Source organism: Pseudomonas sp. PDM24 (assembly GCF_019218905.1).
Taxonomy (GTDB): domain Bacteria; phylum Pseudomonadota; class Gammaproteobacteria; order Pseudomonadales; family Pseudomonadaceae; genus Aquipseudomonas.
The window spans coordinates 1,087,001-1,548,373 of record NZ_JAHUWR010000001.1 but is presented as its reverse complement, the minus strand read 5'-3'; the positions used below and the strand labels follow the sequence as shown (position 1 = coordinate 1,548,373).

Here is a 461,373-nt window from a genome sequence, read left to right as displayed (position 1 = left end):
TCAAAGAAATCGGGTAAAGGGCAACAAAAAGCCCGCGGGGAGCGAGCTTTCTGCCGATGGGTCGCTGATCCTTCAGCACCTCTAAGTATAGACCCGGAAATAAAACAGGTCAGCTTCAGGCTTGCCGGGACTTCGGCGAGCTGACCGCGTTAAGCCGCCGACATTCGCGCGCGGCGTCCTCTTCAAGATCAAAGCCGTCACCGATGAAGCCGCGAGTGCGGGTATCGGTAATGCGATACCAGACGGCAGCATCGGGTGGCGGGTGATCGGGTTCTCCGGCCCGGCGGCCATGAATGATGATCTTGTTGCAGCGTTTCACAACGAAAATGTCTTCCATGGCGTCACCGAAGCTATTCGTATTCAGATCAAGCATAGAAGCCCTTTGCAATCACGCAAAAAAAGGACAGGTCAGTTCGTCGGTTTAGTTCGCCTCGAAGAGGTCTTAGGGTGTTTCAGCCGTCTCGATAAGCTTCTCCAGAAGCACAGCCAACGCGACTTCTTCGGCCCTGAGCCTCTTACGTCTGCTCGATCGCGGCAATTCGGCCAACGCCCCCTGCATAAACCCATCAACGACGGCCGGGTGGATGTAGCACTTGCGGCAAACCGCCGGAGTGTTGCCCAACTGTCGGGCGACGTTCTTGACCATTTCCACCACATGCCGCTTCGCGTCGGCTTCCGATTCCCACTGCAACTCGCGCAGTACCGCCAATGCCAATGCACTGCCGGCCCAAGTGCGGTAGTCCTTGGCGGTGAAATCGGCGCCGGTCAGCGTCTGCAAGTAGGCGTTGACGTCGGAGGAACTGATGGTGTGTCGCTCGCCATTTTTGTCCAGATACTGAAAGAGGTTTTGCCCGGGAATTTCCAGGCAGCGCTTGATGATTCGCGCCAGGCGCCGGTCTTTTATGGTGATCTGGTGCTCGATGCCGCTCTTGCCGCGAAACTGGAACACAATCGCGCTGCCGTTGACCTCGACGTGACGGTTGCGCAGGGTCGTCAGGCCGTAGGAGCGGTTGTCTCGGGCGTACTGCGTGTTGCCGACCCGGATCAGTGTCGCATCGAGCAAGGTAATCACCGTGGCCATGACCTTGTCGCGGCTGAAGCCGGGGGCCGCCAGCAGCGCTTCCAGTTGTTTGCGCAGTTTCGGCAGGGCCAGGCCGAAGTCCCGCAAGCGCGAGTATTTGTCGGCATCGCGCACTTCTCGCCAGCGTGGGTGATAACGGTATTGCTTGCGACCGCGGGCGTCGCGGCCGGTGGCTTGCAGATGGCCGCGCGGGTCGGGGCAAATCCACACATTGGTGTAGGCGGGCGGCACCGCAAGTGCATTGATGCGTTTGATTTCATCCGGATCGGTAATGCGCTGACCCGCCGGGTCGAAGTAGCAAAACTTGCCGCGCAGGAGTTTGCGGGTGATGCCGGGCTGGCTGTCATCGACGTAATGCAGGTCGGGCGGCAGAACATCGGGCAACGCGGTATCTGGCATGGCGGGCAATCCTGGGCGACGAATCATGGGGCGTTAAGCCATTGACCGCGCGCCATCGCCGGGGTGCCGATGGATTCAGGCCAGCACCGCCACCGCTTTGATTTGCGCCCAGAGTTGCTGTCCGGGGTGCAGGCTCAACTGATCCCGGGAATAGCGGGTAATTCGCGCCAGTAGCGGCGTACCGGCCGCGTTCAGGCGGATCAGTACGTGAGCGGCGTTATCGGCACCGATTTCACTGATCACCGTGACCGGCAGACGATTGAGAATGCTGCTTTGTTCGACGCCTTGCAGGCTCAGGCTGACATCCCGCGCCTGGACCTTGCAGCGCAGTGTCTGGCCTTCAGCCATCGGCGAATGGGCGACCCGAATGCTCAGCTCCGTGTTGGGCAGTTGCAAGGTCAACAACTGGTAGTCGGCGTCATAGGCGCTTACATGCCCTTCGATCACCACACCGGCATCGTCGCCCAGCGCCAGCGGCAGATCGAGCCGGGCCAGGGTTTCGCCGATGGCGCCGCTGGCCAAAGCCTTGCCGTTGCTGAGCAGAACGAGGTGGTCGGCGAGCCGCGCGACTTCATCCTGGGAGTGGCTGACGTACAGCACGGGGATGTCTAGCTCATCGTGCAGCCGTTGCAGATACGGCAGGATTTCGTTCTTACGCTGGGTATCGAGCGCCGCCAGAGGCTCATCCATCAGCAATAGTTTCGGGCTGGTGAGCAGGGCACGAGCGATGCCGATCCGCTGGCGCTCACCGCCAGAAAGGTTTTGCGGATCACGGGCCAGCAAATGGCCAATCCCCAGCAACTCAGTGGCATGGGCCATGTCGACCCGGCGCTGTTGGCGGGGAATACGTCTGAGGCCGAACTCCAGATTGGCCCGCACCGATAAATGCGGGAACAGGCTGGCTTCCTGGAAGACATAACCCAAAGCGCGTTTATGCGGCGGTACGAATATCCCTTTGTCGCTGTCTTCCCAGACTTCATCGTTGACCTGAATAAAACCCTGCTCGGCCCGTTCCAGGCCGGCGATGCAGCGCAGGCACGTGGTTTTGCCCGAGCCGGAATGGCCGTAAAGCGCGGTCACTCCGCGGCCGGGCAGTTGCAGGTCCACATCCAGGGAGAAGCCCGAATAATTCAGTTTCAAGCGCGCATGAATCATCGATCAGCTCCAGACCGCTTTGGTTTTACGGCTGGAGTAGAGCGCCAGCAATACTGCAAACGAGAACACCAGCATCGCCCCGGCCAGCCAATGCGCCTGGGTGTACTCCATGGCTTCGACGTGATCGTAGATCTGCACCGAGACCACGCGGGTTTTGTCGGGAATGTTGCCGCCGATCATCAGTACTACACCGAACTCGCCGACGGTATGGGCGAAACCAAGAATGGCCGCGGTGATGAAACCGGGGCGGGCCAGCGGCACAATCACGCTGAAGAACGTGTCCCAGGGGTTGGCGCGCAAGGTTGCAGCCACTTCCAACGGGCGAGTGCCGATGGCGGAAAAAGCATTTTGCAGTGGTTGAACCACGAACGGCATTGAGTACAGCACCGAACCGATCACCAGCCCTGTAAAACTGAAGGTCAAGGTGCCAAGCCCTAACGATTGGGTGAACTGGCCGACCCACCCGTTAGGACCGAGCACCAGCAACAAATAAAAGCCAATCACCGTGGGCGGCAGCACCAGGGGCAGGGCGACGATCGCCCCGATCGGCCCGCGCAGCCAGGAGCGGGTACGCGACAGCCATAACGCAATCGGAGTGCCGATGACCAACAGGATCACGGTCGTCAGGGACGCCAGTTTGAGAGTCAGCCAGATGGCGGAATAATCGGCACTCGATAGCGTCATTTAGAGTTGGTAACCGTAGGATTTGATGACAGCGGCGGCTTTCGGACCTTTGAGGTAGTCAACCAGCGCCTTGGCGGCCGGGTTGTCCTTGCCCTTATTGAGGATTACCGCGTCTTGTTTGATCGGGTCATGCAGATCGGCCGGCACGATCCAGGCCGAACCGCTGGTGACTTTGCCGTCTTTGTAGATCTGCGACAAGGCCACAAAACCGAGTTCGGCATTACCAGTGGATACGAACTGGTAGGCCTGGGTGATGTTCTGGCCTTCAACGATCTTGTCTTTGACCTTGTCGGTCAGCCCCTGTTTGGCCAGCACTTGAGTGGCAGCCAGGCCATACGGGGCAGCTTTCGGGTTGGCGATGGACAGATGCTGATACTGATTGTCGCTCAGCACCTTGCCCTTGGCGTCGACATAACCGTCCTTGGCCGACCACAGCGCCAGAGTGCCGATGGCGTAGGTGAAGCGCGAGCCTTTGACCGTGTCGCCTTCGGTTTCAAGTTTTTTCGGGGTGGTGTCGTCTGCCGAGAGGAACACTTCGAACGGCGCGCCGTTCTTGATCTGGGTGTAAAACTGGCCGGTTGCACCAAAGGAGGTGACCAGTTTGTGCCCGGTGTCTTTCTCGAAATCGGCCGCGATGGCCTGGATTGGCGCGGTGAAGTTGGCAGCGACGGCGACTTGGACTTCATCCGCCTGGGCAGACCCGAAAGTGAACACGGTGAGCAGGCACGCGGGGGCAATACGTGAGGCACGAATGATCATGGAGCGGCTCCGTGGTAGGCGAGTGAAACGCTATATAGCGGAATATATAGCGAATTGCCTGTAAACGGAACTTGCCAGATGCAAAGTGCAGGTTGGCACTGAATGCCGTTGGAACCTGTGGGAGCGGGCTTGCTCGCGAAGACGACGGTACAGTCAACATTGATGTCGCCTGACACACCGCTTTCGCGAGCAAGCCCGCTCCCACAGGGTTCTGTGTCTAGCGGTGAGTTAGTTTCGCCAACGCCTCATCCGCCAACCGCCGGGTCAGCTCTGCCGAAGTCATTTCAACCCCCAACGTAAACGCCTGCCCAGCCCAAAGATTGCTGAAGTCCGCTTCCCCTTTGGCCCGCAACGGCATCAGCGCACCGCCCGCCAATGGGAAGGCCGGCGCTTTGTCACACATAGGCCCCAGTTCTCGCATCACCCGATTGAGAATCCCGCGCGCCGGGCGCCCGGTGAAAATGTTGGTCACCGCCGTCTCGCTTTCCTTGGCCGTGCGCAACGCCTTGTGGTGAGACGCGCTGACCTTGGCCTCCGGCGTGAACAAATAAGCCGTACCCACCTGGACCGCCGAAGCGCCCAGCAGAAAAGCCGCCGCCACGCCCCGTGCATCTCCAATCCCGCCCGCCGCAATCACCGGCACATTCACCGCATCGACGATTTGTGGCACCAGGGCAAAGGTTCCTACCTGGCTGCTCAGGTCATCACTGAGGAACATCCCCCGGTGACCGCCGGCCTCGTAACCCATGGCGATGATCGCGTCGCAACCATGTTGTTCCAGCCAGATGGCCTCTTCGACGGTAGTCGCCGAAGAGAGAATTTTCGCCCCGGTAGCTTTTACCCGATCAAGCAGGGACTTTTCCGGCAGGCCGAAGTGAAAACTCACCACTTCAGGACGAAATTCTTCGATCACTTCGCAGGCCGCATGATCGAACGGTGCGCGATTGGACACTGGCGTCGGCGCGTCGAAGTCGACACCCAATTCCCGGTAATACGGTTCCAGCAGATTCTTCCAGTCCCGGGCGCGTTGCTCATCGGGTGGCGGAGGTTGATGGCAAAAGAAATTGACGTTGAGCGGGCGCCGGGTGTGTTGGCGAATCGTTTTCAGCTCCTCGCGCAACTGCTCGATGCTCAGCATCGCGGCGGGCATCGAGCCCAGGCCGCCAGCGTTGCTCACCGCAATCACCATGGCCGACGTCGTCGCGCCGGCCAAGGGGCCCTGGATGATCGGCAGTTCTATCCCGAGCAGGTCGAGAATGCGGGTGTCTGGCCATTGACTCATGTGCAGTGTTCTCCGACGTCGGTAGAAGCGAATTTGTATCAGTAATGACTGACGCAAGGCCAGTCGAGTTTGAGGATTGGCTTAAAGTCGGCTACGGCGATGTGTTTTCATGTGTTATTTCAACAGCACGACAACTGAGCGATTCCATCGGGAGGCAGTGATGTTCAAAGGCATTTTGATCGACAAGGACGACAACGGTTACCGGGCCACGTTGCAAGAGATCAGTGACGATCAATTGCCTGAAGGCGATGTGACCGTGCGCGTGGCGTACAGCACGCTGAACTTCAAGGATGGCCTGGCGATCACGGGCAGCAGCCCGGTGGTGCGAAAATTCCCGATGGTGCCGGGGATCGATCTGGCGGGCACTGTCGAAGTCAGCGGTCATCCGGACTACAAGGTCGGTGATCAAGTCCTGCTCAATGGCTGGGGTGTGGGTGAAGGGCACTGGGGCGGATTGGCGCAGAAAGCTCGCCTGAATGGCGACTGGCTGATCCCGTTGCCCAAAGCCTTCACCGCCGCGCAAGCAATGGCCATCGGCACGGCCGGTTACACAGCGATGCTGAGCATCCTGGCGCTGGAGCACAACGGCGTGAACCCCGATCAAGGCGAAGTGCTGGTAACGGGCGCCAACGGTGGCGTAGGCAGTTTCGCCATCGCGCTGCTGAGCAAACTCGGCTATCGCGTGGTGGCATCCACCGGTCGTACCTCCGAGCACGACTATCTCAAGCAATTGGGCGCCAGCGAAATCATCGATCGCGCCACGTTGTCGGAGCCGGGCAAACCATTGGCCAAGGAACGTTGGGCGGCGGTGATCGATTCGGTCGGCAGCCACACGCTGGCCAATGCTTGCGCAAGCACTCGGGCCAACGGCACTGTCGCTGCCTGCGGCCTGGCACAAGGCATGGACTTTCCAGCCTCCGTCGCGCCGTTCATTTTGCGTGGGGTGACCCTGGCCGGCATCAACAGCGTGACCCAACCCAAAGCCAGGCGGATACTGGCCTGGAATCGCCTGGGCAAGGATCTGGACTTTGCCTTGCTGCCGCTGATCAGTCACGAAATCGGCTTGAGCGAAGCCATCGACGCGGCCCAGCGCCTGCTTGCCGGCCAGTTGCGCGGTCGGGTGGTGGTCGACGTCAATCGTTGATCGTCTCGGCGCCAATCAAACAGACAAATTGTAGAAACAAGGAATAGCGACAATGGATGTAAAGCTGCGTGAAGTGCTGCCCTTTAGCGTCTCTGGGTTGCAGGTGCGAACGCTTAATGCCGCAGAACAGCAGCCAGATACCGCGCGTATCGGCCCTATGTGGGAACAGTTTTTCGTTGAGGACGTTTTCGACAAGATCGCCCACAAACAGCCGGACTCGTTTATGTACGGCGTCTATTCCAACTACGAATCCGATGCTTCGGGCTACTTCGATGTAACCGCGGGTGCGGCGGTTACCGCGCCCTCCGAGGACTTTGCGCAGATTCAGGTTGAGGGCGGCGATTACCTGGTGTTCAGCGCCAAAGGGCCGATGCCCGACAGCGTCATCCAGACGTGGGGCCTGGTCTGGGCTTACTTCGAGGATAACCCGCAGGTTCGCCGCAAGTTCGCCACGGACTTCGAGGTCTACACCGGTCCGGAGACCGTGGCGGTTTATATCGGCATTCAGGACTCAGCCGCGTTTTCGCGTTCCAGCAACTGACGCTTGCGCTCCACACCCCAGCGATAGCCCGACAGGTTGCCATCGCTGCGCACCACGCGATGGCAAGGGATTGCCACCGCCAGGCTGTTCGCGCCACAGGCCTGGGCCACGGCACGCACGGCTTTCGGTGCGCCGATGCGCTGAGCGATATCGGCATAACTGGCGGTGCTGCCGGCGGGAATCTCCCGCAGCGCTTGCCACACCCGCTCCTGAAACGCCGTGCCGCGTACGTCCAGCGGCAAGTCCAGGCCGAGCGCCGGGGCTTCGATAAAACCCACCACTTTGGCGATCAACTGCTCGAACTCATGATCGGCGCCAATCAGGTTGGCGCGCCGAAACTTGTCCTGCAGGTCACAGACCAATTGATGCGGGTCGTCCCCCAACAGAATCGCGCAGACGCCGCGTTCACTTTGCGCCACCAGAATCGCTCCCAGAGAGCACTGGCCGACGGCAAAACGAATGTCGTTGTTCTGCCCGGCCGCACGGTAATCGCCGGGCTTCATGCCCAGCACTTGATCCGCGGCCTCATAGAATCGGCTGTTGGAGTTGAATCCGGCGTCATACAGCGCGTCGGTGACCGTGCCGCCGTCCGCCAGGCGCTCGCGAACCTTGCGTGAACGATGGGCGGTGGCGTAGCCCTTGGGCGTCAGGCCGGTGATGGCCTTGAACACGCGATGGAAGTGGAAACTGCTCAGACCGGCCGCGTCCGCCAGTTCATTCAGCGCCGGCAACGTCTCGGCGGATTCGATGTGACGGCATGCGGCGGCCACGGTCGTGGCGTGTTGTGCGGCGACATCGCTTTGATCTTTCGCGGCCCGTTTGCTGGGGCGATAACCCGCTGCCTGAGCTTGCTCGGCGGTGTCGAAAAATTCGACATTCTGCGGCTTCGGCAAGCGCGCCAGGCTGCTGGGGCGGCAGTAGATGCCGGTAGTTTTCACCGCATACACAAACTGCCCGTCGGCGCGGGGATCGCGTGCGACCACAGCAGCCCAGCGAGGATCGTTTTCGGTGGCGATATTTTTCGAATGAGTTGTCATGGCTTCATGTCCGTTGACCCGTTTCATGCAGATTAACCAGCCGGCAGAGGTGCCACACTCCGGGTCTTGCGGTCGAATTCAACGGTTTCATCCCGCGGTACGGAAGGTGAAGTTGATCCGTTGTTCGCCCAATTGAGGGTGATAACCCTCCTTGATCGGCAATACGCCGTGATAACGCAAACGGTCGACGCCGCCCCAGACCACAATATCGCCGTGCAACAGCGGCACGCGTTGGCTTTTGGCGCTGCGTTCGAAGCCACCGAACAGGAACGTCGCCGGCAACCCCAAGGACACCGACACAATGGGCGCCGCGTAGGAGCCTTCGTTTTTGTCCTGATGCAACGACATTCTGGCACCGGGAATATAGCGGTTGATCAGGCAGGAATCCGGTACGAAATCCATAAAGCCTGCCTCTCGCGCCGCCGCTTGCGCCAGCTCGAAAAACACCTCAGGCATTTCAGGCCATGGCGCGCCGGTCTGCGGATCGTTACGGGTGTACTTGTAGCCGCTGCGGTCGGTCGTCCAGCCCCAGGTGCCGCAACTGCTCAACGCCACTGACATGGTAAAGCCGCCGGGCGTGACCATCTGCCGAAAAGGGGCTGCTGCCAGAACCGCCTCTAGTGCCGGCAGCAACCGGTCGAGCCAGGGCAGGGCGAAGCCTCTAAGAACTAAGGATTGTTCGCCAATCTGCTCGCGCCTGGACGGCTGCTCGGGTTCTGTATCGGCAAACAGATCAAAAGTGATCGGGCTCATGGGGTCATAACGCATCGTGAAAGATGATTCCAAGGGTATGCCGTTTTCCACTGTGCAGGCGACTCACGCCATGACGCATGGTTACTCGGTAATAGCCGCGAACACCTTTTACCGGACGCTGATTCACGGCAAAAATCAACGCGTCGCCTTTCTTCAGACCGATGACTTGCGGACGCGACTGCATCCTCGGACGTTGTTCAGTCAGCACAAACTCACCGCCGGTAAAGTCTTCTCCCGGTTCTGACAGAAGAATCGCCACTTGCAGCGGAAAGACGTGTTCGCCGTACAGATCCTGATGCAAACAGTTGTAGTCCTGTGGCCCATATTGCAGCAACAAAGGTGTCGGGCGTTCCTGACCAGCAGCATGACAGCGCTGCAAAAATGCTTCGTGGGATTCGGGGAAACGGGTCGGCAGGTCCATCGATTCGTACCAGCGATTGGCGATTGGAACCAGTCGAGGGTAGAGCGCGCTACGCAACCGGGCCACCGGATCCGGCAACGGGTACTTGAAATACTTGTACTCGCCCCGGCCAAAACCGTGGCGAGCCATCACCACTTTGGAGCGAAAGGGCTCGGGCCGGTCGTACAGGGCGCTTATTTCATCGCAGGTCGGATGGCCTAAAAACGACCGGATTAGCGCGCAGCCATCCTGATCGAGTTGCTGCGCAAGCGTGATCCAGTCGAGGGCATCGTGATGAATCGGGTCGGTAAACAAGGTTCTGACTCCTTGACCAGAAGGTCGAGGCGGCCAGTTTAGTGAGCGTGGCGGGAGCGGGCACTCCGGCGCTTGCGGTCGAATTCGAAAGGGGAGCAGACGTCCATGTTGTCGCTCCAGATCGCTTTACAGCGCTTTGCTCACGCTGATCTCGCTGATGACATCTTCAGTCTGGCCATGAATGACGTCGAGTGCGGCCTTGGCTTCTTCTTCCGTGCCGTTCTCCAGCTGGGCGAATTCGAAGCGGCGCTCGCCGTTGAGTTTGTATTTGATGACGTATTTGGTCGTCTGGGCCACGGTCATACCTGCCTGTTTTGGTGTGGGCTCAGCTCAGTTTCGAGCTGGAGCGGCGGATGATCTTGATCGAGTGCGTCAGGGTCGGTTTGCGGGTCACGCTGATCGGCCGGCGATTGACCGTGTCGATGGTGATGTTCCAGAAACCGGTGCTTGGCGCTGTGATGCGGGCCGGGAAGGTGTCGAATGCGCCGCCGTGGTAAGTATGACGGCCGCCATTCTTGAAACTGCGAAAGTTGGCGTCGTTCATCAAGCGGATGTTGCACATTTGGGAGCACTGGATGACGACGATGTCGTCTTCGTTGAGGTGCTCGCGCTGGTGGATAAATTTCATGAGGCGCCTCCAGAAGGGCTTTTTCTACAAAATCAAAACGATAGCATGGGCGATTGGCGCAGTTTATCAGCCCGAACAGGTTATTATCCGGCTCTCGAGGTGCGCTTTGACAATTAAAAACAGTTATACGGAATTCTATGAGCGATAAAAGCAGTGTGCCTCGGAGAAAACCAGCATTTGAGCTGTCGGAAGGTCTTTATCGGAGGTTCTGTATGAAGTGGGGAGTTCTGGTCGGGCCGTTGGCGTTGGCAGTGGGTGGATGTGCGAGTGTCTCGGACATCAATGAGACACTGCCCACCATGAGCGTGATATCTGGCAAGAATCCCCATGAGTACGCCCAATGCCTGGTCGAAAAGCTCGCCGATAGCCGTGGAGCCCTGCAAGTCGAACCGCACAAGGAAGGCGTGCGAGTTATCGTGCCGCAAAAGTTCTCGTCGGGGCCGGCCGCCGTATTTGAAATTGAAGACCGCTCTGGCGGCAGCAGCATCAAGCTGCATGAGCGCATCTCCAATGTGCCATTGCGCCCATGGGATGTACGCAATGCCGCCACCGCATGCATATCCGGCTGATAAACTACCCCCAGTCAGCATCGATGCCGCCAAAGTCGCGCTTTGACGGCATTGTCATTTCTGGAGTTGAGCATGAAGCGAGAGCAGGTGCGGGAGCGCCATGCAGAGGGTCATATCTCTGCCACCCACGTGATTCAGAACCCGGCGAATCCGGGAGAGTGGATCGTGTTTTTCAAGAAAAGCGCCGGGCGCAGTTTTTTCCTGGTGGATGACAACGATGAAGTCGAATCCTTCAGTCGCCTCGACGATTTGATCGAGACCGTGCGCGGGCTCGGGATCAAATTCGCCGAAATTCATATGTAGGGGCAGCGAGAAACCTGTAGGAGCGAGGCTTGCCCGCGAAGAATGCATCGCGGTCTTTCAGGTGCTACGCGTCATCGTCCTTCGCGGGCAAGCCACGCTCCCACAGGATTTGCGTAGCTCAAGTTTCTTAACAGTGGGAGAGCTACTTGCAGACCACCACCACGCTGCGGTTTTTGTAGTTGCCGATGTCCGCGCCCAAGGTCTTGTCGCTTTCCTGGGGTGAAGGTGTGCCGTCGGTACCGACAATCCGATAACCGGTGCCAGCGCAAGAGGCATCGGCTTTTTCGTAGCAGGTGGCCCAGTCGTTGGCTTCCCCGGAGCAGTCGATGCTCAGGCCTTGTTCGCCATTTTTCAGGTAAGTGGTTTCGGACGTGGCACAGCCGCTCAGGGCCAGGACTGCAATCAGTGGCAAAAATTTATTCATGTCGTGGTGGTCGTCAGTGATGGTGGCTAAAAGCTGTGACAGCGGCTGCATCGAAAGGTTATAGCGAATGGCCACTTCGTTGCGAACAATCACAAAAAAGCCCTGCGCAAAGGCAGGGCTGCGTCGTGTCAGGTTCAGCTCAAGGCTTGTCCTTGCCGCGCCGCTTGGGGCCTGCGGGTTGATCTTGCAACACCGATGCCACTTCAATCGCCAACGCTTCCGTAGGGAACGGCCCGGCAATATTTTCGCCGCCGACGCTGTCTACCCACCACTGGCCGTCTTTTGCCTGATTGATCAGGTACCCATTAACACTTTTTGCTGCCGACATCTATCTGCCTCGTTGGCTGGTTCAATCGCACAATGATAGCGCCAAATGCCCTCAACGGGTGCCTATGGTGTAGGGTAGGGCGGATTGTCTTTCGGATGATGGCCGCGCAGATCTGCCAATCTCTGCTATCTATAAGAGGTTGTGCAATGTATCTGCGGAACTATCCATCAGAATATTTCTCTATGATGGCATCGGTTAGCCAGTGCAGGGCATTGTAAGGTGCCCGCCGCCTGATTAGACTGCGCCGAAACTCGAACACACAGCCCTTTCAAGGACTTATATGATCAAGAAATGCTTGTTCCCAGCAGCCGGTTACGGTACTCGCTTCCTGCCAGCGACTAAAGCCATGCCCAAAGAAATGCTGCCGGTGGTAAACAAGCCACTGATCCAGTACGGCGTCGAAGAAGCACTGGACGCCGGGTTGACCGAAATCTCCATCGTCACCGGTCGTGGCAAGCGCGCTCTGGAAGACCACTTCGACATCAGCTACGAGCTGGAAAACCAGATCAAGGGCACTGACAAAGAGAAATACCTGGTCGGTATCCGCAAACTGCTCGACGAGTGCTCGTTCTCCTACACTCGCCAGACCGAAATGAAAGGCTTGGGCCACGCGATTCTGACGGGTCGCCCGCTGATCGGCGACGAACCGTTCGCCGTGGTACTGGCGGATGACTTGTGCGTAAACCTGGAAGGCGACGGCGTACTGACCCAGATGGTCAAGCTGTACAAGCAGTTCCGCTGCTCGATCGTTGCCATTCAGGAAGTCGACCCGCAAGAAACTCACAAGTACGGCGTGATTGCCGGTGAGATGATCCGCGACGACATCTACCGTGTTCACAGCATGGTTGAAAAACCAAAGCCTGAAGATGCGCCGTCGAACCTGGCGATCATCGGCCGTTACATCCTGACCCCGGACATCTTCGACCTGATCGAACAAACCGAGCCAGGCAAGGGCGGCGAAATCCAGATCACCGACGCCCTGATGAAGCAGGCACAAAACGGCTGCGTCATGGCCTACAAGTTCAAAGGCAAGCGTTTCGACTGCGGTGGCGCCGAAGGCTACATCGACGCGACCAACTTCTGCTTCGAGAACTTCTACAAGACTGGCAAGGCTTACTGATAGCGCCTGAGCTGCTTGTACTGAAAAGCCACCTTCGGGTGGCTTTTTCATTTTCCGGCCCCACATAGTTTGCAACGCTTGCCCAAAGGCCGCTCGCAGGTATGCTGGTGGCCTGCCGAGGAGATAGAAATGGCCTACGATTTTGACCTGTATGTGATTGGCGCCGGTTCCGGCGGTGTGCGGGCTGCGCGGTTTGCGGCCGGTTTCGGCGCGAGAGTCGCCGTGGCCGAGAGCCGCTATCTGGGCGGTACGTGTGTGAACGTCGGCTGCGTGCCGAAGAAATTGCTGGTCTACGGTGCGCACTTCGCCGAAGACTTCGAGCAGTCGCAAGGTTTTGGCTGGACCCCGGGTGAGGCGAAGTTCGACTGGGCGACGCTGATCGCCAACAAGGATCGCGAGATCAATCGCCTGAACGGCATCTATCGCAATCTGCTGGTCAACAGCGGTGTGATCTTGCATGAAGGCCACGCAAAAATCGTCGATCCGCATACCGTCGAGTTCGATGGCAAACGCTACACAGCCAAAAACATCCTGATCGCTACCGGTGGCTGGCCGCAGATCCCGGAGATTCCGGGGCACGAGCACGCGATCAGTTCCAACCAGGCGTTCTTCCTTAAAGAGCTGCCCAAGCGCGTTCTGGTGGTCGGTGGTGGTTACATTGCGGTGGAGTTTGCCGGGATTTTCCACGGGCTGGGTGCCGAGACCACGCTGCTGTATCGCGGTGATCTGTTCCTGCGTGGCTTCGATGGTGCGGTGCGCAAGCATTTGCAGGAAGAGCTGACCAAGCGCGGCATGGACCTGCAATTCAATGCCGATATCGAACGCATCGAAAAGCAAGCCGATGGCAGCCTGACAGCCACGCTCAAGGACGGTCGTAAGCTGGAGGCGGATTGCGTGTTCTACGCCACCGGTCGGCGTCCGATGCTCGACAATCTGGGGTTGGAAAACACTGGCGTCAAACTCGACAAGAAAGGTTTTGTCGAGGTCGATGAGCAGTATCAAACCGCAGAGCCATCTATCCTGGCTCTGGGCGATGTGATCGGGAGAGTACAGCTCACGCCGGTCGCGCTCGCGGAAGGCATGGCCGTGGCGCGACGTTTGTTCAAGCCCGAGCAGTATCGCCCGGTGGATTACAAGATGATCCCGACCGCCGTGTTCAGCTTGCCTAACATCGGTACTGTTGGCCTGACCGAAGAAGAGGCGCGGGAGGCCGGGCATGAGGTGGTGATCTTCGAAAGCCGTTTCCGGCCGATGAAGCTGACCCTGACTGAATGCCAGGAGCGGACCTTGATGAAGCTGGTGGTGGACGCCAAGACCGACAAGGTCCTGGGCTGCCACATGGTAGGCCCGGAAGCCGGTGAGATCGTTCAGGGGTTGGCAATTGCCTTGAAGGCCGGCGCGACCAAGCGTGACTTCGACGAAACCATCGGCGTGCATCCGACTGCCGCCGAAGAGTTCGTCACCATGCGTACGCCGGTCGCGAGTTAATCGTCCTTACGCGGCGCTGATGCGTCTGGCCCTGCCGCAACGACAGCGGCCAGTCGCGCGCTTTCATCCAGGCTTGCCTGCAACTTGATCAGTTCAATTTCCAGCGCTTTGTTGATGTGCGACTGCTCGTCGATGTTCTGCTTGAGTGACTGGCTTTCCAGCATGGCAATGCGCAAGCGTTCCTGGAGGAGGGTGCGTTCGCTGTCGATACGGTTGACCTGGTCCAGCAGCTGATCCTGCCGGCTGTTGGTGTGCTTGAGTTGCTCTTGCGACAGGCTCAACTCTCGCAGCGTTCCGCGGTTTTCCGTCAGTAAGCGCTCGTTGTCGCGATGCAGTTGGGTGATTTCATCCTGGCGAACCAGTGCGCTTTGCTGCGCCTGACGCAACTCCATCTGAATCTGCTGAACCTGCCCTTCGTGGCGGCGCTGCTCCTGCTCGCGCTGGTCTTTGACGGCATTGCGGTAGTGTTCCAGCGCCTCACGAGCGTGCAGGTGCTTTTCCTCCAGCGAGCGGATCTGCTCATCCTTGTCTTGCAAGCGTAATTCGAAATCTGCCAGCGCCTGGTTCAATCCGGCGTTGCGGGTTTGTTCGCTTTGCAACATGGAGCGGGTGTCATGCAGTTCTGCTGATTCCTGGGTCAGTGCCAGGCTTTGAATTTCGTATTGCTGGTGCAGTTCGGTATTGGCCTCGCGGGCCTCATGCAGTTGGGTTTCCAGCTCCTTTCGTTGTTGCTCGAACTGTGCGCGTGCCTGGTCGATGGGCTCTTGCGCCTGTTCTTTCAGGCGTTGCGCCAGGCGTGACACCAGGCTTGCAAGCTCATCGTCGATAGGCTCGGAAGGTGCTTGGGCGGGTTCGGTGCCGTCATCGAGTTCCTTCATATAGCGATGGATTGTGGTTTTTGAACCGGTATTGCCCATCTCGATCCGCACCGCGTCAATGCTGGGGTGTTCGCCCCGGGCGAGGATTGCTGAGCGCGCCGCTTGCACCAGTGCCTTGTTTACGCCGCCACGTGCCATGTGTTCTCCTACGATTTGATACTGTGGTACGTACCACTAATATACGCAATGTACCATGATTCTACTGAAGTTAGAATTCTATGATTTATCATACGGGATATACTGGTATTACCCCGTGTGATGCGCTGTAATCCGGGGTTTCACCCGCCAGAGCGGTACGTTTTCGAGAACTGAGCCCATGACTGAACTGGATCGCTACCTGCAAGCCGCCAGGCGCGACAACACCCGTCGCAGCTATCGGGCGGCCATCGAGCACTTCGAAGTCAGTTGGGGCGGGTTCCTGCCAGCGACCAGTGACAGCGTGGCGCGCTATCTCGTGGCGCACGCAGGCGTGCTGTCGATCAATACCTTGAAGTTGCGCTTGTCCGCGCTGGCCCAGTGGCACAACAGTCAGGGGTTCGCCGATCCCACCAAGGCACCCGTGGTGCGCAAGGTGTTCAAGGGCATTCGCGCGCTGCACCCGGCGCAGGAGAAACAGGCCGAGCCGTTGCAGCTTCAGCATCTGGAGCAAGTGGTGGCCTGGCTGGAGCAGGAAGCGCAAACCGCCAAGGCGCAGGGCGATCAACCGGGTTTGCTGCGGGCCAGGCGCGACACGGCGCTGATTCTGCTGGGCTTTTGGCGCGGTTTCCGTAGCGATGAGTTGTGTCGCGTGCAGATTGAGCATGTGCAGGCCAGCGCCGGCTCAGGCATTACCCTCTATTTGCCTCGCAGCAAGAGCGACCGCGAGAACCTCGGTCAGACGTACCAGACGCCAGCCTTGCAGCGTTTGTGTCCGGTGCAGGCCTATATCCAATGGATCACTGACGCCGCGTTGGTCCGCGGGCCGGTATTTCGGGGTATCGACCGTTGGGGCCATTTGAGCGAGGAGGGCTTGCATGCCAACAGCGTGATCCCGTTGTTGCGCCAGGCCCTGGAGCGCGCCGGTATTGCGCCCGAGCACTACACCAGTCACTCCTTGCGTCGTGGGTTTGCTACCTGGGCTCATCAGAGCGGTTGGGATTTGAAGTCGTTGATGAGTTACGTGGGCTGGAAGGATATGAAGTCCGCCATGCGCTATGTTGAATCCAGCCCGTTTATCGGGATGACCCGCATCGCTGAAAAACCATTGGCGCTGTAGATCACGTTTTCTTCTATTAATACTGTCGGCTAATAGCGAAAACCAATCAGCAGTATCAGGTTTGCCAATGAGCCAGCCGGCGATCGACTGGGTAGGATTCACCTCATCAACTTCTTAACCCCTGACGGAGAGTCATCGATGCCTATCATCAACAGCCAAGTTAAACCGTTCAAAGCTGACGCCTTTAAAAATGGCGACTTCGTAAAAGTGTCGGACGCTGACCTGAAAGGCAAGTGGTCTGTCGTGTTCTTCTACCCAGCTGACTTCACCTTCGTCTGCCCGACCGAACTGGAAGACCTGGCTGACAACTACGCCGAGTTCCAGAAGCTGGGCGTCGAAATCTACAGCGTTTCCACCGATACCCACTTTGCCCACGCTGCCTGGCACAACACTTCGCCAGCGATCGGCAAAATCCAGTACACCATGATCGGCGACCCGACTCACGCTATCTCCCGCAACTTCGACGTACTGATCGAAGAAGCTGGTCTGGCTGACCGTGGCACCTTCGTGATCAACCCTGAAGGCCAGGTCAAAATCGTTGAACTGAACGACGGCGGTGTAGGCCGTGATGCTTCCGAGCTGCTGCGCAAAATCAAGGCTGCTCAGTACGTTGCTGCTCACCCGGGCCAGGTTTGCCCAGCCAAGTGGAAAGAAGGCGAGGCCACTCTGGCTCCGTCCCTGGACCTGGTCGGCAAGATCTAAGTCTGTGACGCGCTTCATCAGGGCGGAACTCCGCACCTCCTAAGTAAGCTGCACCGCCCTCAAAAACGCCCGGGCGAGATTCGCTCGGGCGTTTTTTTTCGACACGAATAAAGGAAATCGCCCGTATGTTGGACGCCACTCTTAAAGCCCAGTTGAAATCGTACCTGGAACGGGTCACCCAGCCGATCGAGATCGTTGCCTCCCTCGATGACGGTGCGAAATCCCAGGAAATGCTCGCACTCCTGAAAGACGTTGCCAGTCTTTCTACCCAGATTACGTTGCTCGACAGCGGTGACGATGCACGTAAGCCATCGTTCTCGATCAACCGCCCAGGGGCCGATATCAGCCTGCGTTTTGCCGGTATCCCGATGGGCCACGAATTCACGTCCTTGGTGCTGGCTATGCTGCAAGTCGGCGGCCACCCCTCGAAGGCCAGTATCGAAGTGATCGAACAGATCCGCTCGCTCAAAGGCGAGTTCAACTTCGAGACTTACTTCTCGCTGTCCTGCCAGAACTGCCCGGACGTGGTCCAGGCGTTGAATCTGATGGCTGTGCTGAACCCGAACATCCGCCACGTCGCCATCGATGGCGCGCTGTTTCAGGCTGAAGTCGACGAGCGTCAGATCATGGCCGTGCCAAGCATCTACCTGAATGGCGTCAACTTCGGCCAGGGCCGTATGGGCCTCGAAGAGATCCTTGCCAAGATCGACACCAGCGGTATCGAGCGCCAGGCCGAGAAAATCAGCGCCAAAGAAGCCTTTGATGTACTGGTTGTCGGCGGTGGCCCGGCCGGTGCTTCGGCGGCGATCTACGCTGCTCGTAAAGGCATTCGCACCGGTGTGGCGGCGGAACGTTTTGGTGGTCAGGTGCTCGACACCATGGCCATCGAGAACTTCATCTCGGTGCAGGAAACCGAAGGGCCGAAACTGGCCGTGGCGCTGGAAGAACACGTCAAGCAGTACGACGTGGACATCATGAACCTGCAACGCGCCGACAAGCTTGTGCCGGGCAAAAATGGCGTGCTGCACGAAATCCATTTCGCCAGTGGTGCGTCCTTGAAAGCCAAGACCGTGATTTTGGCGACCGGCGCTCGGTGGCGTGAAATGAACGTTCCCGGTGAGCAGCAATACCGCAACAAGGGCGTGGCGTACTGCCCGCACTGTGACGGTCCGCTGTTCAAAGGCAAGCGTGTGGCGGTGATTGGCGGCGGTAACTCCGGCGTCGAAGCGGCCATCGACCTGGCCGGTATCGTGTCCCACGTGACTCTGCTGGAGTTCGACGTACAACTGCGCGCCGATGCGGTATTGCAGCGCAAGTTGCACAGCCTGCCGAACGTTACTGTTATCACCAGTGCGCAAACCACTGAAGTGACTGGCGATGGTCAAAAGGTCAACGGCCTGCGCTACAAGGATCGTCAGTCGGACGAGTTGCGCACTGTCGAGCTGGAAGGGATCTTCGTGCAGATCGGTCTGTTGCCTAACACCGATTGGCTCAAAGGCACCATCGAGCTGTCGCCGCGCGGCGAGATCATCGTCGATGCCCGTGGTGAAACGTCGATGCCTGGCGTGTTTGCGGCCGGTGACGTGACCACCGTGCCGTACAAGCAGATCGTGATTGCGGTGGGCGAGGGCGCCAAGGCTTCCCTGAGCGCATTCGATCACTTGATCCGCACCTCGGCGCCTGCATAAACGCCGACGCTTAAAACAAAAAACCCCATGAGCGATCATGGGGTTTTGTGTGTCTCATACATTCCCAATTGTGGGAGCGGGCTTGCTCGCGAAGGCGGCCTGTCAGTCAGCATCACTGTTGAATGACACACCGCTTTCGCGAGCAAGCCCGCTCCCACAGGGGATCTGTGGTGGTGCTTACAGCGGTGCAGGCTGAATGATCTCGACCCAGTAACCATCCGGGTCCTTGATGAAGGCCAGGCTCTTCATGCGACCGTCGTTCAGGCGTTTCTGGAAATCGCAGCCTAGCGCTTCGAAGCGCTCGCACGCGGCACGAATGTCCGGTACCGAAATGCAGATATGGCCGAAGCCGCGTGGGTCGGTGTTGCCATTGTGGTAGGCGAAATCCGTGTCGTTCTCGGTGCCGTGGTTATGGGTCAGCTCGAGAATGCCGGGGATCGATTTCATCCACTCGGTGCGAGCCGCGGCATCGGCCGGGATCTGGTTTTTATCGACCAGCGCCAGGAAATACAGACTGAATTCGGCTTCCGGGAAATCGCGTTTTTCCACCAGCGAGAAACCCAGGACGCGGGTGTAGAAATCCAGCGACTGTGTGATGTCCTTGACCCGCAGCATGGTGTGGTTGAAGACGAACTTCTGGGTGGCGGTGTCGGGTTGGGCGGTCACACCGGGAAATGTATTGAGTTCGTGCAGGCTCATGGGGCCCTCCGGAAAATCCAAGAATGGTCACAATGATACGCAAGGGCTCCGGCATCGCCAAACCCAAACCGCAGGCTTGCCTGACAGCCGGGTGAGGCTCAGACTTTACGGCTCAATTCGTGAGTGTTCATTGCAATGACCCGATTCTGTCAATCGATGTTCGTCCTGATCTGTCTGCTTTCAGGTGTTACCCTCGTTTATGCAGAGGCTCCGGTCGTGATTTGGCCAAGCGGATGGACTGTCGAGGCTATTTCGCAAGATGAGACTAAACCGCAGGTATCCCGGCAACGCGCGGTAAAAAACGATCAGGACGGTACGCCGGTGATGGTGATGGAGTTGACCATGACTCAGGTAGAAAGTGGTCATCAGGTGAACCTGGAAGGCGTGCTGCTGGAAATGCGCAAGTCGGTGCAAAAGGACTTTTTTCAGAGTGGGTATCAGAGCGTTTGCACTAAAATTCACCCGACTACCTTAAGCCGGCTATCGGCGCTGGAAACTACCTGCACGATTACGCAGAACGGTCGACATGTGCTGTCTCAAACATTGGTCGCTGCGGTAGACGCCGATAAGGCCTATGTTCTTTCTTATGCGGGGCAGGCAGAGGTTTACAAGGCAAGTCAGGACGACATAGCAGCGGCTCGAAACAGCTTGAAACTTTAGTTTAAGGTTTGCGTATCAGTAGATTTCAGCGGGTTCGGAGTTTTTAGATAGCCAAAGGGATTAAGCATAAAGTTGGACGATATGTAACGAGTTGATCGGCGACTTTCGTTGCATTTAGACGCTGTCTATGAAAAAGCCCTGCAATGCAGGGCTTTTTTATGATCGCGAGTGTTTAGCCTCGCAGCCAGGAATCAACGGTGGCAGCACCGTATTGTTCCTTCCAGGCTTTCAGGCCGCGATGATTGCCGCCCTTGGTTTCAATCAGTTCACCGGTGTGCGGGTTCTGATACACCTTGACCACGCGAGCGCGGCGGGTTTTAGGCGCTGCTGCCTGCTGCAGGCCGGATTTTGCCGGGTTTGGATCGAGGATGGCGATGATGTCGCGCAAGCTCTTGCCGTAGGTTTTCATCAGCCCCTGGAGCTTTTCTTCGAATTCGATTTCTTTCTTGAGCCCGGCATCGTTCTTCAGCGATTCCAACTGCTTGAGCTGTTCTTGAAGGGCCTTTTCAGCTGCACGGAATTCAGCGAGTCTGGACAATATCTTTACTCCAATAGTGTGTTTGGCTGATACCAACCGCAAACAAAGCTATAAGCCAAGAGCCTTGAAGCGACTCGGTGATAATGGCGCACCTGCCAGTTCTGCACAGGCATGAAAAATTGTAGTAGTTAATTGGCCAAGAGTAAATCCTGACTTTTTCTTCATGTAACAAGAGTAGTCTTTTGATTCAATTTGGTGCGCATCTTCATGGTTTCGCCCCTTAGAGCGGTTAGTTAACGATCACTTAATTCTCTAATGAAGTCTGCGCTGGGCATCGGCCGACCAAACAGATAACCCTGCAGGAAGTTCACGCCGTGGGCCGTCAGATAGTCACTCTGTTCTACGGTTTCCACGCCTTCGGCGACAATACCCAGATCGAGTTTGGCCGACAGTTCGATGATGCTGTCCAGAATGTGTCGAGACAGGGCGTCAACGCCAATCATGGCGACAAAGCTCTGATCGATTTTCAGAAAGTCCACATTGAATTGACGCAAATAACCCAGGCTTGAGTGACCCGTTCCGAAGTCATCGATCGCGATCATCACGCCCAACTCGTGAAGCTGTTCGAACAATTGCAGGGTAATGGCTGTCGGCTCGATGAGTTCGCGTTCGGTCAGTTCCAGCACCAGGTTGATGCTGCCCGGGGCGAAAGCGCTGAGGAATTCGCGGCAGTCCTCGACCAGTTCCAGATCCCGGCAGTGACTGGCGGTAATGTTGATGCCAATGTGAAACGGCCTGTCGAACGAGGTCGACAGGGGAGCCAGCAATGCGCAGGTCTGTCGCATCAACGAGCGAGTCATCGGCACGATCAGCCCGGAATGTTCGGCAAACGGGATGAACAGATCAGGGCGTACCAGGCCTTCCTTGGGATGTTTCCAGCGCATCAATACTTCGGCGCCGGACCACTGCTTATTGTCGCCGTGCACCACGGGCTGAAAATACGGAATGAACTCTGCTGCCTCCAGCGCCCGCTGCATTTCACGGCTCGGTGACATCGAGCGTTTCTGCAGCGCATGGCCAATCGAGCCGGACACCACACCGAAAAACATCAACAGACTGAACAGCGGCGGGTACTCACTGCGCATGTAACGCCAGGTTTCTCCTTCGGAAAAACCTGCGGCTACGGTAAAGGCATAACGCGAGGACGCCAGCGTGTTTTGCGCCACGGGCAAGGCGGGCAGGGCATCGTCGTGGACCTTGCCGTCAGCCGACAACCAGTGAGGACCGACTTGCAACAACAATAATGTTTTGCGACCGATCAGGCGCAGCACATTACTCAGGTGATAACCGTCCAGCGTGGTCAATGCGCCCTGGTTTCCTTCGCTCAGCCGATACACCAGCAATGCGGTATTGGGCGTGACCGGGTTGCCGTTCATGAGCCATAGCTTGCCTTGCGTGTAATCGTCGGGATTGATCTTTTCCTGATATTCACCGAACAACGAACTGCAATAGAGGGTGGTGTTCCATACAAGATTGGTTGAGCGCACGAATGGTCGGCGGGTGACTTGTTCACGCAGGGCCAGTTTGACATCGTTGCAATTCTGGCCAGCCAGAGGCAGTAGTTCTTGCGCCGCTAGTGCGGTGTTGTCGAGCATCAACTCGAACTGGCGAACGGCTTCTTCGCCAGTCAGTTCAGCACTTTGCTTGAGCGTACGTTCGGCCTGCAGATAGAGAATGGCGACTCCCAGCAACACCGGAAGCAATCCGCTCAAAACAGTCACAACGATCCGGGTACCACGTTTACGGCGGCTTTTGACGTTCAGTGGCATTCGCAAATCCATCGCGATAAAAGAGGGCTCTCAAAGACTGGCAGGGCGACACGCCTCCTGGAAGAGTTCAGCCATGATAGTTGGCCGACGGCGCTTATGCCGCTCAACGTTCATTCAGGCTTGAGGCCAATTTGATGAAGGCCAGCGTAGCAGGTGATGACTGACGCTGATCGAGCACTGCCAGCCCGACTTGACGGCAGACCGGTGGCGACAGCGGTTTTTTCACGTAGCGGTTGTCGTTGTCGTCAGGCAAAGAGCCTTCGGCGACAACGGTCAGGGCATCGCCTCGGCCTACGGTGTCCAGCGTGCTGAGCAACTGCGAGCAGCGATACCGAATATTCGGCGTCAACCGCGCCGCGTTGAATAAGCGCGATACCAGTTCCGAAGAACCGGCTTCGGTCAGCACAAAAGGGTCGTGGCATAAATCGCTCAAGCTCAAACTGTCGCGACCGGCCAGCGCATGGTCGGCAGGCAGCAGCGCGACCATCTGGTCTTCGATCAGCCCAAAAGTGTCGAAACGCTCCAGGGGCAACACCACGAAGCCGATATCGATACGCCGTTCTTCCAGCCACTGGATCACTTGGCGATCCGGCCCTTCGTCAATGTGAACCTCGATGCCCGGGTGTGCGGCGCGGTAATGCTGCAGGATTTTCGGCAGCAGTTTGATCGATGAAGTCGGGCCGAACGAGCCGATGCGCAGGGTGCCGCGTTTCATACCGCGGGCATCCGCCGCTTCCTGGCGCAACGTGTTGGCCAGCCCGAGCATCGCCCGAGCACGTAGTAACAGCTGCTGGCCGATGTCACTCAGCTCGACCTGGGACTGATGCCGACGCAGCAGTTCTACACCCAGCTCCTGTTCCAGCGACTTGAGCGCGTGGGACACCGCGGATTGGGAAATCTCCAAACGATGGGCCGCCGCCGTGAAGCCGCGCAGTTCGGCCACCAGGGAGAAAATCTCGAGTTGCGTAAGGGTCATGAGTATTTACTCATTTTACGATGATTTGGCATTAGTCGAATGATACGCCATGTGCCCGATATCTGATGGTGGAGACTTATGACTACGTGTGAACAGACCTTGGTGAATTCTTCCGATGTACCGGTTTATCTGAAACTGGCAGCGGTCACCATGATCTGGGGCGGGACGTTCGTCGCCGGGCGATTTCTGGCCGACAGCCTCAGTCCGCTATTGGCCGCGAGCCTGCGGTTCTTGCTGGCGAGCGTGGCGTTGCTGCTGTTTCTGTTGCTGGCGCGGGTGCCTTTGGTGCGCCCCAGCCCTCGGCAATGGCTGCAACTGACGCTGCTGGGTTTTTTCGGGATTTTCTTCTACAACCTGTGCTTCTTTTATGGGCTGCATTACATCAACGCGTCACGGGCGTCGTTGATCGTGGCGTTGAATCCGGCTGTGATCGGCCTGGCGTCGTGGCTATTCTTCAAGGAGCGACTGAGTGGGGCAAAAATGTCCGGTATTGCGATCTGCATTGCCGGCGCCAGCCTGGTGATCGTCAGCCGCAATCCGCAGTTACTGGCCGGTGCTACTGATGCCTGGATCGGCGATCTGTTGATCTTCGGCTGCGTGCTCGGCTGGGGCATTTATTCTCTGTTCTCCAAAGGCCTGAATCAAACGTTGGGGCCGTTGCAGACGGTGACGTACTCGATTTTGCTGGGCACGCTGATGCTCTGGGTGACCAGCGCCGTGCGTGGTGAGCTGAGTGTCACAGCACTGGCTGAACTCGGCACGCAACAATGGTTGAGCCTGCTGTACCTGGGCGTACTGGGTTCGGCATTGGCCTATATTGGTTATTACGACGGTATCCGCAAAATCGGTGCGACGCGTTCGGGTGTGTTCATTGCCTTGAACCCGCTGACTGCCGTCCTGTTTGGCGCATTGTTGCTGGGTGAGCAATTGACACTGGTGATGTGCCTTGGCGGCGGGCTGATCCTGGCGGGGATTTTTCTGTGCAACAAACCGCTTGCGCACGCTACAAAAAGGGGGATTTTATAAGAAGGCGGACAAACTGATTTACGCTGTGTAGAATCGGGTTACGCATATAAGAATAATCGTCTTCTGGCAGCAGAAGCCTCGCCCGCAAGAGCCTTGGGTCGACAATGAAGAGTTTTGGGTTTCAATTGATCTACGGTGACTTCCTCGCCCGCAGCGTGCGGGGCATCTCCTGCGCGCCACCCGCCGGTCTCAGCATTGCTAGCAACTAACGATCCGTTAATTGACAAGAAAATGATGAGGCGCCAACCATGGCAGATTTATACGAAAACCCAATGGGCCTGATGGGCTTTGAGTTCATCGAATTCGCATCGCCGACCCCTAACACCCTGGAGCCGATCTTCCAGATCATGGGCTTCAGCAAGGTCGCGACCCACCGTTCCAAAGACGTGCACCTGTATCGCCAGGGCGCGATCAACCTGATCCTCAACAACGAACCCAACAGCGTGGCGTCGTACTTCGCGGCCGAACATGGCCCGTCGGTGTGCGGCATGGCGTTCCGCGTCAAGGATTCGCAAAAGGCCTACAAGCGTGCCCTGGAACTCGGTGCCCAGCCGATCCATATCGAAACCGGTCCGATGGAGCTGCACCTGCCGGCGATCAAAGGCATTGGCGGCGCGCCGCTGTACCTGATTGACCGTTTCGGCGAAGGCAGTTCGATCTATGACATCGACTTCGTGTTCATCGAAGGCGTTGACCGCAACCCGGTCGGAGCCGGCCTGAAGATCATCGATCACCTGACCCACAACGTGTATCGCGGTCGCATGGCTTACTGGGCCAACTTCTACGAGAAGCTGTTCAACTTCCGTGAAATCCGCTATTTCGACATCAAAGGCGAATACACCGGCCTGACCTCCAAGGCCATGACCGCGCCGGACGGCATGATCCGTATCCCGCTGAACGAAGAGTCCTCCAAGGGCGCCGGGCAGATCGAAGAGTTCCTGATGCAGTTCAACGGGGAGGGCATCCAGCACGTGGCCTTCCTCAGCGATGACCTGATCAAGACCTGGGATCACTTGAAAAGCATTGGCATGCGCTTCATGACACCGCCGCCAGACACCTACTACGAAATGCTCGAAGGCCGTTTGCCGAACCACGGCGAGCCGGTCAACGAATTGCAAGCGCGGGGCATTCTGCTGGATGGTTCGTCCGAATCGGGCGACAAGCGTCTGCTGCTGCAGATCTTCTCGGAAACCCTGATGGGCCCGGTGTTCTTTGAATTCATCCAGCGTAAAGGCGACGATGGCTTCGGCGAAGGCAACTTCAAGGCACTGTTCGAATCCATCGAGCGTGATCAGGTTCGTCGGGGTGTGCTCTCTACCGATTAACCCGGTTCAGGCGTGAAAAAGCCCGGTCAGCAGCAATGCTGGCCGGGCTTTTTTTGGATCATGCAAAACCATTTTTGGATCATGCAAAAACCCTTGTAGGAGCGAGGCTTGCCCGCGAAGGGGACGTTGAGGACGCTAAAAGCTTCGCGGGCAAGCCTCGCTCCTACAATTACATCGGCCGGCGTCGTTGCCGGACCAGATGCTTGAACCCTTCAAACACCAACACCAACACCGCCAACCAGATCGGAATATAGGTCAGCCATTCGCCGGCCTTGATACTTTCCCCCAACAGTAACGCAACGCCGAGCAACAGCACCGGCTCTACATAACTCAACAACCCGAACAGGCTGAACGGCAGCAACCGACTGGCAATGATGTAGACCACCAGCGCCGAAGCACTGATCACCCCGAGTATCGGGATCAACAGCGACAGCCACGGATGTTGATCAAACACGTCAAAACCTTGCTCGCCGCCCTGCACGAACCAGAACGCCACTGGCAGCATCAACGCCATGTCCAGCCAGAGCCCGCCAAGGTTGTCTGTCGCCAGGCGTTTGCGCAGGATGAAATAGATCGGATAGCCGACCACCACCAGCAAGGTCGCCCAGGAAAAACCGCCGACCTGATACAGCTCGTTTAGCACGCCGAGGCTGGCGAAGAACACGGCGATTTTCTGCAGATAGGAAAGGCGCTCGCCATAGACGATTCGCCCGGTCAAGACCATGGACAGCGGCAACAGGAAATACCCCAGCGACACGTCGAGGCTATAACCGTTGAGCGGTGCCCACATGAACAACCAGAGTTGCAGGCCCAGCAGCACTGCGGAGCCAACCAGCCCGACAATCAGCTTCGGCTTGCCAGCCAGCCGCCGAACAATCTCGACCACGCGCTTCCACTCACCGGACACCACCATGAACACCGTCATGCACGGCGCGGTCAGCAGCATCCGCCAACCGAAGATTTCTACGCCGCTCAAGGGGGAGAGCAGCGATGTGTAGTAATACATGACGGCAAACAGCATCGAGGCTGTAACCGATAGAGCGATACCTTTAGACAAACTGTCCTCGCGAGGTTGAACGTGAAACGGGTGCGGAGGATACGTGGTTTTCGAAGCGAATATTGTCCGAACGATCAACACCCATCGAGTGTGGCAGAAGCACAGACAAATGGTGGATGCAAAACCGCCATCGAGGGCAAGCCCGTTCCCACAATTTTCCGGTGTGTACTCAATGCCTGCGGCCCACACAAAACCCTGTGGGAGCGGGCTTGCTCGCGAAAACGGACTGCCAGTCAACATCAATGCTGAATGTGAAGCCGTCTTCGCGAGCAAGCCCGCTCCCACATTTTTGCCGGTGGTGTACACAATATTTCGGTCAACAAGAATCCTGTGGAAGCTAGCCTGCTCGCGTTAAATCTCAAGCCGTACGCGGTTTACGTCCCGGCACAAAATGGCTCACGTCATTGAACCCCGGCGTCGACGCGTGCCCCGGTGTCACCAGCGAATCAATAAACGCCTCGTCCTCAGCCGTGATCTTCACCGCCTGCGCCTTGGTGTACGCATCCCACTGTTCCTCAGTGCGAGGCCCGACGATGGCCGAAGTCACAGCGCCATTGTTCAGTACCCAGGCAATCGCGAACTCGACGATGCCCACGCCACGGCCCTGCGTGTATTCCTGGATCTGTTGGGCAATGCGTAACGACTCCACCCGCCATTCGGTTTCCAGGATGCGTTTGTCCTGACGACCCGCGCGGCTGTTGGCGTCCGGCGTCACGTCGGGCGCGTACTTGCCGCTGAGCACACCGCGCGCCAGCGGGCTGTATGGCACCACACCGAGGCCATAGTTTTGCGCGGCAGTGATCTGCTCGGTTTCCGCCTGACGGTTGACGATGTTGTACAGCGGCTGGCTGATGATCGGTCTATCGACACCGAGTTTGTCAGCCACACGAATCACTTCAGCGATACGCCAGCCACGGTAGTTCGACAGGCCCCAGTAACGGATCTTGCCCTGGCGGATCAAATCGCCAATGGCGGACACCGTGACGTCCAGCGGCGTGTTGTGGTCTTCGCGGTGCAGGTAATAGATGTCCAGATAATCGGTGCCCAACCTCGTCAGGCTGGCGTCGATGCCATTGAACAGGTGCTTGCGGCTCAGGCCGCTGCGGTTCGGCATACCGTCCACCGGTCCGAAGCCGACCTTGGTGGCCAGTACCCATTCCTGCCGCCGACTGGCGATCGCTTCGCCGACGATCTCTTCGGAACGGCCGTTGGTGTACACGTCCGCAGTGTCGATGAAGTTGATGCCCTGGTCCCAGGCCTTGTCGATGATTCGCAGGGAATCTTCGGTGCTGGTCTGCTCGCCGAACATCATGGTGCCCAATGTGAGGGTCGACACCTGTAAACCCGAATGACCCAGCGTGCGATAGCTCATGACGAAATCCTTTTACCGGTCAGAAAGCCCTAATCAAATACCAGAACCGTGACTGGGAGCAATCGGAATTATCAGGCCTGATTGCCCTTTTAAACCCGCAACGTCCGCGTCATGCGCAACGCCAGCAAACTCCCACAAACAATCACACCCGCCAGCAGATACAGCGCCGCATCAGTCGACCCGGTGCTGTCCTTGACCCAACCCACCAGGTACGGGCTAAGAAAACCCGCCATCTGCCCCATGGAGTTGATCAACGCCAACCCACCGGCTGCCGCACCCGCGCTGAGCATAGCGGTCGGCACGGGCCAGAACATCGGCAGGCCGGTGAGGGCGCCCATGGTGGCGATGGTCAGCCCGAGAATGGCGATGGCCGGGTTAGCGGCGAAGTTCACCGCAATCAACAGACCCACCGCGCCCATCAGCATCGGCACCACCAAGTGCCAGCGGCGTTCTTTGCGCAAATCTGCCGAGCGACCGACCATCAACATGAACACCGCCGCCAGCAGATACGGAATCGCACTGAGCCAACCAATCACCAGGTTATCGCTGAAACCGAGGTTCTTGATGATCGACGGCAACCAGAAGTTGATCGCGTAGACGCCGCTCTGGATGCAGAAATAAATCAGGCCAAAGGCCCAGATCGCCGGGTTCTTGAACACCGCCAGCAGGGAATCAGTGGCGGTTTTCGGTTTGCTGGCCAGGTCTTGCGCGTGATCGGCCTCAAGCACCGAACGCTCGTAGGGGGTCAGCCACTTGGCGTTGGCGTAACTGTCGCTGAGCAGGAAGTAGGCGAGGGCGCCGAGGATAACGGTCGGAATGCCTTGCAACAGGAACATCCACTGCCAGCCTGCCAAACCAGCCTGGCCTGCGCCGAAGTGGTTGAGGATCCAGCCGGAAAACGGGCTGCCGAGCAGGCCGGACACCGGGATCGCCGACATGAACAGCGCCATGATGCGGCCACGACGGAATGTCGGGAACCATTGCGAGAGGTAAAGCACCACGCCCGGAAAAAACCCGGCTTCGGCCGCACCGGTAAACAGGCGCAAGGTGTAGAACTCGGTCGGAGTGGTGACGAACAGCAGGCAGGTCGACAGCGTGCCCCAAGTGATCATCATCAGCGCGATCCAGCGTCGCGGGCCGAATTTGGTCAGGGCCAGGTTGCTCGGTACGCCGCACAGCACGTAGCCGATGAAGAAGATCCCGGCACCGAGGCCGTACACGGTTTCGCTGAATTTCAGTGCGTCGAGCATCTGCAGTTTGGCGAACCCGACGTTCACCCGGTCGAGGTAATTGAACAGGTAGCAGATGAAGATGAAGGGGATCAAGCGCAGGGTAATGCGTTTGTAAACGGCGTTTTTGTCGTCAGCGGTGGCCAGGGTAGCTGCGGCGCTCTGTGACATGGCGGGCTCTCTCTTTATTATGATTTTTTGCGACGCAAGGGTAACGTTGATCGCCCAGTGAGTCTCGGCCACCCCTTGGGTGGTTGTCTTTGTGCCTGAGCACAGGGTTTACGACCAAGGCCTGTGCGGGTGAACAACCCGTTCCATCACGTTCTCAAGGAACCGCGCTATGTTCGAACTCGATCACGACCTGGCCCAGGACATCGTCGACCGGGCGATGGCCATCCTGCCGTACAACGTCAATGTCATGGACAGCCAGGGGCTGATACTCGGCAGCGGCGAACCGGAGCGCATCAACACTCGCCACGAAGGCGCGCAATTGGTATTGGCCAACGGGCGCGTGGTGGAGATCGACGCGCAAACAGCGATTCACCTCAAAGGCGTGCAACCGGGCATCAACCTGCCGCTGTTGCTCGATCAGCGTTTGATTGGTGTGCTGGGCATTACCGGCGAACCCGAGCAATTGCGCACCTACGCCGAGCTGGTGCGAATGACCGCCGAGATGCTGGTGGGCCAGCGCAATCAGCAGGCCGAGCAGCAATGGCGGCGCCAGCGTTGCGATGATCTGCTGGCTCTGCTGCTCAGCGAGGCGGGGGATTCGCCGCGGTTGCTGGACGAAGCGCAGCAGCTGGGGCTCAAACCGCAGTTGACGCGGGTGCCGTATCTGTTCGAGTTGGGCCTGGAACACGGCCCGGGCCAAACCGTCGAAGCGCTCAGCGCCTGGCTGATGTCGCGTTATCCGGACAGTTGGTGCGTGAGCTCGGCCAAGTCTTCGTTGCTGTGGTGCCGACCGGCGACGCCTGCGATCGAAAATGATCGGCTGCTGGAGAAGCTCGATGGCCTCGGCTGGAATATTTTGCGCATTGCCGTGGGCGGGCAGGCCGATGGATTGTCGGGATTGCGCCGTTGCTATCGTCGGGTCGGTGATTTGCTGGCCTACGGGCGTGATGTGTTGCCGCATTCGCGCTTGCTGACGCTGAACCGCTATCGGCTACCGGTAATGCTCTGGCGGCACCGCAACGACGATGCGCTGGATGAACTGCTGCGTCCGCTGCGCAAAGTCATCGCCAAGGATGGCAACGGCCAACTGCTGGCGACCCTGCGCAGTTGGTGCGAACACGACGGCCAGAGCCAGGCCTGCGCCGATGCCTTGGGCATCCATCGCAACAGTTTGCGTTACCGCATGGAGCGGATCGCCGAGTTGAGTGGGGTTGATCCGTTGCGGTTGGATGGGATGTTGGCGCTGTATCTGGGTGTTCAGCTTCTGCCGCAAACTAATTAGAGAGGAGGTGATTGTAAGGACGCCTTCGCGGGCAAGCCTCGCTCCTACAAGAGCGCCGCACCCACTGTAGGAGCGAGGCTTGCCCGCGAAGAGGCCATCCCAATCGCTATCAATCCTGGGTTTTGTGGAAATGAACAATAATCCTCATACCTGCTTGTGCAGCGGACCGGCGTTATTGTTGATGGCGGCTGGCAGCATGGACGCATTGAAACTGGAGAATTCGCATGAAAATCGTCATCGCCCCCGATTCGTTCAAGGACAGCCTGAGTGCTCAAGGTGTGGCCGAGGCCATTGCGCTGGGGTTGGCGGAAGTCTGGCCGGATGCACACTTGATCAAGTGCCCGATGGCTGATGGCGGGGAAGGCACGGTCGAATCGATTCTGGCCGCATGCGACGGCGAACTGCGCCGTACCCATGTTCGCGGGCCGCTGGGTGCCACGGTCGATGCCGCGTGGGGCTGGTTGCCACAGAGTCACACCGCGATCATCGAAATGGCCGAGGCCAGTGGCCTGCAACTGGTTGCGCCGAACCTGCGCGATGCCTGCACCAGCAGCACCTACGGCACCGGTGAATTGATCCGCGCCGCGCTGGATGCCGGCGCGCAACGGGTGATCCTGGCGATTGGCGGCAGCGCCACCAACGACGGCGGCGCCGGGGCAATGCAGGCCTTGGGTGTGAAACTGCTGGACGCTCAGGACCAAACCCTGGTGCCGGGTGGCCTGGCCCTGGCGCAATTGGCCCGCCTCGATCTGAGTGAGATAGATCCGCGTCTGGCCAAGGTGCGCTTCGACATCGCCGCTGACGTCAATAACCCGCTGTGCGGCCCTCATGGTGCCTCAGCGATTTTTGGCCCGCAGAAAGGTGCAACACCCGAACAGGTCGAGCAACTGGACCAGGCCCTCGAGCACTTTGCTGAACTCTGCGCACCAGCTTTGGACAAGGACGTGCGCGACGAACCGGGCAGCGGCGCGGCGGGCGGCTTGGGGTTTGCCGCCAAGGCGTTTCTCGGTGCGCAATTTCAGGCTGGGGTGGAAGTGGTCGCCGAATTGGTGGGGCTGGCCGAGGCGGTCAAGGGCGCCGATCTGGTGATCACGGGCGAAGGTCGTTTCGATGCCCAGACGTTGCGCGGCAAAACCCCGTTTGGCGTGGCGCGCATCTCACGCCAGCACGGCGTGCCGGTCATCGTCATCGCCGGCACCTTGGGCGAGGGGTATCAGGCGCTGTACGAGCATGGCATCGATGCGGCCTTTGCCTTGGCCTGCGGACCGATGACATTGGAGCAGGCCTGCGCTGAAGCACCGCGTTTGTTGCGTGATCGCGCCCGTGATATTGCGCGGGTGTGGCGGGTGGCGGCCCGCAAGGCCTGACCAATGCCCGTCAGTTAAACGCAATCCATGTGGGAGCGGGCTTGCTCGCGTAAGCGGTGCGTCAGGCAACATCATTGTTGACTGTACCGCCGCCTTCGCGAGCAAGCCCGCTCCCACAGGTTCTGCATTTAAGCTAACGAGTGTTTCACCACTGAAACACTCCTGCCTCCCTTGAAAAATATTTCTCCAACCCCTGCAACAAACCTCAACCCCGGCCGATACAGCTAACAGGCGCACACAAACCTATTACAACAGTGGCGCCAAACTGAAAGGTGCGCGCGCCATCGCCCGCCCGAACAGTGATCCCCCGCAAGGATGCTCGCCGCCTCAATTACCGAGATCATCCTATGTCACTGCGTAATCTGAAAATCGCGCCTCGAGCTTTCCTGGGTTTCGCCTTCATTGCCTTGCTAGTGATCGTGCTGGGTGTGTTTGCGGTGAACCGCATGTCGATCATTCGCCAGGCCTCTGTCGATATGGAAATGACGCAGTTACCCAGCATCGGGTTTCTGGGTAACGTGACAGAGAACGTTCTGCGGCTGCGGATTCTCTCGTTCCGCGTACTGGTCAACCGTGATCCGGCGGCGTTGCAGGAAGCCCAGACCCGCATCAGCGTGCTCGTCGACAAGGTGCGCAGCGCCCAAGCCAGCTATGCCGCCTTGCCGGCCGGCCCTGAAGAAGCCGCGCTGTACAAAACCTTCGCGACAACCCTCGACAACTACATGCAGGCCCAGAGCCAAATGCTGGACCTGTCGCGGCAGAACAAACTGGAGGAGATGCGTGCCCTGATCAATACCCGGATCAAGGAAGGCACCGATCAGATGGGCGAGCAACTGAACAAACTGGTGGCGCTCAACGCCGCCGATGCCAAAGCCGCGTCGGCCAAGGCGGGTGAGCATTACAGCGAAGCCTTTATCGGCATCGTGACGGTGGCGGTAATGGCTTCGTTGCTGACCGTGCTGCTGGCCTGGCTGTTGACCCGCAGCATCCTCACACCGCTGAACCGTGCGGTGCTCGCGGCCGAAACCATTGCTGGCGGCAACCTGAGCAAGGTCATCGAGGTCGACGGCAACGACGAACCGGCGCGTTTGCTCGGCGCCTTGGCCGCCATGCAGACCAACCTGCGCAAGACCATCGAACAGATCGCCGGCTCCGCGACGCAACTGGGTGCTGCCGCGGAGGAACTCAGTACCGTGACGCAAGAAGCGTCACGGGGCCTGCAACAGCAAAACAACGAAATCGAACAGGCGGCCACCGCCGTCAACGAAATGACCGCCGCCGTGGAAGAAGTGGCGCGCAACGCGGTGTCGACCTCCGAAGCCTCGAACCAGTCGACCCAAGCGGCTCGCGAAGGTCGTGACCGGGTGGTGGAAACCGTCGACGCGATCCAGACCATGACCCACGACGTGCAAAACACCGCGTTGATGATCGAGGGCCTGGCGACTCAGGGCCGGGACATTGGCAAAGTGCTGGACGTGATTCGTGCCATCGCCGAACAGACCAACCTGCTGGCCCTCAACGCCGCGATCGAAGCGGCCCGTGCCGGGGAAGCCGGGCGTGGCTTTGCGGTGGTGGCGGACGAGGTCCGGGCGTTGGCCCATCGCACCGCGCAGTCGACCCAGGAAATCGAGAAGATGGTCGCCGGCATCCAGAACGGCACCGGCGAAGCGGTCTCGTCAATGCAGCAAAGCAATCAGCGCACCCAAAGCACGCTGGAAATGGCTCGTGCGGCGGGTATCGCCCTGGAGCAGATCACCCAATCGATTCAACTGATCAACGAACGCAACCTGGTGATCGCCAGCGCCTCGGAAGAACAGGCTCAGGTGTCCCGTGAAGTCGACCGCAATCTTGTGAACATTCGCGACCTGGCCACTCAGTCTGCCGCCGGTGCCAACCAGACCAGTGCAGCCACCCACGAACTGTCGCGATTGGCGGTTGATTTGAATGCGATGGTGGCGCGTTTCGTGATTTGAGATAGGGTTGAAACTGGAACTCGCGCGTTAGGAGAAGTACATGCGCTATTCAGCCTTGACCCAACGAATCGATGGTGACGGAGCCGCAGCCTGGAAGATTCATGATCGAGCGCTGGAATTGCGCGAGCAGGGCGTCGACGTGTTGCTGCTTTCCATTGGCGACCCGGATTTCGACACGCCGCTGCCGATCATTCACGCCGCCATCGATAGCCTGTTGGCGGGTGACACCCATTACTCGGATGTACGCGGCACCCGCGCGCTGCGCAGTAGCATCGCCAGCCGTCATCAGCGGCGCAGCGGCCAATTGGTGGATGCCGACCATGTGATCGTACTGCCTGGCGCGCAGTGCGCGGTGTATTCGGTTGCCCAATGCCTGCTCGACCCTGGCGATGAAGTGATCGTCGCCGAACCGATGTATGTGACCTATGAAGGCGTGTTCGGTGCCTGCGGAGCCAGCGTGGTGCCGGTGGCGGTGCGTCCGGAAAATGGCTTTCGGGTTGAACCGGCGGATGTCGCGGCGCTGATCACCTCAAAAACCCGCGTCATTTTGCTCAACAGCCCGAATAATCCCTCCGGTGCCAGTCTGTCGTTGAAGAGCTGGCAAGCGTTGGCAGCGTTGTGTGTGCGGCATGACCTTTGGCTGATCAGCGACGAGGTCTACAGCGACCTGTTGTTTGAGGGCGAGCACATCAGCCCGGCCAGTCTGCCGGGCATGGCCGAGCGCACCGCGACGATCAACAGTCTGTCCAAATCCCATGCCATGACCGGCTGGCGGGTGGGCTGGATGATCGGCCCTAAACCGTTGGCTGAACATTTGATGCATCTGTCGCTGTGCATGCTGTTCGGCCTTCCGGATTTCGTCCAGAACGCCGCGCAAGTAGCGCTCGATAAAGACTTGCCGGAAGTGGCACTGATGCGCGAGGAATATCGCCAGCGTCGCGATCTGGTGTGCGCAAGGCTAAGCGGTTGCCCGGGTATCCGGCCGATCAAACCGGATGGCGGGATGTTCGTGATGGTCGATGTGCGCCAGACCGGGCTCGGTGCGCAAGATTTTGCCGAGCGTTTGCTGGAAGGGTACGGCGTGTCGGTGCTGGCGGGCGAAGCCTTCGGGCCGAGCGCGGCGGGGCATATTCGCATTGGCCTGGTGGTGGATCAGGTGAGGCTGGCGGATGCGTGCCAGCGGATTGCATCGTGTGCGGCGCAGTTGCTGCAGGTGCGACGAGCCTGATCGATTTGTGTTGAGTTTGATGGCCTCTTCGCGGGCAAGCCTCGCTCCTACACGGGATTTTGTGGCGTTCACAAAACCCCGCGGGAGCAGGCTTGCCCGCGATGGTTATTGTACTTTTCAGGATTGCCTCTACGGTATCGCATAGACCTTGAACAGCTTTTTGTCCGTGTCGGTAATGCCTTCCAGGTAGGTGCCGTATGCCTGCTCGATCTCGCCCGATCGATACATTTCACTCAGCGCGGTGTCGACCAGCAAACGGAAATCTTCATCGTCTCGATCCACCGCCATTGCAGTCGGCGAGTACTCAAAAACTCGATCCAGCAGGACCAGATTCCCTGCGGAATAGTGATTGGCGAGGAGATTCTTCAGCATCATGCGTTCGGCGAAGAAGGCATCGGCTTTGCCTTCGGCGACCAGTTTGAGGCCCGCTTCAGTGTTCTCGACTGTGACCAGGGTGGCTACCACACCGAGTAATCGCATCTGTTGACGGATCCATGCCTCGGTGACGCCACCTGCGGTGGCGGCATAGGTTTGGTTGGCCAGCCCATGATTGATGGTCGCACGCCAGGTCGGTCCGGTATGGGCTACTTTGCCATTAAGTACATTGAGCAACGCCTCAGGCGCTTCCTGGCGCACCACTGCCGAGAGGCCGGCGGTGTAGATCGGAACCGAGAAGCTCACACGCTTGCGTCGCTCCAATGTGGGGGGCGTCGGCGTACAGAGGATGTCGATCTCGCCCGAGCTCACGGCACTCATCTCGTCGTTGACGGAGACGGGTCGGTAACGTACCTGCATCGCGGGCAAACCCAGTCCGGTCTTGATTTTGTCGGCAACCTTCAGACAAAGCTCGATCGCATAACCGCTGGCTTTGTCACCTTCCTGGACGCTAAAAGGTGCGAAGTCCGGCAGGTAACCAAGGGTGAAGGTATTGCTCGCCTGCACGCGTTCAAGGGTATTGGCACCAGCCAGTACCGGCACCATTGTGAGCAGGCAGACGAACAGCAAGTTAGTGGCTTTGGTCAGTTGTACGTTCATATCCTTGGCGCCCCGCATTCGGATGTCTGTGCTGTCTTGACGATTACAGCTAAGGATTGCCCGCCCTGGTCTGAGCGGTTGGAGACGCATCGACAAAACGCTTGGAGAGGAAGCCATAAAGCAGGTAGCCGAATGTAAGGACAATGAGTCCACCGAAAACGGCATCTTTGCCGCAGGCATAAAGGGCGTACAACGAATAGGCCACGGCGATCAGTAATAGCGTCGTGTTGCGTGTGTAGACCCCCGTACTGACTTTGGCTTTGTACATCATGACCAGCAGGCCGGTGGCGGCTGTCACGTATGGGATCAGGTTGGTCACTGCCGCCAGGCTGACGAGCTTCCCGAACTGGGCGCTGGCATTGGGCGAGATGGTCGACAGTGCCATCAAGGTCTGCAAGACGCCGCAGACGATCATGCCGACAATGGGCGCGTTCTGTGTGCTGACCTTGCTGAACAGTTTCGGAAACATCCCTTGATCAGCGGTCATCTTGGCCGTTTGCGCCAGGGTGAACTGCCAGCCCAGCAGCGAACCGATACAAGCCATCACTGCCAGCGCCATGACAATGTTGCCGACCACGGGGTTGAACATATGTGCATAGACGAGCGCGAAGGGCGCCGAAGAGTTGGCCAGTTCGGCATTGGGGATGATGCCCTGAATGACCGTAGTCGACAGCACATACACCACTGCCGCACCCAGCGTGCCGAACAGGCAGGCCAACGGTACGGTGCGCTTGGGATCTTCCACTGCATCGCAGGCCTGTGCCGCCGACTCCATGCCAAGAAAAGCCCACAGAGTAAGGGGAATAGCCTTACTGATGGCGTCGGAGATCGGCAGGTTGTTCGGATTCCAGGCGGCAATCAGCACATCGGGCTTGAACCAGAACCAACCGATGATGCTCAAGCCTGCCACCGGGATGATCACCCCCCACACGGTAATCGCGCCAATCTTGCCGGTGATACCGGGGCCACCGAAGTTGGCCACGGTGGTCAACCAGAGCAGGCCAACCGTACCGATGAACAGAGGGATGGCGCCACTGCCCAGCCAGGGCACGAACGATGTCATGTAGCCCACCGCGGAGATGGCGACGGCCACGTTGGCGATGCTCAGCGAGAGAAAGTACAGATACGAACAGAGGAAGAAGCCTGATTTGGCGTGCGCTTCTTCAGTGTAGGCAGACAACCCGCCTGAGCGCAGGCAGTAAATGCCGCACTGGGAAAAGCAGTAAGCGATGGCCATCGAACCGACGGCAGTGACGATCCATGACAGCAACGAAACGGCCCCGAGTTGGGCCATGCTCGTCGGCAACATGATGATGCCCGACCCCATCATGTTCACCGTCACCAGAGTGGTGAGCCCCATGAGGCTCATTTTCTTGCTTGAGTCGGCCATCGGAAACTCCTTGATCTGCTCAACACATTGACCATAGCCCTGATTGCCATGCTCAACGTCGGGAAATAGCCCATCGAACAGATTTATCGCCAGTCAGTCTCATCGAAGATGGCTTTTGGGATTCTGAACAGCAAAAAGAAATGGCCGACAGGGTATGACTCCATTGTAGGGGGGACTTTTCTTTAGCTGGCTCTGTCACATGTCCATACAAAACACATATGAGGTTTTACATGTCCAAGCTTGCAGAGTTCCGTGAACTGGAAAAACATCTGGCTAAACAGCTCCAGGTGCTCGAGGCACTGAAAGGTGATGCAGGCCTTCAAAAGGAAATTGATTTCGAAAAGAAGCTGCGTGATTTGCTAGCCAAATACGGCTATAGCCTGAAAGACGTGATCAATCTTCTTGAGCCACAAACGGGTCGTCGCGCATCAGTAACCGCGCCGAAATCCGGCACACGCAAGCCGCGCCAGGTGAAGATCTACAAAAATCCAAACACTGGCGAAGTCGTCGAGACCAAGGGCGGCAACCAGAAGAGACTGAGGGAATGGAAATCCAAATTCGGCTCTGCCACTGTCGAGTCCTGGCTGACCAAGTGAGTTTGATTTGTAGGAGCCCAGCTTGCCGCACCGCTGGCTCCTACATGTCCGATCCATCGTCACTTTCTCCCCCGAAACCACAAGATACGCCTTGGCGTGTCTTGTGGTATTTCAAGCGATGCTCGTCGCGGCAAGAGGCTCCCGCGATGCTGCGCGTGCAGCCAGGAAGGCAAAAACGGCCGCCACGCCCAGCACAGTGGCGCTCAACTCGAAGGTCGCTCGATAGCCGCTCAAGTCAAAGACCAGCCCGCCAACGGTTGCGCCAGACGCAATTGCCAGTTGGATGATCGCCACCATTAAGCCGCCTCCCGCTTCAGCAGCGTCTGGCAACGTTCTCGCCAGCCATGTCCACCATCCCACGGGCGCAGCAGTCGCAACCAGTCCCCAGAGGCCAAGCAAAACAGTCGTGGTAGCCGCCGAGCTACCGAATGAAACAAGCGCCAGTGCAATCACCGCCATCAAGATCGGGATGACGATGAGGGTTCGATGCAGGCCATTTTTCAAGAACGCTTCAATCAGGAAGGTTCCTGCGAGGCCCGCAATACCCAGGATGAGCAACATCAACGACAGCATGGAAACACTGACGTGCGTGACCGTTTCAAGAAACGGGCGCAAATAGGTAAACAGCATGAACTGGCCCATGAAAAACACGCTGACCGCCACCATTCCTAACGCGACCGGCGTGCGTTTCATCAACTTGAAGACGTTGCCAGTGCCTGAACCGCTTTGCGATTTCATCGGTGGAAGGCTTAACGACAGCCATACACAAGCGACTATCGCGACTGGGATGACGCACAAGAATGCACCGCGCCAGCCAATCAGGGCGCCGAGAAAACTGCCCAATGGCGCTGCAATAACCGTCGCCAAAGCGTTGCCGCCGTTGACGATGGCCATTGCGCGAGTGATCTGGTCATCAGGCACCAGGCGCATGGCGGTTGCCGCCGACAATGACCAGAATCCACCTATCGCAACACCGATCAGCGCGCGGCCGGTCATGAACACCCAGTAGTTCGGGGCGAACACGACCACTGTTCCAGAAAGGATCATAAGCAGTGTCAGTGAAAGGAGCAGCGGTTTGCGGTCAACCCGCGCAGCCACCGATGCGATCAGAAGACTGGTGAACAAGGCAAACAGCCCCGAAACGGAGATTCCCTGGCCGGCTTGTCCCTCGGTGACGTGTAGATCTGCGGCAATCGGTGTCAGCAGGCTGACGGGCATGAACTCCGATGCCACCAGCACGAAGGCGGCGAGGGACATGGCGAATACGGCGCCCCATGATTTATGGGGCACAGGGAGGAGGTGATCAGTCATTGGTTGAATCCTGTATTGCGCGAAGCGTCGTAGCCCCAAGGACGAGGCTACGAGAGAAGTGATGCCCGGCCAGGGCACCGATCAGACTACTTCAGGGTGCTTTTGAAGAACGTGGTCAACTTGGCGAATGGAATGAGGTTGACCCGGTCGTAAAGATCCACGTGTCCGGCATCTGGAATAATGAGCAACTCTTTAGGCTCGGCGGCCCGCTTGTAGGCGTCCTCACTGAACTCGCGTGAGTGTGCCTGGGCGCCGGCAATGAACAGCAGCGGGCGAGGGGAGATAGTCTCGATGTCATTGAACGGATAGAAGTTCATGAACTTCACGTTGCTGGTCAGCGTCGGCATGGTGGTTGTCTGCGGCGATGCGCCGGCCGGAGTGACTTCGCCTCGGTGGGTGCGATAAAAATCGTAGAACTCGTCACCCACGGCATTGCCGGTCAGTTTGAGCGGCGTGCCGCCGGTGTAGCGGATTTCGCCACCCTGGAATTCGGCATAGCGCTGCTCGGTGGCGTCGCGAATGATCTGCTGGCGTTGTTCCGCAGTCACTGCGTGTTTGAGACCGTTACGGTTGGCCGCACCCATGTCGTACATGCTGACGGTGGCAATGGCCTTCATACGCGGATCAATCTTGGCCGCACTGATAGCGAAGCTGCCACTGCCGCAGATGCCGAGGACGCCGATTCGCTCAGGATCGACAATTGGGTGAGTGCCGAGAAAGTCCACGGCGGCACTGAAGTCTTCTGCGTAAATATCGGGCGAGACGGCCTGGCGAGGCGTGCCCTCGCTCTCACCCCAGAAGGATAAATCCAGGGACAGGGTGACAAATCCTTGTTCGGCCATTTTGGTGGCGTACAAGTTCGCACTCTGCTCTTTCACCGCCCCCATTGGATGGCCGACGATGATGGCGGCGTTCCTGGATTTGGAGGCGAGGTCTTTCGGGGTGAACAGGTTGCCCGCTACCTTCATACCGTATTGATTCTTGAAGGTAACCTTTTCAACGGTCACTTTCTCGCTTTTGTAGAAGTTGTCCGCGCCGTTTGACATATCGGCTCCCATTGAAGAAAAAGAGGCAACGAGAAGCCCCAGGGCAAGAAAAATTCCTTTCACCGGATAGTCCTTTCGATTGAGTTGTAGTTTGCTGGAGTGCTTTGACCCAGTGCTTAATCAGCCAACATGGCGTTGTCGATCACGAAGCAATACTTGACGTCATGGGAGATTCCTCAATGGGTTTGTCGGATGAACATTCTCCGGTTCTGCCCATACTCCCTGTAGTGCATATCGCTGGATTACTTGCCTGATCCTATGAGTCTCTGTTTTTTTGCAGGACGGTCGTGAACTGGCGAGTTAGAGTTCAGCGAAGAGGTACTAGACGAACATGACGATCAAACACGGCACCGCACCGCAACAGACATCGCCGCAAGAAACGCTTGCGCAGATCATCGGCGCGCAGATCCCGAAACCAGGTGATTACGGAACGCCCATTACGGGCCTCGGCTTCTTCAGGCGCGAACATCCATCGCCGCCCGTCGTCTGCATGGTGGAGCCAAGCATCATCCTCGTCGCCCGGGGTGAGAAACAGCTCTGGGTAGGCGGCGAAGGCTACCCGTATGACACGTCGCGATTTCTGATCACCTCATTGGACTTGCCTGCCAATTCGCAAGTGCTGGCGGCAAGCCCGGAACAGCCATGCCTGGGACTCACTTTGAAGCTCGATCTGCGCATGCTGGCTGAGCTGATAGCACAAAGTGACCTACCGCCAACCCGTGATCGATCAGTTGCGAAGGGGGTAGGAATTGGTTCAGTGACCCCTGCAATGCTGGCGTCATTCGAGCGCTTATTAGCACTGCTCGATGAGCCGGAATCCATTCCTGTTCTGGCCCCCTTGATTCAACGCGAGATTCACTACCGTCTCTTGCAGAGTGATCAGGCGAGCCGGCTACGACAAATAACTTCTGTCGATGGCCAAGGTTATCGGATCGCCAAAGCCATCGATTGGCTGAAGTTGAATTACACCTCAGCGCTTCGCGTCGATGAACTTGCAGCCCGAGTGCAGATGAGCACTCCGACCTTTCACCACCACTTCCGTCAACTCACCACAATGAGCCCCTTGCAGTACCAGAAATGGCTGCGACTGAACGAGGCGAGGCGATTGATGCTCAATGAACACCAGGACGTATCCAGTGCGGCTTACAAGGTTGGATATGAAAGCCCGTCCCAGTTCAGCCGCGAATACAGCCGTCTGTTTGGCGTACCTCCCAAGCGGGATATTGCGGTGTTGCGAGGGCAGGGGTAGCTATAGCGTCAAGCTGACGAATTGCGTTTGCTTACGCTTTTTAAACGCTATCGAGATAAAACGACTAAACAACCATTTAGCATAGTTATAATCTATCGAATAGACCTACATAATAGTTTAAGTGTTTTAAGGAGGGCGATCCACATGACCAACAGTGAGCTCAACATTCAAATACCCAACGCTGAAGCAGTCATCGCCGCATTGGCTCTGGAGCCTCACATGGAAGGCGGTTTCTACCGAAGAACCTTTCAATCTGATCACCACGCTATGGTCGAGATCAATGGAGGTCAACGTCACTTGATGACTTCAATTTATTACTTGCTGACCAAGGATTCGCCTATAGGTCATTTTCACATGAATCAATCGGACATCGTTCATTACTACCATTTGGGAAACCCGATTCAGTACAGCCTGATTTTTCCAGACGGCACGTTGAATACTGTGGTGATGGGCAGCGACGTTATCGCCGGGCAGTGTTTGCAGCTGCATGTACCTGGTGGCGTCTGGAAAGCTTCGCAACTGATGAATGGTTTAGCGGAATACGGTTTGATCAGTGAAGCGGTTTCACCAGGGTTTGATTTTGCAGATATGGAGATGGGTAATCGACAGAAGCTCAGAGAGCAGTTTCCCGAGCATTCGGAACTGATTGGGAAGCTGACCCAAGGATGAGGGGCTTGGGTGAAATGAGGGCTTCAAAATCTGCGTGCAACCGGGCTAATCTTGAAACATCATGTTACGTGTAATGTATATTATGTTAAATGATGTGTCAGAGCGGAACTTCTACCAAAGGTTCTTTCAAGCTACCAATCCCCGATCCCTGTTTGAGCCAACTCTATACCCCGGTTCCAGCAATCGACGCTCGAACCGTCTGATCATGTATGACCCAACCCGGGAAGCTTCGGCTCTGAGTTCGATGACAGGCACCCAGATCAAAGCATCAGCCGGCTACCGCTACAGCGACAAATCACTCCTTCGATCCTGCTAATGATCTATAGCTACGGCTATCTCAACCGCATCAAGGCCGGCGCAGCTAACTTCGCCTGGACGCTATAGATCTCAGAAATCACCTGCATCGTTGCGTCTTCGATCGTTCCTTCATTACGGCATAAAACCCAGCCGTGATCTGCAATCGCTTGCTCGAACGCCTTGGTACAAGCGATCTGTTCTTCCAGATTATGGATCACCGTACTGCTCAGCCCACGCCGTCGTGCCGCTGCCCTTGCCCATGAAATTTCAGGGGCGGTGACAACCCCGACATGCAGGTCTGGCACTCGCACGTTTCGATCAATGTTTAACTGTAGAATTTCTGCAAACGGGACTATCCGGCGAAACGCGGCATCAGACGGGTACCAGCGATCGATCAAGATGATGCTGCCTGGTGGCTGTTTAGCCAGCACGTGTTGGGAAATCCAGGTACGGCTATCAGCAAAGCGCTCACAAACCTCCAACTCCAAATCCCGGGAGGGATTTCTGACGAGTTTGTTCACGAGGGCCATTGTTTCACCCCTACAGGGATCGCTTTTACTCTCACAAAGTCGGATCACCTTTTTATTGTCTGCCCTCAGTACTTTCGTAACGGCCTCCAACAGTGTGGTTTTGCCGGCTCCCTTGGGCCCATCTAGAGAAACAAACAGCGGACGATTCATTCTTCACATAACGATTGATATACGGTTTCTTTTGCCCTGTTCGTTCGCTGGAGCCACTTGGCGCGACTATGCGAATCGAGTGGAGGGTCCTTATGAACTGAACACTCTAACCGTCGCTCTCAGCTTTCGACAGGCGAAGCGCCGAAATTGTGGAAGTTTCTGTAAAAATCCGAGTCTCAGAGCGGTGGGAACGATTAAAGTCGCTTATCCAGCCGGCGCATTCTTGTCCCACCCCGTGCATACCCGGGCAAATCACTAAGCCAGTACTTTCCAGCCCAGTTGCTCACGAGCCTCTTGCAGGTCGGATTGCAGATCGTGATCCCACAACCAGTCGAAACGCTCTGCCAGGGTTTTGCCCAGCAGCTGCTCGTTATCGGCTACCGCCGGATCACGCAGTTCATAGAGCTCGCCGGCTTCCCAGGAGGTGCGTTGCACACGACAGGCGCGTGGACGACGGATCGCGTCATAGACCTCAAGCACCGCTTGCGGCCGACTCGCCAGAACCTGTGGGTCTGCCAGCAGTCGGGCCAAAAGCCAGGCATCTTCCAACCCCTGCCCTGCGCCGGCGCCCTGGTGCGGCAACATGGCGTGGGCCGCATCGCCGATCAGACCTACGCGGCCGTGCACGTAGCCCGGCAGCTCTTCGATTTCGTGCAGAGCCCAAAGGGTCGGCGCTGGAATGCACTCGAGCAGCACCCGTGCGGCATCGCCCCAGTCGGCGAAGGCCGCAAGCATTTCTTCCTGGCTGGCATTACGAACCCATGGGGAATCGCTCGGCCAGGAGGGGTCAGGCTGACTGCGATCGGAAATGAACGCCACGACGTTGATCAGCCGGCCTTGTTTAACCGGGAATGTGAGGATGTGTGCGTCGAGCCCCAGATACATCTGCGGGACGTCGACCAAGTGTTCATCTACACCTCGAGTACGGTAGGCAGCGCGCAACTGTTCGCTGTCGATCATCCCGCGGTAAGCACAAGTACCACTGAAGCGCGGCGTAGCCAGGGGCTGTCCGAGGCCTTGAAGAACATGATCACGAATCGAAGACTTGATACCGTCAGCAGCGATCAACAGGTCACAGCGGTGCTCGCTGCCATCGGTGAACAATACGCGGGCCTGTTCGGCATCCTGCTCCACGCTCACCGCGCGCTTGCCGAATTGGGCGATTCCCTCTGGTAACTGGCTGGCCAACGCGTCGAGAAAATCCGCACGATGCACTGAAGACTGCCCTACCCCTTCAGCCAGGCTTGCGCCGAGGTAACCGGCATCCTCGCCGCGGCGCCATTCGAACCAAATATCCTGCCAGGGATCAAGCGTGCGGTCGGCGATCTGCCGGTAGGGTTCGGCAATACCCAGGCCGGCGATAGCACGAACGGCGTTGGCGCCGAAGGAAACACCTGCACCGACCTCGCCAAAGGCGGGGGCCGATTCGAACAACTGCACGCTGAGATGGGAGTGGCGGCACAGATCCAGTGCCAACGCCACCCCGGCGATACCACCGCCGACAATACCGATGTGCAAAGTAGATTGAGAGGTTTGCATAGCAAGGTACCCATGAGGCTGATTGTTATTGGAGTAACTGAATCATCGCCATCTGAGCGCTATTGATAAATACCGTAACTCTCATACTCAACATTACGAATGTGAATATTGTTCGCCGAAAAATGCTGCTTGAGCGCAACGCCCTTCACCTGGAACGGATCCAGGTGAAGGGCATTGCACTCATGGTTCAGCCAGGGTGGATCGTGCCGAACAATACATTCGGCAAATGGGTTTAACGGGATGCGAGAACACCATTCAACTTCGCCACTTGCGTAGCCAATGCGTCCATCAGATCTGGCGACAAGCAGTCATAAGGTTCCAAACCGAGCGCGCGCAGTTTTTCGCGAATCTCCTTCATGTCCTCCGGCGGAGTGCCGGTTTCGATGAGCGACGAAACGAAGGCTGCAAAGCCCGGTGCAGCCCACCCTTTTTGCGGAGAAAGCTCGGTATGCACGAAGTCCAGGCCGTAGAACGCATGGTCTTTATTTTCGATGCGGCCGAACATATGCGCATGGCACTCTTTGCAAGCATGTCGTTGAATAGTGGCGCGCTCGTCAACAATGACCAGCTTCTCAGCGTTCGCGATGACGCTGACTTTATCGCGAGGAACAACCGCTACGACCGCGAATTTCGCACCTGCGGGTTTCCAGCACTTGCTGCAGCCACAGGCATGATTGTGCAGAGTCTGAGCGTCAATCCTGATTTCAACCTTGTCGGTCGGACACAGGCATTGCAGGGTACCGCCAGAGAAATTTGCAGCGCTTGGCGCTATGCCGTTATCCAGTGAAGGATGAAGCTTCAAATTGCTCACGATAAACCTCCAGTATCAGGGAGTATTCGAACTGGATCTGGAGCCTGAGCTCCAGGGCGCGGATCAGTATTTGATAGTGCCTTCATGCATCAGATCGAAGGCCTCATTAATACGTTCAAGTAGTATGGTATGAGTGACGAAGGGAGCCAGATCGATTTCGCGCGTTCTGGATCAGAAAGACCAGAATGGCTATTGCCCCTACCAGCCCCGGTATAGCGAAGATGAGAAAACTCGCCTGCAGCGGTAACGATGAGGCATGCAGTGCGCCGCCCAGCAGAGGACCAATGATGGCACCGGTGCGCCCTACCCCCATCGCCCAACCGAGGCCTGTAGCCCGGATCTGCGGCGGGTAATATTGCACGGTGCAAGCGTTGGCCAGGATCTGTGTGCCAATGGTGCACGCACCGGCAACGGCGATGAGCAAATAGAGCACAGGTAAAGGGGCCTTGAGTGCGAGCAGGCTCAGGGCCAAAGCACCGCAGCTGAAGAAGACGAACAAGACCTTGGCGATGCCTATTCGATCACCCAGCCACCCGCCGGCCACCGCGCCGATAATCGCACCAAGATTCAGCGCCACCAGAAACGCCAGGCTCGAGTTCAAGCCGTAACCAGCGGCGCTCATGAGTTTCGGCAACCAGGAACTCAATGCATAAACCATCAGCAGGCAACAGAAAAACGCCAGCCATAGCATGAAGGTGCTCAACTTGCGCCCCTCTTGGAACAACTGCGCAATCGACGCGTTTGTGCCTTTAGCGACTGTGTGATTCAACTGATCGGTTGCGCTGGGCACATAACTCGGTACGGCCTGCGTCAGTAATATCCGGGCCTTGATCGTCTGACCCGTTCGTAGAAGGAAATCCATCGATTCAGGCAACTGCCGTATCAAAAATGGCAACGCCAACAGTGGGATCAAGGCCACATAGAACACCGCTTGCCATCCCCACTGAGGAATCAACACCATGCCCAAACCCGCAGACAGCATCCCTCCTAGCGAGTAGCCACTGAACATGAGGGCGACCAAGGTGCTGCGGGATTTCCTGGGTGCGTACTCGTTCATCAACGCGACAACGTTCGGCATGACCCCGCCAATCCCCAGACCGGCAACAAACCGGCACAACGCAAAAGCCTCCGGGCTCTGCGCCAAGCCGTTGATCGCGGTGACACCACTGAAAAGAGTTACGCACATCATGATGGTTTTACGTCTGCCTATCCGGTCCGACAATGATCCGAAAAACAGCGCGCCCAACATCATTCCCACCAGCGCACAACTACCCAGCGCTCCCGCCTGTAATGAGCTCAGCCCCCACTCGGCCATCAGTGAGGGCAACACAACCCCATAGATGACCAGGTCATAGCCGTCGAAGATGATGATGAGTGCGCACCAGAACAGTACGCGCGCATGGAAGGCGTTGAAACGTGCCCCGTCAATCAGGGCTGATACATCGATCGTACGCATGGCATCGCTCTTTTTGTCATTGTTATAGAGCCGGAGGTTCAGATGCCTCCGGGAGTTGCGCAGTGCCCAACTCGCTGGCCGACGTGCTTGAGGATTGGGCATTGAAGCGATCATGGCCAAGGCATCAACCGTGATAAATGCAGTGATCCGAATACCTATTATTTCGAACGTGAATAAAGATCGGACACGAGCAAAAGCCAAGCGACCCTTACAATGGACGCGACGGTTTAGCACTTGATAGGCTTGTGATTCTTGCAGCGGCCATTTCAGAGCGGTGCAGACCCAACGACGGGCAACGGTTTATTGCTCTGGTATGAGCCAACCTGCACGAGGCGTTATGGAATTACGTGAGCTGGATCTCAATCTGCTTTTGGTGTTCAACCAACTGCTGATCGACCGCAGGGTTTCGACTGCGGCGGATAATCTTGAGCTGACCCAGCCCGCGGTCAGCAACGCGCTAAAGCGGTTGCGTAGCGCCTTGAACGACGAACTTTTCGTACGCACCTACCAGGGAATGGAGCCCACGCCTTACGCCCGGCAGCTGGCTGAGCCGATTGCGCAAGCCATTCAAACATTGCGCGATGCACTTAGCCGGCAGGACACGTTTGACCCGCTTAATAGCAATCGAAGATTCACCATGGCCATGACGGATATTGGTGAAATCTACTTCATGCCGCGGCTGATGGATGCGCTGGCTGAACGCGCTCCGGGTTGCTCGATCAGTACGCTGCGCAACAACACCGATACCCTGGCCGAAGGGCTGCAGAACGGTGCTATCGACCTGGCCGTCGGGTTACTTCCTCACCTTCAAGCCGGTTTTTTCAAGCAGCGCTTGTTCCACCATCGCTACGTCTGCATGTGCCGCAAAGGCCATCCTGCCACCCGGGAACCGTTGACGCTTGAGCGTTTTTGCAGCTATGACCACGTTCGTGTTGTAGCGGCGAACACAGGACACGGCGAAGTTGATACGTTTCTCGCACGTGCGGGCATCGAGCGAAATATCCGTTTGGAGGTTCCGCATTTCGTCGCGATAGGCCACATACTTCAACGTACGGACTTGCTGGCAACTGTGCCTGAACGATTCGCCACCAGTTGCGAACAACCCTTCGGACTCGCCGTTCTACCGCCGCCCCTGGAGTTGCCGAAAATCGAGATCAATCTGTTCTGGCATACCCGATACAACAAGGATCCGGCCAATCGCTGGTTACGCCAGCTCATGTTTGAGCTGTTCTCCGATTGAATATCAAGGTCGACCCGCAGGAACCGAGTTCCAGGTTTGATTTGATTGAATGAAGAAGCCGCCTTCCTGAAGGCGGTTTTTTTTGCGACGAGCCTAAGCGAACCTGAAAAATCGCCTTCGCGAGCCCGCTCCCACAGGGCATCACTCGCCACCTAAGCAAACGTCAACAGAACGTTACTTTTCCGAAACGCCTCAAAAAACCACGTAACCGTTAATCAGTTAGTCCGGTTTTTTGACGCTCCGCCGATACGCGGTAACAACTTTTGCCCTCCGCTGGGTCATAACACGGTAGCTGTCGATGGAATATTGGCATCTTTCGAGGTTTTCGCCTGATACGGAGATAAGCTCATGATTTTCAATGTACAAAATTTTGGCGCCAAAGGAGATGGCATCACTGACGACACGGCGGCGATTCAAAGTGCAATTGATGCGGCGGCCGCTGCAGGCGGTGGGCAGGTGTATATGCCGACCGGAACTTATATCGTTTCGGGAGGTGAGGAACCCTCCGACGGTTGCCTGATGCTCAAGAGCAACGTCTACCTGTACGGCGACGGCATGGGCGCAACCACCGTCAAGGTGGCTGACGGTTCCGACACCAAGATCACGGGGGTCATCCGCTCCGCCTATGGCGAGGAAACCCACGACTTCGGCGTCAGCAACCTCACCATCGACGGCAACCGTGACAGCACCACGGGCAAGATCGACGGTTGGTTCAACGGTTACATTCCTGGCGAAGTAGGCTACGACTCCAACGTCACCCTCGACAGCGTCGAGATCAAGGATTGCTCCGGGTACGGTTTCGACCCCCACGAGCAGACCGTCAACATGGTCATCAAGAACAGCGTGTCCCACGGCAACGGCCTGGACGGCTTCGTGGCTGACTTCCTCAGCTATAGCACCTTCGAAAACAACATCGCCTACGACAACGACCGCCACGGTTTCAACATCGTCACCAGCACCCACGATTTCACACTCACCAATAACGTCGCCTACGACAACGGCGGCAATGGCATCGTGATCCAGCGCGGCAGCGAGGACATCCCCTCCCCCAGCAACATCACCATCACCGGTGGCGAGGTGTACGGCAACGGCGCCGAAGGGGTGCTGATCAAAATGTCCAGCGAGGTGACGGTCAGCGGCGTCGACATTCACGACAACACTAGCGCCGGGATACGCATCTACGGCAGTAACCACGTCGAGATCATCGACAACACGCTCAACAACAACTCCCTGGGCAGCCCCGTACCGGAGATCATTATCCAGTCCTACAACGACACCCTGGGCGTGTCCGGCAAGTACTTCAACGGCAGCGATAACACCATCCAGGGCAACATCATCATCGGCAGCGACCTGTCGACCTACGGCGTCGCCGAACGCAACGAAGACGGCACTGATCGCAACGCCATCATCGGCAACACCATCAGCCACACCAGCAACGGTGCCACGCTGATCTATGGCGACGGCAGCTACGTCAGCGCCACGGTGCCGATGACCACCGTGCAAGGTACGGCTGGCAACGACACCCTGCTGGGCAGTGCCGCCAGCGAGATTTTCTACGGCGTTGCCGGCAACGACACCATCAATGGCGGTGCCGGTGGCGACATTCTGGTGGGTGGTGCAGGTATCGACAAACTCACCGGCGGTACGGGCGCCGATACGTTCCGTTTCGTCGCTCAGTCCGACAGTTACCGCAACGCAACCACAAGCTTCGATGACACCATCACCGACTTCGATGTCACCCAGGACACGATCGACCTCGCCGGCCTCGGTTTCACCGGTCTTGGCGATGGCCATGGCGGCACCCTGCAGGTCAGCTACAGCGCCAGCAGCGACCGCACCTACATCAAGGACTACGATGCCGACGCCAGCGGCAATCGCTTCGAGTTGATTCTCTCAGGCAACCTCGCCAGCACCCTCACCGCCAGCAATTTCATCTTCAATCGCGTGATCACCGGCACCAGCGGCAGCGATTCGCTGCTGGGTAGCGATTCTGCCGACACCCTCCTCGGCCTGGCGGGCAACGACAACCTCAGTGGCGGTGCGGGCGACGATAAGCTCGACGGCGGCGCCGGCATGGACACCCTCACCGGTGGCGCTGGAGCGGACATCTTTGTGTTCTCCAATCGCCTGGACAGTTACCGCAACTACAACACTGGCGGCGCCAACCTTGGCGACCTGATCACCGACTTCGATACCACCGCCGACAAAATCGACCTCTCGGCCATGGGTTTCACCGGCCTGGGGGATGGCAAGAACAACACCGTGTACGTGGTGCTCAACAGTGCCGGCACCAAGACTTACATCAAGTCCCTGACCGCCGACGCCAATGGCAACCGCTTCGAAGTGGCTTTGGACGGCAACTACCTCAACACGCTGACCAGCGCCAATTTCGTGTTTGCCACTTCGCCAACGGTCAACCATGCTCCGGTGGTGGCAACGGCGTTGCTGGATCAGAACGCGACCGAAAACACCCCGTTCAGCTACGCGGTGCCGGCCACCAGTTTTACCGATCCGGATAACGACAGCCTCAGCTACACCGCGACCCTGGCCGATGGCAGCGCCCTGCCCGCATGGCTGGGCTTCAACGCCACCAACCTGACCTTCACCGGCACGCCAACCAGCACCGCGTCCGGCAGTTACAACGTGCTGGTCAAAGCCACGGACCCGGCCGGTGCATCGGTCAGCGATAGCTTCGCCCTGGTCGTGGCCGATGCCCCCGCCAACACCATCACCGGCACCAACAACGCCGAAACCCTCAACGGCACGGCGGGTGCGGACCTGATCCTCGGCCTCGGAGGAAACGACACAATCAAGGCCGGCACCGGCGCGGACATCGTCGATGGCGGCGCCGGACGCGATTCGCTGTACGGCGGCGACGGTGCCGACACTTTCCGCTATACCAACGTGCTCGACAGCTACCGCGACTACGACACCGGCGGTGTCACGGTCACCGACACGATTTATGACTTCACCATAGGCGTCGACAAGATCGATGTTTCGGGCCCGGGCTTTGTAGGCCTCGGCGATGGCCGCAATGGCACGTTGTACATCACCCTCAACGCGGCCGGCGACAAGACCTACATCAAGTCCGCCGTAGCGGATGCCGATGGCAATCGTTTTGAAATCGCCCTCAACGGCAACTACCTCAACACCCTGACCGCCAGCGACTTCGTGTTCGGCGAGAGCGTCCAGCAGGACATCCTCTACCTGCCCACCCTCGGCCAATCCAATGCGCGCCTGCTGCGCATGACGGAGGACGACAATCAGTCCGGCACCTCGATGCTGGTCAACGATCTGGACCGCTATACCCCCTATGACGTGCGCAGCCAATTCACCGATGCCAATGGCAACGGTATCGACATCGCGGTGGGCGGCAGCACGGTTACAGGCTTGTCGACCCTCAGCGCCGAGGAACTCAAGTTGTGCTGGTGGCTGACCGACACCAACCAACCCGGGGCTGCGCTGTTGCGCGCCGTGACGCTGCTGCGCGACCAGCTCACCGAACTGCAATCGATCGATAACGTCACCATGGGCATCATTTGGGGCCAGGGTGAGGAAGCCGCCCAGGAGATTGCCCGCGCCACGGACAAAGCAGCGGCAGCAGCGGCCTACAAGGCCGCGACCCTGAAGGTGTTTGATTACCTGCATGCCCAGTTCGGCAACTTCAGCGTGTACTTGATGGAAACCGGTCACTACGAACAGGACGCGGCGCGTGCCCGTGGTTATTCGGAGGAGAAAATTGCCTCCATCGTCGAGGGGGTTGGCTATGTCCGCGCCGCCCAGGAAGCCATCGCCGCCGAGCGCGCCGACGTCAAGCTGGCGGTGGACTACACCGACCTGCCCTTGCGCCACGAAGTCGATCCGCTGGCATATCCCGACGATGTCTGGCACCTGCACGAGGAGTCCGCGGAGATCGTTGGCCAGCGCCTGGCCGACTACATTGCCGATGACCTTGGCTTGCAAGGCAATCCCAACGACAACAACAGCGTGCAGGACATTTTCGACAACGCTCAGAACATGATTTCCGGTACCGACCAGGCGGATACCCTGGTGGGCAGTTCGGGCAACGACACACTGGATGGCAAACTGGGCGCCGACACCATGACCGGTGGTGATGGCAACGACGTCTATGTGGTCGATAACGCGTCCGACCGCGCGGTGGAAACCAACACCTCGACCTCGCAGATCGATACGGTGCAGGCCTCGGTCAGCTGGACCCTGGGTGCCAACCTCGAGAACCTGGTGCTCACCGGTGTATCGGCCATCAACGGCACCGGCAATGAGCGGCTCAACTTCATCACCGGCAATGCCGCCAATAACGTGCTTAATGGTGCCGCAGGGGACGACAGCATGAGCGGCGGCGATGGCAACGACACCTACTATGTCGATAACGCCAACGACACCGTGATCGAGATCAACAGCAATGCGGTGCCTGGAGGGATCGACAGTGTGCACAGCAGCTTGGCGGCCTATACCCTCAGCAACAACGTCGAGCATCTGTATATCGATAGCACTGGCGCCGCCAATGGCACGGGCAACGCGCTGGACAACACACTGTTCGCCGGAGCCGGCAACAACGTGCTGGACGGGCGCGATGGCAATGACACGGTGTCCTTTGAACGCGCCTTGTCCGGCGTTACCGTAAACCTCTCGACGTCAGCGCAACAAAACACCGTGAGTTCCGGACTCGACACCTTGAAATTCTTCGAAAACCTGACGGGAAGCGCCTACGCCGACAGTCTGTCGGGCAACAGCGCTGCGAACGTTCTGAACGGTGGTGCGGGCAACGATGCGCTGGTGGGCGGTTCGGGCAACGACCGGCTAATCGGCGGTGCAGGCACCGACAACCTCACCGCTGGCACTGGCGCGGATACCTACGCGTTTGGTGCGCTGTCGGACATGGGCATCGGGGCTTTGCGCGATGTGATCAACGGATTCAAGAGCACAGAGAGCGATCTTCTGGATTTCACCGGCCTGGACGCCAACCCGCTGACCACCGCTGTCGACGCCTTCACCTTCGTCGGCAGCAATGCCTTTGACCCTGCCGACGCCACCGGCCAACTGCGCTTTGCCGACGGCATTCTTTACGGCAGTGTCGATGCCGACGCCATTCCGGAGTTCGAAATCCAACTGGTGGGTGTCCAGGAGCTGCACGCCAGCGATTTCACAGCCTTGGGTTAGGCTCACATCCCCGGGAGCGGGACCTGCCCGCTCCCAAAGGGATTTGCAGTCCGAGACAGATCTATTCCTGCCCCACGGTAACCACCTTCCAACTGTCATCTGGATCAAAGCGCTTCATCGACTGCGCCAACTTGTCACCACCGGGTCCCAAGTCTTTTTCGAACACCTGCCCTTCATGACTGATCATGAAACTCATCACCCCGGTGTCCGCGTATTTCGCCGGCCAGGCGATCAGTGCAAAACCACGGCTCATCTCGTCACCGATGAGGTAGCTGTAGGCGCCGCCCGGTGCCGAAGGACCTTGGCCATCAAGGATGCGAAAGTGATAGCCCTGCCAGTCTTCGCCGGCAATGGTTTTGCCGAACAAAGGCCCCAACGGGCTGATCTGACCGCTATCGTCGTCCTCCCAATAAAGTCCGTCGTGCTTGCCGGCGGTGCTGAAGATTTTTTGCGCGTAGGCGAGCGCGCCGTCACCGTCACGATCCACGGATGCATATTCCATCTGGACGTCGTGATAAGTCAGCACTGATTGCAACGCGGCGAGTTCGTTGCGGCCAATTCGACGTGCACGGACTTCGGCGCTGCCGGCGTCGATGTCGAAGCGCCAACCGTTCGCGGCTTTTATCATGGGGATAGGCAGTGTCCAGTGGTCACTGCCAACCGACAGGACCGCCTTGCTATCGCTGGTTTTTTCAATGGCGTGTTGCTCGCGATACTGCTTCAAAAACGCATCCACATCACTGCGCTGCACGCCTTCGCGCGGGATGAAACTGCGCCATTCATTACCCAGCAACTCTGCCAAGCGTGCCTGATCGGCATGTTCCGTACCCAGCGCTTCGACGAATGCCTGGGCGGCCATTTCCGGGGTTGGAAATGCCTGCTGTGCCGTAACCATGCACGACCACGTCAAGCCGGCAGCGATCGCCATGACATGAAGGCGCAAGCCCATGAGAGCCTTCACTCGAGCATTGTTTTTCAACGACGGCCCCCCCTTTGACGCGCTGGTGGACTGGATGGCCGACTGACCTGATGGCCGGCTGGACGCGAGGCATTGGGGCGCCGGGCGGATGCCTGGCTGGCCTGGCCACGACTGGCTTGTGCGTTGGCTTGGGTCGGCGAGCGCACGCCGGCGAATGCATTGTTGCGCGCACTGCCCGCACTGCCGGTACTGGCAGCCGGCCGTTTTTGCGCCGTCTGGCGCCCTTGCAAATCGCCCTGCCCGCGCTGATTTACCTGAGCGGTCTGTTTCCTGGGAGGCTGACTCTCCCGAGTAGTTCTGGCTGTGCCCTGGCTCCTGTCAGACGCTTTCGGTCTGTCGGTACCGGCTTGCATCCGATTGCCGGGCGCGGTTGCGGACTGGGCTTTGCGCGCCGAATCACGGGCTTCGCGGTTGCTGGTGGCAGGTCGCTCGATACCGTGCTTGTCCATTGAACCTCGGGCTTTTTCACGAGCCTGGGCTCGCTGAGCATCGTCCCCTCGATAGGCTTCACGCTGACGGGCACCGTCCAGTTGTCGACCGTACTGTTCGCGGCTCTTACTGTCACGGTAGGGAACGCCATCGCGATGAACAGCGTTGTGCTGCCATTTGTTCTGATTCCGAGTGATCTGGTTGTTGCGATTGATGTTGTTGTAGCGGTCGACGTCAATGTCGATGTCGTTGTTGCCCCAGTCACATTCACCCCATAACGAGCCGATGATAGCCACACCGGTACCAAAGGCCAGCCCGGCCATCAATGCCGAACCGGGGTAATAGGCCGGCGGCGGTGGATAGTACACGGGAGGCGATGCCGGATAAGGCCAGGTGCCGTAGGTTGTTGTCGGGTTATAACTGGGTACGTAAACCACCTGCGGATCGGAGGGCTGAATGATGATCGTGGAGGTGCTGCTGGCCGGAGCCGAAGCCGGAGCTGCCGGTGCCGGTGCCGGTGCCGCAGCCGCCTGCACCGTCACGTTCTGATATTGATTGCTCTGCAGGTTGCCTGCTGCCTGGGCCTGATGACGCAAGCGTTGCACACCCCCCATGACATCGTCGGGCTGCGCCAGGAAGGCATCACCCAGGCGTTGCACCCAGACGGGATCCTGTCCCAGCGTTACCATGACTTGAGGGAAAGCAACCAGCGCCTGCACGCTCGGATCCCAGGGCTGGTTGGCCACTTGTTTGACCGCATCATCGCCTTTGGCGTCCGGGTGTGCTTTAGACCAGGTGACCGCTTCGGCGATTTCCCCGGGGTACGTGGTGGCCATCAGCACCTGGGCCAGCAGTGGGTCCGGGTAAAGCGCAATAGGAGCCAGCATTTGATCCAGCTGCTCCTGGGTAAACACGGCATCTTTGGCCGCCGCGGTGACGGGCACTGTATCGACAGTGCTTGTGGTCGCGCTCGCATCCAATGGCTGCGCCAGGCAGGAAGATCCGCTCAAAAACAATACAGCTGACACTGCGTAGAACAATGGAATGCGCATTGCACCCCCTCTGTGGTCAGGCAGGCTTGAGCGCCTTGATCGTTCCGCCCTTCCCTGCACCGTCGCGCCCGTCAAAGACGATACAGATCTTCATGCTCTTGGCTTTCTTCAAGCCTTTAACGCCAGTTCAAGGGGTGATCTGATAGCCCCGTTGCTGCATGCAACTGTTGTAGGCGGAAGCAGTAGCCGCCGGTTCTGCCCGGCGATCCTGGCGACGATCCTGACGTTGCCGAGATCCACCTACAACCGCACCTGCCACCGCCGCATCCTTGGCCTGGTTCTGTCGATATTCCTGTTTAACATCGTCGTCTACCTTGTCATAAAGCTCGTCATGCTGACGACCGCGTGCTCCGGCAACCGCCGCACCGGCTACTGCGCCAGTAGCGGCACCACGGGCACGTCCACCTGATTGAGACGTCGTGCTGGTGCTTGTCGCACTCCCGGCCTGAGCCTGGCATGAGCTGATGTCCTGCTGAATCAATTCGGGGGACTGCCCTTTGAGCGGCGTTACGGTCTCGGCTGAAGCGCAAAGGCAAAATACCGAGACAATCGTAGCCAGACAGGGGGGGATGGATTTCTTCATAAAGCCTCCACTGTTATCAGTGTGCTTTGGATATTTGAGTCTAGTTCAGCGTTTGGCGACTAACCCTGGAACAATGTTCTTAGAGTGGAACTTCTAATTCCTTTTGTACGTGTGCACCCCTCGAATTGGTGCGGTAATTTTTAAGCACTGACTTACACTGCGATACACCCAATGCGAACAAATGACTGTTCAACGGATCAATAGATCCCACAGCAATCCGGGTATCAGGTAATGAATCAACCCAACATGAAAGCGCTCACCTGTCTGTTCGCTGCCAGCGTGTGCGCGGCGACGAGCACCTGTGCAAATGCTTCGCCCATCTTCCACACCAGTTTCGACTGCGCGACGGCAAGGGCTTCCGTCGAAAAGCTTATCTGTCGCGATCCACAACTGATGCAAATGGATATCGAACTGACGCGTCTTTATCGCCTGGCGCTCACGGATGATCATTCAGTACCGCGTCCGGACAAAATCATGATCGACCAGCAGTTCTGGATCGACGCTCGCAATCAGTGTGCCTCCGAGCCTGCACCCAAGATATGCACAATCCGAAGTTATGCCGAGCGCGCGCACCAGCTACGCCAAGGCTCGGCCATTGCGAGAACCAAGGATCCGGACAGACTCACCGAAGGCCCCCTGGCGTTTCGTTGTACAGGGTTAAACGCGCTGATTGCCGCCACTTTCTTTAACACCCAGCCTGGTGTCGTGTACCTGAAATGGGCGAACAGCTCGATCACCCTGAGTCAGGTGCAGAATGATTCAGGAACCCAATACACCGGCAAGGATTCCCAAGGGAACTACAGCTTCTGGCAAGACGGCAACGCGGTGCTTTTCCAGAAGCCAGGCTCAGGGGAAATGAGTTGTATGCTCGAGCCTGTCAGCTGAGACCGTCTCTCACGTACTCGGCGATTTATGCCACGGATAGCCTTTGGCACTGAGTTCAAAGGCGTATTTGAACAAGCGCTTCATGTACTCGCCATCGAATTTATGGAGGCGAGAAATGCGGAAATCGGAGCCGATGTACGCCAGATTGAAGTCCGCCCCATCCTGCTGGGCAATTCGGTAAATTCGATCCAGATCGCTGATCCCCTGAGTCTGGATCAATGCGCTGATGGCTCGACCGCCGATGCTCAAGGTTCGGCGCTTCGTTCCGGACCATTGCAGTTCCAGTTTGCCGTTGCGAATCACATAGAAATGCCGTTCACGACGCAAACGCGCCCCGGGCACCTGGTTCAGCGCCATCACGGTGCCGGGTGGGTAAAGGAACACCTGCGTCAGGACACCTCCGTCCACGTGCATTTCCTGAAACGGGTGGCCGTCAACGTCCACATCAATCATGACGGGTGAGACGGCACCGGGAATACTCATCGACGCGACCATGATGTTGCGAAACAGCTCGAGCGCTCCCGGTGCCTGGCTGGAGGCAATAGCGCCCATGTTCCAGGTGACCGGGCGCCCTGAATCAAGGTCGGTGGTACCGATCATCAGGAGCCGTCCCTTGGCGTATTCCGAGGCGATCGCCGCAAGAATCTCGGCAGTGACGTGCTGTGCAATGAGCCGCGACAGTGGTTTGCTGTGCGCCATGCCATCGCTGGTAAGACGGGTCAGCAAATTGCGCGCATGGAAAATGTCTTTTGGACCGACTGCATTGCAGATTCGCACAATGACATCGTCGTACTGGGGCCCCAGGTAGGCAAACGGGGCGACCAGGGCGCCAGCGCTTATACCGGTGACGACTTTGAATACAGGTCGAGTCCCATGCCGGGTCCATCCCGCAATGATGCCCCCGGCGAATGTGCCAGCGTCACCGCCACCCGAAACGGCCAGCAAATTTGCCCTCGGCAGGATGTCATTCGGTAGCCCTGCGCGGGCGAGTGCCTCAGCCTCTCGAAGGTTGGCCTGGCTCACATCCCGAATGAACGGCGTCAGGTCCTGGTCCAGCCAGTAGCGAGCATCTGGAATGCCCGGGATCAGCGCTTTTTCCGTTAACGTTGGCGGCACCGCATCACGGCGTTGCAGGCATGCTTGACGCAACATGTTCAGGGTTGAGGCGCCAGGTCTGAGCGGGAATGGTTTCAACACGCCTCCTCCGGCCCCCGCAACTGACAGAGCCCGTCACGCACACTCGACCCCCCCCATGACCAGTCTCAATGGCGAGTGGCCTGAACATCTTTCATGCTAGCGCAAGCAAAGGCAGCCATGGGGTTGGCGGGACGTCCGGTCTGTCCTGCGGCTGATCCTCCCCCCCATGGACGATCATTAGAAACGCCAGCAATCAGCGCAGCTTCAGCGGATCGACCAGTTCAGCGGCGATGGCCATGCCCACCAGGTCCGGCAAGGTATTGGCCTGCATGCGTTTCATCACCCGCGAACGATACAGATCGACGGTTTTCGCACTGACGCCCAGTTGCTCGGCGATCTCGCGGGTGGTGTAACCCTGGACCAGCGGCAGCAAGACATCGCGCTCCCGTGGGGTCAGTGTCAGCAAGCGCGCCTGCAAGGCTTCGTGCCCCTGATTGCCCGAGCGGTTTGCCGCGCAGTTGCTGAGCGCCTGTTGCACGCTGTCCAGCAGCAATTGTTCGTTGTAGGGCTTCTCGATGAAGTCATGGGCGCCCGCCTTGAAGGCGCGAACCACGATCGGCACATCCGCGTGGCCGCTAACGAAAATGATCGGCAGGTTCAGCTCACGTGCGCGCATTTCTTCCTGCACGTTCAAACCGCCCATGCCGGGCATGCGAACATCGAGCAGCACGCAGGCATCAAGACTGGCATCACAGGCATTGAGAAACTCCACGCCACTGGTAAACGGCAAGGCTTTGAGCCCTACCGATTCCAACAACCAGACGGTTGAATCGAGCATGCCTTGGTCATCGTCGACCACATACACCACGTGCTCCGTCACACCTGCCATTACGTTATTCCTGTTGTTGTTTTGTTGGGCCGGCCAGCGGCAAACGGCAGCACATCAGCAACCCGACAGGTTGGCGTCGGGCCTGTAACTCGCCACCAAAACCTTCGATGATGCTGCGGCTCATGGACAAGCCAAGTCCCAGGCCATCGGCCTTGCTGGTATAGAACGGGGTAAAAATCTGCTCCAGTTCAGGCTCGCTGACGCCTGGCCCCTGGTCTTGCACACTGATTTCCACGGTTGTACCAGCGCCCTGCCCCGCAGCCATCACGATCAGCGAGGGTTGCCCCGGATGTTGTTCGCGGTTGGCATCGATGGCATTTCGCAAGAGATTGAGCAGGACCTGCTCCAGCAGCACTCGGTCGGCATAAATCGGCGGCAGATTATCCGGTAGGCGATCCTCGATTGTCACTTGGCAATTGCTCGCCTCCCAGGCACATAAACGCACGGCCTCGCGGGCGACGTCGGTGAAATTCAAGGCCTGCATCCGGCGTTGCCCCTTGCGCAGAAACGCCCGCAAACGTCTGATCACTTCTGAAGCATGCGTGGCGTGATGGGTAATGCGCTCCAGGCCTTGCGCCACTCGGGCGGCAGCCTGGGGATTGGAATCCAGTGTCTGTAAATAGCGCTGGCTGGCATTGGCGTAATTGACCACCGCCGCCAATGGCTGGTTGATTTCGTGAGCGATGCCCGAGGCCAATTCACCCAAGGTGACCAACCGCGCGGTGTGCGCCAGTTCGTCCTGATGGCGGCGCTGTTGCACTTCACGCAGTTCACGCTCGGTCATGTCCCGCGCCACCAACGAGTAATAGCGCTCGCCGCCGGCCGAACGGTGCGCCAGCAGCACCAGCGATACCGGCACTGAAGTGCCGCCTGCCGGTGGCTGCAATCGCGCATCGGTGCTCCAGACACCGTCGCGCTCGGCACTGCTCCAGCCATCACGCTGCAGGCGTGCCAGGTCGCCGCTGGCGAACAACGTTTTCAGGGCTGGCATCGGTTGTTGTTCGTCGATCCCCAGGATGCGCCGCGCCGCTGGATTGAGGTAAGTGACTTGCCCCTCGGGGTCGATGAACAACACAGGATCGGTGTTGGCCTCGACGACTTCCGCCAGGCGCCGCTTGTTCTCCTCGGCGTGCACCCGGGCGGTAATGTCCCGGGACACGCTGACCACTTCCACCACCGCCCCGGTATAGGTCTCACGAATCGCCCGGCTGGCGGTTTCAAACCACAGGTAATGCCCATCCCGATGGCGAATTCGATACGTCATCGTGTGATAACCGTCCTGCTCCAGGGCATCCCGCGCGCGCTGCACCAGGCTGGCCAGGTCCTGACCATGGAACAAGCCTTGGGCCATTTGCCCGCGCAACTCCTCCGGCCAGTAGCCGAGCAATGTCCAGGACGCCGGCGAGGCATCGAGAAAGCGCCCGTCGGGTGTATGCCTGGAAATCAGGTCGGTGGTGTTTTCAATGATCAGCCGGTACAGCCGTCGTGCCGTGGCCGCTTCACGCTCGGCCAGCACTTGTGCCGTGGCATCGCGACACCGGGCGAGCACACGGTTGTCCTGGGGATCGGGGATAAACGTCCAGATCAGGATCTGCGTTTCGAACTGGGCTTCGACCCCTTCGATGGCGCGTTGCTGGTCCAGGCAGGCGCGTACCAGCACCCGGTGATTCACCGGCAGAAAACCCAGCACATCAGTCAACGGCTTTTCGGCGAGCAGTGCCAACAGCGCGGCATTGAACTCCAGCGGTCGGCCTTGCGCATCGAGCAACAGGCTCGGTTGCGGGTCGTGCCCCAACAGCGGTGAACCGCGCAGCATGCCGTTGACGCTGCTCAGCAACGTCGTCAGCAAGTCCTGCACCCAACCCAGCCAGTCAAGACTCACGCCCTCGCATACTTCCACCAGCAACAAACCCGCCTGCCCCGGTTGCAACGCCAGATCAAACACCTGGCCATGGCTGATAGCGGCCCGGCGCAGTCGGCCGGCCAGCCAACAATCGAGTTGACGTACTTGATCCAGATCCAACCGCCCCGCTTCGGCCAGCCGATCAAACAGCCGCTGATCGCTGGCCAGCGAAGGGTCGCCCAGCCCCGGAGGAAAATGCTGGGCGGCGCCCTCGTGGCTGTAAATCCGCGCATTGGGTTGCCAACTCAGATAAACCGCCCGGCGCACCTCAGGGCAATCCTGCAGCGCACGGCACAACGCATCGGCCCGGGCGGCCAGAGACACACCCTCGCGCTGAAGGCGCAACCAGCTGTGCAATCGAACGGGAGTAAGGGTCATCACAGGTCCGCTTCGTTGGGGAAGCCAAGGATATACCGGCCTTGGCGGTGTCACTGTATTCATTTAGACCTGCAAGAATCAAATATAGTACATATCCTATATGACGTAGGTTGTACTTCCATATCGCTAGCTGAATGTTATATAAAGCAGGCCGGACGTAAAAGGCGACTTCAGCGGCTACGCTGCAAGGTCACCTATAGAGCTAACAATCAGCCACCGAGTACCCGTACATGTCGATCTATGAACAAGGGCTAGGCCCTGCGGCTGTCAACCATATTGCCTTGTCTCCGCTCAGCTTCATCGAGCGCACCGCCAGCGTTTACCCAAACTATCCCGCCGTCATCCATGGCTCGATCCGCCGCACCTGGGCGCAGACCTACACCCGCTGCCGCCGTCTGGCCTCGGCGCTGGCCGGTCGCGGCATCGGCAAGAACGACACGGTGGCGGTGATGTTGCCCAACATTCCCGAGATGCTCGAAGTGCATTTCGGCGTGCCGATGATTGGCGCGGTGCTCAACCCGCTCAACGTGCGTCTGGATGCCGAAGCCATTGCTTTCATGCTGCAGCATGGCGAAGCCAAGGTGCTGATTACCGACCGTGAGTTCCATGATGTGATTCACGCGGCGATCGGCATGCTGGACCACCCGCCATTGGTCATCGACGTTAATGATCTGGAATACGGCGAAGGCCAGGCTGTCAGCGAGCTGGACTATGAAGCGCTGTTGGCCGAAGGCGACCCTGCTTTCGCCTGGCAGTGGCCCGATGATGAATGGCAAGCCATCTCGCTGAATTACACCTCCGGCACCACCGGCAACCCCAAAGGCGTGGTTTACCACCATCGCGGTGCCTACCTGAACTCATTGGGCAACCAGATGACCTGGGCCATGGGTAACCATCCGGTGTACCTCTGGACCTTGCCGATGTTCCATTGCAACGGTTGGTGCTACCCGTGGATCATCACCGCCATGGCCGGTGTGCATGTGTTTCTGCGCCGCGTCGATCCACAGAAAATCCTCACGCTGATCCGCGAGTATCAGGTCACCCATCTGTGCGCTGCGCCGATCGTGCTCAATGCCTTGGTCAACATGCCGGAATCGGCGAAAGCGGCGATCGATCACCCGGTCAACGCCATGGTCGCCGGTGCCGCACCGCCGGCCAAAGTGATCGGCGCCGTGGAAGAAATGGGCATCAAGGTCACTCACGTCTATGGCCTGACCGAAACCTATGGCCCGGTGACGCTCTGCGCCTGGCATGCCGAATGGGATGAGTTGCCGCTGGACGAACGGGCGCAAATCAAATCTCGTCAGGGCGTGCGCTACCCGACGCTCGAAGGCGTGATGGTTGGCGATTCGAAGACGCTGGAGCCGACCCCGCGAGACGGTCAGACCATCGGTGAGATTTTCATGCGTGGCAACACCGTGATGAAGGGCTACCTGAAGAACCCGACCGCCACAGCCGAAGCGTTCGACGGCGGTTGGTTCCACACCGGCGACCTGGCGGTGTGTCATCCGAATGGTTATGTCGAGATCAAGGATCGACTCAAGGACATCATCATTTCCGGCGGTGAGAACATTTCCACCATCGAACTGGAAGGTGTGCTCTATCGCCATCCGGCCGTCATGGAAGCGGCCGTCGTCGCCCGTCCCGATGAGAAGTGGGGCGAAACGCCCTGTGCCTTTATCACATTGAAGGCTGATCACCAGGACGTTCGCGAGGCCGACATCATCAGTTTCTGCCGCGAACACCTGGCCGGTTTCAAAGTCCCGCGCACGGTGATTTTCACCCTGCTGCCGAAGACTTCAACCGGCAAGATCCAGAAGTACGTTTTGCGCGACAGGGCCAAAGCGCTCTAACCCGAACCAACGTTGTACCCGTCAAGCGGCAGGTGCCTTTACCTGCCGTTTCGGGCTCGTGCACGCCGAATTCGGCGCTGCCCTGCCCCTACACACTGATAACAAAAACAATGTGGAGCCACCCATGATCGACATTCATTCAACCGATACCCAACGCTGTGAACGCATTCGGTCCAACCCGAAATTCATTCAATTGGTGAGCAGCCGTTCGCGCCTGGCCTGGTCGCTGAGTGCTGCCGTGCTCGGCACTTACTACGCGTTCATGCTGGTGGTGGCGTTTGCCCCGCAGTGGCTGCATGCACCGCTCGCCGAGCATCGGATGTTGACCCTGGGCATGCCGGTGGGCGCGGCGATCATTATTTTTTCCTGGCTGCTGACCGGTTGGTACGTCTACAGCGCCAACACGCGTTTCGATGCACTGGGTGCCGCCATTCTCGAGGAGAGCAAGTAATGAACCTGCTGCGTAAACTTCTCCTCGCCGCTGCCGGGCTGTTGCCGGCTTCTTTTGTACTGGCTGCGCCCGCGCTGGGTGCGGTGGAAAAACAACCGCTCAACCTGCATGCGATCGGCATGTTCTTCGTCTTCGTACTGGGCACGCTGGCCATCACCTGGTGGGCCGCGCGGCAAACCAGATCCACGTCTGATTTCTACACCGCAGGCGGTGGCATCACCGGGTTCCAGAATGGTCTGGCGATTGCCGGCGACTACATGTCCGCCGCCACGCTGCTGGGGCTGTCCAGCCTGGTGTTCGCCAAGGGCTACGATGGCTTCATCTATACCATCGGCTTCTTTGTTGGCTGGCCGATCATCACCTTCCTGATGGCTGAGCGCTTGCGCAACCTGGGGCGCTACACCTTTGCCGACATCGTGTCCTATCGCCTGGACCAGAACAAAGTGCGGATCTTCGCCGCGTTTGGTTCGTTGACGGTGGTGTGCTGCTACCTGATCGTGCAGATGGTCGGTGCGGGTCAGTTGATCAAGTTGCTGTTTGGCCTCGACTACCCGGTTGCGGTGGTGATCGTCGGCGCGCTGATGCTGGTGTATGTGATTTTCGGCGGCATGATCGCCACCACCTGGGTGCAGATCATCAAGGCTGTGTTGCTGTTGGCTGGCGGCACGACCCTGGCGTTGATGGCCATGTCGCAATTCGGCTTCAGCTACGAAACCCTGGCCAGCAAAGCCGTCGAAGCCCATGCCAGCGGCTGGAACATCATGGGCCCCGGTTCGATGCTCGCCGACCCGATCAACACCGCTTCGATGTCGCTGGGCCTGGTGTTCGGGATTGCCGGCCTGCCGCACATTCTGATGCGTTTCTTCACCGTGCCTAACGCCAAGGAAGCGCGCAAATCGGTGTTCTACGCCACGGGCTTCATCGGTTTCTTCTTCCTTGTTGTCTGCACCCTGGGCTTCGCCGCGATGGTGATCATCGGTACTGACCCGCAGTACTACGTCAATGGCGAAGTCGGCGGCACCTTGATTGGTGGCGGCAACATGGTCGCCATGCACCTGGCCAAAGCGGTCGGTGGCAACCTGTTCTTCGGTTTCCTCTCGGCCGTGGCCTTCGCCACCATCCTTGCGGTGGTTTCCGGGCTGGCCCTGGCCGGTGCTTCGGCGATTTCCCACGACCTCTACGCCACGGTGTTCAAGAAGGGCAAAGCCAGCGAGAAACAGGAAATGCGCGTGACCCGCATGGCCACCGTGGGCCTTGGCATCATCGCGATTCTGCTGGGCATTCTGTTCGAGAAGATGAACGTCGCGTTCCTGGTGGGCCTGACCTTCGGCATCGCCGCGTCGACCAACTTCCCGGTGCTGATCATGGCCATGTACTGGAAAGGCTTGACCACCAAAGGCGCAATCATCGGCGGTTTCGCCGGGCTGATCTGCGCGCTGGTGCTGGTGATCCTCTCACCAGCAGTCTGGGTCACCGTGCTCGGCCATGCGCAGGCGATCTTCCCGTACGACCACCCGGCACTGTTCTCCATGCCGCTGGCGTTCTTCGTGATCGTCGTGGTATCGAAACTCGACCGCAGCGTGCGGGCCGACAAGGAGCGTGACGCTTACGCCGACCAGTTCGTTCGCGCCCAGACCGGCCTCGGTGCCGCCAGCGCTTGCGCTCATTGATTGAAAGGGCACGGCCTGCTCCAGCGGTGCCGTGCCCATCGCACACCCTTTTGAGGTTCACGTTATGCCCGAATTCAACGCCCCGCTGCGCGACATGCGCTTTGTCTTGCATGAAGTGTTCGACGCCCCGGCACTGTGGGCACGCTTGCCGGCCCTGGCCGACAGTGTCGACGCCGCCACCGCTGACGCCATTCTTGAGGAGGCGGCCAAAGTCACCTCGCACCTGATTGCGCCATTGAATCGCAGCGGCGACGAAGAAGGCGCCCAGTGGGTCGATGGCCAGGTGAGCACGCCAATCGGTTTCAAACAGGCTTATGCCACCTACATCGAAGGCGGCTGGGTGGGCCTTTCCGGCAACGCCGATTTTGGCGGCATGGGCATGCCTAAGATGCTCGCCGTGCAGTTCGAAGAAATGCTCTACGGTGCCAACTCCAGCTTCGCCCTGTATTCGGCGTTGAGTTCCGGCGCCTGCCTGGCGCTGGATGCCCACGCCAGCGACACCCTGAAAAACCTCTACCTGCCGCCGATGTACGAAGGCCGCTGGGCCGGTTCCATGTGCCTGACCGAAGCCCACGCCGGCACCGATCTGGGGATTATCCGCACCCGCGCCGAACCCCGGGCCGATGGCAGCTTCAGCATCACCGGCAGCAAGATCTTCATCACCGGTGGCGATCAGGACCTGACCGAAAACATTGTCCATCTGGTGCTGGCCAAACTGCCGGACGCACCTGCAGGGCCCAAAGGCATCTCGCTGTTTGTCGTCCCTAAAGTGCTGGTCAATGCCGACGGTTCACTCGGCGATGCCAACGCTGTGAGTTGCGGCTCCATCGAACACAAGATGGGCATCAAGGCCTCGGCCACCTGCGTGATGAACTTCGACGGCGCCAGCGGCTGGCTGGTCGGCGAAGCCAACAAAGGCCTGGCGGCGATGTTCACCATGATGAACTACGAGCGCTTGTCCATCGGCATTCAGGGCATTGGCTGCGCCGAAGCGTCCTATCAGAGCGCCGTCGCCTATGCACGTGAACGGGTTCAGAGCCGTGCGCCGACCGGTGCCATTGCCCCGGACAAAGTGGCCGATCCGATCATCGTCCACCCCGATGTGCGCCGCATGCTGCTGAGCATGAAAGCCATGACCGAAGGCGGCCGCGCGTTCGCCAGTTATGTCGGCCAGCAACTCGATCTGGCGAAGTTTTCCGATGACGTCCAGGAACGGGACAACGCGCAAACCCTGGTGGCGCTGCTGACGCCGGTGGCCAAGGCGTTCTTCACCGACACCGGCCTGGAAAGCTGCATCAACGGCCAGCAAGTGTTCGGCGGCCATGGCTACATCCGCGAATGGGGCCAGGAACAGTTGGTCCGCGACGTGCGCATTGCGCAGATCTACGAAGGCACCAACGGCATTCAGGCCCTGGACTTGCTTGGACGCAAAGTGCTCGCCGATAAGGGCTCCGCGCTGCGCCAGTTCACCGGTGAGATCCGCCATTTCGCCCTTCAGCCCGACGCGCCCTACTCCGCTCAACTGTTCGATGCCGTGCAGCGTCTGGAAGACCTGAGCGACTGGCTGCAGGACCAGGCCGCGACCAATCGCAACGAAGTCGGCGCCGCGTCGGTGGAGTATTTGCACCTGTTCGGTTACGTCGCCTACGCCTGGCTCTGGGCGCGAATGGCGCAGGTTGCCAAGCAAAAGCTGCCCGAAGACGAAGGGTTTTATGGCGCGAAAATCGCCACCGCCGACTTCTACATTCACCGCTTGCTGCCGCGCATTTTGAGCCTGGAGCAATCCATCCGCGCGGGCAGTGCCTCCCTGTTTGGCCTGAGCGCCGAACAGTTCTAACGATTGAACCGCACGCGGCGCCACGCTCCTCTCTTTTTGGCGTTCGCGTTTTTTATTGATAAGCCCTCGCCCACCTGGCGAGGGCCGCGGGACCTGTCTTTCCATAATAAAAACAAAGGGGCTTCACCATGGACCGCAACACCCGCATCCTCGCTACCCGATTATTGCTGGCCGGCGGCGTCATCAGCCTCTCGGCCCCCGCCGCTGCTGACTTTGTCAAAGACAGCAAGGCCAGCCTGGAGCTGCGCAACTTCTATTTCAATCGAGACTATCGCCAGGACAACGCCGCGCAATCCAAACAAGAGGAATGGGCGCAAGGTTTCCTGCTGCGCTATGAATCGGGATTCACCGACGGTTTGATCGGCGTGGGTGTCGATGCCATTGGCCTGCTCGGCGTCAAGCTCGATTCCAGCCCTGATCGCGCAGGCTCCGGCCTGCTCAAACGTCACCGCGACACGAGCAAAGGTGCACAGGACGAGTACGGCGAACTGGGCCTGACCGCCAAAGTGCGTGCCTCGAAAAGCACGCTGAAACTCGGCACGCTGTTGCCGAAACTGCCGACGGTACTGGCCAACGATTCACGGCTGTTGCCACAAACCTTCAAGGGCGGCCAGTTGACGTCGCTGGAACTCGAAGGCCTGACGGTGGATGCCGGGCGACTGACGCAGGTCAATCAGCGCGACTCCTCGGACTACGAGGACATGGGCATCACCCGCACCGGCGCTAAGGGCATCACCACACGTCATCTCGACAGCGACAGTTTCGATTTCGCCAGCCTGAACTACAAATGGACCAGCAACTTCGCCACCGGCTACAGCTACGGTCACCTCGACAATTTCTACAGCCAGCACCTGGTCAACCTGACCTACGTGTTGCCGGTGACGACGGGGCAGTCGCTGAAGACGGATCTGCGCTTTGCCCGTTCCACGGATGATGGCGGCAGCAATATTGATAACAATGCGATTGGCGCGATGTTCACCTACAGCCTCGGCAGCCATGCGTTGGGCCTGGGTTACCAAGGCATGAGCGGCGACACCGGCTACGCCTACGTCAACGGCACCGATGCGTTCCTGGTGAACTTCGTGCAGATCGGCGACTTCGCCAGCAAGGACGAAAAGTCCTGGCAGGCGCGTTACGACTACAACTTTGCGGCCATTGGCATTCCGGGCCTGACCTTCATGACCCGCTATCTCACCGGTGACAACATCGATCTGGGCGGCAACCGCCCGCAAGGCAAGGAATGGGAACGTGATACCGACATTGGTTATGTGGTGCAGAGCGGGCCGTTGAAGAATGTCGGGGTGAAATGGCGTAACGCGACAGTTCGCTCGACCAACTTTGGCAGCGATCTGGATGAAAACCGCCTGATCGTCAGCTACACCTTGCCGATCTGGTAAGTCAGTTCTGGTTGCACAAGGGGGACTCGCTTGACGGCGCAGTCTCCTTTTTGCTGCTGGATTTGTGCTGTGATGGCGGGCCTCTTCGCGAGCAAGTCGGATCGCCGCACCGCCGCTCCCACACTTGACCGAGTCTCCCATGAGAATGCGGTTAGATGTGGGAGCGGGCTTGCTCGCGAAGGCGGCCTCAAAAACACCAATGATGATTGTAGGTTAAGATGCCTGCAAACCAGGCCCGCCGCGAGACGCCCCGCATGACTGATACCACCCCACGCCTGATCAAGAAGTACCCCAATCGCCGACTGTATGACACCCACACCAGCAGTCATTTGACGCTGGCGGACATACGCCAGTTGGTGGTCGACAAAATTGCTTTTCAGGTGGTCGATGCCAAGAGCGGCGAGGATCTGACGCGCAGCATCTTGCTGCAAGTGATTCTGGAAGCCGAAAGCGGCGGTGAGCCGATCTTCACCAGCGAGATGCTGATGGGGATTATCCAGTTCTACGGCCCTTATCAGGGCGTACTCGGCAGTTACCTGGACAAGAGCATTCAGACCGTAATCGACATCCAGTCCCAGACCGGTGCGCAATCATCCGAGGCCTGGAGCACCTTCATGCATCAGCAAGCGCCGGTGATGCAGGATTTGATGCGTCAGTATGTCGATCAGTCGAAGGCGCTGTACCTGAACACCCAGAACCTGTTCGGCATGTTCGGCGGCAAACCCGGTGCCGATGGCGGAACGAAAAAAAATGGCGATGGGGAATAAACCCATCGCCATTGGTACTGCCGGTCTTACGTGACTTACTTGTTACCGCTGTTAGGCTTGGCGCTAGCTTCCGGGGCAGCTTTGGTGCCCGCGGCAGTCGCTGCCTCGAAACCACTCTGAGCCACATCGGCAGCCTGTTTTACGGCTTTCTGTGCGCTTTCGAACACAGTACCGGCATTCGCCAGGCCCGACTTGAACGCGGCCACAACAGGCTCGGAGCCGGCCGGTGCATTCTTGCTGATCGTTTCAACGAACTCATGCATCTGCTGGGTGCCCGCTTCGACCTGACTCGAGGTCAATTTGGCGATGTCCGACTGAGTACCCACGATCAATGCTTGAACCTGACGATTGAACTCGGCCAGGCGTTCGGTTTGCGCGCTCGGCTGGGTGAAAGACGCCTGCAGCTCGGCGAAGCCTTGTGGATCACGGACGGCCAGCAGCTTGCGAACACCTTCGAAGTGCTCTTCGGTGGAGTCGCGCAGTGCCTTGAACTGCAACTGGCTGAGCTGTTCAACGCTGGCGAACACTTTGCCGCTGATTTGCTGCAAAAGGTCGAGGTTGGCTTTCTGAGCGGTTTGCAGTTTTTCCGAATTGAAAAAAGACATGCTTGAATCTCCTGGTACTGGAAGGCCCTGATGAGCCTGAGGACGCGATAGCGATCCGGCCAGTCATCGCGTTAGCCTTGATATTGCAGTGCACAAAACCATTTAGCAACGCCTATTTTTGTGCAGTGCAAAATAAACGTTGCTAACGCCCTCCTTATTCGCTGTAGACTCCTGCTCATCGAACGGCCCGCCTTGCCCTCTTTAACTAAGGGTTCAGATGCGCAGGTTCCCATGCATAGCAGCAGGAGATCACCATGGGTCAGGAAGTAAATATTGCGCTGCAAGATAAAGCGCGTAGCGACCCCGCCGGCTTGTTCGAACACCTTAATCATCTGCAACGCCTCAATACCCACAACGTCCTCGACGCCGTGCAGAAGCGCCAGGCAAAAACCTTCGCGCCTTTAAGCCTTGGGCAACTCAGACAGCCGACACCGGCTGACTGGCAGGAATACTTCACGGACCTTGGCCAGCGCAGCGTGCTGTTCTGGGACACCTTGCGTCAGCGCGGCGACAACACCCTGGCCCACGAACGCGCCGGGTATCCGCTGCTGCTCAAGTTCAATCATGAAACGCTGGTCGCCGGTGAAGACCTGCCCCGCCCGGTCAACTATTCGTTGTTGCAAATCCTCGGTGGCCCGGGGCAACAGATCGACAGCAAAAAACAGCCCGTGATCATCATTGACCCCCGCGGCGGTCATGGCTCGGGGATCGGCGGTTTCAAACAGGACTCGGTCATCGGCGAAAGCCTGAGAGCCGGCCATCCCACCTACTTCATCGCCTTCAGTCACTCGCCACGCCCAGGGCAAACCCTTGCCGATATCACAGACGCCCAGGCACGGTTCATCGAGGTCGTCAGCACCCGGCATCCGGACAGCGCCAAACCTGTCGTCATTGGTAACTGCCAAGCGGGCTGGGCGTTAATGGGCCTGGCGGCCACTCGGCCAGAGTTGCCGGGGCTGATCATCGTCAACGGTGCGCCGTTGTCGTACTGGGCCGGCGTCAATGGCCACAATCCAATGCGCTACACCGGCGGTTTGCTGGGCGGTGGCTGGATGGCACGCCTGGGAAGCGACCTCGGTAATGACCGCTTCGACGGCACCTGGCTGGTGAGCAATTTCGAAAACCTGGACCCGGCCAACACCTGGTGGGGCAAGTACTACCACCTGTTCAGTGAAGTCGACAGCGAGGCCGCACGCTTTCTGGATTTCGAACGCTGGTGGGGCAGCCCGACCCTGCTCAATAGCGAAGAAATCGAGATGATTGTCGACGACCTGTTCATCGGTAATCAGCTGTCCGGTGGCCTGGGGCGCAAGAGCAGCGGGCTTGACCTCAAATTGATCGAAGTGCCGGTGGTGGTGTTCTGTTCCTATGGCGACAACATCACCTCCCCGCAGCAGGCGCTGGACTGGATCACCGACGTCTATCCCAGCGATCTCGCGTTGCAAAATGCCGGACGCACCATCGTTTACCTGCGACATGCGAGCATCGGTCACCTGGGCATCTTCGTGTCCGGTGACGTGGCGCGGCGTGAGCACCGTGAGTTGCTGGGTGCGGTCGATGCGATCAATGCGCTGCCGTCCGGGCTCTATGAAATGCTGATCGAAGACCTGCCGGAGCACTCGGCGACGCCGTATGCCGTGCGTTTCGACCGCCGGCGTATCGCCGACATCCATGGCGAAGTGAAGCCGCCCCGTGATGACGATCGCGAATTCGCACTGGTGCAGCGCACCTCCTCCATCAACAACAGCGTGTACGACGAATTCATACGCCCATGGTTGCGCCAGCTGATCAACGAACCGAGCGCCGAACTGCTGCGCCGCGCGCACCCTTTCCATCAGCAGCAAGTGGCCTGGAGCAGTTTGAACCCGGCGCTGTGGTGGCTGGCTGGCAGTGCCGCCCAAGTGAGCAAGGATCGTTACCCCGCCAGCCAGAACAACCCGTTGCTGCTCTGGCAAGAACTGTTTTCCAACCAGGTGCAGGACGCCTTGAACGGCTATCGGGACCTGCGTGATGCGGCTCACGAAATGTGTTTCTACGGCGTGTATGGCGTGCTCAATAGCCTCGCTGGCAATGCACCCGGGCGAAATCTGCAGGAACACGCCAAGCAGCACGACCAGGTTTTGATCGAGCGCCTGCAGGATGCCCTGCCCCTTGGCGGTCTGATGGAAGCCTTGATACGGATCCTGTTCCTGCTGGGCCGCGACAGCGACGAACCGGGCAAGGAAAGCGTCGAAAAATTGATCCTGCAACTGCAGGTGCTGCTCCAGGACTACAGTGCCAAGCCGCTTGATTTGCGCGAAACCCTGCGCCTGCAAAAACTGCTGGTTGCCACCCTCCCGCAAGAAAGTCTGCACAGCCTGCCCTTGATGCTGGTTGAAGTCGAAGAGCGCCAACAAGTGCTGGCGGCCGTCGCCAATTTGCTGCCGGAACTGCTGACCAGCGGCGCAAACAACCCATGCTGGTGTGAGCTGCACACGCTACTCGACGTTCCGCTGCCAGGTTTCAACCTGCCCCAACCACCTGGTGCGGCCGACGCCATCGAAGTGAAAGTCCCGGCGATAACGCCAGAGCCGATCAAGCAAGCCATCCCGGTGCTCATCCCTGAGCCGATCAAGCAGAAAATCCCCGCAGTGACCCCAGACCCCATCGCCAAGGTGGCGAGTCCGGTGCGTAAACCTGCCAAGGGCAAGAAAGCGGTAAAAAAACCTCCGATGAAATAACGTTGAACGCTGACGGAAGGCCGTGTCAAACCGGCGCGGCTTCCTCGATTGCCAACGATTCCTCGGCCCGATACTGACCGGGTGTCATGCCAAACCAGCGGCTACAGGCTTTGTTAAAGCTGCTGTGATCATGAAAACCAAGGAGATACGCGACATGCTTCATGTTGAAGTGAGAATGACGCAGGTAGAAGTCGGCCAATTGCCGGCGCACAGCGTTCTGCACGTCCTTGAATTGCGTCCCTTCCTTTTCCAGCGCGCGTTGCAGCGTGCGCTTGCTAACGTGCAATGCCGCCGCGATCGACTCCATATCGCATTGCCCCTGGCCCTGACTCAAGCGCTCGGTAATCAGCGCGCGAATCCTGCCGACGATGCAAAAACCAAACAGCAGATCCAGTTGCGCCTCGGCAAAACTGTCATGCAGCACCGCCAGCGCTTCGTTGGCCATGCTCAACGGACGCAGCAGCTCCTGCCCATCAAACAAAATGCTGTCATAAGCCGCGTCGAAACGAAGGTCGCAGCCAAACAACCGTCGATGCTCGGAGGTGTCTTCAGGTTCGGGATAGGTGAACTCCACACTCAAGGGTTGCGGTGAGTGACCGCCCGCCAGCTTACGGCAGAAGCCCAGCAACGAAGCCAGCGCCGCATCGGTGTATTGGCGAGGTTTGACCGAACCTTTTTGTTGATGATCGAGGCCGGAAAGTCGGTAACCCTGCGGTTCCGATGTAAAGAAAAGGCTGAATCCGGTGCCAATCAACGGACTGAAACGGACCAGGCGCTCAAGGGCTTTTTTCAGATTCAGGCTGGACATCATGGTGTAGCCGACGATCTGAAAGCTACCGGGGTGGAAGCTTCCATAGGCCTCCAGGCCGATGTCCGGATCGCCCGAGGCCTGAGCCGCCAGATCCCATAATCGATAAATTGCCCTTCGCTCGCAAAACGCTCCTGGTTTGTTCGCAAGCTTCATGTCTAGTCCAGCCTCCCGACACAGACTGGCAACATCCAGTCCTTGAGCCGAGAGTGTATTTACCAGCACGCTGGCATAGCCTGAACTCATTCTATACATGGCGTCCTCAATGACCTGTGGAACCGAACATCCTGTCCGGAGCCATAACTGATCTGCGATGAATCAAAGACTAACGGGTTCTTCAGTGGCCAATATTGATCCCAGTATAGGTAACCAGCGTTTTTCGCCACCCGTCATTAACCGGGGCATGGCACCGTTGGACACCAGACAGTCACCTCTCAACACTTCCTCACGCCCGGCCAATACCGAACAATCCCCCCATCTTGCAACGCAAAACAAAGAAAGGAAGGGATTGTATGAAGTCGCTTGGTCGTATTGCGTTGGTCACGGGTGGTATGGGTGGGATTGGCACTGCGATAAGCCAACGCCTGTACAAGGAAGGATTCAAGGTCATCGTCGGCTGCAGCTCGGATTCCGCCCGCAAGAACGAATGGATAGCGACCCAACTGGCGGCGGGTTATCAATTCGAATGTATCTTCGGCGACATCACCGATTGGGAATCGACCCGCAAGGCCTTCGAGATGGCACGAGAGCAATTCGGCCCGATCGATGTGCTAGTCAATAATGCCGGCATCACTCGGGATGCCTCCTTTCGCAAACTCACTCCAGAAGACTGGAACGCGGTGATCGGGACCAACCTCAGCGGCCTGTTCAACACCACCAAACAGGTGATTGAAGGCATGTTGGCCAAGGGTTGGGGTCGGGTCATCAACATTTCGTCGATCAACGGTCAGCGCGGCCAGTTCGGCCAGACCAATTACAGCGCGGCCAAAGCCGGCATCCATGGCTTCACCATGGCACTGGCCCGGGAAGTCTCGGGCAAGGGCGTGACCGTCAATACCGTATCGCCCGGCTACATCCAGACCAGCATGACCGCGGCCATCCGTCCGGACATTCTCGAGACCATGATCGCAGCCACACCCGTGGGGCGCCTTGGCCAACCCGAAGAAATCGCTTCGATCGTCGCCTGGCTGGCGTCCGATGAATCGGCCTACAGCACCGGTGCCGACTTCTCGGTCAACGGCGGCATGAACATGCAGTAAGCCTGTCAGGGCATGGATGCCCTGCTCCCGCTCGACAGAATCCTAATGAGGTCATGCATGAACGAAGTCGTAATCGTTGCCGCTACTCGCACCGCCATTGGCAGTTTTCAAGGTTCACTGTCCGCCATTCCAGCCACCGAGTTGGGTGCGGCGGTGATTCGTCGCCTGCTCGAACAGACCGGGATCGACGCTGCGCAGGTTGATGAAGTCATCCTCGGCCAGGTGCTGACTGCAGGCTCCGGGCAAAACCCGGCACGCCAGACCGCGATCAAGGCCGGCCTGCCCCATACCACCCCCGCCCTGACCCTGAACAAAGTCTGCGGTTCAGGCCTCAAGGCGGTCCAGCTTGCGGTTCAGGCGATCCGTTGCGGCGACGCCGAACTGGTGATTGCCGGCGGTCAGGAAAACATGAGCCTGGCGCCCTATGTTCTGCCCAAGGCGCGCACCGGTCTGCGTCTGGGTCATGCGCAACTGCAAGACAGCGTGATTCAGGATGGTTTGTGGGATGTCTTCAACGACTACCACATGGGCATCACTGCCGAGAATCTGGCGAATCAATACAGCATCAGTCGCGAAGATCAGGACGCCTTCGCCGCGACCTCGCAACAGAAAGCCGCCGCGGCCATCGAGGCGGGTTACTTCAAGGGTGAAATCACCCCGATCCTGATTCCCCAGCGCAAGGGCGAGCCGCTGGTCTTCGACACCGATGAACAACCGCGTCCGGACAGCACGCTCCAGGCACTGGGCAACCTCAAACCCGCGTTCCAGAAAAACGGCAGCGTCACCGCGGGCAACTCGTCGACCCTCAATGACGGCGCCGCCGTGTTGATGCTGGCCAGCGCCGCCAAGGCCCTCGCTCTGGGCTTGCCGGTACTTGCGCGCATCAAGGCCTATGCCAGCGCCGGGGTGGACCCGGCGATCATGGGCATCGGTCCGGTGCCCGCTACCCGTCTGGTCTTGACCAAAGCCGGCTGGAGCCTGGACGACCTGGACCTGATCGAAGCCAACGAAGCGTTCGCCGCGCAGTCACTGGCCGTCGGCAAGGAACTGGGCTGGGACATGAACAAGGTCAATGTCAACGGTGGCGCCATTGCCCTCGGTCATCCGATTGGCGCATCAGGCGCGCGGATTCTGGTGTCGCTGGTACATGAACTGATCCGTCGCGATGGCAAAAAAGGTCTGGCCACCTTGTGCATCGGTGGCGGCCAGGGCGTCAGCCTGGTCATCGAGCGTTAGAAACACAGGCTGGTTGGTGACGCGGCGCCGAAGTCCGGCGCCGCGGTTTTTTTCTGCCCGGTTTATTCATGTGGGCAAGGAGTTCCATGGACAACGCGCATACCTTAAACACGCTCTGGTCGGGCCAGGTTCCGTTCATTGCGTCCTTTGCAGTGCAACAATTAAGGCTCTGGGTCAGCACCAATCCCTGGTTTACCGGGCAGGACTACAACGCCTGGTTCGAGCTGCCACGCGAAACCCTGGACAGCCTCCAATCGGACTATCAGCAACAATGGTGTGAACTCGGCCAGCGTCTGTTGACCGGTCAGCCCTTCAGCTTTGAAGATCGACGTTTCGCCAGTGGCAACTGGAGCCAACCGCTGTTCGGTTCCCTCGCGGCGTTTTATCTGCTCAATGCCGGCTTTCTGCTGAAGCTGCTCGATCAGCTGCCGATCGACGGCAAGAAACCGCGTCAACGCTTGCTCTATCTGGCGGAACAAGCCATCGCCGCCGGCGCGCCGAGCAATTTTCTGGCCAGTAACCCCGATGCGCTGCAACGGGCCGTTGACACCCAAGGAAGCAGCCTGCTCACAGGCCTGATGCACCTGGCCAGCGACCTGCAGGAAGGCAAGATGCGCCAGTGCGACGCCGGCGCGTTCAAAGTGGGCGTCGACCTGGCAAACACCCCCGGCGAAGTGGTCTTCGAGAACGAACTCTTCCAGCTCATCCAGTACTATCCGCAAAGCGAAACCCAGTACCGGCGCCCGGTATTTATCGTTCCTCCGTCAATCAACAAGTACTACATCCTCGACCTGCGTCCCGACAATTCGATGGTTCGCCACCTGTTGCAGCAAGGCCACCCGGTGTTTCTAATGTCGTGGCGCAACTTCGACCAGGAACATGCCGGCACCACCTGGGATGACCTGATTGAAACCGGGATTATCAAAGGCCTGCAGCTGACCCGTGAAATCAGCGGCGAGCAACGGCCCAATTGCGTGGGATTCTGCATTGGGGGCACGTTATTGAGTTCGGCGCTGGCCGTGTTGGCGGCCCGTGGCGACAAAGAGATCGCCAGCGTGAGCCTGCTGACCACCTTCCTCGACTACCTCGATACCGGCCCCATCGACATCTTCGTCGACGAGCAATTGGTGGCTTATCGCGAGCGCACCATCGGCGGCCTCAACGGCCCCATCGGCCTGTTCAAGGGCGAGGACATGGGCAATACATTCTCGCTGCTGCGCCCCAATGACTTGTGGTGGAACTACAACGTCGACAAATACCTCAAGGGGCAAAAATCGATACCCCTTGACCTGCTGTTCTGGAACAACGACAGCACCAACCTGCCCGGGCCGATGTACTGCTGGTACCTGCGCCATACCTATCTGCAAAACGATCTGAAATCCGGCGAACTGGATTGCTGCGGGGTCAAGCTGGACCTGAGCGCCATCGATGCCCCGGCGTACATCCTCGCCACCCATGACGACCACATCGTGCCATGGAAAAGCGCCTACGCCAGCACCCAGCTACTGTCTGGAACCAAGCGTTTCGTGCTCGGCGCCTCAGGGCATATCGCGGGGGTGATCAACCCACCGGCCAAGGAAAAACGCCATTACTGGACCAACAATCGCGTCACCAAGAACCCTGAAACCTGGTTCAAGAATGCCCAGCAGCATCCGGGCAGCTGGTGGAACGACTGGTTCGTCTGGCTGGCCGAACACGCCGGAGAACGCCAGCCTGCAGTGCTGAGCACCGGGAACGCGCAATACCCGGCACTTGAGTCGGCGCCGGGGCGGTATGTGATGCAATGAGAGGAGCCCGTCCGGGTAAATGGGCGAACTCCTCGATCACTGCTATGGAGAACATTACGGCTCAACTATCTACACGCAAAAAAAAGTCCCGTGACCGAATGAGGCACGGGACAAAAAATGGGTTGGTTGCGGCCAACCAAAGGAGCATTTTTAAAAGCGGTTACCGGTTACAGGCATTCCTGCGCGGCACGTTCGAAACTCGAAGGCATGAAGTTCGATGCCAGCAAGTGGCGCTCATATAAAAACACCTTGCCGCCATTCGGGGCCTTGTAGGCTTCGAGAACGTTGTCTGCCGCGACTTTGCTCGGCACCACGATCCGGTAGCTGCGCTGGGTTTGCGAGACCGTAGGGTTCAGTGCGCTGCCCTGCAACTTCGGTATCACGCAGTCGGCGTACTCGGCAGGCGTTTTTTTCGTCTGGAAGGTCAGCGTCGGGTCGTTCGGTGCGGAGGCGCAACCGGCCAACAGTAAGGAGGCGAAAGCCATGACAGGAACAAATAAAGGGCGCATCGGTGAAGTCCTGAAAATAAAAAGTCTGGTTCATTGAGCAGCGTCTTCGATGGGGGCGATTTTCCACCTTTGCCCAACAAACCAGAACTCGCGTTTCTTGATTGTCACTATTACTTGAACCGATAGTTGCGGCCAGATCACTCCTGATGGTTTCAGGAAACTTGGCGGCGTCAGGAATCTGACCTGGATAAAACCAAGCCCCGCCATAAGCGGGGCTTGATGTATTTCACTCGGCATCAGGGTTTACGCCCGCTGCCGGGATTTTGCCCTCCTCCTTTTTTGCCTGCGTCAGATGCTTTCTCTCTGTCTTCGACAAAGTTGCCTGGGCGTCCTCCTCCCTGTCCGCTGCCAGGACGATTGGTATCGCTGGATTGACGGCCCCCTGAGGCCTGTCCACCTTTTTTGCCGGCATCGGAGGTGCGTTGCGGATCGTTCATCATACCGCCGCCCGACTCCCCGCCTTTTCTACCGGCTTCGGAGGCTTTTCCAGGGTCATTGGCAAAATTGCCTGGGTTCTTGTTTCCGGTGTTAGCCATTTCCGTTCTCCTCATTGTTATTCACGAGCCTTCGTCGTCGGCTCGTCTAATTCCGAGGTTTTCTGCGATTGAAAGTTTGAACTGATCTGTCGTTCTTGCGACAAGCGGATTGGGACGATTAGTTCCAGAAAACTCCTGATGCGGCGACTAATGGGTGTGAGTAAAACGAGTATAAAAGAGGGGTCCGCTTATACAAATTGATGAAAGAAAAGCGCGTTGAGGTCTGGCATCATTCAAGCAGTTACGCTGAACTGTCAGCTCTCTCATTTATCCTGTGTGGAGGTACGTCGATGACAGAGCACATCGTCCACTTTCATTGCCAGATTGATCAGGGCACGATGGAACGCTTCAGGGACTGCTGCCTCGACGCCATCGACCAGGGCGCCTCCTCCTTGCTGCTGAATCTTTCCACCAGCGGCGGCAGCACCAACTTCGGCTTCGCCCTCTACACCTTCCTCAAATCCCTGCCGGTGCCGCTGTGCGCGATCAATGCCGGCAACATCGAGTCGATGGGCATCATCATGTACCTGGCCGCCGGCCGACGGATCACCGCGCCCCATTCGCGGTTTCTGATTCACCCAATGAATTGGTACTTCCCCCAAAGCTCGGTCGACCATCAACGCCTGCGCGAATACCTCTTGAGCCTGGATAACGACCTCGCGCGTTATGTGCAAATCTTTGCCCTGGAAACCGCCAACGCGGATACCAAACTGGACATTTTTCATTGCCTTTCAGCGGAAGAGAAGGTCATTGCGGCGCATGAATCCCTGGCCTACGGAATCGCCCACGAAATGCATCAGATGGTGTTTGCCGATAACGTCAAACACTGGAAAATCAGTGGCGGCTGACGCACGTTCGAGACGGCCCCGATACCGATAAGTCAGGTGCCCGCAATGGGGTAAATATCCAGGGGCATTCCGTCACTCAATGTGAGTTTCAAATCCTTGATAGTGCCGGCCACACGATCCTTGAAAACCGGCTCGCCCTCGGGATCAAGTACATCGTAGATAAAGCGATTGCCCTCAAGCCAGCCGATGGCCGTTTGCAGTTCGGGCGTGAGGTAATACTTGCCGTCCAGAAAAAAACCGGCAAACGGTTCTACCCTTTCGCGGTTCTCGATTTCGTAGCGCACACCTGGGGTCATGCCTGTGGATTCATCAATCATGATGCATACCTCGTCATGGTTGTTTCAAGGCGTCGACAAACCGGGCTCGACGGGAGGTCTGTGCCTCAGACCTCCCGTCGAGCCCGGATACCAGTCAAGAAGTTCCCAGCCCACGGGACAGATCGGCCGGGGTTTCGGACGCGGTCTTGCGCATCTCGCCCGTTTCTCCCGCGATTGCCTCGTGGGGCTCTGTGGTTTCCATCACCTTTTCGCGCACCGCCTCATAGCCCTCCCGTGCTTGCTGTTTGACCTTGCTGGTGAGGCTTGCGCTGGTCCTGCCCAGATAACGGCGCTCCGTTGCCGTAGTGGGTAACGCCGCGCCCAGCAACGCACCCACCGCGATACCCATCGCCGCCATCAGCAGGGGTTGCTCCTTGAGCAGATGATTGAACTGGTCGCCCATTTCATGAGTCCTGCGCGCCAGACGATCACTGGTGTCATGGACGGCGTGACTGAGGTGATCGGTCTTCGCATGCAGGCTATCGCTCAGGTGCGCGGCCTTACCCTTGACCGCCTGATAGCTGTCCTTGAGTGAATCAGTGGTGTTGTGCAGACGCTGTCGGGCGCTGTCCAGCCCCTCAGAGAGCCCTTCACCCAAGTCATCGGCCCAGTCGATATCCGGCTCCGGCTCGACGCGATATTCCCTGGTCGTTGGCGGACGGTTCTGGCTCATCATCAACCACATCAGCCCGACCGAGGTCAGCACCGCGGGCACGGGATTGTTGCGCACACTGGTGCCCAGATTGGTCAGGAAAGTCGAGCCGTTGCTTTGCATCATCAGCAGCGCCTGATCAAACATCTGGCCGGGGGTAAACTTGCTTTCTAGCGCGTCGACGATATGCCCGATGTTTTCCCGTTGCGCATCGATTTCACGCTCGATGGTTTCCGGGCTCTTGGCCGCTTCGGTTTCGAATTCTCGCTTCATGACACTTTCCTCCTCAGGGCTTCCTGGTCTTTATTCAGCGCGTCCAGGGTGCGATCAGGCTTGAAGTGGGAAGGCTCGAATTGTTTTTTGCCTGCCTGCAGCATCACGAACCCGATGACCATCACCACGACGCCAACAATCAGCGCAGCCAGCCAGGGCGCCATCACCAGGCTCAAGGCATAGACCACCGCCATCAGCACAATGATGAACCCGGCGAGCAGCACAATGGCGCCGCCGGCTACCCCGGCAATCCCTGCTTTCAACGTCGTCAGGCTGGCCTGCAATTCCACCTTGGCCAACGCCAGCTCCTTGGTGAATAACGCCGGTACTTCCCGAGTCAACTGCCGCAATAAACCAACCACGGAAGCGTCATGATCAGCCGTCGTGACAGACGGTGTGACGGGTGGTGTGGGTTGCAGTTCTGGATCGTTTCTGTTCATCACCGTTCTCCTGTGAAGGGGCTGGACCCCGGCATTGAGGAACTGTCGCCACGATGGTCGGGCGCGCTCGGCGAGGACGGCGTGATGCCAGTGGCCAAGCCGGGAGACAAATCGCCTGCGGATGGCATCGATGTTTCATAAAGTCCTTGCGAGCCATCGCCAGTGAACGTGGGTGTGCTGCTTTGGGCCGCGAACTCACGATCGGTTGTTGTCGGCAGGGTCGTCGTGCCCGCTTTCAGGAACCGCGACAGACCGAACCCCACCGCGATGCTGCCGACAATGAATAACCCCGGATTGTCACGCGCCAGATCAGCGCCATCGTGCAGAAGTTCTTCGGCACTTTTGCTGCGCAGTTTTCCCGCCAGGCTGCTCATGCTCTCGGCCATGTCCGCCAGGTAATCGGACATCCCAAACGTATCGTTCGTCCGGATCTCGGAAACGACTGACTGGGCGCCTCTGGCCAATGCTTCAATCTGGTCCGCTGCGGTATCGCGGTACTGGCCGAACTGCTCATCGGCCTGATGCCGCGCACCGCCTATCGCGTCGGTAACCTCCTCCTTTAAATGCTGAAAGTTTTGTTCGGAGCCTGCGGGATCCCGAGGGGCATCCGGTTGTCCGGTTCTGTTGTCTGGAATAGTCATGTCATCCCTCGCCTTCGTAATGAACACGTCAGGAAGTGGCCGCGGTGTGCCCGCGGTGGTGCTTCATTGCAGATGACGAGGGTGTCTGGCAGGGAGTTCCAAGCAGATGATGAAGTGATAAAAATCGCGCTCGCGGGAGCGGAACCTGTGGGAGCGGGCTTGCTCGCGAAAGCGATGTGTCAGGCGACATCAATGTTGAATGTGACGCCGTCTTCGCGAGCAAGCCCGCTCCCACAGGATTGCGTTTCATTGACTGGGTGGATGCATCTCGCAACAAAAACCTGCTAAGTTGTACGATGACAGACGAGACGCCTATCTCTCCTCTGTCATCTCCATAACAACAAGGAAAATACCAATGAAAAAAACGAAATTGCTTATCGGCTTCTTGTGCCTCTTCAGCGGCTATGTGATGGCAGCCCCCTCCTCGGGCGAGAAGGATGTCGCCGTAGCGGTAGACCATCTGACTCAAGCGATGCTGCACAAGGACATTCCCCAGCTGAATGCGCTCACCGCTGAAAACCTCACCTACGGCCATTCCAGCGGGAAAATCCAGGACAAGAAAGCGTTCATCGCCGACATCGAAACCGGAAAAAGCGCTTTCAAGACACTCGAAATGCAGGGCCAGACCATCACGCTGTCGGGTGATGTGGCGTTGGTCCGGCATCATTTTTCGGCACAAGCCATCAAGGGTGAAGAGATCGTTCCGACGGAAATCGAGAACTTCCAGATCTGGCAGAAACAGAAAGGCAAATGGCTACTGGTCGGACGACAAGCGTTTCGTTTCTGATTTCTGCGCGGCAAGGCAGTCAATAGGCGTTGGCTGCTTTGAAAGATCGCAGCCTCATCGGCCGCCGGCGTAGTGAAGAAAGTATCCACCGATCGAGGCCTGTCTGCCGAACAGATCCTGCCCCCAGCGTCAGTCAGGCATCGCCGGCGTTTGCGCTGTTGGTGGATGCGCTGCGCTATCGGGGCTGAAGGCTGTTTCCCACAAACACTGCAAACCGTTTGTGGCGAGATGAGGGGTGTCAGGCGATGGCAATGCTGGATGTGTCGGCCTCTTCGCGAGCAAGCCCGCTCCCACACTGGATTTTCTGTGAACACATTATTTGTGCATGCCAGCGATCAAATGTGGGAGCGGGCTTGCTCGCGAAGGCGTCCGCCGCTACACCGCTAAACAGCAGTCTTGAACCCCTCCTCCCGTGCAACGCCGTTTCTACAGGCAGACCGCGTTGGCTGGACTCACGACTGCTGCGCAGCCGAACGCAGCCTTCGGCAGCTGCTACAGATCGCGTTACGGAGTTAGGCAATCATCCGTCAATCATCCTCATGCAATTTGATGCCGCGTTTATGCAGCACGTACGGAACCAGCAACACCAACAGCGTGAGCACCAGAAGCGAGGCCGCGATGGGTTGCGTCACAAATATCATCCAGTCGCCCTGGCTGATTGATAACGCGTTGCGCAGTTGTTTTTCCGCCATCGGGCCCAGCAGCATGCCGACGATCACCGGGGCGACAGGGAAATCGAAACGCCGCATCAACACCCCCGCCCAGCCGATGCCCAGCATCAGAAACAGGTCGAACGTCGAGTGGCGCATGCCGTATACGCCGATGGTCGCGAACACCAGAATGCCGGCGTTCAGGTACGGTCGTGGAATCTGCAAGAGTTTGACCCACAGGCCCACCAACGGCAGGTTCAGCACCAGCAGGATGGTATTGCCGATGTACAGCGAGGCCACCAGCGTCCAGACCAGTTCACCCGAGGTCTGGAACAGCAGCGGCCCCGGTTGCAGGTTGTAGTTCTGGAACGCGGCCAACAAGATCGCCGCCGTGGCGGAGGTCGGGATGCCCAGGGTCAGCAATGGCACCAGAGAACCGGTGGCGCTTGCATTGTTCGCCGCCTCGGGGCCAGCGACACCTTCGATAGCGCCCTCGCCTTTGCTGGCCGCGAACTCTTTCGGGTACTTGCTGAGTTTGCGTTCGGTTGAATACGACAGGAACGTCGGAATTTCCGCGCCACCGGCCGGAATCGACCCGAAGGGAAAACCGATCAAAGTGCCCCGCAGCCACGCGGGAATCGAGCGTTTCCAGTCGGCACGGGTCATCCACAACGAGGTCAGGCGATGTCGGCTGCCCGTTTCTTCCTTTTGGTAGAGCACGCTATACAAGGCCTCACCGACGGCAAACAAGCCGACCGCCACCAGCACCACTTCGATGCCATCGACCAGTTCGGGCACCTCCATGGTGTAGCGGGCAATGCCCGAGGTCGAGTCCAGGCCGATCAAGCCGATGGTCAGCCCGATGCCCAACGAGACGAAGCCGCGCAGCATCGACGCACCGAGCACCGCCGACACCGTGGTGAAGGCCAGCACCAGAATCGCGAAATACTCCGCTGGCCCGAACTTCAGCGCCAACGTCGCAACAAGGGGGGCGAACAGGGTCAGCAAAATTGTTGCGATGGTACCGGCCACGAATGAACCGATAGCGGCCGTCGCCAAGGCCGGGCCTGCCCGCCCGTTACGCGCCATGAGGTTGCCTTCCAGGGCCGTGACCATGGAGGATGATTCCCCTGGTGTGTTGAGCAGAATCGAGGTAGTAGAGCCGCCAAACTGAGCACCGTAATAGATGCCGGCAAACATGATCAGCGCGCCGGTAGGATCGACCTTGGCGGTGATCGGCAGCAGCAAGGCCACCGTCAGCGCCGGTCCGATCCCCGGCAAAACACCGATCGCGGTGCCCAGCAGGCAGCCGATAAAACCCCACATCAGATTGATCGGCGCCAACGCGGCACCGAAGCCGGTTGCCAGACTCGAGAGAATGTCCACCTTGTCGACCTCCTAGGGCCCGGATCAGATCCAGGCGTTGACCAGGGGCGGAAGGGAAACCCCTAGCCCGGCGGTGAAAAGCCAGTAAATCGGCAGCGTCAGGGCGATGCCGATGGCCAGGTCCCGCAGCGGGCTGCGACTGCCAAAACCCCGTGCAGAACAGGCAAACAGCAATGCTGCCGCCAATACGAAGCCGATGTAGGTAATGAGCAAGGCAACGCCCACAAGCCCCGCCGTGACCCAGGTCGCTCCGGCCTTGCCGCCGGGCTGAGCCTGGGTGGTTTCGTGATCGTCGCCAAGGTTGCGAAAACCACCGGTGAGCGCCTGATAGCACATCAACAGACCGACGACGCCCAGAAACGCCGCGACGGCGTAGGGATAGACGTACGCCGCCATGATGACGAAGCCCATCTCGGGAGGAAACCGCGAGGCGCCGAACGCCAATACCGCGCTGATGGCGACGACACCTAAGCCAATCGCCAGTTGGGCCGGCATGACTCTCCAGCGCCCGGCCATCTCAAAGCAGCCCGACCTTGACCAGCATCGCACGCAGGCGCCCGTGCTCTTCTTCGACGAATTTACCGAAATCATCCCCGGTCAGAATGCTCGGTGACCATGCATTGGTTTTTACGTTTTCTTGCCAGACAGTGCTTTTGGTGGCGGTCAGGACGGCTTCGGTCAGTTCTTTGCGCTGTTCAGGCGTCAGGCCCGCTGCGCCGTAAACGCCACGCCAGTTGCCGATCGTCACGTCATAGCCACTTTCTTTGAGAGTCGGTGCATCGATGCCTTCTACACGTGTGGGCGCGCCGATGGCGAGTAAGCGGAATTGTTTGGACTGGACGTATTTGGCAAGCTCGGCGTAGCCGCCGGTGATCACCGTGATGTGGCCCCCCAGCGTCGCGGCGACGACCTCGCCGCCACCGGCGAAGGCCACGTAATTCACCTGGTTGACGGGGACGTCCATTTTGCTCGCCAGTTCGGCGATGCCGATGTGGTCGATCGACCCCTTGGAGCCGCCACCCCATTTGATACTGGCCGGTTTGGCTTTGAAGTCTTTGAGCAAGTCGTCCAGGGTTTTGTACGGGGAGTCGTCACGCACGGCAATCACGTTGTATTCGGTAAACAGCCGGGCGATCGGCGTCACGTCTTTCAAGGTGATTTGCGGTTTGTTCTGCTCGATGGCCGCGACCATGATCGCGCCGACCACGAGCAGGGCATTGGCGTCGCCCTTGGTGCCGTTGGCAAATTGCGCCAAGCCCAGGGTCCCACCGGCGCCGCCCTTGTTCTCGAAGGTAGCGGACTTTGCTGTTTTCGCCTCGACCATGGCTTTGCCCAGGACGCGTGCGGTCTGGTCATAACCACCACCGACTGAACCTGGGGCCATGAACTTGACGGTATCCAGCGCAAAAACCGGTGAGGCGAGCGCGGCGGCGGTGACTAAAACGGCGAGGTTGCTGCTGAATCGACGGGCCAATGCAAACATGAGTCGTCTCCGGATAGCTGTTCTTGTTGTTTTCGATCAGGGAAGAGCCCCTGTTCGTTGAACATGCGTCTGGAATAAGCGTAGGTCATAGTTGTGTTTGTTGGGGCGCTTTCAATGGGGTTCCTAACGCAAGTCAATTATGAATGCAGAACTTGTGGGAGCGGGCTTGCTCGCGAAAGCGGTGTATCAGGTGACATCAATGTTGACTGTGCCGCCGTCTTCGCGAGCAAGCCCGCTCCCACAGGGATTGTTGCGTTGCCGGCCCCCTGTGTTCTACCGCGCAATAAATGGCGGAAGGCAGCCGGAGTCGAACCTGCCCGGGAACGGATGCCGTCCCCAACCGGGTTTGAAGCCCGGCCGCGCCACCGGGCGCGATTGCCTTCCTTGAACTCAGTTTTCTGTTTGTTGGGCCAATGCATTGTCGAGCCGAATGTGGCGTCGGTCGCCAAAGCGTCGGGTCAGGCCGATTCGGTCGAAGTACTCCAGAATCTGAATACTGCGCTTGCGCCCCAGGCCCACAGCATCGCGAAACGCGGTGACCTGTATCACCGGGTCATCGCTGGCCAGTTGCACCAGCATAGCCGCCAATCGGCGCAGCAGCGTCTCGGTATAAAACAAGTCACGAACCACTTGATGCACCAGACCCAGCCGCGCCATCTTGCGCAGCAGCAGGCGCACGGAGGCCTCTTCACGGCCAGCAACTTTGGCCAAGTCACGCACCCATGGCGGATCGAAACCCGCTTGTTCAAACAGCGGCTGTAGCTGTTGCCACAGGGTTTCGTCATCCTCGCTCAAACGCACTTGATGGTCCGGCAAATGCAGCCACGGACCGCTGGCGACGATCGCGCCGCTGGCCAGCAATTCATCGAGCAGACTGATAAAGGTCGGCCGCTCCAGCGCGGTGCCGGCGAAGCGACGCAGGCGATCCCTGTCTGGTCCCATTTGATCCGGTTCCAGTTGATGAAAGCGTGCGAGCTGTTCTAGCAGTGGCGCTTTCAGGGCTTCCCAGCGGGCAGCGCTGAACAGCAACGGCCCCTGCCGCGTATCGATCAAGCGCACGTCATCGGTCAACACCCACGTGTTGCGCGGACAGTTGAACTGGCGTTCCAGGCGTTGCGGATCGAGCCCTGTGTCGCTGTTGGCCAGCAGCGTCGGCAGTGCGTCTTCCAGACTGGTCGTGGTGGCCAGCGCTTGTAGCTGCGCCAATCGCTCGGGGCTGCGGCGGTGTCGGGCCGGGGCGAACGGGTCGAGCACCCGGCCACCGCCGAGGGTGCGTTGGGCGCTTTGATCGCGCAGGATCAAGCGGTCGCCCTTCACCGCCAGCACCGGCGCATTCACCAGCAGTTGTGCGAACATCTGCTCACCCGGTGCCAGGCTGGCGCCCTCCAGCAACGCCACCCGCGCCGTCACGTCCTGAGTACCGAGATGCACGTGTACCGGTTGAAAGTGTTCGAAGCTTCGCGCTTCGCTGGCCAGCAAGGTCATCTCGATATCCAGCCGCTGGGTCGGCGCATGCAGCCATTCGGCCAACAACCAGTGGCCACGGTGAATCTGCTCGAGGGCCAAACGCTCGGCACTCAGGTTCAGTGCGACTCGTTGCCCGGCCGTCGCGCTGTCAGCCGCCTGATTCTGCGCATGCAGGCCTCGCACCCGCACGGGTTTGCCCAGCGGACTCAACATCAGCGTATCGCCCACGGCCACCTGGCCAGACAACGCGGTGCCGGTCACCACGATACCGGCGCCGGCCACGCTGAACGCCCGATCAATCGCCAAGCGAAAACCGCCGCGGGTACTGCGTTGAAGTACCTCATGCTGCGCCTCCAGCAATGCCTGACGCAGTGTCTCGATACCCTCGCCGGTCACACTCGACAGGGCAATTTGCGGCGCGTCGGCATAAGGTCCGGGCGCCAGTAATGCTTCGATCTGCTCACGGACTGCCTGCACACGCGCCGGATCGACACGGTCGCATTTGCTGATGGCGACCAGTGCCCGAGGGATGCCCAGCATTTCGACAATCGCCAGATGTTCGCGGGTCTGCGGCATGACGCCGTCATCGGCCGCCACCACCAACAACACCAGATCAATGCCCTGCGCCCCGGCCAGCATGTTGTGGGTGAAGCGCTCATGACCGGGCACGTCGATAAAACCGGTCAGGGCGGCGCCCGGTTCCAGCGCCGCGTAGATATAGCCGAGGTCGATGGTCATGCCGCGTTCGCGTTCTTCCCGGCGACAGTCGCCGGCCTGGCCGGTCAGTGCCTGGAGCAAGGAGGTTTTACCGTGATCGATGTGCCCCGCCGTGCCGACAATCACCCGTCCCGGCCCTCCTCCTGCAATTGATCGAGTTGAGCCAGCCACGCGGCTTCGTCGTCGAGTTGGCGTAAATCCAGCCACAGCGCGTCATCGTCGATGCGCCCAAGCACAGGAATCGGCAACTGACGAAACGCTGCCTCCAGCCCTAGCAATCGCCGTCCACGCAGACGTTTGGAAACGTTGGGCCGCAGGCACAACGCGGCACTGGGCAGTCGAGCCACCGGCTGGCTGCCGCTGCCGATCATGCCCAGCGCAGGAACCGCGCTGACGCCCCAGCCATCGCCCAACACCTGCGCCAACGACGGTTGCAAGCGTTGGGCCTGGGCGAGGATATCGGCCTGGGGGCGGGTCAGCAGGCGCAGACTCGGCAGGCGCTCGGCCAGCCGATCAGGATCGCGGTACAGCGCCAATACGGCTTCGAGGGCGGCCAGGGTCAGTTTGTCGACCCGCAGTGCGCGCTTGAGCGGGTTCTTTTTGATCTTCGCGATCAGGTCTTTGCGGCCGACAATCAACCCGGCCTGGGGACCGCCGAGCAGTTTGTCGCCGCTGAAGGTGACGATGTCCGCACCATCGAGCAGCGCCTGACGCACCGTCGGTTCGGCGGGCAGGCCCCAGCGAGTCAGGTCCAGCAGGCTGCCACTGCCCAGGTCCTCCAGCAGCGGCAGCCCGTGACGGTGAGCCAGTTCCGCCAATTCAGCCGTCGGCACCCGGGCGGTGAAACCTTCGATGGAATAGTTGCTCGCATGTACTCGCATCACCAGGCCACTGCGCGGGCCAATCGCAGCCTCGTAATCACGGGCATGGGTGCGGTTGGTGGTGCCCACTTCGTGAAGCCGCACCCCGGCCCGGGCCATGATGTCGGGAATGCGGAAGGCGCCGCCGATTTCGATCAGTTCACCACGGGAAATGATGCCTTCCTTGCGCGCGCCCAGACTGTTGAGTGTCAGCAACACGGCGGCGGCGTTGTTGTTGACCACGGTCACCGCTTCGGCACCGGTCAGCTCACGGATCAGGCCCTCGATCAAATCATCCCGGTCGCCACGCTTGCCGCTGTGCAGGTTGAATTCCAGATTGAGCGGATAGCGGGCGGCGAGTTGAACGGCTTCGATAGCCGACTCCGGTAACAACGCGCGACCGAGGTTGGTGTGCAGCACCGTGCCAGTGAGGTTGAACACCCGCCGCACCTGGCTGCGATGCTGGATCGCCAGACGCTCGCCTGCCCTGCCCGCCAATACATCGGGGGCTATTTCAACGGCATTGAGTTCACCCTTGAGCACCGGTTCGCGCAAGTCATCGAGCAGTTGCCGCAAACCGGCCAGCAGCGCATCACGCCCATAACGCTCGGCCAACGCCTGACAGGCGCGATGGCGCAGCAAGCTGTCGATGGAGGGCAGCCGCAAGGTGTGGCTGGCGGAGGTTGCAGACATCAGAGGCTCCCGGAAGCGAATGACCGTCGCGTCTGAGTGTAGCCGCTGGGCTCACTGCTCAAGGTGATGCCGAGCGCCGCCTTCGTCTTTGGTCTTTGGTCGTCGTCTGCGCGGCGGTGATGTCTTTGCGTTTGAGGCTCGCGTTGTGATCGTATCGCCGCTGGCGCTTTTGAAGGGGAATTTGAGGGTGAAGCTGAGTGGGTCGGCCATTGTTGGTGCTCCAGCTGGGTTGCTCTTGAAGAACTCAGAGCATCGCACCTGGCCGTGGTGCTGACTTTTAATCGACCTTAAAAAGACAGCGCTTTGATCAAAGCCCTTTACCGAGGGGCAAGCCTCTCGGTAAAGGGCTGAGTGATTACTTAGGTGGAACGAAATTATCCAGCATTCGATTAACCGCCAGTTCAGCCAGCATGATGACTTGCTGAAGCGCCAGCAGGGTATTGCGGTGGGTGCCCTCTACCAATGCAGCAATGTCACTGGCCATGACACTGGCCGAGGCCAAGTTCTCACACGTTTGAACCAGCAAGGTTTCATGGCCGACATCCGGCGCAACCATGTACATGGTGCTGGGTTTGCGGGGGGTGTTGTTCATGACCGCTGCCGGGTTGAGGTAGAAATTGAGGGCGCGTTCGGCGGCTTCGTGAAATTTTTTTGAATCGTTAGATTCGTACGGGGATGCCGGATCAGAGTCTGGCGGGTTGGGCGTAACTTTGAACATAGATGAAAACTCCTTGTTGCAGATTTTAAGGAGCCATCACCCTCGCTACCAAACGAAGGGTGGCGGCCATACGCGGGTTGGTAGACCGGCTGCAACAGGAAACCCGGCGCTCACAAAGGAGCCCCACGCATGACCACCATAAAAGCAGAGTCCTAAAAAAGAGACGGCATAAGGTGTTGCCATACGGCTGTTACAGGCGGGCTACCAAACCCGATCACTGTTTTTCAGTGACAGGGAAACGATATAGCCCGCCCCACAGCCGCACAAGCCAGCCGATTCTGGCGCACGCGTAGGTAACGACGCAAGGCGTTGTAGCCGTTAGGACGTAACGGCGGGTGTCTTTAAACGCGTACGTTAAACACATGAAAGCGTTCAAAAAATTGAGGAAGAGTCCGACATGTTTTAGGGGTTGGCTGTCGCAAGCGAGAGGTTTAATGTGGTTGCGCCCATCAGGTAGAGAGATGGGACCACGTGATGCTTTGCTGGGTGTACTTCATCTTGACACCCACGACAGTGAGCCACATACCGATTAGACTGCTAAGTATTGATCCCGGAGGTCACTATGAGCGCCGAACTTTCCCCCATCGTTTCAGAGTTTGAAACCGAAGAGCAGGCCGCCAGCTACGACCGTTGGTTCCGTGCCAAAGTGCAGGCGTCGCTCGATGATCCACGCCCGAATGTCCCGCACGATCAGGTAATGGCTGATATGCGATCCCTTCTCGAAGCCAAGCGCAATAAGCGCGATGCTGGTTGAGTGGCGGCCCGAAGCGCGGGCTGAACTGTGGCAAATCATTGATTATATTGGCGACCGCCACCTTGTAGCGGCGAGCGAACTGTACCAAGCCATTGAGGTTGCTACCTCGGCCCTTCCGCAACATCCCTACCTTTATCGATTTGGTCGTGTACCCGGTACGCGGGAAATTGTTGTGCATCCCAATTACTTGGTGGTCTACCGGGTGACGGATCGAATCGAGATCGTGACCGTTTTGCATGCCAGGCAGGAATACCCCTGACTCGACCAGTTATTTGCATCGGATTTGACCAGCACGCTTCGTGGACATAACCGGATTTATCTCGCTTATTGGGTGGGATTTATCTCAAGCCTGAACATCAAGGGGACAGGCTTAGTCGCCGCCGGGGGCCAGCATCAGATTGGGCGACAGGCGCTGGTAGCCTTCCTGCTCCAGGCGCATGTCCAGCATCAGGCTGGACAGGTCCGCCGAAAGCGCTTCGGCTTCGGCATCGTTTTCCAGGTAGATCAATTTCAGGTAGCTGTTGCAGCCGGGGCAGACTTCCGCCCGCAACGGTGCCTGATTGGCAGCGTGACGGTCATCCTCGAAACTGATGTATTGAAGCCCCTTGCTCTGTTCGCAGTACACGCATTTGACCCGCACCGCATGCCATTCGCAGGCGCACAACGAGCACACCAGATAACGCAAACCGTTGTATTTGCCGCGATGACGAATCACCCCGGCCATCGCCGGCGAACCGCAGGCCGGGCATTGGCTGAGGCTGTCGCCGCGCTTGAGTTCAAGGTTGGGTGAACTCAGCAGCCAATGGCTCCAGGCCGCTTGCAGCGCTGCACCGAGGAACGGCACCAGTTCTGCCGGCAGCATTGAATACTGGCCGCTGACCAAGGCAATCGCCCAGGCTTTGAGCAGCCCCGGGTTGGCACTGCGCAACGTCGCCACGGCGTTTTCTACCGCAGCGTTTGGCGGTGGCTGATAACGTTGCAACATGGCTTCGAGATACGGCAACCAAATGTTTTCGCGCACCAGACTGTCGGCGGCAAACGGTGGCAAGCCATGCTCTACGCACACCTGAAGACGTTCGGGATCGGGCATGGCGGCCACGGGCGGATCGTCCATCATGTTCTGCTGAACGTGACACAGTCCGGCAACCAAACGCAGGTAATCCGCCAATGGGTGCCCGTCGGCCAAGCGTTCCAGACGCAGCGCGCGCAAGGTGAACAGGTTGTGCGGTGGCAGGTACAGAAACGGCGGTGAACTCGCCGCCGCTTCTATCTGCCCAGGCTCGAGGATCGTGGCCAAGGGGTCATCCTTTTTTTGTGATCGGTCGCTCAGGCGTTTCGTCTTGGGTCACTTCCCGGTACCAGAGCTCATGGTGTCTTCTCGCCCAGGCGCGGCTGACCCGGCCACGCACCATGGCGTGGACCGAGCCGCGAATCCAGATACCGGCATAGACGTGGACGATGATGCTCAGCACCAGAATGAAGCCCGCCAGTGCATGCAGCAGCATCGCCCAGCGAATACCGGTGATGCCGAAGTACGCGCTGAACCAGGCACGCCAGATCACCAGCCCGCTGAACAACAGCACCAGCATGCAGATCAGCAACACCCAGAACAGCAGCTTCTGCGCCGGGTTGTACTTGCCGATCGGCGGCACGCCCTCCTCTTCGTTACGCATGACAGTCCCGACGCGCCTGAGCCACAACCGGTCGTTGGCGCTGAAGTAATTCGCCCGCCAGAAACTGAACACCAGGCCGAGGAACAGCACAAACATCGCCACGCCCATGTACGGATGCAGAATGCGCGTCCACGAACCACCGCCAAACAAGTTGCTGAGCCAGAACAACCCCGGATGAAACAAGGCCAGCCCCGACAGCGCGGCCGCGAGAAACAGAATCGCCACCAGCCAGTGATTGGTGCGCTGGTTGGCGGTGTAGCGCAGGATCGATTTGTCGTTCATGGCCTGTCCTCCCCGCCGGGTTTCGTCGGATCAAAGGTGTGCACCGATGGATCGAACTCGTGCACCGCCGGGTCGAGGGTGACTGGATGTTCGTCCTCCTCGACCAGTTGTGGCCCGACACGCACGTAATGGAAGAACCCGGCCAGCACCGCCGCGCCCATGGCCAGCAACGCCAGGGGTTTGCTCAGGCCTTTCCACAGGTCCACCAGCGGGCTGATCGCCGGGTGATCCGGCAACCCGGCATACAACCTGGGCGTGTCGGCATGGTGCAGCACATACATGACGTGGGTGCCGCCGACACCTGCGGGGTCATACAAACCGGCGTTTTCGAAACCGCGGCTCTTGAGGTCGACGATACGTTCGGCCGCGTGTTCTTTCATGTCTTCCTTGCTGCCGAAAACGATGGCGCCGGTCGGGCAGGTTTTTACGCAAGCCGGTTCCAGCCCCACCGCCACGCGGTCCGAGCACAGCGTGCATTTATAAGCCTTGTGGTCCTTTTGCGAGATGCGCGGAATGTTGAACGGGCAACCGGTAATGCAATACCCGCAGCCGATGCAATGGTCCTGATCGAAATCGACGATGCCGTTGGCGTGCTTGATGATCGCGCCGGGGCTCGGGCATGCCGCCAGGCAGCCGGGCTCGGCGCAGTGCATGCAGCCGTCCTTGCGAATCAGCCATTCGAGGTTGCCGGCGTCGGTTTCATGCTCGGTGAAGCGCATCAAGGTCCAGGTGTCTGCGCTGAGGTCTTGAGGGTTGTCGTAGGTGCCGAGGTTGTGACCAACGTCGTCGCGCAACTCGTTCCATTCCGAGCAGGCGACCTGGCAGGCCTTGCAGCCAATGCACTTAGTGGTGTCGATCAGCTTGGCCACTTCCTCTTGCGTGCGCACCGAGGGCGGCATGGTGGTGGTGGCCGAACGGGCGATGATGTCTTGGCTGGCCATTTAGACTTTCTCCACGTTGACCAGGAATGACTTGGATTCCGGGGTCTGTGTGTTGCCATCGCCGAGGAACGGCACCAGGGTGTTGGTCAGGTAACCGTGACGGGTGGCGCCGGTGAACCCCCAGTGCAACGGGATACCGATCTGGTGCACCACTTGGTTATTGACCTGCAGCGGACGAATCCGCTTGGTCACCACCGCCACCGCTTCGATATGCCCGCGCTTGGAGCTGACCCGCACCCGGTCACCGGCAGCAATGCCCTTCTCCTTGGCCAGCACCTCGCCGATTTCGACAAACTGCTCGGGTTGGGTCACGGCGTTGATCGGGCAATGCTTGGTCCAGAAGTGGAAGTGTTCGGTCAGCCGGTAGCTGGTCGCCGCATAAGGGAAGTCCTTGGCCTGCCCGAGGGTGTCCCAGACGGAATCGAAGACCCGTCCGGCCGGGTTGCTGGTCGCCTGCTTGTTGTTGGGGTGCATCGGGTTGATGCCAATGGGCGTCTCGAACGGTTCATAGTGTTCCGGGAACGGCCCTTCGTTCATCTTGTCGAGGGCGAAGAAACGCGCGACGCCTTCGGGGTTCATGATGAACGGGTTCATCCCGGCTTCCGGCGGCACATCGGCCTTGTAGTCGGGCACGTCGGTACCGGTCCAGACCTTGCCGTTCCACCACACCAGCCGTTTGTTTGGGTCCCACGGTTTGCCTTGAGGGTCGCAAGAGGCGCGGTTGTAAAGAATCCGGCGATTCGCCGGCCAGGCCCAGGCCCAGCCCAGGTTCTGCTTCATGCCGAAAGGATCGCTGTTGTCACGCCGGGCCATGTTGTTGCCCTGCTCGGTCCAGCTGCCGCAGAAGATCCAGCACCCGGATGCCGTGCTGCCATCGTCCTTGAGCTGGCCGAAACCGGACAGCTGCTGACCGGTCTTGATCACCGCGCCCGAAGCATCGGTGACATCGGATACGGCGTAGCCGTTGAATTCCCGGGCCAGCTCTTCCGGCGTCGGGTCATCCGGCACTTTGTAAGGCCAGTCGAGCTTGAGGATCGGCTCGGCCCAGGCACCGCCGTTGGCCTGGTAACGCTGGCGCAGACGCAAGAACAGCTCGGCCATGATCTTCACGTCCGTGCGCGCCTGCCCCGGGCCATCGGCACCCTTCCAGTGCCATTGCAGCCACCGGCCGCTGTTGACCAGCGAACCGTTTTCTTCGGCGAAACAGGTGGTGGGCAGACGGATGACTTCGGTCTGGATGCTGGCCGTTTCCACATCGTTGTAAGGACCGGCGTTGCGCCAGAACTCCGAAGTTTCGGTGGCCAGTGGGTCCATCACCACCAGCCACTTGAGTTTGGCCAGCGCCTTCATCACCCGGTTCTTGTCCGGCAACGCGGCGATCGGGTTGAAGCCCTGGCACATGTAGCCATTGACCTCGCCCTTGCCCATCATGTCGAACATTTTCAGGATGTCGTAGCCGGGAATGTCCAGTTTCGGCAGCCAGTCGTAGCCCCAGTTGTTCTCGGCGGTGGCATTGGCGCCGTACCAGGCTTTCATCAGGCTGACGTGGAACTTGCCGTAGTTCTGCCAGTAGGACATCTGCCCGGGACGCAGCGGCTTGAGTGCGCGCTTGGCGATGTAGGCGTTGTAATCCTGTTCGGCCTCGGCCGGCAGGGTCAGGTAACCGGGCAGCAAGTTGGACAGCAAGCCCAGGTCGGTCAGGCCCTGGATGTTGGAGTGCCCGCGCAAGGCATTGACGCCCCCGCCCGGCATACCGACGTTGCCCAACAGCAGTTGCACCATGGCCGCGCTGCGGATCATCTGCGAGCCAATCGAGTGTTGGGTCCAGCCCAGGGCATAGAGAATCGTCATCGTTTTGCCCGGTTGCGAGCAGGTGGCGATCTCCTCCCAGATTTTCTGCATGGCATCCGTGGGCATGCCGCAGACCTGACTGGCCAATTCCAGGGTGTAGCGGCTGTAATGCTGCTTCATTAATTGGTAGACGCAGCGTGGGTCCTGCAAGGTCGGGTCGACTTTGGCGAAACCGTCCTCGCCGATTTCGTAGCCCCAGCCAGACTTGTCGGTGTAGATGCGCTTGCTCGCGTCGTAACCGCTGAACAAGCCGTCCTCGAAGCCGTAGTTGGCCTTGACGATGAACGACACGTCCGTATAGGCGCGTACGTATTCGTGCTGGATCTTGTCTTCGGTGAGCAGGTAATTGATCAGCCCGCCCATGAAGGCGATGTCGGTGCCGGTGCGGATTGGCGCGTAATAGTCGGCCACCGAGGCGGTACGGGTGAAACGCGGGTCGACCACAATCAGCCGCGCCTTGTTATGGGCTTTGGCTTCGGTCACCCATTTGAAACCGCAAGGGTGCGCTTCGGCGGCATTGCCACCCATCACCAGAACCAGATTCGCGTTGGCGATATCGGTCCAGTGGTTGGTCATGGCACCACGGCCATACGTCGGGGCAAGACTTGCCACCGTCGGGCCATGTCAGACACGTGCCTGGTTATCGAACCCCAGCATGCCGAGACTGCGAATCACCTTGTGGGTGATGTAACCCGCTTCGTTGGACGATGCCGACGCCGCGAGGAAACCGGTGCTCAGCCAGCGGTTCACCGTTTGCCCCTGAGCGTTCTTCTCGATGAAGTGGGCGTCGCGGTCGGCCTTCATCAGGTCGGCGATGCGATCCAGCGCTTCATCCCAGGAGATTCGCGTCCACTCCGTGGTGCCGGGCTTGCGCACCTGCGGGTACTGGAGACGGCTGGGGCTGTGAATGAAATCGAGCAGGCCTGCGCCTTTGGGGCAGAGGGTGCCGCGATTGACGGGGTGGTCGGCATCGCCTTCGATGTGGATGATGCTCTGGGCGACATTCTTCGCGTTGTCACCCTGGCTGTACATGATCAAGCCGCAACCGACCGAGCAGTACGGGCAGGTGTTGCGGGTTTCATGGGTATGGGCGAGCTTGAAATGACGCACTTGTTCGGCGAAAGCGGGCGTCGGGGCCATGCCCAGCGCGCCGAGGCTTGAGCCCGCAAGGCCGAGACCAGCGACCTTGAAGAACTGACGACGGTTGAGGTCCATCGTGCACTCCTGATCAGGTGGAAACCCGGTGCATTGGCCAGTCAGTCAATTCGCGGCCCCTGTGGGAGCGGGCTTGCTCGCGAAAGCGGTGTGTCAGCCGACATCAATGTTGACTGTGCCGCCCTCTTCGCGAGCAAGCCCGCTCCCACAGGGATTTTGCTTAACTGCCTGGCATCGTGCGTTGGCCGGATTTTTCTGGACGATCACGGTGACGGTAACCTATCTACCGCCACTTAGAACTTTAGACAATGTTGCCGTGCGCCGTCTGAAAACCGACCATCGGCGGCTTGCCGGTCATGCTCTGTTGCGCAATTCGCCAGCGATCAAGGTTGGCGCTTATCATGGCCACCGGATTAACCCCCCTGCCTTTTATGAGACTGAGCATGACTTTCGAATTTGATCAGGTGTTCGACCGCCATGGCACCGGCAGTACCAAATGGAGCCGCTACCCGGCCGACGTGTTGCCGATGTGGGTCGCCGACATGGACTTCGCCGCGCCGCCAGCGATCATTCAGGCGCTGCAAAAACGCCTGGAACACCCGATGCTCGGTTACAGCGTGGCCCAGGATGACTTGCGTGACGCCATCGTCGCCGACCTCTGGAGCAAGTACGCCTGGCGCGTGCAACCTCAGGAGCTGATATTCCTGCCGGGTATCGAGTCGGGGTTCAACATGGCCCTGCATGCGCTGGTTCAGCCGCAGCAGAACGTGGTCGTGCAGACGCCAAACTACCCGCCGCTGCGCCATGCGCCGGGCCACTGGCAGCTGAACAAAGTCGAACTGGATTTCGACGCGTTGGCCGATGGCACCTATGCCACGCCACTCGATACCTTGCGCGAAGCGCTGCAAGGGGGCGGCGCGCTGCTGCTGAGCAACCCGCATAACCCGTTGGGCAAGGTCTTCCCGCGCGAGGAGCTGCAAGCGGTCGCCGACATTTGTCTGGAGCAGGATGCCTGGATCATCTCCGACGAGATCCACTCCGAGTTGTGCTTCGACGGGCGCGTACACATTCCGACCGCCTCGCTCAGCCCGCAGATCGCCAAGCGCACCATCACCCTGATGTCGGCGAGCAAGGCTTACAACATCGCCGGTTTGAAGACTGCGTTCATGATCATTCAGGACGCGGCACTGCGTCATCGGGTCAACAGCGCTCGCTGCGGCATGGTCGACAGCGTCAACCCGCTGGGCCTGGAAGCCACCCGCGTCGCCTACAGCGAAGGCGGCCCGTGGTTGACCGAGCTCATGGCCTACCTGCAAAGCAATCGGGATTATCTGGTGGAGGCGGTTCGTACGCGGTTGCCGGGTGTGACCATGAACATCCCTCAGGGCACTTACCTGGCATGGCTCGACTGCACGGCGCTGGGGCTGGATAACCCGCAGCAGTTTTTCCTTGAACAGGCCAAGGTCGGGCTGAGCGCAGGGCTGGATTTCGGCGATCACGCCCGGCAGTTCGTGCGTCTGAACTTCGGCTGCCCGCGGGCGCTGCTGGAAGAAGGGATCGCGCGGATGGAGCGTAGTTTGCGTAACCGCCAAGCCTGACGCCCCAGGTTGACACCGAAAACCCGATGCCTGTGCTTCGGGTTTTTTATGGGCGATAGGCGCAGCATCGAATCCTGTTCAAGGCGTTATGCGCTCCAAGCAAGCCTTGATGAAGGCTTCCCGCTTCGCATCGTCCGGCAGCTTCATGAAGTTTTTCGGCTCGCAATTCTTCTCGTTCACATCGTATTTGTTTTCGCAGCCGGCGAGACATGCCAACGAGAGTGCCAGTGCAACGAGCGATTGAGTATTCATGAGCAATTCCTCATCGAGTTTCTTGCATCGCATTGAGCCTAACTCATGAGTTGAGTGTATGCAGGAACAGCGAACTTTCCTGTGCGCTAAACCCGTCGGAAGTCCAACCGAACTCAAGACAAAAGACCGGGGTCAACCCCAATGCCATGGTCTTTTGCCTTGAACAGAGGAGATTTTCCGATGACTGACTATCCAAAACCACCCTTCCCGAAACAAAGCCAGCCAGTCCCCGGTGCTCAAACGAAAATGGACCCTTACCCGGATTGTGGCGAGCAGAGCTACAAGGGTTCGGGTCGGCTGGAGGGCAAGATTGCCCTGATCACCGGTGCCGACAGCGGCATCGGCCGTGCGGTGGCGATTGCATTCGCCCGGGAAGGCGCGGATGTGGTGGTTGCCTACTTGAATGAAACTGAAGATGCGCAGGAAACCGCACGTTGGGTCGAGCAGGCCGGTCGTCAATGCCTGCTGCTGCCCGGCGATGTGGCGCAGAAAGCGCACTGCCAGGCGCTGGTGGATAAAACGGTGGAGCGCTTTGGCCGGATCGACATTCTGGTCAACAACGCCGCATTCCAGATGACCCACGAAAACATCGAAGACATCCCGGACGAAGAATGGGTGATGACCTTCGATGTGAACATCACGGCCATGTTCAGGCTCTGTCAGGCCGCGTTAAAACACATGAAGCCCGGCAGTTCGATCATCAACACCAGTTCGGTCAACTCCGACATGCCCAAGCCGACATTGCTGGCCTACGCGACCACAAAGGGCGCGATTGCCAACTTTTCCGCCGGCCTGGCACAGATGCTGGGACCAAAGAACATCCGGGTAAACAGCGTGGCGCCGGGGCCGATCTGGACGCCGTTGATCGTATCGACCATGCCCGAGGAAGACGTGCAAAACTTCGGCTCGCAAACCCCGCTCGGCCGCCCCGGCCAACCAGTGGAGGTCGCGCCGATCTATGTGCTGCTGGCCTCGGATGAAGCCAGCTACATCACCGGGCAACGGTATGGCGTTACCGGCGGCAAACCGATGCTTTGACGCAACTGGCATGGCCTGCGTTCGGCCCTGTAGGAGCCAGGCTTGCCGGCGAAGGCGCTCTTAAGGACGCCTTCGCCGCCAAGCTTGGCTCCTACGAAAAGCGGTTCATTCGCTTGACTGACTGGCATGGGGGCTTACCCAAGAAATCAGCGCTCTTGAGCAATCACCGAAATCTTGCCATTGCGCTCGATGATGGCGAATTTGATCTGCTCAAGGGTTTCAATGCCCTGGCTCGATCGCGCAGCCTCCATGACATCCGCTTCCACCAGTCGTGCATGGCGCAGGCGCTTGTGCAGGATTTTGCCGTTTTCGACAATGATCGTCGGCCCACCATCGATCAGCCGCTGCACCCATTGCGAGCGCTGTTTGAGCAATGAAAGCCCGACATCGATGGCAATCAGCGTAACGATCACCAGCACCGAATTGGTCAGTGAAAAATCATTGCCCAGCAGCGCTTGTTGGGTCGCCTCGCCGATGATCATCAGCAGTACGAAATCAAACGTCGTCAGTTCGGCCAGCGAACGCCGACCGGCAATTTTGAACAGCACCATTAACGCCAGGTACATCACGGCCGCGCGCAATACCGAATCCATAAGTCACCTAAGGGAAAATGAATTGATCCACCTTGACGGGGGCTGCACCGGGCGAGGCGATATGGCTGCGAAACAGGCCCAGCCCCTCGCCACGCAAAGTCAGGTAAAGACTGGCCTGCCCTTGCGCGTCCGTTTGTACCCACAGTTTCATGCCCTGCTCGCCACTGAGTGCACGCACAGGTTCCGGTTGCAGGGTTTCGATTTCGAAGCCCTCCAGCAGTTTACCGGTCAGTTCCAGCTCAACCGTGGCATCCGGCCGGCCGATCACACTGACCTTCATCGGATTGGTCGAGCCATGACGGTGGAACATCTCGTACTCCACCCGTACCTTGCCATCGCTGCCGTGAACGTCTTGGGAGCTGAGCGGGCCACGGGAAAACAAGCCGAGCAACGCCAACACCACCAGCAGCACCATCACGTACCAGCCCCAGCGCTCGAATCGCCAGACCTTGACCTGATAGGCCATGTCTTCGCGCACCGGAAAATCGCGGCTGTCGTATTCGGTGCGGCGGGAATGCTCGTTCATGGGTTTACCCGATCTTGTTCACCGGTCTTGTCACAGGCCAGGGCACGTTTATGAAAAAACGAGATCCGCTTCAAGGCATGTTCGGCGGCCAGTAACTGAACCTTGCCGCGGGACCCGAAAAAGCGATGCTGTTGAGTGAAAACACGCTTTCCTTGCTCAGTCTGATAAGCCCAGGCAAAACAGATGGTGCCGGCCGGAATCCCGTCGATATCTTCCGGCCCCAGGATACCGGTGGTGGCCACGGCGACGTTGGCGGTGCTGTCGAGCAAGGCGCCCAAGGCCATTTCGCGAGCGACTTCGCAACTGGTCAGGTTGAAGGTTTCGATCGTATGGGGGCTGACGTTAAGTAACCGTTGCTTCGCTTCGGAAGAATAGACCACGTAACCGCTCTCGATCAGGTCACCGCTGCCCGGCACTTCGGCCAGCAAGGTCACGATCTTTCCGGCGGTACAGGACTCGGCAGTCGTCAGTCGCAGGTCGTGTTGGCGCAAATATTCGACGACGGTTTGGCTGACGTTCATGACAAAGCATCCAGGCAAGAGGAACTGCTCGGTTGACCTTTGACGCTTGCAAACATTCCCTCGGGCAGACCACCCACGCCCCTGCGATAAAAAATGAACCCCCGGCGACGGATGCACCTCAATACTTTTAGGGGACCCCTATGCCGGGCCGCTCGCTATCTGGAGGTCGACATGTCCGCACCCTTCGTCAGGCTGTTCACTCAGCCCAATTTCGTCTGGACAGATATTCGGAAAGAAGAGGAAGCGAATCCGCGCCATTACCTCGCTCATTTACTGCTGCTTGCCTTAATTCCCGCCGTGTGCCTGTTTATCGGGACCACCTACGTCGGCTGGAGCCTGGCCGAAAACGAGACGGTCAAACTCAGTGCCGCCAGCGCCCTGCAACTCTGTGGGCTGCTGTACCTGAGCATCATCGTCGGCGTGGTGCTGATGGGGCTGTTCATCCGCTGGATGTCGCGCACCTTCGACTCACGCCCCACCGTCAATCAGTGCATCGGTTTTGCCGCCTACACCGTCACTCCGTTCTTCCTTGCAGGTATTGCCGGGCTCTATCCGAGTCGCTGGCTGGCGATCACCGTGCTGGGGGCCGCCTCCCTCTATTCAACGTTTCTGCTGTTCGTCGGTTTGCCGATCTTCATGCACGAGCGCAAGGAGCAAGGTCTGCTGAATGCGGCGAGCGTATGGGGCGTCGGGTTATTGGTGCTGGTGACTATCCTGGTGGAGATGATTCTGCTCTGGTTCAACTACCTGGGACCTGAGTACGTGCGCGTGACTGGCGTTTGATTTTCCTGAGTCCGTCATTCAACGGCGGTCGGCGGTACACCTCCGAGAACCGGGCATGAGCTTCATTGTATGGGTGGCGGTGTTGGGTGCGGTGCTGCTGACCCTGGCACTGACCTCGTCCTATTTGCGCTGGATGCCGGTGACCACGTCGGCGGTGTGCCTGGCGCTGGGCGTGGCGATCGGTCCGGGTGGCCTGGGCCTGCTGAAGCTGGACATCAAGGATGCGGCGATCTGGATGGAGCACCTGACGGAAGTCGCGGTGCTCTTTTCGCTGTTTGTCTGCGGACTCAAATTGCGCCTGCCGCTGAAGGATCTTCGATGGCGGGTGGCGTTCGGCCTGGCGGGACCGGTGATGATCTTGACCATCATTGGCGTCTGCCTGCTACTGCATTACGGTTTTGCCCTGGCGTGGGGGCCGTCGTTGCTGATCGGGGCGATTCTGGCCCCCACCGATCCGGTACTGGCCTCGCTGGTGCAGGTCAACGACGCCAGGGATTACGACTCGGTGCGTTTCGGGCTCTCCGGTGAAGCGGGCCTCAACGACGGCATCGCCTTCCCTTTCGTGATTCTCGGTTTGTTGTTTGTGCAACAGAGCGGCAACAGCGATGCCTGGCTCGGTGAGTGGGCATTGAAAAGTGTGCTGTGGGCCGTGCCGGTCGGTTTGTTGACCGGTTACTGGATGGGCCACGGCATCGGTCGCTTGACCTTGTCGATGCGCATCCGCAATGCCGACAGCACCATTTCTCCCAACGATTACCTGACCCTGGCCCTGATCGCCCTCGCTTATGTCGCGGCCGAAGCGATCCATGGCTATGGCTTTCTGTCGGTATTCGCCGCCGGCCTGGGGTTGCGACAAGCCGAAGTCAAATCCACCGGCGACGCGCGGATTCCCGCCGAGCATCTGGTGCAACCGGTGGTCGGCCACCAGAACGTCGAACCTGAGGCTGCCGTCCACGGCGACGTGGCGAATCTGCCAGAAACCCAAGTCGCGGCGGGGATCATGATGGGCGACATGCTGGCATTCGGTAGCCTGGTGGAACGGGCCATGGAAGTGTTTCTGGTCACCCTGCTGGGCGTGGTGCTGGTGGGCCACTGGGATTGGCGAGCGTTGGTGGTTGCACTGGTGTTGTTCTGTGCCATTCGCCCCTTGTGTGTATGGATCATGCCGTGGGGGCGCTTGCTGGACGGTCGCCAGCGGCTGTTGATCGGCTGGTTCGGGATTCGCGGGATCGGGAGCTTTTATTACCTGTTCTACGCATTGAATCACGACCTCGGTCCGGCGGCAGCGACGCTGTGCACAGACCTGACGTTGTCGGTAGTGGCGCTCAGCATTCTGGCGCATGGCATCAGTACGCAACCGATGCTGGCCCGTTATGAGCGGCGCAATAAACCGGACGCCTGACACCTTCTCAGGCGAGGCAATCGTTCGGTCAACCTGCATTGAACAGCAACGGATATTCATGCAGGTTGCACGACAAACGCCGTTTTAAGCCGACTTCAACCCACTGTTTTTACTAGCTTTTTATTGGATATTGAAATAGGCACGGGAAATGCTCCAACAATGCGAGCGACAACGGCAGGAAGACCGTTTGCGCTTGACCCGTGACTAAACAAGAGGTTCGATCATGAACGCTATTGACCTGTTGAAAGCCGACCATGAACGCGTGAAAGGCATCCTGGCCCAGTTGAGCGAGTCCACCGAGCGTGGGGTTAAAAAGCGCACCGAGTTGCTGGCCAAACTGGAAATGGAAATCAAGATCCATACCCGTCTGGAAGAGGAAGTCTTGTACCCGGCGTATAAAAAAGCCGGGGGCAAGGAACAGGACGTGATGTATTACGAAGCCAAAGAAGAACATCGCACCGTCGATACGCTGGTGCTTCCGGACCTGAAAACCACTGACCCCTCCACTCTCGAATTTGCCGGTCGCGTGAAAGTGGTCAAGGAGCTGCTGGAACATCACATTGAAGAAGAGGAAAAGGAAATGTTTCCTCAGGCCAAAAAACTGCTGGGCAAAACGACACTCGACGAATTGGGTGCAGAAATGGAAAGCCTGAAAGCACGCTACAAAAAAGAGCTGGGCGCGCCCAATCTCGCTGCTTGATAGGGGTGGGTTAAGGCGCATAACCTGTAGGAGCGAGGCTAGCCCGCGAAGAACGATGACGCGTAATACCTGAAAAACCGCGGCGCATTCTTCGCGGGCTAGCCTCGCTCCTACAGAAATTTCGCTTAACTGACAGGCATTACCTGACTCACTTCATCGCCAAGGCAATGACTTCCACCAGATTAAGTTGGGTAAAGGGCTTGGACAGGCGTGGAAGTCTGGCTGCGAAGCCTTCCAGGCGCTCCGCATAACCGGTGGCGAGGATGATCGGCAGGTGTGGCCTTATCACCCGAATAGCCTGTGCCAATTGCGCGCCACTCATCTTGGGCATGACCATGTCCGTAATGACCAGGTCAACGTCGTGCTCGCTGTCGAACAGCTCCAGTGCCTGTGCGCCGGACGCTGCACTGATCACCCGATGACCCAGGTCCTCAAGCAACAGGCTGGTACTGGTCAACACCAGACTGTCGTCGTCCACCACCAACACACACAGACGAGGCACCCGCGACATGGCGGCCTCTTCAATAGCGGGTTCGGTGGTCGAGTCGGCTAGCGCAACGGGTAACCAGAGTTCGGCAGTGGTGCCGACGTCCTTCTGGCTTTTGAGGATGAAGCGTCCCCCCAGTTGTTCAGTAAACCCGTGAACCATCGACAACCCCAGGCCTGTGCCTTTGCCGACACCTTTTGTGGTGAAGAAAGGGTCCATTGCCGACGCCAGGGTAGCGTCATCCATGCCCTCCCCTATATCCGTGACACTCAGGCAGACATAGCGGCCTGGCGTCAGGGCGAGTTTCGCCTGATCGCAGATCTCTTCTGTCTGTGCACTGATGACAAGTTTCCCACCGTCGGGCATGGCATCACGGGCGTTGGTCGCCAGATTAAGCACCGCCAGTTCGAGCTGATTGACGTCGGCCATCACCGGTTCAAGTCCAGGCGCAAAGCGGGTTTCTATGCTCACCGCAGGCCCCAGAGAGCTGCGCAACAGCCCGGTAATCCCCTCTATCAGTACTGGTATCTCAACGGATTCGGTCTTGAGTTCCTGACGCCTGGCAAACGCCAGCATGCGCTGGGTCAGGGAAACGCCGCGCAAGGCGCCTTGGGTGGCATTGTCGAGCAAACGGGTAATTCTCGGGTCGTCCGCCGCACGTTTGCGAACGACCTCCAGATTGCCAAGGATAACGGTCAGCAGATTATTGAAGTCGTGGGCAATCCCCCCGCTGAGTTGACCGATGGCCTGCATCTTTTGCGCCTGAAACAACGCTTCGCGGGTTTTCTCAAGGGCTTGCTGGGCTTGGGTCACCTCGGTGATGTCCCGAGTGATCTTGGCAAACCCCAGCAACGTGCCGGTTTCGCCCCAAATCGGGTCGACCACGACATGCGCGAAAAACTGCGTGCCGTCCTTGCGCACGCGCCAGGCCTTGTTTTCGAATCGCCCCTCGCGTGTAGCGATCTCCAGCGCACGCTGGGGTTCACCGGCTTCGCGGTCTTCAGGGGTGTAAAACATCGAGAAATGCTGGCCGATAACTTCTTCGGGCCGGTAGCCCTTGATTCGCTGAGCCCCCAGATTCCAGTTGGTCACGCGTCCATCCGGGGCGAGCATGTAGATGGCGTAGTCGGTGACGCTCTGCACCAGCAGCCGGAACTGCTGCTCACTTTGCTTGAGGGTTTCTTCGGCCATTTTGCGGTCGGTCAAATCCCGGGTGATCTTGGCAAAACCCAACAACTTGCCCGACGGATCGAGAATGGGATCGATGATGACATGGGACCAGAAATGCGTGCCGTCCTTGCGAACCCGCCAGCCTTCGCCCTCGAAACGCCCTTCGTGAATGGCGGTATCAAGGGCGCGCTGAGGCAAACCGGCCTTGCGGTCCTCTTCGGTATAGAAACGCGAGAAATGCTGGCCGAGAATTTCCGCTTCCTCATACCCTTTGAAACGCTTGGCGCCAGCGTTCCAACTGGTGATGATGCCATCGGGGTCAATCATGTAGATCGCGTAGTCGACCACGGCATCGATCAGCAGACGAAAGCGCATCTCCTCGATGGCATTGATCTTGGTCCGGTCATCGCTCATGGATCCCTGCCCTTATTATTGATCTTCTGGAGTATGCGACAAGCCGCACGTTTGGGAATTCAAAAAACCAATACGTGGGTGGGGACACTACTCAACAGGCTAAAATAGCGCAGATTTTATCGACCACCAGCGCGGCAGCAATTGCTTGACCTTGCTCTCGCCAAACCGGTCATCGATCAGCATCACCACCCCTTGATCCTGCTGAGTGCGGATCACCCGCCCCGCCGCTTGCACGACTTTCTGCACGCCAGGAAACAGGTAGGTGTAGTCATACCCGGCACCGAAAATCGCCGCCATGCGCTGTTTCATCTGTTCGTTGACCGGATTGAGTTGCGCCAGCCCCAAAGTGGCAATGAATGCACCAATCAATCGCGCGCCGGGGAGATCGATGCCTTCGCCGAATGCTCCACCCAGCACCGCAAAGCCGACGCCCTGACCATGGAGGGTGAACTGATCGAGAAACGCCTGACGCGGCCCTTCCCCCATTCCCCGGGACTGCGACCACAGCGTGATGTGCGGATGCCGCTCGGCCAGCAACTGCGCCACTTGCTGCAAATAATCGAAGCTGCTGAAAAACGCCAGGTAATTACCGGGGCGCTGGGTGAACTGTTTGGCGATCAGTTCGACGATGGGTTCAAGGGACGCCTGTCGGTGGACAAAGCGGGTCGAAATCTGGCTGACGATGTGCACTTGCAACTGTTCGGCGCTGAACGGCGACTCCACATCAATCCAGACTGTATTCGCCGGTGTACCCAGCAAGTCGGCGTAGTAATGCCGAGGGCTCAGGGTGGCGGAAAACAGTACAGCGCTACGCGCAGCAGTCAGGCGCGGGCGAATGAAAGCGGCGGGCACCACATTGCGCAGGCACAGTTGCGACAGGTTGCGCTTGCGCTCGAGGTCGCGCTTGCTGATGTCGAACAGGAAATGTTCATCGAACAGTTCAGCCACACGGCCGAATTGCAGCATGTCGAAGTAAAAATTCTGCAACCCGCTGTCCAGGCCCTGAGGGTGATCATTCAGGTAGTCGCCGATGCTCGCGCAGCATAAGGACAGCGCCTGAAGCAGTTTTTCCGGGGCTTTGTCGTAGGCTTGATAGGGACTGAGTTGCTGATCATGCAGGGCATTCCATTCACGATTGACCCGTTGCAAGGATCTCTTCAGTGGCTCAGGCGCGGTTTTTCGCACGCTGTTCAACGTCGCCTGGTCGAGGCTGGCGCTGTACATCTGCCGGCCGCGTTCCACCAGATTGTGGGCTTCGTCCACCAGCACCGCGACTTTCCAGTTATTGGCCTGGGCCAGCCCGAACAGCAGCGCACTGAAGTCGAAATAGTAGTTGTAGTCGGCGACTACCACGTCCGCCCAGCGGGCCATTTCCTGGCTGAGGTAGTAGGGACAAACGTCATGCTGCAGGGCAACCTCGCGCAAGGCGCTCTGGTTCAGCAGACTCAATTGGCTGGCGGCCTGACGCGCGGCCGGCAAACGATCATAAAAACCCTGGGCCAACGGGCAGGACTCGCCATGGCAGGCCTTGTCCGGGTGCTCGCAAGCCTTGTCCCGGGCGATCATCTCGAGGACTCGCAATGGCGGAGCGTCGGCGCTGTCGAGGATGACCTGCGCGGCGTCCAGCGCCAATTTGCGCCCCGGAGTTTTCGCCGTGAGAAAGAACACCTTGTCCAATTGCTGTGGCGCCAAGGCCTTGAGCATCGGGAACAGCGTGCCAACGGTCTTGCCGATGCCGGTCGGTGCCTGGGCCATCAGGCACTGACCGGTGCTGACCGCCTTGAACACCGACTCGGCCAGATGCCGTTGCCCGGGACGAAAATCGGCATGGGGAAATGCCAGCTGTTGCGCCGCCAGATTGCGTCCTTCGCGATGGGCCATTTCCTGTTCGGCCCAATGCAGGAACAATCCGCAGTGGTGTTCGAAGAACAGCTGTAGTTCGGCGGCGCTGAAGGCCTCAACCAGACAGGTTTCCTTTTCGCTGACGATATCGAAGTACACCAGCGCCAGATTGATGCGTTCCAACTGCAGTTTCTGGCACATCAACGCGCCGTAGATCTTCGCCTGCGCCCAGTGCAACTGCCGGTGATTGGCCGGTTGCTTGCTCAGGTCGCCACGGTAGGTTTTAACTTCTTCGAGGCAGTTTTGCACCGGATCGTAGCCGTCCGCCCGGCCCTTCACCGTCAAGGTTCGATACTGGCCCTCCAGCGCGACTTCATTCTGGTAACCCTCGCTACGCCGTGAGGCTACGGTGCGATGCCCAACGATGCCTTCCAGCGCGGTTGGCGACGGGGTAAAGCGCAGATCGAGGTCGCCGACCTTGGCGGTGAATTCACACAGCGCCCGCACCGCAATGCTGTAGCTCACGCGCCCTGCTCCGCCCATTGCACGTAGCACACGGCGATCGGCATCTGGTGCTCGTGACAGAACTCCAGCCAGCGCAATTGATTGTCTTGTAGCCGATCGCCGGGGCCTTTGACTTCGATCATCCGGTAGGTTTTGTCTTGCGGCCAAAACTGGATCAAATCCGGCATGCCGGCGCGGTTGGCCTTGATGTCGAGCAGCAGGCGATTGAACCAGTGCTTGAGGTGTTCGGCGGGCAGACAGGCAAGTGCCTGCTCCAGCAGTTCCTCGCTCAGCGCGCCCCAGAATACGAACGGTGACTGCACGCCCCACTTGGCGCTGTAACGCTCGCGGACGGTTTGCACATAACGCCCGTCATCAAGTTCGGCGAGGCAGGCCTGGAACAGCTCCGCGCGCCGTGCATGAAAGTCTTCGTTGAGCAGGTCCACCGGCCCGCGCTGGAACGGGTGAAAAAACGCCCCCGGCAACGGCGCGAAGATCGCCGGCCAGCACAGCAGCCCGAACAGCGAGTTGATCAGGCTGTTCTCGACGTAATGCACCGGCGCCGAATCGTCCGCCAGGTGCGCCTGAACGTAAGACTCCACCGACAACGCCGGATCGTGCCGGGGCAGTTGCAGGTCCAGACGCTGCATGGCCCGAGGGGCTGGCCGCTTGATCGGCGGCCCGCCCAGTTTGCGCCGCAGTCTGGGCAGCACACGCAATAAATGCTGATGCTCGGCGGCGCTTTCAGGGGCTTGCTCGGCGTGGATGGCCAGATCCATCGCCAGTTGGTATTCAGCACAGCGCTCCAGCACGCGAATCAACCGCAGACGCGCGCCGGGGTAGGCGCATTGGCGGTAGAGGTTCAGGGCGGTGGAAAAATCCGCGACGCGCTCGCAATGCTGGCCGATCTGGAACAGCAGTTTGCCCCGACGTTTTTGCAGCCAGGGATTGTCGAGTTCCAGCCCGTTGATCTGCTCGACAATCGCCGCCACGTCTTCACCGGCCTCGAAACGCTGCTGGCAGCTGTGCAGGAACAGACAGGCGTCGACGTCCTCGCGACTGCGCAAGCCGCGGGACTCGGCACAGAACTCGACTTTTTCGTAGGTAAAGATGCCCAGGTCGGCCAGCACGAACTCCGACCAGTCCTGGTAAAGATTGCCGAAGAACATCAGCCGCAATCGGTCGCACAGGCCCATGACGGTCAGGCTGAACAATCGATCATTCAGTGCCGGACACCATTGGGCAAAACTGTGTGCTTCGGGAAACTGCTCGCTCAGGGCCGGCAGCCAATCAGTCTTTTTGCCTTTGGGCTGATCGATGGCGCCGCCAAGGCACTGGAGAATCTCGGCCTTGAGCAACACCTCGAACAAGTCCTCGATGTGCAATGGCGACTGCTCATCGATCCAGCCCGATGCCAGCAACGGCGCCGCAGCGTTGTCGATGTCGCCGATCTCGACGTAACTCAGTTTGCCGGCCCTGAAATGCACACCCTTGCGCATCACCAGTCTGACCAGCAAGGCTTGGGACTCGCGGGGCAATCGATTGAAGTCGCGGATGAAATCCTGTTCCTCGAGGCTCAATACATCGGCATAACGATATTCAAGCCAATCAAGCACTTGCATGAAGTTGTTCAAGTAATAGAACGGATCATCGAGAGGTTTTACAATCACGGGCAATAGGGCCATGGCAAACGAGTACTGGTTATGCGTACAGATACCAGCTATGCCCCTCCCGGTGCAAACGGAAAAGGATCAGTGGCGACGCTATCCGACAATTTTCGGGTGACCATCGAACTTTCTGCCATTCCATCGCACCAACCGCGTTAGAGGCACAGTGACGATTGACCTCAAGCGAGGCGTTCGCGCTGTTTTTATTGAGTAAGGAGAGGTGTGTATGAATATCAAGACTCTGGGTTTGCCCTTGGCGGTAGCGGCCTTTCTGGCCCTGGCCGGTTGCTCGACGCCAACGGTTGTTACCCTGCAGAACGGCACTCAGTACTTGACCAAGGACATGCCGAATACCAAGACCGAAGACGGCTTCTTTGAGTTTGAAGATATTTCCGGGGCGAAGGTGAAAGTCCGGGCCGATGACGTGGCCACGGTTCGCAAGGAAGACTGACACAGAACCTGTAGGAGCGAGGCTTGCCCGCGAAGAATGCACCGCGGTTTTTCAGGTATTACGCGTCATCGTTCTTCGCGGGCAAGCCTCGCTCCTACAGCGCTTGTGCAATCGCCTTTCCGACCTCCTGGGTCGAGCCCTTCCCGCCCAGATCCGGTGTGATCGGCCCCTCGGCAATCACCCGTTCAATCGCCTGCAGAATCCCGTCGTGCGCGGCGCGATAACGCTCATCGCCATTGCCCAGAAAATCCAGCATCAACGCACCGGACCAGATCATGGCGATCGGGTTGGCGATATTGCGCCCGTAGATGTCCGGGGCCGAGCCATGTACCGGCTCGAACAGCGACGGAAAACGCCGCTCGGGATCGAGGTTGGCCGACGGTGCAATGCCGATGGTGCCGGCGCAGGCAGGTCCCAGGTCGGACAGGATGTCGCCGAACAGGTTCGATGCCACCACCACATCGAACCGGTCCGGTTGCAGCACAAAACGCGCGCACAGGATGTCGATGTGTTGCTTGTCCCAGGTGATGTCCGGGTACTGCGCGGCCATCAACGCCGTGCGTTCGTCCCAATACGGCATGCTGATGGAAATCCCGTTGGACTTGGTCGCCGCCGTCAGGCGCTTGCGCGGTCGAGTTTGGGCCAGGTCGAAGGCGAACTTGAGAATCCGGTCCACGCCACGCCGGGTGAACACCGACTCTTGCAGCACGAATTCATGCTCGGTGCCTTCGAACATCTTGCCGCCGACCGATGAATACTCGCCCTCGGTGTTCTCGCGGATCACCACGAAATCGATGTCGCCCGGTTTGCGCCCGGCCAACGGGCACGGCACACCGGGAAACAAACGCACCGGGCGAATGTTCACGTACTGGTCGAAGTCGCGACGAAACTTCAGCAGCGAGCCCCACAGGGAAATGTGATCCGGCACTTTGTCCGGCCAGCCCACGGCACCGAAGTAGATGGCGTCAAAGCCCTTGAGTTGCTCGAACCAGTCGTCAGGCATCATCTGCCCGTGTTCCAGGTAATAATCGCAGTGGGCCCAGTCGAGCACTTCGATGCTCAAATCGAGTTGCCACTTTTTCGCGGCGTACTCCAGTACCCGCAATCCTTCCGGCAGAACTTCCTTGCCAATACCATCGCCGGCAATTGCGGCGATTCTGAATGGTTTACTCATTAATCATGCCTCGCAAAATGGCTGTTTGCCGGGTTACAGCCCGCCGATATGGAAGGCTTTGACTTCAAGGTATTCGTCCAGGCCGTACTTGCTGCCTTCACGGCCAAGGCCCGACTGCTTGATGCCGCCGAACGGCGCGACTTCCATGGAAATGATCCCGGTGTTGAGGCCGACCATGCCGAACTCCAGCGCCTCGCCGAACCGCCATGAACGGCGCAAGTCCTGGGTGAAATAGTAGGCGCCCAGGCCATAGGGCGTGGCATTGGCTAACGCGAGCGCTTCGGCTTCATCGGTGAAACGCATCAACGGCGCCACCGGCCCGAAGGTTTCTTCGTTAGCCAGCAACATGCCGGCATGGGTGTCGCCGAGGACGGTCGGTTGGACAAACTGACTGTCGCCCTCGGGAATGCCGCCGCAGAGCAAACGCGCGCCCTGGCTCAGGGCATCGTCGATGTGCCGGGCGACCTTGCTCACCGCTGCCGGGTTGATCAGCGGGCCGATGGTCACGTCGGCGTCCAGGCCATTGCCGACCTTGAGCTTGCCCACCTCTTCCACCAATCGCTGGGCGAAGCGCTCGTAGATGCCGTCCTGCACCAGAATGCGGTTGGCGCAGACGCAGGTCTGGCCGGCGTTGCGAAACTTGCTGAGCATGATGCCCGCGACTGCCTGCTCCAGATCGGCGTCGTCGAACACAATGAACGGCGCGTTACCGCCCAGTTCCAGGCTCAAGCGTTTGATGTGTTCAGCGCTCTGGCGCATCAGCAGCCGACCGACAGCGGTGGAACCGGTGAAGGAAATCTTGCGCACCGTCGGGTTGCCGGTCAGTTCTTCGCCGATGCCAGCAGGCATCCCGGTCAACACATTGAACACCCCGGCCGGAATGCCGACGCGCTCGGCGAGTACCGCCAGGGCCAGGGCCGACAGCGGGGTCAGGTCCGAGGGTTTGACGATGATCGGGCAACCGGCGGCCAGGGCCGGCGCACACTTGCGGGTGATCATCGCATTGGGGAAATTCCACGGGGTGATCGCGGCGCACACGCCCACCGGTTGTTTGAGCGTCAGCAGGCGCCGGTCGCCACTGGGGGCCGGCATGGTTTCGCCGTAAACCCGACGGGCCTCTTCGGCGAACCACTTGACGAAGCCAGCGCCATAACGGATTTCGCCCTTGGCTTCATTCAGCGGTTTGCCCTGCTCGCAGGTCATGATCAAGGCGAGGTCGTCGAGGTTGTCGATCATCGCCTGATACCAGCGCTCCAGCAGCGCCGCACGTTCCGCCGCCGGGCGTACGCGCCATGCAGGCCAGGCGCGTTCGGCGGCTTCGATCGCACTTCGGGTTTGCGCACCTTGCATGGCCGGGACTCGGGCGAGCAATTGGCCGGTGGCCGGGTCGATGACGTCCAGGGTCGCGGCGTTATCGGCGCCGATCCACTGCCCGTCCACATAAGCGAGTTCTGCCAGAAGGCTGGGGTCTTTCAAACGATTCTTGAGCATGGTCGAGTCCTGATCCGAGACATTTCCAGTCTAGGGAGATGCCACGGATGAGGATGCTGAAAGCGTCTGATGGGCAGTGTTGGATGCTGAAATTTGCGGTGGGACGGCAGGCTCTACCGAGGGGGTTCATGACCTTTCAGACAAACACAAAACCCTGTGGGAGCGGGCTTGCTCGCGAAGGCGTCCTTCCAGTCAATATAGATGTCGCCTGACACGACGCCTTCGCGAGCAAGCCCGCTCCCACATTTGATCTCCATTTGCTACAAGACCTGATTACAGTTTCAAGGAACCGAGCAGGCCATCCAAAAACCGCTCCCCAGCCTCCATCTGGCTGAACTCGATGAACTCGTCCGGCTTGTGCGCCTGTTCGATCGAACCCGGGCCGCAAACCACCACGGGCACATCCAGACGCTGCTTGAACAACCCGCCCTCTGTGCCAAACGAGACTTTGGCGGTGCCGGTGTCCGGGGCGGCGAAGTTTTTCAGGAAACGCACCGCTTCGACGCTCGGGTGCGTATCGAGGCCCGGATAAACGTTCAGGGTTTCGATCTCGATGTCCGCCACGCTAGACAGCTTTTTCGCCTCGCGCACGATCACTTCGGCACGCTCGCGCATCTGCTCCAGGAACTGCTCCAGATTGTCCGCCGGCAAGTTACGCACCTCGAAATCCAGGGTGCACAGGTTCGGCACAATGTTCAGCGCCTTGCCGCCGACAATCTGCCCGACATGCAGGGTGCTGTAAGGCACGTCGTAATCCGCATCCTGCGCGCCTTGCGCTTGCAGTTGCTGCTGGCTCTGGCGCAGTGCCGCGATGAAGTCGCAGGCGACGTGAATCGCATTGACCGAACGCGGTGCCAGGGAAGAATGGGCTTCCAACCCACGACAATAAGTGCGGTAAGAACCCTTGCCCTTGTGCCCCAGCACGAACTGCATGTTGGTCGGCTCACCGATCAGGCACAAAAACGGACGCACCGGCGCCAGATGCAGCACGTCGAGCAAACGTCGTACACCCACGCAGCCGGTTTCTTCGTCATGGGACAGGGCGATTTGTAGCGGTCGGCTCAAAGAATGGTTGGCGGCATCGAGCATGGCGTCGATCGCCAAAGCAATAAACCCCTTCATGTCGCAACTGCCACGGCCGTAAATCCGGCCGTCCTGCACCGTCGCCTGAAACGCTGGAAAGGTCCAGGCCTGCCCCGCAGCCGGCACCACGTCGGTGTGCCCGGACAGCAAAATTCCCGGCAATTCCTTGGGACCGGTGCTGGCGAACAGGTTGGCCTTTTTGCCTGTCTCGTCCTTGACGATCAGCGACTCGATGCCTTTGCTCAGCAACAGGTCGCGCACGTACTCGATCAGGGCCATGTTCGACTCCGACGACACGGTGTCGAAGGCCATCAGGCGTTTGAGAATATCCAGTACACGGGGTTTCATGAGGCCCTGCTCCTTTGCTCAGTTGTCCGTTGCTCGGCTGAAGGGGCGAACCGGCGGATGGAGAACGGCTCAATCGAGGTACTCGTGCTGCCGGTGCTGATCAGTTCCGCCATCACGTCGCCGACACCGGGGCCGAGCTGAAAGCCGTGGCCGCAGAAGCCGAACGCGTAGTACAAGCCGTCAACGTTGCCGCTCGGCCCCATCACCGGCAGGGAATCGGGCAGGTAGCCTTCGATGCCGCTCCACACGCGAATGATGTTCAGGTTGCCGACACCCGGCAGCAGGCGACGCATCTGCTCCATCTGATTGAGAATGCTGCGCGGCTCGACATAGGCCCGGCGGTTCAGCATGTCCGGTTTGCTCCGGTAACCGCCGCCGATGATGATGTTGCCGCGCGGGATCTGGCGGAAGTAGATCACTTCCTCGGGAATTTTGGTGTACACGCCGATCACCGTCGGCAAGGTGTAGGGCACCGGTTCGGTCACGGCCATTTGCGGGCCGTGGGTGTCCAGCGGCACCGGTTCGCCGAACTGCGCCGAGAGTTTCTGGCCCCAGGCACCGGCCGTGATCAGCAAGCGCTCGGCGCTGAACTGGCGGCGATCGGTGGTGGTCACCGTGAACTCACCGCCGACCTTCTGCACGTCGGCGACTTCGGTCTGTTCTTCGATCCGCGCTCCGAGGCGGCGTGCCGCCCGGGCAAATGCCGGAGCGGCCAGGCGCGGGTTAGCGTGGCCATCGTGGGGCGCATAAGAGCCGCCCTTCACATCCGGCCCGAGGAATGGGAAACGCTCGTGCAGCTCAGCGCCGCGATAGATCTTCAAGTCCAGCTGCGCCGCTTCGGGCGCCGCCGCGTAGGCTTCAAGCTCAGGGATTTCGTCTTCGCGGTAACACACGCGCATGTGCCCGCTGGCGATGAATTCGAGGTCGTCGTCGATCAATTCCGGCAGGCGTTTCCACAACGCCCAGGAACGGTTAGCCAATTCCAGTTGCCCGAGGAATCGTCCCTGGCGCCGAACGTTGCCGAAGTTCACCCCGCTGGCGTACTGACCGATCTGGTCGCGTTCCAGCAGAATCACCGACTGCCCGCGTTGACGCAGGAAAAACGCCGCTGCCGAGCCCATCAGGCCGCCGCCGACAATTACGACATCGGCTTTGTGTAGCGTCATGGCGACACCTCCTCGGTGAGCATCGAAAGGGGTTTGACCGGCGCTTGGCCGCGTTGCCGACCGACCTGTTGCACGCTGACGCCCGCGGCGGCGGCAATCACTTCGGCCCCGGCCTGGGAGCAATAACGGCCCTGGCAACGGCCCATGCCGACCCGACTGAAGGCCTTGGCCCGATTGACTTCACAGGCGCCCTTCTCGCTCACGGTGCGGCGCAACTCGCCGGCGCTGATCATCTCGCAGCGGCAGACGATGGCTGAATCCGGTAGCGCTTTGGCTTGCGCCGCTGGCCAGGGAAACGCCTGGGCCAGGCCGAGGCGAAACTCATCCATCACCGCCAGCGCATGCCGTTGTTCGTCGCGCAATCCGATGTTTACCGGTTGCTGCAGATCCTCCAACAACGCCATCGCCACCAGTCGCCCGGCGTGCTCGGCGGCATCGGCGCCACGAATCTTCGAACCATCACCGGCGGCATACACACCGCTGACCGAGGTCCGGCCCGCTTCATCGACGGCCAGCCACCATTGGCTGGAGGCCTCGTCGAAGCGCATGCGGCAACCGGCCAGGTCGGCCAATTGGGTTTCCGGGCGCAAGTGATAACCCAGGGCCACGGCATCGCAATCGATCGTCAGGGTTTCGCCTTTCGCCGTGCTGATCCGCACACCACTGACCCCGTTGGCGGCATCGCCCAGTACTTGCAGGGGGGTGATCCCCAAGTGCACCGGGATCTTCGCCCGGTACAGCTGCGCGAGCAGTTTCATCCCGGTAAACAGCAACCCCGGCCGCGCCAACAACTTGGGCAAGGCGCCGATGCGCTTGCTGATTGGCGAGGTATCGAGCACCGCCGCAACCGTGGCGCCTGCTTTGACGTATTGGCTGGCAACCAGATACAGCAGCGGCCCGCTGCCCATGAACACCACGCGATGGCCGATGGACACCGCCTGGGATTTCAGTGCGATCTGCGCCCCGCCGAGGCTGTAAGTGCCCGCCAACTGCCAACCTTCAATCGGCATCAAGCGGTCGGTGGCGCCGGTGCACAGGATCAGTTCGTCGTAATCCACTGTCGAATGCTTGCCCTGGCTGACGCAGCACAATTGCCCCGGCGTCAGGTTCCACACAAGGGTGTCTGGGCGGTAGTCGATCTGCTCACGCAAACGGTCGAAGCTCTGATGCAAATCCTTGGCCTTGGCGGCTTCGGTGCCATACAAGGTGACGTAATCCCGGGTAAACCCTTCGGGTTGGCGACGGTAGATCTGCCCGCCATCCCGGCGATTCTCGTCGATCAGGATCGGTTTGAGGCCTGCCGCCAACAGCGTCTCGGCACAGCGAATGCCGGCCGGCCCGGCGCCTACGATAACGACCCGATGAGTGCTCAGCCGTGCAGTGGCCATATCGCCTCCGGTTGTGTGGTGACGATGTCCAGCCCTTCGCGGACTTCATTGGAGCAGGCACGCAGGCGTTCGCCGCTGCGGGTCCAGACCCAGCAATCCTGGCAGGCGCCCATCAGGCAGAATCCGGCGCGACGGCCCGAATCGAATTCCGATTGGCGCAGCGCGTTACCTTGGGTCAGCAACGCGACCATTAGCGTATCGCCCCGCAATGCCTCGATGGGCGAACCGTCCACCGTCAGTTTGACGCTCGGCCGACCCTGCTCGGCCAGCCTCACAAAACGCCCGTTCATGCATAGGCTCCCAGGCTCATGGTGGATAAACCCTGCTGAGTTTTCAGCAACTCGGCACCGTCGTGATGACAAAGAATTTCGCTACCGCCGTCGATGATCCGCCGGTTCGGCGCGGTGCGATTGCACAGGCCGTCGACCCGAACCGGGCAGCGACTGAGGAAGGTGCACAGCTCTGGCACATTGGCCTTGGCGCCGATCGGCGGCAGTGTGCCGCAAGTGGTGCCGCAGTTTTCCAGCCAGCCCTGTCGCAGTTCCGGCACCGAATGGATCAACAGGTCTGTGTAGGGGTGGAACGGTGCCTGGGCGAAAGACTGCCGAGTGCCGGCCTGGACCTTGTGGCCGCTGTACATCACCACAATGTCGTCGCACAGCGCCCGCACCGTGGAGATGTCATGGCTGATGAACAGATACGACACGCCCAGTTGCTGACGCAGGTCGCGCAGCAGTTCGAGAATCGCCGCGCCGACCACGGTATCCAGCGCCGAGGTCACTTCATCGCAAAGGATCAGGTCCGGTTTCGCCGCCAGGGCCCGCGCCAGGTTGACCCGTTGTTTTTGCCCCCCGGAGAGTTCATTCGGACGTCGTTCCGCCATGGCTCGCGGCAGGCGCACTAGGTCCAATAGTTCGCCAATCCGCTCGCGCAGTGCGGCGCCCTTGAGGCCGAAGTACATTTTCAGCGGACGACTCAGAATGGTGCCAACACTGTGCATTGGGTTGAGCGCGGTGTCGGCGTTCTGGAACACCATCTGAATCCGTCGGAATTGCTCGTCAGTACGCTCGGACAAACTGCCGCCCAATGGCTGGCCATCGAACGTCAGGCCGCCCAATGCGGGCGTCAGCAACCCGGCCACCACCCGCGCCAGGGTCGACTTGCCAGAACCCGACTCACCGATCACGCCGATGGCCTGGCCCCGGCGCACAGTCAGGTCGATGTCTTCCAGCACGCGGATTGCCGGCATGCCTTGCATATTCTTGTTGCCATAGCCGGCGGTCAGCCCCTGGATGGTCAGCAGCGGCGTTTCTTCGGCGATGCCGCAAGGCGGGCGAATTGTCGTGTCCGGGCGGGCCGCCAGCAGCAGGCTGCGGGTGTATTCATGGGCCGGGGCTTTGAGCAACGGCGCGGTGGCGCTCTGCTCGAAGATCTGACCGCCGTTGAGCACCACAATCTGATCGGCCATTTGCGCTACGACCGCCAAGTCATGGGACACATAGACCGCCGTCGCGCCACGCTCGCGGACCACGCGCTTGAAGGCGCGCAGCACGTCGATCTGGGTGGTCACGTCGAGGGCAGTGGTTGGCTCGTCGAGCACCACCAGCAATGGATCGCTGATCAGCGCCATGGCCGCCATCACCCGTTGCAACTGCCCGCCGGACACCTGATGCGGATAACGCTGACCGATGTGATCAGGGTCCGGCAGGGCCAGGTCGCGGAACAACTCGATGGCTTTGGCTTCCAGCACGGCCCGGCTGCCCAAACCGTGAATCAAGGCGCCCTCCACCACTTGGTCGATAAGCTTTTTCGCCGGGTTGAACGCGGCGGCGGCACTCTGGGCGATATAGGACACCCGGTTGCCGCGCAGGCCTTGCAGCTCGCTTTCGCTCAACGCCAGCATGTCGTGTTCGCCGACCTGCACCACGCCGCCCGCCAATCGGCAGCCGCGCCGGGCATAGCCGAGCAGCGCCAGGGCAATGGTGGTCTTGCCGGAGCCGGACTCACCGATCAGCGCCAGCACTTCACCTTTGGCCAGGGAGAAACTCACGCCCTTGACGATTTCCACCTCGCCGCGCTCACCATAGGCGACCACGCGCAGGTCTTCGACTCGAATCAAATCACTCATCTCAATGACCTCCCGTACGTCGACTACGCCGTGACGAGAGTCGGTCGATGAACAGATTCACGCCAATGGTCAGGGTGCCGATGGCCAGCGCCGGAATCACAATGGCCGGTGCGCCCTGATTGAGGCCGCCGATGTTCTCGCGTACCAATGAACCAAGGTCGGCATCCGGTGGTTGCACACCCAGGCCAAGGAAGCTCATGCCACTGAGCAACAGCACGATGAAACCGAAACGCAGCCCCAGATCGGTCAGCACCGGGTTGAGCATGTTCGGCAGGATTTCCACGCAAGCGATATATAGCCGGCGTTCGCCGCGGGTACGGGCCACTTGCACGTACTCCAGCGCTTCGATATTCACCGCCATGCTGCGGGCAATGCGGAACGCACCCGGAGTGAAACTCAGCACCGCGGTGCAGACCAGCAACAGCACCGAGGAGCCGAAAGCCGAGACCATGATCAGCGCCAGCATCTTGCTCGGGATGGAAATAAAGGCGTCCATCAAACGGCTGATCACCTCGTCCAGCCATTTCGGCGAGACCACCGACAGCAACGCGCATCCGGTACCCAGTGTGCTGGCCAGCACCGCTGAAACCAGCGCCAGGCCCACGGTGAACCGCGCACCGACGAGAATGCGGCTGAGCATGTCGCGGCCCAGGTAATCGGTGCCCAGCGGGTAGGCGGCACTGAGGCTGTCGAAGACGTTGTCGGAGATCACTTCGCCTACCGGGTGCGGCGCCAGCCAAGGGCCGAAGATGGCCACCAGCAACCAGATCACACACATCGCAGCGCCGACCAGACCGAGCCACGACGGCCCATGGGAGACCTTGCCCAGCGCCAGTTCGGGGCCGGCAGGCGCCGATTTCGCAATGAGATCGTTCATTGGTTTCTCAGCCTCGGATTGGAAAGAATCGCGCACAGGTCGGCAATCAGCACCAACCCCAGGTACGCCGTACAAAACAGCATGGTGCAGGCCTGAACCAGCGCCATGTCGCGGTTGGTCACCGCATCGACCATCAAGCTGGCGATGCCGGGATAGTTGAAGATCGTCTCGACGATCACCACCCCGCCCAGCAGGTAGGACAGGCTCAGGGCGATGGCATTGGCAATCGGCCCGATGGCGTTGGGCAAGGCATGGCGCAGTACGATTCGCATCGGGCTCACGCCTTTGAGCCGGGCCATTTCCACGTAGGCGCTGTCGAGTTGATCGATCACCGCCGCCCGGGTCATGCGCGCCATTTGCGCAACAATCACGCAGCACAGCGTCATCACCGGCAAGGCGTAGGTGCGCAGAAATTGCAGCGGTGAGGTGATGTCGCTGGCATAGGACAACGCCGACAGCCAGCCCAGGTTCACCGCAAAGATCAGCACCGCCAGGGTCGCCACCAGAAACTCCGGCACCGCGACCAGGGCCAGGGTGACAAAGCTGAGGAAGCTGTCGATGCGCCCGCCCCGGCCCATGGCCGAACCGATGCCGAGGATCAGCGCCACCGGCACCGACACCAGCGCCGTGACGGCCGCCAGCATCAGTGTGTTGGGCACCCGCCCGGCCATCAGCTCGCTGACCGGCATGGCATTGGACACCGACTGCCCCATGTCACCACTGAGCAGGTTCATCAACCAATGCAGGTAACGCACCACACCGGGTTGATCCAGCCCCAGCTTCAGGCGCAAGGCCGCCACCTGTTCCGGCGTGGCGAATTGCCCGAGTGCCTGTTGCGCCGCGTCCCCCGGCAGTACCGCCGTAATGGCGAAAACCACCATGGACACGATCAACAAGGTCACGACCGCCGCGCCCAGGCGCCGGCCGATCAACCACAGTGTGTTGCTATTCATCGCCCTACCCTCATGCAATAGCCCCGCTTACACCCGTGTGTGGCCGATCAGGCATCCAGCCAGACCTGCTCGGCGAACATGTAGCCCATGAAACCGCCGAGGGGGTTGCTGCCGTAGCCCTTGATGCGCTGGTCGACGCCGTCGATGTTGCTGATGAACACCGGCACGCCGATGCCGCTGTGTTCATGCACCAGGGTCTGCATGTCGGCGTACATCTTGCTGCGCTTGGCGTCGTCGGTTTCACCGCGGGCGAGCATCAGCAACTGGTCGAACTGCTCGTTCTTCCAGCCCGACTCGTTCCATGGCGCGCTGGACTGGAAGAACTGCGAGAACATCACGTCGGCGTTCGGCCGCGGGTTGATGTTGCCGAAGCTCAGCGGGTGCTTCATCCAGTGGTTGGACCAGTAGCCATCGCTGGGCAGGCGGTTGACGTCGAGCTTGAGCCCGGCCTGCTTCGCCGATTGCTGCAACAGCACGGCGATGTCCACCGAACCGGTCGCGGCGGGCGATGCCACCAGCGGCATGCTGATGCTTTCCATGCCAGCCTTCTTGAGCAGGAATTTGGCTTTTTCCGGGTCGTAGACCCGCTGCGGCAGGTCGGCGTTGTAATAGCGCGAACCAGGGGAAATCGGATGGTCGTTACCGACCACGGCAAAGCCACGGAACACCGCGGATTTGACCTGTTCACGGTCTAGCAGGTACTTCATGGCCTGAGTGAATTCGGCGCTTTTACCCGGCATCTGGTCCTGACGGATGATCAAGTCGGTGTAGTTGCCCGACGGCGCATCGACGACCCGGTGTTTGGCGCTGGCCTTGATCCGCGTGGTCGAGCGCGGGTTGACCTCGTTGATCATGTGCACGTCGCCCGACAGCAGCGCGTTGACCCGTGACGGTTCGTCGGCAATGGCGATGAATTCGATCTCGTCCAGGTACGGCAGGCCCGGTTTCCAGTAGCCGGTGTTACGCGCGGCAATCGAGCGCACGCCCGGTTTGAATTCCTTGACCTTGAATGGGCCCGTGCCGATTCCCTGGTTGAAGTCGGTGGTGCCTTCGGGAACGATCAACAAGTGCGACACCGCGAGGATCGACGGCAGTTCGGCGTTCGGCGCGCTCAGGCGGATCTGCACTTCGTGGGTGCCGGTGGCCTTGATCTCTTCGAACTGCGCCATCAGCGGCATGACCTTGGAACCGGTCAGTGGGTCCTTGTGGCGCGACAGCGAGTACACCACGTCGGCGGCGCTCAGGGTCTTGCCGTTGTGGAAGGTCACATCCTTGCGCAGGGTGATGATCCACAGCGTCGCGTCGGTGTTGTCGATGCGCTCGGCCAGTTCCAGTTGCGGCACCAGGTGGCTGTCGAAACGGGTCAGGCCGTTGTAGAACATGAAGTGGCGCACGTAGTCGGTGGACAGCGCGCCCTTGGCCGGGTCCAGGGTATCGGCGGTGGAGCTGGACATGCCGGCGACGCGAATCCGCCCGCCCGGCTTGCCTTTGCCCGGGGTCGCCGCTTCTTCGGCGAAGAGCTTGCCGGCGGCGCCGAACAGGCTACCGGCGCCAGCTGCGGCGACACCCACCACGCCGAGCATCTGCAAGGCGTTGCGGCGCGACATGCCGCGATTGAGGCCTTCGAACACCCGCAGGCTTTCCTGGCCGGAAATCAGTGTCGAGTCGATTTTGTTGTCAGTCATATCAGTTGTACCTGTCGAAAAAATGAGGCTCGAGTGCTCGCGGTTAACCGGAGCGTCCTGGAAACGCAAACGACGGTGACGCCACAACATCAACTCAATGCAAATAGTCCTGGAAGCGGTAATAAGCGCCCACGAATGGCAAGAACCACGGCTTGCCGAAATGCCCGGGAATCGCCGGCCAGTCGAGTTCGCGCCAGGGGTTGGCCTCGACCTTGCCGGCCATCACCTCGGCCATCACCTGGCCCATGTGCACCGACATCTGTACGCCATGGCCGCTGTAGCCCATGGAGTGATAAACCCCGCCGTGCTGACCGGCCCGAGGCAAGCGGTCGGACGTCATGTCCACCAGTCCGCCCCAGCAGTAATCGATCTTGACGTTGGCCAACTGCGGGAACATCTGCACCATCGCCGCTTGCAGCACCTTGCCGCTCTTGGCGTCGGACACGCTGTCGGACATCGCAAACCGTGCTCGCCCGCCGAACAGCAAGCGGTTGTCGGGGGTCAGGCGAAAGTAGTTACCGATCATGCGGCTGGTGACATAGGCGCGCCGACCGGGCAGCAGCTGATCGATCAGGAACTGTGGCAACACTTCAGTGGCAATCACGAAACTGCCGACCGGCACGATCCGCCGCCGATACCAGCCCAGGCCGCCGTGCTGACAGGCACCGGTCGCCAGCAATACTTGTCCGGCGTGCAGCGAACCCTTAGCGGTGTTGACCCGATAGCCGCCGGCCTGGGCTTTCCAGTCCGTTACTGGCGTGCCTTGATGGATCAACGCGCCATGACGCGCCGCCGCCTCGGCCAGCCCCACACCGAAGCGCCCGACGTGCATCTGCACGCCGTTGCGCTGCAGCAAGCCGCCGTGGAACTGTGCCGAATTCACTTCAGCACGGGTTTGCTCGGCAGACAGCAACTCAACCTCGGCATCGACTTCCCGGCGAATCAGTTCGCAGGTACGCGCCAGGCCTTCGTAGTGCATCGGCTTGGCCGCCAGTTTGAGCTTGCCCTTGCGCTTGAGGTCGCAGGTGATCTGCTCCTGCTCCACCAGCGACACCACGCTCTGCACTGCGCTTTCATAGGCCTGGTAATAAGCGCGGGCCTTGTCGGCACCGAGGCTGGCGCTCAGCCCGGCGTAGTCCTGCGCAACGCCGGTATTGCACTGGCCGCCGTTGCGCCCGGAGGCTTCGCCGATCACCCTTCCGGCTTCCAGCACCACCACACTGGCGCCCTTTAGCGCCAATGCCCGAGCCGCCGCCAGGCCGGTGAAACCACCACCGACGATGGCCACGTCGACCTGCCCGGGCAACGCACCGGGCTGAGCACCGGTAAACGCCGGTGCAGTGTCGAGCCAGTAGGATTCACTGCCCATGTCTAACCCGCCTATGCCAAATGAAGAATGCCGTTACCGTTCGACTCAGAGACCGACCAGCGCCGCCAGCCCACCGATGTCGGTGATCTGCTGGTAGCCGTAGAAGGCATTGGCCGGGACTTCGTGGCCACGGGCGACGAAGGCTTTGTTCTTGATCTTCATGTCGTGGGCCGGCATCAGGTCGTAACGGAAACTCGAAGACACATGCAAGATGTCTTCCGGGCCGCAGTTGAGGTTGTCGAGCATGAACTCGAATGCGGCCAGACGCGGCTTGTAGGCTTGGGCCTGTTCGGCGGTGAAGACTTTGTGAAACGGCGCGCCGAGTTTGTCGACGTTGGACATGATCTGGCTGTCGCTGGCGTTGGAGAAAATCACCAGAGGAATCTTGTCAGCGATTTTCGACAGGCCGGCCGGCACGTCCGGGTGTGGGCCCCAGGTCGGCACGGCGTCGTAATACAGCTGACCTTCGTCACGGTATTCGATGCCCCAACGTTTGCAGACTCGTGCCAGTGCGGTCTTGAGGATTTCGTCATACGGCATCCAGTCCCCCATCACTTGATCCAGACGATAGGCGGAGAAATCCTTGACGAACTGATCCATCTGCTCTGGCACCACGCGATCGGCGAACAGTTCGCGAGTCATCGTGCCCATGTGGAAATTGGTCAGCGTACCGTAGCAGTCGAACGTAATGAATTTGGGGCGAAGAAAGCTCATTGAGTGCGGTCCTGAAGTTCGTTGAGGTCATGGCGCGACAGGCATTCGCTGCGTCTCGGGAGCGGCGATGCAACGCTGCAGCACACGGTCATTACAACACCGTGAAACCAGCAGATGGCGTTAAAAGCGACCTCTGCTTGATACAAACCACCGTTTTAGCCACCCCCCTCAGCAGACTTTGCGGCTCGCTCCAGCCTTGGGCAAACCCCGTATTTGTGCGCGTTTATGGACCTTGATGGCCGCGCAAGGCTCAACAGCGCCCGCATTCACGGCAGAACCTGCGCCGGGCGGAACGAAAACGGGCGCGTCCGTCAGGAAGCGCCCGTTTGTCGATGATTCGAAATTTGATAATGCGAAACCTGTGGGAGCGGGCTTGCTCGCGAAGACGGCGGCACAGTCGATATTGATGTCACCTGACCCACCGCTTTCGCGAGCAAGCCCGCTCCCACAGGGATTGCGTATCGCCCTACTGCACGATATCGATCAGCACACTCTTGAAACGCAAATTCGCTTCGAACGCTTCGCGCCCAAGATCCTTGCCGATGCCGGAGCGTTTGTAGCCGCCGGTTGGCAGGATGTAGTCGTTGCTGCGCCCGTAACGATTGACCCACACCGTGCCCGCTTCCAGACGCCGGACCAGCCGCAACGCACGATTGATGTCAGCGGTGTGCACCCCCGCCGCCAGGCCGTAGGTGGCGTGTGCGGCCAGGCTCAATGCCTGCTCTTCATCATCGAACGCCTGCACCGTCAGCACCGGGCCGAAGATCTCTTCGCAAACCGCCGGGTTCTGGTTGTCCAGACCCGCCAGCAAGGTCGGCTGGTAATAAGCCCCACCCAGCCCTTCGAACAACCCGCCGCCGGTCAACACCTCGGCCCCGGCCTGACGCGAACGCTGGACGATGCCGTCAATACGGCTGGCCTGCAACCGGGAAATGATCGGCGACAGCGTGCTCTCGGAAGACCAGGTCGGCCCCGGGCGCAGCTCTTCGAAATACGTCTGCAAGTGCGCAATGAACGGTTCCATGATCGAACGTTCAATCAACAACCGCGAACCGGATACGCACACTTGCCCGGCGTTGCCGGTAATGGCCAGCGCCACGGTGCGCGCGGTTTTCGCGATGTCCGGCACGTCGGCGAACACCAGTTGTGGGCTCTTGCCGCCCAGCTCCAGCGTCACCGGTTTCGGCCCCACCAGCGCGCAGGTGGACATGATGCTCGACCCGGTCGCCGTGGACCCGGTGAAGGTCACCTTGCCCACCCGCGGATGCCGGCACAAAGCGTCGCCGGTGATGCGGCCATCGCCCTGCACCACGTTGAAAATCCCCGCGGGGATACCCGCCTGCACCGCCAGTTCGGCGAAGCGCAGGCTGGAGAACGGCGTCAGCTCCGACGGCTTGAGCACCACGGCATTGCCTGCGGCCAGCGCCGGGGCGACTTTCCAGGAGGCCATGCTCAACGGGAAATTCCACGGCGCGATGGCGGCAATCACGCCGTATGGTTCGGCGATCTGCATGCCCAGCCGATCAGTCTGGGTGGCCGCGACATGGCCGCCGTGTTTGTCCGCCAGTTCGGCAAAAAAACGAATGCCTTCCGCCACATAAGGAATATCCCAGGCGATCACATCTTTATGCGGACGAGTCGAACCCACCGCTTCCAACGGCGCCAGGACGGCGGCATCGGCTTCGATCAGATCGGCCCAACGGCGCATGACTCGCGCCCGTTCCCGAGGTGGACGGCTGGCCCAGTCGCTGCGATTAAACGCCTGCCAGGCATCATTGACCGCCTCATCTACCAGGTCGGCATCGGCGATCGGCAACTGGGCATAGGCCTGGCCGTCCGAAGGCCGGACCACTTCCAGTCCCGGTCGGGCATCGCGGTATTGACCGGCAATAAAGTGAGCGCTGCGCACAGCGATAAGGCGAGGATCGAAGCTATCCATGGAGCACTCCAAAAAGGGACGGCGAGTCGTGAACTCAGGCCTCCATCGTAGAAAAAAAGCCCAAGCATTTGCTGCCGACCTTATGGGGCAATTAAGTAGTAAGTGTGGTCTGTACGCCTTCGACGTGAGGAATCTGCCGAATCTATCCGGCCCCCTTGCCAGGCCTTCACGCAGATGGGATACAGGCACCCTAAACCGGTTGATCGCGCACACTGAAAACGGAGACTCGCCATGTCCGCCTCGCACCCTTCCGCTTATGTCTATCGGCCGATGACTGCCGCCGATCTGCCTTCGGCCCACGCCTTGTCCGTGCAGTTGAAGTGGCCCCATCGCCTGGAAGACTGGGCGATGTTGCAGCGGGTCAGCGAAGGCTTCGTGGTGCTCGATGGCGAGCGATTGATCGGCAGCGCGTTCGCCTGTCCGCAAGGCAAATACGCGACCATCGGCCTGGTGATCGTCAGCGATGACTATCAGGGCAAGGGCATCGGTCGCCGGTTGATGGAGCTTGCGCTTGAGGCTTGCCAGTCATGCACGCCGATGCTCAATGCCACCCTCGCCGGCGCACCGCTTTACGCCAGTCAGGGTTTTGTCGAATTCGGCCGGGTTCAGCAGCATCAAGGCCAGGCGCAAGCACCCGCGCTTGAAGCGCTGGCGGACGGTGAAGAATGTCGCCCGCTGCGCGCGGCTGATCAGGTTCGTCAACTGGAACTGGCCAACGCTGGCAGTGGGCTCGACCGCCAAGCGGTGCTTACGGATCTGTTTGATGTGGTCGAGCATTCGGTGGGCATCGAACGCAACGGTCAGTTGCGAGCCTTCGCCCTGTTGCGCCCCTTCGGCCGCGGTCGTTGTATCGGTCCGGTCATCGCCGAAACCCCCGAGCAGGCCAAACGCATGATCGCCGTGTTGTTGGCTGAGGTGCCGGACGCCTTCGTACGGATCGACATTCCAGCGGACAGTGGCTTGGGCGAATGGCTGGAGCTGGCCGGCCTCAAACAGGTCGACACCGTGGCACAAATGGCACTCGGTACACCGCCGCAAGCGGTCAGCGGCGTTCGCCAATTTGCCCTCGTCACCCAAGCCATTGGTTGACTCCGGCGCGCGATGAAACAAGCGCCATCCAACACCTTCTCCCCCCCATTTGCAGGGAGCGTCACCCGCATGTCTCAACCTACCGTTCTGCTGTTGGCTCGCGCCGACGGCAGCCGTATTTCTACGCCTTTCAAAACAGCACCCTTGAGCTCCATCGATCCGTTCATGGACGGTCGCCAGGTCGCCTACACCGGGCCCGACGGCGTATCGGCGGGCATTGTTCACACCAGCAAAACCCTCGATATCGATGACTTTCCGCACACCGAAGTGATCGTGGTCCACGCCGGGCAAGTCGTGCTGCAATCCCGGGAGCAGACGCTGGAACTGGGGATCGGTGCCAGCGCCGTGATCGGTCGCGGTACGGCGCTCAAGCTTCAGGCACAACCCGATACCTGCTGGGCCTTCTGCGCCGTCACCAGCCCCACCGCCAAACCGACGCCGGGGCTGACCGCACTCGACCCATTGGCAATGCTGTCACCTTCGGCAGCCCCGGAACCGCAAATACTGATCGGTCCTACGCCGCAGTGCCGCTCCCGCAATGCCTTCGAAGACGACGCCACTGATCTGCGCGTCGGTGTCTGGGATTCGACGCCGTACACTCGCCATGGCCGAGCGCACAAACTCAACGAGCTGATGCACCTGCTCGAAGGCAGCGTGACCTTGCAGGCGCCGGATGGAACCCGCGTAACCGTCAACCCCGGCGATACCGTGTTCGTACCGCAAGGCGCGCCATGCGCCTGGAGCAGTGCGCGGTACGTGCGCAAGGTTTATGCCGTCAAATAGCGCTTACTAGTAGCTCTCGTAGGTGCAGAACCTGTGGGAGCGGGCTTGCTCGCGAAGGCGGACTTACATTCAACACGGATACTGAATGTTATGGCCTCTTCGCGAGCAAGCTCGCTCCCACATTGGATCTGTGGCGTTCGCAAAAAACGGGCTCACAGCAAATCCTTTGTGGGAGGCTCATGAGCTCGGCAGCGGCTACAAGGCTGTGCCTCAGAACTTCCCACCCAGCGGATATTCAATCGCCAGACGAATCTGATCGGCATCCAGCTCGGCCTGCGCCGAATTCCCCCGATGGACCGCATGCCGCAGGGTAAACCCAAGGTTTTTCGCCGGTCCCGACTGCACCACGTACTTGGCTTGCAGATCTCGTTCCCAATGTTTGCCGCCCTGCCCGTAACCCAGCCATTTGTAACCACCGCTCGGGTCCATATGACTGCCATCGATGCCGCTGCCGCGCACATACAGTGCGCCAAAGGTCAGGCCGGGAACGCCGTAGCCGGCCATATTCAGATCGTAGCGGGCCTGCCAGGACGCTTCCTCGGGTGCGTTGAAGTCGGACAGCGCCACCGCGTTGCTCAGGTAGATCGCGCCACGGGTCACGTAGTCGTAGGGCGTGTCGCCATCGACCTTTTGGTAACCCAGGCCGAAGCTGTGGGAGCCGACCTTGTAGGTGGAAAGAAAACTCCAGGTGGTGTTGTCGATACGGCCGGACAAGGCTTTGCCGGTGTCTTGGGTTCGATACAGATTGAGGTCGAAGATCAGGTCCTGGCCGGCGGCCAACGGTTGCGTGTACACCGCGCCCAGATAGTGCTGACGCCATGTCTCGTCGTACTCCGCACTGAACAGGCTGGCATTGAGCCCTTTGATCGAGGTGTTACGCACGCCGATCAAATCGAAGCTGTTGCCCTGTTTGCCGTTGGAGTAATTGACCACGAAGCCCTGGTCATGGCTGGTGGCATTACGGTCGGTGCTCTCATTGAAGTGCCCGCCATACAACGTTGTGCCGGGCAGTTCGCGGCTGGTCAGCAGCCAACCGGTGGCGGTCTCGGGCAACAAGCGACTGTCTGATGAACCGAACACCGGGGTTTTCACTCGCTGCTCGCCGTAGCGTAATTCGGTGGAGGAAAAACGCAGCTTGGCCACCGCGCCGCCTCGGCTGAACTCGTCTTTGGGGTGACCTTCGTTGTCGACGCCCAGCAGTCGGGCCTTGCCGGCGCGCCCGCCTCCGCTGTCCAGTTGCCAGCCGGAATACAGGTGCGCGTCCAACCCAAAGCCTACGGTGCCGGTGGTGAAACCCGAGGCCACATCGGCCATCAGACCATAAGCCCATTCCTCCGCCAGATCACTGCGCTGGGCCCTGGGTTTATAGGCATTGCGCGCGCCATTGCTGAGCGAGCCGTGTTCATAATCGCGACGGTCATAGACGCTGCGATTGAGCAGGTTCCATTGGCCGTCCTCTAAAAAACCTTTGGCATTGTTTTGTTCCGAGGCCTGAGCGAGCAGGCTTTGTCCTCCCAAAGCCAAAAGCAGGGCGTGCGTGGTCAATGTCTTCACAGTTTGACTCCTGGAAAATCAGTCGTACGTAGCGGGTCTGCAAGGTGTCCCGCCGAATGGGGGACACCGAAGGGCAATCAGAGGTATTTGAGAATCGCGATGTCGCGACGGCGCTGTTTGAGGTTGGCGAACCAGCGCGTCGGGAAGAACAGCAACACCCCGAGGATCACGCTCCACAGCCAGACCATGGGCAGGTCATCGAAGCCGTAATAGGTGCCCTGATTGGCGCCCCAGATGGCGACGGCTACCAGGTACATGGCCTTGAGTACGTACAGGTGCAGCAAATAGAAGAACATCGGCGCACCGCCGTAGATCGCCAGGGTCGCGGTGGACCAGCGATCCTGGGCCTTCTCGAACAACGCCAGAAGGATCAGCCCCAGGCCGAGGGTCGGCATCAGGAACATCAGCGACGGCGGGTACTTCTTCGCGCTCATGAAGCTCATGAACGTGCGCAGGGAGTCACCGGTCTGCACCCAAGGCTTCTCGCCGTAGACGTTCAGGTAACGAATGAACACGAACGCCACCAGCAGGCCGACACCGACTTTCAGCAACCGGGAAATCCGCTCGGCCGGTTCCATGTCCTTGCCGAACCACGGCCCGATGGCCCAGCCCAGCAGAATCACCCCGATCCACGGCAACACCGGATACGTGGTGCGAGCCCGGGTGAATTCGGTGATGTCGATGAACACCCGCTGATGCAGGATCGACCACGGCACGAAGAACGGCGACTCCGGCCCCACGGTCACGCCATCGAGCAGGTTGTGCCCGGCGACAATCGCCACCCCGAGCACGATCAGCCAACCGCGCTTGAAGTGCAGCAACCCGGCGAGCACGATCATGCAGATGCCGATGCACCAGATCACTTGTAACCACAACGTCTTGGGTGGGAACTCGGCGTTCCAGGCAAAGCACACGAACGTGAGTTCCAGAAATACGAGGAACAGCCCGCGTTTGAGCAGGAACACTGACGTCTCGCTGGCCGTGTGTTTCTGGCTGTAGAGCCAGGCCGACAAGCCGGTGAGGAAAATGAACACCGGGGCGCAGATCTCGCTGAGCATGCGGGTGAAATACAAGTCCGGCGTGACACTCAGCGCATCAATCGGATCGGTGACCTGGCGGTGCAGCAGAAAGGTTTCCCGCACGTGGTCGATGAGCATCAAAAGCATGACGAAGCCGCGCAAGGCATCGATGGCCAGCATCCGGGTATTGGTTTTTGCAGCGCTGGTAGCAAGCGCAGGGAAAACACTTCCCGCCTGCCCTGCCACACCTGTAGATAGGGTCATATCAGTCACTCATGTCGTGGTCAGTGGACTACCGCTGGCTCAGCCCTGTTTCTTCAGCCTGGCAACTTCCGATGCCGGCAGCTGCGACGGCGCCCGCGGCAAGGGTACCTGACCTTCCTTTTGATAGAACGACAGCGTCGAACTGAAGCTCTTCACATCAAAGGGTTCGGCCTGGCCCTGGGCATTGATGCGCTCGCCGGCGGTGTGGTCCTTGTATTCGACGGCCACCACATAGGTGCCCTGCCAAGGCAGCTCGAAACTGACCTTGCCGGTCGCATCGGTGCGTCGGGTAAACACTTCGCCAGAACCGGTTTCCAGCACCACGTCCTGATCAGCCAAGGGCTTGTGCGCATAGAACACCTGGAACTGCGCCTTGCCCGCATCGGCGACACCGGTAGGCACGATATCCAGCGTCAGTTCCGGTGTGCGGGCACGCAAGTCACCGACCCAACGGGTGGCGGGCGTCCAGTAAGCCTTTTGGGTTTTATCGCCTTCATGAAGGTCGAAGATCGGGTAATGCGCGTCCTCGGCCAGCAGCGAGTCATCCGCTTTGGTTTGATGCGCCACGGCAAACGCCTGGCGCTGTAAGGTCAGGTTCAACGGCTGAGACTTGTTGCTGATCGACCAGCCCTTGAGTTGCCGGAACCGGTCCATCCCGCCCGGTGTGACTTCCAGCATGTTCTTGTCATATTCCCCGTAGTACAACGCCAGGGGTTGCCCCGGTGGCTGCTCGTACCAGATTTGATGCGCCTCGCTGCTGCTTGCCAGCAGGAAGACGCCGTAACCCAACAGTGCTTTTTTTGCGTGGCTCATTCGCATTTTTTGCGCTCCGATTGGTGTTGTTCAACGGATCGTTGCAGCCCTGCAACGATCGGCCCCTCTCTCTGAACGCATTACAACGCAGGCTATTTTGCGCTTCGTCCCGAATTCATTGCTCATTACGCAAATGAAGACTGTTTTTGCCGCGTAAACAGCTGTTTATGCGGCCTGCGCCAGTGTGAAGCGTGCAGAGAGGTTCTGCGGCCCCCATGTCCAATCGAGGTGCATTCCCAAAAACTTCATCGACAGACACGAAAAACCTGTGGGAGCGGGCTTGCTCGCGAAGAGGGAGTGTCAGTCGACATGAATGTTGCCTGACACACCGCCTTCGCGAGCAAGCCCGCTCCCACATGGGGGACGGCAGGCTGCCGGGGCATGGAATGGACGATGGATGTGTTCGCGGAGGGAGTTTCAGTGACGCAGTAATTTGCGCAGCGGCACGCCGTCCTTGAGCACGGGTGATTTGATGACGATGTAGCTGAAGTACTTGGAGATGCCGATGTTCTTGTCCAGCAGGCTTTCGATCACTTCCTGATAATGCTGGATGCTGCGGGTCATGAAACGCACCAGGTAATCGTAGCCGCCACTGATCAGGTGACATTCGAGCACTTCATCGACCAAGCGGATATTGGATTCGAACTTGGCGAAGTCTTCGCGCTTGTGGTCGCTCAAGGTGATTTCGGTGAATACCGTGACCGAGTCGGTGATCTTGGCCAGGTTCAGATGGGCCTTGTAGCTGGAAATGTACCCGGCCGACTCAAGCCGTTTGACCCGTTGCAGGCAGGGGCTGGCCGACAGGCCCACGGCATCGGCCAGGCTGACGTTGGTCATGCGCCCATCCTTTTGCAGCTCAACCAAGATGCTGATGTCGATCCGGTCCAGTTTTACTAAACCTTCCATTGCGTACCTCTTGACTGCCGTTTGTAAGACAATCTTCTAGCAAAATCAGCGCCGTAAAGACAGCTGATGCTGAGCCACCAGATCCGCCATGCTGTTGATGCAGTAATCCGCCGCGCACGGCGTCGGGTGTTTGCCCCGGCCGCGACAGATCAGACAGACAGCGCCCGCGCCCTTCTGCCGGGCGGAAGGCCGGGTCACCTGGAGGATGGTTTTGGCATCAAGCTCATTGGCCGCCAGCCAGTCGCGATCCTGCAAGGGATCACTGGCCAGTGAAATGAAATCGTCGGGCATGATTCCCAGACGCTCGCACAGCAGGCCCCGATCCTCGGCATCACGATCGCCATGCACCAACAGGCGATAGAACTTGCGCAGGTACAGCATGGCGCCGGGCGCGTCTTCGAACAACGACCAACCCGCCACCGAGCGGGCAAAGCTCATGCCCTCCTCCCAACTGGCTTTCAGCCCCCAGCGCTCGGCCAACTGACGGTGGGCGAAACACAGCAAGCCGCTGAACCCCAGCTCGCCGAAGCGCGGGTACAGCGCATGCACCACCTCGCTGAATTCGGCCAGTATCTGTGCCTTGTCCGGGTGGCCGCCACGGCTGTCGAGCAGCGGCTGCAACGCCGTCCAGACCCCGGAATCGCGATCCACCAGGACCTCATCGCAATCGATCAACAACGCTCGATAATCAGTCAGCCCCATGGTGTGTAAAGCCTCCGATGATGCATTCCATCAATCCATGCTCCATAAATGCTCACGGGCGATGCCATGTGGCACCGCCCGGAGCAGGCGTGAGCTCAGTTCAAGACTCGTGCCAGCGCCGCGTCGAGAATCTGCAGCGCTTCGTCGACCTGCGCTTCGGTGGTCACCAGCGGCGCGAGGAAGCGCAGCACGTTGCGGTACACGCCGCACTTGATCACCAGCAAGCCACCGGCTCGGGCTTCGTCGATCAACCGTTGATTCAGGTCGGCATCCGGGGTGCGCGCATCATCATCTTTGATCAGCTCGATCGCCAGCATGAAGCCGCTACCGCGCACGTCGCCGATACGCGGGTAACGAGCCTGCAAGCTCAACAAGCCCTGACGCAGACGTTCGCCCAAAGCATCACCACGGGCCAGCAACTGCTCTTGCTCATAAGCCTCGATCACCGCCAGCGCCGCCGCGCATGACAGCGCGTTACCGCCGTAAGTGCCACCGAGGCCGCCGGGTAACGGCGCGTCCATGATCTCGGCTTTGCCGACCACACCGGACAGCGGCAAACCACCGGCCAGGCTTTTGGCGACAGTGACCAGGTCCGGCTGAATGCCGGCGTGCTGAAAGCCGAACCATTTACCGGTGCGACCGAAACCGGTCTGGATTTCATCAAGGATAAGCACAATGCCGTGCTTTTCAGTCAAGGCACGCAGGGCCTGGAGAAATTCCGTCGGTGCCGAGAGGAAACCGCCATCGCCCTGCACCGGCTCGATGATGATCGCCGCGACCCGCTCGGGCGCCACTTGGGTGGCCAACAATTCGTCCAGCGCCTTGAGCGCCATGTCGCCGGTCACGCCGCGATAGGCATTCGGATACGGAGTGTGGAAGACCTCCGGCGCGAACGGCCCGAAGTTCTGCTTATAGGGCTGGCTCATGCCGGTCAGCGTGGTGCCGAGCAAGGTCCGGCCGTGGAACCCGCCGCGAAAGGCGATCACCGCCGAGCGGTTGGTGTGGGCGCGGGCGATCTTCACCGCGTTTTCCACGGCTTCGGCGCCGGAGGTGAAGAACGCCGCTTTATAGGATTCCTGACCGCCGATCATTTCGCACAGGCGCTGAGCCAGGTCGAGATAAGGCTTGTAGGCCACCACCTGGAAACAGGCGTGGGAGACTTTTTGCAGCTGCGCCTGCACCGCCGCGACCACCTTCGGGTGATTGTGGCCGATGTTCAGCACACCGATACCGCCGACAAAGTCCAGGTAGCGCTTGCCGTCCACGTCCCACAATTCTGAACCTTGGGCCCGATCGATCACCAACGGGTGCGCGGTAACCAGGCCACGTGGCACGAATTGATCGCGCTGACGGAGCAAATGAGGGGTTTCGTCGACTTTGCTGTTCATGGCATTTCCCATCGTGAGTCCGGCAACCGGGAAGTGGTTGCGATGGTGTTCAGGTTAAGGCTTGCGCGAAACGAACTACGCCGAACTTGCCCCCTGAGAAATTCGGATCGACTGTTTTCACCCCGCCAAACGGCAGATTCCTTCAACCCGCCGAATCTGCCGGTGGATGGCCGATAGAACCTCACACAACGCGTTAACCCCGGTGCTTTCGACAGATCCTGCGCTGGCGTTGCGCGATGATGGGCAGCACCTTCACCTTTCAGGAAATGCCCATGGCCCTGCTGTATAAAGCTGACCCTGTGCGCGGCGAACAGTGGAAAGCGCTGTTCGCCGAACACGCCCCGGATATCGAATGGCGCGCGTGGCCGGACATCGGCGACCCGAAGGACATTCAGTACCTGGCCGCGTGGCAGGCACCCGACGATCTCGAGGTTGTGCTGCCCAATCTGCAAGTGCTGTTTGCCTTGTCCGCTGGCGTCGATCAACTCGACCTCAATCGCCTGCCAGCGACCTTGCCGGTGGTGCGCCTGCTGGACCCCGGCATCACCCGTGGCATGTGCGAATACGCCAGTTTTGCCGTGCTCAGCCTGCACCGGGACATGTTGCGCTATCGCCAGCAACAAATGGCCCGCTGCTGGCAAGCGCACTTGCTGCAACCGGCCACCAGGCGTCGGGTCGGGGTGATGGGGCTCGGCGCTCAGGCGCAGCAGATTCTGACAACCTTGCAGCCGCTGGGCTTTGCCTTGTCAGGCTGGGCGCGCAGTGCCCATCACATTCAGGGGGTCGATTGCTATGCCGGCAACCAACAGCTGCCAGCGTTCCTCAGCCAGTGCGACATTCTCTTGTGTGTATTGCCGCTGACCGAACAGACCCAGGGCATTCTTGATCGCAGGCTGTTTGAGCAACTGCCCCGAGGCGCGGCGCTGATCAACATGGGCCGTGGCGGGCATTTGGTGGAAGGCGATCTGCTTGAGGCATTGGACAGCGGGCATTTGAGCGGCGCGGTCCTTGATGTGCTGCAGCAGGAACCGGCACCGGTGGATCATCCATTCTGGCACCACCCACAGATTCTGCTGACACCGCACATCGCGGCGATGACCCAGCCAGAAAGTGCCTTTGGTGTGTTGCTGGAGAATATTCGTCGACATCAACGGGGTGAGCCGATGCTCGGTGAGATCGATCGTGCGCAGGGTTATTGATCGCCTAATGCCGGTTAGTTAAGCCACGACGCACTCTTTGTAGCAGCTGTCGAGCCTGCGAGGCTGCGTTCGGCTGCGCAGCAGTCGTCAAGCCGGATTTACGACTGCTGCGCAGCCGAACGCAGCCTCGCAGGCTCGACAGCTGCTACAGCCGAACGCAGCCTTCGGCAGCTGCTACAGATCGCATTACGGCTTAACTAACCGGCATTATGCTCAGGGTCACCCGTTATGCTCAGTGAGTTCCCAGAATATTGTTATCGCAGGAAAAGGACTGCCCTCCTTTCAGCATCAGTCGTTCCTGCATCCTCTGGCAACGCTCCCGTTCCTGCTGCATCGAACGATCAATACTGATATTGCCGGTTTTCTCCGGTTGCTTACCGTCGCCCAGGCGCACTGTCACCCAGGGCTGTTCCGGCTGGATTTGAAAGCGAGTTTTTTCTTCGATGGGTTTGGCAGGTTTGGCGGTTTCGATCGCGGCCGGTTTTGGCAGTTGATCGGAGGTGACCCCGTAACGGGTCAGAATCGAGCTCTGAGGCAGTTCTGCGGCAGCGGTTGCCGATAACAAGGCCAGCGCCAGACCGAAGGTGTACCTCTTGCTGTTACTCACGTTGCAAAATCTCCTGTACTCAATGGCGGCATGCAGCACCGGCGTCATAGGGATAACGCGTGGATGGGCTGATGGTTTAGTGCCAGTTCCTGTTGGTGCAGGTATTGGAGTCCGGGAATGACCAGTGAGTCACTTGGGCAGGCAGGTTTACCGCGTTATCGTTCTTCGCGAGCAAGCCCGCTCCCACATTAGATATTCAGTGAACACCCAATATGGGTACGCCTGCGATCAAATGTGGGAGCGGGCTTGCTCGCGAAGAGGCCCTTACTGGCGCCGCATCACCCTCAGGCGATCACAATCGCGCTACCGGCCAAACTGTCCAGCCCGACACCGACCAGGGTCACCGAATCACTGCCAAACGTCAGCAACGTATCCTGCCCCACCGCCGTGGCATGGGCCCGGTAGTCATCGTTCGGCGCAACGCCCTGAATGCCGAGGAACACCAGTTTGTCGTTGGCTTGATAACCCACCACCCGATCCTGGCCAAACGCGCCGCTGAACAGGAACGTATCGACCCCGCCGCCCGACTCCATCAGGTCATTACCCGCCCCGCCGACAAACACGTCGTTGCCGGTGCTGCCGAGCAAATGGTCGTTGCCATCGAAGCCAAACATCCAGTCGCCGGTTGCGTGCGCATTGAGGGTGTCGGCGCCGGTCGTGCCCTTCACGCTTGAGGCGTACTGGGTCAGGTTGCTGCCGGTCACAAGGCCATTGCCGGTGACGCTGTGGGTCACGTCATCCTTGAACACCCCCCAGAGAAAACCCGGTTCCTTGGTGACGATGCTGCCGATGTCGCGAGTGATGCTGATGCCGCCATTGGCGTCGCGCACGTACAGGTTGCCGGCACCGTCATTGGCGAAGACAAAGTTCTTCACTGACTCCTGCAGGTCCAGCACGTTGCTGCCCTTGCCGCCCAACAGAATGTTGTAGCCACCACTATCGCGGAAGGTGTCGTTACCGTCGCGGCCTTCCAGGTAATCGCTGCCCTTGCCGCCCTGAATCAGATCATTGCCGTCGCTGCCGATGATGAAGGTGCTGCCTTTGTGGGTTTCGGCGTTGCGGTTCAAGTCCTGGACCCAAGTGTTGCTGCGCGCCGGGTCCGAGAGGTTGGCGACGATGATGGTCGAGTCTTTGCTGGTCAGGTCGTAGAACTGCGACTCCAGCACCCGGGTCATGCCGTCGCCGTAACCGGTGGGCAAATGCGAGATCCAGGTAGGAATGTTGAGGATCGAATACGGCAGCACGTTCCACGCCGTCGAGGCGTAGTGGTCGTTGAAGCTGACGATGTTATCGGTCGTCGAATCCTTGGCGGCATCGTGCACGCCTACCGAGGCCAGGTTGAACGACGAGCCATCGAGGGCGCGGAACACCGGGTCGTTTTCATAACCGATGTTCAGCACTTTGTCGCTGCTGCTTTGGGTCGGTGAGGCGTAGGCGATGTAGTTGGAATCCTGGTAAAAACCGGACCACTTATCGCTGCTCAAGTCCGCCAGGCTATTGACCGCCAACCCGCCGAGGCTGTGGCCGCTGACCAGCACGTCCTTGCCCGAAAGCCCATTGGCCTGGGCAAACGCTGCAACGTCACTGAGCAGATTGCCGAAGGCTTCGCCTACGTAGTTTTTCGCGTAATCCTTGGGACCCAGCGCCGCCAGCAGATCGTTGATCACGTCGCCGATGGAGTCGCCGATCTGGATTTCTCGTGGGCCGCTGGTGCCGCGAAAAGCGATGCCGATTTCGGTGAGATGACCCTGGGCGTCGTACTTGCCGAGGATCTCCACTTGGGCGCTGGTGTAACCGTCCTTCTCGCCGAAGAAGGTTCCGCGAGCGTCGGTCTTGCCGTCATAGCCCAATTGCGCGGCGGTGATCGGCGTCCAGCCGGCTTTTTGCACGGCTTCGAGAGCAGCCTTTTCCGAATCGGGGTTCCAGGGAATGCCGGGAATGACGCCCTGGGAATCGGTGCCGCCAATCAGCGCGGTCACCAGGGTTGCCGGCAAGCCCAGGCCGAAGCCGTTTTGCTGGTAACCGGTGGCGAAACCGTTGTCGAGGTTGTGATAGGAATACAGCGTGATCGCCATGGCGTCGCTGAACAACGCCTTGGAGTCTGCTGTGCCGAAGTTTTTGTAGTCATACACACCCATTGGTATTGCCTCTCTCTTTGTTGGAATTGTCAGAGATAGCTCACAACCAGGACGCCTCACTGACGAGGCGCCCCGGAGCATTTAGTGCATGCAGCCTTTACGCGAAGGTAATTCCCGAAGCCGAGAGATTATCCAGACCCACGCCCACCAGCGTTACGGCGTAATCGCCAATCTTGAGCACAGTGTCGTTGCCAGCCTGGGTCGCGTGCTGGGCGTAGTCATAACCCTGCCCCGCGCCCTGGACGCCCATGAACACCAGTTTGTCGCTGCCCTGGTAGCCATTGATCGCGTCGAAGCCGAAGGCGCCGCTGAACAGGAAGGTGTTGTTGCCGCCCCCCGAGGCCTGCATCACGTCATTGCCCGCGCCACCGACGAAGGTCACGTGGCTTTTGTCGCTGCGCAGCAGGTCGTTACCAGCATTGCCGAACAGCCAATCGCCATCCAGCGTCGCCGACAGCGTGTTGCCATTCCCATCCCCATAGCCATCGCCGTTGAGCGAGTGGTTGTAGTGGGTCAGTTCACTGCCATTGAGCAAGCCATTGGCGGTGACGTTGTAGGTCACCTCCTTGCTGCCCCACCACGAACCCGACTCCTTGCTCACCAGCGCGCCAATATCGCGGGTCAGGCTGATGCCGCCGTAGGCGTCGCGCACGTACAGCGTGCCGTCGCCATCGTTGGCAAAGCTGAAGTTCTGCAACGGCTTCTGCAGCTCGAAGGTGTTGCTGCCCTTGCCGCCCAGCAGCAGGTTGTAGCCACCGTCATCGCGGAACCGGTCGTTACCGTCTCGGCCTTCGATGAAGTCATTGCCCGCGCCGCCCTTGAGCCAGTCATTACTGTCGGTGCCGATGATGAAGGTGCTGCCGGTGTGCGGCTCGCCGCTACGGCCCAGGTCCTCGACCCAGATGCTGCCTCGGGACGATTCCGACAGGTTCGACACGATCAGCGTCGAGTCCTTGTCGGTGAGGTCGTAGAAGCGCGAGTCGATCACCCGGTTCAAGCCGTCGGCATAGCCCAACGAACCGTGGGCCGACCAGTTCAACGGATTGAGAATGCTGAATGGCACCAGATTCTGCGCGGTGGAAGCGTACTGGTCATTGAAGTTGACGATGTTGTTGGTCGCCGACGCCTGATGACCGTCGTGCTTGCCCAGCGAGCCACTGCTAAACGTGGTGCCGTCGAGCACTCGAAACACCGGGTCATTCTCATAGCCGATGTTCAGCACGTTATTGCCGGTGGCGCTTTGGGTCGGCGAGGCGAAGGCGATGTAGTTGGCGTCCTTGAAAAAACCGCCCCAATTATTGCCGCTCAACTCCGCCAGGCTGTTGACCCCCAACCCACCGAGGCTATGCCCGCTGACCAATACGTCTTTGGCACTCAAGCCATGGGCAATGGCGAACGCGGCGACGTCTTTGAGCAAAGTGTCGAAGGCGTTTTTCGCGTAGTTCGTCGCGTAATCCACCGGACCGACCGCGGCCAGCAGGTTGTTTTTCATGTCGCCGAAGGTGTCGCTGTACCCCAGGCCACCGGTGCCACGGAAGGCGATACCGATGCCGATCAGTTTGCCTGTCTCGTCGTATTTACCGAGCACTTCGGCTTCGGCGCTGGTGAAGCCGTCCTTCTCGCCATAGAAGGTGCCTTGAGCCCCGACGTTGCCCTGATAGCCCAACGCTGTGGCGCCAATCGGCGCCCAAGCGGTCGCCGGCAGTGGCTGGCCGGTCGGCGTGTACGCGTAGAGCGTCAGCGCGATCGCGTCGGAGTACAGCGCTTTGCCGGCTTCACTGCCGGCATTTTTATAATCAAACAGTCCCATGTGCTTGCTTCCTTTGCTTCAAATCAGAACTGCCAGTCCAGGGTCAGGCCCACGCCGTGGTCTTTTTCCCGGGAGCCGAGCAGCCCGTTGTAATCCAGGCTCAAACGGGTATCGCTGCCCAGCGCCAATCCGGCACGGGCACCGACCACCGCGGCATCGCGGTCCATGGACACGCTTTGCACGCTGAACGCGGTGTTGCCATTGACGAAGGCCAAGTGGTCTTCGGAACGGGTGTTGCTCAGGTTGTGCTGCCAGCCGAGCGTGCCGGACAGTTCCAGCTGTTGCTGGTCGGACAACGCAATGGCTTTGCTCGCCCGCAGGCCAAGGGTCGAAAGCACCACGTCGCGGTTGTTTTCACCGCCCTTGAGTGCGGCGGCGTCACCTTTTTCACTGAAGCTTTCAGTGTTCAAATGCACGTAGGCCAGATTGACGAATGGCTCCAGAGCGATTGGTTGCAGGTCCAGGCGATACGCCGCTTCGGTGAACAGTTGCGCGGAGGTCGCATCGCGTTTGGATTTCTGCTTGCCGCTGACACCGTTAAATTGCAGGTCACGTTTGACGTCGATGCGATGCCAGCTGTAAGCACCGCCGACGCTCAGGCGTAGCGCGTCGATTTCATGGCCCAGGTACGCACCCAAGTGGTAGCTGTCGACCGAGGCCGACGAGTGCGTGCCATCGCCCATGCTCAACGAGCTGTCGCTATAACCGGTGACGAAACCCAGTCGCGTATCTTCAGTGATCAAGCCATCGACACCGGCCAGCAGCCCGCCAATGGAGCTGTTGGAACTGGCGTTGTCATGCCCGCCATCGCTCTTGCCCCAGGCGCCGAGCACTTTGAGCCAGGCGTTGCTGCGGTCATCGGTGGGTGCCCCGGCGTCGAACAAATCGTGCTCACGCAGACGCTCGCCAACCGCATCGCGCAGGTAGCGGCTGTCGTTGATCAGCAGCGTGCCGATTGCCGGATGAATCTCACCGGAGAGTTGCTGGAACGCTTGTTGTGCGACAGCGGCGGTCGGCGACAGCAGCAAGGTTTCGTAGAGCGGATTGCCTGCGCCCAATTGGTCGGCGGCAGCGGCCACGGCGCGTTGGTTCGGGGTTTGGCCCACGCTGGTGAAGGAGGTCGCGTTGCGCACCACCGCCAATTGAATGCCGCCAGCCGAGTAATCGAGGGTGCCGCCGAGGAACAGGTAATCCGGCACCACCGCACCGAAGCGCCCTTCGATCCCACCGGCCGCTTGCAGAATGTTGTACTGATTGCCGAGCAGGGATTTCGCTTCGCTGGTGGTCAGCAATGTCGGGCTGTTTTCCAGGGACAGGCTGACCGTTGCGCCCTCAATGATCGCCTTGCCGCCGGCAATGATCTGGTCGCTGCTGGTGGGCGACAGCTCTACGGCGTAGGTCGAGCCAGGCTCGAAAGTCACGTCGCCCGCCACCTGCAAGGTGCCGATGGAGTTGCCAGGCGCCACGGTACCGCCGCTTTTCGCGGTCAGCGCCGCGATGCTGCCGTTACCGCCGAGGATCCCGCTGTTATTGACGGTGACGGCCGACAGCAGCGAACCGTTGATGGCCAATCGGCCCTGATTGACCAGGGTCGGGCCGGCGTAGGTATTGGCGCCGGTCAGCACCAGTGTGCCGATGCCCTGCTTGGTCAGGCCGCCATGGCCGGAAATGTCGTTGCGCCACACATCGAGCCCGCAATGCACGTCATTGCACACACGCTCGGTGGGTTTGCCGGCGTCGATAATCGCGCCGATACCCGGCAAGTCCGCGACAAACTGGCTGGAGCCGTAGGCGCCTTCGATGCGGAATTCCTCGGGAATGTCCTGCTCGGTCACGAACATCGCCGGGCCATCGATGCCTTTGCGCAGGTTGATCATGCCCCAGCCGTACAGCGAGTCGACGCCGGGTGCGCCGAGGTCGGTTGCGGTGGTGCGCAGCACGCTGGCGACTTGCGCGCCGGTCATGTACGGGAAGCGTTCCATCAATACCGCCACCGAGCCTGCAACGTGCGGCGCCGCCATGGAGGTGCCGTTGTAATTGGCGTAGCCGGTGCTCAGGTCATCGGCATTGGTGCCGCTGATGATCGAGCTGTAGATGCGGCTGCCCGGTGCCGACACGCAGAAGCTCGCGGTATAGCCGCAGCGTGACGAAAACGTACTGATGTTGTAAGGGTCGGGACTGCTGGTGTCCGGATTTCTCTGCAACGCGGCGACGGTCATCCAGTTCGGCGCGATCTCCGGGACGAAATAACCGAGACCGGCGATGGCATCCGGGTTGTTGAGGTTGTAGTCGTTGCCGGCGGCGAAGATCGTCACGATGCCACTGCGGGCCGCCGCGATGGCGCCGTCGTAGGCACCGCCGGGTTTGGTCCCCAGCAAGGTCTGGATCTCGTTGAATTGCAGTTGTGCGTCTTGCACGGTGAAGTGCGGGTACGCCGGATCCCGACCGCCGAGGTCGAAACGATCCGTGATGCCGATGCCCCAGCTGTTGTTGATGATCCGCGCGCCGCTGGCGATCAGGGCATCCCAACCGGCCTTGTATACCGCGCCGTCGTTGCCGCGAATGATCCCGTCTTCCGGGCCCGGGTCACCGTTGTCGGCGCTGATGATTTGCGCACCAAAGGCGACGCCGTGCATCGGGCCGCCGTCGCGACTGCCCGCAGCGATCCCGCCAACGTGAGTGCCGTGGGCACCGAGTTTGCCGTTGGAGCCCACCGAGGGCGAACCGTCATACAAAAAGGCATCCCCGGCTTTGACCGGAATGTACGGGTCGGTGTATTCGCGGATGCCGCTGGTGACCAGCGTGATCACTTTATTGGCCCCGGAAAACTCCGGGTGCAAGGCGTAAACCGGTTGATCGAAAATCCCCAGCTTCACGCCTTTACCGGTGTAACCGGCGGCGTAGGCCTCCTGAGCATTGATCGCCCCCAGCCCCCAATCGGCGTTGAACTCTGTGCTGCGCCAGCTATCGGGATCGCCTGTCCTGCCGTTTTCCACGTAGGGCGCCGCGTGTGCGGTACCCAGGGTGGCCAATGCGCAGAGCAAGGCAAGGTTGTTGTACTTGTTATTCATCGAACTACCGTCCTTAGTTGTTTTGCCAAAATCCTTGTGGCCAGGGGCCTGCGTGCAACTTGTAGGAGCAAGGCTTGCCCGCGAAGGCGGTGTGTCAGTCAACGTCAATGCTGAATGTCACGGCCCTTTCGCGGGCAAGCCTCGCTCCTACAGGGGTTGCGGTGTTACAGCCCCTTACCACGTTAAAACTGCCAATTGAGACTCAGCCCGACGCCGTGGCTCTTCTCGCGGCTGGCCAGTTGGCCGGTGTAATCGAGGTTCAACCGAACATCCCGGCTCAAGGCCAGGCTGGCATGGGCGCCCACCAGCGCCGCATCGCGAACCAGCGGCGAGCTTTCCACCACGAACGGAGTGCCACCGCTGGCAAACGCCAGGTGCTCTTCGGAATCGGTGTGGCTCAGGTTGTGCTGCCAACCGAGGCTGCCGCTCAGGTCCAGTTGTTGCTGGCCGGACAGCGTTACTGTTTTCAGTGCGCGTACGCCCAGGGTGCTGAGTACCGCGTCACGCCGGTCGCCACTGCTTTTGAGCGCGGCGGCGTCACCTTTCTCGGTGAAGCCCTCGGTGTCGAGGTGCACGTAAGCCAGATTGGCGAATGGCTCCAAGGCCAGTGCTTGCAGGTTCAAGCGATAGGCCGCTTCGCCGAACACCTGGGTGGTCCCGGCATCGACCTTGGTTTTCTGTTTGGCACTGACGTCGCCGTATTGCAGGTCACGTTTGACGTCGGCTCGATGCCAGCTGTAGGCGCCGCCGGCACTCAGACGCCAGGCGCCCAGTTCGTGGCCGGCATAGGCGCCCAGGTGATAGCTATCGACTTGTGCTGATGAATGAGTTCCGGAGCCCATGCTGACCGAACTGTCGCTATAACCGGCGACCAGGCCGACACGGGTTTCGTCGTCCACTGCGCCATCGACACCCGCCAGCAAACCGCCAATCGAGGTGGTGTAGTCGGCGGTATCGTGACTGTCATCGGTCTTGCCCCAGGCGCCCAATGCCTTGATCCAGCCGTTGTTTCGGGAACTGTTGGCGTTGTTGAGACGCTCACCCACTGCGTCGCGCAGATAACGGCTGTCATTGATCAACACCGAGCCCAGCGCCGGGTAGATTTCCCCCGACAACTGCTGGAAAGCCTGTTGCGCGGAACTGGCGGTCGGCGACAGCAGCAGGCTTTCGTAGACTGCGTTACCCGCGCCAAGCCCTTCCACTGCGGCGGCGACAGAACGCTGATTCGGCGTTTGCCCGACGCTGGCGAAGGTTGTGGCGTTACGCTCAACGCTCAACTGAATGCCGGTCGCGGCGTAATCGAGGCTGCCGCCGATGAACAGGTAGTTGGGCAGCACCTCGCCGAACTGGCCTTGAATGCCGCCCGCCGCTTGCAGGATGTTGTACTGATGGCCCAGCAGGCTTTGCACTTGTTGGGTGCTGAGCAAGGTCGGGCTGTTTTCCAGGGACAGGCTCACGGTGGCGCCGCTGATCGTGGCCGTTCCGCCGGCAATAATCTGGTCGCTGCGGGTGGGTGACAGTTCGACGGCATAAGTCGAACCCGGTGCAAACGTCACATCGCCGCTGACGTGCAACGTACCGATGGAATTACCGGGCGCCACGGTGCCGCCGGAATGGGCGGTCAAGGCAGCGATTCGTCCGTTACCGCCGAGGGTGCCGCTGTCATTGACGGTCACCGCCGACGTCAGCGAGCCGTTCACCGCCAGCAAACCGCCGTTGACCGTGGTCGGGCCGCGGTAAGTGTTGTCTCCAGTCAGCATCAACCGCCCGGCACCGGACTTGATCAGGCTGCCTTCGTAGATTCGATTGGCAGCGGCGGAATCGCGAGCTGTGCCCACCGCATAATCGGTCTGATCCTGCTGACTGGTGCCAGCCGGGACACCGTTCTCCCAGCCCTTGTCCTTCAACGTCTGTTGCCAGGCGCTGCGTTCGGCGGTGTCTTCGGCCTGACGCTGAATCAGCGCCTTGTCCGAGATGTCATTGCTCCAGACATCGCTTTGCCCTGCCCCCAGATTGGCGTCGAACGACCCGAGCAATTGCCCCGGCCCGCGCATCGCCCGTTCGAGGTTAGCCACACCCCAACCGATGCGCGTACTCGGTGCCTCGGTGATCGAGCCGTCGAGCTGGGTCGCGGTGGTCAGCAATACTTCCAGCGCCTGCTGATTGTTCATGTACGGATAGCGTTCCATCACCAGCGCCAGCGCCCCGGTGGCATGCGGCGCGGCCATGGAAGTACCGGACTTGATCGCGTAACCGCCGCCGGGAATGGTGCTGTCGATCTTCGCGCCCGGGGTGGTGATGCACCAATACTTGGCGATCCCGCACTGGTTGTATTTCTGCTGGTTGCTTTGATCCAGTCCCGACACTGCCAACCAGTGGCCTTCCAGGTCCGGCTGAAAATACGGCAAGGCTGAACGCACGCTGGCATTCGGGTAGCCGCTGTTGCCGGCGCTGAACACGTTGATCACGCCGCGCCGCGAAACGTCGGCGGCGGCGTCGAGCCAGGTGCCTTTGTTCCAGTGCTGGGCGTAGGCAGCGTGCAGATCGTCGAGGGTTCGGTAGCTGACATCCCGCGGTTGGCTGCCCCAGCTGTTGTTGATCGCGCGTACACCGGCATCTGCCAGGGCGTTATAGACTGCGGTGAAGTAGCGCGGGTCCGGGCTGGGGCCGAACAGGAAACTGTCGTTCTTGTTGGTGTTGCCGACGTAGATTTGCGCGTTGTACGCCACGCCGTGCATGCCGGTGCCATCCCGGGAAGCGCCCATGGTGCCGGTGACGTGGGTGCCGTGGGAGTCGTTGTTGGTGTTGAGCGTGCCGTCGACGTTGAATGCTGAGCCGTCGACATAGCTGCCGCTGGCCGTCACCGCGTGATAACGGTCTGCGGCAAATTCGGGATGGCTGGAATCGAAACCGGAATCCAATGCGCCGATCTTCACGCCCTTGCCAGTGATGTCGGCGGCATAGGCTTGATCGGCCTGCATGCGCGCCAGGCCCCAATCACGCTGGAACTCTGTCGAACGCCAGCTTGCGGGGTCGCCGGGTTTGCCGGTTTCCAGATAAAGCGCCTGGGCTGGGCCTGGTACTGATGAAATCAGGAGCAATAGCGTGCCGACCGACATCGGCTTGATCTGTACGTCCATGTGCATGACATCTCGCTTTCTTGGCGTTTTTAGAGTTGTAGTCCCCAGTCCAGGGGCGGCGTTGCTCTGTTTCTGTGGCGAGGGAGCTTGCTCCCGTTCGGTTGCGCAGCAACCGCCATTGGGCCTGCTTCGCAGTCCAGCGGGAGCAAGCTCCCTCGCCACAATGTTTTCTATGCGCTACTGAACTTTCGGGCCTTGGCCGAAGGCCTCATCCACCTTCGCCAGGTCCTGGTCGCTCAAGGTTCCGGCGTAGTAGTGCAACTTGGTCCAGGCCATCAAATAGTCGTAGCGCGCCTGGGCCAGATCCCGGCGGGTGGTAAACAGTTGTTGTTCGGCGTTCAGCGCATCGAGGTTGACCCGTTCGCCGCCCAAAATGCTTTGTTTGGTCGAGATCACCAGCGCTTCCGCCGACGTCAACGCCTTCTGATAAGCCCGCAATTTATTAACCCCCGACAGGCAGGCGCTGAACTGGCGGCGCAACTGGATCAAGGTTTCCCGGGTCTTGCCGTCCAGGTCGTACTCGGCCTGTTCCATGGTGCGGCTGGCCTGCCGGGTCGAGGCCGAGACCCCACCACCGGCATACAGCGGCACATTGACTTCAATGCCGATGGTGTTGGTGTCGTAGCGCTGGTTGTAGGTGTTGCTGCTTTCCGATTCGTTCTGGCGCACCGAGGCGTAGGCGCTGACTTTTGGCAAGTGGCCGGCGCGGTTGCGTTCCACTTCGTAGCGCGCCACTTCCACCGCCTGACGCTGGGAGGCCAGGTTCGGGTTATTGGCCACCGCCATCTCGTGCCAGGTGTCGTAATTGGCCGGTTGCAGGGTGAAGGTCTGGAAGTTCTGATCCAGTGGCGTCAGGTCGGCAATATCGATGGCCGGCACGCCAATCAGTGCGCCCAGCTCACGCAAGGACGCATCCTGTTCATCGCGTGCTTCGATTTCCTCGGCGGTCGCCAGTTCATAACGTGACTCGGCTTCGAGGATATCGGTGCGCGTGCCCTCCCCTTGGCGGAACATCTGTTCGTTCTGCTGAAACTGCTGTTCGAAGGCTTTTTTCTTCGCTCGTGCAATGTCGATCTGATCCTGAGCGAACAGCGCCTTGGTGTAATTCTCGAGCACGCGAACCAGCAGTTCCTGGCTCTTGCCGCGAAAGTTTTCGTCAGCGAACAGCGATTGCGCCACGCCTTTGCGGTACGCCGCATAAGCCTCGTAATCGAGCAGCGGCTGTTGCAGGGTCAAGGTCGAGCCGTAACTGCTGTAGTTGCGGTCCTCGGTGAAGTCTGGTCTCCCCTCATTAATTTGAGTGACCTTGGAGGTGTTACGCCCCTTGTTGTAGTTGTAACCGATCCTGGGTAGCAGCCCGGCGCGGCCGATGGCGCGGTTTTCAAGGCCCGCGTCACGCTCCTTGATGGCGCCGAGAAACACCGGATCATTGCGTAACGCTTGCTCATAAATGTCGAACGGCCCCATGGCCATCGCGCTGTTGCACGTCAGCAACGCCAGGGTCGCTGCGAGCAGGGAAAGCTTATTCATACAGCCGAACATCCTTATTCCTCGGTCAACGCGGAGCCTGCCCGGTCGAGCAGCGGTTTGAACAGATAGTTGAGGAGTGAACGTTCACCGGTACGCACGAACATTTCCGCCGGCATGCCGGGTTTGATTACCAGACCATTGAGTTTTTCCATGGCCTGATCACTGACGCTGCTGCGCAACACGTAGTACGGCACACCGGTTTTCTCATCGACCATCTGGTCGGCGGAGATCAAGCTGACTTCGCCGGGAACTCGCGGGGTACGGCTCTGGTTGAACGCGGTGAACAGGATGTCCACCGGCAAGTGCGTGCCGACCTTGTCGATCAGGTTGATCGGCAGGTGCCCTTCCACTTCCAGGCGGGTGCCTTGCGGGACGATCTCCAGCAGCGTGTCGCCCTGACGCACCACCGCGCCTTCGGTGTGAACCCCAAGGTTGACGGCGATGCCGTCGGCGGTGGCGATGATTTCGCTGTGTTGCAAGTCGAAGCCGGCGGAAGTCAGTTGCTCTTCCAGGGTCACGCTTTTGAGTTGCGCGTCGGCCAGTTGGCTGCGGACTTCCTTCTGGTATTCCTCGCTGTGCTGTTGCAGTTTCAGCCGGGACTCAAGGATGCCCTGCTCCACCCGGCCGCTTTCGCCGGTGTTTTCTGCCAGCTGTTGCTGCACTTGCGACAACTGACGCTGGTAATCCATCAAGCGGTTGCGCGGGATGTAGCCGTTGTCCGCCAAGGGCTGAAGATTACTCAGCTGTTGTTGCAGGGAACTGGCCTGGGCCGTCAGGTCGGTGCGCGCACGGCGCATGCCGGCCAGTTGCGCGCTGGCGCCTTCGATGTTCGCGCGCAGGGCCGCTTGCTCACGGGAAAAGGCTTCGCGACGGCTGCTGAACAATTGCCGTTGGCCTTCGAGTACCAAGGCCAGACGCGGGTCAGGATCGTTGCTCAGTACGGCAGGGAAATTCACCTGCTTGAGGTTGTCCCGTTCGCTCTGCCAGCGCGCCAGGCTGGCCCACGCCATGCGGTATTGCGCTTGCAGCGATTGCACGTCGGCCGCGACCTGGGTCTGGTCGAGGCGGAACAGCGGCTGGCCCTGCTTCACCACTTGGCCTTCACGCACCAGAATCTGGCTGACTACGCCGCTGCTCATCGATTGCACGGCTTTGCGCTTGCCCGAGACCACCACGGTCCCCTGCACCGGAATGCCTTGATCGAGCGGCGCGAGACTCGCCCACGTGAAGAAACTGCCGGCACCGACAATCGCCAGAATCCAGCCCATGCGGGCGAAGAAACGCGCGTCGCGCTCAGGGCGTTCGGCGATGTAGTCGTGTTCCATCGTCGCTTCGCTGTCGTTGTTCATGCGTGTGCTGCTCATACACCCGAATTCCTTGTCGTGGGCTGATACTGCCGGCTCATGCTGAGCCCGCCCGGTGCCTGCGCAGTTTTTTCACGTTGTTGTTCCTGAGCGCCGGACAGCGCCTTGAGCACTTCCTGGCTTGGGCCGAAGGCCTGCAAGCGACCTTCATTGAGCACCAGCAACTTGTCGGCCTGGGCCAGGGCCGAAGAGCGATGGGTGACCAGAATCACGCTGGTGCCCCGGGCCTTCATGTGCGCGATGGCGCCGGCCAATGCCGCTTCGCCAACGGTGTCGAGGTTGGAGTTCGGTTCATCCAGCACCACCAGGCTCGGGTGGCCATACAGCGCTCGAGCCAGGGCCACACGTTGTTTCTGGCCGCCGGACAAACCGCTGCCGTCCTCGCCAAGCACGGTGTCGTAGCCTTGCGGCATGCGCAGGATCAGTTCATGAACGCCGGCCTGTTGCGCGGCTTCGACGACTTTTTGCGGATCCGCCTCACGGAATCGAGCGATGTTCTCGGCGATGCTGCCGCTGAACAGTTCGATGTCCTGGGGCAGATAGCCGATGTAAGGGCCGAGGTCGTCGCGGTTCCAGCGATGAATGTCCGCGCCATCGAGCCGCACCGTGCCGCCCAGCGTCGGCCAGACGCCGACCAGCACCCGGGCCAGGGTCGATTTACCCGAACCGGAAGCCCCGAGTACGCCCAGCACTTCCCCGGCGCCCAGGTTGAAATTGACCATGTGCAAGGTCGCTGCCCGTTGCCCCGGTGGGCCGGCGCTGACTTGCTCGAAGGTGATCTGACCTTTCGGCGCCGGCAGCGCCATGGCTTCGTCAACCGGTGGGTAGGCTTGCAGCAAGGCGTCGAGGCGGCGGTAAGCGAGTTTGGCGCCGCTCCACTGTTTCCATACAGCGATCAACTGATCGATGGGGCTCAGCACCCGGCCCATCAGGATGGACCCTGCGATCATCATCCCGGCGGTCATGTCACCCTGAATCACCAGCAAGGCGCCCAGCCCCAGCACCAGGGATTGCAGGCACAGGCGCAGGGTTTTGCTCAGGGAGCTGATGACCGCGCCGGTGTCACTGGCCTGATTCTGCAAGCCGAGAAAACGCGAGTGCACCTCAAACCAGCGCTTGCGCAAGACACCGAGCATGCCCATGGCCTGAATGGTTTCGGCGTTATGCAGGTGACTGGTGGCCAGTTGGCTGGATTTCTGGGAAAACCCCGCGGCTTCGCCCAAGGGCTTTTTGGTCATCGCCTCGTTGAGGCAGGCCAGCCCGATCAGCAGTACCGCGCCTGCGGTGGCCAATACGCCGAGCCAGACGTTGAACAGAAAGATCACAAACAAGTAGACCGGAAACCACGGCGCATCGAAGAAGGCAAACAGCGCCGGACCGGTGACGAATTGGCGAATATGGGTCAGGTCACCCAGGGATTGCCCCGCGTTGCCCTCGCCCTTGAACAGGTTGCGCTCGAAAGCGGCTTGATACACCCGCAGGTTGAAGCGGCGCTCCAGTTGGCTGCCGATACGGATAACAATGAAGCTGCGCACGATCTCCAGCAAACCGATAAAAGCGAAGAACCCGACCACCATCAACGACAACATTGCCAAGGTGGTTTCGTTTTGCGAAGACAGTACCCGGTCATAGACCTGCAGCATATAAATCGACGGGACCAACATCAGCACATTAATCAGTGCGGTAAAACACCCGACGCTGATCAGGATGCTCTTATAGTCGCCCAGTGCCTTGAATAACGGTGCAGTGGCCGGGCTCTTCGCCATCTTCATTGGTTTTTCCTGAGGTATTAATCCTCGCCTTACTTGACGAGGTTCCAATTAACTGTCCGCACATGGGTCGAGACATTCTTTTGCCGGTGATCGCTTACACACTAATAGCAACTCTTTGGGTTCTTCAAAGAATTCCTGTCATTGATCGGCTGCTTATAACGGCAATAACAAGCTTTATATTCAGCGCCTGGTGCCTGTCCGACATTTTTCACTTAATGCGCAGTGCGCTCGAGCGTAATGATCAGACCTGAATTCAAGGTACTTTTATAAAGCCCCTCACGCTGTCGGCTGAAAAACACAATTCTTGAGCCTTCTTTACCGGTCACGGCAATGCCATCCGGTTCCGGGAACCAGCCAATCGCCGACTCGTTCAGCCAGGCGCCGAGGCAGTCGGCACCGTCACCCAGGGTCTGGTTCAAATTGAGCTCGATCATGCAAACATTCGACGGTTTGTCCTGCAGCGCCTGGGACTCGGGCGAGTCTTGCGCGGTGTTCAAGGTAGCCCGCCATTTCCCGGCGAGTTCCGACGGGTCGGCTAATTTCAGACTGTTTGCCATGGCTACCTCTCCAAGAAACATCATCAGCGTCGCCAACAGCCACGCGGTTGCTTTGTAGGTAAAAGCGTTCTGGATCATAGGGCGTTTTACTCTGGGTTGTAGCCTTACTCATAACACTTGCCGTTCAAGGGACAGAGAGCGGCGCGTCAAGCGCCGCCCTCCTTTTTGCCTTGAATCAGGCCACGATGTCCGAGAACGCCGCCTGGCCAACGGTGCTGACCAGGAAGTCAGCCACGCCGTGCCCGGAGAAGTCCACCGACAACAGGCTGTTACCGCCCGAAGTGGTCAACACTGCATCGCCTGCCGCACCGGTGAACGAGTTCACGAAATGCAGGCCCGCGCCGTTAGTGATGCCGGTCAGGTCGATCTTGTCCAGGCCACTGACAAAATCGAGGATCTGGTCGACCGCACCTGGCTTGGAGTCGCTGCTGGCCGCGAACACAAAAGTGTCCGAACCCGAACCGCCCCACAGTTTGTCCGAACCGCCCGCGCCGAAGAGGATGTCGTTGCCGGCACCGCCCTTCAGTTCGTTGGCCACGCTGTTGCCGATCAGCAGGTCGCTACCCGAACCGCCAATCGCGTTTTCGACGGTGACGCCCTTGGCAATGGACACGTTGCCCACCATGCCGCCAACATCGGAGAACGAGGCTTCATTTAGGTTGATCTTCTGGTTTTGGGTAAAACCGGAGAAATCCAGGGTGTCCTTGCCGCCCGCATCCCAGACCGAGAACACGACTTTGTCCGACGACGAAGACGCGCTCAGGAAGTCGCGACCGGCGTTGGAGTTGAAGCCGTAGGTGGTATCACCGGTACGGGTGGTAGTGTTGGCACCGTAGAGTTTCTGAATGGCGGCGATATCGTCCATCAGCGGGCCGGACGCATAGGCTTCCACACCGCCCTTGCTGAAGTTCTGGTCGGTATTGCTCTCGCTCCAGTAACTCATGACGCTGTAACCGCGGGTGTCTTCGCCGTAGGTCGCGTCATTGTAAGTAGGTGCGCCTTCACCAGCGTTGTAGTCGCCAGGGTGAGCGAGGCCCAGGGTGTGACCAATTTCGTGGGTCAGGGTCTGACGGCCGTAGTTGTTCAGGTCCGGCGTCTTGTTGACGTTATAACCACCCCCCGTCAGATACCACGACGTACCGTCATAACCCGCACCGGTGCCAGGCAGGTAGGCGAATGCTGCGGCGCCATCCTGACCACCACTGTAGTTACCGAAGGTCATGTGACCGTCACCGCCGAAGGACTTCTCGGTGAAGGTGACATTGGCCACGTCGGCCCATGATTGCATGGCGAGTGCGGCCTGTGCTTTCTGTTGCGCGCTGAACTGACTGAACCCGGTGATACCGTGCTTGTTCATGGTGCTTGACGAGGCCGAGGTCAGGAACGTGTAGGTGAGTTCGATTTTGCCGCTGCCGTCCTTGTCCTGGTAGGCAGCGCCGTCGCGCAGCAGCTGGGTAGCAGCCTCGTCGACGGAGAAGGAGGGTTTGCCATTGACCGTGAGATTGCCACCCCGATCATACTGATGGCTGAAACTATCGATCTGGTTGTAGGCGGAACTGGGTGCAGCCAGCGCTTGCAATGGCGCAAAGGCCTGTTCGGCAAGATCAATAGCGTTGTCTTTTACTTTCGACATAAACACACTTCCTTGTTTAGCAATGGAACAGTTTTTGTCCGATACGACAATCTCTGGCGAGATCGTCCTATCACTCGCCCAATGAAGGCGTATAAAAACTGACACAATTCGAAATCAAACGTCTACATTTTTTTTGACGTCAAATTGAGTGGTTCCGGCGAACTCCAGTAAACAGTGCGTGCGCTGTCGAAATATAGTTTGTAGTTGAAGATTTTGGCCGGATTGTCCGACAATCTGCTATCTAAATATTAAATATGAGTAAGTTGTTTTTCTGTAGATGAGTTCTCACTTTTTCGGATTTATTAATATAAGTGCCAGTGGATTGCCATCAACTAAATTAAACGATCGGTTAGTTGTAGTTGTGGCCTGCCGTTGCCCCGCTCAGTGCATGAACCCTTCCATGAACTCCGCGACCCGGCTGGCCAGTTTTCGACGCCAGGGCGCGGTAGTCGGGTTGGCCAGGGTCTGGTCTTCGTGGACGAAGCTGCGGATGATCGCGTTGTAGCCCAACCAGCGGCAGGGCTCGGGCTCCCAGGCTTTGAGCGCGTCGAGACCACCCTGAGCAATGACCCACGGCTGGCGGACCAAATCGGTGTCGCGCGGAAGAATCAGGTCGGCCAGCGTCCGCCCGCCGAGGTTGCTGGCACCGACGCCCTCCCCGCCATAACCGCCGGACAAGGCGATGCCGCTGGCCTGATCGCAGAGCATGTGCGGCTTGAAGCGCCGGGACATACCCAGGTTGCCGCCCCAGGCATGGGTAATTCGGACGTTCTTGAGCTGCGGAAAAAGTTCGCTGAACAGGTAGCGACGCAACTCTATTTCGCTGGCGGTCAAGTCGAAGTCATGGCGCAACTTGCCGGCAAATTGATAGCCACCACGGGCGCCAAATACCAAGCGGTTATCCGCCGTGCGCTGGCCATAAGTGACTTGTCGGCTGCTTTCACTAAAGGCCTGACCGTGGCTGAGGCCGATTTCATCCCAGGTCGCCGCAGACAGCGGTTCGGTCGCCACCAGCAAACTCTGCACCGGCAACTGATAACGGTCCAACGGTGGCAATGTGGCCGCATACCCTTCTACCGCCGGCACGATCCAGCGACTGCGAACCTGAGCCTTGGCCGTGCGCAAACTGCCTGACTGCCATTGAATGACCGGGCTGTTCTCATAGATGTTGACCCCCATGCGCCCCACCGTCCGTGCCAGACCTCGGACCAACTTTGCAGGGTGAATGGTTGCGACGTGCGGTGCATAGATACCGCCATAAGGTTTGGCAACTCTGATCTGTTGCGCCAATTGCTCGGGACTGAGCCAGCGATAGTCGCTTTCGGTCAGCCCCTGGCGGTAGAGCGTGTCCAGATAATGACGCAGGCTGGCTTCCTGCTCTGGATAGCGCGCAGCACAGTAAAGCACCCCGCCTTTGCGATAATCGCAGTCGATGCCTTCTCGTTCGATGACGATCTCTACTTCATCGGGGATGCCGTGCAGCAGTTCGAAAGAGGCGCGCCGTTGTTCGGCCGGTAAATCGGCGAGCAAGCGATCTTCGCCCAGCAGGTTGCCCATCAACCAGCCACCGTTTCGGCCCGAAGCACCAAAACCCGCGATGCTTGCTTCGACGATGGCAATGTTCAGCTCCGGCGCCAGGCGTTTGAGGTAATACGCGGTCCAGAGCCCGGTGTAACCGGCACCAATGATGGCCACATCGACGTCCAGATCCTGCTCCAGTGCCGGGCGTGCCAGCAATGGCTCCTCAAGTTGATCCATCCACAAACTGATCGTGCGCCACGCCGACATGCAAGACTCCGCTGCTCAAAACTTCGATGGTGTCGATCCTGGGGCGCGGGTCTGTCCAGATCCCGGTGTTTCCAGCGCAGGTGGTAACGCATCAGTGGCCTGGTTTGCAACGGGCCATCATCGGCGTGCGTAAAAGACTCGACGAGAAAAAACCGAGCTTGCCGAAGTTCTCGCCAGGCTTCAATGGCCCCCGTGGAATGCCCCCGCCAATATTGGCCTTTCGCCACAAAATCGGTGTCTCGTGATCTGCGTCAAAAGAAAATGAACCAATCGCTAAACGGACTGAAAAAATCCACATGACTTTCACATCTGGATGCTACTTTTAAAGACAGTCACCGGTTGAGCCATTGAAGGTTCTTCCCTCCTAACATGAGCTAAAGGAAGCGCTCGATGATTAAGGTGGGCAACACATGAATAAAGGTTCCTTCAGCAAAGTCACTTTTCCAAATGCCTGCCAGCTGATGCGCTGGCATTTTCATCCCATGGGTTTCGAAGCGACCATGGATGCGCCGGGCAGTATGGTTGCGCGGCTGTTCGACCGCGCCAGTGGTGAAACCATGATCGCCATTGCCGGCATTCCTTGCGCAACGGTCATGAATGCGGCGGACGTAGAACGAATCATTGAAGCTGTGGAAGATGAGCTGGAGGCGTTCATTCCTCCGCAGGCGCTCAGGAGTTATGCCTGAACGACCAGCGTTTCACAAAACATGTGGGAGCGGGCTTGCTCGCGAATGCGGTGTGTCAGGCAGTATCAATGTTTACTGACACTCCCTCTTCGCGAGCAAGCCCGCTCCCACATGGATAGTGTTTAACCGACCTTCAACAGCGCCTGAGCCAGATCGGCACGCAGGTCTTCGACATCCTCAACCCCCACCGACAAACGCACCAGCGCATCGCCGATGCCGAGTTGTGCCCGGGTTTCGACGGGGATGCTGGCATGGGTCATGATCGCCGGGTGCTCGATCAGGCTTTCCACCCCGCCCAGGCTCTCGGCCAGGGCGAATATCTGCACACTCTCAAGGAAACGCCTGGCACCCGCCAGGTCGCAGTTCAGATCGAGGGAAATCATGCCGCCGAATCCTCGCATCTGCCGCCGCGCCAGTTCGTGCTGTGGGTGCGATGGCAGGCCCGGATAGTAAACGCGCGCCACCTGCGGCTGACGCTCCAGCCATTGCGCCAGCTCCAGCGCGTTGCTGCAGTGGCGTTCCATGCGCAATGCCAAGGTCTTCACGCCGCGTAATGTGAGAAAAGCGTCGAACGGCCCGGCGATAGCCCCCACCGCGTTCTGCAGAAAACCCAGCCGCTCGGCCAGCTCTGCGTTTTGCCCAACTACGGCGATGCCGCCGATCACGTCGGAGTGACCGTTCAGGTACTTGGTCGTCGAGTGCAGCACGATATCGAAACCCAACTCCAACGGCCGCTGTATCCACGGGCTGGCGAAGGTATTGTCGGCCACACAGATGATGCCTCGCTGACGACAGATACGCGCGACGGCGGCGAGATCCGTGAGGCTCAGTAAAGGATTGCTCGGCGTCTCGACCCAGACCATCCGCGTGTCGTCCTGCAGCGCCGCTTCGAAGGCCGCCAGATCGGTCAGATCGACAAAACTGAAACGATGCCCGGCACTGCGCCGTCGCACCTTGTCGAACAGCCGGAATGTACCGCCGTACAGGTCATTGCCGGAGACGATATGGGCGCCGACGTCGAGCAGTTCGAGCACGTTGGCGATCGCCGCCAGCCCGGAAGCGAAGGCGAAGGCCCGAGTGCCGCCCTCGAGGTCCGCCACGCAACGCTCCAAGGCGAAGCGCGTCGGATTGTGCGAACGCCCGTAATCGAAACCCTTATGCACACCGGGGCTCTGTTGCAGATAGGTGGAGTTGGCGTAGATCGGCGGCATCAGCGCCCCGGTGGAAGGGTCCGGTGTCTGTCCGGCATGGATCACACGGGTGGCGAAGGCACGTGGTTTGGCGGTTTCATCGTGCTGACTCATGCAAGGGATCTCCGCAAGTGATTGAGCATGTCGACGCGAGTAATCAGGCCGTGGAAGCCCGTAGTGTCGGCGATGATCGCCACCAACCCACGATCGAGCACCGCCTCCAGCTCAGCAAGACTGGCGCCGGGAGGCAGGGTTTCGAGCTTGTCGGTCATCGCGCTGGTCACGGTCATGCGAAAGTGCGTAGCGTCTTCGTGCACGCCAAACAGAATGTCGGACTCGTCGATGACCCCGACCAGCCGCTGCCCATCCACCAGCACCGGCAGTTGCGATACATCCGCCAGGCGCATGCGCTGGAACGCCGTGAGCAAGGTGTCGTCCGGCCCCACGCTGACCACCCGGCCATCCTCGAAACGCCGCGCAATCAGATCACGCAAATCGCCGTAGCGCTTGCGCGCAAGCAGCCCTTGGTCGTTCATCCACTGGTCGTTGTAGACCTTCGACAGGTAGCGGGTGCCGGTGTCGCAGACGAAACTGACCACCCGCTTCGGCTCGGTTTGCTCGCGGCAGTAACGCAGTGCCGCAGCGAGCAATGTACCGGTCGAAGAGCCGCCGAGAATGCCTTCGGCGCGCAGCAGTTGGCGGGCATGATCGAAGCTTTCCTCGTCGCTGATCGAATAAGCCTTACGCACGCTGGACAGGTCGGCAATCGACGGAATGAAATCTTCGCCAATGCCCTCCACCGCCCAGGAACCGGGCGTTCCCAGGGTGCCGCTGCGGCTGTATTCGGCCATCACCGAGCCGACCGGATCGGCCAACACCATTTCCAGATTCGGTTGTACGCGCTGAAAGAAACGGGTCAGCCCGGTCAACGTGCCGGCCGAACCGACGCCGACAACGATGGCATCCACATCATGCTGAGTCTGCGCCCAGATCTCCGGAGCGGTACTGCACTCATGGGCCAGCGGGTTGGCCGGGTTGTTGAATTGATCGGCGAAGAAGGCGTCGGGAATGTCCTGCGCCAACCGCGCAGCGACATCCTGGTAATAATCGGGATGGCCCTTGCCGACGTCGGAGCGGGTGATGTGCACTTCGGCGCCCATCGCCTTGAGGTGCAGCACCTTCTCGGTGGACATCTTGTCCGGCACCACCAGCACCACCCGATAACCCTTGGCCCGGCCGACCAGGGCAAGGCCCAGGCCGGTGTTGCCGGCGGTGGCCTCGACGATGGTGCCACCGGGGCGCAGGCGACCATCGCGCTCGGCGGTGTCGATCATCGCCAGGCCGATGCGGTCCTTGATCGAACCGCCGGGGTTCTGTGATTCGAGTTTGAGAAACAGTGTGCATGGGCCGGTATCGAAGCGGCTGATACGCACCAGCGGCGTATTGCCGATCAGTTCGAGCACGGCGGGACGGGAGTCATTCGGCATGTCGTCACCTCGCTGCATGTATCCGCACTGGATGGACAGCGACCTGCGGCGAATCATTGCGCGCCAGTCGCAAGCAAAGCCTCGCTTTGGACCATAGGCCGGGATTGCGCCCCCCGCAACTTTTCGCAGCCAGTCGGTACCTCTTCAGCCATGCCTGCCTTTGTGGCGAGCGAGCTTGCTCGCGCTGGGTCGCGTAGCGGCCCCAAAAATTCGACAAGCGCCCATTTTTTTGTGAGTGCTACGCACTCAAGCGGGAGCAAGCTCCCTCGCCACAGGTTTTCTGCTCAAGACTCTCTGAATGGTCAGGCAGACACTTTTCCCTGACGGTGATCAGCGAAGAACGCCTTACCCTTGCCAATCCGGTCGGAGGCCTTGGGCATATTCGCAGCCGAGGTATCCTGGCCATCGACATACCAGTAGCAATGGCTCACGGCCCGAGTGATGCCCACGTAGGCCAGCCGCAAGATCTCGTCTTTCTGTGCACTGTCGTAAGCTTCGCTGTCGCCGGCCTTGCCGAGTCCGGCCATGCGATAGACCTGGTTCTTGTAGGGTGAACTGGTCAGGTGCTGGCAATCGCCCAGCAGAAATACCGCATCAGCCTGCAGGCCCTTGGCGCTGTGATAGGTCAGTTGTTTGAGCCGTCGAGCGTCGTACGGCAAGCTCGAATCCACATTAACTACAGACTGAATATGCTCTTCAATCAATGACTTATCGCTGCTTTTTCGATAAAGCATCAAGATTGAATCGCCCTTTCTATAGTGCTCGATCAGGCGCTGGGCCAAGCCTTGGTCATCCCGGTCGAGAACATTCACCGGCAGCAGCGCCTTGGGCTCACCGCTGGCCTTGGCCTTCTTGCCGGCAATCGCTGGTGCCGCGCGGACAATATGCTCCGCCGCGTCGATGATGTGCTGATGGCTACGGTAGTTGTCACTGAGCATCACTTTGGTCGTGCTCGGCGACGGGAATTCCTTGTTGAACTCCATGAAGTAAGTCGGCGAACTGCCGCGCCAGCCATAGATGGACTGCCAGTCATCACCGACACAAAGCAATGACGAACGTTGCGCGCCGCGCCCCACATGCATGGCCGGTCCGCGACTGCGGATCTCCGCCAGGCTGGCGCGAATCCACGAAACGATCTGCGGTGATACGTCCTGAAACTCGTCGATCATCAAGTGCGACATGGGCCTGAGCAGCTCATCGCTCAGCAGCTTGAGATTCTCCGGTGAATGTTCACTGAACAAGGCGAACATCCGGTTGTAGGTCATCACCGGCGGCGATTGATCCAGCAGATGATCTTCCAGCGCCCGCCAGAACAGGCTCAAGGCCTCGAAGAAGAACCGGTCCGGGTCATCCTTGGCGAAACTCATCTGGCCCACGGCATTCGGCACATCCAGGCCGAGGTTTTCAATAAACCCGGCCGCCGCAACAAAACAGTCCAGCAACGGCGCGGAGCCGAGCTCGCCCTTGACCTTGTAATCGAAGCCTGGCCCAGCGCTGGCGTCCCCGGCAAGGGATGCCAAAACACGCTTTGAAGATTCATAACTATCTAGCCATATCAAAGGCTTACGGCAGAAAGCTTGAAACAGGGTGCGCTTTACCGCCCATTCTGCGCGCACTGAAAGTTTGGCATTTGGACGGCTGACCTGGGGATTTTCCCGGGGATCGAAACCCAGCACCACCCAGGCGTCCAGCGTCGGAATGTAGCCGTGACAATGAAAGGTCGAACCGTTGATATCGAAGGTCTGACGATTCGGCTCGATGCCCTTGATCGGCCAGGCGCCGGCGCGAAACCATAGGTCTTCGATTGTGTCGCACAGTTCTTCATCGCGCTTGGCGGCGAGTTCAGTCACCGCCATGCGCTTCTGCACGTCCGGGTGATCACGCTCCAGCTCCTTGAGCTGCAAGGCATGACGAGACAAAGGCTTGATCAATTCGCGAAAACGCTCATCGCGGGTGTGCAGGCTGTGATAGCAGGCGTTGAGTTGCTGGCGCTGGGCATCGTTGATGCGCAGGTCGAAGGGGTTGCTGTCGACCTCCTCATCGCCGCCTTGCACGCGGTGACTGAGGTTTTCGAACGCTTGCAGCCGCTCGAAACCCGGCAGGCTGCGAACCATCGGCAGGATGCGCGAATGGAACGTGCGCACCAGATCACGCGCGTCTTTAAGGCTGATTCCCCGGCCCCAGACTGCAAACAGTTCGATCAGCTTATTGATGAAGTCCTTGCGCGATTCGCGGGTGAAGGTCACCACGGTCATCGAGCTTAATTCAAACCCCAGGTAATGGCTGAGCAGCAGAATTCGCAGCACCAGGGTAGTCGATTTGCCCGCCCCCGCCCCGGCGATCACCGAGGTCGACGGAGTGTCGCTGAAAATCATCTTCCATTGGGCAGCGCTCGGCTGGGCATGCGCGGGCAACAGCCGCGCCACGTCGGCCTTCATGCGCTTCTTCAGCTCAGCACTCAATGGCAGCCGCCAATCGTCAAACAGATTGTCATCGACGTTGGGCGGTCGATGCTCGGTTGAGCGTGAGTCGCGAATCAACAGAACCTGCCGACCTTCCTCCAGCCCCTCGAGTTTGCCTTCTTTATAGCCGTACTCCACGCCAGCGCTGTGACCGCTGCGAAAACCGTCAGCTTGGCCGTGCAGCCAGGATGCACGGTGTTGCGCGCGCAGGCGGGTAAGGCCGTGGCCAAAGAACCGGGCGGCCAGGCGCTTGAACAAAGGCATCTCAGCCAAAGGGCGAAGTTCGGGAGGAAGATCGGGGGTGTGTTGCGGCACGCGGACGGACTCCAGGGTGTGAGGCTGTTGAGGGCTATGGTGTCTGCATTTGCCGCTGAGTTCTAGTGAAATGCTTACAGGTCATCGGCTTATGCGATGAAGTGAAGGCTGGATGAGAATGTTTCGAGGTTATTTGATATCAACTAATTCGATTGCATTGAGGCATTTTTTACGCTTTTTATCGATGGGTGCCTGATAGATCATGCTCGCCATCAACCACCGGTTCTCGTCTGTGGCTCAGGCGCTCTGCCCCATGACGAACCTTTTCAGGAGACGATCATGCTTGAACTCAGACCCTTCAACTCGCTGGGTGGCGCGCACCATGGCTGGTTGGATGCCCATCACCACTTTTCGTTCGCCGAGTACTACGACCCCAAACGCATGAACTGGGGCAACCTGCGGGTATGGAACGATGATGTGATTGCCCCCGGAACCGGGTTCCCGCAACACCCACACCGGGACATGGAAATCATCACCTATGTTCGTGAAGGCGCGATTACCCACCAGGACAATCTCGGCAACAAGGGCCGCACCGAAGCGGGCGATGTTCAGGTCATGAGTGCCGGCACCGGAATCGCTCACAGTGAGTACAACCTGGAAGAGACCGAAACCCGGATCTTTCAGATCTGGATCATCCCCAACGAAGCCGGTTCGGCACCGTCGTGGGGTGCCAAGCCATTCCCCAAAGGCGAGCGCGAAGGTTTTGTGACCCTGGCCAGCGGCAAGGCCGGCGACGATCAAAGCCTGCACATTCGCGCCGATGCGCGCTTGGTGGCGGCGAATCTGAAGGCCGGGGAGTCTGCGGAGTATCACCTGGACAGCGGCCGTCGGGCTTATCTGGTTCCAGCCACTGGGGTCATTGAAGTCAATGGTTTGCGTGCACAAGCTCGAGACGGGGTTGCGATTGTCGATGAGCAGGTGTTGCGCGTGATCGCGATTGAGGACAGTGAGATTGTGTTGGTGGATGTGGCTTGACGGGGTAAATGCAGGACGAAAAAAGGGGCGACCGTTGATGGATCGCCCCCTTTTTTTGGCTGAAATCCTGGGTGACTGTCCCGACGCCTTCGCGGGCAAGCCTCGCTCCTACAGGAGTAGTGTCGATCACATGGGCGACTAACTTCTGTAGGAGCGAGGCTTGCCCGCGAAGGGGCCATCACCTATTTCGCAGAAATCGCGCCATCCACCAAGGTCTGAGCTTCCGCCACCAACTGCTTCAGGTGGTCGTCGCTCACAAAACTTTCCGCATAGATCTTGTAGATGTCCTCAGTGCCCGACGGACGTGCCGCGAACCAACCGTTCTCGGTCATGACTTTCAGACCGCCAATGGCCTGGTCGTTGCCCGGTGCATGGCTGAGGATGCTCTGGATCGCTTCGCCCGCCAGTTGAGTGGAGGTGACCTGGTCTGGCGACAATTTGCTCAGCAGCGCTTTCTGTTCAGGGTTGGCCTTGGCATCGACCCGTACCGAGAAGGGTTCGCCCAGTTCATCAGTCAACGCGCGATAGGCCTGACTCGGGTCACGTCCCGTGCGGGCAGTCATTTCAGCCGCCAGCAGCGCCGGAATCAAGCCATCCTTGTCAGTGCACCAGACACTGCCATCCTTGCGCAGGAACGACGCGCCGGCGCTTTCTTCGCCACCAAATCCGAGGGAGCCGTCGAACAGGCCGTCGGCAAACCATTTGAAGCCAACCGGCACTTCGTACAGACGGCGGCCCAGGCGTTTGGCGACGCGATCGATCAAGCCACTGCTGACCACCGTTTTACCCACAGCCGCATCGGCACGCCACTGCGGACGGTTCTGGAACAGGTAATCGATCGACACCGCAAGGTAGTTGTTGGGTGCCAGCAAGCCACCGGACGGGGTCACGATGCCATGGCGGTCGTGATCCGGGTCACAGGCAAAGGCCACGTCGAAACGCTCTTTCAGACCGATCAAACCTTGCATGGCGTGGCTGGACGATGGGTCCATACGAATCTGCCCGTCCCAATCGACGGTCATGAAACGGAATGTCGCATCAACCTGTTTATTCACCACCTCCAGGTCCAGGCGATAGTGCTCGGCAATCGCCGACCAGTAGCGCACCCCTGCTCCGCCCAGCGGATCGACACCCAGACGCAGCTTCGCATCGCGGATGGCGTCGAAGTCGATCACGTTGATCAGGTCAGCGACATAGGTGTTGAGGTAATCGTGACGATGGGTGGTGCTGGCCTTCAGGGCCTGCTCGTAGCTGATGCGTTTGACGCCGGCGAGTTTGGCCGCCAGCAGCTCGTTGGCCTTGGCTTCGATCCACTTGGTGATGTGGGTATCCGCCGGGCCGCCGTTGGTAGGGTTGTACTTGTAGCCACCGCTTTGTGGCGGGTTGTGAGACGGCGTGATGACGATGCCGTCTGCCAGGCCCGAAGTTCGACCACGGTTGTAGCAAAGAATCGCGTGGGAAATAGCCGGCGTCGGCGTGTACTCGTCGCCTTCGGCGATCATCACCGTCACGCCGTTTGCCGCCAGGACTTCCAGGGCGCTGGCACCGGCCGGCGTGGACAGCGCGTGGGTGTCGATCCCGACGAACAATGGACCGTCAATGCCCTGGGCTTCGCGGTACAGGCAGATCGCCTGGCTGATGGCCAGGACGTGCCATTCGTTGAAACTCAGATCGAACGAGCTACCTCGGTGTCCGGACGTGCCAAAGGCGACGCGTTGGGTAGAAATGGCTGCATCGGGCTGGCCGGTGTAATAGGCCGTTACCAGTCGCGGGATGTCGACCAACAGTTCTGCCGGTGCCGGTTTGCCCGCAAAAGGACTGAGTGTCATGCAAAACCTCTGAGAAAGAGTGGTTCGGGAATAGAGCGCAGTTTACTGACAGTTTGCTCCGGGCGCGACGTTATCAATTGTCAGGTACCGAGGAGGGTTTGCGCCTCGGCTCAGTCGATCGATTCCAGGCGCAAGGCATCCGCCAACAGACCCAATGCATCGGCGAGGTCGTGGTGACCACCGAAGGTGTGACTCAGGCGCAAGTGCTGCCCGTGCAGGCCTTGCAAACTGAACAGCTCACCCGGTGCAATCACCACATGCTGCTTGAGCAAACGCTCGAACACTCGACGCACATCGACCTGGCGCAACGAACGAATCCAGATTGTCGCTCCGCCCCGGGGCTCAACGAAGTGCAACGCATCGGGCAGACGCTCTTCCAGCAACCGAGTCATCTGCACCATGCGTTCCTTGAGCAGTCGACGCAACACCAGCAGGTGTTGATCAATGCGTCCGTTGCTGTACAGCCGTGCAATGGCTTTCTGACGAATCAGCGACAAGCGAAACGCGCGCAGCAGAAAGTGCCGTTGCAATTCGGCGCGCAGCTGTCGCGACAGCAGATAGCCGAAGGGCGCCTCCGACCCGATGATTTTCTCGAATGTGGAGAACACGATCAGCCGATCCGGGTCCAGCAGATCACGAAACCGCAGGCCGCTCGGCTCGAATTCGAGCTCGCCGTAACAATCGTTTTCCAGCACCCAACTGCCGTGTCGCTCCAGCAACTGTGCGGTGATTTGCCTGTTGCTGTCAGGCGCCACACTGCCCCGGGGCATATTCAGCCTCGATGAAAGCATCACCAGTCGCACCTGCTCAGTCTCAAGCAGCTGCTTCAACTGCTCAGGATCCAGGCCGCCATGGGCTTGCAGCGGCAGCTCGACCACCTGCACGTCCGCGTCTTGAAACAGGCGCAAAATAGCCCAGTCGCACGGTGATTCGACCACCACCACAGCATCCTTAAGGCCAAGGACAGCGATCAATATTTCCAGTACGCCACGCAGATCGGCGCCGATATAGACATCATCAGCATGCCAGCAACGGGTCGGCGAAGTGGTGTAGCGCGCCGCCAGGGCTGTGCGCAGCTCCAGCTCGCCGCAGGGTTGCGAAGACGGTTGCGGCTGGCGCGGATACTGGCGCAGCAGTTCTCTCTCCAGTAACAGCAACGGGCTATCCAGGGGTTGTAATAACGCCGGTTCATCGGCGCTCAGCACCAGCATGCCGGGACGCCTGGCGTTGACGTAAACCGTTTCGAGCAGGTCCTTGCCGCTACCGGGCATGCCGATTGAGGACACGGGGAGTGCGTAGTAGCCTGATTTGGCCACTGAATAGACGCGCCCTTCCTTTTCCAACAGCGAATAAGCGTACTGAATGGTCGAGATCGACACACTCAGGCGGTGCGCCAACTGCCGCAATGAAGGCAGGCGCACTTGCATGTCACTGCCCGGCTCATTGATCAGGTTAGTCAGGTAACGGTACACCGCCTGGTACGCAAAATCGGTATCTCGTGGTCCTTTCATGGGTAATGGCCGAACAGACTACGAACGTCGTGACGCATCCTTGCCGGATCCGTCGAACCAGTCACTTTCACCGGCCCGTCGACCATTCGCCAGACACAGTCGTTTCACTGCCAGGCTCCACGACTTCAGCTTGCCCACCCACCTCGACGCTTTCCAGGCCGAGAGCCCTGCCCTCATCCCGAACCACCGGCCCCATGCGGTAAAGCGTACTGATCAGACTCACGGGCAACCCGCTGACATCGACCATCCATTGCAGAACCTGCTCGGGAGCCGGGCCGCCCTGCATCGCCCGGTGCAAGTCCGGCAACGCGACGAGCATGCCGGGATGGCACTGACGGAGAAAATGCTCAAGCGCCGCGCCGTTATCGACAAACGGGGCAAACAGTAGACACACCAGTTGAGCCTCGCTCAAACCAAGGCTCTTTTGTGCTTCAGCCGATGCCAATGCGCGCTGATCGGTCATCGTCATCGGGTTGCCGAAGGTTTCCATGGCCTGTTCGCAAAAGCGCTCTGGAACATGTTTGCGGCGCATCATCACCAGCGCCCGCTGCAGGTACTCACCAATGCCTTCCTCGTAGCTGCGACCCTGTACAAAGCACGCTTGCAAGCCACGAAGATGCGCGGATATCGACAAGCTGACGTAGCCGTTATCACTGAGCTGGGCCGACAACTCGTCAGGTTGAAACCCGAGGAAATCGGTGAGCAGTGGCCAGCGCTCTTCCAGGTTGCTGACCAGCATGTCGTGAATATCGATGAAGGTCGTGCGGCGACATGCTTCAAAACGTTCGGCGGGACGCCACGCCGCCTGGGCAGCCTCGGGATAAAACTCGCGGTAGCAATCGCTGCCCAATTCATCGAGTCGCGCGAACAGACACTCGTAGCCCGTTTCGTGACGGTCCGGCGCCTTGAGCCCGGCCTTGGCCGCCGCACGATTCAACCCCTCGAGAAACTGCTTCTGCAGACGGGGCGTATCGCTACTGATCAATGCGTCGACACCCTGGTCCCAACGGGCGATTTGTCCGTAAAACTCGCCGGTCGCCAGATACCCGTCATCCCACAGATCAAGCGGCCCGTCCCAGACTCGGCGGTGCCCGACCATCAGCAGATTGAGCCGATTCGACTCACGACCGGCTTCGGAGATCGGCGCCAGATGATTGAACGGCAGGACTTCGCGATTATCGACCATCAACACTTCGACCCGGGGATCGTCGTAGAGAAACAATGCACTGCAGCTGCGATGGATGTTTTCCAAGGCTGTCGAGGCCGCACCGTTCAAGCGCAAGGTCGCCACTCGCAGCTGAAACGTCGCCGGTGCCCGACCGGCAATACTCAGCTGAGCGGCACGCAGTAGCGCCAGGGTGTAGCAGCTGTCGCGGGACCCGGACTGGATCGACAGCACCTTGTAATCGCCGATACGTTCCAAACCTCCTGCGGACATCACCAGGCGCTGAATCAGCAATTGCAATGCCGTGCGCTCGGCGCGAGAGAAAAAACCCAGCAAGCGCTGCAGCATTTGCTGATAAACATAGTTCATTGCCTGATCATGGGTAGCGGCCATCATTATTTACCTGTGACTCAAAAGTGCGATGCCACGCAAATAACGAGGTGTATTGCGCAACAGGTTGTTTGTCATGAATGGAGTGCCGGCGCTGTTATTCAAATGCTAGCACTTAAGCATTGTGTAATTATTTGAAATGTTTGAACGCTACGGATAACCCAGGGAGATCAATATCGGCGCGACACCCCGCAGAACGGGCGCCTTGGGCTCTCGCGGGTTTTCCTAGGAAATTTCCGACAGCGTCCCACAGACACTTAGCACAAGAAATAAAGAAAGAAGTTGCCCACGAATGTAAGACAACTGAGCGACGCCGCATTATTTGTTGAGCATATATTGCCGGCGCGCATTGAGGAGTTTCAGGCTGATACTCGGCCATGACTCTTTCCTTGAGATGAAAGTAATCATTCAATTATCAGGGCTTACATAATGATTAGAAGATACAGATCGAGAGCAAAAACCAGTTCAGTTGCTGAACCGGCCCACCGACAGATCGATGGCACGTCTCATTTGGGAGTGACTGCCAGCAGAAGAGTCCGTATTCGCACGGACTCTTGGCAGAGGAAGGGCTCAGGCAGGCTCGACCTGAAGGGCGACCCGTTCGCGGCATGGGCATTCGTCCATGTAGCGGTGTGCTTCGACAAACTCGGAAAACGGGAAGACCCGGGTTTTGAGCGGCAGCAGCACGCGGTCTGCGGTCAACTGGTTGATGTCGCGCAGGGCACGCTGCAATGCGGCCTGGTCCTGGAGGATGCCCAGCTCCGGCTTGCCGGTGAAGTTGCCGATGCAGTGCACGAAGAATTGAATGTTCTTCTGGAACGCCGCACAAGCCGGAAATGGTGTCTGGTTACCGCCTTGCAGACCATAAAGCACCAGGCTGCCACGAGGTGCGAGCACATCGCCGAGCAATGACATCTGCGGACCGCCGAGGCCATCGAACACCACATCGACGCCGCGGTTATCGGTAATTTTGTTGATCCGCATCAGCAGATCTTCTTCTTCGGTAACGATGACTTTCTCGGCGCCCAGAGACAGCAGGTATTCACGCTCATCCGCGGTTTTGGTCGCAGCAATCACCCGCACACCAAGGGCTTTGCCCAGTTGCACGAACGACGGCCCGGCGCAGTGGCTGGCGTCGGTCACCAGGGCAAATTGCCCGGGTTTGACTCGCGCCAGGTCGGCGTAGGCAAAATAAGCGATCAATAGCGGCGTGTAGTGAACGCTGGCTTCGATCGGGCTGAGCACGTCCGGGTAGCGGGTCAGCGCCGTGCGTGGCAGAACGATCTGTTCGCCGTAGACCGGATAGTCGTTGGGGCTTTCGGCCGGGAAGCTGGCGACTTTGTCGCCAACGGCCAAGTCATCGACACCTTCGCCGACCATCGTGACCACGCCGGCCATTTCATGACCCAGGCCCGAAGGCAGACGAGCATGGGACGAGGCCAGGTTCTGGCGCCAGAGAATGTCATACCAGCTGATGCCTATCGCTTCGACGCGCACCTGCACTTCGCCCGGCGCAGGCAGGGCTGCCGCATGCTCTTCGCATTTGAGCACCTCGGCTGGACCAAACTTGTGAAAACGGATCGTGCGGGACATCGCAAACCTCGTCAAAGTAACCTCTAATGCCCTGAACTCTATCTGGGCTTTCTACCCAAGACCATCAGTGGCTATTAATAGTCGACATGCCTGTCATTGATTCCGCAGCGACGGCGACATCATCCAATGCCGTGAAAAACCGAAGCAGCCTTTCAGAAAAAACTGAATTACCCTGTGCAGAGTACCAGTCTTTCCCCGTAAGATTCATGCCGGCCATTGTTCTCATATGGCCGCTCACGTCAAGTTTGCTGACTCTGCCAGGACTCCAGATGAATCGTAATGACCTGCGTCGTGTCGACCTGAACCTGTTGATCGTTTTCGAAACACTGATGCACGAACGCAGCGTGACCCGCGCTGCGGAAAAATTGTTCCTCGGCCAGCCGGCCATCAGTGCGGCGCTCTCGCGCCTGCGCGGGCTGTTTGATGACCCGTTGTTCGTGCGTACCGGCCGCAGCATGGAGCCTTCCGCCCGAGCAGTGGAAATCTTCGCCCTGCTCTCTCCAGCCCTGGATTCGATTTCCACCGCGGTCAGTCGTGCGGCGGAATTCGACCCGGCGACCAGCACCGCGGTGTTCCGCATCGGCTTGTCGGATGATGTTGAATTCGCGCTGCTGCCAATGCTGCTCAAACGGCTGCGCGCGGAATCGCCGGGAATCGTGCTGGTGGTGCGTCGGGCCAACTACATCCTGATGCCAAGCCTGCTCGCCTCGGGCGAGATCTCCATTGGTGTCAGCTACACCGCCGACCTGCCGGCCAACGCCAAGCGCAAAGTGCTGCGCCGCAGCATGCCGAAACTGTTACGCGCCGACACGGTACCGGGACCGTTGAGCCTGGATGACTTCTGCGCCCGCCCCCACGCGCTGGTTTCGTTCGCTGGCGACCTGAGCGGCTTTATCGATGAAGAGCTGGAGAAGCTGGGGCGCAAACGGCATGTGGTGCTGGCGGTGCCGCAGTTCAATGGGCTGAGCACACTGATCAGCGGGACTGATATCGTGGCCACTGTCCCGGATTACACCGCTGAAGCGTTGACTGCAGCCGGTGGCGTGCGGGCGGAAGATCCACCGTTGCCGGTGCGCAGTTTTGAGCTGCACATGGCTTGGCGTGGGTCGCAGGATAATGATCCGGGGGAGCGGTGGTTACGGTCGCGGATTCAGATGTTCTTCGGGGACCCCGATAGCTTGTAATGGAGTTCCAGTAGAGTCCATAAAACTGTTTTATAACAAGCGCTTATTGGTAATTACGGTCCACTGCCGCCTGTCTAAATCCAATGGATTCCACGACTCATGGGGGCATAATTGGGGGCAAATTTCGGTTCCTTAAAAAGGATGCCCCCACCGATGCCCCCAGATAATGCGGTTGTTTTCAAACGAAAACTCAGCGATGCCTTGATCCGCTCGCTGACCGAACCCGGCAAACACGCCGATGGCGAAGTCCCTGGCCTCTACTTGGAGGTAAGGGTGTCGAGCAAGGTCGGCAAATCCCCTTCCAAGTTCTGGCGCTTGAAGTATCGGCTGCATGGCAAGGAAAACCGCTTCTCAATCGGCGCCTACCCCGAAATCGGCCTGAAAGAAGCGCGCGACATTGCCCGCGGCGCGCGCCGCGACGTGGCTAACCACATCGCTCCGCTCAAGGCCAAGACCGCCAAAATCGAGGCGCAACTCCTCAACGAGGTGCGCACCTTCGAGTATGTAGCCAAGCAATGGTTGGCATTCAAGTCTGCCGAACTGGTGACTAAATCCATCTCAGGGTTTAGCGGAGCGCTGAACAACCACATCTTGCCTGCCATTGGTAAAAAACCGGTCACCGAGATCAAGCTGGAGCACATCACCACGATCATTACCGAACTGCGCCGCCAGCGCACAATGGCGATGGCCCGGCGCGTGCGCACCATCATCCGTGCCGTCCTGGGGTTTGCTGAAGGGCGCGGCTGGGTTGAACGCAACGTAGCGCTCAGCAACATTGAGGAATTGAAGATCCGCCATGTCGTCACCAGCAACCCGACCATCGAAAGGCCAGCCGACCTAGGCAGGTTTCTTCTGCGTCTGGACGACTGCAACGACGGCAGCGTTGCCTCCGCAATGCGCCTGCTGATTATGTTGCCGGTCCGCCCAGGCGAACTGGTGCAGATGCGCTGGGAAGATGTCGACTTGGTGGGCGCCGATTGGCGTTATGTGGTGAGCAAGACCAAGCATCTGGACAAGAGCAAACACATCGTGCCGTTGCCTGAGCAAGCCTTGGTTCTTTTACGCGAGCTACATAAAACCCGCGTGGTGGATGAAGAAGGCAAAGGCTGGGTGTTCGTCTCGCCGGTCTATCCGGGACGTCCCATAAACCCGACCTCCATGCTCAAGTCCTTTCAGCGTATCTGGCCAGAGTACGACATCACTGCCCACGGCTTTCGCGCGACCTATAGGACCATTGCCCACGAGCACTTGGGCATCGATCCAATTGTGCTCGAACTGTCGTTATCCCACCGGATGCCGGGGGCGCTAGGGGCTGTATACGCGCGCGCCCAACTGCTGGTACAACGTCGGGGAGCGGCTCAACAATGGGCTGACTATTTAGATCAGTTGCGGCAAAACGCTGCGCGAATAACCACAGATTGACGATACAGCGAATACAAATCAGGGGATTGGAGCGGGAAACGAGACTCGCATCTGGCGTCCGACCCATTGAAATCTAAGGGACTTCTTTTCTTGCCAAAGCAGGAAAAGACTCAATTCTGGACTTGTTTTTTGGGTGTATCAAGAGCAAAAACGGAGTGATTCCAAGCTACGCTATTGGGTTCACCCATAGCCAATCGGATGGACGATCATCAAGCTGAGCTGTCGGAACTGCACAACCGCTTCCAGCAGATAACCGCCGATTACGACGCCCTCCCCGCCGGGCAAAAATACGACGGCACTCGACCGCTAAAGAAGGAAACGCAGCTCGCGCTCTGGATCAGCCTGGGCACGCTGTGCCGGATTGGCGAGTTACTGCAGGCCGAATGGAAGAATGTCGATCTGGACCGGCAGACCTGGTTCCTCCCCAGTGAAAACGTCAAAGGCACCCGGGGCAAGAAACAAGTCCGCCCTGTCTTCCTCTCCCCCTTCGCCCTGCATTTCAGGAACTCAAGGCCCTGACGGGAGACTCCCAGTGGTGCTTTCCGAACAAGCAGGATGATGGGCATGGGGACGTAAAGGTGGGGAGGCGCCATTACTTGCATCACGACTATGCCGAAGAGAAGAAGCGTGCCTGGCACCTGTTGGGCGATCGGCTCAGTGCTGTCCTCGACCTACGAGCACACGCCAAACGAGTCGATGTTGTCTTTTCCAGCGTACGCGGCGACAGAGACGCGGACACCCTCATAGGGATGTTGCACGCAGCGCTCCCCGGTATTTAACACCCGCGACAACCCGTGACCTTAAATTCGCGATGAGCCGCCCCTACATCCCTAGACACATTGGAGAGACGGCGGCCAGTGCACTTGCCCCCCCAGGAATGCGGCGCTATTTCACACTGATGGCGCGGCGGTCGCGTCAGCCTGACCGCTTTCGTCCAACGCCGCACGGATGAAGCCTTCAGTCTTTTTGCGCTCGACAAAATCCCTCACATAGGCCGCCGCCACGTCATGACCGCGTGGAACCGCCATGGCTTGTCGGATGGAGGTAAATGCACCGTCAATGACGCGATACTTGCCGTTTTTAGCAGCGACGGCCTCCAGCGGCTGGCGTACACCCGCCGCTGCATCCAGGGCCTGTTCAACATACAAATCCACTGCGCCTGCAGACGTTTCTGCCCGCTCCAGTTGCGCATGTTTCAGTGTGCGCGTCAGGTAGAGGTCATAGGCTGCACCTTTGCCAACCGCCAACCGCAGTCCAGGCTGATCAAGATCCTCGACCGTCTGGAAAGGTGAATCGGCGGCGACCAAGTAAGTCCCCTCAATGATCACGTAGGGCTCGCTGAACGCGATTTGTTGCTCTCGCACCGGCTCGATCGCCAGGAAGGCAATGTTCCATGCGCCCTTCTCCAGCGCCGCGAAGACCTTGCCTGCCGCATCGAAAGTGACCATTTCCAAACGTACGCCCAGTTCTTCAGCCAAGACTTTCGCCAGCGCAACAGACACACCTTGCGGCTGGCCATCCGCGCCCCGTTGGGCCAGGACAGGATTGCCGAAGTTGATGGCGGCTCTCAGGACGCCGTTTGGCGCCAGTTCATCGATTACCGCACGGTCGATAGCATTCATTTTTTGCTCCATGAGTGAGGGCAGTGAAAGTCCTACCAGCTCGGTAAGGTATAGGAAACGATTAGGCGATTTTCATCGGCACCACGGGCGAAGCTGGATCGATAACTTGCATTGCGCCACTTCACTGCAACGTTTTTCAACGCTCCGCTCTGGAAAATGTACTGCACATCGGTGTTGCGCTCCCACTCATGCCCGGCGCCAATGCTAGCCTTCGCATCAGCCTGATCACCACGGACATAACGGCTCATGAACGTCAGGCCCGGCATACCGAGTGCAGAAAAATCGTAGTCATAGCGCAACTGCCAGGAGCGCTCGCCAGGTTCGGCAAAGTCGTTGATCTGGATGTAGTTGGCCAGATACGGGTCCGTACCGTTGATGTAGGGCATCGATGTCGAGCCATTCATCTTTTGTAACCCCAGCCCAAGGGAATGACCAGACAGGCTGTAGGTGAGCATGCCGTTAAGCGCACCACTGTCGATTTCCCCGCCGCGCGCAGCGCCGGCATCATCGCTGAGCATGTAGCGCAGATCGCTTTTGAGCTTACCCGGGCCAAGACTCAACGTGTGGATCAGGCCAAAGAAATGCTGGTGATAGACATCTTCAAGTTCAGCGTACTGATAGGTGACCGTCAGGTCTTTACCGAATGCATACTCAGCACCGCCCATCAGGTAGTGATCACTTTCGACCGTTCCTGAAAAACGTCGGTTCTTGTTGTTCAACGTCAGTGTATTGGCATCCGTCGAATCACGATCCGTCATGCGATTGAAGCGCGCACCACTGACGCTAAGCCCATCGAACTCCTTCACCGTTATCAAGCCCCCCTCAAATGTCTGAGGAAGGATGCGTCCGGTATTGGCCTGCAAGGTAGGCAGCTTTGGAATGAAGGTGCCGTACTTGAATTCCGACTTGGAAACTTTCATTTTCGCGGTGAGCCCGAGCCGGCTGAACTCGTCTGCGGCGCGGCCATCGGATTGGGTGGGCAACAGGCCGGAACCACTTCGGTCGGGACTGGAGTCGAGCTTGAGGCCCAGCATGCCCAGCGCGTCCAAGCCAAACCCTACAACGCCTGGCGTATAGCCGGAGCGCACATCGAGGACAAAGCCCTGGGCCCACTCCTCGCGTTTTGATTGCCCTGTTCCATCGCGGAAGTCGCGATTGAAGTAATAGTTGCTCATTTGCAGGTTGGCTTTACTGTCCTGGACAAAACCTTCCGCCCGGGCCATGCCCACAAGTAGGCAAGGGGAAACAGCCAGCCAAGTGCCGATTACTTTTTTATTTTTATACATGCCACGCTCCAACACAGCGTCGTGAAAATGCCCTGCCGCCTTACAAGCGACATGACGAAATGAATTGAGGAACCGGAAAAAGAGCGGCGAGGGATCGCTTGCACCGCGTTAACCTCGAGCGGGACATTCTCGATCCACATCGCCTCTGCCCTTGCCACTCGACATTGACTGGCAACACCGTTTGCGGCGCCGCCAGTTCGATCAACTGCTAGCGTGCTTCATGGCTGAAAGCGGAAGCGACTTGCGCGGCTCCATTGTTGGACACCCGCATGAACACGGTCATCAGAAACCCCAGGAGCAACAATGCACTCAGGAACAGCAGGCCATTGGCGGCACTTTGACTGTTGCCCTTTATCACGCCGATCAATGACGGTCCGACAAAGCCGCCAAGGTTGCCGATGGAGTTGATCACGGCAATGGATACCGCAGCGGTTGTCCGATCAAGGAACAACGTTGGCAAGGCCCAGAACGGTGATTTGAAGCTGTAGAGCCCGGACAGTGCGACGCAAATCATCGCCATCGCTACAAATGCATTACCGACCAACCCAGCGCCAACCAGGCCCAACGCGGCGATCAGCAACGGGATTGCAGAGTGCAGCTTGCGCTCGTTGCGTTTGTCGGAACTTCGCGACCAGATGATCATGGCTGCCGTGGCGACGATATAAGGCAACATTGCGATCAACCCGATCTGCGTGTGGGTCAGCGACTCGGAGAAGCTCTTGATGATCTGCGGCATCCAGTAGCCAACGCCAAGACTGCCGCACTGGTACACAAAGTAGATGAACGAAAGGTACAGAACCTTCGGGTTGGTCATCGTCTTGTAGACGCTCAGACTCTTCACGTTTTTACGACTTTGGCGGTCCCGCTCCAACTCGGCGATCAACCACGCCTTCTCTTCGGGCTTGAGCCATTTTGCCTGCTCGGGCTTATCGGTTAGGAAGAAGTAGCAGGCAATGCCGAGAAACACAGCGGGAACGCCTTCGAGAAATAACATCCAGCGCCAGCCGCTCCAATTGAGCCAACTAATGTTATCCATGATCCAGGTGCTCATTGGCGCACCAATGATGTAGCTCACCGGAATCGCCGCAGTGAAGAGTGCCACGGTAGTTGCCAGCTCCTTGGAGCGAAACCAGAAAGTCAGGTAGACGATGATTCCAGGAAAGAAACCAGCCTCTGCTACCCCGAGGAAAAACCGCAGGACGTAAAGCTGGCTGGCGGTCTGGGCAAAAGCGGTCATTGCCGCAATGATGCCCCAGGTCACGAGAATCCGTGCAATCCATACTCGAGCGCCAAATTTGTTAAGCATCACGTTGCTTGGCACTTCAAACAGGAAATAGCCAATGAAGAAAATCCCCGAGATGAAGCCGAAGGCTTCGCTCGACAGGGCAAGTTCCTTGTTCATTTGCAGAGCGGCGTAGCCGATGTTGGCACGGTCGAGATAGGAAACGATGTACAGCAGAAAAACAAAAGGGATAATCCGCAGGGTGACCTTGCGAACAATCGCGGCTTCTTCAGGCTTATTATTGTTCATGACAACCTCACTAGAAGCAGGCAGCAGCCTGACTCTGTCATTGCATTATTGTAAATCCGGAAGTTTTTCAGGCCGAAAAAACCATGCACACAGGGCTGCCGGTCGAGACCGAGAACCCCGTTTTTCCAAGCCCGCCTTTGTCCGGGTCCACCGCCATCGAAATGATGGTGTCGCTGTCTTCGTTCAACGCAAAAAGGAAGCGCCCATTGGGGGTCAACGTGAAGAAACGAGGAGTCTTACCGTCGGTAGGCATGAACTCCACCGAACTCAACAGCCCTGTCGCCGGGTCGATGGCGAACACCGCCACACTGTCGTAACCGCGGTTGGAGGCATATAGGAAGCGGCCGCTACGATCGACTTCGATCTCCGATGCACGACTGTTACCGGTGAAGTTCGCAGGCAGCGATGGCAAGACCTGAATAGGTGCCAACGCCCCTGTCTGAACATCGAAGCGGTAGACGGTCACGCTGGAATCCAGCTCATTGACGACGTAGGCAAACGCAGCATGAGGGTGGAATGCCAGGTGACGTGGCCCCGCCCCCTCGCGGGTGACGACGAAGGGTTGGGCCGCAGGAAGCAACTTGCCGTTTTCAAAACCGAAACTGAACACTCGATCCAGCCCTTTGTCTGGTACCAGCACAAAGTTACCGGTGTGATCGAATGGGTTGAAATGCGGTTTGGAAAACGGCTGCTCGACCCGGTGCGGCCCGATCGGGCCTTCCAACTTGAGCAGTTGATTCAGAGTACCGAGCGCGCCGTCCTCGCTCACGTTCATCACCGCCAGGGAGCCCGTGATGTGGTTCGACACCACCAGGAAGCGCTCAGTTGGATCGAGAGCCAAGTGCACAGGGTTTTTACCTTCGCAACTTTGCTGGTTGATAAAGGCGAGTTTGCCTGTGGCCTTGTCGACGCTAAAAGCACTGACAGCACTCATGTCGCCATGGACGGTATACAGACGGTCACCTGCCTTGTTCAAGGCAAGGAAAGACGGGTTTACCAAGTCCTTGACGACCTGCACAAGCGTCAGGGAGCCCTCTTCCTGGTCCACTTTGTAGACACTGATGCCCTCGCCGCGAGCGTTTCGTTCGCGCGTGGTCCGTGACCCGACATAGGCGTACATAGGCGCGATTCTCCGTGTTCCAGATAACTTTTCATTGGCCAGACTGGCGTGAGCTAAACCACTGGGCAACAACGAGCCCAGAAGAGAAACCCCGGCAAGGGCACTCATTTGTTTGAGTAGGGTGCGGCGTGTTGCACCGGTGATTCGTTGAATTTCAGGCTCAGGCGTACCAGCGCCCTTATCGTCGCTTTGCATGGGGACCGTTCCTTATTATTGTTGGTTGCTACGGTCTGGACCCGTATCGAGCCCAGCGGGGTTGAATCATTTGCGCGTTCGCTGAACCACCTTGCGGATCACGAACGGCAGCACACCGCCGTTGACCAGGTAGCGAATCTCTTGGAGAGAATCGATGCGCACGCCCAGCCCTACCTGTTGCTGCCCGCCGTTGGTCCGATGCATGACCATGGTCACGTGGTTATCGCCAACGCTTAGTTCATCCAGACCGAAGAAATCAAAACGTTCGTCACCCTGTAAATCGAGATCATCCACCGATAGACCAGGCTTGAACTGCAGGGGGATCACGCCCATGCCGATCAGGTTGCTGCGATGAATACGCTCGATGCTCTGCGCAACGACAGCCTTCACTCCCAGCAACGCTTGGGCCTTGGCCGCCCAGTCGCGGCTGGAACCTGCGCCATAGTTGATCCCGGCAAAAACCACCATGGGCGTATGTTGCGCCGCATAGCTTTTGGCGGCCTCATACAGCGGTAGACATTGCGTATGGTCGGCATTCCAGGCCCAGGCCCCGTGGCCTGGCTGGTCGTCGCTCAACAGGCGGTTTTTCACCGCTTTGTTGGTAAACGCACCGCGCAGCATGACTTCGTGATTACTGCGTCGGGTGGAGTACTGATTGAGGTCTTGGGGGTTCTCACCACGCTCCAGCAACCATTGCCCGGCCAAGCTATCGGCGGGGATGGAATAAGCTGGCGAAATATGGTCCGTGGTCACGTTGTCGCCCAACACCATCAGCGTACGCGCACCATTAATGGCCAAGGTGGTTTTTGGCTCGGCAGGAATATCGGCCAGGTACTGTGGGCGGCGCAGATAGGTTGAGTCCGGGTTCCACGGAAACTGCACGCTGCCTTCGGCCGAGAGCGACTGCCAGTGGTGAGTGCCCTCCCAGACCTTGGCAAGGCGCTGCTGGAAAAACTCGGGCTTGACCACCTTGGCGACCTGCTCGGCGATTTCAGCATCGGTTGGCATCAGATCGCGCAGGTAAACAGGGTTGCCATTGTGATCGTTGGCCAGGGCTTGCGATTCGAGATCGATATCGATGGTTCCGGCAATGGCATAAGCCACGCACAGGGCCGGGGATGCCAGGTAACCGGCAGGCACCTTGGGATTGACCCGACCTTCGAAGTTTCGGTTACCGGACAGAACCACGACGCCCTTCAGGCCTTGATCGGCAAATAGCTCAACGTGCTCTTCGAGCGAGCCCGAGTTACCAATGCAGGTCATGCAGCCAAAACCGGCGAGGTCGAAGCCCAGTGCAGAAAAGTCCTTGAGCAGATCCGCTTCTGCCAGGTAATCGGCTACCACGCGCGACCCCGGAGACAGCGAAGTCTTGACCCAGGGCTTGCGATTGGCCCCGAGCTGACGTGCCTTGCGTGCCAGCAATCCGGCCTGAATCATCTGCGATGGATTGGCGGTGTTGGTGCAACTGGTTATCGCCGACATGACGACCGCACCATGAGTGATGGGCTCATTGAAAGTCGGTTCGAAAAATGTCTTTTGCGCAGGTCCGGCAATCAGGTTACTGCCACCCATCACCTCATTTCGGAACGAAGATGCGGCGTTGGTCAATTTCTGACGCTGGTGCGGCTGATGTGGGCCGGCGACGCTGACTTCGATGCTGTTCAGGTCCAACTCAATCAGTTCGTCGAACTGTGGCTCCGCCAGCTCATCGCGTCGCCACAATGGCTGGGCGTTCATGTAGCTGACGACCTTGCGACATAGGGATTCTGAACGACCGCTGAGCTTCAGGTAGGACAGCGTCTCATCATCAAAAGGGAAGAAAACTACAGTGGCGCCGTATTCAGGCGCCATGTTCGACACGGTGCCACGGGTCGCCCAGCTCAGGGCAGAAAGGCCGGGACCGGTGAACTCTACGAACTTGCCGACGACCGAACGCTTGCGCAAGATTTCGGCCACATGCAATGACAGATCGGTAGCGGTGACCCCGGAGCGCAGGGCATTGGTTACACGAATGCCCACCACTTTCGGGAAGCTGATCGGCACCGGCTCACCGACCATGGCGGCCTGTCCCTCGAGCCCGCCGACACCCCAGCCCAAGACCCCAATGGCATTGATCATTGGCGTATGGCTGTCGGTAGCGACCATGTCGTCCGGGTGCAGCAAGCGTTGACCATCTTCAGTTCGGCTTTCCCAAACGACTTGCGCCAACGCTTCCATGTTCATCTGGTGAATGATACCGGTGCCTGGCGGGATCACCCCGAAGTTGTCCAGACTCTTTTGCGCCCACTTGATAAAGCGGTAACGCTCACTGTTGCGACGAAAGTCGATATCCAGATTCTGCTCTACGGCGTCGACCTCAGCATAATGCTCAACGATCACTGAGTGGTCGATGGTCAGTACCGCCGGAATCAGTGGATTCATGGCCTTAGGATCACCACCCAGCTCCGCTACCACATCACGCATCCCGGCGAAATCGGCCAGCGCTGGCAGACAGGTCGTGTCGTGGAACATCAGTCGATTAGGCTGGAATGGCACCTCGCAATCCGGGCCATTTCCGATGGCGCGAGCCAGTACCGATGGCAACGATTCTGGCGAGCAACGGGCAACGTTTTCCAACAGGATACGAATCGAATAAGGAAGCTTGGATGCCTGTACAGGGGACAGCATCTTGTTCAAGTCGATGTAAGCAAACGGCTCGTTATCGATCACCAGATGGTTGATAAAGTCGCAGGCAGTCTCGGTCATGCGCATATCGCTCAGGCTTTTTATAATGGTCACGGGATCGGGGTTAACCGATTGATACCGCTGATGAAGCCGATATTAGGAGCACCCCCCACGATTGAAAATTGATCAATCGCCACACCAGCGTTCTCGAATGGAGAACGCTCAATCAGCTTTACGATGATTCAAATGATCAATGAGGGTTTTCAAGGTGGGCGAAGCGGTGTCGTATTTCTTGAAGACCAGCAACAATGAACGCCGGGCCCATGATTCGTCCAATGTCACGGCCTTGAGTTTGTGGCTACGCAAATATTGGTTGATCACACTGCGCGGTAGCACCGCCAGCCCAAGGCCTGTCGACACCATGCGGCACATGCAATCGAAGCTGCTGATACGAATCCGCAGCTTGAGATTCATCCCCAGCTTTTCGGCCTCGCCTGTCAACAACGTATGCATGGAGCTTTCCAGGTGTGGCCCGACAAACTCGTGCTCCAGCACCTCTTTGAATCGAACCGATTTTCGACTTGCCAGCGGATGTCCGCCAGGAACGACCAGGGTCAGCTCATCACTGCGATACGGCAATGTTTCCAGGCCTTGGGCGGAGGTCTGGACGGCAATGATGCCCAAGTCAGCACGCCCATCCGCAACGGCGCGAATGACGGCCGAACCCACACGCTCCTCGATATCGAACTTTATTTGCGGGTAGAGCGACACGAATCGAGACACATCGTCCGGCAGAAACTGAGACAGCGCCGAGGTGATGGCATGGATGCGTACGTGCCCCTTGACACCCGTGGCATAGTCACCCAGTTCATGATCCAGTTGTTCAATCGTCTGCTTCACCTGGCGGGCGTAAAACAGTAACGATTGCCCTGCAGGTGTGAGATCGACGCCTCGGGCATTGCGGATCAGCAGCGCTGAACCGACCTGTGCTTCAAGCTCGGTAATGCGCTTACTGACGGCTGACACCGCCAGATGCTTGATTCGAGCCGCTCGGGTCAGGTTGCGCTCCTCTGCCACTGAAATGAACAGGTCCAGGCTGGTAATGTCGTATCGCACCCACTCACTCCTGATTGACATCGAGCCCAATGCTTTTCACCGAAAAGCGTTAATCATCTTCATGCAACTTGATGCCACGTGCGTGAAGCAGCGGTGGAATCACCAGCACCAATAGGGTCAGCGCAAGAATCGAAGCGGCGATGGGTTGCGTCACGAACACCATTGCCTCCATGTCTGCCTGGCTCGCGTCCGAAGAGTCTGGATACGCCAATGGCGCCGACTTGAACGCATGGCAATGACTCGCGGGCATCCAGACCTGATTCCTGCGGGAACCTTGATGCGCCTTATGCGCAGCCCCCCATAAAAACAATTGTACTTTACGTCAAGGTGATACAAATGCTCTCATTTCTCGGCTACGGGGATCCCTGGCGGCGCCCACCACGTGAGCGCCCCGAGCCGCCAAGGCCCTAGCGGTCTCAACGCCCAGCCCCGACGATACGCCGGTGACCAGGGCGCGCTTGCCAGACAGATCCATGCCGGCCAGAACCTCATCGGTGGTGGACTGTGATCCAAATGAAGGGGGACAAGATTGATTCCTCAAAAAAATGCTCAATGGGCGTCACGCACGGGGCGAGCGTCATTGCGAAGGGGGATCAAGCACTGTCGCTTCAGTAGCGTTCGCCGACGAGCAACTCGCTCTGGTGCCAGAGCGCAGCTGCGCGCAATGGGTCGAGGGCGTAGGCGCGATAGCCTTCCGACAAGCCATCGTCCTGCGGCGCCTTGAACTCGACCGAGACATGGCAATCCTCGCAGTACCTGCCGCCGATCTCATCGCTGGAGGCCTTGAAAGCCGCCCAGACCGAAGTCGCCGCACCTTGAGGAACCGTTTTCGGTTCGAAGGGCAATAGGCCCTGCTGGGCACGTGTTTCGTTGATGCCTGCCATCCAGCCTTTCAGCATCTCGATATCAACGTTGCGGGTCAGACCAGTGTTGATCACGCCTGGATGGACCGCGACAGCGCGGATGCCCCGATCCTTGTGGCGGCGGTCGAACTCGACAGCAAAAAGCGTATTTGCGGTCTTTGACTGACCATAGGCAGTCGGCCCGTCATAAGTTCGCCGCTCGTAGTTCAGGTCTTCCAGATCAACGTCGCTCATTCGATGCGCGTTGGATGACAGCACGACGACGCGCGAACCCGCGTGCAAAAGCGGAGCGAGTCGGTTGACCAGGACAAAGTGGCCCAGATGATTGGTTCCAATTTGGGTCTCGAAGCCATCGGCCGTATGTCCGTAGTGGGTTGCCATGACACCTGCATTTGCAATGACGACATCGAACGGCTCGGCCTGTAACAACAACTTATCGGTGCAAGCCCTGACGCTGGCGAGTGATCCTAGTTCGAGCTCGATCAGGTCGAAATCGCCGCCCGTGGCTGCGGCCGCGCGGATTGCTCCGGTTGCTGCATATGCTTTGTCTAGATCGCGCACCGTACCCACCACATGAGCCCCGTGAGCAACGAGGGCTCGAGCGGTCTCGAGGCCCAGCCCAGACGAGGTCCCCGTGACAAGAACTCGTTTGCCTTTCAGGTCCAGTCCTGCGAGAACATCGTCGGTGGTGGATGTGGCTCCAAATTTTTCAGTCATATCAAATCACCTGGTTAATTGCCCGATGCAATGCCTCGGGTGAGGGGGAATGGAAACAGACCGTACTGTCAAACGGCAGGCAAGCCGGGATCGACCCCTGTCATGGCGACGGAAACATCCCAAAGCCGCCTGGCGAGCGCCGGATCTTCGGCCAGCGGTGCGCGTTTGGCCTCTCCTGCGACGCCTCTGATCCCTCCGAACCCGGTCGGGCCGTAGTAACCTCCTGGCTTCACGGTACCGGTCGCGGCCAGCAACGCAGGCCATGCTCCCTTGTCTGCACTGTTGAGAAGCAGGCCGACGATCGGCCCGGCCCACTGAGCCGGGCCCATGTGTCGTCCCAGGCTGGTGTTTGCCACACCGGGGTGGACACCAATGGCCGTGACGGGCGAGCGGTTCGCACGCAGGCGGCGGTCCAGCTCGAAGACGAACAGCGCATTCGCGAGCTTGCTGGCGCCATAACGGGCCACCTTGGAGTAGCTGCGCTCGGCATTGAGATCGTCCCAATCGATCTTTGCTTTCAAATGCGCAATGCTGGAAGTAACCACGATGCGCGAGCCCGGCGTCTCGGCCAACTTAGGCAGTAGCAGCGAGGTCAGCGCGAACACGCCCAGATGGTTGACCCCAAACTGCGATTCGAACCCCTGCTTGGTGCGCGTCAGGGGCGGGTACATGATGCCGGCGTTGTTGATGAGCGCATCAATGCGAGGCTCCTGCGACGCTTTTGCGGCGGCCGCCCGTAGGTTCTCGATGTCACCCAGGTCCAATGGCAACCATGTGAGATTGGCGCTGGGCGTGATCTGTTTGATGCGGGCAATGGCCTCCTCCGCCCGCCCCTTTTCGCGGCAACCCAAGAGCACGCGCGCCCCCCGCGCAGCCAGGACTCTGGACAACTCGAACCCCACGCCCGCATTGGCGCCTGTGACGATGAAGCACTTCCCTGACTGGTCAGTAACATCTGCCTCGGTAAAGCCTCTGTGATTTGACATACAAACTCCTAATTTGAGTGATTACATACTCATTTAACAGGCAAAAAAATCAGGCCGCGGAGCCTTTCCAGAACAGGTCGAAGCCCGCCTGCCGAATCGCTTCACGCTCCTTTGGCTTTGCGGCAATGGCGTTCATAGTGATATCTGCCAAATCGAACAGGATCGTGTCGATATAAAAGGCGATTCGTCCAGGGTCAGAATGCCCTGTAAGACACTGTTCCACCATGGCACGAGCTTCGCGGAACATGGCGTGACAGCGCTTGCGACTCGCTGTAGTCACTCGATCCGAGACCTTCAATTGGCGTAGCGCCTTACGCTCAGTGGAATGATTCAGCCCCCACTCGATCAGCCGACTCCAGACCATGAACAGTCGGTCGCGTGCTGACGCATCCACCGGGTATGGCGCCAGCATCGACTCAGCGAGCCCACCCTCTATCTCAATAAACAGCTCATTTAGAAGATCGTCCTTCGACGGAAAGTACGTGAACAACGTCCCTTCAGATACGCCGGCTACCTTGGCGATCTTCGCTGTAGAGGCGCCAGTGCCGAGCTGGGCGATGAGGTCTGAAGCAGCCACGAGCAGGGCCTCACGCTTCGCTTCGCTCAACGGACGAGCCATAGCCTAAAACCTCATATTGAGTGAGTGGACGCTCAATTATTGCATCGAGAATCTTCGTGGTCAACTGGCACAGTTGGGACGTTATCAATCCCCTCAGTCAAGCCACATGGATGGACTGATGCTGGCGCAGGAGTCGCTGGAACCGCTCGGCATAGTCTTCGCCCACAGCAGATGCGCAGGCCCTTATAAGGAAAACCTGCCGCCACGGCCGCATCCGCGATACCCAGCTGGGCCATTGCACGAATACAGTTGGCTTGCACCACGATACCGACATGAAAAACCTTGGTCTCGGGGTTGATCTCGACGATGTCGACCTCGCCCCGGCTTTACGTAGAGCAATGGCGGCGCTGAGTCCACCGATGCCTGCGCCCACGATCAATACTTTTTTGATATCGCTCATCAAGCGTTTCTTTTACGACTATTTCTCGATCGCCGAGCACAGAGGAACCCGGCGTCAACCTGTGTGGAGGGTGGTAAGGGAGCACTTATGAGCGAGATGGGGTTGGGAATACGAGCATGGACTTTCTCCGGATTATTCTTGTTTCCTGCAGCCTGATGCGGGGATGGCTGGGCATGGAGCTACGTTAATCAAGACGCAGACATGCCGGAAATTGTTTGTTCGGATAGGTAGCGTCCATGACATGAATACATTGGTGCGCAGATGGATTCATATTTCAACTTGCGAAACCAATAGGTATAACGGCGATAAATACCTGCGCTCTCAATCATAAAAATACGGAGCAGCCCCATGCGTTTCCATGGTTTGGATTTGAATCTGCTGGGAGTGCTGGATGTGTTGCTCGCAGAAGAGAACATCACCCGCGCTGGCGAGCGCCTTCGCGATACTGCGGAACTGTGTCATTTTGACTTAACAATCGGTGATGGATCTGCTTTATGACTCTGCAACAACTCCACTACTTTCTCGCCGCCATTGAGCACGGTACGTTTTCCAAGGCCGCAGAGAGCCTGCATATTTCACAACCCTCCCTTTCCGAACAGATCCTGCGTCTGGAAGAGCATCTGGGCACGCATGTGTTCATCCGTACCAATCGCCGGCTGGTGCTTACCGAGGCCGGACGGCGTTTGCAGCCGTTTGCGCAAGGCATGGTGACGTCGGCGCGTCAGGGTTATGAAGCGGTGCAGGCGGTGCGGGAACTGTCCGGTGGCGTCGCCAGTTTTGGCACCTTCGGTACGGCGCACCACTATTTTCTCACCGACCTGATCGAGCAGTTCCGCACGCAGCACCCGGACATGCGCATCAAGATCGTGGGCTACAACTCTTCGGAAATTGCCGAACTGGTGAGCCGGGGCGAGATTGAAGCGGGCCTGGTCATGCTGCCGATCAAGCAACAGAACCTTGCCGTGAGCGAGCCGGTGTGGTCGGCCCAGGTGGGGTACATCAGCGCCGACCCTGAGCGACTCAAGGAGCCAAAGACTATCCGCGACCTCGCCGTCGCGCCGCTGATCCTCACCGAGGCGCGCTGGAGCACGGGCGACCCGATTCGCCGGTTACTCGCGCAACTGGCGGCCAAGGGCGGTGAGGTGCTGGACCCGATCATTGAGGTGGAGCATCAGATCACCGGGTTCGAACTCGCCGCACGCGGGCTGGGCGATGTCATTGCCACACGCCCGATCCTGCACCAGTTGGGCTTCAACGACCGCCTCGGCTGGGTGCCCATCACCCCGCCGATCTTCGAGGTGTTTGGCTTCATCCATCGCCACGACACACCGATATCGCCCCCCACGCGAGTGCTGATCAACCTGATGCGCAGCCACCTGAGTCGTATCCAAAACCTGTACGCCCATCTGGAGTCCCTCTAACCATAGGCGATACCTATAGGACACACATGGCTTAGCCCATTCATCCGCCCATTGCATGGACGGATACTCAAGCCACGGACGCCAACAACAGGCGCTTCCAACGTTCGAGGAATGGGGAGTCATAATGTCCAATCACTATTGCATCATTGGCGCCGGGGCCGCTGGCCTTGCCGCCCTGAAGACCATGACCGACGCCGGCTTCCACGTGGACTGTTTCGAGAAGTCCGGGAACATCGGCGGTCACTGGAACACCGACTACGATGCCCTGCATCTGATCACTCCGAAAAGCAGCTCCTGCTTCGACGGCTTCCCCATGCCTGCCGACTATCCGGTTTACCCTAGCCGCGACCAGGTCAAGGCGTACATGAACGACTATGCCGACACCTTCGGCCTGCGCGAGAAAATCTCGTTCAACATCGAAGTGCGCAGTCTCGTTCCGCTGGGTGAAAACGGCGAAGCCGGTTGGCAAATGACGCTCGGCGACGGCACCAGCAAGCATTACGCCGGCGTACTGGTTGCCAACGGTCACCTGTGGGATTGCAAGGTTCCGGAAGTGGGCAAGGGCTTCACCGGGATCTCCATTCATTCCGGCGAATACCGCAATGTGCAGCAGGTGAAAGGCAAAGTCCTGGTCGTCGGCTTCGGCAACTCTGGCTGCGACCTGGCCGTGGATGCGGCGCAGGCCCGCCTGGACACAACCATAGTCATCCGTCGCGGCCAGTTGTTCCAGCCCAAGACTATTTTCGGTGTGCCGCGCGGCGAGCTGCCCTTCCTCGGGCAACTGCCGCCCGAGCAACAGAACATGGTCATGAACATGCTGATCATGGCCAGCGTCGGCACCCACAAGAACTACCCAGGCATGCCCGCACCGGAAACCTACGACCTGGACGCCCAGCCACCGGTGGTCAACACCCTGCTGCTGTACTGGATCCAGCATGGCCGTATCAAGGTCGCCCCGGGCATCGAGCACATCGAAGGCAAAACCGTCACCTTCACCGATGGCAGCCAAGGTGACTACGACACCATCGTCTGGGCCACCGGTTTCAATACGCGCCTGCCGTTCCTCGACGAGAGCCTGCTGCAATGGCGCAACGGCGCACCGTTGCGCACCGCGGCGATGACCTTGCCAACCAACCTGGAAGGTCTGTTTTACATCGGCCTGGGTGCCCCGCGCGGCCCGCAATGGCCAGTGTATTGCGACCAGACCAAACTGGTCATGCGGTTCCTTAAGTTGCGCGCCGCCGGCATGAAAGGCCTGGCCGGAAAATTCGCCAAGCTGCAAATGGCCGAATCTCGCATTGATATCGTCAAGCGTGAATGGCTGAGCAACTACCAGGACACCCAGAGCCAACTGGATGTCATGGAACTTGCACTACTACCCCAACCCCTCCCTGCAATCGCCTGATCGGATGACCACCATGAACAATGCACCTCACTCCAGCGTGATCGTCACCGGCACGTCGTCCGGCATGGGCCAGGCCGTCGCGCAACGTTTCCAGGATGAAGGCTGGCACGTCGTCGCCGTCGACGTGACACCCAGCAAGCAAGCTGCCAGCGCCCTGCTCTCACCGGTCGTAGGCGACATTACCCGCGAAGAAGCACTGACCAGCGCCATCGACGCGGCCCTTGACGGCAAGGCACCCCTGCGGGCAATCGTCAACGCGGCCGGGATCTTCCCCACCTCGTCGCTGGAAAGCTACAGCGAGTCGTTGTACCGGAAAATATTCGATATCAACGTACTGGGCTCATTGAATATCGCTCGCATCGGCAGCCGTCACCTAAAAGCGGCCGGTGGTGGCTCCATCGTATTTTTCGCCTCGGTCGATGCCTTCACCGTCTCCAAAAACCAACTCCTTTACAGCGCCTCAAAAGCCGCAGTGGTGGCAATGACACGCTCCCTGGCCATCGAACTCGCCGACCACAACATCGTGGTGAACGCCCTCGCGCCTGGCTGGGTCGACACTGAAGGGACCCGTGCCGGCGGCCGCATCGAAGCCGCCATCGAGTCCATCCCATTGAAACGCGCGGCGCGCGTTGAAGAAATCGCTGATTGGGTCTGGCAACTGAGTGCCAAACCTTCCTACATCACTGGCGAATCGCTGTGCATCGCCGGGGGTGTATTCATGCGCTGACCCGAGCGCAGGCCCCACGCGTCAGACGTGGGCCTGCTCCTCCTATTGACTGCTGCCTCACTACAATTATTCCAGAGGGCAATATCATGGGCGAATTACACGCTACGGCAATTCCCGAGTTTTCCAGCGACCGTGCACCCGACGAGCAATCGCGCAAGCGCCTGTCAAAAGCTGTCATCGGTGTGACACTTGGCAACATGGTCGAATGGTTCGACTTTGCGCTGTACTCCTCGTTGGCCGGTATCATCGGCAAGACGTTTTTCCACTCTGAAAATCACGCCACACAGCTGATGGCGATCTACGCCACCTTCGCCGCCGGGTTTCTTATCCGTCCGCTAGGCAGCTTGATCTTTGGCCCGATCGGCGACAAATACGGGCGTCGTACCGCGTTGTCGCTCAGCATTTCGCTAATGGCGATCGCGACCTTCACCATCGCCTTGATCCCCGGATATGCCAGCATCGGCATATTCGCGCCCATTCTCTTGGTACTGATGAGACTGCTACAGGGTCTTTCCACCGGCGGCGAATACGGTGGTTCCTGCACCTTCATCGCTGAACACAGCCCGGACAAGCGCCGCGGCTACTTCACCAGTTGGCTGGAGTTCGGCAACATCTCGGGCTTCCTGATCGGTGGTGCGGTGGTCAGCCTGTTTACACTGGGGCTGGGTGAACAAGCCATGAGCGAATGGGGCTGGCGTGTGCCTTTCGCCATCGGTGGTGTGCTCGGCCTGATTGCGCTGTACCTGCGACTGGGCCTGGAAGAAACCCCGGTCTTCAAGGAAATCCAAAAGAACGAAGCCCTGCAAAAGTCGACCTCTGGCGAGAAAACCAACCTATTCAGCTTGATGGTCAGCGAGTGGCCGCAGATGCTCAAGTGCATGGGGCTGGTGACCGTATTCAACGTCACCTACTACATCGTCCTTGGCTACATCCCCGGCTACCTGGAGAACGTGCTTGGCTACAGCAACAGCTTCAGTCTTTCCCTGGGTCTGGCAGCCACCTTGTTCATGCTCGTCCTGATCCCCGTTTCCGGGCATATGGCTGATCGCTTCGGACGCAATCGCATGATCACCTGCGGCTGTGTGCTGCTGATCGTGATGGCGTTCCCCTGCTTCATGCTGCTGCACACCGGGCAGGTCGGCTTCCTGTTCGCAGCTCTGCTGACGCTGACCCTGTCGCAACTATTTTTTGAAGGTGCGATGCCGGCGACCCTGACTTCACTGTTCGGTGCCCGCGTTCGCTACAGCGCCCTGGCCATCAGCTATAACATCGCCGTATCGCTGTTCGGCGGCACCGCCCCGCTGATCAACACCTGGCTGATCTCCACCACCGGCAATCAGATGATTCCCGCCTGGTACCTGATCGCCGGTGCCATGGTCGGCCTCGTATCGATCCTGTTCGTCAAGGACTCCACCGGTAAACCCCTTCCAAAATGAGACACGACATGACCAGCAAAACAACATCACGGCAAAACATTTCTTCGGGCGGCCAGTATGAATCGGTGTTCGGTTACTCCCGCGCCGTGCGCGTGGGTAACCATCTGCACATTTCCGGCACATGCGCATCGCCCGACTACGAACACAGCAATGCCTACGAACAGGCCCAGGCCATTCTCGGCACAGTGAAAAAGGTCCTGGCCGAAGCCGAGATGAGCGTTGAGGACGTGGTACGCACCGTGGTCTACCTGCGCGACATCAACGATGCCGCGATTGTGGCCAAGGCCCACAGCGAAGTGTTCGACGGCATCCGCCCGGCCAGCAGCCTGATCCAGGTGGACTCGATGCTGCGGCCCTGGCAGAAAGTCGAAATCGAAACCTACGCCATCGTCGCCGACTAATCGTTCACGCACCACCACAGAGGCCGCGACCCTGTCGCGGCCTTTTTTTGACCCGCAAAAAGGCTGACCCCATCATGATCAAAGCTGCCGAGTTAGTTGTGAAGTGTCTGGAAAACGAAGGTGTGGAGTACGTGTTCGGTATTCCCGGTGAAGAAAACCTGGACCTGCTGGACTCACTTTCGCGCTCATCAATCAAGCTAGTCCTGACCCGTCATGAGCAACCTGCGGGCTTCATGGCCGCAACTTATGGCCGCCTCACTGGCAAGACCGGTGTGTGCCTGTCGACCCTAGGTCCCGGAGCGACCAACCTGGTAACTGCCAGTGCGTACGCCTATCTGGGTGGCATGCCGATGATGATGATCACCGGCCAGAAACCGATCAAGAAATCCAAGCAGGGTCGTTTCCAGATTCTCGACGTGTGCGCGATGATGGCGCCACTCACCAAGTACACCCACCAACTCGCCTCGGCGGATAACATCCCGTCGCGCATCCGCGAAGCCATTCGCCTGGCCGAAGAAGAGAAACCAGGCTCGGTACACCTGGAGCTTCCAGAGGACATCGCCGCCGAATACACCGAAAGCACGCCGATTGCCCCAAGTCTGAGCCGGCGCCCCGTGGCTGAACACAAGGCGATCAGTGCCGCCGTGGCCAAGCTTGAAGAGGCGCGCAGCCCGGTGCTGGTGACCGGCGCCGGTGCCAACCGCAAAATGACCGCGCGGGTCTTGCGCCAACTGATCGAAAAAACCGGCATCCCGTTCATCACTACGCAAATGGGAAAGGGCGTGGTGGACGAGCGCCATCCGCGCTTCCTCGGCAACGCGGCGCTGTCGGCGGGGGATTTCGTCCATCGTGCGCTGGAGTCAGCCGACCTGATCGTCAATATCGGCCACGACGTGATCGAGAAGCCGCCCTTCTTCATGGTCCGTGGTGGGACCGAAGTGGTGCACATCAGCTTCCGCTCCGCCGAGGTCGACCCGGTATACTTCCCGCAGATTGAAGTGGTGGGCGACATCGCCAACGCTGTCTGGCAAATCAAGGAAAGCATCGAAGTGCAGCCCACCTGGGACTTCGAACGCCTGCTGACTATCCGCGAAGCCAATGAGGCCCATATCGCCGAAGGCAGCGACGACGCGCGTTTCCCGGTGTACCCGCAGCGACTGGTGGCGGACCTGCGCGCAGTGCTGCCATCCGATGGCATCGTCGCGCTGGACAATGGCATCTACAAAATCTGGTTCGCCCGCAACTACAAGGCCTACATGCCCAATACGGTGCTGCTGGACAACGCCCTAGCAACCATGGGCGCTGGCCTGCCTTCAGCCATGGCCGCACGCCTGGTATACCCCGACACGCCAATCGTGGCGGTTTGCGGTGACGGTGGTTTCATGATGAACAGCCAGGAAATCGAAACCGCCGTACGACTGAACATGAACCTGGTCATCATCATCCTACGCGACGACGCCTATGGCATGATCCGCTGGAAGCAGCAACAGATGGGCTTCACTGACTTCGGTCTGGACTACGGCAACCCGGACTTCGTGCGATACGCCCAGAGCTACGGCGCCCATGGCCACCGGGTAGAAAGCGCAGCGAATTTCGCCCCGTTGGTCACCCAGTGCCTGCAAACCCCAGGTGTTCATGTGATTGATTGCCCCGTGGACTACTCGGACAACGAAAAGATTTTGCTGCATGACATCAAAACCCTGAGCGCCAGCGTCTGAAACAAGATCGCAGCCTCGCTTCGCTAGACAGCCCCTACAGAACGTAAGTCCGAGGATTAGCTGTCGAGTGCAACGAGGCTGCGATCTTATTTTTTAATCGCCGATAGGCAAAAGACCCAACGCCTTACGCGCTTGGGCAATGGCCCCTGGTGCAATACCGGCAAACAGGTTTGCACCGCTTTTTACCAACCCGGTGCACTGGGCAATACCCACCATGGCCTCCAGGCATTTAAGCGCCACCGTTGACGAATCCATTACCGGAACGTCCGTGCCCTGCACCTGCCGATAACCGGCACGCCGCAACAGCGGCCCATAATAAGCGCAGCCCACCAGAATGACGTCCGCACCATCGGCGATGCATTGCCGCGCCACGGCTTCCAGCCTCGGAATAAAACGTTCGTCCGGCGAATGCGTAGTCTCCAGCAGTAATTGGGCATCCGAAAATGGCTGGATCGAGCGCACCGGCCGGCGGATGCAACGCTCGGTCAGACCATAGCCGATGATGTCACGCTCGATGGCCACTGCGGTTTTCTCCGACACGGTGATTACCGCAAATCGCTGTCCCATAGCGAGCGACGCCAGCATCGACTGTTCGCCGACCGATGCCACTGGGATATCGAGCATTTCCCTGGCCTCCCACAGTGGATCGTTCCAGCAACCGAGGAGCACTCCGTCATAACCGTCAGACTGGGCCTTGATAGCCGCCTCCACCATGAGTACCGAGTTCAGATGTTCGGCGTACAGCGAACGGGTAAAACCACCGCTGTTGTCGAGGAAGCGAAAATCAAGCTTCGTACCAAGCGCCAGCGTGCCGCAGAGCGTGTCGTGGATAGTGTTCCACAACGGCTCAAGAGCCGAATTGCGGCCCGTGGGATGAATCCAGCAAAGCTTCATGGTGTGGAATTCCTGTCGGACAGAAAGACCAGCGAAATAGGTCGCCGGTTGGAAGGGGCACAATCAGAGCATCGGATACCGAGTGTCGTGGAGCATTGTTGCGCTCTTTACGCGGGGGGATGAACAGGACGTTTCCAGTACGTTATATAGGCAATGCCTATACCTGAAAGTATCGGATTCCTCTGACCATTTTTGGTCGATTGCGGTTGTTGTAGACAGCCATAAAACGGTCAGTTTCTGCCGATGCGACCTTCTGCAATGGGTCGGCAGCAGTAGTCCATAAATACCTGCTTTTGGGCGACTCTGTTGCAAAAGTAGCTCCCCTGTCTGGCCTGCGGCAAAATCTCTGCATTGGCCAGCAGGGAAGCAGGGAAGCAGGGAAGCAGGCAGCATGATGGGACAGTTATCGAGTGGGCAGGAGCGACTGTTTTACTCGTTCAACCTTGAAGATCACATCCCAGCCAATCACCTTCTGCGCAGCATTGATCAATGTCTCGATCTGAGCGACCTGCGCCATTACCTCGCCGATTTTTATAGCCCGATTGGGCGTCCGTCGATTGATCCTGAACTGATGATCCGCATGCTGATCGTCGGCTACGAGCCTTCATAAAAGCGGTAGAAGATCGGCTGAAAATTGCCCCATCAGCAGACCCAGAGATGGCACAACCCTGGATCGATTGGGCTCGCAAGCAGGCTGATCTCCTGGATCCTCTGCAAGAGAATCTGGCATTAATTACCGCTTTGGACGTAGAGCTAGAAAGCTGGTTCAGTGGCTCACACTACGGACAGGTAGAGAAAGGTTGGTGGTCTGAGTAGTGGGCGACGATATAAAACTCAGGAAACACGCCTTTGAATGGGCTCTAATCGTAACGTGTAGACAATTGGTCATCTCCAATTCTCATGCTGCTACGCTGTCCTCACACGGAGGATAACCAATGACTAATTCAGACCTGCTCCCTTCCCTGCTTTTTAAGATCAATCAAAACCAACTCGCCCTCGAAGCTGCCATCATGGAGTTAACACTTTGGGTCGAGCATCGCGGTTCTGCTGAAGTTGCAGAGAACGTCCGTGGTGCGCTAGACACAATCAGCAAAAACGAAGAGTTCATCAAAATGACACTCGCGGTGCTGATGGCGCCGGAGTGACGTCGTCTGGGGATCACATGGCCCGCGCTGCTTAATGCCTACGCGGGTAAAAGTATCCAAAAAATCCCGTTGGGTGACTGCCTAAAAATTGCTTCTGCAACTCGACCGTTGACGGCTTCCTCAGACTGCCTTCATCTATTGACAACAGCAGCAGTCGGCCAATAGCTGACTGTCGAATAATCATCGAAAATGATTCAAATAGATCACCGTCCGGTAGACACGCCTTGACGAATTCATCTTAGGACGACGGCGTGAGCAAGGTGCTCTTGTTGAGGATTGCGGTGGGTGGTCAAGTCCATGCAGTTACGCAGCTGGGATAACGCGAGTGAGACTCGCGACCGATGTTAGGTTGCCCGCCCTTTCCCGCTGAAGCGAGCGATTCACCTCAATCGAACCAATGCAGCCAGAAAATTCCCATCAAAAAACTTTCACCTAACAAATGTTAGATAGGTGTTGACGTGCATCGAATCTCCCGCTAAGGTTTGTATACCTAACGTTAGTTAGGCAGCCCGGCCACCAATCTGTAGGATCGACCATGACTACTAAACTTCAGCTTTTCACTTCGCCTTCGGCCTTTCCGAACCCACAGCGTCTGCGTCTGTTCATGCACGAAAAGGGCATCGCTGACCAATTTGCCGAGACCATCTATGACATGTCCCCTGTAGGCGAACAGCGTGGCTGGCGTCATTTGAATATGAACCCGTGGGGCGAAACTCCCACCCTCCAACTGGCTGACGGTAGCTACATTTCCGAAACGGCTGCCATCGTTCGTTATCTTGACCAAGAGTATCCCGGTCGCAAGATCATGGGAGAGACCGCACTGGAACAGGGTCTGGATAACATGTGGGATAACCGGGTGTGGGTGCACATCCTGTACCGCATCGTTACAGCGTTTCACGTGTTGCACACCGGACTCGGCTTCAAGCTAGAACTGACCAAGAATGAGGCTTGGGGCGAACACTGCCGCAAGGAAGCTTTGGCTCACGCTGCACTGGTCAATCGTCATTTGTCAGACGGCCGCGAATGGCTGCTCGGCGGCGATGCCCCGACCTTCTCGGACATCACCCTGGCAACCGCGATTGCCTTCTCGAAATTCCCGGTCAATGCCACTCCACTGGACGAGCGTTTTGAGTTCCTAGATGCGTACTGGCAGCGCTGGACAAAACGTCCAAGCTTCCAAGCTGCCTACGCTGATCACAACAGCGGCATTCCTGAGCTGGATTCGCCAGCCCAATAACAGCTTCTCAATGGAAACTCCGGCGCGCCGAGATCGCCGCCCCCCTGGCTTTCTCGGTGACCGTAGGGAGCTCGTCACGTCGCTGGTATCGACTGGCGATGCTGCTTGCTGAACCATGATGGCACGGCTTCTGTCTGAGCACCCAAGTCAGATTGAACTCACTGCTCTCACTGACAATCTACCTGTCAAAAGGTAGGTCTTTGCTGTAAATTAGCTTTCCCTATTTAAGAGATCGTCCCAAGACGAAAGGCACCAAGATGAGCGTCAACTCCAAGGAAGCCATTTTGTTGGCGGCCAAGAAAATTGCCCAATCACAGGGCTACAATGGTTTGAATTTCCGCGACCTTGCGCAAGATGTTGGTATCAAAGCGGCGAGTATTTACTACCATTTTCCAAGCAAAGCCGATCTGGGTATTGCCGTTGCCAAACGATATTGGGAGGACGGTGCGCTCGCGCTCGAGACGATCGAATCAGAAAGCCCGTCTCCGATTGACGCTCTGCGTCGCTTTCCTGAAATATTCCGAAGATCGCTTGAGGCCGACAATCGTCTCTGCCTGGGCAGTTTCATGGGCGCTGAAACCGATACTTTGCCCATTGAGATGACAAAAGAAATTCAGACCTTTGCTGATGTCAACATTGCATGGCTAAGCAAGCTTCTATTGGCTGCGAAGGTGTGCGAATCAAGTGAGAGTGAATCTAGAGCACGTGCAATTTTCGCAGCTATTCTCGGTGCCCAGCTCTTTGCTAGAAGTCGCTCGGATATCTCGCTTTTCGATGCCCTGGTCGATTCATACCGCGCGTTCGGACCTCTGCCGACTTAGCAACTGACTGCGACCCGGTTCGGCGAACGGGCGGCTTCGTCGATGCGCGTCCAATGCGAAGCGGCATAGCTGTTGCGAAATTGCACCCCACTTTGACTACCTGATTGCATCGGTACTGACCGCTCGATTGAACTGCACTTGACCAGGCGTTTGCACTCGATCTGCCAAGCATGCTTAGTAACATGATCGATTGAGAGCTGCTCGTTGCTGTCGGTAGCGACAGGCAGAAATCGGCCAAAAGCGGTCTATCATCCGCTCAGATTTACACGGACAACAAGATTTATCCCACGAGCGCCAACGATCAATTTAAAGGTGCATGCCGACACAGTGCTCAACCCGGATAGTCCTCAGAATCGAAGTCGCCGTATTTGAGCCGAAGGGCCGACCAGGCCGCTAAAAGCTGCTGCTGATGTGCAATGTGTTGCCGCTGACCGAAAACTGACCCAGTAAAGGCTGTTCTGCCGACTGAAAACTGACCCAGGTGTTCAACTGCTTCTGCTCACTTTTCGAGCAGGAGAACACAGGGTGATCAGCATGGAAATGTTGGGAAAAATCCGGCGGATGTACTTCCGCGACAAGCTCTCGCTGCATCAGATAGCCACGCGTACCGGGCTGTCGAGAAACACCATCCGAAAATGGGTCAGAGCGCCCGAAGCAACTCAGCCGGCGTACCAGCGCAGCGCAACCTTCAACAAACTCAGCCCATTCCACGAGACGCTGGAACAGGCGCTGAAGGCCGATTCGTTCCGGGCAAAGCACAACCGCAGGAGCGCCAAAGCACTTTTCGAGCAGATCAAGGCCGAGGGTTATGACGGCGGCTACAGCCAGCTCACAGCGTTTGTACGTTCGTGGCGAGGTGAGCAAGGCAAGTCTTTACGCGCTTTTGTACCGCTGACGTTTGCACTCGGAGAGGCCTTCCAGTTTGACTGGAGCGAAGAAGGTCTGCTGATCGGTGGCCTGTTTCGACGCATCCAGGTCTCCCACATGAAGCTGTGCGCCAGTCGCGCATTTTGGTTGGTTGCGTATCCCAGCCAAGGCCACGAGATGTTGTTCGATGCCCATACCCGCTCGTTTGGCGCGTTAGGTGGGGTGCCGCGTCGCGGCATCTACGACAACATGAAAACGGCTGTCGACAAGGTCAACAAAGGCAAAGGTCGCACGGTCAATGCCCGGTTTGCCGTCATGTGTGCCCACTACCTATTCGATCCGGACTTCTGCAACGTGGCCTCTGGCTGGGAAAAAGGCATTGTCGAAAAGAACGTACAGGACAGCCGGCGGCGCATCTGGCTCGATGCTCAAAACTGCATGTTCCACACCTTTGAAGAACTGAATGTCTGGCTCGGCCAACGCTGTCGTGCGCTCTGGAGCGAGCTGGTGCACCCGCAGTACAACGGGCTGACGGTGGCGGACGTCCTGGAGTTGGAACGGGTCGAAATGATGCCAATGCCCACGGCCTTTGATGGCTATGTCGAACGCACCGTGCGGGTCTCCAGCACCTGCCTGATCAGCGTGGCGCGAAATCGCTACTCTGTGCCGTGTGAGCGGGTCGGCCAGTGGGTCAGCAGCCGTCTGTATCCTTCCCGGGTGGTTGTCATCGCCGATGAAACGACGATTGCCAGTCACGAGCGTCTCTTTGATCGAGACCAGGTCAGCTTCGACTGGCAGCACTACATCCCGCTTATCGAGCGCAAGCCGGGAGCGCTGCGCAATGGCGCTCCGTTTGCTGATCTGCCGAAGCCGTTGCAACTGCTAAAACGCGGTCTGAGGCGTCACACCAACGGTGATCGAATCATGACGCAGGTACTGGCGGCTGTTCCCATCGCCGGGCTCGATGCCGTGTTGGTGGCTGTGGAGTTGGTACTTGAATCAGGCAGCTTGAGCGCTGACCACATCCTGAATGTCCTGGCTCGACTGACATCGACAGCAGCCCCTCCGTCCGCCGAAACCAGCCTTCAACTCAAGATAGCGCCTGTCGCCAATACGGCGCGCTACGACCGGCTCCGTACCACCGATGAGGAGACTCGCAATGCGTGATCTTATGGCGGAACTCAAAGAACTGCGTCTGCATGGCATGGCCAGCGCCTGGGAAGAACTGACGTCCCAAGGAGAAGCCTCGACGGCGTCATCGAAATGGCTGCTCGAACATCTGCTTCAACAGGAACATGCAGATCGCGCCGTACGCTCTGTGAATCATCAGATGAACATGGCCAAACTCCCCATGCATCGCGATCTGGCCGGCTTCGACTTCAGCGCTTCCAGCGCAGACGCCCGCTTGGTCAGGGATCTGTCCAACCTGGAGTTCACCGATACCGCGCAGAATGTCGTGTTCATCGGCGGGCCTGGAACAGGCAAAACCCATCTGGCCACCGCCTTGGCCGTGTCCGGGATCACGACGCATAACAAGCGCGTGCGCTTCTACTCCACGGTGGATCTGGTCAATCTGCTGGAGCGCGAGAAGTACGACGGCAAGACGGGCCGCATAGCTCAAGGGCTGTTACGAACAGACCTGGTGATACTCGATGAACTGGGGTATTTGCCCTTCAGCCAGAGCGGTGGTGCCCTGTTATTTCACTTGCTGTCCAAACTGTACGAGCACACCAGCGTGGTGATCACCACCAACCTCAGCTTCTCGGAATGGTCGAGTGTGTTTGGTGACGCCAAGATGACCACGGCGTTGCTGGATCGGCTGACACACCACTGCCACATCGTCGAAACGGGCAATGAGTCCTACCGCCTGCAACACAGCAGCTTGGTCGCCCAGACCAAGATCAAATCACGTGAACGAAAGCGCAAAGACGATGATGATGCCGAGGACGATGCGCCGTTTTGATCTGCACCGAAAATACCCTGCCGCATGTCTCCATGCGGTCGGGCTCGTGCATCTATCACCGGGACACTGCTGCTAAGCTTATCCACAATTGCTGATGCAAAAATCAGCAATCCGCCCTGGGTCAATTTTCAATCGGCAGGGTGGGTCAGTTTTCAATCAGCGCCGACAAACTGAGTTTCGGTGCAGTGCAACGTTGCCAAATTAGCACCTTTAGCACGGGATAGCCTGACACCATGACCTGCCTTGCTCAATCGATACATACGCCTTGATCAGTGCCCAAACTTTACTCCACGTCAGTATCTAATTGTATCGACACGACCAATGCTCGACGATAACGTAGAGGAGATGCATGAAAATCAACAACCAGCACTCGAGGTGCAACGGACACCAATGTTTTTATCCGTTCCACAGGAACTGAGACGTAGACCGAGAGCAGTCGACCATTAGCGCTCATCGAGCCAATACTTGGAGTAATACTCTCATTTTGGATCAAGGTAACACCTTCCACCAATTGAATTTCTATCTCCGGATACTTAAATTCCTCTGGATAAATCACAGTACCTTTGAAAGTGAGGACCGCGAATTCTTGGATAGCGTCATCCCCAGATGATACTTCGCGTCGGGTAGCCATTCGAAATGACCACGAAAAGTCCCAAGAAGCAATCTTCGCCTGGTACCATTTAAGAGAATATGGTGAAAGAGTCTGAGCAAGTCTAGCACTTTTACCTCGACCGTTGTTAGGCTTTACCATATCCACCTCCCTACAGGGCGAGTGTCGAGCCAGACAAGAAAACTGCCACTAAACTCGACAATGAAAGCCTAGACCTATCCAGTAAACTACACAATGCGCATAGTTCCACTTTCTTTACACGAGAGTGGTTATACCTCTGGCCCTCTATAAATACATCCACTTGTACATGTCTCGTGAATACGTACTGCGGATAGTTCTGGAAGCAATGGCTTTAGCTCCTGCCAAACCCAAACGGCTAAAACCTCGCTCGTCGGATTTTCCAATCCGGGAATTTCATTAAGATAATTGTGATCTAAGCGTTCATACAGAGGCGCGAAGATTTCCTTTATCTCGGAAAAATCCCTGACCCAACCCGACGTTCTATCGACAGGGCCATCAATATAAATTGCAATACGAAAGGAGTGACCATGCAGACGCCCACATTTGTGCCCATCTGGAACATTGGGCAGTCGATGAGCGGCCTCAAAAACGAACTCTTTAAAAATCTCCACAGATCCCTCCCGTATCTCACGCGACAAAAAACAAAATAGCTAGACTAAACCTTCCAAGACTCAAGGTCGACGCATAACGTTTCAAACAAAAACTCTACAACTTTGGCTCGCCCCTCACCCAGCGCTGATGCAATGGTGATCACGGAAACCAAAATGGAGTTAACCGTGTGCAAGTCGGTTACATCACTCAGACAATTCAATATTTCCTCGAATTTCCCCAACATAGCAGTTTGGGAAAAATTTAATGCCTGCACCACATGGGTAGATGGCGTCAGGTAGAGAATATTCGCACGCGTCCGCAAACCGTAGGCTTCAGTCAGCATGCCATAGCCTTCCGAAGGGAAAGCTTCGTCCTGCCCTGCAAGCCTCCTCAATGCCTCCTGAAAAGCCATGGATAGATGAAGAATGACTTCTGAGAACTCTTTTACACTGGCGTCACTGGCCAGGGCTGGAGACAGATCCGAGGAAACCAAAGTAGTCATAATGCCTCCTAAATATTAGTAATGAGCACCAGTTAGCTAGGTACGAGTTCCGAACTTCGAACCACCCTGGTCAAATGATCAGTCAAAAGATGAATATCGCCATGTAAATTCTGAACTCCATTCCATGGCCGATTACCTGTTTTAAAGGACCACTCTCCCGAATCGAGCGTCCAAGCTGTATATCCTTGGAGCTTTCTAAGGCCTAACTTGAATACTGGGGCCAGTGGCGCTCCTGTGGCACACAGTTGCTCCATGACGAACCCCATGGAAATAATCCCCGCGCTATGGACCAGACGAGAGCTTTTAGGTGTATGACCATGCCAAGCATTTCCAAACACTTCCTGGACGGCCTGGAAAAACTCACTGATAGCCAAGAAACACCGATCCTCACCTCCTGACAACTCAATCACCTCCCGACAGTAACCGTCGGATAGGGAATTCATTACCAGTTTCTGGAGCGACGTATCACCGATGACCCCTGAGGGGTTGGTATGCTGCTTAATCTGTCCTTGCAAAGAAGATCGATCGTCATAATTCAACATTTCCACGATGCGGGCTGCGCGGGCGCGGGAAGTCATTCTGAATGGAAGGCCGCTGACAGACGGGAGCAGTTCATATACCAGCGATTTCGGTAATGGACTGGTGTTGTTGACGAGAATGAATTGCCGGCGAAGCTCTTCCTGATTTTCACACACTAGAGCAGACACCAGTAGCTGGAACGAACTCCCCTCGAGCCCAGCTAACGCAGATAGGCGCTGCTGACCATCCACAACGAACCCAGGAGGGCCGGATGAAATATCCACCTCAATTTCTGCATAGGCTCCATTTCCTTCCACCACCCGGACTCCACTGGTAAACGCTAACACCACAGCATTGGGCATTACCGCATCGGGACGGGAGAGGTAGTCGCGGATCTCTCGTATGTGCTTGGACACCTGTGGCCGCTGAAAGCCATGAAGGGCGCCACGATCATCACGCTTGACTCGGTCGATGCTAGCGATCGCCAAAATCTGCTCAACGGTAGCCGCAAACGATACCACTTGGTGGGTTGGGCTCTGTAACGCCTTGATTGCGCTGAACTTAAGCAATGAGTCTCTTCCTTCATCAAACGGCCCCCCAGAAAGAGGGGTAGCAGCAGTATTGAGGCTCTTATACCAACCCTTCCGCATAAAAACTAGCCTAAGCGCATTGGCCCATACAGTTATTAAATGGTAAATTGTCAGCCTCGGATAAATGCAACATCCGTCAAAACAGGCCTACAGTTTTCCCATGAGAACCGTCATCATCACCAACTGCACCAATCGAAAACGTCTCGACGGCCTGCCGCCGGTGGTGCTGAACGACGAGTGTTATTCATCGATTGCAGCCATGGCAAAGGCGTGGAAGGGGCAAATAGACGAACGTCCCACCACTCTGATGGCATCTTCACTTTACGTGGGCAGAAGCGTTTCTGACGCGAGGCGCGTAGCAACGAAGTTGAACGCGAAGCTAATGTTTGCGTCGACCGGCTTAGGGTTGATTGAAGGCGATCAGAGATGTCCACCCTACAACCTGACGGTGGCTCAGGATCCGAATTCTATCATCCCACGTCTCGAAAAATTGGGTGTGCGCGCATCAGATTGGTGGGAAGCCGTGAATGTCACCCAATCAAAGGGAAGCGCCCTAGCGGACCTCGTCAGCCAACCCGACATCGACTTGGTGCTCATTGCTCTCTCTTCAAACTATGTCCAGTTGATAGGCGAAGACCTTGGAAAAATCAGGGACACGCAGATCGACAAGCTCAGAATTTTCACTTCGCGCCCAGGCATCGAGATGCTTCCCAGCCATTTACGACCCATCGCGATGCCATATGACGAACGCCTTGAAACCTCAACACTACCAGGCACTCGCAACGATTTCCCTCAGAGAGCCCTGCGTCATTTCATTGAGATTCTTGAACTGTCGAGTGCTCCTGCTGAGATCGCTCGAAAGAGCGTCAGCGCGGCGATGGATCTTTTATCCCTAGCAAAAACGACCATCCGGCGGCGCGCATCGGACAGTGAAATTGCCTACATGCTTGAGTGTGTGTGGGCTGACTACCAAGGCAGTTCGACCCGATTGTTACGCTACTTAAGGGACGAGGCCCTGGTGTCGTGCGAGCAATCGCGCTTTCGGAGGATCTGGCAGGACATCAAAGGTCAAGACAGCATAGAGAGCAAAGCATGACGAGCGAAGATGCGATTGTGGTGCGTGCACTACGCACCACGCAAGGCGACAACCTTGATGTGTATGCATTATTCATCAGGGGATCTGACCTGGTCCGAATTGCCGACATCAGCCGCCTGTCGCGCGAAGACAGCAGTCCCCTCAAGGGTTTTCAGCGCCCCGAGATTAAGAGTCATGTCAAAGGGATCACTGAGTACCTCAATCAGGGAAATGTACTTTTTCCCAATGCAATTATCTTAGCGCTGTCTCCTGACCTGCGTTTTGTTGCAGCACGCGGAAGTAAGCCGACAGGCGATGCGGGGCTTTCGCAAGCGGGTACGCTGACGATCCCTATCAGGGAGGAAGGAATGAGGTCTGCCTGGATCGTGGACGGGCAACAGCGCTCATTGGCGTTGGCGAAAGCGGCCAATTCGGATCTTCCTGTGCCAGTGATCGGTTTTGTATCCGACAGCCTGACCACCCAGCGCGAGCAATTTATTTTGGTCAACAAGGCCAAACCCTTGCCCACTCGACTGATCAACGAACTACTGCCGGAGACAGGCAGCATCCTTTTGCCCCGCGAACTGAGTGCTCGCAAGGCACCAGCTGAGTTGTGCGGGCTTCTTAGCCGCGATCCCAACTCCCCATTCCACAAACTCATAAAGCGGTCGTCCGAGCAAAATAGCAAAGCGGTGATCACTGACACCGCTGTAATAACGATGATCCGCAATAGCATCAGTAATCCGTTGGGGGCGTTGGCTCCCTACACCTCCAGCATCGACGGTGCGGCGAACGTTGAGTCCATGTACCACCTACTGACGACCTTTTGGCGAGCGGTGCGTGATACGTTTCCAGAGGCGTGGGGACTTGAATCGAAGAACAGTCGACTTATGCACTCAGCGGGAATCATCGCCATGGGCGTGCTCATGGATCGGATCTACGCCAAGATCGGTGGTCAGCGCGAAACCTACGAAGCCGTGTTACAAGAACTGGCCAGAGTAGCCCCTTACTGCGCATGGACATCAGGTCAGTGGCCGATGATTAATGTCCAGTGGAATGAAATCCAAAGCACCCCTCAAGATATCAAGGCGCTGCAAGAAACCTTGATCCGCCTCTATATGACCAGCGCTCACCAATGAAATTTTTATACGCCGACACCCAAGACTACGTAGACCCGGATTACGATTTCATCAACGATCGAAATGCGCCGGGCCGGAAGAGATACTGGGATGACCAGTATGCGCACGAAATGATGACCCCCGTCCCTTATGATGGGCTCTTGGTCTCGATGAGCGCAGTGCGACCTGCAAATGGCGTCGCTAATTCAAAGGTTCGGTACTCGACTTCCGAGCAGCAGCGCTTCTTGAGAGAAGGCGCACGCAAATTTCTACGACTCGATGGCATTCAGTTCAAAGATACTATGGTCCTAGGGGACTGCGGGGCTTTTGCCTATGTAGAACACCCTACCCCTGCGTATAGCCCAAGCGAAGTAGTAGAGTTCTACTCGGATGCGGGATTCACCCATGGCTGCTCGCCAGACCACATCATATTCAACTGTGACTCCAGCAATCCGCCAGCGCTGAGCCAGTCGGAGGATGTGCTGTTTCGGTATGAAATCACGCTCAAAAATGCGCAAGAGTTTCTGCGTTTAGTGAAGGAGGCGGAGTGGCCCTTCGAACCCCTGGGCGCGGTGCAGGGTTGGTCTCCTCAAAGCATGGCGAACGCGGCAAAACAACTCGAAGACATGGGTTATCGCTACTTGGCGATCGGAGGTCTAGTACCTTTGAAAGTCGATCAAATCCATGAGGTTCTGAAAGAGCTTCGAGCGGTCCTTAAGCCCGAGACAAATATTCATCTGCTGGGTTTTGCTAAAGCTGAGAACATCCATGAATTCACCGGATATGGCATTACCAGTTTTGACTCAACCTCCCCCCTTATACGCGCATTTAAAGATGCGAAGTGTAATTACTACATGGGTACCAATACAAGCAAACTGGATTACTACACAGCTATTCGCATTCCGCAGGCGATTGAAAATCCACGCCTGATGCAAGGAATAAAAAAAGGCACTCTGAGCGCAGAAGAGTTACAAATCAAAGAAAAAGCAGCGTTGCTAGCAATCCGCGACTACGATAAAAACCTGCTCGACTTTGATTCAACTTTAGCCGTGCTAGTAGACTATCTCCGACTGACTCTTTCCGGCTCAATATCGTCATCATTAGAAATGGAAAAAGAAATCGCCAAGCACGTCCGACTAATCTCACCCACGTTGAGAGATAAACCGTGGCAAAAATGCCAATGTTCGATTTGTCAGTCAGCGGGTATCGAAACTATTATCTTTCGAGCCAGCAATCGAAACAAAAGACGCGGATTTCATAACTTAGGCGTGTACCACCGCCACCTTCAGAAAACTCTGGAACTTTCGAAACAATGATCTATCGATTTAAGGGTGTGCGCGCCCAACAGGCCTCCGGGCATGATGTATTTTCGTTTGCGGCCACTCCAAATGAAATTTTAGAGTTCTCTGAAATTGAGAGAGTCGGCCGCGATGAAGAAGGTCACCTCAAAGGCTTTCAGCGCCATCAAGTCGCGTCGCACATCAGAGATATTCGTGACTATCTTCAGCGCGACGATGCATTACTTCCTAACGCAATTATCTTGGCCTTTCTGGATGGGGTAACGATTAAAGACCTCGGCGAGGGTATTGTAGAAATCGTTATTGATACTGCCGAATCCAAGCCAGGCTTCGTGGTCGATGGACAACAACGACTCAGTGCCCTTGCCACGATGGAGAAACCTGGATTCCAGGTATTCGTATCGGCATTAATTTGTAAAGATTACAACGAGTTGCGGCAGCAATTTGTGCTCATCAACAATACGCGACCGCTGCCAAAATCGCTGATCTATGAGCTTTTACCGACTGTTGACGGCCTGCCAGAACGGTTCACCAGTCGTAAATTTGCTGCTCGCATTATTGATTTGTTGAATTTTTTGCCTAACTCCTCTCTATTTGGCGAGATCAAGCAACATACGAATCCCAAAGGAGTACTAAGCGACATGGCGATGCAGAAGTTCGTGATGAACTCTGCGAATGATGGCGCAATTCGTAGTTTCATGAAGTTTGATGACTTTGAGGGGCGCAGCATCGAACTCATCAACAACTTCTTCCATGCAGTGCGTGTAGTTTTCAAATCGGAATGGGAAGGACTAGCGCCCAGGAATTCACGTTTGAAGCACGGGGCGGGCCTGGTGTCTTTGAGCTTCGTTATGGAGTTGCTTTACTCCGATCAAGGCACAACCAGCAAGGAAGGCTTTATCAAAGGTCTAAAACTTTTGAAACCTCATACGGCATGGACAAGTGGTGATTGGCACATTTCTGAAACCGACCGCCGCCCCTGGAATGGTATTCAGAACACGCCCACTGATATCGGATTGCTCACTAAGTATCTGACCGAAAAACTCAAGCAAGAACTGAAACGGCGCTAAATCAGACCCAGTTCCGAGGAGAGCAGTATGCACAGCAAAGCCTTAGTTCTTTTTTCAGGCGGACAAGATTCCACCACCTGCCTTGCCTGGGCGCTGGAACGTTACGAGCACGTCGAGACCATTGGCTTTGATTATGGCCAGAGGCATAGAATCGAACTCGAATGTCGGCTGAATATCTTGCAGGAGGTACGTAACAGATTTCCGAACTGGGCCAAGCGACTCGGTGAGGATCACGTGCTTGACCTCAAATTACTCGGCCAGATCAGCGATACGGCGATGACCGCTGAGAAAACCATAGAGTTTGAAAAGAATGGACTTCCCAATACGTTTGTACCCGGTAGGAATCTGCTGTTTTTGACGTTCGCAGCCACGATTGCCTACCGACGGGGCCTCACTGTGTTGGTTGGGGGAATGTGCGAAACCGACTACTCAGGCTACCCAGACTGCCGGGACAACACCCTTAAAGCCACCCAGGTGGCCTTGAGCCTCGGGATGGACGCTCCCGTGATCATTGAAACTCCCTTAATGTGGCTCAATAAAGCTCAGACCTGGCGTTTGGCCGAAGAACTAGGTAATCGCGATTTTGTCAGCCTGATTCAAGAAGAGTCCCACACCTGCTACCTCGGGACTCGACAGCAGAAACATGAATGGGGTTACGGGTGTGGAACGTGCCCAGCTTGCGAACTACGCAAAACTGGGTATGAGCAGTACATTCAAGAACGAGATTGACGATGGTTCAGCGGTGGCGGATCAATGCACTCGCCACCCATTTGAATCAGGTGAGTAAACATGACTTACAGTATCAAAGAAATGTTTTACACCCTTCAGGGGGAAGGTAACCAAGCGGGTCGACCCGCGGTATTCTGCCGATTTTCAGGATGTAACCTCTGGTCGGGACGGGAACAGGACAGGGCTAGCGCGATCTGTACATTCTGTGACACGGACTTCGTGGGAACAGATGGTCAAGGTGGGGATAAATTCAAAAATGCGGAAGCTCTTGCCCATGCCGTTGATTCGTTTTGGCCGATATCTCATCAAGATCATAAATATGTGGTATTGACTGGAGGAGAACCGTTACTTCAAGTCGACGAAGCATTGGTAGACGCTCTGCACAATCTAAACTTCAGTATTGCCGTTGAAACCAATGGCACCGTTGCAGTTCCCTTAGGGATAGATTGGCTCTGTGTAAGCCCCAAATCAAATACCGCACTCAAAATAACTAATGGAGACGAACTTAAGCTTGTTTTTCCACAAACAAACTCAATGCCAAATATGTTTGAACATCTGAATTTCGACCACTTTTACCTTCAACCTATGGACGGACCAAAAATCGCAAAAAACACTGAAACTGCAATCCAATATTGCAAAAGCAACCCAAAATGGAAGCTCAGCTTACAATGCCACAAAATATTAGCTATACCTTAACCTCAACACTACCCCCACAACAAGAACACATTAAAATCCTCTTATGATAGTCTCTCCCTCTGCAAAATATCGACACTGCAGAACACCTGCTTAAACTATATTCCATAAAAATCTCATAACTAAAAAATAGGGAAAAAATCAAAATTCCACCCCCACCACCTATTCAATAAAAAATGGCCCATTGAACGGACACTACCGAACGGCTAAAACAACAACCCAAACAAAATCAAGCATCACTATTATGGACATAAGACATTACATCTCAGCGTCATTTGTTGTAGTAAGCATTGAGATACCACTGGAATGCGTCCATGAATATGAAAGCCGAGAGGAAATTGAGATCAGAAGAGAGCGCATCCTATTCGACGATTATTTTAAGATCTCGCTCAAACAGTCTTTGGAGAACCATCTATTTTTCATGACTTCCAGACACTCCGCACTCTGGATACAAGGTTGCGATCCGTAACACCGAAGCCGCAAACCCTGCCCCATCAGTATCGCACCCTGTCAAGTGATTCAAGCGATAGACTCACGACATAGGTGATGGAATTGCAGCGATCCTTCACCATTGAGGACGTATCCTTTTTTTGATAGATTAGGGGCTGAATATCTTATGACACCTTTAATAACTGTTAATGGCCATTAAGCCCCAGAGTTGTTGCCGACTAAAAGAGACCTTCCGAATGCCTTTTCAAAAATATCTTTCCAGAATGCTTACTACTGTAGGATATTGGGCATTATCAACCGCAAAAAAACTCGCCCCTAACAGTGCTCAGGAAGAATTTAAAAAAAGATTACGACATAAACTATGGTTTGTTGCAGACATACCTCTTTTTATTGACGAACAAGCTGTAGAAAAACTACATGACGCACTGAGTCGCCCAGAGTTCGAGACAACATCAAGAAAGGCAAGCATGTCTTCAGTAAACACGAATGAATATAGCAATGAAATTACAGGGAGCGGTGAAATAGGCCTCGCCCCCTTTATGAAATTATCAACAGCAACAAAACTTGGTCAAAAACGAAGCTCAAGTACAAGCAAAGGCGCTGAATTTAGTCAAGAGAAAAACAATTCCGCCGAAATGCGATTTGAAAAAATAATAAACTTCTACGCAAACAACTATCCCAAGCGAATTTTTTGGGCAAAGACTGACCTTACAGAAGTGTTCGACACCGAAGGACTGGCTCTTTCGTGGACAGATGTATCAAAACTAATAGATACACCCGCGCCACGGCCCCTCATTATATTTGAGGCACCTATTGGATCAAAAATAGTACCAATGGCGGCAGAAACGACTGATGGAAAACTTAAAGAAATCTATAAGGACCTTATAAAAAACACAACAAACGGTAATAAAATCCCTCAATACAGTTCTACACCAGGACAAGCGCAAATATATTGGGGAAGCCTAGAGGAACACTTCGAATCATCAGTCGCGATGAGGGCCGTAGAAAATGCAACAAAAGACGGAGGCCGAATTGACTGGATTGACTATCGTCTTATCTCTCGAACTGGAAATCAAATCATACCAATTCATCTACACCTAACACCCAGAGGAGTATACAACACCGGAACTTTCGCATACCAAACGGTGCGGCGAGGACATAAACATGGAATCAAAATAATTGGCACGCTAAAGCAAGGCGAAGATGTTAACGTATTAGCAATTTATGAGAATTAAACATGACTATTCTCTGGGTAAGCGATGCGGATAACACTCTTTGGGACACTGATAAAATCTATGCTGCGGCACAGTTAAAATTACTATCAGCAATTGAAGAAAATCTTGACATAGAAATAGACCAAGCTAATCGACTCGACTATATAAGAGAGGTCGATCAGCACATTTCAAAACGGCACCACCTAGGACTTAGGTATCCTACAGAGCTATTAATATCGGCCTTAAAAAAAAGAATCACTGGAACTCCTATACAGGCCGCCGTCAAGTACTCTTTAGTTTCGGGACTAGAAAGCAACGATGTGTTTTCTAAAGATGCAACTCAGAAATTTCACAGTGAAGTAAGCATAACCCCACCATTAAGAGACGGGGTAATCGAAGGGCTAGAAGCACTTTACAGCAATGAAGCGATAGTCGTTATTGCCACTGAAGGTTCTATAACAAGAATTAAACGGCACCTGAGTGAGCATAGCATTTCGCACTTTGTGGCGTTGTGCCTCGAAGGCACCAAGTCTATGGCCTTTTATCAGAGAATCGCCAAACTCTATCAAAACAAAGAAGCATGGTCCATTGGTGACCAACTGACGCGTGACGTCGCCCCTGCAATAGAGGCTGGCTTTAAAACCATTTATTTCCCTGGAGGTTTTAATCCCTTCTGGCAAAAGAAACACGCCCCATTGAAAGAGACTATAACAATTACCAATTACCACCTCGGTGTACAGTTTGCTCTCAACCAACAAAAATAAAACTCATAAAGTTCATACTGGCAACGGATATTCTTCATTAACGTTTTGCACCTGCACAGGATTCATATGAGTTAATCCTAGCGATCCCAGAATATAAGCGACCTGTCACATCGTTTAGGGCGATGGTGGCCACCATGTCGGGGCTTAGTGGGACTGTAAAGATTGGCTCACCGTCTCCCTATAGTCTGCCATCCTTAAAAAACCAGAACGGGCGATTATTCTTTTCAACTTAACGAATTATCAGAGCAGTAGTTACAGAACGCATCGATGATACTTGAAGCGCCCCGACCTAACGGATAGATCAAGTCCTGCCGTATACGACTAACCGGATAAAATGCCTGATGTTTCGCGCTACCAGCAACGAATAAAAAGTAACTTGCCTTCTTGGCCAGATGCAACAAAGTTGGGGTAGCAGTGTGATCATGGTTCAGTTCTACGTCTAGCCCCGCAAACATATCTTCCAATACCGCCTTTGCACGACGCGCGGCGCCTTCAGTAAGGCTGTAGATAGCCAGCGTCTTACCTGCCATCGCCGCCGGTCCGAAAGCACTATTATCAGAGTCGACGTCTTGAGTGAGTGCCCGCGGGAAGTTTGCCTCACAATCTTGACCAAGGATCTCTCTTGCAAGGCTCTTAGTTAAATAGCGCTGCGACAACTCGAGTCTAGCCCAGCGGTTCACGGCGAATCCTTGCAGCACCAGCCAGAGTTTTTGCAGCATATGTTGTCCCGGTTGACTCTCCTCCAGCAGCAATTCGATTATTTCAAGCATTCCTGGATAGGCAGTAACCGATCCCCCCTTCTCCCATAGCACCTCCAATGCCTCGCCAAGACGAATACGATCATCAAGTTGACTGGGTCGTGACAAGAAACGCTGCACGACTTGGCCAGCCAATAGCACATCCGAAGGATTGACTAGGTCATCCAGCGCCAACAGTTCCAACCATTCCAACCAGAAGTCTGCCGAACATAGCAATTGGCGGCTATCCAACCAGTCGAGCAGCAACGGCAAACTGTCGCGTAACAATATGCCGGTGCATGTACTACCGTGCAGGCGTTTGCTCAACTCTGTCTCGGAGAAAGACTCAACTGACCAATTCTGACTTTGCTCCTGTAGGTCGCGGATCAACACTTCAGGATCCGCGGATACATCTTCCAGACGTCCCAGCCACCCTTGCCAACCGCGCTCCCTACTACCATCAAACGTTTGGCTTAGATCTTGCCACACGAACTGCAGACGAGGATAAGCTATTAATCTAGACCTCAACTGTTCGGAAACCAATTGCAACGCAAACCAAATCTCTTGTAACTCCTGCATGGACGATGACAATGAGCGCTCAAGCAGCAGGCGAAACTCGTCAAAGTTCTGCGGCTCGGTAATCTCCACTTTGGGGAAAGTTTGCGCCGTTATTAATAATGGTTCATTGTCGATGGAGAGTCCGACCCACTCGCGGAGTTGGTCAAGCCAGTCAGAGTCAACGAAATTCGGAAGCTCAAGGAGTCCCTCCGAGTATCCCAGCACCCCAGCGCCCACCGCCCACCGCATCCAGTCGGAGACAAAGCACTCACGGACCTCGAGCAAAGGTGGAGTTGCAAAAAGCGGACTCAGAGGCCGATACAGGAGACGTAACTGTTCTAAAGAGGCGCAGCCGAAAGCCCCTCTTTCAAGCAAGGAATCGGTGCCAAGATGCCCCAGCGCTCGCAATAGCAAGCTAACCACACTAACGGGAATTCGCCCTCCCAAAAAATCAATTAACCGAGGGTGATCAACAATATCCGTCCAGCGCCTCTCGGCTTCCAAAGCTTGCAACTCAAGAGAAATCAAGTTCCGCTGACTGAAATTGCCCGTAGCCTTAAGTTCCTCAAAAAGACGCGAAGCAGCAGAGCCATCTTTCAACTGGCAAGCGGCGAAGAAGTCACGCAGGATCCGACCAAGAGGGCGCTTAAATGATGTAGCCATCCGAGGTCGCTGGCGATACAACGCCAATACGGTGGCCAGCCCTTGGAATACCCGTTGCCGATAAACAAACTCACTCTGTGTACGCGCCAATAAATCAATTCTAATTAGGCCCGCTGGCGCTTGCTCCAACAAAATTCGCTCGGCTTCATCCTCTGTATCTTTAATCAGCCTGTAATCTGGATAGGTATCCGCAGACCCTAGACTTGCCTGCAAAACCTGCCTCAACTCCTCCAAAGACCGTCGATCCTTCTCGGCACCGTAAAAGTAAAGCTTGCCATTGCGGCTGACCGGCAGCAGCATCGGCCAGCCCCCCTCAACTGCCGATGCTATCAGCGGCTGGAGAAGAACCTGGAACCTAGGTTCATATGGATTGCTTGAAGAAAGCACCCGATCAAGGACTATCTGATTGTCCGCAGCAAAAAAACGCTGAAGCCATCCCGGCGAACTACTCATGCCTGCGCCTCAAAACGGTAATGATGTTCAAACTCCAAAAGTGCGTCGGAGATTAATTGTGCATCCTGGGTTAGGATCACATGCTCATCGTTGCGTTGCGCGCCGCTGAACGTGTAGTTCAACGATCCCTTCAGAAAGCATGTCCGCGTTAAAAATCCCTTGGTGTGTAGATTCTCGCTAAGTAGGTAATAAAATCCTGGTGAAGCACCTAAGCGATTCTCCAGGATCCGAATGAAATTTTGACTGGACGGTTCACTTCGAGTCACGATTCGCAACGTACAACCGCCAATGACTGCTCGCGCTAATAGCTCATTAAAGGAAACCTCCCGAGCCCCCCACTTCGGCTCCAACGAATCCCATTGGCCCGAGCGGTTGTCCAGCAGCGGAAAATCACTCAACCATGGAGATACAAGCCATATATCGTCCGGTTTAATTAGCAATGACGCTAGCATGCTACTCAACACCTCACGAAACTGTCGCCGTCCCAGTGGCCCATGAAGAAAAATCTGTCGTTGCTCACTCATGGCACGTCCTCACTGCAAAGCCTCCGCCAATTCGATACGCAACACTAGCAATCCCCTTTCCCGATGCAATCCACCAATTCGAGGGTAAAGTAACAAGCCCAAGTAATCGATTGGATGTAGCTGAATTTCGGTAATCACGTTTGAAGCTACGCAGTGTTGCTCTCGGGATACCACTAACTCAGCGCACCCTCCTGCACGCAACATTCGATGCAGTTCGTCCAAATAATCATTGGACAACGCTAACCGAGGCGCATGTTCGGCAAATAATTTGGCCCCCAACAACCTTTCTGTAGTTGAATGGCCATTGTGGAACGGGTTGTAGAAACTTAACTCGGATTGGCGAATGGTGTTACCTCTTGGCCAAAGCAGTCCCTGATGGAGGCAGTGCCTCTGGAACAACTCAGATGGACTGGAATTATTGCCTACTGCCCGTCTCGCCAAAGCGTGAGCGGCAATGTTCAGTCCCCATTCAACGCCGCTAAACTCCTCAAGTTCGCGCCACTGCGCAAGCAACATCAGCAGTTTCGCGTCCGTATGGGTGCCGCTACCAGGCCTTAGTACACGGGAGTGCAATACGCTTAGGAAACTGTGACTAAGCACAAAGCCCTGTTGCAATAAGACCGCATGCATATTGGCATTGGCTTGCCGCCGCTGCATGTGATCCATTGCCCCCCGAACGTCTGTCATCGCCCCTTCTATTTCCTTATCATTGGAAGCTTTTTTTAACAGGTCATAAAGATCGAAGTCGATCTGCTCATAATCACCAGGTCGCAAACTTCTGGCTAACGTATTCAGCACACGCAACGGGTCCTCAATATAGTCCTGTGCAAATCGACTAATAACACCGCAGCCCCCCTGTTCAACTTCGCTGAGCCAAACTTCTAGGCAGTCTTCCTGCCAAACCACATCAGCCAGCACTGAGCGCTCATCAACGTCTACGAACAAGGTGCATAGTGTCTGCTGTAGCGCTGCTGCCAAAGTATTTGCCAATAATTCCCTCACCCAACCAGAGATATCCTGCAGTCTCGAGACATCCTGCCAGAGGGCTGCAGCACATATTTCCAGCGCATCTAACAACTCAGAACGACTCAGTAATTCGCGCAGACTAATCTGCAATTCCTGCTCTTTAAGACTGTCCTCCAAATCATCGGGTTGGAACAGACTTTGTGGAATCGTGCGTAGACGCTCCAGTCCGTCATCAGATCTCAGACGCTGCAAGGCAGCGTACATGACTGATGGATCGTTCGTATCCACACCCTGCAACTCCACCGCCAAGGCAGCCAGATAGCATTCGCAGACCCAATTAGCCGCGAAAGGATCTCCGGCGAATTGATTCAATTGCTCAACTCGACGACGAAACAACATTGGACGCAAAGCCCCCAAAATCACTGGGTCGCTTAAGAAATCGGTGATTGTTTCACCTCCTATTCTAAAGCGCAGACGCAGAGCATCTACCCACTGCCGGGCTCCAATGGTTATCGGTTCGCCCTGGCGTTTCCAGACAAAATTCACACGGGTATTGCTACCGCTGCGAAAGCGTAACATCGCATCGGTGCCATCGCTGTAGCGCACTACTTCAAGAGGCGTCATCTGCTGATGCAGGCAAAAGGTGACGTCAATCAGATGTTGCCCCCAACTCCCCGTAGGTGGCTTATATGTTGGTGTCGACCCGGAAACAATGAATTCGAACTGCCAACGCATACGCGCGTTGCTCTTCTCCGTTAGTCCATGTGCTTTCCGTAGGATACAAGTATGTATTTCGCGAGGACGCATTACTGAAGTTTCATATGAAGTGCCCGCAGCAACCAACCCCTCATCTTGCAGATAATCGCCAAACGCTTCAGCAATCTCAAAGTTTACTTGTTGTGTGGTATCTGCCAATGGCTGGAAGCCATGGGGAACTAGCCAGTCAGCCAAATCATGCTTAATGGCGAATCGTTTGGAGATTCGCCCTGGCGCAAACTCGCGCAAGGCCTGATAAAATGGCAAGCCCTCCCATCTCCCCTTGTTATCCACCCCTCGCTGTAGAACTACAAAAAGGTTAGGAATATTCAACTCAGCAAATAGCGCCTCCGGAATAAATTCAGGCATTGGCGAGCGGCCGCGCGACAATCCTTTCCATTGCTCACCATACTCACACCAGCGTGTCATCAGGTTTCGCCTGAGCGTTGGCAAGAAGGCCAGCATCAATGAACGTGGTGAGGCCCAAAGCACCTGCTGCAATACAGCTTCTTCAATACGTAATGCTTCCTTGAGGTAACTGACGAAACGGTCTTGACTGCTACCAGGTTGCAGCACCTGATCTACGACGGACAGCAACGTCTTCAACTGCGCGGAGTACGATTTAGGATGGTTCAGTATGTTCCATACCGAGCCCTGGTTGAGTTGTATAGCTAGCCAGTCGAGCGTCGCCATCGCTCCCTGCATTTTTTGGATATGCCCGTTCTGCAGAGGCAACCTCTGTCCCTTGATTTCAGGGGAAAGCAATTCTTCATAACGCTGAAAGGCAACACGGTCCCGGCCAAACTCGGAGAGCACCACCAGCATCCATGGACGCATACTACGAGAACGTCCTGCACGTCCTTTTCGCTGCAAATAGGAAGCTACATTCCGTGGCGCCTTGTGTTGCAGTACAGCGCCCACCGATGGGTCGTTGAAGCCTACCTCCAGTGAAGCAGTAGCCACTACTAAGTCGGAGCTAGGGTCAACACCAGCGTCCTGGCTGGACGTGCGTCCCACTCGAGCTCGATCACCCCCATCAAGTGGATGGCCAATATCTATTCCTACCTGCCAGTCCTGCCCTAACTGGATGCGCTTGAGGCGCCCCTGATGATCCAAAAAATGGCTTCCTCCCCTAAGGCTTGCAAGCGGAGCGTGATCCGGAATCAGGTTACTTCCATTGGCCTTCCACCCTTCGGCGTCGGCAAGTTGATGATATAACCGGTTATTGACGTCCAGATCATCAGTAAATACAAAGGCTTTGCTGCCCCAGGTACCTGCTGACCGCCCATCACGGTTGTCGAGGATGCGGCGGGTCAGCATGCTAGCCTGAATAGTGGTAGATAGTAGGGCTGTTTGCGAAACCGGATCGCCCCGCAGCAGCATCAGGTATTCAGCGCCTTCGTCGACCATCTCGTCCGCCACCGGCTCAATTAACTCAACATGCCCATCTTTCGCCCCTATCAACTCGGCGAAGAAGGCAGCAGCATCATTCAATGTGGCAGACAGGCCTACGAAGTGCGGCCGGCACTCGCTGCGTTTCATCCATCGCCGCAACAAATAGGCGGTTTGGGCTCCGCTACTTCCTCCATAGGTATGCACCTCATCGAGCAGCACTAAAGTCGGCCCCGCCGAGGCGCCCACCCCAAAAAGGCCGTGGAAGTCGTAGTTCCCAAGATGCTGATTCAGCATTTCAGTAGTAGTGAATAGAATATCCGGCGGCACCTTGGCCTGGGATCTGCGGGTCAGAATGACTTCGTCGCCAGGAACGCAATGGCCACAACGACTGCAATGTAGTTCCTCGCGGTCCTCAACAAGGCTGCTCAGTCGCCATTCCATGTTCCCTGCGCAACCCGAACTGGCACAGCGCAGCAGATCAAACGACAGATTAATTTTGCGTTCCTGGGCTTTTAAACGGGCATGCTTCAAATCCACTAAGGTATCGCCAAAGAAGGCCCCAATACGGATCTTTCGGTTAGCTTGTGATTGAACCAATCCATCTAACTTACGGCACTGGCTCCAAGTTTCCATAAACTGATCTTTGAGCAACTCCCGCCGCGGATATATAGCCAAAATCCGTACCCGCGGTGTCGCGTCTTTCGCTAAATCACCGACCAGAGCGGTCATCGCCGGCAAGTAAAATGCCAGAGTCTTACCACTTCCGGTACCAGCACAGACAATGCTTCCGGTTGTATGAGGAGAACGCTCAAACCACTGCTGCAAGATTCGAGTAGTCGCACGCGACTGGAAACCAGCAAGCTTCACGCTCCCCCCCTCATCTCCCAATAACTCACGGAGGGGGACCTCAAATCGCTTTACCGCCTTATCCCCCATGACTTGTTGCAGTCGTGACAAAAGCAGATGCGAGTATTGGTCACGGCGTGGGTAACTCCGTGCTCGTCGAACAAAACGGAAATCCGATACAAGAGTACGAGCCTGTTCTACCGGCTTGTTCAAGAACCACTGACGCAGACTACGGTATAGGTGTACCGCCTCCCCCATTCGAGTCCGATATCTCTTGGACAACCCTTCAGGGTGCGGTGACTCGATTAGCATCGCGTGATCGCACAGGCCCAGCAATACGTCTAAAGAATTTAGGTTGGGCAGTACATCTTTCAACACAGTCAACACTTCGTCTTCGGTAAAGAAGCCGTTAGTATCTCCCCACGCTAACAAACATGTTTCTAGCTCTTCCAACCGATCAAGGCCGGCATGTAAGCACTTGAGAGATATAGTCATCAAAATAGTTTCCGACTGCGTTCTACTATAAACTGATCGAGCATATTATTATCTAGCAACCAACCAAACGTGTCCTTATCTAACGCTGACAAGGAGACACACCCTGAGGTGCGGCGTTGATTCAACAACATAAAAAACTGTTTGACATTTTCCGGCAAATTTAATGTCATTCGATCTCTTACTTCTTGCATACGAACTACCAAAACCATCAACTCTTCGAGCGGCCAAACCGTCGACGGCACTGTTCTAGCCAAAGCAATAAATTTTTTCTGCAGTTCGACATACTCACTGTAAATCTTTTCTAAACCTGGTATATCACGCTGATTCTCAAGAATCGCCTTCTCAACCACACAACTGTTAAAAAGCTGCTCAGTCCAAGCTTTCCAGCAAGAATCAACTTTTTCAGAAAGTTGTTCAGTTAAGTGCTGCAATGCCTTTTGCGCGTTATCCAAAGCATCGTCCTGGCGAGCAAGATTCTTATTTTTTCGCCAAACCTGGACAAAACTCTTGACGCTAGCTTCCACTTTGGATCGTTGGTCATGAAACGCCTCTGTCAAGTCCATGGACTCAGGGGCATCTGCTGGGAGCACTGCAAGTGCAGTGGTTTGTCGTTGCAACTCTTTAAGACGCTCAGCAAACTTGCTGAAACGCTCATGGATACCTCTGCAGTCGTCAATTGCAACTCTTGACTGACCAGCGGTTTGGTTAAGATGGTACTGTTCGCGTAGTGCATGGATTTGCTGCTCAAGCGTAGTCACGGCCAGCCTCCCGCAAGTCCGACAAGGTCTCGATCAACTCGTCAAGCAGTTCGGTCACAGACTCTTGCGAAAGTTGCAAGACATCGAGGCCGACCAGACGGTTCTCATTCTCCAATCGCGGTAGTACGTGCTGGTAGAAAATGCTCCAGCAGTTCAGCGCCTCAACGACTTCTCGCAACCGCAGTCCATCTAGTTGGTTGACTAACTGCAGTCGCTTGATCGAATCGGCCTCAAGTCGAAGCGCGTGCCCCCCTTTTATAGCCCCCCATACGTCATTACTCTTTAGCCCAACTAGTATCACACACAATTTTTTCGAGTTCGGAAAGTCAACAGGTTGTGGATAGTGAAATCCGTTATCACTCACCCCACGTATGAGTTCGATCATTTCGTCAATCAGGGCATAGAACTGTTCCTGACGGGTGCAACCCTCCAAAACTTCCAGGGCACAAATTGAAGGTTGGAACGCTTGCATGATTTCTTTGTCAAGGCGTGCCAGTTTTTGCTCTTGAAGTCCTTTTAGCGCCTCCCGAAGCGGCTTGAGCGCCAGATCGCCATCAATTCCATGATCATTCACTGAAACCAACTTCAGCCAGGCGTCCCGCCTCTCATCCCACTCACTTAGAGTCTGTTGGCGAAACTGCTCCAACGCCGAAACGACAGACCGCGGTAGAGATTCTCGAATTTGCTCCGCAGGCCTGAGCAACTCATTCAAACGCTGGCGATCGTTACTGCAGTCTCCTAACAACCCCAACCCCTTCGCAAGTTGTATTTGATCTTGCATCAATACAGATAGGTTGGCACGATCTTCGGAGGCAAGCGTTTGTAGAACTCCTGGAACCCAACGCGCAGCGAAATTCTGGCAACGAAGATAGTCATCAAATCCACTCGAGTACTGCCAACCAATATCAGAAGATTTGGCATTGAAATATTCGTAACGCAGCAAAGCTAAGGCCACCCCTTGGAGGAATGCAACTCGCTCTGGCTGCAAAAAATCTTTCTCAGTACAAAACTTCAAGGTCCAACCCGCCACATTACCTATCGCATATGGAAGTTCGATAGGAATCAGCCTTCTCTTGAGAAGTGGTCTTTCTCTTAAGCCATACCACTCATAACGACTATATCGCAAATAAATGCGTTCCAGCCCTGAGCGTAAATCACGAGCAAGATCCTGATCCAGTTTCTGTTTACGCTGAAACCAAAGCGAAACAGCTTCCTGAATTTTTTCGATTCTCTGCTGGTCGACATCTAGAGATGAAGGAGGGTTCCTCTCTCGGTGTACAGTTCCATTATCTTGAGCAATTCTCTTTTCCGCAGACGGCCGCGTAGAAGAGGCCCCCTTCCCCTCCCTTAGTAGTTCGGCTAGCCCCTTCAGCCCAAAAAATTGGGCCACTTGAGAGTCCAAATTAACCTGCAACTCATCAATCGAACGACTGTCGTAGCCCCAGATAGCCGCCAAAGTTTCACAACGTGCTGGATCATCAAGTCGGTAGAGATCCGCCAAGCCGGCGCCAGTCTTGAGTCCTGCAAATTCTGCCGGGGGGAACCGATGTTCTTCACAACTTTGGCGATGGTGGCGCAGCACACGCAACACGATCTGATTCAACACCTGACGGGGATTGAACCTCAACTCATCGTCGGTTTTGCAGTAATGGTCAGCCAACGCAGCGATAGCGTTACGATTGAATGGAAAGAGAGGAACTCCGCAGGGGGCATTGCCAAACGCCTGAAGCTCTTCTGTAGCCCCCTCCTCATCCTGCCAGACCGGCGGCCAAAGAGCAGCGTCCGCACGTGTGTACCAAGAACTCTCTAGTGCCGAACGACCGTGGCGGGCAGCATTGAGGTAACGCCCACAAAAGTTGATGATCCGTTCAAGAGTCTTTTCGTGCTGTAGCCCATTATCGCGAATCAACCATTCATATTGTGCTCGAGTCTTGATTGTATCCTGACGCCGCAGGTATCCCTGGTAACCATCCGTTACAGCTAAAACTGAGCGAAGTGTGCATAGCTCTTGCTCTCCATCCCGCACGGCCTCCTCTAGGAGGCTATCGATCAGGACGTCCTCAATAGCCGAGATTGCTGCCATATCCTCGACCAGTACCACAAGTGTGCGATCCTGAAGTTTGAGAGTACGGCGAATATCCTTGAACAACTCCTGGAACCCACCGCCATTGAAGCTAAACAGATAACGAAATGCTGTTCGAGTAGACTCGCCCAATACCTCGTTCAACACCCGCACTGCACTTGCTCGAGCTTGGGGATTGGTGTTCAACTGCGCCTGCCCAATATACTGACGCGCATTTTGCGAAAGATCATCGAGGTTGAAGCTGAAATCTAAGTCTTCTTCCCTGATCTCATAATCATTCCGGCTCAACTCTTGGTCGGTTGCCCCCTGGGTCAATCGGCTTGCGAATTGGTAAATACAGTGTTTCGGATCAAGCAGACTCGTTTTGAAGTTGGAGTCAGTGATCAACTCCGAAAGCCCTCTCCCAGGTGCGGTATGCACTTGAATATCCTTCCAACGCCTCCCCTCTTCAATCGACAACTGCTGCCGCGCCTCAGGATTCTCGCGGTAGTAGCGAATGACCTCTGCGGATCGTTCATTTAACCTGTGCAACTGTTGCGCCATAAAGGTCAACAATAGATCCGCAACCTCCTCCGTCTTCAGTAAATCGCCGACAGAGCGGATTCGTGCGCGCGCTTGCTCAAAGTCTTCGCCCTCTAACCCATCTAGCAATTTCTCCAGCACCTGGCGCAAGCTGGCATTCTTAGGAATCCTGACGATGTGCCAGCCGTCGGATATTGGCTGGAGCTTCAACTGGGCTTCCAACCAGCGAATCAGATGCGATTTACCGACGCCCGAACGGCCAATCAACGGAATAGGTCGCTCTACTTCCATGAAATGACTGAGCAGCGCTTCTTCAGTACATTCCTGATCCACACCATTTCCGACCCGGACCAGTTGCATTGGCTCATGCACCGCCAGCAGTACATGCTCGGCTAACTCTTCCGCTTCGGTACGAATGCACTGAACGACATTCTCGGGGCTTGGCCAGTAATTGAGCAGACTCATATGGATACCTCAGCGCGGTAATGGATCTCACCTACAAGGCGGAGAACACCATTTGGTAACTGCAGGCGCATACTTGCGCTATCGTCCGAAGCCTTCTCCAGTCGAAGGCGGAAGGCACTCTCCAAACGCACTAGAGCGTGGCTAAGCGCCGCGCTGATCTCATATGGGTCATCCGGCTGCCAACTCTCCATCAGTGGCTCAAGCAATAAGCGATAGCGCCCGCCATCAAGCATCGGTAGATACTCCGCCAACCGCTCGATAAACACGCGGATCGGTAACGGGCTACTATCTACAAAAACTTTCTCTAGATAGGGCTCGATGGCCAGAGTGGGATCGACGATGTAGCCCTTATCAAACGGTTCTAGGAACCCTAGGAACTCCCCATAAGCCAGAAACGTGGAGCGCTCGTTACTTTCATTCATCCCTCTTCCTGACAACCAACTGTTCACTGCCTCAGCGACGTTTGAGACACTCACCGTTCCGCCGCCCATAAAGACATAGCGACGCTGCGCCAGTAGGCAGGTCATAGCTCGGAAGAAGGGCTCACTGCGTGTCCCATCTAAGATTTCCTGCTCGGACTGCGAATTTAGATTGTCTACGAGCAACGCCAAAACCCTATGAGCAATGTTTTGCTCGGTAGCTCCGGTCGGCGCGGAAATCTGTCCCAAACCATCCTGCGGCCAAAGTCCTTCCTCCAGCCAGAAATCCAAATTCCACTCAAAGCGCTTTGCCCCGTTCTCGCTTTTGGGAAGCAAGTCCGGCCGCAAAATTTCTAATAAATCGCTACGTGCAACCGGCTTACCTCTACGTATCAGCACCCGATCAATCAGGTTTAGCAGTATTAGACTGCTGCCCGCATGGGCATTGTTTACCATCGACATACTTATAAATCCTTCACAAACTCGTCCAGAATCCTGCTTTGCGGGTCACACTCCCACCAACTCCGATATCGGTGAAGCGGATCAGCCACTGTCTCGGGCGCAACGATTAATTGTGCCGGATCATCCATACCCACTGACGGCAGGTGGTTTTCGCCAGGCATTAGCAGTACTAACTCAATCCAGTGCCCGGCACTGTCCCCTGGCTCCAAGGCGCACCAGAACGGAAGAGCTTTCAGTTCAGCAGCCTGCTTCAACTCATTCAGCAAGGGACGACTGGCGCGAATCGCCTGCACCTGTCCGCTACGCAGAAGTTCCGTCAACCATCTCCGCCAGTTGTGCAGTAACACTCGCGGTTCGACGCTACGATAGGTTTCTGGCCGATATCGAAGGCGTAGCACTTGCGATGGCGGCATCCACCTCGGCAGCGAAATCGGTGGCAACCCGTTCAGGTGAAATACGGTACTCAGCGTTGGTGTGAAGGCGCCTCGCCCTTGGGCCCGACATCCGGGGCAACCGCCGCAACTGCGCTCAGGAGCAATACTCCCCGGTCGATAGAACTCTTCCAACTGTCGGCATAGCGGCCGCTGTGGATCATTCAACCAATTGCGCAAGCTTGCGAATCCGATTGCTCTTGCCTGCTTTTCTCGACAACGCTGCGGCTCAACATACTGCTGCCATACATCCTCGGACATGTGCGCATCGTTCAAGATTTGTACGCCAATACGATTGAAATACTGTTCAAAATACTGGCTCCGCAGCGTCGTATGCTCTTCTATAGGAGCGCCCTCGAAGAGAGGGGCTTCAGGCGGCGCATAACACAGGCGAATTAACCCGGCGCGCTGCATCAGCAGCAGCGTGCGCATATTCCAATCCTCATTACCTTCGCTGTGACGTTGCAGGTCCCGGTGCAATGCCGTTAGGGAGATAGTGAAGTAGCTATCGCCTTTACGCTGACGGCTCTGGAGTAACATCTTCCAGCGGGCCAGTCCCAGTCCAGTAGAAATAAGTTTCGCCTTCGACAAACGTTCCGCCACCACAACCTGTGCTGGATGAAAAATAAGCCAGGACCAGCAAGCGTTGCCATCACGCCCTCCGCGGCCGGCCTCTTGATAGAAGCGATCCATATTCTCTGGCACTGCCGCATGTAACACTGAACGCACATCGCTCTTGTCCATGCCCACACCGAACGCAGAGGTCGCAACCATAATGTCCAGGGCGTTGCCTTGCCACTGATCAATCAGGAGCTTGCGGGATGATATGTCGGTCTCCCCATGGAACAGCCCGACCCGACTAAACCCCTGTGCAATCAGCGTTTTCCACCAGTTTTCGGCGTCCTCTCGTGTTGTTGTGTAGAGGATGAGCGGACGAGGCAAACGCCATAACATTTCAAGCACAACATTCCGGTGCTCTTGCTCTCCTGAAGTCTTCCGTACATTGAAGTTTGTCTCGGGACGCAAAAAGCTACCGTTGACCTCAATGGCTTGAGAGCCATCAGGAACGAAGGAGTCTTTCAACAACTCTAGGGTTGAGGCGCTGAAAGTAGCCGACATAAGCAGGGTACGAATGGCGCTTGATGAATGCTCTCTGAGGGAGTGGAACAAGGGAGCAAGCAACTGAAACTCTGGACGAAATTCTGCTCCCCAATGATCAACCAGGTGTGCTTCGTCGATCACCATGGCCCCCAGCAGACCATGCTGTGCTAATTGAAATAAAACGGGGCGAAGTGCCGTGATGACCGACTCTGGCGCACAAAACAACAGACGTTGAGTACCGGCTAGCATACGCTCGCGTATCTGCTTACGCTCCTCATCCGCTTGTCCGCCAGTCCAGAAATAACTACCTCCATGATCGGAGCCGGCAGCCTTCAGCACTTCGCCAGCACGCTGGGCCTGCTCGATCGCTAGGCCTACAGTTGGCACAACAACGAGTACTAGTTTCTGCCGATAGGCGAACAGGCTCATCGCCTGAATAGCGAGAGTTTTTCCGCAGCCAGTCGGCAAATTAACTATTACCGTACTATCCGCGGGCGAGGTTAGCAGAGTGCGTACCGCAGCTTGCTGACCGCGTCCGTTATAGCGACTAAACCCCGCATTCTCCAAAACGCCACTGAGCGCCACGTCCATGGGTATTTGCTGCAGGTATCGGCGACGCTGGCGCCTATAAACTGCCAACTCAGGCTCCTCCAGAGTTTGATCCAGTCGCACTTGGCGCGTTAAAGGATCCTGGATCAGTCCAGCACGGGCCAAGTGCTCCGCTGAAACGGAGCCGGTAGGGAGTTGTAGCGCCAAATGGGCGACACAATGTGCCTGGGCGCAGCCAAATACATCCCGGCAAGCTAAAGCGCGATCGGCATGACCGGCCTTTGAGTCTCTGATCACCGCCAGCAGACGTCGGAAGAACGGTTCGACAACGTTCCCATCGTGCGTCTCCCCGGGAGACAGCAAGGCTCTCTGTAATGCATTCCAGTCGGCCTGCTTCATGCCTTCTCCAGCAAATTTTTCGAACACAAAATTTGGGCATGTATCGACATAAGGTGCAACTGCGGTTCAAACGCTAAATTCTGCGCTCCGCGCGCGTTACTCCTGACTTGCTGACGACTCAATTCAGTAATGTTCAGAACCAAGCGTTTCCACTCGCTCGCCGGCAAAAGGAACTCTAGTTCAGGCCAGACGTCATGGCGCAGATTCAGGTCCCGGATAACTCCTTTCGCTGGTTTCTTATAGGGCCACTCAAGGGATCTTAAGGTACTCTCGGATGTTACAAGGCTGCCATCTTCAGTCAGCCAATGGCCATAAATTGCGGGGGCAAGTAACTCATCTCCGATGATCTGCGCCTGCCGTGTGCAGTTCAATCCTGTAGCAGACACCAGCCAGTTGAGACGGAAGAAAACCTTCGGGGCCTGCAAACTGCTGTTGTCCAGAACCCGCAAAAATGCACTTGTTGCTCCCCGGGAATCCCCCATAGTCAAGTTATAGATCGAATCCACGAATGGCTGACCGTATCGGAACGGGTACGCTCCGGCCTGACCTGATACCTGCTGCCTGGAAAAGCTCATGGGCGCGGTATATGGAGGGTTACCGCTGTCTGGATCGATGCCGGTGATACAGCCTTTGATAAAGGTCTGCACATCCACCAAGGTACGCCCGCCGTGAGCGATGGGGTCAAATGCGAAGCCCAGTTTGAAAAGCCCATTCAGACTTCCCACTAGCTTGAAACTTAGGCCACGGGTCATCCAAGTACACATCCGCCCGATCTGCTCTTCGGCGACTTCGTCTGCGTGGGCAATTTGCTCGGCAAACTGGCTGGCGCTTGCGACATCTTCATCCAGCGCCAGTAACTCCTCCTGCACCTTGACCCGGCGACGCTCACGTGCAAGCACCCCATTTTCGCCGCCTAGATACGTGGCACTGACCAGCAATGCCTCATCCCCCGATTGAGCAACGGTTTGCCAAGCCTGCTCAATGTGTTCTTCCAGCACATACTGCAGGCTCGCTACCGTCTGGTTGAACAGTCCCACCGAACCATCCAGTAAATCCAGCCACCTGCGGAACAGCCCATCGTGATCGGAAAGCAGAGCCAGACTTTCCACAGGCCGAACACCAGGCAAGTTTGCACTGTAACGGTTCAAGCGTCCGAGTCGTTGCTCGATCCGACTGAAAGATCTTGGCAAACTGTAATGCACGGCGAGCCTCCGCCCACCGTGTAAATTCAACCCATCTTCTCCTCCCTGATCACAAACTAATACCCGCACGAATCCGCTCGATTGTAAGAACTGTAACTCTCCCTCTGGGATATAGAGCTCTACATCCACAGTCAGAGAATCTTTCAACACCGCAAATACATGTTCAGCGACCCCACAATCGCCGCAGAAGACGACGACTTTACCGCCGGCGTTTTCAGCCAACCAGGCACCCACACTCTCAAACAAGCTGCGATCCTTGCACTCTTGCTCACGCAAGGCCTGCCTGGAAATGTCAGCAAGGAACTCTCTCTCAGTCGCTTGCAGTGTTGACCATCGAGTCGTGCTCGCCTGCGTGGCACGGCGTTCGACTAACAATGGGCTGACCAAGAGATCGTCTACCCATTCTAGGTACTGCTGCGGACTCATCGCCTGGTACTTGTCAGGATCTCTGCTAGCTAGGCTGCGATACTCCTCCAACAACATGTCCAGTGGCGCGACTCGTGGATCCATATGCCAGTAACTCCGCCGCAATCCGGCCAACCCAGGGAACAACTGCGCTAGGTGCCCCATCTCGCGACGATTGCGGAGCATGCGTTGGTGCAAGCGGTAATTCTCACCAATGAATTTTCGCAACGCGATAACTTCTTGCTCGCGTCGTACACCGGTTTCATCGGCAAAAAGATCCACCAATGGCAGCAAACTCTTGATTCGAGCATGCAACCCCAGATCCTCAGGGAACTTGCTTCCCAGGTCCTGCAGAATCTGCTCCAAGGCAGCGTTGGAGTTTCCCGGAGTCAGAGCGCTGTGCAACCCTCCGAGCCATTCTCGCTGCTCCACACGGGTGATAAAGCGTCGTACCCCCATCTCCGAGAGTTCGTACGCCTCAGGGCTCAGGCAATGCAACATCGCCAGAAAATTCCTTTCATTCCCATTCAACGGGGTGCCCGATAGCAATAAAGTCGCTTCGGCTGCTTGGCAGGCTTTCGCCAATACCCGGAACCGAGCGCTTAGAGATGCATCGGTAGACCAGGCCAACGGCGCCAACTGGTGCGCCTCATCTACAACAAGCAGGCTAGGCTGCCCATCGTCGAGCAAGGCCTCTTCCAATTGTTCGTGACTGCAAACCCGAATCAGCTGATGTGGTTTGCTCCTTAGGGATATCACCTCGCCCAAATGAAAGCGCCCCACCAATTCCGCGTGCCACTGGCCAAGCAAGGCAGCGGGTACGGCAATCAACACGTTGGCTGCACGCTTTCTTTCTAGTACGTGCTCCCGAATGATCAGACCGGCCTCAATTGTCTTGCCCAAGCCCACCTCATCCGCCAACAAGTACTTGGGAGAAGGGTCCTGAAGTACCCGCCTGACTACAGCAATCTGGTGTGGCTCCAACTCCACACTGCTGCTCGTAATCGCACCGATAGAACGACATGCTGCGCGCTGCTCAATATAGGCCGCGAAGAAATCATGGCGCAGAGAGCAGAAAAAGGGAGCATCGTTGGCGCGGTCCGCCAGGAAGGCCGAAGGGTCAAGCAGACCTGACGCCCCCAAATTCAGACAATAGATATCGTCAATACTCAGAACGGTCTGGTCATTATCCTCGACGCGAAAAATCACGAGATGCCGACCAAATGGTCGCGCCCCTCCGTACCGACCACGGCGCCAAATTCCTGTAGATGAATCTCGGCAATAGACTATAGCCTCCTCATAGAGTGGGGCCTTTCTCAACTCATCTCGGTTAACTCCGACCCTTCGCGCCTCTGGGTTCAGGGGGGACTCAAAGAAGACAACTTCGCACTCGCCGCTCTCATGATTCAATCGCGACAACTTGCCAATGCCGGGAAACGTGTCGGAATGAACCAACTCCCCGACCATCGATACCTGGCTCATCTCTTCCCTCTACCAGTGCTTCTATCCGTACATTACAAACCGTCCTCCGCTGTCAGTTCGAAAAACTAGCGAAGGGTCTAGGACATATCTTCATATAGCATCTAAAGGCCATTCCTGTGGTGCTACGGCCTATTTTTGGTGCGAAAATGGATACACTATCTGCGTTTTCACCAAGAAGCCACCGACACAGAGGCAAATTGCCACCTCCACTATTGCGATCACCGGTCATCACTACTGATTCCCGACGAGTGCCGAGAGACTGGCGCTCCAGAGAGCGTCATTTTGGAGTCGTTGGTATCGGTGGGTAACCAGCAGCAAATCATCATTAAGTGGCGACCGTCACACGCGTGATGAAATAAAAAATTGTGGGCGTAAATGTGGGGGTATTTTTTAGATATGAAAAAGCCCAATCTTTTCAGATTGGGCTAAGTCATTGAAAAATATAGTCGGGGCGGAGTGATTCGAACACTTGACCCCATACATGGGGTAGCTGGATATCGCCGCAGAAACCCTTCAAGAGCACCATATCACCGGGGAGGACTGGCTACTGGCGATTGAGCGTTATCACCGACCGACTAGAGGCCCTCCTGCCGCACGCTATCGGTACAGCAACTCCCGTCACCTCGCGCGACTGGCTGGGCCGTGCTTACGGACCTTGCGTAGCAACACCCAGGGTGTCTAGCGGCCTTAAGGGCTGCCACCTCGCACGTGTGGCGGTTCATCCCGCCCCCATCCAATCAACCTGATCGCGCCGTTGCGCCCAGAACGGGCGGTCGCAGTAGCGCACCGGCCTGGCGTAGGTTGCAGCGAGATGCTTGTAATAGCGCGCCTGCACATGACGCATCTCCAAAAAGTAGTGCTGGCCGGCGCTGAGATAGCCCTCAAACTCACGGGCAATCGCTGTGGCAGTTCTTTCCGTCGAGGCCAACGCATGGAACAACCCCTGCGACGAAAGCGGATCGAAAGCAAGCACCGAATCGCCCACTGCGTAAAACCCCGGTCCTGGCACACCGTCGGCTATATTTAAGACCGCGCTGCCGGCTGGCCGCACCTGTGTCGAAATATGCGAAACGCTCTCAGGTAACACTGGCGCTAACAGTGGAAGGCGCCTTGCATAAAGGAGCAAAGCCTGCGCACTGCGCAACCCGCGTAGCGCCGGATCGCCCGCATCCAGAGGTAGGCCAGCACCCGCTCCCCCGAGGGCACACGCACGCTGTACCACCACCCGTCCATATCAGCACTGGCTCGTGTGCAACGATCCTGGTCATGTTCTATAGCTGGAAGTAGTGCATGTACGCAGACCAGACGGTCCTGCGCGTGCCTGGGCAGGCCCAGACTTCGACACAAGGCCGCACTGCGACCAGTGGCGTCCACCACTACCCGAGCCCTGTATTGCTGCCCTGCACCCGGTTGCGGCAGAACGCTCACTTGCCGTAGTGCGCCTCGATGAGCGAGAACATCGCTTGCGCATGCTGCTTGATCTGGTCCTGCCCCCAATCGTCTCCCTTGCCCAACACGTGGAACATGTGCGCCAGTTTCAAGGAGTCGTACTTGGGCTTGGCGCGGAATGCCGCTTGCTTCTTGAGTACCGCCAGGTTGCTGTACGAGGAGTTTTCACCCGGACTGAGCAGTACCAGATTGCCGAATCCGTGTAGCAACTCGTCAGGTAATGTCCTGCGGAACTCTTCGTTTTGCGGATGCACATGTTCGACCGAGTTCTTCGACGTAATCCTGTACAGGTGCAGCTTTTCAAGGTCAAGCCAGTTGAAGGTGCTGCGTTCACGCCACAGAATGTATTCCAGTTTCTGGAACCAGTAGTGCTCGAAACTCGTGCCATTGGGCTCCTTGAGATAAGCCACTGTCGTTGTGATGGACACCGGCTCGGCGGTGTCACTGGACAACAGCCGATAGCTCGCTTCCTTCTGGGTCATTTCGGTGAGCGAGAGCTGGTTATCGATCTGTTCGAGCAACGCCAGCACTTGATGCTCCTTCATATCAGGCGAGTCGACCAGCCTGCCCAGGAACGGTGTCAGCCAATACTGAGCACTGCGCTCACCCGTGAGGTAACGCATGCTCTGCAGTTGGCTCAAGTCGGAAGTATCCAGAGTGACCGTGCGCCAATCGGGGCCATTGCCTTTGCTTCGATTGTTGATGGTGCTCAGGCGCAAGGTGCGTTCATCTTCTTCACCCAGGCGCACCCACTTGACGACCCAGCGGTCGAACTGAAATCGCACGTTCCAGAGGCATTCCATGAACTCCTTGGCTTGCGCCGCAGTGGCCGTTTCGATAAAGCCGGAGAAACACTCATTGAGGTTGCTGTCGTTGAGTCGTGAGCCGATATCACGCCTGTTCTGAGTGTGCCGATAAATTCGAAAGGCATGCATCAGCAACAGGCCAAAGCTGACGACTGACTGATAGCGAGCCTCATCCTTCTCGCGCGGCACTTCAACCGCCTCGTCCTTCACTTTCATCGAACGTATTTCGCTGATCGTGCGGCCTTTTGCGTAGCCGTCTGCAGGGCGCTCAAGGGTAAAATGGTCGAAGGAATGATCCGCAAGATCGTTGAACCTCAAAGCCCCCCAATGGGTACCCGCGAAGACATCGCGCAGGTTTTTCTCGAAGTAATTCCCCATATCTTCGCAGGCCTGCCAGATGCCTTCGTAAGTGGCACGGTTCTGCTTGATACGTTTCATCAAGCGAGCCTTGAGGATATCCGTCTGCTCAAGCTGGAGCCCGCTGGTGTTCAGCGTCGCGAACAGCTTGTTCAGGTCCATGCCCGCGGGCATGACATTGTTGACCCAGGTCACGTGGTTGAACAGGTAGTCCCCGACGCGCTCAAGGGCTTGCTCGCCGCCCTTGGCCTGCAACCTCTTGAATCTGTCGCAGGCTACTTTTCGGGCAGCGCTCAAGTGTATGAGGTAGGGATTCGAAACCTCCTTTTCATCCGGCTCAATGTCCGCCGTCAAACCCGCCCAGGCGCTCAACCGAGACTGGACTTCTTCACGAATATTGAAGGTAAGTCTCGGAGCATTGCCCAGGACCACCAGCGACCGCAGCGGCGAAGATGGCATCAACGAACAGAGAGCAAGCGCCAGCACCATCAATGTCGTCATTCGTTGCTGGCCATCGATGAGTTCGTAGACGATGGCAGCATCAGAAGTTGAACCCGGAACCACTTCGCTGGTCAGCACGGTGCCGAAAAAGTAATGCGCTTGTGCGGGTTGATCGTCGGCATCGCGCTCGCTCGCCAGGATGATCTGCTCCAGCAGAGCCTCCACGTCGTCACTGGGCCAGATATACGGGCGTTGATAGCAGGGAATAGTCAGCGATATACCTTGCTGGCACAGCGTAGCGGCAGTCTGTACATAGGACTGGACTTGAGCACTCATCATTTACCTCCTTGGCGGGCAATGTCAGCAAGGCTGATTCGTTTGATGGCGGCACACAGCTCGGCATCATATTCAGCGGCGACACGGATCGGGTTCGGCCACGGCAGGTTCAAGTGAAGCGTGATGGAAACCGACTCTACGAAGCGCTTCTTGATACTGTGTTTATCGAGTCCCGCCCCGGTTGGAGTGTATTTATAGCTACGCAAGTACTCCAATAGCTCATCTTCGCTATGGCTGCTGGCGATCCAGTCCATCAGCGGATTGTCCCTGATGTGCGCTTGAACACCGTCTTCCCGTACGCTGACCTCCCTGATCAGGCGCATCGAAAAGATCACCCGGAACATCCACAGGCTGACTTCGAGCAGCCGGGCGGTGCCGAACTGGCTGGCATACATCAGCAAAGCGCATTCGTATGCCCTGCTCAGGAACACGCTGCCGCACGCATCCTTGGACAAGCGTTTGTAGTAGTAGGCGAACGAGCCTTTAGGTGGTGCTTCACCGACGTCGAGTAACGTCTGGCGAAGGCTATGGAAGTAGGCGACGTAACGTATCGTGTTAACCCCGGCGCCCAGAGGCTGTCGCATGGCGTACCCCGGCTGGACGCTATGCATTTCCTTGCCCCCGGCATCGCGGTGCACCTGTAAGGGCCGATAGGCAGTATCGGCAGTATTGGCGAGCGTTCTCTCGGCGAACTCCGTGACGATCTGCTTGCGTTCGAGCAGCGGGTCACGATCGCTGGCAACATTTCGCCAGCGCAGGCTCTCCCAATGACGGGACTTCATCAGCGTTGCGACCAGCGTCTTGAGATCACCGAGGCGCTCCCAGGTCCGGGCAAAATCATCCTGCGTAGCCGCAAGCACGCTGCGCAAATGATAAGCCTTGATGATGTCTGCGCCGCCCAAACGAACGCCAGAGGTGTTCTGTGTTTCGAAAAAGCGGTAGGCGTCGTCTTCTCGCCGCGTGACGACCAGGGTCACGTTGATGCGCGAGAAGTCTATCCGCGGCAATTTTTGCTGCTCTAGCCACCGGAAATTCTGCTGGATACGCCGATAACTTTCTGGCGAGTTGAACTCCAACGCAGGTGCGCCCTTGTCGCCCTTCTGCAGGCAATAGAGCAGCGCCAGACTGGTGATGCGCTGTTGGCCGTCGATGATATTCAGAATTCCACGCTCACGGCCGTCGCCACCTTGCTGGTGCAGGATGATGCTACCCAGGTAGAAATCGTGACCCGGGGCATCCGTGCTGAAGAAGCCTCGTAAATCATCGAGCAGTCGCGCCAGTTGCTCTTCGCTCCAGCGATATGGGCGTTGATATTCAGGCAAAGTCAATCTACCGAAAATATAGCTGCCGTCGCTGGATGGAACCTTCCTGGCGTTGAACACATTGTCCAGGTTCGTGGAAGCAACGGTTATGCCCTCCACGTCAAGCGACAGATGTGGGGCAAATTGCCGTTCGCTCACGGCTTGGTTCATATGACGATCCTTGTAATGTGTTCGATGGCGGCTAGCCGTAGTCAGTCCTGCCAGCGCCCCTGACATTGTCAAAATGCGTGCAGTAGCCTACCCGCGTGACGAAAGAGACTCTTTTTTCTTCTGCACCTTGGCCAGAGCACGATTGAATGCCGTGGCCCTCGCACCACGCTCTATGATCAAACTGAACAACGCGTTCTTACCGCGTTCCTGCCTGCGCAGAAACTGAGCGTGGCCGAAGAACGTTAGACTTTCCCGCGCCCGGGAGCACGCAACATTCAGGCGTTGTCGGTCCAACAGGAAACGAATTCCTCCCTGTGTTCGAACCGTCGAATACAGCACGATATCCGCCTCGCTTCCCTGGAAGCTATCCACCGTATCGATCTTTACTTCGAACACTTGGTCAATAACAGCCACGGTCTTTTTAAGCGCAGAGAACAGTTTGTTGATCAGGCGTTTTTGAGCGCCGTAAGGGGTAATGATTGCGACGGTCTTGCGTTCAAAACTGTCAGGTGCATCAGCTTGGCGTACAGCCAGTTTTTGTGCGGAAGTTGTCAGAAAGTCAATTATCGCCTCGGCTTCCCCATCATTGAACAAACTGGTGCCTCCGTCGCCCTCGTTTCCTTCCTTGCCATGAGGCACATCCACCCAGCGGAGGCAGTGTTCCCGGTCAAGGAAATGCTCGCGCTCATGCACCTTTCCATTGTGCAGCCCCCTCACGTTATCTCTGGTGTAGAACAGATCAGCCACCAGATCCCCGATTGGTTCGACCATGCGGAACTGCTCCACAAGCCTGCCGGAGCACGCCGTTGGCAGGTTGTCATACAGCTGCTCGAAAAAGCTGGTCTTGAGGAATGTCTCTTCGAGAAACGGCAACGCCGTTTTTGCGTCGGCTTCCAGCAAGGCCCGGCCGATGCTCGGAGGAAGCTGGAAGTGATCGCCGATAATAATTGCCTTACGGCTGCGCATCAGCGGAATCAGCAGTTCGGGAACCGTTGCTCTTCCCCCTTCGTCCACAATGCAGATGTCGAACGCGAGCCGATCCATGCCGTAACGCCGTGATGATAGCCCCACGCAGGTAGCGCCGATCAAACCGTGATCCTGGACAACGAGTTCAGCCAGTTCGTCATCGAACGTTGATCGGCCCTGATCCGAGGGATGGTAGATGCTATCCATCCAGGATTCGATCCAATCGGCTTTTACGGAGTTTTCGAGACTGGCCAGGCTGTAGTCCTGCTGGCGTGCACGCAGATACTCCATCAACACGTTCTCGGTCATGCGCGGCTGTACTTCGACTTGAACCTTGCTTACGTCGTTACCTATGCGCAGGACATTGGAACTGAAGCCTGGAAACTGCTCCAGGAAACGATCCAGGGCGTTATCCACCGCCGTGTTCTGCTGTGAAACTACCAGGACCTTGGAGTCGGGCTTTGCGGAAAACAACTGGTGCAACAATTCGACGATGCAGGTGGTCTTGCCCGTACCAGGTGGCCCCTGGACCAAGTACAAATTGGACTCAATGAGGGCCGCCTCGATAACCTGCTTGGCCGCCTTCGCTTTGCCAGGTTCCTGCCAATTGGGATCCCGCCACTTCAAGCCGTCAGCGACCCGTTCACGCCAGAAGGGATCGGGTTTCGGAGCGTACCGGTCCGGCATCAACAGAATCTGCTGCAGTTCCCGGTTTACCAGGCGTCCCCCCAAGAACCCCTGAAGGGCGACCTTTTGCCTTCCAAGATTTGCCAGTTCACCGCGGTTAGGGAACCGGATTCGGTACTGAGACGGCTGCACGCCGAGGTATCCGCTATTGGGGGCCGGCCGCTTCAGACCTTTATGCTCGACTTGATAACGCTTTGAAGCAACGGCCTCTGGCACCCCATGCAACTCGGCGACCTGCAACCAGCGCTGTTCGCCATTGGCACTCAGGAACAACTGCTCTACGAACAACCGTGGCGTATTACGTGCCTTTTCGATCAGCTTCATTAAGCCGTCGTCCAGACTCAAGTTGCAGGCGCACTCCAGGCTGCGTTCATCCAACTCGGTGACATCACTCAAGCTGAAAACGATATGTCCAGTTTCAGCCAACAGGTAATCAGTGACCGCATTCCACCGTTCAAAAAACTGCCCAGCCCGCTTGCGTGCCAGGCCATCACCAGCGAACAGCGTCTGCTGACGGCAAAACGTCAGAAAAGCTTCGAACTGCAAGGCATCACAGAAGACGCTGTCTTTAAGTTTCACGTCGATCAAGCGCACCGGGCAAGGCAAAGTATCCAGATCAACACTGTCGAAACCGGTGCGTATCAAGCTCGAGATCTCTAGCTGAGCGTGCTTGGCGCTGACCTTGGCCTCGACCTGCCATGCGCCAAGTTGCAGAGAGACGATCAGCACGCCATCGACTTCAACTGTACTCCGTAGCTGCCACGGCACGCCGACGCTTTCACGTTCCAGACCTTGGAGGTCGTGTACGGTAGTGTCCACGTGGATGAACACCGGTGCCGTACTCTGTTCGCCGTGACGAAGTGACTCTGGGTGCTGTGTCACAGTCACCTGGTCCTTGCTCAACAGCAGATCGTAGTAATGAACGTAAACCTCAATACGCTCACCACGGGGGTAAAGCTTACCGGGGAAACTCGACTCGCTGCGCGGCAGGAATGCGACGATACCGGCGTTCGCGGCCTGCTGTTTGTCGACGGAACAGAAGCTTGGAAAACATCGCACGGTGTAACCGTCGCCATGCTGTGGCGATACTCGCGCTTTTTCTATGAAGGCTGTGCACGGCACGTTTTCAAGTATGTGTTCGGCGTGCAAGGCGCCACGAAACACACAGGCTTTGAAGAAGTCCGGCCGTTTTGCGTTGCCTATCATCTGCACCGGCACAGCGTTCTGATCGGGATACTGCATCATCAGCGAGCGCTGTTGCGTGTCGGTCCAAGCGTCAGCTTGTTTCTCCGCACGCAATTCAAGCCTCTGGCGATAGGCGTTGAAGGCATGATCTATTTCCGCGACTGATGCCAAGACCACCTTACCGCTGTAGAACCAGTCGTCAGGCAGCCGGGACTGCGGCTGCGCCATGCTCATCAGGTCACTGAACTGTTGCCGCTGGGCGAGTTTTTCCAAGGTGTGCAAGTACCACTCGCAGTACGCGAAAAAGCCAGCCAGGCGATTTTGCGTGTCTTGCAGGCGACCGCTCAGCAGGCGTAATGCGTTACGCCTGTAGGGGCTGATCGACACATCAGCCAAGTCGTTGGCCAACCGTTGCGCCAGCGCGTCGAACTCTTTGGCGGGGCCCTGGAGCCGGGATCGGAACTTGAAGCAGTACTCTTGATACTCAGCCTTCAACCCAAGCGCGGCCCTTTCATGCGCGCGCGCCTGCTCCCTGGCGTCCGCCTTGCTGGCTGCCTGATAGTCACTGCGCGCCCGGGCGTTACGCCGTTCCAATTCCTCATGCAACTCGCGCTCTTCATCGGTTTCGCGATCCAGGAGCCAGGCGACAGCCGTTGCACCTAGTACGAACAGGCCGGCGGCAACGTATTGATACATAGGACGTCCGTCTCAGGGCTTGGGTGGAATGAGCGCGCGGTAGCTGTGCGTCAGTTGGTCAAGGCTAGTGGGCTCCTCCAGCATCTTATCGAGGACACGCCCCCGCTCCTGGTCGAGGGTCACCATCTGCTCATGCTCCATCTGCAGTTTGGCCATTGCCTGGGTGTGCTCATTGGAATCCTTCTGCCGCAGGCGCTCGGTTTCATGCATCTTTTGCGTAGCGTTCCATGCCACCTGCTGGGTCTTCTCCTCGGCGGCGCGCACGCGCGCCCTGCTGCCTTCAATCGAGGCTTTGCTCGCTGTGGCTTGCTTACCCCAATCGGCAAGCTTGCCGCCCGTGGTAAGAGCGGCTTTGACGATACCCGCGGCGTGGTCGAGCTTTTTCAAGGTGACCTTCTCGCTGTCGCCTGCCTTCTCGTCGGATGCAGTCTTTTGCGGCTTTGCCTTTTTCATAGTGGGCTCCTTACTCGTCTACAAGCGTGAGTGCTGCACTGAGCTGTGCGTCAACCAACTGATAATAGGTGCGCTCCAATTTCAACAAGGGCACGCAACTGGGCGCCAACGCAAACCGCTGCTGGGTCACATAATCACCCAGCCGCTTGATATGCCTGCCCAGTTTCTCCAGGTTCGCAACCCCGATGCTCAGTTTCACGTCACGTTCCTCCAGTTGATTGCGCAACGCGTCCATCTGCGCACTGAACTTCAAGTCTCGCGTCTTGGCCTGTATCCGGAATTGCTTCTCGAGTTCCTTGAGTTCACGGCGTAGTGCTTCACCTTCGGCCTCCAGCGCCTGTGTATTACTTTTAGCCTGGCGATAATCTGCATAAGCGCCCAAGGCATCCAGAAATGCCAGCCCCGCCTCGACGAAAATCAGCGGGCTGGCGGCTGCTTTTCCCGTGCGAGCCATCGTATACAGGGTGCGTGTCACGCCACTGGCTCGCTTGACCCGCTCCGTGGTTTTATCGTCCCAGTCGAACAAGGTCGCGAATACGTTGACAGTGATCATGCTAGTTCCGCCGTTTCTGTCGTCATGAGGTTATGGGACAGGATCAATGCGTCAGGGGTGCACTGCAGATGACGGCTAAATTGCACCTCATCCATGGAACACAAAAGCCGCAGAGTTCTGGTGCTGGCTTGCATGGAGATGCCTGGCGGCACGGTCACCGTGCCAAGCGCTGCTGGGACGGCTGTTTCAGGGCACATGGGTAGTTTGGAATGCCTGGCATCCTCAGCCTCGGCCACTGCGTTTTCCGCGAACCGGGTCAAGGTGCCGGAGCTGACCAACTCAAGCCGCTGAACACACGTAGGCGGCAGGTCTACTGGCCATGGGAAATGCGCAACTCGCTTAAAGGAGTGTGTAAGCTCGATCACCGGTAAGGTCAGCAGTGGCAACGCGTCTGGTTTGCATTGATTGCTGGATGTCTTCAAGCGCAGCAGCAGTTCCCCCGCAGCATACTCGACGGGCACCTGCAACTCAGCTTGCTCACCCTCGTCTTTACCAAGTTCGAACTCCCAGTGTTCGAACTCACTGGCGATCAATTCGCAATCGGCTCCCCAGCAATGTTCGAGGAGTTGTTTCAGCCCGCTCTGCTCAAGCAGCCCCCTCAGGCGGTTGGCATCATCGAAGAGCCGAGGTCGCCCTGCCCGCCCTGTTCGGCGAGGCACATTGACGACAACGGCCGAGAGTGCATCATCTGCTGGCATGGGAGGTGGTAATGTCGCGCAGTCGTCGAACATCACCATGTGCACCGCATGGCGAGAGAGGGTAAAGGCATCCATCCAGATACTGAGGCGCGAGTCCTCAAGCAAGCGCTCCACCTGCACGATGGAAGCGCCTCGCGGTGTCAGCCACAAAAGCAGGCCATCATCGCCCTCTTCTACCTGCAGATAATGGTGAGCCTGCAGGTAGGCCAACTGGTTGAGCAGCACTGCTTCGCTAAACGCCGTGACCTCGATCAACGCGGCGAGCGAAAGCTCCTGTTCGATGGCCCTCAGCAAAAAACGCGATACGCCCCCCATGCTGTCCAGCAAGCGGTGCGAAAGCGTCAGGCTGTACCGATCAAAGGGCAGTAGAAAGGTTACGGGCTTGTCGATTCGAATCAAATTCACAATCCATTGGGTGCAGATCCTTCACAAGCCGGGGGGCTCGACGTAAGCGCATGCCAGGTTATCGTTTGAAGCAGGCGGTTCTTTAGGGCGGTGAACGTTAGGCGTGCCTCAATGACGCGTGGCAGCCTTTATGGGCCATCGGCGGCAGCACGATGGTAGCCCTATGCTATATTGCGCATCGCACGTTTGGCTATGAGTAAGTGCCGACGCCTCAGTGCCGCATTAGGGAAGATGAGTAATGCAACGGTTTGAACGCAGTAAAGTCCCCCTCCAGTTTTCCGCGACAAACAGTGCAGTGCGGCTAGAGAGGAGCGGCTTGAGTTCTTCGCGCTCGGCACGCGCGAGCTCTCTCAGACACAGCAGTACTGAACGCCCCATCAACCTCGATCTGGAGGTACTAACGCACCTCCTCGCCCATCGCCTGCTGCAGTAAACGAATCGGGGCATGCATGTTTTCTCTGGCGTAAGCTACCCAGCCCATCGGTGGCTCGTGTATGCGTGGGATAGTAATCGGCAGACAGGGCACAGCATCCGGTATTCACAGTAACGGCGAAGTAGCTTATCACCAGGATAAGCAGGTTGCTGATCTCGACCGAGAGCGACCTTGCTCGATACAGGATGAGTACCAACTCTCCATATAACGCCAATGTGGAGTTACACTAAAAGCCACCCAGTGCCATATTGGAATTCTGTCAAGTATCCCCTTTCTCGCTCGCTCGTGTACTGCGTGCGAGCGGGGGCAAAACTGGGGGCACCGCTAGTTTATTTCATCCTGAAACCACCGTCTTAGAGCCGTAGTCAAATGTTCTTTGGCGACCCTGAGAGTCTTTGATTCAAGCCGTCGCACACTTAAACGCTGGATGACCGGGCACTCACAACGGCCCGCAAAAGAGCTGCAGGCACTGCTGCTGAGCCAGATGGGTGGCGACCAGCAAGGTACGCCAACCCGCAAGGTCATATGACAGCACCTGCCACACCAGCCACAGCCACAGGTAGCTGAGTTGGAACACCACCCAGGTCAATCCTGGCTATCCAAGGCGGTCAAGCATGGCGATTATCCGTACCGTCCATGATACGACGGGCTTTGGCGACCGTGTCTGCGGCCAGGCGTCCTTGCTCCACCAGTGCCTGCAGAGCCGTCAGGCAGATCGCCTGGCTGTCCACCTCGAAGTAACGCCGCAGGGCGCGCCGGGGGTGTCTGAACAGCCGAAGCCATCCGTGCCCAGCACCTTGAACGGCGCACTGACATAGGGAGCGATGAGTTGCGCATAGGCCCTGACATAGTCCGTCGCCGCCACGACCGGCGCGGACCCGCCCAGGCATTGCTCGACATGTCCCAGTGTCGTCTGCGCACCCGCCAGACGCGCGTGTTGGGCAGACCTGGCATCGCGTTCAAGCTCGCTGAAACTGGTGACACTCCAGACCTGCACCGTCACGCCCCATTGCTCGCGCAGCCGGTTCGCCGCCGCCAGCACTTCATTGAGGATCGCGCCGCTTCCAAGCAGGCGCACCAACGGCGCGTCCGACCCGGCGTCCAGTGTATCGAGCAGGTACATGCCCTTGATCACACACGAACGGGGCCAGGACCAGCACGCCTACCACCATCTGGATCAGCACGATCAGGTGCGCGGGCAGGTCCTTGAGGCGCTTGGTGATCGCCGCCGCCACGGCGTAGAAAAAGGCCGAAGCCAGGGCCAGGCAGACGCCGAGCAAGTAGTCGGCGCCGGTGGCCTGCCCACTGCCCTTGGCGGACACGAACAGCATCAGCCCGGCGAAGGCCAACAGCAGCCAGCCAACCTTGGCGGCGCTGAGGCGTTCAGCGAAAAACAGCACACCCAGACCGACCAGCATGAACGGCTGAACGTGGTAGACCACCGTGGCAATGGCGATAGAGGAATGTTTGTAGGCACTGAACAGCCTTCAGCGCCCGTAGTGCGCCCCGGTAACGATAGTGACGCTGTGCGGTTCATGCCGCTTCCAGCGCACCGATTCTTTCATGCACCTCGCCTACCCGCGCTAGCAATTTGTACATGTTCCTCTCCTTGAGTCGGTTTGCGTATGGGAAATCAATGCCCCTTGAATTCGAGCTCCAGACGCGGCGTACCGGCCTTCAGGGCCTTGATGGCCGAAGCAAGCCCGTTCTTCACGTCTTCTGTCTCGAACAAGGGCATGGCAATGTTGAACATCACATCGTCGGCCGCCTGTATACCGCCGTTGGCCCAGGCTCGCAGCAAGGCTTTGTGAGCTGCGTGGGCGCGTGTGGGGCCATGCACAAACTTCGCGGCGAACGCATGCGCCGTTGCAAACAGTTCGGCATCGGCGACGACGCGGTTGATTACGCCGAAGCGCTCCATCGTCGCGGCGGGGACACGCTCGGAAGTCAGCGCCCATTCCATGGCTCGTACGCGTCCTGCACGTTCGGCGACGCGGTAGATGCCGCCCAACAGGGTCACTAAGGCAAGCGACTGTTCCGGATGGCAGAATGTTGCGCTTTCGGCGGCAAAGATTACATCGGCACGCAACGCCAGTTCGAAACCACCGCCGGCGCACAAGCCTTGCACCACGGCGATGACAGGCAGGGTCAGACGTTCGAAGCGATTGAAGACGTCCATGTAACCCTCGAAGCGTGCACGCAACTGGCGGGGGGTGTCATCGGGCCAGGACATGATGTCGCCGCCAAAGCTGAAGCTCTCGCCTTCGGCGCGCACCAGCACGACGCGTGCGTCACTGCGTTCGATCGCGCTGACTGCCGTAGCCAGTTCGTCAACCATCTGGTCGTCGATGCGGTTTTGCGGCGAGCGATCAAGAATGATCGTTGCTATGCCGTTCTCGATGGTATGGGTGAGATGAGACATGTCGGGCTCCCGAGTTGTCGCAAGTTGAGGTTAGGAGAGGTGTTCCTTGAACCAGTCCAGCGCGGCGGTACTTGATTGATCGAATCTGGTGATGTACGGATCGAAGTGGCCGCCGGGAATCGTCACGAGGCGCTTTGGCTCAACGGCACGCTCGTAGGCGGCCAGCTCAAGATCGGTCAGCGTGATCGTGTCCTGCAGCGCGACGATCATCAGCAGCGGCGTGGGGGACACGCGCGCAATCCACGTGCCCGGTTCGTACATGCGCGCAGCGCGCGTCGAGCGCACCGTGACGCTGTTCTCCCAGGCGCCGTCGGGTACGGGCTGCAGATAGAACTCGATGGCTTCCTTGGTGCGGTACGAAGCAGGGACGGCCGGATCGGCGCTGACGATTGCCTGCCTACGCGGCGGCTCGCCGCGTGCTTGCGCGCGCTCGTCCGCCGTGAAGGCATCCTCGATGGCGGCGACAGCATCGGGCGGAATGCGGCGCAGCCCTTGCTCGAAGCCGCTGATCGTCGGCACCTGCGCGACGACCGCACGCAAGCGGCGTTCGGTTGCGCCAAGCACGAGTGCGTGACCGCCGGAATAGCTCGTGCCCCATAAGCCGATGCGCCTCGCGTCGACGGCGTCCTGGTCTTCGAGGAAGCTGATCGCGCGCCGCCAATCGGCGATCTGACACCATGGTGTCGATATCCTGGCGCGGCGTGCCTTCGCTGGCGCCGAAGTTGCGGTGATCGTGCAGGAGGACGACAAAGCCGTTGGAGGCAAATTTCTCAGCGAATGGCTCCAGGCCGTGTTCCTTCACGCCGGCATAACCATGCGCCATCGTGATGGCAGGATAGGGGGCGGTGCCGCCGGTGGGAATATAGAGCCAGCCGCGCAGCGTGACGCCGCCCTCGGCTTCGAACGCGATATCGGTACGTCGAAACATGGAAGTTCTCCTTGTAGAAAGAGGTCAGGCGGCGCCGTAAACCCTATGCGCAGCGGCAGTTCATGCCTTCCACCCTTTTGCCTCGGTCACTCGATGCCAGGTCAATTGCCTGGTCGCTCAAGCGTGAAGAGCTGCTCCGCGCCGATTTCGAAATAGTCGGCCGGCCCACCTCCGCGCAGGATCGGGCGCGCATGCGCAGTCTGATACACGCCGTCTTTGATCAGTTGCTGGTCAATGTGGATCGCTACTACTTCGCCCAACACCAGCCACGCCGGGAGCGCAACACCGCCTTGCGCCTCAAGCTGCACGATCTGGGTGACCACGCACTCGAACTGCACCGGGCTAGCCGCAACGCGCGATGGCCGTACTTTTGCGGAGGGCAGCGTCTCCAACTTCGCCAACTCGAATTCATCGACGTCCGCTGGCGCCATCGCCGCAGAGGCGTTCATCGCCTCGGCGAGTTCTCGCGTCGCCAGATTCCATACGAACTCGCCAGTCGCACGCGCATTGGCGAGCGAGTCCTTCGCGCCAAGCGAGCAAAAGCCGATAATCGGCGGCTTGTAGCTGAATAGGTTAAAAAAGCTGTAGGGAGCAAGGTTACGTACGCCGTCGTTGGAGACAGTACTGATCCAGCCGATCGGGCGCGGAGCGACGATGGCGTTGAGCGGATCGTGCCGCAGGGAATGTCCCTGCGCCGGTTCGTAGAAATGCCAATCGGTCATAGCTTTACCTCTTTGGGGACGAGCGCAAGGACTGTCGCCTACAGTGCCTCCGGCTCGGTGCGCGTGCGCAACACCATGGTCGAAGTGATGGCTGCATTCATCCCGATACCCGTCCAGAGCATGGTGTCGGATCGGAGCCACATGAGCCCCACGCCTGAGAAACGAACGAGACATTCGTTTCGAGTCAATTCTGCTGCGCCGTTTCTAAAGAACGGGGCGGCTTTCGTATTTCTTACTTGTTTACCCAAGGCATGGAGAGGTCAATGTCAGAGACCAGCTTGCCACCGCCAAAGCTCATGTTCTCCAAGGGAACGGCATACATGATCAGGCTGATATCGTCCTGGCTGACGCCCACCTTTTCTACTGCGTATCGGGTGACCAACTCCGCGAGCTTGCGTTTCTGCTCCACTGTCCTGCTCGTGCCTATCGTCACCGTTACGACCATGCGCTTGTCAGATCTCTTCATGTCAGGAAAAGTCGGATGGATGAAAAGCTCATCGTCCTTGTGCTCACTGATGATGACGAAACGGTCATCCTTGGGCGTATCCATGGCTTCATGAAGAGCGAGATTCAAGGCATCCGCCAGCGCGCGTTTCTCTTCGCTAGAGAATTTTTGAGCTGGAATGTGGGCGTGGAATATTGGCATGAGTGTTTCCTCGGTGGTGTTGTTCAGGTTAAATGAGGCGATGAAGTGCGTTTCGATGTGTGCGCTGCCTCAGCGGCCTCGGCAACCCTAGCTTTCATATCCCGGAGGAACCGAGAAAATCTCCGCCTCCGGTGGCGGCAGGTCAGCAGCGCCGTTTGGGTGGAGTGCCTGTGCCGCGGCCACCGTGTTAAGAGACTCGCGAAGCAACTTGATTTTGCCGCCCTCGGCAACGAGGTATCCCGTGAACAAGTGATGGATGAGACGTCCGGTCGACGCCGCGCGCGTTTCCGCCAGATATTCGGCGTACACCTGATCCTTCGTGTCGATCAGCACCGTGGTATTCTCGGGTTTGAAGCTGAAGCCGGGATAAAGGTTGCCGCCGACAAAATCATAGAGCTCCGCGATGGCTTCGCGCCCCTGATGGCGGGTCGGAATACCGAGCGAATGGAGGAATGGGAGTTCCAGCACGCCGTCCTCGGCGAACAGCTCAGCACATTTCTTGCCGTCGGGGACAACGGCAAGAAGGTCTAACAGCAATGTTTTTGCATCAGTCATGGTAATTGTCCTCAGGAAAAATTGGCGGCCGCCGCCAGGGGCGGCGCAGTAGGATCAGTTCGGAAAGCTGTCGCCAAACATCGGGAGCCCACTTTTCGAACCGTCGCGCGTGGCCTCGTCTTGGATAACATCCCAGTGTTCGGCGAGCTGGCCGTTTTCGATGCGGACTATGTCGACCACGATCCAGTTTGTCGGGGCGCCGAATCCTGAGAAGCGGCCATGAAGTACGACATAATCGCCCGAGGCCACGGCCAGCCCATTTTCGTAGCGAAACTCGGCGGGCGCTGCCTTGACGAGATCAAACAGGCCTTCGCGACCGGGCGCGATATAAGCACTGTGCTGGATATAGTCGGGCGACCAGAAGCGTTCGGCCGCGGCATAGTCGCGCTTGTTGAACAGCGTATCAAACGCTTCCAGCACGAAATTCCTGTTTCTCTCTTCGGTGCTCATTGGTTTTTCCTCTCTTCGTTATCTGTTGGGTTGAGGGAGGGTAGGCGGATTAAATTTCGCCATCTCCCACCGCTGTGTGGTGGGGTATGTTGGTCCGTACAACTGTAATGATCTTCGGTGAAACGCCAGCTCATCGTGCCATGTCGCCGTTACCGCATTTCGGCCATACGCAGCACCGAATTGCCGCTGTTACCCGTGTTGAAAAACCCAGATGTTCGATTCTTTTAGCGCTTGCAAAGTGCAAGTGGTTGAATAATATTTGCGCTACTTGCATAATGCAAGTGGAAATTTAAGGGGAATAGCAGTGCAGCAAACAAGACGATCGGGCTGCCCGATCAACCTGACGCTTGAGCAGATCGGCGACCGCTGGAGCCTGATCGTTATCCGCGATGTTATGTTTGAGAACAGACGCAGTTATGGCGCCCTGCTGGAGCAAAACCAGGAAGGCATCGCCACGAACATCCTCGCAAGTCGACTGAAGCACTTGACCGCGTCTGGCCTGCTGACACGATGTCCGGATCCGAAACATCAGCAGAAAGGAATTTACAGCCTCACGGAAGCGGCAATACAGCTTGTACCTCTGCTCGCACATATGGCTGCCTGGGGCGTTCGGCATACGCATCCGAGCAAGGAAGCGTCTTTGCGCGCGGAGGTGCTGGAAAAGGGCGGCCCTTCACTTTGGAGTGCCTTTATGGATGAGCTACGTTATCTGCATCTCGGTGCACCGCGTCCGGCGCGCTCAGTATTGGGCGAGCTCCGGGCCGACGACGAGCAGGCAATCGCTACTTAGTACCAATCTTTGGCGTCATGACATCCACCATGTGGTGCAAAGTGTTGGCGCTGATGCGATTTTGACCCAGGTTACTGATTTTAGCTGACCCATGTGCAGCCTCTGAAATCCCACGCAAAGTCATGATTGCTGAGTATTCGAATGGGTCAATGATCGCGTTCGATTGTCGAAATGACGGTAGTCACCCCTCGGAAGGCCATAACTCTAAAACACGAAGCTATGCCCTAACTCCCCTTCCATCCAGCTCAAAAATCGCCTGACTCTGGGAAAACTGGAGTGTGCCTTGGGGAACACTAAATGGTGGGCGGCTACCGGAGAGCTCAACGCTTCAGGGGCGACCTCAACCAGCGAACCGCTGGCCAGGTATTTTTGCGCCAGCAGCGTACTTTCGAGAGCGAATCCCAAACCGTGACTCGCTGCTTCCAGGCTCATGTAGGATCGGTCGAAACTCAAAGCGTAGGGTCTTTCGGGGCGCGCCAGGCCATGCTGAGCGAACCACTCAGGCCATCTGAGCAAGGTCGCTTCGGAAAGAATCAGGTCTTCAGCCAGAAGATCAGCTGCGTTGTATACCGCGCAGCGCGCGATCAGCTTGGGCGAGGCCAGCACAGCGAAACTCTCGTTGCGCAAGGTGCGCACTTCATAGCTGGGCCAGTTAGGCCGGCCGTGGCGAATATCGACATCGATTTTGTCCTGGCTGAAATGCAGCGATTCGTAAGAGCAAGACAAATTGATTTGGATGTCCGGGTTGGTCAAGCGAAATGACTCCAACCGGGGCATTAGCCAGAGCAAGCCAAAGCTGGGGGAGGAATGCAGCCGCAGGCAATCCAGACTCACGTCACTCGCTGCCCGCTCGGTAGCGACTTCAAGGCTCTGCAATAAACCGGAAATGTCCTTCAAGTACTGCTCACCCACTGGTGTCAGCGTCACCCCACGCGCTGCCCGCACAAACAACTGTCGACCGATCATGACCTCCAGTTTGGCCAGTTGGTGGCTGATCGCTGACGGCGTGAGGTCCAGCACTTCGGCGGCTCTTGCCAGGTTGCCAAAACGGGCGGTCTGCTCGAAGGCTTGAATTGCTCTCAGCGGTGGCAGATTGGATGAAGGGATATCGTCCTGGCGCATCAGTATTCAGCCTGTTTTTTGGTCTTGAACGGGTAGTGCCATTCAAGCATTTGCGGTCTGCATTGACGAGTGCTGAATTTTATTCATGTAGCAGTGACGTTTGCGTTATTGCTCGGCATGTCGACGGGAGCCACTCTGAGTCATCGATCGCTGAATCGAACCATAAAAACAATCAGAGGTACCCCTCATGCTTCTTCAAGGCAAAGTCGCGATTATTACTGGCGCTGCATCCAAACGTGGTATCGGCCGCGCAACGGCTGTCACCTTCGCCAAACACGGCGCCCGCGTTGTGATCCTGGATCTCGACGAATCCGCCGCCCGCGACGCTGCGGCCACCCTCGGCGAAGGCCATCTGGGCCTGGCTGCCAACGTCGCCGATGAGATGCAAGTCAAAGCAGCCGTCGCCAAGGTTGTCGAGCACTACGGCCGTATCGACATACTCATCAACAATGCCGGCATCACGCAGCCAATCAAGACCCTGGACATACGCCCGGGCGATTACGACAAGGTTCTGGATGTAAGCCTGCGCGGCACGCTGTTGATGTCGCAGGCGGTCATTCCGGTGATGCGCACTCAGGCTTCGGGCAGCATCGTCTGCATGTCATCCGTATCGGCCCAGCGCGGTGGCGGCATTTTCGGCGGCCCACACTACAGCGCAGCGAAAGCCGGTGTGCTCGGACTGGGCAAGGCCATGGCGCGCGAATTTGGCGCGGACAACATTCGCGTCAACTCCATCACGCCAGGTTTGATCCATACCGACATCACCGGCGGCCTGATGCAGGATGATCGCCGCCACGCGATCATCGAAAGCATCCCGCTGGGCCGGCTGGGCGCAGCGCAGGATGTTGCCAATGCGGCACTGTTTCTCGCCAGCGACTTGTCCTCTTACCTCACCGGCATCACGCTGGATGTAAACGGCGGCATGTTGATCCACTGACGACAGGTGTAACCACCCGCTGCCCATTAAGTTCTGGATCGAAGATACGTCGGGCCTCAAGCCCGGCGTTCTATAAAAACAAGAGATCAGACCATCATGATGACCACCATGACGCTCGACGCTGTGTCCACAGTACGCTCAAGCGCGTATCGCAAAACTGCCTGGCGATTGATGCCTTTCCTGATGTTGTGCTACCTGTGCGCTTACCTGGACCGGGTAAATGTCGGGTTTGCAAAGCTTCAGATGATGAATGACCTGTCCCTGAGCGAGACCGTATACGGGCTTGGCGCTGGCGTGTTCTTTCTTGGCTATTTCCTCTGCGAAGTGCCAAGCAACCTCATCCTCCACAAGGTCGGTGCCCGTCGCTGGATCGCGCGCATCATGATCTCGTGGGGCATCATCTCCGCCCTCTTCGCCTTCGTAGAAACGGCCTGGCAGTTCTATACGCTGCGCTTTCTGCTCGGTATCGCCGAAGCGGGTCTCGCGCCGGGCTTGCTGCTCTACCTCACTTACTGGTTCCCCTCCTACCGCCGCGCAAAAATGACCGTGCTGTGGTTCATCGCCATCCCGCTCTCAGGAATGATCGGCGGGCCGCTCTCAGGCTACATCATGACCCAGTTCGCAGGCTTTCATGGCTGGGCGGGCTGGCAGTGGATGTTCGTGATTGAAGCCATTCCGACGGTTATTGTTGGCCTGATGGTGCTGGCTTACCTCAAAGATGGCGTTCACCAGGCGACCTGGTTGACTGATGAAGAAAAAACACTCGTCAGCAAAGAGCTGGCCGAGGACAACAGCCGCAAAGTCACCCACGCATCGGTCGGGGCATTCCTGCGGGACCGCCGCCTGTGGACGCTTGCCTGCATCTACTTTTGCGTGGTCATGGGCCAGTACGCGATCACCTTTTGGCTGCCGACGCTCATCCGTAACGCAGGTGTTGCCGAGCCGATGCACATCGGCTTGCTCACCAGTCTCCCCTACCTGTGCGCCATCGTCGCGATGGTGCTGATGGGGCGTAGCGGCGACAAACACCAGGAGCGCCGCTGGCATCTGGTCGCACCGATGATTGCCGGCGCGCTCGGCCTCACTTTGGCTGCGGTGTTCGGCGGCAACCTGATGCTGTCGGTATTGAGCCTGTGCCTAGCGGCTGCCGGTGTGCTGTCGGCGTCGTCACTGTTCTGGATGCTGCCTACCACGTTGCTTGGTGGTGTCTCCGCCGCTGCCGGGATCGCCGGAATAAACAGCTTTGCCAATCTTGCGGGGTTCTGCTCGCCGTACCTGATTGGATGGATCACCACCACTACCGGTTCGAGCGCCATTGGCATGTACCTGATTACCGGTGTGCTGTGCATCGGTGCTTGTTTGGTGCTGCGCATTCCCGCCGCTTCGGTCAATCGTTGAGTTAACGGAGAATTTCCATGACTGCCACTTTATCTCGCGTGTCATCCACCACGCTGGTGCAGCGCGCCCATAACATTCGCCGCCATGCCTTGCGCATGGGGCAAGTCCAGGGCCAGGGCTATGTCGGCCAGGCGCTGGGCGCGGCAGACTTGCTGGCCGTGTCGTACTTTCATGCCTTGAACTACAAGCCCGAAAACCCCGAGTGGGAACAGCGTGATCGCTTTTACCTCTCCATCGGTCACTACGCGATCGCGCTGTATGCCGCGCTGATCGAGGCTGAAATCATCCCACTGGATGAGCTTGAAACCTACGGTTCGGATGACAGCCGCCTGCCCATGTCCGGTATGGCCGCATACACCCCCGGCATGGAAATCACCGGCGGCTCGCTGGGCCAGGGACTGGGCATCGCGGTGGGCGCCTGCCTGGGTTTGAAGCGCAAACAGTCCAGCTCTTTCGTTTACAACCTGCTATCGGATGGCGAGCTGAATGAGGGCTCCACCTGGGAAGCTGTGATGTCGGCTTCGCACTGGAAACTCGACAACCTGATCGCCATCGTCGACGTGAACAACCAGCAAGCCGACGGGCACTCCAGCGAGGTGCTGGCATTTGAACCCATCGTTGACCGATGGCAAGCCTTTGGCTGGTTCACCCAGCGGGTAGACGGTAACGACCTGGACGCCTTGGTCAAAGCTTTCGACGCGGCCCGCAGCCATCCCGCCGCACAACCGCGCGTCATCATCTGCGATACCAAGATGGGCAAAGGCGTGCCGTTCCTGGAAACCCGCGAAAAGACTCACTTCATCCGCGTGGATGAGCATGAATGGGATGTGGCCCTGAACAACCTCGAAGAAGGCAAAACGCTATGAGCAACGCAACCAACACTACGGCTCAGGCGCCCGCGGCCCTGAAGAAAAAACTGACAACCTCCGCGATGATTGCCTCGATTGCCGCTGAAGGTCAGGCCACCAGATCCGCGCCCTTTGGTCACGCGTTGGCCGCACTCGCGGACCAGCGCCAGGATATCGTGGGTTTATCGGCTGACTTGTCCAAATACACCGACCTGCACATTTTCGCGAAGGCGCACCCGGAGCGTTTCTACCAGATGGGCATGGCTGAGCAGTTGTTGATGAGCGCAGCAGCGGGCATGGCTCGGGAGGGGTTCGTGCCCTTCGCTACCACTTACGCGGTGTTTGCTTCGCGCCGGGCCTATGACTTCATCTGCATGGCGATTGCCGAGGAAAACCTCAACGTCAAAATCGTCTGTGGTCTGCCAGGACTGACCACCGGGTACGGCCCCAGCCACCAGGCAACTGATGATTTGGCAATCTTCCGCGCCATGCCGAACCTGATGATCGTCGACCCGTGCGATGCCCTGGAAATCGAACAGGCAGTGCCCGCCATTGCAGCGCATCAAGGGCCAGTCTACATGCGGTTACTGCGGGGCAACGTACCGCTGGTGCTCGACGAATATGGCTACAAATTCGAGATCGGCAAAGCCAAAACCCTGCGCACGGGCAATGAGGTTTTAATCATTGCCACCGGTTTGATGACAATGCGCGCGTTGGAAGCAGCCAAGGAGCTTCAGGCTGACGGTGTGGATGTCGCGGTGCTACACGTTCCCACAATCAAGCCTTTGGATGAGCAGACCATTTTGGCTGAAGCCAGAAAGCCGGGACGACTGGTAGTGACTGCGGAAAACCACTCCATCATCGGGGGATTGGGCGAAGCGGTGGCGACCGTGCTGTTGCGCAATGGGGTCACGCCGACATTCAGGCAAATAGCGCTGCCGGACGCGTTTCTCGATGCTGGCGCGCTTCCGACGTTGCACGATCGCTACGGCATTTCCACCCAGGCTGTGTGCGCGCAGATTAAAGGTTGGTTATAGGGTTTAAACTTGCAGGGGGCTGAATCAGCCCCCTGCAAGGAGGAAATATCCCTTGAACGCTGTTTTAAACTGCTGCTTGCCGGCAGTTCGTCAGAGCGCCTTTAGCGCACGTTCGACGCTGATAGCAAGCGGCGTGGTTGGCCTCCCGATAAGTTCAGCCAAGGCGCGTTCGTTGGCGTAGAGAGCCCCCTGGGAGGCGCTGACGTCATAGGAAGCCAATGCTGCGGCAAGATCCTTCGGCAAGCCAACACCTTCGAGCGCGGCGGCGTAGTCGGCTTCCGGGAGGTTGCGGTAAGGGATGTGCTTGCCGGTCTGCTTCGAGATTTCCGCCGCCAGATCAGCCAGCGTCCAAGAGGTATCGCCGGCCAGTTCGTAGGTAGTGTTTTCATGGCCGTCAGCAGTCAACACCACTGCGGCGGCTTCGGCCAGATCCTCGCGTGTCGCTGACGAAATCCGGCCTTCGCCTGCACTACCAAACAGCGCGCCATTAGCCAGCGCCACACCAGCGAAACCTGTGTAGTTTTCTGTGTACCAACCATTGCGCAACAGCGTGTAGGAAAGTCCGGACGCCTTGAGGGCAGCCTCGGTTGCGTGGTGTTCGTCGGCAAGTGGCAGCACGGACGAGTCAGCGTGCAACACGCTGGTATAGACAATGCGCTTGATGCCGGCCCTCTTCGCCGCCGCAATGACGTTGGCGTGCTGCGCGGCGCGCTGACCGATTTCGCTGGAGGAGATCAACAGCAAGGTTTCCACTCCGGACAACGCCGCATCCAGCGTCTCGGTCTTGGAATAGTCGAACGCCCTTGCCGCAACGCCCAGCGCTTCTGCCTGTTCCGGCTTGCGCACCAAGGCAAGAATGCTGCTCGTGGCGGTTCGCTGCTTGAGGTTCTCGATGACGATGCGGCCCAGTTGGCCGGTGGCTCCAGTAACGGCAATGCTCATGAGGTCACTCCTTGGTGAACGAAAGGGTTGAAGAAATAGCCATGAGCGACTGTAGGATATAAAGTTACTTTAAGTAAGTACGCACAAAAAGGTAAGTGTATGAGTGCAAGCGTTCCTTCAAGATCATCAGAAAAGCCGTCAGCAGCCCCTTTGTCCGAGCGCTTAAGGCGTGGCGACGTGCTGACTCCACAATGCCCGTCGCGTGAAATCCTGAACCACCTGACTAGCCGCTGGGGGGTATTGGTGCTGATTGCTCTGCTGCCTGGCACGCTGCGATTCAGCCAGCTACGACGTAAGATCGGCGGCGTCAGCGAACGAATGCTGGCGCAGACGCTTCAGTTGTTGGAAAGCGATGGAATGGTCGAGCGTCACGCCTATGACATCGTGCCGCCACACGTGGAATACACGCTGACGCCTATGGGTAGGGAAGCGGCCGTAAGGGTGCGAGAACTGGCCGATTGGGTGGAGACGCACTATGCAGCCGTGCTGCATCAACAAGAGGCTTTAGCCGTGGAGAGAGGCCGGTAGGCCAGCCGGCGCAAACAAGTCACGAACCAGCACAAGAGGCCCATCGCTTGTTGGCGCTGATGCGATTTTGACCCAAGCCGCCGGAAATCATTGACCCATCCGAATACTCAGTAATCGATGACCTTGCGTGGGATTTCAGAGGCTGCACATGGGTCAGCTAAAATCAGTAACCTACTGATCTCTTTCGCGTCAATGCTCTGCTGAACGCCATAGACAAGCCCCTTAGGTCTGGCGTCATTCCAGCCAGGAGACTCCCTTCGATCTCAGTCGGACAGTGATGGCTAAGGGCAGAGCTCAGATGTTCAGCTCTGAATGCAATTCGGACAGCGCGGCAAAAAGTTGCTCATCGTTGCGCTTGTAGTACGTCCATTTTCCAACTTTTGTTGCTGTCACGAAATCCATGTCTTGAAGAACCTTCAGGCAAAGGGATGTTGCAGGTTGCGACATCCCCGCTTTGTCTTGGATCAAGCTTGCGCATACACCGTATACGCTGAAGTCGTAGAGCTGGCTGTAGCTCTTGAAAGACTTGTGCGGGTTTGCCAGCCACGCGAGTACAGCTCGTCGGGTCGGATGAGACAAGACCTTAAGTGCTTCGCTTAGCTCCATAAACCTTGAACCTTGACTCTAATGTGGGGGCTGCCCCCATTTGGGTGACCGCGCACGCTGTCAGGTGCTGTGCGGATAGTCGATGTATCCCCGCTCCCCACCGCCATACAGAGTTGAAGGATCTACGGGGTTAAGGGGTTGGTTTTCTTTGAAACGTAGTGGTAAATCCGGGTTTGCGATGAACGTGCGTCCGAAGCCGAAAAAGTCGCCGTAACCCGTCGAGAGAATACGTTTGGCTTTCTCATGAGTGTAGTTACCGGCATACATGATCGGGCCCGAGAACGTATCACGCAGTGCCTGCCGGAATGAGTCTGGAAGATCAGGGCTATTGTCCCAATCTGCTTCTGCAATTGAAAGGTACCCGATGCGCAGGCCTTCCAGCATTTTGGTCGCTTCGACGTAGGTCTCGTGCGGATCTTTTTCGACCAGCCCCAAATAGACCCGTTCTTCATCCGTCGATTCAAACAATGGCGCGAAGCGTACACCAACGCGCTCGCTTGCGAATACACCAATGACCGCTTCAGTCACTTCACGCAGGAACCGCAGCCGGTTTGTGAGTGATCCCCCGTACTCGTCAGTTCTGCGATTAGTGTGCTCTGAGATGAATTGGTTGATGAGGTATCCGTTCGCGGAATGCAGCTCAACGCCATCGAACCCCGCACGCTTCGCATTTTGAGCCGCTCGGCGATAAAGCTCTACCAGCTCCTTGACCTGGATAGTGGTCAATTCTTGCGGCATGCTCGGATCTGCTAACTGTCCCTCGTTAGGGCCGGTTTCAATGAATACTTTAACGTTGGTCGCGCGGATAGCTGAAGGTGCAATTGGAGGCTGATTATCTGGCTGCAAACTGACGTGGGAAACACGACCAACGTGCCAGAGTTGGCAGAAGATGGTGCCACCCTCGGCATGAACTGCTTCGGTCACCTGGCGCCAACCTTCGACCTGTTCGTCACTGTAAATACCGGGCGTCCAAGCATAGCCTTGGCCGCGTGGCTCGATTTGAGAGCCTTCGGTGACCATGAAGCCCGCTGTAGCGCGTTGGCGGTAGTACGCTGCCATGAGCGAGTTCGGTACGTTACCTGGCTGCGAGCTTCTGGAGCGAGTTAGTGGGGGTAAGACGATACGATTTCGAAGCACCATGCTGCCAAGGTTCATAGCGTCAAAAAGATTGCGAGAGGACATTGTTGAGCCCGTATGGGTAGTTGAGTGTGCAAACACATTAACACATAAGAATGTTCTGATGTGTTGTGGCGACGCGCTCACTCGTGTTTTCCCAATTCCCTTGACTTTTAGCTGTGCATTTTTGCATGTCAATCAGGCGTTTCTGTCAATTCTTATTGTAAAAAAGCCACCCTATACTCGCGATCAAGCTGGTCCACCAGCATCGTTTCCTAGCCAGTAAGCCACTACAAAAACAATATAGGGCTAACAGCATGAGCGCAGGGGTTAACGTCGGCGTATACGCCGAACACAAGCAGTTGTGCCGCTACGCAATAACGGCAACCCTCACTGTGCACCGCTGGCTCGTGCCACTGCTCGTAACGCATTGGTACGACATCGACTTCCCACATCGCCCTCCCATCCCCGGACGTTCATTCGACCGGCAATGAGTCCTGCAACCCGCATTCAGGTGACGCCCCGCACGGGCGTCGCCCGAGTACTCGTCTGCCTCTGAAAAGGCGGAAACAACAACAAAAAACACACTCGGAGCCTCACTATGACGACTGACCATCCGAACCACGCCCATACCTGCGCACAGGTCAGGGCCAATCCCAATTTCAAGCACCTCACCCGCCAGCGCGCGGTGCTGGCCTGGTCATTGAGCGGCGTGGTTCTGGCTATTTATTATAGTTTCATCATGGTGGTGGCTTTTGTCCCTGCCTGGCTGCACCTGCCGCTGTACGACGGCAGCCACCTCAGTCTTGGCATGCCAATCGGCGTGACGATCATCCTGTTTTCCTGGCTACTTACCGCCTGGTACGTGCACAGAGCCAACACCCACTTCGACGTGCTCAGCTCGCAGATCCTCCAGGAGTCCCGCGCATGAAACGCCTGTCCGCCCTTCTCGCCCTCAGCCCTGTGCTGGCCCATGCCGAGCCTATCATCGCGCAGAAGCAACCGCTCAACCTGCACGCCATCGGCATGTTTTTCGTCTTTGTCCTCGCCACCCTGCTGATCACCTGGTGGGCTGCACGACGCACCCGCTCAGCCGCCGATTTCTACAGCGCAGGCGGCGGTATCACGGGATTTCAGAATGGCTTGGCAATCGCTGGGGACTATATGTCGGCAGCAACTCTGCTGGGCCTGTCGAGCATGGTATTCGCCAAGGGTTACGACGGCTTCGTCTACATCATTGGCTTCTTTGTTGGCTGGCCTATCGTCACCTTCCTGATGGCCGAGCGCTTGCGCAACCTGGGGCGCTACACCTTCGCCGACATCGTCTCCTACCGCCTCGATCAATCCCGCGTACGCAGCTTTGCCGCCCTCGGATCGCTGACCGTGGTGTGCTGCTATCTGGTGGTGCAAATGGTCGGCGCCGGTCAACTGATCAAACTGTTGTTCGGTCTCGACTACCGCACGGCGGTGGTGGTAGTCGGCGTGTTGATGTTGGTCTACGTGATCTTCGGCGGCATGCTCGCCACCACATGGGTACAGATCACCAAGGCGGTCCTGCTCCTGGCGGGCGGCACCACCCTGGTGCTTATGGCCCTGAGCCGCTTCGACTTCAGCTTCGAAACGCTGGCCGCCCAGGCTGTGTCGGTGCATGCCAGCGGTGTGCAGATCATGGGGCCGGGCACCTTGCTGGCCGACCCGATCAATGCCGTGTCGCTGTCCCTTGGCCTGGTGTTCGGTATCGCCGGTCTGCCGCACATCCTGATGCGTTTCTTTACGGTGCCCAATGCCAAGGAAGCGCGTAAATCGGTGCTATTTGCCACGATGTTCATCGGCTTCTTTTTCCTGGTGGTCTGCGTCCTGGGTTACACCGCCATCGTCATCGTCGGCACGGACCCACAGTACTACGTCGACGGTAAGCTGGGCGGGACCATGATCGGCGGCAGCAACATGGTAGCCATGCACTTGGCCAAGGCGGTGGGCGGCAACCTGTTTCTCGGTTTCCTCTCCGCCGTGGCTTTCGCCACCATTCTCGCCGTCGTGTCCGGTCTGGCCCTGGCCGGTGCCTCGGCCATCTCCCATGACCTTTATGCTTCGGTATTGAAGAAGGGCCGCGCCGACGAGAAAAAGGAAATGCGCGTGTCGCGCATTGCCACCGTCTGCCTGGGCATCGTTGCGATTTCCCTTGGCATTCTGTTCGAGGGCCAGAACATCGCCTTCCTGGTCGGCCTGACGTTCGGCATCGCCGCCTCGGCGAATTTCCCGGTACTGATCATGTCCATGTACTGGGGCGGCCTGACCACCCGCGGCGCCCTCTATGGCGGCCTGACCGGCCTGATCAGCGCACTGGCCCTGGTGATCTGCTCGCCGTCGGTTTGGGTCGGTGTACTGGGACATGCCCAAGCGCTCTTCCCTTACGACCAACCGGCGCTGTTCTCAATGCCCCTGGCCTTCCTGGTCATAGTGGTCGCTTCCAGGCTTGACCGCAGCGAGCGCGCCGACCGCGAGCGCGCCGCCTATGCCGACCAATTCGTCCGTGCCCAGACCGGCCTTGGAGCTTCCATGGCCAGCAGTCACTGACGCTGCTTTTTCCGGGGCTGATGCCCCTAGCGCGAGTCCGCTCCTTTGCTTCGCGCTTTTTTACGCCCGACCTGCGCCGCTCGGCGCAGGACACCCAAAAAGCGCCCCCTCCCTCGCCAACTCCAAATGGCGCGGGAGCGGCTCGTCGACAACAAAAACAACAAAAGGCATCCAATGAAACCGACCACCCTTACCCTGTTCCTGGCCGGCAGCGGCCTCGCAGCACAAGCTCACGCCGACTTCTTCGCAGACAGCACAGCCAACCTTGAGTTACGCAACTTCTATTTCAATCGCGACTATCGCCAGGACAACGCCGCGCAATCCAAACAAGAGGAATGGGCGCAAGGTTTCCTGCTGCGCTATGAATCGGGATTCACCGACGGTTTGATCGGCGTGGGTTTCGATGCCATCGGCCTGCTCGGCGTCAAGCTCGATTCCAGCCCTGATCGCGCAGGCTCCGGCCTGCTCAAACGTCACCGCGACACCAGCAAAGGTGCACAGGACGAGTACGGCGAACTGGGCCTGACCGCTAAAGTGCGGGCCTCGAAAAGCACGCTGAAACTCGGCACGCTGTTGCCGAAACTGCCGACGGTATTGGCCAACGATTCACGGCTGTTGCCACAAACCTTCAAGGGCGGTCAGTTGACGTCGCTGGAACTCGAAGGCCTGACCGTGGATGCCGGGCGACTGACGCAAGTCAATCAGCGCGACTCCTCGGACTACGAGGACATGGGCATCACCCGCACCGGCGCCAAGGGCATCACCACACGTCATCTCGACAGCGACAGCTTCGATTTCGCCAGCCTGAACTACAAATGGACCAGCAACCTCACCACCGGCTACAGCTACGGTCACCTCGATAACTTCTACAGCCAGCACCTGGTCAACCTGACCTACGTGTTGCCCGTGACGACGGGGCAGTCGCTGAAGACGGATCTGCGCTTTGCCCGTTCCACGGATGATGGCGGCAGCAATATTGATAACAATGCGATTGGCGCGATGTTCACCTATAACCTCGGCAGCCATGCGTTGGGCCTGGGTTACCAAGGCATGAGCGGCGACACCGGCTACGCCTACGTCAACGGCACCGATGCGTTCCTGGTGAACTTCGTGCAGATCGGCGACTTCGCCAGCAAGGACGAAAAGTCCTGGCAGGCGCGTTACGACTACAACTTTGCGGCCATTGGCATTCCGGGCCTGACCTTCATGACCCGCTATCTCACCGGTGACAACATCGATCTGGGCGGCAACCGCCCGCAAGGCAAGGAATGGGAACGTGATACCGACATTGGTTATGTGGTGCAGAGCGGGCCGTTGAAGAATGTCGGGGTGAAATGGCGTAACGCGACAGTTCGCTCGACCAACTTTGGCAGCGATCTGGATGAAAACCGCCTGATCGTCAGCTACACCCTGAAGCTCTGGTAAATACGCACGCGAGCCGAATGCTACTCCCAGCGCCTGGCGGTGTGAGTGGCATTCGCCTTGCGGTTCTGCCGCGTCATGGGCCAAACAGCCCCATGCATTTTTGCACAACACACTGGCTTTTTTAGCCATTCATATTTGTTTTATGCATGCATATACTCGATTCAAATCTGGTCACTAATCAGATCAATCCCGATAAAAATAAACAAGGGAACCCACCGTGAAACCATTCTTGCTGGCCGTCTCCCCATCATCAGGTCTGCGCACCTGTCCCGTACGTCCCGCAGCTCGCAGCGATACCACCTTCGCCGCTTGACTGCTTCGTACTCGCCACCCGCGCCGATCGACACCTTGATTGATGGAGAGAACAATGAATACCAACAGCCAACCCTTCCTTGCCGCTCGCGACTTCCTGCTTTCCCACCGTACCGATTACGCCACCGCGGTGCGTGACTTCCGCTGGCCGCAACTGAGCGAGTTCAATTGGGCGCTGGATTACTTCGATGCCATGGCGCAGGGCAATCACGCCAACGCCTTGTGGATCGTCGAAGAAGACGGCAGCGAACAGCGCTACAGCTTCCAGCAACTGGCCTCGCGCTCCAACCAGGTGGCCAACCACTTGCGTGCCCTTGGCGTGCGCCGTGGCGAACGCATCCTGCTGATGCTCGGCAACGACGTCGCCCTGTGGGAAACCATGCTGGCCGCCTTCAAAATCGGCGCCGTGGTCATTCCCGCCACCGCCCTGTTGACCCCGGATGACCTGCGCGACCGCATCGAGCGCGGCCAGGTTCGCCACCTTGTGGTCGGCGGCGCCCACGTCGACAAGTTCGTCGGCCTGGGTGAAGGCTGCAGCCGCATATGCGTCGGCCCGGGCCCCGCCGACTGGACCTCGCACAGCGCAGCCAGCGAATATTCCGAGCAGTTCGAAGTCGAGGGCCTCACCCTGGCCACTGACCCGATGCTGCTGTACTTCACCTCCGGCACCACCTCCAAACCGAAGATGGTACTGCACAGTCATCAGAGCTACCCGGTCGGCCACCTGTCGACCATGTACTGGATCGGCCTGCAGCCGGGTGACCTGCACTTGAACATCTCATCACCGGGTTGGGCCAAGCATGCGTGGAGCTGCCTCTTCGCACCATGGAACGCCGGCGCCTGCATCTTCATCCACAATGTCGCGCGCTTCAGCGCCACGGCTCTGCTCGGCGCGCTGGAGCGCTACGGCGTCACCAGCCTGTGCGCCCCACCCACCGTCTGGCGCATGCTGATCCAAGAAGACCTGGCCAGTTACAAGGAGCGCTTGAAACTGCGTGAACTGGTGGGCGCCGGTGAACCGCTCAATCCGGAGATTATCGAGCAGATTCTGCATGCCTGGGACTTGCCACTGCGCGACGGCTTCGGCCAGTCGGAAACCACCGCCCTGGTCGGCAATACACCCGGCCAACTGCTCAAACCCGGCTCCATGGGCCGTCCGCTGCCGGGCTACCGAGTGACCATGCTTGACCCCGATGGCATACCCGGCAATGAGGGTGAAGTAGCCCTGCCGCTGGATGTGCGACCACTCGGTCTGATGTTGTGCTACGAGGACAGCCCGGAAAAAACCGCCGAAGTGATGCGCGACGGTTACTACCGCACCGGCGACACCGCGCAGATCGACGAGGACGGCTATGTCACCTTTGTCGGCCGCGCCGACGATGTGTTCAAAGCCTCCGACTACCGCATCAGTCCCTTCGAGCTGGAAAGCGCGCTGATCGAACACCCGGCGGTGATGGAAGTGGCCGTGGTGCCGAGCCCTGATCCGGTGCGCCTGGCAGTGCCCAAGGCCTATCTGATCCTGGCCCATGACGCACCGGGCAGCTACGAACTCGCCGCCGACATCCTCGCCTTCGCCCGCGAGCATTTGGCGCCCTACAAGCGGGTGCGACGTATCGAATTCGTCAGCGAACTGCCCAAGACCATCTCTGGGAAGATTCGCCGGGTGGAATTGCGGCAAATGGAAGTGCAGCGTCGCCAGGGCGACGCACGAGGCCCGCAGGAATACTTCGAAGAAGACTTCCCGCACCTCAAGGGCTGAACCCGGGCCGGTAAGCCGGCCATTCTGAATTCAAACGCGACCGCTCGGCCAATCAGGCCGAGGGGCCTCACTCGACTCAAAGAAAGTAGACAGGACCCGAAAATGACCTCCTCCAGCATTCCTAGCGTCAAGCTTCTCATCAACGGCGAATTCGTCGAATCGCGCAGCACCCAATGGCGCGACGTGATCAACCCGGCTACCCAGGAAGTCCTGGCCCGCGTCCCCTTCGCCACCGCCGAAGAAATGAACGCCGCCGTGGCCAGCGCCAAGGAAGCCTTCAAGACCTGGCGCAAAACGCCGATTGGCGTCCGCTCCCGGATCTTCTTCAAATATCAGCAACTGATCCGCGAAAACATCAAAGAACTGGCAGCACTGCTCACCGCCGAACAGGGCAAAACCCTGCCGGATGCAGAGGGTGATGTGTTCCGCGGGCTAGAGGTCGTTGAGCACGCAACCGCCATCGGCAATCTGCAGATGGGCGAATTGGCCAACAACGTGGCCAACGGCGTCGACACCTACACCCTGATGCAGCCGCTGGGCGTGTGCGCCGGCATCACCCCGTTCAACTTCCCGGCGATGATCCCGTTGTGGATGTTCCCGATGGCCATCGCCACCGGCAACACCTTCATCCTCAAGCCGTCCGAGCAAGATCCGCTGGTGACCATGCGCTTGGTGGAACTGGCGCTGGAGGCCGGTGTACCCAAGGGTGTGCTCAACGTCATCCACGGCGGCGTCGATGCGGTGAACTTGATCTGCGACCACCCGGACATCAAGGCCGTGTCCTTCGTCGGTTCGACCAAGGTCGGCACCCACGTCTATAACCGCGCTACCCAGAATGGCAAGCGTGCGCAGTGCATGATGGGTGCAAAGAACCATGCCATCGTCCTGCCCGATGCCAATAAACAGCAGACCCTGAACAACCTGCTGGGTGCTTCCTTTGGCGCTGCGGGCCAGCGCTGCATGGCTCTGCCAGTGGTGATCCTGGTCGGTGAAGCACAGGCCTGGTTGCCAGACCTGATCGAGCGAACCAAGACCCTCAAGATCAATGGCGGCACCGAGCCGGGCACCGACATCGGCCCGGTGATTTCCTGCGCCGCCCTGGAGCGTGTCAACGGTCTGATCGCCAGTGGCATCGAAGAAGGCGCTAGGCTCGAACTGGATGGGCGCAACCCGAGTGTGCCGGGCTACCAAGACGGCAACTTCGTCGGCCCGACTATCTTCTCCGGCGTTACCGCGCAAATGTCTGTGTACCGCGAAGAAATCTTCGGCCCGGTGCTGTGCGTCATGCACGCCGCCAGCCTGAGCGAGGCGATCGAGATCATCAACGCCAACCCGAACGGCAACGGTACGGCCCTGTTCACCCGCTCCGGCGCTGCCGCCCGTCACTTCCAGGAAGAGATCGACGTCGGCCAGGTGGGCATCAACGTGCCGATCCCGGTGCCGGTCCCGCTGTTTTCCTTCTCTGGTTCGCGCGCCTCCAAGCTGGGCGACTTGGGCCCCTACGGCAAGCAGGTGGTGACCTTCTACACCCAGACCAAGACGGTCACCCAGCGCTGGTTCGACGAAGACGACACCAGCGGTGCGGTAAACACCACCATCACCCTGAAATGACCTTTGCTGGCCGACGCCAAGCGCCGGCCAGTCAGGAGCTGAAAGATGGAATACCAAACTTTACTGGTCGATGTGCAACAGCGCGTGGGCCTGATCACCCTCAACCGGCCACAGGCGCTCAACGCGCTGAACAGCCAATTGATCGCCGAGCTGAACCAGGCCCTTGATCGCCTGGAGGCCGACCCTGAAATCGGCTGCCTGGTCATCACCGGATCGACCAAGGCCTTTGCCGCGGGTGCTGACATCAAAGAGATGGCCGCGCTGGGTTATCCGCAGATTTATCTGGACGATTTCTTTGCCGCCGCCGACCGCATCGGCGCCCGGCGCAAGCCAATGATTGCCGCAGTGGCTGGCTACGCGTTGGGTGGCGGTTGCGAGTTGGCGCTGATGTGCGACTTCATCTATGCCGCCGATAACGCCCGCTTCGGCCTGCCGGAGCTGAACCTGGGTGTGATCCCCGGGATTGGTGGCACCCAGCGCCTGAGCCGCGCCATAGGCAAGTCCAAAGCCATGGAGATGTGCCTGACTGGTCGCCAACTCGGCGCCGAGGAAGCTGAGCGCGCCAATCTGGTGGCCCGTGTTTTCCCCGTCGCAGAGTTGCTGGAACGAACCCTGGAAGTCGCCCGCGGCATTGCCGGCAAGTCGCTGCCAGCAGCCATGATGATCAAGGAATGCGTCAACCGCGCCGAAGAGATCAGCCTCACTGAAGGCGTACGTTTCGAGCGCCGGCTGTTCCATTCGCTGTTTGCCAGCCACGACCAAAAGGAAGGCATGCAAGCCTTCGTCGACAAGCGCGTGCCGAATTTCCTGCACCGCTGAATCCAACTCGCAAAAGGTAGCCATCATGCATATCGGATTTCTCGGCCTCGGCAACATGGGCGGCCCAATGGCCCGCAACCTGCTCAAGGCTGGCCACAGCCTGACCGTTTTCGATCCATTCCCCCAGGCGGTCGCCACCCTGGTGGAGGCCGGTGCCAGCGCCGCCGACTCCCCCGCCGCCGTGGCCAAGGCCAGGGTTGAGGTGATCATCACCATGCTGCCGACCGCCGAGCACGTGAAGCAGGTCTATCGGGGCAAGGATGGCCTGCTGGCCAATATTGGCCAAGGCGTGCTCTTGATCGACAGTTCGACCATCGACCCGCTGAGCACCCGCGAGTTGGCCAAATACGCCCTTGCCCAAGGCAACCCAATGCTCGACGCGCCGGTATCCGGTGGCACCGGCGGTGCGGCGGCAGGCACCCTGACCTTTATGGTCGGTGGCCCGGACAGCGTGTTCGACCAGGCCCTGCCGATCCTCTCGGCCATGGGCAAGAACATCGTGCACTGCGGCGCAGCAGGCAACGGCCAGGTGGCCAAGATCACCAACAACATGCTGCTCGGCATCTCCATGGTCGGCGTCGCTGAAGCCATGGCCCTGGGTGTAGCCCTGGGCATGGACGCCAAGGTACTGGCCGGAGTCATCAATACCTCCACCGGCCGCTGCTGGAGCTCGGAGATCAACAACCCGTTCCCAGGCGTGCTGGAAAACGCTCCAGCCTCGCGTGGTTACAGTGGCGGCTTTGGCAGCAACCTGATGCTCAAGGACCTCGGCCTGGCCACCGAAGCAGCCAGGCATGCGCGTCAACCGGTGGCGCTCGGTGCTGTAGCCCAGCAGCTGTACCAGACGTTCAGCCTGCAAGGTAACGGTGGCCTGGACTTCTCCGCCATCATCAAACTGTTCCGCGGAGAAGCCTGAGCATGAGCGAGCAGCAAGCCCCAGTGCTGGCCAGCGTGCGTAACCGCGTCGGCCACCTGACACTGAATCGGCCAAATGCGTTGAACACCCTGGACCTGCCCACGGTGCGCCTGCTCTGCCGGCACCTGCGGACTTGGGAGCAGGACCCGGAGATTGTCGCCGTGACCCTGCGCGGTGCTGGCGAAAAAGCCTTCTGCGCCGGTGGCGATATCCGCATGCTGTACGACAGTCACAAGGCCGGCGACAACCAGCATGAGTTGTTCCTCGAAGAAGAATACGCCCTGGATGAGTACCTGCACGGCTACACCAAGCCAGTGCTGGCACTGCTCGATGGTTTCGTCCTCGGCGGCGGCATGGGCCTGGCCCAGGCCGCCTCGTTACGGGTGATCACCGAGCGCACGCGGATGGGCATGCCGGAAGTCGGCATCGGTTTTTTCCCTGATGTCGGTGGCAGCTATTTCCTGCCGCGTTTGCCAGGTGAACTAGGCACCTATCTGGGCATCACCGGCTGCCAGGTGCGTGCCGCCGATGCCCTCTATGCGAACCTTGCCGACTACTACCTGCCCAGCGAACGACTGGCCGAACTCGATGCCAGAATCGACCACTTGATCTGGACCGCTGCACCCGCCGAAGACTTGCAGGACCTGCTCTGCGACATGGCCACCGAGCGTCTGGCCGGGTCCGAGCTCAAGGCCTGTCGCCAGGCAATCGACGAATATTTCGCCTTGCCCGATGTCCCGGCCATTCGCGCCGCGCTGCAGGGCGAACATCGCCCTGAGCTGCAAGACTGGGCCGAGCAGACGGTCAAGCTGCTCGACAGCCGCTCGCCGCTGGCGATGGCTGCGACGCTTGAGTTGTTGCGTCGTGGTCGTTACCTGAGCCTGGCTGAGTGCTTCGCTCTGGAGTTGCACCTCGACTACCAGTGGTTCGACAAGGGCGACCTGATGGAGGGTGTGCGCGCCCTGATCATCGACAAGGACAAGCGCCCTTGCTGGAACCCACCCACCTTGGCAGAGCTGGTTCCTGCCCGGGTACAAGCCTTTTTCAACGACTTTGAACGCGCCTCCGGCAAGCCCGTACGCACCGCCTGATCGGCAGGAGACTTTACAATGCACGATATCGAATTGACCGAAGAGCAACGCATGATCCGCGACATGGCGCGCGACTTCGCCCGCAGTGAAGTCGCGCCGCATGCCCAAGCCTGGGAGAAGGCTGGCTGGATCGATGACGCGGTGGTGACGCAGATGGGCGAGCTGGGCCTGCTGGGTATGGTCGTCCCGGACACCTGGGGCGGCAGTTATACCGACTATGTGGCCTACGCTCTGGCCGTGGAAGAAATCTCGGCCGGCGACGGTGCCCTCGGCGCGCTGATGAGCATCCACAACTCAGTGGGCTGCGGCCCGCTACTCAAATACGGCACCCCCGCCCAGCAAGACAGCTGGCTGCCGCTTCTGGTCAGTGGTCAAGCGATCGGCTGTTTCTGTCTGACCGAACCACAGGCCGGCTCCGAGGCGCACAACCTGCGCACCCGTGCCGAACTGCGCGACGGTCAGTGGATTCTCAACGGTGCCAAGCAGTTCGTCAGCAACGGGGAGCGGGCCAGGCTGGCCATTGTCTTCGCCGTCACTGATGCGGAACTGGGCAAGAAAGGGCTGTCGGCCTTCCTGGTCCCCACTGACAACTCCGGATTCGTGGTCGACCGACGCGAACACAAGATGGGGATCAAGGCCTCCGATACCTGCGCGGTGACCTTGAACAACTGCACCATTCCCGAAGCCAACCTGCTGGGTGAACGCGGCAAAGGTCTGGCCATTGCCCTGTCCAACCTCGAGGGCGGTCGCATCGGCATCGCCGCCCAAGCCCTGGGTATCGCTCGCGCCGCCTTCGAGGCTGCACTTGGCTATGCCCGCGAACGCATCCAGTTCGGCAAGCCGATCATCGAGCACCAGAGCGTGTCCAACCTGCTCGCCGACATGCACACCCAACTCAACGCCAGCCGGCTGCTGATACTCCATGCGGCGCGCCTGAAAAGTGCCGCACAACCGTGTCTGTCCGAAGCCTCCCAGGCCAAACTATTCGCCTCGGAAATGGCCGAACGCGTGTGCTCCAGCGCCATTCAGATCCATGGCGGCTACGGCTATCTGGAGGATTACCCGGTGGAGCGTTACTACCGCGACGCGCGTATCACTCAGATCTACGAAGGCTCCAGCGAGGTCCAGCGCCTGGTGATCGCCCGCGAACTGAGTCACTACGCGCTCTGACCCCCTCCAGCCGGACGCGCCTGCCGCGTCCGGACTTCACTGTGTTTCCTCTCGCGGAATGGAGGCCTGATTTCATGACCCACGCCCAGCCCGTCATGTCGCGTTGCGCCAAATCGAATGCCTTGTTGGCGGTGGCCATCGACTCGCGCTACCTGGAAACCCGCCAGAAGGCTCTCGAGTTGTTCGCCAAGTGTGGTTTCAGCCGGGTAAGCATGCGCGACCTGGCCACCTATCTGGGGATCAAGGCTGGCTCCATTTACAACCACATCGAAAGCAAGGAGGCACTGCTGTTCGAACTGATCGAGGAACTCTACGAACAGTTGCTTCATGGCGCCAGCCTGGTGACTCGTCGCAAATCCGCCCCCGCTGTACGACTGCAAGGCCTGCTTGAGGCGCATCTGCTGCTACACGAGCGAATGGGGGCGCATTTCCGTCTGGCGGAATACGACCTCCATTGCCTGAGCAGCGAACAGCATGCCTCGATCCTGAGCCTGCGCCGACGCTACGAGGAGCATCTGGTGGAAACGATAGAGCAACTCACCGGCACACCGGCCAACGCCACCCGACGCGCCACCTTGAGCGGCATCGTTTCCCTGCTGAACCAACTGCCGGCCTGGGTTGCGGAGCCACAGGCAAGCAAGGGAGCGCGCCGCAAATTGTTGCATGACATGGTGATGAGCGCTCTTCAGGGTGCGTTGCGGGCAACTTAGGCCTCTGGCCGAGTGGCTCTTGAAGGTTCATAAAGCACGCCGAGCGTTTTACCGTACGCAGCGTCATTAACGCCCGGGTATTGGACTGCTTGGGCGTTTTACAACGCGTTTTCGCCTGAGCGAGTCAGGGCTCGCAATGCGGCTCGGTTGAGGCAACCGGGGCTTACGCAGTAACAGACTGATTTCATCGCAGCTGACCGCGCAGCTGAAAAAGTGGCCCTGAATTTCATCGCAGCCGTTTTCACGCAGGAAGGTTTGCTGCTCTTCGGTTTCGACACCTTCGGCAATGACCTTCAGGTTCAGTTTGTGCCCCAACGAAATCACTGCGGTGGCGATGGCTTTGTCGTTCTCGTTGTCGGGCAGATCGCGCACGAAAGACTGGTCGATCTTGAGTCTGGCGATCGGGAAACTTTTCAATGCTGCGAGGCTGGAGTAGCCGGTGCCGAAGTCGTCGATCGAGAGACTGATCCCCATTGATTGCAGTTCCTTCATTTTGCTGATGGCTTGCTGAAGGTCTTGCATGATCAGACTTTCGGTCAGCTCCAGCTCAAGGTACATCGGATCCAGTCCGGTTTCTTGCAAGGCATGCATCACCCGGTCGATCAGGTCCCTTTCGATGAACTGGCGTGCTGAAATATTCACCGACATGGTGATCGGCGGCCAGCCCGCATCCTGCCAGGCCTTGTTCTGTCTGCACGCGGTATGAATCACCCAGTCGCCGATGGGCACGATCAACCCGGTCTCTTCGGCCTGCGGAATGAATTTGATTGGAGACACCATGCCGAGCTCGGGGTGCTGCCAGCGGATCAGTGCTTCTACGCCGATAATCTGACCTGACTGCAAATCCACCTGTGGCTGGTACAGCAGCAGGAACTCGTCATGGTTGAGTGCGTTTCGAAGCCCGTCTTGCATGGCGAGCTTGCCCTGATCCTTGTTATTCATCTCGCTCGTATAGAACTGGTAACTGTTGCGCCCCAGCTCCTTGGCCCGGTACATGGCGGCGTCCGCGTTGCTGAGCAACGTCTCGGTATCGCTGCCGTCGGCGGGATAGGTGGCCAACCCCATGCTGCAGGTGACGTGGAGTGTATGTCCGCTGAGCTGAATCGGTTGCAGGATGGCTTCCTGGATTTTGTGCAGGGCGGGAGTAACGCCGTCGAGGTCTGAGGGCTGGTCGAACAGGATGATCACAAACTCGTCGCCACCCAGTCGCACGACGGTGTCGGTGCGGCGTACACATTCCAGCATGCGCTGGGCGACGGTTTTCAGCAGTTCGTCTCCAGCACTGTGCCCAAGGCTGTCATTCACCAGTTTGAATTTGTCCAGATCGAGAAACACCACCGTCACCAGCCGGCTGTAGCGCTGAGCATAAAGTATTGCCTGCTTGAGACGGTCTTCGAGCAGTGTGCGATTCGGCAGCCCGGTCAGTGCGTCATGGTCACCCATATAGCGAATGCGCTTTTCGGTCAGTTGGCGTTCTATCGCAATACCGGCAAGCGGTGTCGCCATGTTGATCAGTCGCGTCTCGGTCGAGCTGGGGCTGCGTACGGTGCTGGAATACAAGGCAAACGTACCCAATACCTTGCGTTCATGGGACAGAATCGGCGTCGACCAGCACGCGCGAAATCCATAGGGCGCGGCGACTGAACGGTACTCCTCCCACAGCGGATCCAGCTCGATATCCGTGACGATGACCGGTTCTCGTCGATACACCGCGGTGCCGCATGAACCGACGTTCGGACCGATCGCAATCCCGTCAATGAGTTGGTTATAGGCTTTCGGCAAACTGGGCGCAGCCCCGTGCAGCAGGTGTTTGCCATCCTCATCCAGTACCAGGATGGACACCATCATCCCCTCCAGTTGGGACTCGACCAAGTGAGCCAGGCTGTCGAGGACTTCTGCAAGCTCGGTGCTCCTGGCGATCAGCTCCAGGACATGACCTTGTCCGGCACGGATGACGGCTTCTTGCTCTAATCGGCTGTTTTGCAAGGCGAGCCGTTCTGTGGCGATGCTCAATTGGACCGTTCTTTTTTCCAGCTGAAGTCGGTCTTTGAGAAATTGATTCACCGCGCGAGCCATGTTGCCGATCTCGTCCTTCCCATGTTCCGCCATCATCAAATGCGTCTTATCAGTGCGCTCCTGACGCAATTGCCGGCTTATTTCATTCAGACGCACGAGCACATGACGACCCATGAAGACCCGGGTCACGAACCAGGCAAACACCAGGCTGGCGCCCAACATGATCAGCACCCATTGCTGGCTACGATTTGAGTCCTCGACCAGGCGCTGCAGGGCTTGGCGATAGTCTTCGGTGTAAGCACTGGATTGCGCACGGGCCACCGCGACCAGAACCCCGGCCTCGTTCTTCAGTTCCTCATTGAAGTGCTGTATGACGTTGTGCTGATTGATGAGCCTCAGGCGCAGGGAGAAGAGATCGGGCATCTCGACATTAGCGTCGGGTAGCTTGCCTGTGGTGCGTGACAGGCGCTCATATCGGATCCGCAGCCGTTGCACGGCATCACTGTCGACAGCCTGCGGCAGATCGAAAAGTAACACCGCCAGTTCCAGGCTGGCCCGGGTCTGGGTCGCCGTTAACCGGGCGGTGTGATCCTCCATGGTTTGCTTGAAGGTGACCTCGGTTTGCAGCAGGCTTTCTCGCAACTGCGCAACGATGTTGGCGGTATTGCGGAACATCTGACTCGACTGATGCATGTCGAGTATCGCCACGCCACTGTTCGCGGCAGTCAGCTGCTGCACCAGTTGATCAAGGGCTTCAAGCTGTTCGACGGTCGCCGCATAGCTTGAACGCAAGGTGTCGGGGGAGCGGGTTGTCAGAAGCTGATCGGTCTGGCGTTCGATCAGCAAGGTACGCTGCAGCATGTCTTGCCCATTTTGCATGCGGACCAGTCGTTCTTCCGTCAACTGGCGGGTGCCGTTGTTTGACGTGCGCAAGGCGTAGACCGCCGTTGCACCACTCGCCAGGATCAGCAGCGCCAGCGTCAGAAACGCCAGTGTGAACTGTGCGCGTAGCGATTGCGGCAATAGCCGGCGTCCGAGCCGGGAAGTAACGTCCAATGTCAGGGATTCCATTGGTGGCGATAGATGTCTCGATAGCCATTGTCAGGGTCGTACTGGAATTTCTTCCCGCCGTCGAAGACGATATTGTCGGCATTGACCAGGTGAATCGGCGCTACGAAGCCGCTCACCGGCTGACCTGCAAACAGCCGGTTCAATTCATCCATCACTTGCCAGCCATGCAGGTTGAGCGGCTCGGCCACGGTAACGGTCTGGTAGGTTTTTGCCTGTATGCGCAAGAAAGCCGAAGCGCTGCCATCACCGGCAGACAACAGACTGATGCCGTCACTGGGTATTGCGGCGCTGGTCAATGAGGCAATCGAGTAGTCGAAATAGATATCGTTGATGGCCAGCGTGTGGGTCCAGCGCTTGCCATAGCGCTGAAGCAGCTCCTTGGTGATCACCGGCATCTTCTCGCCACTTTCGGAGATCGCGACATCGCGCATTTCCAGCAACGTACATTCCCGACAGGCCCGAATGACGTTTTCCATGGCCTTGGCTTTCGCCATGGCGATGCTGTATTTGGAGTCGGTCAGGATGACCACGCCGGCGCGTCCGTTTGACTGTGCCACGGCCGCCATGGCCGTGAGGCGAGCCACTTCGAGCGGGTCGGTCGTGACGTTCATGGCCACCGGCGTGCCGTCAATCGGCCCGGGGCGTGCCCCGGCGTGCCAGCCAACCACCGGCACATCCCTGTTGGCGAAGAGGATCAGCGCCGCATTGTTCTCAAGGGCATCGGAGCCGCACAGAATGAGGCCATCGGGTTTCGCTGCCAGGGCATCGGCGAAGGCCTTTGCGCGCCCGGCCGATGATCCGGCGCCATCGAATATCTTCAGTGTCCAGCCCATCGCCTTGGCTGCCTCGCGAGCGCCCTGCGCGACACCGACAATTCCTCCATTACGCAAATCTTCTGCGACAAGGGCGATGTTCTTGCCCCGCAGGGCGCGCGGGCCGGATTCAGGGCCGCTCCAGCGAACGGCTTCAAGGGTGGCCCTGGAAACGATTTCCTGCGCTTGAATCACCGTAACCGTGGCGTTTTCGACAGCGTATCCGGGAGTTGCCGTGAAAAGACAGCAAACCGTAATTGAAGCGAGTAGCCAAGGCCTGAGTAACCAGAACCTGATCAGACAGGTTCGATCACCGCATGTGATGCCGGGTCTGGAGCTGATGGCGCGTTCATAGTCTGGCATGGCGTCCCTTTTTGCCAAGAGTGCAGCGTTCACTATCCGAAAGGATAGTCGGTTCTGCTGTCATCAGGTCTTTTGTGGGGAAAGTGCGCGAACTTTAGTCCTGAACATTCAGGAAATGGGACAGGGTCCATGGCCTACTTGCGCAACTTACGGCTCCTTGTATGGGGATTTGTGTATGCCGCCGGTCCATGTGTGGAAGCCTGCTCGCGATGGCCACAACGCGCTTAATGCCAATCCTTACACTCCGTGCAACACTGAATTGTCATCATTTCATTTGAAAGCCCGCCAATGGGAGGTGCATGCTAGAGGGCTAGCAATGAACTTATATCATTCCGAATGATAGTTACCTTCGGTTCATTCGATTCGTGCCATACAACCCCGCCAAGCATCATCCGTCCATCTCAATACATTGGCGGATGCATCCATGGAACAGTCACTCAAACATTTGCGCTTCCCCTTGGCCTTGTTGGCCGTGCTGGTGATGAGCGCCTGCGGCAAGACCCCGGACGCTGCCGCCACGATGCCCGCGGCCAAAGTCAGCGTGGCCAAGGTGCTGGAGCAACCGGTCAACGAGTGGGACGAATTCACCGGGCGCCTTGAAGCGCCGGAAACGGTAGAGATTCGTCCACGGGTTTCCGGCCAGATCGATGATGTGGCCTTCACCGAAGGCGCGTTGGTCAAGAAAGGCGACCTGCTGTTCCAGATCGATCCGCGTCCATTCCAGGCTGAGGTCCGCCGCCTCGAAGCCCTGGTTGCCCAGGCTCGCGCCACCGCCACCCGCAGTGAAAACGAATCCCAGCGCGGCGAACGTCTGCGCACCAGCAACGCGATTTCCGCCGAACTTGCCGACTCGCGCACCAGCGCCGCTCAAGAAGCACGCGCCGCCGTCGGCGCGCTCCAGGCGCAACTGGACCTGGCCAAACTGAACCTGAGCTTCACCCGCGTCACTGCGCCTATCAGCGGCCGTGTCAGCCGTGCGGAAATCACCGCCGGCAACCTGGTGACCGCCGATACCACCGCGCTGACCAGCGTGGTGTCCACCGACAAGGTTTACGCCTACTTCGACGCCGACGAGCGTGTCTTCCTTAAATATACCCAGCTCGCCCGCCAGGGCCAACGCGGCGCAACCACGCCGGTTTACCTCGGCCTGTCCAATGAAGACGGCAACCCGCACCAGGGCCAGATGAACTTCGTCGACAACCAGGTCAACCCGAAGACCGGCACCATCCGCGGTCGCGCGGTGTTCGACAACAGCGACGGCACCTACACCCCAGGGCTTTATGCACGCCTGAAACTGGTGGGCAGCGGCACTTACTCCGCGGTGTTGATCAACGACGAAGCGGTCGGTACCGACCTGGGTAAAAAGTTCGTGCTGGTGATGGATGCCGACAACAAAACGGCTTACCGCCCCGTCGAACTGGGTCCGAAGATCGAAGGTCTGCGCATCGTGCGCAGCGGCCTGAACAAAGACGACACCATCATCGTCAAGGGCTTGCAACGGGTTCGCCCTGGATCACCGGTCACCCCTGAAGTGATCCCGATGGCCAGCCAGGAAACCCTCGCGGCGCTGGCTCAACAACGACAAGCGCTGGAAGCCAGCAACCTGCCCCAAGTCGCACCTGCCAAGGTCGCGCCGGGTACGGTTGTGAAAGTGGCTGCTGCCACTCCACGCGGTTAAGGGACCATTACTCCGATGAATTTTTCCCAATTCTTCATTTCACGGCCGATCTTCGCAGCGGTACTGTCGCTGCTGATCCTGATCGCCGGCGCCATCTCGCTGTTCCAGTTGCCGATCAGCGAATACCCGGAAGTCGTGCCGCCGACCGTTGTGGTCCGTGCCAACTTCCCGGGCGCCAACCCTAAAGTCATCGGTGAAACCGTGGCCGCTCCTTTGGAGCAAGCCATCACCGGCGTCGAGAACATGCTGTACATGTCCTCACAGTCCACCGCTGACGGCAAGATCACCCTGACCATCACCTTCGCCCTGGGCACTGACCTGGACAACGCGCAGGTGCAGGTTCAGAACCGCGTGACCCGGACCGAGCCCAAGCTTCCCGAGGAAGTGACGCGTATCGGTATCACCGTCGACAAAGCTTCGCCCGACCTGACCATGGTTGTGCACTTGACCTCGCCGGACAAACGCTACGACATGCTCTACCTGTCCAACTACGCCTTGCTCAACATCAAGGATGAGCTGGCGCGTCTGGGCGGTGTCGGTGATGTGCAGCTGTTCGGGATGGGCGATTACTCGCTGCGGGTGTGGCTCGATCCGAACAAGACTGCTTCGCGCAACCTGACCGCGACCGATGTGGTCACCGCGATTCGTGAACAAAACCGTCAAGTAGCGGCCGGTGCCCTGGGCGCTCCGCCTGCGCCGAATGCCACGGCGTTCCAGTTGTCGGTCAACACCCAAGGTCGTCTGGTTTCCGAGGAAGAGTTCGAGAACATCATTATTCGCTCCGGTGAGAATGGTGAAATCACTCGCCTGAAAGACATCGCTCGCGTCGAACTCGGCTCCAGCCAATACGCCCTGCGTTCCTTGCTGAACAACCAGCCGGCGGTGGCGATCCCGATCTTCCAGCGCCCTGGCTCCAACGCGATCCAGATCTCCAACGACGTCCGGGAGAAAATGGCCGAGCTGAAGAAAAACTTCCCGGAAGGCATGGACTTCAGCATCGTCTATGACCCGACGATCTTCGTGCGCGGCTCCATCGAGGCGGTGGTTCACACACTCTTCGAAGCGCTGATCCTCGTGGTACTCGTAGTGATCCTGTTCCTGCAAACCTGGCGTGCCTCGATCATCCCGTTGGTGGCGGTGCCGGTTTCGCTGATCGGTACGTTTGCCGTGATGCACCTGTTCGGTTTCTCGTTGAACGCCCTGTCGCTGTTCGGGCTGGTACTGGCCATCGGTATCGTGGTCGACGATGCGATTGTGGTGGTGGAAAACGTCGAGCGAAACATCGGGCTCGGATTAACCCCTGTAGAAGCCACCAAGCGTGCGATGCGCGAAGTGACCGGTCCGATCATCGCGACGGCGCTGGTGCTGTGTGCGGTGTTTATCCCGGCCGCGTTCATCTCCGGCTTGACCGGGCAGTTCTACAAGCAATTCGCCCTGACCATTGCGATCTCGACCGTGATATCGGCCTTCAACTCGCTGACCTTGTCGCCAGCGCTGGCCGCCGTATTGCTCAAGAGCCATGACGCGCCGAAAGACCGCTTCTCCAAGGTTCTGGACAAGCTCTTCGGTGGCTGGTTGTTCCGTCCGTTCAACCGCTTCTTTGACAAGGCCAGCCATGGTTATGTCGGCACCGTGGGCCGGGTTATCCGCAGCAGCGGTATCGCCTTGCTGGTGTACGCCGGCCTGATGGTGTTGACGTTCTTCGGTTTCTCCAACACCCCGACCGGTTTCGTACCCGGCCAGGACAAGCAATACCTGGTGGCCTTCGCGCAACTGCCGGATGCCGCGAGCCTGGATCGTACCGAAGACGTGATCAAGCGCATGTCCGACCTGGCCCTGAAACAGCCTGGCGTGGAAAGCGCCGTGGCCTTCCCGGGTCTGTCGATCAACGGTTTCACCAACAGCCCTAACGCCGGCATCGTGTTCGTCACCCTGAAACCGTTCGACGAGCGTAAGGATCCGAGCATGTCCGCCGGTGCGATTGCCGGTGCATTGAACGGCCAGTATGCCGGGATTCAGGAAGCCTACATGGCGATCTTCCCGCCGCCGCCGGTACAAGGCCTGGGCACCATTGGCGGTTTCCGCCTGCAGATCGAAGACCGGGGCAACCTGGGCTATGACGAGCTGTACAAAGAAACCATGAACATCATCACCAAAAGCCACAGCGTGCCGGAACTGGCCGGTCTGTTCACCAGTTACACCGTGAACGTGCCGCAGGTCGATGCCGCCATCGACCGGGAAAAAGCCAAGACCCACGGCGTGGCCGTCAGCGACATCTTCGACACCCTGCAGATCTATCTGGGCTCGCTGTATGCCAACGACTTCAACCGTTTCGGTCGTACCTATCAGGTCAACGTTCAGGCCGAGCAACAGTTCCGCCTCGAATCGGACCAGATCGGTCAGCTGAAAGTGCGTAACAACCGTGGCGAGATGATCCCGTTGGCGACCTTCATCAAGGTCAGCGACACCTCGGGCCCGGACCGCGTGATGCACTACAACGGCTTCATCACCGCTGAAATCAACGGTGCGGCAGCCCCCGGCTACAGCTCCGGCCAGGCCGAGAAAGCCATCGAGAAACTGCTCAAGGACGAATTGCCCAACGGCATGACCTACGAGTGGACCGACCTGACCTACCAGCAGATTCTGTCCGGCAACACAGCGCTGTTCGTGTTCCCGCTCTGCGTACTGCTGGCGTTCCTGGTGCTCGCGGCTCAATACGAAAGCTGGAGCCTGCCACTGGCGGTGATCCTGATCGTACCGATGACCCTGCTGTCGGCCATCACCGGTGTGATTGCCTCGGGCGGTGACAACAACATCTTCACCCAGATCGGCCTGATCGTACTGGTGGGACTTGCCTGTAAGAACGCGATTCTGATCGTCGAGTTTGCCAAGGATAAACAGGAAGAAGGCCTCGGCCCGCTGGCAGCGGTGCTGGAAGCTTGCCGTCTGCGTCTGCGGCCGATCCTGATGACCTCCTTCGCGTTCATCATGGGTGTGGTGCCTCTGGTCTTCTCCAGCGGTGCCGGTGCCGAAATGCGTCATGCCATGGGTGTGGCGGTGTTCTCCGGGATGCTCGGGGTGACCTTCTTCGGTCTGTTGCTGACGCCAGTGTTCTACGTACTGATTCGTAACTTTGTGGAGCGCGGTGAAGCGCGCAAAGCGGCCAAGGCGCTGAAATTGGAAAAGCAACTGGAGGCGCAACAATGAGCCTGAAAGCCTTCCTGCCGAGCCTTCTGGTGCTGGCCCTGAGTGCCTGTGCCGTTGGCCCGGACTACAAAACCCCAACCACGGAGGCGGCCAACATCACGGCCGCCACCGATGGCAGCGCCGGTCAGAAGAACTTCGACCGCGCCCGTTTCGAAGGCATCTGGTGGCAGCAGTTCGACGATCCGACCCTCAACCAGTTGGTGACCCAATCCTTGCAAGGCAACCGTGATTTGCGCGTGGCCTTCGCTCGCTGGAAAGCGGCCCGGGCGATTCGCGATGACGCCAGCAATGACGCCATGCCGACCATCACCAGCCGCGCCAGCAGTGATCTGGCCAAGGGGCAGATTCCCGGCCAGACCACCGACCGGGTCAGCAGTGAACGCTATGACCTGGGCCTGGACATGGCCTGGGAACTGGACTTGTTCGGTCGCATCCAGCGCAACCTGGAATCCAGCGACGCTGAACAGCAGGCCGCCGAAGCCGATCTTTACCAACTGCAAGTCACCATGATTGCCGAACTGGTGGACGCCTATGGCCAACTGCGCGGTGCACAACTGCGAGAAAAGATCGCCCTGGCCAACCTGAACAACCAGCAGGAATCGCGCAAGATCACCGAAAGCCTGCGTGATGCAGGTGTCGGCGATCAGCTGGACGTGGTTCGCGCCGATGCGCGCCTGGCGTCTGTCGAAGCCAGCGTGCCGCAACTGCAGGCCGAACAGGTGCGTCAGCGCAACCGCATCGCCACCCTGCTGGGTGAGCGTCCGGACAAGCTGACCGTCGACTTGAGTCCAAAAGACTTGCCAGCCATCGCCAAGGCCCTGCCCATCGGTGATCCGGGCGAGCTGCTGCAACGGCGTCCGGACATCCGTAGCGCCGAACGCCAACTGGCGGCCGCCACCGCCCGTATCGGCGTGGCCAAGGCTGATTTGTTCCCACGGGTCAGCCTCAGCGGCTTCCTCGGTTTCACCGCCGGGCGCGGGTCGCAGATCGGTTCCTCGGCGGCCAACGCCTGGGCACTGGGCCCAAGCATTACCTGGGCGGCATTCGACCTGGGCAGCGTGCGCGCCCGTTTGCGCGGTGCCGATGCTGAAGCCGAAGGCGCCCTGGCGACCTACGAGCAGCAAGTGCTGCTGGCGCTGGAAGAGTCGGAAAACGCCTTCAGCGATTACGGCAAACGTCAGCAGCGCCTGATCTCGCTGATTCGTCAAAGCGAATCAAGCCGCGCCGCTGCGGATCTGGCCGACATTCGCTACCGCGAAGGCACCGTGGACTTCCTCGTGTTGCTCGATGCCCAGCGTGAGCGCCTCGCAGCCGAAGACACCCAGGCCCAGGCCGAAGTCGATTTGTATCGCGGCATTGTCGCGATCTACAAAGCCCTTGGCGGCGGCTGGCAACCAGAGACGGTCGCCAGCAAGTAACGTTTCAACGAGCTCCTTTGGTTGGCCGCAACCAACCAATTCTTTTGCCCCGCGCCTCATTCGGTCGCGGGGCTTTTTTTTGATTCTTCACAGAACCTGTGGGAGCGGGCTTGCTCGCGAAGAGGCCGGTACATCCGACAGATATTCTGTGGCTGGCATACTGCATTCGCGAGCAAGCCCGCTCCCACATGGATTTGGGGGTGTCAGGATTGGACAGTTCTACGCCCCCAAGGCTCGAATCGCGAAAACCTCACTCCTGGTTTGACTCACAGCCCGGCCTGACCGAAGCTGATGACCTTGCAAAAACCTGCCACCCCGGATTCCTGCATGCCTCAGTCCCGCCGCTACTTGCTCATCAGCGTTTGTGTATTGTTTGCCCTCGCCCTCGCCTGGTTTTTCCTGCGCAGCACGACGCCCGTGGTGCCGGCGGCGATCAAGCATGGCTACAGCGAAGCGCTGGCCCAGGCTCGTGCAGGTCAACCGGGGGCGGCGCGGGTGCTTTATCAGCAATTGGGGCGCCCTGACCTGTCGACCAAGCGTCGTGTCTGGCTGCATGCCGAACTGCCCAACTACCCAAGCCCGCAAGCTTTGAAACTGGCCGATGCAGACCTGCAACACCCCTCGGCGGATGTGCGCATCGCGGCGATCAAAAGCATCAGCGGGCTGGTGCCCGGTGGACAGCGCAGTCTGTTGCTGGGCCCCTTACTCGATGACAGCGACCCCAACGTCCGGTTTGCGGCGGTCAACGCGTTATTGGGTCTGACGCCGGATGAGCTGGGATTGTATTTCGGCCCCTTGGAGCAAGCCATCGACGCCTGGGAACAGGTCCTCAAGCATCGGCCGGAAAGTGCTGAAACCCAATATCAACTGGCGCGCCTGCATTTGCACAATGCCGAGCTGAAAAATGCGCAGCAGGCCTTGGAACGCACGTTGCAACTGGAGCCCGGCAACCTGCCGGCACTGGTGATGCAGATCGAAGTGCTGGATAAACAGGGCCAAAGCGATGCGGCCAGGCAATTGTTGGCCAAGCAATTAAAGGCGCAGCCCGATTCGGCCTACCTGCAACATGCCCTGGGGCTTTGGTTGCTGCATCACGGGCAAAGTGAGTTCGCTCTGCTCGGGTTGTCCAAAGCCGTGGAGCTTGAGCCCGACAACAAGGATTACCGCTACGACCTGGCCACCACGCTGCATGGCGAGCAAGAGCTGGAAGCGGCGCAGAACCAGCTGCAGGAAATCGTCCAGCGCCACCCGGCCGATCGCAAGGCGCGTGTGCTCTTGATCAACTATTGGAAGGAAAGCGGTCAGTTGCAGAACGTGCAGATTCTGTTGGCACAGCTGGAGCAGCTAAACCCCGACGATCCGGCGTTGCAGCAAGGGCTTTAAGATCAAAAGATCGCAGCCTGCGGCAGCTCCTATGGGGGGCCAGCCGTCTTCAGGACAGCATGTCCTGCATGATCTGTTGCAACACATCCAGATCGAACGGCTTGCCCAGGATCGGCGCTTTGCGGGTGATCGGGCTGTCGGTCTCGCGAATTTCCTGCGGGTAACCGCTGATGAAGATGACCTTGAGCTCCGGTCGCAGCTTCACGGCGGGTTCGGCGATCTGCACGCCAGTGATTCCCCCCGGTAAGCGGAAGTCGGTGATCATCATGTCCAGATGCGGTTTGCTCGCCAGAATTTCAAAGGCCTGCTCGCCGTTTTCGGCTTGCAGCACCCGGTACCCCTCACCCGACAAATAAGCAGACAGCACCATCAAGATCGAAGGGTCATCCTCGACGATCAGTACCACATCTTGTGCATCTTCACTCATGGAAAGCCTTTGTTCGGTCAATAGCTGCTGATACGACCGTGCGGTCACTCAGAGGTTGCGTTTATTGGGCTGTTTTCCTGCAGCGGCAGACAAACGCGAAACAAGGCGCCTTCGCCAATCCGGCTCTCGACAGTGATGGAGCCACCGTGGGCGGCGACAATCTGCTCCGAAATAAACAGCCCCAGGCCCAACCCCGCCACAACGGCCTTGGCGGAAACCCGTTCGAACTGCTGAAAAATGCGCTGCTGATCCTCTTCACCGATCCCGATACCGCGATCCTGAATCTCGAGCCACGCTTGCCCGTCCTGATTGTACACGCGTACGTCAATCGGGCTCTTGGCGCCATAACGCAACGCATTGGTCAGCAGGTTGGAAATCACTTGTTCGATACGGAACTCGTCCCAGTGGCCCACCACCGGCTGCTCGGCCGTCAAGGTCATCGACGACTCGGCGGCCTCGACCTGCGGGGCAAAGTTTTGTAGAAGATTGTTCACCAGTTGTACAAGGTCAAACCGACTGGGGCGGATCGACAGCTTGCCGGTGCGGATCCGCGACACATCGAGCATGTCTTCGATCAGGCGGATCAGGCTTTTGATCTGCCGCTCGTCGCGGTCGACCATGGCGTGCATCTTGTCCAGCGTGAATGCTGCAGCGTTATTCCGGGCCAGGTGCATTTTACGCAACTGAGTCTCAAGAATCAGGCCATTGAGCGGCGTACGGACTTCATGAGCCACGATGGACATGAAGTCATCACGCATGCGCACCGCCTGCTCCAGCTCATTCTGGGTGTTCTGCAACTGTTTGAGCAGCGCCTCCTGCTCCCGGCGACTTTGCTCCAGCGCTTCGACCTGATGCTTCATCGCTTTGCTCTGGCGATACAGGTCGACAAAGACATTGACCTTGCTCTTGACCGCATGAACGTCCAGCGGCTTGTGCAAGAAATCTACCGCACCGCTTTCATAGCCCTTGAACGCGTAATTAAGCTCGCGGCCGGCGGCACTGACGAACACAATCGGGATGTTTTTGGTTTTTTCCGTGCCGCGCATCAACTCGGCCAGCTCGAAGCCGTTCATGCCGGGCATCTGCACATCGAGAATGGCCATGGCGAATTCATGCTGCAGCAACAGCGACAAGGCTTCGTCGGCGGACAGGGCTTTGTAGACGATACGGTCTTCACGCCTGATCAATGCATCGAGCGCCAGAAGGTTTTCCGGCAGGTCGTCGACGATCAGTAATTTGGCCAGGACATTACTTAACATACGATTCGTTCCAGCTCGACAAACAGACGGTCAATGCCGCGAAGATCCAGCCGATGAGTATCCAGCACTGCCCTGTTCATGATTTGCGATAGATCCGTTCTGGTTTGACCAATGCTTCAAATTGATTGCCATAGGCCGAGAAATCCACGGTTTCCTTACTACCCAGTGCCAGAAAACCCCGATGACACAGCGATTCGTGAAACAAGCCCAACGCACGACCCTGAAGCTTTTTATTGAAATAAATCAATACATTACGACATGAAATTAATTGAGTTTCCGAGAACACACTGTCGGTGGCCAGGCTGTGATCGGCGAAGGTCACGTTGTCGCACAGGCTCTTGTCGAAAATCGCATAACCATAGGCCGCCGTGTAGTAATCGGCGAACGACCGCTGACCACCCGCCTGCTGGTAGTTGTGAGTGTAGGCCCGGACGTTCTCCAGGGAGAAAATCCCCTGCCGCGCTTTATCCAGCGAGTGCGGGTTGATGTCGGTGGCATAGAGAATGGTGCGATCCAGCAGGCCTTCTTCGCGCAGCAGAATCGCCATCGAATAGACCTCTTCGCCAGTGCTGCAACCGGCGATCCAGACCTTGATCGACGGATAAGTCTTGAGCAGTGGCACCACTTCCTGACGTAGCGCCAGGAAATGCGAAGGGTCGCGGAACATTTCACTGACCGGAATCGTCAGCAATTGCAGCAATTGCATGAACGCGGTCGGATCATGCAGAACCTTCTCTCGCAGCGCCGAGATGGTTTTGCACTCGAACTGACTCAAGGCGTGATTGACCCGGCGTTTGATCGACGCGCTGGAGTAATCGCGAAAATCGTAGCTGTACTTGAGGTAGATCGCCTCGATCAATAAGCGCAATTCGGTTTCGGTGTCGCGCTCCACTAGATTCGTTCCATCTTCGGTAACCACACACGAATCAAAGAGAACAGGCGATCCAGGTCGATAGGCTTGGCCAGATAGTCGTTGGAACCGGCCTGCAAGCAGCGCTCCTGATCGTCCTTCATCGCCTTGGCCGTCACCGCAATGATCGGCAGCTTGCGCCAGCGCGGGTCCTTGCGGATTTCGAGGGTGGCTTCGAAACCATCCATCTCCGGCATCATCACGTCCATCAGCACTAGGTCAATGTCCTCGACTTCATTCAATTTCTCGATCGCCTCACGGCCGTTGCGACCAATGACCACGATTGCGCCTTTTTGCTCCAGCGCGCTGGTGAGGGCGAAGATGTTGCGTACATCGTCGTCCACCAACAGCACTTTACGGCCCTCGAAAACCTTGTCCCGGCTGCGGGCGATCTTGAGCATCGTCTGACGCTCCTGGGACAAGCGGGATTCGACCTTGTGCAGAAAAAGTGTCACTTCGTCCAGCAACCGCTCGGGCGAGCGAGCGCCCTTGATGATGATCGAACGCGAATACTTGCGCAGCTCGGCCTCTTCGTCCCGGGTCAGGTTACGTCCGGTATAGACGATCACTGGCGGGAACGAGCAGATATCCTCGGTCGACATGCGTTTGAGCAAGTCATTGCCGAGCATGTCCGGCAGTTTCAGGTCGATGATCATGCAGTCGAAAATCGTGGTGCGCAGCAGGTCCAGCGCATCCTGCGCCAGGCCGACAGCGGTGATTTCAATGTCCTCGTCGCCGATCAGCCGAGCGATGCTGTCGCGTTGCACATCATCGTCTTCAACCAGCAAGACCCGTTTGACCTTCTGCGTCAGTTTGGCTTCGAGGCGGGCAAATACCTCCTTGAGCTCCTCGCGGGTGGTGGGCTTGACCGCATAACCGATGGCGCCCATGTGCATGGCCGCCTCGACACGGTCTTCGACCGAAATCACATGCACCGGGATGTGCCGGGTTGCGGCATGTTCTTTCAGACGCTGCAATACCGTCAGCCCGGAGTGATCCGGCAGGCGCATGTCCAGCAGAATCGCATCAGGGAGGAACTGCATGGCCAGGTCGTAACCTTCGTCGGCGCCGTGGGCCACCAGGCACTGATAACCCAGTTCATGGGCCAGATCGTAAAGAATGTGCGCAAAGTTGGGCTCATCCTCCACGACCAGGATGCGGCGGGTAGCGAATGGCGCCTTGTTGCGATCATCGTCGAAACGCGGAATGTCGACGTCGGCAATCAATGGCCCAGGCGCAGAAATCACCGCGTTTGTAGGCTCGGCCACTGTCGTTGCATTCATCGCCTCGTCTGGTTCGACGTAGTGCTGCGGCAGCACCAGGGTGAACACACTGCCCTGCCCAGGCGTGCTGGTCACGCTGATGGAGCCGCCCAATAACGTGGCCAGATCACGCGAAATCGACAAACCCAGGCCGGTGCCGCCGTAACGACGATTGATGGTGCCATCGGCCTGACGGAAGGCTTCGAAAATGCTTTCCTGCTGATCCGGCGCGATACCGATGCCCGAATCGCGGATGATAAAGGCAATGCCCTCGCCCGGTTGAGCAGCGACGCTCAGGCTGACAGTGCCTTTCTCGGTGAACTTCACGGCGTTGGACAGCAGGTTCTTGATCACCTGCTCCAGGCGCTGGCGGTCGGTGAACAGCATCAGGGGCGCATCGGCCAGCAATTGCACCTGGAAATCCAGGTTCTTTTGCGCAGCCAACGGCTGGAACATGCCACGCAGGCCTTCCACCAGACGCGCGACACTGGTGTTTTCCGCTCGCACCTCAAGCTTGCCGGCCTCGACCTTGGAAATGTCGAGAATGTCGTTGATCAGGTTGAGCAAATCATTGCCGGCGGAATAGATCGACTCGGCGAACTTGACCTGCTCGGCACTGAGATTTTCCTGCGGGTTTTCCGCCAGCAGCCTGGCCAGAATCAACGAACTGTTCAGCGGCGTGCGAAGTTCGTGGGACATGTTGGCGAGGAATTCGGATTTGTACTTGCTGGAGCGCTGCAACTCTTCGGCGCGCGCTTCGAGCTCAACCTGGGCCAGATTCAGCTCGGTGTTTTTCTGGTCCATGGCATCGCGTTGCGCGGCCAGGATCTGCCCCTGCTCGGCGAGTTGTTCGTTGGTCTGCTCCAGCGCTACCTGCTGGGTTTCCAGGTGCCCCTGGGATTCCTTGAGAATCCGCGACTGCTCTTCCAGCTCCTCGTTGGCGCTCTTGAGTTCTTCTTGCTGAACCTGCAGCTCTTCGTTGAGTTGCTGGGCTTCGGCCAGCACCTCCTGCAAACGTTGACGATAGCGAGCGGCCTCGATCGAGGTGCCGATGTTGCCGGCAATCAATTCGAGCAGTTCAACATCACGATCCGTCAGCGTGCGCAGGAACCCCAGTTCGATCACACCGTTGACCCGATCGTCATCGCTGGTCGGCACCACCAATACGCTATGCGGTAAACCTTCGCCCAGGCCGGAACTGACTTTGAAGTAGTCGCCTGGTACGTCATCCAGACGAATCAAACGCGCCTGTTGCGCCACTTGGCCGACAATCCCTTCGCCACTGTAGATCTGCTGTTCAAGCGCTTCCTGCTCCCGGGAGAAACCGTAAGACGCGATACGCTTCAGGCCACCATGATCCTCACGGACATAGATCGCCGCGACCGCCGTGCCTAAATATTGCGCACAGAACTGCAAAATGTTGCGCCCCAATACATTGAGCGATAGCTGCCCCAGGACTTGCTCGGCCAGTTCGGTCTGGCCGTTACGTAACCAGGCTTGCTGTTCCAGGCGCCGGGCACTGGCCTGTTGTCCGGCGAGATTGGTGCTGTAACTTTGCGACAGTTTGAGCAAGTCCCGACGACCAATGTAGGCCAGCAACCCGCTGATAGCGGCCACGAACAGCAGATAAAGGGCGATGCTCCAGATCGTGGTTTGGCGCACTTCCTCGTTGCGTGTACCACGCAACTGCTGCTCCAGGTCGATAACGTCTTCGAATTGCTTGCGGATCTCATCGGTCAGCCGCTTGCCACGCCCGGCCTTGACGGCGCCACGGTAGTCACCGCTGGCGCGCTGCAAATCGATCATCGCTTGCGCGTAATTGGCCCATTCTGTCTGCAAGGCCTGGAGCCGGCGCAGACGATCAGTCTGGACCGGATTGTCGGCAGTCAATTCGAGCAAGGTATTGAGCGCGACGGCGATTCTCGGCTTGGCCGTCTCGTAGGGATCGAGGAAATGTTCGTCGCCACTGAGCAGGAACCCACGCATGCCGGTTTCCAGATCGACGGTCAGCTTTATCGCCTCATTGGCATTATTGATCACCCGGTCGGTGTGCTGGACCCACTGAATCACCGACAGCAGGTAGGTGATCAGCGAAACGAAGAAAACCGCACTGATGACGCCCACACCCAATGGCAGGCTGACGTTGCGGCTCAGGAGTTTACGGAATCGTTGCTCATCAACCGAGGACGCAGAGGTCATGGGGAAGCCTTGTCGTACTGTTGAAAAGCATCGAGTCTGCCCCAAAACGTCCGGGCTCATCCATTTTTCTGACATGTTTTGCGGCAAAAACCTGCATTTAGCTGCTCTGGGACAAAGGAGCGGTTATTCTCTGCGGCTCTTGTGCGGCTATTGTTTTTGTAGCGCGTCGGGCACCTGTCGTGATTCATCACTCAATCACGCAAGAACCCGGCGGTTTCGATTGTCCGGCAACCGCGAATTCAACCTTTGAGAGCCCCACTATGTCCGCAGACACCTCCACCATTCTAGTCGTCGAAGACGATGCCATCGTACGCACGCTGATCGTCGATGTGCTGGAGGAGCTCGAATACAAGGTGCTTGCGGCGGATGGCTGTGAAGCGGCGCTGGAGTTCATCAATGATGAAGACCAGGACATCGACTTGATGATGACGGATGTAGGGTTGCCGGTCATGGACGGTCGGGAATTGGCGAAGCAGGCGCGCATGCTGCGTCCCGAATTGCCGATTCTGTTCGCCAGCGGCTATGCCGAAAGCATCGAGGTGCCTGACGGCATGCATATCATTGGCAAGCCGTTTTCCATTGATCAGTTGCGGGACAAGGTCAAGGACATCCTCAAGGCCTGATTTTTCCCCCCCGATTTTCTGCGTTCTCTACCCGCGTCAAGGAATACCCGTCAATGAGTCAACCCCGCGCAACCAAAGTCCTGGTGATTGGTTACGTCTGGCCCGAGCCCCGCTCTTCTGCGGCCAGTGGGCATGTGATGCAAATTCTCGATATGTTCCTGCAGCAAGGCTGGGACATCACCTTCAGCAGCCCGGCCGGCACCGGTGAGCACCGTGCGGACCTGACCGCGTTGGGCATCCGCGAAGTGCCGATCGAGTTGAATAACAGCAGTTTCGACACCTTTGTCAGTGAACTGGCACCGGATATCGTGTTGTTCGACCAGTTCATGATGGAAGAACAGTTCGGCTGGCGAGTAGAGAAACACTGCCCCGACGCCTTGCGCGTGCTGGAGACCTCCGACCTGCAAAGCCTGCGACATGCCCGGCATCAGCGACTCAAGGAGCGCTTGAAGGCCAGTGATGACGCCAATGATTTCAGCGAGTTATTCGCCCCTGCATTGCGCGAAGAGTTCGAGCTCATGGCCGGTACCGATCTGGCAAAACGGGAGATCGCCGCGCTGTATCGCTGCGACTTGAACCTGATGATCTCCGAAGTGGAGATTGAATTGCTGGTCGAGCAGTTCGGCTTACCACAACAACTGCTGCACTGGTGCCCGTTGATGGTCGAACCGCTGACCACCGCATCGTCAGCCTTTGAAGACCGTGCGCATTTCCTCAGTATCGGTAACTTCCGCCACGCGCCCAACTGGGACGCCGTGCTCTGGATGAAAACCACGATCTGGCCGCTGATCCGTGCACAGCTCCCAGAGGCGCAACTGCATATCTATGGCGCCTATACGCCGCCCAAAGCCACCGCCCTGCACAATGCGGCCCAAGGGTTTCATGTGATGAACTGGGCAGAAGATGCTTTGCAAGTCATGTCCGCGGCGCGGGTATGCCTGGCGCCGTTACGCTTTGGTGCGGGTATCAAAGGCAAGATTGTCGACGCCATGCTGTGTGGCACGCCCAATGTCACCACCCCGATTGGCGCAGAAGCGATGCACCGCGAACAGCCGTGGCCGGGCGCCGTGACCCGAACCGCGCGCGAGTTCGCCGATTGTGCGGTTCGTCTTTATAAAGACAAAGACCTCTGGATGAGTGCCCAATCCCATGGCCAGCAATTATTAGCCGATCGCTATCAGCCCGCGATACATGGCCCGGCGCTGATCGAGAAGTTGTTGTATTGCCAGCAACACCTGGCACAACTTAGAAGGGATAACTTCACCGGCAGCATGTTGCGCCATCATCATCACAAAAGCACTCAATACATGGCGCAGTGGATTGAAGCAAAAAATCGCATTTAAGAAAATGCTGAGCTTCGCCCGCCGAACGCAACAAGAACTTATCAGCACTTGAAGGGACGCCCTACGAAACGTTCTACTGATCGCTGTCTTCGACCACCATTCGCTATCGAGCAGCCACGGTCAGTGTCGCAGGCTGGTACAGAGAGCCTGGAAAGAGGCATGATCAACGGGCGATAACAATAAAAGTGTCCTGACATGAGCCGACCAGCCAGAGTTACCGATCCTTCCTACGAATTGATGGACGACCATAACGGGTTGTCCATCATCTATCGTCAGCATGGCTTCCCGTGCCCTTTGGTGCGCTGGCATTTCCACAAGGAATACGAACTGCACCTGATCGTCGCCAGCTCCGGCAAGGTGTTCATTGGTGACTACATTGGTAACTTCTACCCGGAAACGCTGTTCCTGACTGGTCCCAACCTGCCTCACAACTGGATCAGCCAGGTGGCCGAAGACGAAGTGGTGCCCAAACGCGACATGCTGGTCAATTTCACTGACGAACTGTTCGAAAGCGGCCATCAGGTGTTCGCCGAGCTCAAGACGCTTGCACCCTTGCTGGAGCGCGCGCAGTACGGCATCGAGTTTCGCTGCAAGCGCACGATTCGCCAGGCCATGACCTTGATGCAGCGCATCGCTGATACCAAGGGCATGACCCGGCTCGGGCATTTTTTCATTCTGCTGGAGTTGCTGGCGGCATCCGATGACTATCAGTTGCTGTCCGGTGCCACGACGCCGCAATTGGCCGATGAACACAATATCGACCGCACCAACCGGGCGGTGGATTACATCTTTGCCCATTACGCCCGGGAACTGCCGCTGGAAGAAGTCGCCGAGCACTTGGGCCTGAAGCCGACCTACTTCAGCCGAGTGTTCAAACAGGCCACCGGGCGCTGCTTCATCGAATTCGTCAATCGTCTGCGCATCAGCAAATCCTGCGAGCTGCTGGCCGATGGCGACAAAACGGTGACCGATGTGTGTTTCGAATCGGGCTTCAATAATATTTCCAACTTCAACCGGCGTTTCCAACAGCTCAAGGGCATGACGCCGTCGCACTATCGGCGGTTGGCGGTGCAGCGTTTGACTGAGCAAAACCTGGGCTGAAGACCTTGGTCATGTGGTGATTTTCAGATCGCCTTCGCGGGCAAGCCTCGCTCCTACAAGAGCGAGGCTTGCCCGCGAAGGGGCCGATGAAACCTGTACAAATTCAATGACCGCCCGCCTCTGCAAAGCCTTACCACATCACCCTGTAGGAGCGAGGCTTGCCCGCGAAGGGGCCGGTGAAATCTATACAAATTCAATGACCGCCCGCCTCTGCAAAGCCTGTCCTTGCATCTCCCGCCCCAAACCCCAGTGCAAAAAAGTATCGGTCACAGTGCGATGGATGATTTGTCACCCCATCAATTGAAGGCTGTAATCAGTGCACATTCTTCCTGCGCAGGAAGACACAAAAACAATAACTGTCCTTCTGTAACCCGCCGGGTGCAGAAAAGGAGTGCACGATGCAACCTTCTGTAAAAGCTCTGCTTGCTCTCACCTGCATGACCCTCAGTAGCGTCAGCCTCGGCGCCCAGACCCTGACCATTGCCACCGTCAACAACAGCGACATGATCCGCATGCAAAAACTCTCGAAAACCTTCGAGGCCGAGCATCCGGACATCAAGCTCAATTGGGTGGTGCTCGAAGAGAACGTCCTGCGCCAACGCCTGACCACCGACATCGCCACCCAGGGCGGGCAGTTCGATGTGTTGACCATCGGCATGTACGAAGCCGCACTCTGGGGCGCCAAGGGCTGGCTGGAACCGATGAAGGACTTGCCGGCCAGTTACGCCCTCGACGACGTGTTCCCTTCAGTCCGGGAAGGCCTCTCGGTCAAGGGCACGCTCTATGCCCTGCCGTTCTACGCGGAAAGCTCCATCACCTATTACCGCACCGACCTGTTCAAGGACGCCGGGCTGACCATGCCCGAACGCCCGACCTGGACCCAGATCAGCGAATTTGCCAGCAAACTCACCAACAAAGACAAAGAACAGTACGGCATCTGCCTGCGCGGCAAGGCGGGCTGGGGCGAGAATATGGCACTGATCACCACTGTCGCCAATGCTTACGGGGCACGCTGGTTCGATGAGCAGTGGAAACCGGAATTCATCGGCCCCGAATGGAAAAACGCGCTGAACTTCTACGTCGACACCATGAAGAAGTCCGGCCCGCCGGGCGCCTCAAGCAACGGCTTCAACGAAAACCTGGCGCTGTTCAACAGCGGCAAATGTGCGATCTGGGTCGATGCCAGCGTCGCCGGCTCGTTCGTCACCGACAAGACCCAAAGCAAGGTCAGCGATCACGTCGGCTTCACCTACGCACCGCATGAAACCACCGACAAAGGTTCGGCCTGGTTGTATTCCTGGGCGCTGGCCATTCCGACCAGTTCCAAGGCCAAGGACGCGGCGAAAACGTTCAGCGCCTGGGCCACTTCCAAGGAATACGGTGCGTTGGTCGCGGAAAAAGACGGCATCGCCAACGTGCCGCCAGGCACTCGTACTTCGACTTACACCGAGGCCTATATGAGCGCCGCGCCGTTCGCCAAGGTGACGCTGGAATCGCTGAAGGCTGCGGACCCGAGTAAACCGTCCCTCAAGCCCGTGCCCTATGTCGGCATCCAGTTGGTGACCATTCCTGAGTTCCAGGCCGTGGGCACCCAGGTCGGCAAACTGTTCTCGGCAGCGCTGATCGGCCAGACCACGGTCGACCAGGCTTTGACCGCCGCCCAGTCAACCACCGAACGTGAGATGAAGCGTGCCGGTTATCCCAAGTAATCCCGGCCCCTGTAGGAGCGAGGCTTGCCCGCGAAAGCGGTGTGTCAGACAAATCGCCTTCGCGGGCAAGCCTCGCTCCTACTGGTTTTGCGCTATGCCTGCTTTCGCACTTAATCGGTTCTATCGCCATGAATATTTCAACTGTCAAAGCTCACATGGACATTGCCCAACCGGTGCGTAAAAGCCGGTTGACCAACCCAGGCTGGTTTCTGGTCAGCCCCTCGGTGGCGCTGTTGCTGCTGTGGATGATCGTGCCGCTGGGCATGACCGTCTATTTTTCAATGATCCGCTACAACCTGCTCTACCCCGGTGAAAACCAGTTCGTGGGGTTGGAGAACTTCAGCTACTTTCTGAGTGATTCGGGCTTTCTACCCGGCGCCACCAACACCCTGTTGCTGGTGGGCAGCGTGCTGCTGATCAGCATAGTGTTCGGCGTATTGATCAGTGCGTTGCTGGAGGCCAGTGAGTTTCTCGGTCGCGGCATCGTGCGGGTGATGTTGATCTCGCCGTTCTTCATCATGCCCACCGTCGGTGCGCTGATCTGGAAGAACCTGATCTTTCACCCGGTCTCGGGGATTCTCGCCTACATCTGGAAGCTGTTCGGCGCGCAGCCGGTGGACTGGCTCGCGCATTACCCGCTGCTGTCGATCATCATCATTGTCTCGTGGCAATGGCTGCCCTTCGCGATCCTGATTCTGATGACCGCCATGCAGTCCCTCGATCAGGAGCAGAAAGAAGCCGCGCGCCTGGACGGTGCCGGCCCCATCGCGATCTTCTGGCACCTGACCCTGCCGCACCTGGCGCGGCCGATTGCAGTGGTGGTGATGATCGAAACCATCTTCCTGCTGTCGGTGTTCGCCGAAATCTTCACCACCACCAACGGTGGCCCCGGTTATGCCTCGACCAACCTCGCCTATCTGATCTACAACCAGGCGCTGGTGCAGTTCGACGTCGGCATGGCGTCCGCCGGTGGTTTGATCGCGGTGTTGATTGCCAACGTCGCCGCCATCGTGCTGGTGCGGATGATCGGCAAAAACCTGACAGACAAAGCCTGAGGCCTGCGCCATGACTCTTCAACAATCCCGTCGTCTGCAAAGCCTGCTGCTGGGCACCCTGGCCTGGGCCATTGCGATCCTGGTTTTCTTCCCGATCTTCTGGATGGTACTGACCAGTTTCAAAACCGAAATCGATGCGTTCGCCACGCCGCCACAGTTCATCTTCACACCGACGCTGGAGAACTACCTGCACATCAACGAGCGCAGCGACTACTTCAGCTTTGCCTGGAACTCGGTGGTGATTTCCTTCAGCGCCACGGCCCTGTGCCTGCTGATCGCGGTGCCGGCGGCCTACTCCATGGCGTTCTACGAAACCCAGCGCACCAAAGGCACGCTGTTGTGGATGCTCTCGACCAAGATGCTGCCGCCGGTGGGCGTGTTGATGCCGATCTACCTGCTGGCCAAGAGCTTCGGCCTGCTGGACACGCGCATCGCGCTGATCGTGATTTACACGCTGATCAACCTGCCGATCGTGGTCTGGATGATTTACACCTACTTCAAAGACATCCCCAAAGACATCCTCGAAGCCGCACGCCTGGACGGCGCAACGCTGTGGCAGGAAATGGTCCGGGTGTTGCTGCCGATCGCCAAGGGCGGCCTGGCTTCCACGGTTCTGCTGTCGCTGATCCTGTGCTGGAACGAGGCGTTCTGGTCGCTGAACCTGACCTCGTCCCAGGCCGCGCCACTGACCGCGTTGATCGCCTCGTACTCAAGCCCCGAAGGTTTGTTCTGGGCCAAGTTATCGGCGGTGTCGACCCTGGCCTGTGCGCCGATCCTGATCTTCGGCTGGATCAGCCAGAAACAATTGGTCCGCGGCCTGTCGTTCGGCGCCGTGAAATGAATCCGATCCGATCCCTGTAGGAGCACGGCTTGCCGGCGAAGGCGGTTTGATGGACGCCTTCGCCGGCAAGCCTGGCTCCTACAGAAAAGCCCGTCCGGCTCAACTGAATAACAACACCTGGAGGCCCATCATCATGGCCAACCTGAAAATCAAAAATCTGCAAAAAGGCTTCGAAGGTTTTTCCATCATCAAAGGCATCGACCTGGAAGTGAATGACAAGGAATTCGTGGTGTTCGTCGGCCCGTCGGGCTGTGGTAAATCCACCCTGCTGCGACTGATCGCCGGCCTTGAAGAAGTCAGCGGCGGCACCATCGAACTGGATGGCCGCGACATCACCGAAGTCAGCCCGGCCAAACGCGACCTGGCGATGGTGTTCCAGACTTACGCCCTGTACCCGCATATGAGCGTGCGCAAAAATATGTCGTTCGCGCTGGACCTGGCCGGTGTAGCGAAAGCCGAAGTCGAGAAAAAAGTCGGCGAAGCGGCGCGCATCCTTGAACTCGGGCCGATGCTGGAGCGCAAACCCAAGCAACTGTCCGGTGGTCAGCGTCAACGCGTGGCCATCGGGCGGGCGATCGTGCGCAACCCGAAAATTTTCCTGTTCGATGAACCGCTGTCCAACCTCGACGCCGCCCTGCGGGTGCAGATGCGCCTGGAACTGTTGCGCCTGCACAAAGAACTGCAAGCCACGATGATCTACGTGACCCACGACCAGGTCGAAGCGATGACCATGGCTGACAAAGTCGTCGTCCTCAATGGCGGCAAGATCGAGCAAGTCGGTTCGCCACTGGACCTGTATCACCAGCCGGCCAACCTGTTTGTCGCAGGCTTCCTCGGCACACCGAAAATGGGCTTCCTCAAGGGCAAAGTCACCCGCGTCGAAAGCCAGCGCTGCGAAGTGCTGCTGGACGCCGGCACCCGCATCACGTTGCCGCTGAGCGGCGCCAACCTCAGCGTCGGCGGCGCGGTGACCCTGGGCATTCGCCCGGAGCATCTGAATCTCGCGCAAACCGGCGACTGCACCTTGCAGGTCACGGCAGACGTTAGCGAACGCCTGGGCAGCGACACTTTCTGCCACGTCCTGACGTCGTCCGGCGAAGCGCTGACCATGCGTGTTCGCGGCGATCTGGCCAGCCGTTATGGCGAAACCCTGAGCCTGCACCTGGATGCCGAACACTGCCATTTATTCGATGCCGACGGCGTGGCGCTGACCCGCCCACTGCGCGCCGCAGCCTGATCCGAGAGCATGCGATGAAACTGAATAAACAGAACCTCAACCGCCTCGCCCCCGAGGTGGCCCTGCCCGCCTACACCCTGAGCGACACCCGCCAAGGCATCGCGCACATTGGCGTCGGCGGTTTCCACCGTGCGCATCAGGCGTACTACACCGATGCCTTGATGAATACCGGCGAAGCGCTGGACTGGGCCATTTGCGGGGTCGGCCTGCGCGCTGAAGATCGCCGCGCCCGGGACGATCTCAAAGAGCAGGATTATCTGTTTACCCTGTTCGAACTCGGCGACAGCGACGACGCTGAAGTGCGGGTTATCGGCGCCATCCGCGACATGCTGCTGGCCGAAGACAGCGCCGAGGTGCTGATCGACAAACTCGCCGATCCAGAGATCCGCATCGTCTCGCTGACCATCACCGAAGGCGGCTATTGCATCGACGACAGCAACGGCGAGTTCATGGCGCACCTGCCACAAATCCAGCACGACCTGGCTCACCCGAACGCGCCAAAGACTGTATTCGGTTTCCTCTGCGCCGCACTGGCCAAACGTCGTGCGGCCGGCACGCCCGCGTTCACGCTGATGTCTTGCGATAACCTGCCGCACAACGGCGCCGTAACCCGTAAAGCCCTGCTCGCGTTCGCCGCCCTGCGCGACGCCGATCTGCGCGACTGGATCGAGCGCCATGTCAGTTTCCCTAATGCGATGGTTGACCGCATCACGCCGATGACCAGCACCGAGCATCGTCTGCAACTGGCCGACAAACATGCAGTGGATGACGCTTGGCCGGTGGTCTGCGAACCGTTTGTGCAATGGGTGCTGGAAGACAAATTCGTCAACGGTCGCCCGGCCTGGGAAAAGGTCGGCGTGCAGTTCACCGATGACGTCACGCCTTACGAAGAGATGAAGATCAAACTGCTCAACGGCAGCCATCTGGCCTTGACCTACCTGGGCTTTTTGAAGGGTTACCGCTTCGTTCACGAAACCATGAACGACCCGCTGTTCGTGCGTTACATGCGCGCCTACATGGACCTGGACGTGACGCCGCAACTGGCAGCGGTGCCGGGCATTGACCTGACTGAGTACAAAAACACCCTGGTGGCGCGCTTCTCCAACCAGGCGATTGCCGACCAACTGGAGCGGGTGTGTTCGGACGGCTCGTCGAAGTTTCCGAAGTTCACCGTGCCGACGATCAATCGCTTGATTGCTGATGGCCAGGAAACCAAGCGTGCGGCGCTGGTGGTCGCGGCGTGGGCGCTGTACCTCAAAGGCGTGGATGAGAATGGCCAGACCTATGCAATTGCGGATCCACGGGCGGCGTTCTGTCAGGCACTGGTGGCCGATGATGTGTTGATCACGCAGCGGTTGTTGGAAGTGGAGGAAATTTTTGGGACGGCGATACCGCGCTCACCGGAGTTTGTCGCTGCGTTCGAGTGGTGCTGTAACAGCTTGCGCGATGTTGGGGTGACACGGACGTTGGAGCGGGTGCTGGCGTAAGAGTGGTGGTGAACCTGCTGCCGTCTTCGCGAGCAAGCCCGCTCCCACAGTAGATCTTCAGTGAACACAGATTTTGTGTTCGACAACAATCCAATGTGGGAGCGGGCTTGCTCGCGAATGGGTTCACCGAGATCGACCTGACACACCAAGGATCTTCCATGGCAAACCAACAACTATTCCTGGGCATCGATTGCGGCACCCAAGGCACCAAAGCCGTGATCCTCGACGCGCACAGCGCCCAGGTCCTCGGTCAGGGCGCCGCTGCCCACAGCCTCATCAGCGGCGCCAATGGTCGTCGCGAGCAAGACACCGCCCAATGGCTGGAAGCCTTTACCCTGGCCACCCACCGTGCATTGCTCGCAGCGAATGTAGACGGTCAGGCCATCCTCGGCATCGGTGTTTCCGGCCAGCAGCATGGCCTGGTGATGCTCGACGATCGCGGCCAGGTGTTGCGCCCGGCCAAGCTCTGGTGCGACACCGAGTCCACGCCGGAGAACGACCGCTTGCTCGCCCATCTGGGCGGCGAAAAAGGCTCCCTGGAACGCCTCGGCGTGGTCATCGCGCCGGGTTACACCGTGTCCAAACTGCTCTGGACCAAAGAACAACATCCGCAAGTGTTCGCCCGGATCGCCCGCATTTTGCTGCCCCATGACTACCTCAACTACTGGCTCACCGGGCGCAGTTGCAGCGAGTATGGTGATGCCTCGGGCACCGGGTATTTCAACGTGCGCACCCGCCAATGGGACTTGCAACTGCTGCGCGACATCGACCCCACCGGGCGCCTGCAAGCCGCGCTCCCGGAGCTGATCGATGCCCATCAACCGGTCGGCACAATCCTGCCGAGTATCGCCGAACATCTGGGCATCAACCCGCAAGCACTGGTCTCCAGCGGCGGTGGCGACAACATGATGGGCGCGATCGGAACCGGCAATATAAAGCCCGGCGCGATCACCATGAGCCTTGGTTCCTCGGGCACGGTTTACGCCTATGCCGAGCAAGCGAACGTCAGCCCGGACGCCTCGGTCGCGACGTTTTGCTCTTCCAGCGGTGGTTGGCTGCCGCTGATCTGCACGATGAACCTGACCAACGCGACCGGCGCGATTCGCGAGTTGTTCGAACTGGATATCGAAGCGTTCAACGGCTTGGTCGCGCAAGCGCCGATCGGTGCCGACGGCGTGTGCATGCTGCCGTTCCTCAATGGCGAACGCGTCCCCGCCCTGCCCCATGCCAGCGGCAGTCTGCTGGGGCTGACCATGACCAACCTGACCCGGGGCAACCTGTGCCGCGCCGTGGTAGAAGGCACTACCTTCGGTTTGCGTTACGGGCTGGACCTGCTTCGCCAGAATGGCTTACAAAGCCTGCGCATCTGCCTGATCGGCGGTGGTTCGAAGAGCCCGGTGTGGCGACAGATCGTCGCTGACATCATGAATACGCCAGTGATTTGTACCGAGCAAAGTGAAGCCGCGGCCCTCGGCGCAGCGATTCAGGCGGCGTGGTGCAAGTCCTGGGCAAACGGTCACGAAGACAGCCTGGCGGACTTGTGCGAGCGTTGCGTAACGCTCGATCTGGCCAGTGAAACCTTACCGATTGCAGAAAATGTGGCGGCCTGTCAGCAGGCCTATGAACGCTATCGACAGCATGTCGCAACCCTTTAAAGAGCGAGAAACTATGTATCTGGTATGTGGCGAAGCGCTGTTCGATTTCTTCAGCGAAGACGATGCCAGCGGCTTGGCATCCAAAGTGAATTTCAAGGCGATTGCCGGCGGCTCGCCGTTCAATGTGGCCGTAGGTTTGCGCCGCTTGGGCGTAGACGCCGCGCTGTTTGGCGGACTGTCGACCGATTACCTCGGCCGACGTTTGCAGCAAGTGCTGCAGGATGAAGGTGTGCGCCCGGACTACCTCGTGGACTTTGCCGCGCCGACCACCTTGGCGATGGTCGCGGTCGGTGCCAACGGCTCGCCCCATTACAGCTTTCGTGGCGAAGGCTGCGCTGATCGGCAGTTGAGCCTGGCGCATCTGCCGACGCTTGGGCCTGAAGTGCGCGGTTTGCACGTCGGCTCGTTTTCGCTGGTGGTGCAACCGATTGCCGATACCCTGCTGGCATTGGTGCAACGGGAAAGCGGCAAACGCCTGATCAGCCTCGACCCGAACGTTCGCCTCAATCCCGAGCCGAACATCGAATTGTGGCGCTCGCGGATTGCCACGCTGGTGGAGCTGGCCGACCTGATCAAGGTCAGCGACGAAGACTTGAGTCTGTTGTACCCCGAGCAAGATCCTCAGCGCGTCATCGAAGGCTGGCTGGAATATCGCTGTCAGTTGGTGTTCCTGACCCGTGGCGGCGAAGGCGCAACGGTATTCAGCCGTGCCCACGGTTCGTGGTCGGTACCGGCCTGTTCGGTGAAAATTGCGGACACTGTGGGTGCCGGAGATACCTTCCAGGCGGCGCTGATTACCTGGCTGACCGAGCAGCAGCTGGATTCGGTTGAAGGGTTGCAGCAGCTGAGCCGTGAACAGATCAACGGGATGCTCAGGTTTGCGGTGAGCGCAGCGGCGCTGACGTGCAGTAAGACAGGGCCGGATTTGCCGTATCGGCAGCAGTTGAGCTGAAATCCGGACCTCATGCCTTCTCCCTGCCGCAGGTGCTGGTTTCAGGACCTGCGGTAGAGATTAAATATTTTTTTGATATATTTTTATTTCGATTAAAGATATGTAACGAGTCCTAAACCCAAATAAAAGACAAACGGATATTGACAGTTTTATAGCTTTTAAACTTAAGAGCACAGTTATAGCACTTCCTGATTTTAGCTATTCCAAAAATCAACTCCTTAAACTCCTGCTTCTTCAAGCAGCACTACCGCTGAATGCATAACTGACTCTTATCTTATTGAATTATATTAATAAATAGATGATCACTACGGATCTCCGCCGAGACAATCCAGCGGCTACTGAAGATAATGTGCGCTCAATAAAAATAACCAGTCCGTTACTTGACCGCTACATGCCTTCAACTAATATCCTTTCCACGCACAGCGCAGGTAAGGAAATTGCTGTGCGGCCATCCTTATACCCCACAACAGGAAAAGGAACTCCAACATGGAAAGTGTCGCTATCTCAGCTGCCCAAATCAACTGGAACGGCGGGCAACGCATTACTCTAACCGCAGGAGATACAGCCACCTGTACCGCACTTAGCCCCGGCCAGCTTTATGGCATCTTTATCTACAACTCCGCTCAAAATGACAACAACTCGACTGTCTCCGTGAACTGGAGCAATAGCCAGCCGCCCGTACCGATCACGGTGCCTGGCACTACGGCCAATGCAGGTCTGGCATCGCTGGGTTTTGTCTCGGGCACCGATACTCAAACCGTTTCGGTTTCACTGCCCAGCAATGCCGGTAGCTCCCAGGTCGAAATCTGGTTGGGAAGTGTCGGCATGCCGACCAACACATCGGGGCTGACCAATTATCCGCTACCGGCCGATGGTGAGCAGCATCCGTTCAACAAGTACTCCCGTTACTATGCGGTACCCCCATCCAAATGGATGAACCTGACGATCACCAGCACCATTACACAGTTCCTCTCTTGTCAGTTCCGTGAGGCGCAAGCGACCGTGTTTGTCGTCAATGAGACTTCAAACGGCCTCCTTGCCAATCAGGTTACCAACATTGGGCCTACTGCCAGTGCGGCTGGGAGCGTCAAGATCGTTTACTCGCAGATTCAGAGCATCACCAGTAATCTGCAAGGCGACGGCACGCAATGGGTGTGGATGGATGCTGACAGCCCGCAAGATTCCCAGAGCGCGACCATTTCCTTGCAATCGCTTTGAGTTTTCTGGCTGAGTAATAAAGGAAGGCCCCACCCCGTGGGGCCTTCTTTTATTTGGTGTGACGGCCCCAATCGCCTCAAAAAAATACCTGTATTCATTGCGCAAAACCTCGGCTATAGGGGAAAGCCCGATACCCCTCAGGCCCCGGACCTACGGCATTTCAACCTTGATCATGGCACTTTAATGCTGCACCATCCGCCCCTGCTTTTTCAAAGGACGGAACTCAAGGCATGCTGGACGCAAACGCAATCCATATCTCCCTCACACTCGAAGGCGTTTCCGTCGACCTGCAGGTCCTCAGCTTCGTCGGTCGCGAAGCCCTCAACCAGCCGTTCTGTTTCGACATCGAACTGGTCAGCACCCGCCCCGACCTGAAACTCGAAAAACTGCTGCACAAGCCCGGTTGCCTGACCTTTGGCGCCACCGGCCAGGGCAAAATCCATGGCCTGGTCTATCGCATCGAGCAAGGGGATTCCGGCAAGAGCCTGACCCGCTACAGCATCAGCCTGGTGCCGCAACTGGCCTATTTGCGACACAACCACGACCAGCAGATTTTCCAGCAGTTAACCGTACCGAAGATCATCGCCCAGGTTCTCGAAGCCCGGGGCATTCTGGCCGACGCCTACAGCTTCCAGCTCGGCGCCATCTACCCCGAGCGTGTGTACTGCGTGCAGTACGACGAATCCGACCTGCACTTCATCCAGCGCCTGTGCGAAGAGGAAGGCATTCACTTCCACTTCCAGCACTCGGCCAGCGGCCACAAATTGGTGTTCGGCGATGACCAGACGGTGTTCCGCAAACTCGCGCCGGTGAGCTACCAGCAAGACTCCGGCATGGCCGCCAAAAAACCGGTGATCAAGCGCTTTAACCTGCGCCTGGAAACCCGTACCACCCGCGTCAGCCGCCGCGACTACGACTTCGAAAAACCGCGCCTGCTGCCTGAGGGCGCGGCCAAAAGCGCGTTCGCCCCGGACCTCGAAGACTACGACTACCCCGGCCGCTTCACCGACCGCGCACGCGGCAAGCAACTGGCGACCCGTGCCCTGGAACGCCATCGCAGCGACTACCAACTGGCCGAAGGCAAAGGCGACGAACCGACCCTGGTCAGCGGCCACTTCATGGCCTTGAGCGAACACCCGCGCGCCGAGTGGAACGACCTCTGGCTGCTGCTGGAAATCGTCCACGAAGGCAAGCAGCCGCAAGTGCTCGGCGAGAACATCACCAGCGACGTCACTGATAACAAGGACGACTTCCACCAGGGCTACCGCAACCGCTTCCTCGCCACGCCGTGGGACGCGCATTACCGCCCCGCCCTGGAGCACCCGAAACCGAAAGTGCTGGGCAGCCAGACCGCCATCGTCACCGGCCCGGCGGGTGAAGAAATTCACTGCGACGAATATGGCCGCGTCAAAGTGCAGTTCCACTGGGATCGCGACGGCCAGGGCCACGACACCAGCAGCTGCTGGCTGCGCGTCGCCACCGGCTGGGCCGGCAACGCCTACGGCGGCATCGCCATCCCGCGAATCGGCATGGAAGTGCTCGTGACCTTCCTCGAAGGCGACCCGGACCAGCCGCTGATCACCGGCTGCCTGTACCACAAGGAAAACGTCGTCCCCTACGACCTGCCGGCGAACAAAACCCGCAGCACCTTCAAGACCCTCAGTTCACCGGGCGGCAAGGGCTACAACGAGTTTCGCATCGAAGACAAGAAAGGCGCGGAACAGATCTACCTGCACGCCCAGCGAGACTGGGATGAAAACATCGAGCACGACCAGAAAATCCGCATCGGCAACGAACGGCATGACACGGTCGAAGCCAACGCGTTCAGCGAGTTCAAGGTGGAAGAGCACCGCCTCACCCATCTGGACCGCACGACCGAAGCGCGGGCGGATGATCACCTCACCGTCGGCGTGACCCGGCATGTGAAAGTGGGGACGGCGCAGTTTGTCGAGGCCGGGACGGAGATTCATTACCACGCCGGGGAGAAGGTGGTGGTTGAGGGTGGCATGGAGCTGACGGCCAAGGCTGGCGGGAGTTTTGTGAAGATTGATGCGGGTGGGGTGACGATTAGCGGGGCTGAGGTGAAGGTTAATTCCGGGGGTGCTCCCGGTGCCGGTACGGGAATCCAGATTCTCGACCCGGTAATCCCATGGGCTGCCGCCAAAGACAAGGCCGGCGCCCTGCTCGTCCCGGCCGCCGTGCAAATGGCCATGGCCAAAGCGGCCCGGGCAGCCGGTGATATCCGCTGCCCGATTTGCGAAGCCTGCCGTGAAGGAAAATGTGATTTGGGGGCAACAGCATGAGCGACGCACTCAACAACTGGCTCGGCGAACAGGCAAAACTCAATCGCGTCCTGATCCTGGCCCTCGACAGCCTCGCCGAACCGAACCCCGTCACCTCGCTGTACAGCGCAGGCCTGATGCAGCGCTCGGTGCAACTCTATCGGCGCACCCAATACGCCGAGTTCGCCGCCATCAGCCCTTGGCTGACCGAACTGCACAATCCCGGCGCCGATGCCTTCCGCAAACTGCTGGACGACCCACAGCGCAACTGGGGCTGGATCGGCAGCATGGACAAAGCCGACCTCGACGGCCTGACCCAACACTGGCAAGCCCGAATGGTTATTGAGGAAGACGGCGAACGCTCGTTGTTCCGCTTTCAGGATAATCGTGTGATTGCTCGCTGCCTTGCCAACCTGAGCGAGGCCGAACGCCCCTTGCTGTTAGGCCCGATCAGCAGCGTGCTGTATTGGGATGAGGAGCAGTGGAAAAGCGCAGACAACGCCAGGCCCGGCATGTATCCGGTGCCAAACCCCGCGCCATGGTTGCGAATTCCAAACTCACCGGAGCGAACGCGCAGCATCTTGCGCGAGAACCTGAAACGCTGGTTGCTGGTGTACCACGTCGAGGCCGCCGCCAAACTCACCGAAACCCGCAATGTCCGCGAATGGCTGGAAGAGCAGATGGACCTGCTTGAGGCCTGGCAATGGAACACGCCGGAACAGCGTGAGTTCATGCTCAGCCTGAGACTTGATCCGAAGTGCGCGGACGACATGGCTTGGCAGCCTCTGCCAGGTGAGACGCCGGAGCAACATTTTGCGCGGTGTCAGCGGGTGTTTGATGCGCAATTAGGGCAGTCAGAGCGTGGGTGAGGTTGAGGTGTCTAACGCGACCTTTTCGGGATGTATGCTTTGGTTGTTCGCTGTTGCTGGTGCAATGGCGGCTTCTGGTTGTTCGGCCATCAAGTCTACTGACAGCTTTACGTTGCTGACGGAATTGCCACCGGGGTTCAGCATTAAAGGTGAGGCGTCTTATGTGCCTAGAACGGGAGAGGCTTGTATGGTTCCTCCTCGGAAAGGCAGGAACTACCCGGGCTTGAAGTTTTTTGAGCAGAAGCTGAGTAACGATGCACAAACGGCGCGTTTCGAAGTTCCGCTGACGAGCAAGGAAGGTGGCTGTCCTTTGGTGCTTGACACCTTCGCCTATGAGATTGACGCCAAATATGGTGCTGACTTCCGGAATGTAGGTAGGGCCCACACAGGGATTTCGTTCCGGGATGGAAATGCAGCCAGTCCCGTTCCTCCGTCTGTCTTGGTATTGCAGAAGCAGTGCCAATGGTTCTTTCGCACCGCTGGACCTGAACGTTACATTGTAAAAATTCTGAAATGTAAATCTGTGGAAACGCCGGATCAGGCAAATCACTCAGATGTTAAAGGTCCCATGCAACGTGCTCAGTTCGCGGGAAAGACGATAAAAGTAGTTTTTGATATATCACGCGAGGAAAAACCGGCCGTTGGTGACACCTGGGTGAAATTCCCCTCTGGCTGGAAACGCTGCATGGGTGACAGCCTCGAGGATCCCTACGCATTTTGCGATGGCAATAAAACAGATTTCAAACCTTTCAAAATGCCGGATGGGCGTGATTGCACCGTCTATCCCAGCTGCACTGAACAAGGACAATAAAATGTTTTCTCGAGACTTTTTCACTGGACTTGTTCGAGCAACGGCCATCGGCTTGGGGGCGCTCGGGGCTACAGGATGTTCAGTCGCACAACAGGATAGCTTCACGCTGGTAACCGAATTGCCACCCGGATTCAGCATTAAAGGCGAAGCTTCCTATGTGCCTCGTATGGGAGAGAGTTGCACAGTCGCTCCCCGAAAAGGCAGAAATTATCCAGGTTTAAAGTTCTTTGAACAGGAGCTAAGTAACAGTGCACAAACGGCGCAGTTCGAAGTCCCACTGAGCAGCAAAGAAGGTGGTTGCCCTTTGGTACTTGATAGTTTTGACTATGAGGTAGACGCGAAATATGGAGCTGCCCGCCTCGATCTAGGCAGGGATTACACGGGTATTGCCTTTCAGGATGGAACTGCAGACAGTCATACCTCTCCCTCCCCCATGGTATTACAGAAGCAGTGCGAATGGCTTTTTCGCACGGTTGGGCCTGACCGTTACATCGTTAAAATTCTGAAGTGTAAATCGGTGGCAACTCCCGAACAGTCAAATGGTTCAGTGGCAAAAGGTCCCTTGCAACGTGCTCAGTTGGCGGGAAAGACGCTTAAGGTAGTTTTCGCTATTTCAAGCGAGGAGAAACCGGCCGTGGGTGATAACTGGGTGAAGTTTCCAGTTGGCTGGAAACGCTGCATGGGTGACAGTCTTGAAGATCCCTACGCGTTCTGCGGAGACAATAAAACAAACTTTAAACCTTTCAAAATGCCAGATGGACGCGACTGCACCGTCTATCCGGCTTGTACCGAATAAGGAAATTCACACATGCCGGCAAAGAAACCAGTACAACCGCTACTGACTGACACTAAACAAGCCTGCCCACTCAGGGGCACTTGGGTTAGCTTTCAACTGGTGGATGAATCAGGGAATGGTAGACCCTATGCAGGTTTAGCGTACAAACTTGTAGATAGTACCGAACAATCTCATGAAGGAATTTTAGATTCTGAAGGCTTCGCCAAAGTTTGTGACAATTACGAAGGGCCCGTAGTCCTCACTGTTGATAGTACCTATAAAGGAGACGAAAAGGATTATAAATGGTTAATGACACGACCAAGCTACCCGCTAAAAATTACCGAATTACAGGTGCGGGCCGAAAAAACCCGCTTCCTGCGCAAGGACGGTCTGCGAGTTGAAAACAACCCTGCAAAAGCAAAAGCAGACCAGTTCTTTCATGTCGAAGTGAGAGATTTGGTTGAGAAATTCGCTCATCTTCCTCCCCTTTCAAAAAGCGCGCATCCGCCAAACTACAACCTCCTTAAGGTAATGGGTGACCTCGGATTTGGTCCGGAAAAAACAGAATTACGGGGCGTTGTTCTTCTTCCAGACAAACACACGGTTCTTGAAGTGCGTCCGCTACGGGCTTTCCGCCCCATGCTATCGAAAGACAAAACGTTCAGCGCCTTGAACTTGTATCAACTGTCTTTATTTGCCAGCTTGAGTTACAGCAATTTTGGTCAAGAACCAGCCGAAAAGCCTTTCGACACTGTATCGTTCCCATTGGAACCGAGCGTCGGATACATGTTTGGCAATAGCCTTGCCAGTTTCAGGGAGTCTTGGAAAGTCAATGCAGCCCAAACATCAGCCTACTATCCGCTTTATGAAGATGTACCGTACTCGAAGCGCTTCGAGATCCTGCCGTTCGACCCGACACTGTATGACCAAAACAAATCTGATTTAGGCGAAAAACAAGAGCACCCCGCCAAACTTCACTTCTTCGATGATGGCAAAGTCAAGGGCGGCAGTGATACCCAAGCGTTCATCACTCACCACGACGAAGTCATACTGATCGCCGTCCGAGGAACCTTGGAAGGTGCGGATTTCTTGCGAGACACCGATGCAGAGCAAGTCCCATTCGAGGACGGCGTTGGTAAAGCGCACCAAGGCTTTTACGATGCCTATCAGGCAATGAGTAAGTTTGTTCTGACCTACCTCGATCAATTCTACGTAGATCAAAAGATCATTATTTGCGGTCACAGCCTTGGTGGAGCCATTGCAACTTTGCTCGCAGAAGCGCTGAGACGTAAGAGTAAAAAATACAACGTCCTTCTCTACACCTACGGTTCCCCACGAGCCGGCGATGCCGACTTCGTCAACGGCGCTGCAGAACTGGCCCATCACCGCATGGTCAACAACAACGACCCGATCCCAAGTGTTCCCGCGCCATGGATGAACACTCGCAAAAGTATCTGGGTGCCCGGCGTTATCATCAGTTTTGTCACCGCCCCTTTAGGCGCACTTATTTTCGCTATCGGCCTGTCGCGAACGGGCGGTTCGCCATACGAGCACCACGGTAATTTGCACCACTTCATGCCCGTCCAGTTTAAAGGACGTGAGCAATCCGCCGTTCTCTGGGATCCAGGTTGCGACTCCATCGAAGAGGCTGCCTGCACCAAAGCATTGAAAAAGTTCGGAGACTTGCCCGACCGTGCCGCTTTTGTGCAGCAACTGTTCCACATGAGTGATCACTACATGGTGCCCTCCTACATTCCGTACGCCTGGGCAACATTGCGCCGCTGGCAGCAAACCCAGGAAAGCGGAACCACGGTGGTGACCAAGACTGAGTACGATCAGGTCTACTATCAACTGCAAGAAATGCAGGACCGTTTGAAGACGAAGGAAGCCGAACTGAACAACGCCTTTCAATATGACCGTCAGGCGAACCAGCGAGAAGCAAGTTTACTGAGAGCGGAAATAGGTCGGTTGAATACAGCCCGGCAACGGCTGCATGCCTTGAGTTTCCTTAAACTGACCCCCGAAGATATTTACGGCTCTGCCACCCAGTCGCCGGAACATAAAATCAACGTCGATCGCTGGATGGCAAAAAAAGAAAACAAAGTCGAGGTCCAGCTAGCGATGATTCCTCAAGCGAGTAGCAGTAACTTGAGAACGGCTTAGGTTTCAGTGCGTCCCGCAAACAAGCCAGCGTCCACGAGAGACTGGCTTGTTTGTAATGCGGTGACCTCAGACCGGCGCCTTCCACACCATCATCCGCTGCTGAGCAACCGTCAACAGATTGCAACAAAGCACCGGGTCAAACACCGCGACCTTGATGTCCAGTTCGACCAGAGCGGCGAGGCTCTCCGCCTAGGCGAGCGCGCAATGAAATTTTATTGGCTTATCATCTCCTCCGCCTTTCTTACCGCATGCAATTACAGCGAACCAAACACAGCAGATAAAAGGTGATGACACGCTTTATGAACTCTTATTGAATAAGGTAATGCCAAATCGACACGATGTAGACGAGTGGTATCACGATGTATATACGCCACTAATTCAACGAAAAACAGTTCTCGAGAAAACAGACCGTACTCAGGGATAATATAAAATGAAAACCGTGCGGCTGTATTTAATCACTGTCTTGTTTATAGGGGCTGCCTATGCAGAGCCGCCCAAGTCAATTCTCGGCTGCCCTTTGTCTGATGGAACACAGGTGTCCTTACTGGCCGAGTCAACTGCCAAGGGTCAGCGCTTATTTCTTAAGCTCGATCAGAAAACACAGACTGCATTTACGGACATGCCTGATACCGACTTTGTCGGGCAGGTGGTCCTGGCAAAGTGTATTTCCTCCAGCTTTATATTTGCGCTCAACTACGGCTCACCGTATTTGAAAGGTGTTGTTTTACGCAAAAACCCCGTCAGTCATTCGATCGAACGAATCGATTTTGCAGAGAAGTCCCTGCCCCGCTGGCTTTATCTTGGACAAGAGCAAATGCGGTTGGTCATTCCAAATATCGGGAACGAGGTCCCAGGAAAGTTCCTGGTTTATGACTACTTCGCGGAAAAAGGGCAACCAGAGGAAGCAGGTAGTGTTGATGTTCGGCCAGATACCCATGGGTTCAAGGTTTTACGCCTGAAATGAGCGCATCATCCCATTGAATACATCACCGTCGGACATCTAGCTTCAAAGCCTGCCCGCAGGAGGCAGGCTTGTTTTTGAAGGTGCGCGTCAGACCGGAAAGATTAAACGAGAAGGCTCCTGACCTAGCCTTTGAATTGCCGGATAACACCCCAGTCATCAGGCTGGAATTGATCGCTACGGTGTACTTCAAAGAGGGCTATTTGCTTGAAAACAAGCAAAAGGTCATGGAGTGTTTCGCCCGCTTCAAGGAGGAATTCGGCCAATATCAGAAAGTACAACAACAAAAAAAAGCCCGGCCTGCCAACGATAGCGTCTCGAAGATCGCTATCGCCGGCAGGCCGGGCTTCTAAAGCAAAATACCGCTTAAATGTTTCGCATCAACAGCACTTCGGTCCCGCCTTGCTGCCGTAACGAGCTTCCTGGCGTTCGCGAAAGAACACTTCGTAACTCATCAGCGGTTTGTCCGGGTGTTTGGTTTGCATATGCTCGACGTAAGTGTCGTAGTCGGGCATACCGACCATCAGGCGCGCGGCCTGACCGAGGTATTTACCGAGGCGACTCAGGTCATTGAACATGGGCACCCTCCTCCATCAAGCATCCGGCAAAGCCTGGAACGGCGCTTCTTTATCCGTACGTTCTTTGGTGCCCCAGGCGCCTATACCGACCTTGAGTGCAAAGAACAGGATGCTGAACACCACGAGCAAAAACAGCGCGGTCAACGTTGCGTTGGTGTAGGCGTTGTAGATGACGTGCTGCATCTGCTCGATGCTTTTGGCCGGCGCGAGGACCTGGCCGTTGGCCAAGGCGTCGCTGTACTTTTTCGCCAGCGCCAGGAAGCCGATTGCCGGGTTGGCGTCGAACAGCTTGATGAAGCCTGCGGTGGTGGTGCAGATCAGCAGCCACACCGCTGGCAGCATGGTGACCCAGACGTAGCGTTGGCGCTTCATTTTGATCAATACGACAGTTGCCAGCATCAGCGCGATACCCGCCAGCATCTGGTTGGAGATGCCGAACAGTGGCCACAAGGTGTTGATCCCGCCCAGCGGATCGATCACGCCTTGATACAGCAGGTAACCCCACATCGCCACGCAACCGGCGGTTGCGATCAGGTTGGCGGTCCAGGATTCGGTGCGCTTGAGCGCTGGCACGAAGGAGCCGAGCAAATCCTGCAGCATGAAACGCCCGGCACGGGTGCCGGCATCCACCGCCGTCAGGATGAACAACGCTTCGAACAGGATCGCGAAGTGGTACCAGAACGCCATGGTGTTTTCACCCGGCAGAAGTTGATGCAGGATCTGCGCGATACCAACCGCCAGGGTCGGCGCACCACCGGCCCGGGCCAGGATGGTGGTTTCACCGATGTCCTTGGCCACTGCTTGCAGCGCTTCCGGGGTAATTGCAAAACCCCAACTGCTGACCGTCTGCGCCACTGAAACAGCATCCGCGCCGACAAGGGCCGCCGGGCTGTTCATCGCAAAGTACACGCCTGGCTCGATCACCGACGCAGCCACCATGGCCATGATGGCGACGAAGGATTCCATCAGCATGCCGCCGTAACCGATGTAACGGGCATGACCTTCATTGGCAAGCAACTTCGGCGTGGTGCCGGAAGCAATCAGTGCGTGGAAACCGGACACCGCGCCACAGGCAATGGTGATGAACAGGAACGGGAACAACCCACCTTTCCATACCGGCCCGGTGCCATCGATGAACTGGGTCAATGCCGGCATTTTCAGGTCGGGCATGGTGATCAGAATGCCGATCGCCAGCGCAACGATGGTGCCGATTTTGAGGAAGGTCGACAGGTAGTCACGCGGCGCCAGAATCAGCCACACCGGCAGTACCGCCGCGACGAAACCGTAGCCAATCAGCATCCAGGTGATCTGGATTCCAGTGAAGGTGAACGCCTTGGCCCACACCGGGTCAGCAGCAATCTGCCCGCCCAGCCAGATCGAACCCAGCAGCAGTGCCACGCCGATCACCGAGATTTCACCGATGCGGCCCGGGCGGATGTAGCGCATGTAGATGCCCATGAACATCGCGATCGGGATGGTCGCCATCACCGTGAAAATGCCCCAAGGGCTTTCGGCCAGGGCCTTGACCACAATCAGCGCCAGCACCGCGAGGATGATGATCATGATCAGGAAGCAGCCAAACAGCGCGATGGTCCCGGGGATGCGGCCCATTTCTTCACGGACCATGTCGCCCAGGGAACGGCCGTTACGGCGGGTGGACATGAACAGGACCATGAAGTCCTGAACCGCACCGGCCAGCACCACGCCGGCGATCAGCCACAGCGTACCGGGCAGGTAGCCCATCTGCGCCGCCAAGACCGGGCCTACCAGCGGCCCTGCGCCAGCGATCGCTGCGAAGTGGTGTCCGAAAAGTACGTGTTTGTTGGTCGGTACGTAGTCCAGACCATCATTGTTGAGTACGGCGGGAGTGGCTCGATTGGGATCGAGCTGCATCACCTTGGTGGCGATGAACAGGCTGTAATAGCGGTATGCGACCAGATAAATAGCGACTGCTGCGACTACGATCCAGAGGGCGTTGATGGCTTCGCCGCGGCGCAGGGCCACGACACTTAGCGCAAACGCTCCCAGGACAGCCACGGCAAACCAGGCGAGGTGTTTAGCCAGACGGGGCATAGCGTGTCTCCTGCCGACAGCCAGTAGCTGCGGCGGTAATTATTATAATTGTGTCCGCAGTGCGGAGCGGGCCCAATATCCGCCCATGCTGTCGACAAATAAATCCGCGTTACTACGTACGTGGCGTCTACGTAGTTCTACGTAGATGACGCTGATCTGTCAGATGAAATACAAAACCTGTGGGAGCGGGCTTGCTCGCGAAGAGGCCAGTACATTCAACATCACCGTTGACTGACAGACCGCCTTCGCGAGCAAGCCCGCTCCCACAAGGTTCTGCGTTTTCATCACAGCCGCAGGTCATTCTGTCCAGCACCGCTACTGGAGGCGCGTATCTTTGGCATATGATGCCTGGCCTTCGCCTTCCCTCGGTCTGGCCAGGAGTAGAGATGCAGCTCAAACACAAAATCGTCGCGCTCGGGATCCTGCCGCTGGTGTTGGCGATCGCGGTCATCTGCGCGCTGGTGATTTCCCTGAACCGCCAACTGGGTGATCAACAGGCGCAACTGATCGAAGACAGCATTCTGGCCAGCAAGCGCGCAGAACTGAAAAACTACGTCGAAATGGCCCAGAGCCTGATCGCGCCGCTGTACGACAACGGCCGGGGTGACGCGCGCGCGCAGCAACAAGTGCTCGAAGAACTGCGCAAGCTCAGCTTTGGCATCAACGGCTACTTCTTCGTCTACGACCGCGAAGGTCGCAGCCTGATGCACGCGCGCCAGTCAGAGCTGGTGGGCAAATACCTGTGGGACATGACCGACCCTCACGGTTTGCCGGTGATCCAGGCGTTGCTTAAAAGTGCGCAATCGGGCGAAGGTTTTCAACGTTACGCCTGGAACAAACCCTCTTCCGGCCAAGTGACCGACAAGCTCGCTTACGTGGTGATGCTGGACCGTTGGGGCTGGATGCTCGGCACCGGCATCTACCTTGAAGACGTTGAACGCGCCACCCGACAGGCCCGTGACGAGGTGGCTCAGGGCATCCGCAAAACCATGCTGGCCATTGCCGCGGTGGCCCTTGTGGCGGTGCTGTTTGTCTTCGCCAGCGGCATGACGTTGAACGTCAGCGAGCATCGCCTGGCCGACAAAAAACTCCAGCGCCTGACCCAACGCATTGTCAGCCTGCAGGAGGAAGAACGGTCGAGGGTTTCCCGAGAGCTGCACGACGGCATCAGCCAGCTACTGGTGTCTATCAAGTTTCAGTTCGAACTGGCCAGCCATGTGCTGGAGAATGGACAAGACAAGGGATTGAGCATTTTAAGAGACGCCACGGAGCGCCTCGGGGATGCGATTGGCGAAGTTCGCAGCCTCTCTCACGACCTGCGCTCGTCGCTGCTCGACACCCTCGGCCTGCCGGCGGCAATCGGTCAACTCGCCGCAGAATTCGAGCAGCGCAGCGGTCTGGTCGTGACTTTCAACGATAACGAATTCGACTGTCATCTGGTCGATGGCGCCGCCGTCTCGTTGTTTCGCATCGTGCAAGAAGGCCTGACCAATATCGAACGCCACGCACAAGCAAAAAACGTCATCATTACCCTGCACGGTTCTGAAAAGTCCGTACGTTTGACAGTGGTCGATGACGGCATCGGTTTCAACGTCGCCCAAGTCGAACGTCGTCACGCGGGCATTGGCCTGCGCAACATCCGTGAACGTGTCGAGCATTTTGGCGGTCGATTCGACCTGACCTCGATGCCGGGAAGAAGTGAGCTGGACGTGCTGCTGCCGATGAAAATGCCCGGTACAGAACACTGACTCAACCCATAACAATTAGAGTGAATGCCTGCGATGAACCTGCCCTACCCGATCCGCGTCGCCCTGGTTGACGATCACTCCCTGGTCCGCGACGGAATCAAATCGCTGCTGGCGGTCATGACGCAGCTGGAAGTGGTGGGAGAAGCCGAGAATGGCGCCGATGCCATTGAAATGGTCGGGCGCTGCCAGCCGGATCTGTTGCTGGTCGACATCAGCCTGAAGGACTTCAATGGCCTTGAGCTGACGCGGTTGTTACGCAGCCAATACCCGTCGCTCAAGGTGTTGGTGCTGAGCATGTACGACAACTATGAATACGTGAGTGAATCCGTTCGCTCGGGTGCCAGCGGCTATGTGCTGAAGAATGCGCCTTCACGGGAAATCATTGCGGCAATCGAAGCCATTGTCAGCGGCGGGACGTTCTACAGTGCCGAGATCGCACAGCGGCTCATCGCCGATAAAAGTACCGACAACGAGCTGACTCCGCGCGAAAGCCAGGTGCTGTACAAGATGGCTCAGGGGCTGAACAACAAGGAAATGGCTCGCGAACTGGATATCAGTGTGCGGACTGTAGAAACTCATCGCCTGAGCATCCGTCGCAAGCTCAACATCGACAAACCCGCCGCACTTGTAAAGTACGCGATCGATCACGGGATCATTTCGCGTTAGAGGCGATTCACACCGCGCCCGTATTAACGACACGTGCCGTGCGAATAAACAACGCACGTACCTTGTCCCAGAAATTCCCCCCCAGCACGAAAAAGCTGCCGATCAACATGGCATCGCCCAGCGCCTGGAGCTGCCAGATATTGGGCCTCAGCCCCGGCCAGATAGTATCTATGTAAGGTTCGAGAAATGCCGAGATCAGCGGCAGGCAAAACATCACGAGGCCGATTCTATGGCGAGCCGGGCCTACTTCCACGTCTGCCGGTGCAAGTGTGGAGACGTAACCGAACATGCTGCGTTTGAGCTGCTGAAAGCCGGATTTGCCCATAATGGCTATGACCAGAATCAACAGAACCTTGTTACTGATAAACAAAACGCCTGTCAGTGCCGCGATCTTTGAGCCGGGCACATCCAGTGCGGCAGCGATAGGCACCATCAGCCAGGATCCCAGCATCAAACAGATAATCGCGATGCCCAGTTTGAAGCGCCAACCAGCGGAACTAGGTGCGTTGTCATCCTGAGGGTTGCTCATGGTCTTCTTAACCTTCATTTTTTGGCCGGGATTAATGGATCTTCAGAAGCGTAGCAGTTAGTCGATCCCGGATCATTCAACATGACCTTGTATTTCTCCGAGCTGTACTAACCTAAGCGAAACCAAATCCTGTAGGAGCGAGGCTTGCCCGCGAAGAACGATGACGCGTAATGCCTTAAAAACCGCGGTGCATTCTTCGCGGGCAAGTCGGATCGCCGCACCGCTCGCTCCTACAGAATCTTGCCCAGGCATTCAATATTGGGGATGTTCGGATGACGTTGTCCCAAGATCTACGATCAGTGCACCGATGCTGACGCGCTCCGGTCCACTGCTTCTGCTGCTCGTCCTTGGCCTTGGCGGCTGTGTCCGTCTGGGGCCGGATTTTCAGCCCCCCGGCGAGGCCTGGACAAAACTCTGGAGCAGCCCCGCGCTTGAGCAAGCCAGCCAACGAAGCCTGAGCCCCGACATTCGCCAATGGTGGCAAGTGTTCGCCGACCCGGTCCTCGACGCGCTGATCGCCGAATCGGATGCGCACAATTCCAACCTGAAAATTGCCGGCCTCCGCGTCATGGAAGCCCGTGCCCGGTTGGGCATTGCGCAAAGCGGGCGTTATCCGCAGCTGCAACAGGCCAGCGCCGACAGCTTGTACTTCAACCGCAAGCAGTCCGGTGGCAGCAACCCGCAAGACAGCCACTTCTGGCAACACAGCGCGGGCTTTGATGTCGGCTGGGAACTGGACTTCTGGGGGCGTTTCAGTCGAGCCATCGAGTCCTCCGATGCCAGTTACTTCGCGGCCCAAGCCAACTATGAAGACGTTCTAGTACTGTTGCGTGCTCAGGTGGCCGATACCTACTTTTCGTTGCGCACCACCGAAGCGCGTTTGCGCGTCGCCCGAGAAAACGCCGAACAGCAAAAGCGCAACTTTGAGATCACCGAAAAACTGTTCAACAGTGGCCAGAGCGCCGAACTCGACTTGCAACAAGCCAAGACCCAATACCTGGGCACCTTGAGCAGCATTCCGGATTTTGAGGCGCAAGTAGTGCGCACCCGTAACGCGTTGGCTGTGCTGATCGGACAGCCACCCAGCGCCCTGCCCCAATTGCTTGAAAACGAGGGACTGATCCCGCTGGTGGACCAAGCCGTGCTGCAAGACGTGCCGGCCAACCTGTTGTTGCGTCGACCGGACGTGCGTGCCGCCGAGCTCAATGTCGCGGCCCAGTCGGCACTGATCGGTGTGGCACAAACCGACTTTTATCCGTCGCTGACCTTGCTGGGCAGCATCGTCTGGACCACCGATACGTTGAGCGGCACCTCCAACAGCCTGGACCTGATCGGCGGTCCCAGTTTGCGCTGGAACCTGTTTGACCACGGCCAGATCAGCAACAACGTGCGCATACAGGATGCGCGGTTGCAGCAGCTGATTGAGGTTTATCGCGACAAAGTCCGCCAGGCCGCACGAGAGGCCGATGATGCCGCCAGCAGCCTGATCAAATCACTGGAACGCGAGCGCATCCTGGGTGAAGCACAGGTCGCCGCCGCGCGTTCGTTGAGCCTGGCCAGCACCCAATACCGGGAAGGTTACTCGGACTTCCAGCGCGTGCTGGACGCTCAACGCGCATTGCTCGAACAGCAGGACAATTACCTGCTCAGCCGCAGTAATGCCGTGAGCAACCTGATCGCCCTGTACAAAGCCCTTGGCGGCGGGTGGTACAGCGCCCAGCCGACAGTCGATCAAAACACTCGTCAGCAAATGGAACAACGCACCGACTGGGGCAACCTGTTGAATGAGCCAGCCCCTTCGCAAGCCTCTTATCCCGAGCCAGAAGGTTAAAGCCGATGACTGAACCCTCGCCGCCCGTCACTGAGGCGCCTTCCCCCAAGGCATCCGAGCCTGCCGCCGATCCTGCAAAAAAAGGCATCAAGTGGGTGATGCTGCTGATCGTCCTCAGCCTGGCCTGGTACTTGTTGGCTGACCGTTTCACACCGTATACGCAACAGGCTCGGGTGGGCGCCTTTGTCATTCCGGTGGCCTCCGAAGTGGCGGGCCAGGTGATCCGTGTGAATGTGCGCAACAACCAGGACGTCAAGGCGGGCGATGTGCTGTTTGAAGTGGATCAGCAGCCCTATCAAATAGCTGTCGACCGCGCACGCGCAGACCTTGAATCGACACGCCGGCAGATCGGTGCCAGCACGGCCGGCATTGCTTCGGCTCAAGCCAATTTGCGCGCCGCCCAAGCCAATGAACTCAAGGCGCGGCAGGACAATCAGCGCCTTGAAGGTTTGTACCGCGAAGACCCTGGCACGATTTCCGTGCGCCTGCTGGAAGTCTCTCGGGCCAGCCGTGAGCAGGCCATCAGTCAGGTCGCCGCAGCCCGTGCCGAAGTCCAGCGGGCACGGGAACAGGAAGGCGGCAGCGAAGAAGACAACGCGCTGTTGCGCAGCGCCGCCACGGCGTTGTCAAAAGCTGAACTGGACTTGTCCAACACGCAGATTCACGCACGGTCGGCGGGACTGATCACCGATCTGCGCACCGATGTCGGACAGTTCGCCACTGCCGGCAGCCCGGTCATGACCCTGATTGCCATCCACGATGTGTGGATCAGCGCAGACATGACCGAAAACAACCTTGGCCTGGTCGAGGTCGGCACCCCTGTTTCGATCGTGCTGGATGCCCTGCCGGGGAGGGTTTTCGAGGGGCGTGTGCGCAGTGTCGGCTACGGTGTCAGCGTCGGTCAGAGTACTGCGCCCGGCAGCCTTCCCAGTGTGCAGAACAGCCGCGACTGGCTGCGTCCGGCCCAGCGTTTTCCAGTGATTATCGAGTTCTCCGAGGACTCAAGGAAAACGCTGTTCGCCAGCCGCGCCATCCGTGCCGGTGGGCAGGCTGAAGTGATGGCATTCCCGACTCAAGACAACCCATTGAACCTGCTCGGTCGTTTGTTCGTGGGGCTAATGAGCTGGCTGAGCTATGCCTATTAAGGGCGTGCCTACCCAGCGCACGCCCCGGGTTCAGCGTGCGTTGCGTATGGGCACAGGCACCGCATTGTGCCTGGCGACCAGCTTCGGCCTGGGCTTGCCGATCCCTTTTCTCGCGCCGGTGCTGGCCGTGTTGCTGTTGGCTTCCCTCAATCGGCCGCTGCCATTGAAGGCCGGATTGATTCTCGCTCTGGCTGCGATGTTAACCACCGGCGTCGGCCTGTTGTTGATTCCGATCCTGCGTTACTACCCGATTACCGGCGTGCTGCTGATTGGCGTCAGTATGTTCCTGGCGTTTGGTTTTGGCCTGCGCGGCGGCAACGCCTTGATCATGACCTTCATGATCATTGGCCTGACGATGATTTCTTCGGCCGGCGTCGCCGAGTTCGATCTGGCGATGATGGTCATCGGTGCCCTGGTCAAGGGCTTGATCCTCGCCGTTCTCGTTGTGGGGATTAGTCACTGGCTGTTTCCCGACCCCGCCAATGCGCCTTCCCCACCCGCCGCCAGCGCTTTGCCGGCGCAAGAAGTTAGCAGGGTTGCACTGCGTGCAACCCTCATTGTCATACCGGCATTCCTGTTGGCCCTGATCGACCCGGCGAGCTATCTGCCGATCATCTTGAAAGCGGTCAGTCTTGGCCAACAGAGTTCGACGACAACGACGCGCAACGCAGCTCATGAATTGCTCGGTTCGACCTTCATGGGTGGCCTTTTGGCTGTTGGGTTCTGGTGCGCACTCAGCCTGTTTGTGCACCTGTGGATGTTCTTTCTGTGGATGCTGCTGTTCGGCTTGCTGTTGGCGCGCAAGCTCTATGCCCTGAGCCCGACCCGACAAACCCCGGGGTTCTGGCTCAACAGCCTGGTCACGCTGATCATCCTGCTGGGTCAGTCGGTTCAGGACAGCCTCGCCGGGAAAGACGTCTATACCGCCTTCGCCGTGCGCATGGGATTGTTTATCGCCCTCACGCTCTATGCCTTGCTGATGGTCCACCTACTTGATCGGCGGCAGCGCAATCCACGTGTCACTCAGCTCACGGAGTGACCTGATAACCCCGCCCTTGCAGGCAGCCGTGATAGTGCTGTTTCACATCGACCTCGACCGGCTCATAAAACTCGTCATGTTGACGTCCAAGTACCTGCGTAGCATCCACCGCAGCACCCTCCGAGGCTGGCGGGCCAGAGGTGCTCTGGCTGGCCGTGACGTTGCTGCAATCGTCGATGTCCAGCTGGATTTGTTGCGAGCTCTGCCCGTTCAAGGGCACGACCGTTTCGGCCTGAACCGGCGTATAGACCATCGACATGACGGCACACAGGCTGAAAGACGTTAACCGACTCATGATGTTCTCCGACACGGTCCACTGTGTTTGCGGGCCAGTGTTTGGCTGGGAAGTTCCTGGAATAACGCTCGATAACTGCTGGAAAACCGTCCCAAATGCCAGAACGACCAATTCATCGCCACTTGCGCGACCGTGGTTTCCCCGGCCGTTCGCCTGAGCAATTCGCGGCGCGCGCTGTTGAGCCGACGCAAGCGCAACCAATGCGTGGGTGTCATTGCGGTATACGCCTTGAACGCATGCTGCAACTGACGCAGCGAAACCCCGGCCACCTGAGACAGCTCCAGCAAATTGAGGGTTTCTTCGGGTGTATCGGCGGCCCATTCGGCGACGCGTTTCATGATCGTTCGCTCCTCCGCCCGGCGCTGTAAACCTGCGCGATCCAGGCACACACAGGCGTTATCGAGGATGTACAAACAGTCCTCCAACAGTTGCTGGGTCAACGCCTCTTTGCTCGGCGGATCCAGCGTCTGCGTCAGCCGCGTCAACGTCCCGCTCAACCAGCGGCTGAACAGTGCGTTCTGACCTGAATTGAGCGGCGACATGAACAAGCCTTCGAGCCGCGCCACGTCCAGGCCATGGCGCTGAACGAATGCCGGACCGAACACCACGGCGATTTCCTGGTAGTTCTCCGGGGTAATCCAGATATTGCGGCTTTCACCGTTCAACACGTACAGCGAGTTGTCGCTGCGATCGAAACAGAACGCCAGCGAGCCTTGCGGGGCGCTGAAATTCTGCTCGACCCGGGTGTTCATCTGTTCCTCGTAAATCTCGACGCCTTGCAAATCCAGATAGCGCACCCTTCCGGCGAAATGCCCCGGGGACATTTGCTGATAGTGCTGCACCCAACCCGGTGTGGCGCGGATTTGCTCGGCCACGTCGGCGGTGTTGAACGCTTGAACCTGCAATGGATTGCACGCTGTCATGGGGTGCCTTACGCACTCTTTTGGTGCGCTCTGTGCTTGTTCAAAGTGGATAGATGGAACGGCAAGGCTCACCCAAGATAGTCGTCAACGCGCCACAGGGGAAGTGTTCGGTGGATGAAGCCGCGTCCCTCCCCGGCGTTAATCAAACCAATAATGAGGTTTTTATGAATGCCCCTTTCGATCAGCTGTTCACGTGGCTGAAAGATCACAAGATTACCGAGGTCGAGTGTGTGGTCAGCGACTTGACCGGCATCGCTCGCGGCAAGATTGCACCCACCAACAAATTCCTGCATGAGCGAGGCATGCGCCTGCCGGAAAGTGTGCTGTTGCAAACGGTAACCGGGGACTTTGTTGACGACGACATCTACTACGACCTGCTCGACCCGGCGGACATCGACATGGTCTGCAAGCCCGTCGCCGATGCGGTTTACGTCATTCCATGGGCCATCGAACCCACCGCCATCGTGATCCATGACACGTTCGACAAGTTCGGCAATCCCATCGAACTGTCGCCGCGCAACGTGCTGAAGAAAGTGCTGCAGCTCTACACCGACAAAGGCTGGAAGCCGATTGTCGCGCCAGAAATGGAGTTCTACCTGACCCAGCGCTGCGAAGACCCGGACTTGCCGCTCAAAGCGCCACTGGGACGCTCCGGCCGAGCGGAAAGCGGTCGTCAGTCGTTCTCCATCGACGCCGCCAACGAATTCGATCCACTGTTTGAAGACGTTTACGACTGGTGCGAACTCCAGGGCCTGGACCTCGACACGCTGATCCACGAAGACGGTCCGGCGCAGATGGAAATCAATTTCCGTCACGGCGACGCGCTGGACCTGGCGGACCAGATCACCGTGTTCAAACGCACCCTGCGCGAAGCGGCACTCAAGCACAACGTCACCGCGACCTTCATGGCCAAACCCATCGGCGACGAGCCCGGCAGTGCCATGCACCTGCACCAGAGCGTGGTGGACATTGCCACCGGCCAGCCGATTTTCGCCGATGCCGACGGGCAGATGAGCGAACTGTTCCTGCACCACATCGGCGGCTTGCAAAAATACATTCCCAAAGTGCTGCCGATGTTTGCGCCCAACGTCAATTCGTTCCGCCGCTTCCTGCCCGACACCTCGGCGCCGGTCAACGTTGAATGGGGCGAAGAAAACCGCACCGTCGGCCTGCGCGTACCGACCTCCAGCCCCGACGCCATGCGCGTGGAAAACCGCTTGCCGGGTGCCGATGCCAACCCTTATCTGGCGATTGCCGCGAGCCTGTTGTGCGGTTATCTGGGCATGGTCGAAAAGGTCGAGCCGAGTGCTGCCGTGCAGGGCCGTGCCTACGAGCGGCGCAATCTGCGCCTGCCGATCACCATCGAGGACGCACTGACGCGCATGGAAGAGTGCGAAACCATCGAGCGTTATCTGGGGAGCAAATTCGTCCGGGGTTACGTCGCGGTCAAACGGGCCGAACACGAGAACTTCAAGCGCGTGATCAGCTCCTGGGAGCGCGAGTTTCTGTTGCTTAGCGTCTAAAACCTCGTTCCCACATGAGATCACAACCCCCTGTGGGAGCGGGCTTGCTCGCGAAGGCGGCGTGTAAGGCGACTTCAATGTTGAATGTGAAATCGCCTTCGCGAGCAAGCCCGCTCCCACAAAAATCCAATAACTCCAAGAGGTGTCGATATGCGTCTATTGAAATCCGTGGTTCCGACCTCGCTGGCCTTGCTCTTCAGCGTAACTGCACACGCTCAATCAAGTGTGAGCGTCTACAACTGGACCGATTACATCGGTGAGACCACCCTCGCCGACTTCCAGGCAAAAACCGGGACCAAAGTGATCTACGACGTATTCGATTCCAACGAAACCCTGGAGGGCAAACTGCTCGCCGGCCGTACAGGTTATGACGTGGTGGTGCCCTCCAATCACTTCCTCGCACGCCAAGTGAAGGCCGGCGCGTTCCTCAAACTGGATCGCTCGCAGCTGCCCAACTGGAAAAACCTCGACCCGAAACTGCTGGCCTTGCTGGAAAAAAACGATCCGGGCAATGAACATTCGGTGCCGTACCTGTGGGGTACCAACGGTATTGGCTACAACGTCGACAAGGTCAAGCAAGTGCTGGGCATCGATCGCATCGATTCCTGGGCGGTGTTTTTCGAGCCAGAGAACCTGAAGAAGCTCAGTCAGTGCGGCGTGTCGATGATGGATTCGGCCGATGAAGTGTTCCCGGCGGTCCTGAACTACATGGGCATGGACCCACGCAGCGAAAACCCCGAGGACTTTAAAAAGGCCGAAGCCAAACTGCTGACCATCCGGCCTTACATCACCTATTTCCATTCGTCCAAGTACGTGTCGGACCTGGCCAATGGCGACATTTGCGTCGCGTTCGGCTATTCGGGCGATGTGTTCCAGGCGGCGAACCGCGCCAAGGAAGCGAAGAACGGCGTAAACATCGCCTACTCGATCCCCAAGGAAGGCAGCAACCTGTGGTTCGACCTGTTGGCGATTCCTGCCGACGCCAGCAACCCGAAAGAGGCTCACTCGTTCGTCAACAACCTGCTGGATCCACAGGTAATCGCCAAGGTCAGCGCGTCGGTCGGTTACGCCAATCCAAACCCGGCGGCCAAGCAATACATGGACCCGGAGCTGGTCAATAATCCAGAGGTCTATCCTCCTCAGGAAGTGCTCGACAAACTCTACATCTCCACCACCCCGCCCCAGCCGATCATGCGTCTGATGACCCGCTCCTGGAGCAAAGTGAAGTCCAACCAATGAATCAGTACGACAACGAACACGCTCATTCCTATTACGCTGCATCGGCCAAGGGCATGACACCTTACCCCGCGCTGGGCTCGGATCTTGAGGCCGATGTCTGCGTGGTGGGCGGCGGCTTTACCGGGGTCAATACCGCGATCGAACTGGCGCAGCGCGGGCTCTCGGTGATTCTGCTGGAAGGCCGGCGGATCGGTTGGGGCGCCAGTGGGCGTAATGGCGGGCAGTTGATCCGCGGCATCGGTCATGACGTCGAAGGTTTCGCCCGTTATGTCGGCCAGGACGGTGTGCGCTATTTAGAGCGTGCAGGCATCGAATCAGTGGAACTGGTGGGCAATCGCATCCGTGAGCATGGGATCGATTGCGACCTCCGCTGGGGCTTCTGCGAGCTGGCCAACACCCCGGCGCAGTACGAGGCGTTCAAGGCGGAACTGCAAAACCTTGCCGAACTGGGTTACCGCCATGAAACCCGACTTGTCGGCCCCGAGCAGATCCGCCAGCAAGTGGTGGGCTCCGATGTTTATGCCGGCGGCCTGATCGACATGGGTTCGGGTCATTTGCATCCGCTGAATCTGGTGCTTGGCGAAGCGCGCGTTGCCGAATCCCTCGGGGTGCGAATATTCGAACAAAGCCCGGTGCTGGAGTTGATCCATGGCAGCACCGTGCAGGTTCGTTGCGCCGGCGGCACGGTTCGCGCCGGCAGTCTGGTGCTGGGTTGTAATGCGCACCTGGAAGAACTCGAACCACGCCTGAGCGGCAAGGTTTTACCGGCAGGCAGTTACATCATCGCCACCGAGCCTTTGGCACCTGAGGTTGCCGCGCAATTGATCCCGCAGAACCTGGCGCTGTGCGACCAGAAAGTCGGCCTCGATTACTACCGGCTTTCGGCGGATCGACGCTTGCTGTTTGGCGGTGCCTGTCATTATTCCGGGCGCGATCCGGAGGATATCGGCGCTTATATGCGGCCAAAAATGCTCAAGGTCTTCCCACAGTTGGCGGACGTGCGCATCGACTATCAATGGGGCGGCATGATCGGCATCACCGCCAACCGCTTTCCCCAGGCCGGGCGGTTGAGCCAGTACCCGAACGTGTTCTACGCCCAGGGTTACTCCGGTCATGGCCTGAACGTGACCCACTGGTGCGCACGGTTGCTGGCCGAAGCGATTCATGCCGGGCACAGCAAGGGCCTCGATGTGTTCAGCGCCGTCCCGCACATGACCTTCCCCGGTGGAAAAGCCCTGCGTTCACCGCTGCTGGCCCTCGGCATGTTCTGGTATCGCCTGCGCGAATTGCTCGGCTGAAGGGGGTGCCATCGTGGGTACTGGTTTACTCGCGAGGGCGACATGTCAGCCACTTATTGGTTGAATGTCAGGCCGTCTTCGCGAGCAAGCCCGCTCCCACAATTGACCGAGTTCTCTCAAAGGAATGCGGTCGAATGTGGGAGCGGGCTTGCTCGCGAAGAACGATGACACGGTCGATCAGACTTTATGTCCCCGTCCTCTTGATCGGTCTTTTAATTTGCTCAATCGCAAGTCACTTCTATATTGAGGGAGTGCTCTGACTTTCCTGCCTCCTGGCGAGTGCGGCCTATGGCTACGACTGACCAACTGATCATCTGCGAGCACTGCGACTGCGTGTATGAAAAAGTCACGCTCGCCAAACATCAGAAAGCCCTGTGTACCTGCTGCGGCGGCGTGCTGCAGCGTTATAACGGACTGTCGGTGGAGCAGCGTCTGGCCTTGGCCTTCACGGCAACGGTGCTGTGGATTTTCGCCAACTTCTATCCCGTCATGAGCATCAGCCTCAAGGGCCTGAAAAACAGTGCGACGCTATGGGATTCGGTATTGGCGTTGAGCCAGGGGCCGATCACCTTTATTGCGCTGGTGGCGGCGATATCCATCATCATCGCGCCTCTGTTTCAACTGGTGTTGCTGATCTGGGTCCTGAGCTTCGCCCTCGGGCATCAGCGCTCGCCAGGCTTCAAGCTGTGCATGCGCTGGCTGGAAACCCTCAGGCCCTGGAGCATGCTCGAGGTGTGTCTGCTGGGGGCAATGGTGGCGGTGTTCAAACTGGCAGGTATGCTCGATGTAATACCCGGCCTTGGCCTGTTTGCCCTGGCTGTCCTCAGCCTGCTACTGATCCGCATCGCCGGGCGCGATGTCCGTGAATTGTGGGACACCTTATGAACAGGCCACCGCTCGCCAGCGAACTCAACCTGTGCCTGTGCCATAGCTGCGGTCTGGCCTGCGACATCACCGATAACCCTCACGAATGCCCACGCTGCGGCGCGCCCCTGCATGCTCGCAAAGCCAACTCATTGACCCGCACATGGGCCTACTTGCTGACCTCGCTGGTGTTCTATGTCCCGGCCAATCTGCTCCCGGTGATGAACACCAGTCTGTTCGGCAACGGCTCCGACAGCACCATCATGAGCGGCGTGCTGGAGTTCTGGGCACACGGTGCGTGGGACATTGCCCTGATCATTTTCATCGCCAGCATCGCGGTACCAGGCGTCAAGTTCGTTGCCCTCTCCCTGCTGCTGATCACCGTGCAACGCGGCAGCCTTTGGGCGCGCAAGGAGCGTTCGAAGCTTTACCGTTTCGTCGAGCTGATCGGGTACTGGTCGATGCTCGATGTGATTGTTGTTGCGCTAGTCGCCGCGCTGGTGAAATTCCAGGCCCTGGGCGATATTCAACCGCGCCTGGGTATTCTGTTTTTTGGTCTGGTGGTGGTATTCACCATGCTGTCTGCCATGAGTTTCGATCCGCGGCTGATCTGGGATGAAAAGCGGGATAACGAGCGGCATAACCCACCCAACGAGGAGGTCATGGATGAAGTCGCAAGCCACTGATGGGCCGCAAGACCCCGGCCAGGCCAGTATCAAGACCCGTCGCTTCAGCGTTTCGCTGGTGTGGATTGTGCCGATCGTTGCGGTGCTGGTGGGGATCTCCCTGGTGATACACAGCATGATGCAGGAAGGCCCGACCATCACCGTCACGTTCAAGACCGGTAGCGGTCTTACGGCCAACAAGACCGAGGTCAAATACCGCAACGTGGTCATCGGCCATGTCTCTGAAGTGAAGCTGAGCAACGATCAGAAAAGCGTTAACGCCACGATCAAACTCGACAAACAGGCTGAAAACTTCACCCGCGAAGATTCGCAATTCTGGGTCGTGCGACCGCGCATTGGTGCCGGCGGTGTCTCGGGCATCGATACCCTGCTGTCAGGCGATTACATTGGCGCCGACATCGGCGTGGCCAATGCCCGTTCCAAACACTTCATTGGTCTGGAAAACCCGCCGCCCATTACCTATGGCGAGCCGGGCAAGCGCTTCATGCTGCGCACCCAGGACCTGGGCTCGCTGGACATTGGCTCCCCCGTCTATTACCGCAAGATTCCAGTCGGGCAAGTGGTGGCGTATGCGCTGGATGCCGACGGCAAAGGGGTGAACATCGAAATTTTCGTGCATTCGCCCAATGACGTCTTCGTCACGCAGAACACCCGGTTCTGGAACGCCAGTGGTATCGATGTGAGCGTGGGGGCCAATGGTTTTGCGGTGAATACCGAATCCCTGTCTTCGTTGCTGGTGGGCGGCATCGCGTTTCGCGCGCCGGAATACAGCCCCAATGATCAGCCGGCCAGCGAGAATAAAGCCTTCGACCTGTTCGAAGACCAACAAACCGCCCTCGCGCCCCCCTTTGGCAAGGGGCAGTTCCTGAGTTTGCGCTTCGATCAGGCCTTGCGCGGGCTGAAGATCGACGCGCCGGTGGAGTTCCTCGGCATCGAATTTGGCAGAGTCGTCTCGGTCAATCTGGATTTCGACGCGAAAAAGCGCAGCTTCCCGGTCAATGTCGGCATCGTGATCTACCCGCAACGCCTCGGTCAGGCTCATACCAAAATGCTCGAGGCCTTGAAGCATGACCCTAATGACGAAGCCGCTGGTGTGCGGCTGATGGGCAGCTTCATCGAAAGCGGCCTGCGGGCCCAGGCCCGTAGCGGCAATCTGTTGACCGGCCAGCTCTACATCGCGCTCGACTTCTACCCCGACGCAGAGAAAGTCGTGTTCGATCCAACCGCCCGCCCCGTCACCATCCCCACCATTCCTGGCAGCCTCGAGCAGTTGCAGGAAAAACTGGAAAACATGATCAACAAGATCAACCAGCTACCGATCGACCGCATTGCCGGCAATCTCGACAGCAACCTCGTCGAACTGCGCAAGGGCCTCGTACAGTTCAACGCCAGGACCCTGCCCGGCGTGCAGACCACCTTGGGGGACGTCAGCAAGGCCTTGCAATCGGCCAGTTCGACCTTGGCCGATGATTCGCCGCAACGGGAGCAGTTGACCCAGACCCTGGACGAACTCGGGCGCATGTCACGCTCCTTGCGTGAACTCTCGGATTACCTGGGCCGGCATCCGGAATCACTGATTCGCGGTCGTCCCGACAACGCCGCACCAATGGATTTGAAGGCGCCACCGCGCAACTGACCACAGGAGCAAATACCCATGGCTTTCCCGCTGAAGATCTCGCTGGTCACTGCGCTGTTATTGCTCTCCGCTTGCCGCAGCGATCCGATTCAGTTCCATACCCTGACCCCGACCCAACTGAGCGGCGCAAGCGGCGGCGCGGAGATTCAGATCGAAGGCATCACGGTGCCGCCCCAGGTCGATCGGCCGCAGATTGTCATTCGCCAAGGTAACAGTGGCCTGGCGATCCTCGAAACCGAATGGTGGGCGGCGAGTCTGGTGGATGAATTGCGCAGCGCCTTGGTCGATCAACTGGTCACCAGCAATCTGCAACGCAGAGTGTCGTTGCGACTGGACGTGCAGCGCTTTGATTCGATCCCCGGTCAATACGCGCTGATCGACGTCAAATGGCGCCTGCGCAGTCTAAGTCCCGGCGATGCTGCGCTGATCACCTGTCGCAGCACGTTGCAGACCCCCGCCGGCCCGAGCATCGATGAGCTGGTGCTCGCCCATCAGAACAATGTGAAACGGTTAGCTGCCGCCATTAGCCAGGCGATCGGCTCGCAAAAAGGATGTCCTTCACCGTAATGCCGGTAAGTTAAGAAATTTGAGCGACGAAAATCCTGTGGGAGCGTGGCTTGCCCGCGAAGAAGGCACCGCAGTTTTTCAGGTACTACGCGTCATCGTTCTTCGCGGGCAAGCCACGCTCCCACAGGTTCTGTGTTTTAACCGGCATTCCTTCGGCGTTCTGATGGCGGTCACAAATCGAAGCGATCGACCGCCCGACGGCGTTCATTGTCGTCGCGCACATCGTAATTGGCCGTGGTCTGGATGTTGCTGTGGTGGGCCAGTTTCTGCGCGATCGACAGGTCGTGCTCTTCAATCACTCGGGTGATGAACGACCGCCTAAAATCGTGCGGCATGATTTTCACCCCGACTTGCGCACCGCGTTGCCGGGCAATGTAGTAGATCGCATGCTTGGTGATGCGCTCGCGGGTAATGTGGCTGCCACGGCGGATGCGGTTGAACAGGAACGGATCATCCGTCTCGCCCTCCTTTAACTGCGAACGCCGCAACTCCAGCCACGCATCCAGTTTGGCGAAGGCCCAGGCTGGCGCGTACTTGATCAGCTGTTTGTTGCCCTTGGCGGTGACGCACAGGCTGCGCTCGGTGAAATCCACCTGGGCGAGATCCAGATTCACCGACTCCGATTTGCGCATCCCCGAACCGTACAGAATCCCGATGATTGCCGCATCCCGTAGCCCTTGTGGCCGTGGATCGGCGGCGCAGACCTCCATCAAGTCGCGAATCAAGGTGCGCTTGAGGTTGCGCCCCTGGGACAGTCGCGTGCCGGCAATGCCTTTGACCGAACGCATTTTCAGCAGATGCTCCTGACTGATCAGGCTCATGCGCCACGCTTCGTTCATCACCCCGCGCACCGCATTAACGTAGAGCGACGAGGTATTGGGCGCGTAGCCGTCTTCGCGCAAGGTCGCCACCAGTGCAACGACATCCTCGGGCTGCAGTTGATGCCAGGGAATCTCTTCGATGTTCATGTCTTCGAAGTCCAGACGGTCGGCGGCGTCCTGCAATACATAACGCATGGTCAACTGGCTGGATGGTGCCAGACGCGCCAGGTACAGGGTTAACGGGTTGGCTTTGGAAATGCTGGATTCAGTAGCAGGTAAGTCAATCAATGAAACGGCCTTGAAATGAATAAAGTTCAACAAAACAACTAAGCAATGCAACACAAGTCCTATAACGCGGACACATCTGTAAGTCTTTTCCTATAAAAATCGCAATAAACGGCAGAAGTCTGAACAGTGGCTGTATGAGCTTCAGATAAACGATTCGCCTACCGGTTTTTCATGTTCCTTTCACAAAACCGCGCTTAACCTCCATGGATCCGAAATAACACCTTGTAAGCGTCCAACGTGCCGGCCACGACACGAAAAGTCAACCAATGTGATTTGTCACGAGTTCTGGCAACTACTTGATGCAGCTTTCGTTTTTGCGTCTACGCTAATGTTGGATCCGATGTTTTCGCCTGTAAGGCTATTCATTTTTCAGCTGCGAGGTGCCCATGAATCAGGCGTTTCTCCCCTTCTCCCGCCCCAGTATCGGCGATGAAGAAATTGCTGCCGTAGAGCAAGTACTGCGCTCCGGCTGGATCACTACCGGGCCGAAAAACCAGCAACTGGAAGAGCACTTCGCCAACTATGTAGGCTGTCGCCATGCCGTCGCATTGTCCTCGGCCACCGGCGGGATGCACATCACGTTACTGGCCTTGGGAATTGGTCCCGGTGACGAAGTCATCACACCGTCCCAGACCTGGGTATCGACCGCCAACATGATCTGCCTGCTCGGCGCGACGCCGGTTTTCGTCGACGTTGACCGCGACACGTTGATGAGCGACCTGGCGAACATCGACGCGGCAATCACGCCGCGCACCAAGGCGATCATTCCGGTGCATTATGCCGGTGCGGCGTTCGACCTCGATCCGCTCTACGCGCTGGCCGACCAGCACGGGATCGCCGTCATCGAAGACGCGGCCCACGCGGCGGGCACTTTCTATAAAGGTCGTCATGTCGGCGCCCAAGGCACGGCGATCTTCTCGTTCCATGCGATCAAGAACATGACCTGCGCCGAGGGCGCGATGTTCGTCAGTGACGATGAAGCCCTGGCGACTCGAGTGCGCATGCTCAAGTTCCATGGCCTTGGCGTCGACGCCTACGACCGCCTCACCCACGGCCGCAAACCCCAGGCCCAGGTGATCGAACCCGGCTTCAAGTACAACCTGGCCGACATCAACGCGGCCATAGCTCTGGTGCAACTGGAGCGTCTGGACGCAATCAACGCCAAGCGCACGGAGTTGGCCCAAACCTATTTGCAACGCCTGGAAGGCTTACCAGTGCAGCCACTGGCCATTCCGGCGCATGCGCAGCAGCACGCCTGGCACCTGTTCATTCTGCGTATCGACACCGAACGTTGCGGGCTGGACCGTGAGGCGTTCATGAAAGCCCTGCAAGAACAGAACATCGGTACCGGCATTCACTTCATCGCCACACACCTGCACACGTATTACCGCCAGCGTTTCCCCAACATCTACCTGCCCAACACCGAATGGAATTCGGCGCGGCTGTGTTCGATTCCGTTGTTCCCCGACATGACCACCGATGATGTCGATCGTGTCGTCGGCGCCATTGAAACCATTCTGGATACAAGCCTGTGAGACCTTACCCAATCCGTTGCGTGTCAATCGTCATTCCGGTCTACAACGAGCAAGACAGCCTGCCCGAGTTGCTCCGGCGCACCGAAGCGGCGTGCCAGCAACTGCACCAGGATTACGAAATTGTGTTGGTCGATGACGGCAGTCGCGACAACTCGGCGCAAATCCTCGAGGACGCTGCCAATCGCGAGTGCAGCCCGGTGGTGGCGGTCATTCTCAACCGTAACTACGGCCAGCACGCAGCGATCATGGCCGGTTTCGAACAGTGCAAAGGTGATGTGGTCATTACCCTCGACGCCGACCTGCAAAACCCGCCAGAAGAAATCCCGCGGCTGGTGGCTCAGGCAGAACTGGGCTACGACGTGGTTGCCACGGTGCGCAATAACCGTCAGGACTCGGCCTTGCGCCGCTGGCCGTCGAAGCTGATCAACCTCGCCGTGCAGCGTTCCACCGGCGTCGCCATGAGCGACTACGGCTGCATGCTGCGCGCCTATCGCCGGACCATCGTCGACGCCATGCTCGCCTGCCGCGAACGCAGCACCTTCATCCCGATCCTGGCCAACAGCTTCGCCCGCCACACCACGGAAATTCTGGTGACCCACGCCGAGCGCGAACACGGCGAATCCAAATACAGCCCGATGCGCCTGATCAACCTGATGTTCGACCTGATCACCTGCATGACAACCACACCGCTGCGATTACTGAGCATCGTCGGCTTCGGCATGGCCGGCCTCGGCGTGCTGTTCGCCATCGCGTTGATTGTACTGCGCCTGGCTTTCGGTGCCAGTTGGGCCGGCGACGGTACGTTCGTCCTGTTCGCCGTGCTGTTCGTTTTCACCGGTGGGCAATTCATTGGCATGGGCCTGTTGGGCGAGTACCTGGGGCGCATGTACAGCGACGTCCGGGCGCGTCCACGGTTCTTTATCGAAAAGGTTCTGCGCAGCACCCCCTCTGCCCCTGCTCCCGTTGTCACCGTTGATGGTCTCACTTCCACTTCTTCAGATCAGGTTCTCTCATGAGCGCAAAAGCTGTTGTCTTCGCTTATCACGATATTGGCTGTGCCGGCATCGAAACCCTGCTCAATTCAGGTTACGAGATTGCCGCCGTGTTCACCCATCCCGACGATCCGAAGGAAAACGCGTTCTATGGCTCGGTTGCGCAGCTGTGCGCGCGCAAAGGCATCCCGGTGCACGCCCCGGAAGACGCCAACCATCCGCTGTGGATCGAGCGCATCAGCAAGCTCAACCCCGATTACCTGTTCTCGTTCTACTACCGCAATCTGTTGAGTGAGCCACTGCTGGCCACGGCCAGTAAAGGTGCGTTCAACCTGCATGGCTCGTTGCTGCCGCGCTACCGTGGCCGGGCACCGGCCAACTGGGTGCTGGTCAATGGTGAAACGGAAACCGGCGTGACCCTGCACCGCATGGTCAAACGTGCCGACGCCGGCGCGATCATCGCCCAGCAACGGGTGGCGATTGAGCGTACCGACACCGCGCTGACCCTGCACGGCAAATTGCGCCTGGCTGCCACCGATCTGTTGCGCGACACCCTCCCCGCGCTGCTTCAGGGCAAAGTCAGCGAAACGCCTCAGGACGAATCCCAAGCCACGGTGTTCGGTCGCCGCACCCCGGCGGACGGCAAACTGCTCTGGAACAAACCGGCTGAAGAGCTGTTCAATCTGGTCCGCGCCGTGACCCAGCCTTACCCGGGCGCGTTCTGCGCGGTGGGTGAGCACAAGCTGATTGTCTGGAGCGCCGACGTGGTCAAGGGCAATGAAGGGCTGGCACCGGGCCGGGTCATCAGCGTCGACCCATTGCGTATCACCTGCGGCGAAGACTCGCTGGTGATCAACGCCGGCCAGCGTAACGACAACGGCCTGTACCTGAGCGGCCCGCAACTGGCCAACGAACTGGGGCTGGTCGATGGCTCGGTGCTGCGCGGCGCCGAATCGGGCCGTGCACCGCGTCGCACCCGGGTCCTGATCCTCGGCGTCAACGGTTTCATCGGCAATCACCTGTCCGAACGTCTGCTGCGTGACGACCGCTATGAAGTGTACGGCCTGGACATCGGCTCGGACGCCATCGAGCGCCTGCGCAGCCATCCGAACTTCCACTTCGTCGAAGGCGACATCAGCATCCATTCGGAGTGGATCGAGTACCACATCAAGAAGTGCGACGTGGTTCTGCCACTGGTGGCGATTGCCACGCCGATCGAATACACCCGCAATCCGCTGCGGGTGTTCGAACTGGACTTCGAAGAGAACCTGAAACTGGTTCGCTACTGCGTCAAGTACAACAAGCGCGTGATCTTCCCGTCGACCTCCGAAGTCTATGGCATGTGCCAGGATGGCAACTTCGACGAAGACAGCTCCAACCTCGTGGTCGGCCCGATCAACAAGCAACGCTGGATCTATTCGATCTCCAAGCAGTTGCTCGACCGGGTGATCTGGGCTTACGGCCAGAAAGGCCTGAATTTCACCCTGTTCCGCCCTTTCAACTGGATGGGCCCGCGCCTGGACCGTCTGGATTCGGCACGCATTGGCAGTTCCCGGGCCATCACCCAACTGATCCTGAACCTGGTGGAAGGCACACCGATTCGCCTGTTCGATGGCGGTGAGCAAAAACGCTGCTTCACCGACATCGCCGATGGCGTCGAAGCCCTGGCGCGGATCATCGACAATGAGAACGACGTCTGCAACGGCCAGATCATCAACATCGGTAACCCGGATAACGAGGCCAGCATTCGTCAGTTGGGCGAAGAACTGCTGCGTCAGTTCGAGGCGCACCCGCTGCGCGCCAACTTCCCGCCATTCGCCGGATTCCGCGATATCGAAAGCAAAGCCTTCTATGGCACTGGCTATCAGGACGTGTCTCATCGCAAACCGAGCATCGCCAACGCCAAACGTCTGCTTGACTGGAGACCAACAGTCGAGATGAGCGAAACCATCGGCAACACGCTGGACTTCTTCCTGCGTGAAGCCATGCTCGAAGTCGCGCAGCGATCTACAGAAGAATCATGCTGATGCAGGCAGGCCTACGAATCGATGTCGACACTTACCGAGGCACCCGTGAGGGGGTGCCGCATCTGCTGGACATGCTCGATGAGGCTCAGGTCAAGGCGACGTTTTTCTTCAGTGTCGGGCCGGACAACATGGGCCGCCATCTGTGGCGCCTGATCCGTCCGCAGTTCCTCTGGAAGATGCTGCGTTCAAACGCCGCCGGCCTGTATGGCTGGGACATTTTGCTGGCCGGCACCGCGTGGCCGGGCAAACCGATCGGCCGCGACCTCGGGCACCTGATGCGTCAGACCCTGGCGGCAGGGCATGAAGTCGGCCTGCACGCCTGGGATCACCACGGCTGGCAGGCCAATGCCGGGCGCTGGAGCGAGGCGCAGTTGATCGAGCAGATTCGCCGTGGCGTCGACAGCCTCAGCGATATTCTCGGGCAAAAGGTCGAGTGCTCGGCGTCTGCCGGTTGGCGGGCGGACGAGCGTGTGATCGAGGCCAAGCAGGGTTTCGGCTTTCGCTACAACAGCGATTGTCGGGGCCAGCGCCTCTTCCGGCCGACGCTGGCCGATGGCAGTCCGGGGACACCGCAGATTCCGGTGGACCTGCCGACCTTCGATGAGGTGGTCGGCCCGAACGTCGCCGCCAAGGACTTCAACGCGTTCATTCTTGAGCGGTTCACCCCGCAAGCACTCAACGTCTACACGATCCATGCCGAAGTAGAAGGGATTCTAATGGCCAACGATTTCCGTCAACTGCTGGCCGATGCGCGCCGGCAGGACATTCATTTCCAACCCCTGGGCGACCTGCTGCCCGAGGCACCCGCCACTTTGCCCATGGGTCATGTCGCGCGCGGAACCCTCGAGGGCCGTGAAGGCTGGCTCGGGGTACAAGGCGTATGAGCAAACGCTGGGCACTGCCGTTTTTGCTGGTCGTTCTGGCGCTGGCGTACTTGCTGCCGTTGGGCACCCACGGTTTATGGATTCCCGACGAAACCCGTTACGCCCAGATCAGCCAGGACATGCTCCTGAGCGGTAACTGGGTGTCGCCGCACTTCATGAGCCTGCGTTACTTCGAAAAGCCAGTGGCCGGTTATTGGATGATCGCCATTGGCCAAGCGCTGTTTGGCGACAACCTGTTTGGTGTGCGTATCGCCTCAGTGTTGAGCACCGGGCTGAGCGTGTTGCTGTGTTATCTGATCGCCCGCCGGCTGTGGAACGAACCGCGCAAAAGCTTCGCCTGCGCGCTGCTGTACATGAGTTTTACCATCGTCGCCGGGCAAGCCGGCTACGCCAACCTCGATCCGCAATTCACCTTCTGGGTCAATCTGAGTCTGGTGGCTTTGTGGTTTGCGCTGGACAGCGTCAGCCGTGGCCGGCGTCTGCTCGGTTGGGCGGTTCTGGGGCTGGCCTGCGGCATGGGCTTCATGACCAAGGGGTTTCTCGCCTGGCTGCTGCCGGTGCTGATCGCCCTGCCCTGGATGCTCTGGCAAAAACGCTGGCGGGAGCTGCTGACTTACGGCCCGGTGGCGATTGCCGTGGCCATCGCGGTGAGCCTGCCGTGGGCCTTGGCGGTGCACGCGCAGGAACCCGATTACTGGCGGTTCTTCTTCTGGCACGAACACATTCGCCGTTTCGCCGGGGATGACGCCCAGCATGACGCACCGTGGTGGTTCTATTTGCCGCTGCTGGTGGCGTTCAGTCTGCCGTGGGCGGCGTTGCTGCCGTCGGCACTGAAACAGGCGTGGCAGACCCGGCATCAGGCGGGCATTGCTTTCCTGTTGCTGTGGCTGCTGATGCCGTTGACGTTTTTCAGCCTGAGCAACGGCAAATTGCCGACCTACATCTTGCCCTGCCTGCTGCCCCTGGCGCTGTTGCTGGGCCATGCACTGGCAGACCGTCTGAAGCTGGAAAAGGGTCGGGTACTGGGGATCAATGGCCTGCTGAACCTGACGCTGGGCCTGATCATCCTGATTGCGCTGATCTATCTGCAACTAAAAAAACCGCTGTACAACCATGAACTGCACAACCTCGTTCTGGTGTTCATCGGCTTGACCGGCTGGATCATGGCCAACCTGCTGCAAGCGTTCCGCCCGTTGCAATGCTGGGCGGCACCGGCCTTTGGCAGTTTGCTGCTGATCGGTGTGCTGCCGGCCGGACTGCCCGACTCGGTGGTGGCGAACAAGATGCCTGACCAGTTCATCCTCGAGCACGCCGAGGAACTGGCGCAGACCGGCAAGTTACTGAGCAATGACCTGGGCGCCGCTGCAGCCCTGGCCTGGCGCCTGAAACGCCCCGACGTGGCGTTATACAACACGATAGGCGAATTGAAATATGGCCTCGCCTATCCTGATTCAGTGAAGCAGCGAGTCGACCTGGACAAGGTGCAACAGTGGATGCGCGAAGCCCGCCAGAGTGGTTCGGTCGGCGTGGTGATGCGGGTCAAGGGCGATGGCGAGCTGCAAGAAATCGAACGACTGCCCAAGGATGGCAAACGTTATGAACAAGGCAACCTGGTGATTCTGATCTTTCCTCAGGGGGCGCCATGAGCCTGCTGCTCGTATTGGCTGCCTGCCTGCTGACCTGCCTGGGCCAAATCGCCCAGAAATACGCCGTGGAAAGTTGGCGCGGCAAGACGTCGGGCTGGGGCGAGAAACTGCGCTCGCCGTGGCTGTGGCTGGCGCTCGCCTCTCTGGGCTTGGGCTTGCTGGTCTGGCTGCTGGTGTTGCAGCGCCTCGAAGTCGGCGTCGCCTATCCCATGCTCAGCCTGAATTTTGTGTTGATCACACTGGTCGCCCGCTTCGTCTTTCATGAAACCATCGACCGCCGTCACTGGCTGGGCGTGGCGCTGGTAATCGCTGGCGTGGCGCTGCTGGGGCAACACGCATGAGCCTGCGTCGCGGACTCGCCTTCGCCTTGGGCAGCGTGCTGCTGGGCAGCGCCGCGCAGTTGGGTATGCGCTGGAGCATGACCCGCCTGCCCCATCCCGAACAATTGATATCCGCCTTGAGCAACGGCAGCGTCGATGTGTCCGCCGTAGTCGTCGTGCTGGCCGCCATTCTCGCCTATGCCGTGTCGATGCTTACCTGGCTCGCCGCCCTGCGGGACTTGCCCCTGGGTAGGGCTTATTCGCTGCTGAGCATCAGCTACGCGCTGGTGTATGTGCTGGCCGCCAGCCTGCCGTTGTTCAACGAAACCTTCAGTCTTTCGAAAACCCTCGGGGTGGCGCTGGTCATTCTCGGTGTCATCACCATCAACTCTCGACCTGCTCACGTGCCCACTATCAGGAGAGCTCTATGAAAATCAGTGTATTTGGTAGCGGTTATGTTGGCCTGGTGCAAGCTGCCGTCCTGGCTGAAGTCGGCCACGACGTGGTGTGCATGGACATTGACGAGAAGAAAGTCGCGTTGCTGCAACAAGGCCACGTCAGCATCTTCGAACCGGGGCTGGCCAGCCTGGTGCGTGAGAGCCTGGAAGCCAAACGGCTGCAGTTCACCACCGACGAAAAACTCGCGGTGCAGCATGGCCAGGTATTGTTCATCGCCGTCGGCACGCCGTCCCGGGAGGATGGTTCGGCGGACCTGCGCTACGTGCTGTCGGTGGGTGAAGCGGTGGCGCGTCACCGTGAACAATCGGTGATTCTGGTGGAGAAATCCACGGTGCCGGTGGGCACGGGCGATACCCTGCGCGCGCATATCGAAAAGTGCCTGCTCAAGGTCGGTCGGCTGCTGCAGTTCGATATCGTCTCCAACCCCGAGTTTCTCAAGGAAGGTTCGGCCGTGGCCGATTGCCGGCGCCCGGACCGCATCATCATCGGCTGTGAGCGCGATGACGTGCGCGATGTGATGCGCGATCTCTACGCCCCGTTCAATCGCAACCATGACCGCATCATGTTCATGGACCTGCGCAGCGCCGAGCTGACCAAATACGCCGCCAACTGCATGCTGGCAACCAAGATCAGTTTCATCAACCAGATCGCCGAGCTGGCCGAACACCTGGGCGCCGACATCGAATCGGTGCGGCTGGGCATCGGCGCCGATTCACGCATCGGTTATCACTTCATCTATCCCGGCTGCGGTTACGGTGGCTCGTGTTTCCCCAAGGACATGCGCGCGCTGATTCACAGTGCCGAAGAAGCCCATTGCAACAGCGACCTGCTGCAAGCGGTGGAAGCCATCAACGAGCGGCAGAAACACAAACTGTTCGAACGCATCAACGCCTTCTACAAGGGCGATTTGCGCGACAAGACCTTCGCTGTGTGGGGCCTGGCCTTCAAGCCCAACACCGACGACATGCGCGATGCGCCGAGCCGGGTGCTGCTCGAATCGCTGTGGGCCGCCGGGGCCAATGTACGAGCGTTCGACCCGGAAGCCATGCAGGAAACCCAACATCTTTACCCGGACGAATCTAAGCTGATGCTCATGGGCACACCAGAATCGGTTCTTACCGGGGCCGACGCACTGATCATCTGCACCGAATGGCAGCAATTCAAGGCGCCGGACTTCGATCTGATCCAGCAACGGCTTAACGCTCCGGTGATCTTCGACGGGCGCAACCTGTACGACGCCGAACGCCTGGCCCGCAGTGGCTTCCTGTACTTCCCGATGGGCCGTGGCGAATCACGCAACCTGCCGATTCCCCATCAGCAATGGCCAGCGGCCTCGGTCGTGGCGTGACGCGCCCATCTTCCAGCCCCCCTTTGTGAGCTGCCGAAGGCTGCGATCTTTTGGCGGCTTTGAAATTGCTGAAGATCAAGATCAAAGGATCGCAGTCTGCGGCAGCTCCTACATGAACTCGGTGTACGCAGTCTTGTCCTGGGCGCTGGCCGCAAGTTGCTGTTAACGGCACTGGTAGACGAGAACTCCACGGTCTGACTTTGACTACGTTTCGCGACTTGCCCTGGAATGAATCGTTTTATCGGCAACTCGGTTTTGAAACTTTGAGCCTGGCTGAAATCGGCCCGCGTTTAACGGCGGTGTTGAACAATGAAAGCAACCACGGTTTTCCGGGGGAGCGACGCTGTGCGATGCGCTTGACGCGGCGTTAGCGTCAAACCGACGCCTTCAAATCCACCCCCAACGCTTGGGCAAACGCCTTTACCAGCGGACTGCGCACAGTGTTGTGACGCAGGATCAAATTGAACGGCGTGACGATGTTGATCAGGTCCGGCCGCACCGCCCGAAACTGTCCCTGAGCCACCAGGGTTGCCGCGTAATGCTCGGGCAGAAAACCCACGAAACGGCCGGTCTTGACCAGCAGCGCCACGGCTTCCACTTGAGTTGCCGACGCAGAAAAGCTGTCGTAGCGGGCAAAATTCAGTTTGTCTCGATGGATCGCGTAACGGTGGTTGATGCACTCGTAATCCTGCAGCACATTGCTGCCCATCTCCGCCTCCAGCACTGAGAACAGCGGATGGCCGACGGCGCAATACACGTACGAGCGTTCTTCATAAAGCGGGAAGTAATCGAACTCCTCTCTTTTCTGATAAACCGGCACGATCCCGGCCACTAACCGCCCCTCGACGACGCCTCTTTCTACCTCATCTAACTGAGACGCTTGAAGTTGAAACCTTACTTTTGGCGACTCTTCATTTATTTTTCTAAGCGCCGCAACTAACGGTGAATTATCGTCGGTGATCGTATTATCAATAACACCCACCCCAAGATCGCCAATAAGTTCATTCTGCGCCGAACTAAGCCGGTCTCGAAAGTTGTCGACGGAGGCAAACAAATCGATTGATGCCTGGTACACCAGGCGCCCTTCTTCGGTCAGGTGAAACCCTTCCCGCCCTCGGGTGCACAGGCGCATGCCGATGCGAATCTCGAGGTCGGAGATCTGTTTGCTGATGGCCGCCAGGCCCACATTCAGCTCATTCTGCGCCGCACTGAAGCCACCCGCCTCGACCACAGCCTTGAATACTTTGAGCAGTTTGAAGTCCAGACCGCTGAGGGCCAGCGGTGCCCGATGTAGCGTTTTTGGCGGCGGGTTTCCGGAATTGGAAAGTGGGGTTTCCATAATGCTTATTTACCTCTGGCGCCCTATTCAACAATCTGTGCCCAACAACAAAAACAGTGCTGGCTAATAATAATGAACACAGAAAACAAGGCTTGGCAACCGTTAATAAATCCCGTCGATCAGTGCCAACTCACTGATTTCGAACTATTAAAAGCTGACACTTCGATCAGCTCTCGCCATTTAGCAACTGCGCTTTTCCCCTGCCCTTGAATTTGATTGAGCCGAACCACGCCCGAATGATTTTCGGCGGGTGTTCCAGGCTCTGCACACTGATGATCTGTAGGAGCGAGGCTTGCCCGCGAAGCTCTTCGGCCTCACACCAGATTAATTTTTAACTTCCGAGCAACGACGAGGAAAAACAACAATGTCTCAAACCACCGACCGTCTCTGGGGTGCCCGCTTCAAGAGCGGCCCGTCCGAAGCCCTGGCGGCCCTGTCCCGTTGTCCCGAGCGCTACTTTCGCCTTACCCCGTACGACCTCGCCGGATCCAAGGCGCATGCCCGGGAATTGCAGCGCGCAGGGCTTCTGAGCGAGCAGGAAACCCAGACCATGCTCGACGCCCTGGAGCGTATCGGTGATGACTTCCGTGCCGGTAGCATCGCGCCGACGCTGGATGACGAAGACGTCCACACGTTCATCGAGCGCCTGCTGACCGAACGCCTCGGCGCACTGGGCGGCAAGCTGCGCGCCGGCCGCTCGCGCAACGACCAGACCGCCAATGACCTGCGGCTGTTCCTGCGTGATCACGTGCGCACCCTGGCCGTCGAAGTGCTGGCCTTGCAACAAGCGCTGGTGGATCAGGCCGAGCAACACATCGAGAGCATCTGCCCTGGGTTCACCCACTTGCAACAGGCCCAGCCAATCGTCTTTGCTCACCACTTGCTGGCCCACGCCCAATCGATGCTGCGTGACGTGCAGCGCCTGGTGGATTGGGATGTGCGCACCTCGCTGTCGCCACTCGGCGCGGCGGCCATGGCCGGTTCCGCCATTGCTCGCCTGCCGCAGCAGTCGGCCAAGGAAATGGGCTACAGCGGCGTGTGCGAAAACTCCATTGACGCCGTTGCCAGCCGCGATCACGTTGCCGAGTTCCTGTTCATTGCCAGCATGCTGGGGATCAACATTTCCCGCCTCGCCGAAGAGTTCTGCCTGTGGTCGTCGCGGCAATTTCGCTGGGTCGCGCTGGACGATGCCTACGCCACCGGCAGTTCGATCATGCCGCAGAAGAAAAACCCGGACATCGCCGAACTGGCCCGGGGCAAGGCTGGCCGCCTGATCGGTAACCTGACCGGTTTGCTGTCGACCCTCAAATCCCTGCCGCTGTCGTACAACCGCGACTTGAGTGAGGACAAGAACGGCGTGCTCGACAGCGTCGACACCCTGCTGCTGGTGCTGCCGGCCATGGCCGGAATGGTCGCGACGATGAAGGTCAACGTCGAAGAACTGCGTCGTCAGGCCCCGCTGGGTTTCACCCTCGCTACCGAAGTGGCCGACTGGCTGGCAGTGCGCGGCGTGCCGTTCAAGGAAGCTCACGAAATCACCGGTGCACTGGTCCAGGCCTGTGAGAAACATGAGATCGAATTGTGGGAAGCATCTCCGGCGCTGCTGGCCGAGATCGATTCGCGCCTCAAACCTGAAGTGCGCGACAGCCTGACGCTGGAAGCCGCCATCGCCGCCCGCAGCGGCTGGGGCGGCACCGCGCCGCAACAGGTGCGCGAGCAGATCGGCCGTTTGAAAACCGCCCTCGCCGCCCAGCAGCAATGGACCGAGAACTATCAGGGTTTCCGGCTCTGAAGCAGGACACAAAACCTGTGGGAGCGGGCTTGCTCGCGAAGGGGCCGTGTCAGTCGCCATTTATGTTGAATGACACACCGCATTCGCGAGCAAGCCCGCTCCCACAGGGGATTGTGGTTGGCCTGAATTACCAAGCGTACGGAGAAACAACATGAGCCAGACTCAGGCAGAACGACTCCAGGCGGAGCGCAAACTGGCGGAAAACCAGTTCGATATCACCCAGTACCAGCATGTGCCACGGCGTTACTACGGGCGGATTTTCTTCGCCACGGTGATCGTGATTGCAATTATCGGTCTGGTACGGGCCTTCGCCGAAGGCAAGATCGAATGGTCGTACATCGGCCAGTTCCTTACCTCACAGGCCATTATGTGGGGCCTGCTCAACACCATCGTCATGGCGGTGCTGGCGATGGCGCTGGGCATCGTGTTCGGGGTGATCACCGCCATCATGCGCATGTCGGCCAACCCGATCCTGCGCTATGTGGCGCTGACCTACACCTGGCTGTTTCGCGGCACGCCGCTGATTCTGCAACTGCTGCTGTGGTTCAACCTGGCACTGATTTTCCCCACCATCGGCATCCCCGGCCTGTTCGAAATGGACACCGTGAGCCTGATGACACCGTTCGTGGCCGCCCTCCTCGGTTTGAGCATCAACCAGGGCGCCTACACCGCCGAAGTGGTGCGCGCCGGCCTGCTCTCGGTGGACACCGGGCAGTACGAAGCCGCCAAGTCGATCGGTATGCCACGCCTGCAAGCCCTGCGCCGGATCATCCTGCCCCAGGCCATGCGGATCATCATTCCGCCGGTGGGTAACGAGTTCATCGGCATGGTGAAAATGACCTCCCTGGCGAGTGTCATCCAGTACTCGGAACTGCTCTACAACGCCCAGAACATCTACTACGCCAACGCCCGCGTGATGGAGCTGCTGATCGTCGCCGGTATCTGGTACCTGGCCACCGTCACTGTTCTGTCCTTTGGTCAAAGCCGACTGGAGCGTCGTTTCGCTCGCGGCGCCGGCAAGCGTTCTTGAGGAGTTCAACATGAGAAGCATCGTCAAGGCCGTGAGCCTGAACAAGTACTACGACCATTTCCACGCACTCAAGGACATCAACATCGAGGTCGAGCAAGGCGAAGTGCTGTGCATCATCGGCCCGTCCGGCTCCGGCAAGAGCACCCTGCTGCGCTGCGTGAATCAGCTGGAAAAAATCGACAAGGGCGGCCTGTGGGTCGACGGCGAACTGGTGGGTTACCGCATCGTCGGCAACAAGCTGCACGAACTCAACGAGTCGCAGATCGCCCGCCAGCGCCTGGCGACCGGCATGGTGTTCCAGCGCTTCAACCTGTTCCCGCACATGACTGTGCTGCAAAACATCATCGAAGGGCCGTGCCAGGTGCTCAAGCGTTCGCCCAAAGAAGCGCACGAAGAAGCCTTGGAGTTGCTCGCTCGCGTCGGCCTGGCCGACAAGCGCAACAGCTACCCGATTGAACTGTCGGGCGGTCAGCAACAACGTGTCGCCATTGCCCGTGCATTGGCCATGCGCCCCAAGCTGATGCTGTTCGATGAACCCACTTCGGCACTCGACCCGGAACTGGTCGGAGAGGTGCTGTCGGTGATGCGCGATCTGGCGCAGACCGGCATGACCATGATCGTCGTCACCCATGAACTGGGCTTCGCTCGCGAGGTTTCCAACCGCATGGTGTTCATGGACGAAGGACAGATCGTGGAGGCTGGAAGCCCCGAAGAAATACTAATAAGTCCGCAAAACCCACGCACCCAAAGCTTCATTTCTGCCGTTCGAACCTAAGCGCCAGCCTCGGAAACCAAGAGCTGCGTAACAACACTCATAAGAGAACGACCATGAAGAACATAGTTATCCCAGCAGTACTCGCAGGCGTTATGGCTTCCAGCTTCACCTGGGCCGCCGAGCTACCGGCCAGCATCAAGGACAAGGGCGAGGTCGTTGTGGCAATCATGCCGAACTACCCGCCAATGGATTTCAAGGACCCGGCCACCAACACCCTCACCGGGCTCGACGTTGATCTGGGCAACGCCCTGGCCGAGCGGCTGGGCGTGAAGATCAAATGGCAGGAAACCGGCTTCGAACAAATGATCAACGCGCTGACCACCGACCGCGTCGACATGGTGATGTCGGGCATGACCGACACCGCTGAGCGTCAGGCCAGCGTAACCTTCGTCGACTACTTCACCAGCGGTCCGCAGTTCTACACCTTGCAGAAAAACAAGGACACCAACGAGATCATCGACCTGTGCGGCAAGAAAGTCGGCACCAGCCGCCGCACCACCTTCCCGGCGGAAATCGCCGAGTGGAGCAAGGCCAATTGCGAAGCCGCCGGCAAACCTGCGATCAACGTGATCGGCACCGAAGGCTCGGCCGATGCCCGCGCGCAACTGCGTCAAAGCCGTATCGACGCGGCCATGCAAGGCAGCGAAACCCTGCCGTACCTCAAGACCCAGGAAAAGGACATGTACAAAACCGTGGGCCTGCCAATTTCCAAGCAGTTCACCGGGCTGGGTGTGAGCAAGAAAAAGCCTGAGCTGAGTGAAGCGGTGAAAGTGGCGATGCAGAGCATGGTCGATGACGGCAGCTACCAGGCGATCCTGAAGAAGTGGGACCTGGAACTGGGTGCAATCAAGACCGTGACCATTAACGCCGGCAAGTAATGCTTGCCCCGTAGGAGCGAGGCTTGCCCGCGAAGGCGGTCTGTCAGGTGACAAAGATGTTCAATGTACTGGCCCCTTCGCGAGCAAGCTTCGCTCCTACAGGGTCAGATGTCGATCCGGATTCTGCGGGCAACCTCGAATACCTGTAGGAGCGAGGCTTGCCCGCGAAGGCGGTCTGTCAGGCGACATCGATGTTGAATGTACTGGCCTCTTCGCGAGCAAGCTTCGCTCCTACAGGATCAGATGTCGATCCGGATTCTGCGGGCAACCTCGAATACCTGTAGGAGCGAGGCTTGCCCGCGAAGGTGGTCTGTCAGGCGACATAGATGTTGAATGTACTGGCCCCTTCGCGAGCAAGCTTCGCTCCTACAGGTTTGCTGGCTGACCACAGAATTGTGATCGACTCAAAACCAGTGTGGGAGCGGGCTTGCTCGCGAAGGCGATCTGTCAGGCGACATAGATGTTGAATGTACCGGCCTCTTCGCGAGCAAGCTTCGCTCCTACGGAGATTGTGTTTTACCTATAAATAGCTGGAGCACCACATGTCCTCCTCACCCCAACCGACCTGGCCGGACCAGCACACAGCCTGCCTCGCCCTGGCCTTCGACCTCGATGGCCCGACCGGCGATGCGATGCTCAACGGCTCGATCTGGCGTAAACCCGAGTATTTCGGTTTCGGTGGTTATGGCCCCTATCGGGCTCTGCCGCGGATTCTCGATTTGCTGGATGAGTTCCGGATCCCGACCACGTTCTTCGTCCCGGCCTGGGTCGTGGAGAACTGGCCGAAACAGTGCCAGGCAATCGTCGAGCGCGGGCATGAGGTGGCTTACCACGGTTACAAACATGAATCCTTTTACGCCCTGACGCTGGACCAGCAAAAGGACGTGATGCACAAATCCCGCGAGGTGTTCTGGAAGCATCTGAACATCCGCGCCGAAGGTTTCCGCACACCATCCGGCGACTGGCGGGCCGAAACGCCGGCGATGCTGGTGGAAGCTGGCGTGACCTACTCCAGCAGCATGCGCGGCGATGATCGGCCGTATCTGGTCAACGTGCCGGGCTTCGATACACCGCTGGTGGAAATCCCCGGTCGCTGGGAAATGGACGACTACGCCTCCCTCGCCTACACCCGCGCGCCGGACTTTCCGTCGGGGCTGGACCGCACCGCCAGCTACGCGCTGACCCTCGACAACTGGTGCCGCGAATTCGACGGTGCCATGGCTGAAGGGTTGTGCCTGACCACCCTGTTCCATCCCAAGATCACCGGCAAACCGGGGCGCATCCTGCTCTTGGAAAAACTCTTCGAACACATGCGCCAACGCGACGACGTCTGGTTCGCCACCTGCCGCGACGTCGCCCACTGGTGGCTGAAGGAGCATCACCATGGCTGATTCCACTGTCTGGCCCAACGGCTACCGCTGTGCCGTGGTGCTGACCGTCGATTACAACGACATCCACGGCATCCTCACCCAGGCGCCGGAAGTCGCCGGGCGCGATAAGACTTTGTCGGTGTGGCGCTACGGCACCCAACGCGGTGTCGAGCGTTTGCTCGGGCTTTTCGAAGAACTGGGCGTTTCCAGCAGTTGGTTCATTCCCGGCATCGTCGCCGAGGAAAACCCGCAGCACATCCGAGCGATCCAGGCCGGCGGGCATGAGATTGCCTGCGCCGGGTATCGCCATCAGAACTACGACAAGCTGACGCTGGCCGAGCAAAGCACCGAGGTCGCCAAGGGTTGCGCGGCATTGAGCGCGTTGACCGGTCAGCGTCCGACAGGCTTTCGTATCCCGGCCGGCAACGGTGCGCCGGGTTTCATCGAGGCGTTAAGGGAGCATGGCATCCGCTGGGACTCGTCATGGCGCGGCGATGATTTGCCCTTCGCTCATCCGACGGCGCCCGAAGTGATCGAGTTGCCATTGCACTACGAACTGGAAGATGAACCCTACTTCGCCTTCAACCTCAGCCCGGCGGTGCCGCCGGCGCAATCGCGGATCGCCTCTTACAGCCACACGCTGGGCAACCTGCAAATGGACTTCGCCGGGTTTCACCGCTTCGGGCTGTGTTACGTGCTGCGGTTGCACCCGGAGATCATCGCCACGCCCGGGCGGATCGGCGTGTTGCGCGAATTGCTGCAAAGCATCCAACAACATGACGACGTGTGGATCGCCACCGGTGCCGAGGTCGCTCAATGGTGGGCTGAATCGGCAGCGCCCGTGGCCGAGGATCATCCGGCAGCCGTGTACGAACGTCATTACCGGGATTACGGCGTATGAAAGATCAACAGATCTCAGCCTTCGGTAGCGCCTACGATGGAGTCGTGCGGATGGAGCGGTTGGCACAGTTCTGCGTCGATACTCGCTTCGAAGATTTACCTCCCGCGTTGGTTGCGCAAGCCGGGCGACACATCCTCGACACCTTCGGCGTGACCCTGGCCGGGGCTGGCAGTGATGTGGCGAAGCAGGCGCGTCAGGTTTTCGAGGGTGAGACCGGCAGCACGTTGGTCTGGGGCACCGGTCAGCGCGTCGGCGCAGCGCAGGCCGCCATGCTCAACGGCATCGCCGCACATGCCCTGGAGCTGGACGACACCGGCGGCTGCGATCACTCCGGCGCGGTGGTGCTGCCGGCGGTGATGGCTGCGCTCTCGATGTCGGAGCTATCGGTTTCTGAAGCGTCAGTAAACGGCCGCGAGTTGATCACCGCCGTGGTGATCGGCTACGAAATCGGCCGCCGGGTACTCGAAGCCTGCGGCAGTTATTCGGCCCACAACGGCGCCGGTTGGCACTCCACCGCGACGTGCGGGGTCTTTGGTGCGGCGGCGGCCAGTGCACGGATTCTGGGGCTGGATGCACAGCAAACCCTGGCGGCGCTGGGCATTGCCGGCAGCTTCAGCGGCGGTCTTTGGGCGTTCATTCATGACGGCTCGCAAAGCAAAAAACTCCACAGCGGAAGGGCCGCCGAAGGTGGATTGTTGGCGGCGCGATTTGCGCAACAAGGCATCACCGGGCCGACAAAACTGTTCGATGATGTCTGGGGCGGTTTTCTCAAGACCCTCGCGGCGGATACCGCCGTGCCTGAGGCGTTGGACGCCGAACTGGGACAGGTATGGAAACTCGCCCGCTGCTCGATCAAACCCTATGCGGCATGCCGGGGGACGCATTCGGCGATCGATGCATTGAGCCTGTTGCTGGATCAATTGCAGGTCAGCGCGGATCAGGTCGAGAGCGTTCAGGTGTCGTTGTGCGGATTTCTTCAGGACATGTGTGGCGGTCAGGACATCAATACCCTGCCGGCGGCGCAAATGAGCCTGCGCTATGCCCTCGCCGCCCGGCTGGCCCATGGGCATTGCCGGTTGGAAGCCTACGACGACGAACAGCGCCACCATCCGCGAATTGCTCACTGGATGTCGCGTATTCACCTTGAAGTCGACCCGCTACTGTCCGAGGATGGCGAGCCTGTGGTCAGCCTGCAGACCGTGGACGGTCGGCAAGCGAGCCTGTGCGTTGAGGTGCCGCTGGGTGCGCCGGGCAATCCGCTGAGTGATGAGGCGCTGGAGGAGAAGTTCTTCAGTCTGGCGGGCCGGGTTATGCCGCGACAGCGGGTGCAAGGATTGATTGAGCAGTTGTGGCGGCTGGAAGAGCTGGAATCGGTTCGGGCGCTTGATCGGTGGCTGAGTTGAATAGTGTGTTGCCTGGTCCGGCCTCTTCGCGAGCAAGCCCGCTCCCACAGTTGATCGGGTTGATCACAAATTTTGTGATCGGCACAGTTTTAATGTGGGAGCGGGCTTGCTCGCGAATGGCAGCGACTCGATATCCCGGCGAACACTACGAAATCTAAAATAAGGACATTTGCCCCACCGTGGCCACTTACTCCCTCGTTATCCGCCGCTTGATGATCGTTTCGCTGACCATCGTCGTCAGCCGCGCCATTACCAGCCCGTTGCTCACCCTGTTTCTGAGCAACAAACTCGGCCTCAACCAACAGGACGTCGGCCTGTTGCTGGGCATCGCGGTGTTCATCGCCACCCTGCTCGCGCTTTACGGCGGTTACATCATCGACCGCCTCGAAAAACGTCGGCTGCTGATTCTGACCATGCTCTCCAGCGCCATCGGTTTCGTGCTGCTGACCTTCGCCGAAAACCTCTACCTGACCACCGCCACCCTGGTGATCACCGAAACTGCCTCGGCGCTGTTCCTGATCGGGTCCAAGGCGATCCTCAGCGAAAACCTGCCCGTGGGCCAGCGCGCCAAGGCTTTTTCACTGCGCTACACCCTGACCAATATCGGCTACGCCACCGGCCCGATGCTCGGCGTGGTGATCGCCGGGGTGCAGCCAACAGCTCCATTCCTGATCGCTGGCGGAATCGCATTCTTCAGTATTTTCCTGATGAGCGGGATTCCCAAAGACCCGGCCCAGACACCCGCCATCGGCCAGCCTCAGAGTTTCCTCAAAACCCTGATCACCCTGAAGAACGACCGCACGCTGATCATGTTCACTTGCGGCTGCCTGCTCAGCACCGTGGTGCACGGTCGTTTCACCCTGTATTTGTCGCAATACCTGCTGGTCACCCAAGACACCAAACGCGCCCTGGAAACCATGGCCGCCCTGCTCGCCTGCAACGCCATCAGCGTGATCCTGCTGCAATACCAGATCGGGCGGTTCCTCAAGCGCGAACAACTGCGTTACTGGATTGCTGGCGGCACCAGCCTGTTCATCCTCGGGTTGATCGGTTTCAGCCTGGCTGACAGCATGGTGAGCTGGTGCGTGGCGATGTTCATTTTCACGCTTGGCGAAATGATCATTTACCCGGCCGAATTTCTGTTCGTCGACACCCTGGCCCCGGAAGAACTGCGCGGCAGCTACTATGGCGCGCAGAATCTCGCGGCCCTCGGTGGGGCGCTGAGCCCGGTGATCTGTGGCTATCTGCTGCTGCACACGCCCGCGCCCACCATGTTTTATGCACTGAGTGCGTTGACGGCGATGGGCGGTTTGCTGTGCTTCATGAGCGGTCGGCGCGTGGCAATACTGCAAAAATAATGCACTGAAGCAGCATTAATATGAATTTGTCAGTATAAGGAATGAACGGCACACTGTGCGCCGTTCCTCCCCAATAGTTGGAACTACTTCAAGGGCTTTCTGGGTATCCCAGCTAAGCCTTTTTTTTGCCTGGATTTTTATACGGACCGTTTGCCTCATGTTCGCTCGCTGGTTACCTGCCGCCATCAATACCCGCCCTTCAGAATGGAGCCGCGCCGCCATCGGCATGTCACTGGGCACGATGTTCAGCGTCTGGCTCTGCAGTCAGGTATTCGGCATGCAAGTGGCGCTGCATCTGATCGGGCCACTGGGCGCCTCGGCGGTGCTGTTGTTCGCCGTGTCCTCGGGCGCGCTTGCCCAGCCGTGGTCGATTCTTGGCGGTTACCTCTGTGCGGGAGTGGTCTCGCTGCTGGTCGCTCATGTACTCGGACGCACCCTCGGCAGCGCTTGCCTGGCGGCGGGCATGGCGCTGATTCTGATGTGTTGGTTGCGTTGCTTGCACCCACCGGCTGGTGCGTTGGCGTTGCTTATGGTGGTGGCAGACCCGGCGACCATCGCCCTGGAGTGGAAAGCCCTCGGCCCGGTGATGCTCAGTGCCTCGACGATGCTGCTCAGCGCATTGGCGTACAACAATCTGACGCGCATTCGGTACCCCAAACGTCCCGCTGAACCGGCGCCGATGATGCCCGTCCCCGACAGCCAGGCGATCACTGCCGCGGATCTGAAACTGGCCCTCGCCGACATGGAGGCCTTCTACGACGTCACCCCTGAAGACCTCGAGCAGTTGATCCATGCCAGTGAGCTACATGCCAAGCGGCGTAGCATCGGTGAAGTGCTGAGCAGCAGAGCCTGAGGAAAAAGGCTTTTGTGGTGAGCAGGCTTACCCCGATGCCAGTCAGTCAAGTGCAATCCCTGTGGGAGCGGGCTTGCTCGCGAAAGCGGTGTGTCAGGCTGCATCAATATTGACTGTGCCGCCGTCTTCGCGAGCAAGCCCGCTCCCACAGGTTCCGCATCTTGACTGACAGACTCGCCGCCGATTGCTGCCAAAGGTTGCGATCCTTGGAAGTTGCCCTAAGGTAAAAATGCAAACAGCACCTGCACGTATCCCGGTTGTACATCACAAATTTGCACTGATACGATCCAGCATCGCTCGCGCGCGAGCTTCTCTAGAAAGAACAATAAAAGCAGGGAGTTAGTGATGACTGCTCAGGTTTCATCCCCGACAACACAGCCCATGGATGCCACGCAAAACGAAGTGTTGGCCGAGGTTCGCAATCACATCGGTCACCTGACCCTCAATCGCCCCGCCGGCCTCAACGCCATTACCCTGGACATGGTTCGCAGCCTGCAACAGCAGCTCGATGCCTGGGCACAGGATCCGCAGGTGCACGCGGTGGTGTTGCGCGGCGCTGGTGAGAAAGCGTTCTGTGCCGGCGGCGATATTCGCTCGCTGTACGACAGTTTCAAAAGTGGCGACACCCTGCACGAAGACTTCTTCGTCGAGGAATACGCCCTCGACCTCGCCATCCATCACTATCGCAAACCGGTCCTGGCCTTGATGGACGGCTTTGTGCTGGGCGGTGGCATGGGGCTGGTGCAAGGCGCCGATTTGCGGGTGGTCACCGAGCGCAGCCGTCTGGCGATGCCCGAAGTGGCTATCGGTTATTTCCCGGACGTTGGCGGCAGTTACTTCCTGCCGCGCATCCCGGGTGAGCTGGGCATTTATCTCGGCGTCACGGGCGTGCAGATTCGTGCCGCCGATGCGCTCTATTGCGGCCTGGCCGACTGGTATCTGGACAGCGCCAGCCTGAGCACGCTGGACGAGCAACTCGATCACCTCCAATGGCACGACACGCCGCTCAAGGACCTGCAAGGCGTGCTGGCGAAACTCGCCGTGCAGCAACTGCCGGTAGCGCCCCTGGCGGCGTTGCGGCCGGCCATCGATCACTTCTTCGCCCTGCCCGATGTGCCGAGTATGGTGGAACAACTGCGTGAAGTGACCGTCGCCGATAGCCACGAGTGGGCCACGGCCACCGCCGACCTGCTGGAAAGCCGTTCACCGCTGGCCATGGGCGTGACCCTGGAAATGCTGCGGCGCGGTCGGCACCTGAGCCTGGAACAGTGCTTCGCCCTCGAACTGCACCTGGATCGCCAGTGGTTCGAACGCGGCGACCTGATCGAAGGCGTGCGCGCCTTGCTGATCGACAAAGACAAGAACCCGCGCTGGAATCCGCCGACTCTGCAGGCGCTGGACGCCGGGCACGTGGCGAGTTTTTTCACCGGGTTCGACCCAAGCTGGAGCTGAGCCATGCACGATATCGAATTGAGCGAAGAGCAAGTGATGATCCGCGACATGGCCCGGGATTTTGCCCGCGGCGAAATCGCGCCCCACGCACAAGCCTGGGAAAAGGCCGGCTGGATCGATGATGGTCTGGTGGCGAAGATGGGTGAACTGGGTCTGCTGGGCATGGTGGTGCCCGAGGAATGGGGTGGCACTTATGTCGACTACGTCGCCTACGCCTTGGCGGTGGAGGAGATTTCCGCCGGTGATGGCGCCACCGGTGCGCTGATGAGCATCCACAATTCCGTGGGCTGCGGGCCGGTGCTCAACTACGGCACCGAAGCACAGAAACAGCAATGGTTGCCGGACCTCGCCAGCGGCCAGGCCATCGGTTGCTTCTGCCTCACCGAACCCCAAGCCGGTTCCGAAGCGCATAACCTGCGCACCCGCGCCGAACTGCGCGACGGCCAGTGGGTGATCAATGGCGCCAAGCAATTCGTCAGCAACGGCAAACGGGCGAAACTGGCGATTGTCTTCGCCGTGACCGATCCGGAGCTGGGCAAGCGCGGCATCTCGGCATTCCTGGTGCCGACCGAAACCGCGGGTTTCATCGTCGACCGCAGTGAACACAAGATGGGCATCCGCGCTTCCGACACCTGCGCCGTGACCCTGAACAATTGCACCGTTCCCGAAGCCAACCTGCTCGGTGAACGCGGTAAAGGCCTGGCCATCGCCCTCTCCAACCTCGAAGGCGGCCGCATCGGCATCGCCGCGCAAGCCTTGGGCATCGCCCGGGCAGCGTTCGACGCAGCGCTGGCTTACGCGCGGGATCGGGTGCAGTTCGACAAGCCGATCATCGAACACCAGAGCATCGCCAATATGCTGGCCGACATGCATACCCGACTGAACGCCGCACGCTTGCTGATCCTGCACGCCGCACGGTTGCGCAGTGCCGGCAAGCCGTGTCTGTCGGAGGCTTCACAGGCCAAGCTGTTTGCCTCGGAAATGGCCGAGAAGGTCTGCTCGTCGGCGATACAGATTCATGGCGGGTATGGGTATCTGGAAGATTACCCGGTGGAGCGCTACTACCGGGATGCGCGGATCACGCAGATTTATGAAGGGTCGAGCGAGATACAGCGGATGGTGATTGCCCGGGAGCTCAAGCACTATCTGGTTTGAAGCCCTAAAAGCTTCGCGAGCAAGCCCGCTCCCACATTAGTCCTGCGGTGTACACAGCATTTGTGAACACCCTGGATCAAATGTGGGAGCGGGCTTGCTCGCGAAGGCGTCCGTGAGAGCGCTACATCACTTACCCTGGAACTCCGCCTCACGCTTGGCAATAAACGCCGCCATCCCTTCCTTCTGATCCTGCGTCGCAAACGCCGCATGGAACACCCGACGCTCAAAACGCACGCCTTCCGACAGGCTGACTTCAAACGCCCGGTTAACGCTTTCCTTGACCATCATCGCAATCGGCAGCGACTTCTTGGCAATCAGCGCCGCGACTTTCAACGCCTCTTCCAGTAGCTCATCGGCCGGCACGATCCGCGCAACAATGCCGCAACGCTCTGCTTCTACGGCATCGATCAAACGCCCGCTCAGGCACATTTCCATGGCCTTGGCCTTACCCACGGCGCGGGTCAGACGCTGGGTGCCGCCCATGCCCGGCAACACGCCGAGGTTGATTTCCGGTTGACCGAATTTGGCGTTGTCGCCCGCCAGAATGAAGTCGCACATCAACGCCAGTTCACAACCACCGCCCAAGGCGAAACCATTGACCGCGGCGATGATCGGCTTGCGGCGGTTGGCCACGCGATCGCTGTCGCTGAACAAGTCATCGAGGTAGATCTGCGGATACGTCAGCTCAGCCATTTCCTTGATGTCGGCGCCGGCGGCGAAGGCTTTTTTCGAGCCGGTCAGCACGATGCAACCGATGTTCGAATCGGCTTCCAAGCCATCGAGGGCATGGTTCAGTTCGCTGACAATTTGCGCATTCAACGCGTTCAAGGCTTGCGGACGGTTGAGGGTGATCAGGCCGACGCGGCCGTGGGTTTCCAGCAAAATCGTTTCGTAGTTCATCGGTGGATTCCTTCTCAAAGATTGCGCGAAATGACCATGCGCTGAATATCGCTGGTGCCTTCGTAGATCTGGCACACCCGCACGTCGCGGTAGATCCGCTCCAGCGGGAAGTCGTTCAGGTAACCGTAACCGCCAAGGGTTTGCAACGCTGAGGAGCAAACCTTCTCGGCCATTTCCGAAGCGAACAGCTTGGCCATGGACGCTTCCACCAGCGCCGGTTTGCCGCTGTCGCGCAATGCCGCCGCGTAATGCACCATCTGCCGGGCCACGGCGATCTGGGTCGCCATGTCCGCCAGCCTGAACGCCACTGCCTGGTGTTCGATGATCGGCTTGCCGAAGCTCTCGCGTTCACGAGCATAGTCGCGGGCCGCTTCGAACGCGGCGCGGGCCATGCCCACCGATTGCGAGGCGATGCCGACACGGCCGCCTTCGAGGTTGGCCAGGGCGATCTTGTAGCCTTCGCCCTCCTCGCCCAGTCGATTGGCCACCGGGACTTTCACATCCTCGAAGAGGATCTGGCAGGTGTCGGAGGCATGCTGACCGAGTTTGTCTTCGACTCGCGCGACTTTATAACCCGGCGAATCGGTCGGCACGATCAGCGCTGTGATGCCGCGTTTGCCGGCACTCGGATCAGTCACCGCAAACACGATCACCACCCCGGCGTTTTGCCCGGAGGTGATGAATTGCTTGCAGCCGTTGAGCACGTAGTGATCGCCGTCCAGCCGCGCACGGGTTTTCAGGCTACTGGCGTCGGAGCCGGCTTGCGGTTCGGTCAGGGCAAACGCACCGAGCATCGCGCCGCTGGCCAGCGGCTTGAGGAAGCGTTCTTTCTGATCGTCGTTGCCGAACTTGAGGATCGGCACGCAACCTACCGAGTTGTGTACGCTCATGATGGTCGAGCAGGCGCCATCGCCCGCAGCAATTTCTTCCAGCGCCATGGCGTAGGCCAGGTAACCGGTGTCACAACCACCCCACTGCTCCGGCACCAGCATGCCGAAGAAGCCAAGGTCGGCCATCTCGCCAATGGCTTCCTTGGGAAAGCGATGTTCGCGGTCCCATTCGGCGGCGAACGGTTTCAGCCGTTCCTGGGCAAACTGCCGGGCCGCGTCGCTGATCTGAAGTTGTTCGTCATTGGGAATCATGCCAAGTCCTTAAAAATGAGCCTAACGCACAAAATGCCTGGTTGAAACGCTGAACCTGTGGGAGCGGGCTTACTCGCGAAAGCGGTGTGTCATTCAACATTGATGTCGATTGACCCGGCCTCTTCGCGAGCAAGCCCGCTCCCACAATGGGATAGCGTCAGTTTCAGTACAGACATTCCACAGCCATGGCCGTGGCTTCGCCGCCGCCGATGCAGATCGCTGCAACGCCGCGTTTCAGACCTTTCTGGCGCAAGGCCGAGAGCAAGGTCACGAGGATCCGCGCGCCGGACGCACCGATCGGGTGGCCCAGGGCGCAAGCACCGCCGTGAACGTTGATCTTCTCGTGGGGGATTTCCAGTTTGGTCATGGTCACCAGACTCACCACCGCGAACGCTTCGTTGACTTCGAACAACTCGACTTCGTCCAGGGACCAGCCGGTTTTCTTCATCAGCTTCTTGATCGCGCCCACCGGTGCCACCGGAAACAGCCCCGGCGTGTCGGCAAATGCAGCGTGACCATGAATCACCGCCAGCGGTTTCAGGCCTTGTTTCTCGGCTTCGGAACGGCGCATCAACACCAGTGCCGCCGCGCCGTCGGAGATCGAACTGGAGTTCGCCGCGGTCACAGTGCCGCCATCGCGGAACGCCGGTTTCAGCGAGGCGATCTTGTCCAGTTTGGCTTTCGGCGGCTGTTCGTCATGGCTGATCAGCACCTGCTCTTTGCCGACGGTCACGGTGAGCGGCACGATCTCGGCGGTGAAACTGCCGTCCTTGATCGCCTGTTGCGCGCGGGTGGTCGAAGCAATGGCAAAGGCGTCCTGAGCTTCGCGGGTAAAACCGTTGGTTTCTGCGCAATCCTCGGCGAAGGTGCCCATCAGGCGACCCTTGTCGTAGGCATCTTCCAGGCCATCGAGGAACATGTGATCGAGCACCCGGCCATGGCCCATGCGGTAACCGCTGCGGGCGCGGTCCAGCAGGTACGGCGCGTTGGACATGCTTTCCATGCCACCGGCGACGACCACATCGGCACTGCCGGCGATCAGCATGTCGTGGGCCAGGATCGTGGCCTCCATGCCCGAACCGCACATCTTGTTCAGTGTTGTGCAACGGGTCGATTTATCCAGTCCGGCGCCCAGTGCCGCTTGCCGCGCCGGGGCCTGGCCGAGGCCGGCGGAGAGCACGCAGCCGAACAGCACTTCTTCTACGGATTCAGGAGCGACACCGGCGCGTTCGACGGCAGCACGAATCGCTGCGGCGCCCAGCTGCGGTGCGGTCAGGCTCTTCAGTTCGCCCTGGAAACCGCCCATCGGGGTGCGGACGGCACTGACAATAACAATCGGATCGTTGGAAAGTGTCATGTCTAATCCTCCTTATTTGGCGGCCATGCGCAAGGCACCGTCGAGACGGATCACCTCGCCGTTGAGCATGCTGTTTTCTATGATATGCCTGACCAGCGCGGCGTACTCGCCCGGCTTGCCCAGACGCGGCGGGAACGGCACGCCAGCGGCCAAGGATTCGCGCACTTCCGGGGTCATGCCGGCCATCATCGGCGTTTCGAAAATGCCCGGGGCGATGGTCATCACGCGGATGCCGAAGCGCGCCAGTTCACGGGCGGCGGGCAAAGTCAGGCTGACGATCGCACCTTTCGAAGCCGAATACGCGGCCTGACCGATCTGGCCGTCGAAGGCCGCGGCCGACGCGGTGTTGATGATCACGCCACGCTCACCGTCTTCGTCAGCTTCGGTTTCGGCAATCGCCGCGGCCGCCAGACGCAGCATGTTGAAGCTGCCGATCAGGTTAACGTTGATCACCTGGCTAAAACTGTCCAGCGCATGAGGACCGTTCTTGCCGAGGATCTTCTCGCCACGGACGATGCCAGCGCAATTGACCAGCCCATTGAGGCCGCCAAACGCTTTGACCGTCGCCTGCACCGCTGCTTGCGCCGCCGTTTCATTGCTGATGTCCGCCACCACGCTTTGTGCGCCCAGACGTGCAGCCTGGGCCGCGACGGCTTCGGCGTTCATGTCCACCAGCATCACCTTGGCGCCGGCAGCGATCAGCATTTCAGCGGTGGCGGCACCGAGGCCGGATGCACCGCCGGTGACGAGAAAAACCTTGTTTTCGATCTGCATCATTGTTTCCTTGGATTCAAGCTGAAACGTTCTTCGCGGCGGCCTCTTGAGCCTTGGCGATTTCCTGGTTGCGCAAGATAAAGCGCTGCAGTTTGCCGCTTGGGGTTTTCGGCAATTCGCTGACAAATTCGATTTCACGGGGGTACGCGTGCGCCGCCAGACGCTTGCGCACGTGTTGGCGCAACTCTTCGGCGAGTGCAGGTTCGGCACGGTATTGCGGGCTGAGCACGACGAAGGCTTTCACCAGCTCGGTACGTTCCGGATCGGGCTTGCCGATCACCGCCGCTTCGACCACTGCCGGGTGTTCGACCAACGCGCTTTCGACGTCGAACGGGCCGACGCGGTAGCCGGAGGTGGTGATCACGTCGTCGCTGCGACCGACGAAGCTGATGCTGCCGTCCGGGTTCCACTCAACGGTGTCGCCACTCAGGTAATAGTTGCCGACGAACGCCTTGGTCGGCGCACCTTCGTAACCGCCGAACCAGCACATCGGCGACTGGGTGCGGTCGATGGCCAGAATGCCGGGCTGGCCGACGCCCAGTTCTTTGTATTCGTCGTCGAGCACCACGATGCGGTGGCCCGGCGAGGCGAAACCGGCAGCGCCGACGTGTACCGGATGATCGAGGCCGTGGTGATTGCACAACACCATGCCCAGTTCGGTCTGGCCGTAATGGTCATGAATCACCACGCCGAGATTATCGGCGAACCAGCGGATCACTTCCGGGTTCAGCGGCTCGCCGGCGCTGCTGACGATGCGCAGCTTGCCCTTGATCGAGCGGGAGAATTCATCGCCACCGGCAATCAGCAAGCGATAGGCAGTCGGCGAACCAGTGAGGTTGGTGATCCCGTATTTGTTGATCACCCGACAGGTGCTTTCGAGGGTGAACGGGCCATCGTAAAAGGTGATCGGGTGCCCCATCGCCATCGGCCCGGTGACGCCGAAATAGATGCCGTAGGCCCACCCCGGATCGGCGACGTTCCAGAATGCGTCTTCGGGGCGCAAGTCCACCGCGTCACGGGTGTAGCTCTGGAACGCGACGATCGCCTTGAGCGGCACCGACAGCGCTTTCGACGGGCCGGTGGTGCCCGAGGTGAACATCAGCAGGAACGGGTCTTCGCCGGTCAGTAATACCGGTTCGCAGACGCTGGAGTAGTTGGCCAGTTCGGCCCAGAAACTGAAATCACCCCGAACAATACCTTGGCCTTTCGGGCCGCCGACGGTGACGATGGTTGGGCAGTCGGCCACTTCAGCCAGTTTCGGGCGATTGACGGCGTCGGTTACTACGACTGCGGCGCCGGAGCTGTTGAGGCGATGTTCGATGGCTTTCGGGCCGAAGGCGGTAAACAGCGGTTGATAGACCGCGCCGATGCGCCAAGTGGCGAACACGGTGATCAGTAATTCGATGTTGCGTGGCAGGAGGCCGGCGACTTTATCGCCCTTCTTAACACCCTGGGCCAGCAGGAAATTGGCGAAGCGCGCGGCTTTGTCCTGCAAGTCGCTGAAGGTGTAGGTCGCGCTGGCGCCGTCGCGACCTTCCCAGAACAGCGCGATGCGCCCCGGCAAGGCATGCCGGTCGCAACACTCGACGCAGGCGTTGAGCGCGCTCAACGACCCTGTGAGCGCGGCATCGACGGTGTGCTGATAATTGAACTGTGACGTGGCAGACAAGTAATCGCGCATTGCCAGAATCCCTGTGTCTTTTTATTAGGTTGGGGGAACCGTAAATAACAGGGAAATATTCGCTCTGCGCGGGGAGCGGGACAATGGTCAAAGCTATCAAGTTGTGTGACTGGTTTGGCCAAGGTTCAAGGAATGCGTCGCCTGGGCGGACGCCTTCGCGAGCAAGCCCGCTCCCACATAAGTTTTGTGTGGGTTGCAAATAGGTGGGCAGACACAATTCCACTGTGGGAGCGGGCTTGCTCGCGAAGGCGCCAGACCAATCAACACAAAATCCGGATCAGCTCGCCTCGTTAAGAATCAAACTCCGATAATGCCCCGGATTAGACCCCGACCACTTGCGAAACGCCTTGTAGAACGAGCTGGTATCGGCAAACCCCAAACGGGTGGCGATTTCGGTGAAGCTGATGGCAGGCTCCGCCAGCCAGACGATCGCCAGTTCCTTGCGCACACTGTCCTTGAGCCCCTGATACGTCTGGCCCTCTTCAGCCAGGCGCCTACGCAGGGTCGAGGCCGACATGCACAGTTGCTGCGCCAACGCCTCGGTTTCCGGCCAGTGTTCGGCGGGCAGTTGCCGCAGATCGTGTTTGATCCGACTGGCCAGGCTCTCGGGATCGCGGTACTTGACCAGAATGTTCGCCGGCGCATGGGCGAGGAATCGCTTCAGTTCTTCGGGGCTGCGCTTGATCGGCAAATCCAGGCAGTCAGCCGAGAAAATCATCCGCGTGCGCGGCCGGTCGAACCGCAGGTTCTCGGAGAACATCACCCGGTAGTCATCGCAAAAATCCGGCGCCGGGCAACGCAACTCGATGGCCAGGATCGGTATCCGCCGCCCCGCCAGCCAGCAGGCAACGCCATGCACGATCATCCAGTAAGTGAAATAGGTGAAGGCGCGGCGCGGGTCTTCGTCGTCCTCCAGCAGTACGATTTCCGCCAGGCTTTGCTGGCGAACCAGTTGCGCGGGCAGGCGTTCGAGCATCAATGACAGAAAGCTCAGCCCCGAGGTCAGCCCGGCGGCCAGGCTTGGCTGAACCATCGAGCAGCGACACAGGAACTCCAGACTGCCGGACTTGAGCTTGCGCGGGTCCATGCCAAAAAACTCATCGTCCCCGCGCCGAGCCAGCAAGCGCCACAACCGCGCATAGGCGGTGGCCGGAACACGGGCGTCGGTGGTTTCCAGCAGCACAGGATCGATGCCGACCTTGTTCAACACCTCCGCGGTGGCAGCGCCCGGGGCGCAACTTTGCAACAGCGCTTCACGCACCAGTTGAATGGAGATGGTGTCTTTTTCCGACATTGACCGAGGCGAGCCTTGTTCTTGTTTGAGTGGTGAGCATATTAGCGCAGCCACCACAGCCAGGCGCAGATCACTGTGGGCAGCCTAAATCCCTGTGGGAGCGAGCCTGCTCGCGAAGGGGCCATAACAGTCAACATTGATGTCGCCTGACACACCGCTTTCGCGAGCAAGCCCGCTCCCACAGTGGATTTGAGTCGATGCACGATTGTGTGACCGACACATGGCTCACTGTGGGAGCGGGCTTGCTCGCGAAGGCATTATTACCGGCGACACACCTTCGACGCCGGGTTGAACCTCACAAAATCCGATACAACAACCGCTCGATCCGTACCCGGCTGACACGCTTGAGAAACTTGGCCACTCCCGCCGGATAATCCGGCAGCGTTTCCAGATCCTGATACCGCTCGATGCGGCGGGTGTGCTGGAAAATCTCCGCCAGCTCATTGCCGCGCGGCTCCAGCAATTCACCTTTCGGATCATCAATCAGCAACGCGTTTTCCAGATCGAGACGAAACGCCCGTGGATTGAGGTTGTTGCCGGTCAGCAAGGTATAGCGCTGATCGATCCACATGCCCTTCAGGTGATAGGTGTTGTCGCCATCCTTCCACAAATGCAGGTTCAGCTTGCCACTGTCGATGCTGCGCTGATGGCGCTTGGCGAAGCGTCGCAGGCTGATTTCGTAAAGGTATGGCAGCGCCGCGATCACCTTGAACGGCTCGCTCGGCGGAATATAGAAATCGTTGGCGGTTTTGTCGCCGACGATGATGTCGATCTTCACCCCCCGCGCCAGCGCCCGGTTGATTTCCCGGGTCACCGCCAGCGGCAGGTTGAAGTACGGCGTGCAGATGGTCAGCTGATGCTGGGCGCTGGCGATCAGCTCACAGATCACCCGACTCAACGGGTTGTTCTTGCCCACACCGAGCAAGGGGCTGACGGATAAACCGCCCTTCGCCGTGCTGCCCGCCGTGGTGTCGTACGCCGCGTGCTTGAGACGGCTGCGCAGGTCACCGATGTCGTTACGCAGGCTGCGGGTGGTCGGCAGGTTCGGCAGGTCGAGGCGATGCACCGCTTTGGAGGCGATCAGACCGTGCTGAATCAGGTGCTGCATCGAGTCGGCCAGCGCGTGATTCTGCAGCAGGTGATAACGGTCGAAGCGGTACTTGTCGAATTTATGCAGGTAAACATTGTTCAGGCTCGCGCCGCTGTAGAGCACGCAATCGTCGATCACGAAGCCCTTCAAATGCAGCACGCCGAACAGCTCGCGAGTCTGCACCGGCACGCCGTACACCGGCACCACGCTTTCGTGGGTGCGGGTCGTTTCCTGATACCAGGCCGCGTTGCCCGGCTGCTTGCCGGCACCGATCAAACCGCGCTGGGCGCGCAGCCAATCCACGACCACCACCACGTCCAGTTCCGGGCGCGCCAGTTTGGCGGCGTGCAGGGCATCGAGGATTTCCTGCCCGGCCTCATCCTGTTGCAGGTACAGCGCAACGATATAGATGCGCCGGGTTGCCTGAGCGATTTGTTCCAGCAGGCAACGACGGAACTCGGCGGCGCCAGAGAGGATGGTGACGGCATCGGCGGTCAGCGGAAAACTGCGCAGTTTAGGCAGCAGAGAGCGTTTGAAAAGCGACGGCATAGGGCTCGCAAAAAGGTCGAATCCGAAGAACCCGAGAGCTTACACCATGGATGGGTTTGGGTCTTGTTACTGTCTGTAATGGCCTCTTCGCGAGCAAGCCTCGCTCCTACGGTTGATTGCATTCCCCTGTAGGAGCGAGGCTTGCCCGCGAAGACAATCTCACAGCCGCCACAAATAACTTCTTGACCAAGGAGAACGATCATTCTACTGTTAGCCACATGAACGAAATCACTAGCAACGACACACGCGACATCATTCTGGATGTCACCGAAAAGTTGATCTACAAAAGTGGCATCGCGGCCACCGGCATGGATCTTCTGGTGAAAACCGCCGGCGTTTCCAGAAAAAGTATTTACCGCTACTTCGCCAACAAGGAGGAGCTTACCGTCGCGGCCCTGCAACGCCGTGATGTGCGCTGGATGCATTGGTACCGAACGGAAGTCGGCAAGGCACAAACCCCGGCCGAGCGCCTGCTCAACCTGTTTACCGTGCTCAGGACCTGGTTCGACTCCGAAGGCTTTCGCGGTTGCGCATTCATTAACACCAGCGGCGAAACCGGCGATGCGCAAGACCCGGTTCGCCTGGTCGCCAAAGACCACAAACAGAAACTGCTCGACTACGTGTGCGAGCTCTGTACCGAACATGGCGCAACAGACCCGGAGACGCTGGCCAAACAGCTGCTGATCCTGATCGACGGTGCCATTACCGTAGCGCTTGTGATGGGTGATCACAGTGCCGCCGATAATGCGCAATGCATGGCGCGAAAGTTATTGGACCTGTAACACTCTTTAATAAGCCCGACAACTTGCTAGAACGTTAATTTGATAGGGAGACTTAATATGTCTACTGCCGAAGTTCGTCCGCCATTGCCGCCGTTTACCCGTGAATCGGCCATCGAAAAAGTTCGCCTGGCCGAAGATGGCTGGAACTCCCGCGACCCGGAACGGGTGTCCCTGGCCTACACCCTGGACACCCAATGGCGTAACCGCGCCGAGTTCGCTCACAACCGCGAAGAAGCCAAAAATTTTCTGGCCCGTAAATGGGCCAAGGAACTGGACTACCGGCTGATCAAGGAACTCTGGGCCCATGGCGACAACCGTATCGCTGTGCGTTATGCCTACGAATGGCATGACGATTCGGGTAACTGGTTCCGCTCCTACGGTAACGAGAACTGGGAGTTCGACGAGAACGGCTTGATGTTCAACCGTTACGCCTGCATCAACGACATGCCGATCAAGGAAAGCGAACGCAAGTTCCACTGGCCGCTGGGCCGCCGACCGGATGATCACCCGGGCTTGTCCGACCTAGGCCTATAACTTCACCGAGTTCCCAGGGAGTTGGCTTGCCCGCGATGGCGATGTCACAGACAACATTTTCGTTGAATGTGACACCGTCATCGCGGGCAAGCCTCGCTCCTACGGTTTTTCATCGTTAGGGATAATTGCGATTACACCAATTCTGTAGGAGCGAGGCTTGCCCGCGAAAGGGCCAGACCGGTCGCCGCAGAGATTGGATATGGGTAAGATACCGGCCTTCCCCGCAGCCCATCTTCTGCGCCCTGCCGAATAAGCCCATTTCATGCCTTTCGAACTCAGCGTTGACCTCACTACTCTGGCCGTTCTGGCTCTCGTCGCTTTCATCGCCGGTTTCATCGACGCCATCGCTGGCGGTGGCGGTCTGTTGACCACCCCGGCGCTGCTGACCGCCGGCCTGCCGCCGCACCTGGTGCTGGGCACCAACAAGCTCAGTTCGACCTTCGGCTCGGCCACCGCCAGTTTCACTTTCTACCGGCGCAAGCTGTTCCATCCTCGACAATGGACGCACGCGATCGTCGGCACGCTGGTGGGCGCACTCACCGGTGCCGTGGTCGCTCATTACCTGCCAGCGGAATGGCTGAACAAGATGCTGCCAGTGATCGTTTTCGCCTGCGGTCTGTACCTGTTGTTCGGCGGCACACCAAAGGCGCCGCTGGACAGCGACGCACCGATCAAGAAGAAGTGGCAATCGAGCCAGGGCTTCAGTCTTGGTTTCTACGACGGCGTGGCCGGCCCGGGAACGGGTGCGTTCTGGACCGTCAGCAGCCTGCTGCTCTACCCCATCGACCTGGTCAAGGCCAGCGGCGTGGCGCGCAGCATGAACTTCGTCAGCAACATCGCAGCGCTGTCGGTGTTCATATTTTCCGGGCAGGTGGACTGGATCATCGGCCTGAGCATGGGCCTGTCGGTGATGGTCGGCGCCTTCTTCGGCGCGCGCACCGCCATCAGCGGCGGTGCGAAATTCATTCGCCCGGTGTTCATCACCGTGGTGCTCGGCTTGACCGTCCGGTTAGCCTGGCAGCACTGGTTCAGCGTGGCCTAAGCGCCGCGCCACATAGACATCGATGAGGTAACGGGCAATCGAGCGTGACGCCGGCAACGGCGGCAGCTCGTGCACGTTGAACCACTGGGCGTCTTCGATCTCATCTTCCTGACAGACAATCTCGCCACCGGCGTACTCGGCGTGAAAACCGAGCATCATCGAATGCGGGAACGGCCAGCATTGACTGCCCATGTACTGGATGTTCTTGACCTCGATCTGCACCTCTTCGCGGACCTCGCGAATCAGGCAGTCCTCGGCCGACTCACCCGGCTCGGCAAACCCCGCCAACGTACTGTAGACCCCGGCGACAAAACGCGGCGAACGAGCCAGCAGAACCTCGTCGCCACGGGTCACCAGCACGATCATGCTCGGTGAAATGCGCGGATAGTGGCGTATATCACACGGCTCACAGTACATCGCCCGCTCACGCGGCACCTGGCTCATCACCTGCCCGCAATTGCCACAAAAACGATGTTCACGGGCCCAGGTACCGATTTGCGCGGCGTAGCCGAGCACCTTGTAAACGGTGTGATCACCCTCAAGCATGAACGCTCGCAGGCCTTTCCAGTTGCAGCCCGGTACTTCGCTGTGACTGCGCAGCTCCAGCAGGTAGACCGGTTCGCCATCCAGGTGACCGATGCCATGCTCGGCGAGAATCGACAGGTCCTGACGCTTGAGCCATTCCCGTGGAAACAGCGCGCCATTGTCATCGAACAAAAAGCCTTCAGGGCTGCGCGCCACGGCCCAACCGCCGGGTTGATCGGTGTCCAGTACTGCGGTGGTCCAGCGTGAAATCATGGTTAATCAATCCAGAAATTCGGGTTTCTGTTTGCTCATATGGGCGGCCATGGCCACGCGCAGATCGGTGGATTGCAGCATGGCGGCGTTCCAGGTGGCGACGTATTCGAGGCCGTCGTCGATGCGATGGTCGCGCATGTAGCTGATCATCTCTTTGGTGCCGGTGATAGCGATCGGCGACTTGCTGGCGATCTCGCGGGCAATGCCCATCACGCCGTCAAGCAGGCTGGTGGTATCGCTGTAGACGCGATTGACCAGGCCAATGTTGCGCGCTTCGTCGGCGCCAAAGGTGCGACCAGTGTAAGCCAGTTCACGCAGCATGCCGTCACCGATTATCCGTGGCAAGCGTTGCAAAGTGCCTACATCGGCTGCCATGCCGATGTCGATTTCCTTGATGGAAAATTGCGCATCCTCGGCGGCATAACGCATGTCGCAGGCTGAAATCAGGTCGATGGCGCCGCCCAGGCAATAACCCTGAATCGCCGCCAGCACCGGTTTGCGGCAGTTGTCGACGGCATTGAAGGACGCTTGCAGCGTGAGGATCGTTCGTCGTAGCAGCCGTGCATTGCGGCTGACGTCCTTGCCCAACTCATTGAGCATACCGGCCATCATCATCAGATCGATCCCGGAAGAAAAATGCTTGCCGGCACCACTGAGCACCACCACCCGCACTTCATCGGTATCGTCGATCCACTGGAAAATCTCGATGATCTCGCTCCAGAACGCGGCGTTCATCGAATTGATCTTTTCCGGGCGATTGATCTGCACATGGGCGATGTTATCGGCCAGTTCGACGCTGAAGGCGGTGTATTGAGACATGGCAGTGATCCTTTACCGGGGCAGAAATGAGGCCCGAACTATAACAAGGCATTAGTGCCGACAGTAAGGCAGCGGTTCGGCCAAATGCGGGACTGTTCCGGGTTTAGTGGTGTCTGGACGGGCCTCTTCGCGGGCAAGCCTCGCTCCTACAGGGGAATGGTGTCGGATACATAACACCCGTAGGAGCGAGGCTGCCCGCGAAGGCCACACCGCCGATCCAACTGCCCTTCACCGCCACAAACGCAGTCATTGAACCCGACTTAGCGCTCCAGCAAACTTGTCACTATGCTTGCACCTGACTTTCCAAGGAGGAACCCGCCCATGCCAATCTCTTCACGAGCAGCCCTGCTGGTTATCGACGTACAGAACGACTTCATTCCCGGTGGTCAACTGCCGGTGCCGGAGGGTGACCTGATCGTGCCCTTGATCAACCAGCTCGGGCGCCAGTTCAAGCAGGTCATCATTGCCCAGGACTGGCATCCGCCCGGCCATGCCTCGTTCGCTTCCAGCCACCCGGGCTGCAAACCCTACGACGTGATTCAGTTGCCTTACGGCGAGCAAACGCTTTGGCCTGAGCATTGCGTACGGGCCACACCCGGCGCCGAGTTCCATGCGGAACTGGACCTGCCCCACGCCCAACTGATCATCCGCAAGGGCTGCAATCCGGACATCGACAGCTATTCGGCGTTTCTGGAGGCGGATCGAACCACGACCACAGGCTTGGCCGGGTATCTGAAAGAACGCGGCATCGACACGGTTTACATGGTCGGGCTGGCACTGGATTTCTGCGTGATGTTTTCTGCGCTGGATGCGCGGGCGGCGGGGTTCAATGCGTTTGTGGTGATGGATGCGTGTCGGGCGATTGATCTGGATGGATCGCTGGCGGCGGCAATTGACCGGATGCGGGGGGCTGGGGTCGGGTTGATTCCATCAACCGAATTGCTTGGCTGAACGATTATGCATAGCTCCATGGGCAATGACTCCTTGTGGCGAGGGAGCTTGCTCCCGTTCGGCTGCGAAGCAGTCGCAAAACAGAAGCCCGCGCCCTGTCTGAAGCCCGCGGTGTCAGATTTCGGGGCCGCTTCGCGACCCAGCGGGAGCAAGCTCCCTCGCCACAGGGACGGTGAAAGATTCAGACAGGTGTCGGCAACCAGAGTCGGAACCGCGCCCCCCCCAGCGGCGAAGCTTGCGCGGTGAGTGTGCCGCTCTGTGCTTCCAGCGCCCGGCGGCTGATTGCCAGGCCCAGACCAAACCCGCCAGTGGCGCGATCCCGGCTGCGGTCCAGCCGATAAAACGGCTCGAAAATCCGCTCCCGCTCTTCTTCCGGTATGCCGATGCCATCGTCATCCACCCAGATTTCACAGCCCTTGGAACACACCTGCACGCCGATCTGAATCCGTTTTTCGCAGTACCGCATGGCGTTGCGCAGCAGGTTCTGGATCGCCCGGGCGGTCAAGCGCGGGTCCAGTGAGAAGCGTTCGAGCTGGCCGTTAAGCAGCACATCGATCACGATTTGCGGTGACTCAAGTTCTTCATCGACGCTGCCCAAAATGCTGTCGATGAACTCATCCAGCGACACATCGACCTGTTCCGGCAGCTGCCCCGGGTTTTGCAAACGGCTGTAAGACAGCAATTCCAGCACCAGCTCATCCAGTTCACGAATGTGCGCGACCAGGCCTTGCAGACGTTCACGGCTGGTGGGCGGCAAGTCATCGGACAGCGCCAGGGCCAGGCCGAAGTCCAGCCGCGTCAGTGGCGTGCGCAGTTCGTGGGACACGGCGTTGAGCAGATCGCGTTGCTGGTTGAGCAGGTTTTCGATGTCGCCAGCCATGGTGTCGAACACGTGGGCCAGGCTACCGATGTTGGAGCTGGGGGAAATCTGCGTGCGCTCGCTCAAGTGGCCCTTGCCGAAGCGTTCGGCGGTGCCTTTGAGGCGTTCCAGGTCGCGCCAGTGCGGGCGCAACCACAGCAACAGACAGGCGAGCATGGTCGCGCCGATCAGCACGTTGATGCTCCAGTACAACCAACTGACGTCCGTCGGGTCCGGCGGCACGACCATCTTCACGACCAGTTGCTCGTTCAACGGCGCCACGGCCAAGGTGCGCCAGCCCCAATCGCCGATGCGCACGACGTTTTCCCCGCGCTGCAAGCGCGCACGTTCATCCAGAGTAAATTCGGCGTCATCGTTACGGGCCAGCACAATGTCCAGCGGCTGGAATTCCTTGTCCATTTCGTCTGCCAACGCCGGCCACTGCTCAATAGGCACCGCGCGAAACTGCTTGACGATCAGCGTTTGCAAACCTCGGGAATAGTCGAGGTTGTAGGTCACGAAGCGCTCATGGAAAACCTGGATCACCAGGTCCGGCACCAGGTAGATCGCCGCGCTGAACGAGACGATAGTCACCAGATAGAGGCGAAACAGGATTCTGAACATCGACTCAGCATTCCCACTCTGAGCGGCTGAACAGGTAGCCCTTGCCCCACACGGTCTTGATCTTGCGCGCTTCGCCAGCATGGTCGTCGAACTTACGCCGCAACTTGGAGATCGCGACGTCCACCGAGCGGTCGGTGCCGTTGAATTCGATACCGCGCAAGCGTTGCAGAATCTGATCGCGGCTCAGTACTTCGCCGGCATGCCGGGCCAGCACCACCAGCAAGTTGTATTCACCGCTGGACAGCTCGACCAGTTGCTCGCGCCAGGTCACGGTGCGCTCAGACAGGTCGATGCACAGATTGCCCATGAGAATGCGGTCGTTGGCGGTCATCGGTTCGCTGAGGCTGCTGCGGCGCAGCAAGGTGCGCACCCGGGCCAGCAACACCCGTGGTTCGCAAGGTTTGGTGACGTAGTCGTCGGCGCCCATTTCCAGGCCCAGCACCTGATCGTGGCTGTCATCGCGGGCGGTGAGCATCAGGATCGGCAAAGTCGCCGAATCGGCTCGCAGCAAGCGGCAAACCTGCAAACCGTCGAGCCCCGGCAGCATCAGATCGAGAATCACCAGGTCCGGAGGATTGAGCCGCGCCCGTTCGCGCACATGATCGCCACGGCTGATCACACTGACGCAATAGCCGTTGCGTTCCAGGTAGCTGGCAATCAGTTCGGAGAGCGCGGAGTCGTCTTCGACCAGGAGGATGTTGGGCATGGGGTGTTTCCAGAAAGTGCTGTGGTGACCATTAGGGCCTCTTCGCGGGCAAGCCTCGCTCCTACCGGGTTTCGGTTGGTCGCGGATTGGCGTCCGGCACAAATCCTGTAGGAGCGAGGCTTGCCCGCGATCGAGCGCGAAGCGGTCGCCAAGGATATACGCCCTCACGCCCGCGCGAGTAAAACCCTTACACAATTTCACACAGCACCTACAAAGCTTCACCGCTACCCTCGTCGGCCCCCCGTAGGATACGGGGGTCAATATTGGGGTATTTACATGTCAAAGAATCTGCTTGCCCGGCTCAGCCTGATTGCACTGGCATTGACGCTGAGTGCTTGTGATCAGTCCTCGACCGCCGAAGAACAGGCGTCGCTGGCCACCGTGCGGGTTGAAACCGTCGAAGCCCGGCCGCTGTCGATCAGCAGCGAGCTGAGCGGGCGGATTGTCGCGCCACGCATCGCCGAAGTGCGCGCCCGAGTCGCCGGCGTGGTGTTGCAGCAGGCCTTCCGTGAAGGCAGCGACGTAAAAAAAGGCGACGTTCTCTTCCGTATCGACCCGGCGCCGTTCAAGGCCGACCTGGACAGCGCCGAAGCCGCACTGCGCAAGGCCCAGGCCAATGCATTCCAGGCCAGATTGCAAGAACAGCGCTACGCCCAGTTGATCGAAGGCAACGCCATCAGCGGTCAGGATTATGACAACGCCCGGGCCAATGCCCGGCAGACCGCCGCCGATGTCGCTGCCAACAAGGCTGCCGTGGAGCGGGCGAAACTGAACCTGGGTTACGCCACCGTCACCGCGCCGATTTCCGGACGCATCGGCCGCGCACTGGTGACCGAAGGCGCGCTGGTCGGGCAGAACGAAACCACGCCGTTGGCACTGATTCAGCAGTTGAACCCGATCCACGCTGACCTGACGCAATCGACCCGTGAACTCAACGACCTGCGCCGCGCGTTCCGTTCCGGCCAGTTAAAGGAAGTGGGCCAGAGCCAGGCCAAAGCCACATTGATTCAGGACAACGGCAACCTCTATCCGCTGCCGGGCAAGTTGCTGTTCACCGACATCACCGTCGACCCGGGCACCGGTCAGATCATCCTGCGCAGCGAGTTCCCCAACCCGGACCTCGACTTGCTGCCGGGCAGCTTCGTTCGCGTGCGTCTGGAGCAAGCGTTCAATCAGCAAGGCATCAGCGTGCCGCAACGGGCCATCCAGCGTGACAGCGCCGGCGTTGCCCAAGTGCTGTTGCTCGACGCCGAGCAGCGGGTCGGCCAGCAACCGGTCGAACTGGGCGCGGTGCAGAACGATCGCTGGATCGTCACCAACGGTCTCAAGCCCGGCGACCGCATCGTCACTGAAGGCCTGCAACATGCGCGCCCCGGTGAAAAAGTCCGGATAGATGACACCCCTCTTCCACTTGCCCAGGTTTCTGGTCAGTAAGCAGGACGCTTTTTTATGCCGCAGTTCTTTATCGACCGCCCGGTGTTCGCCTGGGTGATCGCCTTGTTCATCCTGCTCGCCGGTGCGCTGGCCATTGTCCAGTTGCCGGTGGCGCAGTACCCGAACGTTGCGCCGCCGAAAGTCGAAATCTATGCCACCTACCCAGGCGCTTCGGCGCAGACCGTGGATGAAAGCGTGGTCAGCCTGATCGAGGAAGAGCTCAACGGCGCGGACCATCTGCTGTATTTCGAATCCCAGAGTAGCCTCGGCAGCGCCACCATCACCGCGACTTTCCAACCAGGCACTGACCCGGAAATGGCGCAGGTCGACGTGCAAAACCGCCTCAAAGTAGTCGAGTCGCGCTTGCCGCAAGCGGTCACTCAGCAAGGCTTGCAGGTGGAGAAAGTCTCCGCCGGTTTCCTGCTGCTGATCACCCTCACCTCCAGCGATGGCAAGCTCGACGACGTGGCGCTCAGCGACTACCTGGCGCGCAATGTGATGAACGAGATCAAGCGTCTGGACGGCGTCGGCAAGGCGCAGTTATACGGTGCCGAACGGGCGATGCGGATCTGGATCGACCCGCACAAGCTGATCGGTTTCAACCTGACCCCGGCCGACGTCAACGCCGCCATCGTTGCGCAAAACGCTCAGGTTTCCGCGGGCAGCATCGGCGACTTGCCGACCCGCACCACCCAGGAAATCACCGCGACCATTCTGGTCAAAGGTCAGTTGTCGACGCCTGAAGAATTCGCCGACATCGTGCTCAAAGCCAATCCGGACGGTTCAACCGTGCGCATCCGCGATGTCGCGCGGGTGGAGATCGGCAGCCAGGAATATCAGTTTTCCACGCGCCTGAACGGCAAGCCGTCCACCGCCGTCAGCGTGCAACTGTCGCCAGGCGCCAATGCCCTGAGCACCGCGACGCTGGTACGGGCGAAGATGGATGAACTGGCGCGCTACTTCCCGGCCGGCGTGGAATACAAGATTCCGTACGACACTTCGCCCTTCGTCAAAGTCTCGATTACCAAGGTGGTCTACACCCTCATCGAGGCGATGGTGCTGGTGTTTGCGGTGATGTTCCTGTTCCTGCAAAACATCCGCTACACGCTGATCCCGACCCTGGTGGTGCCGGTGGCGCTGATGGGGACTTTCGCGACCATGCTTGCGCTGGGCTTTTCGATCAACGTGCTGACCATGTTCGGCATGGTGTTGGCCATCGGCATTCTGGTGGACGACGCGATTGTGGTGGTGGAGAACGTCGAGCGGATCATGGCCACCGAAGGCCTGTCGCCCAAGGACGCGACGCGCAAGGCGATGAAGCAGATCACCGGGGCGATCATCGGCATTACCCTGGTGCTGGTGGCGGTGTTCATTCCGATGGCGTTCATGCAGGGTTCGGTCGGGGTGATTTACCAGCAGTTCTCGCTCTCCATGGCCACGTCGATCCTGTTCTCGGCATTCCTCGCCCTGACCTTGACCCCGGCGCTGTGTGCGACGCTGCTCAAGCCGATTGCCCAGGGCGAACACCACGCCAAGGGCGGTTTCTTCGGCTGGTTCAACCGGCGCTTTGAACAACTGACCGAGCGTTATCAGGGCTGGGTCGCCTATGCACTGAAACGCACCGGGCGTTACCTGTTGATCTACGGCGTGCTGCTGATCGGTCTGGGGTTGTGCTTCAGTCGTCTGCCCTCCTCGTTCCTGCCGGTGGAAGACCAGGGTTACACCATCACCGACATCCAGCTTCCACCCGGCGCGAGCAAGAATCGCACGGTGCAGGTGGTCGAGCAGATCGAAGCACACAACGCCACCGAACCGGGCGTCGGCGACAGCACGGTGATTCTCGGTTTCAGCTTCTCCGGCAGCGGGCAGAACGCCGCACTGGCGTTCACTACGCTCAAGGATTGGTCGGATCGGGGCAGCGACGACTCGGCGAGTTCGATTGCCGACCGCGCCAACATCGCGCTCAGTCAGATCAAGGATGCCATGGCCTTCGCGGTCCTGCCGCCGCCGGTCGATGGACTCGGCACTTCCAGTGGTTTTGAGTTCCGCCTGCAAGACAGGGGCGGCCTTGGCCACGCCACGCTGATGCAGGCGCGCAGCCAATTGCTGGCCGCCGCCGAGAAGAGCCCGGTCTTGATGAACGTGCGCGAAAGCGCCTTGGCCGAAGCGCCGCAGGTGCAACTGGAAGTCGATCGCAAGCAAGCCAACGCCTTGGGCATTTCGTTTGCCGACATCGGCAACGTGCTGTCCACCGCCGTAGGGTCGGCCTACATCAACGACTTTCCCAATCAGGGACGGATGCAGCGAGTGGTGGTCCAGGCTGAAGGCGATCAGCGCAGTCAGGTCGACGACCTGCTGAAGATTCACGTGCGTAACAACGGCGAGAACATGGTGCCGTTGTCGGCTTTCGTTCGGGCCAACTGGACCCAGGGCCCGGCGCAATTAACCCGTTACAACGGCTACCCGGCCATCAGCATTTCCGGCGAACCGGCGCCCGGCTACAGCACTGGCGAAGCCATGGCGGAAATCGAGCGATTGGTGGCGCAAGGGCCGGCGGGATTGGGGCAGGAATGGACCGGGCTATCGTTGCAGGAACGTTTGTCCGGCAGTCAGGCACCGATTCTGCTTGGGCTGTCGTTGCTGATCGTGTTCTTGTGCCTGGCGGCGCTGTACGAGAGTTGGTCGATTCCGAGCTCGGTGTTGCTGGTGGTGCCGCTGGGTGTGCTCGGTGCGGTACTGGCCGTGACCCTGCGCGGGATGCCCAACGATGTGTTCTTCAAGGTCGGGCTGATTACCATCATTGGCCTGTCGGCGAAGAACGCGATCCTGATCATCGAATTCGCCAAGAGCCTGTACGACGAAGGCCATGATCTGATCGACGCCACCCTGCAAGCCGCACGCTTGCGCCTGCGGCCGATTGTCATGACGTCACTGGCATTCATCCTTGGCGTGGTGCCATTGGCGATTGCCACCGGGGCCAGCTCGGCGAGCCAGCAAGCCATCGGCACCGGGGTGATTGGCGGGATGATCACCGCGACCCTGGCGGTGGTGTTTGTACCGGTGTTTTTTGTGGTGGTGATGAAACTGGTGCGCAAGCGCCACAAAAACATCTAAGCCACAACACATCCCCTGTAGGAGCGAGGCTTGCCCGCGAAGGCGGTGCGTCAGTCGACATTAATGTTGAATGTGACGGCCTCTTCGCGGGCAAGCCTCGCTCCTACAAGGGATTATCGTTGTGGTCACAACCTGGGCTAAGGTGTTTAGACACCCAGGCCCATCGAGTTCCCATGCCTCTACTCGCCCGCACCCACCCTCGCCTGTCCGCCGCGGCCACACTCGGCATCGCGGTGGGCATTCTGGCTCCGGCCGACTCGATCATCAGCAAAATCCTTTTCGGCTGGAATGCCGGTGTCTGGGCTTACCTGGTCCTGATGCTCTGGCTCACCGCGCGTGCCAAAGCGCCGGATGTGAAACGCATTGCCGAGGTCGAAGACGAAAACGCCGGTCTGGTGCTGTTTGTTGTATGCATCGCCGCGTTGGCGAGCCTGGCGACCATCGCCTTTGAGCTGGCCGGCAGCAGGGACCTGGAAACGACCCGCAAACTGTTGCACTACGGCTTTACGGCATTGACCGTAATCGGTTCATGGCTGCTGATCGGGGTGATTTTCAGCGTGCACTACGCCCGTCTGTTCTACACCTGGGGCGGCAAAGACCCCGCTCTGCGTTTTGCTGAAGGCCTGACAACGCCCAACTACTGGGACTTCCTGTATTTCTCTTTCACCATCAGCGCGGCGGTCCAGACGTCCGATGTCGGCGTGGCGACTCGGGATTTGCGCAAGATTGTCCTGGCGCAGTCGCTGATCGGCTTTCTGTTCAACACGGCCATTCTCGGGTTTTCGATCAACATCGCGGCGGGACTGTTCAACTGATCCCTGCACAAACGTTCTAGCCATCACCCTCGGCACGGGCGCAGCTGCGGGTATTAACGTTGACTATCATTTTTTTTTGCGTTTCGCTTCCATGCCTGACAAGTTGGGCATGGCTGGGAAGCCATACCCGCCTACACCTGGATACACCACTAAAACGACAACGACTCAACCAACTCCTCGCCAATTGAACCGCTTGCACAAATTAAAAAATATATAGACGATCCATGTCCGGCGTTGAGGTGTCACACCAAATAACGCACAAAAATTACCCGCTGTAAACTGTCAACTCTGACAGTTTACAGCCAGACCTATTAACGGTTTGATACCTCATCCCGATAGTAGTCTTTATAGAGCGGGATACTTTGTGATGACTATGGAGACCACCTTGATGATCATGAAAAAACCCAACACCAGACAGGCCGTCCGAGCTGGAGTTTGCGAAGGAAAATTGAATAGCTCCGAGGATTTCAAGGCAGGATTGGTTGAGCTCTCTCTGGAGCAATACGAGCCACCGCATGGTGAGGCCTACCGCATGTTTGCCCGTCAACGCAGTCAGCAGGGGTCGGCTACGAAAGAAATCATTCTTTCTTTCACCAAAGGTTCTGCTGATGGCACTTACGATCTGACACCTGATGCGTCCGCTGTCAGGCTCACGTTCATAGATAGCGATGAGAATTCTACAAATATCTACATGCAAGTCAGTGGAAAAGCGGAATTGAGCGTTGATCAAAACACTGGTGTTTTCAGTGGTGAACTGAAAGATGTAATTGTTGAATATCGAGACGATGAAACACCGGTCCAGCTAACCATTAATGTGATATTCGAAGCCATCAACAATCTCGTCAGGTACACGCCCCCCCAACAGCGCAACCGCGCCGCCTGATGACGGGGGGCATGAAGTAAAAAAGGAAGCCCAGGCTTCCTTTTTTACAATCATTCAATCAATCTTTTTACCACTCGTAACGACCGCCGATATTGATGCCCAACGGTTGTTCGATGTTCCGGCCGTTACTGTATTCAAAATCAGCATGCACATGGAAGTTATTGGTCAATGCCATGGCAACACCGGTCGCCAACTCCGTCCGTGACCCGGACAGGTCATTGTTGAATACGTTGTTGTTGACCTGGACTTCGTTGTTTTTGGCAAACTCATGAGCCCAGGCGGCACGCAGGTAAGGCTGCAGGACCCGACCCTTTTCCAGTTCGATACTGCGACCAACCGTTGCGCCGGCCTTGCCGATAAGGGAGCGCATACGATCCCCTTCAGCTTGCAGGTCATTGTCGAGGGAAAAGTCTTTGCCCTGAACCACGACCGCAGACCATTGGGTGAAGGGCTCAACGAAGTACCCGTTGCCAAGGGGCAGATGACGACCCACCTCGATCGATCCGCCAAGACCGGTGTTGTCATAGTCGCCTTTAGCCCGCTTTCCGTCGCTCAGCCCGACTTTCGCTTCGTTACGGAAGCGGTTGGCTTTCAATACGCCGTCAAAGTAAAAACCGGAGCGCGGATCGAGCCAGGTCGCGTACGCGCCCAAATAGTAGCTGTCGACACGCCCTGAGGTACCCGCATCAAGATTGAGGTCTGATTTACTGTGTCCCGCCATCGCTCCCACTAACCATTGGCCGTCGCCAATCGGCAGCGGTGCGTCGGCTCCCAGGGTAAAACCTTGTTGGGTTTGCTGGTAACCGACGCCGGAGCCATCGGCCACATTGTATTTGTTGCCATAGGTGCGGCCCCAGGCTCCGGCGCGCCCTCCATTGAAACGCAGTTCCCCCATGCGAGTACGCAATGAGGTCAACTCGCCGAGCCATATTGTCGAGGGGGTGTTGAACAGGGCGAGAACTGAACGTGCGCCCGGGCTGACCGTTCGAGTGCTGGGGTCAAGTACCCAATCATTGCCACTTTTTGTCAGACCGTAAGAGTAGGTACCCAGATCGACAGCACGGGTCATGAAGAACTGTGCATCTCCTCCTGCTGTCTGGACGACGCGGATAGGCTGTCCGGTGGCAGGGTCAACTCCACTGCTCGCAATCACCAACTCGTGCGTACCACTGGCGTTACCGGTGACATTCAACAAGTCGGTCTGGCCGGTGGCGAAATCGGTTCCCATCAAAAACCGGCCGCTACCGGACAGCGAAGTGACATTCAGTTGATAGAACACGTCGTTGGCGCCGAATACCACCGACCCGCCATGGTTAAGCGTGAGTTGATCAATGCTGCCGTCAGCCGCCATTACCCAACTGGAACCGTCGTTGATAGTGGCGCTGGACACGTTCTCCAAACGTCCAGTCAAGGTGGAACTGTCTTGCAGCGTCAAATGTGTCGTACTGCCCTGCTCCGTAACGATGTTACCCGTCAGATGGCTGTCGTTGACGAACAAAGAAGTAATCGCTCCGCCTCTTACATCCAACAACGTCCCGTTGCCGGCAAGCAAATGAGATTGGGTCAATGAAACAGTTGCTGTCGAGTTTGAAGTGTTGCCAAAGTCGACCAGAATTGCCGAACCGGTTTGCCCCTGAACCGTGGCGTTATCCAGGTTCAGTACTGCGGGCTGGACTTCATTAGGGTCAAGATCGATCACTACACCCTCTTTCCCACCGATGATCCAGCTGCTCTTGGCTGATGCCTGGCCGCTACGCAATCGAAGCCCGTAACTTGTGGCGCCGGTGCCCATAAGCGTTGAATCGACAAGATCCAGCGTACTGAAAGCACTGACCAGTGCGCCACCAAGGTTACCGCTGATTGTGCTATTGCCTACCGTAACCTTGGAGCCTATTTGGGTAGTGAAGTCACGAACCGCCTGGAGCCCTATACGATTACTCGTGATAGTACTTTTGTCGATCGTTGCATCGCTGTTGCTCAGAAGAACAGCGGCCAGTCCGCCAGTACCTGAAACGGTGGCGCCGTTCAGGTAAACCGTTGACCCATTGCGGGCCGATATCTGCTGGGTGGTACTGCCAACGTTTACGTTGAGGATAGAACTATCAGAGTTGATCGCGAGCGTTTGTGCACCATTGACCGTTAACGTAGCGCCCTGGCTAAGGTCCCAACGTTCCGGTGCTCCACCACTGACGACTTCCTCTCTTCCGACAACGGGCGCTGCAGATGCCGATGAAATAAAAAAGGACAGCAGCGATGTGCTTAAAATTGCATAGCTGATTGTACCGTTCGAATTGAGTGTCAATGTTCTCCACATACCTGATCACCTACCTGATTAAAGCTTGAGCACTGGCGTTCCGAACGACCAGCCGTTTGAGGGCTGGCAGACTACCCGGCGGTTACACAAATCTATGTAGGATTAATCCTTATATACCGGTGAATATTCCTCACATCCTCTTGTTTGAAGGATTTCACTGCCAAAAAGGTGCGGCGAGTTCTCCAGCCTCGCCGCCCCTTGATCTGATTTCTATTTAGGGGGTCGGTATAACAAACTCTTCGCAGTAGCGACCCTCACTGTCATCCAGGTCCAACTCACGGATCGCCGCTGCCGAGTCGGGCGTAGGATTATTCCCTGCCCCTCCGCGCGAAATAGAATAAGTAACATGACCCAATGCCTGGTGTGCAGGTTTGAAGTCTTCCTCGTAATCGCCTATTTCAATAACAACCCCCTCTGTAGGGAATGCACCCGATATTGGATACGTAGCCACAGCATCTGTATCTGGAATGGGTGTAGCTGGATCATCTTTGGGATACGCTACGTAATTCACTGTAATAGTCTCACCATCCACCGTGTATGTGTTTGGCAATATACGCACTAGCAAATTCCTCCTTTCAGTGCCATCCCCCGGATTCGTTGCGGTAGGGAAATTCAGAGTCGCGCATCCGATTCTTCTCGCGGGGCCAGCAAGATTCAATATTTCCGGCGCCACCATTTGAATCGGAAAGGGTTCTACAAGAATATCCCGCGGATCGGACTCATTCCGATTAGTCCCCGTGAGCGTATACAACTCATAGCGTAATTTCTTTGTTCCATGCTCCTGCGCTTCAACTATATTCCAAGGCAGGTTTCTGGAAATGGTTGTACCTTCTTGCCCCGTCGTCAGGGCAATGGGAGATGCAAACTTTACGTCGTCATAAAAGAGATCGATAAACCAGCCTTCTTCTGTCGGAGGTGTCGCAAAAACATCAATGTGGGCTTGTATGCCAGTATCACCGAAATCTGCTTCCAATATTTCGTTGGTACTCCCTTTTGTCGTGGTCAACCTGGGAGGGGCCATCACGTCCGGACCGATGCGTGAAATATCCACATCAATAACGACGTCATCCTCAGCGAGATTTTCGAGACGACGGAACATTTTGAAACTCACGGTTGTGCGAACGATACCATCTGTATCGCCATACACTTGTTCGACGAGATCGGCAGCTGCATGAAATGTCAGCTCAGTGTTAGTCCCTACTCGCTGCTCTGCCCCCGCCTGCTGCCCTCCCCAATAACCGACGATCGTGTCGTTTTGTGCATTCGGCGTGGGAACTTTTACTTTGAACTCTACACCCTGTGGAAGAACTTGAACGTCCTTGTAATCGATTAGACCGTCGCCATTCTCGCCATTGGCCAACGTCACAATTGGCGGGAAAACCGTGGCGGGATCGGGATTTGGTGTATGGGCCACAGTGCGCTGGCTGGAGCTTGATGGACGCGCGACATTACCCGCCGCGTCTTCTGCTACATACATCAGCAGGTTGGCACCGTCAGCGGCATTTGTAAAAACAGCCACCGGAATTTCAGCCTCCTGGCTTGCTGACAATGGTGCATTATAAACAGGAGTGTCCCGTGACGGATCGGGCGTCGGACCAAAGTAGAACTTGTAGATATCACTTGCCAAGTAATTTGTTCGCGGGATGGCTGGCTTGACAATGATAACGGTCTTGCCGTCGAGATAAGCTTCATCAATTGGCGCGCCTGGTGGCAGATCGGCAGGCCATGTAGGGGCGCCCGGCGTACGGTCAGAGGCCGGCTTCTTTTCTTTATAGGGGTAAGTTCGGTCAATAGCGAAAGTGGCAATGGCGGACGCCACATCGTTCGTACCACCGGCCCAATAAATGTATTGAAACTCCCATTCAGTCGGGGTTTCGGGCTCGAGTTCTTCTTTCAAAAAACTTTGCGGAATTTTGAAGGGCTCGTTCCAGTCTCGATTGGCTACTGGACCCAATGCTAGGTATACATCCTCGAGGATATCTATCCATGGACCGGGAACGGTTTCTTTTTTACGAATTTGCGGTTGTAAATAATCGTCATCATCTTCAAGTGGCGGCTTGCCAACAAGATAATCCAGATCTGCCGAAAGGTATCGGGTATGGATCCGCAGATCGCCAGGAATATCCTGTCCTGGAAAAGTGGCCGCGACAGGCGGGTCAGCAAGCACGTTAGCTACCGAGGTTTTTGTTTGAGATGCTGCTTTCCTGGACAGTCTGGCCCGCTCAACTATTGCGTTCATAATCGTCTCCACATATCAAAGTTAGATAGCGCAACGATAAATAACAAACTGCTCGTCAGTTGCGCCCACGCCATCGTTATCTACTTAACAACACTGCAACTTACATCGATAAACCTACAAACACCCCTGCAGCACTGAACTTCCATCTCTTGCTGACTTTTCAATACCCCACTTTGCAAGTCATTGTTCAAGGCCCGCATGGAAGATCGTCACCCGATATAATTCTGTCAATTCTGGCCAGTGCTGTTTTTGACACACCTACAAGCCTGGCTCCACGATATATTTCATAAACAAGGGTGGCGGAAGAATTTTTCACCATCGGCTTTATATGTATGTCGTAGGGTCCAACTACGAGCGGATATCCCTCCCGAATATCTTTATCGCTCAAATTTTGGCGTACATTGACCCAGCGCGCAGAAACAATTTCGGGGCCACTACCATTCAGCGAGGGATACCCTTTCCATGTAACTTCGCATCTATCGCCAATTTTAAATAATGTGAGCGGAGGAACAACAACATGTACACCAAGCCATATTGGCGGCTCGGTGTAGCAATTATAATAGCCCTCATCATTTTTATATAAAAAATGAGGCTCCTCAACATCGTTCTGTATTGGAGCGTGATCTATTGTCAGTTTACGACGATATGAAGATGATGGATTATCGGCCGTATCAAGCAACTCATACCACAACTCCCCGACGCCATTATTTAGCAGATGTTCCGGACCAATATGAATAATAAACTCAGGCTTCATGTCCGCCGGAGTATAAATATTTTCTATCTTTACAGGTATTTGTCCGGGTTGCTCAAAGCGAACCGTCAAAATGTCCCTTTCCCCCGGTTCCGTCGCCGGCTCCTTCCATAAAGGTACGATTACATCAACACCTGTGAGCAGCAATGGAAGTGGAATATGACCCTCCGGATCAACATCGGGATCATCTACACCTTCAACTTTTGGCGCATCGAATGTCAGAGGTTTATTGGGCGCCATGTCGCAAGTCCTTTGATGGTCACAGAATTATTCGTTGGTACTGAAAGAAATTAAGCGCCTAGTTCAGTGGTGTGGCTACTGTCATATCTGACAGGTAATGCTACCGTTTGTCGGTTTTTTCCTACGCAGTAGGATGTCCCGGGCTTGACGCATCCTCGCGAATGATGTTCTCTGAAACCGGTTTCATAGCCAGCCTGCACAAACTCCAATAACAAGGTTGAAAACCGTGAACGACTTCTCCGCCGCCCAACGCAGTCGCGTCACCATGCTCGACGTCGCCGAACATGCAGGCGTGTCCAAAGCCAGCGTCTCGCGCTTCATCGGCGATGACCGCTCCCTGCTCTCCGATGCCATCGCCCTGCGCATCGAGCAGGCGATTGCCGAATTGGGCTATCGCCCGAACCAGATGGCCCGCGGCCTGAAACGTGGGCGAACTCGTCTGATCGGCATGTTGGTGGCCGATATCCGTAACCCTTATTCGATTGCCGTGATGCACGGGGTGGAAACCGCTTGCCGTCAGCACGGCTACAGCCTGGTGGTGTGCAACACCGATCGCGATGACGAGCAAGAGCGTCAACACCTGGCGTTGCTGCGCTCGTACAACATCGAAGGCTTGATTGTGAACACCCTCGGTCATCACCGGGATGAACTGCGCGAACTGCATCAGGAAATGCCGATGGTGCTGGTGGATCGCAAGGTCGAGCAGCTCGAGAGCGATCTGGTGGGGCTGGATAATCCGGCCGCGGTCGAGATGGCCGTTGCCCACCTTGAAGAGCGCGGTTATCGCGATGTGCTGATGGTCACCGAGCCGTATGACGGCACCAGTTCGCGGATCGAGCGGGTCAGCAGTTTCAAGGCGCAGATCGAGCGGCGTCCGGCGCTCTCAGGGGCTGTGGTCGAAACCGGCGGCGATCTGACCGATCGTTTGAAAGCCTTTCTGCAAACGCCTGGCGCGGGCCCGAAAGCGCTGTTTTGCGCCAACGGTATCGCCGCGCTGGCCAGTACTCATTCGTTGCGTGAGTTGAAGTGCAACCTGTTCGGGGATGTCGGGCTGATTGCCCTGGATGATCTGGATTGGTATCCGCTGGTGGGGAGCGGGATTACCGCCCTCGCCCAGCCGACGGCGGAGATGGGTGCGAGTGCGTTTGAGTGTTTGCTCAAGCGGCTGCGTGGGGATGATGGGCCGGTGCGGATGCTGGATTTTCCGGCGCGGTTGATTGTTCGGGGGTCGACCCTGGGGAATCTTCGGTGAATGTTCGGGCCTCTTCGCGGGCAAGCCTCGCTCCTACAGGTTTTGTGTACGCCACAGATCCCTGTAGGAGCGAGGCTTGCCCGCGAAGAGGCCCCAAAGACCACCCCACAACTCACATCAATATTTTTTTGACCAAAAATGAAACCGGTTTCAGAGGTGAATAACAATGAACAAACCACCCGTTTCCATCAGCCTGTCCAGCTACGGCGCCGACCTCGTCCGCCAACGCGGCCAAGGCAGTTTTGTCGAGGTGCTGTCCGCTGCCGGCGCCACGCATATTGAATGGCGCGAAGAGCTGCTGACACTCGAAGACCCCACGCAATTGGCCAGCGCCACGCAATCCCGGGGCCTGGAAAGCATCTATTCCTCACCGATGGAATTATGGCTGGCCGGGCAGTCGACACCCAATCCTGAACTGCTCCCGACCCTGGAGCGTGCCGAGTCATTCGGCGCCCAATGGCTGAAAGTCTCCCTGGGCTATTTCACCGACAACAATGATCTGCAAACACTCGCGCTTGCGTTGCAACAGAGCCCGGTACAGCTGCTGGTGGAAAACGACCAGACCTTGCACGGTGGCCGAATCGAACCCTTCCAGCGTTTCTTCGCCGAGGTGGAGCAGCACAACCTGCCGATTAAAATGACTTTCGACATCGGCAACTGGCAATGGCAGGACCAATCCGCCGACAGCGCCGCGCGGTTGCTTGGTCGATACGTCGGCTATGTGCATTGCAAAGCCGCGGCACGGCGGGCCGACGGCAAACTGGTGGCGGTGCCGCCGGCTGCCAGCGACCTGCATCTGTGGGGCCAACTGCTGCGGCACATGGATCACGGCGTGATGCGTGCGGCGGAGTATCCGCTGCAAGGTGATGACCTGGTGCAGTTGACCGCCGAGCATGTCGCCGTCCTCGCCCGCCTCGGTCAACCCCGCCAGGAGCCTGCTCATGTTTGAGATCGATCTTCTGTCGTTTGGCGAGACCATGGCGATGTTCGTCGCCGAGCAGAACGGTGAACTGGCTGACGTCAGCCAATTCCACAAGCGCATTGCCGGGGCCGACAGTAATGTCGCCATTGGCTTGTCGCGGTTGGGGTTCAACGTCGCCTGGCTGAGCCGGGTTGGCGCGGACTCGCTCGGCAGGTTCGTCATCGATACGCTGGAGAAAGAAGGCCTGGATTGCAGCCATGTCGACATCGACCCGGCGCACCCCACCGGGTTTCAACTCAAGTCCCGCACTGACGATGGAAGCGATCCGGCTGTTGAGTACTTCCGCCGTGGCTCGGCCGCCAGTCATTTGTCGGTGCAATCCATTGCCCCGCAACTGCTCGAGGCTCGGCACTTGCACGCCACGGGCATTCCCCCGGCGCTGTCGGAAGCGGTCCGGGAAATGTCTTTCGAGCTGATGACCCGCATGCGCAATGCCGGGCGCAGCGTGTCGTTCGACCCGAACCTGCGTCCGAGTCTGTGGGCCAGCGAACAACAGATGATCCGCGAGATCAACCGCCTCGCCGCCCTCGCCCATTGGGTGCTGCCGGGTTTGAGCGAAGGGCGTTTGCTGACCGGTTTCGAAGCCCCCGCCGACATCGCGGCGTTTTATCTCGACCAAGGCACTGAAGCCGTAGCGATCAAGCTCGGGCCGGGCGGTGCGTATTACCGAACGCATCTGGATGAAGGTTTCGTTGCAGGCGTGCCGGTGGAAACGGTGGTCGATACGGTCGGTGCCGGTGACGGGTTTGCCGTCGGCCTGATCAGCGCCCTGCTGGAAAACCACAGCGTTGCCCAAGCGGTGCAGCGTGCCAACTGGATTGGTAGCCGCGCGGTGCAGAGCCGTGGGGATATGGAGGGGTTGCCCACCCGAGCCGAAATGGATGCTGAATTTGAGGCCGCCTTCGCGGGCAAGCCTCGCTCCTACAGGTCTTGCGCGATCCCGTAGGAGCGAGGCTTGCCCGCGAAGAGGCCCTAACAGTCACCGCAAAAAACCGATTCAAAACCGTTACCTGCTGCGACAAAAACAACAAGCTCAGGAGCATCACTATGAAAACCGCAACACTGGCCACCCGCCGCTGGTGGTACATCATGCCGATCGTGTTCATCACCTACAGCCTAGCGTATCTGGACCGCGCCAACTATGGATTCGCCGCCGCCTCCGGAATGGCTGCAGACCTGATGATCACCCCCGGGCTGTCGTCCTTGCTCGGCGCACTGTTCTTCCTCGGTTATTTCTTCTTCCAGATTCCGGGCGCGATCTACGCCCAGAAGCACAGCGTGAAGAAGCTGATTTTCGTCAGCCTGATCCTCTGGGGCGGCCTGGCGACCTTGACCGGGATCGTCTCCAACGCCTACTGGCTGATCGTGATTCGCTTCATGCTCGGCGTGGTCGAAGCCGCCGTGATGCCGGCCATGCTGGTGTACCTGTGCCATTGGTTCACCCGTGCCGAACGCTCGCGCGCGAACACGTTCCTGATCCTCGGCAACCCGGTGACCATGCTTTGGATGTCGGTGGTGTCGGGCTACCTGATCCAGCATTTCAGCTGGCGCTGGATGTTCATCATTGAAGGCTTGCCGGCGGTGCTGTGGGCGTTTATCTGGTGGCGGCTGGCCGATGATCGTCCGGCTCAGGCCAAGTGGCTGAGCGACCAGGAAAAGCAGGATCTGGAAAGCGCCCTGGCCGCCGAACAGGTCGGCATCAAAGCGGTGAAAAACTACGCCGAAGCCTTCCGCTCGCCAAAAGTGATCATCCTTGCCTTGCAGTTTTTCTGCTGGAGCATCGGCGTCTACGGTTTCGTGTTGTGGCTGCCGTCGATCCTCAAGGCTGGGGCGAAAATGGACATGATCGAAGCCGGTTGGCTGTCGGCGTTGCCCTACCTGGCCGCCGTGATCGCCATGCTGCTGGTGTCCTGGGGCTCGGACAAACTGCAAAAACGCAAACGCTTCGTGTGGCCACCGTTGTTGATCGCCTCGATTGCCTTCTATGGCTCTTACGCCTTGGGCGCTGAACATTTCTGGTGGTCCTACACGCTGCTGGTGATTGCCGGCGCCTGCATGTACGCCCCGTACGGGCCTTTTTTCGCCATCGTCCCGGAAATCCTCCCGGCCAACGTCGCCGGTGGCGCCATGGCGTTGATCAACAGCATGGGCGCGCTCGGCTCGTTTGGCGGCTCTTATCTGGTCGGTTACCTGAACAGCTCCACCGGATCGCCCGGTGCCTCTTATCTGCTGATGAGCGGCGCGTTGCTGCTGTCGGTGGTGCTGACGATTTTCCTCAAGCCCGGCGCCAGTGACCGGGTCGCTGTGCCCCGGCCGATGGCGGCTCATTCTTGATTTGATATAGAGATGACAACGATGAAAAAGCAGGTTGTGCTGTACAAGAAACTCTCGCCGCTGCTGATGGCTCGCTTGCATGAGCAGACCGAGGTGACGCTGATCGACAGCCTCGACGCAGAGGGCTTGGCGCAACTGCGCCGGGCCCTGCCCCGTGCCCAAGGATTGCTCGGCGCCAGTCTCAAACTGGACGCCGGGTTACTGGATCTGGCGCCGAACCTGGAAGCCATTGCCAGCGTGTCCGTCGGCGTCGACAACTACGACATCGATTACCTGACCGAGCGCCGGATCCTGCTCAGCAATACCCCTGACGTGTTAACCGAAACTACTGCCGACACCGGTTTCGCCCTGATCCTGGCCACCGCCCGACGCGTGGTGGAGCTGGCCACTATGGTTCGCGCCGGCCAGTGGAACCGCAACATCGGCCCGGCGCATTTCGGCAGCGATGTACACGGCAAGACGCTGGGCATTATTGGCATGGGGCGGATCGGTGAGGCGCTGGCGCAACGCGGGCATTTCGGTTTTGGCATGCCGATTGTGTATCACAGCCATTCGCCAAAACCGGCGGTGGAGCAGCGATTCAACGCGCAATACCGCAGCTTGAGCGATCTGCTGCAGCAGGCCGATTTCGTTTGCCTGACGTTACCGTTGACCGCTGCAACCGAAGGGATGATCGGCGCTGAACAGTTCGCCCTGATGCGCCCCGAAACGATCTTCATCAACATTTCCCGGGGCAAGGTGGTGGATGAGCCGGCGCTGATCGAGGCGTTGCGGCAGAAGCAGATTCGCGCGGCGGGGCTGGATGTGTTTGAGCGTGAGCCGCTGGACAATGACTCGCCGTTATTGCAGTTGAACAACGTGGTGGCGACGCCGCACATCGGGTCGGCGACGCATGAGACGCGGGAGGCGATGGCCCGGTGTGCGGTGGATAATCTGTTGGCGGCGTTGGCTGGGGAGCGGCCGGCTAATCTGGTGAATGCCGGGGCGTGGGGGGGTCAGGAAGAGCCGAAGCTGGTTCTCGCGACTGGCGGCATACAATCCGGTTAACCATCGCTTAACCCCATGGTCCAAAACTTTACTGGACCGCACGCCCTCAGCTCCTCTGACGCCCAGTGCGGCAGGTTCGACGTTCTTCAGTCGAACTGATTTCCCCTCTGCACTGGAGATTCACCATGAACACGCGAACACTGCTGATAATCACCACCCTCGCCTGCACCGCGTTCGCCGGGCTTGCTCAGGCCAACGAGACGTCGTCCTCCCAACCCGTGCCTTATCACTACGGCATGCCGTTGCAGGTGGCCAAGGTCATTTCCCTGACTGAACCGCAAACGCAGGACTGCCAAGTGGTGACGGCCAACATGAAGTACATCGACACATCGGGTGAGCCTGCGCAGATTACGTACCAAAAACTGTCTGACGCGTGCAGCTATCAGAACTGACAGTAGGCTTGTGAGGGTTCTGGCGCTAAGCTCTGGCACTTCCCTCACTGCCGCAAGGATTCGCCATGCAGTTCTCGTTTCGCACGCTGTCGACGTTCACCGCCGCACTTTGTTTTCTGCTGGCGCTGGTCTGGGGGTTGATGCCGCAAGGGTTGTTGGCGATCTGGAGTATCGAGTATTCGTCCGCGGCGGGCTTTATCGCCCGGCGCAGTGCAGTGCTGTTCGGCGCATTGGGGGTGATGTTTTATCTGGTGCGGCAGGCCCCGCCCTCGGCAGCGCGAAGCGCAATGTGCAGCGGCTTTATGGTGGGATGTTTCGGTTTGGCGGCACTGGGCTTCGGCGAATGGCTCAATGGTCATGCCGGGCCGGGTATTTTGCTGGCGATCCTGGTGGAATTGGCGCTGGGTCTGGGGTTTATCCAGACCCGGCGCGTATCGGTCGAACTCGGTGAAACGGCCGGTTAATGGGCTTTTGACGTCGGGTGCAACAGCTCGCTGCGCCTGTTGTACTCAAGGTCGGTGCGTAACTCGGCGATCAGATTATTGATTTCCCGGCACCCGTTGAGACGATGGGCGTCTATGCCGGTGACGAACAGGTCGAGATGGTCAGTCTCGCCGTCCGAATACACCTTGACGGTCATCGACAGGTCCGGCGACAGCGTGCATTGGCAGCGTTTCGGGAGAAAACTGCTTTCAACGATATTGCGTAGTTCCAAGGCAGAAAGAAACATGGCCACCCTCTCGGTATTGTGAGATTGCCAATCAAAAATCAATGTCGGTCGGAGCTAAAATCGCCCGTTGTTTTTCTTCCTTGGGGAACCTCATTGTTCCAACGTCCCAACCGTCTTCTTGTTTCAGCGCTGACTCAGTAAGGATCGTGGTCAGCTCAAGACAGCTTCAGCATAAAACATGCCCGAGATTTCGCCCTGCGCCTCGTCGGCAAATCAAGGCTTTGGGAGAAATGGCAATACATCGCGTCATGCAAAATGCAAGAAAGCTCTGCTTCAAGACCTGCATTTTGCAAACACCCCGAAGGTGGGTTTGCATTGGCTGAGGACGGCAGTGAGAATGCGGCCCATCCATTCAGTATCCGCTGACCCCGCACACACGCAAGGAGGCATCATGGGTGCTTTGCCGCTTAACACGACCGTCGGGCTGATAGTTGCCATTTTGTCGTCCATAGCCCACGCCGCAACCCTCGAAGACGTCGCGCCGTATCCCAAGCCTGAGAGCGGTTTTACCCGCCAGGTCATTCACCTCGCCCCGAAACAACAGGAAGACGGTTATCAAGTCGAGATCCTGGCCGGCAAGACCCTCACCGTCGACTGCAACCGTCAGCGCCTGGGCGGCATGCTCGAGGAGAAAAATCTCGAAGGCTGGGGCTATCTGTTTTACCGGCTGGAAAAAGTCACCGGCCCAATGAGCACGCTGATGGCCTGCCCGGATGGCAAGCGCAAAAAGGACTTCGTGCCGGTTGTCGGTGACGGTTTCAGACTGCGCTACAACAGCAAATTGCCAATCGTGCTCTACGTGCCCAAGGACGTCGAAGTGCGCTACCGGATCTGGTCGGCGTCGAGCCATGTCGGGAAAGCCGTTCAGGAATAATCGGACCAGCCCTCACGCCAGCACGCCGCTCAACGCGGCGCGCTCGGCCACATGCCGCAAACTGTCGAAATTGATATTCGCGCCCGAATCAATGGCCACCAGGGTCTGACCCCGAGCGCCGGTTCGCGCCACGTACTGCTTGATCCCGGCCACGGCCAGGGCGCCGGAAGGTTCGGTGATCGAGCGGGTATCGTCGTAGATGTTCTTGATGGCGGCGCAGAGTTCGTCATTGCTGACGGTCATTACCTCGTCGACGCAAAACCGACAGACCTCGAAGCCATGGACGCCGATCTGAGCGACGGCCACGCCATCGGCGAAGGTGCCGACGGTTGGCAGCACAACCCGTTCGCCGGCCTGTAATGCAGCCTGCAAACAGGCGGAATGTTCCGACTCGACGCCGATGATGCGGATTTCAGGGCGCAGGTATTTGACGTACGCGGCGATACCGGCGATCAAGCCACCGCCGCCCACCGGAACGAAGATCGCGTCCAGCGGCCCTTGGTGCTGGCGCAGGATTTCCATGGCGACGGTGCCCTGCCCCGCGATCACGTCCGGGTCGTCGAAGGGCGAGACAAAGGTGCGGCCGGTTTGCTGTGCCAGGCTCAATGCGTATTCCAGGGCAAACGGAAAACTCTCACCGTGCAGCAGCGCTTCGGCGCCTCGACTGCGAACCCCGAGCACCTTCAATTCCGGCGTCGTGCAGGGCATGACGATGGTTGCGCCGATCCCCAGCTCGCGGGCCGCCAACGCTACGCCTTGGGCATGATTGCCCGCCGAGGCCGTGATTACGCCGCGAGCCTTGTGTTCATCGCTCAGGTTCACCAGTTTGTTGTAGGCGCCACGGATCTTGAAGGAAAACGTCGGTTGCAAGTCTTCGCGCTTGAGCAGGATCTGATTGCCCAACGCCTCGGACAAGGCCGGCGCCGCTTGCAACGGCGTGCGCACGGCGAGTTCGTAAACCGGCGCGGCGAGGATCTTTTTCACGTAGTGCTCAAGCAAGCTCTGCTGGGCGGGGGTGCTGTTCATGGTCGTCTCCTTGGTATCCGGGTTTACGCGGTCGGCAGCTCCTACGCCGGTTGCGTGCGCCCGGTAAGCTCAAAACCCAAGAGACAGAAAGTAAAAACCCGCCTCTAGGGCGGGTTGGGTGCTGCAGTCGTGAGCTAGCCCGCCAAATAAGGAATGGCGGTAATAATGCTTGGCTGGCAGCGCAATACGGTGGAAGTCATGGCTGGAAATTAGCCGGAGGCTGATGGCAAGTCAATGGCCAATTTTCAAGGGCCGCTGTAGGCTGGCGATTCTGCTCATTGTCCCAAGGAAGGAAACCATGAAGTCTGTCGCCCTGCCCCTCATCGCCCTGATCGCCTTCGCCGGCTACACCGTTTCGGTGATGCTGCAGGCCGAGCAGTCGTTGCTCGACTTCGGCATCAGCCTGATGTCGCGGCCCGATACAGCGCAGGTGGTGATCGATTTATACCTGTTGGCGACCCTTGCCGGTATCTGGATGTACAAGGATGCGCGCCAGCGTGGGCAGTCGGGGTTGTCGGTGGTTCCCTATCTGGTGGTGACGGCGGTTTTTGTGTCGGTCGGGCCGTTGTTGTATCTGGTGGTGCGGGGGCTTCAGGAGCGGAAAAACTCTGGCGAGGCAGCTCAAGAGGCCTGATCCAGGCGTTGTTGTGCTGTTGAGATTGCCTTCGCGAGCAAGCCCGCTCCCACATTAGATCTTCCGTGAACACATAATTTGTGAACACCAGAGATTAAATGTGGGAGCGGGCTTGCTCGCGAAGGCGATCTGACAGCCGCCGAAGTCACTTCGCCAAGCGCTTGAGCCCGAGCACCATCACCCCCGCCCCCAGCATCATCGCCGTCAGAAACAACGGATAGGAAATCCACCACGGCGTACCAGCGGTCATCATGCTGAACTCGGACATGCCGCCAATGCTCGCAACCAGGTTCAACGGCAGAAACACCACGTTGATCAGCGTCAGTTTGCGCAGCAGGTTATTCATGCTGTTGTTCATCAGGTTGCCCCGGGCGTCGATCAGCCCGGAGAACACCGTGGAGTAGATTTCCGCCTGCTTGTAGCACTGGTTGTTCTCGATAATCAGATCGTCGATCAAACCGATGGCTTCAGGGCTGAAGTGTTCCTTCGCCGCATGATTACGCAGCCGGGTCAGGACCGCGCCGTTGCTGTGAATGGCGTTGATGTAATAGATCAGGCTTTCGCTGAGGTTGAACATCTGGACCAGATGCTGGTTCTGCATCGAGGCATTGAATTTTTGCTGCAACTCCCGGGCAACCATCTTGATCACCTTAAGGTGCCCCAGATAGTGGTGAATGTTGTTGAACAACAGGTCGAGCAACACATCCAGTGGTGTCTTCAGTGACTGCCGCGTGCCGAGGCCGCTGAGCGGTGAGTCGTCGGTGGCGATCACCAGCAGACGCCCCGGGGAAAACAGCAAGCCGCAGGATGACACTTCGAAGGCCAGGCTGCCGCCGCCGGAGTAGTTTTCCGGGCGTTTCCAGATCAGGAACAGGTTGTCGGGGTGGAACTCGATGCGCGACACCTCGTCGGGGTCCAGGGCCGAGGCGAGAGCGTGTTCATCAAGCTTGAAATGGCTGTGCAACAGATCCCGCTCGGCCGCATCGGGGTTGCTGAACAGCATCACGTCGGCGTCCAGCCGTTCGACCGCGTGCAGGGCGCCGTGGCTCAGTTCAAAGCTTTTGATCATCGGCCGCTCACCAGGCCTGGCCGCGGCGCTTGAGCTCCAGCCGACGGACAAACTCTTCCAGCACCAAGGAATACAAATCGTCCTGCAAGTAGGCGTCTTCGATGCCGGCGTCCATGTTCGGGTTGTCGTTGACTTCGATTACCACCACTTTGTCGCCGGACTGTTTGAGGTCGACGCCATAGAGGCCGTCGCCGATGAGATTCGCGGTTTTCACCGCCAGTTCAACCACCGCTCGCGGCGCTTCGTGAACCGCCAGGGTGCGGCATTCGCCGTTGATGTCCTGGCCTTTGGCTTTGTGGTTGTAGATCTGCCAATGGCCCTTGGACATGAAGTACTGGCAGGCAAAGATCGGTTTGCGGTTGAGCACGCCAATGCGCCAGTCGTATTCGGTGTAGAAAAACTCCTGGGCCAGCAACAACACCGAGTGTTCGAACAGTTCGGCGGTGGCTTCAAGCAAGGCTTGCTGGCTTTCGACCTTGATGACGCCCTTTGAGAAACAACCGTCGGGGATCTTCAGCACCAGTGGAAACCCCAGACGCTCGCCTACCCGCTCGAAATCTTCCGGTCGCTCCTTGTAGAGGATTTCAGTGGCGGGCATGCCCAGTTGATGGCTCTTGAGCAAATCAGTCAGGTAAACCTTGTTGGTGCAGCGCAGGATCGACGCTGGGTCATCCATCACGACCAAACCTTCACTCTCGGCTTTTTTGGCGAAGCGGTAGGTGTGGTTGTCGACGCTCGTTGTCTCGCGGATCAGGAGCCCGTCGTATTCGGCGATTCGGGCGTAGTCCTTGCGCTCAATCAGCTCGACGTCGATACCTAGTGTCTTGCCGACTCTGACGAAGTTGTCCAAAGCCTTGGGATTGGAGGGCGGCAATGCTTCTTGCGGATCGTGCAGAATGGCCAGGTCATAACGGGCCAATCGCCTGGAGCGCGGCATGCGCCAGATCTTGCGACTGAAACTGTCGAGCGCATTAGCGAATTGATCTTCCTGATCTTCACGCAACTTATGCAAGGCGCCAGACTTTACACCTTCGATGTGCCAACCGTTAGTTCGACGAAACTCAACTAGCAATATTGGACAAGGAAAAACCTCGAACAACTGCCGAGCCAGATCCTGTAATGGCTCGATAGCGGTTTTGCCGAAATACAGTGTCAGGGTAAATCCTTCGGTATCGCTGTAAAGATGATTGCTGAGAGCCTTTTCCAGGGTTTTATCCAGATCATCCAGGGCCAGCCCATACAGGGATTTTCGGGTCAGTTCGCTGATGGTCCGCACCGACGGTATAACCTTGTGCCCCCGCGCTTCGGCCAGCAGCGAGCAGTAATAACCGTGCCCGAGGTACTTGTAGCTGCGGCACAGGTTAATCACCTGAACCCGCTTGCCCTGCTCGTTGTCGCGGGTCTGTTCGAGGTATTCCTGGGCGGTGACGATGTCTTCACTGGGGAAGTAGGAGGCCCAGTCTTCCTTACGTTCGACGATGATCATCAACTGGCTGGAAGTTTTGATCGAGCCATTTAAATAGTTTGTGGAAGTTATTGCTGTTGGTAACGTTTGCTCAGATACTTCGCGCCAATGACCTTGTACCGCTGACATAGTGATTGATCCATTGAAGAACAAGACCTTTCCTATTAAGCACGAACTTTTTCGAAAGTCCCGTTTCGTTACGCAACTTTTACGGCGATTATATGAATCCTGTTTTTCGCTTGGCGGTAGTTGAAGACATACCGTCACTGCTGGCACTCGAACAGCAATGTTTCACCACGGACCGGCTCAACAGTCGCAGTTTTCAATGGATGATTACTCGGGCTCACGGGCAACTGCTGGTGGCCCAACGAGGCGAGCAATTGGTGGGCTATGCGGTGGTGCTGTTTCACCGGGGCACTTCATTGGCGCGCCTGTACTCGATTGCGATAGCCCTTGATGCTCGCGGCAGTGGACTGGGCAAGCAGTTGCTCGAACGTGTCGAGGCCTGCGCCATTGAGCATGACTGCGCCTACCTGCGGCTGGAAGTGCGCATCGACAATCCAACGGCAATTGCTCTGTATGAGCGTAACGGTTACCGGCGTTTTGCGCTGATTCACGACTATTACCAGGACCATGCCGACGCGCTGCGCCTGGAAAAACGTATCCTCCAGCACCGCGATTCACGCAACATCAAGGTGCCTTACTACCCGCAGACCACCGAGTTCACCTGTGGCCCGGCCTGCCTGCTGATGGCCATGGGCGCGCTGCAAGACGATCGAGCGTTGGAGCGCGGTGAAGAACTGCAAATCTGGCGCGAGGCGACCACGGTGTTCATGACGTCTGGCCACGGTGGCTGCAGCCCTCAAGGTCTGGCGCTGGCAGCGTGGCGGCGTGGCTTTCGGGTGCGGCTGCAACTGAGCATGGCCGGGCCACTGTTTCTCGACGGCGTGCGCGATGCGCATAAAAAAGACGTAATGCGCCTGGTACACGAGGCGTTCACGGCGCAGTTGCAAGCCACCGACGTGGAACGAATGATCGGCGGACCACTGGATCTGCCACGGTTACTGCACGATGGCGGACAGCCGCTGGTATTGATCAGCAGCTATCGCCTGACCCGTTCCAAGGCGCCGCACTGGGTGATCGTCACCGATTGCGATGAAGAGTTTGTCTACCTGCACGATCCGGATGTGGATCACAGCCAGCATCGTCAGCCGATGGACTGCCAGCACTTGCCGGTCAGCCATGGGGAATTCGACAAAATGTGCAGTTTCGGACGAGGCAAGCTGCGGGCTGCGGTGATTCTCTATCGCCGTGAGTAAACCTGTGGCGAGGGAGCTTGCTCCCGTTCGAGTGCGAAGCAGTCGATTGCATGGGGGCGCTTCGCACCCCAGCGGGAGCAAGCTCCCTCGCCACAGGTTATGCGATTACTTAAGGCCAAGCTTGTACAGCGCCCCGTCATCTTCATCGGTCAGCAAATACAGATAACCATCCGGCCCCTGCCGTACATCACGAATCCGTTTGTTGAGCTCACCCAACAACCGCTCTTCGTGAACAACCTTGTCGCCTTCGAACTGCAGGCGAATCAGCTCCTGACTCACCAGCGCCCCGATAAACACGTTGTGCTGCCAGGCCTTGAAGCGATCGCCGTCATAGAAGGCCATGCCGCTGAGGCCGGGGGATTTTTCCCAGACATGGTGCGGGCCCACGGTACCTTCGGCGGTTTCGCCCTTGGCTTCCGGGATCGGCAGGCCGGAATAGTTGATGCCGTGGGTTGCCATCGGCCAGCCATAATTTTTGCCACGCTCGATGATGTTGATCTCGTCGCCGCCCCGTGGGCCGTGCTCGTTTTCCCAAAGCGTGCCGCTCCAGGGGTTGAGCGCCGCGCCTTGCGGGTTGCGTTGGCCGTAAGACCAGATTTCCGGGCGAACGCCTTTTTGCCCGACAAAGGGATTGTCTGCCGGCACCTTGCCATCCGGATAGAGCCGCACGATCTTGCCTTGCAGCTTGTCGAGATCTTGCGCCGTGGGCCGGTCGTTATTCTCGCCCAGGGTGACGAACAGATAACCGTCACGGTCAAACACCAGTCGTGAGCCAAAATGATTGCCGACGGAGAGCTTGGGCTCCTGACGGAAGATCACCCTGAAATCCTTGATCGCCGTCAGGTCTTCCGACAACCGTCCGCGACCGACCGCCGTGCCGGCCTTGCCGCCCTCACCGCCCCCTTCGGCGTAAGACAGATAGACCATGCGGTCTTGCTTGAAATCGGGCGACAACACCACATCGAGCAATCCGCCCTGCCCCTTGGCCCAGACCTGAGGCACGCCGCTGAGCGGGCCCGAGAGTTTGCCGTCGCCACTAACCAGCCGCAGGTTGCCGGGCCGTTCGGTCACCAGCATCCCTTGGCGGTCAGGCAGAAACGCCAACGACCAAGGGTGGTCCAGGCCTTTAACGATCGGCGTGAGCTCAAGGGTGCCCTGCTCGCTTTTAAAATCCTGTGTTGGCGCTGCAAAGGCGGGCGCCGTGACGGTTAATAACGCGCTGGCACAGAAAGTGGCCAAGAGGGTTTTACGCAACATGCACGATTCCTTTTGTCGTCAATAGAGCTGGCAAGACTTCTGTCTCGCCGTTCAACGGTAGTTGCGGTCCGAGCCCCGGGGTGGTGGATTGGGAATGAGTTTCGGTTGGCCGGTGGGAGCCTGTCGATCTTGCGGATAGCGATTGCCGATGCCGCCGTTATCGAGCGTTGGCGGTCGTGGCACAGGCACCGTGTTTGGCCCGCGGATTACCGGGATATTGGGTTGCGTGCCTTGCATGCTGTTGGGATTGGCCCGGCGAATCGGGCTGTTGTAGGGATTGTTGTTGCTTCCCGGCAGGTTCTGCGCCAGCAGCAAGGGCGAAGAAGACGATGCGGCGTCTGCCAGAGCCAAAGGGCTTAGCACGCCACTCAATGCCAGCGCGATGACGCCGAGCACACATCGGTTCATGGGGGACCTCTCTAAATGAGCGTGCCATGCTTCATGGATGAATAGAGCCACGCTACGCCCAGGGTTCGGATTTGTTAACTAAAACCTCCCCCGCAACATGTAACACGAGTTAACCGCACCGCCGATCCGCCCGCAGGACCGGGCCGCCGCCGACTGAAACTTTTGCCCTTGGCCACAGGTCACCTGAACATCAACGACGAGGTCACGACGATGGCACGGGCAATCTGGAAAGGCGCAATCAGTTTCGGTCTGGTGCACATTCCCGTTGCGCTGGTTTCGGCGACGTCTTCGCACGGGATCGATTTCAAATGGCTCGACAGCCGCAGCATGGACCCGGTCGGCTACAAGCGCATCAACAAGGCCACCGGCAAGGAAGTCACTCAAGAGCACATCGTCAAAGGGATCGAGTACGAAAAAGGACGTTACGTGGTGCTCAGTGAAGAGGAGATTCGCTCGGCTCATCCACTGTCGACCCAAACCATCGACATTTTTGCCTTTGTCGGCAGCGAGCAAATCCCTCTGCAAAACATCGACACGCCCTACTACCTGGCGCCGGACAAACGCGGCGGCAAGGTCTATGCGCTGTTGCGCGAAACCCTCAGCAAAACCGACAAGGTCGCCCTGGCCCGCGTGGTGTTGCATTCGCGCCAGCACCTGGCGGCCCTCATGCCGCTGGAATCAGCCATGGTGCTGGTGATGCTGCGCTGGCCCGCCGAAGTGCGCAGCATTGCTCAACTGGAACTGGGCAGTGAAGTGACCAAGCCGGATCTGGCCAAAGGCGAGTTGGAGATGGCCAAACGGCTGGTGGAAGACATGAGTGCCGACTGGACGCCCGAAGAGTACCGCGACAGTTTCGAAGACAAGATCATGGCGCTGGTCGAGAAGAAGGCGAATGAAGGCAAGATCGAAGATGTCGAAACCGTGACGGGTGAAGAGGTGCGTAAAACCGCCGATGTTATCGATCTGACCGAACTGCTCAAACGCAGTCTTGGTGGCAAGGGCGGCGGTAAAGCGGCTACTAAAGCCAAATCTGCTGCGCAGAAAAAACCCACGAAGCGGTCGAGCGGCTGACCCTTGTTGGCACCCATGAGTTATGGGGTGCAAATACTGGCCTCTTCGCGAGCAAGCCCGCTCCCACATTGGATCTGTGTCGTTCACAGGACAAATGTGGGAGCGGGCTTGCTCGCGAAGGCGTCATACGCCTCAATACCAAACTCAGATCAAAACAAAAATCGCCAGCAACCCGCCAAAAACCGCCCATTTCTCCAGGTAGTAGCGAGTACGGTTACGCTTCTTGAGCGCTTTGCCGCGCAGGCGAATCGTGTAGATTCTGGCGAACAAGCGGTTGATGCCACCGACCTTGTCGCCGGCATCGTTCGGCGCCCCCGCCGCTGCCATCACCGTGCGGCTGAACCAACGGTTGAACGCCGCCGCCCAGCGATACTTCATCGGCCGCTCGATGTCGCAGAACAGGATGATGCGGTTCTGCGCAGTGGTGTTTTCGGCGTAATGAATGAAGGTCTCATCGAACATCACCGCTTCGCCATCGCGCCAATGGTAGTTCTCACCATCGACGTTGATGTAGCAACCGGCATCGTTCGGCGTTTCCAGCCCCAAGTGATAACGGTAAGAACCGGCATACGGATCGCGGTGACGGACCAGTTTCGAACCCGGCGGCAGTTCGGCGAACATCGCGGCCTTGATCGAGCCGATGCTTTGCACCAGTTCAGTCGTACGCGGGCAGAGCTTTGCGGCGGACGGGTGACTGTCGCCGTACCATTTGAGGTAGAAACGCTTCCAGCCACTTTTGAAAAACGAGTTGAAACCAACGTCGTCGTACTGATTGGAACGTTTGATCTCCCCGGCCTTGAGTAAATTCTGGCCCTCGGCGCGAATCTCTTCCCAATGAGCCTGCAAAGGACTCAAGTCGGGAAAGTCTGCTGGATTGAGATAAGGCTTGTTCGGCGTTTTGGAGAACAGATAAAGGAAGCAATTGATCGGCGCCAGAAACGTCGAGTGGTCGCTTAACTGACGGCCTAATTTGTGGCGCACTTTTCCGCGCAAGTGCACATACGCGATGGAGATGACATAAATAGCGGCAATGATAAGTTTCACGAAAATCGTCACACGTCAGAAGTGAACAAACTGCGTCCGATGGCGCGTTCTTGAGCCATGCCGATGGACGGCACGACGTCGAAAGATGGCATTTTAGCCACACTTTGTAACTAATAGTTAACCTTCAACTGTGAAAATGCGTGCACGTTGTTAGTAGCGCGGGCGGTTGCTAATGGGAACCCGCTCTTGCGGTGGTAGCCCCCTGCCACTCCACCATTCGTCGCCTATAAAAACGTGGCACGCAATACGCGCCCTGTCTGGCTTAGGCTTTGCAGAGGCCGGACGTAGCAGCCCCAGAACGACGTAATTCTGACGCGGCGGCAATTAAATCAACGCTTAGGACTCCAGCGATACGCTTGGTCAGTCACCGGGAGATGTAACGTGTCAACTCTCAATGAAATCGCAGCGAACCACGCGAGAATGGCTAAGGCAAAAGAAGAAGAGTCGACTGGGCTGAGTGAGCGGCACCTTCAAATAGTGGGAAGTTTCGAAATCCCGTCTATCGATGACCAACAACACATTCCACTGCACCTCATTACCGGAGGGCAAGACAACCATCCCGGACACGCCGCTGGTTATTTGCTTTAAATCCCGACCGGGTCAGTCTGGCTTGTCGCACGCTGTTCAGCGTGCGGCAAGCCAGACGTTCAGTCAGAAAATCGGGTTTCAAAACGCCCCCATTTAAAATTTTTTCTTAAATCATTAAGCCTGTCGCTGAGCGGCAAATAGTCATTGGCACCACTGCGACTCACAGGGGATTGCGTCGTTGTCGCCGTCCATTTTCATTCCTGGGCAATTTTGCAGAAAGTTTTTGGCCTCTGCGCACGAGGTCATCTGTGAACAATATTTGCGCCCATCACATTTGAATGGCGCTGAAACAGGCTTCGGCGCAGCCACGACTGTAGCTATTTCTTTGGGATTCGATAGTTGAGCCGTAGCCCAGGACTGTAGTTCAGGGGAAAACTTCCAAGCCAACAGACCCACAACAAGCATCACCAAAATCAGTTTCATTTTGATCCCACCCATGATGAGAGACCATTTGCGTTCTCACGTTGCGCGTCTTGGGCAAGAACCAGGAACAGTATCTGCAAGACGAAGCGCCAGCGCGCCCGGAAACCCGAGCCCTGACGAAGAAGAATAGACCCCTCCCCACTTTCTGCTGTCACGCGTGGTATGGATAGACGAATCTGAAGAGGTGCCCACCCTGACCAAGTGCTGGCCATTCAGTAATCCATCTGAAACACACGAGGCCGGGCAAGCGGTGCTGACTTTACCCAGAGCCACGCCAAGTGTCCCGAACACAACGCTGAACAAAAATAACATCGAGACAACTCTACGCTCCCCTGCCTATCCAGGATGAACGACCTCCCAGCCAGCCCCCGATTCTGCACAAACCGGGGCCGAACCTTGAAGAAGCCTGCGACACGTTATCGCCCACCGTACAACTGCCGTCACACATATGCGACAATATGCGCAATGTCTGGCATGAATCCCGCCTTTTTGCCCAACAGCTTGGACACCGCGTCCAGATGCTGCTCTCGACTTATGCGCGCTGGTTGAACTCTAGCGGTGACTGGGAAGAGATGGAGAGAAACTCCAGAATGTCCCAGGAATGGCCCAAGCGCCAAATGCGCAGCTCGCAACCCATTGATAGGTAAAGTAATTGATCTCCACAGCTAACATCACGATGCAGTTCGGCGCCAAGCCGCTATTCGAAAACGTTTCGGTCAAATTCGGCGCCGGTAACCGCTACGGCCTGATCGGTGCCAACGGTTGCGGCAAGTCGACCTTCATGAAAATCCTCGGTGGCGACCTCGAGCCGTCCGGCGGCCAGGTCATGCTCGAGCCGAACGTGCGTCTGGGTAAATTGCGCCAGGACCAGTTCGCCTACGAAGAATTCACCGTGATCGACACCGTGATCATGGGTCACGAAGAGCTGTGGAAGGTCAAGGCCGAGCGCGACCGCATCTACTCGCTGCCGGAAATGACCGAAGAAGACGGCATGGCCGTGGCCGAACTGGAAACCGAATTCGCCGAAATGGACGGCTACACCGCCGAATCCCGCGCAGGTGAACTGCTGTTGGGTCTGGGTATCGGCATCGAGCAGCATTTTGGCCCGATGAGCGAAGTGTCCCCGGGCTGGAAACTGCGCGTGTTGCTGGCGCAGGCACTGTTCTCCGATCCTGAAGTGCTGTTGCTCGACGAACCGACCAACCACCTGGACATCAACACCATCCGCTGGCTGGAAAACATTCTGACCCAGCGCTCCAGCCTGATGATCATCATTTCCCACGACCGTCACTTCCTGAACAGCGTGTGTACCCACATGGCTGACCTGGACTACGGCGAGCTGCGCCTGTTCCCGGGCAACTACGACGAGTACATGACCGTGGCGACCCAGTCCCGCGAGCAATTGCTGTCGGACAACGCCAAGAAGAAGGCGCAGATTTCCGAGCTGCAATCGTTCGTCAGCCGCTTCTCGGCCAACGCCTCGAAAGCCAAGCAAGCGACCTCCCGCGCCAAGGCGATCGACAAGATCCAACTGGCCGAAGTCAAGCCTTCGAGCCGTGTGAGCCCGTTCATCCGTTTCGAACAAACCAAGAAGCTGCACCGTCAGGCGGTCATCGTCGAGCGCATGGCCAAAGGCTTCGACGGCAAGCCGCTGTTCAAGGACTTCAGCTTCCAGGTTGAAGCCGGCGAGCGCGTGGCGATCATCGGCCCGAACGGTATCGGTAAAACCACCCTGCTGCGCACCCTGGTCAACGAATTGACCCCGGATGCCGGTACCGTGAAGTGGACCGACGCCGCGGAATTGGGCTACTACGCCCAGGACCACGCGCATGATTTCGAAGATGACTGCAACCTGTTCGACTGGATGGGTCAATGGACCCAGGGCGGCGAACAACTGGTTCGCGGCACCCTCGGCCGGATGCTGTTCTCCAACGACGAGATCCTCAAGTCGGTCAAGGTCATCTCCGGTGGTGAGCAAGGTCGCATGCTGTTCGGCAAGCTGATCCTGCAAAAGCCGAACGTGCTGGTGATGGACGAACCGACCAACCACTTGGACATGGAATCCATCGAGGCGCTGAACCTGGCGCTGGAGAACTACCCGGGCACGCTGATCTTCGTCAGCCACGACCGTGAGTTCGTATCGTCCCTGGCCACTCGCATCATCGAGTTGAGCGCCGATGGCGTGATCGACTTCAGCGGCACCTATGACGACTACCTGCGTAGTCAGGGTGTTTTGATGTAAGACGGCTGCAAGCTTCAATTGAAAAGCCCTGTCCTGGTGACGGGGCTTTTTGCATTTTCGTGGCCAGAATGATTGTGGTGCTGAAACCTTCGCGAGCAAGCCCGCTCCCACAGTGGATCGACTGCGTACAGAAGATTGATGACCACTGGAGATCCACTGTGGGAGCGGGCTTGCTCGCGAAGAGGCCCTCAGGAACACACAAAGCTGAAGCCAGTCATATTCTGCAATCCACATCGTTAGCCTGCTTTCTTTTATTTCATACCCACGCCATGATGCAGTTCTCCTACCGCCGCCCGCGAACGAGCTCTCATGTCTGTGCAGCAACTGCCCCCGCAAAGCTCCATGGCTATCACCCGGCAGATCGTCTCCATCGTTTTCTATACCTTTATTGCTTTCCTCTGCATTGGCTTGCCGATTGCGGTGTTGCCCGGGTATGTCCATGAACAGTTGGGGTTCAGCGCCATCGTGGCGGGGCTGACTATTGGTTCTCAGTACCTGGCCACCCTGCTCAGCCGGCCCATGGCCGGACGTCTGTCGGACAGCATCGGCACCAAGCGGGCGATTGTTTACGGCTTGTCGGGGATTGCGTCGAGCGGCGTGCTGACATGGCTGTCGACCCTGCTGCAAAGTGTGCCGTTGTTGAGCCTGATCATTCTGATCGCTGGCCGCTTGTTGCTGGGCATCGCCCAGGGATTGATCGGGGTCGGCACGATCAGTTGGTGCATGGGCCAGGTCGGTGCCGAGCACACGGCGCGTTCGATTTCCTGGAACGGTATCGCCTCCTATGGTGCCATCGCTATCGGCGCGCCGCTGGGGGTGCTGATGGTCGCTGAACTGGGGTTCGCCAGCCTCGGGATCGCGCTGTCGTTACTGGCCCTGCTGGCGCTGCTGTTGATCCGCAACAAACCGTCGGTGCCGGTGATTCGCGGCGAGCGCCTGCCGTTCTGGGCGGTGTTCGGGCGCATTACCCCCTTCGGCGCGAGCCTGAGCCTGGCGTCCATCGGATACGGCACGCTCACCACCTTTATTACCCTGTATTACGTCAGCCTTGGCTGGACCGGCGCGGCTTATTGCCTGACGGTATTCGGGGTCTGTTTCATTCTGGCGCGGTTGTTGTTTATCTCCAGCATCAGCCGCTTCGGCGGCTTCACCTCCGCCATCGCCTGCATGACCATTGAAACCGTGGGGCTGGTCCTGCTGTGGCTGGCGCCCTCGACGGGTTATGCCTTGATCGGCGCTGGGCTGACCGGGTTCGGTCTGTCGCTGGTGTATCCGGCGCTGGGGGTGGAAGCGATCAAGCAAGTGCCCAATTCCAGTCGCGGAGCGGGTTTGAGTGCCTACGCGGTGTTTTTCGATCTGGCGCTGGCGATTGCCGGACCGCTGATGGGCGCGGTGGCGTTGAACCTGGGGTATTCGTGGATTTTCTTTAGTGCGGCGATGTTGTCGATAACCGGACTTGGTTTGACCCTGCTGCTGAAACGCCGAGCGATGGTCTAAGCCTGCCGCATATCCCCTGTGGGAGCGGGCTTGCTCGCGAATGCGGTGGGTCAGACACATCTATCTCGACTGACACGCCCTCTTCGCGAGCAAGCCCGCTCCCACAAGGGTTCCGGGGGAAATTATTGATCCGCGGTTTGCATCCCGGCGCGGGTAGGTTTGCCCAGGGTATGGGCGAAGAACCGTCCGGCTTCGGAAATCATGTTGCGGTGAATGTCCTTGCGGTCGACGCCGTCAGCATCGGTACACAGCGCCGGCATGGCGGCGATCTGTTCTTCGTTGCACGGCGCCAGGAACACGAAGTGCCCTGCCCCGGCCAGCAATTTGAAGTCCGGTGCGGTTGGCAGTTTGCGCGCAAGCGCTGCGGCGTTTTTGTCGAACGCCACCAGTTTGTCGCCATCACCGCTGTAAAGCAGCACCGGCACATGCACATCGGCCAAGGTATGGCGGCCGAACTTCAGACTCAGCGGTGCCATCAGCAGCAAGGCATGCACGCGCGGGTCCGCCACTGGCTGCAAATCATCGCGGTCGACGATCAGTTCGCCCTGCGTGTTGCAGGCATCGTGATCATCCGGGCGCTCCTGGCAATAACGGCGCAGGCGATCCAGATCCGGGGTGGCGCCGGACAGAATCAGTGCAGTCTCACCGCCCGCCGAATAGCCAATCACCCCGACCTGCTGAGCATTGACGAAAGGCGCGAGCATCCGGTCGCCCAAAGTCGCGGTAATGGCTTCGGAAATCTGGATCGGCCGACCATAAAGGTTGCTCAAGGTGCCGAGGCGGCTGTGGTCTTTGGAGTTGTCGCCGGGATGGATCACCGCCACCACCACAAAGCCCTTGCGCGCCAATGAGGTGGCGAGGTCGTGCAGGGCCAGCGGGGTTCCGGTGTTGCCGTGGGACAACATCAGCATCGGGAAACGTCCGATGGCGACTTTGGTGTCTTCACCCGCTTCGACCGTATAGCCCTCGAGCGTGCTGGAATGTTCCTTTTCACTGGACGGGTAAAACGCGATGGCGCGCATCGGCTGCAAATCCAGTGGATCGAGGAAGGTCATCTCATGGAAACCGACGCTCCAGTGAAGATGCGGCGCAGACGCGGCATGCACCAAACTCAGACTGCCGAGCAGGCAAATCAGTAGCGTTGCACAAAGACGCACCATCGGATGCCCCACCTTGTTACCTGACCACAGATGTCAGCCCTCGACTGCATAACCTGGGCCATAAATCGATAACGCCAGAAACAAAAAACTCCGTACCTGGCCATCACGATGACCAGAATACAGAGTTTCAGGGGTATTGCCCGAGGCTGTTTACGACTTTACGCAAGCCTTACGCAGCGACGAACAGTTGCTCGCTGATGTGCGCCTGAGCGTCACTCATGGCTTTGGTGCGCACTTCATCACCATAGGCCAGGCCATGGGCGCGGACGAACTCGATGTCGGTGATACCGAGGAAGCCGAACAGCACTTTCAGATAATCTTCGTGCGCAACACCGGTTGCCTGACCGACATGCAGACCACCGGAAGTGGAAACGATCACGACTTTCTTGCCGCCGCACAGGCCTTCAGGGCCGGCTTCGGTGTAGCGGAAAGTCTGACCGGCCACGGCGATGCGGTCGATCCAGGCCTTGAGTTGGGTCGGAATAGTGAAGTTGTACATCGGCGCGGCAATCACGACGGCATCGGCGGCGATGAATTCGGCCAGGGCCTGCGCGCTCAGCTCGGCTTCGTGCTGTTGCGCGGCGTTGCGCAGCTCTGCGGCAGTGCCGGCGGCAACCAGGGTGTTGGCCGAGAAATGGCTGATGGCATCGGCGGCCAGGTCGCGGTAAGTCACCACAACGCCAGGCTCGGCAGCTTGCCAGGTTTTGACGACTTCGCCGCTCAGCTGACGGGAAGCCGAGTTGTCACCCAGAATGCTCGAATCGATATGCAGTAATTTCATGTGGGATCTCCAAGGTGAGGATCGCCACCGGGCGATCTGATGGAGACAATCCTACCGACGAAAGCAATGGCTGATTAGTCGGTAACAATGCGATAGTTCGTCCCACTGATAGAACAGTCGAGTATTAAATCGATGCAAGACCTCAACGACCTCTACTATTTCGCCAAAGTGGTCGAAGCCGGTGGCTTTGCTGCAGCCGGGCGTTTGCTTGGGATTCCCAAGTCGCGATTGTCGCGACGCATTGCTGAGCTGGAAGAACGCCTCGGCGCGCGCCTGCTGCAACGCACAACCCGCCAACTCAACCTCACCGCCGTGGGCGAGCGCTACTTGCGCCATTGTCAGGCGATGCTGCTGGAGGCCGAAATGGCCGACGAAGCGGTGGCCAGCATGTCCAGCGAACCCCGGGGGCGCTTGCGAGTGTCCTGCCCCGTAGGGTTGGCCCATCAAATGCTGCCTGGGGTGATCAGTAACTTTCTGGAGAAATTCCCCCAGGTTCAACTGGAAGTCATGCTGCTCAATCGTCGGGTTGACCTGATCAACGAGGGCGTCGACGTTGCCTTGAGAGTGCGGGATCTGGGTGATGAAGATCCATTGCTGGTGACCCGTCGCCTGCGTCAGGCCCAGATGCTGATGGTTGCCAGCCCGGCATTTTTGCTCGGCCATGAAATCAATCATCCCGAAGACCTGAAAAATCTGCCCGTGCTCGGCGCTCTGGAGGCCGATCGCATGGTGCACATCCGCATGCTTGATCAACAGGGCAAAAACTACGACCTGAGCCTTGAGGCGCGTTTGGGCTGCGAAGATTTCATCGTGCGCAAAGCCTGCACCCTCAACGGCCAGGGCTTTACCATGCTGCCCATGATGTATTGCGAGCAAGAGCTGGAAAACGGTTCGCTGGTGCAACTATTGCCCGACTGGTCATTGCCGGGCGGCTGGTTGCAAGCCGTCTACCCTCATCGACGCGGGGTGATGCCGGCGGTGCGCGCCTGGATCGATCATTTGATCGAATCATTCAATGTTTGCGGGGACAGACTGTTATGAAAGCGGGACGAATGAGCGAAGAGGATGTCACGCAATACTGCCTGGCGTTGCCCGGCGCGCGGGAGGATTACAAGTGGGGTGGCGTGCGGGTGTTTTCGATTGCCGGGAACAAGATGTTTGCCTTGCAGAACCTGCGGGGACAGTCCCTGGCGTTCAAGGTCGACAAGGACCTGTTCCTGGGCCATTGCGACCGGCCGGGCATTCACCCGGCACCGTATCTGGCCCGGGCCCAGTGGGTCATCATGGAAACGCCCTACCCCCTGGGCACCGAAGAGCTGCAAGGCTTGCTGCAACGTTCCCACCAACTGGTGGTGAGCAAGTTGCCCAAGCGCACGCAGGTCGGTTTGCTGCTTTAAAGTGCTTTAAAGCAATGCAAACAGGTTAGCGCCCAGAAACAGCTGATCGATCCAGAACACCTGGTGCATCAGCACGATGAGCCAGAACACCACCTGAAACGAGACTTTGCGGGTCTTGTGCCGAAACGCTTGCTGGGCCAGCAAAGCGCCCGGCCAACCACCCGCCAGCTCCACCGCGTGCAAGACGTTCTCCGGCGTGCGCCAGCTATCGGCGCGGGCCTTGTGCTTGTCGCTCCAGTACAGGAAAAACGCCAGCACGCTGACGATGCCGTAGGCCGCCAGGGGAATCACCGACACCCCGCGCAGCCACATAGACACCGAGCCAAACAACGGCACTGCGCACAGCACAACGAATACCAGCAGTTTCAGCCGCAGGTTCTGCATGGCGCCCCCGGAATTGCGCCCGGGGTTATTGTTGCGCGCACTGGAATCGCTCATGGCTTGACCGCGGTCCAGTCGACCCAACCGAATTGCCAGGTGGCCAGGATCACCAGACCGAACACAATGCGATACCAGGCGAATGTCGCATAGCTGTGGCTGGCAATGAAGATCAGCAGGGCCCGAACGGCGATCATCGCAAAGATGAAGGCGGTGATGAAGCCAATGGCAAATACCGGAAAATCAGCCGGCACGAACAGGCTGCGGTATTTGTAGCCCGAGTACACCGCCGCCCCGACCATGGTTGGCATGGCGAGGAAGAACGAGAATTCGGTGGCCGTTTTGCGCGACAACCCGAACAGCAAACCGCCAATGATCGTCGAGCCGGAACGCGAAGTCCCCGGAATCATCGCCAGACACTGGGCGAAGCCGACTTTGAGAGCGTCTTTCCAGGTAATGTCATCGACGCTTTCAGCATGCACTTCATGCTGACGACGTTCGGCCCACAACATCACGACCCCGCCCACGACCAATGCGGTAGCCACGGTAATCGGGTTAAACAGGTACTCGTGAATCAAGTCGGCGAAAATCACCCCCAACACCACCGCCGGCAGGAAAGCGATCAACAGGTTCGCGGTAAAACGCCGAGCGCTGGGCTGCGTCGGCAAGCCAATGACCACGTCGAAGATCTTGCGGCGAAACTGCCAGACCACCGCCAGGATCGCGCCGAGCTGAATGATGATATTGAAGGCCATGGCCCGCTCGCCGCCGAAATTGAGCAAGTCCGCCACAATAATCTGGTGCCCGGTACTGGAAATGGGCAAGAACTCCGTCAGCCCTTCTACCACGCCTAAAATCAATGCCTGAAAGGCCGTCCAAAGATCCATCAATCCCCCAAGAAACAATGCCCCCAGGCATGCTCCGTTAATAATTTATAAGCGTTAACTGCGATCAACCTTAGCTGAATCCCCGCGCGCACAAGATCCACGCAAAACGGTAAAAATTGCGTGAAAAAAAGACTTGGGCTCAGGTTTTCCCGCGCGGGGCCGAAATCCTATCAGACAAGCCTCGTTTACGCTGCCGCGTAATAGGACCTGAGTCGGATAGGCCCGATCGGCAAAGTGTGATTGGATGCTGGCGATCGTTTATTACAAGAACAAGAAACCGGAGTAACCGCGTTATGAACAGCTTGCGCAGTGTGTCGATCAGCCGACGCTTGTGGCTCATCTTGATCGTGGCCGTGGTGATGCTATTGACGTTGGGCGTGTTGATGCTCAAGCAGATTCACGACGACCTCTATCAGGCCAAGGCCCAAAAGACCCAGCACGTGGTGCAGACCGCCAGCGGGATCCTCACCTACTATCACGGCCTGGAAACTGCCGGCACCCTCACCCGCGATGCCGCGCAAAAACAGGCACTGACCGCCGTGCGCGGTTTGCGCTACGACCAGAACGATTATTTCTGGATCAACGACCTGACGCCCGTCATGGTCATGCACCCGACCAATCCGAAACTTGAAGGTCAGAATCTCTCGACGATCCGCGACCCCGACGGTTTCGCGCTGTTCAACGAGATGGTCGCCATCGCCAAGGCCAAGGGTGCCGGCATGGTCGATTACCGCTGGCCGAAACCGGGCGCCAGCGCGCCGGTGGAAAAAACCTCCTACGTGAAACTGTTCGAGCCCTGGGGTTGGGTGATCGGTTCGGGTGTGTACATCGATGACATGCAGGCCGAATTTCATGCCCAAGTCTGGAAGGCCTCTTTTGTGGGTCTGGTGATTGCGCTGATCATGGCCCTGCTGGTGATCATGATTGCCCGCAGCATCGTGCGTCCGCTCCAGGAAACCGTGAACGCCATGGCCAACATTGCCAGCGGTGAAAGCGACCTGACCCGCAGCCTCGATACCCACGGTCAGGACGAAGTCACGCAACTGGCCCGGCACTTCAACGCCTTCACCGCGAAACTGCGCCTGGTGATCAGTCAGCTGCAAGTGTCCGCTGGTGCGCTGGGCCAATCTTCCAATGAACTGGGCAATGATGCCGCGCAAGCCCAGCAGCGCAGCCAACAGCAATCCCAACAAATGGAACTGGTGGCGACCGCGATCAACGAAGTGACCTACGGCGTGCAGGATGTGGCCAAAAACGCCGAACACGCGGCCAGTGAAATGCGCAATGCCGAGTCTCAAGCGCAACAGGGCCAGGTCAATATCGACGGCAGCCTGCAGCAGATCGACAAGCTGTCGTCGACCATCGATCAAGCCGTTGAAGTGATTCGTACGCTGGCCGCCGAAAGCACTCAAATCGGCAGCGTTCTGGAAGTGATCCGCTCCATCGCCGAGCAAACCAACTTGCTGGCCCTCAACGCAGCCATCGAAGCCGCCCGAGCCGGCGAGCAAGGTCGCGGGTTTGCGGTGGTCGCCGATGAAGTGCGCCTGTTGGCCCAGCGTACTCAAAAGTCGACGGCGGAAATCCAGTCGATGATCGAACGCCTGCAAAGCCATTCGGAAGCGGCGGTCAAGGTGATTGGCGACAGCAGCCGTGCCTCGCAACTGACCATCGAGCAGGCCGGCCTGGCCGGCGCCAGCCTGAATGCCATCGGCCAGGCCTTGCGCAATCTCAATGGGTTGAATGCTTCGATTGCCAGCGCGACTTTGCAACAGGCCCACGTGGTGGAAGACATCAACCAGAACGTGACCCAGGCCGCAGGCTTGTCCCACAGCACGGCACTGGCGGCCGAGCAGTCGAGCGTGGCCAGCGTTCATCTCAAGGAATTGAGCGAGCAGTTGAACGGGTTGCTGAAGCAGTTTCGGGTGTAACTCTTTTCTTCACCTGACGCGGTCCCTTGTGGGAGCGGGCTTGCTCGCGAAAGCGGTGTATCAGGCAGCATCAATATTGACTGTGCCGCCGCCTTCGCGAGCAAGCCCGCTCCCACAGGGATTGCGTTTGATTGACTGGCATTGGCAACCCCCCTTCCCCACAACAAGCCCATTCCCAACAATCCGGGTACAATTCGCTCCCCCTCATTTTTACGACACCAAGGAACCTCCATGTCCGGGCTTGAACTGTTTGCTGCCGCCCTCGGCGTGATTGCCGTCTGGTTGACGGTCAAACAGAACCCCTGGTGCTGGCCGATCGGTCTGGTCATGGTGCTGCTGTATAGCTGGATCTTTTTCGAAGTGAAGCTGTATTCGGACATGCTGCTGCAAGTGATCTACGCCGGTTTGCAGATCTACGGCTGGTGGCAGTGGACCCAGGGGACCGCGACCCATGGCAAGCGGCATGTCAGCCTGCTCGATGGCAAATCCGTTGCGCTCGGACTGGCCGTCGGCGCAGTCGGCAGTTTGCTGCTGGGCGCCGCGATGGCCCACTGGACCGATGCCGCGCAGCCCTGGCTCGATGCGGCACTGACCGGTTTCAGCCTGGTGGCGCAGTTATGGATGGCGCAAAAACGTCTGCAATGCTGGCCGCTGTGGATCGCGCTGGACATCATTTTTGTTGGCCTGTTCATCTACAAAGCGCTGTACCTGACCGCCGGCCTCTATGGGGTATTCGCACTGCTGGCGGTGCATGGCTGGCGGACATGGCGCACCGATCCGGCGTTGCGCACATGAAAGTTCTGGTACTGACAGGGCCTGAATCCAGTGGCAAGAGCTGGCTGGCCGCCGAACTGCAACAGCAATTCGGCGGCGCTCTGGTGGGCGAATACGTGCGCTGGTTCATTGAGCAGGAGGCGCGAGACACCTGCCCGGCCGATATTCCAGAAATCGCTCGCGGTCAGCTGCAATGGGAAGACGAAGCTCGCGCCCTGGGGCCGCCATTGCTGATTCTCGATACTCACTTGTTGAGCAATATGCTCTGGAGCGAAACCCTGTTTGGCGATTGCCCGGCCTGGCTCGAGCAAGCACTGCTGGCTCGACACTATGACTTGCACTTGCTGCTGTCGCCCGAACAAGTCGATTGGACCGATGACGGTCAACGGTGTCAGCCCGAGCTGGAGGAACGCCGGGCTTTTTTCAACGCGACTCAAGCATGGCTGGAGCAGCATCGACAAACTGTTCAAGTGCTTCAGGGCGATTGGGCCGAACGCCGGCTTCAGGCATTGCAAGCCGTCACGCTGCTGCTCGGGCGCTGATCTCCCTTATTGGCCCCCCAATCCATGTGGGAGCGGGCTTGCTCGCGAAGACGCCGGCACAGTTAATATTGATGTCGCCTGACACACCGCTTTCGCGGGCAAGCCCGCTCCCACATTGGATTGTGCGGAACTGAAGGACACTGGCCAAATACCCCAGCATTTGTTGCAGTATTTTTGCAAATACGTCCGCTTCTGAAACACCGTCCCCTCTCGAACAACCCATTTCAACGCTGGTCATCGTCCTGTCATGCGATGTGTTAGAACGCTGATACATCCCGCATAAAGCTTGGATCCAGTGCTATTGCGATCTCTTATCAATATTGCCGTCCCGGCGGTTGTCTCAGACCTGAAACACCCTTTCATCGATCCACTAGCGTTGATCGATAACCCTCTGAATCAAAACAATAATCAAAAACCGGCACAGCTTTCGCTCACTCCTTCACAACGCTGACCAGGACCAGCCCACAACAAAGAAGGAATTGCCGCCGTGGGGACATTTGATAACAGCATCTTTAGCCTCTTACTGATCGGATGTGCACTGGGTTCAAGTGTCAGCCTGCCCGTACAGGCTGACAACGGCATCATTATTATCAAACGTGATGTCCAACCGCGCATGGCAACGCGTGCACCGGTGATTCCCGACCCTAGCCCCACGACCGCCAATGCCAACCCGTCCAGACAAGTCCTCAGGCAAACGAACGAGTTGAGCGACGGCGACTTCGCCAACGTCGCCAGTGGTGCCGGTATCTCCCGCCTGGTCACTCAAGGCACCCACAACAACCTGGGCGGCAATCTCACCAACCAGACCCAGCTTTCCAACCTCCCCGCTGGACGTTCGGGAAACTCGGGCAACGGTATCGCCAACATGGTCAATTCAAATGTCCAGCAAGGTCTGGGTGCTCTGAGAGTTGTAACGGGAGACCGTTGAGATGAATCGTACGCTGCTGATGATGGCCATGTTTTGCAGTGCATCGACCTTTGCCCAGCCTCCCGTCATCAATAACGCCGAAATCGACGGTTCGGGCATGCAGCACCAAGGCAACCTCTCGGTCAACCAGGCGGCGGGCGATCAGCAACAACAGGCCAACGCCCGGGCCATCGCCATTGGCAACAACGCCAGTGCTACCACACAGATTCGCCAACGGCTGCGTACGCAAGTCGACCCCAAGATCGACGCTCGATCCAGCATTCAAGGCGACTCCTTCAGCCACGGCAACGGTGTACTGGGCGTCAACCAGAGCGCAGGCGCCAGCAACCAGCAAGCCAATGCCCTGCGGATAAGTATCAGTACACAGCCGCAAAGTATCGACGACAGCGTCCTCATGCAGCAGAACGTGACGCTGATCAACAACTCCGATCCAACTGACTCTGCACCAGGCAATCGCCAGGTCGCTACCAGCGATCAGGCCTTCACCGGTAGCCGTGGGGTGATCCAGTTGAATCAGAGCTCCGGGGTGGGAAACCGAATGGCCAACACCCTGAGCGTACGGGTCACGGATTGATCCAAACAGGTAGATACAACACTTAACCTAAAATAAGTACGGAGAATCACCATGAAACCTTCGATGGCACTCAAGCCTCTGGTTTTCGCAATTGCTGCGGTCATGGCTGTTGCTGTACAAGCTGGGCAGAACGATTGGCGTGACAATGACCACCACCATGGTCATAAACCCCCTCCTCCAACAAAGATCCCTGTCTATGCGACGGCCAATGCGTGGGATAACCAGAGCAGTACCGGCAACCGCATCCGTAATGAAGGGACTATCAACGAAGCCGAGATGAGCAGCTCTGCCACAGGCGCCAGCGGTAACGTCGGCGTCAACGTGGCGGCAGGTAGTGGCAACCAACAAGACAACGCATCCGCCATCGCCAATGCTGCCTCAAACTCCAGTCAGGACAACAGCTTCGTGTTCGGCACTGCTGAAGCCACCGCCGACGTCACGCAATACAGCAACAACAACAGGGTCAACAACTTCGGTAGTACAGCCTCTGCCGTGATGAACGGATCGGGGAATGGCGGCAGCGGCAATATGGGTATCAACATTGCTGGCGGCGACCTTAACCAACAGAAGAACACCATGGCCATTGCCAATACCAATGCCCCGCTTGGTAACGCAATAGCCACCGCCTCTGCCGATCAACAAGGTCCTGGCCTGGTAGTGAATAACAACGCTGATCGGACAACTCGCCTGGATACGATAACCGTTACCACAACGGCCAGCGGTAGTTCCTCTCGCGACAAGTCTTCCGATTTGAGCGTTAACCAAAGCGCTTCTTCGAGCTTCGATGTGAGTGGTTCCAGAAGCGCTGATGCGAGTGGTTCCAGAAGTTCCGATGCGAGCGGCTTCAGAAGCTCGGACAGCAGCTCCAGCCGCAGTGCTTCTTTGAGTGCTGCTTTGGACGCGTCTGCGAATGCCACCAGAACGGTTACCTGGAACAATGGCAATGGCGATCGCACCCGCACCAGGACTGTCGACGTATCGGTTGACGCATCGATCGATGCAGATTTCGACGCATCGCGTGAAAGATCGAGCGACTCCTCGTTCGAAAGATCGTTCGATAAGTCGTGGGAGAGCTCGTCGGCCTCCTCGTTCGAAAAATCGGGCAGCAAAGAGTCCGAATCTTCGTACGACAAATCAAAAAGTTACAGCGAGAGCAGTTCTTTTGATTTGAGCAACACCTATTCCTATCAAGTGCTGACTCCAACTGGCTGGGCCAACCCTGTGACCAACACCGCAACCTTGAACGGTTCGGTGAATGGTGGCAGTGGCAACCTGGGCGTCAACGTGGCTGCGGGTGTGGGCAACCAACAAAGCAACTCGTTGGCCATTTCCAACAACTCGTTCTAATTGCTGTCTCTGGAGGCCCCCTCACGGGGGCCTGTTTCAACACAACCAGAAGGCGTCCTTCCATGCGCATTATTGCCTTGGCATTTTTGCTGTGCGTGGCCAGTGTGAGCGAGGCTGCACAAATGCCGCTGTCCGTCCTGCCGGGTGGCGCGGTGGTGTACAAGCCGATCCAGAGCATTCGCGAGCGTAAGTTTGCCGACCTGGTGCAACAGAAAACCGACTTCAGTTGCGGCGCAGCTGCGCTGGCAACCATATTGCGCCAAGCCTATTGGCTGGACGTGAATGAAGAACAGATCATCGAAGGCATGCTGGCACATTCCGATCAAGACCTTGTCCGTGTCCAGGGCTTCTCCATGCTCGACATGAAGCGCTACGTGGAAAGTATCGGCATGCGGGCCCGTGGCTACCGGGTAGCGCCGCAAACGTTGAGCGACATCAGAATTCCGGTTGTGGTGCTTCTGGATATCCGCGGCTACAAACATTTTGTGGTCATGCAAAGAGTTCACAAGGGCTGGGTCTATATCGGAGATCCGGTACTCGGTCATAAACGCTACAAAGTCGACGACTTTGTAAAAGGCTGGAACGGCATCATCTTTGCGGTCATCGGCCAGGGCTACGACAAAGCCAATGCATTGCTCGACCCACCCATGCCACTGACCGCCAAGAACCGCATCAATGCCTTCACTCCGGTGCGAGACGCAGAATTGATGGATTTCGGCTTCATTCAAAGCGACTTCTTCTGATAACAAGGAGCACGACGCTCCGGGAGCATCCCATGAAGACTCCACTCTGGCTGGCCGTGGTTTGCCTGGCCGCCAGCCTCCCGACCCAGGCACAGACGTTCAAACCCATTGAGCTGAAGGATCAGGAATTGGCGACCCTGCGCGGCCGCTATGTCATGCCAGGGCGAATTATCAGTTTCGGCATTGTCATGACCAGCACTTGGCAAAACGCCAATGGTGAAGTGATCGGGGCAACGTCCTCGATGCAAATTCAACAATCGACCATCAAGCCACAGTTCTATGTGTCGATGATCAATGAAAAGGGTAATGGCTCAACGACTTCGCAAGGCACCGGCAGCGTCACTGGCGGCAATGGCCTCAACAGCACCGAAGGCGTCACTCAAGTCGTGCGTGCTGCCGGCGACCATAACAGTGCCTACAACAACGTTCAGATCAACGTCACAAAGGCGAGCCAGGCGCCAGCAACGCAACAGCAGGGCCAGGCGTTGGCCCCAGGCTCGACGTTGGTCAGCGCCAATGGCGCGGGCGCGTTGAGCGTTTCCTCGACCGTTACGGGGGTGCAACTCAACATCGTGGCCAACAACAACCAGGGCAGCACCGAACAACGCCTGGCCCAGGGTGGGCTGATGCAGAACACGACGTTGCTCGGCGGTGGTAACCAGGTCAACAACCTCACGTCCTTCAATGTCGTGCTGCGTGACAACGTGACAACCGGGTCGCTGAACGGCAACCTGGACCAGCTCAAAGGTCTTCGCACTCAAGGATTCTGATCTACGCTCAGTGTCACCCGATGTAGTCAGAAGGGACGGCTAACCCATGCACCGATCGTTGACGTTCAGAGCTATCGTTTGTTTGAGTAGCCTGGCCCCGGTCCCACTGCTGTATGCAGCACCGGACCCCCAGGTCGAAGCACTAAAACAAGAACTCATGGAGTTGAAACAGCGTTACGAAGCACAACAGAACGCGCTGATGGTACTCGAGCAGCGCATTCGCCAAGTCGAAGAAACACCTGCGACGCCTGCCCCCAAACGCCTGACCAAATCCCCAGCGGAAACGCCCGGCAGTGGTCAGACAGTGGCTGCCGGTGCGCCGGGAACCACGGGCAGTTCATACGGCCAATCGCTCAAGGATGATTCGCAGCCTGCGCAAAGCGTTTCCAACCTGTATGACGAAGCCAGCGGCTTCTTCGGTGGCGGCAAGTTCAGCTTCGAAACCGGCCTGACGTACACGCACTACGATACCCGTGCACTGGTTCTCAACGGCTTTCTGGCACTGGACTCGATTTTCCTCGGCAACATCAACCTCGACCGAATCAAGGCGGATAACTGGACCCTGGACCTGACCGCCCGCTACAACGTGGCACAACGTTGGCAGTTCGACATTAACGTCCCCGTGGTGTATCGCGAATCAACGTATTCCTCCGGTGGCGCCGGCGGCGCGGGCCCGGTGACGTCGGACGCAACCGTGACCCGCGATCCGACCATCGGCGATATCAACGTTGGCGTTGCCTACAAGTTTCTGGATGAGTCGGCCAATCTGCCCGACGCGGTCTTTACACTGCGCGTCAAGGCGCCGACCGGTGAAGACCCTTACGGCATCAAGCTGGTCAATGACCCGAACAACGATAACCTCTCGGTACCCGAGGAGTTGCCTACCGGCAATGGTGTCTGGTCGATCACTCCGGGTCTCTCACTGGTCAAGAGCTTCGACCCGGCTGTACTGTTCGGCAGCCTGGCCTACACCTACAACATGGAAGACTCTTTCAGCGACATCAGCCCTCAGGTCAACTCCAAGGTGCCCGGGGACGTGAAACTGGGGGATTCCTGGCAGATCGGCGCCGGTATTGCATTCGCCTTGAACGAGAAGATGAGTATGTCGTTCTCGTTCACCGATCAGTTTGCCAGCAAGAGCAAGATCAAGCCGGACGGTGGTGACTGGCAATCGATTTCCAACAGCGATTACAACTCGGCCAACTTCAACATCGGCATGACCCTGGCCGCGACCGATAACCTGACGATCGTTCCCAACCTGGCCATCGGCCTGACCGACGACTCGCCGGACTTTTCCTTCAGCCTGAAATTCCCGTACTACTTCTAATCCCGCGCACACACTTTTGTTGATCATGTAGCAGCGAGGCTTGCCCGCGAAGAACGCCAGGCGGTTTAACTGAATCACCGCGCTATCGTTCTTCGCCGGCAAGCCTCGCTCCGGGTCTGCAATCGCTCAACGTATCTGATGCTTGTGCAACAAACGGTAGAAGGTAGGCCTGGATACCCCCAGCACCTTGGCGGCGTTGCTCAAATTATCGCTGTGGCGGTTAAGTACATCGCACAAGGCCTGGCGCTCTGCCCGGCACTTGTAGTCTTCCAGCGTGCCCATCGGCGAAGCGGTGGCATGTTGACTGAGCAACCCCAGGTCTCGCGCCTCGATCTGCCGTCCTTCAGCCAGAACCAATCCGCGCCGTACCCGGTTGGCTAACTCGCGGACATTACCCGGCCAGTCGTGCTTGCCCATGGCGATCAGCGCGTCTTCGCTGAAGCTGCGCGGACGACGACCGGTTTCATGGCTGTAGAAATGGGAAAAGTGATTGGCCAACATCGAGAGATCACCATGGCGCTCGCGTAGCGGCACGGTGATGACTTGCAGGACGTTCAAGCGGTAGTAAAGATCTTCGCGAAAGCGTTTTTTCTCGATGGCCGCTTCCAGGTCGACGTGCGTCGCCGCCAATACCCGCACATCCACCGGAATAGGCTGGTGGCCCCCTACACGCTCAATGTGTTTTTCCTGCAGGAAGCGCAGTAGATTGGCTTGCAGTTCCAAAGGCAAATCACCGATTTCATCGAGAAACAGCGTTCCGCCGTTAGCCGCCTCGATCCGCCCGACCTTGCGCTGATGCGCGCCGGTAAAGGCGCCCTTCTCGTGGCCAAACAGTTCGGACTGGATCAAGTGTTCGGGAATCGCCCCGCAGTTGATCGCCACGAACGGTTTGCTGTGACGCTGGGATTGTCGATGCAGCGTGCGAGCGACCAACTCCTTGCCGGTCCCACTTTCACCGCGAATCAGCACCGGGGATTCGGTGGGTGCCAGTTTGCTGAGCAATTTGCGCAGTTCGCGAATCGGTTTACTGTCGCCAAGCAGTTCATGTTCAGGCTGATCGATATGAACCGTGCCCTGGCCGCGCAAGCGTGCCATACCGAACGCTCGGCCCAGGGTGACCTGAACCCGTGAGACATCGAACGGCAGGGTATGGAAGTCAAAAAACCATTCGCAGACGAAGTCTCCGACATTTTGTAATCGCAGGACTTCTTGATTCAGCACTGCAATCCACTCGGTACCACTACGGGTGATCAATTCCTTGACGGCTTCCGGGCGCTCCAGATGAAAGGGCTGCAAACGCAACAGGCCAACATCGCAGGTTCGTTCAGTGGCGTTTTCCAGCGTACAGCTGTCAACATCCCATCCAACGGCGCGTAAACCCGGCAACAAGCGGTGGCAGTCGTCGCAAGGATCCACTACTAAAAGACGTCGTAAGGCAGGCGCTTCGATCATGACTGTTCCTTGACGCCAAATTTAGGAAATATTAGTAAAAACAGTCATTTGGCGGGCTTCGATGTAACACTAGCAAGAATTTGACGCGAGCTTGTATCGATTGCTTATAGGGTTGTTTGCTTATTAGTTATAAGAAGTCAGTTGGTTAGTTGCCTAACGGGTTAAACCTTTCATTCAGCTTTCAGAAGCGGCCTGAATATCGAATCAATCAAAGAAAGTTAAAATTTCTTTCGATTGTGTGTGACCCAACCCCCGGTTGCGGACATCAGTACAAGTAACCAGCCGAACGGTAAGCCCAACCGACGGCACATCACTTGTTTGGGCATACAGAGAGAAGATCCCATGAACGCCCCGCTCCGTATCAACGAAGCACTTTTGATTGCCGACCGCGCATTCCAACCCTTTCAATGCGTGGCCTGGGCTCTACAAGACGGTAGCGAACTAAACCTGGCCATCATTGATCGCACCAACACGCGCATCAGCCGCAAACAAATTCCAAGCAGCGCCTACTCCGATCCGGCGCAACTTGAACATGTGCTGGAAGAAGCCCGTGCCGAGTTGAGCCAGGAAGGTTACAAATTGCAATCATGGTCCATGCCGCACTAAGTGTATTCGCGGATTGCCGCCCGGCAATCCGCGCCCCCTTCTTTTTAGTTGACGATTTTCTACAGTCAGCTGCGCAATCCCTCCCCTGTTTCAACTTCTAAACGCCGGTTTACTTGGCAGGCTTTTCAGTGGTTCGAAAAGACACTGTTCTGGCACAAAACGCCCCCCCTCCGGCTCATGAAAACAGTTGTGCGCCGAGTCATTCAGGGATTGAATGTTTTGCTCAGGCGGTCACCTTCCGGGCACCCGGATCAGGACGACTGGCAAGGAGATGCATGCATGTCACCCCAGACTGCTTTTGCCTTACCTGCAACCGTGAATGGCGCTGAACGGCTCGATGCGAGTTTTGCTGGCACCGGCAAGACTCATGTGTATTTTTCCGGCAGCCTCTCCAGCATGGCCAATGACATTGCGATTGACCCTGTCGGCCGGTTGCTGGTGGCGGCAAAAGTCGGTACGCCGGGCGGCTATCGCTTCGGCCTGGCCCGCCTGCTTGCAGATGGTTCGGCGGATCTGGCATTTGGCAAACAAGGCAGCATCAGCGGGCAGTTCGCCCACGGCTTCGAAGCCATGGCCGGCAAGGTGCGGGTATTGGCCGACGGGCACATTCTGGTGGCCGGCCTGCATTACGAAAATGCTCACCGTACGCTGCCTGCCCTGGCGATGTTCGATCAGCAAGGCCGCCCGGTCCAGGGCTTTGGCGACAATGGATGCTGCGTAGTGCGCCTGCCGGGTGATCTTTCCCGGGGCGCTCGCGATGCCTGGTTACCGCGTGGCGTGCCGGGCGCTGAAGCCTGTGATGTCTGCGTGCAGGACGACGGTCGAATCCTGCTGCTGGCCAATCATCACTTCGACCTGGCCGATCACGCCGGCATGCTGATACGACTCAACGCCGACGGTTCGCTGGACGATAGTTTCAACGGCCGTGGTTTCGTCATGGTCCGGCACCTGCTAATGAACACCTGGCTCTGCAGCTTGATGGTGCAGCGCGATGGTCGGATCCTGGTGAGCGGAACAATCAATGTTCCCGAGGAAGGTCTGCTGGCGCGTTATCACCCGGATGGCCGGCTGGACGACCGCTTCGCCGTGGATGGTTTCATGACCTTCAAGGCACGCGAGCACAGCGCTCGGGTCTGCCAGATCGTCCAGCATGAAAACGGTGACTTGCATTGCTTTGGCAGCAGTCGCGACCCGATGCTCTGCCTGTCTCTGAAAGTTCACAGTAATGGCCGGCCGGATTTTCATTGCCACGGTGGCCAGCCAAAGCTATTGGGAGTCGACCGCAGCGACTGCCACTGGACCGCTGCCGGGGTTCAGCCGGACGGGCGAGTGCTGACCGTCGGAGCGACGGTCGGCGGGGTCGAAGCTGATCTCGTTTTTGCCCGATATTTACCCAGTGGACAGCTGGATCGCAGTTTTGCCAAGGGCATCGGCTGGTGTCGCACACACCTGAGTCGCGGTTCGCATACTGCTACTTCATTGGCCATTCAGGCCAACGGTTGCATTGTCATAGGCGGCTACTCACTGGACGGCAACTGCCGCGCGGTCGTCGCGCGTTATCGGTGTTAGGCCAACGTCATTTTCCGCACTTGATCTTCTGTTGTTCTTACGGCAACTTGCGCGCTTCTTAATACAAGGAGTAGCCGATGTCTGGTTCAATGGCCCAAGCCTTCGCGCATAATTTTCTCGGGCACTCACCTCGTTGGTACAAGGCGAGCATTGTCGGCTTCCTGATTCTCAACGCTCTGGTGTTGTGGACAGTCGGTCCGGTGGCGGCCGGCTGGTTATTGGTGCTGGAGTTTATTTTCACCCTGGCCATGGCGCTCAAGTGTTATCCGTTGATGCCAGGCGGGTTGCTACTGGTCGAAGCATTGCTGCTGAAAATGACCACGCCCCAGGTGCTCTATGATGAGCTGGTGCACAACTTTCCGGTGATCTTGCTGCTGATGTTTATGGTGGCAGGCATCTATTTCATGAAAGACCTGCTGCTGTTTCTCTTCTCGCGCTTGTTGTTGGGGATTCGCTCCAAGGCCCTGCTGGCGTTGATGTTCTGTTTCCTGTCCGCGTTTCTGTCGGCGTTTCTCGATGCGTTGACCGTGACTGCGGTGATTATCAGTGCGGCGGTGGGTTTCTATTCGGTGTATCACCGTGTCGCCTCGGGTGGCGATCCGCGTCAGGACAGCGAAATCGGCGATGACCGGCACTTGCCCACGCTCCATCACGCCGACCTCGAACAGTTCCGCGCCTTCCTGCGCAGCCTGCTGATGCACGGTGCGGTCGGCACCGCGTTGGGCGGTGTATGCACGCTGGTTGGCGAGCCGCAGAACCTGTTGATCGGCCATGAAATGGGTTGGCACTTCGCCGAATTCTTTTTGAAGGTCGCACCGGTGTCGTTGCCGGTATTGGCAGCGGGTCTGGTGACTTGCGTACTGCTGGAGAAACTGCGCTGGTTCGGCTATGGCACGCTGCTGCCGGACAACGTGCGTACGGTGCTGGCCAACTACGCCGCCGAAGACAACGCCGCACGCACTGCACGTCAGCGCGCTGCGTTGATGGTTCAGGGCGCGGCAGCGCTGATTCTGATTGCCGGCCTCGCGTTTCACGTCGCCGAAGTCGGCTTGATCGGTTTGATGGTGATCGTGCTGATCACCGCATTCACGGGCATTACCGATGAGCATCGCCTTGGCAACGCCTTCAAGGATGCCATGCCGTTCACGGCGCTGCTGGTGGTGTTTTTCGCAGTGGTGGCAGTGATTCAAGATCAGCAACTGTTCACACCGCTGATCCAGTGGGTGCTGTCGCTACCGACAAGTCAACAGCCGGGCATGTTGTTTATTGCCAATGGCTTGCTGTCGGCCATTAGCGACAATGTGTTCGTGGCGACCATTTACATCACCGAAGTGAAACAGGCGTTCCTCGCTGGCCACATGAGCCGCGAACAGTTTGAAACCCTGGCGATTGCGATCAATACCGGCACCAACCTGCCGAGCGTGGCGACGCCCAATGGTCAGGCGGCGTTCCTGTTCCTGCTGACCTCGGCGATTGCCCCGCTGATTCGCCTGTCGTACGGGCGGATGGTATGGATGGCGCTGCCTTATACCGTGGTGATGGGCGTGTTGGGCTGGTATGCGGTGAGCTACTGGCTGTAACACTGGCCAAATGTGGGAGCGGGCTTGCTCGCGAAGGCGATATGTCATTCAACAACGATGCTGAATGTGACGGCCTCTTCGCGAGCAAGCCCGCTCCCACATTGGTTTTGTGTCGTTATCGAGGAAGGATGTACTTCTCAATCGCCTGGGCCGCGCCGTCTTCGGTATTGGCTCCGGTCACCACGTCGGCCTGACGCTTCACCGCCTCTTCCGCCTGCCCCATGGCGATCGACAACCCGGCCCGGTGAAACATCGCCGGGTCATTGCCACCGTCACCCATGGCGGCGGTCTGTTCCAGCGGCACCCCGAGAAACTCGGCCAGTGTCGCCAATGCCTCGCCCTTGTTAGCCAGCATCGCCGTCACGTCCAGATAGATCGGTTGTGAACGCGAAACCTGCGCCTGCCCTTCGACCTTGGGCAGCAACTGCGCTTCCAGTTCGATCAACAGTTCGGCGTTGTTGCTGGCCGCGACGATTTTGTCGATACGTGCAAGGTAAGGCTCGAAATTCTCGACCACCACCGGCGGATAACCCAAGCCGTGCTGCTCTCGCGGGACCATCGGGCCGTACGGATCTTTCAACAGCCAGTCGCCGCCACTGAACACCCAGACTTCAATGTCCGGCTGATCGGCAAACAATGTCAGCGCCGTCAGCGCCGCCGTTGCCGGCAAATAATGTGCAACCAGCACACTGCCGCCCGGGTTTACGAGGGTGCCGCCATTGAAGGCCGCCGTCGGCAGATCGACACCCAGGGCTTCGATCTGTTGCAGCATGGCTTTAGGCGGACGTCCGGTGGCCAGGCTGAACAGTACGCCAGCCTCGCGCAAGGCGCGGACCGCTTCGATCGTGCGCTGACTGAGGCTGTGATCAGGGAGCAGTAACGTGCCGTCCATGTCGCTGAGCAGAAAACGGATGGGCTGTTGCGTTATCTCACTCATCCGACGCTGTGCCAGACGCGACCATCGCGGGTGAGCAGCTCATCAGCAATCTGAGGTCCGTCTTCGCCGGCCGCGTAGTTCTCCACCGTTGCGTCCTGCTGCCAGGCATCGAGGAATGGCTGCACGGCGCGCCAGCCGTTCTCGATGTTGTCGGCGCGCTGGAACAGCGTCTGATCGCCGGTCAGGCAGTCGTAGATCAGGGTTTCATAGCCGGTCGATGGCTGCATCTCAAAGAAATCCTTGTAGGCAAAACCCAGCTCGATATTGGCCATGTTCAACGCCGGCCCCGGCCGCTTGGCCAGCAGGTCGAACCACATGCCTTCGTTGGGTTGAATCTGGATCCGCAGGTAGGTCGGCTGCAACTCATCGACCTCGGTGTCGCGGAACTGCGCATACGGCGCCGGCTTGAAGCAAATGACAATCTCGGTGTCGCGCGCGCTCATACGCTTGCCGGTGCGCAGGTAGAACGGCACGCCGACCCAGCGCCAGTTGTCGATCATGACTTTGAGCGCGACATAGGTTTCGGTCGTGCTGTCGGGCGCCACGTTGGCTTCCTGGCGATAACCGGGCAGCGGCTCGCCATTGATCTGGCCGGCGGTGTATTGGCCGCGCACCGAGTTGGCTCGCGCTTCCTCGGTCGACCAGGGGCGGATCGCGCCGACAACTTTGGCTTTTTCGCCGCGTACCGCATCGGCGCCAAAAGCGGCCGGTGGTTCCATGGCCACCATCGCCAATAATTGGAACAGGTGATTGGGCACCATGTCCCGCAGGGCGCCGGTGACCTCATAAAAACTGCCACGGGTTTCCACGCCGACGGTTTCGGCGGCGGTGATTTGCACGTGGTCGATGTAATGGTTGTTCCAGAAGGCTTCGAACAGGCTGTTGGAGAACCGGCTGACCAGAATGTTCTGCACGGTTTCCTTGCCCAGATAGTGATCGATCCGGTAGATCTGCTTTTCCGTCATCACTTTGAGCAAGCACGCGTTCAAGGCTTCTGCGGTATGCAGATCGGAGCCGAAAGGCTTTTCGATCACCACCCTTCTGAAGGCATCGGGGGTTTCTTGCAGCAATCCGGCAGCACCGAGACGCCGCACCACTTCGCTGAAAAAGCGTGGCGCGGTGGCCAGATAGAAAATCGCATTGCCCGTGCCGCTGTCGGCGATTTTCGCCGCCAGCGCTTCGTAGGTGCGTTCGTCAAGGAAGTCGCCCTGGACATAGCTGATGTGCTTGGCCAGTTTGGCCCACAACGCCGGATCAAGGGCTTGATCGCCCTTGCCAACCTTGGCCGCCACTTCCACCCGAATGAAATCTTCGAGCTTTTTGGCGAAGGCTTCGTCACTGATAGCGTTGTGATCAACGCCGATGATCCGCAGTCCATTCCCCAGCAAACCGTCGCGACTCAGGTTGTACAGCGCCGGCATCAGCAGGCGCTTGACCAGATCACCATGGGCACCGAACAGAAACAGCGTGGTAGGCGGTGCGGGTTCTGCCTTGGATTTCCTGCGGATCACATGGGTCATTTTTTCGGGGTCTCCACATGGCCGCCGAAGCCGAAGCGCTGGGCCGAGAGAATCTTGTCGCCAAAGGTGCCTTGCCCGCGCGAACGGTAGCGCGAGAACAGCGAGTTCGACAGCACCGGTACCGGTACCGATTGCTCCATGGCCGCTTCGATGGTCCAGCGACCTTCACCGCTGTCAGCCACCGAACCTGAATAGCCGTCGAGCTTCGGATCGCTGGCCAGTGCGTCGGCGGTCAGGTCAAGCAGCCAGGACGATACCACGCTGCCACGACGCCAGACTTCGGCGATGTCGGCAACGTTCAGGTCGAAACGCTGGTCTTCCGGCAGGTTGGTGCTGGCTTTGGTCTTGAGGATGTCAAAGCCTTCGGCGAAGGCCTGCATCATTCCGTATTCGATGCCGTTGTGAATCATTTTCACGAAATGGCCAGAACCGGCCGGGCCTGCGTGGATGTAACCGCGCTCGGCGCGATCGTCATCGGACTGGCGATCCTTGGTGCGCGGGATATCGCCCATGCCCGGGGCCAGCGTTTCGAACAGCGGGTCAAGACGCCTAACGGTGTCGGCATCGCCGCCGATCATCATGCAGTAACCACGCTCCAGGCCCCAGACGCCGCCGGAGGTGCCGACGTCAATGTAGTGCAGGCCTTTTTCCGACAAGGTTTTGGCCCGGCGGATGTCATCCTTATAGAAGGTGTTGCCGCCATCGATGATGGTATCGCCCGCTTCAAGCAAGGTACTCAGGGTGTCGATGGTGTCTTCGGTCGGTGCGCCGGCGGGCAGCATGACCCACACCGCGCGTGGTTTGGCCAGGCCAGCGACCAGGGCTGGCAAGTCGGCAACACCGGTGGCGCCTTCTTCAGCCAGGGTATCGACAAAGGCGCTATTGCGGTCGTAAACAACGGTGGTATGTCCGTTGAGCATCAGGCGCCGCGCAATATTACCGCCCATGCGGCCCAGTCCAATAATCCCGAGTTGCATGTACTGATGCTCCCTACTACAAATAAAGTGTGTCAAAGGTTATAGCCCAACGCGACTCATTCGAGTTAGTCCAGCGTATGGGGATGAAGTTTCCGGGCATTGTGCCCGATCCAGACTGATAACGTCGGGAATCGTACCGAAGACACAACGACCATGAAAAATAAAAAAGTTCCCTTCAGGGGCAAAAGAAATCAAAATCGGCGCCGATAGTAAGTGAGCACCCGAAATCGGGAGCGAACTTACAGTTGAGACAGCCATTTGCGAGGTGAGCAATGGGCACCGTACACACAGCACTGCCAGCACAAACCCTTTACGTCACGATCCGTCGCGATGAACTGCGCCAGTTGAAAGATGAGCGCGACCAGTTGAAGCGGGAAGTCGCCCAATTGCGCCTGCTGACCCAAGGCAATCAGGCTCAGCCCTTGCCCGTCACCCAACGCGCCCCCCACGCCTGACCCTCGTTTGACTCGGAAGCAGCCGCTGCTGTTTCCGACTCGCTGCAACCCTGCCAGCTCTGGCAACTCACAAACTTTTCACACCTTCTTGTTGATACTCCGGCTCATTGTGGCCGCTCGGTATCCACGCGGCGCCCGCTCGTCTGCGACAAGGAGAGTGCCGACGGCCGAAGTAATTATCAGGCTGGAGTGCTGAATGGCTTTGTTTAAACGCAGCAAAACGTCTGCGAAAGGTTTTGATTGGGCAGGATTTCTCTGGTTATTTCTGTTCTTCTGGTATTTTTCCGGCATCACCCAACTGCTGATTCAACTGACGGGCACCTCCGGTTTTACCGGGTTCCGCCAGGCCTTTGTGATGAGCGCCATCTGGCTCGCGCCGATGCTGCTGTTCCCCAGAAAAACACGGGTGATGTCCGCACTGATCGGCGTGGTCCTGTGGGCCTGTTCGATGGCCAGCCTCGGTTATTTCTTCATCTATCAGCAGGAATTTTCCCAGAGCGTCATCTTCATCATGTTCGAATCGAACGTGTCTGAAGCCGGCGAGTACATGACCCAGTATTTTGCCTGGTGGATGGTACTGGCGTTCCTCGCCCACACCGCGTTCGCGTATTTCCTGTGGACCCGCTTGCGTCCGGTGTACCTGCCACGTGGTCAGGCATTGGTCGCGGCGACGGCAATTCTGCTAGCCGTGGTCGGTTACCCGCTAATCAAGCACACCGCACGCAGCGGCAGCCTGGCGGGCGGCTTCGAGAAGTTCGAAACCCGCATCGAGCCCGCCGTGCCTTGGCAGATGGCCGTGGCCTATCACCGTTACCTCGATACCCTGGCCGGCATGCAAGACATGCTTCACAGCGCCAGCAAAATTCCACCGCTCAAGAACCTCTCCGATTCGATGGCCAATCAGCCGGCGACCCTGGTGCTGGTGATCGGCGAGTCCACCAACCGTCAGCGTATGAGCCTGTACGGCTACCCTCGGCAAACCACGCCGGAACTGGACAAGCTCAAGGACCAACTGGCGGTTTTCGATAACGTCATTACGCCACGCCCCTACACCATCGAGGCGTTGCAGCAAGTGCTGACGTTCGCCGACGAAGAAAACCCGGACCTGTACCTGTCGACACCGTCGCTGGTCAGCATGATGAAACAGGCGGGTTACAAGACTTTCTGGATCACCAACCAGCAGACCATGACCAAGCGCAACACCATGCTCACGACCTTCTCCGAGCAGGCCGACGAGCAGGTGTACCTGAACAACAACCGCAACCAGAACGCCGCCCAGTACGATGGCGATGTGATAGAGCCGTTCAACAAGGCGCTGGCCGATGCGGCACCACGCAAGCTGATCGTTGTGCATTTGCTCGGCACGCACATGAGCTACCAGTACCGTTACCCGCCGACATTCAACAAGTTCACTGACCGCAAAGGCGTTCCGGACGGTGTGCGTGACGATCAGGTGCCGACGTACAACAGCTATGACAACGCAGTGCTGTACAACGACTTCGTGGTGTCGAGCCTGATCAAGGACTACGCCAAGTCTGATCCGAACGGCTTCCTGCTGTACCTCTCCGACCATGGCGAAGACGTCTTCGACTCCGTAGGCCATAAAACCCTGGGCCGCAACGAGAGCAAGCCGACGGCGCCGATGTACACCATTCCGTTCATGGCCTGGGCCTCGCCGAAATGGCGCGAAACCCATGACTGGAGTTTTGCCGGCGATCTGAGCCGGCCGTACAGCAGCTCGCAACTGATTCACACGTGGGCGGATCTGGCCGGCCTGAGTTTCGATGAACTGGACCGCAGCAAAAGCCTGGTCAGCGACAGCTTCAAGCCTCGGCCATTGATGATCGGCGACCCTTATGCGCGTAAGCAGAGGCCGCTGATCGACTTCAGCCTGATGAAACCCAAGGGCGCACCTATCACGCCGGAAGTCGTTCAGCAGTAGTTTTTTTGTAGGAGCCAGGCTTGCCGGCGAAGGCGCACTTAAGGACGCCTTCGCCGGCAAGCCTGGCTCCTACAAAAAGCGGTTCATCAGGACTGCGCATTAAAGCGCTTTGATCCAGAACAGCATCCGGCCATGCGCCGGGTCGAACATGCCTGGCGCAAAACCGAATTTGCCATAAGCCCCCTGAGCCACCGCGTTACCTTCCAGTACTTCCAGAGTGATTTTGCAGCAGCCGCGCTGGCGCGCGATGTCTTCGACTTTGTGCAGCATCTTCTGGCTCAACCCCAACCCGCGAAACTTCGACACCACCGCCACATCGTGCACGTTCACCAATGGCCGGCAGGCGAAGGTCGAAAAACCTTCAAAACAGTTGACCAACCCTGCCGGCTCGCCGCCGACAAACGCCAGTACGCTGAAGGCATGGGGACGTTTGGCCAGTTCCCCCGGCAGTTGTCGCAATCTATCGGCGGGTAACGGGTGACCGCCGCCCATTGGGTCTTCGGCGTAGTGGTTCAATACAAGACAAATCGCCTCGGCATGCACCGGGTTGGTGTAGCTGGCCTGAAGCACAAGAATTTCTGCGGATTCCATTTCCACCCTCAATCACACAAGTTGCCCCAGCTCGCTTCTTGCGCGCTGAAAGGTCTGACGACCTTATCGCGAGTGCCGGGGTGCCAACAACCGGATCCTGTTGTGATCGTTCCCTCTCAAACGCCCCAGATCAATGCCTCGGTCCATCCCAGCTCGGCAAAATCCTCAGCCCTCAGTTTTGCCTCACCGGCACAGAAAAACTCGTCCAGTTGCGGCGGCGTGACCGAGGTGCCACTGAGCATCGCGTGAACCTGCCCGCGATGATGAATCTGATGCTCGAACAAATGGGACAGCATGCGCAAACGGCTGTCATGTTGCGGGGTGTCGCGCGCGATGGTCACGAGCCGTCCGAGGTCTGCGTCGCGCAGTTGCTCGCAGTAGGCAATCAGTCGACGGTCCACCAGGGCTTGCTCGCGCTTGAGATCGGCGCCGTGGGCGAACGGCTCGTCTTCGTTGAAAAACACGTAGCAATCGGGATGCGGTTCGTCACCGCGCAACTCCCGCTCCAGTGCATCCATATAGAACCAGTCACAGGTCAGAATGTGATTGAGGGTCGCGCTGAGGCTGGGAAAGAAACTGACTCGCGGCGCTGCCAGTTCGGCCGGGCTTAGCTGAAGCCAGGCCTTGGCCAGTCGGTGATTGGCCCAAGCGTTCTGATAGGCCATGGTCAGCAAATGGTGGGACAAGGGCTGATTCATGTTCGCTCCTCCCGGATATCAAACCTCGGCGAAACGTTTGAGCTGCATTTCCTGCAGACGACTAAGGGTGCGACGAAACGGAAACTCCAGATAGCCCTCGGTGTACAACGCCTCCATCGGCACCTGCGCCTCGAGGTACAGCGGCACCTTGCGGTCGTAGCATTCGTCCACCAGGGCGATGAACCGCCGCACGCCATCGTCATGCATCGACAACTGCGGCAACTCGCGATCCCCCGCCGCCACCCTTTCGACGCCGTCTTCAGTGCCGCGGGCAATGCGCCCTTCGCGTTTTTGCGCGCTGAGGTTCGGCACGTCGCTCAACAGAATAGCGCTGAAAGTGTCGCACAGGGCCATGAAGTCCATGGCGGCAAAGGGCTGCTCGCAGAGCTCGGTGTAACGGCACCAGAGCACGGTTTGACTGGCCTGCATAACATTGACCGAACGGTAGCCGATCTTGACCGGATCGCTGGACAGCGACTGGCCGACGGTCAAGGCTTTGAACACCTCGCTCAGCGCGCCGGGCTGACCCGGTACGTTCACCCAGTAACGCTGCAGACCGGCGCCAGGATGCAAGCGATGATCTTCCCCGCCATCCACCGCTATCACCTGCATGTGTTGTTTGATTGCAGCAATAGCCGGCACGAACCGGTCACGATTGAAGCCATCTGCATACAGCTGATCCGGCGGTTGATTGGAGGTGCAGACCACCACCACGCCCTGCTCGAACATCACCTGAAACAAACGCCCGAGAATGATCGCGTCACCGATGTCGTTGACGAACAGTTCATCGAAACACAGCACCCGCACTTCCTGGCTCAGCTCGCGGGCCAGCGCTTTCAATGGGTCGGCGGTGCCGGTCAATTGAAAGGAGCGCTGATGCACCCAGCCCATGAAATGATGAAAGTGCTGACGTCGGGCCGGGACGCGCAGGTTTTGGTAGAACTGATCCATCAACCAGGTCTTGCCCCGCCCGACCGGCCCCCAGAGGTACACACCGGTAATGGACGCGCGGTCTTCATGCAAGGCTTCATGGCATTTTTGCAACGCCCACACGGCATGTTCCTGAGCTTCGTCCTGGACGAAGCCCTTCTGTTCGATGGCGTGTTGCCAGGCGCTTAAGGGAGAGTCGACATTCATGCGCGGCAGTATAGGTAAAACGCAATCCATGTGGGAGCGGGCTTGCTCGCGAAGGCGTCGGGTCAGCCACATCAATGCTGAATGAACACCGCTTTCGCGAGCAAGCCCGCTCCCACAGGTTTCGCGCCGGGTTACAGCGAGATGTCCAGTCGGGCAATCTTGCCCTGCTCATTGAGGCGGAACATGTAGCGCAGTTCCAGCGGGCTGCCAGGGAACGTTCCGGAGATCAGATTGTGCACCAGCACTTTGCCGGTGCGCAGTTGAACGTCGAGCACCTCGACCCGGGGCTGATAACGTTGTGCGGTGTCTTGCATCCATTGGGCGATGGCTTGTGTGCCGACCTGATGCTGCCCCTCATCGAACACGTTGGCATCCTCAGCGAAAAAACTGGCAACCTTCGACGTGTCGCGAGCATTGGCAGCGGCAATGTAGGCGGCGATGGCGGGGGCCAGTGAAGAGGCTGGATTGGACATGTTTACGGCTCCTTGTGAGTTGATTCTGGAGCCATGCTAAAACAAGCCTGTGTCAATTCTTGTCAGGAGTGAAACGCCCTGCTTCGTCGAGTTGCATCTGCTTGCGCCAGGTGCGCAACAGGTCGCTGCGCCGCCCCGGATAGCGCTCACCCTGCTCGCTGGCGGCTGAGATCCGGTCGGTGCGAAAGGTGCGATAGGCACTGCGCAACTCACACCAGGCGACGATGATCCGCACCTCGTTGAGAAAACCCAGAGCCAGTGGCCAGATCAGCCGCTGACTCGGCACCTGATTGGCGTCCGCGTAGTCGATGTGCAGCTTGGCCTGATCGCGGATGGCTTGGCGAAACACGTTCAAAGGCACGGCATTTTGCGGATAGCCATAACCCGGCGGACCCGGCAGCACCGTCGGATTGCGCAAGGCCTCCTGGGCGGAGGGGTCGAGTACCGCGGCGATTTTTGCCAGGGCATCGGCCGCGGCTTTGCCCAACACCTCATCGCCACGCTGATCCACGTAACGCAAGCCAAGCACGATGGCTTCGGTCTCATCGGCATTGAGCATCAAGGGCGGCAGAAACAGACCGCTGCGCAATACGTAGCCGATCCCCGCCTCGCCAAAAATCGGTGCGCCGAGCGCGGTCAGTTCCGCGATATCGCGGTACAGCGTGCGCTCGGAAATCTCCAGTTCGCTGGCCAATGTCGCCGCCGTCACCGGACGACTTTTGCCCCGCAGCACTTGTAACAAAGTCAGTAAACGGCTGGTTCGCGACACGGTCGGCAGGCTCTTTCCTGAAAAGTCGTCGGAGCTTAGCAGAGGCTGTTGTCAGAAACTGGCAGGAGCGATTGGTCGGTCTGAAAAGCTTCGCGGGCAAGCCTCGCTCCTACAGGTACAGCGATTGCCGCGTGATTTGGGCACGACACAAAACCTGTAGGAGCGAGGCTTGCCCGCGAAGGCGCCATACCAGACACCACAAAAACTACCGATCGACCTTATGCCTGGCCGCATACAAACACAGCATCTCCATGGCCAATGTCGCCGCTGCCAGTGAGGTAATGTCCGCGCTGTCGTAGGCCGGCGCCACTTCCACCACGTCCATCCCCACCAGGTTGATCCCGCGCAAACCGCCGAGAATCTCCAGCGCCTGCACCGTGCTCAAACCGCCGCACACCGGCGTTCCGGTGCCCGGCGCAAAGGCCGGGTCGAGGCAGTCGATGTCGAAGGTCAGGTACACCGGATGATCACCGACCCGGGCACGAATCGCCTCGACGATCGCTTCGCACCCTTGCCGATGCACCTGCCGCGCATCCAGTACCTGAAAGCCCTGATGATCGTCATTGGTGGTACGCAATCCGATCTGCACCGAGCGCGACGGATCCACCCACCCTTCTTTGGCCGCATGCCAGAACATCGTGCCGTGATCGACGCGCTTGCCCTCCTCATCCGGCCAGGTGTCGCTGTGGGCGTCGAAGTGAATCAATGACAACGGGCCATGCTGACGGGCATGGGCCTTGAGCAGCGGATAACTGATGAAGTGATCGCCGCCAAACGTCAGCATCGCGCAACCACCGCTCAGGATGTGCTCGGCGTGGGCTTCGATGCTATCCGGCACCGACTGCGGCGTGCCGTAGTCGAAGGCGCAATCGCCGTAGTCGATCACCGCCAAGTGATCGAACGGGTCAAACGTCCACGGCCAATGGCGTGCCCAGGCGATCCCGGTGGACGCCGCCCGAATGCCGCGCGGTCCGAAACGCGCGCCGGGACGATTGCTGGTGGCAGTGTCGAACGGCACGCCGCTGACCACCACGTCGACGCCACGCAAGTCGCGGCTGTAGCGGCGGCGCATGAAACTGGTGATGCCGGCGTAGGTGCTTTCGGCGGCAGTCCCGTAAAGACTGTCGCGGGTCATGGCCTGATCGTTCTGTGCAGGGACGTCCATGGTGTATTCCTTGTTATTGGCTTATTGGCGGCTACGGAAAGTGGTCCACAAGCGGGTGCGCTGACGCATGTCCTTGAGGCTCATGCTGCGGTCGGCGTACAGCCGCTCACGTACTTCGCTCTGCGGGTAGATGTCGGGATCGCTGCGCACCGCCTCATCCACCAAAGGCGTCGCCGCCCGATTGGCCGTGGCGAAGAACAACGTATTGGTCAGCGCGGCGACAGATTCGGGACGCAACATGAACTCGATGAAGGCCCGGGCGGCTTCGGGGTGCGGCGCGTCCTTGGGAATCGCCAGGTTGTCCTGCCACACCAGCGTGCCCTCCCGCGGAATGCGGTAGGCCACTTCGAACGGCTTGTTGGCCTTGCGCGCCTGATCGGCGGCCATGCTCGCGTCACCGTTGTAGGTCAATGCCAGGCAGACGCTACCATTGGCCAGATCGTTGATCTGCCGCCCGGTGGCGACGTACAGCACCGACGGCTGTAACTGACGCAATAGTGCATCGGCGGCTGTCAGATCAGCCTTGTCGGTGCTGTAGGGATCTTTACCCAGATAGTGCAGCGCCAGGCCGATCACCTCTTGGGGCGAGTCGAGAATCGCGATGCCGCAATCTTTCAACTTGCTGGCGTATTCGGGTTTGAACAACAGGTCCAGGCTGTTGAGCGGTACGTTGGGCAAGCGCTGCTGCACTGCTTCGACATTCATTCCCAACCCGAGCGTGCCCCAGGTATAAGGCACGCCATAACGATTGCCGGGGTCGACCGCCGCCAGTTTTTCCAGCATGTCCGGATCGAGGTTGGCGTAACCCTTGAGGCCATCGTGAGGAATTTCCCTCAGCGCACCCGCCGCCAGCCCACGGGCCAGAACGCTGGACGACGGTACCACCACGTCGTAGCCACTGCCGCCGGTGAGCAGCTTGGTTTCCAGCACTTGCGGTGTATCGAACGTGTCGTAGCGCACGTGGATGCCGGTTTCCTTTTCGAACCGCCGCAAGGCGTCGGGCGCGACGTAATCGGCCCAACTGTAGAGATTGAGGACTTTTTCCTCGGCCTGGGCCGGCACGGCCATGGCGAGGAACAGTGCGGGTAAACACAGCTTGAAGAGCGGAGCCATGACGAACACCTGACCGGAGGAAGTGACTGCAGGATGCGTCGTCAGTTACATTGGAAAAATACCAAGTTAATTATCCTGACTTTATTGCGGAGTAATGTTTGATGCTCGGTCAACTTCATGACCTCGACCTGCAGCTGCTGCGCCTGTTCGTCAGCGTGGTGGAATGCGGTGGTTTCAGCGCGGCTCAGGGGGAGCTGGGGCTGAGCCAGTCAAGCATCAGCCAGCAGATGGCCAGGCTCGAAACCCGGCTCGGCTATCGCCTGTGCAGTCGCGGCAAGGGCGGGTTCAAAATCACCCCCAAGGGCGAACAGCTGCTCCTTGCCATTCGTGCCTTGTTCGAATCGATTGAAGCGTTCCGTCATCAATCCAACGGCGTGGCGGGACGCTTGATCGGCGAAGTGCGCCTGGGCTTGTCCGAAGCACTTGATCAATCGGTGCTGCAACGGGTTGCCGAGGCGATCCGGCGCTTTCGCGAACGGGACGAGTCGGTGCGTATCGAGTTGATCAGCGCCATGCCCGGCGAAATGGAGCGGCTGTTGCTGCAACAACGGCTGGACCTGGCGATCGGCTATTTCTCGCTGGCGCAAAGCGCTTTTGACTACCGCGAACTGTTCACTGAAACCCAGCACCTGTATTGCGCCCCGGGGCATCCGTTGTTCACCGATGAGGCGCCTGACGATCAGGCGCTTCAGGCCTGCGACCGGGTCGATCACCCTTACCGCTTCCTGCGCAGCGACGAGCCGTTTCAGGGAAAAATGTGTTCGGCCCGTTCCGAGCAGGTCGAAGGCACCCTCGCCTTTATTCTTTCCGGCAAGCACGTTGGCTACCTGCCCGATCACTTCGCCCGCAGTTGGGAAGACAAAGGGTTGCTGCGCGCCGTGCGCCAGGGCGACATGAGTTTTGAGGTGGCGTTCCATCTGGCCCGCCATCGCGCGCAGGTGCCGGGGGATGCGCAAAAAGCCTTTGAAGAGGATTTGCTTGCGGCGTTTGCTTGAAGAGCAATTGGCTTGCCCCGTAGGAGCGAGGCTTGCCCGCGAAGAACGATGACGCGTAATACCTGAAAAACCGCGGCGTATTCTTCGCGGGCAAGCCTCGCTCCTACAGTATTTTCATTGCGGAGCTGCCGAAAGGCTGCGATCTTTTGACCTTGCCTGGTTCACCGGCGTGGAGAGTGAACCCGTTTCACCTGCGGCTGTCGCACAGGTAGACCGTGCGTAATACTCAAGAGCCGAGCCACGAGCGGCTCGGCCTTTTTCTTTACGAGAACCTGTCCATGCGCAGATTGTTTGCCCTGTCTCTGTCCCTCCTGTTGCTCTCCCTGAGCGCCTGCGCCCTGTTCCCCCAACACGACCCGCTGAACATCAATGTGGTCGGTATCGAGCCACTGCCAAGCCAGGAACTGGAAGTGCGTTTCGCGGTAAAACTGCGCGTGCAGAACCCCAATGAAACGGCGATCGACTACAACGGCGTGGCCCTGGATCTGGAGGTGAACGGTCAATCCCTCGCCTCTGGTGTCAGCGACCAGTCGGGCTCGATTCCGCGGTTTTCCGAAGCGGTGATCGTGGTGCCGGTGAGCGTTTCGGCCTTCTCGGTGCTGCGTCAGACCCTCGGGCTGGGTCAGACGCAGACACTGAACAATCTGCCTTACGTGCTTCGGGGCAAACTGGCTGGTGGCGTGTTCGGCACGATGCGTTTCCTTGATCGCGGCAAACTCCGCCTGCCGGAGCCGACCACCGGCACGTGGTAACGCTCACGGTTCGGCCCACGGCTTAACCGGATCGATCACCTGGGTCACACAATGTTTGATGCCTTCTACGTGCCAATTGGCCCACAGCCGACTTTTGCCGGTGCTGTCTTCATCCGGCTCTATCGCCAGCCAGTTTCGAGCGGCGATCAGGTAACGTCCCCGTGCACCAATGGGCAACATGGTTCCGGTGATGCCGTAGTCGATCTGTTCCTGGTGCTTGCCAATGGACTCCAGAAACTGCACTGCCAGCACCGGCGGTGCAGGATGCACGACCCCGGTCGAAATCAATTGGTAGATCAATCCCGAACCATCATTGCGATGCCGGGACAACGTCGATTCGATCACGCAGGCCCCTGCCACATGAACATCACCGGACACCAGCGTGACCTTGCATGACTCGGCATGGGCGAAATCCAGCAGACGCATGATCAGCCGCTTGCGTTCGTCCCGGTGGGGCAGGCTTCGCCAATGGTCGCGCAAATCGTCCTCAAGCTCCTGTTGCCCCGAGATCAGGTCCAGTGCCTTTTCCGCCGCCTGCAAATCAAGGTAACCCACGGGAATACTCGACATCAGCAGCAAGTGCTTATGCCCCTTGGCCTTGCCCAGCCAGGCATAAATCGCATCCCAACTGACGGGCGAAATGATCCGGGTTTGCCGAGCCGGCGCAGTCGTCAAATCCGGCGCACGTTCGCTGCGCAAGTCGGGAACCAGCAATGCCAATTCGCCCAGGCCGGTAAACCCCAGGTGAAAGCCGTCAGCGGTATCGGGAATCGCACAAGGGTGGGTATCAGCGGACGGTTTGAGGTGCGGATGAGTCTGGATCAGTTGCTGTTGGAAAATCCTGAAATAGCGTTTGGCCGTGGCAAACAGCCCCTGGAACACCGGGCTTGAATGCAGAATCTCATCGTAGGAACCCCAGCCATCGATGATGTCATGGTCGTCCCACATCATTACCGTCGGAACGGCGCTGAGCAGCTTCGCGACCTCAGGCTGTTTCCAGCGCTCCAGGTAGAGTCTGGCGAAGAACTTGTCCAGATCGGCTTCGATCACTTTGCTGTAGACCGCCTTTTTGCGCTCGGCGAAGGGTTTGGCAAACCATGTTTTCATCGACGACAGATTGCTGCGCATGTCATCGCTGTAAACCTGATCGCCCCCCATCAACAACAGGTGATAGGGCTTGCTTTGATGAGCCCCCCACATGTGCTCCCAGCGCTCATGGTTCCTGTCCACCTTCTCCATGTCCTTGGGGTTCGAAAAGCCGTTGCACGACACATAGGCTATGCGCGGCGACTGGCCCTCGGCCGGAACGACGAAGTTGGCCTGCGCACCCTCTATCTTGATCGTGTAAGTGCTGGCAACAGCCTGGTCTTGCAGCGCTTTGAAATCGATGCGCCAGACGCGGTACTGAGGACTGAGCAACGGGATATCGGCGATGGCCAACGGTTTGCCGGCAGTGACACCGCCGGGGACTTTTACGCTGGGTGATGATTCACCCAAAGGTAAAACCACTAGGGCAGACACGTTATAGACATTACTGTTGATGCCACGAAATTGCAGAATCGGGCCGAGTAACAAACTCATGGACAGTCCATCCGTTGACAGGGGTGTGAACGCCTAGAGACTAGACGACAATCGACGCTGCGCATCGCGCACCACCCGTCCCTACAAGGAGGTCACCCACGATGCACGCCGCTCCAACGCTCTACACCGAACGACTGATCTTGCGCCCGCTGGAACTGGCCGATGCCGAGGCTTCAACTGCGCTGAAGATCCACTGTGGGAGCGGGCTTGCTCGCGAAGGCGGTGTGTCAGGCAATATTAATGTCGACTGACACGCCCTCTTCGCGAACAAGTCGAATCGTCGCACCGCCGCTCCCACATTAAGTTATACGTTGAACCGCACGCCCGGTTTGGCCCGCTCATCCACCGTCAATTCAAATACGTCCGGGCGCGCGTAGTGCCCGACCACGTCGTAGTCGTAACGGGCGCGGATCAGGTCCTCGGTGTCGATTTCGGCAGTCAGCAAACCCGCTTCGTCACGCAGCGGCCCGGCGAGAATGTCGCCCATGGGCCCGACAATCACGCTGCCGCCGGCAATCAACGGGCGCTCCGCCGGCCAGTTGGCGATGTCCACGCCCAAGACTTGCGGCGAGGCCTGGACCTGACAGGCGCTGACGACAAAGCAGCGTCCTTCATGGGCGATGTGGCGCATGCTCACCTGCCACATTTCCCGCTCGTCCACGGTCGGCGCACACCAGACCTCCACGCCTTTGGCGTACATCGCGGTGCGCAGCAGCGGCATCATGTTTTCCCAGCACACCACGGCGCCGATTCGCCCGACCTGGCTGTCGATCACCGGCAAGGTCGAGCCATCGCCCTTGCCCCAGATCAGCCGTTCGGTACCGGTGGGCATCAGTTTGCGATGCTTGGCGACCAGTCCGGCCTGCGGGTCGAAATACAACGCGGTGCAATATAACGTGCTACCCGCGCGCTCGATCACGCCGATCACCAGATTGGCCCCGGTGCGTGAGGCCAATCCGGCCAAGGCTTCAGTTTCGGCACCGGGCACGTCTATGGCGTTGTCGAAATACTGCGCAAACGCTTCACGACCTTCCGGCAGTCGATAGCCGAGCTGCGTACCGAAGCCTTCGCCTTTGGGGTACCCGCCGAGCAACGCCTCCGGCATGACCACCAGCGCGGCACCGGATTCGATAATGGCGGTTTCCCAGGAGAGGATTTGATCGAGGGTTTCAGCCTTGCCGCCGGGCAAGGCGCCGATTTGCAGCGCAGCAACGATGGACTTGGGCATCGCGATGACTCCGAGTAATGAGGTGTTGCTCATTGTCCGGCGCCACAGGATCATGAACAAAGCCCGACTCACTGCTGAATGATATGAACCAAATGAATATCGCCACCGTCGATCTCAATCTGCTCAAAGTCTTCGAAGCCCTGCATGAGGAATCCAGCGCCAGCCGTGCCGCACTACGTCTGGGCGTGACGCAATCGGCGGTCAGCGCGGCGTTGCGCCGATTGCGCGAGGTGTATGGCGATCAGCTGTTCGTGCGTACCGGCCGAGGTCTTGCGCCGACACTCAAGGCCAATCAGTTGAAACCGGTAGTCAGCGATGCGCTGAACAAATGCCGCCAGAGTCTGGCGATGGTCGATCCGGCGGCGAATCACTACGACGGACGTTCGGTGACGGTGGGTTTGTCAGATGATTTCGAAATCGCCTACGGGCGACGATTGATTGAAGAGATCGCGGACCGCGCGCCGAAACTGCGGCTGATCTTTCGCCAGACCCACAGCCAGATCGTCGCCCAGGCCTTGATGGAGCGCAGCATCGATCTGGCGATCACGGCAGGCGGGTTTGCCGAGCGTTTGCTCAGTCGTCAGGTGCTGGGTGAAGGGGATTATCTGTGCCTGGTGGACCCTCTCAGTCTGGCCGAGGGACAAGAGACTCTCAGCCTTGAGGCGTTCGTCGCCCGCGAACACATTCTGGTGTCATCGGGCGGTTTTATCGGGATTACCGATGAAGGCTTGGCGGCGTTGGGACTGAGTCGGCGGGTATGCGCGTCAACCACGCACTTTGCCGCGTTGCCGCATCTGCTCAAGGGCAGTCAGGCGGTTGCGACTATTCCAGCCCATGCGGCTCGAAGTATCGCCGCGCTTAGCGGACTGGCGCTACTGCCCTGCCCTTTGACGCTACCGCGCTATCCGATCGAGCTGGGCTGGCGAACCAGTACGCAGCTCGATCCGGTGGTGTTGAAAGTGCGCGAGGCGATTATCGCGACCTTTTCCCAACAGGGGAATGGTGTCTGGAAGCTTATTTAGCCGCCATCAGGCGATTGACTTCACTGCGCACCATGTTGGCGAATTCCGGGGGCGACATGCCGTCGAGTTCGGCGCGGACCCACTCGGCCCATTTGCCTTTGCGCTTGGCACGCTCACCGAACAACCGTGCGGCTTCGCCCTTGGATTTACCCAGGTTGTTTTGCCAGAGTTCGAACAGACGGGATTTTTCATCTTCAAGCGCCGCGCGCTCGGCAAGGGGTTTGTCGGCCAGATTGAAGCTCATGGAAGATTACCTGCTGCGTAAAATAGGCGACATCTTACACTGTAGGAGGAAATGTCCTGCCCTGGATTTTTCTTCGGGGTGGAGTCGCCACGCAAAAAGACTGCAACTTTTGCCATAGCGCCAGACTCCATTGTTCACTGCCCGTTTATCTGCAAGGAGTACTCTAATGGCCCGCAAAATCATCGATCAAGTCGCCGATGATCAAATCAAGGATCAGGTCTTCAGCGAACTTCAGGCCCTGATCGAAGAGTCGGAAAAACTGCTGAAAAGCAGTGCTTCACTGGTCGGTGAAGAAGCGGACACCCTTCGAGGGCAAATCGCCCAGAAGCTCCAGCAGGCCCGGGGTTCAGTTTCCAGTATGCGTGACCGGACCAGGCCTGCGGTCGAAGCCAGTGAAATCTACATCGGCGGTCATCCCTGGCAAACCGTGGCCATCTCCGCCGGATTCGGTTTGGTGGTGGGGCTGTTGTTGGGTCGTCGTTAAGCCAAGCGCAACCTATGTGGGAGCGGGCTTGCTCGCGAAAGCGGTGTGTCAGGCAACATCAATGTTGACTGTGCCGCCGCCTTCGCGAGCAAGCCCGCTCCCACAGGTTCCGTTTTCAGGGTTCAGAGCCCGGCCAGTTCCCGCAGATCTGCCAGCGTCTGAGGATCAAGCGCAATGCCTTCGACCCTGGCTTTGGCGCGCTGCCCGTGACGTCGATCACCCGGTAACCGCTTGAGCCCCACACCGTGCATCTGCCGGACCAGTTCCTGGCTGCGCTCGGCAAAATTCTGCCCCGCCGATTTGCTCGGATCGATCACAATCAGCAGTTGACCGGTCCAGGGTGTTTTCGCCCCCGGATGGTTCGACCAGTCGAACTCGAAAGAAAAGTTGCCCCCCGTCAACGCCGCCGCCAACAGCTCCACCATCATCGACAGCGCCGAGCCCTTGTGTCCGCCAAACGGCAGCAAGGCGCCGCCTTCAAGGATTGCTTTTGGATCATGGGTCGGCTGGCCGAGGCTGTCCACCCCCATGCCTGGCGGCAAGCGCTCGCCTTTGCGGGCAGCGATCTGTACATCGCCATGGGCGATGGCGCTGGTCGCCAGGTCGAAGACGATCGGAGCACCGTTGGCCCGAGGGGCGGCGAAGGCAATCGGGTTGGTCCCGAACAACGGACGATCGGCACCGTGCGGCACCACGCAGGTCATGCTGTTGACCACACTCAGCGCCACCAGCCCTTCATCGGCAAACGGCTCGACGTCTGGCCACAAGGCAGCGAAATGGTGGGAATTACGAATGGCCAGCACCGCAATACCGGCACTGCGGGCTTTTTCGACCAGCAATGGCCGCGCCGCCGCGAGGGCCGGTTGGGCGAAACCATTCGCGGCGTCAACCCGGACAAAGCCCGAAGCCACGTCCTCGACCACCGGCACAGCCTGACCATTGACCCAACCACTTTGTAACGTCGATACATAACCGGGAATGCGGAATACACCGTGGCTGTGAGCCCCGTCGCGCTCGGCACCGGCGCAGTTGAGGGCCAGGGTTTTGGCGACATCGGCCGAGGTGCCGTGGCGCAGGAAGATCTGCTCGAGCAACGCCGTCAGCGCTTCGAAGGACAGGTTTTGCGAGATAGCAGTAGACACAGGATCGTGTAGCGCAGACATCTGAAGCTCCAGAATAATTATTGGAGGGGGCAACAGCGTACGAAAACCAACCGATTAACAACGGGCGACGAGCAGCCTGTCAACCTTTCGCTTGAACCGGAGCATCTGATCAGAACCGATTGAGCCGAAAAGACGCTTTGGCGCATGTTTGCACAAACATCGGGCGGCCATGTGGTAACTATCTACCACCTTCGACTCCCCCGCGACTTTTAGTCTTGAGCCTCAACCCACAGGCGCATTCAGCAGCGCCCTGAACGAGACTCGACGATGCCCACACCTCCCGCTCCGCTGTTTTTCCCCCAAGCCCTGCACTCGCCCGGCCACTGGAATGATCTGGGTAAAACCCATGGGCTGACGCGCAAGGATTTCGAATGGTTCAGTCATCTGGAACTGGCCAGCCAAACGTTACGCAATCAACAGACCCCGCCCATGTCTGCCGAAAAAATCCTGCTCAATGCGCAAGACTTGGCCTCCATCCCCTTGGCCGGCAGCTTCGTGTTGAGCCTCACTCCGGATGACAACGGTGAGATTCTCTATACCCCGTACGCCGGCATAAAGAAGTTCCACAGCCGCGCAGCCTTGATCGAACAGCTTGAACGTCAGCTGAAGAGCGCGACCGAGGACGATGACCTGCTGGCTTTCATGTCGTTGTCTGCGCGTAAAACATTAGCGGCTGCGGCCAACATTCAGGTGAGCTTTCAGGCCATCGAGGGCGACATATTCGAAGACCAGCGCACCGTCATCGCCAATAACCAGCGAATGAACGAGCAGGCCATGCTGGACGAGTTGTTCAAGCTGCCAACGCTCAGCTCGCTGCTCACTACGCTGCTTGATGAGTTGCTGCAGTCGCCATTCCCGGGCCTTGATCAAAGCCAGACCCGACTCAACTTCTACTCCATTGCACCGGCCCATGACGACAACCAGGAAAGTGCCCCGCCCCGGCGCTGGATCAACTCCATGTCCCTGAGTGACGCGGTACTGTCGTACTACCGCCATCAGCGATGGCCGATCGGGCAGTCTCATGAATTTTCCCATCCGGAAAAAAAGCCGACGAGCACCGACCAACTCCAATGGGAAACCGCGGTAAAGACCGCTTCCAGCAAACTGATCAGCCTGCTTTCCGGGAAACTGCAGCGCTACTGGGACGATGCGGCGGCTGACGGGGCATCCCGCCGCGTTTTTTTCAGCCGGGCCATCTGTGAAAAGGCGCGCGCAGAGTTCCTGATCAAGCGCGAGGCCGAGATCATCAGCCCTGAACAAAGCCAAGCCTTGCACTCGTTGATTCAGCCGACGGCGAGTACGTCCTCGGCACTCAGCCTCGAGACGGTGCGTCTTTGGGAACACGCATCCAACTATGTCGAACTGGCGGGCGCACTGATGATCAGTCACGCCAATTCCAAGGCCTTTCTTTACACCCCCACGCAAGGACTCCAGGTGCTGAAGGACTATCAGGACCTCAAAGATACCTTGCTGAGCAAATTCAGCGCGGTCGGTCACGAAGATGAGCTCTACGGCCTGCTGAGCCTGGAGGAGCGTAACCGGTTCATCGGTTTCAATCAGCCTCAGGTCTCCGGCGAGGTGATTTCAGGCTCGATATTCAAAACGCTGTTTGAGGCGATCATCACCAAGCAACGGCAAAACATGGAATACGTTCTGCAGGTTTTCCGTCACAGCGACGGTACCGTGGACGTCCATGCCTTATTCGACAAGGCACTGGATATCCGCGCCATGATCAGCGATCAATTACTGACGCTGGATGTTCAAGGACGCTGGAGTACCCGGCCGGTGTTATCTGGCAACCAGCTGCCCTCCATGGTCTTGGCGGATAGGGCCGCGGCGTTCGTAAAAACCTTCAGCGATGTCGAATCGCTGATCAGCGCGGAATTCGCCTCCCAGCCGATCGCCTCTGGGGCCCTGCAGCGCATTTACCTGGAGAATCTGAAACCGCGCCTGGCCCACGCGCTTTCCGTGGGTGTACGGGGAGAAGCCAGCCTTCGAGTGCTCAACGCCATGCTGCGGGACGCCGACCGGGCCATTGTCGATACGGTGTTCAACCCGGATCAACCGGATCGAGAAACGCGCCTTGCCCTCAATGGTTTCAGGCCTGACGCTTATTCACTGCTCCTTGAGTGCTCCGGGCAGAAGGATCTGCTGCCCTTGGCCAATTGCGTACTGTTGACCGAACGTGGCGGGCTCGATGTTCAACACTCCGGCCGGGCAATTCTGTGGACGCCTGCGACCGGACTGGAAGTCTTCGCGACGGTCAGTAGCGCAACGACGGAATTGAACCGGCGCCTGCTCGACGCCAACAAACGCCTGGAACTGCTGGAGAACCTCCCCCCTGCCCAGCGCATATTCCACCAGCGCTATACGCTCAACTCGTTGCGACTGATTGAGGGCAACGTCCTGCGGCGCCTTGCGCAATCCTCCATTGACCACTTCCTGGCCCGTTGCGAACACCTGCGCAGCCTGAAGCTGGACGCTGCACAGCAGATCAAAGCGCTTAACGAAATGACGCAACGGGTCATCGACACCAACTTGCAAAGAGCCAGGTTGATCTCGCAGGCCATCACCCGACAACAGTCCCTGCCTGCATGGCTTGGCATGGCCCCTGTCGAAGAACAGCAGTTACACATTGAACTGCTGGAGCAATACCACAACAGCGTCACCGACGATAAAGACTACCTGCACGGGGTCCAGCCCCTGAAGTCCTATGTGCATGACCGATTGGTGTCACTGCTCGGCAGCCGATTCACAGGAACGCGACTGGACCCCGACCACATCAAAATCACGCCCAACCTGGCCCTGGCCGGGCCGGCGCGTAGCCTGACCGAGTTTGCCCTGAACCCTGTCAACGCAGCTCAAGGCATCGGCTTCAAGATTGCCTCGACAACCTCGACGGCCCTTCCCGATCGCCTGGATCAGAACGCCGTGCGCCAGCTTGTGCAGTCACTGAATATCCACAGCGATTATGCAACGCGGGTGACGGATGCATTGACTCAAGCCGGCACCGATGCCGACAGACGAAAGCAGCGTTTTATTCAGCAACTACCGTGGCAACTGTTGCAACACGCTCATGCACTGAAACTGCAGCAACATCTCAGTGCCAGCGCCTTCGATTTGATCTGGCAGGTTCTCGACATGCCGGACGCCATTGCCCGCGCGGCTGTAACAGGTGCCCACGCCATCGTCAGGCCGCTGGAACTGATCAAGACGGCAGGTGCCACGGCCGTTAAAACTCTGGGTCTGTACCTGATCGGCCCCGGTGCCGGACATCAAGGGCCGCAAATCCTGTATGCGCCCTACCACACAGGCTCCGTGTTCACCGAATTCGAGAACGAAGCCAGCGTTATATCTGCGATCAATGTGCCAGGAGCACTGCAGAATCTGATCATTCGTCGGCTTCCCGAGGGTGAGCAAACCTTGTTCGGCAATCTGCTCAAGTCCACCGTAGGACAACAAAGCGAAATCACTCTCGCGTCCACCCCCATTAACGGCAACCTGCTTGCACAACTGTTCAGCGATAATGTCGGCCTTCTATCAAAAATGCTGGGCAGCCAGTCAGAGATCACCGGCCAGGCCGACTGGGAAACCGCCAAAAACCTCTTCAGCGCCGGCATCAAACTGATTTCGGGCCTGTTGCCGGGCAAACTCGCCTATGGGCAGTTACTGTGGCAAAGCTACAAGGACTTCAAGAACTCCGCCGAAGCGCTACAGGATCATCACTGGAAACAGGCATTGCAGGCGTTTATTGCCGGCACCGCGCAAATGGTGACGTTGGGCAAATTGTCGCTGGAAGCTTCAGCGCCCCCTGCGCAAGCAACCTCCACCGCGCCTGTTGCCAAACCGGTGGCCGCCTTGCCATGGTTGAAAGTGAAGCCGACGGCCCTGATGCGCACAGTGTTGCAGCCTTTCGAGGCCTCGAACGTTGCATTAAAGGATCTTAGGAAGAGCAGCACCAATGGAACTTACCTGGATTCGATCAGCAATCGTACGTACGCCCCCGTCGAGGGAAAGGTTTACCCCGTGGTCAAAACCGGGCCGGTCTGGCGAATGATCAAAGACCGACAGCAGGGTCCCGCGTTGCTGGCGGCTTCCGGCCAGCAGCTAGTGATCGATCCGGACATCCATACGGTCCATTACGGCAAAGCCCTGTCGAAAATGCACAATCAATATGTTGCTGATCGCACGGCTCGGGACATTCTGAATATCGAAGCGCGGGGAATGGAAGACATTCGGATAAAACACCCGGAAAAAGCACGCATGATCGTGCAGGCCATAGACATGGCTCGCTATTACACGTTTAACAGTCTGCATAATCTGGCGCAGCTCAGACATCTGAATCCGGGGACGCGGCTGGATACCTTTCTTAAAACCTTTTTTGATGCTGACCACCTCGACGCCAGCCTGCTGGACAAAATCAAAAAGGTCATCGTTCCCATTTGCACAGCGCTGGTGAACCCACACGAGGACTTGATGAACTCCGAACGTTTTGTGGTCGGTTCAAACAAATACGAGACCAGTACGATCGCTTTTGTTGTGCATGACGATGCACAGAAGCATGTGCATTTCACGGAGCTGTTTTTTGACCCGCAACTTGATTGGTACAAGTCCTGTTTGACTGAACCTTTCGACGTCGACGACCATGCCCGGGCCGCTACCCTGATTCATGAGTTCTCCCATATTTTTTCAAACACCGTAGATATTGCAACGCTTGAGGCAAGGCGTCCGTTCACCGATCTGATCGCCACCGTCATCGGTTTCGGCACGGAAACCAAACAGACTCAGCAGGACTTCCAGCGAGAGGCACTGTCCCTGGAGACCCCGAGGGAAGAACTGTTTGCCCGTTGGAACGAAACATTGCAGTCATGGATCAGTCTGGACTCGATTGAGGGGTTGGAGCATGTGGGTAAGGACATCCTCAAAACGACGAGCTGCAAAACGATGGATGAGGCCCGCAACGCCTTCCTGAATCCACGGAAGGTGGACCTGCGAGCCGACATCATTTTGCGCAACGCCGACTCGATCGCTCACTTGATCTGTGAAATGGGTCGACAACTGGATCCGGTGCCAGCCCCGCCCACTGTCTGACGTCCGGCGTAGCAGCTGTCGAGCCCTAGCGAGGCTGCGTAGCAGTCATAAATCAGATTGCGGTAACCGCATTAGCCGGTTTCACGACTGCTACGCAACCGAACGCAGCCTCGCTGAGGCTCGACAGCTGCTACAGCCCGGGACGGTGGGATCAGTCCTTGAGGTCTTGACCCTTTTTTCACTCCAGTTATGGATACTGCCTGGAGACGCCCGGCTTTCAGAGCGTCCATGTGAAAATAAGTTGTTCTTTGATGGGCAAATGCCATGACGGTTGTTCTCGCAGACTTCCCCTCAAGGTTAGAATGCAGGAAATCAGGATGAGTCAATGACCGACCACTCTCTCTCCCAAGCACAATACGACGCCATCACCGATGCTGCTGCGCACTGGTGCATGCGTTTGCATGCCATCGACTGCACAGCCGAAGAGCGTCAGGCGTTCGAGCAATGGCGTGATGCCCATCCCCTGCACGCCTTCGAGTACGAAGCCATGCTGGAAATCTGGGAGGTTGCGGGCGATTTGCCTCGTCCCGAATCTCCCGCGCCGGCTGTTCGCGGCAAACCGACAATGCCTTGGCGCACTTTCGGCATTGCCGCCACCGTCTGCGCCTTGGCGTTGCCGCTGGCGGCCTATACCGGATGGAACCTGGGTTGGCTGCCCAATGCCTATCAGCATTTCGAGGCGACCGATAATGTTCGTCAGGTCACGCTGAGCGACGGCAGTCAGGTGGAGCTGAATCTGGGCACTGAACTGACGTTCAGCAATTACAAGGATCAGCGTCGTGTCACGCTGAAAAAAGGCGAAGCCTTCTTCAGCGTCAGTCATGACCTGCAGCATCCATTTATCGTCAAGGCAGCCGATGGCAGAATTCGCGTCACCGGTACCCGATTCAACGTCTGGATGTATGAAGACCAGGTACGCGTGAACCTGATCGAAGGGTCCGTGCTGGTGACCAGCAACGGTGCCCTGCCCGGCGAAGGTTCACGTCTTGAACCTGCCATGCAGGCACGTTATCGACACGGTGACTTCACGCCGCAAATCAGCCAGGTCTCTGCCAATGACCACTCGCTGGCGTGGCGCAGCGGCAAACTGGTGCTCGATGATCTGACGCTGACCGATGCCCTGCCCTTGATCAATCGTTATTTGAACAAGCCCGTCATGATCGCGGACCACAGCACCGGCTCGATTCGCCTCGGTGGTGTCTACAACATCAAAGAGCTCAATAGCCTGGTGGCTTCGTTACCCAAGGTGCTGCCGGTCTATCTGACCCGCAACAAGGACGGTAGTCCGGTCCTCAATTCGATCCCGCAACAAGCCCCAAAAAGCTGAAGGCCGCCACCCTTGCGGGGTGCGGCCTTCATGTTTCGTTCGAACGCTATCGCTATTACTGCGCGGCGATCTTCCCTGCTTTCTCATCCTGCTCGCGGATCGTCTGAGCCTGGTACTGCGGATCGGACGTGATCTGCTGCTCGGTGAACGGCAACACACTCAACTGCTTCTTCGAAAAGGCCAGTGTCTGGTCCCGGGAGTACTTCGATGCCGGGTCACTGGACAATGAGAATGCCAACAAACCTTGAGCCTGCGGCCCCTTGTCATCGAAAGTCACCACCTGCAAATAGCTGGTACCACTGACGACTTCGCGCTTGCCGTCGGTTCTCGGCACGCTTTGGATCGCGTTATACACACCCAGCGTGCCCGGTCCGCCGTGAATTGGCGTTTGCTGCCCGCCACTGCTGACCACCTGGATATCACCCCAGCGGCTATCGGCTTTCAGGCCAAGGGTTTTTACCTGTTCGACCGAGGCCAGCATCGCCGCCCGAATCGCTTTGGCGACGTCTGGCTGTTCAATTGCCAGGCCACGTGGAGTGTGTTGCGGATCCTTCGGATCGAACGCGACACGCCAGATGCCAGGGATCTGCTGCAACGGCTCCATGACATTTTGAAAATGCACAAAGCCCAATCCACTGTCCAGATTCACCCGGCGATCCCAAGCCTTGAGGCTGGCACACAACGGCGTAAGCGTCGGCGCATCGGCGCCAAGATCCGCGGCGCAGAATTGCAGCAGGTCCGGCATCACCTGGGTCGCCTGATACACTTGATCGTCCATCACCATGTGTTGCAGATCTGCCGCAGCGACAGGGCCGGCCTTGCTCAAGGTGCCCAGACGCTCCAGTGCGAAACGCGAACGCAGCCCCAACGGTTGATTGTCCTGACTGATCAATGGCGAGAAGCCGGTGAGCGGTTGTGCCGGGTTGGCCATCCAGGCCGAATCGTTGGAATGTTGTACAAAGTCTTTGCGCAACAGTTGCGGCAACTTGTCTGCCGCATAAATACCTTTTTGCGCAGCGTGTGGGTCGATGTCCCAGGCACAGGCGCTGTTGGAACCGTCGAGCAGGATCATCTGTAATCCGACCCGAGGATCGCTGCACTTGGCCAGCTTGTCGGCATTGACGTTCGGCACCACCGACAGGTTCATGTAAAGCGTCTGCCCCTGATCGTCCACCGCCAGGGTATTGACCCACGGAATCCCCTGAATCTTGTGCACCGATGCCTGCAAATCCTTGAGGCTGGCGGCACGGTTCATCGCATACCACTGTTGCAAGACCCGGTCGTTCTCCAGATTGGCATCGCGCAGGCTATAGGCGAACTGGTTGTTCCAGTCCAGCTTGCCGGGCCATTGCACAATCGGGCCGAATTGCGAGCTGTAGACCACATGGGAAACCTGCCGGGTCTGGCCATCGGCTTGCTTCACGTTCACCGCCAGCGTCTGCTTTTTCATCGGCAAGGACTTGCCGTCCAGCAGGTAACGGGTCGGATCCTTGGGATCGAGTTGCAGACGATACAGCGTGAAATGCTTGGACGAATCCACGGTGTGGGTCCATGCCAGGTGCTGGTTGAAACCAATATTGATCATGGGCAGGCCGGGCAACGCGGCGCCCATGACGTCCAGTTTGCCGGGAATAGTCAGGTGCATCTGATAGAAACGCATCCCACCGCCCCAAGGAAAGTGCGGATTGGCCAGCAGCATCCCGCGTCCGTTGAACGAACGTTCGCTGCCGACCGCCACGGCGTTACTGCCACGATCCAGAGCGAAACGTTGCATGCGCGAAGCCGCCAGCTGGAACGACACGGGTTCGCCTGCCATATGGGCAACGGCTTTCGGCGGGGTAGCGCCGGCCAATGCTTCGGCAAACTGCCCCACGCCGCCTTCGACCAGCAGACGTCGGGTCAGCTTGACCAGATCCTGCGCAGTGATCGAGCGCACCCATTCGCCCTGGCATTGCTGCGGCAACCCCTGGGCCTGGCGCTCTGTCAGCGAACGGTTGTAACCGGCCACATAACCGTCGATGAGCTCACGAACTTCAGGCGTTTGCGCCTGCCAGAAAGCGCCGACTGCCTGCGGCGTATTCAACCAGTTGAAAAACAGATCGCTGGCCAGGTTCCCGCGCTCTTCGACGGTAAACTGGTCCGGCCCAAAATACCGTGAGCGCTCGCCATTGACGGTGACAATCTCATTGGCCAGCAAGCACAGATTGTCTTGAGCGTAGGCATAGCCAATGCCATAGCCGAGCCCGCGCTCGTTTTCGGCACGAATATGCGGCACGCCGAAACTGGTTCGACGAATCTCGGCTGTCGCCTGCTCTGGCTGGCTGCGCGCGTTTGCCGCAAGACTCAGCCCCAGCAACACACCCGCAAGGCTCAACCTGGTTAACTGCCTGGAAATAATCACGCTCGCTCCTGATCGAAAAGACGTATGACACGCAATGCGCCTCCCCTTAAAACGAAGCAAACAGCAAAAATTTAAGCCTTTGAGGGTAACCCCACGCCCGGCTCACGGGCCGCTGACGTGCTGGCGACAAATTTTCTACATACGGGTCTTCATTATTTGCCTGGCTCGTTCGTCTTATTGATTGAGAGCACCCATCACATTTTTCCTGATCAGGCTCTGAAAAGGAGTTTTTGCATGTACAACCCGCAACTGCCAACGGACGGTAGCCATGCGCCAAAGGCCAGCACCCTGGGCGTTTTCAATCAACCAGCCGAACGCCACGGCAACGAACGGATCAGGTTTCTGCTCAAGAGCTTTGGCCTGCGAACCAGTCTGATTCGCCTGAAAGTGATCGACGCCTTGCTGACGGCCGCCCAAAGCGACCGCAGCCTGGGTGTGCGTGGCGTGCACAGTCACTTGCTGGACCTGGACATTCCCCTGTCCTTTCTCAGTGTCCGTGAAGTGTTGAAACGCTTATGCGGTGAAGGCGTGATCACCCTCAATCCGGACAAAAGCTACAGCCTGCATCCACAGGCTGCCGCCGTCCTGTTCAGCGAGTAGTCCGGCCATGGGGCGTCGCTCAAGGCTTGACCTTGCGACGCATCACGCCATTGATCACCACCACGAGCACCGCCACGCCAATGGCGATGTACTGGAACAGCTGCTCTGTGATGATCCCTGCATTTTGCAGCCAGGAAAGGCCGAACATGATCCCCAGTACCACCAGGGAGATCAGAATCGAGTATTTCAAACGTTGCGACTGGGTCATTGCGGGTTCCTGAACCAAAAAATGTATCCGACTTGTATTCGATTGCATGCCAAGCCACTACCGATCTGCGGGAATGAGGGGCTGCAAGCGAGGTCGTATGTTACAGCCGATGACGAAATTTGACTTCATTGCGGCGATATCCATGAGGATTTTGAAATGTTTCGTCGAATCACACAGCCGATTCCCTTGCTTGCTCTCCTGACCCTGAGTGGCTGCATCGTTTTCCCCCACGGCGGCTGGCATGGCGATCGTCATTATGACCATGGCGCGCCGAGTTATGATCAGCCTCGATAACATTGGCTGGCCGGTTATATAACCGACTTATTCGCCGACACCAAAAACTTATCTATCAAACCTCCGTATAAATGTCTGCTTTATAGCGGGCTTTTTTCGTGCAGGGGATTTATTACGACCCCCCAGTCTCTTTCCCCTGAAAACCCCAGTCAGACACACAACGAAAAATACTGAAGCTTTTGGCCTCAAATAAGCACATGAAAATCCTCATGGGCCATGGTTATTCTTGTTCTGCCGTCTTATCAGACTTCCGGCATAAACAGGAACATCATGCACAAACCCTTAATAGATATAAGTTCGTCTAGACTTCTTGGCTTTTGCCTTGCAATCACTCTTTTTGAACTTCTGACTTATATGGCCAGCGATATGATCATGCCGGCCATGTTGACCGTAACCCATCAATTGAATGCCAGTGCGAGTCATGTTCCCTATGCCTTCAATCTTTATTTGGCAGGGGGCATTCTTTTGCAGTGGTTTATCGGTCCACTGTCCGATCATTTCGGTCGTCGCAGAATGCTGCTCATCGGTTGTGCGGTATTCGCTCTAGCCTGTGCTGCGGCGTTTTACGTGCAGAGCATCTTTGTCTTCAATGGTTTGCGCCTGATTCAGGGCATGGGATTGGGATTTGTCATCGCGGTCAGTTATCCAGCCCTGCAAGAAGTCTTCTGTGAAGCCGACGCTGTAAAGATCATGGCATTGCTGGGCAACGTGGCGCTGCTCTCCCCGCTGCTGGGCCCCTTGCTCGGCAGCCTGATGCTGGAATGGCTCTCCTGGCGGGAGCTGTTTTTACTGTTAGGGGTTGGCGGCGCGATGGTCTGGTTGGGGCTTTATTGGTACATGCCGGAAACGGTGGGCACCTTGCGTCAGGACGGTCAGCGACTGGCTGCCGTACCCTTTGAATGGGGCGGCACGGTGCGCCGCTACGCCGCTTTGCTCACCAACACGCAATTCCTGCGCGCCACCGTCGCCTTGGGACTGATGAGCCTGCCGTTGATTGCCTGGATCGGGCTGGCACCTCTCTTGCTGATCCAGAACCAGGGACTTTCCACCCTGCAGTACGGCCTGTGGCAGATCCCGGTATTTGCGGCTGTCATTCTCGGCAATCTGATACTCAACCGATTGATTGCCAACACTGAACTGCCCCAACTGATTCGATACGGGCTCTGGCCGTTTTGCGGTGGGCTCATCGCATTGGCCGCCATTACTTTCACCGGTGCCTCGACGCTCCTGTTGGTCAGTTGCCTGTCGCTTTACGCCATCGGTCTTGGCATGAGCAACGCCGCGCTGTACCGGCTCGCGCTGTTTTCCAGCGATGACAGTAAAGGGCTGGTCTCAGCCGCGATCGGCATGATCTCCATCGCTGTCATGGGTGGTGGTGGCTCGATTATCGGGGCCCTGGGTGCCGGTGACAGCCTTGAGGCCTTCGCTCTGATGGCCTGTCTCATGGGGCTATTGTGCCTGGCGCCCTTGAGTCTGTTTCTGCGTCGTTCTCACATCCCGCTTGCGATCTGACACCAACCAGTAGGTCTTTTGATGATCCATCTACCCCATACCGATGCGCTTTGTGCGTTAACGCAACCCTATTGCCTGGATTCCGTGCCGGACGGTCTGTTCGACCGGGCCATGAGCGAAATCAGCCTGTTTCATTGTCATCACACACCCGGATACGAACGCTGGTTGAATGCTAATGATCTTGACGCCAACGCCCTGGAGACGCTGGATGACTGGTCAAGGTTGCCGCCGATTTTCGCCAATTACTTCAAACGTCATTTGGTGTTCGGTCCCACAGGCGAAGTCGCGCTGGAGCTGACATCATCCGGCACCAGCGGCCAAAAGAGTCGCATGCGCTACGACCATCGCAGCATGGCCGCGGCACAAGGCATGGTGAACCACATTTTCCGGCATTACGGCTGGGATACACCGGACAGCCCCTGCAACTATCTGCTCCTGAGCTATGAGCCTGAGGCAGCCATCACCCTGGGCACTGCCTATACCGATCAGTTTCTTTGTAGCTACGCCCCCGTCAACCGTGTCGCTTACGGCTTGCGCCTCTCCGGCAAAGGTCATGAGTTCGATCTTTTTGGTGTGATTCGAGCCTTGCAAGAATTTGCCGAGGAAGGATTGCCCGTTCGCATTCTCGGTTTTCCGGCGTTCCTTTCCCATGCCCTTCAATGCATGGAAGACACCTGCGTGGCTGATTTGCAATTGCCTGCCCAATCATTGGTGTTTCTGGGGGGAGGCTGGAAAACCCAGGCGGCACAGGAGATTCCCCTGCATCAGTTGTATGCCCGGATCAATCGGCAATTGGGTATCGAACTGCCCCGCTGTCGGGACGGCTATGGCGCCGTAGAGCATGCAGTGCCTTATATCCAGTGTGCCCACCATCATTTTCATGTACCGATCTATTCGAAGGTTTTCGTGCGTAACCCATCCGATTTCACTGTCCAGCCATACGGCAAGCGCGGCTTGCTCGAATTCGTCTCGCCGTACATTTCGTCGAGCCCTGCCCATGCCGTGGTCATGGGCGATCTGGCAACATTACATCCTGGCGCCAGCTGCGGATGCGGTCTGCCAACCGATTGGTTCGAGCTCCATGGCCGTGCCGGCACCTCCGCCAGTCGCAGTTGTGCCATGGCCGCTTCCGAACTGATCGGAGGCGCTTGATATGTACCTGATCAATGGCCAGTTGCGTGATGACCTCACCCCGGAAAGTGCCCTCGAACTCCTTAAGAAACCATTGCCCCGGCTGCTTTCTTCCCCGATCGATAGTGAGACCGTTATCGAGTCTGCTGTGCGCTTTGCCACGAAGTTGCAATCTCGTAGCCAGGATCTGTCCCTTGACGAAGAGCAGTATCAGGGGCTGATCGATTTCTGCCAGCGCAGCAATCTGAGCACAAAACTTGAGCGAGAGCTGGGCCTGCAACCGCGTTCGCTGCGACGTATCGACTATCGACAGCCATGTTTCGAAAGCTGGCATCCATTAGGCTTGGTGGTGCATATCACCCCAGGCAATGCGCCGTTACTGGCGTTCTGCGCAATACTCGAAAGCCTGCTGGCCGGCAATATCAACTGGTTGCGCCCCAGTGCCAGCGATCAGGGGTTGACCGCACAGTTGCTGGCCGCCCTTGTGCAATGCGACAGCAGCGGCAGGCTGGCCGAATTCGTAGCAGTTCTGCCGGTTGACACCTCACGGATAGCTCAACTTTGCGCCACGGCAGACGGAGTATCGGCCTGGGGTGGTGTCGCAGCGCTCAAGGCGATTCGTCAGCAGATTCCTGCGGGATGCCGCTGGATCGATTGGGGGCACAAGATCAGCTTCGCTTATCTGTCACCTGAAGCGGCAGAGCCCACCGCGCTCGATGCCTTGGCAGATGAAGTCTGTCGACTGGATCAACAAGCGTGCTCCAGCCCTCAATGGGTGTTGGTGGACAGCAACGATCCGGCTGTCCTGCACCACCTCGGAGAGCGTCTGGCCGAAGCCTTCAAACGTCGCGCCCAACAGTGGCCGGCGCTAATGCCGACAGATCAGGAAGCTTCGGAAATCACCACACGCACTGCCATGGCGCAGCTTGATCAGTGCTTTACCCATCAGACCGGCCAGGTGTGGACCGGCTCCGGGTGGCGTGTCATCTGGGAGCATCATCAGACGCTCGCGCCGTCGCCGCTGTTTCGTACAGTACTGCTCAAGCCAGTCCCACAGCACTTGCTTGCCGAATCACTGTTGCCCTGGCGAAACGTCCTGCAAAGCTGCGCACTGATAGCCTCCCCGGCAGGGACACCCGAGCTTGTTCGTACACTGGTCAACGCCGGCGTCACGCGCATTGCTCCTTGCCAGACGATTCATGATGGCTACGCTGGCGAGCCTCACGATGGTGTTTATGCGCTGTCGCGTCTGAGTCGCCGTCTCTCCGTGAGCCTGGGCGCTGATGTCTCGATTGGCCGCTCAACGCTCGACCCGGTGCCGCCTGCCCCTGACACAGCCCGTGGCCCGATCATGGACAAAGACACCTTCACGACCCAGCCGATCAGCCCCACGGCACAGCTGTATTTTCGCTCCGGCGGTAGCAGCGGCACTCCGGCCCTGGCAGGTTTCAGCTACCGAGACTTCCAACGACAAATGCGCGCCGCGGCTGATGGCATGTTCGCCGTCGGGCTCGATCCGTCACAGGACCGGGTGATGAACCTGTTCTATGGCGGGAACCTGTACGGTGGTTTTTTCAGCTTTTCGAGCATTCTTGAACAGATGGGCGTTGCACATTTGCCTATGGGAGCTCCCCAGGACGACGACTTCAGCGAAATCGCCCGACTGATCGTGGAGCAACGAGTCACCGTGCTGATTGGCATGCCCAGTACGCTGCATCGCCTGTTTTTCAAGGAGCAGACCCGACTTCGCGACTATGCCGGTATTGGCAAAGTGCTCCTTGGCGGCGAGCATCCGGGCGAGGCCAGTCGACGACTGATGGAAAGTTGCGCAGTGTCGACCATTCGTTCTGCTCTCTACGGATCCGTCGATGCAGGCCCACTGGGTCATGCCTGCCGGGCTACCGCAGACGGCGTGTTTCACTTGATGTGCGAAACCCAGTATCTGGAGATCGTTCAGTTCGAACAGGATGTGCCGGTGCAAGCCAATGAGATCGGCCGTCTGCTATTTACCTCCCGCGCCCGGCAAGGTCAGCGCGTTCACCGATATGACATCGGCGACACCGGCCGCTGGCTCCCCGGAGCCTGCCCTTGTGGACTGGAAACGCCGCGATTCGAACTGCTGCAGCGGCACGGCAAACTGGTGCGAATTGGCACGGAGTTCATCTCACCTTCGGCGCTGGAACACAGCGTAGGAGTCCCCATTCAAGTTGTTCTGGATTACACCGCCAGTGGCGTCGAACGAATGCAAGTTCGAACGGATGCCGATATCACTTGGGTACGAGAAAAATTGCTGACCCATGAAGCATTGGCAAATGCCATAGCCGCGGCCCTGTTAATTGTCGAAGTTACCGCCTGCGCTGAACATGAATTCATACGAAACAAACACAGCGGAAAAGTCCCACTGATTGTCGATCGAAGAATATAAAAACAGAACGTTTCAACGACCGTGTTTTTCAAACCAAAACGCCTGATTAGAAAAGAGAATCCAGTGAAATCAATTCATTCGCTCGAACAACTCGTGTCTTTCGTACGACAACACTCAAACTACTACAGCGCGCATCTGAAACATCTACCCACCACAGGTATTACTTTAAAAGACTTACCTTTAACCCATGTGACCAACTATTGGACCGGCAGCAATGATTTGAATCATTGGTCGGTCTTGACGGGAAACGTTGATGACGCGTTGGTGTTTAAAACCGGAGGTTCGACCAGCCAGGGAAAACTTGCGGTTTACTCCTACGAGGAATGGCAAACACTGGTCAGTACATTCGGAAACAGTCTCTCTTCTCAATTGAACGATGGCGACCGCGTCGCCAATCTGTTCTTTTCAGGGGATCTCTACGCCAGTTTTTTGTTTGTCCACGATTCCCTGGCCCATGTCGGACGATCCATCTGTGAGTTTCCGTTTACCGGCGACATCGAACCGGACGTACTGGCGGATGCGATCGCACGACATCGAATCAATGTTCTGGCCGGGGTGCCCGCACAGTTGCTTCGATTCGCGGCCTACCTGACGCAGCATCGGCGTGTGCTGTGCGGGGTCGAGACGCTGCTGTATGGCGGCGAAAGCCTGTTTGCCCCGCAGTTGGCAATCCTCGGCGAAGTATTCCCCAACGCCCGTATTGCCTCTATCGGCTACGCCAGCGTAGACGCGGGGCTAATAGGGGCCAGCACTCGCGACTGCGCATTGGGCGAGCATCGGGTATTCGAACAGCAAACCTTGCTGCAAATCATCGATGAACACACCGGTGAAGTGATTGAAGAATGCGATCGTATCGGAATGCTAGTGCAGACCAATCTGACACGCCGGCTCATGCCGCTGCTCCGTTACCCGGTGGGCGACCGTGCATGTTGGCGTGAACCGACCGCCACCCCGAGGCGTAAATTCGCCCTCAAGGGGCGTAGCGCCCACAGTCAGCGGGTACGAGTCGGCGTGCTGTCGCTGTTTACCGAAGAAATACACGAGATCATTCAGCGCGTAGCGCACAGCGAGCAATGGCAATTGCTGATCGAACAGACCGGCTCCAAGGATCTGTTGAGCGTGAAGTGGGTGCCCGAACCTCAGTCACGAACCGTCGAGCCGGTACTGCGCGCATTGCGTGAAGCTTTGCTTGCCCACTACCCTGCCATCGACGACCTGAGCCGCGAGGGTCTGCTGGAGTTTCGAGTACTTTCCTGCGCAGCCACAGACCTGCAGCTTCACCCTCGCTCGGGCAAACAATTGCGAGTGCGGGATTTGCGAGTGTATGACGTCTGCTCGCAGGAGCTCGCGTAATGACCCGGTTGATATTTCGCCCCTACCGTTCTTCCGACGCAGATGCCGTGAGCCGGTTGTTTCGAGAGGTCTACGGCGATCTTTACGCTCAGCCGGATGTTTACCTGCCGAACATGATCAGTCAGCACAACGCCGAAGGCCGCTGGCAATCGATACTGGCCATGGATGGCGCGCGGGTGCTCGGGCATGCCGCGCTGTGCCGCGACTCGCCTTCGAATACCGCGGAGCTGGCGCTCACCGTGGTACATCCCATCGCCCAAGGGCAGAATCTCGCGACCCATCTGTGCCTGGAGCTACTGAGGCAGTCGCGTTTTCTGGGGCTCAAGAACCTCTCGATCAAGCAAGTGACCCATCATCCCTACACTCAACGCATGGCAGGCAAAATCGGCTTCCACAGTACCGGACTGCTTCCCGATTATGTCCCTTCGCCATTCGCTGAACCACTTCCGGAAACCATCGTGATGGGCTGTCACCTGATCGACGGACACACGCGCCCGCTCCCCGACATCCCTTGGCCCGCAAGCTGCCGGACGTTTATGCAGCATCTGTGTTCGGTGTTTGGAACCCGGCAAGACAAGGCATCACGGTCCGCGATGCCCTTGCAAATAAAGCAACATCAGCATCGGTTCGACATTGTCATTCAGCGTTTGAACAGACGTTTGCTTGAGCAGATCAGCCAATTACCCCAGCACTGGCTGATCTCGGCACGGCTGGAACTGTCCCGGCACTTTGCCCGGGACATGCACAGTTTTTCGGCCCTGGGCTTCGCCTTCACCGGCTTGATGCCCACGCCAGATGATAATGGCTGGTTCGCCCTGTTTCATCGAGGTGTCCAGTCTCGCCCCCTCAACCTGCACTGCGCGCACATGCAACGATTGCATGACGACTTACAGCAAAACGCAAATGCCACGAGAACCCACCGGTACGTCGACGCCCGTATCGGTTCCCGCTCAGCCGCTTGAGTGTTTTCTATAAAAGTCACCGCTCGGCTGCGCGCAAAGTTCCACCAACCAATCGACAAACACCCTCACCCGTCGAGACAACTGGCGGTGCGGTGGATAGAGCGCCGTCAACGGAAACGCCGGTGGCGGCACTGCCTTTAGCACTTCACACAAACGGCCTTCGTCCAGTTGTCGGGCGACGTGATAATACGGGGTCTGGACCAGACCATAGCCCGCTTCGCAAGCGGCGAGATAGCCATCGGCGCTGTTGACCGAAACCTGTTTGGGCAGATCGATCGGCTGCACCTGACCATCCACCACAAACTCCAGTCCGTAACGCTTGCTGGTGCTGCTGGAGAAATACTCCACCATCTGGTGGCCATCGAGATCGGCCAGACACTGAGGCGTTCCGTGACGTTGCAAATATTGCGGGCTCGCGCAGGTGACCTGGTCCATCATGACCAGCGGCCTTGCCACCAGAGAATCGTCCAGGGCCGAGCCACCCCGCAACACGCAATCGACACCTTCGCGGATCAGATCCACTGGCCGGTCATTCAACCCGATTTCCAGTTCGATCAAGGGATACCGCGCAGTGAATTGCGGCAATGCCGGAATCACAATCAAACGTCCCACTCCCGCCGGCATATCCACTCGCAGCAGACCCTTGGGGTTTTGGCGAGCAGCGGAAAACACCGCTTCGGTCTCCTCCAGATCCGCCAGCAGCCGCACGCAACGCGGGTAATAGGCGGCGCCATCGAGCGTCAGGCTGATCTGCCGGGTGGTGCGTTGCAGCAGTTGCACGCCCAGATGAGCCTCAAGTTGCTTGATCAGAATGGTCACCGAAGCCCGGGGCAATTGCAGGCTGTCCGCCGCTTTGGCGAAGCCGCCCAGTTCGACGATTCGGGTGAATACGCGCATGGCGTTGAAACGGTCCATTGCTTTGGCTTACCGGCTGATTATTTAGAATTCACAAATAGTGATAGCAGTTTTAGCCGGTTTATCTTGTTTCTGTCGAGGTCAACAATGGGATTCAATTCACAGGGAGCTGATTTCATGCAAACACGTCAACTGGGCAAAAACGGTCCGCAGGTGAGCGCGATCGGTCTGGGCTGCATGGGCATGACCGATTTCTACACCACCGGCGTGGACACCCGCGAAGCCACGGCCACTTTGCACCGCGCGCTGGAACTGGGAATCAACCTGCTCGACACGGCAGACATGTACGGCCCACATACCAATGAAGAGCTGATCGGCAAGGCCATTATCGGCAAGCGTGAGCAGGTGTTTCTGGCCAGCAAGTTCGGCATTGTCCGTGACCCATCCAACCCCGGTGCACGGGGCGTCAACGGGCGACCGGAATACATTCGCAAATCCATCGACGGCACCCTCAAGCGCCTTGGCGTGGAAACCCTGGATTTGTATTACCAACACCGCATCGATCCGCAGGTGGCCATCGAGGAAACCGTCGGCGCCATGGCAGAACTGGTGAAGGCCGGCAAGGTGCGTTACCTGGGATTGAGTGAAGCCTCGGTCGCCACGCTGGAACGAGCGAACAAGGTTCATCCGATCAGCGCACTGCAAAGTGAATACTCGCTATGGAGCCGCGATCAGGAGGAAAACGGTTGCCTGGCTGCGTGCCAGCGCTTGGGCGTTGCTTTTGTACCTTACAGTCCATTGGGCCGAGGCTTTTTGACCGGTGCTCTGAGAAGCCCGGATGATTTCGCAGCCGACGACTACCGTCGCTTCAGTCCACGTTTTCAAGGGGAAAACTTCGCAAAAAACCTGTTGCTGGTGCAGCAAGTGCAGGCCCTGGCCGCCGACAAGGGGGTGACGGCGGGCCAACTGGCGTTGGCATGGGTCTTGGCCCAAGGGGATTACCTGATTCCGATTCCAGGCACCAAACAGCGTAAATACCTGGAAGAAAATATGGCCGCGCTGGACGTGAAACTGAGCCGCGAAGAATTGCAGGCCCTGGAAGGGATTTTCCCGGCCAATGCCACGGCCGGCCTGCGTTATCCGGAAGAAGTCATGAAGTTGCTTGACCGATAACAGGTGCCCGGCCCGTTCGATGGTTCGAGCGGGCCAACGCGGCCAAACATCACGCCTTGGCGTTAACGCCCTTGTCATTAGGAACCGTCGTACCGTTGCCCTTGCCGTAAGCTTGCAAGTTCTGCAGTACGTAGATCGCCGTCTTGTATTCAGGGATCAGGCCAACGGCGTACTTATCACCCTTGATACTGTTGTTCTGAATGGTGTCCAGTTGCGTGGCGAAATACTCCAGCGCATTGAACTTCGCATCCGGGTCTTTCTGTACGCCAAAACGATCAAACTTGTCACCGGCATTAAGCAAGGTCATCGAAGTAATATCGGAAATCAGGCCTTTACCTCTCAAGAAGGCACTGAGATTGCCCAGTTGCTTGGCGGATACATTTTCCGGGTCGAAGCCCTTGATGTTCCTGTGCAGTTTCTGTTCATCCATTTTCGCCGTATTCAGCGCATTGGGATTGCTTCCCACCAATGCCAGCATCTGCTTGACCCTGGCGCTGTGGGTGACAGGCTTGCCGCTGCCGGTATCCTTGACCAGTAAACCTGCCTTGCTCGTCCATGCGCCTGTATAGCCGATTGTCATGACCGGGCTCCCGACTGCGTGACGGGATGCCGATCATCCAAAACACACAGACGTCCTTGTGAGGCGACCATAAAAGTTCCTTGTTTAACCGAGATAGGTGCGGGCGAGTATCGATGTGTGCTCTAACGTCACCAACAAATATTTCCATTTTTTACAATTCTCATACATTTACGGTACATACCAGAAAGCGTCTTGTTTCATTGGTCTACATGATCTTTCGATATTGGCGAATATCACTAATCAAGCTCATGTACGCCTTGGTTAGTTATTTGTGCGTGCCGGGCAAACCAACTTGCTGGCGCTCAAGGTTCGTTGATCGCAACAGGTTGGCATGTCCCCCTGTGGCGAGGGGGTTTATCCAACGCTGTATTACTTCGAAACAATCCGCTGTCTCTTTGTTGGGTAAACGGGTCAAAATGCATCTTTTTGGCCACAACCCGAGACGAGATCCCCATGCGAACCCACCTGCGTCTGGCCGCCCTGAGCGCCCTTTTCATCTCTTCCCTGGCCCAGGCTGCCGAGCTGATTCCCATCGAAGTTCATCGCGATGCCAACTGCGGTTGCTGCAAAAAATGGGTCAGCCATCTGGAAGCCAACGGTTTTAAGGTCGCAGACCATGTTGAAGCCGACATGAGCCAATTCAAGCAACAACACGGTGTGCCACCTCGGCTCGCGTCGTGTCACACCGGCCTTATCAACGGCAAATTCGTCGAAGGCCACGTGCCGGCTGATCAAGTACTGGCCTTGAGCAAGCGTGACGATTTGTTGGGGGTTGCAGCCCCTGGCATGCCGATGGGCTCGCCCGGCATGGAAACGGACGGCATGAGCGATGCCTATCAAGTGATCGGTTTGAAAAAGGACGGCACTGACGTGGTAGTGGCGGACTACCCCGCCCATTGATGTTCGGTGCCTACATCGGGCTGTTTCTCGCGGCGTTCGGTGCCGCGACGCTGCTGCCACTGCAATCCGAAGCAGTGCTGGTGGGGTTGTTGCTCAGCAATCAGGATTGGCTCTGGTCGTTGTTGGCCGTCGCAACGCTGGGCAATGTGCTGGGCTCGCTGCTGAACTGGTGGCTGGGGCGCGGCATCGAGCGGTTTCGCGAGCGGCGCTGGTTTCCGGTCAGCCCTCGCCATCTCGAGCAAGCCCAAAAGCACTACCAGCGTTACGGGCATTGGTCGTTGTTACTCAGTTGGGTACCCATCATCGGCGATCCATTGACGCTGGTGGCTGGCGTCATGCGCGAACCGCTGGGGCGTTTCCTGGTGATCGTGACACTCGCCAAGGGCGCCCGCTATGGTGTGTTGGCCGTGGCTACGCTGGGGTGGATGGGTTGAATGATCATGGCCATGGCGGCGCGAAACCTGTGGGAGCGGGCTTGCTCGCGAAGAGGGAGTGTCAGTCGACATTAATGTTGTCTGACACACCGCCTTCGCGAGCAAGCCCGCTCCCACATGGATTTCGCTCGGCATTGCGGCCATGACCTATGTTTAATGTCACCCTAATCATGCCAGTCCAGCATCGGCGGATTTCCTGTGGAGCTTACCCATGTCGCCCATCCTCTCCCGCTGGTTACCCGGCCTGCTGCTGACAGCGGCACTGCCCGTTCTCGCTCACGCCCAGAACCAGAATCAGAACCAGGCCGAAACGCCGGAATACGGCCCGCAACTTCAGGGCTTCGATTACCCCTACACGGTCAAGCACTTCGACTTTGAGTCCCAAGGCAAATCCCTGCAGATGGGTTACATGGACGTTGCAGCCCAAGGCAAGGTCAATGGACGCAGCGTGGTGCTGATGCACGGCAAAAACTTCTGCGGCGCGACCTGGGATAGCTCGATCAAGGCGCTGAGCGAGGCCGGTTACCGGGTCATCGCGCCGGACCAGATCGGCTTTTGCACCTCCAGCAAACCGGACCACTATCAATACACTTTCCAGCAACTGGCAGCCAACACCCAGCAACTGCTCAAAACCCTGGGCATCCAGAAGGCCACCCTGCTCGGCCACTCCACCGGCGGCATGCTCGCCACCCGCTATGCGTTGCAATACCCCGATCAAGTCGAACAGTTGGCCCTGGTCAATCCAATCGGCCTGGAAGACTGGAAAGCTCTTGGCGTGCCCTATCTCACGGTTGATCAATGGTATGAGCGCGAGCTGAAAGTCACGGCGCAAGGTATCCACGACTACCAACGCAACACCTATTACGATGGCCGCTGGAAGCCGGAGTTTGATCGTTGGGTGAACATGTACGCGGGCCTGGCCAAAGGGCCAGGCAAAACAGCGGTGGCTTGGAACTCGGCGCTGATTTACGACATGATCTTCACCCAACCGGTGTACTACGAGTTCAAGGACCTGAAAGTGCCGACCCTGCTGCTGATTGGCACCTCCGACACCACGGCCATCAACAAGAACATCGCACCGCCCGAGGTCAAGGCGAAAATCGGTCATTACGACGTACTCGGCAAGCAAGTGGCGAAATTGATTCCCCGGTCGACGCTGATCGAATTTCCCGGTATGGGCCACGCGCCACAGATGGAGGAACCGGCGAAATTCCATCAGGCGTTGCTCGGCTGGCTGAACCAAACCAATCCCGTTCGTTGATGAGGCAAGGCTGATGGCGGTGCAGATTGCGGTGATCGATGACTGGCAGGACGTGGCTCGCGATGTGGTGGACTGGTCGGTGCTGGACAGCATCGGCCAGGTGAGTTTTATCCATGACTACCCGGCCGACAACGAAACCCTGGCCGAACGCCTCGGCGCATTCGAGGTGATCTGCGTGATGCGCGAGCGCACCCGGTTCGACGAAGACCTGCTGCGCCGCTTGCCCGCACTCAAACTGCTGGTCACCGGCGGCATGCGCAACGCTGCCCTGGACCTGAAAGCCGCCGCCGCGCTGGGCATTCAGGTGTGCGGCACCGACAGCTACAAACATGCCGCCCCCGAACTGACCTGGGCGCTGATCATGGCCGCGACCCGCAACCTGGTGGCCGAAGCCAATGCCTTGCGCGCCGGTCAATGGCAACAGGGATTGGGCGGCGACCTGCAGGGCAAGACCTTGGCGATTCTCGGTCTGGGCAGCATTGGTCAACGGGTAGCCCGGTTCGGGCAGGTGTTCGGCATGCGGGTGATTGCCTGGAGCGAAAACCTGACCGCCGAACGGGCTGCCGAGGTCGACGTCACCTATGTCAGCAAGCAGGAACTGTTCGAGCAGGCCGATGTGCTGTCGGTCCATCTGGTGCTCAGCGAGCGCAGCCGAGGGCTGGTTGACGCTCAGGCACTGGACTGGATGAAACCCACGGCATGGTTGGTCAACACCGCCCGCGGGCCGATTGTCGATGAATCCGCATTGATCAAGGCCCTTCAGAAAAAACGCC

General features: G+C 58.2%; 391 protein-coding genes, 1 tRNA gene and 10 pseudogenes (1 of these 402 running past the window's edge). 199 read left to right on the top strand and 203 right to left on the bottom strand.

Features of this window, described 5'->3' with window-relative positions; genetic code table 11:
* Window positions 1-115 precede the first annotated feature (115 nt).
* From KW837_RS06990 to KW837_RS06965, 6 genes are all read right to left on the bottom strand, one after another.
* Entirely contained in the window at window positions 116-373 is a 258-nt protein-coding gene (locus KW837_RS06990; protein WP_007900018.1) for a hypothetical protein, read from the bottom strand.
* Window positions 374-442: 69 nt separating this feature from the next.
* On the bottom strand, window positions 443-1,480 hold the full coding sequence (locus KW837_RS06985) for a DNA topoisomerase IB (RefSeq protein ID WP_218395008.1): 1,038 nt from the start codon (window positions 1,478-1,480) through the stop codon (window positions 443-445).
* Window positions 1,481-1,555: 75 nt separating this feature from the next.
* Window positions 1,556-2,635: a molybdenum ABC transporter ATP-binding protein gene (gene modC / locus KW837_RS06980; RefSeq protein WP_218395007.1), complete on the bottom strand. Its 1,080-nt coding sequence runs from the start codon at window positions 2,633-2,635 to the stop codon at window positions 1,556-1,558.
* A gap of 3 nt (window positions 2,636-2,638) precedes the next feature.
* On the bottom strand, window positions 2,639-3,319 hold the full coding sequence (gene modB, locus KW837_RS06975; RefSeq protein WP_218395006.1) for a molybdate ABC transporter permease subunit: 681 nt from the start codon (window positions 3,317-3,319) through the stop codon (window positions 2,639-2,641).
* A complete protein-coding gene (gene modA / locus KW837_RS06970) occupies window positions 3,320-4,078 on the bottom strand; it encodes a molybdate ABC transporter substrate-binding protein (protein WP_218395005.1) in 759 nt (252 codons plus the stop codon). It lies immediately after the preceding gene.
* A gap of 217 nt (window positions 4,079-4,295) precedes the next feature.
* A complete protein-coding gene (locus tag KW837_RS06965; protein ID WP_218395004.1) occupies window positions 4,296-5,360 on the bottom strand; it encodes a nitronate monooxygenase family protein in 1,065 nt (354 codons plus the stop codon).
* Window positions 5,361-5,520: 160 nt separating this feature from the next.
* Here KW837_RS06965 and KW837_RS06960 point away from each other — a divergent pair, with 160 nt between their 5' ends.
* Complete coding sequence (locus tag KW837_RS06960; protein WP_218395003.1) at window positions 5,521-6,504, top strand: MDR family oxidoreductase; 984 nt, start codon at window positions 5,521-5,523, stop codon at window positions 6,502-6,504.
* Between the two features lie 52 nt (window positions 6,505-6,556).
* Entirely contained in the window at window positions 6,557-7,045 is a 489-nt protein-coding gene (locus KW837_RS06955; RefSeq protein ID WP_123494761.1) for a GyrI-like domain-containing protein, read from the top strand.
* Here KW837_RS06955 and ada read toward each other — a convergent pair.
* The 5 genes from ada to KW837_RS06930 all read right to left on the bottom strand — a co-directional run bounded on the left by ada (window position 7,009) and on the right by KW837_RS06930 (window position 10,178).
* Window positions 7,009-8,082 (bottom strand): bifunctional DNA-binding transcriptional regulator/O6-methylguanine-DNA methyltransferase Ada, encoded by a 1,074-nt coding sequence (gene ada / locus KW837_RS06950; RefSeq protein ID WP_063343970.1) that lies wholly within the window; start codon window positions 8,080-8,082, stop codon window positions 7,009-7,011. The two genes, KW837_RS06955 and ada, sit on opposite strands and share 37 nt — an antisense overlap.
* A gap of 87 nt (window positions 8,083-8,169) precedes the next feature.
* Window positions 8,170-8,850: a DNA oxidative demethylase AlkB gene (gene alkB, locus KW837_RS06945; RefSeq protein ID WP_218395002.1), complete on the bottom strand. Its 681-nt coding sequence runs from the start codon at window positions 8,848-8,850 to the stop codon at window positions 8,170-8,172.
* Entirely contained in the window at window positions 8,840-9,550 is a 711-nt protein-coding gene (locus tag KW837_RS06940; protein WP_192344602.1) for a 2OG-Fe(II) oxygenase, read from the bottom strand. The genes alkB and KW837_RS06940 overlap by 11 nt, the downstream gene beginning before the upstream one ends.
* Window positions 9,551-9,676: 126 nt before the next feature.
* A complete protein-coding gene (locus tag KW837_RS06935; RefSeq protein ID WP_162232616.1) occupies window positions 9,677-9,847 on the bottom strand; it encodes a hypothetical protein in 171 nt (56 codons plus the stop codon).
* Between the two features lie 28 nt (window positions 9,848-9,875).
* A complete protein-coding gene (locus KW837_RS06930) occupies window positions 9,876-10,178 on the bottom strand; it encodes a DUF1883 domain-containing protein (RefSeq protein ID WP_007900033.1) in 303 nt (100 codons plus the stop codon).
* Window positions 10,179-10,390: 212 nt separating this feature from the next.
* Here KW837_RS06930 and KW837_RS06925 point away from each other — a divergent pair, with 212 nt between their 5' ends.
* Both KW837_RS06925 and KW837_RS06920 read left to right on the top strand, forming a co-directional pair.
* Window positions 10,391-10,747 (top strand): hypothetical protein, encoded by a 357-nt coding sequence (locus tag KW837_RS06925; protein WP_123494758.1) that lies wholly within the window; start codon window positions 10,391-10,393, stop codon window positions 10,745-10,747.
* 72 nt (window positions 10,748-10,819) lie between these two features.
* On the top strand, window positions 10,820-11,050 hold the full coding sequence (locus tag KW837_RS06920) for a hypothetical protein (RefSeq protein ID WP_007935641.1): 231 nt from the start codon (window positions 10,820-10,822) through the stop codon (window positions 11,048-11,050).
* Window positions 11,051-11,192: 142 nt separating this feature from the next.
* Here the strand turns inward: KW837_RS06920 and KW837_RS06915 are convergent, their stop codons facing one another.
* Window positions 11,193-11,474 (bottom strand): hypothetical protein, encoded by a 282-nt coding sequence (locus KW837_RS06915; RefSeq protein ID WP_063343753.1) that lies wholly within the window; start codon window positions 11,472-11,474, stop codon window positions 11,193-11,195.
* Between the two features lie 139 nt (window positions 11,475-11,613).
* Window positions 11,614-11,802 carry a hypothetical protein gene (locus tag KW837_RS06910; RefSeq protein ID WP_007900038.1) on the bottom strand — a complete coding sequence of 63 codons (189 nt, stop codon included), beginning with the start codon at window positions 11,800-11,802 and terminating at the stop codon, window positions 11,614-11,616.
* Window positions 11,803-12,082: 280 nt separating this feature from the next.
* Between KW837_RS06910 and galU the strand changes: the two genes are divergently transcribed.
* Together galU and gorA are read left to right on the top strand one after the other, a co-directional pair.
* Window positions 12,083-12,922, top strand: a complete 840-nt coding sequence (galU, locus tag KW837_RS06905) for a UTP--glucose-1-phosphate uridylyltransferase GalU (protein WP_007900040.1) — start codon at window positions 12,083-12,085, stop codon at window positions 12,920-12,922.
* A 129-nt stretch (window positions 12,923-13,051) separates the two neighbouring features.
* Window positions 13,052-14,410 carry a glutathione-disulfide reductase gene (gorA, locus tag KW837_RS06900; RefSeq protein WP_218395001.1) on the top strand — a complete coding sequence of 453 codons (1,359 nt, stop codon included), beginning with the start codon at window positions 13,052-13,054 and terminating at the stop codon, window positions 14,408-14,410.
* Here the strand turns inward: gorA and KW837_RS06895 are convergent.
* A complete protein-coding gene (locus tag KW837_RS06895) occupies window positions 14,407-15,426 on the bottom strand; it encodes a DNA-binding protein (RefSeq protein ID WP_218395000.1) in 1,020 nt (339 codons plus the stop codon). The two genes, gorA and KW837_RS06895, sit on opposite strands and share 4 nt — an antisense overlap.
* Before the next feature lie 178 nt (window positions 15,427-15,604).
* Here KW837_RS06895 and KW837_RS06890 point away from each other — a divergent pair, with 178 nt between their 5' ends.
* From KW837_RS06890 to ahpF, 3 genes are all read left to right on the top strand, one after another.
* A complete protein-coding gene (locus KW837_RS06890) occupies window positions 15,605-16,543 on the top strand; it encodes a site-specific integrase (RefSeq protein ID WP_218394999.1) in 939 nt (312 codons plus the stop codon).
* Window positions 16,544-16,681: 138 nt separating this feature from the next.
* Window positions 16,682-17,245, top strand: a complete 564-nt coding sequence (gene ahpC, locus KW837_RS06885) for an alkyl hydroperoxide reductase subunit C (RefSeq protein ID WP_007900047.1) — start codon at window positions 16,682-16,684, stop codon at window positions 17,243-17,245.
* Between the two features lie 125 nt (window positions 17,246-17,370).
* Window positions 17,371-18,933, top strand: a complete 1,563-nt coding sequence (gene ahpF / locus KW837_RS06880) for an alkyl hydroperoxide reductase subunit F (protein WP_218394998.1) — start codon at window positions 17,371-17,373, stop codon at window positions 18,931-18,933.
* Window positions 18,934-19,110: 177 nt separating this feature from the next.
* Here the strand turns inward: ahpF and gloA are convergent, their stop codons facing one another.
* The gene (gloA, locus tag KW837_RS06875) at window positions 19,111-19,632 is read right to left on the bottom strand and encodes a lactoylglutathione lyase (protein ID WP_218394997.1); all 522 of its coding nucleotides are present in this window, start codon (window positions 19,630-19,632) and stop codon (window positions 19,111-19,113) included.
* Between the two features lie 156 nt (window positions 19,633-19,788).
* On the opposite strand from gloA, the gene KW837_RS06870 reads away from it, so the two are divergent.
* Window positions 19,789-20,292, top strand: coding sequence for a DUF4946 domain-containing protein (locus tag KW837_RS06870; RefSeq protein ID WP_371317110.1), 504 nt, complete (start codon window positions 19,789-19,791; stop codon window positions 20,290-20,292).
* A gap of 172 nt (window positions 20,293-20,464) precedes the next feature.
* Here the strand turns inward: KW837_RS06870 and KW837_RS06865 are convergent, their stop codons facing one another.
* From KW837_RS06865 to KW837_RS06855, 3 genes are all read right to left on the bottom strand, one after another.
* Window positions 20,465-20,830, bottom strand: coding sequence for a histone-like nucleoid-structuring protein, MvaT/MvaU family (locus tag KW837_RS06865; RefSeq protein WP_008075430.1), 366 nt, complete (start codon window positions 20,828-20,830; stop codon window positions 20,465-20,467).
* A gap of 233 nt (window positions 20,831-21,063) precedes the next feature.
* A complete protein-coding gene (locus KW837_RS06860; protein WP_218394995.1) occupies window positions 21,064-22,599 on the bottom strand; it encodes an EAL domain-containing protein in 1,536 nt (511 codons plus the stop codon).
* Window positions 22,600-22,702: 103 nt separating this feature from the next.
* Window positions 22,703-23,575 carry a LysR family transcriptional regulator gene (locus KW837_RS06855; RefSeq protein ID WP_218394994.1) on the bottom strand — a complete coding sequence of 291 codons (873 nt, stop codon included), beginning with the start codon at window positions 23,573-23,575 and terminating at the stop codon, window positions 22,703-22,705.
* A 78-nt stretch (window positions 23,576-23,653) separates the two neighbouring features.
* Here KW837_RS06855 and KW837_RS06850 point away from each other — a divergent pair, with 78 nt between their 5' ends.
* Window positions 23,654-24,601 (top strand): DMT family transporter, encoded by a 948-nt coding sequence (locus tag KW837_RS06850; RefSeq protein WP_218394993.1) that lies wholly within the window; start codon window positions 23,654-23,656, stop codon window positions 24,599-24,601.
* A 248-nt stretch (window positions 24,602-24,849) separates the two neighbouring features.
* On the top strand, window positions 24,850-25,926 hold the full coding sequence (gene hppD / locus KW837_RS06845; protein ID WP_218394992.1) for a 4-hydroxyphenylpyruvate dioxygenase: 1,077 nt from the start codon (window positions 24,850-24,852) through the stop codon (window positions 25,924-25,926).
* Window positions 25,927-26,095: 169 nt separating this feature from the next.
* On the opposite strand, the gene rarD is transcribed toward hppD, so the two are convergent.
* The 3 genes from rarD to KW837_RS06830 form a co-directional block, all read right to left on the bottom strand.
* Window positions 26,096-26,983, bottom strand: coding sequence for an EamA family transporter RarD (gene rarD / locus KW837_RS06840; RefSeq protein WP_192344614.1), 888 nt, complete (start codon window positions 26,981-26,983; stop codon window positions 26,096-26,098).
* 358 nt (window positions 26,984-27,341) lie between these two features.
* Window positions 27,342-28,355 (bottom strand): aldo/keto reductase, encoded by a 1,014-nt coding sequence (locus KW837_RS06835; protein WP_218394991.1) that lies wholly within the window; start codon window positions 28,353-28,355, stop codon window positions 27,342-27,344.
* Between the two features lie 89 nt (window positions 28,356-28,444).
* The gene (locus KW837_RS06830) at window positions 28,445-29,755 is read right to left on the bottom strand and encodes an MFS transporter (RefSeq protein WP_063343739.1); all 1,311 of its coding nucleotides are present in this window, start codon (window positions 29,753-29,755) and stop codon (window positions 28,445-28,447) included.
* A 169-nt stretch (window positions 29,756-29,924) separates the two neighbouring features.
* Here KW837_RS06830 and KW837_RS06825 point away from each other — a divergent pair, with 169 nt between their 5' ends.
* The 4 genes from KW837_RS06825 to KW837_RS06810 all read left to right on the top strand — a co-directional run bounded on the left by KW837_RS06825 (window position 29,925) and on the right by KW837_RS06810 (window position 35,605).
* Entirely contained in the window at window positions 29,925-31,037 is a 1,113-nt protein-coding gene (locus KW837_RS06825; protein WP_218394990.1) for a sugar diacid recognition domain-containing protein, read from the top strand.
* 224 nt (window positions 31,038-31,261) lie between these two features.
* A complete protein-coding gene (locus KW837_RS06820) occupies window positions 31,262-32,404 on the top strand; it encodes a glycerate kinase (RefSeq protein WP_218394989.1) in 1,143 nt (380 codons plus the stop codon).
* Window positions 32,405-32,751: 347 nt separating this feature from the next.
* A complete protein-coding gene (locus KW837_RS06815) occupies window positions 32,752-34,377 on the top strand; it encodes a methyl-accepting chemotaxis protein (protein WP_218394988.1) in 1,626 nt (541 codons plus the stop codon).
* Between the two features lie 40 nt (window positions 34,378-34,417).
* Window positions 34,418-35,605 carry a pyridoxal phosphate-dependent aminotransferase gene (locus KW837_RS06810; protein WP_192344620.1) on the top strand — a complete coding sequence of 396 codons (1,188 nt, stop codon included), beginning with the start codon at window positions 34,418-34,420 and terminating at the stop codon, window positions 35,603-35,605.
* Between the two features lie 129 nt (window positions 35,606-35,734).
* On the opposite strand, the gene KW837_RS06805 is transcribed toward KW837_RS06810, so the two are convergent.
* Together KW837_RS06805 and potE are read right to left on the bottom strand one after the other, a co-directional pair.
* Window positions 35,735-36,640, bottom strand: coding sequence for an amino acid ABC transporter substrate-binding protein (locus KW837_RS06805; RefSeq protein WP_218394987.1), 906 nt, complete (start codon window positions 36,638-36,640; stop codon window positions 35,735-35,737).
* A gap of 49 nt (window positions 36,641-36,689) precedes the next feature.
* Window positions 36,690-38,030, bottom strand: coding sequence for a putrescine-ornithine antiporter (potE, locus tag KW837_RS06800; protein WP_218394986.1), 1,341 nt, complete (start codon window positions 38,028-38,030; stop codon window positions 36,690-36,692).
* 230 nt (window positions 38,031-38,260) lie between these two features.
* On the opposite strand from potE, the gene KW837_RS06795 reads away from it, so the two are divergent.
* On the top strand, window positions 38,261-38,626 hold the full coding sequence (locus tag KW837_RS06795) for a histone-like nucleoid-structuring protein, MvaT/MvaU family (RefSeq protein ID WP_123494736.1): 366 nt from the start codon (window positions 38,261-38,263) through the stop codon (window positions 38,624-38,626).
* A gap of 111 nt (window positions 38,627-38,737) precedes the next feature.
* On the opposite strand, the gene KW837_RS06790 is transcribed toward KW837_RS06795, so the two are convergent.
* Together KW837_RS06790 and KW837_RS06785 are read right to left on the bottom strand one after the other, a co-directional pair.
* Window positions 38,738-39,937: an MFS transporter gene (locus KW837_RS06790; RefSeq protein ID WP_218394985.1), complete on the bottom strand. Its 1,200-nt coding sequence runs from the start codon at window positions 39,935-39,937 to the stop codon at window positions 38,738-38,740.
* Window positions 39,938-40,023: 86 nt separating this feature from the next.
* Window positions 40,024-40,983: an alpha/beta hydrolase gene (locus tag KW837_RS06785; protein ID WP_371317109.1), complete on the bottom strand. Its 960-nt coding sequence runs from the start codon at window positions 40,981-40,983 to the stop codon at window positions 40,024-40,026.
* Window positions 40,984-41,314: 331 nt separating this feature from the next.
* Between KW837_RS06785 and KW837_RS06780 the strand changes: the two genes are divergently transcribed.
* Complete coding sequence (locus tag KW837_RS06780) at window positions 41,315-42,232, top strand: AraC family transcriptional regulator (RefSeq protein WP_218394983.1); 918 nt, start codon at window positions 41,315-41,317, stop codon at window positions 42,230-42,232.
* 144 nt (window positions 42,233-42,376) lie between these two features.
* Window positions 42,377-42,901 (top strand): cupin domain-containing protein, encoded by a 525-nt coding sequence (locus KW837_RS06775; protein WP_218394982.1) that lies wholly within the window; start codon window positions 42,377-42,379, stop codon window positions 42,899-42,901.
* A gap of 332 nt (window positions 42,902-43,233) precedes the next feature.
* On the opposite strand, the gene KW837_RS06770 is transcribed toward KW837_RS06775, so the two are convergent.
* The 4 genes from KW837_RS06770 to KW837_RS06755 form a co-directional block, all read right to left on the bottom strand.
* Window positions 43,234-43,878 carry a dTMP kinase gene (locus KW837_RS06770; RefSeq protein ID WP_218394981.1) on the bottom strand — a complete coding sequence of 215 codons (645 nt, stop codon included), beginning with the start codon at window positions 43,876-43,878 and terminating at the stop codon, window positions 43,234-43,236.
* A 255-nt stretch (window positions 43,879-44,133) separates the two neighbouring features.
* The gene (salA, locus tag KW837_RS06765; protein ID WP_218394980.1) at window positions 44,134-45,417 is read right to left on the bottom strand and encodes a salicylate 1-monooxygenase; all 1,284 of its coding nucleotides are present in this window, start codon (window positions 45,415-45,417) and stop codon (window positions 44,134-44,136) included.
* A gap of 232 nt (window positions 45,418-45,649) precedes the next feature.
* On the bottom strand, window positions 45,650-46,228 hold the full coding sequence (gene gfa, locus KW837_RS06760) for an S-(hydroxymethyl)glutathione synthase (RefSeq protein ID WP_192344629.1): 579 nt from the start codon (window positions 46,226-46,228) through the stop codon (window positions 45,650-45,652).
* Between the two features lie 115 nt (window positions 46,229-46,343).
* Window positions 46,344-47,684: an MFS transporter gene (locus tag KW837_RS06755; protein WP_192344630.1), complete on the bottom strand. Its 1,341-nt coding sequence runs from the start codon at window positions 47,682-47,684 to the stop codon at window positions 46,344-46,346.
* Between the two features lie 337 nt (window positions 47,685-48,021).
* Between KW837_RS06755 and KW837_RS06750 the strand changes: the two genes are divergently transcribed.
* Window positions 48,022-48,924, top strand: a complete 903-nt coding sequence (locus KW837_RS06750) for a LysR family transcriptional regulator (protein WP_192344631.1) — start codon at window positions 48,022-48,024, stop codon at window positions 48,922-48,924.
* A 348-nt stretch (window positions 48,925-49,272) separates the two neighbouring features.
* Window positions 49,273-54,105 (top strand): M10 family metallopeptidase C-terminal domain-containing protein, encoded by a 4,833-nt coding sequence (locus KW837_RS06745; protein WP_218394979.1) that lies wholly within the window; start codon window positions 49,273-49,275, stop codon window positions 54,103-54,105.
* Between the two features lie 61 nt (window positions 54,106-54,166).
* Here KW837_RS06745 and KW837_RS06740 read toward each other — a convergent pair whose 3' ends face one another.
* From KW837_RS06740 to KW837_RS06725, 4 genes and pseudogenes are all read right to left on the bottom strand, one after another.
* Window positions 54,167-55,054: a DUF2950 domain-containing protein gene (locus KW837_RS06740; RefSeq protein WP_218394978.1), complete on the bottom strand. Its 888-nt coding sequence runs from the start codon at window positions 55,052-55,054 to the stop codon at window positions 54,167-54,169.
* A 26-nt stretch (window positions 55,055-55,080) separates the two neighbouring features.
* Entirely contained in the window at window positions 55,081-56,565 is a 1,485-nt protein-coding gene (locus KW837_RS06735; protein ID WP_218394977.1) for a DUF3300 domain-containing protein, read from the bottom strand.
* 28 nt (window positions 56,566-56,593) lie between these two features.
* Window positions 56,594-56,668: pseudogene (locus KW837_RS06730) on the bottom strand (hypothetical protein); the annotation flags it as partial.
* A gap of 24 nt (window positions 56,669-56,692) precedes the next feature.
* Window positions 56,693-57,148, bottom strand: coding sequence for a YMGG-like glycine zipper-containing protein (locus KW837_RS06725; RefSeq protein WP_007900331.1), 456 nt, complete (start codon window positions 57,146-57,148; stop codon window positions 56,693-56,695).
* 231 nt (window positions 57,149-57,379) lie between these two features.
* On the opposite strand from KW837_RS06725, the gene KW837_RS06720 reads away from it, so the two are divergent.
* Window positions 57,380-58,033 (top strand): MliC family protein, encoded by a 654-nt coding sequence (locus KW837_RS06720; protein ID WP_371317108.1) that lies wholly within the window; start codon window positions 57,380-57,382, stop codon window positions 58,031-58,033.
* A gap of 9 nt (window positions 58,034-58,042) precedes the next feature.
* On the opposite strand, the gene KW837_RS06715 is transcribed toward KW837_RS06720, so the two are convergent.
* From KW837_RS06715 to KW837_RS06705, 3 genes are all read right to left on the bottom strand, one after another.
* Window positions 58,043-59,185, bottom strand: a complete 1,143-nt coding sequence (locus KW837_RS06715) for a patatin-like phospholipase family protein (RefSeq protein WP_256348543.1) — start codon at window positions 59,183-59,185, stop codon at window positions 58,043-58,045.
* Between the two features lie 238 nt (window positions 59,186-59,423).
* Window positions 59,424-60,059, bottom strand: a complete 636-nt coding sequence (locus KW837_RS06710) for a response regulator transcription factor (protein ID WP_123494715.1) — start codon at window positions 60,057-60,059, stop codon at window positions 59,424-59,426.
* Between the two features lie 4 nt (window positions 60,060-60,063).
* A complete protein-coding gene (locus KW837_RS06705) occupies window positions 60,064-62,340 on the bottom strand; it encodes a PAS domain S-box protein (protein WP_218394976.1) in 2,277 nt (758 codons plus the stop codon).
* A gap of 230 nt (window positions 62,341-62,570) precedes the next feature.
* On the opposite strand from KW837_RS06705, the gene KW837_RS06700 reads away from it, so the two are divergent.
* From KW837_RS06700 to phaR, 6 genes are all read left to right on the top strand, one after another.
* The gene (locus tag KW837_RS06700) at window positions 62,571-64,193 is read left to right on the top strand and encodes an acyl-CoA synthetase (protein WP_218394975.1); all 1,623 of its coding nucleotides are present in this window, start codon (window positions 62,571-62,573) and stop codon (window positions 64,191-64,193) included.
* A 124-nt stretch (window positions 64,194-64,317) separates the two neighbouring features.
* Window positions 64,318-64,644 (top strand): DUF485 domain-containing protein, encoded by a 327-nt coding sequence (locus KW837_RS06695; protein WP_123363997.1) that lies wholly within the window; start codon window positions 64,318-64,320, stop codon window positions 64,642-64,644.
* A complete protein-coding gene (locus tag KW837_RS06690; protein WP_218394974.1) occupies window positions 64,644-66,314 on the top strand; it encodes a cation acetate symporter in 1,671 nt (556 codons plus the stop codon). The genes KW837_RS06695 and KW837_RS06690 overlap by 1 nt, the downstream gene beginning before the upstream one ends.
* 64 nt (window positions 66,315-66,378) lie before the next feature.
* Window positions 66,379-68,151 (top strand): acyl-CoA dehydrogenase C-terminal domain-containing protein, encoded by a 1,773-nt coding sequence (locus KW837_RS06685; protein ID WP_218394973.1) that lies wholly within the window; start codon window positions 66,379-66,381, stop codon window positions 68,149-68,151.
* Between the two features lie 128 nt (window positions 68,152-68,279).
* Window positions 68,280-69,548, top strand: a complete 1,269-nt coding sequence (locus KW837_RS06680) for an OprD family porin (RefSeq protein ID WP_218394972.1) — start codon at window positions 68,280-68,282, stop codon at window positions 69,546-69,548.
* Between the two features lie 218 nt (window positions 69,549-69,766).
* Window positions 69,767-70,315, top strand: coding sequence for a polyhydroxyalkanoate synthesis repressor PhaR (phaR, locus tag KW837_RS06675; RefSeq protein WP_123359415.1), 549 nt, complete (start codon window positions 69,767-69,769; stop codon window positions 70,313-70,315).
* A gap of 35 nt (window positions 70,316-70,350) precedes the next feature.
* Here the strand turns inward: phaR and phaP are convergent, their stop codons facing one another.
* The gene (gene phaP / locus KW837_RS06670) at window positions 70,351-70,920 is read right to left on the bottom strand and encodes a TIGR01841 family phasin (RefSeq protein ID WP_048393405.1); all 570 of its coding nucleotides are present in this window, start codon (window positions 70,918-70,920) and stop codon (window positions 70,351-70,353) included.
* Between the two features lie 254 nt (window positions 70,921-71,174).
* Here phaP and KW837_RS06665 point away from each other — a divergent pair, with 254 nt between their 5' ends.
* On the top strand, window positions 71,175-73,640 hold the full coding sequence (locus KW837_RS06665; RefSeq protein WP_218394971.1) for a DUF3141 domain-containing protein: 2,466 nt from the start codon (window positions 71,175-71,177) through the stop codon (window positions 73,638-73,640).
* Window positions 73,641-73,665: 25 nt separating this feature from the next.
* Here the strand turns inward: KW837_RS06665 and KW837_RS06660 are convergent, their stop codons facing one another.
* Entirely contained in the window at window positions 73,666-74,703 is a 1,038-nt protein-coding gene (locus KW837_RS06660) for an AraC family transcriptional regulator (protein WP_218394970.1), read from the bottom strand.
* A 257-nt stretch (window positions 74,704-74,960) separates the two neighbouring features.
* On the opposite strand from KW837_RS06660, the gene phbB reads away from it, so the two are divergent.
* The 3 genes from phbB to phaC all read left to right on the top strand — a co-directional run bounded on the left by phbB (window position 74,961) and on the right by phaC (window position 78,730).
* Window positions 74,961-75,707 (top strand): acetoacetyl-CoA reductase, encoded by a 747-nt coding sequence (gene phbB / locus KW837_RS06655; protein ID WP_123359419.1) that lies wholly within the window; start codon window positions 74,961-74,963, stop codon window positions 75,705-75,707.
* A 57-nt stretch (window positions 75,708-75,764) separates the two neighbouring features.
* A complete protein-coding gene (locus KW837_RS06650) occupies window positions 75,765-76,943 on the top strand; it encodes an acetyl-CoA C-acetyltransferase (RefSeq protein ID WP_218394969.1) in 1,179 nt (392 codons plus the stop codon).
* 86 nt (window positions 76,944-77,029) lie between these two features.
* Window positions 77,030-78,730 carry a class I poly(R)-hydroxyalkanoic acid synthase gene (gene phaC / locus KW837_RS06645; RefSeq protein WP_218394968.1) on the top strand — a complete coding sequence of 567 codons (1,701 nt, stop codon included), beginning with the start codon at window positions 77,030-77,032 and terminating at the stop codon, window positions 78,728-78,730.
* Window positions 78,731-78,897: 167 nt separating this feature from the next.
* On the opposite strand, the gene KW837_RS06640 is transcribed toward phaC, so the two are convergent.
* Window positions 78,898-79,239: a hypothetical protein gene (locus KW837_RS06640; protein WP_218394967.1), complete on the bottom strand. Its 342-nt coding sequence runs from the start codon at window positions 79,237-79,239 to the stop codon at window positions 78,898-78,900.
* Between the two features lie 236 nt (window positions 79,240-79,475).
* Complete coding sequence (locus KW837_RS06635; protein ID WP_218394966.1) at window positions 79,476-79,775, bottom strand: KGG domain-containing protein; 300 nt, start codon at window positions 79,773-79,775, stop codon at window positions 79,476-79,478.
* Between the two features lie 290 nt (window positions 79,776-80,065).
* On the opposite strand from KW837_RS06635, the gene KW837_RS06630 reads away from it, so the two are divergent.
* Window positions 80,066-80,623, top strand: a complete 558-nt coding sequence (locus KW837_RS06630; RefSeq protein WP_123494699.1) for an ATP-dependent Clp protease proteolytic subunit — start codon at window positions 80,066-80,068, stop codon at window positions 80,621-80,623.
* A gap of 32 nt (window positions 80,624-80,655) precedes the next feature.
* Here KW837_RS06630 and KW837_RS06625 read toward each other — a convergent pair whose 3' ends face one another.
* The 4 genes from KW837_RS06625 to KW837_RS06610 all read right to left on the bottom strand — a co-directional run bounded on the left by KW837_RS06625 (window position 80,656) and on the right by KW837_RS06610 (window position 82,946).
* The gene (locus KW837_RS06625) at window positions 80,656-80,940 is read right to left on the bottom strand and encodes a hypothetical protein (RefSeq protein ID WP_218394965.1); all 285 of its coding nucleotides are present in this window, start codon (window positions 80,938-80,940) and stop codon (window positions 80,656-80,658) included.
* A 94-nt stretch (window positions 80,941-81,034) separates the two neighbouring features.
* Complete coding sequence (locus KW837_RS06620; protein ID WP_218394964.1) at window positions 81,035-81,865, bottom strand: DUF3618 domain-containing protein; 831 nt, start codon at window positions 81,863-81,865, stop codon at window positions 81,035-81,037.
* Window positions 81,862-82,305, bottom strand: a complete 444-nt coding sequence (locus KW837_RS06615) for a phage holin family protein (RefSeq protein ID WP_123494695.1) — start codon at window positions 82,303-82,305, stop codon at window positions 81,862-81,864. The genes KW837_RS06620 and KW837_RS06615 overlap by 4 nt, the downstream gene beginning before the upstream one ends.
* The gene (locus tag KW837_RS06610) at window positions 82,305-82,946 is read right to left on the bottom strand and encodes a hypothetical protein (RefSeq protein WP_218394963.1); all 642 of its coding nucleotides are present in this window, start codon (window positions 82,944-82,946) and stop codon (window positions 82,305-82,307) included. Before KW837_RS06610 ends, KW837_RS06615 begins: the two co-directional genes overlap by 1 nt.
* Before the next feature lie 355 nt (window positions 82,947-83,301).
* On the opposite strand from KW837_RS06610, the gene KW837_RS06605 reads away from it, so the two are divergent.
* Window positions 83,302-83,733, top strand: coding sequence for a nuclear transport factor 2 family protein (locus KW837_RS06605; RefSeq protein ID WP_192344654.1), 432 nt, complete (start codon window positions 83,302-83,304; stop codon window positions 83,731-83,733).
* Between the two features lie 527 nt (window positions 83,734-84,260).
* On the opposite strand, the gene KW837_RS06600 is transcribed toward KW837_RS06605, so the two are convergent.
* The 7 genes from KW837_RS06600 to KW837_RS06570 form a co-directional block, all read right to left on the bottom strand.
* Window positions 84,261-85,769, bottom strand: coding sequence for a tripartite tricarboxylate transporter permease (locus tag KW837_RS06600; RefSeq protein ID WP_218394962.1), 1,509 nt, complete (start codon window positions 85,767-85,769; stop codon window positions 84,261-84,263).
* 24 nt (window positions 85,770-85,793) lie between these two features.
* Window positions 85,794-86,285, bottom strand: a complete 492-nt coding sequence (locus tag KW837_RS06595) for a tripartite tricarboxylate transporter TctB family protein (RefSeq protein ID WP_218394961.1) — start codon at window positions 86,283-86,285, stop codon at window positions 85,794-85,796.
* Between the two features lies 1 nt (window position 86,286).
* Window positions 86,287-87,252, bottom strand: a complete 966-nt coding sequence (locus tag KW837_RS06590) for a tripartite tricarboxylate transporter substrate binding protein (RefSeq protein WP_218394960.1) — start codon at window positions 87,250-87,252, stop codon at window positions 86,287-86,289.
* A 288-nt stretch (window positions 87,253-87,540) separates the two neighbouring features.
* Window positions 87,541-87,636 (bottom strand) — tRNA-Sec (locus tag KW837_RS06585).
* 6 nt (window positions 87,637-87,642) lie between these two features.
* The gene (gene selB, locus KW837_RS06580) at window positions 87,643-89,562 is read right to left on the bottom strand and encodes a selenocysteine-specific translation elongation factor (protein ID WP_218394959.1); all 1,920 of its coding nucleotides are present in this window, start codon (window positions 89,560-89,562) and stop codon (window positions 87,643-87,645) included.
* Complete coding sequence (gene selA / locus KW837_RS06575; RefSeq protein ID WP_218394958.1) at window positions 89,559-90,989, bottom strand: L-seryl-tRNA(Sec) selenium transferase; 1,431 nt, start codon at window positions 90,987-90,989, stop codon at window positions 89,559-89,561. The genes selB and selA overlap by 4 nt, the downstream gene beginning before the upstream one ends.
* A 355-nt stretch (window positions 90,990-91,344) precedes the next feature.
* A complete protein-coding gene (locus KW837_RS06570) occupies window positions 91,345-91,707 on the bottom strand; it encodes a DUF6124 family protein (protein ID WP_218394957.1) in 363 nt (120 codons plus the stop codon).
* Between the two features lie 562 nt (window positions 91,708-92,269).
* Here KW837_RS06570 and KW837_RS06565 point away from each other — a divergent pair.
* The gene (locus KW837_RS06565; protein ID WP_007902309.1) at window positions 92,270-92,461 is read left to right on the top strand and encodes a hypothetical protein; all 192 of its coding nucleotides are present in this window, start codon (window positions 92,270-92,272) and stop codon (window positions 92,459-92,461) included.
* Entirely contained in the window at window positions 92,451-92,720 is a 270-nt protein-coding gene (locus tag KW837_RS06560) for a type II toxin-antitoxin system RelE/ParE family toxin (protein WP_218394956.1), read from the top strand. Before KW837_RS06565 ends, KW837_RS06560 begins: the two co-directional genes overlap by 11 nt.
* Before the next feature lie 111 nt (window positions 92,721-92,831).
* Here KW837_RS06560 and fdhE read toward each other — a convergent pair whose 3' ends face one another.
* The 4 genes from fdhE to fdnG are packed head-to-tail and all read right to left on the bottom strand — an operon-like array spanning window position 92,832 to window position 98,423.
* The gene (gene fdhE / locus KW837_RS06555) at window positions 92,832-93,758 is read right to left on the bottom strand and encodes a formate dehydrogenase accessory protein FdhE (RefSeq protein ID WP_218394955.1); all 927 of its coding nucleotides are present in this window, start codon (window positions 93,756-93,758) and stop codon (window positions 92,832-92,834) included.
* Window positions 93,759-93,762: 4 nt separating this feature from the next.
* Window positions 93,763-94,416 (bottom strand): formate dehydrogenase subunit gamma, encoded by a 654-nt coding sequence (locus KW837_RS06550; protein WP_218394954.1) that lies wholly within the window; start codon window positions 94,414-94,416, stop codon window positions 93,763-93,765.
* Window positions 94,413-95,357, bottom strand: coding sequence for a formate dehydrogenase subunit beta (gene fdxH, locus KW837_RS06545; RefSeq protein ID WP_192344662.1), 945 nt, complete (start codon window positions 95,355-95,357; stop codon window positions 94,413-94,415). Before fdxH ends, KW837_RS06550 begins: the two co-directional genes overlap by 4 nt.
* Entirely contained in the window at window positions 95,358-98,423 is a 3,066-nt protein-coding gene (gene fdnG, locus KW837_RS06540; RefSeq protein WP_218394953.1) for a formate dehydrogenase-N subunit alpha, read from the bottom strand.
* A gap of 383 nt (window positions 98,424-98,806) precedes the next feature.
* Here fdnG and KW837_RS06535 point away from each other — a divergent pair, with 383 nt between their 5' ends.
* Entirely contained in the window at window positions 98,807-99,961 is a 1,155-nt protein-coding gene (locus KW837_RS06535) for a MalY/PatB family protein (protein ID WP_218394952.1), read from the top strand.
* 78 nt (window positions 99,962-100,039) lie between these two features.
* Here KW837_RS06535 and trbK read toward each other — a convergent pair whose 3' ends face one another.
* Window positions 100,040-100,213, bottom strand: coding sequence for an entry exclusion lipoprotein TrbK (gene trbK / locus KW837_RS06530; RefSeq protein ID WP_218394951.1), 174 nt, complete (start codon window positions 100,211-100,213; stop codon window positions 100,040-100,042).
* A gap of 180 nt (window positions 100,214-100,393) precedes the next feature.
* On the opposite strand from trbK, the gene KW837_RS06525 reads away from it, so the two are divergent.
* Window positions 100,394-101,251 (top strand): SDR family oxidoreductase, encoded by an 858-nt coding sequence (locus KW837_RS06525; RefSeq protein ID WP_218394950.1) that lies wholly within the window; start codon window positions 100,394-100,396, stop codon window positions 101,249-101,251.
* Window positions 101,252-101,397: 146 nt separating this feature from the next.
* Here KW837_RS06525 and KW837_RS06520 read toward each other — a convergent pair whose 3' ends face one another.
* From KW837_RS06520 to KW837_RS06510, 3 genes are read right to left on the bottom strand one after another with little or no spacing between them, the layout of a single operon-like run.
* On the bottom strand, window positions 101,398-101,844 hold the full coding sequence (locus KW837_RS06520) for a DUF421 domain-containing protein (RefSeq protein ID WP_218394949.1): 447 nt from the start codon (window positions 101,842-101,844) through the stop codon (window positions 101,398-101,400).
* Between the two features lie 7 nt (window positions 101,845-101,851).
* Window positions 101,852-102,370 (bottom strand): hypothetical protein, encoded by a 519-nt coding sequence (locus KW837_RS06515; protein ID WP_218394948.1) that lies wholly within the window; start codon window positions 102,368-102,370, stop codon window positions 101,852-101,854.
* Window positions 102,367-102,891, bottom strand: coding sequence for a CinA family protein (locus KW837_RS06510; protein ID WP_218394947.1), 525 nt, complete (start codon window positions 102,889-102,891; stop codon window positions 102,367-102,369). Before KW837_RS06510 ends, KW837_RS06515 begins: the two co-directional genes overlap by 4 nt.
* Window positions 102,892-103,062: 171 nt before the next feature.
* Here KW837_RS06510 and KW837_RS06505 point away from each other — a divergent pair, with 171 nt between their 5' ends.
* From KW837_RS06505 to KW837_RS06495, 3 genes are all read left to right on the top strand, one after another.
* The gene (locus tag KW837_RS06505; protein WP_218394946.1) at window positions 103,063-103,674 is read left to right on the top strand and encodes a Yip1 family protein; all 612 of its coding nucleotides are present in this window, start codon (window positions 103,063-103,065) and stop codon (window positions 103,672-103,674) included.
* A gap of 55 nt (window positions 103,675-103,729) precedes the next feature.
* Window positions 103,730-105,076 (top strand): sodium:proton antiporter, encoded by a 1,347-nt coding sequence (locus KW837_RS06500; RefSeq protein ID WP_218394945.1) that lies wholly within the window; start codon window positions 103,730-103,732, stop codon window positions 105,074-105,076.
* A 223-nt stretch (window positions 105,077-105,299) separates the two neighbouring features.
* A complete protein-coding gene (locus tag KW837_RS06495) occupies window positions 105,300-105,776 on the top strand; it encodes a hemerythrin domain-containing protein (RefSeq protein ID WP_038983335.1) in 477 nt (158 codons plus the stop codon).
* Between the two features lie 148 nt (window positions 105,777-105,924).
* Here the strand turns inward: KW837_RS06495 and KW837_RS06490 are convergent, their stop codons facing one another.
* The 3 genes from KW837_RS06490 to KW837_RS06480 all read right to left on the bottom strand — a co-directional run bounded on the left by KW837_RS06490 (window position 105,925) and on the right by KW837_RS06480 (window position 111,878).
* Window positions 105,925-107,847 (bottom strand): PAS domain-containing sensor histidine kinase, encoded by a 1,923-nt coding sequence (locus KW837_RS06490; protein ID WP_218394944.1) that lies wholly within the window; start codon window positions 107,845-107,847, stop codon window positions 105,925-105,927.
* A 99-nt stretch (window positions 107,848-107,946) separates the two neighbouring features.
* Complete coding sequence (locus tag KW837_RS06485; protein ID WP_218394943.1) at window positions 107,947-110,214, bottom strand: ATP-dependent DNA helicase; 2,268 nt, start codon at window positions 110,212-110,214, stop codon at window positions 107,947-107,949.
* Window positions 110,211-111,878 (bottom strand): VRR-NUC domain-containing protein, encoded by a 1,668-nt coding sequence (locus tag KW837_RS06480; RefSeq protein WP_218394942.1) that lies wholly within the window; start codon window positions 111,876-111,878, stop codon window positions 110,211-110,213. Before KW837_RS06480 ends, KW837_RS06485 begins: the two co-directional genes overlap by 4 nt.
* A gap of 208 nt (window positions 111,879-112,086) precedes the next feature.
* Between KW837_RS06480 and KW837_RS06475 the strand changes: the two genes are divergently transcribed.
* On the top strand, window positions 112,087-112,311 hold the full coding sequence (locus tag KW837_RS06475) for a YgdI/YgdR family lipoprotein (protein WP_007902349.1): 225 nt from the start codon (window positions 112,087-112,089) through the stop codon (window positions 112,309-112,311).
* A gap of 94 nt (window positions 112,312-112,405) precedes the next feature.
* Here KW837_RS06475 and KW837_RS06470 read toward each other — a convergent pair whose 3' ends face one another.
* The 13 genes from KW837_RS06470 to KW837_RS06410 all read right to left on the bottom strand — a co-directional run bounded on the left by KW837_RS06470 (window position 112,406) and on the right by KW837_RS06410 (window position 128,626).
* Window positions 112,406-113,485 (bottom strand): tartrate dehydrogenase, encoded by a 1,080-nt coding sequence (locus KW837_RS06470; protein ID WP_218394941.1) that lies wholly within the window; start codon window positions 113,483-113,485, stop codon window positions 112,406-112,408.
* Between the two features lie 33 nt (window positions 113,486-113,518).
* Entirely contained in the window at window positions 113,519-114,976 is a 1,458-nt protein-coding gene (locus KW837_RS06465) for an NAD-dependent succinate-semialdehyde dehydrogenase (RefSeq protein WP_218394940.1), read from the bottom strand.
* A gap of 273 nt (window positions 114,977-115,249) precedes the next feature.
* Window positions 115,250-116,407: an acetylornithine deacetylase gene (gene argE / locus KW837_RS06460; protein WP_218394939.1), complete on the bottom strand. Its 1,158-nt coding sequence runs from the start codon at window positions 116,405-116,407 to the stop codon at window positions 115,250-115,252.
* On the bottom strand, window positions 116,404-117,573 hold the full coding sequence (locus KW837_RS06455) for an FAD-binding oxidoreductase (protein WP_218394938.1): 1,170 nt from the start codon (window positions 117,571-117,573) through the stop codon (window positions 116,404-116,406). The genes argE and KW837_RS06455 overlap by 4 nt, the downstream gene beginning before the upstream one ends.
* A complete protein-coding gene (locus tag KW837_RS06450; RefSeq protein WP_218394937.1) occupies window positions 117,570-118,961 on the bottom strand; it encodes an NAD(P)/FAD-dependent oxidoreductase in 1,392 nt (463 codons plus the stop codon). The genes KW837_RS06455 and KW837_RS06450 overlap by 4 nt, the downstream gene beginning before the upstream one ends.
* Window positions 118,943-119,251 carry a (2Fe-2S)-binding protein gene (locus KW837_RS06445; protein ID WP_218394936.1) on the bottom strand — a complete coding sequence of 103 codons (309 nt, stop codon included), beginning with the start codon at window positions 119,249-119,251 and terminating at the stop codon, window positions 118,943-118,945. The genes KW837_RS06450 and KW837_RS06445 overlap by 19 nt, the downstream gene beginning before the upstream one ends.
* The gene (locus KW837_RS06440) at window positions 119,248-121,089 is read right to left on the bottom strand and encodes an ABC transporter ATP-binding protein (protein ID WP_218394935.1); all 1,842 of its coding nucleotides are present in this window, start codon (window positions 121,087-121,089) and stop codon (window positions 119,248-119,250) included. Before KW837_RS06440 ends, KW837_RS06445 begins: the two co-directional genes overlap by 4 nt.
* A 1-nt stretch (window position 121,090) precedes the next feature.
* A complete protein-coding gene (locus tag KW837_RS06435) occupies window positions 121,091-121,966 on the bottom strand; it encodes an ABC transporter permease (RefSeq protein WP_218394934.1) in 876 nt (291 codons plus the stop codon).
* Window positions 121,963-122,919, bottom strand: a complete 957-nt coding sequence (locus KW837_RS06430) for an ABC transporter permease (protein WP_218394933.1) — start codon at window positions 122,917-122,919, stop codon at window positions 121,963-121,965. The genes KW837_RS06435 and KW837_RS06430 overlap by 4 nt, the downstream gene beginning before the upstream one ends.
* A 47-nt stretch (window positions 122,920-122,966) precedes the next feature.
* Window positions 122,967-124,604: an ABC transporter substrate-binding protein gene (locus KW837_RS06425; RefSeq protein ID WP_218394932.1), complete on the bottom strand. Its 1,638-nt coding sequence runs from the start codon at window positions 124,602-124,604 to the stop codon at window positions 122,967-122,969.
* 94 nt (window positions 124,605-124,698) lie between these two features.
* Window positions 124,699-125,973, bottom strand: a complete 1,275-nt coding sequence (locus KW837_RS06420) for an FAD-binding oxidoreductase (protein WP_218394931.1) — start codon at window positions 125,971-125,973, stop codon at window positions 124,699-124,701.
* Between the two features lie 45 nt (window positions 125,974-126,018).
* A complete protein-coding gene (locus KW837_RS06415) occupies window positions 126,019-126,687 on the bottom strand; it encodes a haloacid dehalogenase type II (RefSeq protein WP_192344685.1) in 669 nt (222 codons plus the stop codon).
* A 466-nt stretch (window positions 126,688-127,153) separates the two neighbouring features.
* Window positions 127,154-128,626 carry an aldehyde dehydrogenase gene (locus tag KW837_RS06410; RefSeq protein WP_192344686.1) on the bottom strand — a complete coding sequence of 491 codons (1,473 nt, stop codon included), beginning with the start codon at window positions 128,624-128,626 and terminating at the stop codon, window positions 127,154-127,156.
* 231 nt (window positions 128,627-128,857) lie between these two features.
* Between KW837_RS06410 and KW837_RS06405 the strand changes: the two genes are divergently transcribed.
* Together KW837_RS06405 and KW837_RS06400 are read left to right on the top strand one after the other, a co-directional pair.
* Entirely contained in the window at window positions 128,858-129,715 is an 858-nt protein-coding gene (locus tag KW837_RS06405; RefSeq protein WP_218394930.1) for a GNAT family N-acetyltransferase, read from the top strand.
* A gap of 69 nt (window positions 129,716-129,784) precedes the next feature.
* On the top strand, window positions 129,785-130,498 hold the full coding sequence (locus KW837_RS06400) for a cupin domain-containing protein (protein ID WP_218394929.1): 714 nt from the start codon (window positions 129,785-129,787) through the stop codon (window positions 130,496-130,498).
* 210 nt (window positions 130,499-130,708) lie between these two features.
* Here KW837_RS06400 and KW837_RS06395 read toward each other — a convergent pair whose 3' ends face one another.
* The 6 genes from KW837_RS06395 to gabT all read right to left on the bottom strand — a co-directional run bounded on the left by KW837_RS06395 (window position 130,709) and on the right by gabT (window position 137,144).
* Entirely contained in the window at window positions 130,709-132,052 is a 1,344-nt protein-coding gene (locus tag KW837_RS06395) for an OprD family porin (protein ID WP_218394928.1), read from the bottom strand.
* Between the two features lie 77 nt (window positions 132,053-132,129).
* Window positions 132,130-133,335, bottom strand: coding sequence for a DUF1624 domain-containing protein (locus KW837_RS06390; protein WP_218394927.1), 1,206 nt, complete (start codon window positions 133,333-133,335; stop codon window positions 132,130-132,132).
* A gap of 39 nt (window positions 133,336-133,374) precedes the next feature.
* Window positions 133,375-134,148: a DUF4198 domain-containing protein gene (locus tag KW837_RS06385; protein WP_256348541.1), complete on the bottom strand. Its 774-nt coding sequence runs from the start codon at window positions 134,146-134,148 to the stop codon at window positions 133,375-133,377.
* Between the two features lie 417 nt (window positions 134,149-134,565).
* Window positions 134,566-135,054: an Lrp/AsnC family transcriptional regulator gene (locus KW837_RS06380; RefSeq protein WP_008055821.1), complete on the bottom strand. Its 489-nt coding sequence runs from the start codon at window positions 135,052-135,054 to the stop codon at window positions 134,566-134,568.
* A gap of 45 nt (window positions 135,055-135,099) precedes the next feature.
* Complete coding sequence (locus KW837_RS06375) at window positions 135,100-135,756, bottom strand: 2-haloalkanoic acid dehalogenase (protein WP_218394925.1); 657 nt, start codon at window positions 135,754-135,756, stop codon at window positions 135,100-135,102.
* 95 nt (window positions 135,757-135,851) lie between these two features.
* Window positions 135,852-137,144 (bottom strand): 4-aminobutyrate--2-oxoglutarate transaminase, encoded by a 1,293-nt coding sequence (gene gabT, locus KW837_RS06370; protein WP_218394924.1) that lies wholly within the window; start codon window positions 137,142-137,144, stop codon window positions 135,852-135,854.
* Window positions 137,145-137,416: 272 nt separating this feature from the next.
* Between gabT and KW837_RS06365 the strand changes: the two genes are divergently transcribed.
* A complete protein-coding gene (locus KW837_RS06365) occupies window positions 137,417-138,343 on the top strand; it encodes a glyoxylate/hydroxypyruvate reductase A (protein ID WP_218394923.1) in 927 nt (308 codons plus the stop codon).
* A 232-nt stretch (window positions 138,344-138,575) separates the two neighbouring features.
* Here KW837_RS06365 and KW837_RS06360 read toward each other — a convergent pair whose 3' ends face one another.
* From KW837_RS06360 to KW837_RS29010, 12 genes and pseudogenes are all read right to left on the bottom strand, one after another.
* Window positions 138,576-138,950: a hypothetical protein gene (locus KW837_RS06360; protein WP_218395166.1), complete on the bottom strand. Its 375-nt coding sequence runs from the start codon at window positions 138,948-138,950 to the stop codon at window positions 138,576-138,578.
* Between the two features lie 284 nt (window positions 138,951-139,234).
* Entirely contained in the window at window positions 139,235-141,088 is a 1,854-nt protein-coding gene (locus tag KW837_RS06355; protein ID WP_218394922.1) for a polyurethanase, read from the bottom strand.
* Between the two features lie 97 nt (window positions 141,089-141,185).
* Window positions 141,186-142,898 carry a polyurethanase gene (locus KW837_RS06350; protein ID WP_218394921.1) on the bottom strand — a complete coding sequence of 571 codons (1,713 nt, stop codon included), beginning with the start codon at window positions 142,896-142,898 and terminating at the stop codon, window positions 141,186-141,188.
* Window positions 142,899-142,921: 23 nt separating this feature from the next.
* Window positions 142,922-145,969, bottom strand: a complete 3,048-nt coding sequence (locus KW837_RS06345; protein WP_218394920.1) for an autotransporter serine protease — start codon at window positions 145,967-145,969, stop codon at window positions 142,922-142,924.
* Between the two features lie 182 nt (window positions 145,970-146,151).
* The gene (locus tag KW837_RS06340) at window positions 146,152-149,109 is read right to left on the bottom strand and encodes an autotransporter serine protease (protein WP_218395165.1); all 2,958 of its coding nucleotides are present in this window, start codon (window positions 149,107-149,109) and stop codon (window positions 146,152-146,154) included.
* Window positions 149,110-149,286: 177 nt separating this feature from the next.
* Entirely contained in the window at window positions 149,287-150,651 is a 1,365-nt protein-coding gene (locus tag KW837_RS06335; RefSeq protein WP_218394919.1) for a TolC family outer membrane protein, read from the bottom strand.
* A gap of 2 nt (window positions 150,652-150,653) precedes the next feature.
* Window positions 150,654-152,003, bottom strand: a complete 1,350-nt coding sequence (locus tag KW837_RS06330; RefSeq protein WP_218394918.1) for an HlyD family type I secretion periplasmic adaptor subunit — start codon at window positions 152,001-152,003, stop codon at window positions 150,654-150,656.
* Entirely contained in the window at window positions 152,000-153,775 is a 1,776-nt protein-coding gene (locus tag KW837_RS06325) for a type I secretion system permease/ATPase (protein ID WP_218394917.1), read from the bottom strand. The genes KW837_RS06330 and KW837_RS06325 overlap by 4 nt, the downstream gene beginning before the upstream one ends.
* 212 nt (window positions 153,776-153,987) lie before the next feature.
* On the bottom strand, window positions 153,988-154,410 hold the full coding sequence (locus KW837_RS06320; RefSeq protein WP_218394916.1) for an AprI/Inh family metalloprotease inhibitor: 423 nt from the start codon (window positions 154,408-154,410) through the stop codon (window positions 153,988-153,990).
* A gap of 97 nt (window positions 154,411-154,507) precedes the next feature.
* The gene (locus KW837_RS06315) at window positions 154,508-155,965 is read right to left on the bottom strand and encodes a serralysin family metalloprotease (protein ID WP_218394915.1); all 1,458 of its coding nucleotides are present in this window, start codon (window positions 155,963-155,965) and stop codon (window positions 154,508-154,510) included.
* Window positions 155,966-156,346: 381 nt separating this feature from the next.
* Window positions 156,347-157,753 carry an FAD-binding oxidoreductase gene (locus KW837_RS06310; protein ID WP_218394914.1) on the bottom strand — a complete coding sequence of 469 codons (1,407 nt, stop codon included), beginning with the start codon at window positions 157,751-157,753 and terminating at the stop codon, window positions 156,347-156,349.
* Window positions 157,754-157,806: 53 nt separating this feature from the next.
* Window positions 157,807-157,938, bottom strand: a pseudogene (locus KW837_RS29010) (DUF4440 domain-containing protein); the annotation flags it as partial.
* A 225-nt stretch (window positions 157,939-158,163) separates the two neighbouring features.
* Between KW837_RS29010 and KW837_RS06305 the strand changes: the two are divergent.
* Window positions 158,164-158,439 carry a DUF1652 domain-containing protein gene (locus tag KW837_RS06305; protein ID WP_123494656.1) on the top strand — a complete coding sequence of 92 codons (276 nt, stop codon included), beginning with the start codon at window positions 158,164-158,166 and terminating at the stop codon, window positions 158,437-158,439.
* Between the two features lie 122 nt (window positions 158,440-158,561).
* Here the strand turns inward: KW837_RS06305 and KW837_RS06300 are convergent, their stop codons facing one another.
* The 3 genes from KW837_RS06300 to KW837_RS06290 form a co-directional block, all read right to left on the bottom strand.
* A complete protein-coding gene (locus KW837_RS06300; RefSeq protein ID WP_218394913.1) occupies window positions 158,562-159,743 on the bottom strand; it encodes a cystathionine gamma-synthase in 1,182 nt (393 codons plus the stop codon).
* The gene (locus KW837_RS06295) at window positions 159,740-161,116 is read right to left on the bottom strand and encodes a cystathionine beta-synthase (protein WP_218394912.1); all 1,377 of its coding nucleotides are present in this window, start codon (window positions 161,114-161,116) and stop codon (window positions 159,740-159,742) included. Before KW837_RS06295 ends, KW837_RS06300 begins: the two co-directional genes overlap by 4 nt.
* A gap of 302 nt (window positions 161,117-161,418) precedes the next feature.
* Window positions 161,419-163,893: a UvrD-helicase domain-containing protein gene (locus tag KW837_RS06290; RefSeq protein ID WP_218394911.1), complete on the bottom strand. Its 2,475-nt coding sequence runs from the start codon at window positions 163,891-163,893 to the stop codon at window positions 161,419-161,421.
* Between the two features lie 279 nt (window positions 163,894-164,172).
* Between KW837_RS06290 and KW837_RS06285 the strand changes: the two genes are divergently transcribed.
* Window positions 164,173-164,868, top strand: coding sequence for a pirin family protein (locus KW837_RS06285; RefSeq protein ID WP_218394910.1), 696 nt, complete (start codon window positions 164,173-164,175; stop codon window positions 164,866-164,868).
* Window positions 164,869-165,050: 182 nt separating this feature from the next.
* Here the strand turns inward: KW837_RS06285 and pgm are convergent, their stop codons facing one another.
* The 4 genes from pgm to KW837_RS06265 form a co-directional block, all read right to left on the bottom strand.
* A complete protein-coding gene (pgm, locus tag KW837_RS06280) occupies window positions 165,051-166,697 on the bottom strand; it encodes a phosphoglucomutase (alpha-D-glucose-1,6-bisphosphate-dependent) (protein ID WP_008006056.1) in 1,647 nt (548 codons plus the stop codon).
* A 110-nt stretch (window positions 166,698-166,807) separates the two neighbouring features.
* Window positions 166,808-168,208 carry a PLP-dependent aminotransferase family protein gene (locus KW837_RS06275; protein WP_218394909.1) on the bottom strand — a complete coding sequence of 467 codons (1,401 nt, stop codon included), beginning with the start codon at window positions 168,206-168,208 and terminating at the stop codon, window positions 166,808-166,810.
* Between the two features lie 67 nt (window positions 168,209-168,275).
* The gene (locus KW837_RS06270) at window positions 168,276-169,766 is read right to left on the bottom strand and encodes a hypothetical protein (RefSeq protein ID WP_218394908.1); all 1,491 of its coding nucleotides are present in this window, start codon (window positions 169,764-169,766) and stop codon (window positions 168,276-168,278) included.
* 567 nt (window positions 169,767-170,333) lie between these two features.
* A complete protein-coding gene (locus KW837_RS06265) occupies window positions 170,334-171,356 on the bottom strand; it encodes a zinc-dependent alcohol dehydrogenase family protein (RefSeq protein WP_123496895.1) in 1,023 nt (340 codons plus the stop codon).
* A 269-nt stretch (window positions 171,357-171,625) separates the two neighbouring features.
* Here KW837_RS06265 and KW837_RS06260 point away from each other — a divergent pair, with 269 nt between their 5' ends.
* The 3 genes and pseudogenes from KW837_RS06260 to KW837_RS06250 form a co-directional block, all read left to right on the top strand.
* A complete protein-coding gene (locus KW837_RS06260; RefSeq protein WP_095631404.1) occupies window positions 171,626-172,540 on the top strand; it encodes a LysR family transcriptional regulator in 915 nt (304 codons plus the stop codon).
* A gap of 153 nt (window positions 172,541-172,693) precedes the next feature.
* Window positions 172,694-173,962, top strand: coding sequence for a site-specific integrase (locus KW837_RS06255; protein WP_218395164.1), 1,269 nt, complete (start codon window positions 172,694-172,696; stop codon window positions 173,960-173,962).
* 213 nt (window positions 173,963-174,175) lie between these two features.
* Window positions 174,176-174,709 (top strand): annotated as a pseudogene (locus tag KW837_RS06250) (tyrosine-type recombinase/integrase); the annotation flags it as partial.
* A gap of 143 nt (window positions 174,710-174,852) precedes the next feature.
* Here KW837_RS06250 and KW837_RS06245 read toward each other — a convergent pair.
* The 11 genes from KW837_RS06245 to KW837_RS06195 form a co-directional block, all read right to left on the bottom strand.
* Window positions 174,853-175,584: a transporter substrate-binding domain-containing protein gene (locus tag KW837_RS06245; protein ID WP_218394907.1), complete on the bottom strand. Its 732-nt coding sequence runs from the start codon at window positions 175,582-175,584 to the stop codon at window positions 174,853-174,855.
* Between the two features lie 32 nt (window positions 175,585-175,616).
* On the bottom strand, window positions 175,617-176,870 hold the full coding sequence (locus tag KW837_RS06240; protein WP_218395163.1) for an OprD family porin: 1,254 nt from the start codon (window positions 176,868-176,870) through the stop codon (window positions 175,617-175,619).
* A gap of 208 nt (window positions 176,871-177,078) precedes the next feature.
* A complete protein-coding gene (locus tag KW837_RS06235; protein ID WP_218394906.1) occupies window positions 177,079-178,401 on the bottom strand; it encodes an MFS transporter in 1,323 nt (440 codons plus the stop codon).
* A 67-nt stretch (window positions 178,402-178,468) separates the two neighbouring features.
* The gene (locus KW837_RS06230) at window positions 178,469-179,521 is read right to left on the bottom strand and encodes a lactonase family protein (RefSeq protein ID WP_218395162.1); all 1,053 of its coding nucleotides are present in this window, start codon (window positions 179,519-179,521) and stop codon (window positions 178,469-178,471) included.
* A 261-nt stretch (window positions 179,522-179,782) separates the two neighbouring features.
* Window positions 179,783-182,461 (bottom strand): aconitate hydratase AcnA, encoded by a 2,679-nt coding sequence (gene acnA, locus KW837_RS06225; protein ID WP_218394905.1) that lies wholly within the window; start codon window positions 182,459-182,461, stop codon window positions 179,783-179,785.
* Window positions 182,462-182,602: 141 nt separating this feature from the next.
* Window positions 182,603-183,517, bottom strand: a complete 915-nt coding sequence (locus tag KW837_RS06220; RefSeq protein ID WP_218394904.1) for a LysR substrate-binding domain-containing protein — start codon at window positions 183,515-183,517, stop codon at window positions 182,603-182,605.
* Window positions 183,518-183,545: 28 nt separating this feature from the next.
* Window positions 183,546-183,746, bottom strand: coding sequence for a hypothetical protein (locus KW837_RS06215; RefSeq protein ID WP_218394903.1), 201 nt, complete (start codon window positions 183,744-183,746; stop codon window positions 183,546-183,548).
* A 72-nt stretch (window positions 183,747-183,818) separates the two neighbouring features.
* Window positions 183,819-183,971: an SDR family NAD(P)-dependent oxidoreductase gene (locus tag KW837_RS06210; RefSeq protein WP_218394902.1), complete on the bottom strand. Its 153-nt coding sequence runs from the start codon at window positions 183,969-183,971 to the stop codon at window positions 183,819-183,821.
* A gap of 133 nt (window positions 183,972-184,104) precedes the next feature.
* Window positions 184,105-185,076 (bottom strand): SDR family NAD(P)-dependent oxidoreductase, encoded by a 972-nt coding sequence (locus KW837_RS06205; protein WP_218394901.1) that lies wholly within the window; start codon window positions 185,074-185,076, stop codon window positions 184,105-184,107.
* A gap of 68 nt (window positions 185,077-185,144) precedes the next feature.
* Entirely contained in the window at window positions 185,145-186,062 is a 918-nt protein-coding gene (locus KW837_RS06200; protein WP_218394900.1) for an oxidoreductase, read from the bottom strand.
* Between the two features lie 49 nt (window positions 186,063-186,111).
* Window positions 186,112-186,681 (bottom strand): TetR/AcrR family transcriptional regulator, encoded by a 570-nt coding sequence (locus KW837_RS06195; protein ID WP_218394899.1) that lies wholly within the window; start codon window positions 186,679-186,681, stop codon window positions 186,112-186,114.
* A 272-nt stretch (window positions 186,682-186,953) separates the two neighbouring features.
* Between KW837_RS06195 and KW837_RS06190 the strand changes: the two genes are divergently transcribed.
* The 8 genes and pseudogenes from KW837_RS06190 to KW837_RS06155 all read left to right on the top strand — a co-directional run bounded on the left by KW837_RS06190 (window position 186,954) and on the right by KW837_RS06155 (window position 194,189).
* Window positions 186,954-187,172: a hypothetical protein gene (locus tag KW837_RS06190; protein ID WP_218394898.1), complete on the top strand. Its 219-nt coding sequence runs from the start codon at window positions 186,954-186,956 to the stop codon at window positions 187,170-187,172.
* Window positions 187,173-187,429: 257 nt separating this feature from the next.
* A pseudogene (locus tag KW837_RS06185) lies at window positions 187,430-187,528 on the top strand (LysR family transcriptional regulator); the annotation flags it as partial.
* 47 nt (window positions 187,529-187,575) lie between these two features.
* Window positions 187,576-188,502 (top strand): LysR family transcriptional regulator, encoded by a 927-nt coding sequence (locus KW837_RS06180; protein WP_218394897.1) that lies wholly within the window; start codon window positions 187,576-187,578, stop codon window positions 188,500-188,502.
* A gap of 124 nt (window positions 188,503-188,626) precedes the next feature.
* On the top strand, window positions 188,627-189,907 hold the full coding sequence (locus KW837_RS06175; RefSeq protein WP_218394896.1) for an NAD(P)/FAD-dependent oxidoreductase: 1,281 nt from the start codon (window positions 188,627-188,629) through the stop codon (window positions 189,905-189,907).
* A 13-nt stretch (window positions 189,908-189,920) separates the two neighbouring features.
* Window positions 189,921-190,634 (top strand): SDR family NAD(P)-dependent oxidoreductase, encoded by a 714-nt coding sequence (locus KW837_RS06170; protein WP_218394895.1) that lies wholly within the window; start codon window positions 189,921-189,923, stop codon window positions 190,632-190,634.
* Window positions 190,635-190,720: 86 nt separating this feature from the next.
* Window positions 190,721-192,070, top strand: coding sequence for an MFS transporter (locus KW837_RS06165; RefSeq protein ID WP_218394894.1), 1,350 nt, complete (start codon window positions 190,721-190,723; stop codon window positions 192,068-192,070).
* Window positions 192,071-192,078: 8 nt separating this feature from the next.
* Window positions 192,079-192,471, top strand: coding sequence for a Rid family hydrolase (locus tag KW837_RS06160; RefSeq protein ID WP_218394893.1), 393 nt, complete (start codon window positions 192,079-192,081; stop codon window positions 192,469-192,471).
* Window positions 192,472-192,545: 74 nt separating this feature from the next.
* A complete protein-coding gene (locus KW837_RS06155) occupies window positions 192,546-194,189 on the top strand; it encodes an acetolactate synthase large subunit (RefSeq protein WP_218394892.1) in 1,644 nt (547 codons plus the stop codon).
* A gap of 93 nt (window positions 194,190-194,282) precedes the next feature.
* Here the strand turns inward: KW837_RS06155 and KW837_RS06150 are convergent, their stop codons facing one another.
* Complete coding sequence (locus tag KW837_RS06150) at window positions 194,283-195,083, bottom strand: aspartate/glutamate racemase family protein (protein ID WP_218394891.1); 801 nt, start codon at window positions 195,081-195,083, stop codon at window positions 194,283-194,285.
* 391 nt (window positions 195,084-195,474) lie between these two features.
* Here KW837_RS06150 and KW837_RS06145 point away from each other — a divergent pair.
* The 6 genes and pseudogenes from KW837_RS06145 to istB form a co-directional block, all read left to right on the top strand.
* Window positions 195,475-195,681: pseudogene (locus KW837_RS06145) on the top strand (IS5/IS1182 family transposase); the annotation flags it as partial.
* Between the two features lie 337 nt (window positions 195,682-196,018).
* Window positions 196,019-196,228 carry a hypothetical protein gene (locus KW837_RS06140; protein ID WP_071495989.1) on the top strand — a complete coding sequence of 70 codons (210 nt, stop codon included), beginning with the start codon at window positions 196,019-196,021 and terminating at the stop codon, window positions 196,226-196,228.
* Window positions 196,229-196,763: 535 nt separating this feature from the next.
* Complete coding sequence (locus KW837_RS06135) at window positions 196,764-197,465, top strand: glutathione S-transferase family protein (protein WP_076030804.1); 702 nt, start codon at window positions 196,764-196,766, stop codon at window positions 197,463-197,465.
* A gap of 257 nt (window positions 197,466-197,722) precedes the next feature.
* Window positions 197,723-198,286: a TetR/AcrR family transcriptional regulator gene (locus tag KW837_RS06130; protein WP_218394890.1), complete on the top strand. Its 564-nt coding sequence runs from the start codon at window positions 197,723-197,725 to the stop codon at window positions 198,284-198,286.
* A 534-nt stretch (window positions 198,287-198,820) separates the two neighbouring features.
* Window positions 198,821-200,320, top strand: a complete 1,500-nt coding sequence (istA, locus tag KW837_RS06125) for an IS21 family transposase (RefSeq protein ID WP_218395161.1) — start codon at window positions 198,821-198,823, stop codon at window positions 200,318-200,320.
* Window positions 200,313-201,116, top strand: coding sequence for an IS21-like element helper ATPase IstB (istB, locus tag KW837_RS06120; RefSeq protein ID WP_218394889.1), 804 nt, complete (start codon window positions 200,313-200,315; stop codon window positions 201,114-201,116). Before istA ends, istB begins: the two co-directional genes overlap by 8 nt.
* Window positions 201,117-201,399: 283 nt before the next feature.
* Here the strand turns inward: istB and KW837_RS06115 are convergent, their stop codons facing one another.
* The 4 genes from KW837_RS06115 to dbpB (KW837_RS06100) all read right to left on the bottom strand — a co-directional run bounded on the left by KW837_RS06115 (window position 201,400) and on the right by dbpB (KW837_RS06100) (window position 203,928).
* Entirely contained in the window at window positions 201,400-201,867 is a 468-nt protein-coding gene (locus KW837_RS06115) for a hypothetical protein (RefSeq protein WP_218394888.1), read from the bottom strand.
* A 128-nt stretch (window positions 201,868-201,995) separates the two neighbouring features.
* On the bottom strand, window positions 201,996-202,358 hold the full coding sequence (queD, locus tag KW837_RS06110; RefSeq protein WP_218394887.1) for a 6-carboxytetrahydropterin synthase QueD: 363 nt from the start codon (window positions 202,356-202,358) through the stop codon (window positions 201,996-201,998).
* Between the two features lie 44 nt (window positions 202,359-202,402).
* Window positions 202,403-202,840 carry a hypothetical protein gene (locus KW837_RS06105; RefSeq protein ID WP_102623980.1) on the bottom strand — a complete coding sequence of 146 codons (438 nt, stop codon included), beginning with the start codon at window positions 202,838-202,840 and terminating at the stop codon, window positions 202,403-202,405.
* 32 nt (window positions 202,841-202,872) lie between these two features.
* Window positions 202,873-203,928, bottom strand: coding sequence for a DGQHR domain-containing protein DpdB (gene dbpB / locus KW837_RS06100; protein WP_095974524.1), 1,056 nt, complete (start codon window positions 203,926-203,928; stop codon window positions 202,873-202,875).
* A gap of 181 nt (window positions 203,929-204,109) precedes the next feature.
* On the opposite strand from dbpB (KW837_RS06100), the gene KW837_RS06095 reads away from it, so the two are divergent.
* The 8 genes from KW837_RS06095 to KW837_RS06060 all read left to right on the top strand — a co-directional run bounded on the left by KW837_RS06095 (window position 204,110) and on the right by KW837_RS06060 (window position 212,360).
* On the top strand, window positions 204,110-205,045 hold the full coding sequence (locus KW837_RS06095; RefSeq protein ID WP_131815873.1) for a hypothetical protein: 936 nt from the start codon (window positions 204,110-204,112) through the stop codon (window positions 205,043-205,045).
* On the top strand, window positions 205,042-206,163 hold the full coding sequence (dbpB, locus tag KW837_RS06090) for a DGQHR domain-containing protein DpdB (RefSeq protein ID WP_063340402.1): 1,122 nt from the start codon (window positions 205,042-205,044) through the stop codon (window positions 206,161-206,163). The genes KW837_RS06095 and dbpB (KW837_RS06090) overlap by 4 nt, the downstream gene beginning before the upstream one ends.
* Complete coding sequence (gene dpdA, locus KW837_RS06085; protein ID WP_218394886.1) at window positions 206,160-207,458, top strand: tRNA-guanine transglycosylase DpdA; 1,299 nt, start codon at window positions 206,160-206,162, stop codon at window positions 207,456-207,458. Before dbpB (KW837_RS06090) ends, dpdA begins: the two co-directional genes overlap by 4 nt.
* Window positions 207,455-208,510, top strand: a complete 1,056-nt coding sequence (gene dbpB / locus KW837_RS06080; protein ID WP_218394885.1) for a DGQHR domain-containing protein DpdB — start codon at window positions 207,455-207,457, stop codon at window positions 208,508-208,510. Before dpdA ends, dbpB (KW837_RS06080) begins: the two co-directional genes overlap by 4 nt.
* Window positions 208,511-208,537: 27 nt before the next feature.
* The gene (gene queC, locus KW837_RS06075) at window positions 208,538-209,239 is read left to right on the top strand and encodes a 7-cyano-7-deazaguanine synthase QueC (protein WP_218394884.1); all 702 of its coding nucleotides are present in this window, start codon (window positions 208,538-208,540) and stop codon (window positions 209,237-209,239) included.
* 60 nt (window positions 209,240-209,299) lie between these two features.
* The gene (queE, locus tag KW837_RS06070; protein WP_218394883.1) at window positions 209,300-209,935 is read left to right on the top strand and encodes a 7-carboxy-7-deazaguanine synthase; all 636 of its coding nucleotides are present in this window, start codon (window positions 209,300-209,302) and stop codon (window positions 209,933-209,935) included.
* A gap of 683 nt (window positions 209,936-210,618) precedes the next feature.
* Window positions 210,619-211,617 carry a hypothetical protein gene (locus KW837_RS06065; RefSeq protein WP_218394882.1) on the top strand — a complete coding sequence of 333 codons (999 nt, stop codon included), beginning with the start codon at window positions 210,619-210,621 and terminating at the stop codon, window positions 211,615-211,617.
* Between the two features lie 2 nt (window positions 211,618-211,619).
* Entirely contained in the window at window positions 211,620-212,360 is a 741-nt protein-coding gene (locus tag KW837_RS06060; protein ID WP_218394881.1) for an HAD family hydrolase, read from the top strand.
* Between the two features lie 224 nt (window positions 212,361-212,584).
* Here KW837_RS06060 and dpdD read toward each other — a convergent pair whose 3' ends face one another.
* Genes dpdD through dpdE form a run of 8 tightly spaced genes read right to left on the bottom strand, consistent with a single transcriptional unit; the run spans window position 212,585 to window position 230,016 of the window.
* Window positions 212,585-214,771 carry a protein DpdD gene (dpdD, locus tag KW837_RS06055; RefSeq protein WP_218394880.1) on the bottom strand — a complete coding sequence of 729 codons (2,187 nt, stop codon included), beginning with the start codon at window positions 214,769-214,771 and terminating at the stop codon, window positions 212,585-212,587.
* Window positions 214,768-215,295 (bottom strand): phospholipase D-like domain-containing protein DpdK, encoded by a 528-nt coding sequence (gene dpdK, locus KW837_RS06050; RefSeq protein WP_218394879.1) that lies wholly within the window; start codon window positions 215,293-215,295, stop codon window positions 214,768-214,770. Before dpdK ends, dpdD begins: the two co-directional genes overlap by 4 nt.
* A gap of 9 nt (window positions 215,296-215,304) precedes the next feature.
* Window positions 215,305-219,753, bottom strand: coding sequence for a protein DpdJ (gene dpdJ / locus KW837_RS06045; protein WP_305729657.1), 4,449 nt, complete (start codon window positions 219,751-219,753; stop codon window positions 215,305-215,307).
* Window positions 219,753-220,511 carry a hypothetical protein gene (locus KW837_RS06040; protein WP_218394877.1) on the bottom strand — a complete coding sequence of 253 codons (759 nt, stop codon included), beginning with the start codon at window positions 220,509-220,511 and terminating at the stop codon, window positions 219,753-219,755. Before KW837_RS06040 ends, dpdJ begins: the two co-directional genes overlap by 1 nt.
* Window positions 220,498-223,581 carry a protein DpdH gene (gene dpdH, locus KW837_RS06035; protein WP_218394876.1) on the bottom strand — a complete coding sequence of 1,028 codons (3,084 nt, stop codon included), beginning with the start codon at window positions 223,579-223,581 and terminating at the stop codon, window positions 220,498-220,500. Before dpdH ends, KW837_RS06040 begins: the two co-directional genes overlap by 14 nt.
* Entirely contained in the window at window positions 223,578-224,462 is an 885-nt protein-coding gene (dpdG, locus tag KW837_RS06030; protein ID WP_218394875.1) for a protein DpdG, read from the bottom strand. Before dpdG ends, dpdH begins: the two co-directional genes overlap by 4 nt.
* 2 nt (window positions 224,463-224,464) lie before the next feature.
* Window positions 224,465-226,942 (bottom strand): protein DpdF, encoded by a 2,478-nt coding sequence (dpdF, locus tag KW837_RS06025; RefSeq protein ID WP_218394874.1) that lies wholly within the window; start codon window positions 226,940-226,942, stop codon window positions 224,465-224,467.
* Window positions 226,939-230,016 carry a protein DpdE gene (gene dpdE, locus KW837_RS06020; protein ID WP_305729661.1) on the bottom strand — a complete coding sequence of 1,026 codons (3,078 nt, stop codon included), beginning with the start codon at window positions 230,014-230,016 and terminating at the stop codon, window positions 226,939-226,941. Before dpdE ends, dpdF begins: the two co-directional genes overlap by 4 nt.
* Before the next feature lie 505 nt (window positions 230,017-230,521).
* Here dpdE and KW837_RS28705 point away from each other — a divergent pair.
* Window positions 230,522-230,713, top strand: a pseudogene (locus KW837_RS28705) (lytic transglycosylase domain-containing protein); the annotation flags it as partial.
* Between the two features lie 36 nt (window positions 230,714-230,749).
* On the opposite strand, the gene KW837_RS06015 reads toward KW837_RS28705, so the two are convergent.
* From KW837_RS06015 to KW837_RS05940, 17 genes and pseudogenes are all read right to left on the bottom strand, one after another.
* Complete coding sequence (locus tag KW837_RS06015; RefSeq protein WP_218394872.1) at window positions 230,750-231,016, bottom strand: hypothetical protein; 267 nt, start codon at window positions 231,014-231,016, stop codon at window positions 230,750-230,752.
* 439 nt (window positions 231,017-231,455) lie between these two features.
* Window positions 231,456-233,420: a DUF262 domain-containing protein gene (locus KW837_RS06010; protein ID WP_218394871.1), complete on the bottom strand. Its 1,965-nt coding sequence runs from the start codon at window positions 233,418-233,420 to the stop codon at window positions 231,456-231,458.
* The gene (locus tag KW837_RS06005) at window positions 233,420-234,892 is read right to left on the bottom strand and encodes a DUF262 domain-containing protein (protein ID WP_218394870.1); all 1,473 of its coding nucleotides are present in this window, start codon (window positions 234,890-234,892) and stop codon (window positions 233,420-233,422) included. The genes KW837_RS06010 and KW837_RS06005 overlap by 1 nt, the downstream gene beginning before the upstream one ends.
* An 87-nt stretch (window positions 234,893-234,979) precedes the next feature.
* Window positions 234,980-238,426, bottom strand: a complete 3,447-nt coding sequence (locus KW837_RS06000) for a DEAD/DEAH box helicase (RefSeq protein ID WP_218394869.1) — start codon at window positions 238,424-238,426, stop codon at window positions 234,980-234,982.
* A 12-nt stretch (window positions 238,427-238,438) separates the two neighbouring features.
* Entirely contained in the window at window positions 238,439-238,879 is a 441-nt protein-coding gene (locus KW837_RS05995; RefSeq protein ID WP_016780840.1) for a hypothetical protein, read from the bottom strand.
* A 10-nt stretch (window positions 238,880-238,889) separates the two neighbouring features.
* Window positions 238,890-239,432, bottom strand: a complete 543-nt coding sequence (locus KW837_RS05990; protein WP_218394868.1) for a hypothetical protein — start codon at window positions 239,430-239,432, stop codon at window positions 238,890-238,892.
* Entirely contained in the window at window positions 239,429-240,529 is a 1,101-nt protein-coding gene (locus KW837_RS05985; protein ID WP_218394867.1) for a hypothetical protein, read from the bottom strand. The genes KW837_RS05990 and KW837_RS05985 overlap by 4 nt, the downstream gene beginning before the upstream one ends.
* An 878-nt stretch (window positions 240,530-241,407) precedes the next feature.
* Complete coding sequence (locus KW837_RS05980) at window positions 241,408-241,545, bottom strand: hypothetical protein (RefSeq protein WP_218394866.1); 138 nt, start codon at window positions 241,543-241,545, stop codon at window positions 241,408-241,410.
* Between the two features lie 129 nt (window positions 241,546-241,674).
* A complete protein-coding gene (locus tag KW837_RS05975) occupies window positions 241,675-242,091 on the bottom strand; it encodes a hypothetical protein (protein ID WP_225603257.1) in 417 nt (138 codons plus the stop codon).
* Window positions 242,012-242,386 (bottom strand): hypothetical protein, encoded by a 375-nt coding sequence (locus tag KW837_RS05970; protein ID WP_225603256.1) that lies wholly within the window; start codon window positions 242,384-242,386, stop codon window positions 242,012-242,014. Before KW837_RS05970 ends, KW837_RS05975 begins: the two co-directional genes overlap by 80 nt.
* A 215-nt stretch (window positions 242,387-242,601) precedes the next feature.
* On the bottom strand, window positions 242,602-243,390 hold the full coding sequence (locus KW837_RS05965) for an enoyl-CoA hydratase/isomerase family protein (protein ID WP_218394865.1): 789 nt from the start codon (window positions 243,388-243,390) through the stop codon (window positions 242,602-242,604).
* Window positions 243,391-243,420: 30 nt separating this feature from the next.
* Window positions 243,421-244,140, bottom strand: coding sequence for an alpha/beta hydrolase (locus KW837_RS05960; RefSeq protein ID WP_371317107.1), 720 nt, complete (start codon window positions 244,138-244,140; stop codon window positions 243,421-243,423).
* Between the two features lies 1 nt (window position 244,141).
* Window positions 244,142-244,318, bottom strand: a pseudogene (locus KW837_RS29005) (alpha/beta hydrolase); the annotation flags it as partial.
* Between the two features lie 101 nt (window positions 244,319-244,419).
* Complete coding sequence (locus KW837_RS05955) at window positions 244,420-245,040, bottom strand: flavin reductase family protein (RefSeq protein ID WP_218394864.1); 621 nt, start codon at window positions 245,038-245,040, stop codon at window positions 244,420-244,422.
* Between the two features lie 232 nt (window positions 245,041-245,272).
* Entirely contained in the window at window positions 245,273-245,686 is a 414-nt protein-coding gene (locus KW837_RS05950; RefSeq protein WP_123585015.1) for a tautomerase family protein, read from the bottom strand.
* Window positions 245,687-245,773: 87 nt separating this feature from the next.
* Entirely contained in the window at window positions 245,774-246,241 is a 468-nt protein-coding gene (locus KW837_RS05945) for a nuclear transport factor 2 family protein (protein WP_192343067.1), read from the bottom strand.
* A 54-nt stretch (window positions 246,242-246,295) separates the two neighbouring features.
* Complete coding sequence (locus KW837_RS05940; RefSeq protein ID WP_192343066.1) at window positions 246,296-246,691, bottom strand: nuclear transport factor 2 family protein; 396 nt, start codon at window positions 246,689-246,691, stop codon at window positions 246,296-246,298.
* A 304-nt stretch (window positions 246,692-246,995) separates the two neighbouring features.
* Here KW837_RS05940 and KW837_RS05935 point away from each other — a divergent pair, with 304 nt between their 5' ends.
* Window positions 246,996-247,481 (top strand): helix-turn-helix domain-containing protein, encoded by a 486-nt coding sequence (locus KW837_RS05935; RefSeq protein ID WP_218394863.1) that lies wholly within the window; start codon window positions 246,996-246,998, stop codon window positions 247,479-247,481.
* Between the two features lie 204 nt (window positions 247,482-247,685).
* On the opposite strand, the gene KW837_RS05930 is transcribed toward KW837_RS05935, so the two are convergent.
* The gene (locus tag KW837_RS05930; protein WP_192343064.1) at window positions 247,686-248,603 is read right to left on the bottom strand and encodes a LysR substrate-binding domain-containing protein; all 918 of its coding nucleotides are present in this window, start codon (window positions 248,601-248,603) and stop codon (window positions 247,686-247,688) included.
* Between the two features lie 187 nt (window positions 248,604-248,790).
* Here KW837_RS05930 and KW837_RS05925 point away from each other — a divergent pair, with 187 nt between their 5' ends.
* The 4 genes from KW837_RS05925 to KW837_RS05910 all read left to right on the top strand — a co-directional run bounded on the left by KW837_RS05925 (window position 248,791) and on the right by KW837_RS05910 (window position 252,823).
* Window positions 248,791-249,540 carry an SDR family NAD(P)-dependent oxidoreductase gene (locus tag KW837_RS05925; protein WP_218394862.1) on the top strand — a complete coding sequence of 250 codons (750 nt, stop codon included), beginning with the start codon at window positions 248,791-248,793 and terminating at the stop codon, window positions 249,538-249,540.
* A 96-nt stretch (window positions 249,541-249,636) separates the two neighbouring features.
* A complete protein-coding gene (locus KW837_RS05920) occupies window positions 249,637-250,938 on the top strand; it encodes an MFS transporter (RefSeq protein WP_218394861.1) in 1,302 nt (433 codons plus the stop codon).
* Window positions 250,939-250,955: 17 nt separating this feature from the next.
* Entirely contained in the window at window positions 250,956-251,804 is an 849-nt protein-coding gene (locus KW837_RS05915; RefSeq protein ID WP_218394860.1) for a transketolase, read from the top strand.
* Window positions 251,801-252,823: a transketolase family protein gene (locus KW837_RS05910; protein ID WP_192343060.1), complete on the top strand. Its 1,023-nt coding sequence runs from the start codon at window positions 251,801-251,803 to the stop codon at window positions 252,821-252,823. Before KW837_RS05915 ends, KW837_RS05910 begins: the two co-directional genes overlap by 4 nt.
* Window positions 252,824-252,913: 90 nt before the next feature.
* On the opposite strand, the gene KW837_RS05905 is transcribed toward KW837_RS05910, so the two are convergent.
* Window positions 252,914-253,765: an SDR family oxidoreductase gene (locus tag KW837_RS05905; RefSeq protein ID WP_218394859.1), complete on the bottom strand. Its 852-nt coding sequence runs from the start codon at window positions 253,763-253,765 to the stop codon at window positions 252,914-252,916.
* Between the two features lie 177 nt (window positions 253,766-253,942).
* On the opposite strand from KW837_RS05905, the gene KW837_RS05900 reads away from it, so the two are divergent.
* Window positions 253,943-254,293 (top strand): winged helix-turn-helix transcriptional regulator, encoded by a 351-nt coding sequence (locus KW837_RS05900; protein ID WP_371317106.1) that lies wholly within the window; start codon window positions 253,943-253,945, stop codon window positions 254,291-254,293.
* Window positions 254,294-254,587: 294 nt separating this feature from the next.
* Here KW837_RS05900 and KW837_RS05895 read toward each other — a convergent pair whose 3' ends face one another.
* Together KW837_RS05895 and KW837_RS05890 are read right to left on the bottom strand one after the other, a co-directional pair.
* Window positions 254,588-254,899 (bottom strand): helix-turn-helix transcriptional regulator, encoded by a 312-nt coding sequence (locus KW837_RS05895; RefSeq protein ID WP_218394857.1) that lies wholly within the window; start codon window positions 254,897-254,899, stop codon window positions 254,588-254,590.
* Window positions 254,900-254,959: 60 nt separating this feature from the next.
* Window positions 254,960-256,081: an alkene reductase gene (locus tag KW837_RS05890; RefSeq protein ID WP_192343056.1), complete on the bottom strand. Its 1,122-nt coding sequence runs from the start codon at window positions 256,079-256,081 to the stop codon at window positions 254,960-254,962.
* A gap of 535 nt (window positions 256,082-256,616) precedes the next feature.
* Here KW837_RS05890 and KW837_RS05885 point away from each other — a divergent pair.
* The 10 genes from KW837_RS05885 (at window position 256,617) to KW837_RS05840 (ending at window position 268,405) form a co-directional block, all read left to right on the top strand.
* Window positions 256,617-256,946, top strand: a complete 330-nt coding sequence (locus KW837_RS05885; protein ID WP_218394856.1) for a DUF485 domain-containing protein — start codon at window positions 256,617-256,619, stop codon at window positions 256,944-256,946.
* Complete coding sequence (locus KW837_RS05880; RefSeq protein ID WP_218394855.1) at window positions 256,943-258,592, top strand: cation acetate symporter; 1,650 nt, start codon at window positions 256,943-256,945, stop codon at window positions 258,590-258,592. The genes KW837_RS05885 and KW837_RS05880 overlap by 4 nt, the downstream gene beginning before the upstream one ends.
* Before the next feature lie 174 nt (window positions 258,593-258,766).
* Entirely contained in the window at window positions 258,767-260,017 is a 1,251-nt protein-coding gene (locus tag KW837_RS05875) for an OprD family porin (protein ID WP_218394854.1), read from the top strand.
* A gap of 367 nt (window positions 260,018-260,384) precedes the next feature.
* Window positions 260,385-262,088, top strand: coding sequence for an AMP-binding protein (locus tag KW837_RS05870; RefSeq protein WP_218394853.1), 1,704 nt, complete (start codon window positions 260,385-260,387; stop codon window positions 262,086-262,088).
* Between the two features lie 102 nt (window positions 262,089-262,190).
* Complete coding sequence (locus tag KW837_RS05865; RefSeq protein ID WP_192343051.1) at window positions 262,191-263,699, top strand: CoA-acylating methylmalonate-semialdehyde dehydrogenase; 1,509 nt, start codon at window positions 262,191-262,193, stop codon at window positions 263,697-263,699.
* Between the two features lie 45 nt (window positions 263,700-263,744).
* Window positions 263,745-264,518 (top strand): enoyl-CoA hydratase, encoded by a 774-nt coding sequence (locus KW837_RS05860; protein WP_192343050.1) that lies wholly within the window; start codon window positions 263,745-263,747, stop codon window positions 264,516-264,518.
* 25 nt (window positions 264,519-264,543) lie between these two features.
* Entirely contained in the window at window positions 264,544-265,434 is an 891-nt protein-coding gene (mmsB, locus tag KW837_RS05855) for a 3-hydroxyisobutyrate dehydrogenase (protein ID WP_192343049.1), read from the top strand.
* 2 nt (window positions 265,435-265,436) lie between these two features.
* Window positions 265,437-266,525 carry an enoyl-CoA hydratase/isomerase family protein gene (locus KW837_RS05850; protein ID WP_192343048.1) on the top strand — a complete coding sequence of 363 codons (1,089 nt, stop codon included), beginning with the start codon at window positions 265,437-265,439 and terminating at the stop codon, window positions 266,523-266,525.
* Window positions 266,526-266,543: 18 nt separating this feature from the next.
* On the top strand, window positions 266,544-267,695 hold the full coding sequence (locus KW837_RS05845) for an acyl-CoA dehydrogenase family protein (protein WP_218394852.1): 1,152 nt from the start codon (window positions 266,544-266,546) through the stop codon (window positions 267,693-267,695).
* 74 nt (window positions 267,696-267,769) lie between these two features.
* Entirely contained in the window at window positions 267,770-268,405 is a 636-nt protein-coding gene (locus KW837_RS05840; RefSeq protein ID WP_192343046.1) for a TetR/AcrR family transcriptional regulator, read from the top strand.
* 66 nt (window positions 268,406-268,471) lie between these two features.
* Here KW837_RS05840 and KW837_RS05835 read toward each other — a convergent pair whose 3' ends face one another.
* Window positions 268,472-271,492, bottom strand: a complete 3,021-nt coding sequence (locus KW837_RS05835) for an EAL domain-containing protein (RefSeq protein ID WP_218394851.1) — start codon at window positions 271,490-271,492, stop codon at window positions 268,472-268,474.
* The gene (locus KW837_RS05830; RefSeq protein ID WP_218394850.1) at window positions 271,480-272,499 is read right to left on the bottom strand and encodes a substrate-binding domain-containing protein; all 1,020 of its coding nucleotides are present in this window, start codon (window positions 272,497-272,499) and stop codon (window positions 271,480-271,482) included. Before KW837_RS05830 ends, KW837_RS05835 begins: the two co-directional genes overlap by 13 nt.
* Window positions 272,500-273,091: 592 nt before the next feature.
* Between KW837_RS05830 and mexE the strand changes: the two genes are divergently transcribed.
* From mexE to KW837_RS05810, 4 genes are all read left to right on the top strand, one after another.
* Window positions 273,092-274,345: a multidrug efflux RND transporter periplasmic adaptor subunit MexE gene (mexE, locus tag KW837_RS05825; RefSeq protein WP_007905572.1), complete on the top strand. Its 1,254-nt coding sequence runs from the start codon at window positions 273,092-273,094 to the stop codon at window positions 274,343-274,345.
* A gap of 15 nt (window positions 274,346-274,360) precedes the next feature.
* A complete protein-coding gene (locus tag KW837_RS05820; protein WP_007905573.1) occupies window positions 274,361-277,552 on the top strand; it encodes an efflux RND transporter permease subunit in 3,192 nt (1,063 codons plus the stop codon).
* Complete coding sequence (locus tag KW837_RS05815) at window positions 277,549-278,970, top strand: efflux transporter outer membrane subunit (RefSeq protein WP_123496923.1); 1,422 nt, start codon at window positions 277,549-277,551, stop codon at window positions 278,968-278,970. The genes KW837_RS05820 and KW837_RS05815 overlap by 4 nt, the downstream gene beginning before the upstream one ends.
* 327 nt (window positions 278,971-279,297) lie before the next feature.
* Window positions 279,298-280,353, top strand: a complete 1,056-nt coding sequence (locus tag KW837_RS05810; RefSeq protein WP_123496925.1) for a tetratricopeptide repeat protein — start codon at window positions 279,298-279,300, stop codon at window positions 280,351-280,353.
* Window positions 280,354-280,402: 49 nt separating this feature from the next.
* Here KW837_RS05810 and KW837_RS05805 read toward each other — a convergent pair whose 3' ends face one another.
* From KW837_RS05805 to KW837_RS05790, 4 genes are all read right to left on the bottom strand, one after another.
* Entirely contained in the window at window positions 280,403-280,780 is a 378-nt protein-coding gene (locus tag KW837_RS05805) for a response regulator (RefSeq protein WP_008069938.1), read from the bottom strand.
* Between the two features lie 44 nt (window positions 280,781-280,824).
* On the bottom strand, window positions 280,825-282,039 hold the full coding sequence (locus tag KW837_RS05800; protein ID WP_218394849.1) for a hybrid sensor histidine kinase/response regulator: 1,215 nt from the start codon (window positions 282,037-282,039) through the stop codon (window positions 280,825-280,827).
* 76 nt (window positions 282,040-282,115) lie between these two features.
* Window positions 282,116-282,931, bottom strand: a complete 816-nt coding sequence (locus KW837_RS05795) for a protein-glutamate O-methyltransferase CheR (RefSeq protein ID WP_218394848.1) — start codon at window positions 282,929-282,931, stop codon at window positions 282,116-282,118.
* Complete coding sequence (locus KW837_RS05790) at window positions 282,931-286,410, bottom strand: response regulator (RefSeq protein WP_218394847.1); 3,480 nt, start codon at window positions 286,408-286,410, stop codon at window positions 282,931-282,933. The genes KW837_RS05795 and KW837_RS05790 overlap by 1 nt, the downstream gene beginning before the upstream one ends.
* Window positions 286,411-286,670: 260 nt before the next feature.
* Between KW837_RS05790 and KW837_RS05785 the strand changes: the two genes are divergently transcribed.
* The 18 genes from KW837_RS05785 to KW837_RS05700 all read left to right on the top strand — a co-directional run bounded on the left by KW837_RS05785 (window position 286,671) and on the right by KW837_RS05700 (window position 307,845).
* Entirely contained in the window at window positions 286,671-287,033 is a 363-nt protein-coding gene (locus tag KW837_RS05785) for a response regulator (RefSeq protein WP_218394846.1), read from the top strand.
* A gap of 53 nt (window positions 287,034-287,086) precedes the next feature.
* Window positions 287,087-288,376, top strand: coding sequence for a glycosyltransferase (locus KW837_RS05780; protein WP_218394845.1), 1,290 nt, complete (start codon window positions 287,087-287,089; stop codon window positions 288,374-288,376).
* Window positions 288,377-288,571: 195 nt separating this feature from the next.
* Window positions 288,572-289,477, top strand: coding sequence for an AraC family transcriptional regulator (locus tag KW837_RS05775; RefSeq protein WP_063343635.1), 906 nt, complete (start codon window positions 288,572-288,574; stop codon window positions 289,475-289,477).
* Window positions 289,478-289,875: 398 nt separating this feature from the next.
* Window positions 289,876-291,186 carry a sugar ABC transporter substrate-binding protein gene (locus tag KW837_RS05770; protein WP_218394844.1) on the top strand — a complete coding sequence of 437 codons (1,311 nt, stop codon included), beginning with the start codon at window positions 289,876-289,878 and terminating at the stop codon, window positions 291,184-291,186.
* A gap of 128 nt (window positions 291,187-291,314) precedes the next feature.
* Window positions 291,315-292,241 carry a carbohydrate ABC transporter permease gene (locus KW837_RS05765; protein WP_218394843.1) on the top strand — a complete coding sequence of 309 codons (927 nt, stop codon included), beginning with the start codon at window positions 291,315-291,317 and terminating at the stop codon, window positions 292,239-292,241.
* A 10-nt stretch (window positions 292,242-292,251) separates the two neighbouring features.
* Window positions 292,252-293,082, top strand: a complete 831-nt coding sequence (locus KW837_RS05760) for a carbohydrate ABC transporter permease (protein WP_192343026.1) — start codon at window positions 292,252-292,254, stop codon at window positions 293,080-293,082.
* Between the two features lie 133 nt (window positions 293,083-293,215).
* The gene (locus tag KW837_RS05755; protein ID WP_218395160.1) at window positions 293,216-294,319 is read left to right on the top strand and encodes an ABC transporter ATP-binding protein; all 1,104 of its coding nucleotides are present in this window, start codon (window positions 293,216-293,218) and stop codon (window positions 294,317-294,319) included.
* 14 nt (window positions 294,320-294,333) lie between these two features.
* A complete protein-coding gene (locus tag KW837_RS05750; protein ID WP_218394842.1) occupies window positions 294,334-295,806 on the top strand; it encodes a mannitol dehydrogenase family protein in 1,473 nt (490 codons plus the stop codon).
* Between the two features lie 158 nt (window positions 295,807-295,964).
* A complete protein-coding gene (gene xylB / locus KW837_RS05745; protein WP_218394841.1) occupies window positions 295,965-297,461 on the top strand; it encodes a xylulokinase in 1,497 nt (498 codons plus the stop codon).
* A 13-nt stretch (window positions 297,462-297,474) separates the two neighbouring features.
* Window positions 297,475-298,413, top strand: a complete 939-nt coding sequence (locus tag KW837_RS05740; RefSeq protein ID WP_218394840.1) for a carbohydrate kinase — start codon at window positions 297,475-297,477, stop codon at window positions 298,411-298,413.
* 486 nt (window positions 298,414-298,899) lie between these two features.
* Entirely contained in the window at window positions 298,900-299,631 is a 732-nt protein-coding gene (locus KW837_RS05735) for a hypothetical protein (RefSeq protein WP_218394839.1), read from the top strand.
* Window positions 299,632-299,861: 230 nt separating this feature from the next.
* Window positions 299,862-301,934, top strand: a complete 2,073-nt coding sequence (locus KW837_RS05730) for a type VI secretion system tip protein VgrG (RefSeq protein ID WP_218394838.1) — start codon at window positions 299,862-299,864, stop codon at window positions 301,932-301,934.
* Window positions 301,931-302,782 (top strand): DUF4123 domain-containing protein, encoded by an 852-nt coding sequence (locus KW837_RS05725; protein WP_218394837.1) that lies wholly within the window; start codon window positions 301,931-301,933, stop codon window positions 302,780-302,782. Before KW837_RS05730 ends, KW837_RS05725 begins: the two co-directional genes overlap by 4 nt.
* Before the next feature lie 7 nt (window positions 302,783-302,789).
* On the top strand, window positions 302,790-303,593 hold the full coding sequence (locus tag KW837_RS05720; RefSeq protein ID WP_218394836.1) for a hypothetical protein: 804 nt from the start codon (window positions 302,790-302,792) through the stop codon (window positions 303,591-303,593).
* Entirely contained in the window at window positions 303,505-304,389 is an 885-nt protein-coding gene (locus tag KW837_RS05715) for a hypothetical protein (RefSeq protein WP_256348535.1), read from the top strand. Before KW837_RS05720 ends, KW837_RS05715 begins: the two co-directional genes overlap by 89 nt.
* A 12-nt stretch (window positions 304,390-304,401) precedes the next feature.
* The gene (locus KW837_RS05710; protein ID WP_218394835.1) at window positions 304,402-306,531 is read left to right on the top strand and encodes a lipase family protein; all 2,130 of its coding nucleotides are present in this window, start codon (window positions 304,402-304,404) and stop codon (window positions 306,529-306,531) included.
* Window positions 306,532-306,961: 430 nt separating this feature from the next.
* A complete protein-coding gene (locus tag KW837_RS05705) occupies window positions 306,962-307,495 on the top strand; it encodes a hypothetical protein (RefSeq protein ID WP_218394834.1) in 534 nt (177 codons plus the stop codon).
* A 68-nt stretch (window positions 307,496-307,563) separates the two neighbouring features.
* Window positions 307,564-307,845, top strand: coding sequence for a hypothetical protein (locus KW837_RS05700; RefSeq protein ID WP_256348534.1), 282 nt, complete (start codon window positions 307,564-307,566; stop codon window positions 307,843-307,845).
* A gap of 27 nt (window positions 307,846-307,872) precedes the next feature.
* Here KW837_RS05700 and KW837_RS05695 read toward each other — a convergent pair whose 3' ends face one another.
* Together KW837_RS05695 and KW837_RS05690 are read right to left on the bottom strand one after the other, a co-directional pair.
* The gene (locus tag KW837_RS05695; RefSeq protein WP_008069978.1) at window positions 307,873-308,070 is read right to left on the bottom strand and encodes a YbdD/YjiX family protein; all 198 of its coding nucleotides are present in this window, start codon (window positions 308,068-308,070) and stop codon (window positions 307,873-307,875) included.
* A gap of 15 nt (window positions 308,071-308,085) precedes the next feature.
* Window positions 308,086-310,143, bottom strand: a complete 2,058-nt coding sequence (locus KW837_RS05690; protein WP_218394833.1) for a carbon starvation CstA family protein — start codon at window positions 310,141-310,143, stop codon at window positions 308,086-308,088.
* 386 nt (window positions 310,144-310,529) lie between these two features.
* Here KW837_RS05690 and KW837_RS05685 point away from each other — a divergent pair, with 386 nt between their 5' ends.
* Both KW837_RS05685 and KW837_RS05680 read left to right on the top strand, forming a co-directional pair.
* The gene (locus KW837_RS05685) at window positions 310,530-311,891 is read left to right on the top strand and encodes a cache domain-containing protein (protein WP_218394832.1); all 1,362 of its coding nucleotides are present in this window, start codon (window positions 310,530-310,532) and stop codon (window positions 311,889-311,891) included.
* A 33-nt stretch (window positions 311,892-311,924) separates the two neighbouring features.
* Window positions 311,925-312,557: a response regulator transcription factor gene (locus KW837_RS05680; protein WP_218394831.1), complete on the top strand. Its 633-nt coding sequence runs from the start codon at window positions 311,925-311,927 to the stop codon at window positions 312,555-312,557.
* Between the two features lie 7 nt (window positions 312,558-312,564).
* On the opposite strand, the gene KW837_RS05675 is transcribed toward KW837_RS05680, so the two are convergent.
* The gene (locus KW837_RS05675; protein WP_218394830.1) at window positions 312,565-313,086 is read right to left on the bottom strand and encodes a transporter suffix domain-containing protein; all 522 of its coding nucleotides are present in this window, start codon (window positions 313,084-313,086) and stop codon (window positions 312,565-312,567) included.
* Between the two features lie 307 nt (window positions 313,087-313,393).
* Between KW837_RS05675 and KW837_RS05670 the strand changes: the two genes are divergently transcribed.
* The 3 genes from KW837_RS05670 to KW837_RS05660 are packed head-to-tail and all read left to right on the top strand — an operon-like array spanning window position 313,394 to window position 317,101.
* Entirely contained in the window at window positions 313,394-314,917 is a 1,524-nt protein-coding gene (locus KW837_RS05670; protein WP_218394829.1) for an efflux transporter outer membrane subunit, read from the top strand.
* Between the two features lie 5 nt (window positions 314,918-314,922).
* Window positions 314,923-316,062 (top strand): HlyD family secretion protein, encoded by a 1,140-nt coding sequence (locus tag KW837_RS05665; protein WP_218394828.1) that lies wholly within the window; start codon window positions 314,923-314,925, stop codon window positions 316,060-316,062.
* Entirely contained in the window at window positions 316,052-317,101 is a 1,050-nt protein-coding gene (locus tag KW837_RS05660; RefSeq protein ID WP_192343013.1) for a DUF2955 domain-containing protein, read from the top strand. Before KW837_RS05665 ends, KW837_RS05660 begins: the two co-directional genes overlap by 11 nt.
* On the opposite strand, the gene KW837_RS05655 is transcribed toward KW837_RS05660, so the two are convergent.
* Together KW837_RS05655 and KW837_RS05650 are read right to left on the bottom strand one after the other, a co-directional pair.
* A complete protein-coding gene (locus tag KW837_RS05655; protein ID WP_218394827.1) occupies window positions 317,091-317,396 on the bottom strand; it encodes a hypothetical protein in 306 nt (101 codons plus the stop codon). The genes KW837_RS05660 and KW837_RS05655 overlap by 11 nt on opposite strands.
* A complete protein-coding gene (locus KW837_RS05650) occupies window positions 317,393-318,319 on the bottom strand; it encodes a helix-turn-helix domain-containing protein (RefSeq protein WP_218394826.1) in 927 nt (308 codons plus the stop codon). The genes KW837_RS05655 and KW837_RS05650 overlap by 4 nt, the downstream gene beginning before the upstream one ends.
* A gap of 164 nt (window positions 318,320-318,483) precedes the next feature.
* Between KW837_RS05650 and KW837_RS05645 the strand changes: the two genes are divergently transcribed.
* From KW837_RS05645 to KW837_RS05615, 7 genes are all read left to right on the top strand, one after another.
* On the top strand, window positions 318,484-319,842 hold the full coding sequence (locus KW837_RS05645; protein ID WP_007900282.1) for a glutamine synthetase family protein: 1,359 nt from the start codon (window positions 318,484-318,486) through the stop codon (window positions 319,840-319,842).
* Between the two features lie 150 nt (window positions 319,843-319,992).
* Window positions 319,993-321,081: a polyamine ABC transporter substrate-binding protein gene (locus KW837_RS05640; protein ID WP_218394825.1), complete on the top strand. Its 1,089-nt coding sequence runs from the start codon at window positions 319,993-319,995 to the stop codon at window positions 321,079-321,081.
* On the top strand, window positions 321,078-322,379 hold the full coding sequence (locus tag KW837_RS05635; protein ID WP_218394824.1) for an FAD-binding oxidoreductase: 1,302 nt from the start codon (window positions 321,078-321,080) through the stop codon (window positions 322,377-322,379). Before KW837_RS05640 ends, KW837_RS05635 begins: the two co-directional genes overlap by 4 nt.
* Before the next feature lie 288 nt (window positions 322,380-322,667).
* Complete coding sequence (locus KW837_RS05630; RefSeq protein ID WP_218394823.1) at window positions 322,668-323,264, top strand: paraquat-inducible protein A; 597 nt, start codon at window positions 322,668-322,670, stop codon at window positions 323,262-323,264.
* Window positions 323,261-323,929, top strand: coding sequence for a paraquat-inducible protein A (locus KW837_RS05625; RefSeq protein WP_218394822.1), 669 nt, complete (start codon window positions 323,261-323,263; stop codon window positions 323,927-323,929). The genes KW837_RS05630 and KW837_RS05625 overlap by 4 nt, the downstream gene beginning before the upstream one ends.
* Window positions 323,910-325,565, top strand: a complete 1,656-nt coding sequence (locus KW837_RS05620; RefSeq protein WP_218394821.1) for an intermembrane transport protein PqiB — start codon at window positions 323,910-323,912, stop codon at window positions 325,563-325,565. The genes KW837_RS05625 and KW837_RS05620 overlap by 20 nt, the downstream gene beginning before the upstream one ends.
* Before the next feature lie 18 nt (window positions 325,566-325,583).
* Window positions 325,584-326,132, top strand: a complete 549-nt coding sequence (locus tag KW837_RS05615) for a membrane integrity-associated transporter subunit PqiC (RefSeq protein ID WP_218394820.1) — start codon at window positions 325,584-325,586, stop codon at window positions 326,130-326,132.
* Between the two features lie 170 nt (window positions 326,133-326,302).
* On the opposite strand, the gene xerC is transcribed toward KW837_RS05615, so the two are convergent.
* Entirely contained in the window at window positions 326,303-327,241 is a 939-nt protein-coding gene (gene xerC / locus KW837_RS05610) for a tyrosine recombinase XerC (RefSeq protein WP_371317105.1), read from the bottom strand.
* A gap of 386 nt (window positions 327,242-327,627) precedes the next feature.
* Between xerC and arnB the strand changes: the two genes are divergently transcribed.
* Genes arnB through KW837_RS05570 form a run of 8 tightly spaced genes read left to right on the top strand, consistent with a single transcriptional unit; the run spans window position 327,628 to window position 336,452 of the window.
* Entirely contained in the window at window positions 327,628-328,776 is a 1,149-nt protein-coding gene (gene arnB / locus KW837_RS05605; RefSeq protein WP_218394819.1) for a UDP-4-amino-4-deoxy-L-arabinose aminotransferase, read from the top strand.
* Entirely contained in the window at window positions 328,773-329,792 is a 1,020-nt protein-coding gene (arnC, locus tag KW837_RS05600; protein ID WP_218394818.1) for an undecaprenyl-phosphate 4-deoxy-4-formamido-L-arabinose transferase, read from the top strand. Before arnB ends, arnC begins: the two co-directional genes overlap by 4 nt.
* Window positions 329,789-331,795, top strand: coding sequence for a bifunctional UDP-4-amino-4-deoxy-L-arabinose formyltransferase/UDP-glucuronic acid oxidase ArnA (arnA, locus tag KW837_RS05595; protein ID WP_218394817.1), 2,007 nt, complete (start codon window positions 329,789-329,791; stop codon window positions 331,793-331,795). The genes arnC and arnA overlap by 4 nt, the downstream gene beginning before the upstream one ends.
* A complete protein-coding gene (gene arnD / locus KW837_RS05590; RefSeq protein WP_192343201.1) occupies window positions 331,795-332,679 on the top strand; it encodes a 4-deoxy-4-formamido-L-arabinose-phosphoundecaprenol deformylase in 885 nt (294 codons plus the stop codon). The genes arnA and arnD overlap by 1 nt, the downstream gene beginning before the upstream one ends.
* Entirely contained in the window at window positions 332,676-334,325 is a 1,650-nt protein-coding gene (gene arnT, locus KW837_RS05585) for a lipid IV(A) 4-amino-4-deoxy-L-arabinosyltransferase (RefSeq protein WP_192342996.1), read from the top strand. Before arnD ends, arnT begins: the two co-directional genes overlap by 4 nt.
* Entirely contained in the window at window positions 334,322-334,666 is a 345-nt protein-coding gene (arnE, locus tag KW837_RS05580; protein ID WP_008072369.1) for a 4-amino-4-deoxy-L-arabinose-phosphoundecaprenol flippase subunit ArnE, read from the top strand. The genes arnT and arnE overlap by 4 nt, the downstream gene beginning before the upstream one ends.
* Window positions 334,663-335,076 (top strand): 4-amino-4-deoxy-L-arabinose-phosphoundecaprenol flippase subunit ArnF, encoded by a 414-nt coding sequence (gene arnF / locus KW837_RS05575; RefSeq protein WP_192342995.1) that lies wholly within the window; start codon window positions 334,663-334,665, stop codon window positions 335,074-335,076. Before arnE ends, arnF begins: the two co-directional genes overlap by 4 nt.
* On the top strand, window positions 335,073-336,452 hold the full coding sequence (locus KW837_RS05570) for a UDP-glucose/GDP-mannose dehydrogenase family protein (protein WP_192342994.1): 1,380 nt from the start codon (window positions 335,073-335,075) through the stop codon (window positions 336,450-336,452). Before arnF ends, KW837_RS05570 begins: the two co-directional genes overlap by 4 nt.
* A 373-nt stretch (window positions 336,453-336,825) precedes the next feature.
* Here the strand turns inward: KW837_RS05570 and KW837_RS05565 are convergent, their stop codons facing one another.
* The gene (locus KW837_RS05565; RefSeq protein ID WP_192342993.1) at window positions 336,826-337,791 is read right to left on the bottom strand and encodes a LysR family transcriptional regulator; all 966 of its coding nucleotides are present in this window, start codon (window positions 337,789-337,791) and stop codon (window positions 336,826-336,828) included.
* Between the two features lie 364 nt (window positions 337,792-338,155).
* Between KW837_RS05565 and argH the strand changes: the two genes are divergently transcribed.
* From argH to KW837_RS05510, 11 genes are all read left to right on the top strand, one after another.
* On the top strand, window positions 338,156-339,583 hold the full coding sequence (gene argH / locus KW837_RS05560; RefSeq protein WP_063343604.1) for an argininosuccinate lyase: 1,428 nt from the start codon (window positions 338,156-338,158) through the stop codon (window positions 339,581-339,583).
* Between the two features lie 151 nt (window positions 339,584-339,734).
* Entirely contained in the window at window positions 339,735-340,613 is an 879-nt protein-coding gene (locus KW837_RS05555) for an amino acid ABC transporter permease (RefSeq protein WP_105346141.1), read from the top strand.
* Between the two features lie 10 nt (window positions 340,614-340,623).
* On the top strand, window positions 340,624-341,388 hold the full coding sequence (locus tag KW837_RS05550) for an amino acid ABC transporter ATP-binding protein (protein WP_007900205.1): 765 nt from the start codon (window positions 340,624-340,626) through the stop codon (window positions 341,386-341,388).
* Between the two features lie 53 nt (window positions 341,389-341,441).
* Window positions 341,442-342,266, top strand: coding sequence for an ABC transporter substrate-binding protein (locus KW837_RS05545; protein WP_007900204.1), 825 nt, complete (start codon window positions 341,442-341,444; stop codon window positions 342,264-342,266).
* A gap of 542 nt (window positions 342,267-342,808) precedes the next feature.
* Window positions 342,809-343,657 carry a polysaccharide deacetylase gene (locus KW837_RS05540; RefSeq protein ID WP_218394816.1) on the top strand — a complete coding sequence of 283 codons (849 nt, stop codon included), beginning with the start codon at window positions 342,809-342,811 and terminating at the stop codon, window positions 343,655-343,657.
* The gene (locus tag KW837_RS05535) at window positions 343,650-344,537 is read left to right on the top strand and encodes a polysaccharide deacetylase (RefSeq protein WP_218394815.1); all 888 of its coding nucleotides are present in this window, start codon (window positions 343,650-343,652) and stop codon (window positions 344,535-344,537) included. The genes KW837_RS05540 and KW837_RS05535 overlap by 8 nt, the downstream gene beginning before the upstream one ends.
* Complete coding sequence (locus tag KW837_RS05530; protein ID WP_218394814.1) at window positions 344,534-345,940, top strand: MmgE/PrpD family protein; 1,407 nt, start codon at window positions 344,534-344,536, stop codon at window positions 345,938-345,940. The genes KW837_RS05535 and KW837_RS05530 overlap by 4 nt, the downstream gene beginning before the upstream one ends.
* Before the next feature lie 179 nt (window positions 345,941-346,119).
* Window positions 346,120-347,298 carry an MFS transporter gene (locus tag KW837_RS05525; RefSeq protein ID WP_218394813.1) on the top strand — a complete coding sequence of 393 codons (1,179 nt, stop codon included), beginning with the start codon at window positions 346,120-346,122 and terminating at the stop codon, window positions 347,296-347,298.
* Window positions 347,299-347,455: 157 nt separating this feature from the next.
* Entirely contained in the window at window positions 347,456-348,151 is a 696-nt protein-coding gene (locus KW837_RS05520; protein ID WP_218394812.1) for an HPP family protein, read from the top strand.
* 345 nt (window positions 348,152-348,496) lie between these two features.
* Complete coding sequence (locus KW837_RS05515; protein ID WP_218394811.1) at window positions 348,497-349,603, top strand: enoyl-CoA hydratase/isomerase family protein; 1,107 nt, start codon at window positions 348,497-348,499, stop codon at window positions 349,601-349,603.
* A gap of 3 nt (window positions 349,604-349,606) precedes the next feature.
* The gene (locus KW837_RS05510; protein WP_218394810.1) at window positions 349,607-350,758 is read left to right on the top strand and encodes an acyl-CoA dehydrogenase family protein; all 1,152 of its coding nucleotides are present in this window, start codon (window positions 349,607-349,609) and stop codon (window positions 350,756-350,758) included.
* A 126-nt stretch (window positions 350,759-350,884) separates the two neighbouring features.
* Here KW837_RS05510 and KW837_RS05505 read toward each other — a convergent pair whose 3' ends face one another.
* The 7 genes from KW837_RS05505 to pssA form a co-directional block, all read right to left on the bottom strand.
* Complete coding sequence (locus KW837_RS05505) at window positions 350,885-351,658, bottom strand: enoyl-CoA hydratase (RefSeq protein WP_218394809.1); 774 nt, start codon at window positions 351,656-351,658, stop codon at window positions 350,885-350,887.
* 14 nt (window positions 351,659-351,672) lie between these two features.
* Window positions 351,673-352,800: an acyl-CoA dehydrogenase gene (locus KW837_RS05500; RefSeq protein ID WP_007900180.1), complete on the bottom strand. Its 1,128-nt coding sequence runs from the start codon at window positions 352,798-352,800 to the stop codon at window positions 351,673-351,675.
* 163 nt (window positions 352,801-352,963) lie between these two features.
* Window positions 352,964-354,157: an acetyl-CoA C-acyltransferase gene (locus KW837_RS05495; protein WP_218394808.1), complete on the bottom strand. Its 1,194-nt coding sequence runs from the start codon at window positions 354,155-354,157 to the stop codon at window positions 352,964-352,966.
* Window positions 354,158-354,169: 12 nt separating this feature from the next.
* Entirely contained in the window at window positions 354,170-354,931 is a 762-nt protein-coding gene (locus KW837_RS05490; RefSeq protein WP_192342985.1) for an SDR family NAD(P)-dependent oxidoreductase, read from the bottom strand.
* Window positions 354,932-354,947: 16 nt separating this feature from the next.
* Window positions 354,948-356,612, bottom strand: coding sequence for an AMP-binding protein (locus KW837_RS05485; protein WP_218394807.1), 1,665 nt, complete (start codon window positions 356,610-356,612; stop codon window positions 354,948-354,950).
* 277 nt (window positions 356,613-356,889) lie between these two features.
* The gene (locus KW837_RS05480) at window positions 356,890-357,906 is read right to left on the bottom strand and encodes an AraC family transcriptional regulator (protein WP_218394806.1); all 1,017 of its coding nucleotides are present in this window, start codon (window positions 357,904-357,906) and stop codon (window positions 356,890-356,892) included.
* A gap of 295 nt (window positions 357,907-358,201) precedes the next feature.
* The gene (gene pssA, locus KW837_RS05475) at window positions 358,202-359,545 is read right to left on the bottom strand and encodes a CDP-diacylglycerol--serine O-phosphatidyltransferase (protein ID WP_218394805.1); all 1,344 of its coding nucleotides are present in this window, start codon (window positions 359,543-359,545) and stop codon (window positions 358,202-358,204) included.
* 218 nt (window positions 359,546-359,763) lie between these two features.
* Between pssA and KW837_RS05470 the strand changes: the two genes are divergently transcribed.
* The 3 genes from KW837_RS05470 to KW837_RS05460 all read left to right on the top strand — a co-directional run bounded on the left by KW837_RS05470 (window position 359,764) and on the right by KW837_RS05460 (window position 361,903).
* On the top strand, window positions 359,764-360,327 hold the full coding sequence (locus tag KW837_RS05470) for a TetR/AcrR family transcriptional regulator (RefSeq protein ID WP_192342981.1): 564 nt from the start codon (window positions 359,764-359,766) through the stop codon (window positions 360,325-360,327).
* A gap of 57 nt (window positions 360,328-360,384) precedes the next feature.
* Complete coding sequence (locus tag KW837_RS05465; RefSeq protein ID WP_218394804.1) at window positions 360,385-360,861, top strand: nuclear transport factor 2 family protein; 477 nt, start codon at window positions 360,385-360,387, stop codon at window positions 360,859-360,861.
* A gap of 262 nt (window positions 360,862-361,123) precedes the next feature.
* A complete protein-coding gene (locus tag KW837_RS05460; RefSeq protein ID WP_038983228.1) occupies window positions 361,124-361,903 on the top strand; it encodes a TSUP family transporter in 780 nt (259 codons plus the stop codon).
* Here KW837_RS05460 and nudC read toward each other — a convergent pair.
* Together nudC and KW837_RS05450 are read right to left on the bottom strand one after the other, a co-directional pair.
* Window positions 361,871-362,701: an NAD(+) diphosphatase gene (gene nudC / locus KW837_RS05455; RefSeq protein WP_123497031.1), complete on the bottom strand. Its 831-nt coding sequence runs from the start codon at window positions 362,699-362,701 to the stop codon at window positions 361,871-361,873. The genes KW837_RS05460 and nudC overlap by 33 nt on opposite strands.
* 6 nt (window positions 362,702-362,707) lie before the next feature.
* A complete protein-coding gene (locus tag KW837_RS05450) occupies window positions 362,708-363,520 on the bottom strand; it encodes a crotonase/enoyl-CoA hydratase family protein (RefSeq protein WP_218394803.1) in 813 nt (270 codons plus the stop codon).
* 321 nt (window positions 363,521-363,841) lie between these two features.
* On the opposite strand from KW837_RS05450, the gene pncA reads away from it, so the two are divergent.
* Complete coding sequence (pncA, locus tag KW837_RS05445; protein WP_218394802.1) at window positions 363,842-364,471, top strand: bifunctional nicotinamidase/pyrazinamidase; 630 nt, start codon at window positions 363,842-363,844, stop codon at window positions 364,469-364,471.
* Window positions 364,472-364,652: 181 nt separating this feature from the next.
* Here pncA and KW837_RS05440 read toward each other — a convergent pair whose 3' ends face one another.
* On the bottom strand, window positions 364,653-365,954 hold the full coding sequence (locus KW837_RS05440) for an ATP-binding protein (protein WP_218394801.1): 1,302 nt from the start codon (window positions 365,952-365,954) through the stop codon (window positions 364,653-364,655).
* A 4-nt stretch (window positions 365,955-365,958) separates the two neighbouring features.
* Window positions 365,959-366,660, bottom strand: a complete 702-nt coding sequence (locus KW837_RS05435; RefSeq protein ID WP_007900125.1) for a response regulator transcription factor — start codon at window positions 366,658-366,660, stop codon at window positions 365,959-365,961.
* Between the two features lie 276 nt (window positions 366,661-366,936).
* On the opposite strand from KW837_RS05435, the gene KW837_RS05430 reads away from it, so the two are divergent.
* From KW837_RS05430 to KW837_RS05415, 4 genes are all read left to right on the top strand, one after another.
* Window positions 366,937-368,094 (top strand): efflux RND transporter periplasmic adaptor subunit, encoded by a 1,158-nt coding sequence (locus tag KW837_RS05430; protein ID WP_218394800.1) that lies wholly within the window; start codon window positions 366,937-366,939, stop codon window positions 368,092-368,094.
* 15 nt (window positions 368,095-368,109) lie between these two features.
* Complete coding sequence (locus KW837_RS05425) at window positions 368,110-371,208, top strand: efflux RND transporter permease subunit (protein WP_218394799.1); 3,099 nt, start codon at window positions 368,110-368,112, stop codon at window positions 371,206-371,208.
* A 173-nt stretch (window positions 371,209-371,381) separates the two neighbouring features.
* Complete coding sequence (locus tag KW837_RS05420) at window positions 371,382-372,023, top strand: DUF1345 domain-containing protein (RefSeq protein ID WP_218394798.1); 642 nt, start codon at window positions 371,382-371,384, stop codon at window positions 372,021-372,023.
* Between the two features lie 367 nt (window positions 372,024-372,390).
* The gene (locus tag KW837_RS05415; protein WP_218394797.1) at window positions 372,391-372,906 is read left to right on the top strand and encodes a hypothetical protein; all 516 of its coding nucleotides are present in this window, start codon (window positions 372,391-372,393) and stop codon (window positions 372,904-372,906) included.
* A gap of 67 nt (window positions 372,907-372,973) precedes the next feature.
* On the opposite strand, the gene KW837_RS05410 is transcribed toward KW837_RS05415, so the two are convergent.
* The 3 genes from KW837_RS05410 to KW837_RS05400 all read right to left on the bottom strand — a co-directional run bounded on the left by KW837_RS05410 (window position 372,974) and on the right by KW837_RS05400 (window position 378,450).
* A complete protein-coding gene (locus KW837_RS05410; protein ID WP_218394796.1) occupies window positions 372,974-375,220 on the bottom strand; it encodes an autotransporter outer membrane beta-barrel domain-containing protein in 2,247 nt (748 codons plus the stop codon).
* A gap of 214 nt (window positions 375,221-375,434) precedes the next feature.
* Window positions 375,435-377,459: a hypothetical protein gene (locus tag KW837_RS05405; protein ID WP_218394795.1), complete on the bottom strand. Its 2,025-nt coding sequence runs from the start codon at window positions 377,457-377,459 to the stop codon at window positions 375,435-375,437.
* A gap of 187 nt (window positions 377,460-377,646) precedes the next feature.
* Window positions 377,647-378,450, bottom strand: coding sequence for a hypothetical protein (locus tag KW837_RS05400; protein ID WP_218394794.1), 804 nt, complete (start codon window positions 378,448-378,450; stop codon window positions 377,647-377,649).
* A gap of 226 nt (window positions 378,451-378,676) precedes the next feature.
* Here KW837_RS05400 and KW837_RS05395 point away from each other — a divergent pair, with 226 nt between their 5' ends.
* From KW837_RS05395 to KW837_RS05365, 7 genes are all read left to right on the top strand, one after another.
* Window positions 378,677-379,702, top strand: a complete 1,026-nt coding sequence (locus KW837_RS05395) for a LacI family DNA-binding transcriptional regulator (RefSeq protein ID WP_371317103.1) — start codon at window positions 378,677-378,679, stop codon at window positions 379,700-379,702.
* 166 nt (window positions 379,703-379,868) lie between these two features.
* Window positions 379,869-380,651 carry a sugar phosphate isomerase/epimerase gene (locus KW837_RS05390; protein ID WP_218394793.1) on the top strand — a complete coding sequence of 261 codons (783 nt, stop codon included), beginning with the start codon at window positions 379,869-379,871 and terminating at the stop codon, window positions 380,649-380,651.
* On the top strand, window positions 380,644-381,630 hold the full coding sequence (locus KW837_RS05385) for a sugar kinase (protein ID WP_218394792.1): 987 nt from the start codon (window positions 380,644-380,646) through the stop codon (window positions 381,628-381,630). Before KW837_RS05390 ends, KW837_RS05385 begins: the two co-directional genes overlap by 8 nt.
* A gap of 101 nt (window positions 381,631-381,731) precedes the next feature.
* Window positions 381,732-383,018 (top strand): MFS transporter, encoded by a 1,287-nt coding sequence (locus tag KW837_RS05380; protein WP_218394791.1) that lies wholly within the window; start codon window positions 381,732-381,734, stop codon window positions 383,016-383,018.
* 21 nt (window positions 383,019-383,039) lie between these two features.
* Window positions 383,040-384,065, top strand: a complete 1,026-nt coding sequence (locus KW837_RS05375; protein ID WP_218394790.1) for a D-glycerate dehydrogenase — start codon at window positions 383,040-383,042, stop codon at window positions 384,063-384,065.
* Window positions 384,066-384,190: 125 nt separating this feature from the next.
* Window positions 384,191-384,457: a DUF2790 domain-containing protein gene (locus KW837_RS05370; protein WP_218394789.1), complete on the top strand. Its 267-nt coding sequence runs from the start codon at window positions 384,191-384,193 to the stop codon at window positions 384,455-384,457.
* 65 nt (window positions 384,458-384,522) lie between these two features.
* Window positions 384,523-384,921: a hypothetical protein gene (locus KW837_RS05365; protein ID WP_123497067.1), complete on the top strand. Its 399-nt coding sequence runs from the start codon at window positions 384,523-384,525 to the stop codon at window positions 384,919-384,921.
* Here KW837_RS05365 and KW837_RS05360 read toward each other — a convergent pair.
* Window positions 384,918-385,187: a DUF1652 domain-containing protein gene (locus KW837_RS05360; RefSeq protein ID WP_218394788.1), complete on the bottom strand. Its 270-nt coding sequence runs from the start codon at window positions 385,185-385,187 to the stop codon at window positions 384,918-384,920. The two genes, KW837_RS05365 and KW837_RS05360, sit on opposite strands and share 4 nt — an antisense overlap.
* A gap of 391 nt (window positions 385,188-385,578) precedes the next feature.
* Between KW837_RS05360 and eco the strand changes: the two genes are divergently transcribed.
* Window positions 385,579-386,061 (top strand): serine protease inhibitor ecotin, encoded by a 483-nt coding sequence (gene eco / locus KW837_RS05355; protein ID WP_218394787.1) that lies wholly within the window; start codon window positions 385,579-385,581, stop codon window positions 386,059-386,061.
* A gap of 30 nt (window positions 386,062-386,091) precedes the next feature.
* Here the strand turns inward: eco and ilvA are convergent.
* A pseudogene (ilvA, locus tag KW837_RS05350) lies at window positions 386,092-387,087 on the bottom strand (threonine ammonia-lyase, biosynthetic); the annotation flags it as partial.
* Between the two features lie 298 nt (window positions 387,088-387,385).
* Between ilvA and KW837_RS05345 the strand changes: the two are divergent.
* Window positions 387,386-387,721 (top strand): DUF2834 domain-containing protein, encoded by a 336-nt coding sequence (locus KW837_RS05345; protein WP_218394785.1) that lies wholly within the window; start codon window positions 387,386-387,388, stop codon window positions 387,719-387,721.
* Window positions 387,722-387,866: 145 nt separating this feature from the next.
* Here the strand turns inward: KW837_RS05345 and KW837_RS05340 are convergent, their stop codons facing one another.
* On the bottom strand, window positions 387,867-388,790 hold the full coding sequence (locus KW837_RS05340; protein ID WP_218394784.1) for a magnesium transporter CorA family protein: 924 nt from the start codon (window positions 388,788-388,790) through the stop codon (window positions 387,867-387,869).
* Window positions 388,791-388,797: 7 nt separating this feature from the next.
* Window positions 388,798-390,276, bottom strand: coding sequence for a RimK family protein (locus tag KW837_RS05335; RefSeq protein WP_218394783.1), 1,479 nt, complete (start codon window positions 390,274-390,276; stop codon window positions 388,798-388,800).
* Between the two features lie 200 nt (window positions 390,277-390,476).
* Here KW837_RS05335 and rimI point away from each other — a divergent pair, with 200 nt between their 5' ends.
* A complete protein-coding gene (gene rimI / locus KW837_RS05330; protein WP_218394782.1) occupies window positions 390,477-391,574 on the top strand; it encodes a ribosomal protein S18-alanine N-acetyltransferase in 1,098 nt (365 codons plus the stop codon).
* A 105-nt stretch (window positions 391,575-391,679) separates the two neighbouring features.
* Here rimI and KW837_RS05325 read toward each other — a convergent pair whose 3' ends face one another.
* Window positions 391,680-392,831, bottom strand: a complete 1,152-nt coding sequence (locus KW837_RS05325) for a PQQ-dependent sugar dehydrogenase (protein ID WP_218394781.1) — start codon at window positions 392,829-392,831, stop codon at window positions 391,680-391,682.
* Between the two features lie 51 nt (window positions 392,832-392,882).
* A complete protein-coding gene (locus KW837_RS05320; protein ID WP_218394780.1) occupies window positions 392,883-393,239 on the bottom strand; it encodes a hypothetical protein in 357 nt (118 codons plus the stop codon).
* Window positions 393,240-393,449: 210 nt separating this feature from the next.
* On the opposite strand from KW837_RS05320, the gene KW837_RS05315 reads away from it, so the two are divergent.
* Window positions 393,450-394,310 (top strand): Ku protein, encoded by an 861-nt coding sequence (locus KW837_RS05315; protein ID WP_218395157.1) that lies wholly within the window; start codon window positions 393,450-393,452, stop codon window positions 394,308-394,310.
* Between the two features lie 144 nt (window positions 394,311-394,454).
* Here the strand turns inward: KW837_RS05315 and lpxO are convergent, their stop codons facing one another.
* Window positions 394,455-395,354, bottom strand: coding sequence for a lipid A hydroxylase LpxO (gene lpxO / locus KW837_RS05310; RefSeq protein ID WP_218394779.1), 900 nt, complete (start codon window positions 395,352-395,354; stop codon window positions 394,455-394,457).
* A gap of 381 nt (window positions 395,355-395,735) precedes the next feature.
* On the opposite strand from lpxO, the gene KW837_RS29000 reads away from it, so the two are divergent.
* Window positions 395,736-395,942, top strand: a complete 207-nt coding sequence (locus KW837_RS29000; protein ID WP_371317102.1) for a hypothetical protein — start codon at window positions 395,736-395,738, stop codon at window positions 395,940-395,942.
* Window positions 395,943-396,083: 141 nt separating this feature from the next.
* On the opposite strand, the gene KW837_RS05305 is transcribed toward KW837_RS29000, so the two are convergent.
* Complete coding sequence (locus KW837_RS05305) at window positions 396,084-396,365, bottom strand: excalibur calcium-binding domain-containing protein (protein WP_218394778.1); 282 nt, start codon at window positions 396,363-396,365, stop codon at window positions 396,084-396,086.
* A gap of 414 nt (window positions 396,366-396,779) precedes the next feature.
* Between KW837_RS05305 and KW837_RS28695 the strand changes: the two are divergent.
* The 3 genes and pseudogenes from KW837_RS28695 to KW837_RS05295 all read left to right on the top strand — a co-directional run.
* Window positions 396,780-397,012, top strand: a pseudogene (locus tag KW837_RS28695) (integrase); the annotation flags it as partial.
* 5 nt (window positions 397,013-397,017) lie between these two features.
* Window positions 397,018-398,607: an ABC-F family ATPase gene (locus KW837_RS05300; protein ID WP_123496728.1), complete on the top strand. Its 1,590-nt coding sequence runs from the start codon at window positions 397,018-397,020 to the stop codon at window positions 398,605-398,607.
* A gap of 309 nt (window positions 398,608-398,916) precedes the next feature.
* Complete coding sequence (locus KW837_RS05295; protein WP_218394777.1) at window positions 398,917-400,104, top strand: MFS transporter; 1,188 nt, start codon at window positions 398,917-398,919, stop codon at window positions 400,102-400,104.
* Window positions 400,105-400,226: 122 nt separating this feature from the next.
* Here KW837_RS05295 and KW837_RS05290 read toward each other — a convergent pair whose 3' ends face one another.
* Window positions 400,227-401,264, bottom strand: a complete 1,038-nt coding sequence (locus KW837_RS05290) for a dienelactone hydrolase (RefSeq protein WP_218394776.1) — start codon at window positions 401,262-401,264, stop codon at window positions 400,227-400,229.
* A gap of 169 nt (window positions 401,265-401,433) precedes the next feature.
* Window positions 401,434-402,045, bottom strand: coding sequence for an FMN-dependent NADH-azoreductase (locus KW837_RS05285; RefSeq protein WP_218394775.1), 612 nt, complete (start codon window positions 402,043-402,045; stop codon window positions 401,434-401,436).
* Between the two features lie 132 nt (window positions 402,046-402,177).
* On the opposite strand from KW837_RS05285, the gene KW837_RS05280 reads away from it, so the two are divergent.
* Together KW837_RS05280 and KW837_RS05275 are read left to right on the top strand one after the other, a co-directional pair.
* Window positions 402,178-403,086, top strand: a complete 909-nt coding sequence (locus tag KW837_RS05280; RefSeq protein ID WP_218394774.1) for a LysR substrate-binding domain-containing protein — start codon at window positions 402,178-402,180, stop codon at window positions 403,084-403,086.
* Window positions 403,083-403,442, top strand: a complete 360-nt coding sequence (locus tag KW837_RS05275) for an MmcQ/YjbR family DNA-binding protein (RefSeq protein WP_218394773.1) — start codon at window positions 403,083-403,085, stop codon at window positions 403,440-403,442. The genes KW837_RS05280 and KW837_RS05275 overlap by 4 nt, the downstream gene beginning before the upstream one ends.
* A 6-nt stretch (window positions 403,443-403,448) precedes the next feature.
* Here the strand turns inward: KW837_RS05275 and KW837_RS05270 are convergent, their stop codons facing one another.
* On the bottom strand, window positions 403,449-403,880 hold the full coding sequence (locus KW837_RS05270; RefSeq protein ID WP_218394772.1) for a DUF1294 domain-containing protein: 432 nt from the start codon (window positions 403,878-403,880) through the stop codon (window positions 403,449-403,451).
* The gene (locus KW837_RS05265) at window positions 403,877-404,707 is read right to left on the bottom strand and encodes an undecaprenyl-diphosphate phosphatase (protein WP_218394771.1); all 831 of its coding nucleotides are present in this window, start codon (window positions 404,705-404,707) and stop codon (window positions 403,877-403,879) included. The genes KW837_RS05270 and KW837_RS05265 overlap by 4 nt, the downstream gene beginning before the upstream one ends.
* A gap of 293 nt (window positions 404,708-405,000) precedes the next feature.
* Here KW837_RS05265 and KW837_RS05260 point away from each other — a divergent pair, with 293 nt between their 5' ends.
* From KW837_RS05260 to KW837_RS05220, 9 genes are all read left to right on the top strand, one after another.
* Entirely contained in the window at window positions 405,001-406,635 is a 1,635-nt protein-coding gene (locus KW837_RS05260) for a methyl-accepting chemotaxis protein (RefSeq protein ID WP_218394770.1), read from the top strand.
* A 231-nt stretch (window positions 406,636-406,866) separates the two neighbouring features.
* Window positions 406,867-407,430 (top strand): nicotinamide riboside transporter PnuC, encoded by a 564-nt coding sequence (gene pnuC, locus KW837_RS05255; protein ID WP_008069278.1) that lies wholly within the window; start codon window positions 406,867-406,869, stop codon window positions 407,428-407,430.
* On the top strand, window positions 407,427-407,951 hold the full coding sequence (locus KW837_RS05250; protein WP_218394769.1) for an AAA family ATPase: 525 nt from the start codon (window positions 407,427-407,429) through the stop codon (window positions 407,949-407,951). The genes pnuC and KW837_RS05250 overlap by 4 nt, the downstream gene beginning before the upstream one ends.
* Before the next feature lie 487 nt (window positions 407,952-408,438).
* Complete coding sequence (locus KW837_RS05245; protein WP_218394768.1) at window positions 408,439-408,879, top strand: hypothetical protein; 441 nt, start codon at window positions 408,439-408,441, stop codon at window positions 408,877-408,879.
* 1 nt (window position 408,880) lies between these two features.
* Window positions 408,881-409,453, top strand: a complete 573-nt coding sequence (locus tag KW837_RS05240) for an adhesin (protein ID WP_218394767.1) — start codon at window positions 408,881-408,883, stop codon at window positions 409,451-409,453.
* A 51-nt stretch (window positions 409,454-409,504) separates the two neighbouring features.
* Window positions 409,505-410,800 (top strand): heme utilization protein, encoded by a 1,296-nt coding sequence (locus KW837_RS05235; protein ID WP_218394766.1) that lies wholly within the window; start codon window positions 409,505-409,507, stop codon window positions 410,798-410,800.
* A 62-nt stretch (window positions 410,801-410,862) separates the two neighbouring features.
* The gene (locus KW837_RS05230; protein WP_123496755.1) at window positions 410,863-411,543 is read left to right on the top strand and encodes a C39 family peptidase; all 681 of its coding nucleotides are present in this window, start codon (window positions 410,863-410,865) and stop codon (window positions 411,541-411,543) included.
* Window positions 411,544-411,575: 32 nt separating this feature from the next.
* Window positions 411,576-412,313 (top strand): hypothetical protein, encoded by a 738-nt coding sequence (locus KW837_RS05225; protein WP_218394765.1) that lies wholly within the window; start codon window positions 411,576-411,578, stop codon window positions 412,311-412,313.
* Window positions 412,314-412,359: 46 nt separating this feature from the next.
* On the top strand, window positions 412,360-413,640 hold the full coding sequence (locus KW837_RS05220; RefSeq protein ID WP_123496759.1) for a transporter: 1,281 nt from the start codon (window positions 412,360-412,362) through the stop codon (window positions 413,638-413,640).
* A gap of 126 nt (window positions 413,641-413,766) precedes the next feature.
* Here the strand turns inward: KW837_RS05220 and KW837_RS05215 are convergent, their stop codons facing one another.
* Window positions 413,767-415,092, bottom strand: coding sequence for a sigma-54 dependent transcriptional regulator (locus tag KW837_RS05215; protein ID WP_218394764.1), 1,326 nt, complete (start codon window positions 415,090-415,092; stop codon window positions 413,767-413,769).
* Window positions 415,093-415,434: 342 nt separating this feature from the next.
* Between KW837_RS05215 and KW837_RS05210 the strand changes: the two genes are divergently transcribed.
* The 3 genes from KW837_RS05210 to nhaB all read left to right on the top strand — a co-directional run bounded on the left by KW837_RS05210 (window position 415,435) and on the right by nhaB (window position 418,847).
* Complete coding sequence (locus KW837_RS05210) at window positions 415,435-415,698, top strand: hypothetical protein (protein WP_192342935.1); 264 nt, start codon at window positions 415,435-415,437, stop codon at window positions 415,696-415,698.
* 279 nt (window positions 415,699-415,977) lie between these two features.
* Window positions 415,978-417,267, top strand: coding sequence for a hypothetical protein (locus KW837_RS05205; protein WP_218394763.1), 1,290 nt, complete (start codon window positions 415,978-415,980; stop codon window positions 417,265-417,267).
* Window positions 417,268-417,344: 77 nt separating this feature from the next.
* Complete coding sequence (gene nhaB / locus KW837_RS05200; protein ID WP_218394762.1) at window positions 417,345-418,847, top strand: sodium/proton antiporter NhaB; 1,503 nt, start codon at window positions 417,345-417,347, stop codon at window positions 418,845-418,847.
* Window positions 418,848-418,962: 115 nt separating this feature from the next.
* On the opposite strand, the gene KW837_RS05195 is transcribed toward nhaB, so the two are convergent.
* From KW837_RS05195 to gnd, 3 genes are read right to left on the bottom strand one after another with little or no spacing between them, the layout of a single operon-like run.
* Window positions 418,963-419,784: an HAD family hydrolase gene (locus KW837_RS05195; protein ID WP_218394761.1), complete on the bottom strand. Its 822-nt coding sequence runs from the start codon at window positions 419,782-419,784 to the stop codon at window positions 418,963-418,965.
* Window positions 419,781-421,304, bottom strand: a complete 1,524-nt coding sequence (gene zwf / locus KW837_RS05190; RefSeq protein WP_218394760.1) for a glucose-6-phosphate dehydrogenase — start codon at window positions 421,302-421,304, stop codon at window positions 419,781-419,783. Before zwf ends, KW837_RS05195 begins: the two co-directional genes overlap by 4 nt.
* Entirely contained in the window at window positions 421,301-422,281 is a 981-nt protein-coding gene (gnd, locus tag KW837_RS05185) for a phosphogluconate dehydrogenase (NAD(+)-dependent, decarboxylating) (protein ID WP_008069250.1), read from the bottom strand. Before gnd ends, zwf begins: the two co-directional genes overlap by 4 nt.
* Before the next feature lie 272 nt (window positions 422,282-422,553).
* Between gnd and KW837_RS05180 the strand changes: the two genes are divergently transcribed.
* Together KW837_RS05180 and KW837_RS05175 are read left to right on the top strand one after the other, a co-directional pair.
* The gene (locus KW837_RS05180) at window positions 422,554-422,736 is read left to right on the top strand and encodes a DUF6026 family protein (RefSeq protein ID WP_008069248.1); all 183 of its coding nucleotides are present in this window, start codon (window positions 422,554-422,556) and stop codon (window positions 422,734-422,736) included.
* A 196-nt stretch (window positions 422,737-422,932) separates the two neighbouring features.
* Window positions 422,933-424,678 carry a phosphoethanolamine transferase CptA gene (locus KW837_RS05175; RefSeq protein ID WP_218394759.1) on the top strand — a complete coding sequence of 582 codons (1,746 nt, stop codon included), beginning with the start codon at window positions 422,933-422,935 and terminating at the stop codon, window positions 424,676-424,678.
* 99 nt (window positions 424,679-424,777) lie between these two features.
* Here KW837_RS05175 and KW837_RS05170 read toward each other — a convergent pair whose 3' ends face one another.
* The 7 genes from KW837_RS05170 to KW837_RS05140 all read right to left on the bottom strand — a co-directional run bounded on the left by KW837_RS05170 (window position 424,778) and on the right by KW837_RS05140 (window position 430,624).
* Window positions 424,778-425,269, bottom strand: a complete 492-nt coding sequence (locus KW837_RS05170) for a GNAT family N-acetyltransferase (RefSeq protein WP_218394758.1) — start codon at window positions 425,267-425,269, stop codon at window positions 424,778-424,780.
* Between the two features lie 116 nt (window positions 425,270-425,385).
* Window positions 425,386-425,967: a DinB family protein gene (locus KW837_RS05165; RefSeq protein ID WP_218394757.1), complete on the bottom strand. Its 582-nt coding sequence runs from the start codon at window positions 425,965-425,967 to the stop codon at window positions 425,386-425,388.
* A gap of 18 nt (window positions 425,968-425,985) precedes the next feature.
* Window positions 425,986-427,104, bottom strand: coding sequence for a cell division protein ZapE (gene zapE, locus KW837_RS05160; RefSeq protein WP_218394756.1), 1,119 nt, complete (start codon window positions 427,102-427,104; stop codon window positions 425,986-425,988).
* Window positions 427,105-427,235: 131 nt separating this feature from the next.
* Complete coding sequence (locus KW837_RS05155) at window positions 427,236-427,577, bottom strand: nuclear transport factor 2 family protein (protein ID WP_218394755.1); 342 nt, start codon at window positions 427,575-427,577, stop codon at window positions 427,236-427,238.
* Between the two features lie 52 nt (window positions 427,578-427,629).
* Window positions 427,630-428,346 carry a YafY family protein gene (locus tag KW837_RS05150; protein WP_218394754.1) on the bottom strand — a complete coding sequence of 239 codons (717 nt, stop codon included), beginning with the start codon at window positions 428,344-428,346 and terminating at the stop codon, window positions 427,630-427,632.
* A gap of 205 nt (window positions 428,347-428,551) precedes the next feature.
* Window positions 428,552-429,511: an agmatinase gene (speB, locus tag KW837_RS05145; protein WP_218394753.1), complete on the bottom strand. Its 960-nt coding sequence runs from the start codon at window positions 429,509-429,511 to the stop codon at window positions 428,552-428,554.
* Window positions 429,512-429,532: 21 nt separating this feature from the next.
* Window positions 429,533-430,624 (bottom strand): polyamine ABC transporter substrate-binding protein, encoded by a 1,092-nt coding sequence (locus KW837_RS05140; RefSeq protein WP_218394752.1) that lies wholly within the window; start codon window positions 430,622-430,624, stop codon window positions 429,533-429,535.
* A gap of 101 nt (window positions 430,625-430,725) precedes the next feature.
* On the opposite strand from KW837_RS05140, the gene KW837_RS05135 reads away from it, so the two are divergent.
* Together KW837_RS05135 and KW837_RS05130 are read left to right on the top strand one after the other, a co-directional pair.
* The gene (locus KW837_RS05135; protein ID WP_218394751.1) at window positions 430,726-431,619 is read left to right on the top strand and encodes a LysR family transcriptional regulator; all 894 of its coding nucleotides are present in this window, start codon (window positions 430,726-430,728) and stop codon (window positions 431,617-431,619) included.
* A 278-nt stretch (window positions 431,620-431,897) separates the two neighbouring features.
* On the top strand, window positions 431,898-432,371 hold the full coding sequence (locus KW837_RS05130) for an LEA type 2 family protein (RefSeq protein WP_008069225.1): 474 nt from the start codon (window positions 431,898-431,900) through the stop codon (window positions 432,369-432,371).
* Between the two features lie 3 nt (window positions 432,372-432,374).
* On the opposite strand, the gene KW837_RS05125 is transcribed toward KW837_RS05130, so the two are convergent.
* The gene (locus KW837_RS05125) at window positions 432,375-433,952 is read right to left on the bottom strand and encodes an alkaline phosphatase D family protein (protein ID WP_218394750.1); all 1,578 of its coding nucleotides are present in this window, start codon (window positions 433,950-433,952) and stop codon (window positions 432,375-432,377) included.
* 101 nt (window positions 433,953-434,053) lie between these two features.
* Here KW837_RS05125 and KW837_RS05120 point away from each other — a divergent pair.
* Window positions 434,054-434,125 (top strand): annotated as a pseudogene (locus tag KW837_RS05120) (GNAT family N-acetyltransferase); the annotation flags it as partial.
* A 131-nt stretch (window positions 434,126-434,256) separates the two neighbouring features.
* Here KW837_RS05120 and KW837_RS05115 read toward each other — a convergent pair.
* Entirely contained in the window at window positions 434,257-435,180 is a 924-nt protein-coding gene (locus KW837_RS05115; RefSeq protein WP_218395156.1) for a carbon-nitrogen hydrolase family protein, read from the bottom strand.
* Window positions 435,181-435,263: 83 nt separating this feature from the next.
* Between KW837_RS05115 and KW837_RS05110 the strand changes: the two genes are divergently transcribed.
* Window positions 435,264-436,202: a LysR family transcriptional regulator gene (locus tag KW837_RS05110; protein WP_218394749.1), complete on the top strand. Its 939-nt coding sequence runs from the start codon at window positions 435,264-435,266 to the stop codon at window positions 436,200-436,202.
* On the opposite strand, the gene KW837_RS05105 is transcribed toward KW837_RS05110, so the two are convergent.
* The gene (locus KW837_RS05105; protein WP_007897387.1) at window positions 436,195-436,446 is read right to left on the bottom strand and encodes a hypothetical protein; all 252 of its coding nucleotides are present in this window, start codon (window positions 436,444-436,446) and stop codon (window positions 436,195-436,197) included. The genes KW837_RS05110 and KW837_RS05105 overlap by 8 nt on opposite strands.
* Before the next feature lie 166 nt (window positions 436,447-436,612).
* On the opposite strand from KW837_RS05105, the gene KW837_RS05100 reads away from it, so the two are divergent.
* Entirely contained in the window at window positions 436,613-436,930 is a 318-nt protein-coding gene (locus KW837_RS05100) for a YqjD family protein (RefSeq protein WP_123496796.1), read from the top strand.
* A 122-nt stretch (window positions 436,931-437,052) separates the two neighbouring features.
* Here KW837_RS05100 and KW837_RS05095 read toward each other — a convergent pair whose 3' ends face one another.
* A complete protein-coding gene (locus tag KW837_RS05095) occupies window positions 437,053-438,093 on the bottom strand; it encodes an Ldh family oxidoreductase (RefSeq protein WP_218394748.1) in 1,041 nt (346 codons plus the stop codon).
* A 267-nt stretch (window positions 438,094-438,360) separates the two neighbouring features.
* Here KW837_RS05095 and KW837_RS05090 point away from each other — a divergent pair, with 267 nt between their 5' ends.
* Window positions 438,361-443,184, top strand: a complete 4,824-nt coding sequence (locus KW837_RS05090) for a dermonecrotic toxin domain-containing protein (protein WP_218394747.1) — start codon at window positions 438,361-438,363, stop codon at window positions 443,182-443,184.
* A gap of 325 nt (window positions 443,185-443,509) precedes the next feature.
* Window positions 443,510-444,511 carry a FecR family protein gene (locus KW837_RS05085; RefSeq protein ID WP_218394746.1) on the top strand — a complete coding sequence of 334 codons (1,002 nt, stop codon included), beginning with the start codon at window positions 443,510-443,512 and terminating at the stop codon, window positions 444,509-444,511.
* Window positions 444,512-444,566: 55 nt separating this feature from the next.
* Here the strand turns inward: KW837_RS05085 and KW837_RS05080 are convergent, their stop codons facing one another.
* On the bottom strand, window positions 444,567-446,912 hold the full coding sequence (locus tag KW837_RS05080; RefSeq protein ID WP_218394745.1) for an acylase: 2,346 nt from the start codon (window positions 446,910-446,912) through the stop codon (window positions 444,567-444,569).
* Between the two features lie 234 nt (window positions 446,913-447,146).
* Between KW837_RS05080 and KW837_RS05075 the strand changes: the two genes are divergently transcribed.
* Window positions 447,147-447,512: a fe2+ zn2+ uptake regulation protein gene (locus KW837_RS05075; protein WP_218394744.1), complete on the top strand. Its 366-nt coding sequence runs from the start codon at window positions 447,147-447,149 to the stop codon at window positions 447,510-447,512.
* 19 nt (window positions 447,513-447,531) lie between these two features.
* On the opposite strand, the gene KW837_RS05070 is transcribed toward KW837_RS05075, so the two are convergent.
* On the bottom strand, window positions 447,532-447,720 hold the full coding sequence (locus tag KW837_RS05070) for a hypothetical protein (protein ID WP_007901365.1): 189 nt from the start codon (window positions 447,718-447,720) through the stop codon (window positions 447,532-447,534).
* 564 nt (window positions 447,721-448,284) lie between these two features.
* On the opposite strand from KW837_RS05070, the gene KW837_RS05065 reads away from it, so the two are divergent.
* From KW837_RS05065 to KW837_RS05045, 5 genes are all read left to right on the top strand, one after another.
* Window positions 448,285-449,526 carry an MFS transporter gene (locus KW837_RS05065; protein WP_218395155.1) on the top strand — a complete coding sequence of 414 codons (1,242 nt, stop codon included), beginning with the start codon at window positions 448,285-448,287 and terminating at the stop codon, window positions 449,524-449,526.
* Between the two features lie 21 nt (window positions 449,527-449,547).
* A complete protein-coding gene (locus tag KW837_RS05060) occupies window positions 449,548-450,678 on the top strand; it encodes an acyl-protein synthase (RefSeq protein WP_218394743.1) in 1,131 nt (376 codons plus the stop codon).
* 1 nt (window position 450,679) lies between these two features.
* The gene (locus KW837_RS05055) at window positions 450,680-453,082 is read left to right on the top strand and encodes an aldehyde dehydrogenase family protein (protein WP_218394742.1); all 2,403 of its coding nucleotides are present in this window, start codon (window positions 450,680-450,682) and stop codon (window positions 453,080-453,082) included.
* 63 nt (window positions 453,083-453,145) lie between these two features.
* Entirely contained in the window at window positions 453,146-454,435 is a 1,290-nt protein-coding gene (locus tag KW837_RS05050) for an AMP-binding protein (RefSeq protein WP_218394741.1), read from the top strand.
* Complete coding sequence (locus KW837_RS05045; RefSeq protein WP_218394740.1) at window positions 454,435-455,397, top strand: GNAT family N-acetyltransferase; 963 nt, start codon at window positions 454,435-454,437, stop codon at window positions 455,395-455,397. Before KW837_RS05050 ends, KW837_RS05045 begins: the two co-directional genes overlap by 1 nt.
* Here the strand turns inward: KW837_RS05045 and KW837_RS05040 are convergent.
* Window positions 455,386-456,312, bottom strand: a complete 927-nt coding sequence (locus KW837_RS05040; protein WP_218394739.1) for a LysR family transcriptional regulator — start codon at window positions 456,310-456,312, stop codon at window positions 455,386-455,388. The two genes, KW837_RS05045 and KW837_RS05040, sit on opposite strands and share 12 nt — an antisense overlap.
* Window positions 456,313-456,429: 117 nt before the next feature.
* Between KW837_RS05040 and KW837_RS05035 the strand changes: the two genes are divergently transcribed.
* Window positions 456,430-457,425: an aldo/keto reductase gene (locus KW837_RS05035; protein WP_218394738.1), complete on the top strand. Its 996-nt coding sequence runs from the start codon at window positions 456,430-456,432 to the stop codon at window positions 457,423-457,425.
* Between the two features lie 49 nt (window positions 457,426-457,474).
* Here KW837_RS05035 and KW837_RS05030 read toward each other — a convergent pair whose 3' ends face one another.
* On the bottom strand, window positions 457,475-458,005 hold the full coding sequence (locus tag KW837_RS05030) for a hypothetical protein (protein ID WP_008069187.1): 531 nt from the start codon (window positions 458,003-458,005) through the stop codon (window positions 457,475-457,477).
* A 453-nt stretch (window positions 458,006-458,458) separates the two neighbouring features.
* On the opposite strand from KW837_RS05030, the gene KW837_RS05025 reads away from it, so the two are divergent.
* The 4 genes from KW837_RS05025 to KW837_RS05010 form a co-directional block, all read left to right on the top strand.
* On the top strand, window positions 458,459-458,905 hold the full coding sequence (locus KW837_RS05025) for a DUF411 domain-containing protein (protein WP_192342907.1): 447 nt from the start codon (window positions 458,459-458,461) through the stop codon (window positions 458,903-458,905).
* Window positions 458,905-459,339, top strand: a complete 435-nt coding sequence (locus KW837_RS05020) for a YqaA family protein (protein WP_008069184.1) — start codon at window positions 458,905-458,907, stop codon at window positions 459,337-459,339. The genes KW837_RS05025 and KW837_RS05020 overlap by 1 nt, the downstream gene beginning before the upstream one ends.
* 211 nt (window positions 459,340-459,550) lie before the next feature.
* Window positions 459,551-460,600: an alpha/beta fold hydrolase gene (locus KW837_RS05015; RefSeq protein ID WP_218394737.1), complete on the top strand. Its 1,050-nt coding sequence runs from the start codon at window positions 459,551-459,553 to the stop codon at window positions 460,598-460,600.
* Window positions 460,601-460,613: 13 nt separating this feature from the next.
* Window positions 460,614-461,373, top strand: partial view of a D-2-hydroxyacid dehydrogenase family protein gene (locus KW837_RS05010; protein ID WP_218394736.1) — the 5' portion only. Its footprint extends 194 nt past the window's final position; 760 of the gene's 954 nt are visible here — the first part of the coding sequence; it begins with the start codon at window positions 460,614-460,616; the stop codon falls past the right edge of the window.

What these genes read in the sequence shown, in the direction of transcription:
- KW837_RS06990 (WP_007900018.1), bottom strand. Translation starts at nt 373, where the DNA reads ATGCTTGATCTGAATACGAATAGCTTCGGTGACGCCATGGAAGACATT.
- KW837_RS06985 (WP_218395008.1), bottom strand. Translation starts at nt 1,480, where the DNA reads ATGCCAGATACCGCGTTGCCCGATGTTCTGCCGCCCGACCTGCATTAC.
- modC (WP_218395007.1), bottom strand. Translation starts at nt 2,635, where the DNA reads ATGATTCATGCGCGCTTGAAACTGAATTATTCGGGCTTCTCCCTGGAT.
- modB (WP_218395006.1), bottom strand. Translation starts at nt 3,319, where the DNA reads ATGACGCTATCGAGTGCCGATTATTCCGCCATCTGGCTGACTCTCAAA.
- modA (WP_218395005.1), bottom strand. Translation starts at nt 4,078, where the DNA reads ATGATCATTCGTGCCTCACGTATTGCCCCCGCGTGCCTGCTCACCGTG.
- KW837_RS06965 (WP_218395004.1), bottom strand. Translation starts at nt 5,360, where the DNA reads ATGAGTCAATGGCCAGACACCCGCATTCTCGACCTGCTCGGGATAGAA.
- KW837_RS06960 (WP_218395003.1), top strand. Translation starts at nt 5,521, where the DNA reads ATGTTCAAAGGCATTTTGATCGACAAGGACGACAACGGTTACCGGGCC.
- KW837_RS06955 (WP_123494761.1), top strand. Translation starts at nt 6,557, where the DNA reads ATGGATGTAAAGCTGCGTGAAGTGCTGCCCTTTAGCGTCTCTGGGTTG.
- ada (WP_063343970.1), bottom strand. Translation starts at nt 8,082, where the DNA reads ATGACAACTCATTCGAAAAATATCGCCACCGAAAACGATCCTCGCTGG.
- alkB (WP_218395002.1), bottom strand. Translation starts at nt 8,850, where the DNA reads ATGCGTTATGACCCCATGAGCCCGATCACTTTTGATCTGTTTGCCGAT.
- KW837_RS06930 (WP_007900033.1), bottom strand. Translation starts at nt 10,178, where the DNA reads ATGAAATTTATCCACCAGCGCGAGCACCTCAACGAAGACGACATCGTC.
- KW837_RS06925 (WP_123494758.1), top strand. Translation starts at nt 10,391, where the DNA reads ATGAAGTGGGGAGTTCTGGTCGGGCCGTTGGCGTTGGCAGTGGGTGGA.
- KW837_RS06920 (WP_007935641.1), top strand. Translation starts at nt 10,820, where the DNA reads ATGAAGCGAGAGCAGGTGCGGGAGCGCCATGCAGAGGGTCATATCTCT.
- KW837_RS06915 (WP_063343753.1), bottom strand. Translation starts at nt 11,474, where the DNA reads ATGAATAAATTTTTGCCACTGATTGCAGTCCTGGCCCTGAGCGGCTGT.
- KW837_RS06910 (WP_007900038.1), bottom strand. Translation starts at nt 11,802, where the DNA reads ATGTCGGCAGCAAAAAGTGTTAATGGGTACCTGATCAATCAGGCAAAA.
- galU (WP_007900040.1), top strand. Translation starts at nt 12,083, where the DNA reads ATGATCAAGAAATGCTTGTTCCCAGCAGCCGGTTACGGTACTCGCTTC.
- gorA (WP_218395001.1), top strand. Translation starts at nt 13,052, where the DNA reads ATGGCCTACGATTTTGACCTGTATGTGATTGGCGCCGGTTCCGGCGGT.
- KW837_RS06895 (WP_218395000.1), bottom strand. Translation starts at nt 15,426, where the DNA reads ATGGCACGTGGCGGCGTAAACAAGGCACTGGTGCAAGCGGCGCGCTCA.
- KW837_RS06890 (WP_218394999.1), top strand. Translation starts at nt 15,605, where the DNA reads ATGACTGAACTGGATCGCTACCTGCAAGCCGCCAGGCGCGACAACACC.
- ahpC (WP_007900047.1), top strand. Translation starts at nt 16,682, where the DNA reads ATGCCTATCATCAACAGCCAAGTTAAACCGTTCAAAGCTGACGCCTTT.
- ahpF (WP_218394998.1), top strand. Translation starts at nt 17,371, where the DNA reads ATGTTGGACGCCACTCTTAAAGCCCAGTTGAAATCGTACCTGGAACGG.
- gloA (WP_218394997.1), bottom strand. Translation starts at nt 19,632, where the DNA reads ATGAGCCTGCACGAACTCAATACATTTCCCGGTGTGACCGCCCAACCC.
- KW837_RS06870 (WP_371317110.1), top strand. Translation starts at nt 19,789, where the DNA reads ATGTTCGTCCTGATCTGTCTGCTTTCAGGTGTTACCCTCGTTTATGCA.
- KW837_RS06860 (WP_218394995.1), bottom strand. Translation starts at nt 22,599, where the DNA reads ATGCCACTGAACGTCAAAAGCCGCCGTAAACGTGGTACCCGGATCGTT.
- KW837_RS06855 (WP_218394994.1), bottom strand. Translation starts at nt 23,575, where the DNA reads ATGACCCTTACGCAACTCGAGATTTTCTCCCTGGTGGCCGAACTGCGC.
- KW837_RS06850 (WP_218394993.1), top strand. Translation starts at nt 23,654, where the DNA reads ATGACTACGTGTGAACAGACCTTGGTGAATTCTTCCGATGTACCGGTT.
- hppD (WP_218394992.1), top strand. Translation starts at nt 24,850, where the DNA reads ATGGCAGATTTATACGAAAACCCAATGGGCCTGATGGGCTTTGAGTTC.
- KW837_RS06835 (WP_218394991.1), bottom strand. Translation starts at nt 28,355, where the DNA reads ATGAGCTATCGCACGCTGGGTCATTCGGGTTTACAGGTGTCGACCCTC.
- KW837_RS06830 (WP_063343739.1), bottom strand. Translation starts at nt 29,755, where the DNA reads ATGTCACAGAGCGCCGCAGCTACCCTGGCCACCGCTGACGACAAAAAC.
- KW837_RS06825 (WP_218394990.1), top strand. Translation starts at nt 29,925, where the DNA reads ATGTTCGAACTCGATCACGACCTGGCCCAGGACATCGTCGACCGGGCG.
- KW837_RS06820 (WP_218394989.1), top strand. Translation starts at nt 31,262, where the DNA reads ATGAAAATCGTCATCGCCCCCGATTCGTTCAAGGACAGCCTGAGTGCT.
- KW837_RS06815 (WP_218394988.1), top strand. Translation starts at nt 32,752, where the DNA reads ATGTCACTGCGTAATCTGAAAATCGCGCCTCGAGCTTTCCTGGGTTTC.
- KW837_RS06810 (WP_192344620.1), top strand. Translation starts at nt 34,418, where the DNA reads ATGCGCTATTCAGCCTTGACCCAACGAATCGATGGTGACGGAGCCGCA.
- KW837_RS06805 (WP_218394987.1), bottom strand. Translation starts at nt 36,640, where the DNA reads ATGAACGTACAACTGACCAAAGCCACTAACTTGCTGTTCGTCTGCCTG.
- potE (WP_218394986.1), bottom strand. Translation starts at nt 38,030, where the DNA reads ATGGCCGACTCAAGCAAGAAAATGAGCCTCATGGGGCTCACCACTCTG.
- KW837_RS06795 (WP_123494736.1), top strand. Translation starts at nt 38,261, where the DNA reads ATGTCCAAGCTTGCAGAGTTCCGTGAACTGGAAAAACATCTGGCTAAA.
- KW837_RS06790 (WP_218394985.1), bottom strand. Translation starts at nt 39,937, where the DNA reads ATGACTGATCACCTCCTCCCTGTGCCCCATAAATCATGGGGCGCCGTA.
- KW837_RS06785 (WP_371317109.1), bottom strand. Translation starts at nt 40,983, where the DNA reads ATGTCAAACGGCGCGGACAACTTCTACAAAAGCGAGAAAGTGACCGTT.
- KW837_RS06780 (WP_218394983.1), top strand. Translation starts at nt 41,315, where the DNA reads ATGACGATCAAACACGGCACCGCACCGCAACAGACATCGCCGCAAGAA.
- KW837_RS06775 (WP_218394982.1), top strand. Translation starts at nt 42,377, where the DNA reads ATGACCAACAGTGAGCTCAACATTCAAATACCCAACGCTGAAGCAGTC.
- KW837_RS06770 (WP_218394981.1), bottom strand. Translation starts at nt 43,878, where the DNA reads ATGAATCGTCCGCTGTTTGTTTCTCTAGATGGGCCCAAGGGAGCCGGC.
- salA (WP_218394980.1), bottom strand. Translation starts at nt 45,417, where the DNA reads ATGCAAACCTCTCAATCTACTTTGCACATCGGTATTGTCGGCGGTGGT.
- KW837_RS06755 (WP_192344630.1), bottom strand. Translation starts at nt 47,684, where the DNA reads ATGCGTACGATCGATGTATCAGCCCTGATTGACGGGGCACGTTTCAAC.
- KW837_RS06750 (WP_192344631.1), top strand. Translation starts at nt 48,022, where the DNA reads ATGGAATTACGTGAGCTGGATCTCAATCTGCTTTTGGTGTTCAACCAA.
- KW837_RS06745 (WP_218394979.1), top strand. Translation starts at nt 49,273, where the DNA reads ATGATTTTCAATGTACAAAATTTTGGCGCCAAAGGAGATGGCATCACT.
- KW837_RS06740 (WP_218394978.1), bottom strand. Translation starts at nt 55,054, where the DNA reads ATGGGCTTGCGCCTTCATGTCATGGCGATCGCTGCCGGCTTGACGTGG.
- KW837_RS06735 (WP_218394977.1), bottom strand. Translation starts at nt 56,565, where the DNA reads ATGCGCATTCCATTGTTCTACGCAGTGTCAGCTGTATTGTTTTTGAGC.
- KW837_RS06725 (WP_007900331.1), bottom strand. Translation starts at nt 57,148, where the DNA reads ATGAAGAAATCCATCCCCCCCTGTCTGGCTACGATTGTCTCGGTATTT.
- KW837_RS06720 (WP_371317108.1), top strand. Translation starts at nt 57,380, where the DNA reads ATGAATCAACCCAACATGAAAGCGCTCACCTGTCTGTTCGCTGCCAGC.
- KW837_RS06715 (WP_256348543.1), bottom strand. Translation starts at nt 59,185, where the DNA reads ATGTTGCGTCAAGCATGCCTGCAACGCCGTGATGCGGTGCCGCCAACG.
- KW837_RS06710 (WP_123494715.1), bottom strand. Translation starts at nt 60,059, where the DNA reads ATGGCAGGTGTGACGGAGCACGTGGTGTATGTGGTCGACGATGACCAA.
- KW837_RS06705 (WP_218394976.1), bottom strand. Translation starts at nt 62,340, where the DNA reads ATGACCCTTACTCCCGTTCGATTGCACAGCTGGTTGCGCCTTCAGCGC.
- KW837_RS06700 (WP_218394975.1), top strand. Translation starts at nt 62,571, where the DNA reads ATGTCGATCTATGAACAAGGGCTAGGCCCTGCGGCTGTCAACCATATT.
- KW837_RS06695 (WP_123363997.1), top strand. Translation starts at nt 64,318, where the DNA reads ATGATCGACATTCATTCAACCGATACCCAACGCTGTGAACGCATTCGG.
- KW837_RS06690 (WP_218394974.1), top strand. Translation starts at nt 64,644, where the DNA reads ATGAACCTGCTGCGTAAACTTCTCCTCGCCGCTGCCGGGCTGTTGCCG.
- KW837_RS06685 (WP_218394973.1), top strand. Translation starts at nt 66,379, where the DNA reads ATGCCCGAATTCAACGCCCCGCTGCGCGACATGCGCTTTGTCTTGCAT.
- KW837_RS06680 (WP_218394972.1), top strand. Translation starts at nt 68,280, where the DNA reads ATGGACCGCAACACCCGCATCCTCGCTACCCGATTATTGCTGGCCGGC.
- phaR (WP_123359415.1), top strand. Translation starts at nt 69,767, where the DNA reads ATGCCTGCAAACCAGGCCCGCCGCGAGACGCCCCGCATGACTGATACC.
- phaP (WP_048393405.1), bottom strand. Translation starts at nt 70,920, where the DNA reads ATGTCTTTTTTCAATTCGGAAAAACTGCAAACCGCTCAGAAAGCCAAC.
- KW837_RS06665 (WP_218394971.1), top strand. Translation starts at nt 71,175, where the DNA reads ATGGGTCAGGAAGTAAATATTGCGCTGCAAGATAAAGCGCGTAGCGAC.
- KW837_RS06660 (WP_218394970.1), bottom strand. Translation starts at nt 74,703, where the DNA reads ATGTATAGAATGAGTTCAGGCTATGCCAGCGTGCTGGTAAATACACTC.
- phbB (WP_123359419.1), top strand. Translation starts at nt 74,961, where the DNA reads ATGAAGTCGCTTGGTCGTATTGCGTTGGTCACGGGTGGTATGGGTGGG.
- KW837_RS06650 (WP_218394969.1), top strand. Translation starts at nt 75,765, where the DNA reads ATGAACGAAGTCGTAATCGTTGCCGCTACTCGCACCGCCATTGGCAGT.
- phaC (WP_218394968.1), top strand. Translation starts at nt 77,030, where the DNA reads ATGGACAACGCGCATACCTTAAACACGCTCTGGTCGGGCCAGGTTCCG.
- KW837_RS06640 (WP_218394967.1), bottom strand. Translation starts at nt 79,239, where the DNA reads ATGCGCCCTTTATTTGTTCCTGTCATGGCTTTCGCCTCCTTACTGTTG.
- KW837_RS06635 (WP_218394966.1), bottom strand. Translation starts at nt 79,775, where the DNA reads ATGGCTAACACCGGAAACAAGAACCCAGGCAATTTTGCCAATGACCCT.
- KW837_RS06630 (WP_123494699.1), top strand. Translation starts at nt 80,066, where the DNA reads ATGACAGAGCACATCGTCCACTTTCATTGCCAGATTGATCAGGGCACG.
- KW837_RS06625 (WP_218394965.1), bottom strand. Translation starts at nt 80,940, where the DNA reads ATGATTGATGAATCCACAGGCATGACCCCAGGTGTGCGCTACGAAATC.
- KW837_RS06620 (WP_218394964.1), bottom strand. Translation starts at nt 81,865, where the DNA reads ATGAAGCGAGAATTCGAAACCGAAGCGGCCAAGAGCCCGGAAACCATC.
- KW837_RS06615 (WP_123494695.1), bottom strand. Translation starts at nt 82,305, where the DNA reads ATGAACAGAAACGATCCAGAACTGCAACCCACACCACCCGTCACACCG.
- KW837_RS06610 (WP_218394963.1), bottom strand. Translation starts at nt 82,946, where the DNA reads ATGACTATTCCAGACAACAGAACCGGACAACCGGATGCCCCTCGGGAT.
- KW837_RS06605 (WP_192344654.1), top strand. Translation starts at nt 83,302, where the DNA reads ATGAAAAAAACGAAATTGCTTATCGGCTTCTTGTGCCTCTTCAGCGGC.
- KW837_RS06595 (WP_218394961.1), bottom strand. Translation starts at nt 86,285, where the DNA reads ATGGCCGGGCGCTGGAGAGTCATGCCGGCCCAACTGGCGATTGGCTTA.
- KW837_RS06590 (WP_218394960.1), bottom strand. Translation starts at nt 87,252, where the DNA reads ATGTTTGCATTGGCCCGTCGATTCAGCAGCAACCTCGCCGTTTTAGTC.
- selA (WP_218394958.1), bottom strand. Translation starts at nt 90,989, where the DNA reads ATGTCTGCAACCTCCGCCAGCCACACCTTGCGGCTGCCCTCCATCGAC.
- KW837_RS06570 (WP_218394957.1), bottom strand. Translation starts at nt 91,707, where the DNA reads ATGTTCAAAGTTACGCCCAACCCGCCAGACTCTGATCCGGCATCCCCG.
- KW837_RS06565 (WP_007902309.1), top strand. Translation starts at nt 92,270, where the DNA reads ATGAGCGCCGAACTTTCCCCCATCGTTTCAGAGTTTGAAACCGAAGAG.
- KW837_RS06560 (WP_218394956.1), top strand. Translation starts at nt 92,451, where the DNA reads ATGCTGGTTGAGTGGCGGCCCGAAGCGCGGGCTGAACTGTGGCAAATC.
- KW837_RS06550 (WP_218394954.1), bottom strand. Translation starts at nt 94,416, where the DNA reads ATGAACGACAAATCGATCCTGCGCTACACCGCCAACCAGCGCACCAAT.
- fdxH (WP_192344662.1), bottom strand. Translation starts at nt 95,357, where the DNA reads ATGGCCAGCCAAGACATCATCGCCCGTTCGGCCACCACCACCATGCCG.
- KW837_RS06535 (WP_218394952.1), top strand. Translation starts at nt 98,807, where the DNA reads ATGACTTTCGAATTTGATCAGGTGTTCGACCGCCATGGCACCGGCAGT.
- trbK (WP_218394951.1), bottom strand. Translation starts at nt 100,213, where the DNA reads ATGAATACTCAATCGCTCGTTGCACTGGCACTCTCGTTGGCATGTCTC.
- KW837_RS06525 (WP_218394950.1), top strand. Translation starts at nt 100,394, where the DNA reads ATGACTGACTATCCAAAACCACCCTTCCCGAAACAAAGCCAGCCAGTC.
- KW837_RS06520 (WP_218394949.1), bottom strand. Translation starts at nt 101,844, where the DNA reads ATGGATTCGGTATTGCGCGCGGCCGTGATGTACCTGGCGTTAATGGTG.
- KW837_RS06515 (WP_218394948.1), bottom strand. Translation starts at nt 102,370, where the DNA reads ATGAACGAGCATTCCCGCCGCACCGAATACGACAGCCGCGATTTTCCG.
- KW837_RS06510 (WP_218394947.1), bottom strand. Translation starts at nt 102,891, where the DNA reads ATGAACGTCAGCCAAACCGTCGTCGAATATTTGCGCCAACACGACCTG.
- KW837_RS06505 (WP_218394946.1), top strand. Translation starts at nt 103,063, where the DNA reads ATGTCCGCACCCTTCGTCAGGCTGTTCACTCAGCCCAATTTCGTCTGG.
- KW837_RS06500 (WP_218394945.1), top strand. Translation starts at nt 103,730, where the DNA reads ATGAGCTTCATTGTATGGGTGGCGGTGTTGGGTGCGGTGCTGCTGACC.
- KW837_RS06495 (WP_038983335.1), top strand. Translation starts at nt 105,300, where the DNA reads ATGAACGCTATTGACCTGTTGAAAGCCGACCATGAACGCGTGAAAGGC.
- KW837_RS06490 (WP_218394944.1), bottom strand. Translation starts at nt 107,847, where the DNA reads ATGAGCGATGACCGGACCAAGATCAATGCCATCGAGGAGATGCGCTTT.
- KW837_RS06480 (WP_218394942.1), bottom strand. Translation starts at nt 111,878, where the DNA reads ATGGCCCTATTGCCCGTGATTGTAAAACCTCTCGATGATCCGTTCTAT.
- KW837_RS06475 (WP_007902349.1), top strand. Translation starts at nt 112,087, where the DNA reads ATGAATATCAAGACTCTGGGTTTGCCCTTGGCGGTAGCGGCCTTTCTG.
- KW837_RS06470 (WP_218394941.1), bottom strand. Translation starts at nt 113,485, where the DNA reads ATGAGTAAACCATTCAGAATCGCCGCAATTGCCGGCGATGGTATTGGC.
- KW837_RS06465 (WP_218394940.1), bottom strand. Translation starts at nt 114,976, where the DNA reads ATGCTCAAGAATCGTTTGAAAGACCCCAGCCTTCTGGCAGAACTCGCT.
- argE (WP_218394939.1), bottom strand. Translation starts at nt 116,407, where the DNA reads ATGAAACCCCGTGTACTGGATATTCTCAAACGCCTGATGGCCTTCGAC.
- KW837_RS06455 (WP_218394938.1), bottom strand. Translation starts at nt 117,573, where the DNA reads ATGACGCTACACAAAGCCGATGTCGTAATTGTCGGCGGCGGCCTGATG.
- KW837_RS06450 (WP_218394937.1), bottom strand. Translation starts at nt 118,961, where the DNA reads ATGGCCACTGCACGGCTGAGCACTCATCGGGTCGTTATCGTAGGCGCC.
- KW837_RS06445 (WP_218394936.1), bottom strand. Translation starts at nt 119,251, where the DNA reads ATGAACGGGCGTTTTGTGAGGCTGGCCGAGCAGGGTCGGCCGAGCGTC.
- KW837_RS06440 (WP_218394935.1), bottom strand. Translation starts at nt 121,089, where the DNA reads ATGAGTGATTTGATTCGAGTCGAAGACCTGCGCGTGGTCGCCTATGGT.
- KW837_RS06435 (WP_218394934.1), bottom strand. Translation starts at nt 121,966, where the DNA reads ATGAACGATCTCATTGCGAAATCGGCGCCTGCCGGCCCCGAACTGGCG.
- KW837_RS06430 (WP_218394933.1), bottom strand. Translation starts at nt 122,919, where the DNA reads ATGAATAGCAACACACTGTGGTTGATCGGCCGGCGCCTGGGCGCGGCG.
- KW837_RS06425 (WP_218394932.1), bottom strand. Translation starts at nt 124,604, where the DNA reads ATGACTGACAACAAAATCGACTCGACACTGATTTCCGGCCAGGAAAGC.
- KW837_RS06420 (WP_218394931.1), bottom strand. Translation starts at nt 125,973, where the DNA reads ATGGGCAGTGAATCCTACTGGCTCGACACTGCACCGGCGTTTACCGGT.
- KW837_RS06415 (WP_192344685.1), bottom strand. Translation starts at nt 126,687, where the DNA reads ATGAGCTTTCTTCGCCCCAAATTCATTACGTTCGACTGCTACGGTACG.
- KW837_RS06410 (WP_192344686.1), bottom strand. Translation starts at nt 128,626, where the DNA reads ATGGATAGCTTCGATCCTCGCCTTATCGCTGTGCGCAGCGCTCACTTT.
- KW837_RS06405 (WP_218394930.1), top strand. Translation starts at nt 128,858, where the DNA reads ATGTCCGCCTCGCACCCTTCCGCTTATGTCTATCGGCCGATGACTGCC.
- KW837_RS06400 (WP_218394929.1), top strand. Translation starts at nt 129,785, where the DNA reads ATGTCTCAACCTACCGTTCTGCTGTTGGCTCGCGCCGACGGCAGCCGT.
- KW837_RS06390 (WP_218394927.1), bottom strand. Translation starts at nt 133,335, where the DNA reads ATGACCCTATCTACAGGTGTGGCAGGGCAGGCGGGAAGTGTTTTCCCT.
- KW837_RS06385 (WP_256348541.1), bottom strand. Translation starts at nt 134,148, where the DNA reads ATGAGCCACGCAAAAAAAGCACTGTTGGGTTACGGCGTCTTCCTGCTG.
- KW837_RS06380 (WP_008055821.1), bottom strand. Translation starts at nt 135,054, where the DNA reads ATGGAAGGTTTAGTAAAACTGGACCGGATCGACATCAGCATCTTGGTT.
- KW837_RS06375 (WP_218394925.1), bottom strand. Translation starts at nt 135,756, where the DNA reads ATGGGGCTGACTGATTATCGAGCGTTGTTGATCGATTGCGATGAGGTC.
- gabT (WP_218394924.1), bottom strand. Translation starts at nt 137,144, where the DNA reads ATGAACAGCAAAGTCGACGAAACCCCTCATTTGCTCCGTCAGCGCGAT.
- KW837_RS06365 (WP_218394923.1), top strand. Translation starts at nt 137,417, where the DNA reads ATGGCCCTGCTGTATAAAGCTGACCCTGTGCGCGGCGAACAGTGGAAA.
- KW837_RS06355 (WP_218394922.1), bottom strand. Translation starts at nt 141,088, where the DNA reads ATGGGTGTGTATGACTACAAAAACTTCGGCACAGCAGACTCCAAGGCG.
- KW837_RS06350 (WP_218394921.1), bottom strand. Translation starts at nt 142,898, where the DNA reads ATGGGACTGTTTGATTATAAAAATGCCGGCAGTGAAGCCGGCAAAGCG.
- KW837_RS06345 (WP_218394920.1), bottom strand. Translation starts at nt 145,969, where the DNA reads ATGAATAACAAGTACAACAACCTTGCCTTGCTCTGCGCATTGGCCACC.
- KW837_RS06340 (WP_218395165.1), bottom strand. Translation starts at nt 149,109, where the DNA reads ATGGACGTACAGATCAAGCCGATGTCGGTCGGCACGCTATTGCTCCTG.
- KW837_RS06335 (WP_218394919.1), bottom strand. Translation starts at nt 150,651, where the DNA reads ATGTTCGGCTGTATGAATAAGCTTTCCCTGCTCGCAGCGACCCTGGCG.
- KW837_RS06330 (WP_218394918.1), bottom strand. Translation starts at nt 152,003, where the DNA reads ATGAGCAGCACACGCATGAACAACGACAGCGAAGCGACGATGGAACAC.
- KW837_RS06325 (WP_218394917.1), bottom strand. Translation starts at nt 153,775, where the DNA reads ATGAAGATGGCGAAGAGCCCGGCCACTGCACCGTTATTCAAGGCACTG.
- KW837_RS06320 (WP_218394916.1), bottom strand. Translation starts at nt 154,410, where the DNA reads ATGATCCAGAACGCTTTTACCTACAAAGCAACCGCGTGGCTGTTGGCG.
- KW837_RS06315 (WP_218394915.1), bottom strand. Translation starts at nt 155,965, where the DNA reads ATGTCGAAAGTAAAAGACAACGCTATTGATCTTGCCGAACAGGCCTTT.
- KW837_RS06310 (WP_218394914.1), bottom strand. Translation starts at nt 157,753, where the DNA reads ATGTCGGCGTGGCGCACGATCAGTTTGTGGATGGATCAACTTGAGGAG.
- KW837_RS06305 (WP_123494656.1), top strand. Translation starts at nt 158,164, where the DNA reads ATGAATAAAGGTTCCTTCAGCAAAGTCACTTTTCCAAATGCCTGCCAG.
- KW837_RS06300 (WP_218394913.1), bottom strand. Translation starts at nt 159,743, where the DNA reads ATGAGTCAGCACGATGAAACCGCCAAACCACGTGCCTTCGCCACCCGT.
- KW837_RS06295 (WP_218394912.1), bottom strand. Translation starts at nt 161,116, where the DNA reads ATGCCGAATGACTCCCGTCCCGCCGTGCTCGAACTGATCGGCAATACG.
- KW837_RS06285 (WP_218394910.1), top strand. Translation starts at nt 164,173, where the DNA reads ATGCTTGAACTCAGACCCTTCAACTCGCTGGGTGGCGCGCACCATGGC.
- pgm (WP_008006056.1), bottom strand. Translation starts at nt 166,697, where the DNA reads ATGACACTCAGTCCTTTTGCGGGCAAACCGGCACCGGCAGAACTGTTG.
- KW837_RS06275 (WP_218394909.1), bottom strand. Translation starts at nt 168,208, where the DNA reads ATGAAAGGACCACGAGATACCGATTTTGCGTACCAGGCGGTGTACCGT.
- KW837_RS06270 (WP_218394908.1), bottom strand. Translation starts at nt 169,766, where the DNA reads ATGGCCGCTACCCATGATCAGGCAATGAACTATGTTTATCAGCAAATG.
- KW837_RS06265 (WP_123496895.1), bottom strand. Translation starts at nt 171,356, where the DNA reads ATGTCCCGCACGATCCGTTTTCACAAGTTTGGTCCAGCCGAGGTGCTC.
- KW837_RS06260 (WP_095631404.1), top strand. Translation starts at nt 171,626, where the DNA reads ATGAATCGTAATGACCTGCGTCGTGTCGACCTGAACCTGTTGATCGTT.
- KW837_RS06255 (WP_218395164.1), top strand. Translation starts at nt 172,694, where the DNA reads ATGCCCCCAGATAATGCGGTTGTTTTCAAACGAAAACTCAGCGATGCC.
- KW837_RS06245 (WP_218394907.1), bottom strand. Translation starts at nt 175,584, where the DNA reads ATGAATGCTATCGACCGTGCGGTAATCGATGAACTGGCGCCAAACGGC.
- KW837_RS06240 (WP_218395163.1), bottom strand. Translation starts at nt 176,870, where the DNA reads ATGTATAAAAATAAAAAAGTAATCGGCACTTGGCTGGCTGTTTCCCCT.
- KW837_RS06235 (WP_218394906.1), bottom strand. Translation starts at nt 178,401, where the DNA reads ATGAACAATAATAAGCCTGAAGAAGCCGCGATTGTTCGCAAGGTCACC.
- KW837_RS06230 (WP_218395162.1), bottom strand. Translation starts at nt 179,521, where the DNA reads ATGTACGCCTATGTCGGGTCACGGACCACGCGCGAACGAAACGCTCGC.
- acnA (WP_218394905.1), bottom strand. Translation starts at nt 182,461, where the DNA reads ATGACCGAGACTGCCTGCGACTTTATCAACCATCTGGTGATCGATAAC.
- KW837_RS06220 (WP_218394904.1), bottom strand. Translation starts at nt 183,517, where the DNA reads ATGTCAATCAGGAGTGAGTGGGTGCGATACGACATTACCAGCCTGGAC.
- KW837_RS06215 (WP_218394903.1), bottom strand. Translation starts at nt 183,746, where the DNA reads ATGCCCGCGAGTCATTGCCATGCGTTCAAGTCGGCGCCATTGGCGTAT.
- KW837_RS06210 (WP_218394902.1), bottom strand. Translation starts at nt 183,971, where the DNA reads ATGGATCTGTCTGGCAAGCGCGCCCTGGTCACCGGCGTATCGTCGGGG.
- KW837_RS06205 (WP_218394901.1), bottom strand. Translation starts at nt 185,076, where the DNA reads ATGACTGAAAAATTTGGAGCCACATCCACCACCGACGATGTTCTCGCA.
- KW837_RS06200 (WP_218394900.1), bottom strand. Translation starts at nt 186,062, where the DNA reads ATGTCAAATCACAGAGGCTTTACCGAGGCAGATGTTACTGACCAGTCA.
- KW837_RS06195 (WP_218394899.1), bottom strand. Translation starts at nt 186,681, where the DNA reads ATGGCTCGTCCGTTGAGCGAAGCGAAGCGTGAGGCCCTGCTCGTGGCT.
- KW837_RS06190 (WP_218394898.1), top strand. Translation starts at nt 186,954, where the DNA reads ATGAAAAACCTTGGTCTCGGGGTTGATCTCGACGATGTCGACCTCGCC.
- KW837_RS06180 (WP_218394897.1), top strand. Translation starts at nt 187,576, where the DNA reads ATGACTCTGCAACAACTCCACTACTTTCTCGCCGCCATTGAGCACGGT.
- KW837_RS06175 (WP_218394896.1), top strand. Translation starts at nt 188,627, where the DNA reads ATGTCCAATCACTATTGCATCATTGGCGCCGGGGCCGCTGGCCTTGCC.
- KW837_RS06170 (WP_218394895.1), top strand. Translation starts at nt 189,921, where the DNA reads ATGAACAATGCACCTCACTCCAGCGTGATCGTCACCGGCACGTCGTCC.
- KW837_RS06165 (WP_218394894.1), top strand. Translation starts at nt 190,721, where the DNA reads ATGGGCGAATTACACGCTACGGCAATTCCCGAGTTTTCCAGCGACCGT.
- KW837_RS06160 (WP_218394893.1), top strand. Translation starts at nt 192,079, where the DNA reads ATGACCAGCAAAACAACATCACGGCAAAACATTTCTTCGGGCGGCCAG.
- KW837_RS06155 (WP_218394892.1), top strand. Translation starts at nt 192,546, where the DNA reads ATGATCAAAGCTGCCGAGTTAGTTGTGAAGTGTCTGGAAAACGAAGGT.
- KW837_RS06150 (WP_218394891.1), bottom strand. Translation starts at nt 195,083, where the DNA reads ATGAAGCTTTGCTGGATTCATCCCACGGGCCGCAATTCGGCTCTTGAG.
- KW837_RS06140 (WP_071495989.1), top strand. Translation starts at nt 196,019, where the DNA reads ATGACTAATTCAGACCTGCTCCCTTCCCTGCTTTTTAAGATCAATCAA.
- KW837_RS06135 (WP_076030804.1), top strand. Translation starts at nt 196,764, where the DNA reads ATGACTACTAAACTTCAGCTTTTCACTTCGCCTTCGGCCTTTCCGAAC.
- KW837_RS06130 (WP_218394890.1), top strand. Translation starts at nt 197,723, where the DNA reads ATGAGCGTCAACTCCAAGGAAGCCATTTTGTTGGCGGCCAAGAAAATT.
- istA (WP_218395161.1), top strand. Translation starts at nt 198,821, where the DNA reads ATGGAAATGTTGGGAAAAATCCGGCGGATGTACTTCCGCGACAAGCTC.
- istB (WP_218394889.1), top strand. Translation starts at nt 200,313, where the DNA reads ATGCGTGATCTTATGGCGGAACTCAAAGAACTGCGTCTGCATGGCATG.
- KW837_RS06115 (WP_218394888.1), bottom strand. Translation starts at nt 201,867, where the DNA reads ATGGTAAAGCCTAACAACGGTCGAGGTAAAAGTGCTAGACTTGCTCAG.
- KW837_RS06105 (WP_102623980.1), bottom strand. Translation starts at nt 202,840, where the DNA reads ATGACTACTTTGGTTTCCTCGGATCTGTCTCCAGCCCTGGCCAGTGAC.
- KW837_RS06095 (WP_131815873.1), top strand. Translation starts at nt 204,110, where the DNA reads ATGAGAACCGTCATCATCACCAACTGCACCAATCGAAAACGTCTCGAC.
- dbpB (WP_063340402.1), top strand. Translation starts at nt 205,042, where the DNA reads ATGACGAGCGAAGATGCGATTGTGGTGCGTGCACTACGCACCACGCAA.
- dpdA (WP_218394886.1), top strand. Translation starts at nt 206,160, where the DNA reads ATGAAATTTTTATACGCCGACACCCAAGACTACGTAGACCCGGATTAC.
- dbpB (WP_218394885.1), top strand. Translation starts at nt 207,455, where the DNA reads ATGATCTATCGATTTAAGGGTGTGCGCGCCCAACAGGCCTCCGGGCAT.
- queC (WP_218394884.1), top strand. Translation starts at nt 208,538, where the DNA reads ATGCACAGCAAAGCCTTAGTTCTTTTTTCAGGCGGACAAGATTCCACC.
- queE (WP_218394883.1), top strand. Translation starts at nt 209,300, where the DNA reads ATGACTTACAGTATCAAAGAAATGTTTTACACCCTTCAGGGGGAAGGT.
- KW837_RS06065 (WP_218394882.1), top strand. Translation starts at nt 210,619, where the DNA reads ATGCCTTTTCAAAAATATCTTTCCAGAATGCTTACTACTGTAGGATAT.
- KW837_RS06060 (WP_218394881.1), top strand. Translation starts at nt 211,620, where the DNA reads ATGACTATTCTCTGGGTAAGCGATGCGGATAACACTCTTTGGGACACT.
- dpdD (WP_218394880.1), bottom strand. Translation starts at nt 214,771, where the DNA reads ATGAGTAGTTCGCCGGGATGGCTTCAGCGTTTTTTTGCTGCGGACAAT.
- dpdK (WP_218394879.1), bottom strand. Translation starts at nt 215,295, where the DNA reads ATGAGTGAGCAACGACAGATTTTTCTTCATGGGCCACTGGGACGGCGA.
- dpdJ (WP_305729657.1), bottom strand. Translation starts at nt 219,753, where the DNA reads ATGACTATATCTCTCAAGTGCTTACATGCCGGCCTTGATCGGTTGGAA.
- dpdH (WP_218394876.1), bottom strand. Translation starts at nt 223,581, where the DNA reads ATGAGTCTGCTCAATTACTGGCCAAGCCCCGAGAATGTCGTTCAGTGC.
- dpdG (WP_218394875.1), bottom strand. Translation starts at nt 224,462, where the DNA reads ATGTCGATGGTAAACAATGCCCATGCGGGCAGCAGTCTAATACTGCTA.
- dpdF (WP_218394874.1), bottom strand. Translation starts at nt 226,942, where the DNA reads ATGAAGCAGGCCGACTGGAATGCATTACAGAGAGCCTTGCTGTCTCCC.
- dpdE (WP_305729661.1), bottom strand. Translation starts at nt 230,016, where the DNA reads ATGGTCGGGGAGTTGGTTCATTCCGACACGTTTCCCGGCATTGGCAAG.
- KW837_RS06010 (WP_218394871.1), bottom strand. Translation starts at nt 233,420, where the DNA reads ATGAGTGCTCAAGTCCAGTCCTATGTACAGACTGCCGCTACGCTGTGC.
- KW837_RS06005 (WP_218394870.1), bottom strand. Translation starts at nt 234,892, where the DNA reads ATGAACCAAGCCGTGAGCGAACGGCAATTTGCCCCACATCTGTCGCTT.
- KW837_RS06000 (WP_218394869.1), bottom strand. Translation starts at nt 238,426, where the DNA reads ATGTATCAATACGTTGCCGCCGGCCTGTTCGTACTAGGTGCAACGGCT.
- KW837_RS05995 (WP_016780840.1), bottom strand. Translation starts at nt 238,879, where the DNA reads ATGAAAAAGGCAAAGCCGCAAAAGACTGCATCCGACGAGAAGGCAGGC.
- KW837_RS05990 (WP_218394868.1), bottom strand. Translation starts at nt 239,432, where the DNA reads ATGATCACTGTCAACGTATTCGCGACCTTGTTCGACTGGGACGATAAA.
- KW837_RS05975 (WP_225603257.1), bottom strand. Translation starts at nt 242,091, where the DNA reads ATGTACCTGCTCGATACACTGGACGCCGGGTCGGACGCGCCGTTGGTG.
- KW837_RS05970 (WP_225603256.1), bottom strand. Translation starts at nt 242,386, where the DNA reads ATGCTGGTCGGTCTGGGTGTGCTGTTTTTCGCTGAACGCCTCAGCGCC.
- KW837_RS05965 (WP_218394865.1), bottom strand. Translation starts at nt 243,390, where the DNA reads ATGTCTCATCTCACCCATACCATCGAGAACGGCATAGCAACGATCATT.
- KW837_RS05955 (WP_218394864.1), bottom strand. Translation starts at nt 245,040, where the DNA reads ATGACCGATTGGCATTTCTACGAACCGGCGCAGGGACATTCCCTGCGG.
- KW837_RS05950 (WP_123585015.1), bottom strand. Translation starts at nt 245,686, where the DNA reads ATGCCAATATTCCACGCCCACATTCCAGCTCAAAAATTCTCTAGCGAA.
- KW837_RS05945 (WP_192343067.1), bottom strand. Translation starts at nt 246,241, where the DNA reads ATGACTGATGCAAAAACATTGCTGTTAGACCTTCTTGCCGTTGTCCCC.
- KW837_RS05940 (WP_192343066.1), bottom strand. Translation starts at nt 246,691, where the DNA reads ATGAGCACCGAAGAGAGAAACAGGAATTTCGTGCTGGAAGCGTTTGAT.
- KW837_RS05930 (WP_192343064.1), bottom strand. Translation starts at nt 248,603, where the DNA reads ATGCGCCAGGACGATATCCCTTCATCCAATCTGCCACCGCTGAGAGCA.
- KW837_RS05925 (WP_218394862.1), top strand. Translation starts at nt 248,791, where the DNA reads ATGCTTCTTCAAGGCAAAGTCGCGATTATTACTGGCGCTGCATCCAAA.
- KW837_RS05920 (WP_218394861.1), top strand. Translation starts at nt 249,637, where the DNA reads ATGATGACCACCATGACGCTCGACGCTGTGTCCACAGTACGCTCAAGC.
- KW837_RS05915 (WP_218394860.1), top strand. Translation starts at nt 250,956, where the DNA reads ATGACTGCCACTTTATCTCGCGTGTCATCCACCACGCTGGTGCAGCGC.
- KW837_RS05910 (WP_192343060.1), top strand. Translation starts at nt 251,801, where the DNA reads ATGAGCAACGCAACCAACACTACGGCTCAGGCGCCCGCGGCCCTGAAG.
- KW837_RS05905 (WP_218394859.1), bottom strand. Translation starts at nt 253,765, where the DNA reads ATGAGCATTGCCGTTACTGGAGCCACCGGCCAACTGGGCCGCATCGTC.
- KW837_RS05895 (WP_218394857.1), bottom strand. Translation starts at nt 254,899, where the DNA reads ATGGAGCTAAGCGAAGCACTTAAGGTCTTGTCTCATCCGACCCGACGA.
- KW837_RS05890 (WP_192343056.1), bottom strand. Translation starts at nt 256,081, where the DNA reads ATGTCCTCTCGCAATCTTTTTGACGCTATGAACCTTGGCAGCATGGTG.
- KW837_RS05885 (WP_218394856.1), top strand. Translation starts at nt 256,617, where the DNA reads ATGACGACTGACCATCCGAACCACGCCCATACCTGCGCACAGGTCAGG.
- KW837_RS05880 (WP_218394855.1), top strand. Translation starts at nt 256,943, where the DNA reads ATGAAACGCCTGTCCGCCCTTCTCGCCCTCAGCCCTGTGCTGGCCCAT.
- KW837_RS05875 (WP_218394854.1), top strand. Translation starts at nt 258,767, where the DNA reads ATGAAACCGACCACCCTTACCCTGTTCCTGGCCGGCAGCGGCCTCGCA.
- KW837_RS05870 (WP_218394853.1), top strand. Translation starts at nt 260,385, where the DNA reads ATGAATACCAACAGCCAACCCTTCCTTGCCGCTCGCGACTTCCTGCTT.
- KW837_RS05865 (WP_192343051.1), top strand. Translation starts at nt 262,191, where the DNA reads ATGACCTCCTCCAGCATTCCTAGCGTCAAGCTTCTCATCAACGGCGAA.
- KW837_RS05860 (WP_192343050.1), top strand. Translation starts at nt 263,745, where the DNA reads ATGGAATACCAAACTTTACTGGTCGATGTGCAACAGCGCGTGGGCCTG.
- mmsB (WP_192343049.1), top strand. Translation starts at nt 264,544, where the DNA reads ATGCATATCGGATTTCTCGGCCTCGGCAACATGGGCGGCCCAATGGCC.
- KW837_RS05850 (WP_192343048.1), top strand. Translation starts at nt 265,437, where the DNA reads ATGAGCGAGCAGCAAGCCCCAGTGCTGGCCAGCGTGCGTAACCGCGTC.
- KW837_RS05845 (WP_218394852.1), top strand. Translation starts at nt 266,544, where the DNA reads ATGCACGATATCGAATTGACCGAAGAGCAACGCATGATCCGCGACATG.
- KW837_RS05840 (WP_192343046.1), top strand. Translation starts at nt 267,770, where the DNA reads ATGACCCACGCCCAGCCCGTCATGTCGCGTTGCGCCAAATCGAATGCC.
- KW837_RS05835 (WP_218394851.1), bottom strand. Translation starts at nt 271,492, where the DNA reads ATGGAATCCCTGACATTGGACGTTACTTCCCGGCTCGGACGCCGGCTA.
- mexE (WP_007905572.1), top strand. Translation starts at nt 273,092, where the DNA reads ATGGAACAGTCACTCAAACATTTGCGCTTCCCCTTGGCCTTGTTGGCC.
- KW837_RS05820 (WP_007905573.1), top strand. Translation starts at nt 274,361, where the DNA reads ATGAATTTTTCCCAATTCTTCATTTCACGGCCGATCTTCGCAGCGGTA.
- KW837_RS05815 (WP_123496923.1), top strand. Translation starts at nt 277,549, where the DNA reads ATGAGCCTGAAAGCCTTCCTGCCGAGCCTTCTGGTGCTGGCCCTGAGT.
- KW837_RS05810 (WP_123496925.1), top strand. Translation starts at nt 279,298, where the DNA reads ATGCCTCAGTCCCGCCGCTACTTGCTCATCAGCGTTTGTGTATTGTTT.
- KW837_RS05805 (WP_008069938.1), bottom strand. Translation starts at nt 280,780, where the DNA reads ATGAGTGAAGATGCACAAGATGTGGTACTGATCGTCGAGGATGACCCT.
- KW837_RS05800 (WP_218394849.1), bottom strand. Translation starts at nt 282,039, where the DNA reads ATGTTAAGTAATGTCCTGGCCAAATTACTGATCGTCGACGACCTGCCG.
- KW837_RS05790 (WP_218394847.1), bottom strand. Translation starts at nt 286,410, where the DNA reads ATGACCTCTGCGTCCTCGGTTGATGAGCAACGATTCCGTAAACTCCTG.
- KW837_RS05785 (WP_218394846.1), top strand. Translation starts at nt 286,671, where the DNA reads ATGTCCGCAGACACCTCCACCATTCTAGTCGTCGAAGACGATGCCATC.
- KW837_RS05780 (WP_218394845.1), top strand. Translation starts at nt 287,087, where the DNA reads ATGAGTCAACCCCGCGCAACCAAAGTCCTGGTGATTGGTTACGTCTGG.
- KW837_RS05775 (WP_063343635.1), top strand. Translation starts at nt 288,572, where the DNA reads ATGAGCCGACCAGCCAGAGTTACCGATCCTTCCTACGAATTGATGGAC.
- KW837_RS05770 (WP_218394844.1), top strand. Translation starts at nt 289,876, where the DNA reads ATGCAACCTTCTGTAAAAGCTCTGCTTGCTCTCACCTGCATGACCCTC.
- KW837_RS05765 (WP_218394843.1), top strand. Translation starts at nt 291,315, where the DNA reads ATGAATATTTCAACTGTCAAAGCTCACATGGACATTGCCCAACCGGTG.
- KW837_RS05760 (WP_192343026.1), top strand. Translation starts at nt 292,252, where the DNA reads ATGACTCTTCAACAATCCCGTCGTCTGCAAAGCCTGCTGCTGGGCACC.
- KW837_RS05755 (WP_218395160.1), top strand. Translation starts at nt 293,216, where the DNA reads ATGGCCAACCTGAAAATCAAAAATCTGCAAAAAGGCTTCGAAGGTTTT.
- KW837_RS05750 (WP_218394842.1), top strand. Translation starts at nt 294,334, where the DNA reads ATGAAACTGAATAAACAGAACCTCAACCGCCTCGCCCCCGAGGTGGCC.
- xylB (WP_218394841.1), top strand. Translation starts at nt 295,965, where the DNA reads ATGGCAAACCAACAACTATTCCTGGGCATCGATTGCGGCACCCAAGGC.
- KW837_RS05740 (WP_218394840.1), top strand. Translation starts at nt 297,475, where the DNA reads ATGTATCTGGTATGTGGCGAAGCGCTGTTCGATTTCTTCAGCGAAGAC.
- KW837_RS05735 (WP_218394839.1), top strand. Translation starts at nt 298,900, where the DNA reads ATGGAAAGTGTCGCTATCTCAGCTGCCCAAATCAACTGGAACGGCGGG.
- KW837_RS05730 (WP_218394838.1), top strand. Translation starts at nt 299,862, where the DNA reads ATGCTGGACGCAAACGCAATCCATATCTCCCTCACACTCGAAGGCGTT.
- KW837_RS05725 (WP_218394837.1), top strand. Translation starts at nt 301,931, where the DNA reads ATGAGCGACGCACTCAACAACTGGCTCGGCGAACAGGCAAAACTCAAT.
- KW837_RS05715 (WP_256348535.1), top strand. Translation starts at nt 303,505, where the DNA reads ATGGCAATAAAACAGATTTCAAACCTTTCAAAATGCCGGATGGGCGTG.
- KW837_RS05710 (WP_218394835.1), top strand. Translation starts at nt 304,402, where the DNA reads ATGCCGGCAAAGAAACCAGTACAACCGCTACTGACTGACACTAAACAA.
- KW837_RS05705 (WP_218394834.1), top strand. Translation starts at nt 306,962, where the DNA reads ATGAAAACCGTGCGGCTGTATTTAATCACTGTCTTGTTTATAGGGGCT.
- KW837_RS05695 (WP_008069978.1), bottom strand. Translation starts at nt 308,070, where the DNA reads ATGTTCAATGACCTGAGTCGCCTCGGTAAATACCTCGGTCAGGCCGCG.
- KW837_RS05690 (WP_218394833.1), bottom strand. Translation starts at nt 310,143, where the DNA reads ATGCCCCGTCTGGCTAAACACCTCGCCTGGTTTGCCGTGGCTGTCCTG.
- KW837_RS05685 (WP_218394832.1), top strand. Translation starts at nt 310,530, where the DNA reads ATGCAGCTCAAACACAAAATCGTCGCGCTCGGGATCCTGCCGCTGGTG.
- KW837_RS05680 (WP_218394831.1), top strand. Translation starts at nt 311,925, where the DNA reads ATGAACCTGCCCTACCCGATCCGCGTCGCCCTGGTTGACGATCACTCC.
- KW837_RS05675 (WP_218394830.1), bottom strand. Translation starts at nt 313,086, where the DNA reads ATGAGCAACCCTCAGGATGACAACGCACCTAGTTCCGCTGGTTGGCGC.
- KW837_RS05670 (WP_218394829.1), top strand. Translation starts at nt 313,394, where the DNA reads ATGCTGACGCGCTCCGGTCCACTGCTTCTGCTGCTCGTCCTTGGCCTT.
- KW837_RS05665 (WP_218394828.1), top strand. Translation starts at nt 314,923, where the DNA reads ATGACTGAACCCTCGCCGCCCGTCACTGAGGCGCCTTCCCCCAAGGCA.
- KW837_RS05660 (WP_192343013.1), top strand. Translation starts at nt 316,052, where the DNA reads ATGCCTATTAAGGGCGTGCCTACCCAGCGCACGCCCCGGGTTCAGCGT.
- KW837_RS05655 (WP_218394827.1), bottom strand. Translation starts at nt 317,396, where the DNA reads ATGAGTCGGTTAACGTCTTTCAGCCTGTGTGCCGTCATGTCGATGGTC.
- KW837_RS05650 (WP_218394826.1), bottom strand. Translation starts at nt 318,319, where the DNA reads ATGACAGCGTGCAATCCATTGCAGGTTCAAGCGTTCAACACCGCCGAC.
- KW837_RS05645 (WP_007900282.1), top strand. Translation starts at nt 318,484, where the DNA reads ATGAATGCCCCTTTCGATCAGCTGTTCACGTGGCTGAAAGATCACAAG.
- KW837_RS05640 (WP_218394825.1), top strand. Translation starts at nt 319,993, where the DNA reads ATGCGTCTATTGAAATCCGTGGTTCCGACCTCGCTGGCCTTGCTCTTC.
- KW837_RS05635 (WP_218394824.1), top strand. Translation starts at nt 321,078, where the DNA reads ATGAATCAGTACGACAACGAACACGCTCATTCCTATTACGCTGCATCG.
- KW837_RS05630 (WP_218394823.1), top strand. Translation starts at nt 322,668, where the DNA reads ATGGCTACGACTGACCAACTGATCATCTGCGAGCACTGCGACTGCGTG.
- KW837_RS05625 (WP_218394822.1), top strand. Translation starts at nt 323,261, where the DNA reads ATGAACAGGCCACCGCTCGCCAGCGAACTCAACCTGTGCCTGTGCCAT.
- KW837_RS05620 (WP_218394821.1), top strand. Translation starts at nt 323,910, where the DNA reads ATGAAGTCGCAAGCCACTGATGGGCCGCAAGACCCCGGCCAGGCCAGT.
- KW837_RS05615 (WP_218394820.1), top strand. Translation starts at nt 325,584, where the DNA reads ATGGCTTTCCCGCTGAAGATCTCGCTGGTCACTGCGCTGTTATTGCTC.
- arnB (WP_218394819.1), top strand. Translation starts at nt 327,628, where the DNA reads ATGAATCAGGCGTTTCTCCCCTTCTCCCGCCCCAGTATCGGCGATGAA.
- arnA (WP_218394817.1), top strand. Translation starts at nt 329,789, where the DNA reads ATGAGCGCAAAAGCTGTTGTCTTCGCTTATCACGATATTGGCTGTGCC.
- arnD (WP_192343201.1), top strand. Translation starts at nt 331,795, where the DNA reads ATGCAGGCAGGCCTACGAATCGATGTCGACACTTACCGAGGCACCCGT.
- arnT (WP_192342996.1), top strand. Translation starts at nt 332,676, where the DNA reads ATGAGCAAACGCTGGGCACTGCCGTTTTTGCTGGTCGTTCTGGCGCTG.
- arnE (WP_008072369.1), top strand. Translation starts at nt 334,322, where the DNA reads ATGAGCCTGCTGCTCGTATTGGCTGCCTGCCTGCTGACCTGCCTGGGC.
- arnF (WP_192342995.1), top strand. Translation starts at nt 334,663, where the DNA reads ATGAGCCTGCGTCGCGGACTCGCCTTCGCCTTGGGCAGCGTGCTGCTG.
- KW837_RS05570 (WP_192342994.1), top strand. Translation starts at nt 335,073, where the DNA reads ATGAAAATCAGTGTATTTGGTAGCGGTTATGTTGGCCTGGTGCAAGCT.
- KW837_RS05565 (WP_192342993.1), bottom strand. Translation starts at nt 337,791, where the DNA reads ATGGAAACCCCACTTTCCAATTCCGGAAACCCGCCGCCAAAAACGCTA.
- argH (WP_063343604.1), top strand. Translation starts at nt 338,156, where the DNA reads ATGTCTCAAACCACCGACCGTCTCTGGGGTGCCCGCTTCAAGAGCGGC.
- KW837_RS05555 (WP_105346141.1), top strand. Translation starts at nt 339,735, where the DNA reads ATGAGCCAGACTCAGGCAGAACGACTCCAGGCGGAGCGCAAACTGGCG.
- KW837_RS05550 (WP_007900205.1), top strand. Translation starts at nt 340,624, where the DNA reads ATGAGAAGCATCGTCAAGGCCGTGAGCCTGAACAAGTACTACGACCAT.
- KW837_RS05545 (WP_007900204.1), top strand. Translation starts at nt 341,442, where the DNA reads ATGAAGAACATAGTTATCCCAGCAGTACTCGCAGGCGTTATGGCTTCC.
- KW837_RS05540 (WP_218394816.1), top strand. Translation starts at nt 342,809, where the DNA reads ATGTCCTCCTCACCCCAACCGACCTGGCCGGACCAGCACACAGCCTGC.
- KW837_RS05535 (WP_218394815.1), top strand. Translation starts at nt 343,650, where the DNA reads ATGGCTGATTCCACTGTCTGGCCCAACGGCTACCGCTGTGCCGTGGTG.
- KW837_RS05530 (WP_218394814.1), top strand. Translation starts at nt 344,534, where the DNA reads ATGAAAGATCAACAGATCTCAGCCTTCGGTAGCGCCTACGATGGAGTC.
- KW837_RS05520 (WP_218394812.1), top strand. Translation starts at nt 347,456, where the DNA reads ATGTTCGCTCGCTGGTTACCTGCCGCCATCAATACCCGCCCTTCAGAA.
- KW837_RS05515 (WP_218394811.1), top strand. Translation starts at nt 348,497, where the DNA reads ATGACTGCTCAGGTTTCATCCCCGACAACACAGCCCATGGATGCCACG.
- KW837_RS05510 (WP_218394810.1), top strand. Translation starts at nt 349,607, where the DNA reads ATGCACGATATCGAATTGAGCGAAGAGCAAGTGATGATCCGCGACATG.
- KW837_RS05505 (WP_218394809.1), bottom strand. Translation starts at nt 351,658, where the DNA reads ATGAACTACGAAACGATTTTGCTGGAAACCCACGGCCGCGTCGGCCTG.
- KW837_RS05500 (WP_007900180.1), bottom strand. Translation starts at nt 352,800, where the DNA reads ATGATTCCCAATGACGAACAACTTCAGATCAGCGACGCGGCCCGGCAG.
- KW837_RS05495 (WP_218394808.1), bottom strand. Translation starts at nt 354,157, where the DNA reads ATGACACTTTCCAACGATCCGATTGTTATTGTCAGTGCCGTCCGCACC.
- KW837_RS05490 (WP_192342985.1), bottom strand. Translation starts at nt 354,931, where the DNA reads ATGCAGATCGAAAACAAGGTTTTTCTCGTCACCGGCGGTGCATCCGGC.
- KW837_RS05485 (WP_218394807.1), bottom strand. Translation starts at nt 356,612, where the DNA reads ATGCGCGATTACTTGTCTGCCACGTCACAGTTCAATTATCAGCACACC.
- KW837_RS05480 (WP_218394806.1), bottom strand. Translation starts at nt 357,906, where the DNA reads ATGTCGGAAAAAGACACCATCTCCATTCAACTGGTGCGTGAAGCGCTG.
- pssA (WP_218394805.1), bottom strand. Translation starts at nt 359,545, where the DNA reads ATGCCGTCGCTTTTCAAACGCTCTCTGCTGCCTAAACTGCGCAGTTTT.
- KW837_RS05470 (WP_192342981.1), top strand. Translation starts at nt 359,764, where the DNA reads ATGAACGAAATCACTAGCAACGACACACGCGACATCATTCTGGATGTC.
- KW837_RS05465 (WP_218394804.1), top strand. Translation starts at nt 360,385, where the DNA reads ATGTCTACTGCCGAAGTTCGTCCGCCATTGCCGCCGTTTACCCGTGAA.
- KW837_RS05460 (WP_038983228.1), top strand. Translation starts at nt 361,124, where the DNA reads ATGCCTTTCGAACTCAGCGTTGACCTCACTACTCTGGCCGTTCTGGCT.
- nudC (WP_123497031.1), bottom strand. Translation starts at nt 362,701, where the DNA reads ATGATTTCACGCTGGACCACCGCAGTACTGGACACCGATCAACCCGGC.
- KW837_RS05450 (WP_218394803.1), bottom strand. Translation starts at nt 363,520, where the DNA reads ATGTCTCAATACACCGCCTTCAGCGTCGAACTGGCCGATAACATCGCC.
- pncA (WP_218394802.1), top strand. Translation starts at nt 363,842, where the DNA reads ATGCCAATCTCTTCACGAGCAGCCCTGCTGGTTATCGACGTACAGAAC.
- KW837_RS05440 (WP_218394801.1), bottom strand. Translation starts at nt 365,954, where the DNA reads ATGTTCAGAATCCTGTTTCGCCTCTATCTGGTGACTATCGTCTCGTTC.
- KW837_RS05435 (WP_007900125.1), bottom strand. Translation starts at nt 366,660, where the DNA reads ATGCCCAACATCCTCCTGGTCGAAGACGACTCCGCGCTCTCCGAACTG.
- KW837_RS05430 (WP_218394800.1), top strand. Translation starts at nt 366,937, where the DNA reads ATGTCAAAGAATCTGCTTGCCCGGCTCAGCCTGATTGCACTGGCATTG.
- KW837_RS05425 (WP_218394799.1), top strand. Translation starts at nt 368,110, where the DNA reads ATGCCGCAGTTCTTTATCGACCGCCCGGTGTTCGCCTGGGTGATCGCC.
- KW837_RS05420 (WP_218394798.1), top strand. Translation starts at nt 371,382, where the DNA reads ATGCCTCTACTCGCCCGCACCCACCCTCGCCTGTCCGCCGCGGCCACA.
- KW837_RS05415 (WP_218394797.1), top strand. Translation starts at nt 372,391, where the DNA reads ATGACTATGGAGACCACCTTGATGATCATGAAAAAACCCAACACCAGA.
- KW837_RS05410 (WP_218394796.1), bottom strand. Translation starts at nt 375,220, where the DNA reads ATGTGGAGAACATTGACACTCAATTCGAACGGTACAATCAGCTATGCA.
- KW837_RS05405 (WP_218394795.1), bottom strand. Translation starts at nt 377,459, where the DNA reads ATGAACGCAATAGTTGAGCGGGCCAGACTGTCCAGGAAAGCAGCATCT.
- KW837_RS05400 (WP_218394794.1), bottom strand. Translation starts at nt 378,450, where the DNA reads ATGGCGCCCAATAAACCTCTGACATTCGATGCGCCAAAAGTTGAAGGT.
- KW837_RS05390 (WP_218394793.1), top strand. Translation starts at nt 379,869, where the DNA reads ATGAACAAACCACCCGTTTCCATCAGCCTGTCCAGCTACGGCGCCGAC.
- KW837_RS05385 (WP_218394792.1), top strand. Translation starts at nt 380,644, where the DNA reads ATGTTTGAGATCGATCTTCTGTCGTTTGGCGAGACCATGGCGATGTTC.
- KW837_RS05380 (WP_218394791.1), top strand. Translation starts at nt 381,732, where the DNA reads ATGAAAACCGCAACACTGGCCACCCGCCGCTGGTGGTACATCATGCCG.
- KW837_RS05375 (WP_218394790.1), top strand. Translation starts at nt 383,040, where the DNA reads ATGAAAAAGCAGGTTGTGCTGTACAAGAAACTCTCGCCGCTGCTGATG.
- KW837_RS05370 (WP_218394789.1), top strand. Translation starts at nt 384,191, where the DNA reads ATGAACACGCGAACACTGCTGATAATCACCACCCTCGCCTGCACCGCG.
- KW837_RS05365 (WP_123497067.1), top strand. Translation starts at nt 384,523, where the DNA reads ATGCAGTTCTCGTTTCGCACGCTGTCGACGTTCACCGCCGCACTTTGT.
- KW837_RS05360 (WP_218394788.1), bottom strand. Translation starts at nt 385,187, where the DNA reads ATGTTTCTTTCTGCCTTGGAACTACGCAATATCGTTGAAAGCAGTTTT.
- eco (WP_218394787.1), top strand. Translation starts at nt 385,579, where the DNA reads ATGGGTGCTTTGCCGCTTAACACGACCGTCGGGCTGATAGTTGCCATT.
- KW837_RS05345 (WP_218394785.1), top strand. Translation starts at nt 387,386, where the DNA reads ATGAAGTCTGTCGCCCTGCCCCTCATCGCCCTGATCGCCTTCGCCGGC.
- KW837_RS05340 (WP_218394784.1), bottom strand. Translation starts at nt 388,790, where the DNA reads ATGATCAAAAGCTTTGAACTGAGCCACGGCGCCCTGCACGCGGTCGAA.
- KW837_RS05335 (WP_218394783.1), bottom strand. Translation starts at nt 390,276, where the DNA reads ATGATCATCGTCGAACGTAAGGAAGACTGGGCCTCCTACTTCCCCAGT.
- rimI (WP_218394782.1), top strand. Translation starts at nt 390,477, where the DNA reads ATGAATCCTGTTTTTCGCTTGGCGGTAGTTGAAGACATACCGTCACTG.
- KW837_RS05325 (WP_218394781.1), bottom strand. Translation starts at nt 392,831, where the DNA reads ATGTTGCGTAAAACCCTCTTGGCCACTTTCTGTGCCAGCGCGTTATTA.
- KW837_RS05320 (WP_218394780.1), bottom strand. Translation starts at nt 393,239, where the DNA reads ATGAACCGATGTGTGCTCGGCGTCATCGCGCTGGCATTGAGTGGCGTG.
- KW837_RS05315 (WP_218395157.1), top strand. Translation starts at nt 393,450, where the DNA reads ATGGCACGGGCAATCTGGAAAGGCGCAATCAGTTTCGGTCTGGTGCAC.
- KW837_RS05305 (WP_218394778.1), bottom strand. Translation starts at nt 396,365, where the DNA reads ATGAAACTGATTTTGGTGATGCTTGTTGTGGGTCTGTTGGCTTGGAAG.
- KW837_RS05295 (WP_218394777.1), top strand. Translation starts at nt 398,917, where the DNA reads ATGTCTGTGCAGCAACTGCCCCCGCAAAGCTCCATGGCTATCACCCGG.
- KW837_RS05290 (WP_218394776.1), bottom strand. Translation starts at nt 401,264, where the DNA reads ATGGTGCGTCTTTGTGCAACGCTACTGATTTGCCTGCTCGGCAGTCTG.
- KW837_RS05285 (WP_218394775.1), bottom strand. Translation starts at nt 402,045, where the DNA reads ATGAAATTACTGCATATCGATTCGAGCATTCTGGGTGACAACTCGGCT.
- KW837_RS05280 (WP_218394774.1), top strand. Translation starts at nt 402,178, where the DNA reads ATGCAAGACCTCAACGACCTCTACTATTTCGCCAAAGTGGTCGAAGCC.
- KW837_RS05275 (WP_218394773.1), top strand. Translation starts at nt 403,083, where the DNA reads ATGAAAGCGGGACGAATGAGCGAAGAGGATGTCACGCAATACTGCCTG.
- KW837_RS05270 (WP_218394772.1), bottom strand. Translation starts at nt 403,880, where the DNA reads ATGAGCGATTCCAGTGCGCGCAACAATAACCCCGGGCGCAATTCCGGG.
- KW837_RS05265 (WP_218394771.1), bottom strand. Translation starts at nt 404,707, where the DNA reads ATGGATCTTTGGACGGCCTTTCAGGCATTGATTTTAGGCGTGGTAGAA.
- KW837_RS05260 (WP_218394770.1), top strand. Translation starts at nt 405,001, where the DNA reads ATGAACAGCTTGCGCAGTGTGTCGATCAGCCGACGCTTGTGGCTCATC.
- pnuC (WP_008069278.1), top strand. Translation starts at nt 406,867, where the DNA reads ATGTCCGGGCTTGAACTGTTTGCTGCCGCCCTCGGCGTGATTGCCGTC.
- KW837_RS05250 (WP_218394769.1), top strand. Translation starts at nt 407,427, where the DNA reads ATGAAAGTTCTGGTACTGACAGGGCCTGAATCCAGTGGCAAGAGCTGG.
- KW837_RS05240 (WP_218394767.1), top strand. Translation starts at nt 408,881, where the DNA reads ATGAATCGTACGCTGCTGATGATGGCCATGTTTTGCAGTGCATCGACC.
- KW837_RS05235 (WP_218394766.1), top strand. Translation starts at nt 409,505, where the DNA reads ATGAAACCTTCGATGGCACTCAAGCCTCTGGTTTTCGCAATTGCTGCG.
- KW837_RS05230 (WP_123496755.1), top strand. Translation starts at nt 410,863, where the DNA reads ATGCGCATTATTGCCTTGGCATTTTTGCTGTGCGTGGCCAGTGTGAGC.
- KW837_RS05225 (WP_218394765.1), top strand. Translation starts at nt 411,576, where the DNA reads ATGAAGACTCCACTCTGGCTGGCCGTGGTTTGCCTGGCCGCCAGCCTC.
- KW837_RS05220 (WP_123496759.1), top strand. Translation starts at nt 412,360, where the DNA reads ATGCACCGATCGTTGACGTTCAGAGCTATCGTTTGTTTGAGTAGCCTG.
- KW837_RS05215 (WP_218394764.1), bottom strand. Translation starts at nt 415,092, where the DNA reads ATGATCGAAGCGCCTGCCTTACGACGTCTTTTAGTAGTGGATCCTTGC.
- KW837_RS05210 (WP_192342935.1), top strand. Translation starts at nt 415,435, where the DNA reads ATGAACGCCCCGCTCCGTATCAACGAAGCACTTTTGATTGCCGACCGC.
- KW837_RS05205 (WP_218394763.1), top strand. Translation starts at nt 415,978, where the DNA reads ATGTCACCCCAGACTGCTTTTGCCTTACCTGCAACCGTGAATGGCGCT.
- nhaB (WP_218394762.1), top strand. Translation starts at nt 417,345, where the DNA reads ATGTCTGGTTCAATGGCCCAAGCCTTCGCGCATAATTTTCTCGGGCAC.
- KW837_RS05195 (WP_218394761.1), bottom strand. Translation starts at nt 419,784, where the DNA reads ATGAGTGAGATAACGCAACAGCCCATCCGTTTTCTGCTCAGCGACATG.
- zwf (WP_218394760.1), bottom strand. Translation starts at nt 421,304, where the DNA reads ATGACCCATGTGATCCGCAGGAAATCCAAGGCAGAACCCGCACCGCCT.
- gnd (WP_008069250.1), bottom strand. Translation starts at nt 422,281, where the DNA reads ATGCAACTCGGGATTATTGGACTGGGCCGCATGGGCGGTAATATTGCG.
- KW837_RS05180 (WP_008069248.1), top strand. Translation starts at nt 422,554, where the DNA reads ATGGGCACCGTACACACAGCACTGCCAGCACAAACCCTTTACGTCACG.
- KW837_RS05175 (WP_218394759.1), top strand. Translation starts at nt 422,933, where the DNA reads ATGGCTTTGTTTAAACGCAGCAAAACGTCTGCGAAAGGTTTTGATTGG.
- KW837_RS05170 (WP_218394758.1), bottom strand. Translation starts at nt 425,269, where the DNA reads ATGGAATCCGCAGAAATTCTTGTGCTTCAGGCCAGCTACACCAACCCG.
- KW837_RS05165 (WP_218394757.1), bottom strand. Translation starts at nt 425,967, where the DNA reads ATGAATCAGCCCTTGTCCCACCATTTGCTGACCATGGCCTATCAGAAC.
- zapE (WP_218394756.1), bottom strand. Translation starts at nt 427,104, where the DNA reads ATGAATGTCGACTCTCCCTTAAGCGCCTGGCAACACGCCATCGAACAG.
- KW837_RS05155 (WP_218394755.1), bottom strand. Translation starts at nt 427,577, where the DNA reads ATGTCCAATCCAGCCTCTTCACTGGCCCCCGCCATCGCCGCCTACATT.
- speB (WP_218394753.1), bottom strand. Translation starts at nt 429,511, where the DNA reads ATGGACGTCCCTGCACAGAACGATCAGGCCATGACCCGCGACAGTCTT.
- KW837_RS05140 (WP_218394752.1), bottom strand. Translation starts at nt 430,624, where the DNA reads ATGGCTCCGCTCTTCAAGCTGTGTTTACCCGCACTGTTCCTCGCCATG.
- KW837_RS05135 (WP_218394751.1), top strand. Translation starts at nt 430,726, where the DNA reads ATGCTCGGTCAACTTCATGACCTCGACCTGCAGCTGCTGCGCCTGTTC.
- KW837_RS05130 (WP_008069225.1), top strand. Translation starts at nt 431,898, where the DNA reads ATGCGCAGATTGTTTGCCCTGTCTCTGTCCCTCCTGTTGCTCTCCCTG.
- KW837_RS05125 (WP_218394750.1), bottom strand. Translation starts at nt 433,952, where the DNA reads ATGAGTTTGTTACTCGGCCCGATTCTGCAATTTCGTGGCATCAACAGT.
- KW837_RS05115 (WP_218395156.1), bottom strand. Translation starts at nt 435,180, where the DNA reads ATGCCCAAGTCCATCGTTGCTGCGCTGCAAATCGGCGCCTTGCCCGGC.
- KW837_RS05110 (WP_218394749.1), top strand. Translation starts at nt 435,264, where the DNA reads ATGAACCAAATGAATATCGCCACCGTCGATCTCAATCTGCTCAAAGTC.
- KW837_RS05105 (WP_007897387.1), bottom strand. Translation starts at nt 436,446, where the DNA reads ATGAGCTTCAATCTGGCCGACAAACCCCTTGCCGAGCGCGCGGCGCTT.
- KW837_RS05100 (WP_123496796.1), top strand. Translation starts at nt 436,613, where the DNA reads ATGGCCCGCAAAATCATCGATCAAGTCGCCGATGATCAAATCAAGGAT.
- KW837_RS05095 (WP_218394748.1), bottom strand. Translation starts at nt 438,093, where the DNA reads ATGTCTGCGCTACACGATCCTGTGTCTACTGCTATCTCGCAAAACCTG.
- KW837_RS05090 (WP_218394747.1), top strand. Translation starts at nt 438,361, where the DNA reads ATGCCCACACCTCCCGCTCCGCTGTTTTTCCCCCAAGCCCTGCACTCG.
- KW837_RS05085 (WP_218394746.1), top strand. Translation starts at nt 443,510, where the DNA reads ATGACCGACCACTCTCTCTCCCAAGCACAATACGACGCCATCACCGAT.
- KW837_RS05075 (WP_218394744.1), top strand. Translation starts at nt 447,147, where the DNA reads ATGTACAACCCGCAACTGCCAACGGACGGTAGCCATGCGCCAAAGGCC.
- KW837_RS05070 (WP_007901365.1), bottom strand. Translation starts at nt 447,720, where the DNA reads ATGACCCAGTCGCAACGTTTGAAATACTCGATTCTGATCTCCCTGGTG.
- KW837_RS05065 (WP_218395155.1), top strand. Translation starts at nt 448,285, where the DNA reads ATGCACAAACCCTTAATAGATATAAGTTCGTCTAGACTTCTTGGCTTT.
- KW837_RS05060 (WP_218394743.1), top strand. Translation starts at nt 449,548, where the DNA reads ATGATCCATCTACCCCATACCGATGCGCTTTGTGCGTTAACGCAACCC.
- KW837_RS05055 (WP_218394742.1), top strand. Translation starts at nt 450,680, where the DNA reads ATGTACCTGATCAATGGCCAGTTGCGTGATGACCTCACCCCGGAAAGT.
- KW837_RS05045 (WP_218394740.1), top strand. Translation starts at nt 454,435, where the DNA reads ATGACCCGGTTGATATTTCGCCCCTACCGTTCTTCCGACGCAGATGCC.
- KW837_RS05040 (WP_218394739.1), bottom strand. Translation starts at nt 456,312, where the DNA reads ATGGACCGTTTCAACGCCATGCGCGTATTCACCCGAATCGTCGAACTG.
- KW837_RS05035 (WP_218394738.1), top strand. Translation starts at nt 456,430, where the DNA reads ATGCAAACACGTCAACTGGGCAAAAACGGTCCGCAGGTGAGCGCGATC.
- KW837_RS05030 (WP_008069187.1), bottom strand. Translation starts at nt 458,005, where the DNA reads ATGACAATCGGCTATACAGGCGCATGGACGAGCAAGGCAGGTTTACTG.
- KW837_RS05025 (WP_192342907.1), top strand. Translation starts at nt 458,459, where the DNA reads ATGCGAACCCACCTGCGTCTGGCCGCCCTGAGCGCCCTTTTCATCTCT.
- KW837_RS05020 (WP_008069184.1), top strand. Translation starts at nt 458,905, where the DNA reads ATGTTCGGTGCCTACATCGGGCTGTTTCTCGCGGCGTTCGGTGCCGCG.
- KW837_RS05015 (WP_218394737.1), top strand. Translation starts at nt 459,551, where the DNA reads ATGTCGCCCATCCTCTCCCGCTGGTTACCCGGCCTGCTGCTGACAGCG.